The organism is Glaciimonas sp. OK215 (genome assembly GCF_057787885.1).
On the sequence record NZ_CM173544.1, the window covers coordinates 115,343 to 576,715 of the forward strand.

Annotated in this window: 416 protein-coding genes, 3 tRNA genes, 1 other RNA gene and 5 pseudogenes (1 of these 425 running past the window's edge); 207 read left to right on the forward strand and 218 right to left on the reverse strand. The window is 55.8% G+C overall.

Going from position 1 to position 461,373, the window contains the following annotated elements; translation table 11 throughout:
• Positions 1-209: 209 nt before the first annotated feature.
• From AC3CHX_RS00535 to AC3CHX_RS00570, 8 genes are all read left to right on the forward strand, one after another.
• Positions 210-821: an OmpW/AlkL family protein gene (locus AC3CHX_RS00535; protein WP_488631570.1), complete on the forward strand. Its 612-nt coding sequence runs from the start codon at positions 210-212 to the stop codon at positions 819-821.
• A 255-nt stretch (positions 822-1,076) separates the two neighbouring features.
• Positions 1,077-1,595, forward strand: coding sequence for a hypothetical protein (locus AC3CHX_RS00540; RefSeq protein WP_488631571.1), 519 nt, complete (start codon positions 1,077-1,079; stop codon positions 1,593-1,595).
• Between the two features lie 658 nt (positions 1,596-2,253).
• Entirely contained in the window at positions 2,254-3,309 is a 1,056-nt protein-coding gene (locus AC3CHX_RS00545) for a hypothetical protein (protein ID WP_488631572.1), read from the forward strand.
• 1 nt (position 3,310) lies between these two features.
• Positions 3,311-3,940: a hypothetical protein gene (locus AC3CHX_RS00550; protein ID WP_488631573.1), complete on the forward strand. Its 630-nt coding sequence runs from the start codon at positions 3,311-3,313 to the stop codon at positions 3,938-3,940.
• A gap of 20 nt (positions 3,941-3,960) precedes the next feature.
• Positions 3,961-4,365 (forward strand): hypothetical protein, encoded by a 405-nt coding sequence (locus AC3CHX_RS00555; RefSeq protein ID WP_488631574.1) that lies wholly within the window; start codon positions 3,961-3,963, stop codon positions 4,363-4,365.
• Between the two features lie 35 nt (positions 4,366-4,400).
• Complete coding sequence (locus AC3CHX_RS00560; protein ID WP_488631575.1) at positions 4,401-4,802, forward strand: DUF6979 family protein; 402 nt, start codon at positions 4,401-4,403, stop codon at positions 4,800-4,802.
• Between the two features lie 35 nt (positions 4,803-4,837).
• The gene (locus AC3CHX_RS00565; protein WP_488631576.1) at positions 4,838-5,506 is read left to right on the forward strand and encodes a superinfection immunity protein; all 669 of its coding nucleotides are present in this window, start codon (positions 4,838-4,840) and stop codon (positions 5,504-5,506) included.
• A 13-nt stretch (positions 5,507-5,519) separates the two neighbouring features.
• Positions 5,520-6,170: a hypothetical protein gene (locus AC3CHX_RS00570; protein WP_488631577.1), complete on the forward strand. Its 651-nt coding sequence runs from the start codon at positions 5,520-5,522 to the stop codon at positions 6,168-6,170.
• Positions 6,171-6,696: 526 nt separating this feature from the next.
• Here AC3CHX_RS00570 and AC3CHX_RS00575 read toward each other — a convergent pair.
• Positions 6,697-6,772: transfer RNA gene (locus AC3CHX_RS00575), tRNA-Phe, on the reverse strand.
• Positions 6,773-6,856: 84 nt separating this feature from the next.
• Here AC3CHX_RS00575 and AC3CHX_RS00580 point away from each other — a divergent pair.
• The 6 genes and pseudogenes from AC3CHX_RS00580 to AC3CHX_RS00605 all read left to right on the forward strand — a co-directional run bounded on the left by AC3CHX_RS00580 (position 6,857) and on the right by AC3CHX_RS00605 (position 12,717).
• Positions 6,857-8,146 (forward strand): FAD-dependent monooxygenase, encoded by a 1,290-nt coding sequence (locus tag AC3CHX_RS00580; protein ID WP_488631578.1) that lies wholly within the window; start codon positions 6,857-6,859, stop codon positions 8,144-8,146.
• An 11-nt stretch (positions 8,147-8,157) separates the two neighbouring features.
• Positions 8,158-8,898, forward strand: coding sequence for a DsbC family protein (locus AC3CHX_RS00585; RefSeq protein ID WP_488631579.1), 741 nt, complete (start codon positions 8,158-8,160; stop codon positions 8,896-8,898).
• Positions 8,899-8,982: 84 nt separating this feature from the next.
• A pseudogene (locus tag AC3CHX_RS00590) lies at positions 8,983-9,464 on the forward strand ((2Fe-2S)-binding protein).
• Between the two features lie 60 nt (positions 9,465-9,524).
• Positions 9,525-10,121 (forward strand): nucleotidyltransferase family protein, encoded by a 597-nt coding sequence (locus AC3CHX_RS00595; protein ID WP_488631580.1) that lies wholly within the window; start codon positions 9,525-9,527, stop codon positions 10,119-10,121.
• 165 nt (positions 10,122-10,286) lie between these two features.
• Positions 10,287-10,757: a DUF3429 domain-containing protein gene (locus AC3CHX_RS00600; RefSeq protein WP_488631581.1), complete on the forward strand. Its 471-nt coding sequence runs from the start codon at positions 10,287-10,289 to the stop codon at positions 10,755-10,757.
• Between the two features lie 118 nt (positions 10,758-10,875).
• On the forward strand, positions 10,876-12,717 hold the full coding sequence (locus AC3CHX_RS00605) for a M61 family metallopeptidase (protein ID WP_488644680.1): 1,842 nt from the start codon (positions 10,876-10,878) through the stop codon (positions 12,715-12,717).
• Positions 12,718-12,777: 60 nt separating this feature from the next.
• Here AC3CHX_RS00605 and AC3CHX_RS00610 read toward each other — a convergent pair whose 3' ends face one another.
• Together AC3CHX_RS00610 and grxD are read right to left on the reverse strand one after the other, a co-directional pair.
• On the reverse strand, positions 12,778-13,398 hold the full coding sequence (locus tag AC3CHX_RS00610; protein WP_488631582.1) for a UbiX family flavin prenyltransferase: 621 nt from the start codon (positions 13,396-13,398) through the stop codon (positions 12,778-12,780).
• An 11-nt stretch (positions 13,399-13,409) separates the two neighbouring features.
• The gene (gene grxD / locus AC3CHX_RS00615; RefSeq protein ID WP_488631583.1) at positions 13,410-13,721 is read right to left on the reverse strand and encodes a Grx4 family monothiol glutaredoxin; all 312 of its coding nucleotides are present in this window, start codon (positions 13,719-13,721) and stop codon (positions 13,410-13,412) included.
• Positions 13,722-13,956: 235 nt separating this feature from the next.
• On the opposite strand from grxD, the gene rplU reads away from it, so the two are divergent.
• The 4 genes from rplU (at position 13,957) to proB (ending at position 17,308) form a co-directional block, all read left to right on the forward strand.
• Entirely contained in the window at positions 13,957-14,268 is a 312-nt protein-coding gene (rplU, locus tag AC3CHX_RS00620) for a 50S ribosomal protein L21 (RefSeq protein WP_488631584.1), read from the forward strand.
• A gap of 53 nt (positions 14,269-14,321) precedes the next feature.
• The gene (gene rpmA / locus AC3CHX_RS00625; RefSeq protein WP_108441345.1) at positions 14,322-14,579 is read left to right on the forward strand and encodes a 50S ribosomal protein L27; all 258 of its coding nucleotides are present in this window, start codon (positions 14,322-14,324) and stop codon (positions 14,577-14,579) included.
• A 356-nt stretch (positions 14,580-14,935) separates the two neighbouring features.
• The gene (obgE, locus tag AC3CHX_RS00630) at positions 14,936-16,045 is read left to right on the forward strand and encodes a GTPase ObgE (protein WP_488631585.1); all 1,110 of its coding nucleotides are present in this window, start codon (positions 14,936-14,938) and stop codon (positions 16,043-16,045) included.
• 144 nt (positions 16,046-16,189) lie between these two features.
• The gene (gene proB / locus AC3CHX_RS00635) at positions 16,190-17,308 is read left to right on the forward strand and encodes a glutamate 5-kinase (protein ID WP_488631586.1); all 1,119 of its coding nucleotides are present in this window, start codon (positions 16,190-16,192) and stop codon (positions 17,306-17,308) included.
• 71 nt (positions 17,309-17,379) lie between these two features.
• On the opposite strand, the gene AC3CHX_RS00640 is transcribed toward proB, so the two are convergent.
• Positions 17,380-17,943 (reverse strand): CNP1-like family protein, encoded by a 564-nt coding sequence (locus AC3CHX_RS00640; protein WP_488631587.1) that lies wholly within the window; start codon positions 17,941-17,943, stop codon positions 17,380-17,382.
• Positions 17,944-17,951: 8 nt separating this feature from the next.
• Entirely contained in the window at positions 17,952-18,527 is a 576-nt protein-coding gene (locus tag AC3CHX_RS00645) for an RNA pyrophosphohydrolase (RefSeq protein WP_488631588.1), read from the reverse strand.
• Between the two features lie 201 nt (positions 18,528-18,728).
• On the opposite strand from AC3CHX_RS00645, the gene AC3CHX_RS00650 reads away from it, so the two are divergent.
• Positions 18,729-20,468 (forward strand): proline--tRNA ligase, encoded by a 1,740-nt coding sequence (locus AC3CHX_RS00650; RefSeq protein WP_488631589.1) that lies wholly within the window; start codon positions 18,729-18,731, stop codon positions 20,466-20,468.
• A 180-nt stretch (positions 20,469-20,648) separates the two neighbouring features.
• On the forward strand, positions 20,649-21,257 hold the full coding sequence (locus tag AC3CHX_RS00655) for a lytic transglycosylase domain-containing protein (protein WP_488644681.1): 609 nt from the start codon (positions 20,649-20,651) through the stop codon (positions 21,255-21,257).
• A gap of 135 nt (positions 21,258-21,392) precedes the next feature.
• Here the strand turns inward: AC3CHX_RS00655 and AC3CHX_RS00660 are convergent, their stop codons facing one another.
• Together AC3CHX_RS00660 and ffh are read right to left on the reverse strand one after the other, a co-directional pair.
• A complete protein-coding gene (locus tag AC3CHX_RS00660; protein WP_488631590.1) occupies positions 21,393-21,755 on the reverse strand; it encodes an SWIB/MDM2 domain-containing protein in 363 nt (120 codons plus the stop codon).
• Positions 21,756-22,120: 365 nt separating this feature from the next.
• Entirely contained in the window at positions 22,121-23,488 is a 1,368-nt protein-coding gene (gene ffh / locus AC3CHX_RS00665; protein WP_488631591.1) for a signal recognition particle protein, read from the reverse strand.
• A gap of 378 nt (positions 23,489-23,866) precedes the next feature.
• On the opposite strand from ffh, the gene AC3CHX_RS00670 reads away from it, so the two are divergent.
• The 8 genes from AC3CHX_RS00670 to AC3CHX_RS00705 all read left to right on the forward strand — a co-directional run bounded on the left by AC3CHX_RS00670 (position 23,867) and on the right by AC3CHX_RS00705 (position 34,411).
• Entirely contained in the window at positions 23,867-24,628 is a 762-nt protein-coding gene (locus AC3CHX_RS00670; protein ID WP_488631592.1) for an NYN domain-containing protein, read from the forward strand.
• 73 nt (positions 24,629-24,701) lie between these two features.
• Positions 24,702-25,511 carry a cytochrome C assembly family protein gene (locus tag AC3CHX_RS00675; RefSeq protein WP_488644682.1) on the forward strand — a complete coding sequence of 270 codons (810 nt, stop codon included), beginning with the start codon at positions 24,702-24,704 and terminating at the stop codon, positions 25,509-25,511.
• Entirely contained in the window at positions 25,508-25,789 is a 282-nt protein-coding gene (locus AC3CHX_RS00680) for a PP0621 family protein (protein WP_488631593.1), read from the forward strand. Before AC3CHX_RS00675 ends, AC3CHX_RS00680 begins: the two co-directional genes overlap by 4 nt.
• Before the next feature lie 73 nt (positions 25,790-25,862).
• A complete protein-coding gene (locus tag AC3CHX_RS00685) occupies positions 25,863-27,581 on the forward strand; it encodes a two-component system sensor histidine kinase NtrB (RefSeq protein WP_488631594.1) in 1,719 nt (572 codons plus the stop codon).
• 29 nt (positions 27,582-27,610) lie between these two features.
• On the forward strand, positions 27,611-29,113 hold the full coding sequence (locus AC3CHX_RS00690) for a sigma-54-dependent transcriptional regulator (protein WP_488631595.1): 1,503 nt from the start codon (positions 27,611-27,613) through the stop codon (positions 29,111-29,113).
• A gap of 30 nt (positions 29,114-29,143) precedes the next feature.
• A complete protein-coding gene (ampD, locus tag AC3CHX_RS00695) occupies positions 29,144-29,803 on the forward strand; it encodes a 1,6-anhydro-N-acetylmuramyl-L-alanine amidase AmpD (RefSeq protein WP_488644683.1) in 660 nt (219 codons plus the stop codon).
• Between the two features lie 455 nt (positions 29,804-30,258).
• Complete coding sequence (locus AC3CHX_RS00700; protein WP_488631596.1) at positions 30,259-33,183, forward strand: ribonucleoside-diphosphate reductase subunit alpha; 2,925 nt, start codon at positions 30,259-30,261, stop codon at positions 33,181-33,183.
• A gap of 121 nt (positions 33,184-33,304) precedes the next feature.
• Complete coding sequence (locus tag AC3CHX_RS00705) at positions 33,305-34,411, forward strand: ribonucleotide-diphosphate reductase subunit beta (protein WP_488631597.1); 1,107 nt, start codon at positions 33,305-33,307, stop codon at positions 34,409-34,411.
• Between the two features lie 391 nt (positions 34,412-34,802).
• Here AC3CHX_RS00705 and AC3CHX_RS00710 read toward each other — a convergent pair whose 3' ends face one another.
• Positions 34,803-35,684, reverse strand: coding sequence for a hypothetical protein (locus AC3CHX_RS00710; RefSeq protein WP_488631598.1), 882 nt, complete (start codon positions 35,682-35,684; stop codon positions 34,803-34,805).
• Positions 35,685-36,015: 331 nt separating this feature from the next.
• On the opposite strand from AC3CHX_RS00710, the gene AC3CHX_RS00715 reads away from it, so the two are divergent.
• Complete coding sequence (locus tag AC3CHX_RS00715) at positions 36,016-36,558, forward strand: YggT family protein (RefSeq protein WP_488631599.1); 543 nt, start codon at positions 36,016-36,018, stop codon at positions 36,556-36,558.
• Between the two features lie 148 nt (positions 36,559-36,706).
• On the opposite strand, the gene bfr is transcribed toward AC3CHX_RS00715, so the two are convergent.
• The 19 genes from bfr to AC3CHX_RS00810 all read right to left on the reverse strand — a co-directional run bounded on the left by bfr (position 36,707) and on the right by AC3CHX_RS00810 (position 52,237).
• On the reverse strand, positions 36,707-37,177 hold the full coding sequence (gene bfr, locus AC3CHX_RS00720; protein ID WP_488631600.1) for a bacterioferritin: 471 nt from the start codon (positions 37,175-37,177) through the stop codon (positions 36,707-36,709).
• Between the two features lie 204 nt (positions 37,178-37,381).
• The gene (locus AC3CHX_RS00725; RefSeq protein WP_488644684.1) at positions 37,382-37,459 is read right to left on the reverse strand and encodes a hypothetical protein; all 78 of its coding nucleotides are present in this window, start codon (positions 37,457-37,459) and stop codon (positions 37,382-37,384) included.
• Positions 37,460-37,606: 147 nt separating this feature from the next.
• Positions 37,607-38,023, reverse strand: a complete 417-nt coding sequence (locus tag AC3CHX_RS00730; RefSeq protein ID WP_488644685.1) for an ExbD/TolR family protein — start codon at positions 38,021-38,023, stop codon at positions 37,607-37,609.
• The gene (locus AC3CHX_RS00735) at positions 38,023-38,766 is read right to left on the reverse strand and encodes a MotA/TolQ/ExbB proton channel family protein (protein ID WP_488631601.1); all 744 of its coding nucleotides are present in this window, start codon (positions 38,764-38,766) and stop codon (positions 38,023-38,025) included. Before AC3CHX_RS00735 ends, AC3CHX_RS00730 begins: the two co-directional genes overlap by 1 nt.
• Before the next feature lie 84 nt (positions 38,767-38,850).
• Positions 38,851-39,549, reverse strand: coding sequence for an energy transducer TonB (locus AC3CHX_RS00740; RefSeq protein ID WP_488631602.1), 699 nt, complete (start codon positions 39,547-39,549; stop codon positions 38,851-38,853).
• 16 nt (positions 39,550-39,565) lie between these two features.
• Positions 39,566-39,805, reverse strand: coding sequence for a (2Fe-2S)-binding protein (locus AC3CHX_RS00745; protein WP_488631603.1), 240 nt, complete (start codon positions 39,803-39,805; stop codon positions 39,566-39,568).
• 73 nt (positions 39,806-39,878) lie between these two features.
• Positions 39,879-40,211 (reverse strand): hypothetical protein, encoded by a 333-nt coding sequence (locus tag AC3CHX_RS00750; RefSeq protein ID WP_488631604.1) that lies wholly within the window; start codon positions 40,209-40,211, stop codon positions 39,879-39,881.
• A gap of 108 nt (positions 40,212-40,319) precedes the next feature.
• Entirely contained in the window at positions 40,320-40,526 is a 207-nt protein-coding gene (hemP, locus tag AC3CHX_RS00755; protein WP_488631605.1) for a hemin uptake protein HemP, read from the reverse strand.
• A gap of 519 nt (positions 40,527-41,045) precedes the next feature.
• Positions 41,046-42,299, reverse strand: coding sequence for a THUMP domain-containing class I SAM-dependent RNA methyltransferase (locus AC3CHX_RS00760; protein ID WP_488631606.1), 1,254 nt, complete (start codon positions 42,297-42,299; stop codon positions 41,046-41,048).
• A gap of 155 nt (positions 42,300-42,454) precedes the next feature.
• On the reverse strand, positions 42,455-43,057 hold the full coding sequence (locus AC3CHX_RS00765; RefSeq protein ID WP_488631607.1) for a DsbA family protein: 603 nt from the start codon (positions 43,055-43,057) through the stop codon (positions 42,455-42,457).
• Between the two features lie 22 nt (positions 43,058-43,079).
• Positions 43,080-43,502 carry a CopD family protein gene (locus AC3CHX_RS00770; protein WP_488631608.1) on the reverse strand — a complete coding sequence of 141 codons (423 nt, stop codon included), beginning with the start codon at positions 43,500-43,502 and terminating at the stop codon, positions 43,080-43,082.
• A 58-nt stretch (positions 43,503-43,560) separates the two neighbouring features.
• On the reverse strand, positions 43,561-44,832 hold the full coding sequence (locus AC3CHX_RS00775) for a glutamate-5-semialdehyde dehydrogenase (RefSeq protein ID WP_488631609.1): 1,272 nt from the start codon (positions 44,830-44,832) through the stop codon (positions 43,561-43,563).
• Positions 44,833-44,935: 103 nt separating this feature from the next.
• Positions 44,936-45,952, reverse strand: coding sequence for a DNA polymerase III subunit delta (gene holA / locus AC3CHX_RS00780; protein WP_488631610.1), 1,017 nt, complete (start codon positions 45,950-45,952; stop codon positions 44,936-44,938).
• 12 nt (positions 45,953-45,964) lie between these two features.
• Positions 45,965-46,552: an LPS-assembly lipoprotein LptE gene (locus tag AC3CHX_RS00785; RefSeq protein ID WP_488631611.1), complete on the reverse strand. Its 588-nt coding sequence runs from the start codon at positions 46,550-46,552 to the stop codon at positions 45,965-45,967.
• A 92-nt stretch (positions 46,553-46,644) separates the two neighbouring features.
• Entirely contained in the window at positions 46,645-49,290 is a 2,646-nt protein-coding gene (leuS, locus tag AC3CHX_RS00790) for a leucine--tRNA ligase (protein WP_488631612.1), read from the reverse strand.
• A gap of 193 nt (positions 49,291-49,483) precedes the next feature.
• The gene (locus AC3CHX_RS00795; RefSeq protein WP_488631613.1) at positions 49,484-49,915 is read right to left on the reverse strand and encodes an ExbD/TolR family protein; all 432 of its coding nucleotides are present in this window, start codon (positions 49,913-49,915) and stop codon (positions 49,484-49,486) included.
• Positions 49,916-49,968: 53 nt separating this feature from the next.
• Complete coding sequence (locus AC3CHX_RS00800; RefSeq protein WP_488631614.1) at positions 49,969-50,661, reverse strand: MotA/TolQ/ExbB proton channel family protein; 693 nt, start codon at positions 50,659-50,661, stop codon at positions 49,969-49,971.
• Between the two features lie 153 nt (positions 50,662-50,814).
• A complete protein-coding gene (gene dapB / locus AC3CHX_RS00805; RefSeq protein WP_488631615.1) occupies positions 50,815-51,621 on the reverse strand; it encodes a 4-hydroxy-tetrahydrodipicolinate reductase in 807 nt (268 codons plus the stop codon).
• Between the two features lie 22 nt (positions 51,622-51,643).
• Positions 51,644-52,237, reverse strand: coding sequence for an outer membrane protein assembly factor BamE (locus AC3CHX_RS00810; protein WP_488631616.1), 594 nt, complete (start codon positions 52,235-52,237; stop codon positions 51,644-51,646).
• 1,167 nt (positions 52,238-53,404) lie between these two features.
• Between AC3CHX_RS00810 and ltrA (AC3CHX_RS00815) the strand changes: the two genes are divergently transcribed.
• Positions 53,405-55,108 carry a group II intron reverse transcriptase/maturase gene (gene ltrA / locus AC3CHX_RS00815; protein ID WP_488631617.1) on the forward strand — a complete coding sequence of 568 codons (1,704 nt, stop codon included), beginning with the start codon at positions 53,405-53,407 and terminating at the stop codon, positions 55,106-55,108.
• A 112-nt stretch (positions 55,109-55,220) separates the two neighbouring features.
• Entirely contained in the window at positions 55,221-55,640 is a 420-nt protein-coding gene (gene fur / locus AC3CHX_RS00820) for a ferric iron uptake transcriptional regulator (protein WP_488631618.1), read from the forward strand.
• 41 nt (positions 55,641-55,681) lie between these two features.
• Here the strand turns inward: fur and hrcA are convergent, their stop codons facing one another.
• Entirely contained in the window at positions 55,682-56,704 is a 1,023-nt protein-coding gene (gene hrcA / locus AC3CHX_RS00825; protein WP_488631619.1) for a heat-inducible transcriptional repressor HrcA, read from the reverse strand.
• Between the two features lie 127 nt (positions 56,705-56,831).
• A complete protein-coding gene (locus AC3CHX_RS00830; RefSeq protein WP_488631620.1) occupies positions 56,832-57,560 on the reverse strand; it encodes an HAD family hydrolase in 729 nt (242 codons plus the stop codon).
• A 64-nt stretch (positions 57,561-57,624) separates the two neighbouring features.
• On the opposite strand from AC3CHX_RS00830, the gene AC3CHX_RS00835 reads away from it, so the two are divergent.
• From AC3CHX_RS00835 to AC3CHX_RS00880, 10 genes are all read left to right on the forward strand, one after another.
• A complete protein-coding gene (locus tag AC3CHX_RS00835; protein WP_488631621.1) occupies positions 57,625-58,551 on the forward strand; it encodes an NAD kinase in 927 nt (308 codons plus the stop codon).
• 131 nt (positions 58,552-58,682) lie between these two features.
• A complete protein-coding gene (gene recN, locus AC3CHX_RS00840; RefSeq protein WP_488631622.1) occupies positions 58,683-60,362 on the forward strand; it encodes a DNA repair protein RecN in 1,680 nt (559 codons plus the stop codon).
• A gap of 150 nt (positions 60,363-60,512) precedes the next feature.
• Positions 60,513-61,619 carry a ferrochelatase gene (gene hemH, locus AC3CHX_RS00845; protein WP_488631623.1) on the forward strand — a complete coding sequence of 369 codons (1,107 nt, stop codon included), beginning with the start codon at positions 60,513-60,515 and terminating at the stop codon, positions 61,617-61,619.
• 346 nt (positions 61,620-61,965) lie between these two features.
• Positions 61,966-62,505, forward strand: a complete 540-nt coding sequence (gene grpE, locus AC3CHX_RS00850) for a nucleotide exchange factor GrpE (protein WP_488631624.1) — start codon at positions 61,966-61,968, stop codon at positions 62,503-62,505.
• Between the two features lie 123 nt (positions 62,506-62,628).
• Positions 62,629-64,572, forward strand: coding sequence for a molecular chaperone DnaK (dnaK, locus tag AC3CHX_RS00855; protein ID WP_488631625.1), 1,944 nt, complete (start codon positions 62,629-62,631; stop codon positions 64,570-64,572).
• A gap of 115 nt (positions 64,573-64,687) precedes the next feature.
• Complete coding sequence (gene dnaJ / locus AC3CHX_RS00860; protein ID WP_488631626.1) at positions 64,688-65,815, forward strand: molecular chaperone DnaJ; 1,128 nt, start codon at positions 64,688-64,690, stop codon at positions 65,813-65,815.
• Between the two features lie 208 nt (positions 65,816-66,023).
• Complete coding sequence (locus tag AC3CHX_RS00865; RefSeq protein ID WP_488631627.1) at positions 66,024-66,623, forward strand: chalcone isomerase family protein; 600 nt, start codon at positions 66,024-66,026, stop codon at positions 66,621-66,623.
• Positions 66,624-66,792: 169 nt separating this feature from the next.
• Positions 66,793-67,461, forward strand: a complete 669-nt coding sequence (gene can / locus AC3CHX_RS00870; RefSeq protein ID WP_488631628.1) for a carbonate dehydratase — start codon at positions 66,793-66,795, stop codon at positions 67,459-67,461.
• A 230-nt stretch (positions 67,462-67,691) separates the two neighbouring features.
• Complete coding sequence (speB, locus tag AC3CHX_RS00875; RefSeq protein WP_488631629.1) at positions 67,692-68,633, forward strand: agmatinase; 942 nt, start codon at positions 67,692-67,694, stop codon at positions 68,631-68,633.
• Positions 68,634-68,673: 40 nt separating this feature from the next.
• Positions 68,674-69,981, forward strand: a complete 1,308-nt coding sequence (locus AC3CHX_RS00880; protein WP_488631630.1) for an NAD(P)/FAD-dependent oxidoreductase — start codon at positions 68,674-68,676, stop codon at positions 69,979-69,981.
• A 39-nt stretch (positions 69,982-70,020) separates the two neighbouring features.
• On the opposite strand, the gene pdxR (AC3CHX_RS00885) is transcribed toward AC3CHX_RS00880, so the two are convergent.
• Positions 70,021-71,499: a MocR-like pyridoxine biosynthesis transcription factor PdxR gene (gene pdxR / locus AC3CHX_RS00885; RefSeq protein ID WP_488644686.1), complete on the reverse strand. Its 1,479-nt coding sequence runs from the start codon at positions 71,497-71,499 to the stop codon at positions 70,021-70,023.
• 253 nt (positions 71,500-71,752) lie between these two features.
• Here pdxR (AC3CHX_RS00885) and AC3CHX_RS00890 point away from each other — a divergent pair, with 253 nt between their 5' ends.
• From AC3CHX_RS00890 to AC3CHX_RS00930, 9 genes are all read left to right on the forward strand, one after another.
• Positions 71,753-72,520, forward strand: coding sequence for a gamma-glutamyl-gamma-aminobutyrate hydrolase family protein (locus AC3CHX_RS00890; protein ID WP_488631631.1), 768 nt, complete (start codon positions 71,753-71,755; stop codon positions 72,518-72,520).
• 131 nt (positions 72,521-72,651) lie between these two features.
• A complete protein-coding gene (locus AC3CHX_RS00895; protein ID WP_488631632.1) occupies positions 72,652-74,022 on the forward strand; it encodes a glutamine synthetase family protein in 1,371 nt (456 codons plus the stop codon).
• 116 nt (positions 74,023-74,138) lie between these two features.
• Positions 74,139-75,611: an aspartate aminotransferase family protein gene (locus AC3CHX_RS00900; RefSeq protein ID WP_488631633.1), complete on the forward strand. Its 1,473-nt coding sequence runs from the start codon at positions 74,139-74,141 to the stop codon at positions 75,609-75,611.
• A gap of 282 nt (positions 75,612-75,893) precedes the next feature.
• Positions 75,894-76,937 carry a polyamine ABC transporter substrate-binding protein gene (locus AC3CHX_RS00905; protein WP_488644687.1) on the forward strand — a complete coding sequence of 348 codons (1,044 nt, stop codon included), beginning with the start codon at positions 75,894-75,896 and terminating at the stop codon, positions 76,935-76,937.
• A gap of 115 nt (positions 76,938-77,052) precedes the next feature.
• Positions 77,053-78,207, forward strand: a complete 1,155-nt coding sequence (locus AC3CHX_RS00910; protein WP_488631634.1) for an ABC transporter ATP-binding protein — start codon at positions 77,053-77,055, stop codon at positions 78,205-78,207.
• 10 nt (positions 78,208-78,217) lie between these two features.
• A complete protein-coding gene (locus tag AC3CHX_RS00915) occupies positions 78,218-79,201 on the forward strand; it encodes an ABC transporter permease subunit (RefSeq protein ID WP_488630716.1) in 984 nt (327 codons plus the stop codon).
• Entirely contained in the window at positions 79,198-80,040 is an 843-nt protein-coding gene (locus tag AC3CHX_RS00920; RefSeq protein WP_488631635.1) for an ABC transporter permease, read from the forward strand. The genes AC3CHX_RS00915 and AC3CHX_RS00920 overlap by 4 nt, the downstream gene beginning before the upstream one ends.
• Positions 80,041-80,081: 41 nt before the next feature.
• A complete protein-coding gene (locus AC3CHX_RS00925; protein ID WP_488631636.1) occupies positions 80,082-81,545 on the forward strand; it encodes a DUF3138 family protein in 1,464 nt (487 codons plus the stop codon).
• Positions 81,546-81,600: 55 nt separating this feature from the next.
• Positions 81,601-83,088 (forward strand): aldehyde dehydrogenase, encoded by a 1,488-nt coding sequence (locus AC3CHX_RS00930; RefSeq protein ID WP_488631637.1) that lies wholly within the window; start codon positions 81,601-81,603, stop codon positions 83,086-83,088.
• Positions 83,089-83,178: 90 nt separating this feature from the next.
• Here the strand turns inward: AC3CHX_RS00930 and AC3CHX_RS00935 are convergent, their stop codons facing one another.
• On the reverse strand, positions 83,179-84,321 hold the full coding sequence (locus AC3CHX_RS00935; RefSeq protein ID WP_488644688.1) for a polyamine ABC transporter substrate-binding protein: 1,143 nt from the start codon (positions 84,319-84,321) through the stop codon (positions 83,179-83,181).
• Positions 84,322-84,424: 103 nt separating this feature from the next.
• Positions 84,425-85,396, reverse strand: a complete 972-nt coding sequence (speB, locus tag AC3CHX_RS00940) for an agmatinase (protein WP_488631638.1) — start codon at positions 85,394-85,396, stop codon at positions 84,425-84,427.
• A gap of 176 nt (positions 85,397-85,572) precedes the next feature.
• Between speB (AC3CHX_RS00940) and AC3CHX_RS00945 the strand changes: the two genes are divergently transcribed.
• Positions 85,573-86,451, forward strand: coding sequence for a LysR substrate-binding domain-containing protein (locus AC3CHX_RS00945; protein ID WP_488631639.1), 879 nt, complete (start codon positions 85,573-85,575; stop codon positions 86,449-86,451).
• Between the two features lie 49 nt (positions 86,452-86,500).
• Here the strand turns inward: AC3CHX_RS00945 and panB are convergent, their stop codons facing one another.
• From panB to AC3CHX_RS00980, 7 genes are all read right to left on the reverse strand, one after another.
• A complete protein-coding gene (gene panB / locus AC3CHX_RS00950; protein WP_488631640.1) occupies positions 86,501-87,340 on the reverse strand; it encodes a 3-methyl-2-oxobutanoate hydroxymethyltransferase in 840 nt (279 codons plus the stop codon).
• Position 87,341: 1 nt separating this feature from the next.
• Entirely contained in the window at positions 87,342-87,989 is a 648-nt protein-coding gene (locus tag AC3CHX_RS00955; RefSeq protein WP_488644689.1) for a deoxynucleoside kinase, read from the reverse strand.
• Positions 87,990-88,131: 142 nt separating this feature from the next.
• On the reverse strand, positions 88,132-88,626 hold the full coding sequence (gene folK, locus AC3CHX_RS00960) for a 2-amino-4-hydroxy-6-hydroxymethyldihydropteridine diphosphokinase (protein ID WP_488631641.1): 495 nt from the start codon (positions 88,624-88,626) through the stop codon (positions 88,132-88,134).
• Positions 88,623-89,993, reverse strand: coding sequence for a polynucleotide adenylyltransferase PcnB (pcnB, locus tag AC3CHX_RS00965; RefSeq protein ID WP_488631642.1), 1,371 nt, complete (start codon positions 89,991-89,993; stop codon positions 88,623-88,625). The genes folK and pcnB overlap by 4 nt, the downstream gene beginning before the upstream one ends.
• Positions 89,994-90,047: 54 nt before the next feature.
• Positions 90,048-90,719 (reverse strand): histidinol-phosphatase, encoded by a 672-nt coding sequence (locus AC3CHX_RS00970; protein WP_488631643.1) that lies wholly within the window; start codon positions 90,717-90,719, stop codon positions 90,048-90,050.
• A complete protein-coding gene (gene hda, locus AC3CHX_RS00975; RefSeq protein WP_488631644.1) occupies positions 90,716-91,456 on the reverse strand; it encodes a DnaA regulatory inactivator Hda in 741 nt (246 codons plus the stop codon). Before hda ends, AC3CHX_RS00970 begins: the two co-directional genes overlap by 4 nt.
• Before the next feature lie 31 nt (positions 91,457-91,487).
• Positions 91,488-92,570: an AI-2E family transporter gene (locus tag AC3CHX_RS00980; RefSeq protein ID WP_488631645.1), complete on the reverse strand. Its 1,083-nt coding sequence runs from the start codon at positions 92,568-92,570 to the stop codon at positions 91,488-91,490.
• 153 nt (positions 92,571-92,723) lie between these two features.
• On the opposite strand from AC3CHX_RS00980, the gene purM reads away from it, so the two are divergent.
• Positions 92,724-93,767: a phosphoribosylformylglycinamidine cyclo-ligase gene (gene purM, locus AC3CHX_RS00985; protein WP_488631646.1), complete on the forward strand. Its 1,044-nt coding sequence runs from the start codon at positions 92,724-92,726 to the stop codon at positions 93,765-93,767.
• 101 nt (positions 93,768-93,868) lie between these two features.
• On the opposite strand, the gene AC3CHX_RS00990 is transcribed toward purM, so the two are convergent.
• From AC3CHX_RS00990 to AC3CHX_RS01010, 5 genes are all read right to left on the reverse strand, one after another.
• A complete protein-coding gene (locus AC3CHX_RS00990; protein ID WP_488631647.1) occupies positions 93,869-94,738 on the reverse strand; it encodes a proteasome-type protease in 870 nt (289 codons plus the stop codon).
• A gap of 122 nt (positions 94,739-94,860) precedes the next feature.
• Positions 94,861-95,670 carry a transglutaminase family protein gene (locus AC3CHX_RS00995; protein ID WP_488631648.1) on the reverse strand — a complete coding sequence of 270 codons (810 nt, stop codon included), beginning with the start codon at positions 95,668-95,670 and terminating at the stop codon, positions 94,861-94,863.
• Positions 95,671-95,677: 7 nt separating this feature from the next.
• Positions 95,678-96,673, reverse strand: a complete 996-nt coding sequence (locus tag AC3CHX_RS01000; protein WP_488631649.1) for an alpha-E domain-containing protein — start codon at positions 96,671-96,673, stop codon at positions 95,678-95,680.
• A gap of 1 nt (position 96,674) precedes the next feature.
• Positions 96,675-98,090 carry a circularly permuted type 2 ATP-grasp protein gene (locus tag AC3CHX_RS01005; RefSeq protein WP_488631650.1) on the reverse strand — a complete coding sequence of 472 codons (1,416 nt, stop codon included), beginning with the start codon at positions 98,088-98,090 and terminating at the stop codon, positions 96,675-96,677.
• Positions 98,091-98,337: 247 nt separating this feature from the next.
• Positions 98,338-98,817 (reverse strand): cupin domain-containing protein, encoded by a 480-nt coding sequence (locus AC3CHX_RS01010; RefSeq protein WP_488631651.1) that lies wholly within the window; start codon positions 98,815-98,817, stop codon positions 98,338-98,340.
• Between the two features lie 375 nt (positions 98,818-99,192).
• Here AC3CHX_RS01010 and AC3CHX_RS01015 point away from each other — a divergent pair, with 375 nt between their 5' ends.
• Positions 99,193-101,748 carry a circularly permuted type 2 ATP-grasp protein gene (locus tag AC3CHX_RS01015; RefSeq protein WP_488631652.1) on the forward strand — a complete coding sequence of 852 codons (2,556 nt, stop codon included), beginning with the start codon at positions 99,193-99,195 and terminating at the stop codon, positions 101,746-101,748.
• A gap of 2 nt (positions 101,749-101,750) precedes the next feature.
• Positions 101,751-102,698 carry a transglutaminase family protein gene (locus tag AC3CHX_RS01020; RefSeq protein ID WP_488631653.1) on the forward strand — a complete coding sequence of 316 codons (948 nt, stop codon included), beginning with the start codon at positions 101,751-101,753 and terminating at the stop codon, positions 102,696-102,698.
• 46 nt (positions 102,699-102,744) lie between these two features.
• Here AC3CHX_RS01020 and AC3CHX_RS01025 read toward each other — a convergent pair whose 3' ends face one another.
• The 4 genes from AC3CHX_RS01025 to AC3CHX_RS01040 are packed head-to-tail and all read right to left on the reverse strand — an operon-like array spanning position 102,745 to position 107,495.
• The gene (locus tag AC3CHX_RS01025; RefSeq protein WP_488631654.1) at positions 102,745-104,796 is read right to left on the reverse strand and encodes a sodium:solute symporter family protein; all 2,052 of its coding nucleotides are present in this window, start codon (positions 104,794-104,796) and stop codon (positions 102,745-102,747) included.
• Positions 104,786-105,118 (reverse strand): DUF4212 domain-containing protein, encoded by a 333-nt coding sequence (locus AC3CHX_RS01030; RefSeq protein ID WP_488631655.1) that lies wholly within the window; start codon positions 105,116-105,118, stop codon positions 104,786-104,788. Before AC3CHX_RS01030 ends, AC3CHX_RS01025 begins: the two co-directional genes overlap by 11 nt.
• Positions 105,119-105,174: 56 nt before the next feature.
• Positions 105,175-106,755, reverse strand: coding sequence for a sensor histidine kinase N-terminal domain-containing protein (locus AC3CHX_RS01035; protein WP_488631656.1), 1,581 nt, complete (start codon positions 106,753-106,755; stop codon positions 105,175-105,177).
• 23 nt (positions 106,756-106,778) lie between these two features.
• Complete coding sequence (locus AC3CHX_RS01040; RefSeq protein WP_488631657.1) at positions 106,779-107,495, reverse strand: response regulator; 717 nt, start codon at positions 107,493-107,495, stop codon at positions 106,779-106,781.
• Positions 107,496-107,775: 280 nt separating this feature from the next.
• Between AC3CHX_RS01040 and AC3CHX_RS01045 the strand changes: the two genes are divergently transcribed.
• From AC3CHX_RS01045 to AC3CHX_RS01080, 8 genes are all read left to right on the forward strand, one after another.
• A complete protein-coding gene (locus AC3CHX_RS01045; protein ID WP_488631658.1) occupies positions 107,776-108,141 on the forward strand; it encodes a hypothetical protein in 366 nt (121 codons plus the stop codon).
• Positions 108,142-108,370: 229 nt separating this feature from the next.
• On the forward strand, positions 108,371-109,312 hold the full coding sequence (locus tag AC3CHX_RS01050) for a Tim44 domain-containing protein (RefSeq protein WP_488631659.1): 942 nt from the start codon (positions 108,371-108,373) through the stop codon (positions 109,310-109,312).
• Positions 109,313-109,439: 127 nt separating this feature from the next.
• Positions 109,440-110,084, forward strand: coding sequence for a response regulator transcription factor (locus AC3CHX_RS01055; protein WP_488631660.1), 645 nt, complete (start codon positions 109,440-109,442; stop codon positions 110,082-110,084).
• 169 nt (positions 110,085-110,253) lie between these two features.
• Positions 110,254-110,412: a hypothetical protein gene (locus AC3CHX_RS01060; RefSeq protein ID WP_488631661.1), complete on the forward strand. Its 159-nt coding sequence runs from the start codon at positions 110,254-110,256 to the stop codon at positions 110,410-110,412.
• Between the two features lie 143 nt (positions 110,413-110,555).
• Positions 110,556-111,764, forward strand: coding sequence for a radical SAM protein (locus AC3CHX_RS01065; protein WP_488631662.1), 1,209 nt, complete (start codon positions 110,556-110,558; stop codon positions 111,762-111,764).
• Between the two features lie 183 nt (positions 111,765-111,947).
• The gene (locus AC3CHX_RS01070; RefSeq protein WP_488631663.1) at positions 111,948-112,898 is read left to right on the forward strand and encodes an alpha/beta hydrolase family protein; all 951 of its coding nucleotides are present in this window, start codon (positions 111,948-111,950) and stop codon (positions 112,896-112,898) included.
• On the forward strand, positions 112,879-114,150 hold the full coding sequence (locus tag AC3CHX_RS01075; RefSeq protein WP_488631664.1) for an HlyD family secretion protein: 1,272 nt from the start codon (positions 112,879-112,881) through the stop codon (positions 114,148-114,150). Before AC3CHX_RS01070 ends, AC3CHX_RS01075 begins: the two co-directional genes overlap by 20 nt.
• A gap of 18 nt (positions 114,151-114,168) precedes the next feature.
• Positions 114,169-116,304, forward strand: a complete 2,136-nt coding sequence (locus AC3CHX_RS01080; protein ID WP_488631665.1) for a peptidase domain-containing ABC transporter — start codon at positions 114,169-114,171, stop codon at positions 116,302-116,304.
• A 28-nt stretch (positions 116,305-116,332) separates the two neighbouring features.
• Here the strand turns inward: AC3CHX_RS01080 and AC3CHX_RS01085 are convergent, their stop codons facing one another.
• On the reverse strand, positions 116,333-117,754 hold the full coding sequence (locus tag AC3CHX_RS01085; protein ID WP_488631666.1) for an aminotransferase-like domain-containing protein: 1,422 nt from the start codon (positions 117,752-117,754) through the stop codon (positions 116,333-116,335).
• Between the two features lie 176 nt (positions 117,755-117,930).
• On the opposite strand from AC3CHX_RS01085, the gene aptA reads away from it, so the two are divergent.
• Positions 117,931-119,250 (forward strand): omega-aminotransferase AptA, encoded by a 1,320-nt coding sequence (aptA, locus tag AC3CHX_RS01090; RefSeq protein WP_488631667.1) that lies wholly within the window; start codon positions 117,931-117,933, stop codon positions 119,248-119,250.
• A gap of 95 nt (positions 119,251-119,345) precedes the next feature.
• Entirely contained in the window at positions 119,346-120,848 is a 1,503-nt protein-coding gene (locus AC3CHX_RS01095; RefSeq protein ID WP_488631668.1) for a CoA-acylating methylmalonate-semialdehyde dehydrogenase, read from the forward strand.
• Positions 120,849-120,910: 62 nt separating this feature from the next.
• On the opposite strand, the gene AC3CHX_RS01100 is transcribed toward AC3CHX_RS01095, so the two are convergent.
• Positions 120,911-121,882, reverse strand: coding sequence for an NAD-dependent epimerase/dehydratase family protein (locus AC3CHX_RS01100; RefSeq protein ID WP_488631669.1), 972 nt, complete (start codon positions 121,880-121,882; stop codon positions 120,911-120,913).
• A gap of 13 nt (positions 121,883-121,895) precedes the next feature.
• Positions 121,896-123,104, reverse strand: coding sequence for a glycine C-acetyltransferase (kbl, locus tag AC3CHX_RS01105; protein WP_488631670.1), 1,209 nt, complete (start codon positions 123,102-123,104; stop codon positions 121,896-121,898).
• Between the two features lie 293 nt (positions 123,105-123,397).
• Between kbl and AC3CHX_RS01110 the strand changes: the two genes are divergently transcribed.
• On the forward strand, positions 123,398-123,973 hold the full coding sequence (locus AC3CHX_RS01110) for a helix-turn-helix domain-containing protein (RefSeq protein ID WP_488631671.1): 576 nt from the start codon (positions 123,398-123,400) through the stop codon (positions 123,971-123,973).
• A 75-nt stretch (positions 123,974-124,048) separates the two neighbouring features.
• On the opposite strand, the gene AC3CHX_RS01115 is transcribed toward AC3CHX_RS01110, so the two are convergent.
• On the reverse strand, positions 124,049-124,510 hold the full coding sequence (locus AC3CHX_RS01115) for an Lrp/AsnC family transcriptional regulator (RefSeq protein WP_488631672.1): 462 nt from the start codon (positions 124,508-124,510) through the stop codon (positions 124,049-124,051).
• Between the two features lie 159 nt (positions 124,511-124,669).
• Between AC3CHX_RS01115 and AC3CHX_RS01120 the strand changes: the two are divergent.
• The 8 genes and pseudogenes from AC3CHX_RS01120 to AC3CHX_RS01155 all read left to right on the forward strand — a co-directional run.
• Positions 124,670-125,692: pseudogene (locus AC3CHX_RS01120) on the forward strand (1-aminocyclopropane-1-carboxylate deaminase); the annotation flags it as partial.
• A 299-nt stretch (positions 125,693-125,991) separates the two neighbouring features.
• Positions 125,992-127,110: a recombinase RecA gene (gene recA, locus AC3CHX_RS01125; protein ID WP_488631673.1), complete on the forward strand. Its 1,119-nt coding sequence runs from the start codon at positions 125,992-125,994 to the stop codon at positions 127,108-127,110.
• Between the two features lie 216 nt (positions 127,111-127,326).
• Positions 127,327-127,791 (forward strand): recombination regulator RecX, encoded by a 465-nt coding sequence (recX, locus tag AC3CHX_RS01130; RefSeq protein ID WP_488631674.1) that lies wholly within the window; start codon positions 127,327-127,329, stop codon positions 127,789-127,791.
• A gap of 235 nt (positions 127,792-128,026) precedes the next feature.
• Positions 128,027-128,605 carry a DUF2889 domain-containing protein gene (locus tag AC3CHX_RS01135; protein WP_488631675.1) on the forward strand — a complete coding sequence of 193 codons (579 nt, stop codon included), beginning with the start codon at positions 128,027-128,029 and terminating at the stop codon, positions 128,603-128,605.
• A gap of 62 nt (positions 128,606-128,667) precedes the next feature.
• Entirely contained in the window at positions 128,668-129,858 is a 1,191-nt protein-coding gene (gene sucC / locus AC3CHX_RS01140; RefSeq protein WP_488644690.1) for an ADP-forming succinate--CoA ligase subunit beta, read from the forward strand.
• Between the two features lie 68 nt (positions 129,859-129,926).
• Complete coding sequence (sucD, locus tag AC3CHX_RS01145; RefSeq protein WP_488631676.1) at positions 129,927-130,808, forward strand: succinate--CoA ligase subunit alpha; 882 nt, start codon at positions 129,927-129,929, stop codon at positions 130,806-130,808.
• Between the two features lie 318 nt (positions 130,809-131,126).
• Positions 131,127-131,900, forward strand: coding sequence for a Stp1/IreP family PP2C-type Ser/Thr phosphatase (locus AC3CHX_RS01150; protein WP_488631677.1), 774 nt, complete (start codon positions 131,127-131,129; stop codon positions 131,898-131,900).
• 179 nt (positions 131,901-132,079) lie between these two features.
• Positions 132,080-132,682, forward strand: a complete 603-nt coding sequence (locus tag AC3CHX_RS01155) for an FHA domain-containing protein (RefSeq protein ID WP_488631678.1) — start codon at positions 132,080-132,082, stop codon at positions 132,680-132,682.
• 381 nt (positions 132,683-133,063) lie between these two features.
• Here the strand turns inward: AC3CHX_RS01155 and AC3CHX_RS01160 are convergent, their stop codons facing one another.
• Both AC3CHX_RS01160 and AC3CHX_RS01165 read right to left on the reverse strand, forming a co-directional pair.
• Positions 133,064-133,279, reverse strand: a complete 216-nt coding sequence (locus AC3CHX_RS01160) for a hypothetical protein (protein WP_488631679.1) — start codon at positions 133,277-133,279, stop codon at positions 133,064-133,066.
• Positions 133,280-133,466: 187 nt separating this feature from the next.
• Positions 133,467-133,655, reverse strand: a complete 189-nt coding sequence (locus AC3CHX_RS01165) for a hypothetical protein (RefSeq protein ID WP_488631680.1) — start codon at positions 133,653-133,655, stop codon at positions 133,467-133,469.
• 47 nt (positions 133,656-133,702) lie between these two features.
• On the opposite strand from AC3CHX_RS01165, the gene AC3CHX_RS01170 reads away from it, so the two are divergent.
• Positions 133,703-134,341, forward strand: a complete 639-nt coding sequence (locus tag AC3CHX_RS01170) for a hypothetical protein (RefSeq protein ID WP_488631681.1) — start codon at positions 133,703-133,705, stop codon at positions 134,339-134,341.
• A 64-nt stretch (positions 134,342-134,405) separates the two neighbouring features.
• Here the strand turns inward: AC3CHX_RS01170 and AC3CHX_RS01175 are convergent, their stop codons facing one another.
• The 9 genes and pseudogenes from AC3CHX_RS01175 to AC3CHX_RS01215 all read right to left on the reverse strand — a co-directional run bounded on the left by AC3CHX_RS01175 (position 134,406) and on the right by AC3CHX_RS01215 (position 139,751).
• On the reverse strand, positions 134,406-134,792 hold the full coding sequence (locus tag AC3CHX_RS01175) for a RidA family protein (RefSeq protein WP_488631682.1): 387 nt from the start codon (positions 134,790-134,792) through the stop codon (positions 134,406-134,408).
• Between the two features lie 69 nt (positions 134,793-134,861).
• Positions 134,862-135,401 carry a cysteine hydrolase family protein gene (locus tag AC3CHX_RS01180; protein WP_488631683.1) on the reverse strand — a complete coding sequence of 180 codons (540 nt, stop codon included), beginning with the start codon at positions 135,399-135,401 and terminating at the stop codon, positions 134,862-134,864.
• Between the two features lie 327 nt (positions 135,402-135,728).
• Positions 135,729-135,908 (reverse strand): hypothetical protein, encoded by a 180-nt coding sequence (locus tag AC3CHX_RS01185; RefSeq protein ID WP_488631684.1) that lies wholly within the window; start codon positions 135,906-135,908, stop codon positions 135,729-135,731.
• A gap of 76 nt (positions 135,909-135,984) precedes the next feature.
• Positions 135,985-136,341 (reverse strand): PXPV repeat protein, encoded by a 357-nt coding sequence (locus tag AC3CHX_RS01190; protein WP_488631685.1) that lies wholly within the window; start codon positions 136,339-136,341, stop codon positions 135,985-135,987.
• Between the two features lie 174 nt (positions 136,342-136,515).
• Positions 136,516-136,848, reverse strand: coding sequence for a hypothetical protein (locus AC3CHX_RS01195; protein WP_488631686.1), 333 nt, complete (start codon positions 136,846-136,848; stop codon positions 136,516-136,518).
• 279 nt (positions 136,849-137,127) lie between these two features.
• Positions 137,128-137,238 (reverse strand): annotated as a pseudogene (locus tag AC3CHX_RS01200) (cyclic pyranopterin monophosphate synthase MoaC); the annotation flags it as partial.
• Between the two features lie 354 nt (positions 137,239-137,592).
• Complete coding sequence (locus AC3CHX_RS01205) at positions 137,593-138,366, reverse strand: RES family NAD+ phosphorylase (RefSeq protein ID WP_488631687.1); 774 nt, start codon at positions 138,364-138,366, stop codon at positions 137,593-137,595.
• Between the two features lie 7 nt (positions 138,367-138,373).
• The gene (locus AC3CHX_RS01210; protein ID WP_488631688.1) at positions 138,374-138,889 is read right to left on the reverse strand and encodes a hypothetical protein; all 516 of its coding nucleotides are present in this window, start codon (positions 138,887-138,889) and stop codon (positions 138,374-138,376) included.
• Between the two features lie 658 nt (positions 138,890-139,547).
• Positions 139,548-139,751, reverse strand: coding sequence for a hypothetical protein (locus tag AC3CHX_RS01215; RefSeq protein WP_488631689.1), 204 nt, complete (start codon positions 139,749-139,751; stop codon positions 139,548-139,550).
• A gap of 366 nt (positions 139,752-140,117) precedes the next feature.
• Here AC3CHX_RS01215 and AC3CHX_RS01220 point away from each other — a divergent pair, with 366 nt between their 5' ends.
• Positions 140,118-140,705 carry a recombinase family protein gene (locus AC3CHX_RS01220; protein ID WP_488631690.1) on the forward strand — a complete coding sequence of 196 codons (588 nt, stop codon included), beginning with the start codon at positions 140,118-140,120 and terminating at the stop codon, positions 140,703-140,705.
• Positions 140,706-141,309: 604 nt separating this feature from the next.
• Positions 141,310-143,265, forward strand: coding sequence for a hypothetical protein (locus AC3CHX_RS01225; protein WP_488631691.1), 1,956 nt, complete (start codon positions 141,310-141,312; stop codon positions 143,263-143,265).
• 456 nt (positions 143,266-143,721) lie between these two features.
• Here AC3CHX_RS01225 and AC3CHX_RS01230 read toward each other — a convergent pair whose 3' ends face one another.
• Together AC3CHX_RS01230 and moaC are read right to left on the reverse strand one after the other, a co-directional pair.
• Positions 143,722-144,603 carry a site-specific integrase gene (locus AC3CHX_RS01230; RefSeq protein WP_488631692.1) on the reverse strand — a complete coding sequence of 294 codons (882 nt, stop codon included), beginning with the start codon at positions 144,601-144,603 and terminating at the stop codon, positions 143,722-143,724.
• A 236-nt stretch (positions 144,604-144,839) separates the two neighbouring features.
• Positions 144,840-145,346, reverse strand: coding sequence for a cyclic pyranopterin monophosphate synthase MoaC (gene moaC, locus AC3CHX_RS01235; RefSeq protein WP_488631693.1), 507 nt, complete (start codon positions 145,344-145,346; stop codon positions 144,840-144,842).
• A 196-nt stretch (positions 145,347-145,542) separates the two neighbouring features.
• Here moaC and AC3CHX_RS01240 point away from each other — a divergent pair, with 196 nt between their 5' ends.
• On the forward strand, positions 145,543-147,066 hold the full coding sequence (locus AC3CHX_RS01240) for a beta-barrel assembly-enhancing protease (protein WP_488631694.1): 1,524 nt from the start codon (positions 145,543-145,545) through the stop codon (positions 147,064-147,066).
• Between the two features lie 63 nt (positions 147,067-147,129).
• Here the strand turns inward: AC3CHX_RS01240 and AC3CHX_RS01245 are convergent, their stop codons facing one another.
• From AC3CHX_RS01245 to AC3CHX_RS01265, 5 genes are all read right to left on the reverse strand, one after another.
• Positions 147,130-147,726, reverse strand: a complete 597-nt coding sequence (locus AC3CHX_RS01245; RefSeq protein ID WP_488631695.1) for a DUF2946 family protein — start codon at positions 147,724-147,726, stop codon at positions 147,130-147,132.
• 17 nt (positions 147,727-147,743) lie between these two features.
• Positions 147,744-148,766, reverse strand: coding sequence for a YheT family hydrolase (locus AC3CHX_RS01250; protein WP_488631696.1), 1,023 nt, complete (start codon positions 148,764-148,766; stop codon positions 147,744-147,746).
• A 138-nt stretch (positions 148,767-148,904) separates the two neighbouring features.
• Positions 148,905-149,336, reverse strand: coding sequence for a YybH family protein (locus AC3CHX_RS01255; RefSeq protein WP_488631697.1), 432 nt, complete (start codon positions 149,334-149,336; stop codon positions 148,905-148,907).
• Between the two features lie 85 nt (positions 149,337-149,421).
• Positions 149,422-149,622, reverse strand: coding sequence for a zinc-finger domain-containing protein (locus tag AC3CHX_RS01260; RefSeq protein ID WP_488631698.1), 201 nt, complete (start codon positions 149,620-149,622; stop codon positions 149,422-149,424).
• Positions 149,623-149,742: 120 nt separating this feature from the next.
• Entirely contained in the window at positions 149,743-150,663 is a 921-nt protein-coding gene (locus AC3CHX_RS01265; protein WP_488631699.1) for a branched-chain amino acid transaminase, read from the reverse strand.
• A gap of 245 nt (positions 150,664-150,908) precedes the next feature.
• Here AC3CHX_RS01265 and AC3CHX_RS01270 point away from each other — a divergent pair, with 245 nt between their 5' ends.
• The 11 genes from AC3CHX_RS01270 (at position 150,909) to msrA (ending at position 161,550) form a co-directional block, all read left to right on the forward strand.
• Entirely contained in the window at positions 150,909-151,763 is an 855-nt protein-coding gene (locus AC3CHX_RS01270; protein WP_488631700.1) for an AzlC family ABC transporter permease, read from the forward strand.
• A complete protein-coding gene (locus AC3CHX_RS01275; RefSeq protein ID WP_488631701.1) occupies positions 151,760-152,083 on the forward strand; it encodes an AzlD domain-containing protein in 324 nt (107 codons plus the stop codon). The genes AC3CHX_RS01270 and AC3CHX_RS01275 overlap by 4 nt, the downstream gene beginning before the upstream one ends.
• Positions 152,084-152,206: 123 nt before the next feature.
• The gene (locus AC3CHX_RS01280) at positions 152,207-153,397 is read left to right on the forward strand and encodes a phosphoglycerate kinase (protein WP_488631702.1); all 1,191 of its coding nucleotides are present in this window, start codon (positions 152,207-152,209) and stop codon (positions 153,395-153,397) included.
• Between the two features lie 95 nt (positions 153,398-153,492).
• On the forward strand, positions 153,493-154,926 hold the full coding sequence (gene pyk, locus AC3CHX_RS01285) for a pyruvate kinase (RefSeq protein ID WP_488631703.1): 1,434 nt from the start codon (positions 153,493-153,495) through the stop codon (positions 154,924-154,926).
• A gap of 42 nt (positions 154,927-154,968) precedes the next feature.
• Entirely contained in the window at positions 154,969-156,033 is a 1,065-nt protein-coding gene (gene fba / locus AC3CHX_RS01290; protein WP_488631704.1) for a class II fructose-bisphosphate aldolase, read from the forward strand.
• A 146-nt stretch (positions 156,034-156,179) separates the two neighbouring features.
• Complete coding sequence (locus AC3CHX_RS01295) at positions 156,180-157,076, forward strand: phosphoribosylaminoimidazolesuccinocarboxamide synthase (RefSeq protein ID WP_488631705.1); 897 nt, start codon at positions 156,180-156,182, stop codon at positions 157,074-157,076.
• A gap of 2 nt (positions 157,077-157,078) precedes the next feature.
• Complete coding sequence (gene purE, locus AC3CHX_RS01300; RefSeq protein ID WP_488642313.1) at positions 157,079-157,585, forward strand: 5-(carboxyamino)imidazole ribonucleotide mutase; 507 nt, start codon at positions 157,079-157,081, stop codon at positions 157,583-157,585.
• Positions 157,582-158,802 carry a 5-(carboxyamino)imidazole ribonucleotide synthase gene (locus AC3CHX_RS01305; RefSeq protein ID WP_488642314.1) on the forward strand — a complete coding sequence of 407 codons (1,221 nt, stop codon included), beginning with the start codon at positions 157,582-157,584 and terminating at the stop codon, positions 158,800-158,802. The genes purE and AC3CHX_RS01305 overlap by 4 nt, the downstream gene beginning before the upstream one ends.
• On the forward strand, positions 158,799-159,848 hold the full coding sequence (locus AC3CHX_RS01310; protein ID WP_488642315.1) for an L-threonylcarbamoyladenylate synthase: 1,050 nt from the start codon (positions 158,799-158,801) through the stop codon (positions 159,846-159,848). Before AC3CHX_RS01305 ends, AC3CHX_RS01310 begins: the two co-directional genes overlap by 4 nt.
• 284 nt (positions 159,849-160,132) lie before the next feature.
• Positions 160,133-160,858 (forward strand): OmpW/AlkL family protein, encoded by a 726-nt coding sequence (locus tag AC3CHX_RS01315; RefSeq protein WP_488642316.1) that lies wholly within the window; start codon positions 160,133-160,135, stop codon positions 160,856-160,858.
• A 161-nt stretch (positions 160,859-161,019) separates the two neighbouring features.
• Positions 161,020-161,550 carry a peptide-methionine (S)-S-oxide reductase MsrA gene (gene msrA, locus AC3CHX_RS01320; protein ID WP_488642317.1) on the forward strand — a complete coding sequence of 177 codons (531 nt, stop codon included), beginning with the start codon at positions 161,020-161,022 and terminating at the stop codon, positions 161,548-161,550.
• 83 nt (positions 161,551-161,633) lie between these two features.
• Here msrA and AC3CHX_RS01325 read toward each other — a convergent pair whose 3' ends face one another.
• The 4 genes from AC3CHX_RS01325 to AC3CHX_RS01340 form a co-directional block, all read right to left on the reverse strand.
• Positions 161,634-162,845, reverse strand: coding sequence for a class I SAM-dependent methyltransferase (locus AC3CHX_RS01325; RefSeq protein WP_488644691.1), 1,212 nt, complete (start codon positions 162,843-162,845; stop codon positions 161,634-161,636).
• A gap of 91 nt (positions 162,846-162,936) precedes the next feature.
• On the reverse strand, positions 162,937-163,572 hold the full coding sequence (pdxH, locus tag AC3CHX_RS01330; protein WP_488644692.1) for a pyridoxamine 5'-phosphate oxidase: 636 nt from the start codon (positions 163,570-163,572) through the stop codon (positions 162,937-162,939).
• Between the two features lie 17 nt (positions 163,573-163,589).
• On the reverse strand, positions 163,590-164,126 hold the full coding sequence (locus tag AC3CHX_RS01335; protein ID WP_488642318.1) for a hemerythrin domain-containing protein: 537 nt from the start codon (positions 164,124-164,126) through the stop codon (positions 163,590-163,592).
• A gap of 94 nt (positions 164,127-164,220) precedes the next feature.
• The gene (locus AC3CHX_RS01340; RefSeq protein ID WP_488642319.1) at positions 164,221-164,406 is read right to left on the reverse strand and encodes a hypothetical protein; all 186 of its coding nucleotides are present in this window, start codon (positions 164,404-164,406) and stop codon (positions 164,221-164,223) included.
• Here AC3CHX_RS01340 and tcdA point away from each other — a divergent pair.
• Positions 164,405-165,256, forward strand: a complete 852-nt coding sequence (gene tcdA / locus AC3CHX_RS01345; RefSeq protein WP_488642320.1) for a tRNA cyclic N6-threonylcarbamoyladenosine(37) synthase TcdA — start codon at positions 164,405-164,407, stop codon at positions 165,254-165,256. The two genes, AC3CHX_RS01340 and tcdA, sit on opposite strands and share 2 nt — an antisense overlap.
• Here the strand turns inward: tcdA and hutC are convergent.
• The 25 genes from hutC to yiaY all read right to left on the reverse strand — a co-directional run bounded on the left by hutC (position 165,253) and on the right by yiaY (position 192,544).
• Positions 165,253-165,969: a histidine utilization transcriptional repressor HutC gene (gene hutC, locus AC3CHX_RS01350; RefSeq protein WP_488642321.1), complete on the reverse strand. Its 717-nt coding sequence runs from the start codon at positions 165,967-165,969 to the stop codon at positions 165,253-165,255. The genes tcdA and hutC overlap by 4 nt on opposite strands.
• 206 nt (positions 165,970-166,175) lie before the next feature.
• Entirely contained in the window at positions 166,176-167,240 is a 1,065-nt protein-coding gene (locus AC3CHX_RS01355; RefSeq protein WP_488642322.1) for a porin, read from the reverse strand.
• 209 nt (positions 167,241-167,449) lie between these two features.
• Positions 167,450-168,409: a PDR/VanB family oxidoreductase gene (locus tag AC3CHX_RS01360; RefSeq protein WP_488642323.1), complete on the reverse strand. Its 960-nt coding sequence runs from the start codon at positions 168,407-168,409 to the stop codon at positions 167,450-167,452.
• A 27-nt stretch (positions 168,410-168,436) separates the two neighbouring features.
• Positions 168,437-169,471, reverse strand: coding sequence for a Rieske 2Fe-2S domain-containing protein (locus AC3CHX_RS01365; protein WP_488642324.1), 1,035 nt, complete (start codon positions 169,469-169,471; stop codon positions 168,437-168,439).
• Between the two features lie 42 nt (positions 169,472-169,513).
• On the reverse strand, positions 169,514-169,735 hold the full coding sequence (locus AC3CHX_RS01370; protein ID WP_488642325.1) for a recombinase-like helix-turn-helix domain-containing protein: 222 nt from the start codon (positions 169,733-169,735) through the stop codon (positions 169,514-169,516).
• A gap of 9 nt (positions 169,736-169,744) precedes the next feature.
• Positions 169,745-170,722 carry a VOC family protein gene (locus AC3CHX_RS01375; protein ID WP_488642326.1) on the reverse strand — a complete coding sequence of 326 codons (978 nt, stop codon included), beginning with the start codon at positions 170,720-170,722 and terminating at the stop codon, positions 169,745-169,747.
• 22 nt (positions 170,723-170,744) lie between these two features.
• Positions 170,745-172,220 (reverse strand): aldehyde dehydrogenase, encoded by a 1,476-nt coding sequence (locus AC3CHX_RS01380; RefSeq protein ID WP_488642327.1) that lies wholly within the window; start codon positions 172,218-172,220, stop codon positions 170,745-170,747.
• 18 nt (positions 172,221-172,238) lie between these two features.
• Entirely contained in the window at positions 172,239-173,045 is an 807-nt protein-coding gene (locus AC3CHX_RS01385) for an aspartate dehydrogenase (RefSeq protein ID WP_488642328.1), read from the reverse strand.
• 10 nt (positions 173,046-173,055) lie between these two features.
• The gene (locus tag AC3CHX_RS01390) at positions 173,056-174,738 is read right to left on the reverse strand and encodes a thiamine pyrophosphate-binding protein (RefSeq protein ID WP_488642329.1); all 1,683 of its coding nucleotides are present in this window, start codon (positions 174,736-174,738) and stop codon (positions 173,056-173,058) included.
• Complete coding sequence (locus AC3CHX_RS01395; RefSeq protein ID WP_488642330.1) at positions 174,731-175,534, reverse strand: SDR family oxidoreductase; 804 nt, start codon at positions 175,532-175,534, stop codon at positions 174,731-174,733. The genes AC3CHX_RS01390 and AC3CHX_RS01395 overlap by 8 nt, the downstream gene beginning before the upstream one ends.
• A 5-nt stretch (positions 175,535-175,539) precedes the next feature.
• A complete protein-coding gene (locus AC3CHX_RS01400; protein WP_488642331.1) occupies positions 175,540-176,397 on the reverse strand; it encodes an IclR family transcriptional regulator in 858 nt (285 codons plus the stop codon).
• Complete coding sequence (locus tag AC3CHX_RS01405; protein ID WP_488642332.1) at positions 176,390-177,277, reverse strand: alpha/beta fold hydrolase; 888 nt, start codon at positions 177,275-177,277, stop codon at positions 176,390-176,392. Before AC3CHX_RS01405 ends, AC3CHX_RS01400 begins: the two co-directional genes overlap by 8 nt.
• Before the next feature lies 1 nt (position 177,278).
• Entirely contained in the window at positions 177,279-177,812 is a 534-nt protein-coding gene (locus AC3CHX_RS01410) for a cupin domain-containing protein (RefSeq protein ID WP_488642333.1), read from the reverse strand.
• Positions 177,813-177,850: 38 nt separating this feature from the next.
• Complete coding sequence (locus tag AC3CHX_RS01415; protein ID WP_488642334.1) at positions 177,851-178,615, reverse strand: SDR family oxidoreductase; 765 nt, start codon at positions 178,613-178,615, stop codon at positions 177,851-177,853.
• Between the two features lie 55 nt (positions 178,616-178,670).
• Positions 178,671-179,975, reverse strand: a complete 1,305-nt coding sequence (locus AC3CHX_RS01420; RefSeq protein WP_488642335.1) for an MFS transporter — start codon at positions 179,973-179,975, stop codon at positions 178,671-178,673.
• Positions 179,976-180,695: 720 nt separating this feature from the next.
• Positions 180,696-184,898 (reverse strand): pilus assembly protein, encoded by a 4,203-nt coding sequence (locus tag AC3CHX_RS01425; protein ID WP_488642336.1) that lies wholly within the window; start codon positions 184,896-184,898, stop codon positions 180,696-180,698.
• A gap of 12 nt (positions 184,899-184,910) precedes the next feature.
• Entirely contained in the window at positions 184,911-185,513 is a 603-nt protein-coding gene (locus AC3CHX_RS01430) for a pilus assembly PilX family protein (RefSeq protein WP_488642337.1), read from the reverse strand.
• Positions 185,510-186,796: a PilW family protein gene (locus tag AC3CHX_RS01435; RefSeq protein ID WP_488642338.1), complete on the reverse strand. Its 1,287-nt coding sequence runs from the start codon at positions 186,794-186,796 to the stop codon at positions 185,510-185,512. The genes AC3CHX_RS01430 and AC3CHX_RS01435 overlap by 4 nt, the downstream gene beginning before the upstream one ends.
• Positions 186,797-186,828: 32 nt before the next feature.
• Positions 186,829-187,236, reverse strand: coding sequence for a type IV pilus modification PilV family protein (locus AC3CHX_RS01440; protein ID WP_488642339.1), 408 nt, complete (start codon positions 187,234-187,236; stop codon positions 186,829-186,831).
• 7 nt (positions 187,237-187,243) lie between these two features.
• On the reverse strand, positions 187,244-187,864 hold the full coding sequence (locus AC3CHX_RS01445; protein WP_488642340.1) for a GspH/FimT family pseudopilin: 621 nt from the start codon (positions 187,862-187,864) through the stop codon (positions 187,244-187,246).
• The gene (locus AC3CHX_RS01450) at positions 187,834-188,226 is read right to left on the reverse strand and encodes a type IV pilin protein (RefSeq protein ID WP_488642341.1); all 393 of its coding nucleotides are present in this window, start codon (positions 188,224-188,226) and stop codon (positions 187,834-187,836) included. Before AC3CHX_RS01450 ends, AC3CHX_RS01445 begins: the two co-directional genes overlap by 31 nt.
• A 165-nt stretch (positions 188,227-188,391) precedes the next feature.
• The gene (locus AC3CHX_RS01455) at positions 188,392-189,036 is read right to left on the reverse strand and encodes an energy transducer TonB (RefSeq protein ID WP_488642342.1); all 645 of its coding nucleotides are present in this window, start codon (positions 189,034-189,036) and stop codon (positions 188,392-188,394) included.
• Positions 189,037-189,944: 908 nt separating this feature from the next.
• The gene (locus AC3CHX_RS01460) at positions 189,945-191,048 is read right to left on the reverse strand and encodes a WD40/YVTN/BNR-like repeat-containing protein (RefSeq protein ID WP_488642343.1); all 1,104 of its coding nucleotides are present in this window, start codon (positions 191,046-191,048) and stop codon (positions 189,945-189,947) included.
• 2 nt (positions 191,049-191,050) lie between these two features.
• Complete coding sequence (locus AC3CHX_RS01465; RefSeq protein WP_488642344.1) at positions 191,051-191,320, reverse strand: MoaD/ThiS family protein; 270 nt, start codon at positions 191,318-191,320, stop codon at positions 191,051-191,053.
• A gap of 72 nt (positions 191,321-191,392) precedes the next feature.
• Positions 191,393-192,544 (reverse strand): L-threonine dehydrogenase, encoded by a 1,152-nt coding sequence (gene yiaY / locus AC3CHX_RS01470; RefSeq protein ID WP_488642345.1) that lies wholly within the window; start codon positions 192,542-192,544, stop codon positions 191,393-191,395.
• 382 nt (positions 192,545-192,926) lie between these two features.
• Here yiaY and phbB point away from each other — a divergent pair, with 382 nt between their 5' ends.
• From phbB to AC3CHX_RS01505, 7 genes are all read left to right on the forward strand, one after another.
• A complete protein-coding gene (gene phbB / locus AC3CHX_RS01475) occupies positions 192,927-193,667 on the forward strand; it encodes an acetoacetyl-CoA reductase (protein WP_488642346.1) in 741 nt (246 codons plus the stop codon).
• 148 nt (positions 193,668-193,815) lie between these two features.
• Positions 193,816-194,154, forward strand: a complete 339-nt coding sequence (locus AC3CHX_RS01480) for a cupredoxin domain-containing protein (protein ID WP_488644693.1) — start codon at positions 193,816-193,818, stop codon at positions 194,152-194,154.
• 16 nt (positions 194,155-194,170) lie between these two features.
• Complete coding sequence (locus AC3CHX_RS01485; RefSeq protein ID WP_488642347.1) at positions 194,171-195,001, forward strand: FTR1 family iron permease; 831 nt, start codon at positions 194,171-194,173, stop codon at positions 194,999-195,001.
• 656 nt (positions 195,002-195,657) lie between these two features.
• Positions 195,658-196,992, forward strand: a complete 1,335-nt coding sequence (locus AC3CHX_RS01490) for a hypothetical protein (RefSeq protein ID WP_488642348.1) — start codon at positions 195,658-195,660, stop codon at positions 196,990-196,992.
• 15 nt (positions 196,993-197,007) lie between these two features.
• Entirely contained in the window at positions 197,008-197,544 is a 537-nt protein-coding gene (locus AC3CHX_RS01495) for an FMN-binding protein (protein WP_488642349.1), read from the forward strand.
• Complete coding sequence (locus AC3CHX_RS01500) at positions 197,541-198,368, forward strand: FAD:protein FMN transferase (protein ID WP_488642350.1); 828 nt, start codon at positions 197,541-197,543, stop codon at positions 198,366-198,368. Before AC3CHX_RS01495 ends, AC3CHX_RS01500 begins: the two co-directional genes overlap by 4 nt.
• 3 nt (positions 198,369-198,371) lie before the next feature.
• Complete coding sequence (locus AC3CHX_RS01505; protein ID WP_488642351.1) at positions 198,372-198,854, forward strand: DUF4405 domain-containing protein; 483 nt, start codon at positions 198,372-198,374, stop codon at positions 198,852-198,854.
• Positions 198,855-198,963: 109 nt separating this feature from the next.
• Here AC3CHX_RS01505 and AC3CHX_RS01510 read toward each other — a convergent pair whose 3' ends face one another.
• From AC3CHX_RS01510 to ltrA (AC3CHX_RS01530), 5 genes are all read right to left on the reverse strand, one after another.
• Positions 198,964-199,506, reverse strand: coding sequence for a chromate transporter (locus AC3CHX_RS01510; protein WP_488642352.1), 543 nt, complete (start codon positions 199,504-199,506; stop codon positions 198,964-198,966).
• Positions 199,503-200,102, reverse strand: a complete 600-nt coding sequence (locus tag AC3CHX_RS01515; protein ID WP_488642353.1) for a chromate transporter — start codon at positions 200,100-200,102, stop codon at positions 199,503-199,505. Before AC3CHX_RS01515 ends, AC3CHX_RS01510 begins: the two co-directional genes overlap by 4 nt.
• 264 nt (positions 200,103-200,366) lie before the next feature.
• Positions 200,367-203,945, reverse strand: coding sequence for an amino acid permease (locus AC3CHX_RS01520; RefSeq protein ID WP_488642354.1), 3,579 nt, complete (start codon positions 203,943-203,945; stop codon positions 200,367-200,369).
• 217 nt (positions 203,946-204,162) lie between these two features.
• On the reverse strand, positions 204,163-204,363 hold the full coding sequence (locus AC3CHX_RS01525; protein ID WP_488642355.1) for a hypothetical protein: 201 nt from the start codon (positions 204,361-204,363) through the stop codon (positions 204,163-204,165).
• Between the two features lie 350 nt (positions 204,364-204,713).
• A complete protein-coding gene (ltrA, locus tag AC3CHX_RS01530) occupies positions 204,714-206,429 on the reverse strand; it encodes a group II intron reverse transcriptase/maturase (protein WP_488642356.1) in 1,716 nt (571 codons plus the stop codon).
• A gap of 1,526 nt (positions 206,430-207,955) precedes the next feature.
• Between ltrA (AC3CHX_RS01530) and AC3CHX_RS01535 the strand changes: the two genes are divergently transcribed.
• The 8 genes from AC3CHX_RS01535 to AC3CHX_RS01570 all read left to right on the forward strand — a co-directional run bounded on the left by AC3CHX_RS01535 (position 207,956) and on the right by AC3CHX_RS01570 (position 220,005).
• Complete coding sequence (locus tag AC3CHX_RS01535; RefSeq protein WP_488642357.1) at positions 207,956-208,546, forward strand: hypothetical protein; 591 nt, start codon at positions 207,956-207,958, stop codon at positions 208,544-208,546.
• A gap of 81 nt (positions 208,547-208,627) precedes the next feature.
• Positions 208,628-208,900, forward strand: a complete 273-nt coding sequence (locus AC3CHX_RS01540) for a helix-turn-helix transcriptional regulator (RefSeq protein WP_488642358.1) — start codon at positions 208,628-208,630, stop codon at positions 208,898-208,900.
• Complete coding sequence (locus tag AC3CHX_RS01545) at positions 208,897-211,359, forward strand: DUF3987 domain-containing protein (protein ID WP_488642359.1); 2,463 nt, start codon at positions 208,897-208,899, stop codon at positions 211,357-211,359. Before AC3CHX_RS01540 ends, AC3CHX_RS01545 begins: the two co-directional genes overlap by 4 nt.
• On the forward strand, positions 211,359-211,730 hold the full coding sequence (locus AC3CHX_RS01550; protein WP_488642360.1) for a hypothetical protein: 372 nt from the start codon (positions 211,359-211,361) through the stop codon (positions 211,728-211,730). Before AC3CHX_RS01545 ends, AC3CHX_RS01550 begins: the two co-directional genes overlap by 1 nt.
• Before the next feature lie 999 nt (positions 211,731-212,729).
• A complete protein-coding gene (locus AC3CHX_RS01555; protein ID WP_488642361.1) occupies positions 212,730-214,178 on the forward strand; it encodes an ATP-binding protein in 1,449 nt (482 codons plus the stop codon).
• Positions 214,175-216,910, forward strand: a complete 2,736-nt coding sequence (locus AC3CHX_RS01560) for a Z1 domain-containing protein (protein WP_488642362.1) — start codon at positions 214,175-214,177, stop codon at positions 216,908-216,910. Before AC3CHX_RS01555 ends, AC3CHX_RS01560 begins: the two co-directional genes overlap by 4 nt.
• Positions 216,888-217,877, forward strand: coding sequence for a PD-(D/E)XK motif protein (locus AC3CHX_RS01565; protein ID WP_488642363.1), 990 nt, complete (start codon positions 216,888-216,890; stop codon positions 217,875-217,877). The genes AC3CHX_RS01560 and AC3CHX_RS01565 overlap by 23 nt, the downstream gene beginning before the upstream one ends.
• Complete coding sequence (locus AC3CHX_RS01570; RefSeq protein WP_488642364.1) at positions 217,867-220,005, forward strand: AIPR family protein; 2,139 nt, start codon at positions 217,867-217,869, stop codon at positions 220,003-220,005. The genes AC3CHX_RS01565 and AC3CHX_RS01570 overlap by 11 nt, the downstream gene beginning before the upstream one ends.
• A gap of 32 nt (positions 220,006-220,037) precedes the next feature.
• Here the strand turns inward: AC3CHX_RS01570 and AC3CHX_RS01575 are convergent, their stop codons facing one another.
• Positions 220,038-221,618 carry a DNA cytosine methyltransferase gene (locus tag AC3CHX_RS01575; protein WP_488642365.1) on the reverse strand — a complete coding sequence of 527 codons (1,581 nt, stop codon included), beginning with the start codon at positions 221,616-221,618 and terminating at the stop codon, positions 220,038-220,040.
• A gap of 50 nt (positions 221,619-221,668) precedes the next feature.
• Here AC3CHX_RS01575 and AC3CHX_RS01580 point away from each other — a divergent pair, with 50 nt between their 5' ends.
• Positions 221,669-222,133, forward strand: coding sequence for a very short patch repair endonuclease (locus AC3CHX_RS01580; protein ID WP_488642366.1), 465 nt, complete (start codon positions 221,669-221,671; stop codon positions 222,131-222,133).
• 297 nt (positions 222,134-222,430) lie between these two features.
• Here AC3CHX_RS01580 and AC3CHX_RS01585 read toward each other — a convergent pair whose 3' ends face one another.
• Positions 222,431-223,660: a tyrosine-type recombinase/integrase gene (locus AC3CHX_RS01585; protein ID WP_488642367.1), complete on the reverse strand. Its 1,230-nt coding sequence runs from the start codon at positions 223,658-223,660 to the stop codon at positions 222,431-222,433.
• A gap of 174 nt (positions 223,661-223,834) precedes the next feature.
• Positions 223,835-224,197, reverse strand: a transfer-messenger RNA (tmRNA) gene (gene ssrA, locus AC3CHX_RS01590).
• 463 nt (positions 224,198-224,660) lie between these two features.
• Here ssrA and AC3CHX_RS01595 point away from each other — a divergent pair.
• Positions 224,661-225,134: a hypothetical protein gene (locus AC3CHX_RS01595; protein ID WP_488642368.1), complete on the forward strand. Its 474-nt coding sequence runs from the start codon at positions 224,661-224,663 to the stop codon at positions 225,132-225,134.
• Between the two features lie 93 nt (positions 225,135-225,227).
• On the opposite strand, the gene AC3CHX_RS01600 is transcribed toward AC3CHX_RS01595, so the two are convergent.
• The 5 genes from AC3CHX_RS01600 to AC3CHX_RS01620 all read right to left on the reverse strand — a co-directional run bounded on the left by AC3CHX_RS01600 (position 225,228) and on the right by AC3CHX_RS01620 (position 232,449).
• Positions 225,228-228,977, reverse strand: a complete 3,750-nt coding sequence (locus tag AC3CHX_RS01600) for a DUF748 domain-containing protein (protein WP_488642369.1) — start codon at positions 228,975-228,977, stop codon at positions 225,228-225,230.
• A 167-nt stretch (positions 228,978-229,144) separates the two neighbouring features.
• Complete coding sequence (locus AC3CHX_RS01605) at positions 229,145-229,816, reverse strand: HAD family hydrolase (protein ID WP_488642370.1); 672 nt, start codon at positions 229,814-229,816, stop codon at positions 229,145-229,147.
• A 142-nt stretch (positions 229,817-229,958) separates the two neighbouring features.
• Positions 229,959-230,657: a bifunctional 2-polyprenyl-6-hydroxyphenol methylase/3-demethylubiquinol 3-O-methyltransferase UbiG gene (gene ubiG, locus AC3CHX_RS01610; protein ID WP_488642371.1), complete on the reverse strand. Its 699-nt coding sequence runs from the start codon at positions 230,655-230,657 to the stop codon at positions 229,959-229,961.
• A 175-nt stretch (positions 230,658-230,832) separates the two neighbouring features.
• Positions 230,833-231,468, reverse strand: a complete 636-nt coding sequence (gene ompA / locus AC3CHX_RS01615; protein ID WP_488642372.1) for an outer membrane protein OmpA — start codon at positions 231,466-231,468, stop codon at positions 230,833-230,835.
• A 303-nt stretch (positions 231,469-231,771) separates the two neighbouring features.
• On the reverse strand, positions 231,772-232,449 hold the full coding sequence (locus AC3CHX_RS01620) for an OmpA family protein (protein WP_488642373.1): 678 nt from the start codon (positions 232,447-232,449) through the stop codon (positions 231,772-231,774).
• Positions 232,450-232,872: 423 nt separating this feature from the next.
• On the opposite strand from AC3CHX_RS01620, the gene gyrA reads away from it, so the two are divergent.
• The 17 genes from gyrA (at position 232,873) to cysM (ending at position 255,977) form a co-directional block, all read left to right on the forward strand.
• Positions 232,873-235,578 (forward strand): DNA gyrase subunit A, encoded by a 2,706-nt coding sequence (gene gyrA / locus AC3CHX_RS01625; RefSeq protein WP_488642374.1) that lies wholly within the window; start codon positions 232,873-232,875, stop codon positions 235,576-235,578.
• Positions 235,579-235,746: 168 nt separating this feature from the next.
• Complete coding sequence (gene serC / locus AC3CHX_RS01630) at positions 235,747-236,859, forward strand: 3-phosphoserine/phosphohydroxythreonine transaminase (RefSeq protein ID WP_488642375.1); 1,113 nt, start codon at positions 235,747-235,749, stop codon at positions 236,857-236,859.
• 89 nt (positions 236,860-236,948) lie between these two features.
• Positions 236,949-238,022: a prephenate dehydratase gene (pheA, locus tag AC3CHX_RS01635; protein WP_488642376.1), complete on the forward strand. Its 1,074-nt coding sequence runs from the start codon at positions 236,949-236,951 to the stop codon at positions 238,020-238,022.
• A gap of 90 nt (positions 238,023-238,112) precedes the next feature.
• Positions 238,113-239,219, forward strand: coding sequence for a histidinol-phosphate transaminase (hisC, locus tag AC3CHX_RS01640; protein ID WP_488642377.1), 1,107 nt, complete (start codon positions 238,113-238,115; stop codon positions 239,217-239,219).
• Positions 239,220-239,280: 61 nt separating this feature from the next.
• Positions 239,281-240,180 carry a prephenate dehydrogenase gene (locus AC3CHX_RS01645; RefSeq protein WP_488642378.1) on the forward strand — a complete coding sequence of 300 codons (900 nt, stop codon included), beginning with the start codon at positions 239,281-239,283 and terminating at the stop codon, positions 240,178-240,180.
• Positions 240,180-241,532 (forward strand): 3-phosphoshikimate 1-carboxyvinyltransferase, encoded by a 1,353-nt coding sequence (gene aroA, locus AC3CHX_RS01650; protein WP_488642379.1) that lies wholly within the window; start codon positions 240,180-240,182, stop codon positions 241,530-241,532. Before AC3CHX_RS01645 ends, aroA begins: the two co-directional genes overlap by 1 nt.
• Positions 241,533-241,538: 6 nt before the next feature.
• Positions 241,539-245,051: a DEAD/DEAH box helicase gene (locus tag AC3CHX_RS01655; RefSeq protein ID WP_488642380.1), complete on the forward strand. Its 3,513-nt coding sequence runs from the start codon at positions 241,539-241,541 to the stop codon at positions 245,049-245,051.
• A gap of 149 nt (positions 245,052-245,200) precedes the next feature.
• Positions 245,201-245,872, forward strand: a complete 672-nt coding sequence (gene cmk / locus AC3CHX_RS01660) for a (d)CMP kinase (RefSeq protein WP_488642381.1) — start codon at positions 245,201-245,203, stop codon at positions 245,870-245,872.
• A 226-nt stretch (positions 245,873-246,098) separates the two neighbouring features.
• Positions 246,099-247,811, forward strand: coding sequence for a 30S ribosomal protein S1 (gene rpsA, locus AC3CHX_RS01665; RefSeq protein ID WP_488642382.1), 1,713 nt, complete (start codon positions 246,099-246,101; stop codon positions 247,809-247,811).
• A gap of 25 nt (positions 247,812-247,836) precedes the next feature.
• Positions 247,837-248,142, forward strand: coding sequence for an integration host factor subunit beta (locus AC3CHX_RS01670; RefSeq protein WP_108440981.1), 306 nt, complete (start codon positions 247,837-247,839; stop codon positions 248,140-248,142).
• Between the two features lie 257 nt (positions 248,143-248,399).
• The gene (locus AC3CHX_RS01675) at positions 248,400-248,714 is read left to right on the forward strand and encodes a LapA family protein (protein WP_488642383.1); all 315 of its coding nucleotides are present in this window, start codon (positions 248,400-248,402) and stop codon (positions 248,712-248,714) included.
• Positions 248,715-248,919: 205 nt separating this feature from the next.
• A complete protein-coding gene (gene lapB / locus AC3CHX_RS01680; protein WP_488642384.1) occupies positions 248,920-250,095 on the forward strand; it encodes a lipopolysaccharide assembly protein LapB in 1,176 nt (391 codons plus the stop codon).
• A gap of 57 nt (positions 250,096-250,152) precedes the next feature.
• Complete coding sequence (locus AC3CHX_RS01685; RefSeq protein ID WP_488642385.1) at positions 250,153-251,535, forward strand: UDP-glucose dehydrogenase family protein; 1,383 nt, start codon at positions 250,153-250,155, stop codon at positions 251,533-251,535.
• A gap of 11 nt (positions 251,536-251,546) precedes the next feature.
• Positions 251,547-252,503, forward strand: a complete 957-nt coding sequence (gene rfaE1 / locus AC3CHX_RS01690) for a D-glycero-beta-D-manno-heptose-7-phosphate kinase (protein WP_488642386.1) — start codon at positions 251,547-251,549, stop codon at positions 252,501-252,503.
• Between the two features lie 124 nt (positions 252,504-252,627).
• Positions 252,628-252,960 carry a ComEA family DNA-binding protein gene (locus AC3CHX_RS01695; RefSeq protein WP_488642387.1) on the forward strand — a complete coding sequence of 111 codons (333 nt, stop codon included), beginning with the start codon at positions 252,628-252,630 and terminating at the stop codon, positions 252,958-252,960.
• Positions 252,961-253,472: 512 nt separating this feature from the next.
• A complete protein-coding gene (gene ltrA / locus AC3CHX_RS01700) occupies positions 253,473-254,867 on the forward strand; it encodes a group II intron reverse transcriptase/maturase (RefSeq protein WP_488629011.1) in 1,395 nt (464 codons plus the stop codon).
• A 207-nt stretch (positions 254,868-255,074) separates the two neighbouring features.
• Complete coding sequence (gene cysM / locus AC3CHX_RS01705) at positions 255,075-255,977, forward strand: cysteine synthase CysM (protein WP_488642388.1); 903 nt, start codon at positions 255,075-255,077, stop codon at positions 255,975-255,977.
• An 82-nt stretch (positions 255,978-256,059) separates the two neighbouring features.
• Here the strand turns inward: cysM and AC3CHX_RS01710 are convergent, their stop codons facing one another.
• Both AC3CHX_RS01710 and AC3CHX_RS01715 read right to left on the reverse strand, forming a co-directional pair.
• Positions 256,060-256,392 carry a hypothetical protein gene (locus AC3CHX_RS01710; protein WP_488642389.1) on the reverse strand — a complete coding sequence of 111 codons (333 nt, stop codon included), beginning with the start codon at positions 256,390-256,392 and terminating at the stop codon, positions 256,060-256,062.
• A gap of 384 nt (positions 256,393-256,776) precedes the next feature.
• Positions 256,777-257,364 (reverse strand): DUF1415 domain-containing protein, encoded by a 588-nt coding sequence (locus AC3CHX_RS01715; RefSeq protein ID WP_488644694.1) that lies wholly within the window; start codon positions 257,362-257,364, stop codon positions 256,777-256,779.
• Positions 257,365-257,572: 208 nt separating this feature from the next.
• Between AC3CHX_RS01715 and AC3CHX_RS01720 the strand changes: the two genes are divergently transcribed.
• Positions 257,573-258,112, forward strand: coding sequence for a YaeQ family protein (locus tag AC3CHX_RS01720; protein WP_488642390.1), 540 nt, complete (start codon positions 257,573-257,575; stop codon positions 258,110-258,112).
• A 22-nt stretch (positions 258,113-258,134) separates the two neighbouring features.
• Here the strand turns inward: AC3CHX_RS01720 and mltB are convergent, their stop codons facing one another.
• The 4 genes from mltB to AC3CHX_RS01740 are packed head-to-tail and all read right to left on the reverse strand — an operon-like array spanning position 258,135 to position 263,447.
• Positions 258,135-259,379 carry a lytic murein transglycosylase B gene (mltB, locus tag AC3CHX_RS01725; RefSeq protein WP_488642391.1) on the reverse strand — a complete coding sequence of 415 codons (1,245 nt, stop codon included), beginning with the start codon at positions 259,377-259,379 and terminating at the stop codon, positions 258,135-258,137.
• Positions 259,370-261,481 carry a transglutaminase TgpA family protein gene (locus AC3CHX_RS01730; RefSeq protein ID WP_488642392.1) on the reverse strand — a complete coding sequence of 704 codons (2,112 nt, stop codon included), beginning with the start codon at positions 261,479-261,481 and terminating at the stop codon, positions 259,370-259,372. The genes mltB and AC3CHX_RS01730 overlap by 10 nt, the downstream gene beginning before the upstream one ends.
• On the reverse strand, positions 261,478-262,503 hold the full coding sequence (locus AC3CHX_RS01735) for a DUF58 domain-containing protein (RefSeq protein ID WP_488642393.1): 1,026 nt from the start codon (positions 262,501-262,503) through the stop codon (positions 261,478-261,480). Before AC3CHX_RS01735 ends, AC3CHX_RS01730 begins: the two co-directional genes overlap by 4 nt.
• A gap of 17 nt (positions 262,504-262,520) precedes the next feature.
• A complete protein-coding gene (locus AC3CHX_RS01740) occupies positions 262,521-263,447 on the reverse strand; it encodes an AAA family ATPase (protein WP_488642394.1) in 927 nt (308 codons plus the stop codon).
• 199 nt (positions 263,448-263,646) lie between these two features.
• Between AC3CHX_RS01740 and AC3CHX_RS01745 the strand changes: the two genes are divergently transcribed.
• Positions 263,647-264,600 carry a histone deacetylase family protein gene (locus AC3CHX_RS01745; RefSeq protein WP_488642395.1) on the forward strand — a complete coding sequence of 318 codons (954 nt, stop codon included), beginning with the start codon at positions 263,647-263,649 and terminating at the stop codon, positions 264,598-264,600.
• 254 nt (positions 264,601-264,854) lie between these two features.
• Positions 264,855-265,820, forward strand: coding sequence for a ribosome biogenesis GTPase YlqF (gene ylqF, locus AC3CHX_RS01750; protein WP_488642396.1), 966 nt, complete (start codon positions 264,855-264,857; stop codon positions 265,818-265,820).
• 147 nt (positions 265,821-265,967) lie between these two features.
• Here ylqF and AC3CHX_RS01755 read toward each other — a convergent pair whose 3' ends face one another.
• From AC3CHX_RS01755 to AC3CHX_RS01785, 7 genes are all read right to left on the reverse strand, one after another.
• The gene (locus tag AC3CHX_RS01755; protein WP_488642397.1) at positions 265,968-266,768 is read right to left on the reverse strand and encodes a MetQ/NlpA family ABC transporter substrate-binding protein; all 801 of its coding nucleotides are present in this window, start codon (positions 266,766-266,768) and stop codon (positions 265,968-265,970) included.
• A gap of 90 nt (positions 266,769-266,858) precedes the next feature.
• The gene (locus tag AC3CHX_RS01760; RefSeq protein WP_488642398.1) at positions 266,859-267,512 is read right to left on the reverse strand and encodes a methionine ABC transporter permease; all 654 of its coding nucleotides are present in this window, start codon (positions 267,510-267,512) and stop codon (positions 266,859-266,861) included.
• The gene (locus AC3CHX_RS01765; RefSeq protein ID WP_488642399.1) at positions 267,502-268,551 is read right to left on the reverse strand and encodes a methionine ABC transporter ATP-binding protein; all 1,050 of its coding nucleotides are present in this window, start codon (positions 268,549-268,551) and stop codon (positions 267,502-267,504) included. Before AC3CHX_RS01765 ends, AC3CHX_RS01760 begins: the two co-directional genes overlap by 11 nt.
• Positions 268,552-268,855: 304 nt before the next feature.
• A complete protein-coding gene (groL, locus tag AC3CHX_RS01770) occupies positions 268,856-270,508 on the reverse strand; it encodes a chaperonin GroEL (protein ID WP_488642400.1) in 1,653 nt (550 codons plus the stop codon).
• Positions 270,509-270,599: 91 nt separating this feature from the next.
• Positions 270,600-270,893, reverse strand: coding sequence for a co-chaperone GroES (groES, locus tag AC3CHX_RS01775; protein WP_488642401.1), 294 nt, complete (start codon positions 270,891-270,893; stop codon positions 270,600-270,602).
• Positions 270,894-271,141: 248 nt separating this feature from the next.
• Complete coding sequence (locus AC3CHX_RS01780) at positions 271,142-272,419, reverse strand: hypothetical protein (protein WP_488642402.1); 1,278 nt, start codon at positions 272,417-272,419, stop codon at positions 271,142-271,144.
• A 57-nt stretch (positions 272,420-272,476) separates the two neighbouring features.
• The gene (locus tag AC3CHX_RS01785) at positions 272,477-275,866 is read right to left on the reverse strand and encodes an ATP-binding protein (RefSeq protein WP_488642403.1); all 3,390 of its coding nucleotides are present in this window, start codon (positions 275,864-275,866) and stop codon (positions 272,477-272,479) included.
• Between the two features lie 521 nt (positions 275,867-276,387).
• Between AC3CHX_RS01785 and AC3CHX_RS01790 the strand changes: the two genes are divergently transcribed.
• On the forward strand, positions 276,388-278,937 hold the full coding sequence (locus AC3CHX_RS01790; protein ID WP_488642404.1) for an endonuclease/exonuclease/phosphatase family protein: 2,550 nt from the start codon (positions 276,388-276,390) through the stop codon (positions 278,935-278,937).
• Between the two features lie 126 nt (positions 278,938-279,063).
• Here the strand turns inward: AC3CHX_RS01790 and AC3CHX_RS01795 are convergent, their stop codons facing one another.
• Positions 279,064-279,939, reverse strand: a complete 876-nt coding sequence (locus AC3CHX_RS01795) for a hypothetical protein (protein ID WP_488642405.1) — start codon at positions 279,937-279,939, stop codon at positions 279,064-279,066.
• A 71-nt stretch (positions 279,940-280,010) separates the two neighbouring features.
• Complete coding sequence (locus tag AC3CHX_RS01800) at positions 280,011-280,211, reverse strand: hypothetical protein (protein WP_488642406.1); 201 nt, start codon at positions 280,209-280,211, stop codon at positions 280,011-280,013.
• Between the two features lie 294 nt (positions 280,212-280,505).
• On the opposite strand from AC3CHX_RS01800, the gene AC3CHX_RS01805 reads away from it, so the two are divergent.
• A complete protein-coding gene (locus tag AC3CHX_RS01805; RefSeq protein WP_488642407.1) occupies positions 280,506-281,165 on the forward strand; it encodes a DUF1345 domain-containing protein in 660 nt (219 codons plus the stop codon).
• Positions 281,166-281,306: 141 nt separating this feature from the next.
• Here the strand turns inward: AC3CHX_RS01805 and mgtA are convergent, their stop codons facing one another.
• Positions 281,307-284,069 carry a magnesium-translocating P-type ATPase gene (gene mgtA, locus AC3CHX_RS01810; RefSeq protein WP_488642408.1) on the reverse strand — a complete coding sequence of 921 codons (2,763 nt, stop codon included), beginning with the start codon at positions 284,067-284,069 and terminating at the stop codon, positions 281,307-281,309.
• Between the two features lie 742 nt (positions 284,070-284,811).
• Between mgtA and AC3CHX_RS01815 the strand changes: the two genes are divergently transcribed.
• Together AC3CHX_RS01815 and dacB are read left to right on the forward strand one after the other, a co-directional pair.
• Positions 284,812-284,994: a hypothetical protein gene (locus tag AC3CHX_RS01815; protein ID WP_488642409.1), complete on the forward strand. Its 183-nt coding sequence runs from the start codon at positions 284,812-284,814 to the stop codon at positions 284,992-284,994.
• 88 nt (positions 284,995-285,082) lie between these two features.
• Entirely contained in the window at positions 285,083-286,522 is a 1,440-nt protein-coding gene (gene dacB, locus AC3CHX_RS01820) for a D-alanyl-D-alanine carboxypeptidase/D-alanyl-D-alanine endopeptidase (RefSeq protein ID WP_488642410.1), read from the forward strand.
• A 78-nt stretch (positions 286,523-286,600) separates the two neighbouring features.
• Here dacB and AC3CHX_RS01825 read toward each other — a convergent pair whose 3' ends face one another.
• From AC3CHX_RS01825 to AC3CHX_RS01835, 3 genes are read right to left on the reverse strand one after another with little or no spacing between them, the layout of a single operon-like run.
• Positions 286,601-287,104 carry a TPM domain-containing protein gene (locus AC3CHX_RS01825; protein ID WP_488642411.1) on the reverse strand — a complete coding sequence of 168 codons (504 nt, stop codon included), beginning with the start codon at positions 287,102-287,104 and terminating at the stop codon, positions 286,601-286,603.
• Positions 287,105-287,950 (reverse strand): TPM domain-containing protein, encoded by an 846-nt coding sequence (locus AC3CHX_RS01830; protein ID WP_488642412.1) that lies wholly within the window; start codon positions 287,948-287,950, stop codon positions 287,105-287,107.
• Positions 287,950-288,549, reverse strand: coding sequence for a LemA family protein (locus tag AC3CHX_RS01835; protein WP_488642413.1), 600 nt, complete (start codon positions 288,547-288,549; stop codon positions 287,950-287,952). Before AC3CHX_RS01835 ends, AC3CHX_RS01830 begins: the two co-directional genes overlap by 1 nt.
• Positions 288,550-288,734: 185 nt before the next feature.
• On the opposite strand from AC3CHX_RS01835, the gene pyrF reads away from it, so the two are divergent.
• Positions 288,735-289,562, forward strand: a complete 828-nt coding sequence (pyrF, locus tag AC3CHX_RS01840; protein WP_488642414.1) for an orotidine-5'-phosphate decarboxylase — start codon at positions 288,735-288,737, stop codon at positions 289,560-289,562.
• Positions 289,563-289,683: 121 nt separating this feature from the next.
• On the opposite strand, the gene AC3CHX_RS01845 is transcribed toward pyrF, so the two are convergent.
• The 6 genes from AC3CHX_RS01845 to AC3CHX_RS01870 all read right to left on the reverse strand — a co-directional run bounded on the left by AC3CHX_RS01845 (position 289,684) and on the right by AC3CHX_RS01870 (position 294,307).
• Positions 289,684-290,163, reverse strand: a complete 480-nt coding sequence (locus AC3CHX_RS01845; RefSeq protein WP_488644695.1) for a CinA family protein — start codon at positions 290,161-290,163, stop codon at positions 289,684-289,686.
• Between the two features lie 128 nt (positions 290,164-290,291).
• Positions 290,292-290,822: a phosphatidylglycerophosphatase A family protein gene (locus tag AC3CHX_RS01850; RefSeq protein WP_488642415.1), complete on the reverse strand. Its 531-nt coding sequence runs from the start codon at positions 290,820-290,822 to the stop codon at positions 290,292-290,294.
• A complete protein-coding gene (gene thiL / locus AC3CHX_RS01855) occupies positions 290,819-291,799 on the reverse strand; it encodes a thiamine-phosphate kinase (RefSeq protein ID WP_488642416.1) in 981 nt (326 codons plus the stop codon). Before thiL ends, AC3CHX_RS01850 begins: the two co-directional genes overlap by 4 nt.
• Before the next feature lie 109 nt (positions 291,800-291,908).
• Positions 291,909-292,616, reverse strand: a complete 708-nt coding sequence (trmB, locus tag AC3CHX_RS01860; RefSeq protein WP_488642417.1) for a tRNA (guanosine(46)-N7)-methyltransferase TrmB — start codon at positions 292,614-292,616, stop codon at positions 291,909-291,911.
• A 139-nt stretch (positions 292,617-292,755) separates the two neighbouring features.
• Positions 292,756-292,829 (reverse strand) — tRNA-Gly (locus AC3CHX_RS01865).
• Positions 292,830-292,957: 128 nt separating this feature from the next.
• Positions 292,958-294,307, reverse strand: a complete 1,350-nt coding sequence (locus AC3CHX_RS01870) for an IS4 family transposase (protein ID WP_488644696.1) — start codon at positions 294,305-294,307, stop codon at positions 292,958-292,960.
• 183 nt (positions 294,308-294,490) lie between these two features.
• Here AC3CHX_RS01870 and AC3CHX_RS01875 point away from each other — a divergent pair, with 183 nt between their 5' ends.
• Positions 294,491-294,961, forward strand: a complete 471-nt coding sequence (locus tag AC3CHX_RS01875) for a hypothetical protein (RefSeq protein WP_488642418.1) — start codon at positions 294,491-294,493, stop codon at positions 294,959-294,961.
• 120 nt (positions 294,962-295,081) lie between these two features.
• Here AC3CHX_RS01875 and AC3CHX_RS01880 read toward each other — a convergent pair.
• Positions 295,082-295,207: pseudogene (locus AC3CHX_RS01880) on the reverse strand (LysE family translocator); the annotation flags it as partial.
• A gap of 72 nt (positions 295,208-295,279) precedes the next feature.
• Positions 295,280-295,918 carry an FMN-binding negative transcriptional regulator gene (locus tag AC3CHX_RS01885; protein ID WP_488642419.1) on the reverse strand — a complete coding sequence of 213 codons (639 nt, stop codon included), beginning with the start codon at positions 295,916-295,918 and terminating at the stop codon, positions 295,280-295,282.
• 142 nt (positions 295,919-296,060) lie between these two features.
• On the opposite strand from AC3CHX_RS01885, the gene pdxR (AC3CHX_RS01890) reads away from it, so the two are divergent.
• Positions 296,061-297,578 carry a MocR-like pyridoxine biosynthesis transcription factor PdxR gene (pdxR, locus tag AC3CHX_RS01890; protein ID WP_488642420.1) on the forward strand — a complete coding sequence of 506 codons (1,518 nt, stop codon included), beginning with the start codon at positions 296,061-296,063 and terminating at the stop codon, positions 297,576-297,578.
• A gap of 742 nt (positions 297,579-298,320) precedes the next feature.
• On the opposite strand, the pseudogene AC3CHX_RS01895 reads toward pdxR (AC3CHX_RS01890), so the two are convergent.
• Positions 298,321-298,523: pseudogene (locus AC3CHX_RS01895) on the reverse strand (IS3 family transposase); the annotation flags it as partial.
• A gap of 167 nt (positions 298,524-298,690) precedes the next feature.
• On the opposite strand from AC3CHX_RS01895, the gene AC3CHX_RS01900 reads away from it, so the two are divergent.
• The gene (locus tag AC3CHX_RS01900) at positions 298,691-299,341 is read left to right on the forward strand and encodes a CC0125/CC1285 family lipoprotein (protein ID WP_488642421.1); all 651 of its coding nucleotides are present in this window, start codon (positions 298,691-298,693) and stop codon (positions 299,339-299,341) included.
• Positions 299,342-299,401: 60 nt separating this feature from the next.
• Positions 299,402-300,472, forward strand: coding sequence for a S1C family serine protease (locus AC3CHX_RS01905; RefSeq protein WP_488642422.1), 1,071 nt, complete (start codon positions 299,402-299,404; stop codon positions 300,470-300,472).
• A 70-nt stretch (positions 300,473-300,542) separates the two neighbouring features.
• Here AC3CHX_RS01905 and AC3CHX_RS01910 read toward each other — a convergent pair whose 3' ends face one another.
• From AC3CHX_RS01910 to AC3CHX_RS01935, 6 genes are all read right to left on the reverse strand, one after another.
• On the reverse strand, positions 300,543-300,947 hold the full coding sequence (locus tag AC3CHX_RS01910) for a helix-turn-helix domain-containing protein (protein WP_488642423.1): 405 nt from the start codon (positions 300,945-300,947) through the stop codon (positions 300,543-300,545).
• Positions 300,948-301,166: 219 nt separating this feature from the next.
• A complete protein-coding gene (locus AC3CHX_RS01915) occupies positions 301,167-302,072 on the reverse strand; it encodes a nucleotidyl transferase AbiEii/AbiGii toxin family protein (protein ID WP_488642424.1) in 906 nt (301 codons plus the stop codon).
• Positions 302,053-303,129, reverse strand: a complete 1,077-nt coding sequence (locus AC3CHX_RS01920; protein ID WP_488642425.1) for a type IV toxin-antitoxin system AbiEi family antitoxin — start codon at positions 303,127-303,129, stop codon at positions 302,053-302,055. The genes AC3CHX_RS01915 and AC3CHX_RS01920 overlap by 20 nt, the downstream gene beginning before the upstream one ends.
• Positions 303,130-303,389: 260 nt before the next feature.
• Positions 303,390-303,650 (reverse strand): type IV toxin-antitoxin system AbiEi family antitoxin domain-containing protein, encoded by a 261-nt coding sequence (locus AC3CHX_RS01925; RefSeq protein ID WP_488642426.1) that lies wholly within the window; start codon positions 303,648-303,650, stop codon positions 303,390-303,392.
• A 173-nt stretch (positions 303,651-303,823) separates the two neighbouring features.
• Positions 303,824-304,423 (reverse strand): putative pterin-binding protein, encoded by a 600-nt coding sequence (locus tag AC3CHX_RS01930; RefSeq protein ID WP_488642427.1) that lies wholly within the window; start codon positions 304,421-304,423, stop codon positions 303,824-303,826.
• A 59-nt stretch (positions 304,424-304,482) separates the two neighbouring features.
• A complete protein-coding gene (locus AC3CHX_RS01935) occupies positions 304,483-304,827 on the reverse strand; it encodes a helix-turn-helix domain-containing protein (RefSeq protein WP_488642428.1) in 345 nt (114 codons plus the stop codon).
• A gap of 291 nt (positions 304,828-305,118) precedes the next feature.
• Here AC3CHX_RS01935 and AC3CHX_RS01940 point away from each other — a divergent pair, with 291 nt between their 5' ends.
• Positions 305,119-305,760, forward strand: coding sequence for a hypothetical protein (locus AC3CHX_RS01940; protein ID WP_488642429.1), 642 nt, complete (start codon positions 305,119-305,121; stop codon positions 305,758-305,760).
• Positions 305,761-305,762: 2 nt separating this feature from the next.
• Here the strand turns inward: AC3CHX_RS01940 and AC3CHX_RS01945 are convergent, their stop codons facing one another.
• The 7 genes from AC3CHX_RS01945 to AC3CHX_RS01975 all read right to left on the reverse strand — a co-directional run bounded on the left by AC3CHX_RS01945 (position 305,763) and on the right by AC3CHX_RS01975 (position 312,702).
• A complete protein-coding gene (locus AC3CHX_RS01945) occupies positions 305,763-306,272 on the reverse strand; it encodes an SRPBCC family protein (RefSeq protein WP_488642430.1) in 510 nt (169 codons plus the stop codon).
• A gap of 23 nt (positions 306,273-306,295) precedes the next feature.
• Positions 306,296-306,583, reverse strand: coding sequence for a putative quinol monooxygenase (locus tag AC3CHX_RS01950; RefSeq protein WP_488642431.1), 288 nt, complete (start codon positions 306,581-306,583; stop codon positions 306,296-306,298).
• Positions 306,584-306,659: 76 nt separating this feature from the next.
• The gene (locus AC3CHX_RS01955) at positions 306,660-308,990 is read right to left on the reverse strand and encodes a putative bifunctional diguanylate cyclase/phosphodiesterase (protein WP_488642432.1); all 2,331 of its coding nucleotides are present in this window, start codon (positions 308,988-308,990) and stop codon (positions 306,660-306,662) included.
• A gap of 360 nt (positions 308,991-309,350) precedes the next feature.
• Complete coding sequence (locus AC3CHX_RS01960; protein ID WP_488642433.1) at positions 309,351-309,830, reverse strand: Hsp20/alpha crystallin family protein; 480 nt, start codon at positions 309,828-309,830, stop codon at positions 309,351-309,353.
• Between the two features lie 184 nt (positions 309,831-310,014).
• Complete coding sequence (gene pstS, locus AC3CHX_RS01965) at positions 310,015-311,055, reverse strand: phosphate ABC transporter substrate-binding protein PstS (RefSeq protein ID WP_488642434.1); 1,041 nt, start codon at positions 311,053-311,055, stop codon at positions 310,015-310,017.
• Between the two features lie 527 nt (positions 311,056-311,582).
• Positions 311,583-311,939, reverse strand: a complete 357-nt coding sequence (locus AC3CHX_RS01970; RefSeq protein WP_488642435.1) for a hypothetical protein — start codon at positions 311,937-311,939, stop codon at positions 311,583-311,585.
• 256 nt (positions 311,940-312,195) lie between these two features.
• Positions 312,196-312,702: a helix-turn-helix domain-containing protein gene (locus tag AC3CHX_RS01975; RefSeq protein WP_488642436.1), complete on the reverse strand. Its 507-nt coding sequence runs from the start codon at positions 312,700-312,702 to the stop codon at positions 312,196-312,198.
• Between the two features lie 232 nt (positions 312,703-312,934).
• Here AC3CHX_RS01975 and AC3CHX_RS01980 point away from each other — a divergent pair, with 232 nt between their 5' ends.
• From AC3CHX_RS01980 to AC3CHX_RS02010, 7 genes are all read left to right on the forward strand, one after another.
• A complete protein-coding gene (locus AC3CHX_RS01980; protein WP_488642437.1) occupies positions 312,935-313,516 on the forward strand; it encodes a hypothetical protein in 582 nt (193 codons plus the stop codon).
• Positions 313,517-313,720: 204 nt separating this feature from the next.
• Complete coding sequence (locus AC3CHX_RS01985) at positions 313,721-315,616, forward strand: DUF3300 domain-containing protein (RefSeq protein ID WP_488642438.1); 1,896 nt, start codon at positions 313,721-313,723, stop codon at positions 315,614-315,616.
• Positions 315,617-316,052: 436 nt separating this feature from the next.
• Positions 316,053-316,721, forward strand: coding sequence for a phosphatase PAP2 family protein (locus AC3CHX_RS01990; protein ID WP_488642439.1), 669 nt, complete (start codon positions 316,053-316,055; stop codon positions 316,719-316,721).
• A gap of 12 nt (positions 316,722-316,733) precedes the next feature.
• Positions 316,734-316,889: a DUF3096 domain-containing protein gene (locus tag AC3CHX_RS01995; protein WP_488642440.1), complete on the forward strand. Its 156-nt coding sequence runs from the start codon at positions 316,734-316,736 to the stop codon at positions 316,887-316,889.
• Between the two features lie 306 nt (positions 316,890-317,195).
• Entirely contained in the window at positions 317,196-318,587 is a 1,392-nt protein-coding gene (locus tag AC3CHX_RS02000; protein ID WP_488642441.1) for an MFS transporter, read from the forward strand.
• A 148-nt stretch (positions 318,588-318,735) separates the two neighbouring features.
• Positions 318,736-318,888: a hypothetical protein gene (locus tag AC3CHX_RS02005; protein ID WP_488642442.1), complete on the forward strand. Its 153-nt coding sequence runs from the start codon at positions 318,736-318,738 to the stop codon at positions 318,886-318,888.
• Between the two features lie 3 nt (positions 318,889-318,891).
• Complete coding sequence (locus AC3CHX_RS02010; RefSeq protein ID WP_488642443.1) at positions 318,892-320,586, forward strand: SulP family inorganic anion transporter; 1,695 nt, start codon at positions 318,892-318,894, stop codon at positions 320,584-320,586.
• A 141-nt stretch (positions 320,587-320,727) separates the two neighbouring features.
• Here the strand turns inward: AC3CHX_RS02010 and AC3CHX_RS02015 are convergent, their stop codons facing one another.
• Positions 320,728-321,189: a CHRD domain-containing protein gene (locus AC3CHX_RS02015; RefSeq protein WP_488642444.1), complete on the reverse strand. Its 462-nt coding sequence runs from the start codon at positions 321,187-321,189 to the stop codon at positions 320,728-320,730.
• 384 nt (positions 321,190-321,573) lie between these two features.
• Between AC3CHX_RS02015 and AC3CHX_RS02020 the strand changes: the two genes are divergently transcribed.
• Positions 321,574-323,751: a TonB-dependent receptor gene (locus tag AC3CHX_RS02020; RefSeq protein ID WP_488642445.1), complete on the forward strand. Its 2,178-nt coding sequence runs from the start codon at positions 321,574-321,576 to the stop codon at positions 323,749-323,751.
• An 18-nt stretch (positions 323,752-323,769) separates the two neighbouring features.
• Positions 323,770-324,456, forward strand: a complete 687-nt coding sequence (locus AC3CHX_RS02025) for a Fe2+-dependent dioxygenase (protein WP_488642446.1) — start codon at positions 323,770-323,772, stop codon at positions 324,454-324,456.
• Positions 324,457-324,475: 19 nt separating this feature from the next.
• Here AC3CHX_RS02025 and AC3CHX_RS02030 read toward each other — a convergent pair whose 3' ends face one another.
• From AC3CHX_RS02030 to AC3CHX_RS02055, 6 genes are all read right to left on the reverse strand, one after another.
• Complete coding sequence (locus AC3CHX_RS02030) at positions 324,476-325,348, reverse strand: CopD family protein (protein WP_488642447.1); 873 nt, start codon at positions 325,346-325,348, stop codon at positions 324,476-324,478.
• Entirely contained in the window at positions 325,348-325,740 is a 393-nt protein-coding gene (locus AC3CHX_RS02035; RefSeq protein ID WP_488642448.1) for a copper resistance CopC family protein, read from the reverse strand. Before AC3CHX_RS02035 ends, AC3CHX_RS02030 begins: the two co-directional genes overlap by 1 nt.
• Positions 325,741-325,752: 12 nt before the next feature.
• The gene (locus tag AC3CHX_RS02040) at positions 325,753-326,640 is read right to left on the reverse strand and encodes a hypothetical protein (protein ID WP_488642449.1); all 888 of its coding nucleotides are present in this window, start codon (positions 326,638-326,640) and stop codon (positions 325,753-325,755) included.
• Positions 326,641-326,726: 86 nt separating this feature from the next.
• Positions 326,727-327,170, reverse strand: a complete 444-nt coding sequence (locus AC3CHX_RS02045; RefSeq protein ID WP_488642450.1) for a DUF2946 domain-containing protein — start codon at positions 327,168-327,170, stop codon at positions 326,727-326,729.
• 91 nt (positions 327,171-327,261) lie between these two features.
• Positions 327,262-328,029, reverse strand: a complete 768-nt coding sequence (locus AC3CHX_RS02050; RefSeq protein WP_488642451.1) for a tyrosine-protein phosphatase — start codon at positions 328,027-328,029, stop codon at positions 327,262-327,264.
• Complete coding sequence (locus AC3CHX_RS02055; protein WP_488642452.1) at positions 328,026-328,754, reverse strand: hypothetical protein; 729 nt, start codon at positions 328,752-328,754, stop codon at positions 328,026-328,028. Before AC3CHX_RS02055 ends, AC3CHX_RS02050 begins: the two co-directional genes overlap by 4 nt.
• A 278-nt stretch (positions 328,755-329,032) precedes the next feature.
• On the opposite strand from AC3CHX_RS02055, the gene AC3CHX_RS02060 reads away from it, so the two are divergent.
• Both AC3CHX_RS02060 and AC3CHX_RS02065 read left to right on the forward strand, forming a co-directional pair.
• The gene (locus tag AC3CHX_RS02060; protein ID WP_488642453.1) at positions 329,033-330,352 is read left to right on the forward strand and encodes an MFS family transporter; all 1,320 of its coding nucleotides are present in this window, start codon (positions 329,033-329,035) and stop codon (positions 330,350-330,352) included.
• A gap of 119 nt (positions 330,353-330,471) precedes the next feature.
• Entirely contained in the window at positions 330,472-331,059 is a 588-nt protein-coding gene (locus AC3CHX_RS02065; RefSeq protein WP_488642454.1) for a LysE family translocator, read from the forward strand.
• A 25-nt stretch (positions 331,060-331,084) separates the two neighbouring features.
• Here the strand turns inward: AC3CHX_RS02065 and AC3CHX_RS02070 are convergent, their stop codons facing one another.
• Positions 331,085-331,921: an AraC family transcriptional regulator gene (locus tag AC3CHX_RS02070; RefSeq protein WP_488642455.1), complete on the reverse strand. Its 837-nt coding sequence runs from the start codon at positions 331,919-331,921 to the stop codon at positions 331,085-331,087.
• A gap of 55 nt (positions 331,922-331,976) precedes the next feature.
• A complete protein-coding gene (locus tag AC3CHX_RS02075; protein ID WP_488642456.1) occupies positions 331,977-332,198 on the reverse strand; it encodes a hypothetical protein in 222 nt (73 codons plus the stop codon).
• Between the two features lie 282 nt (positions 332,199-332,480).
• On the opposite strand from AC3CHX_RS02075, the gene AC3CHX_RS02080 reads away from it, so the two are divergent.
• The 9 genes from AC3CHX_RS02080 to denD all read left to right on the forward strand — a co-directional run bounded on the left by AC3CHX_RS02080 (position 332,481) and on the right by denD (position 342,197).
• A complete protein-coding gene (locus AC3CHX_RS02080) occupies positions 332,481-333,794 on the forward strand; it encodes a haloacid dehalogenase-like hydrolase (protein WP_488642457.1) in 1,314 nt (437 codons plus the stop codon).
• 171 nt (positions 333,795-333,965) lie between these two features.
• Positions 333,966-334,964, forward strand: coding sequence for a phosphate/phosphite/phosphonate ABC transporter substrate-binding protein (gene phnD / locus AC3CHX_RS02085; protein WP_488642458.1), 999 nt, complete (start codon positions 333,966-333,968; stop codon positions 334,962-334,964).
• 298 nt (positions 334,965-335,262) lie between these two features.
• Positions 335,263-336,024, forward strand: a complete 762-nt coding sequence (locus AC3CHX_RS02090; RefSeq protein WP_488642459.1) for a FadR/GntR family transcriptional regulator — start codon at positions 335,263-335,265, stop codon at positions 336,022-336,024.
• 21 nt (positions 336,025-336,045) lie between these two features.
• Complete coding sequence (ltnD, locus tag AC3CHX_RS02095) at positions 336,046-336,939, forward strand: L-threonate dehydrogenase (RefSeq protein WP_488642460.1); 894 nt, start codon at positions 336,046-336,048, stop codon at positions 336,937-336,939.
• A 4-nt stretch (positions 336,940-336,943) separates the two neighbouring features.
• Positions 336,944-338,278, forward strand: a complete 1,335-nt coding sequence (gene otnK / locus AC3CHX_RS02100) for a 3-oxo-tetronate kinase (protein ID WP_488642461.1) — start codon at positions 336,944-336,946, stop codon at positions 338,276-338,278.
• Positions 338,275-338,925 (forward strand): 3-oxo-tetronate 4-phosphate decarboxylase, encoded by a 651-nt coding sequence (gene otnC, locus AC3CHX_RS02105; protein WP_488642462.1) that lies wholly within the window; start codon positions 338,275-338,277, stop codon positions 338,923-338,925. Before otnK ends, otnC begins: the two co-directional genes overlap by 4 nt.
• A 75-nt stretch (positions 338,926-339,000) precedes the next feature.
• Positions 339,001-340,329, forward strand: a complete 1,329-nt coding sequence (locus AC3CHX_RS02110; protein WP_488644697.1) for an MFS transporter — start codon at positions 339,001-339,003, stop codon at positions 340,327-340,329.
• 58 nt (positions 340,330-340,387) lie between these two features.
• The gene (gene otnI / locus AC3CHX_RS02115; protein WP_488642463.1) at positions 340,388-341,176 is read left to right on the forward strand and encodes a 2-oxo-tetronate isomerase; all 789 of its coding nucleotides are present in this window, start codon (positions 340,388-340,390) and stop codon (positions 341,174-341,176) included.
• 43 nt (positions 341,177-341,219) lie between these two features.
• Positions 341,220-342,197 (forward strand): D-erythronate dehydrogenase, encoded by a 978-nt coding sequence (denD, locus tag AC3CHX_RS02120; protein ID WP_488642464.1) that lies wholly within the window; start codon positions 341,220-341,222, stop codon positions 342,195-342,197.
• Positions 342,198-342,276: 79 nt separating this feature from the next.
• Here the strand turns inward: denD and AC3CHX_RS02125 are convergent, their stop codons facing one another.
• The 7 genes from AC3CHX_RS02125 to AC3CHX_RS02155 all read right to left on the reverse strand — a co-directional run bounded on the left by AC3CHX_RS02125 (position 342,277) and on the right by AC3CHX_RS02155 (position 349,788).
• Positions 342,277-343,200 carry an HlyD family secretion protein gene (locus tag AC3CHX_RS02125; protein ID WP_488642465.1) on the reverse strand — a complete coding sequence of 308 codons (924 nt, stop codon included), beginning with the start codon at positions 343,198-343,200 and terminating at the stop codon, positions 342,277-342,279.
• Positions 343,201-343,207: 7 nt separating this feature from the next.
• Entirely contained in the window at positions 343,208-343,411 is a 204-nt protein-coding gene (locus tag AC3CHX_RS02130) for a DUF1656 domain-containing protein (protein ID WP_488642466.1), read from the reverse strand.
• Positions 343,401-345,602, reverse strand: a complete 2,202-nt coding sequence (locus AC3CHX_RS02135) for an FUSC family protein (protein WP_488642467.1) — start codon at positions 345,600-345,602, stop codon at positions 343,401-343,403. Before AC3CHX_RS02135 ends, AC3CHX_RS02130 begins: the two co-directional genes overlap by 11 nt.
• Positions 345,603-345,620: 18 nt before the next feature.
• A complete protein-coding gene (locus tag AC3CHX_RS02140) occupies positions 345,621-347,159 on the reverse strand; it encodes an efflux transporter outer membrane subunit (RefSeq protein ID WP_488642468.1) in 1,539 nt (512 codons plus the stop codon).
• Between the two features lie 224 nt (positions 347,160-347,383).
• Positions 347,384-347,659 carry a DUF4148 domain-containing protein gene (locus tag AC3CHX_RS02145; RefSeq protein WP_488642469.1) on the reverse strand — a complete coding sequence of 92 codons (276 nt, stop codon included), beginning with the start codon at positions 347,657-347,659 and terminating at the stop codon, positions 347,384-347,386.
• A gap of 514 nt (positions 347,660-348,173) precedes the next feature.
• Positions 348,174-349,310, reverse strand: coding sequence for a tRNA 2-thiouridine(34) synthase MnmA (gene mnmA, locus AC3CHX_RS02150; protein ID WP_488642470.1), 1,137 nt, complete (start codon positions 349,308-349,310; stop codon positions 348,174-348,176).
• Positions 349,303-349,788, reverse strand: coding sequence for an NUDIX hydrolase (locus AC3CHX_RS02155; RefSeq protein WP_488642471.1), 486 nt, complete (start codon positions 349,786-349,788; stop codon positions 349,303-349,305). The genes mnmA and AC3CHX_RS02155 overlap by 8 nt, the downstream gene beginning before the upstream one ends.
• A 344-nt stretch (positions 349,789-350,132) precedes the next feature.
• Here AC3CHX_RS02155 and AC3CHX_RS02160 point away from each other — a divergent pair, with 344 nt between their 5' ends.
• The 4 genes from AC3CHX_RS02160 to AC3CHX_RS02175 all read left to right on the forward strand — a co-directional run bounded on the left by AC3CHX_RS02160 (position 350,133) and on the right by AC3CHX_RS02175 (position 353,622).
• Positions 350,133-351,248, forward strand: coding sequence for a Re/Si-specific NAD(P)(+) transhydrogenase subunit alpha (locus tag AC3CHX_RS02160; protein ID WP_488642472.1), 1,116 nt, complete (start codon positions 350,133-350,135; stop codon positions 351,246-351,248).
• Between the two features lie 200 nt (positions 351,249-351,448).
• The gene (gene panD, locus AC3CHX_RS02165) at positions 351,449-351,811 is read left to right on the forward strand and encodes an aspartate 1-decarboxylase (protein ID WP_488642473.1); all 363 of its coding nucleotides are present in this window, start codon (positions 351,449-351,451) and stop codon (positions 351,809-351,811) included.
• Between the two features lie 21 nt (positions 351,812-351,832).
• Positions 351,833-352,171, forward strand: coding sequence for an NAD(P) transhydrogenase subunit alpha part 2 (locus tag AC3CHX_RS02170; RefSeq protein WP_488642474.1), 339 nt, complete (start codon positions 351,833-351,835; stop codon positions 352,169-352,171).
• A 5-nt stretch (positions 352,172-352,176) separates the two neighbouring features.
• Positions 352,177-353,622, forward strand: coding sequence for an NAD(P)(+) transhydrogenase (Re/Si-specific) subunit beta (locus AC3CHX_RS02175; RefSeq protein WP_488644698.1), 1,446 nt, complete (start codon positions 352,177-352,179; stop codon positions 353,620-353,622).
• 89 nt (positions 353,623-353,711) lie between these two features.
• Here AC3CHX_RS02175 and AC3CHX_RS02180 read toward each other — a convergent pair whose 3' ends face one another.
• From AC3CHX_RS02180 to AC3CHX_RS02195, 4 genes are read right to left on the reverse strand one after another with little or no spacing between them, the layout of a single operon-like run.
• Positions 353,712-354,857 (reverse strand): FAD-dependent monooxygenase, encoded by a 1,146-nt coding sequence (locus tag AC3CHX_RS02180; RefSeq protein WP_488642475.1) that lies wholly within the window; start codon positions 354,855-354,857, stop codon positions 353,712-353,714.
• Positions 354,854-356,194 carry an aminopeptidase P N-terminal domain-containing protein gene (locus tag AC3CHX_RS02185; protein ID WP_488642476.1) on the reverse strand — a complete coding sequence of 447 codons (1,341 nt, stop codon included), beginning with the start codon at positions 356,192-356,194 and terminating at the stop codon, positions 354,854-354,856. Before AC3CHX_RS02185 ends, AC3CHX_RS02180 begins: the two co-directional genes overlap by 4 nt.
• A gap of 54 nt (positions 356,195-356,248) precedes the next feature.
• Positions 356,249-356,950, reverse strand: a complete 702-nt coding sequence (gene murU, locus AC3CHX_RS02190; RefSeq protein ID WP_488642477.1) for an N-acetylmuramate alpha-1-phosphate uridylyltransferase MurU — start codon at positions 356,948-356,950, stop codon at positions 356,249-356,251.
• 42 nt (positions 356,951-356,992) lie between these two features.
• A complete protein-coding gene (locus AC3CHX_RS02195) occupies positions 356,993-358,054 on the reverse strand; it encodes an aminoglycoside phosphotransferase family protein (protein WP_488642478.1) in 1,062 nt (353 codons plus the stop codon).
• A 98-nt stretch (positions 358,055-358,152) separates the two neighbouring features.
• Between AC3CHX_RS02195 and AC3CHX_RS02200 the strand changes: the two genes are divergently transcribed.
• The 4 genes from AC3CHX_RS02200 to rsmA all read left to right on the forward strand — a co-directional run bounded on the left by AC3CHX_RS02200 (position 358,153) and on the right by rsmA (position 363,971).
• Positions 358,153-360,507 (forward strand): LPS-assembly protein LptD, encoded by a 2,355-nt coding sequence (locus AC3CHX_RS02200; protein ID WP_488644699.1) that lies wholly within the window; start codon positions 358,153-358,155, stop codon positions 360,505-360,507.
• Between the two features lie 35 nt (positions 360,508-360,542).
• On the forward strand, positions 360,543-361,967 hold the full coding sequence (locus tag AC3CHX_RS02205; RefSeq protein ID WP_488642479.1) for a peptidylprolyl isomerase: 1,425 nt from the start codon (positions 360,543-360,545) through the stop codon (positions 361,965-361,967).
• 65 nt (positions 361,968-362,032) lie between these two features.
• The gene (pdxA, locus tag AC3CHX_RS02210; protein ID WP_488642480.1) at positions 362,033-363,112 is read left to right on the forward strand and encodes a 4-hydroxythreonine-4-phosphate dehydrogenase PdxA; all 1,080 of its coding nucleotides are present in this window, start codon (positions 362,033-362,035) and stop codon (positions 363,110-363,112) included.
• Positions 363,113-363,200: 88 nt separating this feature from the next.
• Positions 363,201-363,971, forward strand: a complete 771-nt coding sequence (gene rsmA / locus AC3CHX_RS02215; protein ID WP_488642481.1) for a 16S rRNA (adenine(1518)-N(6)/adenine(1519)-N(6))-dimethyltransferase RsmA — start codon at positions 363,201-363,203, stop codon at positions 363,969-363,971.
• A 227-nt stretch (positions 363,972-364,198) separates the two neighbouring features.
• On the opposite strand, the gene gloA is transcribed toward rsmA, so the two are convergent.
• From gloA to mutL, 23 genes are all read right to left on the reverse strand, one after another.
• Positions 364,199-364,609 (reverse strand): lactoylglutathione lyase, encoded by a 411-nt coding sequence (gene gloA, locus AC3CHX_RS02220; protein WP_488642482.1) that lies wholly within the window; start codon positions 364,607-364,609, stop codon positions 364,199-364,201.
• 61 nt (positions 364,610-364,670) lie between these two features.
• Positions 364,671-365,618 carry a M48 family metallopeptidase gene (locus AC3CHX_RS02225; protein WP_488642483.1) on the reverse strand — a complete coding sequence of 316 codons (948 nt, stop codon included), beginning with the start codon at positions 365,616-365,618 and terminating at the stop codon, positions 364,671-364,673.
• Between the two features lie 49 nt (positions 365,619-365,667).
• On the reverse strand, positions 365,668-366,402 hold the full coding sequence (locus AC3CHX_RS02230; protein ID WP_488642484.1) for a lysophospholipid acyltransferase family protein: 735 nt from the start codon (positions 366,400-366,402) through the stop codon (positions 365,668-365,670).
• A gap of 103 nt (positions 366,403-366,505) precedes the next feature.
• On the reverse strand, positions 366,506-367,063 hold the full coding sequence (gmhB, locus tag AC3CHX_RS02235; RefSeq protein WP_488644700.1) for a D-glycero-beta-D-manno-heptose 1,7-bisphosphate 7-phosphatase: 558 nt from the start codon (positions 367,061-367,063) through the stop codon (positions 366,506-366,508).
• Positions 367,064-367,082: 19 nt separating this feature from the next.
• Positions 367,083-369,203: a glycine--tRNA ligase subunit beta gene (gene glyS, locus AC3CHX_RS02240; RefSeq protein WP_488642485.1), complete on the reverse strand. Its 2,121-nt coding sequence runs from the start codon at positions 369,201-369,203 to the stop codon at positions 367,083-367,085.
• Positions 369,200-370,183 carry a glycine--tRNA ligase subunit alpha gene (gene glyQ, locus AC3CHX_RS02245; protein WP_488642486.1) on the reverse strand — a complete coding sequence of 328 codons (984 nt, stop codon included), beginning with the start codon at positions 370,181-370,183 and terminating at the stop codon, positions 369,200-369,202. Before glyQ ends, glyS begins: the two co-directional genes overlap by 4 nt.
• A gap of 160 nt (positions 370,184-370,343) precedes the next feature.
• Positions 370,344-371,903 carry an apolipoprotein N-acyltransferase gene (gene lnt / locus AC3CHX_RS02250; protein ID WP_488644701.1) on the reverse strand — a complete coding sequence of 520 codons (1,560 nt, stop codon included), beginning with the start codon at positions 371,901-371,903 and terminating at the stop codon, positions 370,344-370,346.
• Between the two features lie 14 nt (positions 371,904-371,917).
• Positions 371,918-372,802, reverse strand: a complete 885-nt coding sequence (locus AC3CHX_RS02255; RefSeq protein WP_488642487.1) for a CorC family transporter — start codon at positions 372,800-372,802, stop codon at positions 371,918-371,920.
• A 180-nt stretch (positions 372,803-372,982) separates the two neighbouring features.
• The gene (locus AC3CHX_RS02260) at positions 372,983-373,264 is read right to left on the reverse strand and encodes a pentapeptide MXKDX repeat protein (protein WP_488642488.1); all 282 of its coding nucleotides are present in this window, start codon (positions 373,262-373,264) and stop codon (positions 372,983-372,985) included.
• Positions 373,265-373,326: 62 nt separating this feature from the next.
• Positions 373,327-374,112: a molybdopterin-dependent oxidoreductase gene (locus tag AC3CHX_RS02265; RefSeq protein ID WP_488642489.1), complete on the reverse strand. Its 786-nt coding sequence runs from the start codon at positions 374,110-374,112 to the stop codon at positions 373,327-373,329.
• Positions 374,113-374,124: 12 nt separating this feature from the next.
• The gene (locus AC3CHX_RS02270; protein ID WP_488642490.1) at positions 374,125-374,730 is read right to left on the reverse strand and encodes a cytochrome b/b6 domain-containing protein; all 606 of its coding nucleotides are present in this window, start codon (positions 374,728-374,730) and stop codon (positions 374,125-374,127) included.
• Between the two features lie 377 nt (positions 374,731-375,107).
• The gene (gene ybeY, locus AC3CHX_RS02275) at positions 375,108-375,575 is read right to left on the reverse strand and encodes an rRNA maturation RNase YbeY (RefSeq protein WP_488642491.1); all 468 of its coding nucleotides are present in this window, start codon (positions 375,573-375,575) and stop codon (positions 375,108-375,110) included.
• Positions 375,559-376,713, reverse strand: a complete 1,155-nt coding sequence (locus AC3CHX_RS02280) for a PhoH family protein (protein WP_488642492.1) — start codon at positions 376,711-376,713, stop codon at positions 375,559-375,561. Before AC3CHX_RS02280 ends, ybeY begins: the two co-directional genes overlap by 17 nt.
• Before the next feature lie 117 nt (positions 376,714-376,830).
• Entirely contained in the window at positions 376,831-378,177 is a 1,347-nt protein-coding gene (gene miaB / locus AC3CHX_RS02285; RefSeq protein ID WP_488644702.1) for a tRNA (N6-isopentenyl adenosine(37)-C2)-methylthiotransferase MiaB, read from the reverse strand.
• 14 nt (positions 378,178-378,191) lie between these two features.
• A complete protein-coding gene (locus AC3CHX_RS02290) occupies positions 378,192-378,542 on the reverse strand; it encodes a hypothetical protein (RefSeq protein WP_488642493.1) in 351 nt (116 codons plus the stop codon).
• Positions 378,543-378,823: 281 nt separating this feature from the next.
• A complete protein-coding gene (locus AC3CHX_RS02295; RefSeq protein ID WP_488642494.1) occupies positions 378,824-379,528 on the reverse strand; it encodes an SDR family NAD(P)-dependent oxidoreductase in 705 nt (234 codons plus the stop codon).
• Positions 379,529-379,561: 33 nt separating this feature from the next.
• Complete coding sequence (locus AC3CHX_RS02300) at positions 379,562-380,377, reverse strand: ChbG/HpnK family deacetylase (protein WP_488642495.1); 816 nt, start codon at positions 380,375-380,377, stop codon at positions 379,562-379,564.
• On the reverse strand, positions 380,374-380,781 hold the full coding sequence (locus AC3CHX_RS02305) for a GtrA family protein (protein WP_488642496.1): 408 nt from the start codon (positions 380,779-380,781) through the stop codon (positions 380,374-380,376). Before AC3CHX_RS02305 ends, AC3CHX_RS02300 begins: the two co-directional genes overlap by 4 nt.
• The gene (locus tag AC3CHX_RS02310) at positions 380,772-381,776 is read right to left on the reverse strand and encodes a glycosyltransferase family 2 protein (RefSeq protein WP_488642497.1); all 1,005 of its coding nucleotides are present in this window, start codon (positions 381,774-381,776) and stop codon (positions 380,772-380,774) included. The genes AC3CHX_RS02305 and AC3CHX_RS02310 overlap by 10 nt, the downstream gene beginning before the upstream one ends.
• A gap of 169 nt (positions 381,777-381,945) precedes the next feature.
• Complete coding sequence (locus AC3CHX_RS02315) at positions 381,946-383,568, reverse strand: glycosyltransferase family 39 protein (protein WP_488642498.1); 1,623 nt, start codon at positions 383,566-383,568, stop codon at positions 381,946-381,948.
• A 149-nt stretch (positions 383,569-383,717) separates the two neighbouring features.
• A tRNA-Met gene (locus tag AC3CHX_RS02320) sits at positions 383,718-383,794 on the reverse strand.
• A gap of 85 nt (positions 383,795-383,879) precedes the next feature.
• Positions 383,880-384,842 carry a tRNA (adenosine(37)-N6)-dimethylallyltransferase MiaA gene (gene miaA, locus AC3CHX_RS02325; protein WP_488642499.1) on the reverse strand — a complete coding sequence of 321 codons (963 nt, stop codon included), beginning with the start codon at positions 384,840-384,842 and terminating at the stop codon, positions 383,880-383,882.
• An 80-nt stretch (positions 384,843-384,922) separates the two neighbouring features.
• Positions 384,923-386,791: a DNA mismatch repair endonuclease MutL gene (gene mutL / locus AC3CHX_RS02330; RefSeq protein ID WP_488642500.1), complete on the reverse strand. Its 1,869-nt coding sequence runs from the start codon at positions 386,789-386,791 to the stop codon at positions 384,923-384,925.
• A 93-nt stretch (positions 386,792-386,884) separates the two neighbouring features.
• Between mutL and AC3CHX_RS02335 the strand changes: the two genes are divergently transcribed.
• A complete protein-coding gene (locus tag AC3CHX_RS02335; RefSeq protein ID WP_488642501.1) occupies positions 386,885-387,535 on the forward strand; it encodes a VTT domain-containing protein in 651 nt (216 codons plus the stop codon).
• Between the two features lie 435 nt (positions 387,536-387,970).
• Here the strand turns inward: AC3CHX_RS02335 and AC3CHX_RS02340 are convergent, their stop codons facing one another.
• The 3 genes from AC3CHX_RS02340 to tsaE all read right to left on the reverse strand — a co-directional run bounded on the left by AC3CHX_RS02340 (position 387,971) and on the right by tsaE (position 390,222).
• Complete coding sequence (locus AC3CHX_RS02340; protein ID WP_488642502.1) at positions 387,971-388,141, reverse strand: hypothetical protein; 171 nt, start codon at positions 388,139-388,141, stop codon at positions 387,971-387,973.
• Positions 388,142-388,426: 285 nt separating this feature from the next.
• Positions 388,427-389,773: an N-acetylmuramoyl-L-alanine amidase gene (locus AC3CHX_RS02345; RefSeq protein ID WP_488642503.1), complete on the reverse strand. Its 1,347-nt coding sequence runs from the start codon at positions 389,771-389,773 to the stop codon at positions 388,427-388,429.
• Entirely contained in the window at positions 389,737-390,222 is a 486-nt protein-coding gene (gene tsaE / locus AC3CHX_RS02350; RefSeq protein ID WP_488642504.1) for a tRNA (adenosine(37)-N6)-threonylcarbamoyltransferase complex ATPase subunit type 1 TsaE, read from the reverse strand. Before tsaE ends, AC3CHX_RS02345 begins: the two co-directional genes overlap by 37 nt.
• Before the next feature lie 43 nt (positions 390,223-390,265).
• Here tsaE and queG point away from each other — a divergent pair, with 43 nt between their 5' ends.
• Positions 390,266-391,375, forward strand: a complete 1,110-nt coding sequence (queG, locus tag AC3CHX_RS02355) for a tRNA epoxyqueuosine(34) reductase QueG (RefSeq protein ID WP_488642505.1) — start codon at positions 390,266-390,268, stop codon at positions 391,373-391,375.
• 1 nt (position 391,376) lies between these two features.
• Here the strand turns inward: queG and AC3CHX_RS02360 are convergent, their stop codons facing one another.
• The 3 genes from AC3CHX_RS02360 to AC3CHX_RS02370 form a co-directional block, all read right to left on the reverse strand.
• Positions 391,377-392,267, reverse strand: coding sequence for an AEC family transporter (locus AC3CHX_RS02360; RefSeq protein WP_488642506.1), 891 nt, complete (start codon positions 392,265-392,267; stop codon positions 391,377-391,379).
• A 66-nt stretch (positions 392,268-392,333) separates the two neighbouring features.
• A complete protein-coding gene (locus tag AC3CHX_RS02365; RefSeq protein WP_488642507.1) occupies positions 392,334-392,933 on the reverse strand; it encodes a response regulator transcription factor in 600 nt (199 codons plus the stop codon).
• Positions 392,934-392,960: 27 nt separating this feature from the next.
• Positions 392,961-394,970 (reverse strand): two-component system sensor histidine kinase NtrB, encoded by a 2,010-nt coding sequence (locus tag AC3CHX_RS02370; RefSeq protein WP_488642508.1) that lies wholly within the window; start codon positions 394,968-394,970, stop codon positions 392,961-392,963.
• Positions 394,971-395,238: 268 nt separating this feature from the next.
• Here AC3CHX_RS02370 and AC3CHX_RS02375 point away from each other — a divergent pair, with 268 nt between their 5' ends.
• The 7 genes from AC3CHX_RS02375 (at position 395,239) to ybaK (ending at position 402,482) form a co-directional block, all read left to right on the forward strand.
• Complete coding sequence (locus tag AC3CHX_RS02375; protein WP_488644703.1) at positions 395,239-396,234, forward strand: TRAP transporter substrate-binding protein; 996 nt, start codon at positions 395,239-395,241, stop codon at positions 396,232-396,234.
• Positions 396,235-397,035: 801 nt separating this feature from the next.
• Positions 397,036-398,058, forward strand: coding sequence for an IS110 family RNA-guided transposase (locus AC3CHX_RS02380; protein ID WP_488642509.1), 1,023 nt, complete (start codon positions 397,036-397,038; stop codon positions 398,056-398,058).
• Between the two features lie 452 nt (positions 398,059-398,510).
• The gene (gene ltrA, locus AC3CHX_RS02385; protein ID WP_488629011.1) at positions 398,511-399,905 is read left to right on the forward strand and encodes a group II intron reverse transcriptase/maturase; all 1,395 of its coding nucleotides are present in this window, start codon (positions 398,511-398,513) and stop codon (positions 399,903-399,905) included.
• 133 nt (positions 399,906-400,038) lie between these two features.
• Positions 400,039-400,560 carry a methylated-DNA--[protein]-cysteine S-methyltransferase gene (locus AC3CHX_RS02390; RefSeq protein WP_488642510.1) on the forward strand — a complete coding sequence of 174 codons (522 nt, stop codon included), beginning with the start codon at positions 400,039-400,041 and terminating at the stop codon, positions 400,558-400,560.
• Positions 400,557-401,492: a site-specific tyrosine recombinase XerD gene (xerD, locus tag AC3CHX_RS02395; protein ID WP_488642511.1), complete on the forward strand. Its 936-nt coding sequence runs from the start codon at positions 400,557-400,559 to the stop codon at positions 401,490-401,492. Before AC3CHX_RS02390 ends, xerD begins: the two co-directional genes overlap by 4 nt.
• A 107-nt stretch (positions 401,493-401,599) precedes the next feature.
• Positions 401,600-401,797, forward strand: coding sequence for a hypothetical protein (locus AC3CHX_RS02400; protein ID WP_488642512.1), 198 nt, complete (start codon positions 401,600-401,602; stop codon positions 401,795-401,797).
• A gap of 196 nt (positions 401,798-401,993) precedes the next feature.
• Entirely contained in the window at positions 401,994-402,482 is a 489-nt protein-coding gene (gene ybaK, locus AC3CHX_RS02405; protein ID WP_488642513.1) for a Cys-tRNA(Pro) deacylase, read from the forward strand.
• A 330-nt stretch (positions 402,483-402,812) separates the two neighbouring features.
• Here the strand turns inward: ybaK and AC3CHX_RS02410 are convergent, their stop codons facing one another.
• Positions 402,813-403,184, reverse strand: a complete 372-nt coding sequence (locus AC3CHX_RS02410; protein ID WP_488642514.1) for a hypothetical protein — start codon at positions 403,182-403,184, stop codon at positions 402,813-402,815.
• Positions 403,185-403,383: 199 nt separating this feature from the next.
• Between AC3CHX_RS02410 and AC3CHX_RS02415 the strand changes: the two genes are divergently transcribed.
• Positions 403,384-403,545, forward strand: a complete 162-nt coding sequence (locus AC3CHX_RS02415; protein ID WP_488642515.1) for a hypothetical protein — start codon at positions 403,384-403,386, stop codon at positions 403,543-403,545.
• 8 nt (positions 403,546-403,553) lie between these two features.
• Here AC3CHX_RS02415 and AC3CHX_RS02420 read toward each other — a convergent pair whose 3' ends face one another.
• Both AC3CHX_RS02420 and AC3CHX_RS02425 read right to left on the reverse strand, forming a co-directional pair.
• Positions 403,554-406,964: an AAA family ATPase gene (locus AC3CHX_RS02420; RefSeq protein ID WP_488642516.1), complete on the reverse strand. Its 3,411-nt coding sequence runs from the start codon at positions 406,962-406,964 to the stop codon at positions 403,554-403,556.
• 216 nt (positions 406,965-407,180) lie between these two features.
• A complete protein-coding gene (locus AC3CHX_RS02425; protein WP_488642517.1) occupies positions 407,181-407,975 on the reverse strand; it encodes a fumarylacetoacetate hydrolase family protein in 795 nt (264 codons plus the stop codon).
• A 273-nt stretch (positions 407,976-408,248) separates the two neighbouring features.
• On the opposite strand from AC3CHX_RS02425, the gene AC3CHX_RS02430 reads away from it, so the two are divergent.
• The 11 genes from AC3CHX_RS02430 to AC3CHX_RS02480 all read left to right on the forward strand — a co-directional run bounded on the left by AC3CHX_RS02430 (position 408,249) and on the right by AC3CHX_RS02480 (position 419,514).
• Positions 408,249-409,097 (forward strand): branched-chain amino acid ABC transporter permease, encoded by an 849-nt coding sequence (locus tag AC3CHX_RS02430; RefSeq protein WP_488642518.1) that lies wholly within the window; start codon positions 408,249-408,251, stop codon positions 409,095-409,097.
• Positions 409,088-410,848 (forward strand): branched-chain amino acid ABC transporter ATP-binding protein/permease, encoded by a 1,761-nt coding sequence (locus AC3CHX_RS02435; RefSeq protein WP_488642519.1) that lies wholly within the window; start codon positions 409,088-409,090, stop codon positions 410,846-410,848. The genes AC3CHX_RS02430 and AC3CHX_RS02435 overlap by 10 nt, the downstream gene beginning before the upstream one ends.
• A complete protein-coding gene (locus AC3CHX_RS02440) occupies positions 410,838-411,545 on the forward strand; it encodes an ABC transporter ATP-binding protein (RefSeq protein WP_488642520.1) in 708 nt (235 codons plus the stop codon). The genes AC3CHX_RS02435 and AC3CHX_RS02440 overlap by 11 nt, the downstream gene beginning before the upstream one ends.
• Positions 411,535-412,107, forward strand: coding sequence for a cupin domain-containing protein (locus tag AC3CHX_RS02445; protein ID WP_488642521.1), 573 nt, complete (start codon positions 411,535-411,537; stop codon positions 412,105-412,107). The genes AC3CHX_RS02440 and AC3CHX_RS02445 overlap by 11 nt, the downstream gene beginning before the upstream one ends.
• A 101-nt stretch (positions 412,108-412,208) precedes the next feature.
• Entirely contained in the window at positions 412,209-413,504 is a 1,296-nt protein-coding gene (gene eno, locus AC3CHX_RS02450; protein ID WP_488642522.1) for a phosphopyruvate hydratase, read from the forward strand.
• Positions 413,505-413,558: 54 nt separating this feature from the next.
• Positions 413,559-414,128, forward strand: coding sequence for an NADPH-dependent FMN reductase (locus AC3CHX_RS02455; RefSeq protein ID WP_488642523.1), 570 nt, complete (start codon positions 413,559-413,561; stop codon positions 414,126-414,128).
• Positions 414,129-414,177: 49 nt separating this feature from the next.
• A complete protein-coding gene (locus AC3CHX_RS02460) occupies positions 414,178-415,182 on the forward strand; it encodes a VOC family protein (RefSeq protein ID WP_488642524.1) in 1,005 nt (334 codons plus the stop codon).
• Positions 415,183-415,203: 21 nt separating this feature from the next.
• A complete protein-coding gene (locus AC3CHX_RS02465; RefSeq protein WP_488642525.1) occupies positions 415,204-415,737 on the forward strand; it encodes a carboxymuconolactone decarboxylase family protein in 534 nt (177 codons plus the stop codon).
• A 56-nt stretch (positions 415,738-415,793) separates the two neighbouring features.
• Positions 415,794-417,011: an amino acid ABC transporter substrate-binding protein gene (locus AC3CHX_RS02470; protein ID WP_488642526.1), complete on the forward strand. Its 1,218-nt coding sequence runs from the start codon at positions 415,794-415,796 to the stop codon at positions 417,009-417,011.
• Between the two features lie 31 nt (positions 417,012-417,042).
• Positions 417,043-418,152 (forward strand): alcohol dehydrogenase catalytic domain-containing protein, encoded by a 1,110-nt coding sequence (locus AC3CHX_RS02475; protein WP_488642527.1) that lies wholly within the window; start codon positions 417,043-417,045, stop codon positions 418,150-418,152.
• Positions 418,153-418,296: 144 nt separating this feature from the next.
• Positions 418,297-419,514, forward strand: coding sequence for an amino acid ABC transporter substrate-binding protein (locus tag AC3CHX_RS02480; RefSeq protein ID WP_488642528.1), 1,218 nt, complete (start codon positions 418,297-418,299; stop codon positions 419,512-419,514).
• Between the two features lie 37 nt (positions 419,515-419,551).
• On the opposite strand, the gene AC3CHX_RS02485 is transcribed toward AC3CHX_RS02480, so the two are convergent.
• From AC3CHX_RS02485 to AC3CHX_RS02515, 7 genes are all read right to left on the reverse strand, one after another.
• Entirely contained in the window at positions 419,552-420,424 is an 873-nt protein-coding gene (locus AC3CHX_RS02485) for a 3-hydroxybutyryl-CoA dehydrogenase (RefSeq protein WP_488642529.1), read from the reverse strand.
• 60 nt (positions 420,425-420,484) lie between these two features.
• Positions 420,485-422,128, reverse strand: a complete 1,644-nt coding sequence (locus AC3CHX_RS02490; protein WP_488642530.1) for an electron transfer flavoprotein-ubiquinone oxidoreductase — start codon at positions 422,126-422,128, stop codon at positions 420,485-420,487.
• A 207-nt stretch (positions 422,129-422,335) separates the two neighbouring features.
• Entirely contained in the window at positions 422,336-423,265 is a 930-nt protein-coding gene (locus tag AC3CHX_RS02495; protein WP_488642531.1) for an electron transfer flavoprotein subunit alpha/FixB family protein, read from the reverse strand.
• 101 nt (positions 423,266-423,366) lie between these two features.
• Complete coding sequence (locus AC3CHX_RS02500) at positions 423,367-424,116, reverse strand: electron transfer flavoprotein subunit beta/FixA family protein (RefSeq protein ID WP_488642532.1); 750 nt, start codon at positions 424,114-424,116, stop codon at positions 423,367-423,369.
• A 14-nt stretch (positions 424,117-424,130) separates the two neighbouring features.
• The gene (locus tag AC3CHX_RS02505) at positions 424,131-425,318 is read right to left on the reverse strand and encodes an acyl-CoA dehydrogenase (RefSeq protein WP_488642533.1); all 1,188 of its coding nucleotides are present in this window, start codon (positions 425,316-425,318) and stop codon (positions 424,131-424,133) included.
• A 114-nt stretch (positions 425,319-425,432) separates the two neighbouring features.
• Positions 425,433-426,164, reverse strand: coding sequence for a transporter substrate-binding domain-containing protein (locus tag AC3CHX_RS02510; protein WP_488642534.1), 732 nt, complete (start codon positions 426,162-426,164; stop codon positions 425,433-425,435).
• 120 nt (positions 426,165-426,284) lie between these two features.
• A complete protein-coding gene (locus AC3CHX_RS02515) occupies positions 426,285-427,295 on the reverse strand; it encodes a porin (RefSeq protein ID WP_488642535.1) in 1,011 nt (336 codons plus the stop codon).
• 413 nt (positions 427,296-427,708) lie between these two features.
• Here AC3CHX_RS02515 and AC3CHX_RS02520 point away from each other — a divergent pair, with 413 nt between their 5' ends.
• The gene (locus AC3CHX_RS02520) at positions 427,709-428,665 is read left to right on the forward strand and encodes a C-terminal binding protein (protein ID WP_488642536.1); all 957 of its coding nucleotides are present in this window, start codon (positions 427,709-427,711) and stop codon (positions 428,663-428,665) included.
• Positions 428,666-428,712: 47 nt separating this feature from the next.
• Positions 428,713-429,744, forward strand: coding sequence for a phosphotransferase family protein (locus tag AC3CHX_RS02525; RefSeq protein WP_488642537.1), 1,032 nt, complete (start codon positions 428,713-428,715; stop codon positions 429,742-429,744).
• Between the two features lie 77 nt (positions 429,745-429,821).
• Here the strand turns inward: AC3CHX_RS02525 and ppc are convergent, their stop codons facing one another.
• Positions 429,822-432,575, reverse strand: coding sequence for a phosphoenolpyruvate carboxylase (gene ppc / locus AC3CHX_RS02530; protein ID WP_488642538.1), 2,754 nt, complete (start codon positions 432,573-432,575; stop codon positions 429,822-429,824).
• 286 nt (positions 432,576-432,861) lie between these two features.
• On the opposite strand from ppc, the gene AC3CHX_RS02535 reads away from it, so the two are divergent.
• The 6 genes from AC3CHX_RS02535 to lpdA all read left to right on the forward strand — a co-directional run bounded on the left by AC3CHX_RS02535 (position 432,862) and on the right by lpdA (position 442,418).
• On the forward strand, positions 432,862-433,911 hold the full coding sequence (locus AC3CHX_RS02535) for a LacI family DNA-binding transcriptional regulator (protein ID WP_488642539.1): 1,050 nt from the start codon (positions 432,862-432,864) through the stop codon (positions 433,909-433,911).
• A gap of 359 nt (positions 433,912-434,270) precedes the next feature.
• Entirely contained in the window at positions 434,271-434,888 is a 618-nt protein-coding gene (gene plsY, locus AC3CHX_RS02540) for a glycerol-3-phosphate 1-O-acyltransferase PlsY (RefSeq protein WP_488642540.1), read from the forward strand.
• A gap of 390 nt (positions 434,889-435,278) precedes the next feature.
• The gene (gene aceE, locus AC3CHX_RS02545) at positions 435,279-437,975 is read left to right on the forward strand and encodes a pyruvate dehydrogenase (acetyl-transferring), homodimeric type (RefSeq protein ID WP_488642541.1); all 2,697 of its coding nucleotides are present in this window, start codon (positions 435,279-435,281) and stop codon (positions 437,973-437,975) included.
• A gap of 209 nt (positions 437,976-438,184) precedes the next feature.
• Positions 438,185-439,828, forward strand: a complete 1,644-nt coding sequence (aceF, locus tag AC3CHX_RS02550; protein WP_488642542.1) for a dihydrolipoyllysine-residue acetyltransferase — start codon at positions 438,185-438,187, stop codon at positions 439,826-439,828.
• A gap of 100 nt (positions 439,829-439,928) precedes the next feature.
• The gene (locus tag AC3CHX_RS02555) at positions 439,929-440,495 is read left to right on the forward strand and encodes an MFS transporter (protein WP_488642543.1); all 567 of its coding nucleotides are present in this window, start codon (positions 439,929-439,931) and stop codon (positions 440,493-440,495) included.
• A gap of 150 nt (positions 440,496-440,645) precedes the next feature.
• Entirely contained in the window at positions 440,646-442,418 is a 1,773-nt protein-coding gene (gene lpdA, locus AC3CHX_RS02560; RefSeq protein WP_488642544.1) for a dihydrolipoyl dehydrogenase, read from the forward strand.
• A gap of 119 nt (positions 442,419-442,537) precedes the next feature.
• On the opposite strand, the gene AC3CHX_RS02565 is transcribed toward lpdA, so the two are convergent.
• The 3 genes from AC3CHX_RS02565 to AC3CHX_RS02575 are packed head-to-tail and all read right to left on the reverse strand — an operon-like array spanning position 442,538 to position 445,381.
• Positions 442,538-443,107, reverse strand: a complete 570-nt coding sequence (locus AC3CHX_RS02565) for a C40 family peptidase (RefSeq protein WP_488642545.1) — start codon at positions 443,105-443,107, stop codon at positions 442,538-442,540.
• Positions 443,079-444,299, reverse strand: coding sequence for an acetylornithine transaminase (locus AC3CHX_RS02570; RefSeq protein WP_488642546.1), 1,221 nt, complete (start codon positions 444,297-444,299; stop codon positions 443,079-443,081). Before AC3CHX_RS02570 ends, AC3CHX_RS02565 begins: the two co-directional genes overlap by 29 nt.
• 56 nt (positions 444,300-444,355) lie before the next feature.
• Complete coding sequence (locus AC3CHX_RS02575; RefSeq protein WP_488642547.1) at positions 444,356-445,381, reverse strand: CDP-6-deoxy-delta-3,4-glucoseen reductase; 1,026 nt, start codon at positions 445,379-445,381, stop codon at positions 444,356-444,358.
• 12 nt (positions 445,382-445,393) lie between these two features.
• Here AC3CHX_RS02575 and AC3CHX_RS02580 point away from each other — a divergent pair, with 12 nt between their 5' ends.
• The 8 genes from AC3CHX_RS02580 to AC3CHX_RS02615 all read left to right on the forward strand — a co-directional run bounded on the left by AC3CHX_RS02580 (position 445,394) and on the right by AC3CHX_RS02615 (position 453,476).
• On the forward strand, positions 445,394-446,326 hold the full coding sequence (locus AC3CHX_RS02580) for an SDR family oxidoreductase (protein ID WP_488642548.1): 933 nt from the start codon (positions 445,394-445,396) through the stop codon (positions 446,324-446,326).
• Between the two features lie 148 nt (positions 446,327-446,474).
• A complete protein-coding gene (locus tag AC3CHX_RS02585; protein ID WP_488642549.1) occupies positions 446,475-447,248 on the forward strand; it encodes an ABC transporter ATP-binding protein in 774 nt (257 codons plus the stop codon).
• A 65-nt stretch (positions 447,249-447,313) separates the two neighbouring features.
• Positions 447,314-448,264 (forward strand): ABC transporter substrate-binding protein, encoded by a 951-nt coding sequence (locus AC3CHX_RS02590; protein WP_488644704.1) that lies wholly within the window; start codon positions 447,314-447,316, stop codon positions 448,262-448,264.
• On the forward strand, positions 448,264-449,037 hold the full coding sequence (locus tag AC3CHX_RS02595; RefSeq protein ID WP_488642550.1) for an ABC transporter permease: 774 nt from the start codon (positions 448,264-448,266) through the stop codon (positions 449,035-449,037). The genes AC3CHX_RS02590 and AC3CHX_RS02595 overlap by 1 nt, the downstream gene beginning before the upstream one ends.
• Positions 449,038-449,045: 8 nt before the next feature.
• Positions 449,046-449,903 carry a transporter substrate-binding domain-containing protein gene (locus AC3CHX_RS02600; RefSeq protein ID WP_488642551.1) on the forward strand — a complete coding sequence of 286 codons (858 nt, stop codon included), beginning with the start codon at positions 449,046-449,048 and terminating at the stop codon, positions 449,901-449,903.
• Between the two features lie 264 nt (positions 449,904-450,167).
• Entirely contained in the window at positions 450,168-451,295 is a 1,128-nt protein-coding gene (locus AC3CHX_RS02605) for a branched-chain amino acid ABC transporter substrate-binding protein (protein WP_488642552.1), read from the forward strand.
• A gap of 142 nt (positions 451,296-451,437) precedes the next feature.
• A complete protein-coding gene (lhpH, locus tag AC3CHX_RS02610) occupies positions 451,438-452,448 on the forward strand; it encodes a trans-3-hydroxy-L-proline dehydratase (RefSeq protein ID WP_488642553.1) in 1,011 nt (336 codons plus the stop codon).
• A gap of 89 nt (positions 452,449-452,537) precedes the next feature.
• The gene (locus AC3CHX_RS02615) at positions 452,538-453,476 is read left to right on the forward strand and encodes a delta(1)-pyrroline-2-carboxylate reductase family protein (RefSeq protein ID WP_488642554.1); all 939 of its coding nucleotides are present in this window, start codon (positions 452,538-452,540) and stop codon (positions 453,474-453,476) included.
• A gap of 212 nt (positions 453,477-453,688) precedes the next feature.
• Here AC3CHX_RS02615 and AC3CHX_RS02620 read toward each other — a convergent pair whose 3' ends face one another.
• Entirely contained in the window at positions 453,689-454,063 is a 375-nt protein-coding gene (locus AC3CHX_RS02620) for a hypothetical protein (protein WP_488642555.1), read from the reverse strand.
• 108 nt (positions 454,064-454,171) lie between these two features.
• Entirely contained in the window at positions 454,172-454,636 is a 465-nt protein-coding gene (locus tag AC3CHX_RS02625) for a rhodanese-like domain-containing protein (protein ID WP_488642556.1), read from the reverse strand.
• Between the two features lie 450 nt (positions 454,637-455,086).
• Here AC3CHX_RS02625 and glnA point away from each other — a divergent pair, with 450 nt between their 5' ends.
• From glnA to AC3CHX_RS02655, 6 genes are all read left to right on the forward strand, one after another.
• On the forward strand, positions 455,087-456,502 hold the full coding sequence (gene glnA, locus AC3CHX_RS02630; RefSeq protein WP_488642557.1) for a type I glutamate--ammonia ligase: 1,416 nt from the start codon (positions 455,087-455,089) through the stop codon (positions 456,500-456,502).
• Positions 456,503-456,676: 174 nt separating this feature from the next.
• On the forward strand, positions 456,677-457,165 hold the full coding sequence (locus tag AC3CHX_RS02635; protein ID WP_488642558.1) for a DUF4124 domain-containing protein: 489 nt from the start codon (positions 456,677-456,679) through the stop codon (positions 457,163-457,165).
• A gap of 180 nt (positions 457,166-457,345) precedes the next feature.
• A complete protein-coding gene (glnL, locus tag AC3CHX_RS02640) occupies positions 457,346-458,428 on the forward strand; it encodes a nitrogen regulation protein NR(II) (RefSeq protein ID WP_488642559.1) in 1,083 nt (360 codons plus the stop codon).
• 87 nt (positions 458,429-458,515) lie between these two features.
• Complete coding sequence (gene ntrC, locus AC3CHX_RS02645) at positions 458,516-460,048, forward strand: nitrogen regulation protein NR(I) (RefSeq protein WP_488642560.1); 1,533 nt, start codon at positions 458,516-458,518, stop codon at positions 460,046-460,048.
• An 80-nt stretch (positions 460,049-460,128) separates the two neighbouring features.
• Positions 460,129-460,890, forward strand: a complete 762-nt coding sequence (locus tag AC3CHX_RS02650) for a metallophosphoesterase family protein (RefSeq protein WP_488642561.1) — start codon at positions 460,129-460,131, stop codon at positions 460,888-460,890.
• Between the two features lie 108 nt (positions 460,891-460,998).
• Positions 460,999-461,373 carry the 5' portion of a glutathione S-transferase gene (locus AC3CHX_RS02655; protein ID WP_488642562.1) on the forward strand. 231 nt of this gene lie beyond the right edge of the window, so only the first 375 of its 606 coding nucleotides appear in the window; its start codon is at positions 460,999-461,001; its stop codon lies beyond the right edge, outside the window.

Below are 461,373 nucleotides of genomic sequence, written 5' to 3' on the forward strand. Positions count from 1 at the left end.
AGGAAACACCACACACACAGGACTAGGTTTTCAAGGCTATGCCATTTCCTGGTGGAGCAGCATTTTAATCGACAACCAGGGGTTTGCCGCCATACGCGCTAATTTACCGAGTGCGCGACGCTGCGCTGACGATGGTTTGATTTACATCAAATTAAATTTAGCCGCCTTCCTTTAACGTGCAGCAAGCATGAACAACACAGGGATGGAAAATGAAAAAAACAGCTTTATTAGTAGCCTTATCGGCACTCGGTATTTTCGCTGGAAATGCGCTGGCGCAGGAGAGTCCATGGCAAGTACGGGTGCGCGCTGCCTACCTCAAGCCTGCGGACAAGTCGGATCCGGTCGGCGGTGTCGGCGCATCCGATCGTTTGCACGTCAATGCCAAGACCATACCGGATGTCGACATTTCTTACTTCTTTACGCCGAACTGGGCAACCGAACTGGTCCTGACCTACCCGCAAAAGCAGGATGTCTCGCTGGATGGCAAAAAGATCGGCAGCTTCAAGCATTTGCCGCCGACCTTGACGCTGCAATACCACTTCCTGCCGCAAGCGCAGTTCAGCCCCTATCTTGGTGCCGGGCTCAACTACACCCGCATTTCCAGCGTCGATCTGCTGGATGGCACCGGCCGCCTGAATAAGGACAGCTGGGGTCTGGCATTGCAGGCAGGGGTTGACTACAAGCTCGATAAAAACTGGTCATTGAATCTGGACGTAAAAAAGCTGCAGATTCACAGCGATGTCTACGCTGGCGGGCAGAAAATCAGTCTCGTCAAGATCGATCCGTGGCTGATCGGCATGGGGGTCGGCTACCGCTTTTAAACAGGATATCAGTAGGTGTGGGCTCGGCGTTGGCACATGTGTCAATCAGCGTGTGAACATTTCCAGATATCAGCCCCCGTTTTGCCAGCAGGACCTCTCGAAGTACGGTCATGGCAGTGCTATGTTGCAATTGCGCTGGAAATAGTCAACGCTGATAGATGGAAAAAAATGGACGCTGATTAACAATTCCAAGGATTCATCAGTGGTACCGGGAGTAATAGCAGAATTAACGACGTCAAGCAATTGGATGAGTTGGTGGCACGAGCCAATCTGAAGTATCCAGTCTATCTGATGTTGCGGCGCGGACAGAGTTCGCAAGGCGCACAGATTAATCCGAGCGGGCTTCAGCCGCCGCCCATAGCCGTCAACCGTCAGAGCTCCTTGGCTACTGCCATAGCCGCAGCCAAGGCGGCAGCCATTCGCGAGCAGGAATTTCTAAAGCCAGTTGCACAAATGCCGAAAACTGCGCCATTCGGTTACAGTGAAGGTCCAAATGGGAGAACTTTGCTTTACCATCAGAAGTGCCCGGCAGGAGATTCGAGTAAATGGCAATTTGCGGTACTTGTGAATGGTGGCGTGTTGAACGGTGGGCACAGTTATGGATGCTGGCTGAAATATAAAGAGAAAAATCAGATCAAATATCCTGGAGATTCCATAAAAATCTGCCTCATAGGCAGAGGCGAATCCGGGGCAATTTCCATTGGAAATGCCTGCTTGTTCACGGATGCAGTAGATATCCTTAAATGGATACCGACGCCACGAGCATTTGAATAATTTTCATTAGTCCCCCGGTTTGAGCGAAATTTTTCCCTTACAAAGCACCTTGAGGATTCGTTCAGCGTGGCTTTTTATAGCCAAGATACAGATGTATTGGGTTTTGTCTGTTACAGATCGACTATAGCCTATGCTGCGCTCAGCACAACAGCCCATCCCTTTCCGTCACACGGAGTTGTCCATAATGGACTGCGAACAGCCGAGCCAGATCTGCGGTAGAAAAAGGACTGGAGGTCAACGTATGTTCTTCGATTGCTACCTGGGGGGGATTTTGGATGCCGGAAATTCGCACGACAAGAAGAACAGCTGCAAATCTTCCGTTGGGCAAGGGGGAGCTGGAACCGTAGATCTGGTAATCGCCCTCAATCCGAGGGTTCGGGGGTGCTGGTGGCTCGTAGCCGGTATCAATACTTTTCATCGTGATCTCTTTCGTAGATGGTCCTCAACTATACCGGAAAATGTTAATTTTTAATTAATCAAATTTGATCAATAATTTTCGATTGATCAAGCATAGTTCCACGACTTTTTCAGCGTCATCTGTCACGCTACGGGCCGCAGCGGTTCCACATCTAGGCGGCGTGATCCATTTCACTAGTTCGACGTGGCGGATGTCGAATGACGTGGAGCAACAAGGTTATGTAATGGAGGTTCATCTTCAATGGCTGTCTTTCAAACGATTAACGGGAAACTCGTCGCTCTTGAGAGCACAACTTTTGCCAAAGCTGGGTATAAGGAGAGGGACGATCTACAGCAATTGCTCAAGCAGCAGATTGAAATCATCGCACCTGGAACTTTGGTTATTGCAGAAGAATTCGGTGAATGGGAGGGCAGTCATCGGCGTATCGACTTACTTGCCATCGACAAGAGCGCCAATCTCGTGGTTATCGAACTGAAGCGCACCGAAGACGGTGGGCATATGGAGCTACAAGCAATTCGTTATGCGGCTATGGTGTCTACGCTGACCTTCGAAGCCGCAGTGGACGTATATCAGAAGTATTTACGTACGATCGATAGCAACGATGACGCTCGTAGTAGCCTCCTCGAATTTTTGGAGTGGGAAAACGCGAACGAGGAGCAATTTGCGCAAGATGTGCGCATCGTCCTCGCGGGAGCGGAGTTCTCCAAGGAGATCACAACAGCAGTTCTGTGGCTAAATGATCGCGATCTGGACATAAGGTGCGTGCGCCTGAGTCCGTATAAGGACGGCAACCGGCTACTGATTGATGTGCAGCAGGTGGTGCCACTACCAGAGGCCATGGACTACACAATAAAAATTCGCGAAAAAAAGGTTGTCGAGCGAGCGGCCCGAACTCAAGACCGGGACATGACTCGGTACGACATTACTGTTGGGCCTAATATCTTTAATAGCCTTCCAAAGCGAAGGGCGATTTACCAAGTGATTCGAAGTCTGTGTGACGGAAAAGTTGATCCCGAAAAGATACGCAGTACCATTACTTGGAGAGGGAATGCACTCTGGTCTGTCGATGGCGAGCTCGACGCGAAGTCTTTCGAAGACGCATTTGCAAAGCATCTTATTGCGCTCGGCAAGAAGCCTGATACTTACCGCTATTTCATCGCAGATGACGAATTGATACGCGCAAACGGCAAAACGTATGCTGTCTCAAAGATGTGGGGGCTGCGTACGAGCGAAGCGATGGAGGCACTGATTGAAGCATTCCCCGGACACGATATCGCATTCAACGAATCCCAGTGACATGCCGATCACCGTCACGCAGAACCCCGGGCAGAGCAGCATCATGGAAAAACTGAAGCCATTCGCTGAGCTTACTGAGCCAGACACTCGTCAACACTCCTTTGCGTTGCGCGATCCCGTGTCCGACAAAATACGGCCGCTGCGAGTCGAAGACATCTACGAAAGCGTGGAGGGAATCTCCCTACACGCTGGCGTCCCGGAAGAGATACGGAGTCACTTTGCGACTGCCCAGAACTTACTTGCCTATTCGTGGTTCTATTACCCATTCAATGTTACCGCCGAACTGCAAGGCTACATCTCCGTTGAGTTCGCACTAAAGCGGAAGTATCCGGACCACCCCCGCCCTTCGTTCCAGAAGTTGCTCGCCAAGGCGATCTCTGAGGGTCTGGTGAAGTCAGAGGGTTTTACGTATGGCCGAAATCCGGCGAGGGAACGTTACCCTCCTGCGATCAAGATTTCCCCAGAAATCCCATCAAACCGCAACTATGTTGAAGACGTGGCCGAAGCCATGCGGTTACTACGAAACTCACTAGCACACGGAACCGCGACGCTCCACATGAAGGGAGGTACGGTGCTACTTGTTTGCGCTGAGATCATAAACCAGCTGTTTCCACCTCCAAGTGACGGCTAACTGTTGTCGCCAACACTGTCGTGCAAATAAAGACGCAGTGGCAAGGGCCGAAATCGGCCATTCGCCCACCCGGTCTATGTGATGTTGTTATTGTAATTTCCCCCTTGTGTCTGACTTTGCTGAAGCGCATGATATCAGTCAGCTTGGCCGATGAAATTTTCGGAAACTTCAAAGGAGGCGCAATTGATCGCGAAAGAACAGGCATGGGAAAGCATTCAAAACAAGAAATTTTCAATTTGTGGAATTCAGCAAGAAATGCGTTAAAGCACTGCGGAAAGAAGGATGATGACATTGAGATGGTGCATCCATTCGATGATGCATACACGATGATCAGACGAGCGCTTTTCAATGCAAGTGAGCTTGGAGTATTCATTGAGAACGCTCACGAATTTGAAAATTGGCTGGTGGTCAACATCAACATGTAACGCCTTGCTCGACCAGGGAATCAGGAGATATGCAAATGGGACAATATGGAAGTGCAGCCATACTGGCTACAAAACTATTTCACGGGGCCAAGACATCATCACCAAAAAACGCTTGGGAAAGGGCTGTTGTCGAGATATTTCCAGATAGTCCGTCACTACAAGAAAAAAACTGTCCTCGGAGCGCATATCTTGGGTTGTGTGAAAGTGGTTTTGTTTCCGGTGTCCCTGTGGGTAACTACTGCCGTCGAGGGGAAAAGTTGAATAAGGGCTATGCATTGAAGGCATTGCCGCTTCTCATACAAGACCAAACTCTCTTGCTCGACGAAAATAAGCTCTGGAGCCTCGTGATGAAAGGTGGAGATAACGAAAATAAGGCTCACAACGGTCAAATGGAAGTCGTAATTTCCCTTTGGAATGAAGGGCTAATCGTAGCGTAACCAAACGCCTTGAAGTCAAATCAGAAAGACTGTTTATGTCATTCATATTCATTCTAATACTTGGATTCGTAGTTCTTATCACAGGAATTATAGGTAATGGGAACAACAACTTGGCCGCCTTTTGCGCGGTTGTGTTCTTTATAAGCGCAGTAGCACTCTATTTTGCGCCAACCATGGTTGCCATCAAGCGTAATCACTCGAATCAAACATCCATCATAGTGTTGAATATACTGCTTGGCTGGACAGTGCTTGGTTGGGTTGGTGCATTGGTATGGGCGTATTCTTCTGGCCCGAATTCGAGCACAAAAGATTTCGACCCGGCGACTAGTAAAAGGGAAGAGTCCGCATATAACCCATGGAATCCAGCTGAAAACCGACAAGCACAAACGCAACAATCACCGACCGCAACAAAACTTTGCCCGTTCTGTGCAGAGGAAATTAAGTTCGCTGCTATTAAATGCAAACATTGTGGTAGTGAAATAACGCCAGATGAAACGGAAATACTTCGTCTGGACCAGGCAGAAAAATTACACGGAGATGCTCGGCCAATTCACGTGTTTCCACCAAGTGAGGTGGTCCAAATGGCTGAGTACGGCATAACTATTGAGGGTGACCGTTATGCCTACGGCGAATTTAGGTATTCTAACTTGGCCGATGCAGTTAGCTATGCCAAGTTAGAGCGTAAGCAGAATTCCGCAATATGAACGGGAAAGCGATATGAATACTCTGAAGGCGATTGTAAGATTAATCGTTACCAGTATGCTGATATTGTTGAGCAACATGGCAAGTGCTGCTGATATGACTTTGGATCAACTCCAAGCGCAGCTACAAGGAAGCGAAGCTCAAGATGCACTCAACAAGCTGATCGGAAAAACAGTTTACAAAGTAGGGTTCACCGAGCTGCTCAATCCAACATTGAGTATTGACGATTTTGAGAATGACCTCAAGCGCAGGATTGCAAAAGACCGCACGACAAAAAATTTCACCCCGTTGAAAATTGTCGACGGCAAAGTGCTTGACGACCAAAACACTGTGGTGGTCAAAGTTCAACTGCCAGGCGGTGACACTCGATTGCTGTATGGTAATCTGTCCAGCTATGCAATCTTGTCCAATACGCCCCCGCTTGAACGCATGAGCATCAACGCGATAGCCAGAATCCCGTCGGCATTCTCAAAACGCGAGCTTGCCGCGATACGTGATGGCAACGTGTACCGCGGGATGTCCAGGACAGCACTGGTTTGGTCGTGGGGCTTCCCGACAAAGACCAATAACTACGGTAGCGGTGGTGAGCAACTTATTTACGGTGACAGCACTTACGTGTATGTGCGGGGCACCGTAGTGACCGACTGGCAAGCATTTGACCAATAACTCGAGGCTCATCTAGACGGCGTGTCCCGCAGGCCGTCTACGTCAAACAAATCCCTTCCAGCTCACCGGGTAAGGATGTCGGCCGCGCCACGCAATCTCCTCAGCGCCTCGCGATCGTCCGCTTTAGTGCGTGTCAATCGGTCGCTATGGGCGGAGACCTTCAGACTTAGAACCGATCGGGCGATTGTTGTCGGGGCGGATCGAGATGTGCTTGCTACAAAAAGCCAAAGAAGAACAGGTAACGATACCTGAGAAGCGGTAGTGCCGCCGCACTTCCCGACGACCAATAGTTTCTACCGGCACAGGTGGCACACTGACACTGCGAACACGCTTGATCAGTGTCGGTGTGTCAGTTGTGTCAGTGCGGTGCATCGACGATCGAGCACGCGACCGGGGCGAAAGTGGTGGAAGGCAGGGAGAAGTTTGAATTTACCGCAAGACCGGAAATAGACCCGACACGAGGACTGTAAATCCCCGGAAACAAAAACGCCAACCCGAAGGTTGGCGTTCTGTAAGATACATATCTTGGTGGCCCGGGGCGGAATCGAACCACCGACACAAGGATTTTCAATCCTCTGCTCTACCGACTGAGCTACCAGGCCAAGGAGCGGAATTATAGCAAGACATTTTGAATTCGCAAACCCCTAATGTAATTTTTTTGAATTGGTAGTCGTTATAATGCTGTCATGAACGATTTCAGACTACCTTCCAAGAGCGTCGGCGCCGGTTTGGCGGCGCAGAGCACGAATAATATTTCTTCGCGAAATATTTCCCGCAGCGATATTTGTATCGTTGGTAATGGCGCGGTCGGGAAAGCCGCGGCATTGGGACTGGCGCAGGCCGGTCTCGGTGTCACTTTGTTGGGGGCGCCGTTGCGAGGTGCGGATAGCAGACCGGGTGATGCTGCCGGGTGGGATACCCGCGTCTACGCGCTGAATCACGTTGCGCGCAATCTGCTGTCCGGACTCAAGGTCTGGGATGCGCTGGATGATACGCGGGTCGCTGCGGTGGAAAGCATGCTGGTCAGGGGTGGCGCAGAAGCCGGCGCGGGTAGTATCGGCTTTGACGCGTTTAGTGCCAGGACCGATGCGCTGGCGTGGATAGTTGAAGACCGCAATTTGAATCAGGCGCTGGATGCTGCGCTGAAATTTGCCCGGAACGTTCGTGTGGTGCATGGCCGCGCCCAGCAGATGATGGTCGATGCCGACGGCGCCACGCTGCTACTGGAAGACGGCTCGACGCTCAAATCCGCATTGCTGGTCGGTGCCGACGGTGCGCAATCCTGGGTCCGTAATCAGTGCGAAATCGGGATCGATTACCGTTCTTATCATCAGCGCGCGATAGTCGCCAATTTTGAAGTCGAACGCCCGCATCATGGCGTTGCGCATCAATGGTTTACTGTCAGCGAAGGGATCGTCGCATTGTTGCCATTGCCGGGGCAGCGTGTGTCGCTGGTGTGGTCGGCGCCGGACACGCTGGCGCCGACTTTGCTGCGCGAGTCGTTGTCGCAGCTGGCTGTGCGTTTGTCTGCGTTGGCGGGTGAGCAGTTAGGCCAGTTGCGGCCATTGCAACCGGAGGTAGTGCAGAACTTCCCACTATCCTTGATCCGCAGTCATGCGCTGGTGGCGCCGCGTGTAGCATTGATGGGCGATGCGGCGCATGTGGTTCACCCGCTGGCTGGGCACGGGATGAACCTGGGCTTTGGCGATGTTGCCGCATTAATTAAAGTGCTGAGCGAACGTGGTCAACATCGGGATTGCGGCGATGCGGGCGTGCTGGCGCGCTATGCGCGCGCGCGCAAGGAAGAAATTTTGTTGATGCAAGTTGCGACCGACGGCCTGCAGCGTTTATTCGGTCTCGACATTGCGCCGTTGCGGTTGGTGCGTGACGCCGGATTGAACTTGCTGGATAAACTGCCGGTCTTAAAGCGGCGGCTGATGGCCCATGCGTTGGGCCGCACATTTGAAAAAAACTAACGGGAGTTGTGATGCAAGTTCAGATATTGAAATTCATGAAGCCATCGCTGCTGGCAGCGATACTGGGATTGTTGATGACGGCGGCTATCGCCGAAACGTCGCAGGAAGCGGCGGTTAAAAAAATGATAGAGCCGCGCCTGGGGGATGGCGTCAAAGTCGATGAGGTTACCAAGACGCCGTATCTGGGCATGTTTGAAGTCCGGGTTGGCAAGGATATTTTTTACACCGATGTCAGCGGCAAATACATGTTCGTGGGACGCATTCTCGACGCGCAAAGCGCCAGGGATTTCACCAAGGAGCGTATAGACGAACTCAGCAAGGTAAAGTTTTCCGATTTACCGCTTGATCTGGCAATGAAGTCGGTCAGGGGCAACGGCAAGCGCGTCATTGCAGTATTTGAAGATCCGAACTGCGGTTACTGCAAAAAATTCCGCAAGACCTTGCAGGACGTCGACAATGTCACTGTGTACACCTTCATGTACAACATTCTGGCGGCCGATTCATCGGTGAAGTCGAAAAACGTCTGGTGTAGCGCCGACCGCGATAAAGCTTGGGACGAGTGGATGCTGAATGGCAAGTTGCCTGCGACGGCTGCAGCCAGTTGTGTGACGACGCCGAACGACAAGGTATTGGCCCTTGGCCAGAAACTTAACGTGACAGGTACGCCGACCATCATCTTTACCGATGGCTCACGGGTTCCCGGCTGGGTCGACGCGAAGACGCTCGAAGCGAAGTTTTCCTCAGTTAAATAAGCTAAATAATTTGCTTCTTTATCGGTACTGCCTCGATATGGCAGCAAATTAGCAACAAATTATCAAGGAATGGTGGGGGGCGGCATGCTCACGGTCAATCTCAATGGCAAGGATGTCGTGCTGGAAGTCGATCCTGCAACGCCGATTTTATGGGTGTTGCGGGATCATTTGCAATTGACCGGGACCAAATTCGGTTGCGGTGCTGCCTTGTGCGGTGCGTGTGCTGTGCATCTGAACGGCCAGCCGATACGCTCCTGTGTGACGCCGTTGTCCGCCGCTGCCGGACTGCCAATCACTACCATTGAGGCTATCGCATCAGACGCAATAGGCAACTTGGTACAGGATTCCTGGGTGCGGCACGATGTGCCGCAATGCGGTTGTTGCCAGAGCGGCCAGGTCATGAGCGCAACTGCGCTGCTCAAGGGCAACCGTGCGCCATCCAGCGCTGATATCGATAAGGCGATGAGCGGAAATATTTGCTGACGCGGGGGGCGTACCAACGGATCCGCATCGTGATTAAAGACGCAGCGAAATCCGCTGCCACCGCTGTCACGACGTCGGCTTGAAGACCGCGCAATTTAACGTGTGCTGTATCCGCACGAATATGTCCCAATGGGTAAGTTCGAATGAATTCCACATGCACAGACCAAATAGTAGGCATTTTGCTGGCTGCCGGACGCGGACGTCGGTTTGATCCGACCGGTAAGCAGAGCAAATTGCTGCAGTCCTTGCCGCACGGCGATACCGTCCTGGCGAGTGCTGCAAAAAAGCTGTCCGCTGTGTTGCCGGTCTACGTGGTCTGTCGATCCGATAAGCCGGCACTGACCGCGCAATTGGCTAAACAAGTAAACGGCTGCACGCTGCTTGAATGTGATGACGCCGATAACGGCATGGCGGCTACGCTGGTATATGGCCTGCAACAAACAGCGGCAGCAGAAGGTTGGGTGATTGCGTTAGGCGATATGCCTTACGTCCAGGTCAGCACCATCATGGCGTTGAAGGCGGCATTGGAGCAGGGCGCTGACATCGCGGTACCGACCTGTCATGGCCGTCGCGGCAATCCGGTCGCTTTCAGTCGGCACCATTTGTCGCGTTTATTGCGGCTGCGCGGCGATCAGGGCGCACGCAGTCTGCTGCAAAATTTTCCAGTGGTGGAGGTCGCAGTGGAGGACGTCGGCGTATTCCAGGACATCGATACCGTCGCCGATATACCACAGTCGTAAGACGTTAACCGCCGATTGATCCATCGCGCGCATGGCAGGCGACCAAGCCGGCAATAGTTTGCGACTATCCCGTTAGACTATCGTTTTTTTCGTGCCATCGCGCTTCACTGAACTTGCGGCGAAGTAGCTGTGTGTTGTGCTTCACTAACTTGATTATCCTCTGCGATGAATCCACACTTTCTGAATAAACGTCTTATCCTTATCCTCGGCTATGCGGGATTGATCCCCTTTATCCTGTTGACGCTGGGTTGCTGGGTTGCCAGTCCTGACTGGCTAGGGGAGTTTATTCGTGGCCAGATGGCGTACGGTGTTGCTGCGCTATCATTTCTTGGCGGGATTCATTGGGGTGCGATGGTGCTGCGTGCAGATCTTTCTGCTGAACGGACTAAAAAGGCGTTGATCTGGGGCATCATGCCGACCACCATTGCCTGGTTTTCGACTTTGTTCTTTGCTTACGGCTATACCTTGTTGATTCTTGGTTTTATTGCCGCGTATCAGGTCGATAAGCGTTTGTTCGTCTGGTACGGCCTGCCCGCCTGGTTTACCGAATTACGCTACAAGCTGACTTGTGTGGCAGTCGGCGCGATGGTATTAGCGATGCTTGCCGCTGGTGTGAGAGGAAATCTCGGTGCGTAAATCTACCCAAAAATCTGCGGCAAAACCAACTGCGAAGCCGGCCGTCAAGCAAGTTTCCAAGGGTGGATCGAAGGCCGCTTCCAAACCGACCCGCTTGACCACGCCGCTGGCCAGACCGATCCCTCAGGCGGTCAGTGCGGTAAGCCATAGCGCTTTGCATTACAGCATTGTGGCGGCGGATCCTGCGGCCCATTTGTTTGCGGTGATGCTGGTGATCGCTGCACCAGCGGCGGTTGGGCAAATTGTGGCGCTGCCGGCATGGATTCCCGGCAGTTATATGATCCGCGAATTCGCGCGCCATATCGTTCAGATTCGCGGGGAATCGAATGGCCGCACGATCACGCTTAAAAAGCTCGATAAACATTCCTGGCAAGCGGCACCATGTGACGGGCCGCTGACATTGCACTATCAAGTGTATGCATGGGATTTGTCGGTGCGCGCGGCGCATCTGGATCAGACCCATGGGTTCTTTAACGGCAGCAGCGTATTTTTACGCGTTGTCGGCCAGGAAAACGCGTCGCACATCGTTGATATTCAACGCCCGCAAGGTGCCGGGTATGACGACTGGCGCATCGCCACTGCGCTGCCGACATTGAAGGCGCGGCGCGGTGCTTTTGGCAGCTACGTTGCGGCGAATTACGATGAGCTGATTGATCATCCGGTCGAAATGGGGGTATTCCAACTGGCCACTTTCAAGGCGCATGGCGTGCCGCACGAGATCGCAGTCACCGGCAATGTGCCGAATCTGGATCTGGTACGTCTGGGAGCCGATCTGAAAAAGATTTGCGAGACGCAGATTGCATTCTTTGAGCCGGCCGGCAGCAAATTCGCCAGACAGGCACCGATGCAGCGTTATGTATTTTTGACGCTGGCCGTTGGCGAGGGCTACGGCGGCCTTGAGCATCGCGCTTCGACGGCGCTGATGTGCGCGCGGGCCGATTTGCCGGTCAAGGGGCAGCCAGAATGCGGCGACGGCTATCGCACTTTCCTCGGTCTTTGCAGCCACGAGTATTTCCATACATGGAACGTCAAGCGCATCAAGCCAGCGACGTTTGCGCCGTACGATCTGCAAGTCGAGAATTACACGCCGCTACTGTGGTTGTTCGAGGGCTTCACCAGTTATTACGATGACCTGATCTTGTTCCGCAGCGGTTTGATCGATCAGACCGAATACCTGAAGCTGGTGACAAAAACCATGAATGGGGTCTTGCTTGGCAGCGGTCGACGCAAGCAAAGTGTCGCTGAATCGAGTTTTGACGCCTGGGTTAAATATTATCGCCAGGATGAGAATGCGCCGAATGCCATCGTCAGCTATTACACCAAAGGTTCGCTGGTGGCGCTGGCATTGGATTTGACGATACGCAGCGAGACCAAAAACAAGAAGTCGCTGGACGATGTGATGCGCGCGTTGTGGCAAAAATACGGTCGCGATTTTTATGCTGGCAACGAGATGGCTGGGCGGGGCGTTACCGAGGCGGCAGTCGAAGCCTTGTTTGATGCGGTGACCGGACTGAAATTAAAGCGCTTTTTTGATCGTTATGTGCGCGGCACCGATGATCTGCCATTGGCAAGATTGCTGGAGCCCGCCGGCGTCACGATTGCCGATAACCGCAAGGCAGTCAAGCCAGACCTGGGCGCGCGCACCAGTCGTGTGGGCACGGACTGTAAGCTAAGCAACGTGTACGAGGGCGGCGCAGCGCATCGCGCCGGGTTGTCCGCAGGTGACGTGTTGGTGGCGCTGGATGGTATTCGTGTGACGTCCAATCTGGATGTCGTTCTGGCGCGCTACCGCGTTGGCGATACGGTGACGGTTCACGCCTTTCGCCGCGATGAGCTGCTGATTTTCAGCGTCAAATTGCTGGCCGACACGACCCCGCAATTAGGTTTGAATGCCGAGTTGAAACCAGCTGCTGCCGTGGCTGCGCGCAGTGCCTGGCTGGATGGGCGTAGCGGTCGCTGAGATTGACTTGAAGTTGTTGAAGAAAGCGCAGTAGCCGGTCGCGCCGGTCATCCGGCAAGATCAGCTGTCTGCTGCCTTCAGCCCGTTCCAGCGTGGCATCAGGGTATGCGCTACCCCATACAGGTCAAGCACGCGGCCTATCGTGTGATCGATCATTTCGTTGATGCTTTGCGGGCGATGATAAAAGCCGGGAAGAGGCGGAAAAATAATCCCGCCCATTTCGGTAACGCTAGTCATGTTGCGCAGATGCGCCAGATTGAATGGCGTCTCGCGCACCATCAACACCAGTCGGCGACGCTCTTTGAGGACGACATCCGCCGCGCGTGCGATCAGATTGTCTGACAGGCCATTCGCCACCGAAGCCAGCGTTTTCATCGAGCATGGCGCAACTATCATGCCGTCCGACTGAAACGAGCCGCTGGCAATCGAGGCCCCGACATCGCGCACGTTGTGCGTCACATCGGCTAGCGCCTCGACCTCCTTGCGGCGCATGTCGAGCTCCTGATGCAGATTCAGTACGCCGGCATCCGAGATGATCAGATGCGATTCGATCTCGGGCATTTCGCGCAAAAATTGCAACAACCTCACTCCGTAGGCAACGCCGGTGGCGCCGGTGATGGCGACGATTAGCCGGCGTGACGGTGGTGAGAGGGGCGAAGCGTGCTGAGACGCGGCTGGCACCACGTGTGGTCTCAGGCGGCCAGCAGGGTTTTCAGTTCGCCGGACTCGTGCATCTCATTCATGATGTCGGAGCCGCCGATAAATTCACCTTTGACGTAGAGCTGCGGGATTGTCGGCCAGTTGGAGTAGTCCTTGATGCCTTGGCGCACAGTCGGGTCTTCCAGCACATTGATGGTGACGATATTTTCCGCGCCGTTGGCTTTCAGCAACTGGATGGCGCGACCGGAAAAACCGCATTGCGGAAATTGTGCCGTGCCCTTCATGAACAAAACCACCGGGTTTTGCGTCACGGTTTCCTTGATCCACTCTTGTACTTCGCTCATGGCAATACCTTAAAAAGTTCAGAATGCAGACATTATATGAAAAAGCGGGTGCTGCCGCTGACCTGACTGCGATAGCAGGCAAATAGTGTGTGCTTAATGCAATTGTCAAGAGTTTTTGACGGTGATGCCAAGTCTATGTATAATCTCAGGTTCGCCCGACTCCGGATGTCTTTTTGTGCCGTGTCGGGGGTAATAAATTGTTATTAGTTCTTCAATCATTTCGATGAGGTTTCATATGTACGCGGTCATAAAAACCGGTGGCAAACAATATAAAGTTGTTGCCGGCGAAAAACTTAAAATAGAACAGATACCTGCAGACATTGGCACCGAACTCACTATTGATCAAGTGCTTGCAGTTGGCGCTGGCGATACCCTGAAATTCGGGGCGCCATTGGTCGAAGGTGCTACGGTGTCGGTTAAGGTATTGGCGCAAGGTCGCCACGATAAGGTCAAGATCTTCAAAATGCGTCGTCGTAAGCATTATCAGAAGCATCAAGGCCATCGTCAAAATTACACCGAAATTCAAATCGTTTCGATCAACGCATAATTTAGTAGCAATAAGCTGCGTCGATTGACTTAACTAGATACCAGGAGTTTTAAATGGCACATAAAAAAGGCGGCGGCACTACGCGCAACGGCCGTGACTCAGAGTCAAAACGACTCGGCGTCAAGGTCTACGGTGGCCAGGCGATCAACGCTGGCGGCATCATTATTCGTCAACGCGGCACTAAGACGCATCCAGGCGAAAATGTCGGCATGGGCAAGGATCACACCCTGTTCGCACTGATTCAAGGCAAAGTACAATTCGTGATCAAAGGCGCCGAAAAGCGTCAATATGTCACTGTTGTAGCAGCGTAAGAAGCGACTTCCGCTTGACGTAAGTTTGGCGCGAAGCGCAAGCTTTGCCGCGAAAGGCTCTGCCGCAGGTAGGGCCTTTTTAGTTTTTTGAGCGTGAAAATTGTCGGCCGCTTGAGTAAAATCATAGAAACCCCCGTAACAGCCCTGCCATGCACGTAGGCATCGGCATGACGGTGATACCTGGGTTGATGTATCGGTTTTTTGCAAAAGTCGGTTTGGCAGCACCGGCGCAGTTGGGAATTGCCCTGTGAGTTGCGTATGTTTTGCGCAGACTTCAACAATTCGCCTAAGCCGGTAGCGTACCCAAGAAGTATGTAAGTCAGAATTGAAACCTCCAATCTCATTAGGACCTTCGAATGAAGTTTATAGATGAAGCAAAAATCGAAGTCATTGCCGGTGACGGTGGCAATGGGGTTGCGAGTTTTTTGCGTGAAAAATTCCGCCCCTTTGGCGGACCTGACGGTGGCGATGGCGGCAAAGGCGGCAGCATCTGGGCGGTTGCCGACCGTAACGTCAATACGCTGGTCGATTACCGCTTCTCCAAAATGCATCGCGCCGGTCGCGGCGAAAATGGCCGCGGCTCGGATTGTTATGGCAAGGGCGCAGACGATATCAAACTGCGCATGCCGGTCGGCACGCTGATTGTCGATATCGACACCGGTGAGAGCATTGCCGATTTGACTGAACATGGCCAGGAAGTGATGTTGGCGAAAGGCGGCGAAGGCGGCTGGGGTAACATTCACTTTAAAACCTCGACCAATCGTGCGCCACGTCAAAAGAGCGACGGTAAGGAAGGCGAACGTCGTGCACTGCGGCTTGAGCTCAAAGTACTGGCCGATGTTGGTCTGCTGGGCCAGCCAAATGCCGGTAAGTCGACCTTTATTACGGCGGTGTCCAACGCTCGTCCAAAAATCGCGGATTATCCGTTCACGACCTTGCATCCGAATCTGGGGGTCGTCCGCGTCAGTCATGAAAAAAGTTTCGTGATTGCAGATATTCCCGGATTAATTGAAGGTGCAGCGGATGGTGCCGGACTCGGGATTCAATTCCTGAAGCATTTGCAGCGCACCGGACTGCTGCTGCATATCGTTGATCTGGCGCCGTTCGAATCGACTGTCGATCCGGTCAAGGAAGCCAAGGCGATCGTCAAGGAACTGGAAAAGTACGATCAGTCGCTGTTTGACAAGCCGCGCTGGCTGGTGCTGAACAAGCTGGATGTGGTGCCGGAAGACGAGCGCAAGAAGCGCGTCAAGGACTTCGTCAAGCGTTTCGGCTGGAAAGGTCCGGTCTTCGAAATTTCGGCGCTGAATCATTCCGGCTGTCCGGAACTGGTCAACGATATCTACGCTTATCTGGCGGAAAAGCGTCAGCAAGAGTATCGCGCTGAAGAGACGCAAATGACTGAAGAAGCCCAGGGTATTCTGTCGATTGATCCGGACGATCCTCGCTTTAAAATTCTTGACTAAAGATGGTCGCCATAGATTATCGTTGAGAGCAGGCTAACAGGCCGCAAACCATCAACCGATATGGCGAGAGCTTAAATGCTCTGGCTATGTCGGTTTTTTATTATCAGCGCCGGCTATGCAGCGTCGGCAGTTGCAGATGAAAATATGAATTCCGTCATTCAAAAAGCTAAACGTCTCATCATCAAGGTCGGTTCTTCGCTGGTTACAAATGACGGCAAGGGACTGGATAGCGTAGCGATTGCCAATTGGGCGGCTCAGATTTCAGAGTTGCGGGCGATGGGCAAGGAAGTGGTGTTGGTCAGTTCCGGCGCCGTCGCCGAAGGCATGCAACGCCTCGGTTTCGACAAACGCCCGACCAGCATTGATGAATTGCAGGCCTGTGCCGCAGTCGGGCAGATGGGCTTGGCGCAAATTTACGAAACCAGCTTTCGTCTGCACGATGTACATACCGCGCAAGTGTTGTTGACGCATGCCGATCTGGCCGATCGCGAGCGCTATCTGAATGCGCGCTCCACACTGTTTACCTTGCTGCGTTTTGGCGTGGTACCTATCATCAATGAAAATGACACTGTTGTCACCGATGAAATCAAGTTCGGCGACAACGATACGCTGGGCGCACTGGTTGCCAATTTGATCGAGGCCGACGCCTTGATTATTCTGACCGATCAAAAAGGCTTGTTTACGGCCGATCCGCGCAAGGATCCTAATGCCGAATTCGTACATCAGGCCCAGGCAGGCGATCCGGCGCTGGAAGTGATGGCGGGCGACGCCGGTACCGGCATCGGTCGCGGTGGCATGTTCACCAAGATTCTGGCCGCCAAGCGTGCCGCTACTTCCGGCGCGCATACGGTGATTGCCTGGGGCCGCGAGGACGATGTACTGACGCGCCTTGCCGCTGGCGAGGCGATTGGTACCCAGTTGAACGCCCAGACCGGGCAACTCACGGCACGCAAGCAATGGATGGCCGATCACCTGAAAACCGCCGGCAAAGTACTGCTGGATGCCGGTGCGGTGCAAAAATTGACGAATGAGGGCAAGTCGTTATTGCCGATTGGGGTGACGGCTGTGTTGGGTGAATTTGGCCGTGGCGATGTGATTACCTGTGTGAATAGCGAGGGTCGTGCGATTGCACGCGGCATCAGCAATTACACCAGCGCTGAAGCGCGTCGCATCATGCGTCATCCATCGTCGGAAATTGCCTCGATATTGGGTTTTGTCGAGAAGTCAGAATTGATTCATCGCGATAATATGGTTTTGCTGTAGCAGCATCACGCAAAAAAAACCGATACATGTTACGTATCGGTTTTTTTGCGTGGAAACCAACTTGGCCGGTCTCAACCACCGGGTTTCAGCGGTCGATTACTCCGGATGCGGTCTTGCATTTCCGTGACCTTGCCAGCGATTGTCCCGCCCTGGCACAGGAAATCCTTGAACAGGGCTGCATGTTGGCGATTCGCTACCAAATCGGTGATCCGCTGCCAATTGCTCAGGCGCGCGCGCGACCAGCTGCCGTCCTTATGGCCGAACGCATACAATTTCTTTTCGGCGGTTTGGCAACGGATGCCTTCGTAGCTGATATTCTCGGCGCCGCCATCGCTCTTGCTGACCAGCGTGTAGCGCACCACGCCATCGGTGCCGGCGGATAGTGAATTCAGATCAATCGCGAATTTCATGGTCGCCGTAGGGCCGGCATCGAACGACACCAGGTTCTCAGCTTTAGGCTGTGGCGGCAGTTGTACCGAGAGTTCCTGCCAGGTCTTCACTTCGTCGTCAAAATCCTCGTCAAAGCCCGGACCCGGGCCGGAGGCGGCATGGACATGGGCGGTAGCGGAGAACAGTAGCGCAATGACGGCAACCCGCTTGCTTGGCTTGGGGAGTGAAATAGTGTCAAAAAACATGGAAAAACTTACTCCTTATCGATACCCGGTTCGCCCGGAATGCATGTGTCTAACGTATGTGCTTCATGCGCGCCGCGCACATGGCGGGCATGGCGTGCCGGACTTTGCAGTGGGCGGGTCAAAAAACGTGATAATTCCTGCAATGCGCGTTGATAGACGTCGCGCTTGAATTCGATCACGACATCCAGCGGGACCCAGTAATCGTGCCAGCGCCAGGCATCGAATTCGGGGTGCTCGGTCAGACGCAAGTTGACATCGCAATCGCGCCCTACCATGCGCAGCAAAAACCAGATTTGCTTTTGGCCGCGATAATGCCCGCGGATATCGCGCTTAATGAAATGATCAGGCACCTCATAGCGCAGCCAGTCGCGGGTGCGACCGATAATCTTGACGTGCTCCGCCTTGAGGCCGATTTCCTCCTCAAGTTCGCGGAACATGGCTTGCTCCGGGGTTTCGCCGTATTTAATGCCACCTTGTGGAAATTGCCACGAATGTTCGCGCACACGCTTGCCCCACCAGACTTCATTCTGGGTGTTAAGCAAGATAATGCCGACGTTAGGGCGGAAGCCTTCACGGTCCAGCATACTATTACCTCAAAACTTTCTGCGACTAGGCGGTCCTCATGCCAACTTGATTACGTGCAAAATCTGCGCGCAACCGGTTCCAAGCAGTAGTAAAACCGGCCCGAACATCAATCAATTGTGCAAAGAGTGGGCGCATCAGCCAGCTAATCCTTTAAAATTGAGTCGATTATAACCCTCTCTTTTTAAAAAGAATTCACCGTTATGCGCGCCTCCCGTTTTTTTGTCTCGACTCTTAAAGAAGCACCATCCGACGCCGAAATCGTCAGCCACAAACTAATGATGCGCGCCGGCATGATTAAACGCCTCGGTTCGGGCATTTACACCTACATGCCAATGGGCTTGCGGGTTATTCGCAAAGTCGAAAGCATCGTGCGCGAAGAAATGAATCGTTCCGGTGCAGTTGAGTTGTTAATGCCAGTTGTACAACCTGCCGAGCTTTGGCAGGAAACCGGCCGCTGGCAAAAATACGGCGATGAACTGATGCGCGTCAAAGACCGCCACGGTCGCGATTTTATCATTCAGCCAACTTCGGAAGAGGTGATTACCGACATCGCCCGTACCGAATTACGGTCTTATCGCAAGCTTCCAGTCAATTTTTATCACATCCAGACCAAGTTCCGCGATGAGCGTCGTCCGCGTTTTGGCTTGATGCGCGGCCGTGAATTCACGATGAAGGATGCCTACTCGTTCGACCGCGATCTGGACGGCTTGAAACAGTCGTATCAAATCATGTACGACACCTATATTCGGATTTTCAATCGCTTTGGCCTGCAATTCCGTCCAGTCGCGGCCGATAACGGTGCGATTGGCGGTACCGGTTCGCACGAATTTCATGTGATCGCCGCTACCGGTGAAGACGCAATCGTCTACTGTCCAACCTCGGATTACGCGGCGAATATGGAAGCTGCCGAAGCGCTGCCGGTGGATGCAAGCCGTGCCGCACCGACCCAGGCGCTGACGAAAACTGCAACGCCAGGCAAAGCCAAATGCGAAGCCGTAGCGGAATTGCTGAACATTCCACTGAGCGAAACGATCAAGTCGATTGTGCTGACAGTTGAAAAAGCGGCGAGCGAGAAGGAGGCCGCTTCCAAGCAAGTCTGGTTGCTGATGCTGCGCGGCGATCATGTGCTCAATGAAATCAAGGCCGCCAAGATCCCGGGTCTGGCCGGCTATCGTTTCGCCACTGAAGAAGAAATCGTTGAATGGTTCGGTACGCCACCGGGTTATCTGGGACCGGTCAATACCAAAAAGCCAATCAACGTCGTCGCTGATCGTACCGTCGCCAACATGCATGACTTCGTCTGCGGCGCTAACGAAGTGGACTTCCACTTCACCGGTGTGAATTGGGGCCGCGACCTGCCGGAGCCTATGGTGGTCGATATCCGCAACGTGGTCGAAGGCGATCAATCGCCGGATGGCAAAGGCGCGCTGGCGATTCTGCGCGGGATTGAAGTTGGCCACGTGTTTCAGCTCGGTACCGCGTATTCGGAGGCGATGAACGCCACGTTCCTGGATGAAAACGGTAAGCCGCAACCATTGCAAATGGGTTGTTACGGTATTGGCATCACGCGTATTCTGGGTGCGGCCATTGAGCAGAACTTCGATGACAAGGGCATTATCTGGCCAATTTCGATCGCGCCGTTTGAAGTCGTGCTCTGTCCTATGGGCTATGATCGCAGCGCAGCGGTCAAGACCGAAACCGATAAACTTTACGACGAGTTGCTAGCGGCCGGCGTCGACGTGATTCTGGATGATCGCGGCGAGCGTCCGGGCGCAATGTTTGCCGATTGGGAGTTGATCGGCGTGCCGCATCGGGTGGTGGTGGGCGATCGTGGCTTGAAAGACGGTCAACTCGAATATCAGGGGCGTCGCGACACTGAAGCGACCACCGTGCCGCTGGCTGACATGGTGGGTTTTGTCAAAGCACGTCTGGCCGCCTGATCTGGTAGCAAGCTGATTTTGCGGCTTTTCCTCCACGCGACTCACAAGGGTGGAGGAAGGCATGGAAATGCGTGTGAGATTGCACTTGTTCTTTTAGTTTCCTAGGAAACTAAGAATTAAGATATGGAATTTTCCTGGGAGCTTCACTTGCGTTTGATAGGTCGCATTTTTCCGTGGTTGATGTCGGTGCTGCTGCTGGCCAGCGCACTGGCGCATGCCGGGAATCAAAAAGAAGAAGCGATGGCCGATTCGGTACGGTTGGCACTGTCGCGTGCGATTAATGATGCGCGACCGCCGAAACCGCAATTCGTCGATATCGATCAGCGCATTCAGTATTTGTACTGGTTGGGTGAAATGTCGGAGCGGCTCAAAAAGAAATTGCCCGACGCCCAGATCCGCATCGAATTCCTGGAAACCACCTGGTATGAGGCCAAGCGCGCGGGTCTTGACCCGGCGATGGTATTGGGCCTGATCCAGGTCGAATCGGCATTTCGCAAATACGCGATGTCCAGCGTCAGCGCGCAGGGTTACATGCAGGTGATGCCGTTCTGGACGCGTGTCATCGGTGATGCCGATCGCAGCAAACTATTCAATATGCAAACCAACCTGCGTTACGGTTGCTCGATTTTGCGCATGTACCTGGATATGGAAAAGGGTAACCTGTACCTGGCGCTAGGCCGTTATAACGGCAGCCGCGGCCGTCCGGAGTATCCGAATGCAGTGCTGGCCGCATGGAAGCGCTGGGAGTTCAAGGAAGTGCCGACCAGAGCCACTGTGGCGATACAGTAAGGCTTCGAAAGTGACGCTTGACGCGCTATCGGGCATACGCATTCATTGGTCAAATCATGTGATTCAAAAACAAAAAAGCCCGCGCAATGCGGGCGTTTTTGTTTGGCGCTCGAGGTAATCTGGAGCAGCTATACCTTAAGCATTGGTCAAGTGGTCGGAAATGAGCTTGGTCATTTCAAACATGGACACTTGCTTTTTGCCGCCAAAGACAGCTTTCAGCTTTTCATCTGCATCGATGTTGCGCTTGTTTTCCGGGTTTTGCAGATTGTGCTTCTTGATGTATTCCCAAACTTTCTTGGTAACTTCAGTACGTGGCAACGGTGCTGCACCGACGACAGCCGCCAGAACAGCCGATGGCGTCATTGGCTTCATGAATGCTGCGTTAGGCTTGCGTGCTGGTTTTTCTGCTGCAGCCGCTTTTGCTGGAGCAGCTTTTTTCACTGCAGGTTTAGCTGCAGGTTTTTTTTCTGCAACTGCTGGTTTTTTTGCTGTGGCCATCTTTGAGCCTCCTTGACGAAGAGTGTGTGGAAAATGCGTCAATCACGCATCGCTCATAGTGGTGCGGTTTTCCCAGTGATGCAAGTGTTTTTTATGGGTTTCGCAGGGATTTTATGGGGGATTCTCCAGCGCACCCAAATAATCACGTTTTCATAGCTAAGTGGGGAACTAAATGCACTTCTGTGAGGTGATGAAGATATTAAGAAAGCGACGCTGGTTGCAGCATGTTTGATCTTTGCCGCGAGTCGCTTAATGCGCTAAAGAGGAAAATTGGGCTGGCGGTGGAAAGCCTTATTAATCAAGGATTTATGGGTTTTCCACCAGTGTGAAACGCCATGCCAAATCGCACCGGATTCGGCATGGGCTTACTTCAAGCCGGGCATCATGCCTTTCATGCTACGCATCATTTTCATCATGCCGCCGCCCTTGAGTTTTTTCATCATCGATTGCATCTGATCAAATTGCGACAACATCCGGTTGACTTCCTGCACCTGTACGCCGGCGCCGGTAGCGATCCGGCGTTTGCGTGAGGCTTTGATCAGTTCCGGTTTGGCGCGTTCCTGCGCGGTCATGGAATTGATCATGCCTTCCATGCGGCGCACCGATTTTTCGGCCTGGTCCATGTTGGCGCCGCCAGCGGCTTGCTGGAATTGTGCCGGCAGCTTGTCCATCAGGCTGGACATGCCGCCCATTTTCTTCATTTGACCAAGTTGCGCCTTGAAGTCGTTGAGGTCGAACTTGCCGCCGCCCTTGATTTTCTGCGCCAGATCCTGCGCAGCTGCGACGTCGACACCTTTTTTGGCTTCTTCAACCAGCGCCAGAATGTCGCCCATGCCGAGAATACGGTTTGCCATCCGCTGTGGATCAAACGCTTCCAGACCGTCCAGCTTTTCAGCGACACCGGCAAATTTGATCGGTTTGCCGGTGATATGCCGCACCGAGAGGGCTGCACCGCCACGGGCATCACCATCCAGTTTGGTCAGCACGATACCGGTCAGCGGCAGCGCGTCATTGAACGCCTTGGCCGTGTTGATGGCATCTTGACCGAGCATGGCATCGACCACGAACAGGGTTTCAATCGGTTTGACGGCAGCGTGGACGGCGGTGATTTCCTGCATCATCGCTTCGTCGATACCGAGGCGACCGGCGGTATCGATAATCAGCACGTCGTGATAATGACGTTTGGCGAAATCGAGTGCGGCCAGTGCGATATCGACCGGTTTGTCGGTCAACAGGCTAGGGAAGAAGTCGGCGCCGACTTGTTCGGTTACCGTTTTCAACTGGCCAATCGCCGCTGGACGATAGACGTCGGTGGAGACGGTCAGGACCTTTTTCTTTTTCTGCTCACGCAGGTATTTAGCCAGTTTGCCGACGGTGGTGGTTTTACCCGCACCTTGCAAGCCAGCCATCAGGATGATCGCCGGCGGTTGCGTGGCAAAGTTCAACTGCGAGGCTTCCGGTCCCAGATCGGCACCCATCAGGGAAGCCAGCTCGCGTTGTACGACGCCAACCAGCGCCTGGCCGGGTGTCAGCGAAGCGATGACTTCTTCGCCCAGGGCTTTTTGCTTAACGTTGGCGATAAATTCGCGCACGGCCGGCAGCGCGACGTCAGCTTCCAGCAATGCCAAACGTACTTCTCGCAACATTTCGGCGGTATTGGTTTCAGTCAGGCGCGCTTCGCCGCGCATGGTTTTGACGACTTTGGCGAGGCGTTGGGTAAGATTGTCTAACATAATAGGTGACAGCGTTTTCAGAAGAGGGGCAAGAGGGCAATGCGCAGTAGTTTCCGCTGCAGTTCTGGCTGTAACTTTCTACACAGTAGATGACCGACGCGGCGCACTGAAAATAATCTTCCATTTTACCCGATACCGCGGCAAATCCCGGTTGACGGCGCCGCTAATGGGCAGAATCGAAAATTTTCCTGCGGGGGAATACGGTCGGCGCGCAGCGATAGTCGATTGCGTGGCTGGCAGGCGTGCAGCGGGTTGATTGCTTGACGGTATCGCGCCTGTTATCAAGTGTGGGCCGGATCTTGTCGAAAATGTCGGATCGACGTGTGGTGAAAGCTTTCCTTGGGGTATGATTCCTCCACCCTCAATTCAGGAATTGTCATGTCAGGAAACTCCACGTCCGAAGCCCCGCGTCTGGCGGTGTTGATCGATGCCGACAATGCCAGCGCGGCAATTGTCGATGGCTTGCTGGCCGAAGTTGCCAAGTACGGCGTCGCCAGCGTCAAGCGTATTTATGGCGACTGGACCGACAACCGGCTTGGGAGCTGGAAGGAGTGTCTGCTGCGTAACTCGATCCAGCCGATTCAGCAGTTCGGCTATACCAAAGGTAAAAACGCGACGGATAGCGCGATGATCATCGACGCCATGGATTTGTTGTATACCCGCCGTTTCGATGGTTTTTGCATCGTCTCCAGCGATAGCGACTTTACCCGGCTGGCGTCACGGATTCGAGAGGAGGGGCTGACCGTGTATGGTTTTGGCGAGCGCAAGACGCCGCAGCCTTTCGTCACTGCCTGCGATAAATTTATCTATACCGAACTCTTGACTGCGCTGGACGTTGAAGACGTGGCGGAGGCCCCCGGCAAGTTGTCTCAGGCGGCCAACGAGCTGAAACAGGATGCGCGTCTGGTGCGCTTGTTGCGCAGTGGTGTCGAGGCGGTGTCCGACGAGGACGGCTGGGCGCAACTGGGTTCGGTTGGCAATCACATCGCCAAGCAGGCGCCTGACTTTGATGCACGCGAATACGGGTATACCAAACTAAGCGGCCTGGTCAGCGCGACGGAACTGTTTGATGTCACGCAACGGACCTTGGCGAACAACAAGTCCGCGATGTATATCCGTGACAAGCGTAAAAATAAGTAAAAAGTGCGAAAAATTCTCTCCTACCGTTGACTGTCGGACCGCCAGCTTTGGTCACATGCTGTAAACTTACATGATGCAAACTTATCTATTTATTCTGGCGGCACTGTTGTATCTTGGCTGCGCGCTGCTGCCATCCAAACGGCGAAAGACTATCTCGGCCATCGTTGCTGCAGGATGGCTGGTGCACGGCGGTGCGTTGTGGGCCGATGTCGTCGGACCAGAGCAAGTGCGGGTTGGCTTTTCGATGATGCTGTCGGCCACGTTGTGGGTTTCGGTAGCGGCTTACTGGCTGGAAAACCGCAACTACACGCTCGATGGCTTGCGCGTCCTGGTGCTGCCGACCGCGGCGGTGGCGGTTATCTTGCCGGCGCTATTCCCCGGGAACATGGTGCCGTTGAACGGCAAGTCGCCGGTCTTTCTATGGCATATCGTGATTTCCATTCTGGCCTACAGCACGCTGACGATAGCCGCGTTCCATGCGGTGCTGATGGTTTTACAGGAGTCGCGTTTGCATACACGGCCCGGAGGCGTTAAAACGAGCTGGTTCGGCACCGCGCTGGATCGCTTGCCAGCGTTGTTGACGATGGAAAAATTGTTGTTCCGGTTGATTGCCTTCGGTTTCGTGTTGTTGACGCTAACCGTGCTGTCGGGCGTCGTATTCTCGGAGGAGTTGTTTGGCAGGGCCTTCAAGTGGGATCACAAGACCATTTTCACTCTGTTGTCGTGGGCATTGTTTGGCTTGTTGCTGGCGGGACGCAAATGGCAGGGCTGGCGCGGTCGCACTGCGCTCAGTTTTACGTTGATCGGATTTGCTATTTTGCTACTGGCGTATGTCGGTAGCCGTTTTGTGCTTGAAGTAGTACTGCATCGGGTGCTGGTATGAAATATGTTATTTGGTTAGTTATCGCGCTGGCGGTCATCGTCTGGTTCCAGCGCCTGAAGAAGAACATCATTCACAAAAATCGTTCTGCAACAGACGGCTCGGACGCCGGCGCTGCGGGTAATGCACGTCCGTCGGCCGTGTCAGGTGAGTCGCCACAGGTGGAAGAGATGGTGGCATGCGCCCATTGCGGGCTGCATTTTCCTGCCTCCGAAGCGGTGACCGATCACGCCGGCACGGTGTTTTGCGGCGAGGAACATCGGCGTTTGCACGCGCAGTGATGTTACTTCCGGATAAAGCTCTGAACTTACGCGCATGAGCACATCCGCGCCGCCAATCCCCATCGCTAAACCCATGCCTGCCATTCTTGCGGATAGCGCTAGGCCGGCAAGTTTTTGGCGCACCCTGCAGACGTTTAACGCCACCCGGATTGTGGTGGCGCTAGTGTTGCTGGCCTACATCAACGCCAACGGAAAAAAAGGTAGCTGGTTTTCCCATTTCTTTCACTATCCGGAAACCTGCACTGTTTATCTGATGTGCGCGATTGCCTTCACCTTGCTGGCGGCGTATTACCGTCGCCATGACAAGTTGCAGATCATGGTGCAAATTGTGGTTGATATCGGGGCGATCTCGATTCTCTACGTGGGTGCCGGCGGCGCCAAGAGCGGATTGGGTATTCTCTATTTGTTTCCGCTGGCAGGGGGGGCAATCCTGGCGCCGCTGGCGCTGGCATTGTTTTTCGTTTCCCTCGCGACCCTGATTCTGCTGGGAGAGAGCGGTTATCAAATCTTGCAAGGAAAGTCGGATGCGACGACCGTGCAAGCGGGCCTGTCCGGCGCCGCCTTCTTTTTTGCGGTTTTTGTGATCAATCGGCTGGCCAACAGATTGATACGCCAGGAGGAGTTGGCAAATCAGCGCGGCAAGGATTTGCGGGTGCAACTGGCCATCAACCATATGGCTGTTGCAGATATGGGGGATGGTTTGCTGGTGATCGGTCCGGATGGTGCGATTTTGATGGCGAATCCGGCGGCAGAGCGAATGCTGGCCTTGTCGATTCCCGATGAAGCGCCGCGTTATAAACTGGCCGACTTTCCGGCCCTGACACCGATTGCCGAGGCTTTTTTTGCATGGACTGCGATGGTTAGCCTGCGGCCCGGTGCTGAGGCACAGCCCATATCTGATACGGCTTCGAGCGATTCCCCATTCTTTGTCACCATCAAACATACGGATGACCGTGGGCCCGATGGCGTCGTACTGGACTGGAGTGGGCGCAAACTGGCGGAGCATTTCAAGTTGCGCTTTGCTGCAGTCAAAACCCAGGACCTGAGCGAGTATCGTGCCGTCATTTTTTTGCAAGATGTGAGTGAAATCGAAAATCAGGCGCAACAGCTGAAGCTGGCTGCCATGGGGAGGTTGACCGCCAGCATCGCCCACGAGGTGCGCAATCCGTTGTCGTCGATATCGTATGCCGCGACGCTGTTGACCGAGGAAGCGGCTAGTCCGACCCAGGTACGGTTACTCAACATCATTGACGACAATGTGGCGCGCCTGAACCGGATGATCGAAGATATTCTGTCGCTGTCGCGCAAGGCGCAACGACAAACGGCGCCTATCTTGTTAGGCCCGCTGGTAGTCGACATTGTTGAAGAATTTCAGCAAACGCACGTGATTGAGGCGGGCGTGATGCACCTGATGATCTCTACCACCGATCAATACCGGGTCTGGTTTGATCCGCTGCACTTGCGTGAGGTGCTGGTCAATCTATTGTCGAATGCGGTGCGCTACGCGAGTGGTCGCGCTGACTGCATGCGCTTGCAGGTCATGACGAACGCGGCGGGGCGACTGGAATTGCATGTGCAGGATGATGGCGAACCCATCACGCCGGTGGTTCGTTCGCATTTGTTCGAGCCGTTTTATACGACCTCTAACAAAGGGACCGGCCTGGGACTATTTTTGGCGCGCGAGTTGTGTTTGAATAACGGTGCCATGCTGGATTATGAATATCGCCATGAAGCCCAGGAGCAGCCGACCGGGCGTTTTGTGATCGCGTTTGCGGCCCGTGGACCACTTTAAATTTTATCTGACCGGAAAAGACCGTTGCCATGACTTCACCCCGTATTCTGGTCGTCGATGACGAGGCCCACCTGCGCGAATTGCTGGAAATCGCGCTGGTTAAAATGGGATTGGACGTCGATAGTGCTGATTCACTGGCAGCGGCGCGGCGTTTTCTGGCGCAGCGTGATTACGCCGTGGTGCTGACCGACATGCGTTTGCCAGACGGTCTCGGCATCGAATTGGTGCATGAAGTTGTCGCTAACTGCAAAATGACACCGATTGCCGTGATTACCGCTTTTGGTAGTGCCGATAACGCAGTGATGGCGTTGAAGGCGGGCGCTTTCGACTATTTGTCGAAGCCGGTCGCACTCGATCAGTTGCGACTAATGGTGCAATCCGCGCTACGCGTTAGTAAGCCGGAGCGCAGTTCCGCCTACCCAATTGGCATGTCACAGCGGAATGGTATCAGCAATGGCAAGCCTGGCTTGCCATCTTTGCGCCTATTGGGGGCGTCAGCGGCGATGCAGGATTTGCGTACGCAGATTGCAAGGCTGGCGCGCAGTATGGCGCCGGTTGCCATTAGCGGAGAATCCGGCAGCGGCAAAGAATTGGCCGCGCGTGATTTGCATGCGCTCAGCCCGCGCGCCGACAAGCCATTCATCGCGGTCAATTGCGGCGCGATCCCTGAGAATTTGATGGAGGCTGAATTTTTCGGCTATCGCAAAGGCGCATTTACCGGCGCGGTGGATGATCGCGACGGCTTTTTTCAGGCCGCCAACGGCGGTACCTTGTTGCTGGATGAGGTGGCCGATCTGCCGCTGGCAATGCAGGTCAAATTATTACGCGCGATTCAGGAACGTCGGGTGCGCAAAGTTGGTGCAACCACGGAAGAGGTGGTTGATGTACGCCTGGTGAGCGCTACCCACCAAAATTTGGCGGAATGCGTCGAGAAGGGTAAGTTTCGGCAGGATTTGTACTACCGTCTGAACGTGATTGAGTTACGCCTGCCGCCGTTGCGTGAGCGGGTGGATGATATTGGCTTGCTGGCAGATGCCATTTTGACGCGTCTGGCGATTCCGGACCCACAGCCGACACCGGTGTCATTGACCCCGGCGGCATTGCAGGCGCTACGCAGCTATACTTTTCCCGGCAACGTCCGTGAACTGGAAAATATTCTTGAACGGGCATTGGCATTTGCCAACGATGGCGTGATCGAGGTTTTCGATCTGGCATTGAAAGCATCTGGATTGTTGCCGACGGAAGCGGTCGTTGCACTGGATATGAGAGAGGCTGTTGGTCCGGAAGAATCAGCGGCTGCAGTGGCCTCGATCATGGCGATGGCGGAAAATTTCGTCATTGAACCGAACGTAACCAGCTCGGAGTTGCCGCAGTCGCTGCCGATGCATCTGGACGACGTCGAGCGCAATATTATTCGGCAGGCGTTGGCGCGTACGCAATTCAACCGGACCAAGGCGGCTGAACTGTTGGGGATAAGTTTTCGACAATTACGGTATCGGATGCAAAGATTATCGATTCATGAGCAGGAATGACGAGCACTGGCGATGACGGATAAAGTAACAATGACCACGCCGACGACCAATACACAGGCCATCATGCCGGTTTTTCAGATTGGTGCGGATGGCTGGTGCGCAGCCGTGGCTGGAACGGATGGCGCGGCTCAGGTGAGTCATCAGCGCTCTCCGAATTGCGATGCCCGGCCGGGCGGAAGTGCCATTGATCTGCTGGTGATCCATAACATCAGTTTGCCGCCAGGCCAGTTTGGCGGTCCATTTATTGCTGATTTATTTGGCAATCGCCTGGATTACGATGCCGATCCGTACTTTGAGCAGTTGCGCTCGTTACGGGTGTCGGCGCACTTCCTGATTCGTCGTGACGGCAACGTGATGCAGTTCGTTTCGACCAACGACAGGGCATGGCATGCCGGTGTATCTTCGTTTGGCGAGCGTCAGCGTTGCAACGATTTTTCGATCGGTATCGAGCTTGAAGGTACTGATTTCGAGCCCTTCACAGAACCCCAGTACCATACGCTTAGTGCCATGACGCATGCCTTGCAGCTACGCCATGGCCTGGTTGCCGTGCGCGGACATGAGCACATTGCACCCGGCAGAAAGACTGATCCGGGGCCGTTTTTTGATTGGCATCAATACCGGCAGGACTTAGCCGACTATCGGCCGCAAGTACTCACCAACCTGACATTGCGCTTCCCGGGTGATGACTAGAAAAGTCAATGGTATTTTGTTTTTTCTTGGTAAAAAAGATTCTGTGAGTCAGGCCGGTTTAGGCATTGCATCTGCACTGGTCAGGTACTACAATTAGTAAAAACACGGAGACAAAAGACTATATATAGTGTTTTGTGGTGTTAAGTGCAATTCCTCAATTTAGCTGTTTCAGGTGCTTTGTCTGCATAACTAAGAAGGTTTTGGTGTACATGTTGGATGGGCCTGAAGCAGCCCCCTCGTTTGATATTGGTCAAGTTTGACGCAAGCGTCAAGTTGGATCCCGCGTTTGCGTGTGGCCTGTAATTGGCATGTGGTTTGCAGGTGAGTTGCGTAATTCGGCACAGCGTAGGTGTGGTGTGTATTTCAGTGGATCCTGATGAATTCAGCGATTCTCATTAATGGTTAACAACTACAGGCGCGGTGAGCGCGCCTGTCAACTCAGCTCGGGAGGCTCAGTGCAATCTACTCAAGAAAATTCCGTTAAATCTTCAGCCGAAGTCGGTGGTGCATCGTCGCAGGCTGGTTCTAGTCCCGCTCCCGCGAAGGCCTCGGTCAGCTTTGGCGATTACCGCATCATCCGCCGCAATGGCGCAGTGGTCGGTTTTGAACCATCCAAGATTTCGATCGCGGTGACCAAGGCTTTTCTGGCGGTCAATGGTGGTCAGGGCGCCGCTTCCGCGCGGGTTCGCGAATTGGTCGAGCAGCTGACTTCGAACGTGGTGAGCGCGCTGGTGCGTCGCCAGCCGACCGGCGGCACTTTCCACATTGAAGATATCCAGGACCAGGTTGAGCTGTCGTTGATGCGTTCCGGTGAGCACGATGTGGCACGTGCCTACGTGTTGTATCGCGCCAAGCGTATGGAAGAGCGCTCGCAATTGCTGACCAATAGTGCAGTCGCCACGGTAGCTGAGCTGTATGTGACAGAAGATGGTCAGCGTCGCGTCCTCGACATGAATCAGGTCCGCGATTTGATTTCGGCTGCTTGCATCGGACTGGAAAAGCACGTCGATGCCGAAGCGATTCTGTCCGAGGCAGTCAAGAACCTGTATGACGGCGTGCCAGTCGAAGAATTGCACAAGTCAGCCATTCTGGCAGCGCGCGCGTTGATGGAAAAAGATCCTGCGTATAGCACCGTTACAGCACGTTTGCTCATGCACACGATTCGTAAGGAAGTCTTTGGCAAGGAGGTCGCACAAGCTGATGCGCCTGCGCAATACCTTGAATATTTCCCGAAGTATATTAAAAAGGGTATAGAGGCAGACCTGCTGGATAGCAAGCTGGCGCAGTTTGACCTGAAAAAACTGGCTGAAGCGCTGCAGCCGGAACGCGATCTGCAATTTGCTTATATCGGTCTGCAAACACTGTATGACCGCTATTTCCTGCATATCCAGGATATCCGCATCGAAATGCCACAGGCGTTTTACATGCGCGTTTCGATGGGCCTGGCACTGAATGAAGTTAACCGCGAAGAGCGCGCGATAGAATTCTACAATTTGCTGTCCAGCTTCGATTTCATGAGCTCGACCCCAACCCTGTTCAATTCGGGCACACTCCGTTCGCAACTGTCATCGTGCTATCTGACCACGGTGTCGGACGATCTCGAAGGTATTTACGACGCCATCAAAGAAAACGCCTTGCTGGCGAAATACGCTGGTGGCTTGGGTAACGACTGGACGCCGGTGCGTTCGCTGGGAGCCCACATCAAGGGCACTAACGGTAAATCACAAGGTGTGGTGCCGTTCCTGAAGGTGGTCAACGACACGGCTGTCGCGGTTAATCAAGGCGGCAAACGCAAGGGTGCGGTTTGCGCCTATCTGGAAACCTGGCATATGGACATCGAGGAATTCCTCGACTTGCGTAAAAACACTGGCGACGATCGTCGCCGTACGCATGACATGAACACTGCTAACTGGATTCCTGACCTGTTTATGAAGCGCGTGATGGAAAAGGGCGAGTGGACCCTGTTCTCGCCTAGCGATGCGCCGGATCTGCATGACAAGGTCGGCAAGGCATTCGAAGCGGCTTACGCCGGTTACGAAGCTAAAGCCGCACGCGGTGAGCTGCGCACGTTCAAGACGGTGCAAGCGCTGGATCTGTGGCGCAAGATGCTGTCGATGCTGTTTGAAACCGGTCATCCATGGATCACTTTCAAGGATCCTTGCAACATCCGTTCGCCGCAGCAGCACGTTGGCATGGTGCATAGCTCCAATTTATGTACTGAGATTACGCTGAATACCAACGAATCTGAAATCGCCGTCTGTAATCTGGGCTCGGTCAACCTGCCGGCGCACATGAAAGATGGCCAACTGGATCCGGTCAAACTGCAAAAAACCATTACTACAGCGATGCGGATGCTGGATAACGTCATCGATATTAACTACTATGCAGTGAAGAAGGCGCGTGACTCCAATTTGCGCCATCGTCCGGTGGGTCTGGGTATCATGGGTTTCCAGGATTGCCTGCACATGATGCGGATTCCTTACGCCTCTCAAGAAGCCGTAGAATTTGCCGATCGGTCGATGGAAGTGGTTTGCTACAACGCTTATTGGGCATCGACCGAACTGGCCGAAGAACGTGGTCGTTACAGTTCGTACCGTGGTTCGCTGTGGGATCGTGGCATTCTGCCGCAAGATTCGCTGAAGTTGCTGGCGGAAGAGCGCGGCGGCTACCTCGAAACCGATCAGTCGGAATCGCTGGACTGGACTGCTCTGCGCGCCCGTATCAAGGAATTCGGCATGCGTAACTCGAACTGCGTAGCGATCGCACCGACCGCCACCATCTCGAACATCATTGGCGTTTCTGCTTGTATCGAACCGACTTACCAAAACCTGTACGTGAAGTCGAATCTGTCCGGCGAATTTACTGAAATCAACTCCTATCTGGTGCGTGATCTGAAAGCACGCGGTTTGTGGGATGAAGTCATGATCTCGGACCTGAAATATTTCGACGGCAGCCTGGCCAAGATTGACCGCATTCCGCAAGATTTGCGCGCTATCTACGCGACTGCATTCGAGGTTGAACCATCGTGGTTGGTGGAAGCTGCTTCGCGTCGTCAAAAATGGATTGACCAGGCGCAATCGTTGAACATCTATATGGCCGGCGCATCGGGCAAGAAACTTGATGAGACTTACAAGCTGGCCTGGTTGCGTGGCCTGAAAACCACATACTACCTGCGCACGATTGGCGCCACCCACACTGAAAAATCAACCACCAAGACCGGTGCGTTGAATGCGGTGTCAGTCGACGGTGGTGCCAGCGGCGGTGCGATGGCAAATTACGCAGCGCAGCCGGTGGCAGCGGCGGAAGTTGAATTAGACGGTCCAGCTTGCACGATGCGTCCAGGTGATCCAGGTTTCGAAGAATGCGAAGCTTGCCAGTAATTAAGCAAGTATGGCGGCACGCTCATTTGGCTATGATGAACGTGCTGCTGAGAATAGATAAGACGGGCTGGCTGAACTAAAGTCATGCTCGTCAATCAAAAGATAAAGTGAAGGAAGAAATATGCTCTCTTGGGATGAACAAGTAAGTTCAACACCCGCCCCGCGTGCCATGCCGCCGGTGCAGTCGACCGAGGCTGCAGTGGATACGACACATCGCGTCAATGCCGCGGACAAGCGCATCATCAATGGCCACACCGACGTCAATCAGCTGGTGCCGTTCAAGTACAAATGGGCATGGGACAAGTATCTGGCCGGTTGCGCCAATCACTGGATGCCGCAGGAAATCAACATGCAGCGCGATATCGAGCTGTGGAAGAATCCGAACGGCCTGACCGATGACGAGCGTCGTCTGGTGAAGCGCAATCTGGGTTTCTTCGTTACCGCCGACTCGCTGGCTGCCAACAACATCGTGCTGGGCACTTACCGCCACATCACAGCACCTGAGTGCCGTCAGTACCTGCTGCGCCAGGCGTTTGAGGAAGCGATTCACACCCACGCGTATCAGTACATTGTCGAATCGCTCGGTTTGGACGAGGCAGAAATCTTTAACGCCTATCACGAAGTGAAGTCGATCCGTGACAAGGACGAGTTTCTGATTCCGTTTATCAACACGCTGACCGATCCTGAGTTCAAGACCGGTACAACTGAGAACGACCAGAAATTATTGCGTTCTCTGATCGTGTTTGCATGCATCATGGAAGGTCTTTTCTTCTATGTCGGCTTCACCCAAATCCTCGCACTGGGTCGCCAAAACAAGATGATGGGTGCGGCCGAACAGTATCAATATATTTTGCGTGATGAGTCGATGCACTGTAACTTCGGCATCGATCTGATCAACACCATCAAGATGGAAAATCCGCATTTGTGGACAGCGGAATTCCGTGACGAAATTAAAGCGTTGTTTTTAAGCGCGGTAGAGTTGGAATATCGCTACGCAGAGGATACAATGCCGCGTGGAGTACTCGGTTTGAATGCGCCTATGTTCAAAGGCTATTTGCGGTTCATCGCAAATCGTCGCGCGCAGCAAATCGGACTGGACCCCATGTTCCCTCAGGAAGAAAATCCCTTCCCCTGGATGAGCGAGATGATCGATCTGAAAAAAGAGCGCAACTTTTTTGAGACTCGGGTCATCGAGTATCAAACCGGCGGTGCACTGAACTGGGAATAATGGCTCCGGAAACTCGGACAAGAATAATGAGGTGGACGGAAAGATGCAGCGATCAGTACATAAAAAACGCTGCATAACCAGAAGGTAGTAATCCAATTTAATGAACAGTCAAAGACTGAAAAGATCTTATCTGTTGTCGCCGCTCATCCCGACTAAATCGGGCATGGCGGCGTTTTCTTTGGAAAATCCGGAAGCCTTTTGTAGACGAAGTAATCGAATTCCGACGCAGGCGTAACCGCCGGCGTTTTTTTGGCTATGCTCGCCGCCGCAAGGCGTTGCGAACGATGTGTTCTCTTCCCGATCATGGAGTTGTGGAAGAAAACCCTAGCCGATAATGGCTGAAGTGCTGCATCAATGAGGGGATGGAGCAGTTCAGCTGGTGCCGAATTCATTAGCGCAAGCAGAATAAGTGATTGCGCCGATGAATAATCCGCCGTACCCATCGCGATGGGGCCGTCGGGTTTCCAACTTGGAGCTTGATTTTTTCCATCACGTGAAGGAGAAACATAATGGCAACAGCAGCAAAAAAACCCGCAGCGAAGAAACCCGCTGTGAAGAAAGCCGCTCCGGCTAAAAAGCCGGTAGCAGCTAAAAAACCCGTCGCCGCTAAGAAGCCAGTAGCGAAAGCCGCAGCGAAACCTGCAGCGAAACCTGCAGCAAAGCCAGCGGCTAAAAAGCCGGTAGCTAAAAAAGCAGCAGCAAAGCCAGTAGCCAAAGCGGCAGCAAAACCTGCGGCGAAGAAGCCAGTAGCTAAAGCCGCAGCGAAACCTGCAGCAAAGCCAGCGGCTAAAAAGCCGGCAGCTAAAAAAGCAGCAGCAAAGCCGGTAGCCAAAGCAGCAGCAAAGCCAGCGGCGAAGAAGCCAGTAGCCAAAGCAGCAGCGAAGCCAGCGGCTAAAAAGCCAGTAGCTAAAGCAGCAGCAAAACCTGCAGCGAAGAAGCCAGTAGCCAAAGCAGCAGCGAAGCCAGCGGCTAAAAAGCCAGTAGCTAAAGCAGCAGCAAAACCTGCAGCGAAGAAGCCAGTAGCCAAAGCAGCAGCGAAGCCAGCGGCTAAAAAGCCAGTAGCTAAAGCAGCAGCAAAACCTGCAGCGAAGAAGCCAGTAGCTAAAGCAGCAGCGAAACCTGCAGCTAAAGCGGTCGCCAAGCCAGCAGCTAAACCTGCAGTAGCTAAGCCAGTGGCAAAGCCAGCAGCGAAACCTGCCGTCAAAAAGCCAGCGGTGAAAAAGGCTGTAGTTAAGCCTGTAGCAGTGAAGCCTGCTGCTGAGTCAGCAGTCAAAACTGTACTTAACCCTGCAGCGGCCTGGCCGTTCCCAACTGGTACACGTCCGTAATTTTTCGTGTGTCAGAAGAAGGCCTGGTTGATTTCAGGCGCACTACCCGCTGTATGGCCTCGTGCTATCCAGCGGGTTTTTTGTGTCCTTACGTGGCTGTGACGACGCCACGATGAAGAAACGGTAAGGGTTTGTAACCCTGCATGTCAGTTTCATTTTCAAATTAGCCATCTCACTTCATTATGTTGACCAGCGTTAATGTTTGCCATGGTTTACAGTGGCAAGGCTGATTTGGAAATGGAATTTCACGCTACATCTGGAAAGAGAGAAAACATCGTGCTGCAGAATATTTTTTCATTGATCATTGAGACCGCCGCCAGTGTACTGGGCGGTGTGCTGTTGTTGCGCTTCTGGATTCAGGCAGTACGGGTGCGTCCACCACAACAAGTGGCGCAGTTCATCTTTACCGTATCCGACTGGATGGTGCGTCCCATGCGCAAAGTGCTGCCGGGATTTAGCGGCTATGACTGGGCCAGCTTGCTAGGCGCGCTGCTGGTGGCCGTCATCTGCATTGCATTGCAACTCGCGGTCGCTTCGGCGTTGAATGTCACCGCCCTGTTAATGTTGGCTGCGCTGCTGTTTCTTCAGTGGGTTTTTTATGGTCTGATCGCGCTGCTGATTATCGAAGCGATCTTCAGCTGGGTGAATCCGCAGGCGCCGCTGGCACCATTTGTACGTGCGCTGAATGAGCCATTATTGCGTCCATTGCGCCGGGTTATTCCGTTGCTGGGCAATGTCGACCTGTCTCCTTTGGTCGCGCTGATCTTGCTAAGAGTGGTGCATCAGCTGTTGATCGCGTTGATTCAGTCGCTCGGATGAGCCGAGAGAAAAACCACGCATGGCCTTACTCATAAGCCATATTCAACACAGCCAACATCAGTGTTTCCCGAGACACGAAATTCTGGAGTTGGCTGCGCGCTTGCTGACTTCGCCCGGATATTTCACCAGGCCGGTCCTGAAATCCGGGCTAGCTAGCCATCTGGCTTTGCAGATAGTTCTGCAGGCCAACTTTGTCGATCAGGTCGATTTGGGTTTCCAGCCAGTCGATATGCTCTTCGGTGTCATCCAGAATGTCTTTGAACAGCTCGCGTGAGACGTAGTCACCCGCTGCCTCGCAGGCAGCAACGCCTTCCTTGACGGTCTTCTGTGCGGCTTGCTCCAACTTCAGATCGCATGCCAGCATCTCTGGCGTGTTTTCGCCTATCATCAGTTTGTGCAACGCTTGCAGGTTAGGCAAACCATCCAGCATCAGGATGCGGTCGATCAGGCGATCGGCATGCTTCATTTCACCGATCGACTCTTCATATTCTTTCTTGCCGATCTTCTCCAGGCCCCAGTGCTTGTACATGCGGGCGTGTAGAAAGTACTGATTCACTGCGGTGAGTTCGTTGGTCAACTGCGCGTTGAGCAGTTTAATGATGTTCTTGTCGCCTTGCATGAGAGCCTTTCGAAAATAATTGGGGATGGAGGGGCAGGGTGATATAACACTTGGAAATATGACCGGCATCGCCTGAAACGGAGCAATGATAGCGTAGGCACTCCGCTTTTTCATCATTCATTAGCACGAATCATTCGCACTCTTATTTTGCCCCGGGAATGACACGTCCCGCTGACGTTGTCAGCGGGAGGCCCACATCCTTAGCTAGTTGTGATAACTGCGGGCGAATTGTACCGCCTGCTCTATTTCGCCATAAGTCTCGCGCAGAGACAGGATCGCCATATCCAGAACTGCTCAGCACTGGTGCGCTAACTTGGATGATTGGGGTGAATGTGGGAAGCCATTAGCATAAAGCCTTCGCATACAGAGTATGCAAAGGCTTTATTGGTTGCCGCAGCGTAATCAGTTTATTCGATCACCCAAGCTTGCTTACTTGGTGTCAGGCTCTGTAACAAAACCGATTTTTCCAAGCCCGCCAGATTGCGCCGCGGCCATCACCTGGGCTATTTTTTCGTATTCCGTGGTGCGTTCTGCGCGCAAATGCAATTCAGGTTGCGGTTCTTTTTTTGCTGCTGTGGCAATCCGCAATTGCAATGCATTGCGATCAACCACTTCGTCATTCCAGTAAACCTTGCCGGCCGCATCAATCGACAGACTGACGCTCTCCGGCTTGACCTGGTCCGGCTGGTTGGTGGCGCGCGGCAAATCTATTTTGACTGCGTGATTCATGACTGGGATCGTCATGATGAAGATGATCAGTAGTACCAACATCACGTCAACCAGCGGGGTGGTGTTGATCTCGGGATTAAAGTCGTCGTCCGAGTCGGACAGGGAGCCCATCGCCATCATGCACCTTTCACAGCAACCAGCTTGGCACCATTATTTGCACCGTTGCCACCAGTGGCGGCTTCGGTGGTGTCGGCACGTGAGCCGGTGACGAATAGCGCATGCAGGTCAAAGCCGAATTTATTCAACTTGGCGATAATCGTTTTATTGCCACGCACCAGTGCGTTATAACCAAAGGTGGCTGGAATCGCGACCGCCAGCCCCAGCGCTGTCATGATCAATGCTTCACCGACCGGACCGGCAACTTTATCGATACTGGCCTGACCGGAAGTGCCGATGGCTACCAGAGCGTGATAAATCCCCCATACCGTACCAAACAGACCGACGAACGGTGCTGTTGAGCCAACCGATGCCAGCACCGCCATGCCGGATTGCAGCTTGCCGGATGCTTCGTCGATGGCCTGGCGCAACGACAATGTGACCCAGTCACTGGCAGACAGCTGATCGTGCAGATGACCTTTGTGGGCAGTGTGATGGCGCATTGAGACGACACCAGCCTGAGCGACATCGGCAAACGGATTCTCGGTACCCAGAGTGGCAATCCCTTCCGGCAGATTAGTGGTATCCCAGAATTGATGGCCGGCGGCAATGGCCGCGCGCTGGAATCGGAAGATTTGCAGTGCCTTGGTCAGAATCACGTACCACGAAGAGATTGACATGGCGAGCAGCAGCACTGCAACACTTTTAATGACGAAATCACCCTGCGTCCAGAGCGCTTCTAAACCGTACGGACTTGCTTCCATGATACGTTCCTTTGTTTCTGTAAAAACCATAGTTGATTTGGTATGGTGCGCATTGATGTTGAATATGCGTACTGAATTCGTTGCTTAACTTGAAAGCTGAAAATTGATCGGCACGATGGCATACACCGGCATCGCTTTGCCGTCCTCCGTATACGGCTTGAAGAGCGCACGCATCAATGCCTGTTTGGCAGCTTCATCAAGACGTTCCGAGCCGGAGCTTTTTTGAATCTCAACGCGTTCGGCACGGCCCTTTTCATTGACCAGCACCCGCATGACCACTTTACCCTCTTCTCCCATGCGTTTGGCGGCGGACGGATATTCGGGGCTAGGCGCGCGGATATATTCGACGCCAGAACTGATGGTGCGCGGCGCGACTGGCGCTACCGGGGCAGCAACGGGCGCAGGAGCAGCAACCGGCTCTTCTTTTTGTGGCGGTTGCAGTGCAGGCGCCGGAACAGAAATGGCCTTTTCTGATGGCGAGTTGTTCACCGCTGGTGTTGGCCGTGGTGGTGCGATGTTTTTCTTCACTGCCGGAACGGTTTTAGGAACAGCAGGCTGTGGTTTCGGCGGAGTGGGTTCAGGCGCCCGCTCAGGGGTAATGAAGGTCGCGAACACTTCTTTCGGCATCACCTGCGCAGCTTGATGGATCAGGCCGCTTTGCAGGGCCACGAAGAAACCAACGTGCAACAAAATAATGATCGCGCCTAGTGGCCCGATACGTTTAACTTGATGCCACACAACTGTGGGGAAACTGTATGGTGACGACGACATTGTTGCGCTCATTTACTGCTCACTACTCTTAGGCGGCGGTTGTTGCGACTGGCATCGGTTGGAATACCAAAGCATGGAGATGACGGTGTGCTGCCGGGACATTGTTTTCCAGGCATTCGCGCAAGACGTTCTTGGCGCAGGAATGACATTTTCCGCAGTTATCTGCGACCCCCAGATTCTGCCGCAATTCTCGCATGGACGACATGCCTGAATCGACCGCTTGGCGGATTTTTCGTTCGGAGACGTTATTGCAAACACAAACGATCATTTTTTACCTTACTACCAATAAAGAATTGATATTAATAAATAAGCGCGATTCTTACGCTACAAATCACAAAGTTTCAATTGATACGAGTGCTGCTCACCAAACGTGAGAACAAATTGTGTTTCTCCGGTCGTGGGATGCTGCGCTCTACTATTGCGGCCCATTGTTCCGACAACTGCTGGCAGGTGGTGCGCAATACCGGTGCCAGGTTCGGCAGTGCCGCTAATGCCTTCAAATGCCGTTCAATCACTGACGCCAGTTTCGTACAACCCCGAGCTTCCTGCTGATTCGTCTGATGATGTGCGGTGTAATGCGACATCAGATGTAATACTGCCGAGACCAGCAATTCCGGTTGTGCCGGCGCATTGTTGGGTTCAATAAACGCCGCATTCATATCGCCGGTGACCATCAAACGCTCCTTGTCAGTGACTTGCTGGCTACTCGTTCTGGCTGGCTGTATTACTTTTGAAACTTCACTTTGCCTGTACGACTTAATTTGTCCTGCCTGCGTTTCGAATCAAGCCGTCAGGATCAATTTATTCAATTGCGTCAGCCGCAATTTATAGATTCTGCCGCCGTGATCGATTTCCAGTTCACGCATTTGCTGAAACAGGTCCTGACTTTTGATGCGGGTTACTGCTGGTGTGACTGCTTTGGTGACGCCTGAAGCGGATGATTTTTCATGATCCTGATGCTCTATTGCGCGCTGTAACGAGTGGCCCATGATAGTCCTTTATGTAAATGCGAACAATTCTTATTTAGATTATTCTCTATTTAAACAGGGATTGCAAGTGCTTTTGCTATCTTCTCAATAGACCATGCATAAATGATATTTCTGCCTTGCAACTCGCTAACGTCACCAGCCAACACAAACCGGCCGAAGGTGTATTTATACCCTAAAATAAGAATCATTACCATTTACTATTGAATTTCATGTCACCATCTGCCGTTGATGTGCTCCCCCAGAATCAGCGTAGGGCAGTGCCGCAATTCTGTCTGGTGAAGCGCCGCAAGCCGCAGCCGCGCTCGGTGATCGTGATGCGCAGGCGTTATTGGGGCAAGTCCTGCTGGATGGCCGTGGCTGGGCACTACCGTTGATGCCAGTCTTGCCGCAACATGGTATCGGTTGGCAGCTGCCAGTACACTGACCGTCGCTTTGATACATTGCACTCAGAAAAAAGCGCCATCAAATCTGGTTTGATGGCGCTTTTGATCGAACACAAACGAATTAGCGGTTAGCGCTTTACTCTTTAGGTTTAGCCGCTTCACGGCGGTTGAAACCTGCCACCATATCGAAACGGAACAAGCGGCATTCCAGTGCGCCGTTGAAAAACGGTGTCTTGCGCGCTTCTTTCAGGCGCAGCAATTTCGGCAAGGTCAGGTCGGCAGTGAACAGGAACACGGTCCAGCCGGCGAAGCGTTGCTTCAGCGTATTCCCAAACGCGTTGAAGAACTCATTGAACAAATCATCGGTCGCCAATGTGCTATCGCCACGGACGCCGATTCGTTCGCCGTACGGTGGGTTGGTCAGCATGATGCCGCTGCTCGCGCTGAGTTCGTTCGGTGGACGGACTTCCTGGGCTTCAATCTGCTTCAGCGGCACTTCAAACAGGATGCCGGCGTTGCGCAGATTTTCTGCGGTGATCGCCACCATGTCACCGGAAATATCGCTGCCGAAAATGGTCGGTGTGGTCGGCATCGGGTTCGGTTTGATCGCACCTTTGATTGCTTGCCATTGGGCAATTTCGAAGCCGTGAAATTTTTCAAACGCGAAGTCGCGACGGGCGCCGGATGGGATGCCGGCCAGTATTTGTGCAGCTTCGATCAGAATCGTGCCAGAGCCGCACATCGGATCGAACAGCACCGTTCCCGGTTTCCAGCCAGCGGTGCGCAGCAGGCCGGCGGCAAGATTTTCGCGTAGGGGCGCATCGCCGGTTTCGGCACGCCAGCCGCGTTTGAAGAGTGCTTCCCCAGAGGTGTCCAGATACAGCGTGAAATTATGCGCATCCAAAAAGCCCACGATACGCATGTCAGGTGTGTGGGTATCGACCGATGGCCGTTCGTCGCAGATATCGCGGAAACGGTCACAGATCGCATCCTTGATTTTCAGTGTGGTGAACTCCAGGCTGCGCAACGGTGATTTGATGGCGGTGACATCGACTCGAATGGTGTGTCCAACGCTGAACCAGCTTTCCCATTCCTGTTCCAGAACCGTATCGTAAATATCGTTTTCAGTTTTGTAGGAGCCGTGCGCCAGGCGCATCAGCACGCGACTGGCAATGCGCGAGTGCAGATTGATGCGCCATGCATCGCTCAGCAAACCGGAGCAATGCACGCCGCCAGGAACCTGGTTGTGGACCTTCAGCGTGACTGCCGGTGCGGTAAGTTGCGCAATTTCGTTTATTTCCTCGGCGAGTGCAGTCTCAAGTCCACGTGGGCAAGGGCAAAAATACGAGTGTTTTGAGGTTGGTGATTGTGCGGTTAGTGCGTGTGCCATGAGGGGATCCCTTTGTCCGTTAGCAACATCTGCGGAGCGATGTTGCGGTGAAATGGCTATTCACTGGTTGGTAAATAGCCATCGTGCTGCGTAGGAGCCTGTTCGCCAGGCTCCTGGTTCAATAGTGCTGCTTTAAATAAATATTTCCAACCACCTTATTTGGCAAAAGCACGTTCGACAAAATCGAGCCGGTCCTGGCCCCAATAGCCTTCGCCATCGACCACATACCAGGGGGCGCCAAAGACATTGGCCGCAATCGCTTCTTCCGTGAAACGCACAAACTCCGCTTCGACGCTGGCGGTGTCGGCCGATTTCAATAAGGTCTTGCCGTCGCGGCCAAGCGTGGTTGCAATCGCAATCAGCGTATCGGCGTCGGCGATATTCCTCTCCTCCGCCCACACTGCGCGCATGATCGCGCCAGTCAGTTCCAGTGCCGCCTCAGTGCCGTGCGCCAGTTGCGTAGCGATGATCAGCTTGGCAGCTTCATCGCTGTGCACCGGGAAGTAGGTCGGCTGCAGGTTGATGGGCAGCTGCAAATAGTCACTCCAGCGTTGCAGTTCCTGAAGTCGGTAGGCCTGTCGTTGCGGCGCCCGTTTAGCCAGTGGCAACCCACCGGAGATAGCGAATACTTTGGACAGATCGAATGGCTTCAATACCATTTGTACGCCATATTGTTTGGCTAACGCCACCAATTGCGCATGCCCCAGATAGGAGTATGGAGAATGGGGCGCGAAATAATATTCACAGATTTTGCTCATGTCGAATCCTTGGCAGCGCGATTTAGAATGGTTTTACGACGACCAGAGTAACGATAGCCAGCAACAAAGCCACCGGCACTTCATTGAACCAGCGCAGCCATACATGGCTACGCTTATTGGTTCCCAGTTCGAATTTTTTGAGCATGCTGCCACAGGCGTGGTGATAACCGATTAATAAAATAACCATGAATAACTTGGCATGCAGCCAGCCATTGCCAGGGCCTTTGCCGATACCGTATCCTATCCACAGCCAGACACCGAAGACCACGGTGCCGATCGCCAGCGGCGTCATGAAGCGATACAGTTTGCGCGCCATCAACAACAGTCGCTGGGTCGCCACCGCATCGGTTTCCTGTGCCAGATTGACAAGAATGCGCGGCAGGTAAAACAAGCCGGCAAACCAAGAAACGATGAAGACGATGTGCAGCGCTTTAATCCAGAGCATGGGGGTCCTTGGTGGTGAATCCGGGAACAAACGTGTGATTGCTATGTTGGTTTGCTTCTTAAACGCGGACCTCCCCGTGACCAAACACCACATATTTGAGCGATGTCAATCCATCCAGTCCGACTGGTCCACGGGCATGCAACTTGTCGTTCGAGATGCCGATTTCGGCACCCAGTCCAAACTCGAACCCGTCGGCAAAACGGGTCGATGCGTTAACCATGACTGAAGCCGAATCGACTTCACGCAAGAAGCGCATCGAGCGTGAATAATTTTCGGTGACGATACTGTCAGTGTGTTGCGACGAGTATTGATTGATATGCGCGATGGCTTCGTCCATATCGCCGACTATCTTGACGGCAAGAATCGCCGCCAGATATTCAGTCCCCCAGTCTTCCTCAGTAGCTACGGTCAGATGCGGATAGTCACAGGACCGCAATATCTTGCCGGCCTCGGCATCGGCGCGCAGTTCGACACCTTTGGTGCGGTATAAATGCGCCAGTTCCGGCAGCACCTGTGAGGCGATCGCGCGCGCTATCAACAGGGTTTCCATGGTGTTGCAGGTGCCATAACGATGGCACTTGGCATTGAAGGCGATCTTCAGCGCTTTTTCCGGATCGGCCTGGTCATCGATATACACATGACAAATGCCATCCAGATGTTTGATCATCGGCACTTTGGATTCCTTGATCAGACGCTCGATCAAGCCTTTGCCGCCGCGCGGGATGATGACATCGACGTATTCCGGCATGCTGATCAAGGCGCCGACCGCTGCGCGATCGGTGGTCTCGACGATCTGTACCGCATCGGCTGGCAAGCCAGCGCCAGCCAGTCCTTCCTTTACCAGCTTTGCCAAAGCCTGATTGCAGTGGATCGCTTCCGAACCACCACGCAATATCGTTGCGTTGCCACTTTTGATGCATAAACCGGCGGCGTCGACGGTGACGTTCGGACGTGCTTCGTAAATGATGCCAATGACGCCCAGCGGTACCCGCATCTGGCCGACCTGAATCCCGGTCGGACGATATTTCATGTTCGAAATTTCACCAATCGGGTCGGGCAGGGCGACGATTTGCTGCAGGCCCTCAATCATGGTCGCGATGGCTTGGTCGGACAAGGTCAGACGGTCCAGCATCGCTTCTTCCAGACCGTCGGCACGTGCCGCTTCCAGGTCTTTTTGATTGGCGGCGCGCAATTGGTTGGCATCACGCCGGATCGCTTCAGCGATCAGTGTCAAGGCGCGATTCTTGGCGGCCGTATCGGCACGCGCCATCAAACGTGATGCGGCGCGGGCACGTTGACCTACCTCGGTGATGTATTGTTGGATATCCATATTGTGTAGTATGTCTGATCTGTTGGAAGTAGCTCGGGTTTCAGTTCGATTGTGTAATTTCTAACTTTAGACGATCGTCTTGATGTTACGCCGCAATATTAGTTTACGGGCGTGCGACTGTTAATCCCAATTGCAGCAACGCGTCCCAGGCATCGCCAGCGTAGGCCTTGGCACGCAAACCTTTGACCATTTTGTCGATTTGCGCGGCTTGTTGCAACGCCGCTTCCAGCGTCGCCAGCGATAAGCGGCGCAAGGCGGGTTCCATCAGTCGTTCACGCGGCCCCCAGATGCGGTATTCCTTCAGCAAGGCGCCGAGCGGGCGGCCTTGGGTCATGCCTGATTTCAATTTCAACAAGGTGCGGCATTCTTCCGAGATCGCCCACAGTACCAGCGGCAGCGCTTCGCCTTCACCTTTCAAGCCATCGATCATGCGCACCAGACGCGCGATATCGCCGGCCAGCATGGCCTCGTTCAATTTAAAAACATCGTATCGGGCGACGTTCAGCACCGCGTCATGGATCTGTTCGAAACTCAGCTTGCCCGGTGGATGCAGCAAAGCCAGTTTCTGGATTTCCTGATGCGCCGCGAGCAGATTCCCTTCAACCCGATCCGCAATAAAGTCGAGTGACTGTCGATCGGCACTTTGTTGCTGCCCAGCCATGCGCACGCCGATCCAGTTTGGCAACTGTGAACGTTCAACCAGTGGGATATCGATATACGCGCTAGTCTGCTGCAACGCTGCCACCCATGCCGCTTTCTGCGTCGCCCAATCCAGCTTCGGCAAGGTGATGATGGTGACGTTATCCGGGTTCAACGTTGCGGCATAATTCTGCAGCGCCTGACCGCCATCTTTGCCGGGCTTGCCGGTTGGGATGCGTAGCTCTATCAATTTCTTATCGCCGAACAGCGATTGTGATTGGTTCGCAGCCTGCAATTCGCCCCATTTAAAACTCCGATCGACCACCAGTACCTCGCGCTCGGTGCAACCGTTGGCGCGCGCGCTTTTGCGGATTTTATCCGCCGCTTCGAGCGCCAGCAGGTGTTCGTCGCTGGTGATGACGTACAGCGGCGCCAGCGTCTTAGTCAGGTGAGCGTCAAGGGCGTCAATCCGCAGTTGCATTGCCGGGCCTCGTTATTGCGCTGGTTTTGTCGATGGAACCGATGGTGCCGGCGCAGCCGGTTCAGCTACCGCGTCACTGGTTGCGTTGGCAGGTTTGAGTGCCGCCAGACGACGCAGAATTTGCTGCACCAGATCGGATTGCATGTCGCGATACAGCAGTGCCTCTTCGGCAACTTTCGACAGTTCTTGCGACTCGTTATAGCTGATGTCGCGCTTCAGGGTGATCTGGGTCGGCGCCATCAATTCCTTTTGCTGCGCGTCTTTCAGGCGGAACGTAAATTTGTAATACAGCACGTATTCACGCGCACGGCCCTGGCTGTTCAGCGTCAGAATGATTTTTTCCTGGCTTTGCGCGAGAACTTCCATAATCGCCTCGGCGCCTTGTTCCTTGGGTACCGCGACGGTATTGCCGCTGGCCTCGATGTTACGTTTCAACTCGATACCCAGCGGCGTACCGGTGGCGGAGCCAAGATAGATTGACTTGAATGGCAAATTGGCCGCGCCGCGCACGTGGAAGCCGCATGCGCCTAGCATGGCGGTGATGGCGATGAGCAGGGTCCAGCGAAGAAACGGTTGGCGGCTAATGGAAATTCGCGTCATACAGTTATTCCTTGTTTCAAGATGCGGGACGGAGTGCGACGGCCGGGCTGACTAGCTTATAACTAAGTCCGCCCGGCACAAGCTGATCAATCCTAAGCAACGATATTGATCAGTTTTCCTGGCACAACGATCACTTTCTTCGGTGCGCCTTCGAGGTACTTCTGTACATTTTGATTGGCAAGTGCCAGTGCTTCGATGGTGGCTTTGTCGGCATCCTTGGCGACCAAAATGCTGCCGCGCAGTTTGCCGTTGACCTGGATCATCATCTCGATTTCGCTTTGTTCCAGCGCCTTGGCGTCCACCTGCGGCCAGCTGGCATCGAGGATGTCGCCAAGGATTTTGGCAAAGCCAAGTTCTTGCCACAGCGTATGGGTGATATGCGGCGCTACCGGATTGAGCACGCGCAGGAAAATCGACATGCATTCAGTCAGCACCGCGTTGCTGGCCGCTGACGCCTCAAGCCTGGCAGCTTCCAGCGTGTTCAGCATTTTCATGCAGGCGGACACCACGGTATTGTATTGAATGCGTTTCAGATCGTGGTCGGCCTGCTGCAAGATCTTGTGGACTTCACGCCGCAAGGTTTTGTGCGCCGCTGGCAGGTCGGCAAAATCAGCGCTCGCGCCCGGCACAATGTTCGCTGCCTGTGCGTAGCTGAAACTCCAGACCCGGCGCAAGAAACGATTCGCCCCTTCGACGCCGGCGTTTGACCATTCCAGGGTTTGCTCTGGCGGCGATGCGAACATCGTGAACAGACGCGCGGTGTCGGCACCGTATTGGTCAATCTGCGCTTGCGGATCGATGCCGTTATTCTTTGACTTCGACATTTTCTCGGTGCCGCCGATGTCGACCGGCCGGCCATCGGATTTCAGGATGGCCGACTGCGGACGTCCCTTGTCATCGAAGCTCAGCTCGACATCTTCCGGGTTGTGCCAGGTTTTCTTGCCGTTGGCTTCTTCCCGATAGTAGGTCTCGTTGAGGACCATGCCCTGGGTCAGCAGATTGGTGAACGGCTCATCAAACTTGACCAGACCGAAGTCACGCATGACTTTGGTCCAGAAGCGCGCATACAGCAGATGCAGCACCGCGTGCTCGATGCCGCCGATGTATTGATCCATCGGCATCCAGTAGTCGTTACGCCTATCAACCATCGCATCGGTAGTGCCGGGCGAGGTGTACTTCATGTAGTACCACGAGGAGTCGACAAAAGTATCCATGGTGTCGGTTTCGCGGTGTGCGGGCTTGCCGCATTGCGGGCAGTCGACATGCAGGAATTTTTCATGCTTCCTGAGCGGATTGCCGCTGCCGTCCGGCACGCAATCTTCCGGCAACACTACCGGCAAATCTTTCTCGGGCACCGGTACGTCGCCGCAGTCATCGCAATGGATGATGGGAATCGGCGTGCCCCAATAGCGTTGACGAGAGATGCCCCAGTCACGCAAGCGATAAGTGATTTTCTTTTCACCCAGGCCGCGCGCAGCGAGGTCGGCGGCGATCGCGTCGACGGCTTGTTGATAGTGCATGCCGTCGTATTTGCCGGAATCGACACAGCGGCCATTTTCCTTGTCGGCATACCAGTCGTGCCAGCTTACGATGGAGTAGGTTTTGTCTTCCACGGCGATGACCGGGCGAATTGGCAGCACGTATTTGTGGGCGAAGGCGAAGTCGCGTTCATCATGTGCCGGTACCCCCATCACGGCGCCGTCGCCGTAAGTAATCAACACGTAATTGGCGACCCAGACTTCGACCAGTTGACCTGTCAACGGATGAGAAACGTAGAGGCCGGTCGGCATCCCTTTCTTTTCCATGGTCGCCAGATCCGCTTCGGCAACGCCACCTTTTTTGCATTCGGCGATGAAATCAGCCAATTCCGGATTGGTTTTGGCAGCGAACGTGGCGAGTGCGTGTTCTGGCGCCACAGCGCAAAAAGTCACACCCTTGATGGTGTCGGCGCGCGTCGTAAATACCCACAATTTGCCATCTTGAATCAGTTTGCCGTCTTCCTCGATTTTGTGCGGAAACGCAAAGCGCACGCCGGTCGATTTACCGATCCAGTTGGCTTGCATCAGACGCACACGCTCTGGCCAGCCTGGCAATTTGGTCTCGACGTGTTCCAGCAATTCTTCGGCGTAATCGGTAATCTTGGCGTAATACATCGGGATTTCACGCTTTTCAATCAGCGCGCCGGAACGCCAGCCGCGGCCGTCGATGACTTGTTCGTTGGCCAATACGGTCTGGTCTATCGGATCCCAGTTCACGGTGCCGGTTTTTTTGTAGATGATGCCTTTTTCGAGCATCTTCAGGAACATCCATTGGTTCCACTTGTAATACTCTGGCTTGCAGGCCGTCATTTCGCGCGACCAGTCGATGGCGAGCCCCATCGATTGCATCTGCGATTTCATGTGTTCGATATTGCTGTAAGTCCACTGCGCCGGTGGCACGTTGTTGGCCATCGCCGCATTTTCCGCCGGCATGCCAAACGCATCCCAGCCCATCGGCATCAGCACGTTGTAGTTGTTCATCCGCAAGTAGCGATACATGACGTCGTTGATCGTGTAGTTGCGCACATGACCCATATGCAATTTGCCGGATGGATACGGCAGCATCGAACAAGCGTAGAACTTCTTCTTGTCCTGACCATTCTGATCTTTTGCGTGTTCGACGGCTTTATAGGCGTCTATGGCGCGCCAATAGTCTTGCGCCGATTTTTCGACGTCGGCTGGGCTGTATTTTTCTTGCATGGCGGGATGAGGCTAAAAAGGTGAATGTGAGAAAGCGTTGGGCGAATTGACCCTGAACCGGTGATTATACTGGTTCAGGTGCTCTCGTACGACAGCGGGCATAAGTCCGTGGCTGTTGAACGGTTGATACAGGCAGCTGGAACTCGTTTTTACCCCAGGATGGAAGTATTTCCGGAGCAGGAAGGTGGCAGGGCTATTGCGCCGCTTGCGCGTCTTTGGGACTGGTCACGAAACCGATTTTTGTCAGGCCATTTCCCTGCGCCAGTGACATTACCTCAGCCAAAACCTGATAGCGGGTGTCTTTATCTGCGCGCAATTGCAATTCTGGTTGCGGCTGCCGTTGGGCGGCGGCGACCAGTCGGGTGGCCAGTTCGCTTTCCGCGATCGGCGCATCATTCCAGAACATTTTTCCGGCACGGTCGATCGACAACGAAATTGTTTCCGGCTTTTCGGGTGCCGGCGCCGACTGCGCCGTCGGCAAGTCGACTTTCACTGCGTGCGTAAACAGCGGTGCCGTGATGATGAAGATCACCAGCAGCACCAGCATCACATCAACCATGGGAGTGATATTGATATCCGCCATCGGTGCCGAGTGCTGATTGTCGTTGAATCCGCCGAATGCCATGTTTGTTCCCGGATTGATAGTTGCTTATTGAGCGATGTATGGAGTATGGATGATTATTTGCCGACCCGGCTGCCGGTCGTCAGATAGGCATGCAAGTCATGGGCAAACGCATCCAGCTCTGCCAGTGTGATCCGATTGACGCGCGTGAAAGCGTTGTACGCCAATACCGCAGGGATCGCGACCACCAAACCAAGGGCGGTCATGATCAGCGCCTCACCAACCGGTCCGGCGACTTTATCAATTTGTACAGTGCCGGATGCGGACACTGCCATCAGTGCATGATAAATACCCCAGACGGTACCAAACAAGCCGACGAACGGCGCGGTTGAGCCAACCGAAGCCAGCAATGTCAAACCGCTTTCCAGTCGGGATGAAACACGATTGATTTCACGGCGTAAAGTGCGCGTGATCAATTCGCCGAGATCGGTCGCTGCATTTAGCGACGCGGCGGAGTTGCCCGCTACCGGTGTTCTGATCGCAGCGGCATCGGCTGCCTGCTCTGCCAGCGGCGCATAGACGTTTTCAGTATCGGCCGGTTTGATAACGGCAATCGCATCGCTCAGCGTTGGCGCCTGCCAGAAACCATCCAGCGCCGCTGCACTGCGGCGGATGCGCCAAGAACTCAAGGTTTTGGACAGGATGTAAAACCAGCTGACCACCGACATCAGCAGGAGTAAATACGCGACCGAATGCGAAATGACGTCGCCTTGCGACCAGTAGTGGGCGAACCCGAGATTTTGATTCATTTGGTTGATCCGGATTGTGATGGTGCGGCACAACGACAATCAAGTAGCGATGATTTTCTTCAATCAGATTCGCGCTGTATCCAGTTTAACTTGCATGGCGGGAGAATCACTATTTGCACCCTCGCATCGCCATGTATCCAGCAGGTCGGCAAGTCAGCGTAGTCCAAGCACATCCTGCATGTCATACAGCCCGGTCGCCTTGTCGCTCAGGAAGCGCGCGGCGCGCAGGCTGCCATGTGCATAAGTGACCCGGCTGGAGGACTTGTGGGTAATTTCGACGCGTTCGCCGTCACCGGCAAACAGCACCGTATGGTCGCCAACGATATCGCCGCCACGGATGGTGGCAAAGCCGATGGAGGATGGATCGCGTTCACCGGTCACGCCTTCGCGCGCATACACCGCGACATCATCAAGCTTGCGGCCGAGTGCAGCGGCGATTACTTCGCCCATCTTCAGCGCGGTGCCGGATGGCGCATCGACTTTATGACGGTGATGCGCTTCGACGATTTCAATGTCGTAGCCGTGTGAAAAGCTCTTCGCAGCCATTTCCAGCAGTTTCATGGTGACATTCACGCCGACACTCATGTTCGGTGCGAACATGATTGCGGTTTTTTTCGCGGCGGCGGCAATCGCGGCCTTGCCAGCTTCGTCAAAGCCGGTGGTGCCGATGATCATCTTGATGCCGTGCTCAGCGCAATACGCCAGATGCTTGAGAGTGCCTTCCGGGCGGGTGAAATCGATGAGATATGCGGCATTGGCCAGGCCCCTGGCGAGATCGGACTCGATCGCGACACCGGCGGGTTTACCCAGGAAAGCAGCGGCATCGGTTCCAAGCCCGGGGGCCGTGGGCACATCCAGCGCCCCGGCTAACGTTGCATCTTCAGCGTTCTGGATGGCTTCGATCAGCATGTGACCCATGCGTCCGGACGCACCGGCAACGGCAATTTTCATTTGATTCATGTTGACTCAATATTCTGACAGGTTATTTCATTGGCGATGTAGGAGGAGGTAGCGGCACATCCTTGGCAATACCACTATCTGCGGTGGCTTTTTTGGCTTCTTTGTCGCCGCCGGAAATACGCGCCAGGTAATCGGCTTCGGTCGGCAGGTCGCCACCTTCGATACGGGTCACAAGATTGTCCTTGAAGAACACGCTGACACGGCTCGAGGTCACTTCGCCATTGCCTTTTTGCAGGCGAAATACATAATCCCAGCGACCCGCATGGAACATGTCTGTTAGTAGCGGCGTGCCGAGTGCAAACGCCACCTGATCGGTTGTCATGCCCTCTTTGACTTGCGAGATCATTTCTTTCGAAACGAAATTGCCCTGCTGAATATTGACGCGATAAGGCGAGAAGATGCCGAAAAAACGCCGATTCTTGACGGTTTGCACGCCCGAGTCTGCCGTAGCGCTGGTCGGCGTTGCCGAACTTTCCGTGTTTGCACTGGTGTTGGTTGCTGTAGCGGGGCCGTCGATAAGGGGATTTTTTGATGCACAGCCAGCCAACAAAGCCATGGAAACAGCAGCTACTGTCAGAGCGGAGGTGCGGGCAGTACGGGAGAGCAACATTCGCATAAGGATCTCAATTGATTGAGCAATTGTGCTAAAACGCTATATGATAAAGCAGATCGTGCGACACGTGTAGTCGCGTTAGCCGCTTTCGCCGGCAGGTAGTATCCAAAGCTGTATCCCCGCAAACATTCGATAAGACTTTGATTTTAAAGGTTGTTATCGTGGGCTTCCTAGTTTCGTCCAACGAAGATAGGCGGTCTAAAATCAGATGCGATGCCCTTAAAGGTTTGTTCTTGGGTATTGTGAAAAACGGGTTTGTGCCCGTTCTCTCACCAAATCCAATGGTAATCCTGCTCAAAAAGCGGGCTAAGCGTTGCCTCGTAACAACAAAATTTTCCTCTGTTACAAATTATTTTGTGGATAGGTGTCCTCCTACCGGAAGACGCCAAGGCAACCCGTTCGCGGGTCTGAAATACATGGGAACCAGCAAGAGAAAACAGCGCGCAAAGCTCTGAGATACCTTGTCGTACTCATCCATTTTGAAATTGAAATGGAAGATGCTATGACCGGATGTACGACCATTTGAAACCTAATCAAGCATGCGCCACTGGTAACGGTGGGGTGTGAAGCCTTGATGACAATGAACCCCTGAGACGTTTTCAGCATCGAACTCATGCGAGTGATTCGATGGAAACTGCCAGCAGAAAGGTGGTGGAGGGGCTAGGTTAGTGCTGCATGGGTAATGTAATGTGAACTGTCGTGTGAACCCTCGTAATTATCGAAAGGCCCAAGCTGCTATTGGCCTTAACCAAAAGGTGTGTGATTGGATACTTCCGTGATCTGTGGGAGTACGTCGTCATTTAATCACCGGGGGATAGACAGACCCTAAACAGCTAGTCGCGATGTTATTTGTCGCGTCGATATCTCAGGGAACGTGGTAAACCCGATTCTTCGCCGCATCCAAAATATCGGAGGCGGCAGGCAACTCGCAAGGGGAGCTATTGGAGGAGCGGGTAGGGGATTGTGGAAAAAGCGAACGTCGAGCTGTAATGGCCCGAATAGGGATTCAAGATTTGTCCCAACCTGAAAAGGTGCAGACTTCCACATGGTGCAATAGTCGTCAAGCGACTGAATCGACTCAAGTAGTTATCTATCAACGCCCCGAAGGGATGTAGTTTTCCCTTCGGGGAAAGCTGCGTCCTCGGCGGGCATCACTATCCGAGGTACAGCATGAAAGTAACTTATCGCAATCAGGTGAGTTCTGCGTCCTCGCACGTTCCAACGGAATGGACTTCCATTGATTGGAAGCGCGTTCAAAAGAATGTGAGAGTCATGCAGATGCGCCTAACGAAGGCAACGCAGGCTGGCGATTGGCGTAGAGTGAAAGCTCTGCAACGATGGCTGACCCGCTCGTTCAGCGCGAAAGCGCTGGCTGTAAAACGAGTGACTGAGAATCAAGGCAAACGCACCGCAGGTGTAGATCGTGAACTATGGGATACACCGTTGCAAAAATACGCAGCGATTGCGCAGTTGAAGAAGCAGCGGTATCGACCCTTGCCATTACGGAGGATCTATATTCCAAAATCGAATGGAAAGCTACGTCCTCTGGGCATACCGACCATGCGTGACCGGGCCATGCAAGCATTGCATTTACTTGCATTGGATCCGGTATTGGAAACGTTGAGCGATCCGAACTCTTACGGGTTTCGGAAAAATCGCTCAACGGCCGATGCGATGTCGCAGATATTTCTCCAGACGTGCCGGAAGGTCTCGGCGCAATGGGTACTGGACGCAGACATTGAGGGTTTCTTCGACAATATCAATCACGACTGGATGCTCGACAATATCCGTATGGACAAGTCGATACTTCGGAAGTGGTTGAAATCCGGGGTTGTTGACCGGAAGCAATTGCTCGCCACTACAGCAGGAACGCCGCAGGGGGGAATTATCTCCCCAGCGTTAGCAAATTGGACGTTGAATGGTTTGGAGACAGAACTCATAACGCACCTCGGTGCGAAATGGGGAGTCACCAAAGCCAAAAAACTGAAAATCGGTGTCGTACGATACGCGGATGATTTCGTAATTACAGGCGCTTCAAAAGAGATCCTGGAAACCGAAGTCAGGCCGTGGATAGAATCATTCCTTGCAACACGAGGATTGCGACTGTCTGCGGCCAAGACCAAGATTGTACACATTGACGAGGGTTTTGATTTCCTGGGTTGGAATTTCCGGAAGTATTCCGGGACTCTACTGATTAAGCCCAGTAAGAAAAACGTGCAAACGTTCTATGAAAAGCTCAGGAATGTTATCAACGACAATCGGGCTGTGAAGCAAGAGGATTTAATCCGATTGCTGAACCCCATGCTACGGGGCTGGTCGCAGTATCACAGTCCCGTGGTTGCTAAAGAAGCGTTCTCGCGCATGGAGTCGTTGCTGTTTTGGCGACTTATGCGCTGGGGGAAACGTCGTCATCCAATGAAGAATGGAGACTGGATTCGCCGGAAGTATTGGCGGTCAGTCGACAATCGGAATTGGGTGTTCGGAGCGGCGTTTACCAAAACAAATGGTGAAAAGGATGTCATGGAATTGTATTCGTTATCGAGTACACCCATCGTACGTCACAAGAAAATCAAGGGAAGTTACAACCCCTATGACCCTGAGTGGGAAATGTATGGCGAGACCCTCCGTCAGGAGCGAATGGTGAATACCATGCGATACCGAAACGAGTGGGTTAAACTGTATGTTGACCAACGAGGCTTGTGTGCGTTGTGTGAGAACGAGATGGACATGGACACCGGTTGGCATGACCACCACATCGAATATCGTGTGGAAGGAGGCTCCGATGCTCTTGGGAATCGCGTATTACTGCATCCGAATTGCCATACGCAGGTGCATAGCCTTGCTTTGAAAGTTGTTAAACCGGTTCCTGTATAGGAATTTTTGTTAAGCTTGAGCCGTGTGCGATGAAAGTCGCACGCACGGTTCTTAGGGGGGAGGGATTCCGGTAACGGGTCCTTCCTACCCTCCATCCATTTGCGACGTAAACATGCCTAACAATCCATCCGAACTAAAAGCCAGTGGCCTTAAAGCTACTTTGCCGCGACTCAAAATCCTGGAAATTTTCCAAAATAGCGACGTCCGCCATCTGAGCGCTGAAGACGTTTATAAAATTTTGCTATCCGAAAATCTCGATGTCGGTTTGGCAACGGTGTACCGTGTTTTGACCCAATTTGAGCAAGCCGGTTTGTTGCAGCGAAATCATTTCGAGACCGGCAAGGCGGTATTTGAGCTAAACGAAGGCTCACACCATGACCATCTGATTTGTCTCGATTGCGGTCGGGTCGAAGAGTTTTACGACGAAGAAATTGAAAAGCGTCAGAAAGCGGTCGCTAAAGAGCGTGGCTTCGAGATTGCCGATCATGCGTTGGCGCTGTATGGCCATTGCCGGACATGCGCTAAAAAATAACAGCATTCTCTTACGCGTTGAACAAAATATATTAAGCCAGACTAGTGCTGGCTTAATGCATTTGAAAGCAGCTTGGCGGTAATGTCGACAATCGGGATCACCCGTTCGTAAGCCATGCGGGTCGGTCCGATCACGCCCAGCGTGCCGACGATCTTGCCATTGACCTCGTACGGTGCGGTGACCACACTCATTTCTTCCATCGGAACCAGTTGCGACTCGCCACCGATGAAAATTTGCACGCCAGTGGCTTTGCCGGAGAAATCCAGCAACTGCATCAGGTTGGTTTTTTGCTCAAACATATCGAACAACTTACGCAACGAGGCCATGCTTGACGACAGGTCGGTCACGCTGAGCAGATTGCGTTCGCCCGAAATCACGACGTCGTCAGCGTTATCCGTCATCGCGTCGCTACCAACCTCGACTGCCGCCTGCATCAGGCGCGTCATGTCATCGCGTAGCTGGCGCACTTCACTCTGCAAACGCAAGCGAACGTCGTCAATGCTGTGTCCGCCGTAGTGCTGGTTGATGTAATTGGCCGCCTGTATCAGCTGTGAAGGGGTGTAATCGACATCGGTCAGCAATAGCCGATTCTGGACATCGCCGCTAGGGCCGACGATGACCAGCAGTATGCGTTTTTCCGATAATCGCAAAAACTCGATTTGCTGGAATATTGATTCGCGCCGAGGCGTCAGCACCACACCGGCAAATTGCGACAACGACGACAGAACCTGCGCGGCGTTGGCAATGATCTTTTGAGGGGAGTTGGTTTGCAGGCGCGCTTGCATTCTGGATTCGAGCGCGCTTTCGTCTATCGGCTGGACCGTCAGCAAGGTATCGACAAACACCCGGTAGCCGCGCGGCGTCGGCACCCGTCCGGCGGAAGTGTGGGGACTGGTGACAAAACCCATTTCTTCCAGGTCCGCCATGATGTTGCGAATGGTTGCCGGTGATAATTCCAGTCCCGAAATCTTTGACAGTGCGCGTGAGCCGACCGGCTGGCCGTCGGCGATGTACCGTTCGACCAGGGCTTTGAGTAGAGTTTGAGCGCGATTATCCAGATGCATAGCGAGTATTTTAGCGAGCGCGGCCCCAGCTTGCCAGCGCCTTATGCATCCACTTATACACTGTTTTGCGCTGGCTCAGTTGCCGGCATTTCCTTTTTTTTCGTTACGGATGGGGGTTTTATGGCCGTTATGTGTTGATAGCTTGTAAATGCAGCCATGCTTCAAGCTCAAGCAAGCTGGCGCATTCGGCGTCCGCGCTGATGCCGGCTGGCAACGAACGGTCAAAGCGATTGATCCAGACACTGCACAGGCCGGCTTGGCGGGCGCCGACTACGTCCAGGAACGGATCGTCGCCGGCATATACCGCTTCTTCGGGAGTCACCTGGAGCGCCTTGCAGGCCGCCTGGAAAATCGCCGGATCAGGTTTGGCACAGCCGAAACTATGTGATGCTATGGAGATGTTGAAGTGCTGTGCCAGGCCGATTTTCTCCAGATCCGCAAAGCCGTTCGACATCGAACCCAGCAATACGCGTTGACGCAGACGGGTCAATACCGGCTCGACATCGTCGAATGGCGTTACCGCATGACGCGCTTCAGAAAAGACCGCCATGGCGGCATTGACCTTGCTGCTATCAGCGCCGACGCTATTGAAGGCTGCGGTCAACCCGGCGTGGCGTAAGGCCCACAAGTCGATTTTGAATAAGGGATCGGTATCGGTCAAAGCCGCCCGTATTTGCCGCAGGCGCTCGATCGTGAATTGCTGCGGCACCGCCGGCGCATGCTGGCGGAGCCAGTCATGCAGCAATTGCTCGGCGCGCGCAATGACCGGTGAGATCGGCCACAGGGTGTCATCCAGATCGAACAGGACGGCTTTGATGGGCGCACGGCGCTGCGGTTGGCTATCTGTATTATTCATGTTGGATGGTGCGTATCCCCAAGGAATCTTTAATGCAGGCCTAAATTATGGTCTAATCGCCAGCATGTGGCCCATAAAATTATCTCATCAGCAGAATCTGCCTTCTTTGCCAAAAACCATTGCGATTGTTGGCAAGTATTTTGCCGCCGGTATTTCCGAGTCGTTGACCGAGGTCGCCGACTTTCTGCTGGTGCGCGGACATAACGTCGTGTTTGAAGCCGAGACCGCGCAAAACATTGCGCTGACCGGATTCGAGGCAATGACGCCGGTGCAAATCGGCCAGCAAGCCGATGCCGCGATCGTCGTCGGCGGGGACGGCACCATGCTGGGTATCGCCCGCCAACTGGCACCTTACGATGTGCCGCTGATCGGTATCAATCAGGGGAGGCTCGGGTTTATGACCGATATTTCGCTGGAACGGATGCTGCCGGTGCTGGGTGAAATGCTGGACGGCAAGTGCGAATCCGAGCGTCGTACCTTGCTGCAAGGCGTAGTCAAGCGCGACGACAAGGTTATTTTTAGCGCGCTGGCGTTCAACGATATCGTCGTGTCGCGCGGTGCGACCTCCGGCATGGCTGAGCTCAGCGTCGAAGTCGACGGCCGCTTTATGTATAACCAGCGTTCGGACGGTTTGATAGTCTCGACCCCGACCGGCTCCACCGCGTACGCGCTGTCTGCCGGCGGCCCGTTGCTGCATCCGTCGCTGAGCGGCATCGTGCTGGTGCCGATCGCGCCGCATGCGTTGTCGAATCGACCTATCGTGGTGCCGGACAGCAGCGAAATCGTGATTGAAATCGTCAACGGCCGCGATATTAATGTCAATTTTGACATGCAGTCGTTAGCCAGTCTGCAACACGGCGACCGCATTTTGATCCAGCGTTCTGAGCACACCATCACCTTTTTACATCCGCCCGGCTGGAGTTACTACGAAACCTTGCGCCAGAAATTGCACTGGAATGAATATCCTTCGGCAGAGGGGCATTTGAGGTGAGCGTTAACGGCGCCACGCGGGCCGGACCATCAGTTGCAGTACACTGCCGCTTCAGTTGCCTCCGCCGCCGACCTCGTTGTCCGCTTTCTTGAAACCGATTTTTGTCTTACGAACCGATCTAATTCGACTCCATGCTGCGCACACTTTCCATTCGCGATTTTGTCATCGTTGATGCCATCGAGCTTGACCTGGCCTCTGGCTTCACTGTTTTCACCGGCGAAACCGGCGCCGGAAAATCCATTTTGATCGATGCGCTTGCTTTAGCGCTAGGCGGTCGCGGCGATGCCAGTGTCGTGCGTGAAGGCGCGGCCAAGGCCGATATCAGCGCCGAGTTTTCGGTCTCGCGCTACAGCGAGGGCAGCCCGATCGACACCAGTGAAGAAGTCAGAGCGTGGCTGGCTGCGAATGAGTTCGAGAGCGAAGAGGGCGGTGTGCTGCTGCGTCGGGTAATAGACAATGCAGGGCGGTCGAAGGCCTACATCAACGGTATTGCCGCGACGGCCGGACAGCTGCGCGAGCTAGGCGAACTGCTGGTCGATATTCATGGCCAGCATGCCCATCAATCGCTGCTGAAAACGGATGCGCAACGTCTGTTGTTGGATGGACAAGCCGGTTTGCAAGAAGACCTGCAGACCGTTTCGGCAGCGTATAAAAGCTGGCGCGCGTTGGCCAGGCAGCGCCAGGAATTTGAAACCAACGCCAAGAACGTTTTGCTGGAGCGCGAGCGCCTCGAATGGCAAGTCAACGAACTGGAAAAGCTGGCGCTCAAGCCGGGCGAGTGGGATGACATCACCAACGAGCATAGCCGTTTGTCGCATGCCGCCAGCCTGATTGAAGGCGCACAAGAAGCGTTGAGCCTGATTTCCGAATCAGACAATCCGATGCTGTCGCAGCTGGCGGGATTGAATATCAAGATCGGTAAGTTAGGCGACCTCGACAACGACTTGAAGCCGGTGCTGGAAGCGCTGGAGCCAGCGCGAATTCAGTTGCAGGAAGCGGTTTACGCGCTCAATGACTATTTGAGCCGGGTTGAGCTGGATCCGGCGCGCCTGCACGAAGTCGAGAGCAGGCTGGAAGCGATACACTCCACCTCGCGCAAGTTCAGGCTGGAGCCTGACGCCATACCGCAAGCGTTTGCTGCGCTCTCGGCACAACTACGGCAGTTGGCGGATGCCAGTGATCTTGACGCCTTGCGTGCACAAGAGGAAAAGCTCAAGTCAGCCTACCTCGGACTAGCGCAAAAATTATCCAAGGCGCGCGTCAAAGCGGCCAAGGGTTTGACCGATGCCGTGACTGCGGCGATGCAGGAATTGAGCATGAGCGGCGGTCGTTTTGAGGTCGCATTAAATCCTTGCGAACCAGCCGCGTACGGCGTCGAGCAAGTCGAATTTCTGGTCGCGGGTCATGCCGGCGTGGTGCCGCGGCCACTGGCAAAAGTCGCTTCCGGCGGTGAATTGGCGCGGATTGCCTTGGCAATTTCCGTCATTACGTCCAGTGCAACAGCGACCCCGACATTGATTTTTGATGAGGTTGACAGCGGCATAGGCGGCGGTGTCGCCGAGGTTGTTGGCCGTTTGCTGAAGCGACTTGGTCAGGCCCGCCAGGTATTGTGCGTAACCCATCTGCCGCAGGTCGCCAGCCAGGCTAACCAGCACTTTCAGGTCAGCAAGCAAAGCGCCGCAAACAAGACTGTTTCGGCTATTGATGGCCTGGATACCAAGAGCCGGGTCGAAGAAATTGCGCGGATGCTGGGCGGACTGGAAATTACAGCGACGACACGTAAGCACGCACGTGAATTATTGGCTTCATAACGGTATTGTTAAAAACCGCGATGCGCTGAGGCTGTGCCGTTGGAAATACTTAAATTAAACATTAACCCCTTGGGCCACAACCGATAAAGTCAGCGCTATGAAAGCTGACTGCGCCACTTGTGTCGTGGTGAATTTTTTTGGGAATGCGACATGGCTTTTCGTAAAGAACCCCCTTTCACCCATGGCGCTGCTAGCAAAACTGCGGTGCTGCTGGTCAATCTGGGGACGCCGGATGCGCCGACTACCAGCGCGGTGCGGCGCTATCTGAAGCAGTTTCTATCCGATACGCGCGTCGTCGAAATTCCACGGGCGATCTGGTGGTGGATTTTGCACGGGATTATTTTGCCGTTGCGCTCTGGCAAGTCGGCCCAAAAATACGCGTCGATCTGGACCAATGAAGGTTCACCGCTGAAGCTGCATACTGAAAAGCAGGCGGTCCTGTTGCGCGGTTATCTGGGCCAGCGCGGTCATCAGGTCGAGGTCGCCTACGCGATGCGTTACGGCAATCCGTCGTTGTCTTCCGTGCTGGATAAACTGAAGCTGGACGGTTGCGACCGGGTCCTGGTTTTGCCCGCTTACCCACAATATTCGGCGACCACCACCGCATCCATTTTTGATGCCGTATTCAGTCATTATGCTCAGGTGCGGAATGTCCCGGAGTTGCGTCTGGTGAAGCATTACCACGACCACGAAGCGTATATCCAGGCCTTAAAAGAGTCGGTGCTGGCGCATTGGGCGATGAATGGCATGCCGGACAAGTTGCTGATGAGTTTTCATGGCGTACCTAAGCGTACACTGCTGCTAGGCGACCCGTATCATTGCGAGTGTCATAAAACAGCGCGCTTACTGGCGCAGCAGCTGGATTTGTCACAAGAGCAATATATGGTGACGTTTCAGTCGCGCTTCGGTAAGGCCGAGTGGCTGCAACCGTATACCGCGCCGACCTTGGAAAAGCTGGCCAGGCAGGGTGTCGCACGGGTCGATGTGATGTGCCCGGGTTTCACCAGTGATTGTCTGGAAACGCTGGAGGAAATCGGTATGGAAGCGAAGGCCGGTTTTTTAAAGGCAGGCGGTAAGGAGTTCCATCTGATCCCGTGCCTGAATCAGTCGCCGGCATGGATTAATGCGCTGGCGATGTTGGCGGAGGAGCAATTAATTGGCTGGCCAACCCGCTTATCGGTCAGCGAGTCGGCAGAACAGAAGCAGCAGGCGGCACTGCAAAAGAGTGAGGCAGCACGGCTTGGGGCTTCGGCCTAGTTGTTGGCATTTAATATATTGCAATTAAATGTGAGTAGCTGATCCAGCCGGCTGCCAACAAAATATAGATGAGTAAAATGGCGGAAATAAGCGACAGTTTCACGATATTCACCTATGGCAGAGTCATATAGAAATTGTCTTGTATCTGCTCTAGTGGGAGCAATTTAATACAGGATAGTTCTCTTGCCGCATCGCAGCAAACTCAAACCGGTAAATTTTGAAACAAATTGTTGCAGCAAACGGCATCCGGCTGAATGTAAACCCCTTGAAAATGTAGGGGATAGCCCCATTTGGCATCCCATGCATCACATACACCACTAAGTCATTGATTGTTGGAGATTTTTGAATGGAAGACATGGAAAAGCAGAGCGCGCAAGCAGAGAACGAAAAAACCATCGCTGACCAGCAGGCTGCGGTTAGCCCCGAGTCGGCGCTGGAAGTCGAGCTGGCTGAGGCGCAAGCCAAGATCGCCGAAATGCAGGATGCATTCTTGCGCGCCAAGGCAGAAGCGGAGAACATCCGCCGCCGCGCCCAGGAGGATATCGCGCGCGCCAGCAAATTTGCCATCGAAAGTTTTGCAGAGGCAATGGTTCCGGTCAAAGATAGTCTGGAAATCGCCTTGAAGCTCGATGCGCCATCGGTTGAGTCGTTGAAAGAAGGCGTGGAGATGACTTTGAAGCAGTTGTCTGCAGCGTTTGACAAGAATCGCCTGCTGGAAATCGCACCTGCAGCTGGCGATCGGCTGGACCCGATGAAGCACCAGGCAATTTCGATGGTGCCGGCCGAGCAGGAAGCCAACACCGTGGTGAGCGTGCTGCAAAAAGGCTATACCATTTCGGATCGCCTGTTGCGTCCGGCGCTGGTGACCGTGGCACAAAGCAAGTAAGCGCAAATAAGCGTGAAAAATGTAAAAAAAGTGCTTGTTTGACCCTTAAAAGGCTTGAAAGCATCGTTTTTCTCCCAATATTCAGTACATCAAAATTTCACAAATTCAGTAAAGGACAACATCATGGGTAAAATTATCGGCATTGATTTGGGCACCACCAATTCTTGTGTTTCCGTCATGGAAGGCGGCAAGCCTAAGGTGATCGAAAACTCGGAAGGCGTGCGCACCACGCCGTCCGTCATCGCTTATCAGGAAGATGGCGAAATTCTGGTCGGCGCACCGGCAAAACGCCAGGCCGTCACCAATCCAAAAAACACGCTGTACGCAACCAAGCGACTGATCGGCCGTAAATTCGACGAAAAAGAAGTGCAAAAAGACATCGCGCTGATGCCTTACCAGATCATCAAAGCCGAAAATGGCGATGCATGGATCGCTGTCCGCGACAAAAAGCTGGCGCCACCGCAAATCGCTGCGGAAGTATTGCGCAAGATGAAGAAAACCGCTGAAGACTACCTCGGCGAAGAAGTGACCGAAGCGGTCATCACCGTACCTGCGTACTTCAACGATGCACAACGTCAAGCGACCAAAGACGCAGGCCGTATCGCCGGTCTGGACGTCAAGCGCATCATCAACGAGCCAACCGCTGCGGCGCTGGCATTCGGACTGGACAAGACTGAAAAAGGCGATCGCAAGATTGCCGTGTATGACTTGGGCGGCGGTACTTTCGACATCTCGATCATTGAAATCGCGGATGTCGATGGTGAAATGCAATTCGAAGTGTTGTCGACCAACGGCGATACCTTCCTCGGCGGTGAAGACTTCGATCAACGCATGATCGATTACATCCTGGACGAGTTCAAGAAGGTCAACGGTATCGATCTGGGCAAAGATGCGATTGCATTGCAACGTATCAAGGCTTCGGCGGAACGTGCCAAGATCGAACTGTCGTCGTCGCAGCAAACAGAAATCAACGAGCCGTACATTGCGATGGCCAACGGCGCGCCAGTCCATCTGACCATGAAGATGACCCGCGCCAAGCTGGAATCGCTGGTGGAAGAATTGATCGAGAAGACGATCGAGCCTTGCCGCATCGCGATCAAGGATGCCGGTGTCAAAGTGTCTGACATTGACGACATCATTCTGGTCGGCGGTATGACCCGTATGCCTAAGGTGCAGGAAAAGGTCAAAGAATTCTTTGGTAAGGATGCACGCAAGGACGTGAACCCGGACGAAGCGGTTGCAGTTGGTGCAGCGATTCAGGGTTCGGTCCTGTCGGGTGATCGTAAAGACTTGCTGTTGCTGGACGTTACGCCTCTGTCGCTCGGTATCGAGACCATGGGTGGAGTGATGACCAAGATGATCAAGAAGAACACGACCATCCCGACCAAGTTCAGCCAGGTGTTCTCGACTGCGGACGACAATCAGCCGGCAGTGACCATTAAAGTGTTCCAGGGCGAGCGCGAAATGGCGGCCGGTAACAAAGGCCTCGGTGAATTCAATCTGGAAGGCATCCCGCCGGCAGCACGCGGTACGCCCCAGATCGAAGTGACTTTCGACATCGACGCGAACGGCATCTTGCACGTCGGCGCGAAAGACAAGGCAACCGGTAAGGAAAACAAGATCACCATCAAGGCCAACTCCGGTTTGACCGAAGATGAAATCCAAAAGATGGTGCGCGATGCCGAAATCAATGCCGAAGACGACAAGCGTTTGAAAGAATTGGCCGAAACGCACAACCAAGGCGATGCGCTGGTGCATTCGACCCGCAAGGCACTGACCGAATACGGCGACAAGCTCGATGCCGGTGAGAAGGAAAGCATCGAAGCAGCGATCAAGGAACTGGAAGAAGTGTTGAAGGGCAGCGACAAGGCGGCTATCGACAACAAATCCGCAGCCTTGAGCACGGCAGCGCAAAAACTCGGTGAGAAGATGTACGCCGACATGCAAGCGCAGCAAGCTGCCGCTGGCAGTGCTGAAGGTGCTGCTGCCGGTGCAGGCGCAGCGGAAGGCAAGCCGAAGGAAGATGACGTAGTGGATGCTGATTTCAAAGAAGTAAAAGACAAGTAAAATCTTCGTCCGGCGGTGCGGCGGCATGCCTGCCAGCGCACCGCAATGACGCGCCGGACAAAGCTTTAAGCTCTGTTCGGCGTTTTCGCTTAGAACAAATTGAAGGTGCCACAACATGGCGAAACGTGATTTTTACGAAATTCTAGGGGTTGCGAAAAACGCTTCTGATGATGAAATCAAGAAGTCGTACCGCAAGCTCGCGATGAAATATCATCCGGACCGTAATCCGGATAGCAAAGGCGCTGAAGATAAATTCAAGGAGGCGAAAGAAGCCTACGAGATGCTATCGGATGCGCAAAAGCGCGAAGCCTATGACCGCTACGGCCATGCCGGCGTCGATCCGAATATGGGTGGCGGCGGCGGCGGCGCCGGCGGCTTTGCAGATGCCTTCGGCGATATCTTCGGCGACATTTTCGGTGGCGGCGGTGCGCGTGGCGGTCGCGGCAGCGGTCCTCAGGTGTATCGCGGCGCGGATCTGCGCTACAACCTGGAAATCTCGCTGGAACAGGCGGCCCACGGTTTCGACACCACCATCCGGGTGCCGTCGTGGGACGCCTGCGAGCCTTGTCATGGGAGTGGCGCCAAGCCCGGTACCGCGCCTGTGACGTGTCCGACCTGTGGCGGTCACGGTCAGGTGCGGATGCAACAAGGTTTTTTCAGCATTCAGCAAACCTGTCCGAAGTGTCACGGTAGCGGCAAAGTGATTGCCGAGCCATGTGCATCGTGCGCAGGCGCAGGCCGCATCAAGCGTAACAAGACACTTGAAGTGAAGATTCCGGAAGGGATCGACGACGGCATGCGCATTCGTTCATCCGGTAACGGCGAGCCTGGCATGAACGGCGGTCCTCCAGGTGATCTGTACGTCGAAATCCACATCAAGCAGCACGCGGTATTCCAGCGTGATGGCGATGATTTGCACTGCGAAATGCCGATCTCGTTTGCCAAGGCGGCTTTGGGCGGTGAAATCGAGGTGCCGACGCTGAACGGCAAGGTGTCGTTCACGATTCCTGAGGGTACCCAGTCGAGCAAAACTTTCCGTTTGCGCAGCAAGGGTATCAAGGGCGTGCGCTCAGGTTACGCCGGCGATTTGTTCTGCCACGTTGTGGTCGAAACACCGGTCAAGTTGAGTGATCGTCAGAAAGAACTGCTCCGTGATTTCGATCAGCTGACCACCGAAGGCGGTGCCAAACACAGCCCGCAGAGCAAGTCGTGGAAAGACAAGGTTAAAGAGTTCTTCGAGTAATCAATAAGCCAGCTTTAAAGTTGTGCAAAAAGCCGCCGATCGATAACGATCAGCGGCATTTTTATGCCTGCCGACGGCGCGATACCAATCTAATAATTTCCATGTTGCATTATTTTGTAGTCGCCTCTATTCTGTGTAATAAATAAAAATACGACCGTTCACTTTTTGGTCAAAATGACACCGTAACCATTCATCCTCAGGAGAAAATATGACTGTAGCTGCGTTTCTGAAACGTGCAGGAAGCTGTGCTTGCGTGCTGTCGGCGCTGATATTTGCGCAACATGCGGTAGCGCTCGAAGTGGCTGGTGTCAAGATTGATGAGACCGCGCATGTCGGGAATCGCGACTTGCTATTGAATGGCGCCGGTATCCGCTACAAGGCTATTTTCAAGGTGTACACCGCAGCGCTGTATTTATCCGAGAAAAAAACCACGCCGGCCGACGTCATCAATTCCGCCGGGCCGCGTCGGATCACGCTGGTGATGCTGCGTGATTTGAGTAGTGAGGACTTGGGTCAAGCCTTTATGGCGGGAATTCAGAGAAATTTAGATAAGGCAGAAAGAGCGAAAATCATTAATCAATTAATCAAGTTCGGCGAATTGTTTGGATCGATACCGGAAGTTAAAAAAGGCGATGCGATTATCATGGACTGGATTCCCGGCAGCGGTACTTCGATCCAGGTCAATGGGAAAAACGTGGGAGAGGTATTGCCTGGCGTGGATTTCTATAATGCGTTACTGAGAACCTGGCTCGGCGACAAACCATCGGACAGCAAGCTGAAATTGCGTTTATTAGGCGATATGAGCTGAGTTCGGCAAGGTTGCAGCAGGCGGCCCGGGTCAGACTTGCTCTCATCGTGATGTGCATTTTGAGAAAATCAAATGCTATTCTGCAGTTTCGATAAAATGGCGTTCAAATTGATTTTCATAAATTGTTAAAATACCATGTGAGTCATGTGCTTATTCTGAACGGAAAACGATGATAGAAAAACACAAACACGTCCTGACCCGGGACCAGCTTTTCGATAGCAACCGTAAATGGGCCGCTGCGATCACTGCGCGCGAGCCCGATTTTTTCAAGACACTGGCGGCACAGCAGTCGCCGGATTATTTCTGGATCGGTTGCTCCGACAGTCGGGTTCCTGCCAACGAATTGCTGGGCCTGCTGCCGGGCGAGCTATTCGTCCATCGCAACATCGCTAACGTGGTCGCACATAGCGATCTGAACTGTTTGTCGGTACTCCAGTTCGCAGTCGACGTGCTGAAGGTCAAGCACGTGTTCGTGGTCGGTCATTATGGTTGCTCGGGCGTGCATGCCGCGCTGACCAAGCGCCGCGTCGGTCTTGCCGACAACTGGCTGCGTCATGTGCAGGACGTGCATCAGAAGCATGAGCGGTATTTGGGAGAGGCATTGCCGGAACAGCTGCGCCATGATCGTTTATGCGAACTCAACTCGATGGAGCAGGTCGCCAACGTTTGCCAGACGACTATCGTTCAGGATGCCTGGGAACGCGGCCAGGAGTTGATGATCCATAGCTGGGTGTATGGCTTGCAAGACGGCTTGTTGCGCGATTTGGGGGTGACTGTCAGCGGACCCGACGATTTGGCGAAAGGCATGGCCTGTAGCTTGAAACGTTACGAGGACTGAGCCAAGCAGCCTAAGTCAAGTTGCCAAGCAAAAATCGCCAATCCGGCTGACCGGATTGGCGATTTTTTTACGCCTGTGGAGCTTGCCATTCTTCGATAAATGGTTCCTCTATTTTTGATTAAACTGGACCTATCATGGAGCCATGTTGGTTGGCACAATGGCACCGCTGATTCCCTGGCTTTGCCTCGGTCTTTAATCACTATAGAAAACCTCAATCGGAGTTATACAAGATGGCACAACATGAATTCGCCTTTCGTTCCAGCGGCACCTATTTGAATGGGCCGACGCGGAGTGCGGCGCCGTCCATGCCCTTCGCGCTTGCCGGCCTGACGTTTGATGGTGCGGTGACCAATCGGCCTGGTGCGCGTTTCGGCCCGCAGGCAATTCGGCTGGCGTCGCAGATGTTGTGCGATGCGACCCATCCGCATTTCGATACCACGCCGCTAGGTCATTTATGCGATGCCGGCGATCTGCCTATGCCCAACACGGGTGTCGAAGCGATGCGTGCGGCGCTGATGCCGCAAGCCATCGAACTATTCAAGCACCATCACATGGTGTGGCTCGGTGGCGACCATTCGGTGACTTTACCCTTGTTGCGGGCATTGAATCAGGTGCATGGCGGGCCGGTTGCCATGTTGCATTTCGATGCGCATTGCGATACCTGGACGGATCATTTTGGTGAGCCATCCGGTCACGGCACCTGGGTGTACGAAGCGATGCAGGAAGGGTTGTTGCTACCGCAGGCCTCAGTCCAGATCGGGATTCGCTCGTCGGCCGAGCGCGCAGCACGCGAATACGTCAACAGCGTCGGCGGCCGGGTGTTTACTGCGCGTGAGTTGCGTGGGCTGGAAAGTCCGGCGCAACTGGCGCCGATGCTGACGGAAATCCGCGAGCGCATGCGCAAAGCGGGCAATCCACCGGTGTATATGACGCTCGATATCGATTGCCTCGACCCGGCATATGCACCCGGCACCGGCACGCCCGAGCCGGGTGGCATGACTTCGGCGCAGGTGCTGTCGATCATTGAAGAGCTGGCTGATCTGAACTGGTGCGGGATGGATTGCGTCGAAGTGGCGCCCCCTTACGACCACGCCGAGCTGACCACGAATGCGGCATCCACCTTTGTCTGGACCTATCTGTGCGGCCAGATTCAGAAGCGGGCACGCACCTGATATTTTCTTGCTGTTTCTTGTTGCTAACCGAAGGCATCCCATGTTGCTTAAAAAAGAAACCCAACTCACGCAGGACTCCTACTACGAAGCCAGTGTGACCCGACCGCTGCCGGCGCCCGCACTGGCGGCACGTATTACAGCGGATGTGTGTGTGGTCGGTGCCGGCTTCTCGGGGCTTTCCGCAGCGCTGGAACTGGCGGCACGCGGCTATTCGGTGGCGCTGCTGGAGGCGAAGATGGTCGGGTGGGGCGCATCGGGCCGTAACGGTGGGCAAGCGCTGGTCGGTTTCGCCGGGGAGGATGCCATCGAGTCACAGTTCTCGGCGGCAGACGCGCGCCGCGCCTGGAATACCACGGTCGAAGGATTGCAATTGCTGCGTCAGCGCATCGCCACGCATGCGATCGATTGCGATTTCGTTCCCGGCTACATGAGCCTGGCGGTGAGCGCGAGGAAAGCGCAGGCGCTGGATAAGTGGGTGGATCACGTCGCCCGCACCTATGCGTATCCGATGCAGAAGATTGCCGCCGCGGAGGTGAAAAACTGCATTGCCAGTGAGCGCTTTCATGGCGGCGCTTACGATGCGGGTTCAGGACATTTGCATCCGCTCAAATACTGCCTCGGCCTGGCAGCAGCGGCGCGTGCAGCCGGCGTACAGATTTTTGAAAATTCACCGGTCATCCATGTCGAGCGTGGCGACCTTGGCAAAAAGCCGGTCGTCAAAACTGCGCAGGGCGAAGTCGCGTGCCACTTCGTGGTGCTGGCCGGCAACGTCTACCTGAACGAATACGGCAAGACCGTGGCGCCGGAACTGGGGCGGCGCATCATGCCGGTCGGCACCTACATCATCGCCACTGAGCCGATGGCGAAAAAGCGGGCCGACATGTTGATCCGCCGGCGCGCCGCAGTGTGCGACACCAATTTCATCCTGGGCTATTTCCGCCTGACGGCGGATCACCGCTTGCTGTTCGGCGGACGCGTCAGCTACACCACAGCGACGCCTGTGAATCTTGCGGCCAGCATGCGGCGGCGGATGCTGGCCGTGTTCCCGCAGTTGGCCGATCTGGCAGTGCAGCACGCCTGGGGCGGGTTTGTCGATATCACGCTGAACCGGGCTCCTGATTTTGGGCGGCTCGGGAATAATATTTATTACCTGCAAGGCTTTTCCGGACACGGCCTGGCGCTGAGTGGCATGGCGGGCAAGCTGGTGGCAGAAACCATTGCCGGGCAAGCGGAGCGCTTTGATTTGCTGTCGCGCATCCAGCATCATCCGTTCCCGGGCGGCCCCTTGATGCGGACACCGGCACTGGTGCTGGGGACGCTTTATTATCGGTTAAAGGATCTGTTCTGAGCCAGACTGCAGCGCCGCAGGTTAACCGTGCAGCTGGTTTCAGCGCCGGATACCGGCCTGGATCACATGCGCCAGCAGTTTGCCGTAATAGACGATTTTTTCGGCCGGGACATACGCGTAACCGACCAGCAGGCCACGTCGCACCGGTGGTTCCAGATAGTAGTTGGACAGCGCATTGACCGTGATGCCGGCCTCCGCCGCCAGTCGTGCCAGCGCGGCATCGTCGACGTGGTCGGGAAGTTCGACTACCAGATGCAGGCCGGATTCTTCTCCGGAAATGGGGGCGGACTCCCCCAGTTGGGCCGCCAGCGTCTTGCGCAACAATTCACGCTTCACGCCATAGGCCTGCCTTATCTTACGGATATGCGTGGCGAAATGGCCGAGCGCGATGAAGTCGGCCAATGCGGCCTGCAGCATCAATTGCCCCGGCCGCTGCAAGTCATACAGCGCCGCTTTGAAGGATGTCACCAGCGCCGGCGGTGCGACCAGGTAGCCGACCTTGATGCCAGGATAGAGTACCTTGGAAAAAGTGCCCATGTAGACGACCCGGCCATGCACATCCAGGCCTTGCAGCGCGGCTAATGGCCGGCCGGTGTAGCGGAACTCGCTATCGTAATCGTCTTCCAGGATCCAGGCCCCCTTGCGCAGCGCCAGGTCGAGCAGCATGCGCCGCCGCGCCAGGCTCATCACCACCCCGGTTGGATATTGGTGCGATGGCGTGACATAGATCAGGCGCGGGTTGGTCGCCAGATCGGCTTCGCTCGGTGCGATGCCCTCGGCATCGACTGCGACCGGGTGCAGACTCACTTCGCAGGATTCGAATATGCGCCGCGCGCCCCAGTAACACGGGTTTTCGACCCAGGTAGTGTCGTCGACGTCGGCCAGCAGCAGCGCGCACAGATCAAGCGATTGCTGGGTGCCGGCGGTGATCATCACCTGTTCGATCGATACCTTGACCGAGCGCGACACGCGCAGGTATTCGGCAATCGCGCGGCGCAATGGCAAATAGCCGCCGGCCTGGCCGTAATCCAGCAAATCCGGGCGCGCTTCACGCCAGACGCGGTTTTGCAGCCGTTGCCACAGCTTGTAAGGAAAGATTGAAAAATCGGCATCGCCAGGTGCGAAGGGCTGGATTTCATAACGCGTGCCGGCGGCAAACTCGGTTAATTGCGCGCCGCGTTTGGACAGGGTCGCGAAGCCGTTGGGTGGCGTTCCCGGAACCGCTTCAGCGCTGCCGTCCTGCTTGCGCTTTGGCTGCGAAGTGGATGGCAGCGAGGCCGAAACATAGGTGCCGCTGCCGGTTGAGCTGATCACGAAACCCTCGGCGGCCAGCTGTTCGAAAGCGGCAATCACGGTGTTGCGGGCGATGCCCAATTCGCTGGCCAGGTTGCGGGTCGAGGGCAGTTTGCTGCCGGGACTCAGTTGTTGCTGGAGTATGGCGGTACGCGCGGCCTCATACAGTCGTCTTTGTTGCGGCAGGCGCGGGAAGTAGTCTGCCTGGGCCAGTATGGCGCCCAGTAATTCAGCGGCGGCAAGATTGGAAATCACGATAAGTTAAGTGGTTCTATCAAGATGGTTAAAGTGGCACTCCCAATAATACCAAATTAAGCCTAAGATGATTTCACTTACTTAGCTAAGGGAGAAAAGAGTCTACATTGCCTGCCCTGAAGTGGTGCGTTGCAACAAAAGGATTTTGTACTAAATTGGTTCTTAAGACCTGCACGCATTCCTGGCCCGGACTCTCGACCCACATTCTTGACCCATATAAATCATGCACCGTCCAATCATCATCGTTCCCTCCTGCACCAAACATATCGACACCGATAGCTATTACCTTGCCCAGATGAAGTACGTTGATGCGGTCTGGCTGGGCGCCGACTGCATGCCTTTGGTGCTGCCTGCTTTTGGTGCGAAAACGGATTGGGAGGCAGTGCTGGCGGTTGCCGATGGGATTCTGCTGACCGGTTCGCCATCGAATGTGCATCCGGCGCTGTTCGGTCAACAGATATTGAAGCCGGAGTTGCCGCTGGATGCGCCGCGGGACGCGACCACGATGCCGCTGATCCGCCTGGCGCTGGAGCGCGGGATTCCGCTGTTGGCGATTTGCCGCGGCGCGCAGGAAATCAACGTTGCCCTCGGCGGCAGCTTGCATCAGGCGCTACATGAGGTGCCTGGCATGATGGACCATCGTGATGAAGATTCAGACCCGCTGGACGTACAGTACGGGCCGGCGCACCGCGTCACGCTGACGTCCGGCGGACGCATCTCCAGGATACTGAATGGCGCCAGCGAGCTGGTGGTGAACTCGCTGCATGGACAGGGCCTGGACCGTCTTGCCCCCAGTCTCTGCGTGGAGGCGCGCGCGGATGACGGTCTGGTCGAAGCGTTCAGCGTACGGGATGCCGCCGGCTTCACCTTGGCGCTGCAGTGGCATCCGGAGTGGAAGATTACCGAAAATCCTGATTCGATGAAGCTGCTCGCCGCGTTTGGCGAAGCCTGTCGGGGATATCAATTACAAAAACAGAGGGAGGGCGCATGAAAACCTTGGGAACCTTTACGCCAGAAGTGCCGTAGCGTCGCTCATCGCCAGCACCGCAATACAAGCAGGCGCAGGGCGCCCGATAAGCGGGCAGGCTCCGCGCAATAGCAAACGAAACAAGAGAGAACATTATGTCTTTACGCGAAAATTTTTCCTACAACGACATGGAACAGTGGCTCAACGAAAAGCGGATCACTGAAATCGAATGCCTGGTGCCGGATTTGACCGGCGTCGCACGCGGCAAGATCATGCCGCGCACCAAATTCACCGAAGATCGCGGCATGCGCATGCCGGAAGCGGTACTCGGGATGACGGTGACCGGCAACTATCCTACCGATGACGCCGCCTACGAACGCGCCATTTCAGCCACCGATCGCGACATGATCCTGCGGGCGGATCCGAACACCATTACGCTGGTGCCGTGGGCGGTCGATCCGACGGCGCAGGTGATCCACGATTGCTATTTTTCCGACGGTTCGCTGGTCGATTTCGCTCCGCGTTCGGTGCTGAGGCGCGTGCTGAAACTCTACGCCGACAAGGGCTGGACCCCGATCGTGGCGCCGGAACTTGAGTTCTATCTGACCGCCAAGAATACCGATCCGGATATCCCGTTGCGCCCGCCTGTGGGGCGTAGTGGCCGGGCGGAAACCAGTCGTCAGGTATACAGCATCGATGCGGTCAACGAGTTCGATCCGCTGTTCGAGGATATCTACGATTATTGCGACCTGATGCAACTCGACGTCGATACGCTGATCCATGAAATCGGCGCCGGCCAGATGGAAATCAACTTTTTGCATGGCGAGCCTTTGGGTCTGGCCGACAAGGTCTTCTTCTTCAAGCGGACCTTGCGCGAGGCTGCATTGAAGCACGATATGTATGCCACCTTCATGGCCAAGCCGATGACCGACGAGCCCGGTTCGGCGATGCACATCCACCAAAGCGTGGTCGACTCCAAGACCGGCAAGAACATCTTCAGCAACCAGGACGGCACCGCCTCCGAAGCATTTTCGCATTACATCGGCGGTCTGCAGCGTTACATGCCGGCAGCAATGGCGATTGTGGCGCCGTACGTGAACTCGTATCGCCGCATCGTGCGCCATACCGCCGCGCCGATCAACATCCAGTGGGGCAAGGATAACCGCACAGTCGGCTTCCGGGTGCCCGAATCCGGTCCGCAGGACCGACGCGTCGAGAACCGCGTGGTCGGTGCCGATGCGAACCCGTATCTGGCGCTGGCCGTGACGCTGGCTTGCGGCTATCTGGGCATGACCGAACGGCTGGAGCCAACCCCGATCACGGTCGACAGCGCGTACGACCTCGATTATCAGTTGCCGCAAAGCTTGTCCGAAGCGCTGGACGGACTGCGCAAGGAGGCGCACTTGCGCCACGTACTGGGCGACCGTTTTGTCGACGTGTATGCAGCGATCAAGGATCTGGAGCACGCGGAGTTCATGCGGGTGATCAGCCCGTGGGAACGCGAGCATCTGCTGTTGCACGTCTGATATTGATTAGAAAAAGACACGCGCTGCCGTACTGCCTTAAGCCCCCGGCGTGCCGCTCTTCGTGCTTCATGTTTTTATTTACACTTTTATATAGCAACTAGAACTGAAGGTTGATCATGCATTCAAATACACTCGCCCCAATGGCTATCGTCGCACCCGCTGCCCGTCAATCCGTGGCGCAAGCCCCCGTCAATACCCGCGAAATCCAGGCGCTGGACGCGGCCCATTATCTGCACCCTTTCACCGATTCCAAAGCCTTGGCCGGCCAGGGTTCACGCGTCATGGTCAAGGGAGAAGGCATCTATATCTGGGATTCGGAAGGAAAACGCCTGCTCGACGGCATGTCCGGCTTGTGGTGCATGAATGTCGGCTACGGCCGCAAGAGCATCTCGGACGCGGTGTATGCACAGATGCAGCAATTGCCTTTCTACAACAGCTTTTTCCAGACCACCAACGTACCGGCGGTGCAACTGGCCGCCAAGCTGGTCGAGATTTCGCCGCCGCAATTCAACCACGTCTTTTTTACCGGTTCCGGCTCCGAGGGCAATGACACGATCGTCCGCATGGTGCGTCGCTACTGGGACTTGCAAGGTTGCCAGGATCGCCACGTCATCATCAGTCGCGAAAATGCCTACCACGGCAGCACGATGGCAGGCGCCTCGCTGGGTGGCATGTCCGGCATGCACGAGCAGGGCGGCATGATTCCGGGCATCGTCCATATCGGCCAGCCGTATTACCTGGAAGGCGGCAAGGGCAAGACGCCGGAAGAATTCGGGATGGAAGCCGCGTCCTGGCTGGAGCAGAAAATCCTGGAAGTCGGCGCCGACAAGGTCGCCGCTTTCATCGGCGAGCCGGTGCAAGGCGCCGGCGGCGTCATCGTTCCACCGTCCACTTACTGGCCCGAGATTCAGCGTATCTGCGACAAGTACGGCATCTTGCTGGTCGCTGACGAAGTAATTTGCGGTTTCGGCCGCCTCGGTCATTGGTTCGGCTCCGAATATTTCGGCATCAAGCCCGACCTGATGACGTTCGCCAAGGGCGTGACCTCCGGTTATGTGCCGCTGGGCGGCGTGCTGGTCGGCGATCGGGTGGCGGATGTGCTGATCGAAAAGGGCGGCGACTTCAACCACGGCTTCACCTATTCCGGCCATCCGGTCGCCTGTGCCGCTGCCCTGGAAAACATCCGCATCATCCAGGAAGAAAAGCTAGTCGAACGGGTGCGCGATGACACCGGTCCGTACCTGAAGCAGAAATTCGAAGCGCTGGCAGATCACCCCTTAGTCGGTGCTGCGGACACCTGCGGTTTTGTCGCCGGTCTGAATCTGGTGCAGAAAAAAGCGGCGAATGTGCATGATTGCGTGCCATTCGAGTCGAAGCTGGATGTCGGCATGATCTGCCGCAGCCATATGTTTAGCAGCGGCATGATCATGCGCGCCGTCGGCGACCGCATGATTATCGCGCCGCCGCTGGTCATGACGCATGCCGAAATTGACGAGATGGTGGCCTTGATTCGCGTCTGCCTCGATGCGACTTTGGCAGATCTGACGCAACGGGGATGGATGGCGGGAGCGCAAACCGACAGCATTTAAGAAGTGAACTGTCGCATTCTTGCTATGGCTGGCATATAAATTGATAGGATAATCAGTCTTGCCAGGTCATCCGTGAAAGTCGTTCCGGCATGTAGGCCGCGACGCGAACGGTGACGCAGCAAGGGCAGTGTAACTAGCAGTATTTCCATTTTGATTCATTAGGAGACACACATGAAGGCAGTGACTAAGAAGTTGAAGGCGAAGGCGCAGATGGAATGGAACTTGAGAGGCCTGATTGGCGCCGTGGCATTCGGGGTGGCGGCCTTTGCCGCGGTCCCGGCCATGGCCCAATCCGAAGAGAAAATCCTGAATATCTACAACTGGTCGGACTATATCGCCGACGACACGATCAAGAATTTCGAAAAAGAGACCGGCATCAAGGTCCGTTACGACAACTTTGACAGCAATGAAATCCTGCATGCGAAGCTGGTCGCCGGCAAGACCGGTTACGATATCGTGGTGCCGTCCGCGCACTGGGCACGCCTGCAAATCGACGCTGGCCTGCTGCGCAAGCTGGACAAGAGCAAGCTGCCCAACCTCGTCAATCTCGACCCGACTATCCAGGCGCAACTCGCCAAGCTGGATCCCCACAATGAGCATTTGGTCGATTGGCTATGGGGCTACACCACGGTCGGCATCAATGTCGATAAAGTCAAAGCCGCGCTCGGCGACCTGCCCATGCCGGAGAATGTCTGGGATCTGGTGTTCGATCCGAAATATGTGTCGAAACTAAAATCCTGCGGCGTCTCTTTCCTCGATGCACCTTCGGAAATCCTGCCGCCAGCGCTGCGCTATATCGGTAAAAATCCTTACTCCAAAGTCAGCAGCGACTACCAGGATGCGGCCCGTATGTTGCAAAAAATCCGTCCCTCCGTCACGCTGTTCAGTTCCTCCGGTTATATCAACGACATGGCGAATGGCGCGATTTGCGTAGCGCTCGGTTGGTCCGGCGACATGAACATCGCACGTCAACGCGCGATCGATGCCAAGAACGGCAACAAGATCGAAGTGCTGGTGCCGAAGAACGGCGCCACGCTGTTCTTCGATACGATGGCGATTCCAAGCGATGCCCAACATCCGAACAACGCGCTGCTGTTCATGAATTACATCATGCGGCCTGAAGTCCATGCGAGCCTGACCAACAAGGTGTTCTACGCGAATCCGAATGCCGCCAGCCTCAAGTTCGTCAAAAAACAGATTTCTGAGAACAAGTCAGTCTTCCTGTCCGACGCCGACATGAAGAAGATGATTGCACCGGAACCCGTGAACAACGATATCCGCCGTCAAGTCACGCGGATTTTCACCCAGTTCAAGACCGGGCTCTGATCCACTGAGCAGGTCGTCCGGATACGCCGGATGACCTGCAGCGTTTCCGACCAGACCTGAAACTAGTTGAAACTCTTGTTCCAGACACTTTTATTTTTTTCGTATCGAGCCTGTCATGACCTCCGCTCCCCCAGTTACATCGCTATCTTCCATCGCCATCGAACCAGCCGCCGCGAGTGCCGGACAGCCGTTCCTGCACATCCGCAACCTCGTCAAGGAATTCGACGGCGTGCGGGCAGTCGATGACGTCTCCGTCACCATCAACAAAGGCGAGATTTTCGCCTTGCTCGGCAGTTCCGGCTGCGGCAAATCCACGCTGCTGCGGATGCTGGCCGGGTTCGAGTCCCCGACCTCCGGCGAGATTTCGCTGGCCGGGCAGAACATCATCGGCATGCCGCCCTACCAGCGCCAGATCAACATGATGTTCCAGTCCTACGCCTTGTTCCCGCACCTGTCGGTCTGGGACAACGTCGCGTTCGGCCTGCGCCGCGACGGTATGCCGAAGGATGAAATCGCCGCCCGCGTCGACAAGATGCTGGACCTGGTGCAACTCAAGGCGTACGGCAAGCGCAAGCCGCACCAATTGTCCGGCGGCCAGCAGCAACGGGTCGCGCTGGCGCGCAGCCTGTCCAAGCGGCCGCAATTGCTGCTGCTCGATGAGCCGCTCGGCGCGCTCGACAAAAAGCTGCGCGAGCGCACCCAGCTCGAACTGGTCAACATCATCGAACAGGTCGGCGTGACCGTCGTGATGGTCACGCATGATCAGGAAGAGGCGATGAGCATGGCCTCGCGCATCGCGGTGATGAGCGAAGGACGGATTCTGCAGATCGGCAAACCGAGCGATATTTACGAAACGCCGAACTGCCGCTTCGTCGCCGATTTTATCGGTAGCGTCAATCTGTTCTCCGGCAAACTGATCGAGGATGAGCCCGACCATGTCGTCATCGCCTCGCCGGAATGCACCCATCACGTCGGGCATGGCATCACCGGGACCGTCGGCATGGCGGTGTCGGTCGGTATCCGCCCGGAAAAAATCGCGGTCAGCTTTGACATCCCCGGTGCGGCCGGCGCGCCGAATTGCGTGCAAGGCGAAGTGGTTGAGTTGGCTTATCTGGGCAGCTACACCGTATATCACCTGAAACTGGCCAGCGGCATGATCCTGAAGGCGACTTCCGCCAACACCGTACGCCATGCGACGCATCGGCCGAAGTGGGGCGACACAGTCTACGCCAGCTGGAATGACGACGCGATGGTGGTCTTGACCCAATAAGGAAGCAAACATGAAAAAATTACTTACCCGCCGTGCGTTCCAGCAGGCGGCGAAAGGCTTCGTCACGCTCCCGGACAGCCGCGTGAACGGTCTGCTGCGCGCCCCGTTGCGCTGGTTCAGCGGACGCCGCTTCGTCATCGGCGTGCCCTACATCTGGCTGCTGATCTGCTTTCTGGTGCCGTTTTTGATCGTGCTCAAGATCAGCATGGCGGAGATGGAAACCGGCAACCCGTTCGGCACCCTGCTGTCGTATGCCGATGGCGCTATCTCGCTGAAGATCAAGATCACCAACTACCTGTTCATTCTGCAGGACGACCTGTATTCGCTGACCTACCTCAGTTCATTGAAGTATGCGGCGATCACGACGCTGTTCTGTCTGCTGATCGGCTATCCGTTTGCGTATTTCATGGCGCGCGCCAAAGCGACGATCCGGCCGACCCTGATGATGCTGGTGATGCTGCCGTTCTGGACCTCGTTCCTGCTGCGCATTTATGCCTGGAAAGGGATCCTGGCCAACAACGGCCTGTTGAATCACTTCCTGCAGTCGGTGGGACTGACCGATGCGCCGCTGCATATGATGAACACGCCGTTTTCGCTGATCATCGGGATGGTCTACGCCTACCTGCCGTTCATGATTTTGCCGCTGTATGCGAACCTGGTGAAGATGGATGTGCGCTTCCTGGAAGCCGCCGCCGATCTGGGCGCGACGCCATGGCAGACCTTCTGGCGCATCACCGTGCCGCTGTCCAAGTCGGGCATCATCGCCGGCGCGATGCTGGTCTTCATTCCCTGTGTCGGCGAATACGTGATTCCGGAATTATTGGGCGGGCCGGAGACGCTGATGATCGGTCACGTGCTGTGGGATGAATTCTTCACCAACAACGACTGGCCGATGGCGTCTGCGGTCACGGTCATGGTGATTCTGCTGATCCTGGTGCCGATGGGCATTTTCAATAAATATCAGACACAACAACACGCAGGGGGAAGAGCATGAACGGCTATCGCTGGTTCGGACGGAGTTGGCTGTCGCTGGGCTATCTGTTCCTGTATATCCCGATCCTGGTGCTGATCGTGTTTTCGTTCAACAGTTCGCGCCAGGACATGGTGTGGAGCGGCTTTTCCTTGCACTGGTATAGCGAGTTGCTGCAGGACACGGAAATCATCAGCGGTTTCGTGCTGTCGCTGAAGATCGCCGTGATGGCGGCCTGCGGCTCGGTGTTGCTGGGCACCTTTGCCGCCTACGTGCTGGATCGCTATCGCCATTTTTCCGGGCGCACGCTGTTCAACGGCATGGTCAATGCGCCGCTGGTGATGCCGGAAGTCATTATCGGGCTGTCGCTGCTGCTGATGCTGGTCTCGGTCGAGAAGCTGTTCGGCTTTCCGGACCGCGGCATGATGACGATCTGGCTCGGCCACACGCTGCTCGGCATGGCGTATGCCACCGTGGTGGTGCAGTCGCGCTTGCAAGAGATGAGCAAGTCGCTGGAAGAGGCGGCGATGGACCTGGGCTGCAAGCCGCATCAGGTGTTCTTTCTGGTGACCTTGCCGAACATCACGCAGGCGCTGGCATCGGCCTGGCTGCTGACTTTTACTTTGTCGCTGGACGATGTGGTGCTGTCCGAGTTCCTGACCGGCCCGGGCTATTCGACCATGCCGATCGTGATTTTTTCACGGGCGCGGCTGGGGCTCGACCCGCGCGTCAACGTGGTCGCCGCCTTGACGATTCTGGTGGTGAGCATCGGCGTGATTTTATCGAGCCTGTATATCGCCCGCGCCGAGCGCTTGCGCCAAAAACAGATTTCCGCTGCATTCCAGGCTGAAACGCTGCATTGAAATCCACACTATAACTACTCATAAGAGTCACAGGAGACAAGATGTTTAGCTTAAAAAAAACCGTCATCGCCATCGCGCTGGCATTCCCGCTCGCGGCGTCCGCCCAGAGCATGCAGGAGATCAAGGCGGAACTCGATGCGTTGAAGAGCCAGGTCAAGAAACTCGAAGGGTTGGTGGAGCAGGCCAACGCCAAGGCAGATAGCGCCACCACTGCGGCCACTGCAGCCACTGCAGCGACGGCCACTGTTGCCGGCGGCGGATTCGATGACGATACCCGGGCCGATTTCAATCGCGTCAAGATGAAAACCGAAGGCCTGGAAGACCAGATGGAGGCGAGCGGTTTCAAGGGCCTGAAAATCTCCGGCTTCATGGACCCGACCTATATTTATAACCAGCGTCAGCAGACCAGCAGCTTCGTGTTCATGAAGAACTTTAACGATCAGCAGGCCAACGGCGGCACCAATGCGCCTTACTCCTACGACAACGGCTACTTCGGTTCGGCGCTGGTCAGGATCGAGAAGGAAATGGAAGGCGGCACCAAGTGGACGCTCGAATTGATGCCGCACAAGAGTTATGGCGATGGTGGCGGCTTTAACAGCGGCTCGATCGTGAACCAGGCCTTCGTTTCCATTCCGATGGGTTCCCTCAACGATAAAATCCTGGTGGGTCAAATGGGTTCCTGGCCCGGTTATGAATTTGAGCTGCCTGGCGGCGGCATCAGTTCGAAAAAAACCATCACCAACAATTTGCTGTTCGATTTCACCGAACCGACCTTCATGACCGGTGCCGGCTATGAGCATATCGATGGCAAATGGGATGCCAAGGCCATCGTTGGCAACCTGAATAATGGCCGCATCACCGACCGCCGCTCTCCAGCGCTGCACTATCGCGTCGATTACGCCACAAATGAGTTCCAGGGCATAGGTTTTTCCGGCTTGCATGGCAAGACGTCCGGCACGACTTCCGTGAATTATCTTGAGGCCGATACTTTCTATACCCGCGGCAACTGGAATTTGCAGGGCCAGCTGGAAGTGGGACGGGCGAAAGGCAGCGCGTTCAATGGCGGCACGGCGCAATGGGTCGGCTTGTCGACCTTGGCCTCTTACAAGATCACCTCGCGCCTGGAAGGGGTCGCCCGTTTCGATTACATCAAGAACGATAAAAATGGCGGTGGTACGCCAAACCTGGTGTTCCCTGCCGGTTGCCAGAGCGCCGATCCGACCGACCCGACCGGGGCGACGACGATGCCTTCCAACTGCGGCGATTATCGCAACGGTTTCGGCCCGGGCATCGATAACGCCACCGGTCTGGTGGCCGATCCGAACCGCGGCGCCAACCGCTCCGCGCTGACCTTGGGACTGGACTACGCGTTGACGCCCAACGCCATGCTGAAATTTGAGGCGCGCTACGACCGTTCGACCCAAAACACGTTCTTCGATGTCGGCTCCCACAGCTTTAAAAAGGACAATACCTTGCTGGGCGCTTCTACCGTAATCAGTTTTTAAGATGCTGGAGGGGGCCGGCCGCTAAAGACTGGCCCCGATTAAAAAGGAGTTTCAAATGACGAACACACTTTGGCATGAACGCGCTGCGCAATTGCAGTTTGACGGGCGCGCATTCATCAACGGTCAGCGTGTCGCGGCGAAGTCCGGCGCAACCTTTGACTGTATTTCCCCCATCGATGGCCGCAAGCTGGTCGATGTCGCCCGCTGCGATACGATCGATATCGACGCGGCGGTGACTGCCGCGCGGGCCGCCTTCGAAGACCGGCGCTGGGCCGGGCTGGCGCCGGCGGTACGCAAACGCGCGATGATCAAGTTTGCCGATTTAGTGCTGCAACACCGAGATGAACTGGCCTTGCTGGAAACGCTGGACATGGGCAAGCCGATCAAATACAGCCGCAGCGTGGATGTGCCGGCGGCCGCCAACTGCCTCCGCTGGTACGGCGAAGCGGTCGACAAGATTTATGACGAGATCGCCCCGACACCCGACACCACCCTGGCGCTGATCACGCGCGAACCGGTCGGTGTGGTCGCCGCCATCGTGCCGTGGAACTACCCGATGCTGATGGCCTGCTGGAAAATCGCGCCGGCACTGGCGGTCGGCAACAGCGTGGTGCTGAAGCCATCGGAAAAGTCGCCGTTGACAGCGCTACGCCTGGCCGAAATCGCGCTGGAAGCCGGCATTCCGCCTGGCGTCTTCAACGTGGTGCCGGGTTACGGCCATGAGGCCGGCAGCGCGCTGGCCTTGCATATGGACGTCGATTGCATCGGCTTTACCGGCTCCACGCGGATTGGCAAGCAGATCATGCAATATGCGGGACAGTCGAATCTGAAGCGGGTCTGGACCGAGCTGGGAGGCAAGTCGCCCAACATCGTGTGTGCGGATTGCCCGGACCTGGATGCTGCCGTGCAAGCGGCGGTGGGGTCGATCTACTTCAATCAGGGCGAGAGCTGCAACGCGCCGTCACGTTTGTTCGTGGAAGAATCGATCAAGGAACAATTCATTGCCAAAGCGCTGGCGCTGGTACCGAATTTCCAGCCGGGCGATCCACTGGACGAGGCGACCGTGATGGGCGCCATCGTCGACAATATCCAGCTGAACTCGGTAATGGGTTTTATCGAATCGGGCAAGGCGGAAGGCGCACAATTGCTGGCAGGCGGACAGCAGGTCCGCACCGAGACCGGTGGCTACTATATTGAGCCGACACTGTTCAATAACGTCAACAGCACGATGAAGATCGCGCGCGAAGAGATTTTCGGGCCGGTGTTGTCGGTGCTCGGCTTCACCGATTTGAACGACGCGATCCGCGAAGCGAATGCGACTGCGTTCGGCTTGCAGGCGGCAGTCTGGACCTCGGATATCCGCAAGGCGCATCAAACCGCACGGGCGCTGCGGGTCGGCACGGTGCACGTCAACCAGTACGACGAAGACGACATGACGGTTCCGTTCGGTGGCTACAAGCAATCCGGGAATGGACGCGACAAGTCTTTGCACGCGTTCGACAAATACACGGAATTGAAGACCACCTGGATCAAGATTGTCTAGTTTTGTGATGATGTAAGACCGGTCAAGGCGTGAAATTCACGCCTTGGCCGTGAGTAACAACAATCTCATTCGGGAGGGTGGAAGACCCGATCAGATGCCGTTCTTAAACTTCGCGTATACCCGCGTCATGGTGCGGCGGATGTCATTGTTCAACACTTCCGGTGCGGTCATCCGTTTTATATCAGCCTCGGACAGGAATACCGATTTGTTGTCGGCGATCTCTTTCTTGACGAATTTGATACTGGCGGCGTTCGAATTGGCATAGAACACCTTGTTAGTCAGTCCCGCCTGGACTTCCGGGCGCATGATGTAATTCATGAAAAGCAGCGCGTTGGTCGGATGCGGGGCATCGCCTGGGATCGCCAGGGTGTCGAAAAACAGATTGGCGCCGCTCTTCGGTATCAGCGCCTCGATCTTGTAACCGTTCCTGGCATCGATTGCGCGTTGACGCGCGATGTTGATGTCGCCGGACCAGCCGAGCGCTACACACACTGACCCGTTCGCCATGTCATTGATATAGCCCAGTGAGCTGAACAGCGTGACGTAAGGCCGAATTTTCTGTAATAAATTGCCGGCATCCTGATAATCGCCGCTATTTTTGGAGTAGGGATTTTTCCCCAGGTAACTTAAGGCTGCGGGCAGGATATCCGCCGGGGTGTCGACGAAGGAGACCCCGCAGGATTTTAGTTTCGACATGTACTTTGGATCGAACACCAGATCCCAGGCATTCTCCGGCATCGGCAGGTCACCGAGCGCGGCTTTGACTTTATCGACATTGATGCCGACCGTGGTATAGCCCCACAGCCAACTGACTAAATGATCATTGTTGGGATCGAGCCTGGCCAGTTTCGCCTGGACCACGGGATCCATGTTTTTGAGGTTGGGCAACTGGCTCTTGTCGAGTTTGCGCAGCAAGCCGCCCTGGATTTGGATACCTGCCCACAGCGCAGACGGCACCACGACGTCGTAACCCGACCTGCCGGCGACCAGCTTCGCATGCAGGGTTTCATTGCCGTCGAAGTAGTCGGAACGGACCTTGATGCCGGTTTCTTTCTCAAACTTTGCGACCGTATCGTCGCCGATATAGTCGGCCCAATTGTAGAGGTTCAGCACTTTTTCCTCCTGGGCTATGGCCGGGGTGGCGGTAAACGCTGCCACCCCGAATGCAGCTGCGACGATCGACAGTGGCCAATTCAACCCGATGCGATGTCTGGACTGGAATTTGCGCGTCATTGTATGCATGTTTGTCTCCTCTTGGAACGATATGAAGGTGAGCGCGCCTTAACCATTTTTAAGATGCAGGTTCAAAGGCGCTTGCCGGTGTTGCCTGCGCAAATTACATGCTGCGTTTGCCGGCGAGTTTCTGGTTGCGTAGCACGCACAGCAGGTCGGCCGCGATATGCGCGGCGGCCAGCGCTGTGATTTCGCTCTGGTCGAAGGCGGGTGACACCTCGACCACATCCATGCCGACCAGGTTCACCGGCCCCATGCCGCGGATGATGGCCAGCGCCTGCGCCGAACTCAGGCCACCGGGGACCGGGGTGCCGGTGCCCGGTGCAAACGCCGGGTCGAGACAATCGATATCGAAGGTCAGGTAAGTCGGCCGGTCGCCGACAATGGACAGAATTTTTTCCAGCGCCGCTTGCGGACCATTGGCGTGGACCCAGGGCGCATCCAGGATGTGGATGCCCATGAAGTCGTCGTTCCAGGTACGGATGCCGACCTGTACCGAGGTTTTCGGATCGATCAGGCCATCCTTGACCGCTTTGTAGAACATGCTGCCGTGATTCAGCGACTCCGGGCTGTCGTCGGGCCAGGTATCGCAGTGGGCGTCGAAGTGGATCAGCGACAGCGGTTTGCCATACTTCTCGGCATGCGCCTTCAGCAACGGGTAGGTAACGAAGTGGTCGCCGCCGAACGTCAGCATCTTGGCGCCGCTGGCGAGGATGGTGCGGGCGTGCTCGACGATGCTTTGCGAAATCGTCAGCGGGTTGTGCGCATCGAACCAGCAGTCGCCGTAGTCGATCACCGCCAAGTCGTCGAACGGGTTGAAGCCCCACGGATAGGGGGCCAGTTCCGCCAACTGCACGCTGGCTGCGCGCACCGCGGCCGGACCCTGGCGGGCGCCGGAGCGGAAGGTGGTGGCGAGGTCTAGCGGAATACCCGATATGGCGACGTCGACGCCGCTCAGGTCACGGGTGTAATTGCGCCGCATGAAGCTGAGGACGCCGGCATACGTGTTTTCGGCAGAAGAGCCGTACAGGGAGGTGCGACGAATTGCGCCGTCACCCTTGATCGTTGAATCCATTTTATTGCTCCAGGTTGCTCAGTAGTGAGTGATCGATGTGCTTAGCATTGCATTAATATTTCTAATGCTTAAAATTTCTATATGGGATTGACGTCGATACTATCTAGGAAGCATGGCCATGTAAAATGATGGATATTTCTTGATTGATGAATTTTTTTAATACCATGCAGAATAGATTGCCACCGCTTCAAAGCCTGATTGCCTTCGAGGCGGCCGCCAGATTGGGCGGGTTGTCCCGCGCGGCGGTGGAACTGTCGCTGACGCAATCGGCCATCAGCCACCAAATCCAGAACCTGGAGGCCTGGGTTGGGCAGCCCCTGTTTCGCCGGGTCGGGCGCGGCGTCACGCTGACGGCCGCTGGCGAGCTATTTTGCGAGACGGTGCGCAATACGCTGAAAACCCTCAGGGATGGGCGCGAACGGATCGAACCTTACCGGAATATGGACTCGGTCCTGCTGGCCTGTTCCCCGGATTTTGCCGCCGGCTGGCTGATGCCAAGACTGCCGGCCTTGAAAGCGCAACATCCCGCCATCGAAATCTGGTTGATCACGCAACAGGAGCTGCGCGAAATCGACCGCATTGATGTGGACCTGATCGTGTCGACGCAGGCATTGGAGAGTGCCGAACTGAAATCCGTAGCGCTGCTGGAAGACCGTGCCATCGCAGTCTGCGGGTCACGGATGGCAGCGCGGCTGCAGGTGCAGCCATTTCCCGAGGTGCTCATGGCAGCGCCCCTGATCATGGATGAGCACCGTCCGGAATGGGCGCCGTGGCTGGCCGAATATCGGCTGAAGGAAAGCGCGCCGCAGCGCAGCATCACAGTCGATGATGCACGCCTGCTGCTGCATGCGGCAGAGCAGGAGCTCGGCATCGCGATGGTGTCGCAGCTGTTGGCCGGGGTCGCGCTGGAACAGGGACGGCTCATGCCGTTGCCGCAGATTCCCGGTTTTCCGTTGCCCGGCCTGTGGCTGACAAAATCACGCCTGACGCCGCGCACGCCGGCCGTGGAAATCGCTTTCGAGTGGTTATGTGCAAGTGCCGGCGCCATGCAGTGATAGCGCCGGCAAACAGGAAAATCAACGGCTGTTTGGTCAGGCTAAAGCGTTAAAAACAATGTTCCGGCGCCGGAAACGACTTGTCCTTGACCGCTGCGACATAGGCGCTGACCGCCGCCTCGATGCTGGTCTGGCCGTGCATGAAGTCCTTCACGAAGCGGGCTTTACGGCCAGGGAAAACCCCCAGCAAATCATGCAGCACCAGCACCTGGCCGGAGCAATCCGGACCGGCGCCGATGCCGATGGTGGGAATGCTCAGCAAATCGGTGACTTCCTTGCCGAGCGCGGCCGGTATCGCTTCCAGCACCAGCAGGCTGGCGCCGGCAGCCTGCAATGCCAGGGCATCCGCTTTCAATTGTTCGGCAGCTGCGCTGCTCTTGCCTTGTACTTTATAGCCGCCCAACTGGTGCACCGACTGCGGCGTCAGGCCGAGATGGGCGCATACCGGAATCGCGCGTTCAGTGAGGAAGCGCACGGTGGGCGCCAGCCAGGCCCCGCCTTCAATTTTGACCATCTGCGCACCCGCCTGAATCACCGGCACGGCATTGGCGAACGCGCTTTCGGGTGTTGCGTAACTACCGAATGGCAAGTCGGCCAGAACCAGCGCCGTCCTGTTGCCGCGCGCCACGCTGGCGGTGTGATACACGATGTCCTGGACGGATACCGGCAACGTCGACGGATGACCCTGACACACCATGCCGAGCGAATCGCCGATGAGTATGGTGTCGACGCCGCAGCGATCCAGCAATGCCGTGAAGCTGGCATCGTAACTGGTCAGCATGGTGATTTTTTCACCCTGCAAGCGCATGTTCTGCAGTGTTGGAATCGTCACCGGTTTGCTACGTGCTTGCGATGCAATAGGGGCGCCGCCCTGTAAATAACCTGCCATATTATTCTCCGCGATTAAAAAATTCACGCTTGCCGCGCATGCTGTCGATGCGGGCCAGCAGCAGCTCGAAATCGGCGTCGCTGCCGGACAGGTCCAGATGTTCGTTATTCACGATCAAGAGCGGTGCGGCTTCGTAATGGTAAAAGAAGCGGCTGTAGCTTTCGCACAGTCGCGTCATATAGTCCGGCGAGATCGCCGACTCCATCGGAATGCCGCGCTTTTTGATGCGCTCCATCAGTGTCTCGGGTTCGGCTTGCAGATAAATGACCAAATCCGGCGTCGGCGTTTGGGGACGCAAATGCGCATACAGTTGCTGATACAGATTCAGTTCATCATCGGCCAGCGTCAGACTGGCGAAGATGGGATCTTTGTCGAGCAAAAAATCCGCCGCCACCGCCCCCGGGCTATCGAACAGATCGCTCTGCGCCAGGTCGCGCAACTGGTTGATGCGCTGGAACAGAAAGAACATCTGCGTCGACAGCGCATAGCGGGCCGGATCGCGATAGAACTTTTCCAGGAAAGGATTGTTTTCCGGCTGCTCGAGCAGCACTTGCGCGCCCATGTGTACGGCGATCTTTTGGGTCAACGTAGTCTTGCCGACACCGATCGGGCCTTCCACCACAACGTACTTGTAATTATTCAGATTCATAGTCGGAAGATAAGATAAGTCGCGTAATCGAAGTGTCATCACCTGCGCCGCGGGGCGCAGCGCGAATGGCGTAAAGATCCACAGTGTAAACGCTTTCCGGTTTGCGTCTGAAGTTGCCGCCGATCGCTGGCGCCGGCGCGGACTAAATTTTGGCGATAGTCTGATCCGCGACCTGCGCTACAAACTGGTGCGCCGCGCCGTGTCCGGGAATCGTAATGAAAGGATCGATTTGCAGCAAAGGGATCAGGACGAACGCGCGTTGCAACATGCGCGGATGCGGTACCGTCAAGGTCGCGTCGGCAATGCACGTCTGGCCGTATAACAACAGATCCAGATCCAGGGTCCGCGGGGCATTCAGGTAAGGACGTTCGCGCCCGAAATTCTGCTCTATGTTGTGCAGCGCCTGCAGCAATGCATGGGCATCCAGCGGTGTCTCAAGGCGCACTACGGCGTTGATGTAATCCGCGCCGCTGGCGTCGATCGGCGCGCTCCGAAACAGGCTGGATTGGGCGCTCAGGGTGGTCTGCGGCAAGGCGCCCAGTTGCGCAATCGCGCTCAGCACCTGAGACCTGGCATCGCCGAGATTGGCGCCGATGCCGATGTGGGCGGTTTGCCGCGCATGCTCAGCCAGGCTCATGCATCGTCCTGATTGCGGCTGTCGCCTTTGGCGGAGCTGCTGCCTGGGCTGCGGCGGCGCGCGCGTTTTTTCGGCGGCGGGCCTTCGTTGCTCAATTTAGGCTTTTGCATCAGCAGCACTTCGCGACCGCTGCCATCGGCTTCCATGAAGGCAGTCCACCACTCGCCGAGTTCGCTATCCAGTTCGCCGGAAGCGCAACGCAGTAACAGGAAGTCGTAACCCGCACGCAGTCGCAGATGTTCCAGCAACTTGTAGGGCGCCTTGCCGACGCGCCGTTCGAAACGCGGCTGCATGGCCCAGATGTCGCGCATGTCCGAAGCGATCTTGCGTTGCAGCGCCAGCTTGTCGGTTTGCGCATTCAGCACGTCGTCAGCGGCCAGATGCAACGCCGGGATGGGGAATTCGCCTGCGGCTTTGTATGCGGTCCATTTTTCCAGCACCTGATGCCATAGCAGCGCTGCAAATAGAAAGCCGGGCGACACCGGTTTGCCTTGCAGCACGCGCTGATCGGTATTCGCCAGCGCCAGGGTCACGAATTTTTCGCCCATCGGTTGTTCCAGCACCACATCCAGCAACGGCAGCAGGCCGTGATGCAAGCCTTCCTTGCGCAGTTGCTGCAGGCAAGCCAGCGCATGGCCGCTCATCAACAGCTTCAGCATTTCATCGAATACCCGCGCGGTCGGTACGTTATTGATGAGCGTCGCCATGACCGTAATCGGGGCACGGGTGTCGGGTTCAATCGTGAAATTCAGCTTGGCGGCAAAGCGGACGATGCGCAGCATGCGTACCGGATCTTCGCGATAGCGGGCTTCCGGGACGCCGATGATGCGCAAGGTTTTGGCGCGAATATCGGCAATCCCGCCGTGATAATCGAGCACGCTTTGGCTGCTCGGATCGTAATACATGGCATTGATCGTAAAGTCGCGCCGCACCGCGTCTTCGTGCTGCTCGCCAAAGGTGTTGTCGCGCAGCACGCGGCCGTGTTCATCCTTCGGCGCACCGGTCGATGAGGCGCCGCGGAAGGTGGTGACTTCGATCAACTCCTGGCCGAACATCACATGCACGATCTGAAAGCGCTTGCCGATCAGGAACGCGCGCCGGAACAGGCGTTTGACCTGTTCCGGCGTGGCATTGGTGGCGACGTCGAAATCTTTCGGCTTCACCCCCAACAATAGATCGCGCACCGCACCGCCGACGATGAAGGCCTTGAAGCCGGCCTCCTGCAAGGTACTGGTGACCCGTATGGCATTTGGTGACACCAGTTGCGGGTCGATACCGTGTTGCTTGGGGCCGAGCACCACCGGCTTGGTGTGGTCGTCCATCTTTTTCTTGGTTCCGAGGATGGAGCGAATCAGCTTTTTGATCATTGTGTATTGATTGGTTGTTGGCGATGCATCGTCTCGACTGAAGGCGGCGCGCCCTTATTCGTCGAATAAATTCAGGATCGACCAGCCGTGCGCGTCTGCATGCGCTTTCAGCTTGGCGTTCGGATTGGTGGCAACCGGGTCGGTGACCAGCAGCATCAGCGGCAGGTCGTTATGCGAATCGCTATAGAAAAAAGTGCGCGGGAAGCTATCCAGCGTCAGGTCCATGGTCGCCAGCCAGGCGTGCGTGTGAATCACCTTGCCGGGGCCGTAGGTTGGCGTGTCGGCCAGTTTGCCGGTAATTTCGCCTTCGTCCGTGGTTTCCGGATCGGACGCGATCAGGAAGTCGACGCCCAGTGCCCTGGCAATCGGCTCGGTGACAAAACTGTTGGTGGCGGTCACGATGGCGACCAGATCGCCGGCATCATGGTGCTGTTGCAGCAAGTCCAGTGCCTGCGGTGTAATCCGCGGCAAGATCACTTCTTTCATGAATTGCTCATGCCAGGCATCCAGTTGCTTGCGTGGAAATTTGGACAGCGTGCCGAAGGTGAACTCCAGATACTTCACAGGATCCAGCGTGCCGGCCTGATATTGCGCAAACCATTCGGCATTGCTCTTCTTAAAAGCGTCGGGATCGACCGCACCGATGCGTATCAGAAATTGGCCCCACTCGTAATCGGAGTCGATCGGCAGCAGGGTGTGGTCAAGGTCGAATAGGGCTAGATTCATAGTGATTTCTCTTCAGACTCGAGTTGTAACAGGCTGCGTAATAATGGCAGCGTAATAGGACGTTTGGTTTCCAGCGAATAACGGTCGAGCTCATCCAGCTTTGCCATCAACGAGCGCATGTCGCGCCGGAAATGGGTAATCAGGTAGGGTAGCACGCCACTCGACAGGGTGAGGCCGCGGGCTTGCGCCGCCTGTGTCAATGTGGAGATTTTTTCTTCGTCGCTCAGGCCATGCAATTGATAGATCAGGCCCCAGCCGAGCCGCGTCCGCAAGTCTTCCCGCACGGTGGTGGTCAACTCTGCCGGCGGTTGGGCGCCGCTGGTGATGAGCCAGCCGCCATGTTCACGAATCTGGTTGAACAGTGCAAACGCCAGGATTTGATCTTCAGGGCATAAATTGTCGCAATCATCAATCAGGTAGCCGGTGTCTTCCGGCGAGAAGTGAAACAGGCCGGCGCTGTAGGCTTCGTTGTATTCGATCGCGTGATGCGCGTTTAAATCGGCGGCACTGATCAGGTGCGCGTTGGTGGCGCGCGCAAAGGCTTGCAACAGATGGCTTTTGCCGGCACCGGACTCACCCCATAAGTAGACGAAACGGTCTCCCGGTGCGGTGGCCGAGGTGGTGGATGGCGCCGTCAGTTGCTGTAAAAACTGCAACACTTCCTGATTGTTGCCAATCACGAAAGTATCCAGGGTCTGCGCATCATCGGCAGTAATGTCCAGCAGTAACTGCCTCATGCTTGATTCTTCATACTTGGTTACGCGTAATTTACTGATTATAAAAACTGCTGCTGAGATAGTGCACACGTATATGTTTGACCATTACCGAGATAATCGCCGAAGCCGGCAAAGCCAGCAAGATGCCGACAAAGCCGAACAGTTGGCCAAATGCCAGCAACGCAAAAATCACCACCAGCGGGTGCAAGCCGATCCGTTCGCCCACCAGGCGCGGTGTCAGGAAAAAACCTTCGAGCATCTGGCCCAGCCCGTACACGATCGCCACCGCAATCAAGCCCTGAAACCCGCTGAACTGCAGCATTGCAGCAATCAGCGCCAGTACCAGCCCGAGACCGAAGCCAACGTAAGGAATAAACACCAGCAAGCCTGTGATGATACCGACTGGCAGCGCGACGTCAAATCCGGCAATCACCAGCCCGGTCGAATAGTAGATCGCCAGTACCAGCATCACCAGCAATTGACCACGCAGATATTGCGCCAGCAACTCATCGACTTCCTGCGCCATGCCGGTAGTTTTCGCTTGCCAGCGACGCGGCACCATATTGCCCAGCTTGTATAGGAACTGGTGCCAGTCCTGCAGCAAATAAAACAATACGATCGGGACCAGCAACAAGGTCGCCAGCCAGCCGAGTACGGCGGTGCCGCCGACCTTGACCGAAGCCAGTACGGCAGCCCAGATTTCATCGCCGCTGGTCGCCAGCTGCTGGGTCAGCATATTCTTGATGCCGGCGCCATCCAGCCGGAAATTGATGCCGAAGTCTTGCAGATGCGGCCCGATCAAGCCATCCAGCTTGGTCAAAAAGGCCGGGATCTGGTTTTGCAGCAATGGCAATTCCTTGCGCAATACCGGAATCACTATCAGGATCACCGCCAGAATTGCGAGCAACAGCAGCAGCATGACGATCAGCACCGCCAGCGCCCGCGGAAACGGATATTTGCCGATACGACGTTGCGCCAGCCAATCGACGCCGGGATTGAGGGCGTAGGCCAGAATCGCGGAGGCGACAAACGGCGTCATGATCGGTCCCAGCGCGACGAATAGCGCGATGAGTAATGCCGCCATGACCAGCCACAACGCTGTTTGTTTTTGTTCGTCAGTAAAAGAAAATGGCATGTAATCGAGGGATAGTCGGATCGGTTTGATAAAATAGCGTTTTTGCCGCGTTAACAATACTAATTAAACACACTAATAGAATGTTTTCTTATTGTTAATTTGTTATGCGCGGACGAATTATTCTATTTTACCGCCTCTGCTGCCAATCACATCATGACTTCAACATCCAATGTTTCTCTTTCCTATCGTGACGCCGGCGTTGATATGGACGCTGGCGACGCGTTAGTCGAGGCTATCAAGCCATTTGCCAAACGCACCATGCGTGAGGGCGTAATGGGCGGAATCGGCGGCTTTGGCGCGCTGTTCGAAATCAGCAAGAAATTCAAGGAGCCGGTACTGGTTTCCGGTACCGATGGCGTCGGCACCAAGCTGAAGCTGGCTTTCATGCTGAATCGTCACGATACGGTCGGTATCGATCTGGTCGCCATGAGTGTCAACGACATTCTGGTGCAGGGGGCCGAGCCGCTGTTCTTTCTCGACTATTTCGCCTGCGGCAAGCTCGACGTGGCAAGCGCGACGGATGTCATCAAGGGTATCGCCCAGGGTTGCGAGCAGGCCGGTTGCGCGCTGATCGGCGGCGAAACCGCTGAAATGCCAGGCATGTACCCGGATGGGGAATACGATCTGGCCGGTTTTGCGGTCGGCGCGGTCGAGAAGTCGAAGCTGATCGACGGCACCAGGATCACACCGGGCGACGTGGTTCTCGGCCTGGCGTCTTCCGGTGCGCATTCCAACGGCTATTCGCTGGTCCGCAAGATTCTTTCAGTCGCCAAGCCTGACCTGGAAGCAGACTTCCACGGCCGCAAGCTGGCCGATGTCCTGATGGCGCCGACCCGCATTTACGTCAAGCCATTGCTGGCCTTGATGGAAGCCATGGAAGTCAAAGGCATGGTGCACATTACCGGCGGCGGCCTGGTTGAAAATATTCCACGTGTGTTGCAAGACAATCTGACCGCCGTATTGCAGCGCGATGGCTGGACCATGCCGCCACTGTTTACATGGCTGCAAGAGCACGGCGGTGTCGCCGATGACGAAATGCACCGGGTTTTCAACTGCGGTATCGGCATGGCCGTGATCGTTGCGAAAGAAAACGCGGATGCGGCATTTGCACAATTGCAAGCGGCGGGCGAGACCGTATTCAAGATCGGCGAAATCCGCGCACGCGCCGAAGGCGAGGCGCAGACCATCGTTCTGTAAATCTGTCTTTGCAAGGTTGATGTAAAAACGGCTGGCGGAATTTTTCCGCCAGCCGTTTTTTCTGGCCGAAACAACATCCGGCCGCAAAAAAGTCAATCCAGTTAGTCCTGTCGGCTATCTCCGGCCTGGGCCAACGTCTGTAACGCTGCCGGGCCGCTATCCAGATTTATTTCCTTCGGCGCCGTCACTACCGGCGACGGGCGCTGATTCTCCGTAAACGTGCATGCATTCGAGGCCTCGGCTGTGCTCCAGACCGGATCGTCGATTTCATCGAAGACTTCTCTCAAATGGCTGGACCAGCTGCTGGTGATGGACTTGAAATATTGATTTTTTCCATCAATCGTAACAAAGCGCGTGAGCGCCAGTCGATCGCTTTCATATACCAGCAGATCGAGCGGCATGCCGACCGACAGATTCGAACGCAAGGTCGAATCCATCGATAGCAGCGCACATTTTGCGGCCTGATCGAGGGTGATCTCCGAACCGACAAAGACGCGATCGATAATCGGTTTGCCGTACTTCGACTCGCCGATCTGGAAGTAGCGATTTTCGTCCGAGGCTTCAATGAAATTGCCGGCCGAATAAATCTGGAACAGACGGCAGTGCTCACCTTTGATCTGGCCGCCGAAAATGATGCCGACATTGAAGTCGATACCGAATTTTTCGAGCGCGCCGGCATCGCGTTCATGTACCGACCGAATGGCATCGCCCACAATCTGCGCCGCTTCGTACATCGAGCTAACGTTCCAGATACTTTTACCATCGGCGCTGCTGCGTTCCGAAATGATTTGTTTAATCGACTGCGAAATCGACAAATTGCCGGCGGTCATCATGACCAGCATGCGCTCGCCCGGATTTTCAAACACGCTCATTTTACGGAAAGTGCTGACGTGGTCGACGCCCGCATTGGTACGTGAGTCAGACAGGAAAACCAGCCCGGCGTTGAGGCGCATGGCGACGCAATAAGTCATGGTGTCAAAGAAAAATAAAAAAAACGATTTTACAGGATGGTGATTTAATTTTGGTTGTCAGAGTCGCAATAAACCTCGAGCCTGCCTACGGCCCATGTGCCGGGTAGAGTATGCGCATATTATTAATCCGAGGCCTTGGTCGAGACATTCACGCGGACGCTTAAAGTCTCCACTCCGCCACCGCGACGTACGCCCCGCACCGGCGCGGCGGAATCGTAATCGCGGCCGATCGCCAGGCGGCAATAGGCATCGCTGGCAAAACGCGCATGCGTGACATCAATGCTGATCCAGCCGGAAAAATCCGGCTGTTCGACCCAGACGTCGACCCAGGCATGACTTTCTGCGTGATCGCTATTGCCGGGATCGATGTAGCCCGAAACGTAACGCGCAGGAATGCCAGCCGCATGACAACAGGCCAGGAATAAATGCGCGTGATCCTGGCAGACGCCCTGGCCCAATAGCAGTGCGTCGTCGGCGCTGCTGGTGACGTGGGTAGCGCCGCTTTGATAGGCGACTGCACCGCAAATCGCCTGCGCCAGGGTTAACAGGTCGTCGCTGTTGGCGCCGCGTGCCAAATGCCGTTGGGCAAAGTCGATAATCGCTGACGTCGGTTGCGTGAGTTGGGTCGCTACGGTAAACACCAATGGTGAAAAGGCGCCCGCTTGCGGTAACCGGCCCAGATTTAAAGGTGTCACCGCGATGCTGCCCGCCGCAACAATCCGTACCTCATTATGCTGGCCGGTGATCGTGAGCATGTGGCTCAGATTGCCAAACGCATCCGTAAACGGATGGCGCACGCCAGAGCTGGTGATATGCCAGTCCAGCGTGCGCTGCTGCGGCTCGGCACGCGGGGACAGCCGCAACTGCTGAATCGTATAAGTCAGCGCCGTGGAATAGCGATAAATGGTTTCGTGCCTGATGGTCAGTAGCATGCCTGGGTCAGCCGGTGAGTGGAACCAGGAAGTCACGACTGATGCGGTTGCCCAGTTCGAAGATGCGTTCAAAAAACACGGTCAGATAGTCATGCAGACCGGCCTCGAGAATTTCATCGATGTTACTGAACTGTAGCTCCGCATGCAGTTTCCCGGCGAAGCGCTCGGTGTCGGCGGAAACATCATTGCTGACGTGTTTCAGATTGGAGACGACATCTTCCATGCAGGCCAGCAGCGAGCGCGGCATGTCGGCGCGCAGGATCAGCAGGTCCGCCACGCGCGCCGGTGTGATGACGTCGCGATACACCTTGCGATAAATTTCAAATGCCGAGACCGAGCGCAAAATCGCCGCCCAGTAATAAAAGTCGAGCTGCGGTTCGGCTGCGGCTTCGATGCTTTTCTCCTGCTCCTGACCTTGGGTCTGGCTCTGCTTTTGCTGCTTTTCCTTGGCGCCGTGAAACTTGACATCGATGATGCGTGCGGTGTTATCGGCACGCTCCAGAAAAGTCCCGAGACGAATGAAGTGAAAGGCTTCGTCCTTCAACATGGTGCCGATGGTGACGCCGCGGGACAGATGCGAGCGATGTTTCACCCATTCAAAGAATTCGGCAGGATTTTGATCCAGCGCATCGGTTTTCAGATAGCTCTGCATCTTCAGCCACGTGGCGTTCTGAATTTCCCAGGCTTCCGTGGTCAGTGCGCCGCGCACGGCGCGGGCATTTTCACGTGCCTGGGTCAGGCAGGCGGCGATCGACGACGAATTAGCCGGATCGCGCACCATGAAATCAATGACGTCTTTCGGCGTCAGTGTCTGGTGCCGCTTGTCGTAGGCTTCCTGTAATTCGGAAATCCCTAGGATCGCGCGCCAGCCGTGTTCAGCGTCTTCAACTGACTGCGGCAACAAGCCGGTTTGTATATGCACGTCGAGCATGCGTGCAGTGTTTTCAGCCCGCTCGGTGTAACGGGCCATCCAGAATAAGTGATCGGCGGTGCGGCTTAACATGTTATTTCTCCAGTATCCAGGTATCTTTGGTGCCGCCGCCTTGGGATGAATTGACGACCAGCGAACCTTCTTTGAGTGCCACGCGGGTCAGGCCGCCGCGGACCATCGAGACGGTTTTCCCGGATAGCACAAACGGGCGCAGGTCAATGTGACGCGGGGCGATACCGGATTCGACATACGTAGGGCAGGCTGACAGTGCCAGGGTCGGCTGGGCGATGTAGCCTTCCGGATTGGCGATCACGCGGGCGCGGAAATCCTCGATCTCCTGATTGGTTGAGGCCGGGCCCACCAGCATGCCGTAGCCGCCTGCGCCGTGGACTTCCTTGACGACCAGATCCTTGAGGTTGGCCAGGGTGTAGGCCAGATCGTCTTTTTTGCGGCACTGAAAGGTAGGAACATTGTTCAGAATCGGCTTTTCCGCCAGGTAGAAATTGATCATGTCCGGCACGTACGGATAAATCGATTTGTCATCGGCAACGCCGGTGCCGATGGCGTTCGCCAGTGTGACGCCGCCAGCCCGATACACCGACAGCAAGCCGGGCACGCCGAGCGACGAATCGGGGCGGAACGCCAGAGGGTCGAGATAGTCGTCATCGATCCGCCGATAAATCACGTCGACCCGCTTCGGTCCGCGCGTGGTGCGCATGTAGACTGCATTGTCGTTGACAAACAAGTCCTTGCCTTCGACCAGTTCAACGCCCATTTGCTGGGCTAAAAATGCGTGCTCGAAATAGGCCGAGTTATACATCCCGGGCGTCATGACCACCACGGTCGGATTGGTGACGCCGACCGGCGCGACCGAGCGCAAATTGTCCAGCAGCATGTCCGGATAGTGATCGACCGGCGCGATCTTGTGGCGTGTGAATAGCTCGGGGAACAGCCGCATCATCATCTTGCGGTCTTCCAGCATGTAGGACACGCCGGACGGCACCCGCAGATTGTCTTCCAGTACGTAAAACTCGCCCTGGCCGGCCCGCACGATATCGACGCCGGCAATGTGCGCATAGATATCGGAGGCGACTGAAATACCCTGCATTTCAGGACGGTACTGGGCGTTGCGGAAGATTTGTTCAGGCGGAATCACGCCGGCTTTCACGATGTTCTGATCGTGATAGATATCGTGGATGAACATGTTGAGCGCCTTGACGCGCTGGATCAGGCCGGCTTCCAGTTGCTTCCATTCGGCCGCATGGATGATGCGCGGAATAATATCGAACGGGATCAGCCGTTCGGTGCCGGCGTCATTGCCGTAGACCGCGAAGGTAATCCCGACGCGACGGAAAATCAAGTCCGCTTCCACCCGTTTGCGCGCGATGGTTTCGGCCGGCTGCTGTGCCAGCCACGCGGCAAACTCAGCGTAATGCGGACGCGCCGCATTGGCGCCATCGGAGTACATCTCATCGAAAAAATTTGCCATGACTTTGCTTTACTGTTGTTTGATGAATAATTATCGGGAAGCGTGTTATTACCCAGTGCATCACTACGCCGGTGCGGTCATTGCCAAATGACCGTTAATATCTGGAAATTAAGATCCCTCCTTGACTTTGAACAGGCTTGATATACGGCAACAAGACCGGCAACAAGATCGAATGCGGGGCGAGAGCAGTCGCCACGCAGTCGACAAGCGGTTAAATTTTTCTGGGTTGATACTGGTTATTGCGGCGTTATTCGCTATTCAGGTTGGAATCTTCGGTCAGGGCGGAGAACCATGGCGTCGGTTTTGGCACCTCGCAGGGAGCCGGCATCTCAATTGTGGTGAAATTAGCCGGGCTGACGATTTCCAGATATTCCATGTCCGGCGAATAGTCGAATAAAAAATGCACTATTCCGGGGCGTTGATGCACGCAATCACCAGCGTTGACCAGCGTTAGCTGGTCTCCGTACATGAAACGCGCCCAACCTTTGAGCATGTAGACGATATGGAAATTTGCTTCATGGCGGTGCCAGCCGGTGCCAACTTCGGGCGCCATATTCGCCTTCACCAACTGGGCGATTACCTGGCCGCCGGTGGCCGCGCTGATACCAAGGTCGCGATACAGGAAAAAATCGCGCAAACCGCCCGATCTGAATACGGTATCGCCTTCGCGTACATGGGAAAACGCGGTTTTGGGAAGGTCTTGGTCACTTGTGTTTTGCGCATCCATTGCATCGTTCCTTTCATGCAAAATACGTATTCAACACGACCATGACGACGATCAATGTCGGCCGGACCATTGATACACAGGGTCGCATGGACTGTCTTTGGGCGACCTTTAATACAACCATTCAACAACTGACTCTGTGCTAACTCTACTCCTGATTCGACCTGAAGTGGCAACCGAAATGATGCTTCGGCGCACCGAAAGTCTTGTTTGATATTAAGCAAGTCCCGTGCCAAACTATCTGTTGATCGCCCCGGCAATCCGACCGTCAGTCAGCGCTTTATTTACGCTAGACTAAGTCACTCTTTTTAACCTGTTGAAACCCATTGCGAGTCGGGCATTGCGCTGTGTAGCGGGTGGCGACCTTTGTGACTGACTATGTATCAGCGTTTACTGGAAAGTTATCTCACCCCGGCAGATCGTTACGACGAGATGCGCAACCCTGACGGTCGATTGCGGCCGCATTGGCAGAGCCTGATTGCGCAGCTCGTCAACGTCGCGCCGGAAACGCTGCGGCGGCGCGTACGCCAGGCGCGCGACACGATGGCCGCGGATGGCGTCACGTATAACATCTATGCCGCTCCACAAGGTGCGCACCGGTCATCGGAACTCGACGTGCTGCCGCAAATCATCGCCGCCGATGAATGGCCGGCGCTGTCGGCCGCAGTCGCGCAACGCGCCAAATTGCTGAATGCGGTACTGGCCGATGTATACGGTCCGCAAACCTTGTTATCGGAGGGCTTGCTGCCGACCGCGCTGGTCTACGGTCAGCACGGGTATCTGTGGCCTTGCCGAGAGATTCGGCCGGCCCTGGGCATCCATTTGCATTTGTATGCGGTGGATCTGGTGCGTTCCCCGGACGGTCAATGGCGGGTGATGGCGGATTGCACGCAATGCCCCTCCGGTGCCGGTTATGCACTGCAAAATCGCCAGATCATGGCGGACGCGTTAGCGGATCCGCTGCGCGCCATGCACGTGCAGTCATTGCTGAGTTACTTCCATACTCTGCATGACAGCCTGACGCAATTGGCGCCGGCCAATGGCGCCGCGCCGCTGGTGGTGTTGCTGACGCCGGGGCCGTACAACGCAACCTATCCCGAACACGCTTTCCTCGCACACACGCTGGGCTTCCCGCTGGTCGAAGGGAACGACCTGACGGTGCGCGGCGACATCGTTTATCTGCGAACGCTGAACGGTTTGCGCCAGGTCCACGCGATCATGCGGCGGCTGGACGACGACTACTGCGATCCGCTGGAGCTGCGTGCCGATTCGGCGCTCGGGATTCCAGGACTGGTGCAGGCAGCGCGCCTCGGCAATGTGCTGATTGCCAATACGCTTGGGAGCGGTATGCTGGAAGCGGGCGCACTGCATGGCTTCCTTCCCGCCATCAGCCAGCGTTTGCTGGGCCAGCCATTGGCCTTGCCGGCGCTAACGTCGTGGTGGTGCGGCGAACCGTCGGCACTCGACTATACGCTGGCGCATCTGGATCAATTGGTGATCCTGCCGGCGTTTCCCGCGCTGCGGATGGCACCGATTGTCGGTCATGGTTTGCAGCATCAGGCGCGTCAGAACGTGATTCAGATGCTGCAGTCACATCCGCATAACTACGTCGCGCGGGCGCCGGTACGGTTGTCGCAGGCGCCGGTATTGTCACGCAGCGGCGAATACAAATTGATGAGCCGGGCGGTCAGCTTGCGCGTCTTTGCCGTGGCCGGCGCCGACGGCAATTACTGCGTGATGCCCGGCGGTCTGACGCGGATTGCGCCGCGCGAACCCAAGGCACCCCGCAAGGAAGGCGGGTTGATGCAGCCGAGCGCCGGCAGCAAGGACGTCTGGGTGCTGGCAGCGTCGCCTCCAGAAACCGCGGTTGCCGGTACGGACGGCACGGCAACGGCAATTCACGCCACCAGATTCGATGCGCCGTTGCGCACCTGCGATGTCATTCAAGGCGCAGTCGATGTCTCCTCGCATGCTGCCGAAAACCTGTTCTGGATGGGGCGTTACGCCGAGCGTTGCGATAATCTCGCGCATCTGTTGCGGGCCACCTTGCAGCGTAGTCTTGACGTCCAGAATGACAGCCGTGAAGCTTTGTCTACCGCCATTGATATTTGCGGCGCGCTCGGGATTGCGCTGCCGGCGCTGCAGAATGATGCTGCCGGCAGTGCAATACCGCTAATCCAGCAACGCCTGATCAATGCGGTGGTCGATCCCCATGCAGCGGTCACGATTGCCGCCGGCTTGCGGCAACTGCATCGCTGCGGCTATCAGGTGCGTGAATATCTGTCGCTCGACAACTGGCATGCACTGAATCGTTTGCCGAGCCTGATCACGGAAGGTGCCGGGAATCCGGGCGGCGCCATGAACGTGCTCAAAAATGTGATTCAGGCCTGTGCCGAACTAGCCGGTCACGCGCTGGACGATATGACGCGCGATGACGGCTGGCATCTGCTGATGCTGGGTCGGCATATCGAACGCATGACACATCTTGCAACCCTGTTCAGCCAGCTCCTGCAAAGCCCCCCAAGTCGCCAGAATAGCGCGCTGCAATGGTTGCTGGAATCGACCAGCAACAGCGTCACGTATCGGGTCCGCTATCAGCGCGCGCCGGAATGGCTGCCGGTGTTGCAACTGCTTATTTTCGATGCAAGTAATCCACATGCCATCGCTTATCAGTTGCAGATGCTGGAGCGCTATCTGGCCGGCAGCGTGCAGCAATTGGCGACGCCGAACATCCATACGCCGACCCATTTGCTGGAACGTTTGCAGCGCATCGCGCTGGAGGATTTAAGCCACGATTCGCTATTCTTCCCGCAGGCCAATCTGGGTCTGACCCAATGGATGCAGGATGTCATCACAGCCGGATTCAGCTTGTCGGACGATTTGGCGCGCCAATTCTTTGCGCCGTTGAATGCGCCGGTCAGTCAGGGAGTTTGAGTATGCAGAACCCTCTGTATTACATCCGCCACGACACCGGATATACGTACTCGCAACCGGTGCGGCTATCGCATCAGATGCTGCGTTTGACGCCGCGTGGTTTGCCGTGGCAAACCTGCACTTCGCATGCCATCAAGGTCACCCCGGAGCCGCAAAACCTGCGCTTGTCGCTCGATAATTTCGGCAATCCGCTGCAATCGTTTTCACTCGAAAATGATCACACTGAATTTAGAGTGATTTCTGAATCATGGGTGCAATTAAGCCCGCGTCAGCGAACCTGGTCGACCCCGTCGTGGGAACAGGTGCGCGCCGATCTGGCTTATCGGGCCGGCCGTTTTTTACTGCCGGATGCGCTGGAGGCGAATCGCTATCTGTTTGAGTCTGCGCATGTCCGGCGCAAGCGCGAATTCGCGCTGTATGCTTCGGAATGCTTTGCGCCGGGCATGTCGTTGCTGGATGGCGTCGGGTCTTTGATGCGTAGAATTTTTAACGAGTTCATCTTTGATCCGGCGGCGACCACGGTGTCCACGCCGGTGACCGAGGTGTTCGCCGGCAAGCGTGGCGTATGTCAGGATTTCGCGCATTTCATGCTGTCCTGCCTGCGTTCGATCGGGCTGGCTGCACGCTATGTCAGCGGCTATTTGCTGACCGAACCGCCGCCGGGCCAGAAGCGCCTGATCGGTGCCGATGCGTCGCATGCCTGGGTGTCGGTGTATTGTCCCGGCAGCGACGGTCAAACCGGCTCCTGGATCGACGCTGATCCTACCAACGGCATCTTTCCCGAGATCAGTCACATTACCTTGGGGTGGGGGCGTGATTTTCTCGATGTTTCACCGTTGCGCGGCGTACTGATAGGCGGTGGCCGGCAAACCATGCAGGTTGCGGTGACGGTGGCCGCGGCCCATGAGCGGCCGGGCTTGCCGTTTGAAGGTTCTCTGCTTTCAACCTGACTGAATGACGGCTGTTTTACACTGTTACGCCCGATGGTAATCCACGTCAAGGCGCGCGAATATGATCCACGAACGCGATCGTGCGCGGATCAGGCGGCGGTGTCATCAAGCTGACCACAACCATTGCCAGCAATCCCGCGGGTACGCCGAAAACGCCGGCTGAAATCGGGGCGATGTGGAACCACTGGCCAGCCACCGCTCCACCGAGTGCAGGAATGGTGTGCAGCATGTAATACACGCACGTGCCGAAGCCGATAATGATGCCGGCAATTGCACCGTGCTGATTGGCGCGTTTCCAGAATACGCCGAGCATGAGCGCCGGAAAGAGTGCCGCAGCCGCCATCGAAAACGCCGCGCCGACCATGGACAGAATGTCGCCGGGTTTTAATGAGGCGGTGTAGGCTGCCAGCAATGCCACCACCAGCAACAGCAATTTTGAAATGGTGACGCGTTTCTGGGTCGATGCGGCCGGGTCGATCATTTTGTAATACACGTCGTGCGACAGGGCGTTGGAGATCGTCAGTAACAGGCCGTCGGCAGTCGACAGCGCCGCCGCCAGTCCACCGGCGGCGACCAGTCCCGAAATGAAATACGGCAGTCCGGCGATCTCCGGCGTCGCCAGCACGATCATGTCGCCATCCAGCGCAATTTCCGACAACTGTACGATGCCGTCGTGATTCAGGTCGGTGATGCTGACCAGCGGATTGGCCTTGTCGATGTTGGCCCAATACGAGACCCAGTTCGGCAGATGCGCATAATCGGTGCCGACCAGCGAGGTGTAGATATCGTATTTGACCAGCACCGCCAAAGCCGGCACCGTCAGGTAAATCAGCAAAATAAAAAACAGTGTCCAGAATACCGACTTGCGGGTTTCCTGCACCGATGACGTGGTGTAGTAGCGCATCAGAACGTGCGGCAACGCGGCGGTGCCCAGCATCAGGCAAAACACCACCGCCAGAAAGTTGTTGCGCTTGATGTCGGAGGTTTCCTGGTCTTTGCCGGGAAACGGTGTCGCTTGCGGTGTGGGTGGATCGGCGTGCGCCAGATTCATGGCTTTGGCTTCGGTCCATTTTTGTTCGGCTTCTTCCGGTGATTTCGGATAGGCGCTGAGCGCACGATTCGCCGCGCGTATATCGATCAGCGACGTATTGCTGTTGCGTTTCAAGGCTTCCAGCTGGCGCTGGGCTTCGATCCGGCCTTGAGCCCAGGACTGCGGCAGGTGGTTCAGGCGCGTGTCGAACACATCGGCACGCGCCTTGAAGATATTCCGGACTTGCAATTCCTTGGGATCGTCGCTCAAGGTTTTTTCGATGTCCCCGAGTTGCGCCATGACTGAGCCATACGCAATTTGCGGGATCGGATTGTGTGTGTGTTTGGCCGACAACCAGATCACCGGGATCAGATACGCAAACAGGATGATGATGTACTGCGCTACCTGAGTCCAGGTAATCGCCCGCATGCCGCCCAAAAACGAACACACCAGAATACTCGCCAGACCGAGAAAAATCCCAACCGAAAAATCCACGCCGGTGAAGCGCGAAGTGATTAAGCCGACGCCGTAAATCTGCGCGACTACGTAGGTAAACGAGATCAATACCGTGGCGATCACCGCCAGTATGCGTACCGGGTTGCCGCCGTAACGGCCGCCAAAGTGACCGCTGTAGCGCGCCGCCAGAAAATCGGGGATCGTATATTGGCCAAACTTGCGCAGGTAAGGCGCGACCTGCAACGCCACCAGACAGTAACCGCCGGTCCAGCCGATGATGTAGGCGAGTCCATCGAAACCCTGCAAATATAAGCCGCCGGCCAGACTGATGAAAGTCGCCGCCGAGATCCAGTCGGCGGCTGTCGCCATCCCGTTAAATATGCCCGGCACACGCCGGCCGGCAACGTAATATTCCGACACGTCCGAGGTGCGGCTGACGACGCCGATACCGGCGTACAGCGCGATGGTGGCGAACATAAACAGGTAGCCGATCCAGGAGCGCGGAAATCCTTCCTTTTCGAGAATCGCCAGAACGATCAGAAAGCCGATGAAGCCGGCCGTGTACCAGGTGTAATAACGCGTCAGCCGCGCCAGGAATGACTTACTTTGCATTGTTGGGCTCAGTCGGTTGGGATGACTTGATCGGTCGCAGTTGCCGCTCGCCGGCCGTCAGCGCGGCTTCGCGGTCAAATCGTCGCATTTGCCAGGTGTAGACGGCAACGATGATGAGGTAAATCACCACCAGCCCTTGGGCCGCCATGTAGAAGGATAGCGGCCAGCCGAACAGCGTCATGCCGGATAATTCCCGCGCAAAAAAAACCACCAGGAATGTAGCCATTGCCCAGATCAGCAACAAGCTAAACGTCAGCGTTCTTGTCCGGCGCCAGTGCCTGGCGTTGCTTGCAGCGGTATTGTGAGGGGCGGGTTGGGACATGGTCTGGATCAGCAGTCGAAAAAATCAGGAAAAATCAAACGGATTAGGCAACCGGGCTAGCGATATTCATTTATCAAACCATCCTCAGCGGCCAGCTTCAGCGTCACCCGGAACAGGCTACCCGGCAGTGCAGGATCATCGCTGTGCGGATTGTAAAAAATCGCGACTTCAGCATCATGTTGTTGCGCTATCTCGCGGACGATGGCCAGCCCCAGGCCGCTGCCGCTACGATTGCTGTCGAGGATGCGATAGAAACGTTCGAAGACACGTTCACGCTCTGCCGGTGGAATGCCCGGACCGGTATCTTCAACTTCGAGGATGGCGTGCTGCGCGTCCTGATCAGCGCGTATCCGCACCGTGACGTGACCCTGAGCCGGCGTGTAGTGCAAGGCGTTGTCGATCAGGTTGTTGATTAATTCACGCAGCATGATCGGATTGCCGAGCACCATCAGATGTTGATCCGCTTCTTCGAAGCCGAGGTCGATGCGCTGGGTAAACGAGGCCTGCACCCAGTCGCGCACAACGTTGCGCGCCAATTCAGATAACTCAATCGGGATGAACGAGATGTTTTCCCGCGTTTGATTTTCCGCGCGCGCCAACGAGAGCAGCTGATTCACCAGGCGCGTTGCGGAGTCCGAGCTCTTGGCCAATTGTTCCAGCGAACGATGGATATCTTGCTGGTCGGTCTGGCGCAGCGCCAGTTCCGATTGCATGCGCATGCCCGCCAGCGGCGTTTTCATTTGATGCGCGGCGTCGGCAATAAAACGCTTCTGGGTTTGTATCGTTTGCGATAAGCGTGCCAGCATGTCGTTGAGCGAGCGCACCAGCGGTGAAATTTCTTCCGGTACCTGGCCGGAATCGATGGGACTTAAATCATCGGGGCGGCGTGCCCGTATCTTCTGCTGTAGTTCAGACAACGGAGACAAGCCGCGCGATAGCGCAAACCAGACCAGTGCCAGCGCGATCGGCAGGATCAGGAACTGCGGCAGGATCACACCCTTGATGATTTCGTTGGCTAGCTGCGCGCGCTTTTCCAGCGTCTCGCCAACCTGCACCAGCGCCATCGGCGGTGCCGGATCGTTGGCGCCGCTGCCGGCAACATCATTGCGCAGATCGACGTAGGTATAGGCGACGCGGACGTCGGTACCGTGCATAGAACCATTGTGAAACTGCACGGTGCCGGCATGGGGCGGATCTTCTTCAGGTGCGAGTGCCGGCATTTCACGGTCGCCATCGACGTATTCTCCGTTGGGGCCGGTGATCAGGAAATACACATTGTCGATATCGTCAGCCCGCAAGAAATCACGCGCCGCTCCGGATAGCCGCGCCACGACTTTGCCGTTCGCCTGGCTTACCTGTTGCGATAACACCGTCACGCTATCGTCCAGCGCGCGGTCGAATGGCTGGTTGGCAATCGATTTCGCCACCAGATAGGTGATCGCAATGCTCATCGGCCACAGCAACAGCAACGGCACCAGCATCCAGTCGAGAATTTCGCCGAACAGCGAGCGCTGGATGCGTTCTTTGGATTCCGTTTCCGGGATCAGGTTGGGATCGAAATCGGGATCGCTTTGGTTGTCTTGATCGGCGCTCGGATCGGCCGACGCCCGCGCAGGCATGGGTTGAGCGTCACGCATGGCTAGTTTAGGACACCAGAGAATCAGTTGCCGCTGGACGCGTCGACCGGCGGTGTCGGCGGCGCAGGGGGCTCGGCGATTTTTTCGAGGCAATAACCGAGTCCGCGGACAGTCGCAATCCGCACGCCGCCAACTTCGATTTTTTTGCGCAGCCGATGCACATACACTTCAATCGCGTTGTTGCTGACTTCCTCGCCCCATTCGCACAAGTGATCCACCAGCTGTTCTTTCGAGACCAGGCGGCCGGTGCGTTGCAACAACACTTCCAGCAAGCCGATTTCGCGCGCCGACAGGTCCAGCATCTGATCGCTGATGTAGGCAATCCGGCCGACCTGATCGTAGGACAACGGGCCATGTTTGATCACGGTCGGGCCGCCGCCGGCGCCACGCCGCGTCAGCGCCCGCACCCGCGCTTCGAGTTCGGATAGCGCAAACGGTTTGGCCATATAGTCGTCGGCCCCGAGGTCGAGTCCTTTGACGCGTTGTTCGATCGAATCGGCGGCGGTGAGTATCAGTACCGGCAACCGCGAATTGCGCGCCCGCAAGCGCCGCAATACTTCCAGGCCAGCCATTTTCGGCAGGCCCAGATCGAGAATCAACAGGTCGAAATCCTGGGTCGACAACGCCGAATCCGCTTCCATGCCGTTCAGCACGCAGTCGGTGGCGTACCCCGACTGGCGCAACGAACGGGTCAGCCCGTCGGCTAAAACACTATCGTCTTCAGCGAGCAAAATGCGCATGGCTTGGCTAACCTTTAGGAACGTTCTGTGATCGGGGTATGGCGCTGGGTCTGGTTATAGTTTAGGTATATACCCGTGGCCAGTTTTAATAGCCGTCTTGGTATCGGCTGTAGTCTATGGCGTTTCATGGGGAGCAGCAAGCATTGCCGCATAGAGTGAGCGCAATTCCTTGCGGCTTGCCGGATATGCTTGGCATAGTGCTCCGGCGGGGCGGTTTTTTGACGCGGCTTATCAACACGTTTGGTATAATCGCAACTCCTTACGCCGTTGAAATTCGCTGTTGAAATCATTCATGCAACGATTGCTCATCCTCTTTTTGATGTTTTTGCTGCCTTTGCAAGTATTTGCAAGCGGGCTGGACACGCACATTGGGTTTGCACATCAGGCGGACAGCAGTCAGGCATCAGATCGGACACCGGCGCTGCAACAGCAACTTCCCGCTGCCGCCGATCCGGTCGCGCTCGACAATAGCGCAGGCGACGATACGGCCGAGTTCAACTTGCATGCCGATCCTGGTGACGAACCCGTACCAGCGCATGGCTTCAATTTCACGCCGAATCTTGCCAGTCTCTCGCCCGCGCACAGTAATGATAACGCGCTTGAACCACCGTTCCTGCCCCTGATCGCCCCCCCACCCCGAGCATAAGCGCACTGCCGGCTACCTGCATCGTTTGGTCGCCGGCTATGCGCATGCGCCGAATTTGCATTCGGCAATTCGCCTCTCAGTCAATTCCGTCGCTAGTAACACGTTCAGACATTGTGCGCGCCTTAAGTCAGCGCGCACACCTTGCTCTGAGGCGATGATTGTTGTCAGGTGTTTAATTTTCGGCAGGTGTGACCATATTTCACACCGCTATTACATCTCTGGAGCTAGCATGAAAAAAATGTTTGTTGCGCTGATCGTCGTTGCGATGACGTTATCAGCCGGTATTTCAACGGTAGAAGCTAAACGTATGGGCGGTGGCGGTTCGTTCGGTAAAAAATCGCAAAGCATGAGTCGGCAACAGGCTACGCCGGCGCAAAATCAAGCGGCCGCCAAGGCTGCACCGCCAGCGGCCGCCGCGGCTGCACCGGCAGCGGCAAAGTCCAGCGCCTGGAAGGGCATGTTGGGCGGTGCGCTGTTGGGCCTGGGCTTGGGGGCATTGTTGTCGAGCATGGGTCTGGGCGGCGCAATGGCCGGCATGATCAGCAGCATTTTGATGGTCGCCTTGCTGGGCGTGGCGGCGCTGTTCGTGTATCGCATGTTGCGTAAAAAAATGGACAACAACGGCATGAAACCGGCGTTCGCCAGTAGCGGATCGCCGAACTCCGGCTTCACGCCGGAAATCGCTTCTCGTATCGCGCCGGCGCAGCAGACTGCGTTTGATGCGGCCCCGCTGGCCAGCGCCAGCGCTTTTGGCGCCGCTGGTTCGGCCGCATTGACCGGCAACAATGCAGTCGAAGTACCTGCAGATTTCGATACGGCCGGTTTCCTGCGTCATTCGAAAACCAACTTTATTCGTCTGCAAGCTGCCTGGGACAAAGCGGATATCAACGATATCCGTGATTTCACTACGCCGGAAATGTTTGCCGAGTTGAAAATGCAATTGCAGGAACGGGGTGCCTCTGCCAACACCACTGACGTGGTGACGCTGGATGCCGAATTTCTCGGCCTGGAAACCGCCGGGAACGACTACATGGCAGGGGTCAAGTTCTCCGGCATGATCAAGGAAGATGCGAACGCACCGGAGGCGCAATTCAACGAAATCTGGAACCTGACCAAGCCCATCACCGGCCAGGACGGATGGATATTGGCTGGTATTGAGCAGGTGGATTAAGTCAGTTAGCTAAGGAGATTTGGATATGGCCAGAGGGTTCTGTGGGGCTGGGTGCAAGTAACCGCGTTCAGCTACCCGAACCATAGCAGGACCAACTGGCCATGTCGATTTCTTCGTCGAGGTCCATATGCATAACGTAATCATCAGCCGCAATCCGCTCCTGGTATTCGGCCTTAGTGCATTAATCGAAGCAAACTTTCCGACCTGCAAAATAAGCACAGCATCCAGTATTCAGGACGTGCTGAAACAAAGGCGTGGGGGTGACAAGCAACCGGCGACGTCAGTAAAACCGGATCTTTTACTGCTTGAACAAACCGATCTTGAGTCGTTCATTACCTATCAGCGCGGCATGTCTACCAGCGAAATACCCGCAACCATCGTTTTTGGCGTAGATAGCCAGACAGCGATCGACCTTTGCCAAAACTATGTTTTGAAAAACGACCACATCAGTTGCATCACTGAAGCCATACAGGCATTGGTATCCAAGCGTCGACATTTGCCTGGAACGGAAAAAAACACGCCACTGATACCAGTAGAACCCTCTGCAAGCTTCACAGACCGTCAGCGGGATCTGATCGACCTGTTACTACAGGGATACTCCAACAAGGAAATGGCGCATTCCCTCAATCTGAGCTACGGCACAGTCAAGAACTATATGTTCGCCCTCATGCGTCAGATGTCCGTCCGGTCAAGACTGGAACTGGCGATGAAATTGCAGGAAAGCGGATATCAAATCCGTGGTGTTGCACCTGATAAAAACGATGGTAACTAAAGTTAGGTGTCTAATTTCACCTTACTTTTTTGTTTGGTTTCTAATAATCTTATTTGACACCACTTATCGTGAATTTAACACCCAATATGTTCGGGCGGATTGGTGGTGTCGTATTGCAAAGTAATGCAACATTGTTATTTTTTAAAAATCTTTAATTAATGGAGCCATCATGATTGAGCAATTTAAAGAACAATTTAAAGAGCAAATTAAGTCTTCAGAAATAGAAATAAAAGCAAGTGGCTTGAAAGATTTGCCTATTGATACCATCGAAAAGGTAAGCGGTGGGTGGGGAGGGACGGCTTGGATCGCATGGACAAGAGTCATTTAGTTTATTTTGATTAGAAATAAATTTCTAATAACTTCAAAACTCTTCGATGATTTAATCGCTGGAACCTTAAAAATTCTTGTAAAAGGAGAGAAGTTGATACTTCGCTCCTTTCCTGAGATTTCTCGAAAAAAGAGGGGAATATAATGAAAGAAGAAATGGCGATCAAAACAATGCAGGTAAAGTCGCTCGAAATTGTTTTAAAGATTACAGAACGATGCAATATTGATTGCACTTACTGTTATTTCTTCAATGACCCTCAACAGCTTTTTTCAAAACACACTCCAGTAATAAGCATTGCAACAATAGATGCACTATGTACTTTTCTCTTGCAGGCAATTAACAAAAACGGTATTGAGCAATTACGGATTGACTTTCATGGTGGCGAGCCATTATTGATGAAGCCAGACAGATTTGAAAGTATGTGTACGGTAATTCGAGAAAAAATCGGTAAAAAAGTTAATTTGGAATTCGCTCTTCAAACAAATGCAATGCTCGTAACGGAAGAGTGGGTAAGGATTTTTGAGAAACATTCGGTAGGCGTTAGTATCAGTCTTGATGGGCCAAAGGACATAAACGATCTCAATCGAATTGATAAAAAAAGGCATGGTACTTACGACAGGGTTATTAGTGGTTATCGCTTGCTTCAGAAAGCTGCAATAGAAGGGCGCTTACCACAAGCACCCGCAATACTTTGTGTAATCAATCCGCACAATGACGCAAAACGAATTTATAGACATTTCGTTGATGACCTAAGCGCAAAACACATGGCATTTTTATTGCCGGACACTTCACATAACACTTTTAATATTTTAGATCGCGGTAAATACGGAAAGTATTTGCGGGATATTTATGATGAATGGACAAATGATGTAGGGAATGGCGTAGCAGAAAGATTAACCGGGTCCATCATGTTTTCTCTTTTGAAAGAATCTTCTGATAATCATTTTGGGGTCTTTGAATACGGGAGTAAAGAATCAGAAGTTATTACAATTTCCAGTAATGGTGGTATAGGGCCAGATGACATTCTAAGGGGAGTTGATGTTCCTTTGTTCGATTTGTATAACATTGAAAAAGACACCTTAACAGATTTTCTATTAAGTGAAACATCGCTTTATTTAAAGAACCAGCAAGCAAATTTGCCAAGCAAGTGCAAAGAATGTGTTTGGAGTCATCCTTGCAAAGGCGGATATATGTTTAATAGATACAAGAAAGGAGAGGAATTTACACGGCCATCAGTGTACTGTGAAGACATTAAAAATATTTTTTCTCACATATCTGCCCATTTAATTCGAAGTGGCGTACCAAGCGTAAAAATTGAAAACTCTCTTGGCTTTGGATATCTCGAAAATTAAACATTGAATTTTTATAGGGAAAAAATTATTAAGATTAAAAATATTTAAAAGATGAAATTTCTAAAATTGTCATTGGAAATAAAATTCACATTGAAATAATTGCATACTGTTTAAATATGCTTGGCATTTTTTCAATCGCCAACTTCCTTAAACTACATTCAAGCGAGTTCCATCAGTTGACATATGACTACTTTAAAAATTCTTAAATTTCAATTTTTTTTAGCTATCACCGCTGCTTCGTTTTTGCATGAAGCAATGGCTGAGCGTGTTATAGATGAAGCTACGATCTCAATCCAGGGAGAGCAACGTCGGTACTATCGACTACATGACTCAGAACCGCTTGGTGACTCCCCTGTAATTGTGCTTCTCAACGGCTCAGGGTGTGATGATTTTGCTTCACGGCTTCCAAAGTTTTTTAAAAAGTACCCGACCCCCGTTGATCTCTATTTCCTTGATAAGCCGCATATACAAAAAAATGCGGATGGCAGCCGATGCTCAACCGCATACCAAAAAGCCGATAAGCTGGATCGTCGCGTGTCGGACACCATGGATTTTATAGCATTGGAGCCGACGCTTCGGGAGCGTGCGGACCGCTCCATCGCCATTCTTGGTTTCTCTGAAGGCGCAGCCGTTGCCCCGATCGTTGCTTCTAAAAGTCCAAAAATTGGCTGGCTGGCGACAGTAGGTGGTGGCGGCGGTTTGACCCAAGGCGAAGAATTTCTGATCTTTGCCGGCCGCGGCGTCGCACCGTATGCGAAGCCACTCTCAAAAAAGATTTTGTTAAAGCAATTCGCCTTAATTCAAGCTGACCCGGATAATTGGAAAAAGAAGTTTTTCGGACATTCCTACCGTTATTGGAGTTCGCATTTATTTTATGACCCCATTCCAACGTTTGCCAAACTCGATATTCCGATCGTCGTTGCGATGGGTGAAAAAGATGAGAGCGTACCAATTGAGTCAGGCAGAACACTACAAAAATATTTCTCGGCGCACCCGGAGCGGGATTTCCAGTTTATTGAGTATTCGAATGCTAATCATGGGCTCCAAACACCACAAAAAAAATATGCGACAACTTTTGTGGGTGGTTTAGCCCGGTGGTTTAAGGGCGATCCTGATGCATTCAACGAGTACTGAGCAACTGTTCCGTCCGGCAGCCATTAACGCTCGCCGGGTTAAATGGCTGGGCGACATCACTCTCATCCGTCCCGTCTCGTTTAGTTTTCTGACTTTCTTTGCGCTTGCTCTCGCATCTATTGTTTTGACGTTTCTCATCTTCGGCACCTACACCAAGCGCAGTACCGTTAGCGGCCAGTTGCATCCCGATCTCGGGCTGGTAAAAATCTACGTACCGCAGCCCGGTATCGTTCTCCAAAAATATGTTCATGAAGGTAAACATGTTAAACAGGGCGAAGTATTGTACGTACTATCCAGCGAGCGACAAAGTAGTACCCAGGGCGACACGCAAGCGGCCATAAGCCGGCAGGTGGAAATACGCCAGCAATCACTGCGAGATGAAATGAGCCAGACGCAGCGCTTGCAGCAGGACGAACGCGCAGCATTGGTTAAAAAGATTACTGGATTACAGTCCGAGTTATTAAAAATAAACGACCAGCTTGACGGCCAAAAGAGTCGTGTCCAGTTATCCAAAGAGGCTGTCACCCGCTCCCAGGAATTATTCGCGAAACACTATATTTCCAAAGAGCAGATGCAGCAAAAACAGGCCGATTTGCTTGATCAGCACAATCGCTTGCAAGCACTGGAGCGTGACCATATCAGCATTGGACGCGAGCTATCCAGCCAGCAAGCTGATCTTGCCAGTCTGCCGCTGCGGCAGCAGAACCAGTTGGCCCAGATCGACCGCATGCTGACCGGGGTCGGCCAGGAGTTAACCGAGAGCGAGGCCAGGCGCCGTCTGATCATCACTGCACCCGAAGCAGGTATTGTCACAGCCGTGATCGCCGAGCTTGGTCAGGCGGTCGATACCAGTAAACCATTGGTGAGTGTCATCCCGCGCGGGGCGATGTTGCAGGCCCAACTGTATGCGCCGAGCAAAGCGGTCGGCTTCATTAAGTCGGGCGATGCAGTGCTGCTGCGTTATCAAGCATATCCATATCAAAAATTCGGTCATGCTAAAGGTACCGTCGCCTCGGTTTCCAAAACCGCTTTACCCGGCAGCGAATTAACCGGTGTCAGCAACTCGTCCGGCAGCAACACAGAACCGCTCTATCGCATCACGGTCAATCTGGCGCAGCAAGTCGTCAACGCCTACGGCAAACCGCAGTCCCTTCAGGCTGGCATGTTGCTGGATGCCGATGTCCTGCAGGAGACGCGACATCTGTATGAATGGGTGCTGGAGCCGCTCTATAGCCTGACCGGAAAACTCTAATCGAACAAAAAATACTGCATGTCCTTCCTTGATGAAATTTCTTTCGGTTTTGGCAGAAAACTTCCGCTGATTTTGCAAACCGAGGCAACCGAATGCGGTCTTGCATGCCTGGGAATGGTGGCCGGGTTCCACGGTTATCGTACCGACCTGGCGACACTGCGGCGGCAATTCCCTATCTCGCTCAAAGGCGTCACGCTCAGTCACCTGATCCAGATCGCCAGCCGCCTTGAACTAGGCACGCGTCCGGTAAAACTGGAACTGGAAGACCTCGGACAATTAACGCTTCCCTGCATCCTGCACTGGAACTTTAATCACTTCGTGGTGTTGAGTGAGGTCACGGGCAAAACCGTGACTATTCACGATTCGGCTTTTGGAATACGCCAGGTCCCCCTTGACGAGGTATCTACGTCATTCACCGGCATCGCGCTAGAACTCTGGCCAAATCCGTGTTTTAAACCGCAGCAAAAAAAACAGACCGTCAAGCTTTTTGACATAGTAGGTAAGGTGACCGGGCTATTCGGGTCTTTTTGGCAAATCATGTTACTGGCGTTGGCACTGGAAGTATTTTCGCTGGTCAGTCCATTCTTTTTACAGTGGGTCGTCGACAACGTGATTGTCTCGGCCGACCGGGATTTGCTGACGATACTCGCCATCGGTTTCGGTCTGTTGATGTTGATGCAGCAAGTCGTCAGTGCGATTCGTTCGTGGGTCATCATCTATATGGGCACTACCCTGAATATTCATTGGCGCGCCAATGTGTTCACCCATCTGATCCGGCTGCCGATGCAGTATTTCGAAAAGCGGCATTTGGGCGATGTGGTATCGCGCTTCGGTGCCATCGACCATATTCAACGCACTCTCACCACCTCGTTTCTGGAGGCGATTCTTGATGGGTTGATGACAATCGTCACATTGGCGATGATGTTTATCTATAGCCCGATGCTGGGTTGGATTGCGATCGCTGCAATGACACTTTACGCACTGGGTCGTTGGGGATGGTACCGTCCGCTACGATCAGCTACGGAAGATCAAATCGTCCATGCGGCCAGACAGCAAAGTCATTTTTTGGAAACCGTGCGTGGGGTAAAGGCGATCAAACTGTTTCAGCGCGAAGATGAGCGCCGCTCGGCCTGGCTGGCCCTGATGGTTGACCAAATCAATGCCGACTTGCGTACCCAAAAGCTACAATTGTTCTACCGATTGTTGAATGGTGTGCTGTTTGGGATTGAAAATATTCTGATCATCTGGTTCGGTGCGAAACTGGTGCTGGAAGGGAGTTTCAGCGTTGGCACGCTGCTGGCATTTAATGCTTACAAAGGTCAGTTCGACAGTCGCGTCAGTTCCCTGATTGATAAATTTTTTGAACTCAAAATGTTGCAATTGCAAAGCGAGCGGCTGGCCGATATTGTGCTGACCGAGGCGGAAACATTGCACGGGCGGTCCGGCAAAACGGACCACAACGTGCTGGAGCCAAGCATTGAAGTGGTTGGCCTGTGCTATCGCTATGCTGAACATGAGCCATACGTTCTCGATGACGTCAATCTAACGATTGCAGCGGGAGAGTCAGTCGCCATCGTCGGCCCATCAGGCTGCGGTAAAACGACGTTGATGAATGTGTTGTTGGGCATATTGCCACCGACCGAAGGAGAGGTATTGATTGGCGGTGTTAGCGTCAGTCTGGTCGGCGTCGATACCTTGCGCCATATGGTCGGTACAGTATTGCAAGATGATGTGCTATTTGCCGGATCGGTTGCGGATAATATCAGTTTCTTCGATCCGCAAGCAGACCAGAATTGGGTTGAAGAGTGCGCACATATGGCCTCTATTGCCCCCGAAATTGCAGCCATGCCGATGGGTTTCAATACTCTGGTGGGAGATATGGGCACAGTGCTGTCTGGCGGTCAAAAACAGCGCGTGCTGCTGGCGCGAGCACTGTACCGGCGTCCTAAAATCCTGTTCCTGGATGAAGCGACCAGTCATCTGGATATGAAGAAGGAACATCAAGTCAATGCTGCGGTAAAGGTACTCAATATTACCCGGGTGATTGTGGCGCATAGAGCAGAAACGATTGCTACAGCCAGCAGGGTGATTGTAATGGCTAACGGTAAAGTCATCACAGATGCCGCTTTAGAACCTGTTGATGCATGTGCGTGACGTCAGTTGTCAGTTAGCACGCGACAACTCATAAAGCCCGAAAGAAACTTACCAGCTCCGGTACATCCGAATACGCCACATTGAAGCGGAACCAGGGCTGTCCAGGCGGCGTCAGGTGAAAGAAATCGCCCGGCGCCAGCCAGATCCCTTTTTGCCGTGCCAGGTCGGCAATTTCGCGTGCGGATAAATCGGTCCGTTCGAATTTCGCCCATGAAAATATGCCGCCGCGTGGTGTTGCAAACGGCGTCAATCCAGCCTCGATCAGCCGTGCATTGACGCGTGCCTGTGCATTCAATAACGAGGCCGACAGGTTGTCGACGTGACGGCGATGATGACCTTCGGTCAGTGCGCTTTGTACCAGCCGCTCGGTGATTTCCGAGTTGGTCAGCGTCAGCACCATTTTGGTATGCACCAATTGGCGCGCCAAGTCGCGCTGGCAAGCGATATAGCCGAGCCGCAGCGACGGCGCCACCGTTTTCGAAAAACTGCCGACGTAAATCACCCGCTGTAAACCGTCCAGCGCCGCCAGCATCGGATCGTTGGCTTGTCCCAGTTCACGGAAAATGTCATCTTCCACCACCCAGAAGCCGTGCCGTTCCGCCGCTTGCAGTACGCGCATCGCGCAGGCCGGCGTATACGAGGTGCCGGTCGGATTGTGCAACACGCTGGTGGTGAAATACAACTTCGGTTTATGGGTCCTTGCCAATGTTTCCAGCGTCTCGGCATCGATCCCGCTGGGTGTGCGCGGGATGCCGATAACGTTGACATCGGCCATCCGCAGCATGGCGATCAGATTGCAGTAACCGGGATCGTCGACCAGTACCGTATCGCCGCGCTTGACCATGGTTCTGATGATCAGGTCGAGCGCTTGCGTGGCGCCGTGCGTGGTGAGGATCTGGTCGGTCGGCACTTCGAGCGACCAATGCGCAAGAAACTGACTGATGGTTTGCCGTAGCGGAGCGTAGCCGTACGGATGGCCATAACCCACCTGTTGTGCGCCAGGGGCACGGATGATGCGTCGTTCGGCCTGATGCAGGCCGTCGTCATCCAGCCATTTCCCCGGCAACCAGCCGCATCCGGCCTTGATAGGAACGCGTTCATCAGCAAACATTTCCGATAGCAGCCAGGCCGAATCAATGACGGGTTCGGGTGGGTTGAAGACCGGCGCCGCCAGCGTTTGCGACGATGATTGATAGGCAATAAAGAAGCCGGCGCCGCGGCGCGCCGCCAGCAAGCCTCGGGCCACCAGCCGTTCATAGGCTTCGACCACGGTCGAGGTGCCGACGCCCTGGTCCAGGCCGAATTGGCGTACCGATGGCAGCCGCTCACCGGAGCGCAGCATGCCCTGGGCGATCAACTGCTCCAGACCGGCGGCAATCTGATCGACCAAACCGGTAGGAGAAGCCCGTTCCAGGGTGAGCTGGATGGGTTTGGCGCGGGCTTGTTTCATATTTGTTCCTGAGGGTTGAAAGGATCGCTGTGATGCCGCCGAATGGGCTGAGTGGACAATACAGTTTTCCATATAAAGCAAAAGTGTATCTAACAATACTGGACGTGTCTCGTAATAATGAATCCACTTGAAGTAAATCTTTAACCATCTCACCCATCTCACTAAAGGTGCGCGCAATGACTACCAACACCAGCTCTGCTGATCTGTCCGCTTACTGGATGCCATTCACGGCAAACCGTGACTTTAAAGAGGCGCCACGCTTACTGGCCTCGGCTGCCGGCATGTATTATCAGGACGTAAGCGGACGCCAGATTCTGGACGGGACCGCCGGTTTATGGTGTGTGCCGCTCGGCCACGCGCAGCCGAAAATCGTCAAGGCGGTCCAGGAAGTGGTGGCCAAGCTGGATTACGCGCCATCGTTTCAGCTGGGGCATCCGGCTGCTTTCGAGCTGGCCGAACGCCTCAAACAATACACTAATAACCGTTTCAGCAAAGTGTTTTACACCAACTCCGGTTCCGAGTCGGTCGATACCGCGCTGAAGATGGCGATTGCCTATCACCGTGCGCGCGGCGATGGCACCCGTACCCGTTTGATCGGGCGTGAACGGGGTTATCACGGTGTGGGCTTCGGCGGCATCTCGGTCGGTGGTATTTCCGGCAACCGCAAAAGCTTCGGATCGTTGCTGACCGGTGTCGATCATCTGCCGCATACGCATAATCTTGAAAAAAATGCTTACACCAAGGGCCAGCCGGAATGGGGCGGTCATCTGGCCGATGATCTGGAACGCATCGTCGCCTTGCACGATGCGTCCAACATCGCGGCAGTGATTGTCGAACCGATTGCCGGCTCGACCGGCGTGCTGGTGCCGCCGAAAGGCTATCTGCAACGCTTGCGCGAGATTTGCACCAAGCACGGCATTCTGCTGATTTTCGATGAAGTCATCACCGGCTTTGGTCGTCTGACGACACCGTTCGCTTTCGATTATTTTGATGTCGAGCCGGACATGGTGACCACCGCCAAGGGCTTGACCAACGGCGTGGTGCCGATGGGCGCGGTGTTCGTCAAGCAGCATGTGCATGACGCCTTCATGGATGGCCCGCCCGGGATTGAACTGTTCCACGGCTATACCTATTCCGGCCATCCGCTGGCTTGCGCGGCCGGCCTGGCGTCGCTGGATATCTTTGAAAACGATGGCGTGCTGGAGCACGCCAAGAGCGTCGCCGGCTATTGGGAAGACGCGGTGCACTCACTCAAAGGTCTGCCGCATGTGGTCGATATTCGCAGCATCGGTCTGATCGCCGGGATTGAACTCGCATCGATTGCCGGCAAACCCGGCGCACGCGCTTTCGATGCCTTCAAGCGGGCCTTTGACGACGGCATTCTGATTCGCACCACCGGCGACATCATCGCATTATCGCCTCCGCTGGTATTGGAAAAGAAACATATCGACGAATTGATTGGCAAGCTTGCCGGCATTCTTAAAACACTTGATTGAGAGCAGCAACAAGCAGGGCGGATCAACGTAGCTGCTGTTACACATCCGCCGCTATTCTCAACACACCTAAATAAAATTTATTGAACGGAACAACAATGTCGAATCTTCCTATCGTTTCTCATTTCATCAACGGCCGGCAGGTTGATACGCAGAGCGGCCGTTACGCCGATGTCTTCAATCCGGCGCTCGGTGAGCCAGTCGCGCAAGTCGCACTCGGCACCGTACAGGACGTGGATGCTGCGGTTGCCGCTGCCAGCGCCGCGTTTCCATCCTGGTCGAATACGCCGCCGCTGGCACGCGCCCGTGTGCTGTTCAAATATCTGCAACTGATGCAGCAACACGCCGATGAGTTCGCCGCTGTGCTGACCCGTGAACATGGCAAGACCTTTGCCGATGCGCAGGGCGAGGTCGCGCGCGGCATCGAAGTCATTGAGTTCGCGGTCGGCATTCCGCAGTTGCTGAAAGGCGAATTCACCGATCAGATCGCGCGTGGCATCGACGCCTGGTCGATGCGTCAGCCGCTGGGTGTGGTGGCGGGCATCACGCCCTTCAATTTCCCGGTGATGGTGCCGATGTGGATGTTCCCGATTGCGCTGGCTTGCGGCAATACCTTTATTTTGAAGCCGTCCGAGCGTGATCCGTCGACTTCGCTGATGCAAGCCGCGATGCTGCAACAAGCCGGTTTGCCGGATGGCGTATTCAACGTCATCCAGGGCGATAAAACCACCGTCGATGCACTGATCGATCATCCCGATGTGCAGGCCATCAGCTTTGTCGGCTCGACCCCGATTGCGGAAGCGATCTACGCCCGCGGTTGCGCCAAAGGCAAGCGGGTGCAGGCGCTGGGTGGCGCAAAAAATCACATGGTGGTGATGCCCGATGCCGACATGCAGATGGCGATTGATGCGCTGATCGGTGCTGCCTACGGTTCGGCCGGTGAACGCTGCATGGCGATTTCGGTGGCGGTTGCGGTGGGTGATGCCGGCGATAAACTGGTCGCTGCATTAGCCGAGCGCACCCGTGCCTTGAAAGTCAAGGACGGTATGGCTAAGGATGCCGAAATGGGCCCGGTGGTGTCCGCTGCCGCCAAACAGCGCATCGAGCGTTTGATTGGCCAGGGAGTGGAAGAGGGCGCGCAGCTGGTGGTGGACGGCCGTGGTCATAAAGTCGATGGACATGAGAAGGGTTTCTTCGTCGGCGGCACGCTGTTCGATCACGTCACGCCGGAAATGTCGATTTACCGGGAAGAGATTTTTGGCCCGGTATTGAGCGTGTTGCGCGCACCGGATGTGGCGACTGCGGTCAAGCTGATCAACGATCATGAGTATGGCAACGGCGTCGCCGTATTCACCCGCGATGGCGGCGTCGCCCGTGAATTCGTGCGCCAGATTCAGTGCGGCATGGTCGGCGTCAACGTGCCGTTACCGGTGCCGATGGCGTTCAACAGTTTCGGTGGCTGGAAGCGCAGCATGTTTGGCGATCACCACATCTACGGCCCGGAAGGCGTGCGCTTTTACACGCGTCACAAAGCGGTGATGCAGCGCTGGCCGAATACTGCCAGTGCCGGCGCCGAGTTTGCTTTTCCGCAGATGAAGTAAGAAGGAAGGCGGATGCGCGTAGCGTCATCCGCCCGCCATGCCACATCCTCGGCAGGGCGTGCTCAAGCCGCGTGCGGCAACGCATGCGGCGTCACGTTAATATTCGCCAGCATATCCGTCACCAATTGATCGAGTCCAATCGCGGCATGCCAGCCCCAGTCGGCGCGGGCATGGGTATCGTCGAGGCTCTGTGGCCAACTGTCGGCAATCGCCTGCCGCTCGTCCGGCTGATAACGTATATCGAACTCTGGCAAGTGCTGCTGGATGGCTTGCGCCAGTTGCGCCGGGTTAAAGCTTAAGCCGGCGACGTTGTAAGCCGAGCGTATCCGGACTTGGGCAGTTGGCGCTTCCATCAGTTGCATGGTGGCGCGGATTGCGTCCGCCATGTAAATCATCGGCAACGTGGTCTCCGGGCCGAGAAAACAAGTGTATTGCTCAGCCCGCGTGGCCGCATGAAAAATCGCAATCGCATAATCGGTGGTGCCGCCGCCCGGAGGTGATTTGTAGCTGATGATGCCTGGGTAGCGAATGCTGCGGACGTCGATGTCGAACTTGCTGAAATAGTATTCGCACAGCCGTTCGCCGGCTTGTTTGCTGATGCCGTAAATCGTGGTCGGGTCCATCACTGCCAGTTGTGGCGTGTCGATCGCGGGCGTATGCGGGCCGAATGCGGCGATCGAGGAAGGCCAGAACACACGCAGCGGCTTGCCGGCCTGAGCGCGTTCGCGCGCCAGTTCCAGAATGTTCAACAAGCCGTTCATGTTCAGGGTCCAGGCTTTCAGCGGGGCTTGCTCGCCCGTCACCGACAACAGGGCTGCCAGCTGGTAGACCTGCGTCACGGCATAATTATCGACCACTTGCGCCAGCCGCTGGCTATCGAGTACATCCAGACGCTCGTAACAGGCAGCGCCATACAGGCTGGATGGGCTGATATCCGCTGCAATGACATTCTCGGTGCCATGTTTTGCCGTGAGTGCGTCCACCAGTTCGCTGCCAATCTGACCGTTGGCACCGATCACCAGAATTTTTTCCATTTTCTTCTCCCTGTTAATTGCTCAACAGACCGAGCTCACGTCCGGCTTGCGCAAATGCTGCCAGTGCAAAATCGAGCTGTTGCGTGCTGTGCGCGGCCGACATTTGCACCCGCACCCGGGCCTGTCCGATCGGCACTACCGGATAAAAGAATCCGGTTACCAGGACGCCGAGTTCATACAGGCGCTGCGCGAACTGTTGCGCTAGCGGGGCGTCGAACAGCATCACCGGCACAATCGGATGGCTGCCGGGTTTGATGGCAAAGCCCAATTGCGTGATTTCACGCCGGAAATGCGCGGTATTCGCGTGCAAACGGTCGCGTAATTCGGTGGACGAGGTGAGCGTTTTCAATACGGTCAGGGAAGCACCGGCAATCGCAGGCGCCAGCGTATTGGAGAACAAATAAGGGCGCGATTTTTGCCGCAGCGTTTCAATCACTTCGCGCCGCGCAGCGGTGAAGCCGCCCATCGCGCCGCCCAATGCTTTGCCGAGCGTTCCCGTAATGATGTCGATGCGGCCCATCACATGATGATGCTCGTGCGTGCCGCGTCCGGTCTTGCCCATGAAACCCGAGGCATGGCATTCGTCGATCATGACCAGCGCGCCGTATTTGTCGGCCAGATCGCAGATCTTGTCGAGTTGCGCAATGGTGCCATCCATCGAAAATACGCCATCGGTGACGATCACCTTATGGCGCTTGCCGGCGGCAGCTTGCAACTGGACTTCCAGATCCGCCATGTCGTTATGCGCATACCGGAAACGTGCCGCCTTGCACAGGCGGATACCATCAATAATCGACGCGTGATTCAAGGTGTCGGAGATGATCGCGTCTTGCTCGTCAAACAGGGGTTCGAACAGTCCGCCGTTGGCATCGAACGCCGCGGCGTACAAAATCGTGTCTTCCATGCCGAGGAAGGTCGACAATGCCTGTTCCAATTGCTTGTGCACGGTTTGCGTGCCGCAAATGAAGCGCACCGAGGACAGGCCGTAACCGTATTGCTCGGTAGCATCAATTGCCGCCCGTACCATCTTTTCATCGCCGGACAAGCCCAGATAATTGTTGGCGCAAAGATTGATGAGCGTTCTGCCATCGTCACAAACGACTTCGGCGCCCTGGCGTGAGCTGATGACCCGCTCCGGCTTGTACAGTCCTTGTGCGCGCAAGGCATTCAGGTTGGTTTCCAGGTTGGCGTAGAAGCCGGATTTTGCATTCGTCGAGGTCATTGCAGTTCCTTGTAATCATCAATGCACACTAAGTTTCGTTGCGCTTAGGCAACGTTGGACTGCACGGCTCGCATCAATAGCTTGCAGGCCGGCCCTGCTTCGTTCTTGTTTACGCAAGCCCTGCTCTTATAAAATGGTTTAGCAATGAATAAAAATCAAGCTTGCTTTAGTGCGGCTGCAGCATTTCATCTGCTAGGATGTAATTCAATATCAAGACATTAATCCACTATATCGAACCAAAATTCGATATAGTGGATCTTACCTATCGCCATTAAACATAGCAAGTGACTTTTATGAAAACCCCCATCGCCCAAAATACGCCGCCCGAAGTAGGTGCGATGCTACAGAAGCACCGCCTGAAACGTGGTCTGACACTTGACGATTTATCACGTGCTGCGGGCGTATCCAAATCCATGCTATCGCAAATTGAGCGCGAAAAAGCCAACCCGACCATTGCGGTGACCTGGCGGCTGGCGAATGCGTTGGGCATCGGCATTGAGGAATTGCTCGCCACCGAAGCGCCGCAGCAAGAGGCAATTCACATCATGGATCCGCACGAGACGCCGACCTTGCCCGGCCTGCACGCCGGTTATGTGCTGCGCATTCTGGGACCGATGGAACTGGCGGGGAAATATGAGTGGTATGAGCTGACGCTGGCAGCGGAAGGTGCACTGGTCTCAAATCCGCATGATCCTGGAACCATGGAGCATTTGACCTTGCTGCATGGCGCTGTCGAAGTGGTGGTCGACGGCGTCAAGAAAAAGCTGAAGATAGGCGGCACCGCACGCTACCAGGCCGACAAGAACCACGTCATACGGAATATCGGAAAATCCGAAGCCAGGGCATTGATGGTGGTGATACACAGATAAGATGACTGTCGATGCAGGAGCGGTGGCGCGCTGCGCGATCTTCCGCCAGATCGTTGGCGCACATTACAACCGACACTAATCGAGCGGTAAGTCCTGGCTGCTTTTTACCTCGTTCAGTACGAAAAAGGTCCGTAGCTGACGCACGCCGGGAAGCAGCAGCAAAGTGTTGGCATGCAGTCGGTTGAACGACTGAATATCTTTAACGCGAATCTTCAGCCAAAAATCAAATTCCCCGGCAAGCAGCAAGCACTCCTGCACTGCCGGATTTTTTCGAACCACGTCTTCAAATTCGGCAAAGCTTTCCGGGGTGGAGCGATCCAGCACCACGCCTACCGTGACGAGTACAGGCAAGCCAAGAAGCTCAGGGTCAAGTATGGCGCGTGTAGCCCGGATGTAGCCCTCCTCCATCAGGCGCTTGGTATGGTTCCAGCAGGCCGTTTTGCTCATGCCGATCTTGTCAGCCAACTCGGCATTCGGCATGCGCCCGTCAGCCTGCAGGGCCTTGAGGATTTTCTTGTCGATGCGATCGAGCGTCATGAATATTATTCCGAAAATTTTTATTTATGAGGAGTGATAATTTTTTTGTTAAATTTTTTCTTAATAATATCCTTAATGGCAAGTAAAAACAGGAATTACATTTATACGGGGCTCAACTAAACTGAAAGCTCTCAACCACGACTTCAATGGAGCTTCGGAATGTTAAACCTCGGCAAATTATTTCTCCGCAAATCGCTTGGCTTTTTCCCATCGCCGCTGCACAAACTGGAGCGGATGTCTGAAGCGCTAGGCGTCGAAATCTGGGCTAAACGGGATGACGTTTCTTCGGGACTGGCATTTGGCGGCAATAAAGTACGCAAGCTGGAATGGCTGGTTGCCGATGCCATCAGCCAGGGATGCGACACCTTGGTGTCCATCGGTGGCGTGCAATCGAATCACACGCGTCAAGTCACCGCAGTTGCAGCTGCATGCGGCATGAAGAGCTATACAGTCCAGGAAACGTGGGCGGAATGGGACGACCCGGTCTACGATAAAGTCGGCAACATCTTGTTGACCAGAATGATGGGCGGGCATCCGATCATGGCCGGTTATGGCTATTCGACCAGCCAAAAGGACACCTGGGATAACGCCCTTGAGGAAGTCAGAAAGCAAGGCGGAAAACCATACGCCATCCCGGCCGGCGCATCCGATCACCCGCTTGGCGGTCTGGGCTATGCGAATTTTGCGGATGAAGTAGCAAAGCAGGAAACGGAGCTGGGTATTTTCTTCGATACCATCATCGTCGCTACCTGCACAGGCTCGACGCAAGCGGGTATGGTCGTCGGATTCGCGGCCCAGGACAAAAAGCGACGCATCATCGGCATTGATACCGCGGACGACGCGCCAATGACACGCCGTGCAGTAACAAAAATTGCGCAAGAAACCGCCGACCTGATTGCATCGAAAGGCGGGCAACGGATTGCCATATCCGACGACGACATCGAAATAAATCCTGACTATAGCGGGCCGGCTTATGGTCTGCCCAGTGAGCAAACGATTGCCGGTATTCGGATGGCAGCGGGGCTGGAAGCGATGATTACCGACCCGGTTTATGAGGGAAAGTCGGTAACCGGAATGATCGACCTTTGCAAACAGGGTGCCTTCAGGAAAGGCGCGCGTATTCTGTATGTTCACCTGGGCGGCGCGCCGGCTGTCAACGCATACTACAAGGCATTCGAGGACCCATCCAACCTCACAAAACTGGCGCGTGAAGCACGTTATCAGGAGAAGGACGACACCGCCAATAAGGTGGCTGGAGTGGTACGAAACTCGATTGCTTCTATTTAGCGCGGTCGGTCTAGGATTTATACCCGATCGGTTCGCCGCCTCCACGGTACGCCACGCCAGGTACCGACGGGTTTACAATGCGGGTTTGCAACACAATCCAACTGATTTTTTGCAACGCTTGCATATATCACTGTTTTTTTATACAGTACTGCCTATTCCTCAGTCTCTTCACCACTTTTGCCGAAAGAACAACCATGGACGATAAAAAATCCGCCGCTAATCCCGATAAAAGCAAGGCTCTTGCTGCTGCGTTGGCACAAATCGAAAAGCAATTCGGCAAAGGTTCGATCATGCGCATGGAGGATGGCGCAGTGGTCGAAGAAGTGCAGGTCGTCTCCACCGGTTCGCTAGGTCTGGATATCGCGCTTGGCGTCGGTGGTTTGCCGCGTGGCCGCGTGGTTGAAATCTACGGCCCTGAATCATCCGGCAAAACCACGCTGACGCTGCAAACCATTGCTGAAATGCAAAAGCTGGGTGGTACTTGCGCGTTTATCGATGCGGAACATGCGCTTGACGTCGGCTATGCACAGAAACTTGGTATCAATCTGGCGGATCTGCTGATTTCGCAACCGGATACCGGCGAACAGGCCCTTGAAATTACCGATGCGCTGGTGCGTTCCGGTGGCGTCGACCTGATCGTTATTGACTCGGTTGCAGCGCTGACACCACGCGCTGAAATTGAAGGCGACATGGGTGACTCGTTGCCGGGACTGCAAGCACGTCTGATGTCACAGGCATTGCGTAAGCTGACTGGCAGCATCAACCGCACTAATACACTGGTGATTTTCATCAACCAGATCCGTATGAAGATTGGCGTCATGTTCGGTAACCCGGAAACCACGACCGGTGGTAACGCACTGAAGTTCTACGCTTCGGTGCGTCTGGATATCCGTCGTACCGGTTCGATCAAGTCGGGCGATGAAGTGATTGGCAACGAAACCCGCGTCAAGGTCGTCAAGAACAAGATCGCGCCGCCGTTCAAGGAAGCGCATTTCGACATTCTGTACGGCTCGGGTACCTCGCGTGAAGGCGAAATTCTGGACCTCGGTTCCGATGCCAAAATCGTCGAGAAGTCGGGGGCCTGGTACAGCTACAACGGCGAACGCATCGGCCAGGGTAAAGACAATGCCCGTAACTATCTGAAAGAGCGTCCGGAGCTGGCGCGCGAAATCGAAAACAAGGTGCGTGCCTCGTTAGGCGTGCCATTGCTGGAAGGCGCTGCTACTGCAGAAGTCGACAAAGCAGCGGAGAAAGCCGCCAAGTCGGCTGAAAAAGCAGCAGCGAGGGAAGCCGCAGCAGCAAAAGTGGAATAACTCGGATTTACCTGAGTCGGGCGGAAAGGTGGAATGCCTTCCGTCCGATTTTTTATTGTGCGACGAAAGTAAGTTTTCATACATCGTCTGTTTCTGATAGCGCAAGTGTCTGCGCTGCCTATGCAAATTGGTCGCTGTACTATTCCATCATCCGGATTGAATCGGCAACTGCAAATCTGCAACCGGGCCGATTCTCACCACAACCCGAATTCAGCAATGGCAAAACCACCGGTAAGCCTGAAGGCCAGAGCATTACGCTATTTATCGATGCGCGAGCATAGCCGCATGGAATTAGCGCGCAAGTTGTCGCGTTACGTGCAGGAGGGGGACGACGTCGAGGCGATACTCGACTGGCTCGAAGCGGCAAAGTTTTTATCGCAAGAGCGCTTTTCCGAGTCCCTCATTCATCGTCGCGCCAGCCGCTTCGGGAATAGCCGCATCCTCTCGGAATTACAAAGCCACGGCATCGACGCCGATGCCATGAGCACTATCAAGACCAAACTTGCCGAAGGTGAAGTCGCCCGGGCTCGCGAAGTGTGGCGCAAAAAATTCGATCATCAACCGACCGATGCAAACGAACGTGCCAGGCAGATGCGGTTTTTGCTACAACGTGGTTTTTCTCATCGCGCTGTGCAGGCGGCCATCAAAGGAGCTGGCGATGAGGATGACGCCGAGGGTTAGGGCGGGCTAATGGCGACGCCGATCATGCGCTGATCGTCCGTTCGCCTGTGGCTGAAGTGCAGCGTTGTATCGATGCTGCTTGATGAAAAAGCAAGCCCCGTCGTGCCATTGTTGCAACGCACACAAACTCACCTATTCCTTCCAGCTGTGCTACACTTTTGGGGTTTTTTGCAGACCGCAGGAGCGGCAGTTACCATAGAAACTGTGGTAACGACACGCAAATCAGACCATCAAAATGTCCCTATTACCCTCTACTTCCCGTCGGGCGCTGAAGCATACGCGCACCATACAAATCGAAGCGTTCACGCGTGATGATGGCTTATGGGAATTGGACGCGCATATTATCGATATCAAAACCAGTGACCTTCCTCTTGCCCGCGGCATTTTGCCGGCAGGCCAGCCTTTGCACAGCTTATGGTTGCGGCTGACGCTGGATCGTCAGTTCAAGATTGTCGAGGTTGCGGCGAATTCAGAGGCCGTGCCCTATCCGGGACATTGCGATACGATAGCCCCGGCATACAATCAATTGCTTGGCCTGAGCCTGCTGAAAGGTTTTCGTTACGCCCTGAAAGAACGTATCGGTGGCGCGCTGGGCTGCACCCATTTGACCGAGCTGGCGCAAATCTTGCCGACTGCGGCGCTTCAGGCATTTGCCGGTGAGCGCGATAGTACAGATCAGTCGATGTTCGTTTCAGAAGACCAAAAACCATTCCAGATTGACCGTTGCCACGCGTTGCGTGGTGATGGGGCGGTTGTCGCCAAGTATTATCCGAAGTGGGCAGTCAGTTCTCCAGCAGAAACAGAATCCGGTTAGCGCTGTCAATGATTCTTTCGCAATGTATTTCGCAGTTCAATCCAACCAGCAAGTTAATTTAAATCAGTGTCAGAAGGGAAGCTCGCATGAAAATCCATGAGTATCAGGGTAAAGAAATTCTCCGTAAATTCGGAGTGACAACACCACGCGGCATTCCATGCCTGAGCGTCGATGAGGCGGTCAAGGCTGCCGAAACGCTGGGCGGTTCGGTGTGGGTCGTGAAGGCGCAAATCCACGCTGGCGGCCGCGGTAAAGGCGGCGGCGTGAAAGTTGCCAAATCGCTGGAACAAGTGCGCGAATATGCTAACGAGATTCTCGGCATGCAACTGGTGACGCATCAAACCGGCCCGGAAGGTCAAAAAGTACGTCGCCTGTTGATCGAAGAAGGCGCTGACATCAAACAGGAACTGTACGTCAGTATGGTAACTGACCGCGTTAGCCAGCGCGTGGTGCTGATGGCATCGAGCGAAGGCGGCATGGACATCGAAGAAGTCGCGGAAAGCCATCCGGAGAAGATTCACCAGGTCATTATCGATCCGGCGACCGGCCTGACTGACGCCGATGCGGACAGCATCTCGGCAAAAATCGGCGTGCCGGCGGGTTCTATCGCCGATGCGCGGGTACAACTGCAAGGTCTGTACAAAGCCTATTGGGACACTGATTGCTCACTGGCCGAAATCAATCCATTGATCGTGACCGGCTCCGGCAAAATCATCGCTCTGGACGCGAAGTTCAACTTCGATCCGAATGCTTTGTACCGTCAACCGGAAATCGTTGCTTATCGCGATCTGGACGAAGAAGATCCAGCGGAAATCGAAGCATCGAAATTTGATCTGGCCTACATCTCGCTCGATGGCAACATCGGCTGCCTGGTGAACGGCGCTGGTTTGGCGATGGCTACGATGGATACCATCAAACTGTTCGGCGGTGAGCCGGCCAACTTCCTCGACGTGGGCGGCGGTGCTACCACTGAGAAAGTCACGGAAGCGTTCAAGATCATGTTGAAGAACCCAGGTCTGAAAGCGATCCTGGTCAACATTTTCGGCGGCATCATGCGCTGTGACGTGATCGCTGAAGGCGTGATCGCGGCATCGAAAGCGGTTTCATTGAACGTGCCGCTAGTCGTGCGCATGAAGGGTACCAACGAAGAAATCGGCAAGAAATTGCTGGCAGATTCGGGCTTGCCTATCATTGCTGCCGACAGCATGGAAGAAGCCGCGCAGAAGGTTGTTGCTGCAGCTAACGGTCAATAATCGCTGTGAATTTAGCGATCGTATTTAGCGATCATGAATAGCGCTCAAAAATAAGGCAAGGAAGAAACATGTCGATCCTGATTAACAAAGATACAAAAGTTATCACCCAAGGTATCACCGGTAAAACCGGCCAATTCCACACCCGCGGCTGCCGCGATTATGCGAATGGCAAAGAAGCTTTTGTCGCCGGTGTGAATCCGAAAAAAGCCGGTGAAGATTTCGAAGGCATCCCGATTTTCGCCAACGTCGCTGAAGCCAAGGCAGCCACCGGCGCCAACGTTTCGGTGATTTACGTTCCACCGGCGGGTGCGGCAGCAGCGATCTGGGAAGCGGTTGAAGCGGAACTCGATCTCGCGATCTGTATTACCGAAGGTATTCCGGTCCGCGATATGCTGGCACTTAAAGACCGTATGGCAAAAGCTGGTAGCAAGACATTGCTGCTCGGACCAAACTGCCCGGGCCTGATCACGCCAGACGAAATCAAAATCGGCATCATGCCAGGCCACATCCACAGAAAGGGCCGTATCGGCGTGGTGTCGCGTTCCGGCACCTTGACGTACGAAGCAGTCGGTCAGTTGACCGCACTGGGTCTGGGTCAATCGACGGCGGTTGGTATCGGTGGCGATCCAATCAATGGCTTGAAGCACATCGACATCATGAAGATGTTCAACGACGATCCTGATACCGACGCGGTCATCATGATCGGTGAAATCGGCGGTCCGGATGAAGCGAATGCCGCTTACTGGATCAAAGACAACATGAAGAAGCCAGTCGTCAACTTCATCGCCGGTGTCACTGCGCCTCCAGGCAAACGCATGGGCCACGCCGGTGCGTTGATTTCCGGCGGTGCTGATACAGCGCAAGCCAAACTCGAGATCATGGAAGCTTGCGGCATCAAAACCACCAAGAACCCATCCGAGATGGCACGCTTGTTGAAGGCAATGCTGTAATACGGCGATTTGCTGAATCACAAACGCGGTAATGAAAAAGGAGCTTCGGCTCCTTTTTTTATAGTTGGTTGAAATGATAAAAATCTGCGGCCGCAATAGGCGTAAATCGGCAAATAAGCTGGCAATCGACGATCAAGAGGAGGAGTCCGTGTCATCATTGCCCGTAAAAAGTGCCGGTGCGGTTACCTTGTTGCGCTACTTTCGCTTGCCCGTCAATGCGCCTACCACTGTTTATCTTGCCGTCCCCGTCATAACCAACGAAAATACATTCAAACCAGCATTCGCCGGATCTGAACGTCCTTTTGATCGTCACCCATTATGCCCAGCCGTCTACGATTTGAGTTTTGTGCCAAGACAGATGTTGGCATGGTGCGCCCGCAGAATGAAGACGCCATTGCAGTCAACGAGGCGCTGCAGCTTGCGATTCTGGCCGATGGCATGGGCGGCTACAATGCCGGTGAGGTCGCCAGCAGCATCGCCACCGCGACAATTCAGGAAGCCGTTGAGCGTCATCTGCAAGACAACCCTTACAGCCACCCCGAGGACCAGCCAGCCGTGCGTCGTCTGTGTTTAATGCAGGCAGTGCGGCAAGCCAATAGCGCGATTATCGAGGCCGCGCGGCGCGAGCCGGAATATCGCGGCATGGGTACCACCGTGGTGCTGGCATGGTTTCAGCAGGACTGCGTCAGCATCGCCCATGTCGGCGACTCGCGCGCCTATCTGATTCGCGGTGCCGAGATCACGCAACTGACGCGCGATCATTCGCTGGTACAGGAGCAAATCGAGGCCGGGCTGCTGCAGCCGGAGCAAGTGGCGTTCGCCATGAACCGCAATGTCATCACCCGTGCGGTCGGCGTCGATCATCAACTCACGGTAGAAATTCATGAATATCCGCTGCAAGCGGAGAATATTTTTCTACTGTGCTCAGACGGTTTATCGGACCGTTTGTCGCCGGCCAAGATGATGAAGATCATCAACGCTGCGAACGGCGATATAGAAATGGCATGTAATGTGCTTATACAAGCTGCAAATGCTGGTGGTGGCCAGGACAATATTTCGGTGATATTGGTAAAAGCAGTTGAGGCAGACTAATTGGGACCATGACTGAGTGGTGGCGCGCGGGCATTCGGCACGGAATGAAAATAGTGGTTGTCGGCTTGAGCTCCTTACTTTTAGGGGAATCAGGAAACGCGTTGCATCGATCTAGTGACATCGACATTTAAAAAAGCATTTTTGTACAGTAGTCCCCTCAATTACCAAGAGAGATAGGAATGGCGAAGATCATCCTGACCAAAGGCGGCAACGTTGTTCAAGAAATGACGCTCAACAAAGAGCGCACTACCATCGGTCGCCGCCCCCACAATGACCTGGTTATCGACAACCTCGCCATCAGCGGCGAGCACGCGGTCATCATTACCATCTACAACGACTCGTTTCTGGAAGATCTCAACAGCACCAACGGCACACAGGTCAACGGTCACCCTATCACCAAACATTTTTTGCAACACAATGACGTCATCCAGATGGCCAAGTACAAGCTGGTCTACGTGGTCGATTCGGATCAGGACATGAAGGACAGCCGTCCCAAGATGTTCCCGATGCCACGCCCCGACGCCGTCATCACTGTGCTCGACGGCCCCAGCGCCGGCAAGACCATGCTCCTGACCAAAGTCCTGACCACCATAGGCCGCCCCGGCGTCCAGGTCGCCATCGTTACCCGCCGGCCACATGGCTACGAACTGACCCATGTTGAAGGTAGTACTTACACGCGCATCAACGGCGCGCCACTTAACGCCGGCGCACGGCCGTTAAGGGATGAGGATGTGATTGATATCGCGGGGACGACTATGCGGTTTTCCTGGAGTGCCGGCTAAGATTCTTAATTCAGGCTGAGGCTGGCGGGGACTGGGTAAGAACACACTCTGCATTGCTCTTTTTTGCGTAAGTCCTGGAAATTTCAAAACCGCAAAAAGTATTCTGTGTCTAAACGACAAGATTCCTGCGTAAAATCCAAGACCTAAGATTCATTGCAATCTGACAAACTTTGTCAGCCTACTTCTGCCAGACTGACAAAATTTTGCACTTTTAGCGTTCATTTTGATCAAAGCTGCGGTGTTTCATGTTTCCACGGCTTGCTATCTCTGCCGGGGTAGTGACGACCGACTTTGTACAAATAAATCATAGGGCGCAATGGCCCCATTCCCCAGAAAATTCCGGACACCCTCCCAGCAGGACGGCAGCGAATTATTCCGAAACTACCCCATTCCGCGCCCACCATCTTTACCTGTCGCCATCTCAAACAAATCAAATGCATCGTTGTACAGGAACGATTTTTTTACCGGTGTGCCGTAGTCTGAAGCGCAGGCGTAGGCAATGACTTTTTGTTCGCAATCATGCTTTGTCCTTGCAACGATGGAATCGGTCTTGTCGCCTTTTAAATTTTCGGCGACCCAATAAGTCAGCTTCATCATTTCTCCGTGCTTAGATAATTAGATTTTTTGAAACCATTGACCAAGGGTGATGCGCAGCCTACCAAGCCGATTAATATCGGAGTCAACATTACCAGTTTTTCCATGTCTTTTTCCCTTAAGTTCAAATGGCGGCTGCTTGCATTTTTGTCCGTGAAAGAGCTCTCGCTTTGACGGACAACCACCTCCATCAGCCGACGCTCAACACCAGCAAATCAGCCACGGCTAAAATGCGTTGGCCCTTCCGCTCCACCTCGGCATCTTCCGCTGAACGGTCTGCGGCAGTACACGCCAAGCAGAACAGTCGTGGCAGCTCCGCAACGATAACTACCGGCACGCATCGAGCCGCCATTTTATTTCTTTTTGATAATGTTGCCATGTGCTATTGTTGATCACTACACAATGTTAAATAGAAACCAAGTTTGAATGATTGAGAGAGCAACGTTAATTCAAAAAGCCTCCTCGGTTATTTCATATATAGCTACAAAAATTGCTTTTATTGCACCAACTTTGTTAGGGCGAATGATGAAATTTACTTTATCCAGCCTCTTGATTGCTACGCTATTCCTGACAGGTTGTGCCGCATCTCTACAAAAATCAACAACCGATGCACCAATTAAAACTAGTGCAGAGTCTGCAAAGCTCGTCACGCTGAACGTTACTGGCTCTCAGCTTGCTACTAATTCAGATGACTGGGAACAGCTTAAGGGAGAATGGCGAGGTGCGATGAAGTCAGCTGCAACAGCTGTTGGAGCGAATTTTTCTGCGCAGGAAGGTAAGCCCCAGCCAACTGGGGAAGCAGGGATTTTAGTGGTAGTGAATGTGAATGATTACCGTTATATTTCGGCTGGCACTCGATATGGTTTCGGCGTTTTGACGGGAAATGCCTTTGTTGACTCATCCGTTCAGTTTAGAGACTTAAAGACCGGTGACCTTCTTGGTCAGAGATCGTACAGCACGTCGTCGACTGCATGGGAGGGAGTGTTTTCCGCAATGACGGGAAAACAAATCGAGGCAATTTCCACCGAAATAGTCAGCCAAATACAAACCAGGCCGAACAATTGATAATATTGACAGCCATTATGCGGTCGTCCCTGATTGTTCTTAACGAATAGAGGTTATCCGCCGTCTATGCCACAAATGCATCAGCCTCAATTTCGACAAGGATCTCTGGGGAAATTAGACGACTTACTTCGATCATGCTGGTGGCTGGACGAATGTCACCGAAAAATTCGCCGTGAGCTTTCCCTATTTTTCCCCAGTCAGATATGTCAACCACGTACATTCTTGTTCTCACCACGTCACTCATGGATGCACCAGCTTTCACTAGCGCAGCTTCAATGTTGCGCAAGCATTGAACTGTTTGTGTGTAAGGGTCGTTAATACCGGTGATCTCGCCATTGCCATCAGTTGCTGTTGTACCCGAAACATGGATGTACGGACCGACCTTTACAGCACGCGAATATCCAACGATCGCCTCCCAAGGTGCTCCTGACGCGTAATTTTCTCTTTGCATATTAGGCTTTCGATTTAACTGTTTACTTAAGGGGCACGGCAGCCGCTGCGCGTCCGCCGAGTGGTACTGTTAAACACTGAATTGAACATCGGCTGCGTTGACGGCCACAATCTTCGGCCCAAAGCTCGTGAGGTCAGCGAGCGTTGCATTGTGATGGGTTCGGATCTGATCAGCGCTCGCGTGCGCCTTGTCGTGCGTCGTGTGCGCGTCGGCGGCAATGACCACCTCGTACCCAAGCGCGGCTGCTCGGCGAGTAGTTGTATCGACACAGAATTCGGTAGCGTACCCGCAGACGACGAGTTGCCCTATGCCTAGGGCGGCTAGCATTTCCCCAAGCTCTGTATGAAGGAAGGAGTCTGGTGTGGTTTTGCGAATCTTGTGGTCAGCGGCCTCGACGTGAAGCCTCTGCTCAAGCGCCCAACCGGGCGAGTCGAAGGCAAGGAAGCCGCTTTGCCGCTCGTGTTGAACAAAGATGACCGGCACACCTGCATCTCGGGCACGGGCGGTCATGGCATTGATCCGGTCAACAACCTCGTCGGCTTGATCGGGTCTCGGTTTTTCATCAAACAGCCCGTGCTGAACATCGATGACAACAATTGCGGATTTCATGGTATCCCCCGTGGTGCGTAGGCTGGTAACGGAAAGAGATTAAGTAACCAGGCGGCTTTGATATGGGCTGGGTCGCCCACAGATGTCCCGTGGAATTTTGGATATCAGAAGATTGTAAGCTCAACCGGATGTCTGTGCGGCAACATTTAAGAGGCTGCCTAAGGCAGGAGCAGCGGAGTAGGGGAAATTCGATCCTGCACCCACGAAAAACCAGTATTTGGCGGGGTCAATGTAGCTGCAATGCCTGCGTCCATTGGTTGTTTGGCGTGGGAGAGGAAATTTTCTCAAGCGAGAAAATCTCCCACATTTTTGAAATTTTTAAAGAATTTAAGCAGCTTGCTCAGGGTTATCGCCCTCTTTGTTTTCCAAATGTTCAGTTAGCGCTTCTACACCCTTGTAACCAGCAACGGCAGCTATGGCCTCGGTGAATAAGGATGCATCTGGATCTAACTTTTTAACGCCTTCAACCGCTACCACAGCACCAATTATTTCTTCCAATATGCCCATGATTTACTCCTTAAAAAATATCCAACAATAGAATTTTCACCTGTGCGAAAGAGCACAGTCGATCATGGCATGAGCGTTAGTCGTCATGACCGCGGTGTTCTCCACGATCATGGTCGCGGTGTTCATCGCGGCGGTCTTCCCAGTCATGGCGCTCGTGCCACCGCCGCTCCTGCCAGCGACGTTCACGCCATGGGTATTCTCGTTCTCTCTCTACGTAGACAGGCTGCGGTTCAACATAGACGCGCTCCCGCTGCACATAGACAGGTCGCGGCTGCACATATACAGGCTCCGGTTCAACATAAACCGGTGCTGGAAACAGACCAGGAATACCGAAATTGACACCCACATCTACGTGCGCCATCGCGGGGCTTGCTGCCATCATTAATGCAGCGCTGGCGAGCAGTCCTGCCGCACTGATGAGATATTTTTTCATGATTAATTCTCCTGGGGTGATGATCCCATTGAACGCCGATTCGCCTTGCGTCACTATCCTGTATTGGTAACTACCGTAACGAGACATTTCGTTGTTTGACGCGTCCACGCTTTGGTACGCATGGAAATGAAAAAGACAGGACGTGCCTGTCTTTTTCCTTACAAATTGACTTGATTACTTAGGTGCCGGTGCGTCTTCTTTTGCATCCACTTTGGCTTCGGTAGCTTTCGCTTTCGCTTTGGATTTGGCTTTTACAGCTTTATGGTGAGCCTTCGCTTTCATTTCCTTGGCGTCGCTTTTAGCGTCCGTCACTTTTGCATCTGCTTTTGCATCGGTTTTCGATTCCTTTGCATCGGCTTTGACGTCAGCTTTCATTTCTTTCGCATCGGCTTTGGCAGCCTTGGTGATTGGTGTGGCTGGCGCCGCCGGTGCAGCCGGAGCTGTAGCTTGAGCGAAAACAGAAGTAGCGAACAAGCCAGCGATCAGAGTAGCGAGTAATTTGTTCATTTGTGTGCCTTTACGTTATCTTGATTTACTCAGGTGATTCCTGAGGACTTGAGCCAAAAACGGCTCGCGTAAGAGTTACGTTGACCACTATTACAACCCGTTACAATTCGATCTCCATGTGAGCCAGGGGCACGATCAGCCAGTAGCACCGGAAAATTTCTGGTTTGAGTTTCGGCACGTTGTTACGACACAAAACTCAAGAAGATGGTGGGTTTCTATTTGGCTGTAATGTCCGTATTCACCAGGCGTTTGGCATCCAGCGGCGAGGGTGGAGATCAATTACTTATCTACCGCCGCAGTCCAATCCCCCGACTTCCCGCCATGTTTTTCCAGCACCCGCACATCCGTCATCACCATCCCTCTGTCCACCGCCTTGCACATATCGTAAATTAGTTTGTGCGGCGGTTCGTGAAACGGCTCGAAACCGTTGCTATGATTGGGTTTCCGTCGAATTTTGCATGTTGATGTCAGGAGCAATATATCGCTAGACTAATCAATTCTGCCTCACTGAGTGGGACAAAAAATGGACAGGATTTTTGCCCTGTCCTGCGCGCAGCATAGGGGTAATTTTATTTCCGAGCAAGGAATATTAGGTTCATTATCGCCTGTGCTGGTGGTAAGGGCGGAAGCATGAATTAGGTGGAATTTTGATTAGCTTGTACGAGGGTATCTCCTATGGACCGCGGGACTTTCCCCGTGGCTGGGGGCGCGCCTTTGTTGCGCACTTCCGTGTCACCAGAAGTGTTAGATGCTCTTGTCCTTCGACTTAATTCGATAAGCATGCTCAACCTCGCCATACGTAAAAGAAATGGACTTCACCGGATACAAGCTGCAGTGGGCGACATTTGCGGCTTCAAGATCAAACAGGGCAAGATTGAATCCCGGACCAAGCTGGCTCTTATAGACAAGACCGTCGAACCCTTTCTTCTTGAAGAATTCAGAGATGACTTGCGTTGGAACGTATTCAGCGGTCGATAGATCAGAATTTACAGGTGTAGAAAATGTTCTATCAACATGCTCCCATATGTGCTGTTCTCGCTCAATTGGCGAAGGTTCACTGAAGAAGAAATTAGCGTTGCTGTCGTGCCCTTGTGAAAAATCAATCAATGTAAGTTCTCGGATTGTGCGTAGCTGACAGACTGATACTTTGCTTCCGATCCATGGCCGAACCTCGGCCATCGCGGTTTCTTTGTCTGTAGCTACGTAAAGGCAAGGAATTCCCTTGGGATTGGCTCGGCCTTCGTGTGCGGCATGTTGTAGTGGCTTCATTCGCTCCGGCGGATATGCTACCGATTCGTCCCAAACTACGTCATCTTGGATTCGCTCTTCGGCTGCGCATCCAAGCTGAGCGCGCCACACGTACTTACCCTCACTAATGAGACGGTGACGCTGTTTGCTCGTTTCGAGCAGCGTGCTAAGAAATGTGAGGACGTTTTTTTCATGTATAAAGCGCGCTTTCCTTTTGACCGAGTTCGAGAACTTGTCGAAGTCCAACCAAGACTTGAACTCTCTAGGCATAGTCAACTCAATAGCGAAAAAAAAGCTTCATTGCGCCAAGCACGCCAAGCAATAAAATAATTCCAAAAATAGCTAAGAATAACTTTCCCCCAAGACCTAATGGTTCGTACCCTTGAATAATTTCAGGCCGAGACTTGCCACTACCAGTATTGTTAGAAGTTGTATTTGATGGTGGAGTCAAACGACCATCGCGTTCTATAGCGGCGAATATTGAAGCTAACGCAGGCGCTGTTTTTAGAATTTCCTGTCCATCTTCCGCTGATTGTTTGGCTATGTGATCCAACCCTTGAAAGAATGCTTCGCTTCTGTTGGTTATGCAAATATCGTTGCCGTCCATCGCAAATAGACCTACTTCAATGAGAGCATCAATACCTTCCTTGATTTTATTTCTTTCATCGGCCGGATATTGATTGATGATATTGCGTAGGGGGTGTTTTCCCGTCTTTAGGGAAACCATCGGTAGATAGATAATATAAAAAAGGGATTGCGTCCATATTTGGTTTTCTGTGAGCTGATAGTTCATGTCAATTTCTGTCAAATGAAGTGGACGGCAATTTGCAGGGGGGGCTGCTGCGTGATACATACCATTGAGAACCGGCGCGTAGTAATGCTTGCTCCTCAATGGATGCAGCGATTCGAGTTGTTCCTCTCCCTAGTATCTCTCTGAAACCTTGCAAGAACAGTTCTCTCGCTCAGCTTACCACGAAGCAACATAGCGTTTTGCATCAACCTGTCCAGTCGAATTGAATAACATTTGGAGGGAAAAAGCTCGACAGGCTGCTTGTAGCCAAATGGGCAGGTCAAACCTGGCAAGCTTGCCTTCCGACTATGATTGCAATGCAAGCGCTCAGGAGATGCGCGTTGACAGTCTCGTTCCGGTCGATTTGAGCCATTCACTATCCGGCGAGATTCAGACCAATACACCTGAAGATTGGTGTAATGAAATTTTTATTGTCTCAAGCACGGGGGTCTCTAATTAACTGAGAGGTGCTTTTCCCCATAGCCGGGGGGAGGTGGTCGGGTTCTGTACTTGCAAACATAACTGTATGAATTAGTGCCGACTCAGCGATGACCTAGATTGTCAAGACCAAACCGTCCTTGATTGGCTGGATTCGGCCTATTCCGGACCGTGACGCATCGACACCCCACCGGATGCCTCAGCCTAAAAGGTACGGTCGGCATCACTTCATAAGTGGTGGCAACACGTCAGGCACTTTGAAGTTGCAGCTGTGCATCTCACGGGTTATTTTGTACTGCTCATCAAGCGTGAAGCAGCATTCAAGGGAATCACGCAAGTTCTTTTCTTTGCTTAAATTCCAGCCCTTGAGATACCAATGCAGGGCAAAGACGGCCAAGCCCGTAATGAAAATGTATTCCAAATCCATAAAATGTTTCCCTTAGTGCTTGCGTTGTTGATGACTGGATAGTGTACCCGCCAGAAACGCAGCGGCGGCGGCAACAACGGAAGCGCCAGCCCGGTTAAGTTGGGAGTCGGTGATCCAAGGTTCTGAACGCTCATACGAAAACTGGGCAAGCACAAGACTTAGAAGCGCTACTGTAAGTGAGGAAATGCTTCATGTCCAGATTGCAAACATATCTGCCCATCAATCCCCCAATGTACTAGGCTCCAAAGTTGTAACTTGTGACCTAATAGCAACACAGTGCCATAGATTGGCTCAAAAGATACTTTTCCCTATTTACGAGCTAGGTCATAATGGGAGTGTTATCTTTTGACCTAAAGGGAGTCTTGTATGAGCCACATTGCGTACTACCGAGTATCTACCACTGACCAAAGCATTGTTGCTCAGCGTGCTGCACTGTCTCAGGGATGCAGGTTTGATAGGGAGTTCGAAGACGTGGGCATAAGTGGTGCTGTGCTTGCCGCTGACAGACCCGGCTTCCGTGCGCTGCTCGAATACATTCGTGAGGGAGATGTTCTGCACGTCTATGCCGTGGATCGTCTAGGCCGGGATGCACTGGATGTTCAGAGTACCATCCGTGCCTTGATAACCAAGGGTGTCACAGTAGACATTCGCGGCTTGGGAGCAATAGCCAAGGGGGTCGGAGAATTGATTATTGCCGTGCTTGCTCAGGTGGCAGACATGGAGCGTCAGCGCATCGCCGAACGCACAGCCAATGGCCGGGAAGTGGCAAGGGCAGCGCTTGCCGCCACTGGGAAGACGCACCGGGGCAAGGATAGCCTCGGGAGGCCACCCAAGGCCGATGCCGCTGCTGTCCGGACATGGCGTACTGAGCACCGGGCCAGCATCCGTGACACCGCCGAACACTTTAACCTATCCCATTCCACCGTGAAACGATACACAGTGGCTGCGGCTTGAGCACAGGCTCGTGCAGCCGGGTCTCAAAGGGTACGCAGCGCGCGCATGCCCTTGCCCTTCCGAAAGTCTTTGAGGCCCACTAAATCGGTCTGTATTCTCATCTGAACAGCCGTGAAGCCCGCCCCTGTGAAGCGCATGCCCAGCGTCATCCTTCGAAGCGCATCCTCCCGAGAAGTCCCATTCCCCGAAGTTCTGCGTGTTCCGTCCCGGCTGCATCAGCGGCCCTGCATGGGACTATTTAGCGGCAACCTGTGCCAGTTGTACCCATCCGCGCATGAGCCGCCTATGGCTCCGCTGCTTCCTCCTGGCGGCATCGAAAGGTATTAATTATGTGAGCATTTCATTAGAGCCACATACAATGGAGAGACAGTACCTCTGCGTCTCTCAATGGAAAGGCAGAACAGTACAGTAATCTCCCGTGCAAGCCAGTGCACTCGCAGGCCCGCAGTTCCGCAACATCCAGAGTCAACCATCCGCAGCATCTAGCAGTACCGCGCAACTCCCACCCGTAATACCCAGCACCAAGCAGCACCGCCCGATAGCGCTAGCTATGGCAATCCCGCGCGCAATTGCGCATGAACCAATCTAACCAAGGAGAACAGCGATGGATTATCGCTTCCTATCAAACCGTTTCTACGAGATGCGGGAACACCAAATACGCATGCACGGTCGTGAATTGAATAGCACTGACCACAAGGTTTCCAAGATCGTACTCGACGCTGCCTTAAAGGCTATCCAGAACGTACAAGGCGGCAGCGGTAAGACCAAAGTGCAGGCCGTGCCACTCAGCACAGGACTAGGCAAGTCTTCATCGGCTTATGCCTTGATTGCCGCGTTCGCTCTGAATGACATTAATTTCTCCGCAACGTACTGCGTGCCTACGATTAAGATGGCTATAGAAGCACAGGATGGCATCGAGATGCTTACCGGCAAAGACAGCACAGTGCTATGGAGTTCGCTACACAAGCACAAGGGTGTAGATCGTGGTCGCGCGTTCGACGAACTGGGATTCATCCCTACACGCCTCGTGGATAAGGCCACCCTTGGAGCACGACGCATTCTGATTGTGACGCACAAACATTTGGAGTGTGAATTGGAGACAGGGAAGTCTGAGGGCGTTCTGCACTTCTTCGGCCGACCGCGCAGCATCGTATTCATTGACGAGCACCCCGACCTCGTGACGCAATTGAATGTTACGCCGGGGGCTGTGCAGGGCTTCCACGATCAATTATTGAAGCACGATCCGAAGCACGCATGGCTCCCAGTCTTAACCGCTGCTGCGTGCGTGATGTCCCGTATTACCGACAGCCAGGGCCAGCGTTATGTCCCTGCTGCATTGATCCCGGAAGAAGTCGCGCATACCTTCGATGATGATGCCGGGCTATTATTGTGGGACATGACTGACCCGGTGACCTCCAATGCAGCTAGGCACGTTGAACTGAAAAAGTTACAGAATGTTGTCGACTTCCTTCGCGCAGCATCGCAGGGTCGTGTGTTCTACTCTCGCTTTGATTGCCAATTCGTTGCGTACAATTTGCACCTCGGTACGGACTATCCCGGCTTCGTTCTGCTGGATGCCACGAGCGAGTTAGCGGGGCTAGTGACGCTGAATCCGGACGTAATCTCCGTACCAGTTCTGAATGTGAACCATGAACGTCTAAGCGTCTTCAGCATGGACATGCCGAAGAAGTTCAATAGGCCCGGGGACTTTCTTAAGATAGCGACTACAAGCCGGGAGTACGGGCAGTACATCAGAGAGTCCGTGCTTGCCAACACCAAAGCTGGAGACGATGTGCTTGTCGTTGTGCATAAAGATGTGCTAACGCTGGAACTTATCGGTGCGCCGCCAGAAGACCCAGCGGACCCGGTGGACTGGGAAGGCCGCAAGGTGAATACCCAGAACTGGGGTGCTGGCGTAGGCTCCAACAAGTTCAGAGAAAAGACTCATGTATTCATGTTCGGCGAATTCTATCTGCCCCGCACGGCTACGATTGCCCAGACTCACGGATGGTCACAGCGGTCTCTCAGCGTTGAGGGACTAAAGTCCGCTGAAGGGCATAGGCGCTTCAGCGACACGTACGCGCCTGCAGGACTGTACAGGCAGGTGCATGATGGGAACGTTCTACGGTGGGTTAAGCAACTCGCCATGCGTGGCACCGCGAGGAGTGTGGACGGAGAGGGCAAGTGCCATGCCATGAAACTGTTTCTGACGATGGAGCCACGCATGCTTGTGCCGAGCATGGCCCTATTGTTCCCTCAAGCACCGATGCCAGTACCCGCTGTACTGCCAGCTTGCTTAACTGCCGAGCCGGTAGAAGGCAGGAAGGCACTTGTGAATCTAGCGATGATGAGCAAGCGCATGTACATAAGCGCGGAAGATATTCAGGGCATTACGGGAATTCCAACCCGCAAGCTGAGCCACAATTACGCCGCGCTTGAAGACACACTGAAGCCGTTAGGATGGTCGCTGAAGACTGCCGACCAGTTGGGCAAAGCTGGCAGGATGAAGTACCTAGTTCACGACGAACGATTCATGCAGTCGCTTCTGCTCGCCGCTTAAGGAAATGCACTTGCAGCGGTATGTTACCCGTAGGGCAACGTCGGCATCAGTGGCAGATAAATAACACCTGCCGCGAGAGACCCGCGTGTTAGGAGAACCCGTTCTTCTATAACAGAGGTCTTTCGGCGGGCATGGCATAGGCTATCGAAGAAGCATCTACATTGTGTTTTCTATCGGACCTGCCAGCGCCAAAACGCGGACAAGCAGCACCCAGCCGCAACAGCAAGGCCCGCATGCCCGATATGGCCAAGCACCAGTCCAGCAGGACGCGCCAAATCGACGCAGGAGCCACGAGCTTGTCCTCGGGTATTCGATGTGCCTCCAGCATTTGTGAATGCCCCTGTGCCTTCCTATGCAGCCGCAGGCATAGCACGGGCAGTAAAAGCGGCCGCCTACATCAGCGCGCGAACACGACCGCTATCTGTCTCTTTTCAATGCCCTTTACTGAGTGTGCGTTTAGCCCAGCTTCTTTGCTAGAGCTTCCGGGTTTGGGTGGTAATAGCGCTTGAGCATTTGTATCGTTTGATGCCCTGTGACCGCTGCTAACTCAATCACATTCGGCAACTTCTCTGCCAAGCGACTGGTAGCAGTGTGACGTAAATCGTGAAAATGCAGGCCGGTAATATTTGCACGTGCGCAGGCTTTACGGAATGCGTTCTCCATCACCATCTCTGAAAGTGGAATTACTCGCACGTCGGAGGTGCGGGGTAAGCCTACGATGACCGCTACCGCTTTCTTGGAAAGGGGCACTGTTCTACCTGTTCCATTCTTGGTCATCGGTAAAAATGCGGTTTGACTTTGGATGTTAACGTTTTCCCAGCGTAACGTAAGTAGCTCTCCACGCCGCATAGCTGTTTCCAGCGCCAACATCACTAGCGGAGCCATCCACGGGCTGCGCCGTCCAATAGGTCGCAGTTCATCCAAAAGCTTTGCCTCTTCGTCAGCGATCAATAGGCGGCTTCTTCCACGTGGTGCCGGAGGCTTACGAACCAACGCACAAGGATTTGCAATGGCGAGGCTCCATTCCTTCCGAGCATGCGTGATGATGCTAGAAAGAATGCATAACTCTCGAATGATTGTGCCAGCGGATACGGTCTTAAGACGCTCGTCCCGGTAACTTGCGATAACCGAAGGGGTTAGCATTGCCATGCTGTATGCGGCCATCTTCTGACGCTGCATAAAGCGGATGCCTTCAGCTTCTCGCTTGGCCCCGCGCTTTGACGGCGTGACCTCTTGCATGTAGCGCTGAAGCACATCGGTGAGCAAAAAATCCTTCGATTGGCCAAGGCTCTGGTGCGCTCCCTTATCCATTGAGGACTCAATGCTTCTGGCCCACATTTGTGCTTCTGCTTTGGTGGGAAATGAGTTTACTTCCTCAGGAAATCCCTTACGTCTTACTCGGGCTTGCCATACGCCCGACCGTTGTCTAATTGATGCCATACGCTCCCCATTGGGACAAGCGTGGGACAAGAATTGATTTTAGCTAAAAAATGCTCCAGGAAATGGGCAGGGCATTGGACTAATAGAAGCGTTCAAAAGAGATTGATCGAAGAAATATTATCCATGCGAATCAATTACTTATCTATCGCCGCCGTCCAATCCCCCGACTTCCCGCCATGCTTTTCCAGCACCCGCACATCCGTCATCACCATCCCTCTGTCCACCGCCTTGCACATATCGTAAATCGTCAGCAAGCCGACCTGTACGGCGGTCAGTGCTTCCATTTCAACGCCGGTCTTACCGACCGTTTCGGCCTGCGCGGTGCAGCTGATGCTGGAATGCGCGGCGTCAATCGCAAAATCGACCTTGACCCTTGTCAATGCCAGCGGATGACACAGCGGGATCAGGTCGCTGGTGCGTTTGGTGGCCATGATGGCGGCGATGCGCGCAATGCCGAGGACGTCGCCTTTTTTTGCGCTGCCGGACGCAATCAGCGCTAAAGTTTCGGGCTTCATGCGGATGGTGCCGCTGGCGACGGCGATGCGGTGCGTGTCCTGTTTGGCGCCGACGTCGACCATGTGCGCCTGGCCGGTCTGGTCGAAGTGGGTCAGAGGGGATGCTGTGGGGGTTTTGTTGGTCATGGCTGCGCTTATCGAATTAGGGGAGGCTACTTTGAGTTGACGATGACCTTCGATCAAAGAGGGTTTTCGCTGTTCTGTGGCGACCCGCTCGGGCTGCCGGCAAGGGAACAATCGTCGTCTGTTAGTATCATAGCATCGTGTTTTTGCATCCTCTCCCCCCTTTTTTTAACCTTTGCGAAATTTGCATTTTTACGCCATGCATAGCCCATTGCTCCTACTACCGCGCTTACGGCGAGTATTGCTTGCCGCGCTGCTATCCGCTTGCGGCGGCGTGCCGGCGGCATTGGCTCCCGCGCTTGCAGCGGCCCAGAATTTGCCGGTACTGGGCGATGCCGACCGCGGCTCGTTGTCGCCGTTGATGGAGCGCAAGCTGGGTGAGGAAGTCATGCGTGATATTCGTCGCGATCGCGATTACATGAACGATGGACCGCTGCTGGAATATCTGAGTAATTTTGGCGGTACGCTGGTGTCGGCGCGACCGGCTGTGCGCGGTGAAGCAAATTTCGATTTTTTCTTTTTTGCGGTACGTGACCCGGTATTGAATGCCTTTGCATTGCCGGGCGGCTTCATCGGTGTGCATTCCGGTTTGTTGTTGGCGGCGCAGAGCGAGTCCGAATTGGCTTCTGTGCTGGCGCATGAAATCGGGCACGTCACCCAGCGCCATATTGCGCGCATGTTGGGTCAGCAAAAGAACGATTCTATGCTGGCGCTGGCGGCGATGCTGTTGGGCGCGCTGGCAACGCGTGGTAGCGCCGATGCCGGCGCTGCGATCATGATGGGCGGGACTGGTTTTGCGATGCAGCGGCAACTCAGTTTCAGTCGTGACGCCGAGCGTGAAGCGGATCGGGTTGGCCTGGCGATTTTGGGTGAAGGCGGTTTTGACACTTCCGGCATGGTGGCGTTTTTCGGTCGTATGCAATCGGCTGCGCGCAATTATTCCGATGCGGTGCCGCCGTATCTGTTGACCCATCCTTTAACCACTGAACGGATCGCCGATATCGAGGCGCGGATACGCGACCAACGTTACCGGCAACGCGCCGATAGTCTGGATTTTCAGCTGATCCGCGCGCGCGTGCGGGTGTTGCAGGATAGTTCCGAAAAAGGCTTGCGCGATGCACGGTTGCTCTTTGAGAATCAACTCCGACAAAATATCAAGCAGCAAACAGTCGCTGCCAAATACGGCATGGCTTTTATCGCGCTGAAACAGGGGGCATACGATCAGGCCGAACGTCTGTTGGCAGAGGCGAGTGCGGCGGCGGCACCGGCCAGGCCGAATCTGGTGTTGAGCGACCTCGGCATCGAGCTCAAGTTGGCATCGAATCAGTCGGCGGAGGCGCTGAAATTGACAACCGCCGCACTCGATCAGTTCCCGCTGTCACGCAGCATGGCACACCAATACGCCAACGCCTTGATCGCCAACAGGCAACTGGACCAAGCCACCAGTAATCTGCGCGAACAAGCGCAGATGTACCGGCAGGACGCCGACGTACAGGATTTACTCGCCAAGGCTTATGCGGCGCAAGGTAAACAAGCGCTACAGCACATGGCGCTGGCAGAATCGTATGCACTGACCGGCAGCTTGCCTGCCGCCATTATTCAGCTGGATATCGCGCGCAAGGCACCGGATGCACAGTTCTACGATCAGGCCGTGATCGATGCGCGCGAGCGTGAGTTGAAGGAGCGCTGGAAAGATGAGCAGGCGGAAGCGAAACAGCGTTGAAAAGCGCAAGATGATGTCGTTTATTTTTTCCGTTATGCGATCCGGTTATTTTTCCAGCGACTCTTAAGACTGTCGCGGACGTTGCTCAAAGTTGAATCTGGCGGGCAGGCCGGCCAGCGTGGTTCGCTCCACTGCGAGCGTGTTCTCCTGATATTGCCAAGTCAGCGTATCCAGATCTGTCGGTGACGCCAGCCATTCCAGCAGGCGCTCATCGGTGACGGCTTCACCGTTCATGCGCAAGCTGCTCATCCATTCCGCGATGTCGCGGTCATCGAGCGCGGCCAGCTTGTTGCCGGCGACAAATAACGGTTGTCCTTGTTCCGTCAACAGGACGCTATCGATCGCGCTTAATGCTTCGCCGGTCTGTAACACCATGCCCAGCAACGGATCGGTGTGGGCAATATACGGCGTCAGTGCCAGGTCGACATACACGCACTGCGGGCCGTTCTGAAAATAGCCGCGGCCTTGTTCGTCAACGCTGTAGTTACGGTTGATGAAGGCGCGCAAAGCGGTGTGCATGATCTTGTCGCCCGGCAGATCATGCAGTTGGGTCTGTTCATCGCGCATGCGCCACGCGCCACGGGCGTCCAGCGCGAGCCAGCCGAAGCAGGCTGGCACATTGGGCCATTTGCTCATTGCCTTTTTGACGATTTCATCCATGCTGATTCAGTCCTTGATTAGCTCTCTATGTATTGTGGATCGTTGCGTGTCCGGTTTGCTGGTGCGCCGTTCGAAGCCGCCAACAGAAACTGCACCATACGTTGCGGCAGCCAGTCGACGCGGCCTGGCGGCGGGCCGACCGGGAAGCCTACGTGGCCGCCTTGCGCCGGATATTCCAGCGTGACGCTTGCGGCGGCGCTGCGGGGTAAATGGCGGGGTGGCAGAAAGGGGTCGTTCCTGGCATTGAGTACCAGTGTCGGCACCACGATGTCGTTCAAGACGTGTTTCGCGCTGGCCCGATCCCAGTAATCTTCGGTGTTGCGATAACCATGCAGGGGCGCGGTGACGACATTGTCGAAGGCATGCAAATCGCGCGCATTGAGCATCTGCTCGCGATCGAACAGGCGTGGGAATTGCGCCAGTTTATCGAGCGATTTGGTTTTCATGGTACGCAGGAAAACCCGCGTGTAGATCATGTTGATGCCGTGCGACAAGGCCATGCCGCCGCCTGCCAGATCAAGCGGCGCCGAAATGGCGCAGGCAGCATCGACGATGCCGGCTTGTTGTTGCGATTCGCCGAGCCAGCACAATAAGGCATTGGCGCCGAGTGAGACGCCGGTAGCGTACAGTTTGCTGAATTGTTTTTGCACACGGGAGGCCGCCAGCCGCCGCAAAATCCAGTCCACTTCAAGCGTGTCACCAGAGTGATAAAAGCGTGGCGCCAGATTGATTTCACCGGAGCAACCGCGGAAATGCGGGGCTGCCCCGGACCAGCCGAGGGATGCCGCAAGTGCCATCAATGCCCGGCAGTAATGGCTGTCGGATGAACCCTCCAGCCCGTGAAACAGCACCACCATCGGCTTTCCCGGCTGGCCGTCGACGAAGTCGATATCGATGAAATCCCCATCCGGGGTATTCCAGCGCTCGCGTCTATAAGCGACTGTGGGTTTGCTGATGCAAGTCGGTGGATAAATGGTTTGCAGATGACCGCCCGGTAGCCATAGCGGGGCGGTGTAAATGCTGGTAAGGGCGGAGGCCATGCTGATGCTGCCGGTTAAATTGCGTTTATGCTACTGGCGCAGCTACGGCTCTATCGTACTGCTGATCGCCCCCCAATGGCCACTTAAATTGTCGGACTTGCGCAACAATTAAACAGGCGAATGATTTGATGAGTATATTCAGTGCAGCAGGTTTGCCGCCAGGATATCTTCCGGTGCTTGTCCTGGTGCAACTGAGGCGTGATGCAACACGATGCGCCAGCCGCGCGGCGTTTTCATGTACACGTTGCTGGTCAGGATATGCATCTCCTGTCCCTGATCGCCGCTACGATTGACGTCTTCGATCAGGTTGTGAATGCTGGTCGACATATTGTGCGAGACGTGCACCTGCCGTGTCCGGATATGCACGCCACCGCGCTCGAACAGGGTTTCAAATGCGCTCCGGATCGCAGCGTGTCCGACCAGTCGCGGTGTGCCCGGATGGACGCAGACGATCTCTTCGTCATCTCCCCATAACGCCATCATGGCCTCAATGTCGGCGCGGCTAAGCGCATCGTAGAAAGCGGTTTCGGTGTCATCGGCTGAGCCGTGCAGTATTTTTGCGCGTGGCATGCTTACTCCTGTTTGCAACAAAAGCCAGATTCTGAAAAACGAAAAGGGAGCACTGCCCCCTTTATGCAATCAGGTCAGAGTCCGATCAGTGTCCCTTGATGACGGCGCCCGGCTTCATGCGATATTGCGTACCGCAATACGGACATTTGGCGCTGCCGGTCTTGGTCATGTCCAGAAACACCCGTGGATGTGAAGACCATATCGGCATCAGCGGGTTGGGGCAATGCGCTGGCAAGTCTTTGCCATCGAGTTCGACTACTGCTTGCGGGCTTGTTACTGTACTCATTTGATTCTCCGGATTGCTAACTGCTCAATTGTGATGGGCTTGCGCAAAAAAGAGATGGGTTTTCCACTTCCCCGATTTTCTACGCAAGCAGGGTGTTGTTGTATGTTGTGCCGGGTGGATTTAAACCATCGTCAGCCATTCCCGATGTTTGGACGATTTGCCGGCGACCACATCGAAAAACATGGTTTGGATTTGTTCTGTGATCGGGCCGCGTTTGCCTTCGCCGATGGTGCGGTTGTCGAGTTCGCGGATCGGTGTGATTTCGGCAGCGGTGCCGGTAAAGAAGGCTTCGTCGCTGCAATAGACTTCATCGCGGGTAATGCGTTTTTCGATGACTTCGATACCGCTGTCATGTGCCAGGGTCAACACGGCGTCGCGGGTGATGCCGTCCAGACAGGAGGCGAGGTCGGGTGTATAGAGTTTGCCGTTCTTGACGATAAAGACGTTTTCGCCTGAACCTTCCGATACGTAGCCGTCGGTATCCAGCAGCAAGGCCTCGTCGTAGCCGTCGGTCAGCGCTTCCTGATTGGCCAGGATCGAGTTGATGTAATAGCCGCTGGCTTTGGCGCGCACCAGTGAAACATTGACGTGATGCCGGCTGAATGATGAGGTCTTAACGCGGATGCCCTTGGCCAGACCGTCTTCGCCCAGATACGCGCCCCATGGCCAGGCTGCGATGGCGACGTGGATGGTGTTGCCCTTGGCGGCGATGCCGAGTTTTTCCGATCCGATCCAGACCAGCGGTCGCATGTAGCAGGAATCCAACTGGTTCTCGCGGACAACCTGGATTTGCGCATCGATCAGGGTTTGCAGGTCGTACGGGACGTTCATCTGGAAAATCTTGGCCGAGTTCAGCAGGCGCTGGGTATGTTCCTTCAGGCGGAAAATCGCTGTTCCTTGCGCGGTTTTGTAGGCACGTACACCTTCAAAGACTGCCATGCCGTAATGCAGCGAGTGCGTTAGCACATGAATATTGGCTTCACGCCAGTCTATCAGTTGGCCATCTTTCCAAATTTTCCCGTCGCGGTCTGCCATGGACATAGTGAAATCTCCGGTAATTCAGTTATTTAGGGATGCTGAAGTCGCATTCCCCAACGACAATCAACAGCATTAATCCGACATTTTAACGGATTCAGAACGCCTGAACTCTGTAGAATGATAGTTTCAGCAGGGCATTATTGTTAGTGATAAGAGTTGCCGAAATAATATTTTTCCCTTTCATGGGTTGGGGCCGCTCATCTCACTTCGTGTATCCCCTGCGCGCCCTTGATCCCACCCGGAATAGCATGAATCAGCAGCAAGACAGCAAACCGGTCACATCGCAGCGCGACAGTACCGATCGCGCTGAGGCCGACACGGTGCGCGCGAATGTGCGTGCAGATGTCGCGGTAAGCGCGTATCAAGCACAAAAACTCGCCTATCGGAATGCATTACGCCTGGTTTCCCCATCGCTGGCCGGCATTGCCGCCTGGGGCGCGGTAACCGGGATGGCAATGGTGAAGTCCGGGCTCACGCTGTGGCATGCACTCGGCATGACATTGCTGGTATATGCCGGTTCGGCGCAGTTGGTTGTATTGCCGTTGATCGCTGCACAAGTGCCGATGCTGGTGATTTTTTTGACGGCGACCGTCGTGAACTTGCGCTTCCTGATATTTGGTGCGGCGATTGGACCGCATTTTGCGCATTTGCCGTGGCATCGTCGTCTTTGGCATGGCTATCTGAATACCGACCTGGCGATGGCGTACTTTCCGCAGCGCTATCCGCTGCAGAGTAATGCGCCTGTGGAAGAGAAGATGGCCTTCTTTTCCGGTATCAGCCAGGCCAGTTGGCTATCCTGGCAGGTCGGCACCATCGTCGGCATTGTACTGGCAGGCTATATTCCGGCTAGCTGGGGTATCGGTTTTGCGGGTACGCTGGCGCTGCTGACCGTGTTGGTGCCAATGACGATCAACAAGGCTGCACTGGTCGGTGTCGCGGTGTCCGGGTCGGTTGCCGTGCTGGCATTTGGTTTGCCGTATCGACTTGGTCTGTTGTTGGGCGTAGTGCTGGGAATGATTGCGGCGGTGCTGGTCGACAGTTGGATCGAAAAGCGACAGGCGCAAAATAAATCAGGCATTTCAGACATTCAGGACCGGACATGAGCGAACTCGACATCTGGATAGCCATCGCTTGTTTGACGCTGGCCACCATCGTCACGCGCTGTCCGTTCTTCTTGCTTGGGCATGCTGTCAAATTGCCGCCAAAGGTACAACACGCATTACGTTTTGCCCCGGCTGCAGCGCTGGCGGCTATCGTGATACCGGATTTGGTGCTGGCGAACGGCGCCCTGAGCCTGAGTATGGACAATCTAAAACTGCTGGCCGGAATTGGCGCGGTGGTTTTCTTCTTGTGGACACGGCGTATGCTGACGACATTGATACTTGGCATGGGACTATTTACCGTACTGCGGCTGACTATGTAGTTTGCTGCGGCTATGCGCTACTGCATTGTGTTGCCACTTGGCAAGACTAGCCAAAACGGTGTTTTGATAGGGACGAGTGGGGTAAAATAGCGCCTTTTCCTCCCACACATCTGCCTGATCGACATGAAATTCAATCGACTGAGCGACTTGATCGCGCAACACCAACTGCAAGGCAAGCGCGTATTTATCCGCGCCGACTTGAATGTGCCACAAAATAATGACGGCAGTATTTCCGAAGATACCCGCATCCGCGCCTCGATACCGGCGATCCGCCAGGCGCTGGATGGCGGCGCTGCGGTCATGGTCACGTCTCATTTGGGGCGTCCGACCGAAGGCGATTTCCAGCCGGCGGACACGCTGGCACCGATTGCCGCCCGTTTGTCAGAGCTGTTAGGTCAGCCGGTCGAATTGCGGCAGAACTGGCTTGATGGCGTCGAGGTGGCATCCGGTCAGGTGGTATTGCTGGAAAATTGCCGCGTCAACAAAGGTGAGAAAAAGAATGACGACGGTTTGGCGCAAAAGATGGCCAAGCTATGCGACATCTATGTCAACGATGCGTTTGGCACCTCCCACCGGGCTGAAGCCACCACCCACGGCATCGCCAAGTTTGCGCCGGTCGCCTGTGCCGGACCGTTGCTGGCAGCCGAACTGGATGCGTTGGGCAAGGCACTGAATCAGCCGGCCCGCCCCTTGGTGGCGATTGTTGCCGGCTCCAAGGTGTCGAGCAAACTGACGATACTCAAGGCATTGGCCGACAAGGTTGATAATCTGATCGTCGGCGGCGGTATTGCGAATACGTTTTTGCTGGCAGCTGGCTTTAAAATCGGCAAGTCGCTGGCGGAAGTCGATCTGGTAGGCGAAGCCAGGGCCATCATCGATATGATGGCCGAGCGCGGCGCCTCGGTGCCGATTCCGGTTGATGTGGTGTGTTCCAAAGAATTTTCGGCGGCGGCGACGGCGACTGTGAAAGATGTCAAAGACGTTGAAGACGACGACATGATTCTGGATATCGGTCCTAAAACCGCAGCGATACTGGCTGCGCAAATTGCGCAGGCAGGCACCGTGGTGTGGAACGGCCCGGTCGGCGTGTTTGAGTTCGATCAGTTCGGCGAAGGTACCAAGGTGCTGGCGCTGGCAATTGCGCACTCGAAAGCATTCTCGATTGCCGGCGGTGGCGACACGCTGGCGGCGATTGCCAAATACCGGATTGCCGACAAGATTGGTTATATCTCGACCGGCGGCGGCGCTTTCCTGGAATTTTTGGAAGGCAAGGCATTGCCGGCAGTCGAGATCCTGCAGCAACGCGCGGGCTAAGGACAAACGGGGCGGTGACCGTCGCTGCCGCGTTTTCTCAGGCCACTGGACATTAAAATAGTGGTTTTACATACTCAGTCCACATAAGGGTTGTCATGCAAAGAGCTACCAAGATCGTTGCCACTATCGGACCGGCGTCGAGTGATGCTGACACATTGACGCGGATGTTTAACGCCGGCGTCGATGTGGTGCGGTTGAATTTTTCGCATGGCAAGGCGCAAGACCATATTGATCGCGCCCTGCTGGTGCGTGAAGTAGCGGCAAAATGCGGCCGCCAGGTGGCGATCATGGCTGACTTGCAGGGTCCGAAAATCCGTGTCGGCAAATTTGAGCAGGGCAAGATCGAGCTGACGAATGGCGCTAAATTCGTTCTCGATGCCGATTGCGAACTGGGCAATCAGGACCGGGTCGGTCTCGACTACAAGGCACTGCCGCGCGATCTGAAGAGCGCCGATGTGCTGCTGTTGAATGATGGCCTGATCGTGCTGGTGGTTGAGAAGATCATCGGCAATCAGATACACACCGTGGTCAAAGTCGGCGGCGAGCTGTCCAACAACAAGGGCATCAACCGCCAGGGCGGCGGTCTGTCGGCGCCAGCGCTGACTTCCAAGGATATGGACGACATCAAGACCGCAATGAGTTTTCAGGCGGATTATGTCGCGGTGTCGTTCCCTAAAAATGCGACCGATATGGAAATGGCGCGGCAATTGGCCAACGTCGCCGGTGAAGCTTACGATCACAAGCCGATGATGATCGCCAAGATCGAACGCGCTGAAGCGATTCCGGCGCTGCAGCAAATTCTGGATGCCTCCGACGGCATCATGGTGGCGCGCGGCGATCTGGCGGTGGAAGTCGGAAATGCCGCGGTTCCCGCGCTGCAAAAGCGCATGATCAAGATGGCCCGTTTATCGAACAAGCTGACGATTACGGCGACGCAAATGATGGAGTCGATGATCGTCAACGCGGTACCGACCCGGGCCGAAGTGTCCGACGTTGCCAACGCGGTACTGGATGGCACCGATGCGGTCATGACATCGGCCGAAACCGCGTCCGGCCGCTATCCGGTTGAGACCGTGGAAGCAATGTCGGCAATTTGTCTGGAAGCGGAAAAATCGGAAGACTGCAAACTCGACGCCGATTTTCTGAATGTTACCTTTACCCGGATCGACCAGTCGATTGCGTATGGCGCACTGTTCACCGCGCATCATTTGCACGTCAAGGCGATTGCGGCGCTGACTGAATCCGGCTCGACGGCGTTGTGGATGAGCCGCCATAACATCGACATTCCAATTTTCGCGATCACCCCCAGCGTCAAGACGCGCCGCAAGGCGGCGTTGTATCGCAACGTGACGACGCTGGAACTGGCCCAGTCGGATGACCGCGAAGCGGTCCTGAACGACGCGCAGCAACTGTTGCTGGCGCAGGGTGTGGTGCAAGCCGGTGACCTGGTGGTGGTTACATGGGGCGAGCCGATGGGACAAATCGGCGGTACCAATGCACTCAAGATAATGAAGATTGGCGAATCCTGAATTCGCCACGAAAACTAATTTTATTACTATCGGAGTATCAACATGCCTCTCGTATCCATGCGTCAATTGCTGGACCATGCAGCTGAAAACAGTTACGGTCTGCCAGCGTTCAACGTCAACAATCTGGAGCAAGTCACGGCGATCATGCAAGCGGCTGATGAAGTCGGCGCGCCGGTCATCATGCAAGCCTCGGCTGGCGCCCGCAAATATGCCGGCGAAGCGTTTTTGCGTCACCTGATCGAAGCAGCGGTCGAAGCCTATCCGCACATTCCGGTGGTCATGCATCAGGATCACGGCCAGTCGCCGGCAGTGTGTATGGCGGCGATTCGCTCCGGCTTCACATCGGTGATGATGGACGGTTCGCTGACTGAAGACGGCAAGACAGTCGCCAGCTACGAATACAACATCGAAGTCTCGCGCAAAGTGGTTGAGTTCTCCCACGCGATTGGCGTCACGGTCGAAGCGGAACTGGGCGTGCTCGGTTCGCTGGAAACCATGATGGGCGACAAGGAAGACGGTCACGGCGCCGACGGAAAGATGACGCGTGAACAGTTGCTGACCGACGTCGCGCAAGCTGCGGATTTCGTCTTGCAGACACAATGCGACGCGCTGGCGATTGCGATCGGCACTTCGCACGGTGCTTACAAATTCTCGCGCAAGCCAACCGGCGATATTCTGGCGATTGAGCGTATCAAGGAAATCCACACACGTATTCCGAACACCCATCTGGTGATGCATGGTTCGTCGTCGGTGCCGCAAGAGTTGCTGGCAGAGATCCGCGAATTCGGCGGCGACATGAAAGAAACCTACGGTGTGCCGGTCGAAGAAATTCAGGAAGGCATTCGTCACGGCGTGCGCAAGATCAATATCGACACCGATATCCGGCTGGCAATGACTGGTGCGATCCGGCGTTACCTGATTGAAAATCCAAGCAAGTTCGACCCGCGCGATTACCTGAAACCGGCACGGGAAGCCGCCAAGGCGGTGGTCAAGGCGCGTTTCCTGGCATTCGGCTGCGAAGGTCAGGCCGCCAAGATCAAGCCGATGTCGCTGGAAAAAATGGCGGAGAAATACAAGAAAGGCGAACTCGCGCAAATCGTTCAATAAAAACCTGTTTAAGATCTGCAGCCCGAGCGAGGCGAAGAGCAGCACATGCGCCTTGCTGACGAGCGCAGTAAGATATTCAGCAGGTTCTACTAAACGACCAGGCGGTGATCATTCCTCCCCGCCTGGTTTCTACTTTTGGAACAACCATGACTAGCCTGTACAAATCCTCCATTACTTCATTGCCGCTGCTGGGTACCGGCAAGGTTCGCGACAACTATGCCGTCGGCGACGACAAAATTCTGATCCTGACCACCGACCGTCTGTCGGCGTTCGACGTCGTGATGAATGAGCCGATTCCCGGCAAGGGCAAAGTATTGAATCAGATGAGCGATTTCTGGTTTGAGAAGCTGTCTGGCATCGTGCCGAACCATCTGACCGGCATTCCTCCGGAAAGCGTGGTCGCCCCCGATGAAGTGGAGCAAGTGCGTGGTCGCGCAGTGGTTGCCAAACGTCTGGAACCGATCATGGTCGAGGCGGTGGTGCGCGGCTACATCATCGGTTCGGGCTGGAAAGATTACCAGACGACCGGCGCGATTTGCGGCGTGAAGCTGCCCGCCGGATTGCAGCAGGCAGCCAAGCTGGAAGAACCGATTTTCACACCGGCGGCCAAGGCTGAAATGGGTGAGCACGATGAAAACATCAGCTACGACGATATGGAGCGCCGCATCGGTACCGAGCTGTCCGCCACGATCCGCGATATCAGTATTCGCTTGTACAAGACGGCCGCCGAGTATGCGGCGACACGCGGCATCATCATTGCCGATACCAAATTTGAATTCGGCCTCGACCAAAACGGCAAATTGCATTTGATGGACGAAGTGTTGACGGCCGATTCGTCGCGTTTCTGGCCGGCGGCCAGCTACGCGGTCGGCATTTCCCCGCCTTCGTTTGACAAGCAATTCGTGCGTGATTATCTGGAGTCGATCACCAGCTGGAACAAGACCGCGCCGGCACCGGCCTTGCCGCCGGAAGTCATAGAAAAAACCGGCGCCAAGTATCGTGAAGCGCTGGAGAGCCTAACCGGTGAAAAGCTAAAGGATTAAACATGAGCGCAAGCCCACAAAATAAGCCTGTGATCGGTATCGTCATGGGCTCGTCCTCGGACTGGGATGTCATGCAACATGCGGTCGCCATACTCACCGAATTCGGTGTCGCGCATGAAGCGCAGGTGATTTCTGCGCATCGCATGCCGGATCAGATGTTCGACTACGCCGAGACAGCACGCGCGCGTGGCTTGCGGGCGATCATTGCCGGTGCCGGTGGCGCGGCCCATCTGCCGGGCATGCTCGCTGCGAAAACCATCGTGCCGGTGTTGGGCGTGCCGGTGCCGTCCAAGTATTTGCGCGGTGAGGATTCGTTGCTGTCTATCGTCCAGATGCCGAAAGGCATTCCCGTCGCCACCTATGCGATTGGCGAAGCCGGTGCGGCAAATGCGGCTTTGTCGGCGATAGCGATGCTGGCCTGCACCGATGATGGTCTGGCCGAGAAGCTGCTGGCGTTCCGCGCCCGGCAGACCCAGATGGCACTTGATATGAAATTACCTCCCGTATGAGCAGTCAGCAACACGAATTGAAGCAAACCTCGTTAGCTTCCTTGATACCGACCACCACGCCTACCACCTGGCTGGGCGTGATGGGCGGCGGACAGCTGGGCCGCATGTTCGCGCATGCCGCACAGGAGCTGGGCTACAAGGTTGCGGTACTGGAGCCGGCGCAGGATTGCCCCGCGGCGCATGTCGCCGATCGGCATGTCCTGGCGGATTACGATGACGAAGTCGCGTTGGCGGAACTGGCGGCGTTATGCGTTGCCGTCACCACCGAGTTTGAAAATGTCTCGCACCACAGTCTGGCGTTTCTGGCCGAAGGTACTTTCATCGCACCGAAAGCGGCTTGTGTCTCGATAGCGCAAGATCGTGTTGCAGAAAAAGAATTCTTCACGCAATGCAGCACGCAATCCAAAGTGCTGCCGGCACCGCATAAAGTGATTGCGTCGGTTGCCGACATCGACAGCGTTCCCGCCGATCTGCTGCCGGGCATCCTGAAAACCGTACGACTCGGCTACGACGGCAAGGGTCAGGCTCGGGTCCGTACCCTGGATGAATTGCGCAGTGCCTATGCCGACATGAACGGCGTGGACTGTGTCCTGGAAAAAATGCTGCCGCTGGCGTACGAAGTGTCGGTACTGGTCGCGCGCGGTGTCGATGGCGCAGCGGTGGTCTATCCGATCGCCGAGAACGTCCATCGTGACGGCATCCTGTTCACCACCACTGTGCCGGGACCGAATGTTTGTGCCGATTCGGCCAAGCGCGCGCAAGAGGCGGCGCTGGTGATCGTTGACCGGCTCGGCTACGTCGGCGTGCTGTGCATTGAATTTTTTGTGTTGCAGGACGGTTCGCTGGTGATCAATGAAATGGCGCCGCGTCCGCACAATAGCGGCCATTACACCATTGACGCTTGCGTTACCAGCCAGTTCGCGCAGCAGGCGCGGGCGATGGCGCGTATGCCGCTGGGTGACGTACGGCAGCATTCGCCGGCGGTCATGCTGAATATTCTGGGCGATGTCTGGTTTCCCGATGACAGCGATCAAGTGCGCGAACCGGCCTGGGACCGCATCATGGCGTTACCCGGTGCTGTTCTGCATTTGTATGGCAAGGCGGAGGCACGTCGCGCCCGCAAGATGGGACACATCACCTTCATCGCGCCAACCCTGGCGCAAGCACAGGAGCAACTGGCTGCGGCCTGCGCGATTCTCGGTATTGTTTTGGAATGAACGTGCCGCTGAACTCCCCCGCGCTCGATCTGCACGCGATCCAGCTTGCCGCACGCAGGCTGGAAGCGGGTGAGCTGGTCGCATTTCCAAGCGAAACGGTGTATGGCCTGGGTGCCGACGCTGAGAATCCGGCTGCGGTGGCGAGTATTTACGCCGCCAAAGGTCGTCCGTCCAATCATCCGGTCATCGTCCACATCGCGCCCGAGGCCGACATCGGTTATTGGGCACAGGCGATTCCGCCCCAAGCCCAGCAATTGATTGCGGCGTTTTGGCCGGGACCGCTGACGCTGATTTTGCAGCGTGCCGCACACATCTCAAGTGCCGTTTCCGGCGGCCAGACCACAATCGGCATCCGTTGTCCATCGCACCCGGTAGCGCAAGCGTTATTACGTGAATTCAAAGGGGGGAAGGGCGGTGTCGCGGGTCCATCGGCCAACAGGTTTGGCCATGTCAGCCCGACCACCGCGCAACATGTGCGGGATGAGTTTGGCGATGGTCCGGACAGTCCTGTCGGCTATGTGCTGGACGGCGGTCAGAGCGAAGTCGGGATTGAGTCCACCATCATCGACCTGTCGCGGGTGGCGACGCGCGGCCCGGTGCTATTGCGTCCAGGCGACATCAGTGCAGCGGAAATCGCGGCAGTACTGGGTGTCGCGGTGCAGGCACCCGATGCGGCGGCGCCGCGCGCCCCAGGCACGCTGGAATCGCATTATGCGCCACGCACGCCGGTATTGCAGGTAGCGCCTGAGCGCTTGCTGACAACTTTGTCGCAACTGCATCTGGAAGGGCAACGGCTGGCGCTGATTGCCTACACAACGGCCGCGCAGAAGGCCGTGCCGCTGGTCGCATACTATCCGATGCCGGATGCCCCGCACGGCTACGCGCATGACCTCTACGCCGCGCTGCGCGACATGGATCAGGCCGCAGCCGATCTGATCGTGGTCGAGACGCCGCCGCAGGATATCGCATGGCAAGGAATCAATGATCGCCTGTGCCGCGCCGCACACGATTCGACCGACATGTTTGCCAGATTCTTGCATCCTTGAAAAACTCTGAGGTAAAAAAACCACAATTTATAGTCAAACGAGTTCAAAACTGGCATAGTGTCAAAAAAGAATAGCACGCGCGTTCTTTTTAATGGGAGGCAATGTCAGCCGGTAGCACCGGTACGTTCTACATTTACATTGAAAAATAAATAATAATCGAGCGCTGCCAGTCAGTGATGACCAAGCGAAATCAGGCGCCAAAAAATGGTAACAACTGCAGGTGCAGGCAACGATATCGAATGCAATACTCAAACCTGAATCACATCCATACTTGGAGAAGACATATGAAAAAACATTTTGCCGTACTGCCAAAAATCGCTGCTTTGACCTTGCTGGCCGCGGCCGCTGCACCTGCCATGGCACAACAAGCTGGCGATAACGTAGTCGGCATTGGCTGGTTCCATCTGGCGCCGCAGGATTCCAGCGAAAACATAAAAATTTCCGGTCAAACTATCCCGAACACCGGCGCGAACGTTAGCAATGCGGACACTGTGGGTTTGCAAATCAGCCATTTCTTTACCGACAATTGGGTACTGTCTGCTGATGCCGGCATTCCCCCAAAATTCAAACTGGATGGCGAAGGTGTTTTGCAAGGGACGCATATCGGTTCGGCTAAACAATGGAGCCCGGCGGTTCTCGTCAAATACTACTTCGGCGACAAAAACAGTCAGTTCCGTCCATTCGTTGGCGCCGGTGCGACTTATGTCTGGTACTCGGATGTCAAATTGGATAGCGCCTTTCAACAAAAGTTGAGTGGCATTGTTAGTCGGGGCCAAACCGGCGCGTTCACGACCAGTGCCGATCTGAGTAGCTCGCTTGCGCCAGTCGTCACCGGCGGTATGGCCTACAACTTCGACAAAAACTGGTCTGTCGCCCTGTCGGTCTCCTATATTTCGTTGAAGACCAAAGCTGACTTGACTACACACACACCGGTCGGCGACGTACATACCACTAGCAAGCTGACATTGGACCCTATCGTCAGCTTCCTGTCGGTTGGCTACAAGTTCTGATGTAGTGTTTTAAAATCCGGCCCCAAAAAGGCGGGACATGAAAAAGCCTCGATACCATCGAGGTTTTTTTACGCCTGTCAGTGAAATCCCTGGAAAGTCGGCAGACGCAGACGTAGTGCGTTAAAGTCATGGTTAATGATAAACCTAGCGGAGGAATGAATATGGCAAACGAAACTGCGGTGCTCGGCGGCGGTTGCTTCTGGTGCCTGGAAGCTGTCTATCAGGAAATCAAGGGTGTACAGCATGTCGAGTCGGGCTATACCGGCGGCCATATCGTCAATCCGACTTATGAGCAGGTATGTGAAGGCAGCACCGGTCACGCCGAAGTAGTGTCGGTAACTTTTGATAACGAGAAAATCAGCTTTCGAGAATTGCTGGAGATCTTTTTCACGATCCATGATCCGACCACGCTGAACCGGCAGGGCAATGATGTCGGTACCCAATATCGTTCAGCTATCTACTTTCAGTCGCCCGAACAGAAAGAAACCGCCCGGCATGTGATGGCGGAAATGGCATGTGTCTGGGATGCGCCGATTGTGACCGAACTGACGCCGGCGGAAACGTATTACAAGGCCGAGGCTTATCACCAGAATTACTTCAAACAACACCCGCTGCAAGGCTATTGCGCTTTTGTCGTCGCGCCGAAAGTTGCCAAACTGCGCAGCACGTTCGCCGCTAAGGTGAAGGACTGATCGCGCAGGTTGGGTCATGCCGAGGTGCAATAAAAAAGGCCGGGCGTGACGCGCGACCTCTGCGTTATTGCCGCACTGCAAAATTAAGCCTGGTCATAGATATACCGGCGCGACCAGGGCAGTGTCGCTGCACTCCGCCCAGCCTTGCGGCAAATCACCTGATACAGCGACATCCAGTCCATCTCGAATCCGTAAGCGCTACCGGCCAGATACAGACGCCAGATGCGGAAGCGGCGGTCGTCCGATGCTTGCCGGACTTCCTCCGAATGGGTTTCAAGATTATCGGCCCAGATGCTGCAAGTTCTGGCGTAATGGCGGCGCAGATTTTCGACATCCATGACTTCCAGTCCACCTTCCTGCATGGTTTTCAGGACCAGCCCGATGTGCGGCAATTCGCCATGCGGGAACACATATTTATCAATAAACTCACCGCCGCCGTAGGGTGATTCGCCATTGTCGACGTCGGTCGTGGTGATGCCATGGTTCATCGCCACGCCTTCGTCGGTCAACAGTTGCCGGATGTGCGCAAAATACATCGGCAGATGCTTCAGGCCGACGTGCTCGAACATGCCGACGCTGGTGATGCGATCAAATTTTCCGCTGACGTCGCGATAGTCTTGCAAGCGTATTTCGACCTGGTCCGTCAGGCCAGCCTGCGCCACGCGTTCCTTGGCGAGCAGGTACTGATTTTCGGAGAGTGTCACGCCGACGCATTTAGCGCCGAATTTCTGTGCTGCGCGCAATACCAGCGCACCCCAGCCGCAACCGATATCCAATAATGTCTGGCCCGGTTGCAGTTGAATTTTTGTCAGGATGTGGTCGATTTTCTTGAGCTGGGCAGTCGCCAGATCTTCATCGCCGTTCTCGAAATAAGCACACGAATAGACCATGTTCCGGTCCAGCCACAATTGGTAAAAATCGTTGGAAACGTCGTAGTGATAGCGAATCGCAGCGGCGTCTTTTTCCTTGTTGTGGCGGGTGGCGCGCACAATTCGGCCGAATTTTCCTTGCGGCTTCAGGTAGCTGGCGGCGAGGGCGTTGGCAACGGTGATGATTTCCTTCAGCTTGCCCTCGACCTCGATTTTCCCTTCAACATACGCCTCGCCGAGATTCGCCAGCGAGGGGGTCAGCAAATAGGTGAGGGAAGATGCGTGCGGAACGCGCACGGTGACTTCTGGTGAGGCGGCGCTACTAAAATCAAAGCGCTGCCCGTTCCACAACTCCAGCCGCAATGGTAACGCGGCGCGATTGCGGACTTCATTGACCCAGTTTTCAAGCTTCTTTTCCCAGAACACCATTTCTTCCCCCCGCGAATAACTGCATTGATAGGAAATACGCTTTTGCAAGCCTCTCTTCAGTCAGGTATCCGCCGGCATTCCTTGCCTGTTACGGCTGCAAACGTTGTCGTTGCCAGGTGCCGTTGCTGTCGCGGCGATACAGAATGCGGTCGTGTAATCGAGAACGGCGACCTTGCCAAAATTCTACCGTATCTGGAATAAGCTTGTAGCCGCCCCAGTGTGCCGGACGGGGCGGGCGGTCGCCGAACTGTTGTTCAGCTTGCGCGTAGCGGGTCTCGAGCAGCTCCCGGCTGGCAATCGGCTGACTCTGTGCCGAGGCAATCGCACTCAGGCGGCTGCGCAATGGGCGGCTGGCAAAATAGGCGTCGCTGTCGGCCTCGGAGACACGTTCGACCTTGCCTTCGATACGGACCTGGCGCTCCAGTTCGATCCAGTGAAACAGCAGTGCGGCGTAGGGGTTATGCGCCAATTCGTCACCCTTGCGGCTAGCGTAATTGGTGAACCAGCTGATGCCTTCCGCATCGAAATTTTTAATCAGGACGATGCGCGATGACGGCCGGCCGTCGGCATTCACGGTCGCCAGACTCATGGCATTCGGTTCCGGGACCTGTGCCTTGATGGCCTCGTCCAGCCATTTGCCGAACTGTGCCAGCGGATCGATCAGCGTGTCCGCTTCCGACAGACTGGCCTGGCTGTAATCGGTACGCAGATCGGCGATCGAGATTGGGGCGGTTTCCATGCTCATGCCGAAATTCCTCTACGGCGCTGCATGGCTGCACCCAACCGGGCCATTTGCGCATCGCTGAAAATACGTTTCGCCATTGGGGCGATCCAGGTTTCTTCCTTCTCCATATGCGCCGAGTACAGGCTGGAAAAAAGGCCGACATCCGCGCTGGACAGCACGGCGCTGCGACCGGCTTCAAGCTCCGCCAGTTGCACTCTCAATCCCTGCCAGAGCTGATCCATCTGGCGGTGTTCGCTGACAATCTCCGGGCCTAATCTGCGCAAGACTTCCGCATCTTCATCCTTGGCGGTGGCGGTCAGCATCGGAAATAAATCCTGCTCTTCATCTTCGTGGTGATGTGTTGCGGCTTTGCTGAAGTAGCGCAAGACGCCGGCTGCGGCTTGTTGCGCCTCCTGGTCTGCGCCGTGTTGCGGCAAGTGGGCCTGTAACCGGTCCAGCGTCGCCAGTTGTTTGCGTATCCGTTCGTGGCAATGCTTGAGTACGGCAATCGGCTGACCGAAATCCGGTGCTGTATCGATGAGGGGATTTTCCATAATTATCCTGGTTAAAAATTTTGCAAATAAGTCGTGCAAATGATGAAGTAATCATATTAGAACACTTGTACGCGGAAGGCGTAAATGATGTGGATCAAAGGTCGATGCCAGTGCACAAGAGCATTAGTAATTCAGGAAACTCGTTCGACTGAAATACGCTGGCAGGCATGTGCCGGTAAAATAGCGGCTTTATCTTCTTGCGACCGATGCGATCGCTAACATCGCGCGCATGTATGTTGCCGAGTAGCAATTTCTTGTCTTTTACTTTGTTGGAACCCATGTCCTTATCCGTTGCGTCAGCCGAAGCCCTTCCTGTTACCGATGCCGTCAGCGCGGAGGACATCGATTTTGAGCGCCGCTTCGGCGGCATTGCACGACTCTATGGCGCACCCGCGCTGACACGTTTTCGGCTAGCGCACGTCTGCGTGATCGGTGTCGGCGGTGTCGGCTCGTGGGCGATCGAGGCGCTGGCCCGCAGCGCCGTCGGTCATTTGACCATGATCGATCTCGATAACCTGGCCGAGTCCAACGTCAACCGGCAGGTCCACGCGCTGACCGATACGCTGGGGCAGGCCAAAGTCACCGCCCTGGCTGAGCGCATCAAACAGATTAATCCCTACTGCCAGGTCACCGAAGTCGAAGATTTCATCAGCGCGGACAATCTGGAAGAAATGCTGGGCGGCAGCCGCTACGATTATGTGATCGACGCCATCGACAACGTGCGCGCCAAGACCGCGTTGATCGTGTATTGCCGCGAACACGGCATACGTTTGATCACCGTCGGCGGTGCTGGCGGGCAGGTCGATCCGACTCGTATCGAGATTCGCGATCTGGCGCGGACCGAGCAGGAACCTCTGCTGGCCAAGGTGCGCAAACTGCTGCGTTCGCAGCACCGTTTTCCGCGCGGCGAGAAAAGCAAGTTCGGCATCGATGCAGTATTTTCGACCGAACCATTACGCATGCCGATCAGCGCAGAGGCATGTGCGGTGGACAGTCAGGAAATCCCTGGCGTCACCGGCCTGAATTGCGCCGGTTACGGCTCTGCGGTAGTGGTCACGGCGAGTTTCGGCCTGGTGGCTGCCGCGCACGTATTGCGCAAGCTGGCCGCGGATGTCGAACAAAAAACCTAAAATCCGCCGGCGAACTGGTAGCGGCTTCCCGGATGCCACATCGTCGCGATGGATGCGACTTGTGCCATCGACAGGGTTTTTCTCTTGAGTATCAGGCAGGGCTCTTTTTGCGTGATCTGCAGCATTTCGGCGATCTCGCGCGGTGCGTTTTGCGCTTCAATCCGATAATTCATTCCCTGTAGCGGTGCCGCTGCCATCAGGTATTCGTTAGGCGTGGTGCTGGAAAAATCCTGCCGGATATAGTCCGGCACGACATCCGGATTGACCCAGCGATCTTCGACCTGGATCGGGATATCGTTTTCGAAATGGACGATCACCGAATGAAACAGGGCATGCCCTGGCTCCAGCGCGAACTGTTTGGCCAGCAGGTCGGATGCCTTGTGCCGTTCCAATTGATGCAACTCGCTGCGATGGACGTGACCGCGGGCGCGCACTTCTTCGGCAATACTTTTGATTTCGACCAACGTGGACTGATATTTCTGTTGCGCGACGTAGGTGCCCGAGCCTTGTATACGGCTGAGGATTTGCTCACTGGTTAATTCCCGTACCGCGCGGTTGACCGTCATGCGCGATACGTTGAACTGTTTTGCCAGCGCCTGCTCCGATGGAATGGCGTCGCCTTCGCGCCAATGACCGGCCTGAATCTCGCCCAGCAGATAATTTTTGATTGTCTGAAAAATAGGTATATTGCTTTGTTTTTCTTGCTCTTCCAAGCCATTCTCCCGATATTGCTCACGCCGACATTGTATTCTGAACCGCCGCCGGGTTCTGTCTGACTACAGGCAGAGGCGGGAGGTATCGACAGTATTGTATAGACAGCTTGGCGTCGCAAGAAGAAGAATCGGTTTCTGTACCGGTATTTTAAAAAAACATGCCTAGAGGCTGGCGTACCGCTGCAAGGCGGTACGCCAGTCAAATCTTAGAACGAGTGATGCACGCCCACGGTAGTCACGAGCTGGCTTGAACTGCCGGAAACGCCGGTGCCATTCATGATCGCCAGTTTGGCATCGCCGCCGGCGCGTTGATACGCGGCTTGTGCGTAAAGTTCGGTGCGCTTGGACAGAGAATACACATTGCTCAAGCTCACCTGGTTCCAGCGCGCACCCTCCAGTTTGGAATGGGTATACCCGACATTGAGCGTATTCGCTGCGCTATAACGCCAGGCAGCGCCAAGATCCATGTTCTGTTGCTTGGGCTTGTTCCCGGCCAGGTCAAGCTTGGTCTGCGTGTACAAACCGTTCAGTCGCACATCGCCGATCGTGTAGCCGACCCCTGCAGCAGCAGTGGTCAAGCTGTTAAAGGTGCTGGCTGCGGTACCCAGGCCGAGGCTGCCCAGGAAAGTGCCGGCGTAGCCCGCAGGGCGGTCATTCAATTTGGAATAGGCCAGCACGGCTTTCAACGGACCATTGGTATAAGTAGCGCCGGCGCTGATGTTGCGACCTTTCGAGGAGTTGCCTGCCACTTCGCCGAAACCATACATACCGCTCAGTTGCAAACCGGCAAAGTTTGGCGTGGTGTAGCGCACGGCATTATCGAACTGAAAAGTATTGGCCAGGTTGTCCAGATTGCCGGGATGGAACAGATACCAGTTGGTCAGTTGATAACCGTTGCTGAGTCTGCCGGCATAATCGAACACGATATCAGGCATGTGCCCTACGACGACAGCACCAAAGTCACCGGACAAACCCACCGTACTCATGCGATTGAAGAGTTTTCCCGCTACTACCTGCGCACCGGTATCGGTGTAAAAACCGCTTTCCAGCTGGAACGTGGCTTGCATGCCGCCGCCGAGGTCTTCATTGCCACGAAACCCGATGCGGTCCGGCTGCATGGTGCCCTGGTCAAGACGCATCACAGAGCTGCCGCCGATATTGTTGACATACGCCACACCCGCATCCAGGCTGCCGTAAATCGTTACATTGCTTTGTGCGAATGCGCCGGCGGTCAGGCCGGTCGCCGCCATGGCAATAAGAACCTTTTTCATTAACGTCTCCATTTTTTAATATGCACGGCACAAGCCGTATTCATTGCACCCGCGTGCCCAGCGCGCGCGGGCGGTGAAACTGTTGGCGGCATCCGCTGCCGGTAATTTCAATACGTCTATTCCATATATGGAACGACGTTTCCAAAAAAATGCTTGGTACAAAAAAAATGCCGAGGCAGATGCAGGCATTTTTTTTGCGTTGGGAGGTGTCACAAATCAAGCAATATCCGTTGCCCCTTGCAGCCGGAGACACAGACCATCATTGACTTATTGGCGTCACGCTCACTCTTGCTGAGGACGCTGTCCCGATGTTCCGGACTTCCTTCCAGCACCCTGGTTTCGCAAGCGCCGCAAATGCCTTCCTTGCAGCTGTACTCCATCTCGATGCCCGCTTCCAACAGGGCGTCCAGCAACGATTTACCGGCGGGAACAGTGATCGCCTTCTTGCTACGGGCGAGTTCCGCCACGTAGTCGCTGCCCTGCACCGCCTCGACATGTTCGGTAGCGGCAAAGCGTTCGATATGGACATTGGGCAAGCCGAGTTCTTCGCATATCTTTTCAAATGCGTTCAGCATCGGTGTCGGTCCGCAGCAGTAAAAATGCGCGTCGCGCGGCTTGCTCGCCAGATAGCTGCGCAGATCCGGCGGCGCGCCTTGTTCATCGTCGAAATGGGTTTGCACCGGCGCGCCATTGGCCAGCAGCGCATCGGTGAAAGCGGCTTCGGCACGCGAGCGGGCGCAATACAGCAATTCCACCGATTTACCCAGGCTGTTCAAATGATTGAACATGCACGAGATCGGCGTGACACCGATGCCGCCGGCAATCAGCACCGTATGCGATGCCGTCAGTTCCAGCGGGAAATTGTTGCGCGGCTGCGAAATCTGCAGCGTGGCGCCAACCCGTAGTTGCTCGTGGACATAGCGCGAACCGCCGCGACTGTGGCGGTCATTCAATACCCCGACCACATAGCGTTGCCGTTCGCCGGGCGAGTTCAACAATGAATAACTGCGCACCACGCCGTTGACGAGATGCAGATCTATGTGCGCCCCGGCATCGAAGGCAGGCAGATCGCCGCCCGCTGGCGACATCAGTTCGAGACTGACGATGCCTTGCGCCTCAAAACGCATGGCTTGCACGCGCACGGATAGGAGAGAGTGGTTGCTAGTCATGATTGTGAACTCTTGTGATTGTCAGGATCAGGCTTGCCGGGCTGGCTGCTCGCCGGCGGCCAACTGCGCCTTGGCCAGATTCCGTAAATGGCGGCGCAAGCGCACGATGCCCATGTCGTGTTGATACAGGTGTTCGTTTTGATTGGCATCCGGTTCCATCACTTCGAGTATCGCCCGATCTTGCTCGAGCACGGTCCAGTGACGCGCTTCGAGACGGTTGCGGTACAGGAAACGCCAGGTATCGCGCTGCCAGCCGGCGGGCAACTTGCGGCAACGCCAGAAGAACGCCGCGGAGACGTTTTCAACGATCGGCGTGTAGCTGCCGATGATGGTGAAGCCGCCGCCGGGACCGCCGGTTTTCGGATACGGAATTTCAAGCCGCATCCAGTGCAGGCCGGTATCGGCCCACTCGGTCCAGTCAAAGTTGACGCCGCGCTGTCCTTCCTTTTCAAAGACAAAGCCGATATCGGTTTCGCGAATCCGGAAAGCGGCGGTAGCCTCGCCCTCGGCCATCGAATGCGACTGTTTGTGCAGGAAGGTGCCGTGCATCGGGTCCATCACATTGTCGATCACGTAGCGGTAGTCGCCCTTCCATTCGGTGTAGCAAAGGAAGCTGGAATATTCATCGCTGGTCAGCTCTTCCGGCAAACGCAGCGGCGGCGCTTCAGCCACGTCCACGCTGCTGTTGTAGAGAAAGATCGCGCCGGCCGCTTCGCACACGTGAAACGAGCGCGTCGCCTTGCTGCCTTCCAGCTTGCAACCGGGACTGCCCGGCACGCTGGTGACGACGCCATCGGCACGCACCTGCACCCCGTGATAACCGCAGGCAATGCGATCGCCCAGTGCGATCCCCAGCGACAGCGGTGCGCCGCGATGCGGGCAGTGGTCATCCAGCGCATGCAGCACGCCGGAGGTTTCGCGCCAGAGCACGAGCTTACGTCCCAGCCGCCGCAACGATACCGGACGTTCGGCCACGAAGTCGGATGGGCAAATCGGGTACCACAGGTCTTTCAAACCGTCGGCGAGTATCGCGTCGACTGGATCATTGGGTGAGGTTCTCATGAAAATATCCTTTTCAAAATAAGCTGACTGCTTGCGCCGGCCTTAGTCGGCAAGACGCGCGATTTCTTCCTGAAACGTCTGTTCCGTCCACACGCCGCCAAGCGGGCAATTCGGACCGGAGCGGTTCAGGTAAGTCACCAGACCCGGCAAGTCCTGGATGCCGGCCGCGTAAGCGCGCTCGATGGAATCGCCGAGCAGGTCTTCGTATTGGGTAGGCAGGCGACGCCGTGCCTGATGCGGATTAAGATAAAGCTCTGCCATCATTGGCCTCCATTAGTGTTTGGGTTTGTCAGTCAGGAACTTGGCGCCGGGCGCTTCAGCATTGCGTTGACGGCGGGTATAGCCATCCAGGCCGCCGCTGATCGCCCACTCGGCAAACATCGTCGGGCCGGGTTCGAAATCGCGTGCCACCCAGTCGCCATCCAGTTGGTCTTCATCGGCGTAATACTCGATCAGACCGCCTGCCGGATTCTGGAAGTACCAGAAATAGGCGGACGAAATCGGATGGCGTCCCGGGCCAAGTTGCGTTTCCCAATCTTTGCGCGCCATGTGCAGGCCGCCGCCAAAGACTTCGTGAATGTCGCGCACCGTGAATGCCACATGGTTCAGGCCGGCTTTCGGTTCCGGGGTTTGCAGCAGGAACAGGTCGTGGTGTCCGCCCACTGCGGCACAGCGCAGGAAAGCGCCACGGCCGGGATAATGATCGGACGGAACGAAGCCGAAATGGCTGCAGTAAAACTGTTCGCAGGCTTGCACGTCTTTGACAAAGAACACCACATGGCCGACCTCGATCGGGGTCGCGTGTTCATACGCGGGGCTGCGCTGATTGATGCGCGGCCTGTGACACCAGGTATTCATCTCGGCGCATTCGACTTCGATCTCGCGCTTGACGCTGACCTGGAAGCGCACCGCCAAACCATTCGGATCGGTACAGCCGACGCGCGCGTTATTCCAAACGGTGTTGCGTAAAAATCCCGGCTCGGCGGCGATGCGTGCGGCAAAGCGCTCCAGTACCTCCGCAGCGGAGACGCCCCACACAACTTCGCGCAGCGTCGGGCCGGCTTCAATCGCGGGCGGCAAGTCTGCGGCGTCGCTGGGCTTGACCAGCACGCGGCAGCCGTTTTGCGTTTCGAACACCAGCACGGCGTCGCTTTCTTCGACCAGCGCCATGCCCCAGTCCAGGAAGAAGCGCTTGCATAACGGCAAGTCTTCCGCGCCGTAAGTGATTTCATCAATCCCCAATACATCCATTGCCTTGTCTCCTAATGTTATTTCAGCCTGCCCAGGGCAGCGGTTGTTCGTTCAAGCCCCAATACATGCTCTTTTGTTCCATGTACTGCAAAATCCCGAGCCGGCCTTTTTCGCGTCCCAGGCCGCTGTCGCGCCAGCCGCCGAAGGGCGCGGCGATCGAGAATTGCTTGTAGGTGTTGATCCATACATTGCCGGCTTGTACGGCGCGGCCGAAACGCCAGGCTTTTTTATAGTCGCGCGTCCAGATCCCGGCGGCGAGCGCATACACGCTATCGTTGGCTTGCCGGATCAGGTCGTCTTCATCCTCGAACTGCATCGCGACCAGTACCGGGCCGAAAATCTCTTCCTGGCAGATGCGCTGGTCATTGCGTACGTCTTCAATGATGGTCGGCGTGTAAAAATAGCCGCGCTCAAATGCAGCACCTGCGGGCCGCATGCCGCCGGTGCGCAAGCGGCCGCCATCCTGAATGCCGATGGCGACGTAGGATTCAATCGACTCGCGGTGGCGCTGCGTGATCATCGGGCCGAGCTGGGTCCGCTCGTCGGCCGGGTCGCCCACCCGCAGCGCTGCGGCACCGGCTGCCAGGCGCTCCATGAAGGTGTCGTAAATGTTATGCGCCACAAACAGGCGCGAGCCGGCGATGCAGGACTCGCCCGATGAACTGAAGATGCCGTACAGCACGCCGGCCACGGCGTGATCCAGATCGGCATCGGCAAATACGATGGTGGGCGATTTGCCGCCCAGCTCCAGCGATACCGGCATCATCTTGTCGGCGGCGATGTGCGCAATGTGCTTGCCGGTGGCGGTGCCGCCGGTGAACGATACGCGGCGCACCAGCGGATGCTTGGTGATGGCATCGCCGATCACCGAGCCCTTGCCGGGCAACACGCTGATCAGCCCTTTCGGTACGCCCGCTTCTTCGCAAATCCTGGCCAGTTCGAGCGCCATCAAAGGTGTGACCTCGGCCGGCTTGACCACGACCGCATTGCCTGCGGCTAATGCCGGAGCGAGCTTTTGCGCTTCGCTGGCAATCGGCGAGTTCCACGGTGTGATCGCAGCCACCACGCCCATTGGCTCGTAGACACTCATGGTCAGGCAATCGCCGCGCATCGGTGTGATGGTTTCTTCCAGCGTTTCACAGGCAGCCGCGAAAAACTGGAAGGTTGCTGCAGCGCTGGCGACCAGGCCGCGGGTTTCGGTGATCGGCTTGCCGTTATCCAGACGCTGGCGCTGTGCCAGCGGTTCGGCGCGTTCGCGGATGAGTTGCGCCACGCGGTACAGCACTGCCGCACGCTCGTGTGGCTTGCGCTGTGCCCAGCCGCTGTTGCGGAACGCGGCATCGGCGCCCTGAATCGCCTCTTCCACATCCGCCAGACTGGCGGCGTGCAAATGGGCAATAGCTTCGCCGGTGGCCGGATACAGGCTGGCATACAGCTCGCCCTGGCCCTGACGCCAGTGACCGGCTACGCAAATCGGGAGGTTGTTGTTTGGGTTCATGGTAGACGTCAATTTCACTCAGATAGAGAGCGCATGGGCGCGATTGCCGATTGCGCTGACCACGCTAAACACGGTCAGCGCGGAAGTTTTAGGGTTGGCGGCAAGCGGCTTGCCGCGCATCGTCAACTCGAAACCGCCGAAAGCACCACGCGCTTCGACATGGTGTACGTTCTCCGTGACCGACGGATCGGCCAGCAGCCGTACCTGGGTATGATCCAGGCCCAGACCTGCCAGCGACAAGGTGGCAGCGACGTTCGCGTTTTTCGGATACAGCCGGGCGGCTTCGCGTGCCGTCCCTTCAAAAATCACGGTCGCGCTCTCCAGCGTATCCAGTGCGAACAGCGCTTCTGCCGGCGTATCCTTCCAGGCCGAAGGAGGTTTGCGGCCCGTATACACGACAGAATCGAGACCGCCGACCTTGGCCGCCGACAGCGCATCGATGGCGCCGATGGCGCCGGACAGCAGTTGCACCTGGGTTTTTCCGCGCCGCGCCGCTGCCTCCAGGCGCTCAACCAGGCCCGGCTGCGACAGCGCACCGATTGACACCACCATGCAGGGAATGCCACGCTCCAATGCCGGCAGGATATGCTCTTCAATCGCATGATGACCGGCACATTCGATCAGCAGATCGGGGCGCGTTTCGTGGTCTTCCAGCCGCACCGCCACGCGCGCATTGGGCGCGTGTGAAAACACCACCGGACGCGCCGCGGCCAGCCCCGCCTCGGGGACGATCACGACGTCGAATATGACGTCCGGATCGCTCTTCAGCAACTCCATCACTCCCGCGCCTATGGCGCCGCAGCCGATCATCGAAACATGCAACATGTCAATCTCCTCAGGCCACGGCGGCAACGGACTTCTCTTCATTGACCGGTGGTCCGGCAAATGCGGTTTTGAAGCTGCCAATCGACAGCATGTCGATTTCCAGCAAGAAAGGACCGGGCTCCGCCATCGCTGCACGCAAGCCGGCGGTGAGATCGGCCAGCTTGCTGATGCGCGCATGACGTAAGTTCAGTGCTTGCGACAGAACGGCATAGTCAGGCGTATGCAGGTCGACATAATGGCGGCGGCCGCCATACTGCGCATCCTGGATATTCTTGATCACGCCATACCCTTTGTCGTTCATCAGAATCACGACCATGTCGGCACGTTCTTGCACGGCGGTGGCGAGCTCACCGAGGTTCAGGATGAAGCCGCCATCTCCGGCGAGGCAAAAGGTTTTCTTGCCCGACCCTGTTTCAGCCGCGCCCACCGCAGCGCCGATTGCCATCGGCAAGCCTTGCCCGATGCCGCCGCCGAGCGCGTGCACACCTGCCAACGGATCGAAAATCCGCAGGTAGCGGTTGCCCCAGGTGCTGTTTGAAACGGTAACGTCGCGCACCCAGTTGAAGTTGCGGCCGGCGACCTCTTGCAATTGCCGCACCAAGGCGCTGTATGGCCCCAGGCCGTCGACCAGACCGGCGGCGGCGGCATCGCGCGCTTGTTGCAGATCGTCGATAAAGGCCGGATCCACCTGCATGCGGCCTTCCAGACGATCTGCCAGTCCGTCCAGTACCAACGCAGCATCGCCGCAGACGAACGAATCGCTCTGGTAGCAGCGGCCTTCGGCTGCAGGATCGGCATCGACGCGGTGCAAGGGGCGCGGCAATTTCAATTCATATTTCAGCGTTTCGTTACCGCGCAGGCGCGAGCCGACCACGACCATCGCGTCGCAGCTCTGGTAAAACGTTTCCACCGGCTTATGCAAGTTGAAAGCGCCGAGCGAACGTGGGTCATCTTCTGCCACGACACCGCGGCCCTGGGTAGTCGTGACGACACCGAAGCCCAAGTCCATCAGGCGCTTGACTTGTGCACTGGCGTGCCGTGTGCCGCCTCCCAGCCACAGCAATGGACGCTTGGCTTTGGCCAGTTGTTCGGCCAAATCGTCGAGTGCCTGTGCCGATGGCGTGTTCAGCGGAATTGGCAGCGGTCGCAGATCGGACGGCATGCTGATCAGCGCAGCCTGAATGTCAATCGGAATCTCGACGCTGACGGGGCCCATCGGCGGCGTCAAGGCGGTTTGCACTGCGAGCTTGATGGTGCTGATGGCGGTATCGACATTGCGGATGCGGAACGCAGCTTTGGATACGGCCTTGAGCATGGACAACTGATCCGGCGCTTCATGAATGTAGGACAGGCTCTGGTCCAGATACGGGGTTTCGATCTGGCCGGTCAGATGCAGCAGCGGGGTGCCGGCAGTCAGCGCTTCCACCATCGCACCGGAGGCATTCCCGGCAGCGGTGCCGGTGCTGGTCAGGCAGACCCCGAGGCTGCCGCTGGTGCGGGCATAGGCATCGGCCATGTTGGTGCCGCCGGCCTCGCCGCGCGCAGGGACGAAGCGGATCTTGCCGCGTTCGCCGAGGGCATCCAGGATCGGCATGTTGTGAATCGAAATGACGCCGAAGGCTGCTTTTACATTGCATTCTTCGAGAAAGGCGGCGATGGCGCAGCCGACGGTAACTTTATTTTGCTTAGGCATGACGGGAAACTCCTCCTGATACATCGATATGACTGCCTGTGGTGTACGACGACAGCGGCGTGGCAAGAAAGACGATTGCGCGCGCAGCTTCGTGCGGATGGCCAAGGCGGCCGATTTGAATTTGCTTGGTGTGGGCCAGGGCCCGGGACCATTCATCCCACGACAGCGCGCGCTCTTCACGCGCCTCATAACGACGCCGCCACTGGCCTGAGTCGACCAGGCCCAGCAGGATGCCGTTGACGCGAATCCGCCTGGCACTGAATTCGGTGGCCAGCGAGCGCACCAGGTTATGCACGCCGGCACGTGCGGCGGAGGTCGCCAGCATGTGCGGCTCGGGCTGCACTGCGAGCAGCGAATTGACGCAGACGATCGCCGCGTCCGGCATGCGCTCCAGCTGCGGCAGGAAAGCGCGGGTCGGATGGATCACGGAAAAAAACTTGAGTTGCAGTTCTTCCAGCCAGGCGGCGTCGTCGGTGTCGGCAAAGGTCGAGACCCGGCCTTGCCCGGCGTTGTTGACCAGCATGGAAACCGTGCCGAGCTGCTGCTCCACCGCGGCGGCAAAGGCACGCACTTGTTCCGGATCGAGCACGTCGCATGCAGATACGAACAGGCGGCACTCTGGAAACCGTGCGCGCAAGGTGGCCTGCACCTGCATCAGGCGGGCCGCATCGCGACCGCAGAAGGCAACTGCCGCACCGGCCTCCAGCAGCAGTTCGACGGTTGCCAGTCCTATGCCGGAAGAGCCGCCGGTCACCACGGCAACTTTTCCTTCCAGGTTAATCATGGGCAAAGACATGTTGCTTACTCCCTCCAAAGGTTGACGACGCTGGCGCCGGATTTTTCAGGTGCATAATCCAGCAAGCGCGATAATTCATCGGCCGATGCGCTGACGCGGCGCACGACTTCGTCCAGCTGGGTGGGTTTGAGTTCGATATGCGGCGATGGGATGGTGGCGCCCAGTGCCGCCACAATCGCACCCGTGTGATCGCGGACCGGTGCCGCGATGGTCGAAATATGGGCTTCGAAGAAACCTTCTTGCAAGACGTAGCCACGGTCCCGATCTTTCTGCACCATGTCGAACAGTTCGACGACGGTCTTCGGTGTGCTGGCGGAATAGATCTCAAGATGTTCTTCCGGATACAGCTTGCGCAGTTCGGCGAGCGACAGGTTTTGCAACAGCACGCGACCAAGCACGGTGGCGTGCGCCGGCAGCCGCGTGCCGACGTTGACCGAGCCGCCGAAGGCGGTCGATGTGGCGGATTTGGCGACATACACAATATAGCGGCCATCGCGCACCACCAGATTGCAGGGATAGCTGATGTCGTCGCGCAGGCGGTCCAGCAGGGGGCGGCCGAGTTCGGTCAGTTCCAGCGAAGCCAGATATTCGAAGCCGAGGCGCAACACCGACATCCCGAGGCGGAAATCCCTGCCGCCATCGTTCCTTTCGACAAAACCCATGCGTTCAAGGGTTGCCAGCAAACGGAACACCGTGGAGCGTGGTACATCGAGCCGTTTCGCCAGCTCGGGTGCCGACAGACTCTTGTCGTGACGATTGAATTCACACAGCAGGCGCAAGCCGCGTTCGAGTCCCGGCACGAGATACTTCTCTTGTTCTTGCATTTCTTCTGGGAGGGATGGCTTATTGGATGGATTATTCATGGCTATGCTTTGAAAGGGTGGGCAAACAGGCCTCGCGAATAGCGTTGGCCACGATGTCAGGCTGCTCGATGTAGCAGGCATGGCCAGCGTTGTCGATCAGCTTGAAGGGAGAGTTTACATGCCCCGCGAATGTGCGACAGTCCTCGGGCGGCGTGATGGTATCCGCACTGCCGCAGTACACGCTGGCCGGAATATCCCTGGGCGGATAGCGATGAATGTCATCGCTACACAACATCCGTACCGCCTGTGCATAGCCGGCCGGATTGAGCGTCAGCGTATTCCAGCGCACCCAGGCGCGCGCGTCATCATTTGCCTGCGCCGATAACATCCGGCCGCCGGAACGTTCTGCCATGCCCTGCACGCCCAGCGTGTTTAGGGTTGTCAGACGTTCCTGCTCAACCTGTTGCCCGAGCGCCTGTCTTTGCAGACTGCCATAGCCCTGTGCCGGGCTCAACAGACACAGGTGCGACACCAGATCGGTTCCGGTTGAGACATACGCAGAAGCCATGATTGCGCCCAGAGAATGCCCTACCAGGACACAGCGGGTAACGCCGAGTGCGCGCAGAAACCGGTCGAGCCGCAACGCATAGTCGGCCGCACTGGGTGTCGCACTTGGTAGCGGACTCGAACGCCCGTATCCCGGCGCATTCCACGCTATTACCTGCGCATCCATTTCGAGACGCAGCGCACAGTGCAGCCACGATGCGGCGCCCGAGCCGATGCCGTGCAGCAATACCACGGCCGGACCGCGGCCGCAGCTGCGGTAAGAAATGATGCCGTCGCCCACCGCCACAGTGCGTTCCGGGAAACGCCCTTCCAGCAGGGATAGCGCATCCCGCAGACCTTCGGAGCAGACAGCAGGTACGTAGCTGGTCGTCATCTCAGTCACGCTTGATCGCGGCGAGCGGATGCTCGGGTGGATAGGTCGGCTTGATCGGTTTGCTCGCACCGAGCATCACGCACATCAAGGCATCTTCTTCGCCGATATTGATTTCCTCGCGATACACGCCGGGCGGAATGGAAACCACGTCGCGATCCGTCAGGATCGTTTCGTAGCGTTGGCCATCTTTCTCAAGGACGAGTTTGAGCTTTCCCCGCAGCACGAAGAACACTTCTTCGACGTCGACGTGCACATGCGGCGGACCCTCGTGCCCGGCCGGGATGATCATGGTCGAAAAGGTGAAATTCTCAGACGGAATGGTGCTGCTGTCCGATGCCACGCCGGTGCCGCCGGTACCGATATAGCGCATTTGCGCACGGCGGTATTTCGGATCGTAATCGGCTTGAAATTTCAGCGCATTCCAGTCGTACTGGCGCGTCGAAAAACGCGCCACGCGGGTATTCATCCAGTCGCTGAAACTGGCACCTTCCGGCTGGTCCCAGCTGTGCTTGGTTTGTTCAGATAAAACGGTCATCACTAGCTCCTGACGTTAGGTTGATGGATTGGATGGCATTAGTGCATCACGAAGCCGCCGTTGACGGCGAGAATCTGCCCCGTGAAAAAGCGGGACAGATCGGATAAGGCAAACACCACGGCGCCGCACACATCTTCCGGCAGTTGCTCGCGCTGAATCGCGCGCTGATCGTGGTAGGTGCGATGCCGTTCTTCCGGCACATATTCTGTGGCTTCCCCCACGGTCAGGCCGGGTGCGACGGCATTCACCGTAATGTTGTCATTGCCCAGTTCGCGCGCGAGCGAGCGGGTCATGCCGATGATGGCGCTTTTGCTGGCGACATACGCCAGCAGATTCGGCGCACCCCAGAGCGGCGTGTCGGATGAAAGATTGACGATGCTGCCGCGGCCGGAGGCACGCAATGCGGGCAGACAGGCGTTGGTCATCAGCCACGTGCCGCGCACGTTGACCGTCATGACCTGGTCCCACATGGCAATTTCCAGTTGTTCGGAAGTGCGTCCGCCGGAGTTGGTCACGGCAGCGTTGTTGACCAGTCCGTCGAGTCCGCCGAGCCAGCTGATGGCCTGCTCCGCACACTGCTCGATCGACTGCGGATCGGCCAGATCGAGCGCGAAGCCCGCCACCTTCAGGCCGCGTTGTTGCAGGTCGGCGACCGCCTGCTGCAGGCTGTCCGGCAGGATGTCGGCCAGCGCCACGCTGGCGCCGGCTTCTGCGGCAGCGGCAACAAACGCCAGGCCCAGGCCGCGCGCTGCACCGGTAATTAAAATCCGTCGTCCTGCCAGTAGTTGCATGTTCTGCTTCATGTTTTTCTCGTGTAATCAAACTGTTTCGGCGTTTTTTTTTCCGCTTTTTTCTGCATTACGCGTTGAGACCCGACACCGCCGGCAACGCGGAGTGCGTATCCGCACGCTCGCGCAACCAAAGGATCAAGCCGCAGACGAACACCACCAGCTGGGTGCCGATGAGCAAGGCGAATCCCGCAAAAAAACCCGATACCGCACCGCCGGATGCGCCCGGACCGGCGGCCACCGCACTGATTACCCCGCCCATCAGGGCCGGCATAAATCCCGCCACCAGGCTGCCCGTGCCGTTGACCACGCCGAAGGCGCTGGCTGTGTGTTCAGGGCGCGAATAGTATTGCACCGTGCTGGGAATGGCCGGGCTGAGCAAGCCCCAGAAAAAATTCGCGGCAATCAGGCTGTAGGCAGCCCAGTAGGCGTTCTCCACATTGATGGCGAGCAACACCGACAAGGCGACCCCGACACTTGCCGCCATGAAGATAAATGGCACACGCTGGCGTTCGACCTTGTCAATGATGACGCCACCCAGCAGTACGGCCAGCACCAGCGCGTACTGAGGCAAGGAAGCGAGCCACCCCATTTCCTTCAGCGAGAAGCCACGGGCCTCTTTCAGATAAGCCGGCAACCAGTTGCTGCTACCCCAAAGATAGGCCAGCGCGGCGGAAGTCAGCAGCGTGATCAAGAGCAGGTTGCGCGTTTTCAGCGCGCCTTTGATGATGTCGCCCGCCCGCACCACTGCGTCGCCAATCGAGGCAGGCTTGTTCATGTATGCCGCCTTGTGCGGCATCCGCACGAAAGCCAGTACCAGCGGGACGCCCAGTGCGATATTCAGCAGGCCCAGCAGGTAGAACGAAACGTCCCAATGAAAACTGATCAGCATGTAGCCGATGATCGGATAGCCGAGCGCCAGGCCCATCCCGGTCCCCATATTGACGAAGGAATTGGGCTTACCGTTTTCATGGCTCTCAAAATGCGCCTTGATGTACGACGACGCCAGTGAAAACAGCGGCCCCTCCGCCACGCCGAGCAGGATGCGCGAAACCAACAGTATTCCGTAGCCGTGGAACTGCGGCGTCAGGAAGGTTACGAGGCCCCACAGGATCAAGCCAACCATCAGGCTTTTGCGCACACCGAACAGCGCGGCGCAAAACGGCGTAAAGATAAAGGCGGAAATCCCATAACCCAGCATGAACGCCGTGGCCAGGAAGCCTTGACTGGCCCGGTCTCCCCTGGCAATGCCGATGTGACTCAAGAATGCGGGATCGGTGATCAGCACCGAGATGTTGATCCTATCCATATACGAGATGGCGACGATCATGAACAGGGTGATCACACCGTACCAGCGGCCGTTATTCGACTTCATACAATCTCCATTGTTTTTGAATGACTTATTTCAGTAGCGCCTCATCTTTTTTGTTTCATATATGAAACATTGATTTATATTTGAGCGGTACGAGACTGCAATATATCAGATATTTTTGAAAAAGATAGGTTTTTTTGTTTCATATATGGTTTGTTGGTTTTTTTGTGAATCAAATTGGCGATGGAAATCATCGTGCCATGTAAAAAATGGCAATTTTCTGTGGTTTGGGGTGTTTTTTGCGTCGCGAGATAAGCGCGCTTCCGAAGCTGGCTGCTTTTTTAGGATCACCAGGCGCAACTCTCATCGTGGAGCAGGGAGCAATCCCTATAACGACTCCGGATAGATTTAAGCAAGCCACCTACAACATCAAAAATCAGCCTTGCAAAAATCGGGGTGACCATAGATTTTTCTCTGGAAGGTTTTTCCAGGATGCGGCGCCCCGATCCCGCCGATGCAGCTTGACGCCGAAATGGCCGAGGTTGAGTGCGGCATCGGGCCGGCTAGCGCCGCTGATTCATGCGCATATCAATTTGCTCTGGCGTTCTCGTTCGCAGTGCCTGATGCTGTCGCGAGAGGGGAGTTGACGCCGTTGCACGATCCGAAAGAATTCCCTTAAGTGCATTTGTTGTTCCACCGCCACCAGACCCGGAATTGGTCGGCGGGCCACACTCTTTTCAAGAAAGGAATGTGTCCCGCCGCAAAAACTGATTGCCATGCGACTCACTGCGTCGTAATGAACTCCCGCCAACTAACGCGATGCCCTGTTACGCCAGCCGCTCCTCCTGAACCGAAGGGTATTCCGGTCCAAAGTTGGGGTGCTGTGCTACTTCCTGTGCGAATAATTACCGGGTGACCTTTAATCCAGACCAGGTTGATGCCGGTGGTCAGATCGTTGCCTAACGAAACTCCGGCGCTGGTGGCGCCAGGAACATAGCTTCCGTTCGTGTAGTTCAGGTAGTTCAGCCAGCTATAGCCACCCGCTTCGCAGATCCCGTTGGTAGGCACGTTGGTCGTTACCAGCAGAGTTCCTTGCGTTAGGGTTATGTTCACGTTGCTGCGCTCACCGCTGTCCGGGAAATCAAGGAACCACCCCATGCTAGTGGGCGGATTGATCGTCACGGCTTTGGTGGTCACGGTCCGATTCGGCTTGGCATTGGTCAGGGCTTGCTGGACCAGAGCGGTGCGCGGAGACGCCACCGTGGTGCCGTTGTCGGCAATTGCATATAACGACTGTGTCTTGAATTGCTTGGAATCCAGATCGGATGCTTCCAGGTACTTGCCGGTGCCTACATACAGGACCCGGTTCCCGTTCACCTTGGCCAGTTCCGGCCGGGTCGTAATGGGCTGAGGATTGGCGCTGGCGTCAGTGAACGTGGCAAGCTTGACCACTGCATTGGCATTGATATCGGCACGCCACAGGTTTCCTGACAGGTCACCGCCGTAGGCATAAACTGCGGTGGCATCCAGGTCCGGATTGTCGGCCCAGAATGCAAGCTTGCCCAGTCCGCTAGGCGTGGTCTTGCTGCCTACCGTGGTGCCGGTGCCAATTTTGGCGAGAACGCTACCGGTCAAAGGGTTGAGTACGAACAAGAAACCCTGGCCGCTGCCATCCGCATCGTAGGGATCGCCGTTATTCAGGAGGACGTTGTCATAACCCGAACTCACTACTATTACCCAAGTACCATCCGCTTTCTTCACAGCCAACGGGGCGCCGAAGCTGTATCCCAGGTCTGCATCGTTGAGGGAGGTGAATTCCCATAGCATCTTCGGTGTAGTGGGGTCTGTCACATCCAGCGCATAGTAGCCGCGCCCGCCGCCGCCCAGGCCCCCGATCAGGATCGAGCGCCAGTCGGCAGTGGCTGCATCCTGGCAATGATTCACGCACACATCGGAATACACAATCGGGCCATCCACATAATTGTGGTGGTTGGTGGTGTAAGTGAGATCGGCGAGCCAATACATGTTAGGCATTACCGGCGTCGGTACAAAGGCCCAGCGCTCGATGCCGGTGGTGGAGTTGAAAGCATGCAACATGCCGTCGTTCGCGCCGGCAAAGAGGGTCGCGCCCCGGCTCTGTTGTGCCGTGGCGCTTTTCCAGGTGGTATAACCCGGATCGGTAAAGTCAAAGCTCGGCTTGCCCATAAATACCGGCGGAGTATCCACAATATCGCCTAGCGTCGCTTTCCGGTCGCGGTACAGGTTGGCACTGCTGCCGGCTTGGGTCTCATATTGGGTTTGGCCGCGTAGGAAATTCACCAGCGTGGCGCCCGTGGCGGTGGTCTTGTCGGAGGCGGCAAAGGTACCGATCCATTGACTCAGCTTGGAAGGGGCGAAATATGCCTGTTGCGCGCTCGTGAGTCCGCTATAAGCGAAACTGGCAAGTGTTCCGCTATTGTTGAAATAAATCGTACGGGTGTCGCTTGCTGCGGCCACCTGGCCGGCAAGCTGGCCGGTGCAGGCCGGAGTGCCCTTGACTGTGTCGGCTGCTACGTTTTCTACACACCAGGCGGTAGCCGGATTCACTGCGCCGGTGTCTATGTTGATCGACTCGGCTACTAGATTCCCTGTCCATTGCGCGGTCGTGTAGCTGGCCACGTAGAGGGAGTTATCGCCCAGGATAGGCGTCAGGCTGGATGTGGCGGCCGAGGTGCCATAGCCGAGCCGGGTCGCCATGCCGGCTAGTGCTGAATTCAGGCTCGTGACCAGCGAGCTCGGATTCTTGGCGCTGAAATAAGTGCCCTGCCCGTTGACCGCTGCGTGCCACAGGTCGTCAATCCGTTCGACGACCGAACTACTCGTGTTGCCGTACGGAGACGTTGTTGAGGTTTTAGGATCGGGCCAGTTCTTGCTGCCTGTCTTGATGCTATAAAAGTCCCCTGTTTGATCGGTCGCATAGCTGGGCGAGTATTGCAACAGACCGTTGACCCCCAGGCCCAGGGTGAAGGTAGTCATATGCGGTTTGTTGTTTTTGTCGGTACTGGTGGTGGGTACGTTGGGCGAGTAGGCGCCGTTGCTGTCGGTCGGACAGAGATTTGCGCCGGTTGCGCTGCCAGATGTGCAGGTGCCCGGATTGCGCAGATCGGTTTGGTAGTAGTACATGGCGATGTCGGCCAGCGAGTTCGAGTTGCCGCCGCTATTGACCGTCGCGGTCGTGGTAGTGCCCACCGACTGTCCTGTGACCACGCTTGTTGGCGTTCCCGCTGTGGTTTGCGGGTATGCCGGATCTTGGCTCGGGGCGCTTGTTACCGGGCCTGGGTTAGCTTGGGAACTTGAGGTGGACCAATTGCCGAAGCTTGGGCTCGACATTGTGTCTGAAGCATTTCCCGGATTGTTTTTGCACGAGCCGGTGCTGGTCGTGGCAAGCGTCCAAGTGATGGTCGAGATCGACGCGGCTGGATTGAAGCTGCTGGTTGGCCCGGTTGTACCTGACGTTGGCGAGCCAGAGTTAGCCCAGTTAGATATTGTAGGGCCTGAGGTGGTAGTCGTCACTGGGGAGGTGCTGGTTACTGAAGGATTCGAGTAGGTATCGTTGGTCACCACCCCGTTGGTCGTGACCACTTTATGGGTGACGGTAGATGTTGCGGTCGAAAAGTCGTTCGTCCCGGTAGTGGTGAATTGCTCTTGAGTCTGAATCGACGTCGTGCCTGAGGTCTGCGTTTCGGTGCTGGTGCCGGTATAGGTTTTAGTAGTGGCGAATTGTTTACTATTGGAGCAGCCACTGCCGGAAAGAGTAACTGCCGTTCGGGTATAGGTATCTGTGCGATGTCTGGCGCTGGTTGCGGTCGTCGTCGTGACGGTCTGCGTCATCCGATTGACAACCGTTTTCGGCGTGTTTACGGCGGAAGTCGTAACTGTCGGCGTGGATTGCGTGACTTGGCTGCTTGCGCCATCGTTCATGGGCGGGGACACGCCGGCTCCGTCTTGCTCTCCGACCGGGGTACTGTTGTCCAGTCCGAAGGGGCCGTAAGAACTGGTTTCGACACCTGTGTTCCAGTAACCGTCGGTGGATAAAATGGTAAAGTTTTGCTGACAAGAGTATTGCATCGGGTCGGCGCTTGGATATTTACCGGCGTAAATCCTGCCCGCCTTGGACAATGAGCCGCGCAGTGGCGTGTTGCCGCTCCCGCTTGCGGCGTAAAGCGTGGTGTAAAAATTGTCTTTCTGGAGTTTTGCACCACTGACAAAATCGTCGATATGCAGGAAGTCGCTGCCATCGGTGACCCCGTCGTAGCTGATGGTCGAGAAGCCGACGCGGAAATTGCTGGTAATAGTCTTGAACGCCTGGCCAACGGCAGTTTTCATCATCAGGAGACGCGTACGGTAGTAGCTATACCAGTTGGCGTAGTTTTGCCGCTCGTCCGTACCGCTGGATCCGGAGGTAGCATTCACGGTCACCTTGGTGAAAACGTTCTTGCCGGGCGTATTGCCGATCTTGCTGCTACATTCCTGATAAAACGTTGGGGAGGTAATGACGCCGCTGGTATTGTATGTGTACGAGAGTGGTGTCTGGCTACCACTGTATTTGTAATAATAACTGTTCGTTAGATCAACCGAACAACTCCCGCTGAAACCATTGTCGCAGGCCGTGGTAAAGCCGGGGGAAGTCATCGGACTGCCGCTTGAGTCGACTGGTACTGTATAGGTTATTGCCGGGTTATAGGCAACCCCGTTGCATTGGGGGGCCAAAAGCCCGTAAGTCGAACTGCCCGGCACATCGTCGGGCAGAAAGTTACTGCCCATACTGCCGGAATTGTCGAGAATAAACAGCAGATTGGGGTTCACCGGGGATGTCGTCGTCGTGTAAAGCGGCGCTTTGGCGAGATCGACGATCGCTGCCTGTGCCGACAGCAGCAACTGTGCGGCGAACAGGAGACAGAGCAGTCCGGGGGAAATGAATTTCTGGGTAGCGTAGCCGATTTTCATGGTGGTCTTTGTTCAGTAGATGACGACTTGGGTATAAGTGACGGTGTTGCGCGGCCCGGCGACTCTGACCGTGATGCGGTAATAGGGGTTGTTCGAGGCGATGCAGTTGGTGCCGGTGCAGCCGAATTCTCCGCCTTCCTTGATCCGCTGGGAGTTACCCGAGGCCGAGGTTGGCGCGGTGATGCAGTTTTTGGTGGGGTCGCCAGGGTCGCCAGCGCTTTGGCACATGCGGTGCACAACATACGTGACGGTATTGCCTGCCGCGTCAATCGGAAGCGTGGATTTTCCGCTCCAGTCGAAGGTCGATGGATCAAAGATTGCGGGGGTGCTTGTAACACCGCCATTCCAGGTTGAGTAGTAACTGGGGGCGGCGTCATTGAAAAGGCTAGAGGCCGACATCAGCCATTGTCTGGCCTTCTCTACGCCGGAGTCCGTAGCCTGTACGCCGGCTTGGCGGAAGGCGAGATTGCCCGCGATCTGGGTCGTGATATCGACCGAGCGCACCAGGGCGACGCCAGCTATCATCATCGCGACCAGTACGATGAGGGCAAGAATCAGTACCACGCCACGCTCGCGAGTGAGACGCCGGAAAGTTAAAGTCTGCTGGCTTTTCATTTCTGCTGCCCCCAGATCATGTTGCGCAACGGCACGATAGACTGCACCACCTTGTAGCGATAATGTGTCCAGTTCGTACCCGTAGTGGAGGCACTGACGTCGATGGAGAGATCGCTGGTACTGGCCGCATCCTTGTGCCAGAGTGGGGCGGCCGATATGAAGTCAGTCGCTTTCTCGAATTGGTTACTGCGCGCCACCACAGCCATGCGCACGGCGACGACTTGGGCAATGTCCGCACCGGTGAGTTGGGTGGCGTCCCACTTGTCGATCGTGCCGTCGAAATCGGTGTCTTTGCCGTACTGCGCCTTCAATCCGACTATGCCGGCGGCAATGGGGGTCCATACGTTACTGTCCGGCGGATTAGTCACGGCAGCGGTGCAGTCGTTCGCCGTGAGATCACACATCGTCAGATTACCGTTCCGCACCGCATACACCCGGCTGACGAAAGTGCCGACCGGACCCAGGTTGTATAGCTTGCTGCCGGCGGCGTAGCTGACGCCCGCTCCGGTTTGGTTCCACGCGGCGCTGACTGCCGCGCAATTGGCATAGAAGCTTAGGTAGGAAACACTGTTATGGTTGATCGTATTCGAGGCGCCCGTAATACCCGGGGTGCACTGACTGCCGGTAGGCGGGGCTGCGGCGGGCAAGCCCGTGACTTCTCCGATCGTGCAGTCGAGACCGCTACCGGCCGGTGGAATGGCGAGAGTCATGTCTCCCTGATTAAATCCCGCTCTGTTCGTCACGACCACATAGTCCGGCACAGTTCCGCCGGATTGCGTGGTGCTTCCGGCTTGGGTGATGGGAACGCCGTTCCCCATCATTCCGCTCGTTCCGCTGTAATTGACCAGGATGACGTCGGTGTTGGTGTCGCCGGCGGGGTATCCGGGTGGATTGATAACCAGCGGCGCGAAGGTGGACTGGGTATAGCTGAAATTGGGGGTTGTCGCCCGGTTCATGTTGTACGCGCGCACAGTGTTGCACTGGGCCAGGATGCCGTTGGTCAGCACACCGGTCGGAGGCGCGGTGTATATCGGCAAGAAATCCTCGGTGTTAGGGGAAATGCCGTAGCCAGCTTGCCGAATGTCCCGCTCTAACAGGTAGAGTGTCACGGCCGCGTTGGTTTGCGCATCCGCGCCGCCGGTAGTGGTGCGTTTGCGACTTTCCGAGATTGCGAACATCTGCATGATGACGAGCGTGGCCACCAGGCCAATCACCAGTGCCACCATCATCTCGACCAGGCTGAAGCCGGCGCTGGCTGGGTGCGCATTAGAACGTTGGTGCATGTTATTTTGCATGTTTTTGATTTCCAAGGCGGCTATATGGGGCCGGCGCCGTTGATCTGCGTAACCGAGACGAAGCTGTGTTGCGCGTTGCCAGGCAGTTTCCACTGAATTGTGACCGTCGCCCGTAGTAGCGGACTAACGTTGGGGTCGACAGCGACCACGACTGCCCCCGTGCCGCTCGGTAAAGTGGCCGCAACCCGGTCGGTCCAGTCGGATGGCGCCGCGTAAGAAGTTGTTATATTCGCGCGGTCCGCCCACATCTGGCCGATCAACTCGTTGGCGAGAAAGCTGGCGTCGGTTCTATATTTCGCTTCCGACTCATTCTTGATGGAGGCGGCCTGCATGCCGACGATACCCAGGATGCCGAAAGAAAAAATCAAAATGGCGATCAAGGCCTCCAGCAACATCGAACCGTTCTGATTGGAATTGAATGATTTCATGGCGTCTTCAACACTTTCTCGGGTCGTTGCTGGCAGTGACTGCAGGATCGCACATGCGTACCTGGCCCCCTCCTGTGACCTGGAGTTGGAGACAACGCATTTTTCCGCTGGCGGCGGCGCACGTGCCGCCTGTCGGATTTTGGATGTCAATGGTGATCGCACCTGCGGGAGTCGGCGTCACCCGCCCCAGGCCGTTAAAGTTGATGGTGGACTGCGATGCCACATAAGTGGCGTTTTTCGTCCCCTCTGCGCTGGCTTTAAATCGCGTGGTGAACGGGGCAACCGATGCGTCTGTCACGTCACATTTTCCAGTGGCATCATTTACGCTGACGACCCAATTGGCGCCGTTAATGGAGGGCGCGCAGCTTGCGTCCGTTGATGTCATCAATTGGAAGCGGACAGTGGCGTTGCTCTTTAACCCTTCGGCACGGGCGAGTTGAATACCCGACTGCATGGATTCCGATGCGGTGCGAATTTGGGCGTTCTGAATCCACTCCGCATAGGCGGGTACTCCCAGGCTGAGCGCGATGGCCAGAACCGTCAACGTGATCAGGAGTTCGATCAGGGTCACTCCCCGTTGAAATTTGGTCGCACGGTTTAACACGCGTCCCCCTTCTTGAGCACCCATCCGGTGGCGCAATTTCCCCAGGTTGTGGTCGAGGTTTGCGTGGCATCCTGGTTAATCGTGTAGCTAAAGCCAGCCACACCGGCTAGTCCCGTGGCGGTGATTGTGTAGGTCGTAGCAGTTGGTGTTCCGCAGTCATAGGTGAAATATTTGGTCGCGCTCGGGCAGGGGCCACCCACATAGGTAAGATTGTCTTGAAAGAACTGCTCCATCTTGACCCGTCCGGAGGAGAGGGAGTTGGTGCCGTCTGGTATCTCTCCACGAATCACGTAATCCGTGTATGCGGGCAAAGCAATCGCAGCGAGGATGCCAATGATCGCCACGACAATCATGACCTCAATCAAAGTAAAACCTTTTGTTTTCATGGGGAAACTCCAATTATTTAGTTGCATCCCAGGCATTTTGAATTAGTTGCTGGAATGCATGGACAGGCGGTCTGTTTGGTGGGGTAAGTGGCAAGATTGGCTGTGTGAAGTCAAAAATAATGCACCATGGCTTGACCGTCATTTTTGACGTATTGCATGAGGGCCTTATTTCTCCACTGTGATTTCAAGGCTTATTTCGCTCTTGACAGGTTTGTCATCAATTTTTCCGGCGTCGAATTTCTTTTTTTGAAACATATCGATCAGTAGTTGTTGCTCTGTTTCGGAGAAGCTCGATTCGTCGACGATGACCTGATCTATTTCGCCATTTTCGTTAATTTGCAGACGGAGCTTTGCTGAACGACGCACTTTGCCCGCCAATATAGTGGCAAGTTCTGGTGGAATGTCGAGCGAACCACTTGTCTTTTCGTCTAGTTCACTTGCTTGAAAATAGTAGGGCTTTGAAGGCAGCAATTCTTCGCCGATCTGGGACGCGAGTTCCGGACGTGGTCTGGGGGGCAAGGCCTGATCGCTTGTTGGCTTCCATATTTCTCCTTTGCGATCGTTGGAATCGGCAGGTGGTGTATTTGGTGTGGCTTTGGGCACGCCAAAACCGATATTGATGACCTTGCTCAAAAACGGGGCGGCTTGCTTTGGTTCTCGAACCAAGATGGGGGAGGTATTAACGACATAAATCAGAAAAAAATGCACTGCAACGGAGACTAAAAGCGCAATAAACTGCCGCAGTTGGATTGCGTTGGCAATGAAACTTCCTGCAAATCCAGCAAGAGGAGAGGAGTTAATTCTGAACATTGGCGAAAATTAAAAGGCAAATCATGGAAATATCAATCTGTTTCATTCCCAAGAATATTTGCGATTTGACGGATCGCCTTTTCAGAAAAGACATTCAAGGACTTAATAGGGGATAGTGAATCAAGAGGCTAACTCGTTTTATGAGGCACCTTCTGAGGTGGTTCAATTATAAACAATTGCCGTAAAGTAAATTACTCTTTTTGAAACTATTGTTATTGCAAAATGCTGAAGTATTTTACGGAAACGGGTTTATGTAACTGGCTATTTTGCCAAGGCCTCGAAAAGGTAAAAAGAGCCCAAGTGCAGCTTATTTACTATCGATATCAAGTTAAATAATGGTTTTTTTGAGTACGAAAGTAAGCTAAATGGATTTTGGGTGCCCGTCATCATTCGTATCTGGTTTCGGACAGAATGGGCAGCACCGCTATTTTGGTTAACTTTTATGGATTAGGTTGAACTCCCCAAATGGCAGGGAGCATGCCAGGCTATTTTTGCCGGCTGGCAACATCCACTTCCAGTTTTATCCTTTATCGAAACGACAAAATTCGTCTCTTTTTTGGGGGAGGGGCGGCCGGCAGGGCGCACTTACTCGGAGGTGGAAATCCTCTACTCGCCCGACAAGGGGAAGAGTTGGCTGAACGGCAAGGGTGTCGCGGGTGACTGCGAATCTGGAGGAAGCCGAAGGTAAAGCGCTTGCGGTGGTCAAGTAATTTCGGACACAACAATAGGTTCTTTTTCTGCCATTTTCCGCTCGCAGCAGATGTGAAGCAGTCGAATGTCTCCTATATACCCGGGCACATAGTGCGGGAAATCCGCACACTACGTTCTGTGGGAACCGGAGGCGGCTGACTGCCTCCGGTCACCCGGTGGCGACGGGGGTAACTCCGTCCCCACTCGATATGGCTTTGTTAGAAAAAAAGCACCGCATAGATCGGCGGCAGCGTGGCGGAAATTTCTTGCCAGGCGTCGCCGCCATTTTCGGAAACCCACAGCCCGCCGGTGGTCGATCCCATCAGCAGCGTATTCCCGTCATCCGTAACCGCCAAGCCATGGCGATACACCAGGTCGTAACAGTGTTGCTGCGGCAGTCCGCTGCGCAAGACCTCGAACGATTTGCCGCCATCGCGCGTACGTGTCACCGACATTGCGGCACCGACTGGAATCCGCCTCAGATCCGCTTCGGCAGGCACGAACCACGCGGTATCCGGGTCATCGGGGTGGGCGGCAACGGCAAAGCCGAAGGCCGTCGGCTGCACGATGTTCTTGCTCTGCGGTTCTATCCGTTGCCAGAATTTACCGGCATCGGTGGAGTGCCAGATGCCGTTGTGATGCTGGCACCAGAACACGTCGGGTGCCGCGCCGCATGACACGATGCGATGGGGGTCCTGGATGTCCTGGTCTTCAGCGCGCTCGGGCGGCATGTAGTCGGCATGCATGCCGGCGGCGCTGAGAGTCCAGTTCGCACCGCGATCGCGCGTGATCCACACACCGGCGCTTGAGATGCCGACCAGCACGTGGCGGCTGTCGCGCGGATCGACGCAGATCGAATGAATCCCCGGCGCGTCGTAACCGCCGCCAGCCCATTCGCCGCGTCCTGGCACTTCCCACAGCGCGCTCACCAGTTCCCACGAGTCGCCCCGGTCGCCAGAGCGAAATAGGCCGCCCGGCAGGGTGCCGGCCCAGAGTACGCCGGGTTCCTCCGCGCCGCCGGCGGCCATCGACCAGATCAGCGACAGCTTCCAGGGGGTCTCGGCGGCGTGTTCCTCGGGTTGCGGCGGATAGGTGGGCACGGCAATTTCGGTCCAGGTTTCGGCGCCCTGATCCCGGCGATGCAGCTTGACGCCGAAGTGGCCGAGGTTGAGCGCGGCATACAGTGCGCCGTCGCGCCGGTCGGACAGCGCCATGGTCACCGGATCGCCCAGAAAGCTGGACTGCGCTATGGCCCAATTACCGTCACGGCGGACCAGTTCGAACAAGCCCTTGCGGGTCGCAATTGCAGCGCGGTCTTGCATGATCAACCTCCTGACAGAGCTTGCAGGACATGGATGTTGCAGTGCGCAGTGAGTCCGTCGCGCAGACCGATGCGATCGCCGACGCGATGTCCGTCAATGAAAATCGCAACGTTGGGGCGCAGATGGCCCTGTTCATCGAGAATATAGCCGCGCAGCCGCGGGTTGGCCATGAACGCGGCCTCCAGCGCGTCGCGCAGCACCGTGGCCGAAGTGTCGATTTCAGGCACTTCGGTAAAGCGTCGTAGCTGCGGGGTAAAAATCACTTTTGCCATGCTAGAAAGTTAGTCAGTGGCGGGGTGATTTGCAAGACGGAAAAGCGCGTGGTGATGCTGTCGGGAAACTGCTTACATCGCCGCTTTAAAGATAGCGACGATCTGGGCGTGGCTGGCCGGGATCGGGTTAGTGAAACCGCAGGCATCTTTCAGTGCATTGGTGGCCAGCATTGCCAGGTCTTCTTCCTTCACGTTCAGCTCGCGCAGGCCCGACGGAATGTTGACGTCTTTTGACAGCTGACGGATGGCGGCAATACAGGCTTCCGCTCCCTGCTGATCGCTCATGCCTTTCACCTCAACGCCCATGGCAGCGGCGATGTCTTTCAAGCGGCCCGCGCAGGCCGTGGCATTGAAGCTCTGAACGTAAGGCAACAGCACTGCATTACAGACGCCGTGCGGCAGGTCGTAGAAGCCGCCCAACTGGTGCGCCATGGCGTGGACGTAGCCCAGTGAGGCCGTGTTGAACGCCATCCCGGCCAGGAATTGGGCGTAAGCCATGGTTTCACGCGCTGCCATATCGTTGCCGTTTGCGACGGCATGGCGCAGAGACTGGCTGATCATGGTCACCGCTTTCAGGGCACAGGCATCGGTCACCGGGTTATGGGCGCTGGAGACATAGGCTTCTGTGGCGTGCGTCAGGGCATCCATACCGGTTGCCGCCGTCAGGCTTTTCGGCATGCCCGCCATCAGTTCCGGATCGTTGACCGACAAGATCGGGGTAACGTGCTTATCGACGATGGCCATTTTGATATGACGTTCTACATCGGTAATGATGCAGAAGCGGGTCATCTCCGATGCGGTCCCTGCCGTGGTATTAATGGAAATCAAAGGCAGCTGTGGTTTAGGCGAGAGATCGACGCCCTCATAATCCTTGATATCGCCGCCGTTGACCGCTACCAGAGCGATACCTTTGGCGCAGTCGTGTGGAGAACCTCCGCCCAGGGAGATGACGCAATCACACTCGTTCTTTTTCAGGATCGCCAGACCTTCAGCCACATTGATGGTGGTAGGGTTCGGGTTAGTCCCGTCATAGACTGCGCTTTTTATACCCATCTCGGCCAGTAGGGCCTGTACCTGAGCGACAACCCCGATTTTATTCAATACTTTATCGGTCACAATCAGCGCCCGCTGGTAACCATAAGACTTGATGGTAGCGGCGGCATCTTTCAGGCAGCCTGCGCCAAGCATGTTGACGGAAGGCATGAAGAAGGTGGATGTAGTCATGAGTAACTCCTAAGGTTGTGGCATTTGTAAAGCGGATATTTGACTGTTCTGTTGCAACCGGTCATATATCTACAAGGCAAAGTGCATGCCATCAATTCTTGTACGCATAACGCCGGTTTTGGTTCGAATGTCGGCAAACTTGTTTTCTTGACTGCGTCAGAATATGGCAGTTGTCACAGAACGGAACGGAACAGCACGTTATTTCCTGCACCTGTTCAATTCCTTCACTGTGGCGTCATGTCATAAGGATGTAACGTGTCTCGGCCACAATAAAGCCCCGCCAGTATTTGACTAGCACCACCGGTGCTGGCGGTCGGCGCTGCAAGAGGAACCACCGTGCGGCAAGTAGATATCACTATCTAAAACATAGAGAGACAAGAACATGGCAAGAATTGCATTAGTGACCGGCGGCATGGGCGGTTTAGGCGAAGCGGTATGCATCAAGCTGGCTGCGCTGGGCCACCGGGTGATCACGACCTATTCGCCGGGAAATACCAAGGCCAACGAATGGTTGGCGTCGATGGAACAACAGGGTTACAACTTCCGCGCCTATCCGTGCGATGTGGCTGACTACGCGTCGGCCAGGGAATGCATCCGCATCATCGAGAAGGACGTCGGCCCGGTCGATGTGCTGGTCAACAATGCCGGCATCACGCGCGACATGACCTTCAAGAAAATGGACAAGCCCGACTGGGATGCGGTGATGCACACCAATCTCGATTCCGTATTCAACATGACCAAGCCGGTGTGCGATGGCATGGTCGAACGCGGCTGGGGGCGCATCATCAACATCTCGTCGGTGAATGGGCAAAAAGGTGCGTTCGGACAAAGCAACTACGCGGCGGCCAAGGCCGGCATGCATGGCTTCACCAAGGCGCTGGCGCTGGAAGTGGCGCGCAAGGGCGTGACGGTGAACACCATTTCGCCGGGGTATATCGGCACCAGGATGGTGATGGCGATTGCGCCGGAGGTACTCGACAGCAAGATCATTCCGCAGATTCCGATGGGGCGCCTGGGCAAGCCGGAGGAAGTTGCCGGCCTGGTCGCTTATCTGGCGGCGGATGAGGCGGCGTTTGTGACCGGGGCGAATATCGCGATCAACGGCGGACAACATATGTACTAGGACGACTCTCGGTCAATTGCGGGGCACGGCTTAAAGCGCATTGGCTGGCCCATATTTGTTGACGCTTGGTGCAAATGCATCTTATTATCATCGACAGCCTGTGCCGTTATGGGCTTCCATGAAAGCCTTAACAAGGAGTCAATCGATGATCAAGAGACTTAAACACGTCACAGCCCTGGCCGCGCTACTCATATTGCCAATCGCGAATCAAGCCTTCGCTGCGGACGCATCTTTCGCACTGACACTGAAAGACCATAAATTTTCGCCTTCAGCGTTGACCATTCCTGCCAATACCAAGGTCAAGATTTCAGTCAAGAACCTCGACAAGGAGACAGCGGAGTTCATCAGTGACGATTTCAAGGGAGGGAAGGTGATTGAGGGCGGTAAAGAAGCCACGTTCTTCATTGGCCCGTTGAAATCAGGCTCTTATGAGTTCCATGACGAATATCATGAGGCCGCCTCCAAGAGTCGCCTGACTGTTAAGTAACGCATTTGGAAATGCCATGCTGTCGACTGCACTGATTGTTTTTCGTGAGATTCTTGAAGCCGCGTTGGTGGTATCCATCGTCATGGCTGCAACAAAAACCGTTCCCGGGCGCGGCTACTGGGTCGGTTGCGGGTTGGCCTGCGGTATTTTTGGCGCTTGCCTGGTTGCTGTTTTTGCTAGTGTAATCGCCTCATGGGCATCGGGAATGGGGCAAGAGGTGTTTAACGCTGCAGTAATGTTCATCGCCGTTGCCATGCTTGCATGGCATAGCGTTTGGATGGGGCGACACGGCCGCGAAATGGCCCAACATCTGGGGGCTGTCGGCAAGGCTGTCACGGCCGGCTCCAAGTCGCTGACCGGTCTCGCTATTGTTGTTGGTGTGGCGGTTTTGCGGGAGGGATCCGAGGCGGTACTGTTTTTGTACGGGATTGCAGCCGGCGACCCAGGCCAGACCGGGCAAATGGTTCTGGGAGGGGTACTTGGGGTAGTGGGCGGTGTTGGCTTGGGTGCGGCCATGTACTACGGCTTATTGCAAATATCAACGCGCCACTTGTTTTCGATTACGAATAGCTTGATCGTCCTGCTGGCGGCAGGTATGGCAAGCCAAGGCGTCGGTTTTCTGCTCGCAGCCGACTTGCTCCCAGCTTGGGGCGACACAATATGGGATACGTCACGGATCCTGGCGGACACCAGTATTGTCGGCAAAATGCTGCATACGTTGATTGGTTACACCGCGCGACCGGCAGGTATCCAGATTGTGGCTTATCTCGCCACACTATGCCTTATTGTATTAATGGTTCGGAAATTTGGAAAACCGGCAGTGCAAACAGGAAGCCATCCAGCCTAAGCACCGCCTAGGCAACACGGAGCGTCAAGCTGGCGAGACTCTACCGCTACATTAAGAAGTGCGTGTTGCGCCATCACTGCCGCCGCCGTGGTTCAGGATGCGTCAGAACCAATTGGGTTCTGGACGACGGCATGCGGGATGTTCACTTTTCGCTTGCCCAGCCAAATATCCAGCCACAATCCGGCAGTCGCAGGCCGATGGCCCAATGGCTCAAGCTGATCCACGGGCGAGGTCGATCGTCGCCTGCGTAGTAACCCCCATACCCAGTCAGTACCAATCAACCGACAGGTAACTGTTGGCTGAAAAAGACATGCTTAACTAAAAGTTTTGCCTGCACCAAATATCAATTGCAACCTGCAATCATTCTCATTACCATTCGTGTTCTCTCGATACTGAAAATAAATAATGAGACCGGGTGATGGAGATCTGCTTTGCCCTACGCCTTGATCAGACAAGGGGCAAGGCAATTCCAGCTATAAATAATTCATATGTCTGCAATGATTATTTGCCGCGCAATCTATCCGCGGCGGGACCCAGGTCGCCCTGAACTTTGTTGCTCGCAGCTTTTTAAGCACCACTGGCGGCGTGGCGCAGTTTATTGCTACATAAATAATTGTTGCCGGACTCAAAAATACACCTAAAGGAAGACAACTCTCATGAAAAAAAATATCCTGGCGCAAGCCGTCGCTTTGACCTTGATGGCGATGCCGTTGATGGCGATGCCGTTGATGGCATCCGCCAGCGAAGCGGATTTGCTGAAGCGACTCGATAAAATGGCCGCGGAGATAGATCAACTCAAGGCAGAACTCGCTGCGACCAGACAAAAAACCGACACCGTTGAAAAGCGCCAGGACGCGCTGGCAACAGTCGTACCGGCGGCACCAGTGGCATCCGCAACCGCCACCGCGCCGATGCCTGCGGTGGCCGTCGCTTCACCGATGTCGCTGGGCCCCAACACCGTGCTTTCCAGCTATGGCGAAGTCAATTACAGCCGCCCGAGCAAAGATGCCAGCAAGTCACAAGCCGATGTCGCCCGCGCTGTGATCGGCATCACCCATCGTTTTGACGAAAAGACCAAAATGGTGGCCGAATTTGAGTGGGAACACGCAGTGACGTCGGCCAGCGACAAAGGCGAAACTGAAGTCGAGCAGTTGTATGTCGAGCGAGAATTCAACAACGGTCTGCGCGCCAAGGGTGGTTTATTCCTGATTCCGGCCGGATTGTTGAATACCAATCACGAACCAACCGCTTACTACGGGGTTTATCGTAACTTCGTCGAAACGGCGATCATTCCATCCACCTGGCGCGAGGCTGGTCTGGGTCTGTCGTCCACCCTGGATAATGGCTTGAGCTGGGATACCGGATTGACCACCGGTTTTGACCTGACCAAGTGGGACGCATCATCGACTGACGGACGCACATCGCCGTTGGGCAGCATTCACCAGGAAGGGCAACAGGCCAAGGCGCGCGATCTAAGCGTGTTCGGTGCGCTGAACTGGCGCGGCGTACCGGGATTGCTGCTGGGCGGGTCCGTGTTTACCGGTAAGGCTGGTCACAAGACGGAAGATTTCGCTGCGCAGGATGCGCGCGTAACCATGTGGGATTTGCATGCCCGTTACACGCCCGGGAAGTGGGATCTGTCGGCACTCTATGCACGCGGCACGATTAGCAATACCGAAGCCCTGAACCAGACGTTTGCAGGCCAGCCGACACCGGTCCCATCGTCGTTCTACGGTTGGTATGCACAAGCGGCCTATCAGTTATGGAAGTCACCAGACTACGCGTTGACACCGTTTGTGCGCTTTGAGAAATTCAACACGGCGAATGGTTATTCAGGGTTGGATATTGCTGCCGGACCAACTGAAAGCGTATGGACTATCGGTAGCAACTTCAACATCGGCGAAGGCGTGGTGTTGAAAGCTGATTACCAGAAATTCAAGCAAGATACGACGCGTGATCGTCTCGATCTGGGACTCGGTTATGCATTCTGATGACAGGTATTTGTGATGAAGTCGTTAAATTTGGCGGCCTTAGCGGTGGCAACGAGTGCGAGTTCGGGCGCATTCGCCACCCAGTACCTGACCGTCGAGCAGGCGCAGCAGGTCATGTTTCCCGATGCCACGGCGTTCAAGGACGCCACTCTGCAGTTGTCCGGCGAGCAGATGCAGCAGGTCGAAAAGCTCTCCGGACTGCCGGCGCGCTCGGTTGGCTGGCGTGTGTTTGCCGCCTACAAAGGCGATGCCCGGCTGGGCTATGTCGTGCTGGATGACGTGATCGGCAAGTTCGAGCTGATCTCGTATGCGGTGGCGGTCAATCCCGACGCCAGCATCAAGCAGATTGAAATCCTGAACTATCGTGAGAGCCATGGTTTTGAAATCAAAAGCCCGGCGTGGCGCAAGCAATTCGTTGGCAAAACCGCTGCCGCAGGCTTGTCCATCGGCGACGGTATAGCCAGCATCAGCGGCGCCACCTTGTCGTGCACGCATGTAACCGATGGCGTGCGGCGCATCGCCGCCATCGCTCAGGTCGTGTTGAAAAAATGAAGCGACGGGCCCAGCCCTGGTTAGGCACCCTGGTGGAGGTCACGATAGCTGACCCGCTAAGTGACGCTGAGATGGCGCGTGCTTTCGACGCCGCGTTCGCGGGTGTCGCAGAAGTACATCGCCTGATGAGCTATCACGATACGGACAGCGATGTGACGCGTATCAATCGCGCCGCTGTTGGGGCGTCGATTGCTATCCACGCACACACAGCGCAAGTGATTCGTACTGCGTTGATGCTGCATGCGGTAACGATGGGCCTGTTTGACATTTGCTGTGCCGCAAAGCTGGTCGAATGGGGGTATTTGCCTGCCGTCGATGACGAGTTGCCGGAATATATTCCCGGGCCTGCGGCGCTGGTCATGGACGGGCCGCATCAGCTTAGAAAAAACGGCAAAGTCTGGATAGATCTCGGCGGCATCGCCAAAGGTTATGCAGTAGATGTTGCCATCGCTGCCTTGCGAGAGGCGGGCATTCGTTGCGCATGCGTGAATGCCGGTGGGGACTTGCGCGCTTACGGAGACATTGCTTACCCAGTGGTGATACGCGATCCGCGATCACCACTGGCAGCTGGTTTTTGCACAGAATTGAAGAATGCCGCCTTGGCAACTTCAGGCAGCTATTTCACGCAAAAACAAGTGCGTGACCGGACTTGCTCGGCACTAATCGATAGTCGTACCGGCAGTCCGATCATTGACCGCGTTAGTGCATCAGTACATGCGCCCAACTGCATGCTGGCCGATGCATTGACTAAGGTTGTATTGGCGAGCGCCAATCCCGACCATGTGCTTTTGCAACAATTTGACGCTACTGCTTTTATAATCTGACCGATGCGCCATATTAAACACAGCCTGCATCATCCCGCCTCTCGCTCTCAAATAGGTCGATTCCGCCTGGAGCGTTGGCACCGATTCTGGGTGTACGGTATTTCTGGCTTGCTGGTAGTTACCGGTGGCGCCTGGCTGGTCGCGCATTATTTCCTGCGCCAGACGGGCGAGTTTGGTGACGCCATCAATCCGATCGAACCATGGTCGATGAAACTGCATGGTGCTGCCGCCATGGTGGCGTTATTTTTTATTGGTAGCTTGCTCAACAGCCACATCCGCCGCGCGAACAATGCACATCGCAATCGTTATTCCGGTTGGGCGATGGTCGCGCTGCTGGCTTTGCTGACCGTTAGCGGTTATGCCTTGTACTACCTTGCCAGCGAATCCAGCCGGCCTGTCTGGTCAATTGGCCACTGGTTATTGGGGCTAACCTTCCCAGCCATGCTGATACTGCATATTTTCCTGGGCAGGCGTTCCGCCAGGTGAGTTATCGGGCAAGATTTCGCTCGCTGTGCAGGAGGGAATGAAGAGTGCCATGCGATGGCCGCTTGAGTACGCTGAATTCGCCCCTGATTTAGGCAGCTCCTGTATCGGTTTATACCCAGCCCAGTACTCCGCCAATGCCGCCCAAAGCAATGATCCATAACGGATTCAGGCGTGTGCTTAGAACAAGTGCGACGGTCAGGGCGCCGAGGGTAACGGCGCCGGCGCTTTTCAGGGCCACATGAGAAAGGGACCAGCCGGTCGCAATCATCATGCCGACCGAAAGCGGGGCCAGTGCTGTTTTGACGAGGTGGGCGAGGTGGCTTGATTGCCTTCTGGCGCTAAGACGTATTGTGGTCAGCGTAAACAGTGCTGGCGGCAAGACAATCCCAACAGTGGCCGCGATGGCACCCAGCCACCCCGCAGCCTGCATGCCGATCAGAGTGACAAACAGCATATTGGGTCCTGGGGCCACCTGTGCGATGGTGAAATTTGTCAGAAATGCTTCATTACTCATCCAGTGGTGGGTGTCGACCATGAATCGCTGCATGTCCGGCGCTAGCGCGATGACCCCGCCCCCAATGGCCATCATGGAAAGCGTTGAAAAGTGGATAAGGATCGATAAGGCAATATTTTTGTCGGTTCCCGGTATCACGATTTTCCTTTATTTAGATGAGCAAGAATAGCCAACGGAGCGAGTACCAAAAGAACGGCAAGCAGCGGCCAGTGCATCAGAGCAACTCCGGCGAACATCAAACCGGCGAACAATACGTTACGCCAGGTCGCAGGGAGGGTGCGCGCCATTTTTATAGCCATCGCAACTACGAGGCCGGCGGCGACCGCAGCCATGCCGCTGAGGAGATTCCGGACCATTGGACTTCCGCCATAGTGTCGGTAAATCATGCTGAGCATGATGACGATCAGACTGGGGGGAGCAATCATCCCGATCAGGGATGCAATTGCTCCGCGAATCCCGGCATGACGATAACCGATAATGACCGCGAGATTGCAAATGGTGGCACCTGGCAGAATCTGTGCAAAGGCAAATACTTCACGGAATTCAGACGCGCTCAACAGCTTCCTGTTTTCGACCAGAATGCGGTAAGCCCAAGGCAAGACACCGCCGAACCCGATCATTGACATATGGGTGAATAGCCAGAATAGCTCCTGGGCAGACAATGTGCACCTGTTTCCGGGGGACGGATCGTCGCCGTGCTGTGGGTCTTGAGGAATTTTATTTGAGATAGACATGTGCAATATTTTTCCGAGAAGGTCACGCTTCCAGGCGGCGTGAATGCCGAATGGTTTTGAGTGAGTGCGCGTATTTCGTCCGATAGTACGTTGGCTAAAGGCGATAGTAACGCCCGTACGCGCAGCATAATACCGATTTCCGGCGGGGATTGTTGAGGCGTGGTGAGGAACGCACTCCGTCTGGGAGTGTCGCCGGAACGGACAAGCGGCGTATCGGGACTGGGTCCCATGCATCATGCATACTCTGCTTTCGGACAGGGTGGACTACACATCCATTTCGGCTAACTTTACCTTTTCGAGGGGGTGGGGCGGATTAGCCAGTTTTGTGCCGCGACCTAGCAGTGCGGTCAATTGATCCGCAGGCAATGGACGGCTGAAATAGTATCCCTGTATCGCGTCGCACCCGTTCGCATTCAAAAAATCGAGTTGTTCCGCCGTCTCCACGCCTTCGGCAACGGTTTTAAGACCAAGTGCTTTCGCCAAGGCGATGATGGCGAGGGTAATCGATGCCGCCTCGGGTTTTTTGGCAAGGCCGGAAATGAAAGACTGATCGATCTTGATGATATCGATCGAAAATCGCGTCAGGTAACTCAGGCTTGAAAAGCCGGTGCCGAAATCGTCTATCGATAGCCCGACCCCGACCGCTTTCAGGTGAGCGAGGATCTGAATCGTGGCTTCGGAGTCGTTCATCAACATGCTTTCAGTCAGCTCCAGTTCCAGATACGCGGCGTCCAGGCCGCTACCGTCGAGAATCGACTGCACTAGTTGCGGCATGTTTTTCTGCTGGAACTGCTTCCCGGAGACGTTGACTGCCACGGTCAGCCGATACCCCGCCTGATGCCAGGCGCTGGTCTGCGCACACGCCGTTTTCAGCACCCATTCTCCAATCGGGATGATCAGCCCGATTTCCTCTGCTAACTGAATAAAGCGTACGGGCGCTACGGAACCGAGTTCCGGATGATGCCAGCGGATCAGCGCTTCGACACTTTTGACATGTCCGCTTTTCAGGTCGACCTGGGGCTGGTAGTGCAGTTCGAATTCATTGTTTTCCAGTGCGTGATGCAGCGCATGTTCAAGTTTCACCCTTTCCACTGCCTTGGACCCCATCTCCAGCGTATAACACTGGAAACTGTTACGGCCCTGGTCCTTGGCGCGGTACATCGCGACGTCCGCATGCTTGAGTAGCGCATCAGCTTGATCAGCGTCTTCAGGATAGACGCTCACGCCGACGCTGGTGGTCACGTGCAGTTCGCGTCCATCCACTGACACTGGCTGCAAAAAGGCATTCAGTATCTTCAGGGCCACACGGGCAGCGTTTTCGTACTCCCTGATGTCCGCTAAAATGATGACGAATTCGTCGCCACCGAGTCGCGCGACGGTATCTCTTTCGCGCAGGACTGATGTGAGCCTGGCGGCGAACTCCTTGAGCAAGCTGTCTCCGAACGAGTGGCCGAAGCTGTCATTGATATATTTAAAGCGATCTATATCCAGGAACAGCAGTCCCAGCTTGCCTTGCGCGCGGCGTGCCTGGAGCAATGATTGCTCCAGGCGATTCATGAACAGGTTGCGGTTCGGCAGCCCGGTCAGCGCATCGAAATTCGCTAGGTATTCGATGCGCTCGTCGCGTATCCTGCGCTCGGAAATGTCAGTAGCCACCCCATCCAGCCGGAGCGGATTTCCATGCGCATCGCGAACCATCCTTGCGTGGTCTTCGAGCCAGCGCACCTCGCCATCCGGACGGACAATGCGATATTGCAGCGCCAGTGCTTCCGCAGCTAATACTTGCGCCAGCCATTCCATTACCCGTGGGCGGTCGTCCGGATGAACGATGTTGGTCCACAAAGTCCTGTCCGCGGTAAACTCAGCCACCGAGCGGCCATAAATGATATGCGCGGCCGGGTTCATGTAAAGCAGCTCATGCGCGGTGGAGATGGACCATACCACCATCGGGATGGAATCAAGGATGCCCGACAGTTTTTCTTCGACCTGGCGCAACTGGTCTACGCGTTGCTCGAGGTTGAAGTTGGCATCGGTCAGTTCGTGCCGCGCCTGGCGCAGACCTTCGCGGGCGCCATCCAGGCCGGTAGCCGCATTTGCAACTTCACATTGCAGTAAATTGAAACTGGCGGCCATGTCGCCGACTTCGTCTCGCGAACGGGCGCGCACTGGCGTGATCGAAACGCTGGCATGGGCGGCGTCGAGATCACCGCGCCCAAGCGCCCGCATCGCACGTGAAAATTCCGCCAGCGTACCGCTGGCAAGCTGTTTTGCGGCACCGGAAATCTCGACTGCTGAATGGGCGATCATGCCGGGTAGCACGAGTCCGACGCTGATGGTCAACATCGCTACCGCAACGAAAATATCCGACAGTGCCGTCATCAGGGCACTTTGCTGATGCGGAAGGTTGCTGACCGCCAGAAGATAGCCGGCACCGTCCAAGACCATGACCAGTATCATCGCCCCGGTCAGCTTCAGGTGCAGCGTCTGTGCGATGCCCGGCAGCCTGCAAAGGCGCCGGTCCGCATACCTGCGCCACGCGTACAGCAGCGAGCCGGAATAGGCGAACGCCAAACCGATTAGTACGGTAGGCAATCCGAACTGCTCGAATCCCAGCAAGGCCGAGATCGCCCACATGACGGCCGCAGCGAATCCGAGCGCAATAGTGCCACGCGGCGCGCGATACGGGCGCGGCATCTCAGGTGCATTACGCCGCAGCAGCCAGACGGCGACGCTGGGCAGCGCAATACCGATCAGGTAAGTGAAATTGGCGGCTGCAATCAGCCAGACGGGATCGCCGATCAGCAGGAACAGGATCGCCATTCCCGCCGTCAGCAGAGTGGCGACCCAGGGTGTGTCAGTGCGCGAGCGCCGGGCGAGGATGCGCGGCAACAATCCGTCTTCCGACAGTTGCGACAGGGTACGCGAGGCGCCGGCAAGCGGCTGCAAGGTGCCGGAAAACATGCTGAACATCATGAACCAGATCGCGATTGCCTTGCCGGCAGTGCCGAACAGCGGAGCAAAGGTTGGTCCAAGCACCAGTGCCAGATCCTTGCCCATCGCATCCGCACCGAGAGTTCCGAGCCAGACGAACGGCAGCACAATGAAAAAAACACCGGCCAATAGTGCGCTGGCGAGCATAGCGCACGGCAAGGTTTTATTTGGATCGACCATCTCGCCGACATGACAGGCCGCCGCCTCGAATGCGGGGGCGGCGAATCCGATCAGATAAAGTCCTGCCATGAGACTGGTCAATTCGCCGAACCGGCCCGGAAACGGCGTGCTCAGATGAAAGGTGGTGGCCTGTTGCCAGTTGATCTGTCCGGCCAGGATCGGCGCCAGCCCTGAAATGAAGGCCAGCAGTGCGGACAGGCTGGCAATCGGAATCGCAAGCCGGCTCACCCACTTGATGCCGCACAGGCTGACGGAGGCAAAGAATACCACCAGCGACACCGCCAGCGCATTGACCGGGACGTCCGGCAGATACCATTCGTGGATTGCCGATGCCGACAAAATGGCAGTCAGCCCGCAGGTGGGGACCCATCCCCACCAATAGCAGACGCCGGTCAGATTGGCGAGTACCGGGCTGTACGGCCGAAAAGCCTCGGCGCAGCTTGCGGAAATGCCGCCCACCCGGTTCGGATACATCAATACCAGTTCAATCCAGCCTGGCGCAGCCGCCCAGGCGAGCAACAGGCCGGCGATCAGCAGCGGTACCGTCGCGCTGCCTTGTCCGTTGATTGCGCCTTGACCGATGAAGAGCGCGGACAGCAGGAACAGGCTCTGGTTGCTGCCCCCCATCGCGAGTGCGGTGGCACCGAACCAGCCGATTGTTCGAGGGTGCAATTGCGGTCGGGGAGGCGGAGAATCCGGGGTCTGCATGGTAGGTTTTAATCAGGCGTTTGCGCGCCTGTTTCCTGGTTTTATTTTGCCAACGGCGATACGGCACGAATAAATCTCATTCCAAACCAAGTGCGTGGCGTGCGGAATTGAAAATGCAAGGCGTCAGGAAAATTAGCATGTATGTTTCCAATAGGCAATAAAATACGGCGGCGTGTTGTTTTCAAGCCGAGGCTTGCGGACGTAGGCACAACACGCGTGTCAGCCGCCGCCTGCTAGCCGACTGCACGGCGGTGTACTCACTCAACCAGAAATTGGCCGCAGTGAATTCTTCGTCACACTGCGTCGCCAACGCACGAATATCGCGCAGCACTTTGCCGTACTGCTTGCAGAACGCAATTGCGACTGTGCGCGGGTCAGTCATCAGCTTGTCGCCGGCCATTATCACAAACGCATGGAATTTGATTCACCGAAGGCGGCTATCGACACCCGCGCAGCAGACGGCCTGCTCGCCGGCGTTGGCAGTGAGGCCCGGCAAAGTGTCGTCAAGGAGCAGTAACGGTGCTAATCAGCGCGATCCACACATCGGTCCACCGTCATGGACGTACCGCGCTGCTGGTGTGACCGTGGCCGATGAGGCGGCTATGGTCTTGTGCCGAACAAGTGCGCAATCCCCGTTAGCCAGATGTTAATCAGTCGGGTAGCAGCAGCGCATTCCTGCGCCGCCGCCTCAGAACTGTACGTGAGGGTTTCCCCTCATACAGCTCAAGCCTTTCAAAGCCCCCGTGAGGGAGCCGGTTTCACCACTGTCGAACCAAGGTTATGAATCTGGGCATGGCACGTTGGATGAAGCATCATCAGGTTACTGGCCGCATTGCTACCGCCGTCCACTCGCCGAATGATGTGGTGCACATGCCATCCCGTTGCCTTCGTGATCCGTTGACCGCACATGCAACATTGACCTTGTTGCTCGAACCATAAACGAATGAGCTTTTTACGACCAGCAAGCGTATTGAACATCGCCAAACCGTGGCGCTCTTCAAAGTACGGTTCCCATGCAGGATCGAAAGGATTCGCCTTGGCCTTAATTTTGATATGCCTTCGAATCGGTACGTCAGCTGCCAGACGGAGCGTTGTCGCAACTGCTTTTCCGTCCGGCCAGTAGGCGCCAGTCGCTGCGGCAAAGACCCACATGCGACCACCAGTACAATGAAAGTACCGTTGCTTGATCCAGTACCTTCCTTTGTTGGGGTGTCGGCGACAACACCATCGCCATAGCACCCGCCATATCTCAGAATCGACTCTGGCAAACACCTTCTTGGAGACGACGTGCCGATGATAATCCGCCCATCCTTTGATCATTGGATTGAGCAGCCCGATCAGATTTTTCTGTTCAGCTGTCCAATTGTCTTTGACGACTGAGCGGATTTTTGTCAGGAACGCCTGAACATTCTTTTTGGCCGGCGTGATCAACAGCTTGCCGTCATATTTACGAATGTTTTGTCCGAGGAAATCAAATCCTTCTGCTATGTGGGTGATTTTTGTCTTGGTCGGCGAGAGGGATAATCCCCGTTCCCGCATGAAACCCTGAACCACCGGCAACACTTCCACTTCCAGCACCTCTTTTGAAGGCCCCGTAATGATGAAGTCGTCGGCGTAGCGTACGAAATTGATCTTGGGACTGATCAGTTTGCCCGCGACATACCGTGATTGCCCACAGTCAGTCGCTAGTCGTTGTTGCAAACCGTCCAAGGCCCAATTCGAAAGCGCTGGCGAAATAATGCCGCCTTGCGGCGTGCCAGCCTCTGTCGGAAAGAGCTGTCGATCTTCGATGTATCCTGCCTTCAGCCACTTCTGAAGGATCGCCTTGTCTATCGGGACGTGGGCGATCAGCCAGTCATGTGCAATATGATCGAAACATCCCTGAATATCGCCCTCAAGTATCCATTGCGGAGCACGCTTCCTTGCCAGATCAATAAAGCACTGTTCGATGGCGTCTCTGGTGGATCTTTCTGTACGAAATCCATAGGAGTGTGAATCCGCTTTTGTTTCCGCAACGGATTCCAGCGCGAGCAAATGCAATGCCTGCATCGCTCGATCGGCCATGCACGGAATACCGAGTGGCCGTTGCTTGCCGTTGCTTTTCGGAATATAAATTCGCCGCAACGGCTGCGCCGCGTAACCACGTCGACGCATTGTTTCGATGGCCTGATACTTGGTGTTCGGCGTAGACCAAGTGACCTTGTCCACGCCGGGCGTTCTACTCCCTTGATTTTCTGTCACCCGTCTGACGGCGAGTGCTTTGCCACTGAACGAGTGGGTCAGCAGCCATTGCAAGGCATTCACCTTGCCCCAGCGGCCTTCCTGCGTTGCCTTGACGATACGCGCTTGCAGCCTTCTGACTTCTCGATAGCACTCAGCCCAGTTGATGCCATGCCAGTGCCGCGATTCGCCGGAGGGCGCACCAGCGCAAACTGCTTGCGATGTCATCTGCTTCCCCTCCTGTGAAGATTTTTCAAACTTTCTCGTCAAGAAAGACCCGGTCGAAGTCTGCCTGCTTTCGCATGAAGTGATGTCGCCTGACGGCTCAACTTCTGTCTGCCCCGTTACAGGACAGAATTCGCTTTGTCGACCATCCTCTACCCGCACCTCCAACAGCGTCCCTTGCGGTTCGCTTGCCGCGAGGCAGAAATACGGGCTTACCGTGTTCCACACCAATTACACGAACAGCGAAGGCCCTGTCTTTCCCCCGGTGATATCTTGTCCTTGTGCCCGAAGGAAGTAATCGAGCAACCCATCACTTACCGTTTTGGTTCAAGCCTGCCAGCATCTTTGGCTTGTCAAAATTAACGAGGTTTATCAACAGTTCACATATGTTGGCCATGCTATCCAGCCTAGCGCCCCAGCCGCCTGATGCTGGCAGCGGTTGGAATCACCTCACGGCTTTTCCTTTTCTTGCGAAGGGCTTCATTGTCTCGATGGCTTCAGACCACGCCGTTGCCAGCATCGCCTGCATCAATAGGCTACCGTTGAAGGAACAACGGGTCTCACTGCCTCTTACGAGGCGAGACCATAATTGGTGCGACTTCACGTCGCACGCTTCCAATTTTTTCCACCTGTCAGCGTTGACTAATTCCAGTGCAATTGCGACGTTGCACTTTCATGACCGTGCGTTGATATGTCTGCCTGGGAAAAAGGGCGCTGACATCTGAAATCGTCACACGCTGATTAACGCCATAGAGCTGTTGGACGATCTATAGAGGGAGCGTCCATGAAAAACGCCGTCACTTGGACGGCGTTGGATGTTGCTGGAAAATTAATTGGTGGGGCGGCGTCACTCACATTATGCGTGGAAAGCCGCGTATTTATTAGCGATTAACCTTTGTGGTTTTGTGATGTACCCCCAAAAGTACCCCCAATAGATCAACGCTGCCCGTCATGCGGAGGAATTGACTTACCCGCTGGATTGACCAACCCCGTACAGGCCTAACGTACTACAGGCGCTCGGTATGGCGGCACAGGTTGCGAAAGTGGTAATGCTCGACTTGAAAGCATGCTTTAGATCCACCTCAAAAAAAGGGGGGTGTCGTCCTTTTAAGTACCTAGTCGCTAACATTAATCGGAACCTCTCTTGCGGCTGCGCAAATTTTTTTTGTGGATTCCGGGAAATTTGTTTCCTTATGGAAAGTTCTTTTGCGCGACGGACTGCCTACCAGCCCCTGCAGGCCGCTTTAGTGGGAGGTCATAGCAGTACATCGGGGCAACTAACGCAAGCGATTCTGGTGGCACCTGACGCGCCGAAACGAGCATACGCCGGGTATGGCTGGTGGAGTGCGCTTGATTTTTTGCCTGTCGGATTTTTTCCGGGAGCGTTGCCGAGCAGTTCTTGTCCAATAACGTGTTATGCAATTCGTTTTCGACTTCGCTGCGCTTAGCCTTATGGGGCGAACGGCGGGTTCCCTTGCCCGCCTTGGTATAGCGCCTTATTTCAAGGGCAATGCGTTAAGGGGTGCAACATGGCAAAACACCAGAAACAAACTCCTGATTCCGGCAAGCGAACCGGCTCGCCTTTCAATCCCGCGCACTACCCACCTGGCAGGCTTCCGGCGCTGACGATGGCACTGCTGCGGACAATTGCGCAAAATACTGAACAAGGGCAGCTTCCGACAAAACAAGAAGTCAATGCCGCGCTAAGCGAGCGACAGCGTGCATTGGAAAAAATCGAATGGATGATAGGAGGTGCAAGGCCCGACGCAAACGAAAGAGCATTGAGCGCGACAGCGACAGTATCGGTCACCCTCGCGCTTGATACGCTGACGACAGTAGGCCGAGACTATCGCGAGCAACAGCAGAGGAAAGCCAGCGGTCCGAAGACACCGCACCTGGACGCGGCGATTCTGGAGGAATTGGGCAAGGAACCCCAGGCGACGGCACGTGAGATATGGGATGCACTGTCGCATTTCGACGAGAATGATCTGAAGATCAGAGCAAACAAGGTCTCCATGGAATGGGACTACCTTGGAAGTCCAGAGTCCCAAGGGGATCTAAAGTTCGCTAGTTTCACAAGCAAAGTCTCCCGGCTGCGAAAAAAGCCTTCTAGGCGATAGTCCGGAATGCACGTTGCAGCAGCCGGGCTGCCGCAACCTCGCAAATAAGATTGCCTTGTCCGTACTTAAACAAGGTAATCCATGTCACATCATTCTTCGCTTCCAGCAGTCGGTTACGTCCGGCTGTCGCAAATCATTGGCGATTCGAAAGCGTCGCCACCAATTCCTCCGATCATCCCGGTCAGCAAATCGACATGGTGGGCTGGCGTGAAATCCGGGCGCTTCCCAAAACCCGTCAAGACGTTGGGCCTGCGCATAACGGCATGGCGAGTGGAAGACATTCTCGCATTGATCGAACAACCCGCTGCCAATCAAGTCGGCGAATTGCGTCATCCGGCGGGGGCTGCACTATGATTACCGATAACGTCATTGATCAAATCGCGGACGCCTTATCCTTTGTTCCAGCGGACGACCGAGAAACATGGGTGCGCATGGGCATGGCCGTGAAAAACGAACTGGGCAACGAAGGCTTCGATTTATGGGACACGTGGAGCCAAAAGGCCGACTCCTACGACCCCGGGAAGGCACGGACCGTGTGGGAGAGCATTAGTCCGGACGGTGGAATCACCGTGGCAACGCTATTTTATGCGGCCAAAGAGTGGGGCTGGTCCGACGCCGGAAGCAACCATAAGCCGACGCCGGAAGAGCGCGAAACGCACCAGCGTGAAGATGCCGAGCGGGCAGCACACGAGCAGACCAGTAAGGAACGCGAACACACTGAAGCCCGCAACAAGGCAACGGCGATCTGGAACGAAGCATCCCAGGCACCCGAAGATCATCCCTACCTTACCCGCAAGGGTGTGAAACCCCACGGCCTGCGCGTGTATCACGGGTCACTGACAATTGGCGGTATGCCTTGCGACGGCTCTCTGATTGTTCCGGCGTATCGCGCCATAGGCGAAATTCAGACGCTCGCCTTCATCCATCCCGACTGGCTGCACGACAACAAACGATTTTTTCCCGGCGGTGAACACAAGGGCTGCTACTTCGGTACCGGTGCCATCATAGAGGGGACGAAAACCTTGTGCATCACTGAAGGTTTCGCCACTGCGGCGAGCATCTACGAAGCCACCGGCTACCCGACGGTAGCTGCCTTCGATGCCGGAAATCTGTCCACCGTGGCGTGCGTGCTCCACGACCGCTATCCCAACCTGAAGTTGATCTTGTGCGCCGACGATGACAACCGGACTCCTGGTAATCCTGGGCGGACCAAGGCAAACGAAGCGGCTGCTGCGGTGGGCGGCTTGGTGGCGGTTCCGGACTTTGGCGCAAACAGACCAAGTGGTGCAACCGACTTCAACGACCTCCACCTGCACCTTGGTCAAGAGGCCGTTAAACGCGCTATTGTGAATGCAAGCGAGCCGACAACATGGGGCGACCCTATCCCGTTTGATGAGATTGAGACGCCAGACATACCGGCGCGGCTGCTACCTGCAAATTTGGGTAAGTTCGCGGCAGCGTTGGCAAATGCCACCGAAACGCCGGAAGCGATGGCAGTCCTCACCGTGCTGGCTGTCGTTGCCGCAGCAGTGGCAACGCGGTTCTGCGTGAGTCCGCTTGACGGCTGGACCGAATCGCTAAATCTCTACACCCTGATTGCACTTCCCTCCGGCAACAACAAAACGACGGTCCTCAATGCCTGCACAGCGCCGCTTGCGGAATGGGAGCAAGAGCAGGCCGCGATTCAGGGGGCAGAAATCCTACGGCAAAGGTCAGAGCGTAAGAGCAAAGAGCGGATCATCCAAGCAAGGCGCGACGCACTGGCACAGGAAGAGAAATGCGCGCAGCAGGAAGCAGTGATGGAGGAGATTGCCGAAATGGAGGCAAGTTTACCCGAGCCAAAGTCGTTGCCGCAACTGTTCGCCACTGACGTAACAGCAGAGAGTTTAGCGGCAATTATCCATGACCAAGGCGGGCGTTTTGCAATTTTCTCGGATGAAGGCGGTATCTCGGAAACGCTTAGCGGCCTATACACGAACGGACAGGCGAACATCGATATTCTGCTCAAAGGTATCGATGGCGGGCATGTCAGGGTACGGCGGAAGGATCGGAGTATCGACCTGAAACCGTTCCTTACTATCGCCTTGGTGGTGCAGCCAATCATCATTCAGCGCATGGGCGAGAAAAAGGCCTTCTCGGGGAAGGGGGTGTTGGAGCGGTTCTTATGGGTGCTACCGAAATCGAAGCTGGGCTACCGCACGCATGACAAGCCGTCAGTTCCCGAAGCGGTTAAGAAAGCCTACTGGAACGGCATTCGCAAGCTGCTGGACATTCCGCCATTAATCGAGGGCTTTGACCAGGCAAGGGTATTGAAGCTGCACCCAGAGGCGCTGACCGAATGGCGCGCGTTTCAGGCGGAAATCGAAGTGCAATTGAGATCCAACGGAAGGTTATCGAGCTGTCCGGGCTGGGGCGGAAAAATCTCCGGCTTCGCTCTGCGGTTGGCCGGGCTGCTGCATGTCGCCGAGTATGGGCAAGAAAATTCGACCATATCTGCCGATACGATGACCAGGGCGTTGGAGTTGGCGGCGCTTCTGACCGATCATGCCTTGGCCGCGTACGGCCTGATCGGTACGGATCAGGCAACTGACGACGCCAAAGAGTGCTGGCGCTGGATTCGGGAGCGGGGCGAATCATCATTCACCAATGGCGAGCTTACCTTCGCGATGCGGCACCGGATGCCGAAGGAACAGCTTACGCAGGCGTTGAAAATGTTACGTGACCGCGAGCTTATATCCGAGCCGAAGCGCATCCCCGGTAAGAAAACCCTGGTCTACCTAGTACATCCACGATTCGTCGGAGGTGATTTGTGATGGGCTGGCGCGACGTGTTGAAGCGACCCGAAATCCCGGAATATCGGAATGATCGAAAAAATGGGAGACCGGCAGTGGGGAATATTTCCGATGTTTCCGATATTCCCCGTAATAGTGAATATCGGAGCGTACTTGGTCCAGTAACGGCAGCCCCCGCTTCGCACATACCAGAGATTTCGTCGCTGCGCTCACACGAATGGGTTCTGCACTACCGCAACAAACCTGAGGTCCATATCTCTTGCGCGTACGACGTGACCCGCGCCACCGTGCTGGCTGCCTACCCGGATGCGCTGAAGGTTGAACCATTGAATGAGGCACTGGCGCGGCGCGAAATGGAGGTCCTGATGCGACGATTGGCAAGCCGTGGATGATTTCGATGATGGATATCGATCTACAGGAACGTTTTCATGCGCGTCGCTTCTTCCTGCCCAAGTATTTCATTTGCCGGTATGCCCGAGTCAGTCTTCGCAAGCTGGAAATGTTGGTGCAATGCACGTCGTAGAGTATGCGCCGCGCTGAAACAATGGCCGGAATATGGGAATTATCGGCAATATCGAGACCGAAGAGAAGCCGTGATCAACGACAATGAGCATTTTCCCGGCACTAGCACATAGGCACGTACTGCATGAGTCATCGGCAATGTAATTCCCATTCCTATGCCACCTTATTGTAATGATCTGCAACTACGCTCCAGACCGTCGTTTGTGGCTCAAGTGGTGCATTTCTGTCCCCGCTATGCGCTTATTCCGACATATTTCCTACCTTATCAGTCGCTTTATGCCTAAATTTTGCCCATTTCCAAGCCTTTTTTGCACAACATGATTAATCAAATATCTCAATATAATCAAGTACTTACTTTTGCCATAATGTATTGGTAGCGTTACTATTGTAGTTGTCTGTCGCTCCACACTTATGTGGATCATGCTGTTTTCAGGGTAACCTCTCCACTGGGCCGGAAGGCAAACGGAGGTCGCTGGAGGTGATGCGGACTGGATACTAGGGGGCAGGATTGCAAACGCAATCTGTCCGCAAAAAATCGCTAAGCTAGCTCTTTTTGCTGCGAATAACTTATCGGATAGACCCCCGAGATGCAAATTCATAGTCGGTTCGGGGCTTGATCCCCATGTCCCTTGCCGTCGAGACTACCTCAAGTCTCCGCTTGCGCCCCACGGGATCGTCCAAGGTTTCCTCTAGGCCATATCTCATCTTTTGAGGATTCAAAAAAGTAAGATCTATGTCAAAATGCCATCGATGCAATGTTTATAGAAATTACCGCGAAGCCCCGCTTACATACGAAAATAGACAGTGTCCTTCATACTCGGATTTTATAATTTTAACTAAGTCGGCAATAGTAATTAAGGAGACTCTGCGTGCCTGAGACACTTGAGGTAATTCCCGATCCGGTATCGCTCATCGAATCAATGCGCGCGGTTGGATACACAGTGGAAGCAGCAGTCGCAGACTTGGTGGACAACAGCATTTCGGCTGCTTCGGCACGCGTCCAGATTGAGTACGACGCGAGTAGTGATCCTTTCGTGGCTATTCTCGACAATGGCAATGGCATGGCGCCGAATGAGCTGACTAACGCCATGCGCCATGGTAGCCGTAATCCTACTGACGTCCGAGCCAGTCACGACTTGGGAAGATTCGGTTTGGGCCTCAAGACCGCGTCTCTTTCCCAGTGCCGCAAGTTGACTGTTTTAAGCAAGAAAGACGGTCATATCCACGCCCGTTGCTGGGATCTGGACTTTGTCCAAGTAGAAAACAAATGGATCGTCATTGTGCCAGACCAGGCCGAGCAGGAGCGGCTTCCCCTTTATCGCCAACTGTCGAATCAGGCATCCGGGACCTTGGTTGTATGGCAGTCACTCGATAGATTGATGTCGGGATCATCCAAGCCTCAAGATGAGATGAAAGCCCGCATGAGTTATCTGCATGACCATTTGGCGCTGGTATTTCATAGATTTACGCAGAGGGAGGACAATTTCCCGATGATGGAAATCTTGATTAATGGGGTAAAAGTTGCTCCCAAAGATCCTTTTCTCAAAGAAAACAACTTCAGACAGCCCTTGGAAGGACAAAGCATAAGAATTAGAGGCACCATCATCCAGGTCAAGCCGTATATTCTGCCTCCTATAAGTCACCTGACTCAAGATCAGATCGAAATGGCGGGCGGCAAGGATGGCCTTCGAGGGAGTCAGGGGTTTTATATTTATCGAAATCGTCGATTGGTTATTTGGGGAACTTGGTTCCGACTGGTTCCGAAGGACGAGTTTTTCAAGTTGACGCGGGTGCAGGTCGACATCCCGAATTCCTTGGATGATCTCTGGGCATTGGACATTAAGAAATCCGCAGCATACCCACCGGACATTATTCGCGACCGCCTGAAGGACTTAATCCCCCATTTTGCCAATACGAGTCGCAAGACAATTACCTATCCCGGCAGAAAACAGAAGGACACCAACTTCATTCCCTTGTGGCAACGCATTGAACCACGGCACGGGTCCTTTCGATACGAGATCAACACCGAGCACGCAGCCATCAGCGGACTTTCTGAAACGTTGGGCACCAAGGATAAGAAACATTTTCAAGCATTACTGGAATTACTCGCAACGTCTATCCCGTTCGAGTCGATTTACGCCGATATGTGCTCTGATCACAATCAATCTTGCAACGCCGAAACGGCCAATGAATTAGTCGCAATGGCCGCCAACCTTCTGGAAATTACCGGTCTGAATATGACTACTGTTCTGAATATCGACCCCATTGCCCGATTTCCCCAATACCACGCTCGGATTCGTCAGGAATTGGCACAATGAATGACATGAAAATGGACCATCTGGGAGTTGCTATGAGTATCATCAATGGCCGCCCCCTTACCGACGACCTTCTTGAGGAAGTACTGAGGACGCTATTGCTCGTGGACAGCAATCTCGGGCAAGACGGCCTGATCGGAATCAGAAAGCAGCTAGAATCGACCATTGGCATCAATATGGCGGTCGGTGATATTTTGAGACAGAAAGACCATGAGCCATGGGTTGGCGATGCAAAAGGAAGCATCCGATGGCATTACTGGGATAGCTATGGGCGGTTGCTCACTGCCGGAGGCTGGAGCAACAATGTCGTCCGCGTGCTCGATGAGGATACGGACAATATTTTGAGTGAGTGTGGGAACCCTGCGACCGATGGTGCCTGGAACATGCGTGGGCTGGTAATGGGTGACGTACAGTCAGGCAAGACAGCGAGCTACAGCGGATTGATTGCAAAGGCCGCTGACGCAGGGTACAAAGTCATTGTGTTACTTACCGGTATGATCGAGGAGCTTCGCAAACAGACTCAGGAGCGGCTTGACGAGGGTTTCGTTGGTCGTAATAGTCGCGACGTGCTGGGCGTGAACAAGGACATGAAGGCAATCGGTGCAGGAATATATCGCAAGCAATCGGCGAATGTGCTGACATCGGTTGATTCCGACTTCCTGACAAGCAATGCCAAAGCTCTGGGAGGCATACCGTTATCCAACATTAACGAACCCGTGTTGTTCGTGATGAAGAAGAATACGTCGCCCCTTGTGAATCTCAAGGCGTGGCTCAACAAGCAACTCCCTCACGGCGCCACGCGGCACCACTTGCCTGTACTGATAATTGACGATGAAGCCGACAACGCTTCAGTTAATACCCGGAAGGACGAAGACCCGGCGACCATCAACCGACTGATACGGGAAATCATCCAGCAGTTTTCCCGCTCGAGCTATGTCGGCTATACGGCAACACCGTTTGCAAACGTATTTATCAATCCCGATAACGACAAAGATCTTTTCCCTTCTGACTTCATCTATAGCCTGAATACGCCATCGAATTACATCGGGGCGGCCAGCATCTTTCTTGACGAGGGTAAGCATCATGACCAGCTTCAAGATATTGATGATGCTGAGCCGTCGTTTCCATACAAGCACAAGATAGATATTACAGTCAATGAAATTCCCGAAAGCTTGAAAGAAGCCGTTCGCGTGTTCCTCTTGAGTTGCGCGATACGTGACTTGCGTGGAGAAACGTTGCGTCACCGTTCAATGCTGGTAAATGTGAGTCGTTTTACGAATGTTCAGGCTCAGGTAGCAACAAAAATTAAAGACTTCCTTTGGGCTATGCAGGAGGAAATCAGGCAGTACTTGCTAAGCATTTCATGGTTCAACCACATAGAGCTGATTAATCTGCAGAGAACATGGCAGATGGAATATGGTGAAGCAGGCGTTACTTGGGAAGAAGTCCGTGCGTCACTGCATGAATCCACCGCTTCAATCAAGGTAGTTACCATCAACCAAAAGTCGATTGACGAAGAGAAGTTGAACTACTCGCTTTTCAAGAACACCGCAAAAGGCCGACGAGTCATCGCCGTCGGTGGCCTAACACTCTCGCGCGGACTAACGCTCGAAGGACTTTGTGTAAGCTATTTCTATCGCAATTCAAAAGCCTACGACACGTTGCTGCAGATGGGACGCTGGTTCGGGTACCGTCCTGGATATGAAGACCTGTTCCAGATCTGGATGGACAAAGATGCACAAGACTGGTACGCGCACATTGCCGACGTTCTAAACGAACTGCGCACTGATTTCCGTCGGATGAGTGCAAATCGACTACCTCCCTCACAGTTCGGGATACGCGTTAAGTCACATCCCCAGACGCTTATCGTCACTGCTCTGAACAAAATGCGAAATTCCGAAGAAGTCGAGTACGCGGTTTCGTTCAGTGCATACGGCGTTGAGACACCATTTGTGCCGAGAACACGGACATTGAATGACGAAAACATCAGGCGTGTTGCTGCGTTCGTGGATACAATCGGTCCCGCGACTGTCCCAAAGGGCAGCACTCGTTATCTATGGAAAGCCGACAAGAATCAGGTTGCCAACTTTTTGGCAGAATTGAATATCAGTAATATGAATATGGGATTTCTGCCTGATGCATCGAATAACAGGCCGTTGATTAGCTTTATCGCGGAGAACGGAGTGGAAAATCTCGCAGAATGGGATGTTTGTATTCCGCAAGGCAATGGCACTCCGGTCGCAGGCATCGGCGTTTCGGTCACGGGGGGCCAGGTAGGTTCCATTTGTTGCCGTCAAAGGCAATTCGAAAAGGTGCCCAAGAACGCTGACTATCTGAAATTCAATAAGCAGAGGGTCGGGGATGTAAGCGACGAAATGGTTGAAATGGAAACCTCGCAAATTGAGGCTACGAAGAAGGCGTGGGAACATGAGCGCAACAAGGATCCTGAAAAAGGTGAAAGTGTTCCGGGATACATGTACCGGCGCCTCCGCTTCCGTCCATTGCTGACGATCCATTTTATCGAATGTGTGCCACCAGGGGAAAAGGTCAAGCCAGAGAAAAGATTGAAGATGATGCAGCCGAGTGAAATCCCATTTTCAGCAACGGTTGCCATAAGCCTGAGCTTTCCGAACTTCGACCCTGATGGCTCGGACCAGCCGGTGGTATATCGTCTGAATAAAATCGCACTGAGACAGGCTGGATTGGATTTCGATGACGACGAAGACGAAGATTGAATTGCTGTGGCAGGACATTCTGCAGAAAGCGACAATTGCGCCTATTAATAGTGGTGAGTTTCGCCTAGTTCGGCTGGACCCCGCATATCCCTTCGACATCTTTGCAGGCATCGATGGCCCTGGACATGTGCTGCTAGCGATAGGTATTGATACCCGCCCCCCTAATATTGATGTCGGCACTCAGGCTCTGGACTATTTCAGACAACAGCGTGCCGACGGCAGCTGGTTGATGGTACTGCGCCTAACGCGGACCGGACTTGAGCAGGTTTTTGGCCGATTGTGCCAAGATCTTGTAGATTCCGCAGCGGTTGTGCCAAGCCAAGCCGCCTTGATCACGCTATTCAGGGAAAGACTAACCCTCTGGCGGAGGCTGTTCCAGAACGGGGACAGCGGAGTTCTTGAGAAGCACGAGATAAAGGGGCTGATGGCGGAGCTGCTTTCTCTTGAATACTTGCTTAAGGAAAGACCGGATGCGATGGCTGAAATCGTTATGGCTTGGACAGGACCGCTGAAAGCAGATCAGGATTTCACATTCGCAGAACACGCGATCGAGATCAAGGCTGTATCACCTCACGCAGAAAAGGTGGGCATTGCGTCTGTTGGACAGCTTGACGCGGCAGTACCCATTGAGCTTTGGTTGTATATTTTGAAAGAAAGCTCTCTGGGCGAGCAGGGGAGTGTATGCCTTGTCGATTTGGCGGCAAGACTGGAAAGCCAATTGTCGGCATGTCCCGAGGGATTGGCCATCTTCAGAGAAAGACTATTGCAAGCTGGTTATGTTGAGCAGGAATATTACGAGTCCGCCATATTTAAAATTATGGGCGTCAACGAGTACTCTGTGTCCGAAGGCTTCCCGCGACTGCCTGCGTCTGTTTTGCCCATGGGTGTTTTGGACGTTCGCTATAGTCTTTCAATATCTGCCATAGATTCTTTCAAAATTACATCGAGAAGCAGCAATGGAGATTGATGATTTCTTAATGGAATTGGGCCAGATGGTCGCTCGCAGAAGCACTGCTAGTAATTTGGTGGACACGCTCGCCTTCGTCAACGAAGTCGCAGAAAGGCTGGAAGGGGACCCAGTTTTTGGCGAATTCGAACAAGTCGAATATCAAGGAAGTGGGGCCAAAGGTCGTACTCTTAAAATACACGGTTTCACGCGTCTCGACGAATCGGATGGCAGCATAGGGCTGGTAGTAGGAAAGTGGGAAGATATTTCCCAGCAGGAAACACTTCTTTCTACCACAGTTACTCAGCTATCGGGTTGGATGGAAAACTTCGTACGCGAGGCATTGGATAGCGATCTGTACGAGAGAATAGCGGAAGCTAACCCCGCTTACGAGCTAGCGTTACAACTTTGCAATGAAAAGAAAAAGATAAACCGAATTCGTCTGCACATTTTTACCAATCTGTCGTTAAGCCAGCGATTCAAGGAGGAACTGCAGGGTGAAGTAGCAGGTATCCCCTTCGAGCGCCACGTATGGGATTTACAAAGGCTTTCCGCACTTTATCAATCGAGCCGAGAACGCGAGGCTGTCGAAATCGATCTGTCCGATTTTGGCTGCAATGGAATACCATGCATTGAAGCCGTCAGCTCAGATACGTTAACGTCTTACCTTTGCGTAATGAAAGGAGATCTGCTTGCCAACCTCTTCGATCGATTTGGGAGTCGCCTGCTCGAGGGCAACGTTCGCTCATTTCTTGGAATGAAAGGTGGCGTCAACAAAGGGATCAGATCCACGATCCAGGACGAGCCGCATCTCTTCTTCGCATATAACAATGGAATTGCAGCGACCGCTTCGGAAGTGGTCGTTGATCTAAACAATGGCCAAGCGACCATCACGAGGCTTGTTGATCTGCAGATAGTAAACGGAGGGCAGACAACTGCTAGCATCCTGAATGCAAGGAAAAGGGACAAGTTGTCGCTGGAGGGCGTGTCGGTTCAGATGAAACTGACCAGAGTCGAGCAATCAATAGCGCAAGATCTAATTCCGAATATCGCTGAATTCGCGAATACTCAGAACAAGGTCGCAGTGGCTGACTTCTTTGCCAACCACCCTTTCCATCGGAAGATGGAAGAGATTTCCCGTCGATTGCTTACTCCTGCCAAGGCTGGCAATAGATTTCAAGGAAAATGGTTTTATGAACGTGCACGTGGGCAATATCAGAACGCGCGGCTTTACCTCAGCAAATCGCAGAAAAATTCCTTCGACAGTGAATACCCTGGCAAGCAGCTAATCAACAAGACTGAGCTGGCAAAATTTGACAGCACTTGGAATGAAAAGCCTTTCTGGGTGAGTCTCGGTGCACAGAAGAACTTTGCGAAATTTGCCGGACAATTTCAGAGTCGAAACACCGACTTTAGTGAAACGGAATACTGGGAAATAATCAGCCCCTCCTACGGGGAATCATATTTCAAATCCATGATCGCATTCGCCATCCTGTGGAAATTTATGGAGGAAATTGTGGATGGTGCACGGGGCGACTGGTATGAGGGAGGATACCGCGCGAACATTGTTACTTATACTCTTGCCAAGTTAGTTGGTGATGCAAGAGCCCAGAAACAGGAAATCGATCTGGGCGCTATCTGGAACAGGCAGGAAGTTGGATCAGAACTATCGCAGTATCTAGAATATTTGGCACAGAAGGTTCAGACCGTTCTTCTAAACCCTCCACTAGGTGAGAAAAACGTGGGTGAGTGGTGCAAGAAGGAACTCTGCTGGAATCAAGTGGCAGCATTGAAAGTTCCAGAAAAACTTTCTGCGAACGATATTACGATCACTAAAGAGGAGTTTAGGTTTCAGAAAAAAGATGGTCAAAAACAGGGAGCACAGGATGATGGAATTGTTTTGCAGGAGAGGGTTCTAAGCCTTACTCATGAAAAGTACTGGCAAGCACTGATCGTCTGGCCACAATACTCAGCTTTGCTGACTCCGCAGGAAAAGTCGCTCGTACAGAAAGCTAGTACGCTTCAAGGCTTTCTGAAGATTGCCAGCGAAAAGGACTGGAAGAGACTTCTTCAGATCAAAGAACAGGTGGAGGAAGAAGGATTCCGCCACCATGAAACGCCCCAACAGCGTGCTAGAGGGGGGCACTGAAAATAGGCCCTTGTCCCACGCATTGGTCTTGGTCATGCCGCGAGCTTGTTCTTAAATATTATCTCGTCGGTCAGTGACTTTACCACTTCTGCGATTTTTAATGCCAGCAGCGGCGGCACCGCATTGCCTACTTGATGAAACTGTTGCGTCCTATTTCCTTTGAAGAAATAATTGTCAGGAAATGTCTGCAGCCGCGCCGCCTCACGAACCGTCAGACTTCGGCACTGAGCCGGGTCAGGATGGATGAAATAGTGACCGTCCTTGGAAATATGGCTAGTCACAGTTGTTGCCGGAAATTGGGCTAGCTGGACTCTGAAGCGATCAGAAAATTTACCAGATTCCCAATTTTCATGATTTGGTCTGAGACCGGGAAGGCTAAATTCCGTGTGTCCTTTAGGTGAACGTCCTTTTGCCTGCGCAAAGGACGCAGCATAGGCGTATCGGAGAAGGTCACTTGACATGTGACCGCGGGTCTCGTGATTCAGCCATACTTTCAGATTTTTGTCCTCATACCATCTTTCAAGATTCGGGCAACGTGAAATATATGTTGAATTCTTCACGACTCTCTGTCCCCCGAATGACATCTTACGGAAGATGGCTTCGGGGTATTGGGTAAAAATCTCAGCGAGTTCACTCATCTCGGCCCTAGAGGCACTCTTTTCGAGCCCCCTAAAATGTCGATTAACCAGGTGAGCCCATAGCGCCTCGCTGTCCGGCTCCTTACTAACTTTGCTTCGCAGGGCCGGCAGGTCGCCAATCGCATCGTCCACCGTATGACGTACTGAGCGCACGAGTTGCTGTGGCACGATATCAAGATCCTCTCGAACGCCGAGCAAGATGATTCGATGGCGGGCTTGCGGAATACCGTAGTCTTCGGAGCGAACAATGAAATCTCTCAGATCAATTTCCGCTGGGTCCTTGCCCTTCTCAAAGTAGGTTGGGCAGACGAGCGAGTGAATCCGGTATCCGATGTTTCTTGACTGTTTTTTCCCCAAAGCCAAATCGGGATCTGCCAAGTCACGCAAAATGGTATGGAAGATCTGCTGTCCTCCAACGGAAGAGGAAATGATCCCTTTCACATTTTCCATGACGAATATGGCAGGACGATACTGCTGAATGATCCGCAAATATTCGCGGTAAAGGAAGTGACGGTGATCCTCTTCCGGTTTGTAATCCGCCTTGCCTCGATTGCGCGAGCGGCCTACTAGCGAATAAGCCTGGCATGGTGGGCCGCCGATAAGTATCCACGGTGAAGCTGCTCCGAGCGCATGTGTCTGAATGATGCTGTCTAGTATGCCGTTATGCGTGGGGTTACCCAGAGTGAGCTGAAGAGCTTCTTGCCCTGACTCAATCCAAGCCGGTTCAGTGGTCTTATCGAACTCGGAGTCCGACCCATTATTGCAATAATTATAATAAGATTGGAGTGAATCCTGCCCTTTGCGCTTGAGCAGGCGGTAGAAGGCGCGCAAGCGAAGGGTATCGCGAGCAGACTTTTCCATTTCGGCCGATACGATTATTCGGAACGGATCATCTTTTACAGAGGAGAATCCTTCTCCGAGACCCCCGGGACCGGCGAACAAATCGACGACAGGGATCATTTTTGCGACATTCATCTTGCTTAAACTCGAAATAGGTGGATAAATAATGCCAGGATAACAGAACCATGGATATAGTCGATAGTGCCACGCGCTCCCGCATGATGGGGGGAATCCGTTCAAAAAACACCGAACCGGAAATGATTGTCCGCCGGTTTCTACATGCACGGGGTTTCCGCTATCGTCTGCATGAACCCCGCCTTCTCGGGCGACCTGACATCGTCCTTTCGAAATACCAAGTTGCGATATTTGTCCACGGATGCTTCTGGCATCAGCATTCCAGCTGCAGATATGCCACCACGCCCGCTTCAAATCGTGAAAAGTGGAACGCGAAATTTCTGAATAATAAGGAACGCGACGAGAGGAACATACAAGCGCTCGAAAAGATGGGATGGCATGTGGTCGTTATCTGGGAATGCGGCCTTCGTACAAAAGATGACGGTACCCGGCTGACTTGGCTGATTGATGCTATTACTCACCCCAAAGCAATGTTCGTGCAATGGCCCCTCATACGGGAAAAAGCACCGCTCTAAAATTCATAACGCATACCGATTCAACCGGGTCGTAACCCAGCACTGTTTGGCAAAGCTTGGCTCGCAGCCGAGATTTTGACTTTAACTGGTGCCAAAGGCGCATCGAATCCACAAGCATTGGCGTCGTCGTCACGGATTCGCTATGTTTTTTAGGCATCTCACGGTTGACACTCTTGCCAGTCCGTGGAGAAAATCTGCGCATGTCCCGCATCATCTTACATTATTCCTGCAGATGTTCAGCGTATTCAGCTCGGTTATAGACCCTGGTGTCCAACTTCGGTTGCGTATCTTCCACGACTAGCCTGCTCCGAGCCGGATTGGCGTAACCTTCGCGCCGCTTGCCAGTTGGTCAAGATAATCAGCCCAGGCTTGCATCATCCTTCGCCTCTCCGGCAGATGTTCCGCGAAGTTATAAGCAGCACGTACAGCGCTGCGTTCAGCATGGGCAAGCTGACGTTCAATCGCGTCGCGGTGCCAGCCCTGTTCGTTAAGCAGTGTACTTGCCATGCTGCGAAAGCCGTGGCCGGTCATCTGGTCGGTCGTGTATCCAAGTCGGCGTAACGCCGCATTGACGGTGTTTTCGCTCATGGGCCGTCCGTTAGTTCTGGCACCAGGAAAAACATACCGCCCGTTGCCTGTTAACGGATGCAGTTCATGCAGGATAGCAATCGCTTGAGAGGAGAGCGGAACGATATGCTGTTCACGCATCTTCATCCTCTCGGCGGGAATGCGCCACTCTGCGCCTTCTAGGTTGAGTTCCGACCATTCGGCTTTGCGTAGTTCTCCAGGGCGCACGAAAAAGAGTGGAGCGAGGCGTAGAGCGCACTTTGTAACTAAAGAGCCTTGATATCCATCGATAGCGCGAAGCAAATCGCCAATGGCCTTGGGGGCGGTAATAGAGGCATGATGTGTTTCCTTCGCTGGTGCCAAAGCTCCACGCAAATCAGCGGAAGGGTCACGCAAAGCCCGGCCGGTGGCAATTGCATATCGAAAAACCTGTCCGCAGTTCTGATGCACACGGTGTGCTGTTTCAATCGCACCTCGGCTTTCGACCCTTCGTAATGCGGACAGCAAGTCAGGTGCAGTCACTTCGGCAATCGGTTTGCTACCGATCCACGGAAAGATGTCTCTTTCTAGTCGCCGGATGATCTTGTTGGAATGGCTTGGTACCCAAGTCGGGGCGAATTTGGCAAACCATTCACGGGCTACGGCTTCAAAACTGTTCTCGGCGGCGACTAGAGTGGCCCGCTTATTCACTTTCTTTACCTCGCCGGGATCGACCTCATTTGCAAGGAGCTTCCGGGCTTGTTCCCGCCGATTTCGGGCATCAGCTAGGGATATGTCAGGGTAGACCCCAATAGCTAAGACCTTCTCCTTGCCAGCGAATCGGTATTTGAGGCGCCAATACTTACTGCCATTCGGATGGATCAGCAAGTAAAGCCCTTTTGCGTCTCCAAGCTTGTAGGGTTTTTCGGGACGTTTGGCGTTAGGTTTGGCGTTACGTACGGCGGTATCGGTGAGCGACATGGGGGTATCTCCACGCGGGGGTATGCGATGTACCCCTTATTTATACCCCCAGTTACCCCCGGATGCAAGGGGTCTGTATAGGACGTTACAGGACAATGATGCATAAAAAAAGCCCTTAATTTCAAGGGCTTAGGTATATTTCGAGACTTCTTGGTACTTCTTTGGACAATAAAATGGTGGAGGCGGCGGGAATCGAACCCGCGTCCGCAAATCCTCTACAGACAGTTCTACATACTTAGTGCTGTCATTTAATTTGACCCGGCCGACGCGGACGCACACGCTTCGTTCAGGCGAGTCACCTAAATTTAACTTTCAGCCAAGTGACCCGACTAAAAGCGATTCCCTGTATATGACTCTACTGCTGTTTTACCAGCCCACCCCAGGGACGAGATGGTGTAGAGCTAACCGGTTATTAAGCGGCTAGTGCGTACGAGTTATCGTTTGCAGTTAGATATTTTCTGGTTGTATTTACGAGGTAGCCAGCCCTCGGTATGCCCTGCGCTGCTTTGTAACCCACGTCGAAACCAGGTCGCCCCCAAGCAGGTTCCTATTGTAGCGCAATTAGACGGTCCCCTGTAAATGTATGATTCTGGTGAAGTGGTCATTTTGGGCGGTGTCTGGTTGGAGCGACGCAGTTTGTCGTCGGCGTGACCTGGATCTATTCTGTTGGAGATTTTGCCTGACTATCGGTGAGGATAGTTTGTCAATTACCTGCAAGCTGATTTCGTCGCCGAAACCTTTCTGCCTGGCGAAAAACAGATACTGGAATTGGGAGCAACTGGCGTCGGCCGACATTAAAATCGTCCTGGTTGATGGTGAAATGTGATGCTGGTTTGCTCGTCGTATGCCAAAATATTGCGGTGTAGTCCTCATCATTTGATGACGCAGGTAAGTTATTTTTTGCGCCAGCTGGCATGAGACTTGCGGGGTTTTACCGGTTTTATAATCAAGTTGTGACGGCTATACTTCACGCACTTAATAAAATCAATATTAAATAATAATGAAGCGCTATATTTTTTCTGTACTGATTGCCATCGCATTGTCCGGATGCGGCTCATCTTCTTCCGGGCCGTCCGACAAGGTGGCTAAGGTGCAACCTGACCCGGTTAAAGCAAGTGATGTGAATGCACCGAAAAAAGTCGAGAGTGCGCCTGCTGACAAACAGGATGGCGCCGGTTTCGGGACATTAGTGATTTCACGCGACCCTACGCATCCAAATCAGGGGTGCATGATAGGCGTATATCTGAACAAGCAATTGATCCATCAATTTGATGCAGATCAGAAGGCGACATTTATTTTGCCAGCTGGCGATCAGGTTGTCGCAGTGGATAGCTCTGACGGGCGCAGTTCTTGCCCCATAGGCCCAGGCGAACGGCATCAACTGGTGTTGAATATCAAGGCTGGCGATGTTAAAAATTTGCACGCCGAATTGCTTCCCGGTAAAGGTGCCGTCATTGAGGCGACTGCGCGCTAAGTGATGCTTGCGAAAGACTTGATGTCGGATATTCACAGCAAGGGCACGGTTTCTTGTCGCCCTTGCTGTTCCTGGAACCCCGCATCAGTAAGCTTATCTCAGCGCAAAATCAGCACGGCTCGGTTTGCCTTTGTCCTTGATGCCGTCGGCGCTCAGCTTCGGTGCGATCATGAAAATGCGTTCTAGCGGAATCTTGCCTTTTGTTTCCAGATAGTTACGTACTGCCTGCGCGCGTTGGTCTGCCAATGACCGCAAGTCATCCGGCGTTACCTTGGTATTGGTCAGAATCAATTGTTCCATTTCTGCCGTTGGCAATGATTTGGCGAAGCCGATGGCGTTGCGTGGCTTGTCGAACTTTTCACCTTTGTAGACCTTTTCCATGTATTGCGCTTTGTCGGCATCGGTCAGCGTGATTTCCTGCGCCTCTGATGACGATGTTGTTGCGGTATTCGCATCGTCCGCCTGGTCCTCTGGTTTCGCTTTGGTGCCAGCGTTCTTTTGTTTCAACGCGTTTAGCTTACGGTTCAGGACTTCCTGACGCACACCTGCGCTATCGGTAACCGGATCGACCCGGCCGATGATGTCGAGCTTGAGTGCAGGGCGATCCAGCAGCGCTTTGGTGAGCGTATCGAGCTTGGCCTTGGCCTCTGCGGTCAGCATTGCCGAGCCGGGTTGGAATTCGGCATAACCAAGTTCTTCGCCACCACCGAATGCCGAACTGAGTAGTGCAAACGGTGAGGTGACGGCCTTGGCGATCAGGTTAATGAAGACGCGCAAGATTACGCCGCCAACGGAGAACTTCGGGTCCGATAGCGAGCCGGAGATCGGCAGATTGACATCGATCTGGCCATTCCGGTCTTTCAGCAAGGCTACGGCTAAGCGTACCGGAAGCTTGGTGGCGCTGGGGCTGTCGATTTTGTCACCGAATGTAAGTTGGTCGATGCGGAGATGATTTTGCGCAGTCAGCAGCTGTTCTTCGACCTTGTAGTTGACATCCATCGATAACTTGCCTTTGACGATCGCATAGCCGGCGTACTTGGCAGCGTATGGCGTCAGGCCCGGCAGTTCAACACCGTTGGCGCTGCCTTTGATATCCAGAAACATGGGTTTGAACAGAGGATTCAGGGAGCCGGAAACCGTCACCGGCGCGTCATCATCGATTTTGCCGTTGAGGTCGATTGGTGCAGGTGCCGGTTTGTCCGATGCCACCGCGCCGACGCTGCCATTCATGCCGGTCATGTTGACGGTGTAGTTGGGTTTGACGAAGTTGTCGGTGAAATTGATGTTGCCGTTCTTTAACACGACCTGGCTGATCCGGATCACCGGCGCATTGGCCTTGACCGGCGGAGGGGGCAGCGCTGCCACCGTCGTATCGCCTTTGGTGGCTTTAGCGACGCCGGCTTGCGCTACGGCGGCAGGCGCCTGATCCATAGTGGGTTCAGGCGCGTTTTCACTGCTTTCTTTGGGGCCGGATTTGGTTGCGGGTCCCGGTACGACGGATTTCTTGCCTGCTTTGGAGACGACAATATCTTGCAGATTCAGTCTGCCGGTTGGCGACAGGATGGCGCGCGCGTAAAAACCATCGAGGGCGATTTTGCCAAGGTTGATATTTTGACGCGGACCGCCGATGTTGGCGTTAATTCCGCTGACATCGAGCGACGTCCATTTCAAAAAGTCGGCCGCATTTTCTTTATCGATAACCCGGAAGTTGGTCAGGCGCAGCGTGCCGTTGTAGCTTGCAATCAGTGCTTGCTTGCCAACTGGCGGCGTGAGTTGGAGTTTGCCTTTGGCGTTGGCCTGGCCGCTGCTCAGCGTCACATTTAACAGCTCGGCGAAATACGGTTGCAGCGCGGCCACCGGTAGAGCCTGGCCATCGATGGCCAGTTCCAGCGATTTGAATTGGGCAGCAGCGCTGCCGTTTATCGCCAGTTTTCCGTTCTTGTTAAGTTTGGTTAGCAACGCAATCTTGACTGACTTGTCGAGCTTGCTGGAGACATTGTCGAGTTTTAAATTAAACCCGTCTGCACGTAAATTCACTGCTGGTGTAACCGATTTGTCGTTATAGGTGACGACGCTGTCAGTGATGCCGACGCTATTCAGATTGGCGATCCATTCCGGGCCTGCTGCTTTGCTTGTCGGCGCTTTTGCTGTTTTGCGGGATGGCGCAGCGGTGTTGGTGAACTGCTGAAGATTAAGGTTCCCCTTGGCATCGCGGCGTACGTCTGCCTGTATCCCTGCGAGGTTGAACGCTGCGGCATCGAAGGTGCGGGTCTCGGTGCTGAGGCTGGCGTCTTCGAGGCTGATTTTTTTAATCTGCACGCTACCGTTAGCGCTTGACCTGGCAGCGAGCCTGGCGTCGTTGATCTCTGCTCCTAATTGCTTTAACGCCACTTTGCCGCCATTCACGGCGACCGATGTTTTGAGCGACAACTGGCCGGAAAGATCGGCTGCCAGCGCGCCGTTAAGATAGGGCTGATATTGTGCCAGCGAGAGTCCGGCTATGCTGGCCTCGCCGGCGATCGTCGCGGTGGCCGGCGTGACCTGGCCGGCGAATTTGATTTCCTGACTGCCGTTGGTGCCGGCCGACAGTGAGACGATCGCGGGTTTGGCATTGGCTGCGAGCGATAGCTGTTTCACATCCACAGTCAGGTTTTTCAGCTGCATGTTGAATGTCGGGGCAGCGTTGGCGGCGTCAGACCAGTTGACTATCCCATCGTGAATATTCAACTGTGCCAGTGTCAACTGCGGTGCCGGGCGATCTGTTTTCATGGCGGGCTTGTCTGCAGCGGGCGCGGCATTGGAGGTGCTGTCCGGTGTGCTGAGTGCTGCCCAATTCAGACTGCCGTCCGGATTCAGCGCTGCCCAAACTTCAGGTGCCTGAATATTGATTTTGCCGATGGCGGCATCGGCGTTGAGGACGTTGAATTTATCGATGTGGGTATCTACGCTCTGTGCTTTGAATAGTGGCGCAGCGTTCTTGTCGGCGAGCGCGATGTCGCTTAGTTTGACGTCGCCAGACAGGTTGATCTCGGGCTTGTCCTTGTTCCGCACGAAGGTCAGGTCAAGCTTGGTCGACAGCTTGCTGCTCTGGATTGCGAGTGGCAGCGGTACCGGCGAAAAACCGACATAGCTGGCAACGTCGAGTTGGTCGATGTCGATCGCCAGCGCGGTCTCCTGACTGCTGGCAAAAGGTTTGGAGCGGCCTTTGAGTTCAAATGGCGAACCGTTCACTTTCATGGACAGACTTGGCTGTACAAATGTATCAATCGCATTTGCGAAATTGGAGATGTACGGTAAACCTATGTTGAGCGCGTCGATATTGACATGCTTGCCGGTCACTTTGTCGTCGAAGGTGATGCTTCCGTTTTGCAGTTGAATATTGGCAACGGAAAAGCGCGTTCCTCCCTCACTCTTGGGCTTGGCCAGAATGCGGTCAATGATGTCGGAAAAATTATAGCGGCCACGACCTTCGGCGCTGGTGCGAATGATGTGTAGGTTGGGACCGGATAACGTCACTTGCTGCAGTACCGGTGCCAGCCGGAAGATCGACGTGATGGAGGCATCTACCAGCAGACTTTTGGCAGAAAGGGCCGGCGTTGTTTTGTCCGGCTCGTAGAGCGTGAAGTCGGACGCGGTTAGCGCTAGCGTCAGCGGATTAAAGCCGATTTTGCCGATCGTCGCCTTGCGGCCCAGTTGCTGTGCGATCTGTTGTTCTGCCAGATGTTTCGTCAGCGGCGGGACGCCAAGCCAGCTCGCGCCAGCCAATACTGCGAGCCCGGCAGCGGTAAAGCCAGTCCAGCGCAGAGTACGGGTTAGCCAAGGGGGACGAGGGGAGTTTGCCATGGTGGTGTTCCTTGCTGGGCGACGACTTAACAATATACTGCCAGATAGTATTGCTGGCTAGAACCGGCAGACTATCCAGTGACGCCGCGCGTCACCAGACAACGTGCGCGTGCGGCGTACCTGACGCGGATGCACGCTCGTGCTGCCGAATGGATTTTGGTGCGGCGTTATTGCGCCAGTGACTGCTGTATCAGGCCGACCAGTTCGGCTGGTGTATTTACGAGGGCGTCAGCTTCCCACGAGATCGGCTCGGTATGGCCGCAATAACCCCATGCGACGGCCACAGTCGGCATTCCGGCGGCGCGGCCGGCCTGAATGTCGCGCAGGTCGTCACCGACATACCAGCATTCACGCGGCTCCAGATTCAGACGCCGGGCGGCTTCCAATAGCGGTGCCGGATGCGGTTTTGGATGCGCTGTGGTGTCGCCGGAAATCACGCAGCGCGCTTCATGCAGGCCGATTTGCGGGACTAAAGGATCGGTAAAACGCGCCGGCTTGTTGGTGACGATACCCCAGGCAAGATGACGTTGGTGCAGATCTTGGAGTAGCGCTGGAACACCATCGAACAGGCTACTGTTTACCGCTAAGGCAGCGGCATAATTATCCAGGAATGTGACGCGTAACTCTTCATAACCATCATCGCCCGGTTTCAGGCCGAACGCCGCGCCGATCAGGCCGCGTGCACCGGCCGATGTGAATGGCCGTAGTGCAGCATAAGCCGTAGTGATTAGTCCGCGCTCACTTTGAAGGCGGTGCATGGCTGCTGCCAGATCCGGTGCGGTATCGGCAAGAGTGCCATCAAGGTCGAAGAGGATCGCACGCGGTATTGGCAGGGGCATAATATTGAGCAGAAGAAATGTTGGAGAAGTGCGTTTATTGCGGGGCCGGTAATCCAGGCAGGTTAGCAAGCCAGGACGACCATAGCCGTCCTATTTCTTAATGCCAGCCATGAAATACCCGCGTATGGGTTGATATGCAGCGTTATTCGGCCGGTCGGGTGCAGGCAATCAGATAATTGACGCTGACATCCTGATTGAGCGAATAGAAACGCGTAATCGGGTTGTAGCTCATCCCTTTCAGACTATCCACCGTCAGGCCAGCGTTACGGGCAAACTGCGACAACTCCGCAGGCGTAATGAATTTGGCGTAGTCATGGGTTCCTTTGGGCAACATGCGCAGCAGGTATTCAGCGCCAAGCACTGCAAACAGATAAGCTTTTGGATTGCGGTTCAGGGTTGAGAAAAACACTTTGCCACCCGGTTTCACCAGCCTGGCGCAAGCCCGGACGATGGAGGCCGGATCGGGGACGTGTTCCAGCATTTCCATGCAGGTAACGATGTCAAACTCACCAGCTTCTCGGACTGCGAGGTCTTCTGCTGCAATTTTTGCATAACGCACTTGCACGCCAGACTCCAGGCTGTGCAAATCGGCTACTTTTAGCGCCTTGTCAGATAAATCGACGCCGGTGACGGTCGCGCCTTTTTTTGCCATGGATTCAGCCAGGATGCCACCACCGCAGCCAATATCGACAACATTTTTGCCGACAAGGGCCGCGCGCGCATTAATCCACTCAAGACGCAGGGGGTTGATTTCATGCAAGGGACGGAATTCAGCATTCGGATCCCACCAGCGGTGTGCGAGATCACTGAATTTTTGGAGTTCTGATGGGTCAACGTTCATGTGCGTAATGATAGCTGGAAACTACTGCTTTGCGGACATCGCTTGAGTAGCGAAGTCAGTTGCATTTGATGAAACTTGCCCGCATGACAATCGAGGCGCTGCGAAATGAAGACTGAAACGGAAGACGAAAAAAAACCCCGCCGAAGCAGGGTTTTTGATCGAGTCTGAAAATCGATTACTTGGATGTACCAACGACTTCGATTTCAACGCGACGGTTTTTAGCGCGGCCAGCAGCGGACTTGTTATCAGCGACCGGTTGTGACTTGCCTTTACCTTCAGTGTAGACACGGTTCGATTCAATACCTTTGTGAACCAAATATGCCTTGACAGCTTCAGCACGACGGATCGACAGTTTTTGGTTGTAGGCAACCGAACCGATCGAGTCAGTGTGACCGACAGCGATGATGACTTCCAGGTTCAAATCACCCAGTTTCGAAGTCAGGTCATCCAGCTTTGCCTTGCCTTCTGGCTTCAGGACAGCTTTGTCGAAGTCAAAGAATGCATCAGCAGCAAAAGTAACTTTTTGCGAAGTTGGGGCAGGAGCAGGTGGAGCGACTGGTTCTGGAGCTGGAGCAACAGGAGCTGGTGCAGCTTGCGCCAATTCACCATCGCAACCTGGTACTGAATCAGCAGGTGTCCAGTATCCGGTATGCCAGCACAGACCGTACGGGTCACGTGCGATAGTGCCGCGTGCATCTTGCACGTAAGCACTGGTAGGGGTTTTAGCTTGGATATCTTTGATTTCCTGCGCGGAGGCAGTCAGTGCGACGACTGCGGACGCAGCGAAGACGAGTTTTGCTAATTTATTCATGTTTCTCCTCTCGGTTGAGATATCCGCAGATTAACTGCGCAACTAATATACGACATCAAAAATTGGATAATATCACGTGGTTAGAGCCGTTACATGTGAAATTGGCCACATGCAATGAACTAGCCATCATTCTGCCACATGGTTCTATTGCTAGCGAATTTGCCAAATAGCTACACGCACGTTTTTTGTGCTTCGTTGTTTTCATGCAACATAAGGTTGTGAAAACATCTCTACCGGCAGCATCTTATAGTGTTTCTTTGAAGCTATATGAATTATTTGAATTATTTGATCAGATCGTGTGTTTTAGCGTTCGTTGATTGCAACACGTCGATTTGGACTCAGGCAACTCACCAGGTCCTTACGGCTTAATTTATCGCTGCATGTCTTGACGGCTTGTGATTTCCCAGCGCCAACTATGTTCATTGTTGCAACAATTCCTTTGCTTTTCAGGTAACTTGCAACGCTGCTGGCACGCTGTTCCGAGAGTTTTCGGTTGTACTGCTCGGATCCAAGCCGGTCGGTGTGGCCGGTGATGGTAATGACATCGGGTTTGCTGCAATCATTTAGCGGGCTAATGAAGTTGCGATCAATCAGTTGTCGGGCGGCTTCGGTTAACGTGCTCTTGCCAAAGGCGAATGTTTGGTCGCTTGCCAATGTTGCCGAAAAACTGCAGCGGCTGGTTGCAGCAGCGGTGTTTTCAGTATTCACGACCATCGGATTGGCAATAAGAGCTGGTGCCATCGCTTTCATGACGGGCGGCAAGAGTTCGCCGTCACAGCCGGTAACGGCATCCTTTTCGTCCCAATAGCCGGCACGCCAGCACAGTCCGAATTGGCTGCGCGCCACCGGGCCGCGGTTATCTTGCAGATAAGCGCTGGATTGCGGATTTGCCTTGATATCGGTGCCTTGCGCAAAGCCAGTGTTTGCTGCAGAGCCGAAAGCGGAGCCTATAAGCAGGCTCAACGCGAGTGTATGACGCATAAATGTTTTCCTGAGGGTAACGGCAGTTGAGTAAAGCCAATTACGATATTGTTGCTATTTCTGTTTGGTTAAGAGCGCCGGATAGCTATCAAAGGCTAACGAGCGACCCATAAGTCCATAACAAGTATACAAGTAGATATAAAAAGACTCTTGTGACTATTTTTTAGAAATCGCATTTAAACATATTTTATGCGGGCAACATATTTTTCAGTCAACCCGGTAAGCTGCCCGGACTTCTGGAAAAGCCGGAACAGCGGGCGCCGCGTGCTAAAATCACGCGTCTTAATGCGTACCTTTGGCTGCATTCCCGGCTGGCAACGATGTTGCGTCAGCGTCACAGCCGGTTGTAAAAAATGAATGCCAGGCCATGGTCAGCTTTTATCCGTGATCTATCAACCTAAGTAAAGACTCACCGACTCGCTAATGGATCAATTCGCTAAAGAAACAATTCCGATTTCCCTCGAAGAAGAAATGCGCAAGAGTTACCTCGATTACGCCATGAGCGTGATCGTTGGACGTGCGCTGCCCGATGTGCGCGACGGCTTGAAGCCGGTGCATCGTCGGGTCTTGTTCGCCATGCATGAAATGAACAATGTCTGGAATCGTCCTTACGTCAAATGCGCGCGCGTGGTTGGTGAAGTCATGGGTAAATATCACCCGCATGGCGACCAATCGATTTACGACACTTTGGTGCGGATGGCGCAGGACTTTTCGTTGCGCTACATGTTGGTCGACGGTCAGGGTAACTTCGGTTCGATTGACGGCGACGGCGCTGCCGCGATGCGTTACACCGAGTGCCGGCTTGATAAAATTGCCAGCGAAATTCTGGCTGATATCGACAAAGATACCGTTGATTTCGTGCCTAACTATGACGGCAAGGAAAAAGAACCGTCGGTGTTGCCGACGCGGATTCCTAACTTGCTGATCAATGGCTCGTCTGGCATCGCGGTCGGTATGGCGACCAATATTCCGCCGCACAACATCACTGAAGTCATCAACGGCGCGCTGCACGTATTGCGCAATCCCGCGGCGACGATCGATGAGCTGATTGAAATTATTCCAGCACCGGATTTCCCGACCGCCGGCATTATTTACGGCGTTTCCGGCGTACGCGACGGTTATCGCACCGGCCGTGGCCGTGTGGTGATGCGCGCCAAGACGCACTTCGAAGAATTCGGCCGTGAAGGCCGCACTGCGATCATCATCGACGAGTTGCCGTATCAGGTTAACAAGAAGGCGCTGCTGGAACGGATCGCTGAACTGGTGCGCGACAAAAAGCTCGAAGGTATTTCCGATCTGCGCGACGAGTCCGACAAGTCGGGCATGCGCGTCGTGATCGAATTGAAGCGCGGTGAAGTGGCTGAAGTCGTACTCAACAATTTGTACAAGCAAACGCAGTTGCAAGACACCTTCGGCATGAACATGGTGGCATTGGTGGATGGTCAGCCCAAGCTGTTGAACCTGAAGCAAATGCTGGAGTGCTTTCTGTCGCATCGGCGCGAAGTCGTTACCCGCCGCACAGTCTTTGAATTGCGCAAGGCGCGCGAACGCGGTCACGTGCTGGAAGGTTTGGCGGTTGCGTTGGCGAACATTGACGATTTCATCGCCATCATCAAAGCGGCGCCGACGCCACCGGTGGCGAAAGCCGGCTTGATGGAACGTTCGTGGGATTCGTCCGTGGTGCGCGACATGCTGGAACGTACCGGTGCCGAAAACACCGGCGGCATCAACGCTTTCCGCCCGGAAAATCTCCCGGTACATTACGGTATTCAATCTGACGGTTTGTACAAGCTGTCGGACGATCAGGCGCAAGAAATCCTGCAAATGCGTTTGCAACGTTTGACCGGCCTGGAACAAGACAAGATCGTCAACGAGTACAAAGACGTGATGATCACCATCGCTGACTTGCTCGACATTCTGGCCAAGCCAGAGCGTGTGACCGTCATCATTACCGATGAGATGAACGCTGCCAAAAACGAATACGGCATCGGCAACAAAGATGAACGCCGTTCGCAGATCGAATTGAATCCAACCGATCTCGGCACCGAAGATCTGATCACGCCGCAGGACATGGTGGTGACCTTGTCGCACACCGGTTATATGAAATCGCAGCCGGTCTCCGAATATCGCGCGCAAAAACGCGGCGGTCGCGGCAAGCAGGCGATGGCGACCAAAGAAGACGACTGGATCGATCAACTGTTCGTCGGGAATACCCACGATTACATCTTGTGCTTCAGTAATCGCGGTCGTCTGTATTGGCTGAAGATCTGGGAAGTGCCACAAGGTTCACGCAACTCGCGCGGCAAGCCGATTGTGAATATGTTCCCGCTACAAGACGGCGAAAAAATCACCGTTGTGCTGCCGCTGTCCGGCGACAATCGCAGCTTCCCGGAAGATCGCTACATCTTTATGTCGACCAGCCTCGGTACAGTCAAAAAGACACCGTTGTCGGACTTCAGCAATCCACGTAAAGCCGGGATTATTGCGGTTGATCTGGACGAAGGCGATTTCCTGATCGGTGCGGCGCTGACCGATGGCCAGCACGATGTGATGTTGTTCTCCGATTCCGGCAAGGCAGTGCGTTTTGACGAAAACGATGTGCGTCCGATGGGGCGTACCGCACGTGGTGTGCGCGGTATGAATCTGGAAGAAGGTCAACAAGTGATCGCTCTGCTGGTTGCCGAAAACGAACAACAATCCGTCTTGACCGCGACCGAAAATGGTTACGGTAAACGTACGCCTATCACCGAGTACACGCGTCATGGACGCGGTACCAAGGGCATGATCGCGATTCAGACCAGCGAACGTAACGGTAAAGTTGTTGCCGCCACGCTGGTTGAACCAAGCGATGAAATCATCCTGATCACTACCGGCGGGGTATTGATTCGCACCCGTGTTGCGGAGATTCGCGAGATGGGCCGCGCTACCCAAGGTGTGACGCTGATCGCTGTTGAAGATGGCACCAAACTGAGTGGTTTGCAGCGGGTGATGGAAAGTGACGTTGAAGAAGTTGCCGAAGACGGCGCAGAAACAGCGCACGCTGCAGACGGTGGCGCTGCCGAAAGCGGCAATGGCAATGAAGGTGGCGATATCGCCGGTGACGAAACTGGCCCCGCCGACGCCGAGTAAATTGCCGGAAAAAAATAACTGCTTGAGCGGGAGGGCCTTGTCCTCCTGCCCGAGCGGTATGTTTTCAAGTGCTTAGTGCTTGCAAAACGGCGTAAATACGTCATCGGTTTTTCTAGCAGTTTTTGCAAATATTCTCGCTGTTCCCAGTTTTTATTGACGAGTTTCAACATGCCTATCTTTAATTTTTCCGCTGGTCCTGCCGTATTGCCCAAAGAAGTGCTGCAACAGGCAGCTGCCGAAATGCTGGACTGGCATGGCAGCGGTATGTCCGTCATGGAAATGAGTCATCGCGGCAGCGAATTTATGTCGATACTGGAAGCTGCGCAACGCGATTTTCGCGAACTGCTGGCGGTTCCGGCGAACTATAAAGTGCTGTTTCTGCAAGGAGGTGCGATTGCAGAGAACGCCATCATTCCCCTGAATCTGGCGTCACGTCTGAATGCTGACAGATCGCTCCCAGGCACCGCTGATTACATCAATACCGGCTCCTGGTCGACCAAGTCGATTAAGGAAGCCAGGCGTTATTGCAAGGTCAATGTCGCGGCGTCGTCAGAGTCGCAAAAATTTGCGCAGATTCCGGCGCGCGCAAGCTGGCAGTTGTCGAAAGACGCCGCTTACGTGCATATCTGCACTAATGAAACCATCGACGGCGTCGAATATCAATTTACGCCCGACGTGGCTGCCGAGACCAATGGTGCGCCCTTGGTGGCGGATATGTCGTCACACATCTTGTCGCGTCCGGTCGATGTCTCCAAATACGGCGTGATTTATGGCGGCGCGCAAAAAAACATCGGTCCCGCCGGCCTGACCATCGTAGTGGTGCGCGAAGACCTGCTGGGTCATGCGATGCCGGGTTGTCCGTCAGCGTTCGACTGGAAAATCGTCGCCGACAACGGTTCCATGTACAACACGCCGCCGACTTATGCGATTTATATTGCCGGCCTGGTGTTTCAGTGGCTCAAGCGGCAGGGCGGCGTAGCCGGGATGGAACAACGCAATATCGCCAAGGCCGCGTTGTTATATGACTACCTGGATTCCACCGATTTCTATCAAACCAAAATTGCAGCAGATTGCCGTTCACGCATGAACGCGCCATTCTTTTTGCGCGACGAGTCACGTAATGAGGACTTCCTCAGCGGCGCCAAAGAGCGTGGTTTGCTGCAACTCAAGGGACACAAATCGGTCGGCGGCATGCGCGCATCCATTTACAACGCGATGCCGCTCGCCGGCGTACAGGCGCTGGTCGACTACCTGAAAGAATTTGAAAAGCAGTGTGGTTAACAATATGCAGTCGGCCTATGGACGGCGCTGAATAAAGCCGTCTTGCCGACAGTATGGTCATGCAACAGAGCGACGCAACCAAGATCATTATGAGCCAAGACAAACTCCTACCGTTACGCCAGCAAATCGACGACATTGACGCGCAAATTCTGGTGCTGCTGAATCGCCGCGCCGAGTTGGCGCAAAAAGTCGGGCATGTAAAAGCCGCAACCGATGCGCCGGTATTTCGGCCGGAGCGCGAGGCGCAGGTATTGCGCAGCGTCGCCGACCGCAATCCGGGGCCGTTGCAAGCCGGCGACGTGCAAACCATTTTCCGCGAAGTGATGTCGGCTTGCCGGGCATTGGAAAAGCGCGTCACGGTGGCCTATCTCGGCCCCGCCGGGACCTTCAGCGAACAGGCCGTTTATCAGCAATTTGGCCACGCGGTGGACAGCATGGCCTGTGTGTCGATCGACGAAGTGTTCCGTGCGGCGGAAGCCGGCACCGCCGATTTCGGCGTGGTGCCGATTGAAAACTCATCTGAAGGCGTCATCAACCGGACCCTCGATTTACTGTTGCAAACCACGCTGAGGATTAGCGGCGAAGTGGCGATTCCGGTACATCACAGCCTGATGACGAAAGACGGGACGATGGACGATGTCGCCCGTATTTGTGCGCATTCGCAGGCGCTGGCGCAATGCAATGCCTGGCTCAATCAGCACTATCCGAATATTCCGCGGCTGGCGGTTGCCTCCAACGCCGAAGCGGCGCGCATGGCGAGTGAAGACGCGACCGTTGCCGGGATTGCCGGCGAAACTGCCGCTCAGACTTACGGCTTGCAAATCGTCAGTGCCCATATTCAGGACGATCCGCACAATCGTACGCGTTTTGCGGTGATTGGCCGTCTGCACACGACGCCAAGCGGCAAGGATCAGACCTCGCTGGTGCTGTCGGTGCCGAACAAGGCCGGTGCGGTGTACAACCTGTTGTCGCCGCTCGCCAGCCATGGCGTATCGATGAGCCGTTTTGAGTCGCGGCCAGCGCGCATGGGTGCTTGGGAATATTATTTTTACGTCGATGTCGAAGGTCACGAGCAGGACGAAAAGGTCGCCAAGGCGTTGGCTGAACTCAAGCAAAATGCGGCGTTTTTCAAGTTGCTGGGATCGTATCCGCTCAGCCTTTAATGCCGATCAATGCAGACGTTCGCATATCTCGAAGTGTCGAAAATCCAGTTGCAAAAATTTGCTTATTAAAATTCATTTAGAAAGCGCACGATGTCGATTCAATTTGGTCCAGAGTATGTTCGCGCCATTGCCCCTTATCAAGGCGGTAAACCGATAGCCGAAGTGGCGCGCGAGTTTGGTCTTGATGAAGCCAAGATCATCAAGCTTGCCTCGAATGAAAATCCGCTGGGCATGCCGGAATCGGCGCGTTTGGCGATGCAAGCTGCAGTCGCCGATATTGGCCGTTATCCTGACGCCAACGGTTTTGATCTGAAGGCCGCGATCACGGCCAAATATGACGTGCCTGCGGAATGGATCACGCTCGGCAACGGTAGCAATGACATTCTTGAACTTGCCACTCACGCGTTCGTGCAGCCAGGGCAGGCCGCGATATACGCCGAGTACTCTTTCCTGGTATACGCGTTGGCGACGCAGGCTGTTGGCGCACGCGCGATCGTGGTTCCTGCCAAAGATTTTTGCCATGATTTGAAGGCGATGGCTGAGGCGATTACCGCTGACACGCGGTTGATTTTTATCGCGAATCCCAACAATCCAACCGGCACCTTTATTCCAGCAGCTGAAATCGAAGCTTTCTTGCAGCGTGTGCCGTCCCATGTGGTCGTGGTGCTGGACGAAGCCTATAACGAATATCTGCCCCCTGCATTGCAATACGATGCGATTACCTGGGTCCGTAAATACCCGAATTTGCTGGTTTCGCGCACCATGTCGAAAGCGTATGGATTGGCGGGTTTGCGTATCGGCTTCGGGATTGCGCAACCTGCAGTGACTGATTTGCTGAACCGTATTCGTCAGCCGTTCAACGTTAATTCGCTGGCGCAGGCGGCAGCGATTGCAGCGCTCGATGACCAGTCGTTCTTGCAGCGCAGCGCACAAATCAATGCCGACGGCTATGTCCAGTTGACGCAGGCATTTGATGAACTGAAGCTGACCTACGTGCCATCGTTCGGCAATTTCGTGATGCTTAAAGTGGGCGACGATGACGCCGCTGGTGACCGTGTCAATCTGGCTTTGTTGAAGCAGGGAATCATCGTTCGTCCGGTTGGAAATTACGGCTTGCCGCAATGGTTGCGGGTCACCATAGGACTGCCGCATGAAAATGCGGCATTTATCGCCGCGTTGAAGGCCTTGCTGGCCTGACGCAGTTCCTCATCCAATCGTTAACATTTTTACGCATTACTCACCTTCTGAAGCCTTAATCGTGTTTAAGAAAATTGCTATTTTTGGCGTTGGCCTGATCGGCGGCTCGTTTGCTCTGGCGCTCAAGCAGGCTGGCGCGGTTCAGCAAATCGTTGGTGCCGGGCGTAGTCTCGCTTCGTTGCAGCGCGCGCTCGAGTTGGGAATTATTGATGTCATCGCGGGCTCGGCCGCCGATGCGGTCGCGCATGCCGATTTGGTGTTGATTGCAGCGCCGGTGGCGCAAACCGCTGCGATTCTTGCCAGTATCGCGCCACATTTGCAAGCCGGGACTATCGTGACCGATGCCGGCAGTACCAAAGGGGATGTCGAAGCCTCTGCCCGCCTGGCGCTGGGCGGAAAAATCGGCCAGTTTGTGCCGGGTCATCCGATTGCCGGTCGAGAGAGTAATGGCCCTGACGCAGCGATTGTGAATTTGTATGTCGGCAAGAAAGTCGTGCTGACACCATTGCCGGAAAATAGCGAAGCGGATGTTGAGCGCGTTGCCGCCGCATGGCAGCAATGCGGCGCCCTCATACACCGCCTGTCAGCCGCTCAGCACGATCTGGTGTTTGCCTCGGTCAGTCATTTGCCGCATGTGCTGGCGTATGCGCTGGTCGATGACATTGCCAACAAGCCGCACGCCGACGTACTGTTTCAGTATGCCGCCAGCGGTTTTCGCGACTTCACCCGCATCGCCGGGTCGTCGCCTGAAATGTGGCGCGATATCTCGCTGGCAAATCAGGATGCATTATTGCAGGAGCTGGATGCTTATCAGTTGAAACTGACGCAGTTGCGTGGCTTGCTGGCGTCCGGTGACGGTGCTGGCCTCGAAGCTATTTATCGGAATGCGCAGCAGGCGCGCCAGCTATGGATTAGCGCCATTGAAGTGGCGGAAAAACAGAATAAGGAAGGTGGAGAATAATGGGCAATCAACAGAAGCCGCAAGCACACAAGCACTACCCGGAATATATTGACTTGCATCCGGTGGCCAAGGTCCACGGCACGGTCAAATTACCCGGCTCAAAAAGCATTTCCAACCGCACGCTGCTGCTGGCCGCGCTGGCGCATGGCACGACGGAAATTCTGGATTTGCTGGCATCCGACGACACGCTTGTGATGCTGACGGCATTGACGCAATTGGGCGTCAGCTGGGAGCAGGCCGCGGCCAGTCAACACTATACCGTGCACGGATGCACCGGACGTTTTCCGACGCATCAGGCCGACTTGTTCATGGGTAACGCAGGTACCGCGATTCGGCCGCTGACGGCGGCGCTGGCGGCGATGGGTGGCGACTACACATTGCACGGTGTGGCAAGGATGCATGAGCGGCCGATTGGCGACCTGGTCGATGCGTTGAATGCGATCGGTACCCGGATTGCCTACACCGGTGTTCCCGGCTATCCGCCACTGCATATCCAGCGCGGCCAGTTGCATGCACAACGGATGTCGGTGCGCGGCAACGTTTCCAGTCAATTTTTGACCGCATTGTTAATGGCGGCACCGTTGATGGCGAAAGATCAAGCGGTAACCATCGATGTCATTGGCGAGCTGATTTCCAAGCCGTATATCGAAATCACGTTGAATCTGATGCAGCGTTTTGGCGTCACGGTTGAGCGCGAGGGCTGGCAATCATTCACGGTCGCGGCCGGACAGCTGTATCAAAGTCCCGCCACGATTCATGTTGAAGGCGATGCCTCTTCGGCCTCGTACTTCCTGGCCGCCGGCGCGATTGCCGGCGGTCCGATACGGGTTGAAGGTGTTGGTAAGAACAGTATTCAGGGTGATGTGCGTTTTGTCGAAGCGCTGCAACAGATGGGCGCCAGCATCACGATGGGAGATAACTGGATCGAAGTGTCGTCAACCGGCGTATTGAAAGCGATTGATGCCGATTTCAATCACATCCCGGACGCCGCGATGACGATAGCGGTGGCCGCGTTGTATGCCGATGGCCCCAGCACCTTGCGCAACATTGCCAGCTGGCGTGTCAAGGAAACCGACCGGCTGAGCGCCATGGCGATCGAATTACGCAAGTTGGGTGCGCTGGTTGAGGAGGGAGCAGATTATTTGCGCGTTACGCCGCCGCCTGCGCTGCAGCCGGCGACGATAGATACCTATGACGATCATCGCATGGCGATGTGTTTCTCGCTGGCGTCGCTGGACGGCGCTGCGCTGCGCGGCACCACAGTGCGGATTAACGATCCGCAATGTGTGGCGAAGACTTTCCCGGATTACTTTGACGTTTTTGCAAAGGTCGCCGAGCAAACTTTGCTGTAAGGTCACATGCAACTTATTCCTTTTACGCTCGACGATGTCGTTGATTTAGCCTCGGATGTGACCATTGCGCGTGCCCAGGAATACGTTCAGCAGCAGCGGGTAGTGAGCCTCGAGAGACACGGCGGGTTGCTGCTCGGGCGTGTTCGGGGGAGTGGCAAAAATGTATACCATCAGGAAATCGCGCTGATAGACATCGACGGTAGCGTCAAGTTAAACGGCGAGTGCTCTTGTCCCGTTGGCTACAACTGCAAGCATGTCGCGGCAGTCCTCATTCGATATTTACAAGATGTGGGAGTGTCAACCGATGCCGCGCCAGCTCCGGCAGAAAATCAGTTGCGTCCATCCGGCACGCCCTTGCCGCGTGTGATCGGTAACTGGTTGCAGCGGGTTGAGGACGAGTTGCTGGTCAAGCCGATGGCGATGGGGATGCAACCGGCCCCTGTTGCGCCGGCTTATCAGCTTGTTTTTGCGTTGGTGCCGTCGCATAACGGCAAACAGGTTTTGCTGTATTTATGCAAGGCGCGTTGGCGTAAAGACGGACGCTTCAGCTCGGTCAAGCCGCTTGGCGACAGCTATAATTTTTACAATGGCATTCGTGATTTTGCACGGGAAAGCGACCAGGATGCGGTGAGTTTGTTTATCGCTTTGAGCAGTCGTAAAAATCAGAGTGCGCCATATTATCAATCTCAAATCCAGCAGAATAGCTGTGAGTTGAGCGGCAAACTGGGTGCGCAATTGTTGCGCTTGTTGCTGGAACAAAAGAATCTGTTATGGGCGAATTCCTCGGCTGACCTGAGCAAAGGACAGGCCCATTTTCTGGCGTTGTCGGCATCGCGCAATGCAACCTTGCAATGGCGTGAGCAGCGCCAGGAAGAAACATTGGATGAGCCGCGTGCGGCGCCTCACGCGAAATGGGCGCGGTATCAGGGGCAGGTGTCGACGCCATTGGCTGAAGTGCCTGTGTCGAAACTGGTTTGGCAATTCGCACCTGATGCAACGTCAACAACCTCAGTGCCGGGTGAGACGATCGATTATGTTTTGCCGACGGCGCCGCCGTGGTACATCAACAATCTGTCTTGTGGCGAGCTGACGTTGCCGCCAGGCTTGCATCACATTGCGCCAAATGAGCTGATTAATTTGGTGGCGCAAGCGCCATTGCTGGATGCCGGAAACCAGCGGCAGGTCGCGCAGTTGTTGTTGACCCAGGGCGTCAGTGATTTGATTCCGTTGCCGGTCGATGTGCCATTTGCGGTGCTCGATACGATAAAGCCGCAACCATTGCTGGTATTGGATAGCGTGGCTGACGGTAATGGCGTGATGCAGGATTTTGCGCAACTGCTGTTTTTGTACGATGGCGCGCTTGCGCCGCTGGAGTTTGCTGCCGTGTTACAGCGCAATAGCGCTACCGGCGTCGAAAAAATCATCCGCAATCGGGCACTCGAAAATGCCGCGGGTCAAACATTACTGGATCTGAACTTACAAGTAGCGGAAAGTAACGCGCATCTGCCGGCAATGCCGCATGGCGCTTTGGTGATGGCCGGTCAGGCGGCCTGGCTGCACTTTGCCAAACAGGATTTGCCAGTTCTGGCAGCGGCCGGCTGGCGCATCGATAAGTCGCCCGACTATCGCTTTGACGTCACTGAAATAGACGATTGGTACGCCGAGATCAATGAAGCCGGCGCGGACCAGCCTGGTAATCCCTGGTTTGATCTGGAGCTTGGGATAGTCGTTAACCAGGAACGGGTTTCCTTGTTGCCGCTGTTGATCGGTTTGATTCGTCAGGCGCCGGATGACTTTAATCCGCAGGCGTTGGCGCAGCGTCTGGATAGCGACGAATTCCTGATGCAGCTCGAAAGTGGCCTGCGTGTGGCGCTGCCGTGGGGACGGGTCAAGCCAATTCTGAATACGCTGGGCGAGTTATATTTCACCGATAAACCGGGCGACTCGGTGCGGCTTTCAGCGCTTGATGCAGCCCGCCTGGCCGAACTGGAAGGCAGTGCGGAATTACGCTGGATGGGCGGCGAGCGCTTGCGGAAAATAGGGCAGAAGCTGAATACCTTTGGTGGTGTCCAACAAGTTGTTGTACCGGATGGGTTGCAGGCGACCTTGCGCGATTACCAACGCGAAGGGCTGGCGTGGATGCAATTTCTGCGCGAATACGGTTTCGCAGGCATTCTGGCTGACGATATGGGGTTGGGGAAAACCATTCAGACCCTGGCCCATATTCTGATCGAAAAGAATGCCGGACGCTTGACTGCGCCGGCGCTGGTGGTCGCACCAACCAGCCTGATGTCGAACTGGCAGGAAGAGGCTGAGCGCTTTGCGCCAACATTGAAAGTATTGGTGCTGCAGGGCAAACAGCGGCTGGCCTATTTCGACCAGATCAGTGATTACGATGTGGTGTTGACTACCTACGCATTATTGCCGCGCGACGAAGAGCGGCTGCTTCAGCATCAGTATCATTTGCTGATTCTGGACGAGGCGCAATATATAAAAAATGTGCGCTCCAAAGCGGCGCAAAGTGTGACCTTGCTGAAGGCGCGGCACCGTCTGTGCCTGACCGGGACGCCGCTCGAAAATCATTTAGGCGAGTTGTGGTCGCAATTCCACTTTTTGCTGCCGGGTTTATTAGGGTCGGAAAAAGACTTTAATCGCGATTTCCGCACGCCGATAGAAAAGTACGCTGACGATGGCCGGCGGGCGTTGCTGGTGCGACGTATCAAGCCGTTTTTGCTGCGCCGGACCAAAGATGCAGTGGCCCGCGAATTGCCGCCGAAGACGGAAATGGTGCGCCATGTCGAGCTCTCCGGCGCCCAGCGGGATTTGTATGAAACCGTGCGCCTGGCGATGGATAAAAAAGTCCGTGCGGCGATTCAGAGCAAAGGCGTGGCGCGCAGCCACATCATTATCCTCGAGGCCTTGCTTAAACTGCGCCAAGCCTGTTGTGACCCACGCTTGGTGAAAACGACCGCCGCTGATACCGGCCGACCTGCGCATGTCCCTTCAGCCAAGTTGCTGGAATTAATGGAGATGGTGGAGGAACTGCGCGAGGAGGATCGACGGATTTTGATCTTCTCGCAATTCACCAGCATGCTGGCGTTGATCGCCGAGGCATTGACCGCAGCGAATATCCGCTACACGTTACTGACTGGCGACACCAAGGATCGCGGGGCTGCGGTGCGTGCATTCCAGGAGGGCGAAGTACCGGTATTTCTGATTAGTCTCAAGGCCGGTGGCGTCGGCTTGAACCTGACCGCAGCCGACACCGTGATTCATTACGATCCCTGGTGGAACCCCGCAGCTGAATTGCAAGCGACTGATCGTGCCTGGCGAATCGGCCAGGATAAGCCGGTATTTGTTTATAAGCTGATTGCTAAAGGTACGGTGGAAGAGAAGATTCAGACGCTGCAGGGCAAGAAAGCGGCGTTGGCCGACGCCGTGTTAGGTGCGACCGGTGAAGCGCTAAACGTGAAATTGACGGCGGAAGATTTGCAGGCCATTTTTGAGCCGTTGAGTTGAGCCACTAAGCCCTTAAGTTGTTGTTTTTCATAAATTATTTTTCCACGTAACAAGAAAGGCGCAGTGCATGCGCGACAATCTGTTTGTAATCCACGTCTTGAAATCATATGGAAATCAGGTTGATTTTCTAAATAATAAATTGAGTATCCATGTCTAATGTTTCTGTACCTGTCATTACCATTGACGGACCGACCGCTTCCGGTAAGGGCACGGTGGCGCAAAAAGTCGCGCAGCGTCTGGGGTTTCACTACCTTGATTCGGGTGCGTTGTACCGACTTACCGCTTTGTCTGCACTGCGGCGCAATACCGCGCTGGACGATGAGCATGCGCTGGCTAAGGTGGCTGAGCACTTGCACTGCCATTTTGATGGCGCCCACATATTCCTGTCCAACGAAGACGTCACGGATGCGATCCGGGCCGAAAACGTTGGTAATACAGCATCTAAAATAGCGGCATTGATGCCGGTCAGGCAGGCACTTTACGGGCTGCAACTGGGGTTTCATCGGGCGCCAGGCCTGGTGGCCGATGGTCGCGACATGGGCACCGTGATTTTCCCTCATGCTGTGCTCAAGGTGTTTCTCACCGCGAGTGTTGCAGCGAGGGCGCAAAGGCGCCATAAGCAATTGATTGACAAGGGTTTTTCTGCTAATATGCAAGACCTCTCAAAAGATTTGAGTGAGCGCGACGAACGCGATACCAAGCGCAGTTCGGCACCGCTCAGGGCTGCTGAAGGGGCATATCTTCTGGATACTTCGGGAATGACCGTAGAACAAGCGGTTGAACAAGTACTTGGTTGGTATGCAGCCGTAAAGCAGGCTTGAGTTGTATTGTTGATTCGTCTCAACATGTTGATTTAATCCGGTTGCATCACGATATTTGTTGTTTATTTAGTTGTACCTAGCTGTTCGATCTGGCGCAAAGCTGGATCGGGCGTTTAAAAACCTAACCCTTTATTGATCGTATTCTGGTTGTTGTGCTTATTTAAGAAATTATTATTTAGTACGTTTGAATGCGCCGCAATACTGGCAAACTAGTCCAATCAATCCTATGTCCACCACTGTTCTGTCCCCTGCATCCGCCGGCTCTGATATTTTTGCCGCGCTGTTTGAAGAATCGCTGTCACGTCAAGACATGCGTTCTGGTGAAGTGATTTCTGCCGAAGTCGTTCGTCTTGACCATAACTTCGTTATCGTCAACGCCGGCCTGAAGTCAGAAGCCTTCATTCCAATTGAAGAATTTAAAAATGATAATGGCGAACTCGAAGTAAACGTTGGTGACTTCATCTCCGTTGCTATTGAATCGCTGGAAAACGGTTTCGGCGACACTATCCTGTCGCGTGACAAAGCTAAACGTCTGGCATCGTGGCTCTCGCTTGAAAAAGCGATGGAGTCTGGCGAGATCGTCACTGGTACTGTCAATGGTAAGGTTAAGGGCGGTCTGACCGTTCTGACCAACGGCATTCGTGCTTTCCTGCCGGGTTCGCTAGTCGACACTCGTCCGGTGAAAGACACCACGCCGTTCGAAGGCAAGACCATGGAATTCAAGGTCATCAAGCTGGATCGCAAGCGTAACAACGTGGTGTTGTCACGTCGTGCCGTGATCGAAGCGTCGATGGGCGAAGAGCGTCAGAAACTGATGGAAACGCTGAAAGAAGGCACCATCGTGAATGGCGTCGTCAAGAACATCACCGACTATGGCGCATTCGTGGATCTGGGCGGTATCGATGGTCTGTTGCACATCACCGATCTGGCATGGCGTCGTGTGCGTCACCCATCGGAAGTCCTGACAGTCGGTCAAGAGATCACTGCCAAGGTCCTGAAGTACGATCAAGAGAAGAACCGTGTTTCGCTGGGCGTCAAGCAATTGGGCGACGATCCATGGACTGGCCTCTCACGTCGTTATCCACAACACACCCGTCTGTTCGGTAAAGTCACCAACCTGACTGACTACGGCGCATTCGTTGAAGTCGAACAAGGTATCGAAGGCCTGGTTCACGTTTCAGAAATGGACTGGACCAACAAGAACGTGGCGCCAAACAAAGTCGTTCAATTGGGCGATGAAGTTGAAGTCATGGTTCTGGAAATCGACGAAGACCGTCGTCGTATCAGCCTGGGTATGAAGCAATGTAAAGCTAATCCTTGGGACGATTTCGCGATCACCCACAAGAAGGGCGATAAAGTCCGTGGCGCGATCAAGTCGATCACTGACTTCGGCGTGTTCATCGGCCTGGCCGGTAACATCGACGGTTTGGTTCACCTGTCGGATCTGTCATGGACAGAAACTGGCGAAGAAGCAGTCCGTCGCTTCAAGAAGGGTGACGAACTGGAAGCCATCGTGCTGGCTATCGACGTTGAGCGTGAGCGTGTCTCCCTGGGCGTCAAGCAACTCGAAGGCGATCCATTCAACAACTTCGCTGCAATGAACGACAAGGGTTCCCTGGTAACAGGTACTGTCAAGTCGGTCGAGCCTAAGGGCGCAGTGATTCAGTTGTCGGAAGAAGTCGAAGGCTACCTGCGCGCTTCCGAAATCTCCCGCGATCGCGTGGAAGATGCCGGTACTCACCTGAAGGTTGGCGATGTGGTGGAAACAATGGTCATCAACGTGGATCGCAAAGCCCGTGGTATTCAGCTTTCGATCAAGGCAAAAGACAATGTTGAAACACAAGAAGCGATGCAAAAGATGTCTTCGGACTCCAATGCTGCTTCCGGTACAACTAGTCTGGGCGCGCTGTTGAAGGCTAAATTCGACAACAAGAACTAAGCCAGTTAAGTAAGCGAGCACGCTAATGACAAAGTCGGAGCTGATTGCCCGCTTGGCCGAGCGTTATCCGCAGTTGGTTGCCAAGGATGCGGATTACGCGGTCAAAACCATACTTGATGCGATGGCCGACGCTTTGTCGACCGGTCAGCGCATCGAGATTCGTGGTTTTGGCAGTTTTGCACTGAACCGCAGACCACCGCGGATCGGCCGCAACCCGAAATCAGGGGACAAAGTGATGGTGCCGGAAAAACGCGTACCGCACTTCAAGCCTGGTAAAGAGTTGCGTGAACGGGTCGATGCAATGGTCGGGCAACCGATCAAAGAAGACTGAGTTGTGCGTACAAAATAAGAACGGCATCTTCGGATGCCGTTTTTTTTCACGTACAATTTCGTTTGTAATAAGCTAATTTCATTTGCATGCCAGTTGGCCATTTTTCGATAGTCGGACGGCCCCGGCGGCATCCGTATCGTTGTAGAGTTGTGCAGTGAGTGCGTCCGAACACGCGCACACTTGACGGACAGGGTGGAATTGCAAGATCGCCAGGCGCGGCAGCGCTCTCTTTACACTACCAATCAGGAACCCGCGTCATGAAACTTATTTCCCGAGCTATTGCGATTCTGCTATTTCTGGTGTTCTTTGGCTTTGCTTTGAAGAATTCGCAGGAAGTGACACTCAATTTTTTCCTTAACTACGAAATTCGCGGTCCGCTAGTCTTGATCCTGCTTGGTTTCTTTGCTTCGGGTGCGATTCTGGGTGTGCTGGCGATGACGCCTGCGGTATTCCGTCATCGACGCAATGCGTTGAAATCTAAAAAAGCGCTGACTTCGATGCAAAGAGAACAGGAAGCACAACGCCTGGCCAGCGCTGAGGCACCTCAACCGGACGGCATCCGGAATATATAATGCCGTACTGCATCGAACATGTTGAGGGCGCCGGTCTGCAAAATGGACGGGTGGCTATCATCAACCATGCCTGATCTGCAAATGCGTTAGCACCCGGAGCTTCGGAAGTAAGTAATGACAGTGCATTTGCATGTGCCGTTCTCATCCGGTAATCCGGCTCTACCGATCTATTAATCGTCACACTTTACGCTGGTAACACGTCTGTATGGAATTTGAAACCTGGTGGTTGCTAGGCATCCCGATCTTTTTTGGTCTGGGCTGGATAGCCGCACGCGTAGATATCAATCAATTGATATCCGAGTCGCGCAGCTTGCCCCGCGGTTATTTTAAGGGCCTGAATTTTTTGCTCAACGAACAGCCGGATAAGGCTATCGATGCTTTCATTGAAATTGTGAAGCTCGATCCGGAAACCGCAGAACTGCATTTTGCCCTGGGAAATTTATTCCGTCGTCGCGGCGAGACCGAACGCGCGATTCGGGTCCACCAGAATTTGCTGGCGCGTCCTGATCTGGAGCAGGAGCATCGCTTGCATGCACAGTATGAATTAGGGCAGGACTACTTGAAGGCAGGCTTGCTCGATCGTGCCGAAGAGAGTTTCAATTTATTGATAGGCTCTTCGTACGGTGCGCAAGCAGGCCGCGCATTGCTTGAAATTTATCAACGCGAAAAAGAATGGACGCGGGCGATTGATGCGGCGCAGGCCTTGCAGGACGCCGGTGCCGGTGGCCGCCAGAAAGAGATTGCCCAGTTCTATTGCGAATTGGCCCAGGATGCGTTGGTCGATGGTCATCCCGACGCAGCCATGGCGCTGCTGGACAAGGCGTTGGCGAACGACCGCAATAGCGTCCGCGCGACAATGCTGCTGGGCGATGTGTATTTGGCGAAAGACGACGCAGAGGCCGCGTTAGTCGCCTGGCGTCGGGTTGAGCAACAAAGTGTGCCGCACGTGGCATTAGTCGCGCAGCGGCTGATGGACGGTTATCGTACTGTCGGCCGTCCGCACGAGGGCGTCAACTTGTTGCGCTCCTATCTGGCGGAAGCATCCTCTATCGATTTGCTGGAAGTCGTGTTTAAGGCGGTGCTCGAACTTGATGGCGTTGACGCGACCAATCAGCTGGTCAGTGACGAACTGCGCCGTACGCCAACGCTACTCGGTCTGGATAAATTACTGGAGGCACGCTTGATGATTGCTGCGCCTGAAATGCATTCGGAACTTTCAGTCGTAAAAAATCTGGTCCATGGTTATACCCAGAAGCTGGCGCGCTATCAATGCAGTCATTGCGGTTTTAAGGCGCGTCAATTTTATTGGCAATGTCCAGGTTGCAGCCGTTGGGAAACCTACCCGCCGCGTCGGACGGAAGAATTGAATGTAATGAATTGAGATAGCCTTTAATAATCTGCTGCACGAACCAATCTCGAAACGCAATAACGGAAGAACATGAAAATAACAATTATCGGTACCGGTTATGTCGGTTTGGTCACCGGCGCTTGCCTGGCCGAGCTAGGCAATGATGTCTTTTGTCTGGATGTAGACCAAAAGAAAATCGATATTTTGAATAGCGGCGGTATTCCCATACACGAACCCGGGCTGGCCGAGATCGTCAATCGTAATCGTGCGGTTGGCCGCCTGCAGTTTTCGACAGATATCGCGGCCAGCGTCGCGCATGGCCAAATTCAGTTTATCGCGGTCGGAACGCCGCCGGATGAAGACGGTTCAGCCGACATGCAATATGTGCTGGCGGCGGCGCGCAACATCGGCAAACACATGACCGATTTCAAGGTGATCGTCGATAAGTCGACGGTCCCGGTAGGTACTGCAGATCGGGTCAGCGCGGCGATCCGGGCTGAGCTGGCGACCCGGAAGGTGGCCGATGAAGCGACAAGATTTTCGGTCGTGTCGAATCCTGAATTTCTGAAAGAGGGTGCTGCTGTTGAGGATTTCATGCGCCCCGACCGTATCGTGATTGGCTGCGACGACGGCACTGAAGGTCAGCGCGCCCACGGCCTGATGAAGCAGCTGTACACCCCGTTCAATCGGAATCACGAGCGCACCTACTGGATGGATGTGCGTTCTGCCGAATTCACCAAATATGCAGCGAATGCGATGCTGGCGACGCGTATTTCATTCATGAACGAGTTGGCCAACCTGGCCGATAAGGTAGGCGCCGATATCGAAGCGGTGCGCCACGGCATAGGCTCAGACCCACGCATCGGTTACAGCTTTTTGTATGCCGGTTGCGGCTACGGTGGCTCATGTTTTCCCAAGGACGTGCAGGCGCTGGAGCGTACTGCGCGTAAGTACGATCAAGACTTATTGATTCTACGTGCGGTGGAGCAGGTCAACAATAACCAGAAACACGTGCTGGGCAACAAAATTGTTGAACGTTTCGGTAACGATTTGAGCGGCAAGCATTTTGCTTTGTGGGGTTTGGCATTTAAACCGAATACCGATGACATGCGCGAAGCTTCGTCGCGCGTTTTACTGCGCGAATTACTCGACCGTGGCGCATCGGTAGCAGTCCATGACCCGGTAGCGATGGTTGAGGCCAAGCGCGTGCTGGAACTGGATTTTGCTGCGACCCCAGAAGTATTGCAGCGCCTGCGGTTTTGCGACAAGCAAATGGAAGCTTTGCAGGGCGCTGACGCACTGGCCATCGTCACTGAGTGGAAGACCTATCGCAGTCCGGATTTTGAGCAAGTCCGCGCGCATCTGAAGGAGCCGGTAATTTTTGATGGCCGTAACTTGTATGAGCCAACGGTGATGCGTGACCTTGGTTTCGAGTATTACGGCATCGGCCGTTCGGTACTGACGCGTAAGTGAGGTCGATGAGAATGAGAGCTAATAAGACAGCGGCAGTCACCCCAGGGATTCCTTCTTCGTTTGAAAGCGTCCGTATCCTGGTGGTTGGCGACGTGATGCTGGACCGTTACTGGTTTGGCGAGGTTAACCGTATTTCTCCGGAAGCGCCGGTGCCAGTGGTGCGCGTCGAAAAACGTGAAGAGCGCCTGGGCGGTGCCGCCAACGTCGCACGCAACATCGCGACGCTGGGCGGTGGCGCCGGCTTGTTAGGAGTGGTTGGGCAAGATGAAGCCGGCGATGTCGTTGATGCCTTGCTGACGGAGTTGGGGATCAAGAGCTTTTTGACCCGAGACCCGGCCATTTCCACCATCATCAAGCTGCGCGTGATCGGCCGTCAACAGCAGTTGTTGCGGATAGATTTTGAAGAGCCTCCAACTGATACCGTATTGCGCGACAAGCTGACCCGCTACAACACATTGTTGCCGCAATATAACGTGATCGTTTTGTCTGACTATGCCAAAGGTAGTCTGGTCAACGTCAGCGACATGATAAGTGCCGCCAAACAGGCGGGAAAATGTATTCTGGTTGACCCCAAGGGCGATGACTTTTCGCGCTATGCCGGTGCCACCATACTGACGCCGAACAAGTCGGAACTGATGCGGATCGTTGGCAGCTGGAAGAGCGAAGAAGCGTTGACGGCCAAAGCTCAGAACTTGCGGGCATCGCTCGAACTGGAAGCCTTGTTGTTGACGCGCTCGGAAGAAGGAATGACTTTATACACCGAGCAGCAGATTGTGCATTTCCCCACGATGGCGCGTGAAGTGTTTGATGTCTCCGGCGCCGGTGATACGGTGATTGCGACCATGGCAGTAATGTTGGGCGCTGGCTTGCCTATCGCTGAAGCGGTGGCGTTAGCAAATCGTGCCGGCGGCATCGTCGTTGGTAAGCTGGGCACAGCAACAGTCACGTACGAAGAACTGTTTCGATAAGCCAAGTCCTAAAGTGTGCCGGGAATGGCAATTCTGATCGAGTTTCCATCCCTATAATGAGCCGGACGTATTCGCGTCCGGTTCATTCTGATAGCCATCATCACACTAATCGAAAGAGGACAACATGCTTAAAAAACTACTACAAGTAATGGCAACGTTGATTGCCACCATGGGCTTGGTATTTGCGCAAGTTGACGTTAACAAAGCAGATCAGGCGGCGCTCGACAGCGTGAAGGGCGTCGGGCCAGCGACTTCAAAACGGATTATTGACGAACGCACCAAAGGCGGTAATTTTAAGGACTGGGCCGACTTTGAACAGCGCGTAAAGGGCATAGGCGGGAAAAAATCTGTCAAGTTGTCACAAGCCGGTTTGCAGGTGAACGGTCAGGCTAAGTCCAATGCTGCAGTGAAAGCGGAGCCCAAAAAAGAGACTGGTAAAGCCGCAGTTAAAAAGTAGAAAAGATCCTCAAGACCCGCATCCGGTAAAAGTGGCATCGTCATTCTCTGAAAGCTCCTTGTAACAAGGGGGCTTTTTATTTGTGCGCCCGGCAGGGCGTGCTTACTTGGAGGTGGAAGTCCTCTACTCGCCCGACAAGGGGAAGAGTTAGCTGAAGGCAAGGGTGTCGCGGGCGACTGCGAATCTGGAGGAAGCCGAAGGCAAAGCGCTGGCCTGACGAACAGGAAGCGGATATGAGGCGGCGTAGCCGGGTGAGATGTCAAATATCATCAAAGCCCGATACTTGTCCGGAAGGCTATGACGTAGATCCGACAGGCATAAGCGTGAAGGTAGGTGCGCAATACCCGGGGAGATCTGCATGCGTGCCTAGTGCTACCGACATCGAGAGGTGTTGGGATGCGTATGCAGAAGTCAGCAGAGGGCATAGTAGGTCGAGGACGAGGCGGCGAGCCGGAGAGAGCCATGACTGAAGGCCTGAACATTGAACAACGCGATTAGGACATCCGACCTCGATGCAAATCGATGACGCAACAAGGCAGGCAACTGCGCCCGACACGGAGAGAGACGAACGGATTTCGTCGATGGCCGGGTCGGGTGCCGAGGTTGGCACGGCGGCGGATGGGCAAACGAAAGCGGAAGGACTGCGGCAGATGGACGTCGTGGTCGAACGTCACAACCTGTGGCGAGCGTATGAGCGGGTCATGCAGAACAAGGGTGCAGCGGGAGTCGATGGACTCACTGTGTTCGAATTCAAGGCGTGGCTGCAACAGCACTGGCCAAGCGTCAAGACAGCGCTACTGGCAGGCAACTATATACCGGCGGCGATCCGCAAAGTGGAGATACCCAAGCCCAACGGCGGGGTACGCACACTGGGCATCCCGACGGTGTTGGATCGCCTGATCCAGCAAGCGCTGTTGCAAGTCCTGCAACCAGAGTTCGAACCTGAATTCTCCGAACATAGCTATGGGTTCCGACCGGGCCGCAATGCATGGCAAGCGGTGCAACGAGCGCAAGGTTATATCAAGGAAGGCCGCCGCTGGGTGGTCGACCTCGACTTGGAGAAATTCTTCGACCGGGTGAACCACGACATTCTGATGTCGCGGATAGCCAGGAAAGTCAAAGATGAACGGGTATTGAAACTGATCCGTCGTTATCTGGAAGCGGGCATGATGTCGGCAGGGATCGTCAGCGCGAGGACGGAAGGTACGCCGCAGGGCGGCCCGCTGTCACCGTTGTTGTCGAACATCCTGCTGACGGACTTGGACCGCGAACTGGAGCGGCGGGAACACCGGTTCTGCCGTTACGCCGATGACTGCAACATTTACGTCAAAAGCGAAGCGGCAGGACGGCATGCGATGGCTGCGATTACCGGCTATCTGGAGAAGAAATTAAAACTTCAGGTCAACCGGGACAAGAGCGCCGTCGCACGGCCCTGGCAGCGGAAGTTTCTAGGTTACAGCGTCACTTGGCATAAGCAAGTCCGTCTTAAAATCGCCGATAGCAGTCTGAAGCGATTGAAAGACAGGGTGCGTGAAATCGTGGTCGGGAACGCCTCGCGCAATCTCGGCGAAACGATCGCAGCGCTCAACCCGGTGCTGCGTGGCTGGACATCGTACTTCCGCCTGACAGAGGTAAAAGGTGTGTTGGAGGAATTGGACGGATGGATTCGGCGCAAACTGCGCTGCCTGCTATGGCGGCAATGGAAGCGACCGTCCACCCGTAACAAGAAGCTGCAAGCCCAAGGTTTGGATAAGACGCGCGCATGGAAGTCGGCAAGCAACGGACGCGGCCACTGGTGGAACGCCGGAGCGAGTCATATGAACGCGGCGTATCCTAAACGCTTCTTTGATGTATTAGGGTTGGTTTCGCTGCTGGACACCCAGCGGCGCTTCCAGCGTGTTGAATGAACCGCCGTATGCGGAACCGCATGTACGGTGGTGTGAGAAGGCGACGGGGGTAATCCCGTCCCTTACTCGATTTCAGGGCATTGAAAGGTCTTTTACATGGTTTGACGGGCGACTGCGTACGTATTTCATCAGGATTGCCTATTGCTCATACGCACAATAAAGTCTCATATTAGAATAGGTCCTTTGCCTCCTCTGTAAGCTTAAACTATGCCTTATCTGACTATTGAAGACACAATCGGAAATACCCCGCTGGTGCAGCTAAAACGGATTCCGGGAGAAGTTGCTGCGCAACGCAACAACGTTATTCTGGGCAAGATGGAAGGCAATAATCCAGCTGGCTCAGTCAAGGACAGACCTGCGCTTTCGATGATCAAGCGTGCTGAAGCCCGCGGCGATATTAAACCAGGCGATACCCTGATCGAAGCTACCAGTGGCAATACCGGCATTGCGTTAGCGATGGCTGCAGCGATGCGCGGTTACAAAATGGTGTTGCTGATGCCGGAAAACCTGAGCGAAGAACGACGCCAAAGCATGACCGCTTACGGTGCCAAAATTATTTTGACGCCCAAGACCGGCGGTATGGAATATGCGCGTGATCTGGCACAGAAAATGGAAAAGGATGGCGAGGGCTTGATTCTCGATCAGTTTGCCAACCCGGACAATCCGCTGTCGCATTACGAAACTACCGGACCTGAAATCTGGCGTGACACGGAAGGACGGATTACCCACTTCGTCAGTGCTATGGGAACCACCGGCACCATCATGGGCGTGTCCAGATTCCTCAAGGAAAAAAATCAGGCGATACAGATCATCGGTGCACAGCCGGAAGAAGGCTCACAAATTCCTGGCATCAGAAAATGGCCGGAAGCCTATATGCCGAAAATTTACGAACATGCGCGGGTCGATCAGATTGAATCGGTCAGTCAGGCAGCGTCCGAACACATGGCGCGCAGACTGGCAAGTGAAGAGGGGGTTTTCTGCGGGATATCCTCAGCAGGGGCCTGCGAGATAGCACTTCGAATTTCTCAGCAAGTAGAAAACGCAACAATAGTTTTTATCGTCTGCGATCGCGGTGACCGTTATTTATCTACCGGCGTTTTCCCTGCATAATCGCCCTTTCATGCGCTTGCAGCTTTGCAAGCGCATTAAGTAAATCGGCAACAGAGGCAGGGAGGTCGTCAACATACGACGTTTACTTCTGCAATTCTGCCTCGATCTTATCCTTCGGCTTAAATTGCTTGTCGCTGATACGGAATTTTTCACGACGATCACCCATCAATGCTCGCAACTCACTGATCGTCAGGTTACTGACTTCATGCATGCGAATCAACAGTGATGCGCCAACCGGCAAGCGATGGTGGCGAATCTTGCTGATCACGGGTGGCGCTACTTCTAGCGCGCGTGACAGCGCCGCATCGTTTTTCAAATGCAATTTGTCGATCAGCGAATCAAGCAGGTGATTAGGGTCGTAAGACACTTGCTCATCCAGCTTGTTGCTCTTTGGTGCTTCTAGCGAGGTATTCATAATTCGTGGGATTCCATTTATCCTGATGTTGAATAGGGAAGGTTTGCGCTGTTTATTTTTGGAGCATTGCGCGGTGTTTAACCTTCAGCTTATTGGCGAAGTTGCAAGTACTGTTATTTTATACCGATTCCGTGAGCTTTTTTATCATAAGGAAACATCTTGAAACAATTCTCAATGGGAAAACATAGCAAAAAACTAACAAAACTACCTTGTGAGCAATTTAAATTTGGACTCTAGCAACTTCTATCAACTTGGATGTTTAATTCTAGTAAAAAGTTGCAAAAACTCAATTAAAATTTTCTTGCCATCGAGTCCATTACTTTTTAGTCACTTTATTCTTCTTGATGACATTTTACAATAGGAAAAATTGGCCGTTCAGATGCCTCATTCGGATTGATTCTTATCAGTCGGCGTGACTACTAAACCAAGATTTTTCCAGCCGGCATGTCCCAAATCTTCCATGGTCTGCATATTTTTTTCAAAAATATCGGCTGCTTCCGGAAAGGCTTCTACTGCACGGTCTATGCTGTCTTCGCGTAATAGATGCAGGGTCGGATAAGGTGAACGATTGGTGTAATTGGTAATATCGTCGACATCGGTGCCGGCAAATTGATAGTCGGGATGGAAGCTGGCTACCTGAATTTCACCTTCCAGATCGCGTGCCTTAAGTATGGCGTCGGCCTCGTCCAGGAAGTCGTTGTAGTCCAGAAAATCACCCAACACCAGGGGATGAATTAACAAGGTCGTATCGACCAAAGCCGGGTCTGCCTCGTGTAAAAAATCCAGTTCGGCGATCAGATCAGTTTGTAAATCTGCGGTGGTTTGCGCGTTACTCACGACAAAGCGAATCTGGTTCTTGATGTACACCGCTTTGGCGAACGGGCAGAGATTGAGCCCTATCACGGCGCGTTCCAGCCAGTGTTTAGTGTCGGTGATTACTTGCTCGGAAGAGATGGGCATTGTGGGTGGCATGGAAGCTTGGTTAGGAAATTCACGGTTGTTGCGGGCGCTCTTATTCAGGGCTGACTTCGGCTTGGACAGAGAAAGCACTATATATGTTGTCCGCGTAAAAACAAAACGGGTTATTCTTCCGATCCAGTACCGTCCTCGGTGCGTGCGAGGCGCATACCGCGCCGTTATTTTGGCCCACGCCTACCCTACACCAATAAAGTTCAGCATCATGGCCCTTAAAGCAACTATTTACAAAGTCGATCTGCAAATTGCAGATATGGATCGTCAGTATTATCAGGAGCATGCACTTACCATCGCGCGTCATCCATCCGAGACCGATGAGCGGATGATGGTGCGTGTGTTGGCTTTTGCGCGCCATGCGTCCGAAGCGCTGGTTTTTAGCAAGGGCTTGTGGGACGTCGATGAGCCGGACTTGTGGGAGAAAGATCTGACCGGCGCAATCGATCTGTGGATTGAGGTTGGGCAGCCGGATGAAAAACGTATTTTGAAAGCATGCGGTCGGGCCGCCCAAGTTGTGGTGTACACCTACAGCAGCACCAGCCATATCTGGTGGGCGCAGATCGTCAACAAAATCGAGCGTGCCCGTAATTTAACAGTCATCAATCTTCCCTCTGCCACCAGCCTGGCGCTGAGTAAGCAGGCGCAGCGCAACATGCAATTGCAATGCACGATTCAGGACGGTCAAATATGGATGAATGCGAATAATGAGACGGTTCAGGTAGACCTGGACATCCTCAAGGGTCAATGAGCGTGTCATTCCCCATGCGCGGTCATTGCCGGACCTGCATTTCGCCATCGCGTGCCACCCGCACCGCGCGTCCCAGATCAACCACTGACATCGCATAAAAGAAGCTGCGGTTGTATTTGGTGATGGCGAAGAAGTTATCCGTGCCTAGCCAATGTTCGGTCGGCGCCGTACCATTTTGTAAATCGACCAGACCAAAGCGCATGTTGCTTGAGGCCGAACCAGCCAGCGCCGCTGCTGGTATTACGCCTGCAGCGGTTAATTCATCCAGCGAAAACTTCGCCTCCAGACCTTGACCGATAAATGCCTGCCAGCGATTTTCAGTGCTGGTATCGGTGGCTACCGCTGCCGGGAAAACGACAGGCGCGCCGGTTTTCCAGCCATGCACTTGCAGATAGTGGGCAACACTGCCAATCGCATCGACCGGCGATTTGCGCAGATCGATTTTGCCGTCGCCATCAAAATCCACTGCGTATTTGCGAATACTGCTAGGCATGAACTGCGGCCAGCCTATAGCACCGGCGTATGAGCCCAGCAGCGAGAATGGATCGATATTCGACTCACGTGCAAACAGCAGTGTGCTTTCCAGTTCGCTACGGAAGAACGCCATGCGCGCTTCGCGGGTTGGTGTATTGGGATAATCGAATGCCAGCGTGGTAATCGCATCCATCACGCGGAAATTGCCGGTATTGCGACCATACACCGTTTCAACGCCAAGGATGCCGACGATGATTTCAGCGGGCACGCCGTATTCGGCTTCGGCACGCGCCAGTGCATCGGCGTAGGTATTCCAGAATTTGACGCCGGCATTGATACGGACCGGCTCGACAAAACGGGCGCGATAGACAGCCCAGTTCTTGGGTTTTCCCGGAGGTCCCGGTTTCATCAGCTGGATCGCGCTCTCGATATAGCGCGTCTTGTTGAACACCGCTTCCAGTTCGGCGCGGGTGAAGCCGTTTTTGGCGACCATCTGATCGATGAAAGAGGAAACGGTTTTCCATTGAGCGAAATTGGCGAACTCGCTATCGCCGCCGGTAGCAGGGGCAATTCCTGAATCAACCAGTCGGGGAGGCGCTACCACGACAGCAGGACTCACCGGATTGGTCGGCGCCGGTGCGGCAGGCGCGACCGTTGCAGCGGCTACTTTGGTAGATGGCGCATTCACGGCGCAAGCAGCGCTCAGCATGGCGATGGCAAGCGCGGCGCAAAGACGGGCGCGTGGGAAGGAAAGAGTAGGCGTTGCGGGGCAAGAGTTAAGTTTTATCGACATTGGGATAGCAAGTATTTGAGTTTTTTGAATTGGTTCTTTAACGACACTGGCGCAACCGTGTCGGGTCCGCTGTCTGCACCATAGCGCAACGTCTCGTATAGCTTCAGAAAGCGCGCCACCGCATTTTTCGTCTGCGGTGTCAGCGGAGAACTGGCAGCGCACAACCGCCGACGATACGCGTGTGGACCTTCATGTATCTGTCTGCTCATGCTGTGTCTGACCATGCGTTTGGATAAGGTCGAGTATAGCTTATCGAGTGGATCGGCCCGCTGCCGGATCAGCAATAATGGCAGCGTTACGGCCGCCAGCGCGAGCGTGCCGAGCCCGAACATCAGTGCTGTCAACATGCGCCAGTCGAGTTGTTCAACGCCGAAATATTCGAGTAAATTTTTTTGCCGCTCCGGCGTGTAATTCAGTACCCATTGATTCCAGGCATTGCCGATTGCGTCCCAATTTGCGCGCACGATCTGCAGCTTGTTCCACCAGCTGTCCGGCGACGGATTCAAATTGAACAGCCCGCCCAGAAGGCCGTGTGGCAAGACCTGATTCAAATGCATTTGAATGCGCTCAGGGGCAACCGCGGCAGTGGGATCGACACGCACCCAGCCGCGCGCCGCCAGCCAGACTTCTGCCCAGGCGTGGGCATCCGATTGACGTACCGTCATAAAGCCGTCTACCGGATTGATTTCACCGCCTTGATAGCCGGTGACCACGCGTGCCGGAATATGTGCGGCGCGCATCAGCACCACGAAGGCGCTGGCATAATGTTCGCAAAAGCCGGCGCGACTGGAAAACAGAAAATCGTCGACGCTATCTCTGCCGAGTAGCGGCGGCTCCAGCGTATAACTAAATTTTTCATTTCGAAAAAAACGGAGTACCGCGTTGACCACTTCGGCATTGCTGGTCGATTGTGACCGCAATCTGGCTGCAAATGCCGCGGCACGCGGGTTAAAGCCTTCGGGTAACGTCAGCGCCTGCCGCAGGATTGCTGCGGCTTCAGTGCCCGGCCCATGGGCATCGATGGTGGATGTCACGTCGTAACGTATCCGTTCGTTGATCGGTTGGTCTGAACGGATCTCACGCGCGCCGCTGATGTGGCTCTGGCTGGCTGGACCGGTTTCCAGTGTTGGCGACGCTTGCGGCGTTTCCAGTGCAAACAGCCAGCGCTGCCCGCTTGCTTCCATGGTGATTTGTTGACGGATGGCCGCGCTACTTTTCTGCTCGTTTGGCAGCGCGCCGCTATCCGGAGCAAATTGCGCGGACGTATCTCTCTGCGTCCAGGTACGACCATCGAAATTGCTTAGTACCGCACCACGCCAGTAGCGTTTCGCCGGCGCAGGCGCGGGATCAATGAATTTGATGCGGAAGGCAATCTCATCGGAGAGCGCAAGTTGTGAAATATTTCCCGGCGCCATACTGTCTGACATACCCGTGTGTCCACCATGTGCATCGCCGGGCATGCCCCATAGGGGGCCCTGAATGCGCGGGAAAAGCAAGAACAACACCAGCGTGAGTGGTATGGCGAGCGCCAGAATAAAAGCGCCCATGCGCAATCGTTGCTGGAAGCGCGGCACCGCACCGGTAAACTGGAACGATAGTTGCGCGGTCAATAGCACGATCAGCGTGGCGACTACGAATAGCGCGGTAGCAATTGATTGAGAATAGAAGAAAGTGGTGAGTAGCAGAAAAAAGCTGAGAAACAGCACCACGAACAAATCGCGACGGGCCCGCATTTCCAGCAATTTGAAGGTCAGCAGTAACACCAGCATGGTGACCCCGGCTTCGCGCCCCAGCAAGGTGCGAGAGCTGGCATACACGCCAAGCATCGTCAGCAGCGCCAATGGCAGCAATAAGCTGATGGGCGGCAGTCGCCGGCCGCGCAACGTGATGGCGCCACGCCAGGCCAGCAGAAGCGCGCAGGCGAGTGAAGTCCAGCCCGGCAAGTGTTCAACATGCGGCAGCAACACCATGCTGCAGGCCATCAGCAACAGCAAGGTATCGCTTTTGTCGCGCGGCAAATTATTTAACCAGTTGCCTAATCCGGAGCTTGCGGTTGCAGGGGCGGGTGTTGGCGTGCTCACCGTGCGGCGGTGGTCGCTCATACGCTGCCCTCATACAAAGCCAGCGCTTGCAGACACGCTTGTTGATGGGCGGCACCGACCGCCGCGGTGTAGTTGATGTCGCCAAGTCGAAATGCATACGGCAAGCCCAGCATCTCGGCCTCCAGGATCCAGCGCGTCATGCGCGACAACTTGGCTTCGACATTCATCGTATACGGCAATTTTGCGTAATCAATGGACAAATCGCTGGCGGCGCCACCGTCAAAATGTTTGGTAATCAGTGTTACCAGTGTTGCGTCGTCGCCGCTATTGAGTTTGGCAATTTGCCGCCATGCCAGATGCTTGAGGGAGTCACCGGCCTGATAGGCGCGCACGCCGGCGAAATCTTCGTGACCGGCATGGGCGTTGCCGGCGCTGTTTTCAAGCGCGGTCATTGGCAGTGGCGGCGCCGCTGCCGCCGACTCCGGTTGAGGATAGACCAGCACCTTGCCATCCGGCTGCCAGTAACTCCAGGCGCGCAAAAAACCCAGCGGAAAACGTGTTTGCAAGCGGACCCGAGGTGCTGTCAGCCAGCCACGTTCCAGCGTAGCGGCTGTCAATACCACGCGGCAGGAGGCAGTTGCGGCGATGTCAACCGGCTGTTCCAGATCAGGTAAATCAGGACCGATGAAACCCAGCCAGATTGCGTAGCGTGGATGTTTGCGGCGATTTATCAGATGCAGCTCGAACAAAGCCTCCTGACCGGCGAATACCGGAGCGCTGCGACCTGACGATAAGTACAGAAACGCCAGATTGCGGAAGGTCAGATGCATGTCGATCATCGCGCATGCGGCAAGTACAAAGGTCAATGCAAAGCCGAGACTGAGGTTGTAATTGATCGCGCCGATGAACAGCAGAATCAGCATCGCCATCAACCCGCAACCGGCGCCGGTCGGCAAGATATAGACGCGCCGCTGGCCGAGAAATACTTCGCCGCTTTCGGTTTGCCCAGCGCGCGGCCTGAATGGAAATCGCAACGGAAATTTAGCCCGGAATTGCAGCTTTTTTTGCAGAATCGTCAGCATGGATGATGCGTACCCAGTCAGACCGGCACGGATTTCAACAACTGCAATACCAGATCGCGACTGCCGATTGCAGCCCCGCTGGCATCGCGTGATTTCAGCGGCCGCAGCCGATGTGCGGTGACGGGCACCAGCACCGCTTGCACGTCTTCCGGTATCACATGATTGCGTCCTTCGAGCGCGGCCCAGGCCCTGGCTGCCTGTACCAGCGCGATCGCCGCACGTGGGCTCATGCCTTCTGCAAACAACGCGTTCTGGCGTGACGCCTGGGTTAATGCCTGGACATAATCAATCAATGCCGGCGCGGTATGAATTTGTCTTAACGCTTGTCGCGCATCGATCAGCTCGACTGGATCCATCACCTTTTGCAAGGACCTAAGTAGCGTGCGGCGGTCTTCTCCCATCAACAGCGATCGCTCCGCCGCCGCATCCGGATAACCGAGCGACAAGCACATCAGAAAACGATCCAGCTGTGATTCCGGCAGCGCAAAGGTGCCAACCTGATGAGACGGGTTTTGTGTGGCAATCACGAAAAACGGTTCCGGTAAATCGCGGGTCCGACCTTCCGCGGTGACCTGCCGCTCTTCCATCGCCTCCAATAATGCCGATTGGGTTTTGGGTGTCGCCCGATTGATTTCATCGGCGAGTAGCACCTGGGTGAAGATTGGCCCGGGATGAAATAAAAAATTGCTTTTTTCGCGATCAAAAACCGAAATGCCGACGATGTCGGCGGGGAGTAAGTCGCTGGTGAATTGCAGCCGGTTAAAGCGCAGGCCGAGCGAGATTGCCAATGCGTGTGCCAAGGTCGTTTTGCCGACGCCGGGAATGTCTTCAATCAATAAATGACCACCGGCCAACAGGCAAACCAGCGCTTGCCGAATCTGCAAATCCTTACCGACGACAACGTGATTGACTTGTTTTGCGACTGCGTGGATTTTGGCGAACATGTGGTCTTCGGTGAGGCGTTAAAGGGTGGGGAACGCGACGTGGCACATGATCCGCCTTGCGGTAGCTTGTATCAGGACGTCAATAATATTGCAAATAAATTAAGTATCTTATTCATCCATGGTGCAGTTTCTTGGTTACACTAGATAGAGGCAGCAGCCCCCAATTCTAAGCGAGCAATTCGATAGCCAGCGAAATAAAATGACAACCGCCTTTTATACTCATCCCGATTGCAAGCTGCATGAAATGGGCGCCGGGCATCCGGAGTCGCCACAGCGGCTGCAAGCGATTGAAGATCAATTGATTTCAAGCCGTATCGATCAGTGGCTCGATCATCGGCAAGCGCCGGATATGGCAGAGGCCAGCACCGTGGCGGCGATTGCGCGCGTGCATAGCCCGGAAGCGATCGCACTGGTGCGCAGCAATTCATTGGCCTTGCGCAAAAGTGACACTGCATACTATCCGCTGGATTGCGACACCTCACTCAACCAGCATAGCTGGCAAGCGGCATTGCGGGCGGCCGCTGCGGCGATTGCGGCGACCGATGCGGTCATTGCGGGTGAGTTGGAAAACGCCTTTTGTTCGGTGCGGCCGCCCGGCCACCATGCGACTAATGCCGGACCCATGGGGTTTTGCATGTTCAATAATGTCGCGATTGCCGCGCGTCATGCGCTGGAGGCCCATGGTTTACAACGCGTGGCGATTGTCGATTTCGATGTCCATCATGGGAATGGCACAGAGCAGGCCTTCTTGCAAGAGCCGCGGGTGCTGATGGTGAGCTTCTTCCAGCACCCGTTTTATCCGTTTAGCGGCACCGAAGCGGCGCCCGCGCATATCGTCAATGTCCCGGTCCCAGCCTATTCCGGCGGCGATGTGGTGCGCCAGTTGGTGACCGAAAAATGGCTACCGGCATTACGCGCGCATCAACCGCAGATGATTTTTATTTCGGCCGGGTTTGATGCGCATCGCGAAGACGAAATGGGCCAGATGGCGCTGGTCGAGGCCGATTATGCGTGGATCACCAAACAGATCATGCAGGTCGCCAGCCAGTATGCGCAAGGGCGGATAGTCAGTTGCCTGGAAGGCGGCTATCAGCTGTCGGCACTGGGGCGCAGCGTAGTGGCACATTTGAAAGTATTGGCTGACCTCGAATAAACCGCCTGAATCGTTGCTTGCGGGACAAGTTCGTGGGTTGAAGGAGCCCTGTCGGACTGAGGGAGAATCGGCTGCAAAAGCGCCTGAGCGGTCCATATTTCACTGATTTTTTGGTCAATAGTCCCGCTATTGACACAAAAATCAGCAAAATCTGTCCGCGCTCAGCCACTTTTTCGCTTCGATTCCCTCAATCCGACAGGACTCCTACGGAAGTCCGTACAATAGCGGTTTATTTTCGTCAGACAAGAAAACGCATGTCCATACAATGGTTCCCCGGCCACATGAACGCCGCCCGCAAAAAGGCGGCGGAAGCCATGGAAAAGGTCGATATGATCATCGAAGTGCTGGATGCACGCATTCCGCAGGCCGGCTGCAATCCGATGATCGAGCAACTGCGTCTGTTTCGTCAGCGTCCTTGCCTCAAAATCCTGAATAAAAGTGATCTTGCGGATCCGGTCGCTACGCAGGCGTGGATTAGCCATTACAACGGTCAGAAAGATGTGCATGCGGTCGCGCTGAGTTGCAAGAAGCCGTCCGATGTCCTCAAGGTGCCGGGTCTGGCGCTGGCGCTGGCGCCGCACCGCGGTACGCCGCTCAAGCCGTTGCGCATGATGATCATGGGGATTCCGAATGTCGGTAAATCGACCTTGATGAACGCCTTGCTGAAAAAACGCGTGGCCGCCGTTGGCGATGAGCCTGCCGTCACCAAAGTGCAGCAGCGCTTGTACATGAACAAGAACATGGTCCTGATCGACACCCCCGGCATGTTATGGCCGAAGATCGCGTTGCCTAGCGATGGCATGATGCTGGCCGCCAGTCATGCAGTCGGCGTCAATGCCTTGATTGAAGAGGAGGTGGCGACGTTTCTCGCCGACGTGCTATTGCAGCGTTATCCGCAACTGGTGACGGCCCGCTACGGTATGCAAATCACCGACGGTGTTGATGGTGTCGATGTCATTGAAGGTGTCGCCAGCCGTCGTGGCTTCCGCCTCAAAGGCGGTGACTTTGATGTGGAAAAAGCCGCGCACACGCTGCTGCAGGATTTCCGCACCGGCGCACTCGGCCGAATTTCGCTGGAAACGCCACAGAGTCGCGTAGGGTTATTGGCGCAACATCAGCAGGAGTTACTGGAAAAGCAGCAAGCCAGGGATGAGGCTGCCGCTGCCGCCGCAGCGGAAGAGCTGGCATATAATCCGCCGCGGGATGAGGCGGATACCTAACGTTGAGGATATTGCCTTGCAGCAGTGAGTCGCGGCAGCGCGATGGTATTGGCAATATTTAATCCATAAAAAAGCCTCGTTCGGATTTCAACGAGGCTTTTTTACTGTCAAAAATCATAGACGCGCCACGCGCCCCGGAATAGCGGCTTACCAGGCCGGAATCACCGAATTCTTGTATTGATTCACAACATACTGCTTCACTTCAGGGCTGTGGTAAGCCTTGACCAGCTTGGCAACCCATGGCTTGCTCTTGTCTTCGGTCCGCACCGCGATGATATTGGCATAAGGGCCGCGCGCAGCTTCGATGGCGATGCCATCTCTGGTCGGGCTGAGACCGGCTTTTTCTGCGAAGTTGCCGTTGATGGCAGCTGCATCGAGGTCATCCAGCGAGCGCGGCAGTTGCGCTGCGTCGATTTCGACGATTTTCAATTTTTTCGGATTTTCAGCGATATCCAGTGGCGTTGCCTGCAGCCCGGCACCGGCTTTCAACTTCAACAGCCCCTGCGCTTGCAGCAGCAGCAATGCCCGGCCGCCATTGGTCGGATCGTTCGGGACACCGATACGGGCGCCAGCTTTCAGGTCTTTCGGCGACTTTACTTTTTTCGAGTAAAGGCCCATCGGGAAGGTGATGGTGTAACCGACATTGGTCAGCTTGTAACCGCGATCTTTGACTTGCGCTTCCAGGTAAGGCAGATGCTGGTAGCTGTTGGCATCGAGGTCACCGGCAGCCAGGGCGGCGTTAGGCTGAACGTAGTCGCTGAATTCAACGATTTGAATATTCAGGCCATCTTTGGCAGCGATTTTTTTCACCACTTCCAGGATTTCCGCGTGCGGGCCACCGGTCGCGCCGATCTTGATCGGTTTATCCTGCGCCAATACCGGCGCGGATACCAGACTGGCGATGAGGCCCAGACCAGCAAAAAATTCGACTAATTGACGACGATTCATTTCTTTCCTTTCTAAGGGCAGGCGGTTGCCGCCTGCGTTGTCACTGACGCGATCGGCGTCGGGTAACGGGGGTGGGGTGGGTAGGTAAAATTATTTGTGGCTCAAGCGTCGCACCAGAATGTCGCCCAGGGTTTGTACCAGTTGTACAAACACAATCAGAATCAGTACCACTGCCAGCATGACTTCCGGCAAAAAGCGCTGATAGCCGTAGCGGATCCCAAGGTCGCCGAGGCCGCCGCCGCCGATTGCACCGGCCATCGCCGAGTACCCGACCAGACTGACAAAAGTAATGGTCAGCCCGGCAATGATGCCGGCGAACGCTTCGGGGATCAGTACTTTGCAGACGATTTGCCAGGTGGTCGCTCCCATCGCCTGTGCCGCTTCGATCAGGCCACGATCGACTTCGCGTAGCGCGGTTTCCACCAGCCGCGCGATGAACGGTGCCGATGCAATTGTCAGCGGCACAATCGCAGCAGCAGTGCCGATCGAGGTGCCGACAAAAAAGCGCGTGAACGGAATGACCGCCACCAGCAAAATGATGAACGGCGTCGAGCGTACCGCATTGACGATCAGTCCGGCAATGCGGTTAAAGGCGAGGCTCGGCAGCACGCCATCACGGCCGCTCAGGTGGAGTGCAATCCCCAGCGGGATACCGAGCAGCGCACCGAGGATGCCGGAGATGCCGACCATCATCAGGGTTTCGCCGAACGACGACAGGAACAGGTCAAGCATTTCAGATGACATGATTCAATTCCTCCACGGTAACGCCTTGCGCACTTAAATACCTCATGGCGGCGGCGATATCAGCGCTGCCGCCATTGGCTAAAATGGCCAGCGAACCAAACGCCTGACCTTGAATTTCGTCGATCTGACCATGCAGAATGCTGAAGTCCAGATTGAATTTACGCACGACTTCCGACAACAGCGGCTGATCGACGCTGTCGCCGGTAAACGCGAGGCGGAACAAATGGTCGGTGCCTTCGCCGGCATCGCTACGCTGCAGCCGCGCGCGCAAGCGTTGCAGCACGCCGGATGGCAGTTCTTGGGCAATCACGTCGCCAATCATCGCGCGCGTCACCGCATGTTTAGGAGAGCGGAAGATATCGATCACTGCACCATGTTCGATCACGTCGCCTGCTTCCATGACGGCCATGCGGTCGCAGATCATCTTGATCACTTCCATTTGATGCGTGATCAGGACGATAGTCAGGCCGAGCTCTTGATTGATCTTGCGCAACAGTTCCAGAATCGAGCGGGTAGTTTCCGGGTCGAGTGCCGACGTGGCCTCGTCGGACAGCAATACTTTCGGCGCGTTGGCAAGGGCGCGGGCAATGCCGACGCGCTGCTTCTGACCACCGCTGATGTGGGCCGGATAGCGATCTTTCAACGCAGTCAGGCCGACCAGTTCCAGCAATGGCGTGACCCTTTTGCTGATCTCGGCTTGCGGCATGCCAGCCAGTTCCAGCGGCAGCGCGATGTTGTCGTAAACGGTACGTGACGACAGCAAGTTAAAGTGCTGAAAAATCATGCCGATTTCGCGTCGCGCGGCGCGCAACTGATCGGCATTGAGCGCCGTCATATCCTTGCCATCAACGATGATCTTGCCCGAAGTAGGGCGATTGAGGAGATTGAGCGTGCGCACCAAAGTGCTTTTGCCAGCGCCGCTGCGACCGATTATGCCGAAGATCTCGCCCTTGTTAATCGTCAGATCAACATTGCGTACCGCATCCACGGGGCCATTGGCACCCGGGAATTGTTGGGTAACTGCTTGAATTTTTATCATTTCAGAATAAAAAAAGGCAGCTGATTGTCTCGATTTCAACAATCTGCCGCCGATATAATTTTTATGTAAGTGCTTATTTTATAAGGATTTTATAGATGGAGAAAGTATATTTTAGGTATGGCGTTATTACCTTTTGGCATAAGGAGATTTTCTTGTGTTCTGTCGACTTCCGTAAACGAAAAAGCCCGCAACGCTGCGGGCTTCTTCTTGAGTAACTAAAGCGTCTTCAAAAAAATAAAGAAGATGCCCCGACTACTCTGGGTGATCGCTGAGAACCGTAAGCAGGTTCCCTGCGATCAATCCATTACATCATACCGTCCATACCGCCCATGCCGCCCATACCACCCATGCCGCCTGGCATGCCGCCAGCTGACTTGTCTTCCGGCAGTTCAGCGATCATTGCATCGGTTGTCAGGATCAGGCCAGCAACCGAAGCGGCGTTTTGCAGTGCCGAACGGGTTACTTTTGCCGGATCCAGAATGCCCAGGTCAACCAGGTCGCCGTAAGTGCCGTTGGCAGCGTTGTAACCGTAGTTACCCGTTCCTGCCAGGACTGCGTTGATCACAACCGATGGCTCGTCGCCAGCGTTGAATACGATTTGACGCAGTGGCTCTTCAATCGCGCGCAGCACGATCTTGATGCCGGCTTCTTGATCGGCGTTGTCGCCTTTCAGGTTCTTGACGTTAGCACGTGCGCGCAGGTAAGCCACGCCGCCGCCAGGAACTACGCCTTCTTCAACTGCAGCGCGGGTAGCGTGCAATGCATCTTCAACGCGTGCTTTCTTTTCTTTCATTTCGACTTCGGTAGCTGCGCCGACTTTGATCAGTGCAACGCCGCCTGCCAGCTTGGCAACACGTTCTTGCAGCTTTTCACGGTCGTAGTCCGAAGATGCTTCTTCGATCTGGGCGCGGATTTGCTTGACGCGTCCTTCGATAGCGATTGCTTCACCGGCGCCATCGATGATGATGGTGTTTTCTTTGCTGATATCGATACGTTTAGCTTGGCCGAGTTCTGCCAGTGTCACTTTTTCCAATGTCAGGCCGACTTCTTCCGCGATCACTTGACCACCGGTCAGGATAGCGATGTCTTCCAGCATGGCTTTGCGACGATCGCCGAAGCCTGGTGCCTTGACAGCAGCAGTTTTCAGGATGCCGCGGATGTTGTTGACGACCAGTGTTGCCAGTGCTTCGCCTTCGACGTCTTCTGCGATGATCAGCAGTGGACGGCCCGACTTGGCGACTTGTTCCAGGATTGGAAGCAGGTCACGGATGTTGGAGATTTTTTTGTCGAACAGCAGAACGTAAGGCTGTTCCAGAGCAACAACTTGTTTTTCCTGGTTGTTGATGAAGTAAGGCGACAGATAGCCACGGTCGAATTGCATACCTTCGACGATGTCCAGTTCGTTTTCCAGTGACTTGCCATCTTCAACTGTGATGACGCCTTCTTTGCCGACTTTGTCCATTGCCTTGGCAATGATTTCACCGATATCGGTGTCGGAGTTAGCGGAGATCGAACCAACTTGTGCGATTTCCTTGCTGGTAGTTGTCGGCTTCGACAGGGTCTTGATTTCACCAACGATGGCGACCACAGCTTTGTCGATACCGCGCTTCAGATCGGTTGGGTTGAAACCGGCTGCAACGTACTTGAAGCCTTCGCGAACGATCGCTTGTGCCAGCACGGTTGCGGTAGTTGTACCGTCACCGGCGTTGTCGGAAGTTTTGGAAGCAACTTCTTTAACCAGTTGCGCGCCCATGTTTTCCAGCTTGTCTTTCAGTTCGATTTCTTTTGCAACTGAAACACCGTCTTTAGTTACGGTTGGGGCACCGAAGCTGCGCTCCAGAACCACGTTACGGCCTTTAGGGCCCAGAGTCACTTTAACTGCGTTAGCCAGAATGTTGACGCCGTTTACGATCTTTGCACGTGCGTCATCACCGAAAATTACTTGCTTTGCTGCCATGTTTCATTCTCCTGAATACGGTTGAATATGATTGATAGAGCAGGGTGAAGCAGCGTTATAGCGACTTGCTTCGGCCTGTCTGATCAGTGAATTACTTGCCTTCGACTACAGCAAACAGATCTTCTTCGCGCAAAACCAACAGTTCTTGACCGTCGACCTTGACTGCTTGACCAGCATATTTGCCGAACAAAACGCGGTCGCCAACTTTAACTGCCAACGGGCGAACTTTGCCGTCGTCCAGAATCTTGCCGTTACCGACTGCCAGAATTTCACCTTGATCAGGCTTTTCAGCAGCTGCTTCAGGCAGCACGATACCGGATGCGGTTTTAGTTTCCAGGTCGAGACGCTTAACAATGACGCGATCGTGCAAAGGGCGAAGACTCATGTGTAACTCCTTAAAATTCAACAAGTTATGGTTTTTGCAGCAACATCGCAGCAAACGGGACTGCACCGATTAGTTTGGCTCTTACGATGTGCCGCACAGAAAAAGTGACTAGGTCAGGGAGATTGTTAGCACTCTCACCTAACGAGTGCTAAGTATAGGGGCGGTTAGTTGATTTTTCAAGAGTGGATGTTCGTTGGGTGCCGGAATTGCAGATAGTGCCGCAAGATTACTGCCATTCATTGCGACCACTACGCGTAAGTCAAAGCGCGACGATACAAATCCTGCATCTGGTCCGGATCATCGTAATGGAAACGTTTCCCCTCTCGCAAATCTCGTCGCATCAGCAAAATCATGTGCTCAGCGACTTCAGCGGCTACCTTAATGCCGTGTACCTCCAAAAATCGCCCCTGCAATACGGGAACGTTACTGCCCACCGGTGCAATGCGATACTGGTATTTCCCGCCAATGGTATCAGGCGGCAAATCCATTGGAATATCAGACTGTTGTTCAAAGAAGCTGAGCACCAGGCGATACGCATTGGAACCGGTGACGGGCCAGGTGGGCGGAGTCTCTTGCCCGGTGTTGATCTTGTGCATTTCTTGACATATAGGCAACAATCTATCTAACTTGTATTCTGTCGCCATATGCATATTCCCCGCCCGCACCAGATTCGCGATCAATTCACCGAGAGACGCGTGGCCGATGGTCGACGATTCCTTTTCCATTGCGCCCCAATAACCATCAGCACCATTGAGCAATGCTTCAATGGCAGATGCGTTCTCCATACCATTGCCGGCATGTGCGTGAAATAGCACTTTCTGCTTTGGTTTCAGGAGCGCTTTCATTGCACCAACTACGGCTGCGATTTGAAAGGGGAAATAGGTTCCGCGTCCATCTTCAAACGAGACGCCGTCAACATCTAGCGATGCCAGGTGTTCGAGCACCTGACAAGCCCAGTCCTGGTCTATGAAAAAGGTATCGATCAAATCCAGTATGTTCAAATAAATACGGCGCGGCTTTTCAGGATCGCCTTGGCGTTTTTCACGCAGCCAATGAATACTTGCAGACAGGTTTTCAAGTACTTGCTCTGGATTTTCTTTAGGCCGCAACGATATTTCATGCACCGTGTTGGGAATGCAATACTGAAGCAGTTTCTCTGCACTGGGATCGGGATTGAAAGTACGATTTTTGACGGCTCCCACTTGGGTCAGGGCAAAACAGCCGGTCATATCATATTTTCGGGCGAGCAAATCTTTGCAAAAATCGTCTTCCACCTGTAGGTGCTCTGGCAGTTGGTAGTTGAGTGTTGCAATGATTTTGTCCTTGAAGCCAAATTCATCAACCAAGGGCAGCAGTGAGTGCTTGTTCGCCAGCGTATGCCCTATTGCCGCACCAAAACAAGATTCGCGCAAGGATATGTCGATCAACATGGGATTCATATTGCGCAGGATGTTGAGCTTCTCTTCCGACTGTGCGAATAGTGTCTTGACGTCGGCGCGAGCTTGGCTCGATGATGAATTTGGCATGGACTATCCTTCTGGAAGTGGGAGGATTGCAAGGTGCTACCGAACCGGGGGAAACGCTTATAAATTCTCCAGCGCGTGGAAAAGGCGTGGAGTGGTATGGCTAAAACCAAATTCATGGGCTTGATCACGCTGGCTGATTAGATCGCCTCGCTTATGGTCTCTGTCTCCATCGGCGTTTGCCGTTGACCAGCGCGCGACGCGTCGAATCAGGCTTACATGGTGCTCCACCCACAAACATGATTCCAGAGCCGCATATTCGGCCAATTGATCGGCATACCGTCGCGCAGCGTCAAAGTCGCCATTGAGCAAAGCGACCTCTGCGGCAGCGACCAGGAATCGATAGGCGTTGTGGGCGACGCAGTCTTTTGTCAGGGAGGCGGCGCCTTGCAGCAACGCTTTCTTCTGGATTGCCGCGTCGCTCGACAACAGGGCAAGCGTACCAAATACCCATGGCCCGATGAAACGTTGCAGCTGCAGTCTTTCAACGGCCTCGGCGGACCACGTGATCTGACTTTCGGCCAATGCATGATTCCCGCGCAGCCACGAGATGCGCGCCAGGCTTTCCATCAGGAAGGGTTCAAATCGTGTGGCGCCCATGGAACGGCTAAGCTCAAGGCCTGAAGACACCTGGTCGCTCGCACGCTCGAAGTGGCCGCTGGCGAGTAAAGCCCATCCGGCGGTCATGCGCGAGACCATTTCGGCGCGCCGATTTCCCACTCGCCGCGACAATTCGGCTGAACCTAGCGCATCCTGGATCGCCTCTTCCACCTGTCCGAGGTAGATGCGTGTCGAACCCAATGCGCTGCGATTGGAAGCCTCGATATTGAGGAAACCATGATGTTCGCACATGGTGACGCACTGGCCAAAAACCTGATTCGCTTTCTTCATGCGCCCTTGCGCGTAGTAGGAATCGCCAATGCCACTGAGAGCACGCGCTTCGGTTTCCAGGGAGGCGCTTGCCTGCGCATGGCGTACGGCATTTTCGTGTAGCCTCCTGCATTCGGCAAAATCGCCACGCGGGAAGTAGATATTCCCTTTGAGAGAGAACAGTTTACCCAGTGCCAAATTGGCTTTGAGCGCCTCGGCCAGCGGCACGGCTTCATCAAGCAGGCGCTCTTCTTCATCCAGTTCATCGAGGATGTTCAGTGTGGTGGCAAGTCCAACCACGGTCTCAATTTTCTCCTGCGGACTCAGGGCCAGTGTTAACGCCTTCTGGTAGCGATGCTTTGCCTGGAGCATCAGACCCAAGCCTGCGCTCGCGTGGGCGTGCAGCAAGGTGAATGAAAAGCTGAGGTTGGCGCGCACATCGTTGGCATCGCATTGCTCGCATAATTCCAGTGCTACGCCAAACTGGTGTGCGGCAAGCTCTTTCTGTATTGCCTTTTGCATGACCTCAAACGCACTTGGATCTCCGGCACGAAAGAGATGCTGCGCACATGCGGCGATGTCGCGCTCGCTGTACAAGCCGGCGACGGTGCGATGGAGCCTTTGCCGTTGTGTCGATTCGATGGAATCATAGATACAGTGCATGACGAGGTTATGCACGAACATGTAGCTGCCCTGCCCGTCACGGCGCATCAGGCAATTGCGCCCGGCATCTTGCGGATCATAGCCGGGAGCCTGCAAGGCCTGGCGCAAAAATTCCAGCTCAAATTTATCCCCAATCACCGCCGCCATGCGCAGCGCCTCGCGATGATTTGCGGACAGCCCATCCAGCCGTGATTGCACCAGGTGCCTGAGGCTGTCGGGAAGATGCGCCTTCGGATCAGAAAGCAATTGTGTCAGAAACAAGGGGTTGCCTTGCGCGCGTTCAACACAGCGTCGCCGGTAACCGGTATCGACGTCGCTGAATTGATCGGCGAGCATCCCTGCTTGCGCCGCTCCCATGGGTGCCAGGTCGAACACCGTCAATGCAAGATCGGATAAATGCGGACGAAGCCCGCTTTCCAACGGGTCATTTTCAACGCGCGAAGTGATGACCCATATAACCGGGGCTTCGCGGGTGAGCACGAGCAAGGTTCCAAGCGCTTCAAATAATTTGGGGTCTCCCCAATGCAAGTCTTCCACAGTCAGTAACAACGGCCGTTGTATGGACAATCGCAAAATTAATATTTGCAGCGATTTAATCATGCCACGGTGGCGAGCTTCGGTACTCATCTCCGCGTAGAGGGCCGAGTGCGCGGCGCACAGTGGTGCACCAGTCAGGACGCGATAGAATATTGCCCACTCCGCAGGCAAATTCAAGCGGTCAATGGCGGCATCGAGCATCTGTGCTGTATCGGAGCGCACGCTTGCATCAGGCTCGGGAACAAGTGCAAATAAGCTGCACGTCAGTTGTCTGAAGGGAATGTACCATTGCACAGAGCCGCAATCTGGAATTTCGCAGTGATGACATGCAAGGTCGTGCTGTCGCGCGATATCGGAGAATTCCACCGACAGGCGCGTTTTTCCAAGACCAGCCATGCCGCGTAAATAAATCAAGTGCCCGGTTTGGTATTCTGTGGTGACCTCAATGACACCTTTGAATTGCCGGATTTCGGTATGGCGCCCTATTAGTGGCTGAGTCGATGCATTACCGTCTGCGATGGCTGACTCGAAAAGTCGATAACCTGAAAAATTCCTGGGCGCCGGGCCAAATGCGAATCTCCCTGCCAGTTGATTGGCAACTTCGCGTGCTACATAGATGGGGGCGAGCGCATTACCCGATGTCGCCGGCAATTCTACGCCAGACCGGTCAAACAAAACGGTCGGAAGAATTTTCCCACCACCGACTTTTTCGTGCTGCAACCGCACGAGTCGAATTGCCATCAAGTGGCATTGTTCAACCAGCAGGTCGTCGCGCAAAACCAGTGCGCAACGCAAGCAGCGTTCAGCATCGCTTCGGTAGGCTTGCGGATCACCGAAAATGACCGTTGCATGCATATCTGAGTGAGAAATGACCCTGCCACCGAGCAAAGCCGCCGTTTTCTGCATCTCCGCCACGGCGACAATATGTTCATTACAGCGGGGTATGAAAGCGACGTGCATTTCGATCACATAACGGATCGTATCGTCCTGCGTCGATGCGACTGCCGGGATGAAAATTTGATTGTGCCTCGATGGAACAAGCGGGGCGGCGCTCGCTGTCGAAACGGCAGACGGCAAGAGCAAGTCTTCAAGCGCAACGCCGAATATCGTCGCCAGATGACGCGCCGTCCGGTAGAGCACAATCTTGCCTGTTTCCGCTCGCTTGATGGAAGCTACTGAAACACACAATTGCTCCCTGAAACATAGTTCAGCAAGCGCCTCTTGGCTGAGCGCACGCGTCTTGCGCAGTTCTTTGAGGAGCCCCGCGTCGACCAGAATACGTCCATCAGATGGCGTTTGAGGTGTCTTGTTTGTTGTTTCAGGATGACCCATACCCGTTTCACGACCTGACAAAGACGACAGTTGGGCAAGCGTTGCCATGTTGTTGCCTCACCACCCGGACCGCTCAAATTGAACGGCCGCGACTCCGGGTTTTGATGGAGTGCCGATTCTACCTTTAACTACCGTCTGCTGCTTCAGGATTGTTGCATTTCATTAATTTTATTGCTGCTGGCTGATGCGCAAGCTCGCGAATGCTTTGACAGGGATCCATCCAACCCGCGTTGACCCTTTGCGTGCCGGCTGTTGAAACCGCGCTGATACCGAACTGAGACTGAACTGATATCAAGCTGGACTGTCCAGTCCGGCGCCGAACTTGCACACTTCAATCCGCCAAACCGTCAGGCATCTGATTTGGGTACTCCGCGCCATAGATGTCTTTAATCACCAATCACATGAGCGAATTTAAAATGACACAACTTGATCCGATAATTTACACGATTGCAAGGTCGCAAGCCATGAGCAACGGCAAGGTCCCATACCTGCAAATGAACGGCCAGGACGTCCGTTCGCCACAACCTCATGGCAGCGGGCAGCTCGGCGCCGGTCATGGCGCCGGCCCGTTGGAACAATTCAAGCTCAGCCCCCGGCCGGCCGACGGCAGTCCGCACTTTACCCGGCTGGAATCGGCATCCTTTCCGAATGTCTATCTCCGTATGGATGCAAAGGGCGTGGTCACGCCGACCACCTTGGGCGGCGGCATCGTCAACATGCACTACGGTGCTGCGGCGTATGAAGAGTTCATTGTCCATCATCATCCGGATGGCACCGTTTCCTTCGAGTCGAAAGCCTTTCCCGATGCCTACCTGCGGCTCTCAGTGAGCGAAAAACCCGGTGAGAAGGGCATCATCGTCAATTGCCAGCACAGCGTGGCAGGTGCATTCGAGAAATTCCGCCTGGAGACGCCTCCCGCGATTCCTCGCCTGCGCCTGCTCAGTTACAACACGCATTTGATGGAAGACTCATTCATAGCGACAGGAGCGGATGTCGAGCGGGTAGTCTCGGTTACCGATCGCACGGACTATGAAGATGGTGTGCGTCGCGATCAAATCGTTAAGTATGTGATGGAATCCATGGCAGATATTGTTTCCCTGCAAGAGGTTTGGGCTTACAGCTGGGAAGGTTGGTTCCTGGAGCGCTTGGCCAGCGCCTACCCATTCGGCAGACTGGGACCGACAAAGTCGTTCATCGAATTCACCTCCGGCCTGGTGTTGCTCAGCAAATATCCGCTTTCCGATTCTTCGTTTGCAGCATTCCATAGCGCGAGCGGCTTTGAGTCGCTGGCCAATAAAGGAGCGCTCAGCTGCGTCGCCGACATACCCACAGTCGGCCCGCTTCGCATCGGCACCGCCCACACCTTCGGAAACATCGATGACATTAAGGTGCTTACCCAGAATACCGTCTTGACCAGCCCTGCCCATCGCGACATGCCCGCCATCATGTTCGGCGACTTGAACCTGCACGGATCGAACGCCGACGAGTACAAAAACATGCGCCGGATCTTCGCCATTCCAGGTGAAGGCGTGTACCCGGCGACCGACACCTGGCTGGATATTTATGGCACTGCCTCCACCGTGGACTCGGCCACGATCAGCATGCGCAACAATCGACTGGCGCAACTGTTCAGCCCGGAACGCGATACTGAAAACGACGATCGCATTGACTATTTCTGGAACAAAGCCGGCAAGGACTGGACGCTCGCCCCGATTCGCGCGGAAATACCGCGCAACCTGAACTACCCATTGAGCTCATGGTATTTCGCGCATCGCTATTGCTGCGAGAGCATGCCCTCGGCTGCTGTTATCAATGACTTGCTCTGTGTTACCAGCAAAAACTACGGCAATAAAAGCGTACTTACTGCGGTATGCGATCGCCGCACGAACAAATGGAAACATTATGCCCCGGGGTTCGATACCAGCTCCACGCCCGGCATCGTCGCCTACGAAGGCAAGTTTCACGTCTTCTACCGCCACGGTCAATCCATGAAGACCAATGGCATCCTCCATCGCTCGTCTACCGACGGTGAACACTGGAGCGCAGAGACCTATGTCGGCTTCGATACCGGAGCCTGTGTCTGTCCCGTTGTATTCGACGGCAAGCTTCATCTCTTCTATGTCGACGAAGATGCCCAAGACTCGGGCGGACAACTCCGTTATCGCATCAAGGAACGCGCCGGCGATGCTTGGGATCGGTCGAACTGGGGCAACGCCGAGGGCGTGGACATCACGACGCGCAAGAATATTTCGGCTGCGGTACTTGGTAATCGGCTGTGCGTAGTCACCAAGGATAACGGCAGCGAAGATACCAGCTCAGGGCTGATGGTCGCGGTGAAGGAATCAGGCAAAAAGTGGGAATGCGGCCACCTGGGTAATATGCTGACCTCGGGCGCACCCGGCATCATTGCAATTGACGGGCGCTTCCGCGTCTACTACCGTCACGATAATGGCAATGCGATTTTCCACGCCTGGTCCACCGATGGCAAAACCTGGCAAGACAAAGACAAGAGCACCATGCATGACATGATGATAGGCGGCGTCTGCCCGGTATTGTTCGACAATAAACTCCAGCTGTTCTACCCTTACTCCAGCACAAACAAAGGAAAGGGCTACTACCAACGTCGGCTCATGCTCCAAACCCAATTGAACGATGCCCCGGTAGATCTGTCCGATCACTACCCGCTTCTGATCGAGGCCGAGATGAAACGCCGTGTTCCGCAATGCACCTTCATGGTCCACATCCAGGACATTGGCGACGTTACCTATTGCGATGACGTATGGGCCGGTCGACGCGGAGAAGCCTTGCGTATTGAAGGCTTCCGGCTGCAATCGAAGATCTCCGATCTTGGCTTTAGCTACATGGCCCACATCGCCAATCAGGGCGATACGAAATGGGTCACTGACGGTAGCTATATCGGTACGGTAGGCCAGAATAAAGCGGTCGAAGGTTTTGCCATTAAACTCACCGGATCTGCAGCGGAGCAGTACAGCCTCACTTACCGCGCCCACATACAGGAGCAGGGAGACACCGAATTCGTCAACGCTGGGGAGTTCTGCGGCAACCGCGGTAAGAATAAACGGGTGGAGGCAATCTGGATTCAGATTAATAAAAAGTAATTTCTCGCGTTGGGAATTTATTAGACAGGTTCCTGAGTACCCACTCGCAATTGCTTTTGAGTGGGTACTTATTCGAGGTTCACAGGATTGTACGCTGGATAGAATTTTCACCGCCGGAACGCGAGATTATTCCGGTAGAACTATGGGAACATGCCGGGTCGGGGCTTTTTCTTCGAAGTAGTGCGGCCTGGTGGCTGGCGCGACCATTGCTTCACTGTTGGCGAGGATTGTTGTGGTTTCCAGCACCGGATGGCCGTCGACAAAGCGGCAGGCCTGGGCCGCGTTGCGGTTGCCGTGCAGATCGAGCACCAGGCTCCACCTGTCCTTATGGGAGGCATCATGCGCCGGCCCGGGCGGCATGACCTTGGGCGGCAGGACGATGGCGTCTCCCGGCGCGATCCACAGGTCGGCCAGCGTGATTTCGTCGACATAGGGTCGCCAGCGCGCCACGCTGATGACCAGCGGTAAGGTATCGCGCGAAAAAAACACGTGCGGAAAATTGTGATACTCCAGGTCGGTCGGGTTGATCACGAGCAGCTCGCGCCCCCGGCCCCGGCCCAGATACGGGGATTGATAGCCGGCCCATTTGCCGTAGGTATAGTCGGTCATGACCAGATTGTCGTACGGGAAGCGCACGCATTCGCCATTCTTGAGTAGGGTCATGCCGAAAGCCTGCGCGTTCTCGCGCGTGGCCAGCAAGGGCTGGTAGTGCACTTCGGCGGCGAGAAAATCGAACTGCGTGATCGGGTAGGGGGGACCTCGGTCCGGTTCGACGTCACGGGACCAGTGCTTGATGCGCGTGTACTTGCTGCCCAGATCAAGGAGCACATTTTCGGGACGCATCTCGATCGCCCGCCCATGCGGCCTTTCCAGTTGGCGCCCCCAGCCGTTGTCGTTGTACAGGAAGGGGAAGCCTGCGGTGTCCTGTAAGGGATGGGGAGCGCCATCCTGGATAAAATCGATGGGGTTGAAGACGTCGCACTTGCAGGGATGAACAGTCACAGGCTTACTCCATAAAAAAGTGCGCAGCGGCCGCTGCGCGAGTGATAACGGCCAACCCGGCGGGGCTCGCCTTATTTCCGGATGATAGTGTAGGCCGGCGTGGTTTTGTAGCCCGTCTCCGGCACTGGCGACACCGAGTAGGAATACAACTTGCAGTCTTTCCCTTCGCAGCGGATACCGGCGCTGTTGCTCTTCGAGTAGGGTACCTTGAAATCCAGGAAGAACGTCGCGTCGTCGCCGGCGCTGTACCGCACCGCGCGCCACCCCGCCACGATCTATGGCGTAGAGGTGACTGTGTCGGTCACGCGCAAAAGTCGACCGGCGGTTCTCGTTGCATGGCAGACGCTTTGGTTCGCCGCTTTGCCTCGCAGTACTTTCTATCGCCACCAGCGACACTTGCCGTAGCATGTAAACAGACGCCGTTGATGACGTGTTATGTTCCACGTATTTATCGTGAAGCCATATAACATCACTTGCGTTCGAACCGATGCCGGTCGCGCCAAGCACGGACCGCTATCGGGACGTTATGCCACGCAGTCAAATCCATATTTTTAAGGTCTTGAAGCATGCCCATTCGAAAAATCCGCAATCTTGTTTTTCATACTCACCCACGTCTGGTTCTCGCATTGATCTTCGCAGTCGTCATCTGGGCGTTACTGCCGGCCGGCTCGGCGATCACGCGCGGCCTGATTAGCTGGAATGCAGGTGTGTGGGGATATCTGATCGCTATCTGGTGGATGATGGTCAGAGCGCAGCCGGCACAGGTGAGAAGGCGCGCTGCGATCGAGGATGAGAACGACAGAATGATTTTGGTGCTGATTTGCGTCGCTGCGACTTCCAGCATTGGGGCCGTGGTGTTCGGGTTGTCTCAGGCCAAGGATTTTTTGCCGGGACCAAAAGAGATCCGATATTTATTTACCGGTCTGACGGTGCTGGGGTCATGGTTCCTGGTAAGCACCATGTTCACGCTGCATTATGCGCGACTCTTCTATAGCGCAAAGGTTGGCAAGCGGCCTTTGCGTTTCCCCGAAGAGGAACAGAATCCGGATTACTGGGATTTTCTCTATTTCTCGTTCACGATAGCGGTCGCAGCGCAAACCTCGGACGTCAGTGTGATGACCCGTTCCATGCGCAAGACTGTGCTGGTGCAATCGGTGTTGGCGTTTTTGTTTAATTCGGCGATTCTGGGATTGTCGATCAATATTGCCGCCGGCTTGATATCGTGAATCCGCGCTGATAAAGTCCTAGTGTTTTCGGTCGCCAAAAAAAACCAGCTGCAATCGCTGGTTTTTTTTACGTTCGGTAGCGCGCGCATCCTGCGCTGTCCGTCTTTTGATCTACATCTTGCACAGAGGCGCTGGCTGGCTTTACTGCCAGCCAAAGCGCCGCGTGTACCAGCCCTTCATTATCTGCGTCAGCACGGCATACGCGCCCAGAATCAGCAATAGCCATGGGAAATAGCTGAGCGGCAGCGCCTGCAGCTTGAAGTAGTGCGCCAGCGGCGACATCGGTATCAGGATGCCGATCGCCATGATGATGATGGTCATGCTGAGCAGCGGCCATGAGGCACGGCTCTGGAAGAACGGTATCTTGCGGGTCCGTATCATGTGGACGATCAGTGTTTGCGATAGCAGTCCTTCGACGAACCAGCCCGATTGGAACAGGGTTTGATGCGCTTCGGTATTGGCGCCGAAGACGTACCACAGCAAAGCGAAAGTAGCGATGTCGAAGATCGAGCTGATCGGCCCGAAATAGATCATGAAGCGACCGATTTCTTTCGCCTCCCAGCGCTGCGGTTTTTCCAGGAATTCCTTGTCGACGTTGTCGAACGGGATCGTGATTTGCGAAATATCGTAAAGCAGATTTTGCACCAGCAGATGCAACGGCAGCATCGGCAGGAAGGGCAGGAAGGCACTGGCTACCAGCACCGAGAACACGTTGCCGAAGTTGGAGCTGGCGGTCATCTTGATGTATTTCAGCATGTTGGCGAATGTCTTGCGACCTTCCAAAACACCTTCTTCCAGCACCATCAAACTCTTTTCCAGCAGGATGATATCGGCAGCTTCCTTGGCGATATCGACTGCGGTATCGACCGAAATGCCAATGTCGGCGGCACGCAATGCGGGAGCGTCGTTGATGCCGTCACCCATGAAGCCGACCACGTGCCCATTGTTGTGCAGCGTGCGCACGATGCGTTCCTTATGCGTCGGGCTGAGTTTGGCAAACACGGTCGTTGTTTCGACTGCGACGGCCAGCTCGGCATCACTCATCTTTTCGACATCGGCGCCGAGCAACATGCTGTCGACGGTGAGGCCAACCTGGCGACAGATTTTGGCAGTCACCAGCTGGTTGTCGCCGGTCAGGATTTTGACGGTGACGCCGTGTTTTTTCAAGGCGTCCAGCGCCGGTTTGGTCGATTCCTTTGGTGGATCGAGGAAGGCGATGTAACCGATGAGTACCAGATTCGATTCGTCGGCAACGCCGTAGACGTCCTTGGTCGGCGGCAGATCTTTGGCGGCAACTGCAACGACGCGCAGACCCTCGGCGTTGAGGCTGGCAGTCGTATCGTGGATTTCTTTTAGCAACTCGGCGGAAAATGGCACCACCGCGCCATGATGGCGGGCGTGGGTACAGACCGAAACGATTTCTTCGACCGCGCCTTTACAAATCAATTCATGATGGTCTTCACGTTCGCTGACCACCACCGACATGCGGCGGCGCTGGAAGTCGAACGGGATTTCATCGACTTTGCGGTAGGCAGATGCCAACGCCATTTCGCGTTGCAGTTCGGCATGGTCCAGCACCGCAACGTCAAGCAGGTTCTTCAGGCCGGTTTGATAGTGACTGTTCAGGTAAGCATATTCCAGCACCAGGTCATCCGGCTTCCCCAGAATGTCGGTATGCCGTTCCAGAAAAATTTTGTCTTGTGTCAGGGTGCCGGTCTTGTCGGTACACAGTACATCCATCGCGCCGAAATTCTGAATCGCATCGAGTCGTTTGACGATCACTTTCTGGCGCGACAGGACGACCGCACCCTTGGCCAGCGTCGAGGTGACAATCATCGGCAGCATTTCCGGCGTCAGGCCAACCGCCACGGACAGGCCGAACAGAAACGCCTCAAGCCAGTCGCCCTTGGTAAAGCCGTTCAGGAAAAATACGACGGGGGTCATCACCATCATGAAACGAATCAGTAACCAGCTGACCTTGTTGACACCCAGCTGGAACGCAGTCGGGGTACGGTCGGCGGCGGTGACACGTTCGGCCAGTGCGCCGAAATAGGTTTGATTTCCGGTGGTGACGACTATCGCCGTGGCCGATCCGCTGACGACGTTGGTGCCCATGAAGCAAAGATTGTCCAGCTCCAGCGGGTTGCCGGCATCGTAGCCGCGATGGAGTATGAATTTCTCGACCGGCAGCGACTCGCCTGTCATCGCCGCCTGGCTGATAAACAAGTCCTTGGCCGTCAGTAAACGCAGGTCGGCCGGAATCATGTCGCCGGCGGAGAGCTGGACGATATCGCCCGGCACCAGTTTTTTGATCGGCAGCTCAATCCGCCGCGCGCTTTTTGGATGCAGCGTGGCTTCGAAATAGCGCAGCGCTTCGTCGGCAATATCGGTGGCCAGATCGTGACGCAGCACGGTCGCGGTATTGCTGACCATTTCCTTGAGTTTGTCGGCGGCGCTGTTGGAGCGCGTTTCCTGCACGAAGCGCATCAGCGTCGATAGCACCACCATCGAACCGATGACGACGGTGGCTTTCATGTCTTCGGTCGCAAACGAGACTGCGGCTAGCACGGTCAGCAGCAGGTTGAACGGATTCTTATAGCATTGCCATAGATGCGCCCACCATCGCAGCGGCTTTTCGTGCTCGACTTCGTTGGGGCCAACCCGCAGCCGGATCGCTTCGGCTTCGGATTCGGTCAGGCCGTCGGTGCGGCTGTGCAGCTGGTCGAGCAGTACCGCGAGATCGGCGCGCGCGGCGTTGAGCAAATGTTGCGCCAGTGTTGGCGGCACTTCTTTCTGGATCGGTGTACTGCGAAACATGTCGCTACCGAAGCGGCGGAAATGCCGGTCCATGCCATGGGCGTGGACAAACCTAACGAAGGTATCTTTCAAGAGATTCAGGTTCATGATGTTATTCTTTTTTCTATAAAACATTCTCGGTCGTCGTCGACCCGTCAGTACCATCCGGCGCGTTTGAGATCGCCTGAAAGCCCCGCTGCACGAACCAATCCGGGATATGCGATGCTCGCCGCAGGTCTTCGAATGCGCCGATAGCACTTGCTCGCATATCGGAGGCAGTTCGCGCAGCATTGCAATGCTGCGCGATGACAACGTGCGGCATCCAACAACATCTATCGGCGCTTATCATCGAAAAATTCAACGATAAGTGTCGACGCAACTTTGCGTATATATGAGTCAGGTAGTGGAAATCTGTGTGTGCAGAACACACTGGTCGCATGTTCCGTACATCGGGATACCATCATTCGCCAGCGGCGAGATGACGGCAGGGGAAGCCTGCGTTATCTTGCCGAGACGTGGCCAGAGCGGGTCTGGCAACAACTGTCACTCGAACAAGTGCCCATGAATGGGGCTCCATAAAATGAAAACATGCGGATGGTAATCCTGACGCAAACGACGGTCAAGAAAAAATTGTGCGCAACAGCATGAGAAGTCAATCTGGTTGGCGCGTTCGCTACGGTATTTGCGTTGCCCTTAATCTGTGCGCATGGCGCAGATAGAAATTGACGGTCCATATGATTGAACTAATAGCAATTATGGAGAGCGCCTGCTCTGAGCCGTCAGGATTCTTGCCTTGTTTTTTGATTGTCGAAAACTATACTGAAAATATAATCAAAAGACGGGGACGGCCATGCAGGATTTAATCGTCAAGAACCTGATTTTTTTTGTGCCTATGGCACTTTTCGGATTGATACTATTTGCTGAAGTACCGGTCAGATCCAAAGTTGCACATGGCGGCTTATGCACGGTTGGTTTGGTGGCCGGAGCACTGCTGGCAGTGTTGCTGCTTGAAATGATAGAAGTCATGATCTGATACCGGTTTTAAAATTTCCTGATAATTCACTCGCTTGGCATCGGTCGCGCGCATGGGATAATCCTGCACGATTTCCCTTTTCTTCCTGATGCCCATGTTGAACAAATTCCGTACCATCAGCACGCTGTTTCTCTCGTCCGTCCTGTTTTCCCCGTATTCAGTTAGTCATGCACAAGAATTGCAGTTGCCGCCGTCGGTGAATGCGGCGCTGCAAGCTGCCGATATTCCATCGCAAAATGTGGGCCTGTATGTGCAGGAAGCCGCGGCCGGCGGCAAACTGCTGGCGGCGACCAATATCAGTACGCCGTTCAATCCTGCCTCGACCATGAAGCTGGTCACCACTGACGCCGCACTAGAATTGCTGGGGCCGGCGTATAGCTGGAAGACCACGGCATATACGGACGGCCGGCAGCTTGGCACTACTTTGCAAGGCGACCTGATTTTCAAGGGCGGTGGCGATCCGAAACTGGTGCTGGAAAATTTCTGGCTGTTCTTGCGACAGATCCGCGCCAAAGGCATCCGCGATATTCGCGGCAACGTCGTGCTGGATCGCAGCATTTTTGACGAAAGCGCCTACGATCCGTCCAAATTTGACGGCGACCCTTTGAAGCCATACAACGTCGGCCCCGATGCCTTGCTGCTGAATTACAAAGCGCTGACTTTCCAGTTTGTGCCGGATGCGTCTACCGGGCTGGTCCGGGTCGTGCTCGATCCGCCGATGGCAGGCTATCAGGTGCTGCCGCCGCGTCCGGGCAAGGGCGCTTGTGGTGACTGGCAAGGAAAGTTGCTGGCCTCGTTCGATCAGAACGGTGCCAGTTTTAGTGGCACCTTGCCCGAGTCCTGCGGTGAAAAAACCTGGTATGTGAATCCCTACAAAATGCGTTCGTCGGACTATTTTGGCGCAGTGTTCCGGCAAATGTGGACCGATCTTGGCGGTACCTTTAGCGGCACGGTCAAAACCGGCACAGTGCCGGTTGGCGCGCGCTGTATTGCCGAGTGGAATTCTGTCAGCTTGCCTGAGGTGATCCGCGACATCAACAAATATAGCAACAACGTGATGGCGCGCCAGTTGTTGCTGACGATTGCGGCTGACATCCTGACATTGCCGGCGACGCCAGAGCGCGGAGCGCGTGCGGTGCAAAGCTGGCTTGCCAGCAAGGGCATACAGGCGGATGATCTGGTGATCGAAAATGGCTCAGGTTTGTCACGCAACGAACGTATCTCGGCGCGTACCATGGGCCGCATGCTGGCGTCGGCGTATCAGTCGCCGACGATGCCGGAGTTTATTTCCTCGCTGCCGCTGGTTGGTTTTGACGGCACCATGCGCAAGCGTCTGAAGGGACAGGCGGTAGCGGGTCAGGCCCATGTAAAAACCGGCACCCTGAACGATGTGCGGGCGATTGCGGGGTATGTGCTGGCGGCTTCGGGGAAATATTATGTGGTGGTGTTTTTGATCAATCATGGAAATGCGCCGCGCGGGCAGGGGGCGCAGGACGCGTTGTTGCAGTGGGTTTATGAGAATGGTTGATGGCGCTATTTGATGAGCAACTTGCGGCGTTCCGTTCCCGTTTTACCTGTGCCCGGAGTCAGGTAGCGCAGTACCGCATCACAGCATCACCGGTCGATCCGATAATTCATTGCGCTTGCCATCTTTGTCTGGAAAGTGAGTAGTCAACAAGCCATTCAATTGTCCGAGTGCCGCCAGGGTGCTGTCGTGGAAAGTGCCATTGGCGAATTCCCGGGTCATGGTTTGACATACTGCCAGCCATTCCGTAGAACGTATCGCGCGGCCGACTGCGCGGTCGGTGATGATTTCGACTTTGCGGTCGGCGATGTTGATGTAGAGCAGGACTCCGATATTTTCTTCGGTGTCCCACATCCGGTAATGCGAGAAAAGTTCGTGCGCACGCTGACGCGAGGCGACGCCATCCAGCACCGCTTGCAGGTGGAGCGATGCCTCCACGACCATTCTTACCTCGGCCCGATGCGTGAGTTCGCCTTCGGCGATTTTGGCCTGGATCGCTTTCAGTGTCGCTTCGGGAAATGCTTGTCGGGCGGTGCGGCGCGTGGTGATGAGATGCCGGAACAGGCGCTTGATTATTGTCTTCATTTACCAGTCTCCCGAGGCGCCGCCGCCATCAAAACCACCGCCGCCACCGCCGAAGCCGCCACCACTTCCTCCTCCAAGTCCGCCACCGCCGCGACCAGCCTGACTCAACGCGCTTCCGATAATCACACCGGCGGCATTGCCCCAGACGTTGCTGTTAAGTGCGTGTCCTGCGCCGGGGCCGCCGCCGCGTCTGCGCGCGATCAATGTCACGAACACCATGAAGCCGATAAACAGCAAGGGCGCCAGTGAGGCAAAGTTACCGGATGCCGCTTCCTGTTGCGGCGCCTGCTTGCGCTGCGCCGGCGGCAATGACTGTTGATCCAGAATCGATGTCAGCGCCGCGACACCAGCGGTCAGGCCGCCGTAAAAATCATTTTTCTCAAAGTACGGGGCAATCACGTCTTGCAACACGCGTTTCGACTGGGCATCGGTCAATACGCCCTGGACGCCGCGTCCGGCTTCGATCCGTAGCCGGCGCAAGCCTTTCGGATTGTCTTTGGCGACGATCAGAATCACGCCGTCGTCGATGCCTTTGCGGCCGAGCTTCCAGGCATCGGCGACACGGATGCTGTAGTCCTCAATGCCTTCCGGCGCGGTGCTGCTTAACAACAGCACCGCGATCTGGCTGCCGCTGCGCGCTTCATAGTCACTCAGCACCGACTCCAGCGTGTTGCGCTGCGCGGGCTGCAGCATGCCGATTTGATCGGTGACATGCGCTTGCAACGGCGGCACCGCTACCTGGTTTTCTGCTTGCGCGTTGGCCGCAATCATCCACAGTCCGAGCAGCGCCAGCACCAGCGCCAGATGCAAAACCGTCGAGCGCACTGGCGTTGCGGTGGTCGACATTATTTTTTACCGCCGAAATCAACCTCAGGCGAGGTCGAAATGGCTTTTTCGTTATCCACCGAGAACGATGGCTTGACGGCATAGCCCATGGCTTTGGCGGTCAGGTTGGTGGGGAAGCTGCGGGCCAGTACGTTGTAGTCCTGCACCGCGACGATGTAGCGATTACGTGCGACCTTGATGCGATTTTCGATACCTTCGAGTTGCGACTGCGCATCACGGTAAAGGCCGTCAGCTTTTAGCTGGGGGTAGTTTTCGGAGACCGCCATCAAGCGCGACAGGGCCGATGACAATTGCCCTTGCACCTGCTGGAATTTTTCAAAGGCGGCTGGATCGTTGAGAACCTCCGGGGTGATCTGGAAGCTGGTTGCTGCCGCACGCGCCTTGGTGACGGCTTCGAAAGTCGCCTCTTCATGGGTAGCATAGGCTTTCACGATTTGTGCAATTTTAGGCACCAGATCGGCGCGGCCCTGATATTGATTGACGACTTCGCCCCAGGCGGCTTTGACGGCTTCGTCCTTGGTCTGGAATTCATTGTAGCCACACGCGTTGAGCAACGAGACGAAGGCTATGATCACCAGCCATTGAAAGGTTTTTTGCATGATGCGTCCCATAGGAGAGGAAATCGGCAGCGGCCCTTGCCGCACGTTAGCAAACTATCTGTCAGCGCTCAAGCGTTAAATATAGAGCAAGTATGCACTATGCGCGGGTGGCGCGAGGCGCGGCATCAGCGCGCGAGGGGCGCAACAAGTTACAATGTCGGCGTTCGTATTATTAGGGTTACACCGTGACTTTCATCGATAAATTATCCGCCGCCTGGACCGCCAACAATTCGCTGCTGTGCGTTGGGCTGGATCCGGATATTGCCAAGTTTCCAACGCATTTGCAGAAGCAGCCGGATGCGATCTTTGCCTTTTGCAAGGCGATCATTGACGCTACCGCCGATACCGTCTGCGCCTTCAAGCCGCAAATCGCCTATTTCTCGGCGTTGCGGGCGGAAGACCAGCTGGAAGCGATTTGCGACTATATCCGCAGCGCGCATCCGGCCATTCCTATCGTACTCGACGCCAAGCGCGGCGACATCGGCGCTACCGCGCAGCAGTACGCCCGCGAAGCATACGAGCGGTATGGCGCCCACGCGGTGACCATGAGCCCGTATATGGGGTGGGATTCGGTTGCCCCATATCTGGAATGGAAAGATCGCGGTGCCATCGTGCTGTGCCGTACGTCCAATCCGGGCGGCTCCGACCTGCAATTCATGATGGTCGACGGCCAGCCGCTGTATCAGCATGTGGCCCGGCTGGTTGCCGAAAAGTGGAACACCAATGGCCAATGCGGCCTGGTGGTCGGTGCGACCTTCCCGCAGGAACTGGCGCAGGTGCGCAGCATCATTGGTGATATGCCATTGCTGGTGCCGGGTGTCGGTGCGCAGGGTGGCGACATTCAGGCGACCGTGAATGCCGGCAAAACGGCAAATGGCGCCGGCATGATGATCAATTCGTCACGGGCCATTCTGTACGCAAAAGCGGACGAAGCGGCGGGTGAGGATTTCGCCCAGGCAGCGCGGCGCGTCGCATTGGAAACGCGGGATGCGATTAATCGCTTTCGTACCTGAACTGATTAGCCGGTAAAAAAGCGGAGCCGGTTCACCATCCTGGTGGGAACCAGCTCCGCCCTCGTTGACCTGCCTGCCAAATTAAAGACACTTTTCTTCAAGCGTCTTTGTCCGCACTGTTCTATTTTAGAAATCGCAACAAACCTTGTAGCGAATGGATGATCGTTTGTTCGCGTATTGAGCGCCGGTCGCCGTGAAAAACCAGGCGTTCGGTATGCGTCTGGTGGCCAACGGTCCAGCCAAAACATACGGTGCCAACCGGTTTGCCTGGTACCGCGCCGCCCGGCCCGGCGATGCCGGTGGTGGACAGGGCAACATGGGCGTCGCTATTGGCGAGTGCGCTTTCGGCCATTGCCGCCGCGATTTCTTCACTGACGGCGCCGTGTTGGGCGATGAGTGCTTCAGAAATATCCAGCAGTTCTGTCTTCGATGCGTTGGAGTAGGTGACGAAACCACAATCGAACCATTCGGACGATCCGGCGATTTCGGTGATGGCCTGAGAGACGCCGCCGCCGGTACAGGATTCGGCGGTTGTCAGCAGCCAGCCCCTGGTTTGCAACGCCCGACCTACTTGTTCGGCGAGGTCCAGTACTTGATCAATCTCGACGCTGGTGTCCATTGTTGCGCTCCTGTTTTTATCAAATCGTTCGCTACATACTGCCACTTGTAGCGGCCAGATGCAATCCGTGCAGCAGCGAAATTGTTAACAGCGTGGTGTTTCCACGGCGCTTAAAAAATGCGCCAGAGGGCGAATGCCAGCAAGGTGTAAAACGCTGCCAGAATGTCATCCCACATGACGCCGAATCCGCCTTTGAAATGACGATCGAAATAGGCAATCGGCGGTGGTTTCACCATATCAAAGAAGCGAAACACGATGAAGGCCCAGAACTGCGTGCGCCAGTCGGCCGGCGTCACCATCACCAGCACTAGCCAGAATGCAATAATTTCATCCCATACCATGCTGCCATGATCGGACACGCCGAGATCGCGGCCGGTGCGCTGGCAAGTCCAGGTGCCGACCACAAAGCCGGAAGCGATAAGCACCAGCCAGTTCAATGGCGAAAAATACTGCGGCCAGCGCGACGACAGCACTACAAAAGTCAGCCATGCGAACAAGGTGCCGAAGGTACCCGGCATGATCGGCGACAGACCGCTGCCGAAACCTTGTGCAATGAAATGGGCGGGATGCGACAGCATGAAACTGGCAGTGGCTTTTACTTTAACCGGGCGATTCGGCTGCGCCGATGATTCTGTGTTCATGTTGTACGGAAGTGGTCAAAAGAAGTCAGTTGCAAATCAAGCGGTGCGCCGCCGGCATCGGCAAACCGCAAGCCCGACAGGCTATCAATGCGGCCGATGCGGGTGACCTCGGTCCCGGCCGCGTGCGCTGCCGCCAGAACCGCGTCGCGCTGGACGGTGGCCGCAGTAAAACACAATTCATAATCGTCGCCGCCGGCCAGCGTAAAGTGGCGCTGCAGCGTCTGGGTTTGCTGCCTGAGAATCGGCCCGGAGGGCAAACTGTCTACCGTCAGCGTGGCGCCAACGCCGGAGCGTTCCAGAATGTGACCAAGATCGCCGACCAGACCATCGGAAATATCAATCGCCGCATGCGCAATCCCGCGCAACGCCATGCCAAGCGCCACGCGTGGTGTCGGCTGATGCATGCGCGTGGCGGCGCGTGCATGGTCGTCGCCATGCATGACGATCTGGTCGGCAAATTCATGGCGATAAGCCGCCAGCGCCAACCGTGCGTCGCCCAGCGTGCCGGAGACCCAGATGTCGTCGCCAACCTGCGCGGCATCACGCCGCAGCGCCTGCCCCGGCGGGGTTTCGCCAAAGATCGTGATGCAGATATTCAACGGCCCTTTGGTGGTGTCGCCGCCAATCAGCTCACATTCATGCGCATCCGCCAGCGCCAGCAAACCGGCGGCAAAAGGCCCCAGCCATTCTGCGCGCGCTTCCGGCAAGGCCAGTGCCAGCGTAAAACCTAGCGGCCGCGCGCCCATCGCAGCAAGATCGGACAGGTTCACCGCCAGTGATTTATGTCCCAGCGTATAAGGATCGACATCAGCAAAAAAATGCCGCCCAGCGACCAGCATGTCGGATGACACCGCCAGTTGCATGCCAGCGGTCGGCACCAGCAACGCGCAATCGTCACCGACGCCAAGCGCAATCGGGCCATCGGCGCGCGGCGCACGGGTGAAGTAGCGAGAGATAAGGTCGAATTCGGAAAGCATGTCGGGATTGTACCGAATGGAGCACAGGAGCGATCAGGTATTCTGAACGGCGTATCGGACGATACAACTGTTGCGCGCGAGCAAGGAAACTGTCATTTCGACAAATGCGCTAGTTTTTAATGAATACCAGATCCCACACGCCATGACCAAGTTTCAAGCCGCGATTTTCAAACTTGGTCACAGGCCGGTAATCCGGACGCGGCGCGTATGTTTCGGCCGAGTTTTTCAGCATCGGTTCGGCGCTCAATACTTCCAGCATTTGCTGCGCGTATTCTTCCCAGTCAGTCGCGCAATGCAGATAACCGCCCGGCGCAAGCCGCGATGCCAGCAAACTCACCAGCGGACCTTGAATCAGGCGTCGCTTGTTATGCCGCGCCTTGTGCCACGGATCAGGGAAAAACACATGCGCGCCGGCCAGTGAGTTGGGCGCAATCATGTGGGTCAACACTTCCACCGCGTCATGCTGGATCACACGTTGATTGCTAAGCGCCTGTTCACCGATCAACTTCAACAAACTACCCACGCCCGGCGTATGCACTTCGACACCAATGAAGTTCTTGTCAGGCATCCCAGCCGAAATCTTCGCGCTGGTTTCGCCCATGCCAAAACCAATCTCGAAAATCGTCGGCGCAATACGCCCAAAGGTTTTATCCAGATCAAGCAGGGCCTTGTCATAAGGCACACAAAAGAGCGGCCCCAACTCCTCAATCGCCCGCGCCTGCGCAGTCGACAAGCGTCCGGCACGCGTCACAAAGCTACGAATGCGGCGTTCGGTCGGGTCATAGAAAAGAGGTTTTCCGGATTTGTTTTCTGACATGCTGAATAAACGGTGAAAGACGGATGAATAGAAGGGCGGATGAAGCTCGTAATCAGCGCAGGACGGCGCAATGCCGAAACAGCAACGATGTCATCCGCCAATAAAAACGGCACCTCAAGTGCAGGTGCCGGTCATGACCTGGAGCGGGTGAAGGGGATCGAACCCTCGTCTAAAGCTTGGGAAGCTTTCGTTCTACCATTGAACTACACCCGCGATAGGCGCATTTTACGCGGGTTTTGGCGGTGTTTGTAAACTTGAAAGGTGTTCGGTGTGATCGGGAATGTGATGGCTGCTTTGTCCGAGGTGTGATCGCAGTGGCGGACGCCATAAAACGCACCTCGTTATACACAAGTCTGTTGAGCGCCTGATCTGCGTAGGGCGCGCATCGTTTTTACCGCCACGTGAACATCCTTCAAGCCCAGCCAGATCGTCTTAACGCCAGGTTCGCCGTCGCTCTTGCGAGCGAGGAAGCCACCCAGGCACGCGATTTGGCGCAGCACTTCGTTCAGCCTTGGCTTCGCCGGCGGCACCTTGTCTCGCAACAGGTAGGCAGCTTGAATTTCGTCCGGATCGAAGAACAGATCAGCATCCAGGTCGGGGCAGGTTCTGCCCAGCCGCATCAGATGCGCGATGCGCCACGCCACCACCATGAACAGCGCCAAGGCACGTTCCAGCTGCGCAATCGAACCAAGTTGCAGTGCTTCGACCCGGCAGGCATTCTTCAGGACGTTAAACAGGATCTCTATTTCCCAGCGCGCGCGATACCAGTCGATCAGCTCGATTACAGCCTCCGGCGTGCCGGCCTCGCGGTTGGTCAGCAAACGCCATTCGATCGGCTTGACGCCGGGTGGTGCGTCGATCTCGCGCGCGATGATGCAGGTGGCGCTGACGGTCTTGCCTTTGCCTGCCGGCAGCTCCACCTTGCGCGCCCACAATTGCTGGCGCACGGCGCGTGCTTTGACGCCGTGCCGCGCTGCCATCGCGAACGATATTTCGCCAACGGGCTCCCCAGCGCCCGTGTGCTGCCAGAGCTTCTCGCCTTCGGGCAGGCAGCGATTGTGCTGGGCGCGCACCAGCCAGTCGGCCGGCGTGCCCAACTCCTGCGCCCGCAGCATCAAGGGCACCAAGTCCGCTTCGCGGTCGGCCACATACACCAGGCGCGTGTCCGGCAAGTGCGCCGCCATCTCGGCGATGCGCTCGTAACCCTCGATCCAGCGCAGGCTTTCCTTCGGCCCGCCACAAATGCCGAACTTGTCCTTCTTTTCGCGCGCCCACATCCACGCGTCGACGATGCCCAGCGGTTCGCGCCCGGGCGTGACCGCATAGGTCGGGTGCAGGTACATGCCGCGCTGGGCCTCGTAGCTCAATGGCCCGAGACCGAATGCGCCTTGGCCGTTGAAGTCCAGTTCAGTGGTGTCCTGCAAGCACAGCACCACCGGTTGCACGGCCATGCGCTGCTGCGTTTGCTGCCAGTGCGGCGCCATGATCGCGCGCCAGTCGATGCTGTCGTTGTCGAAGAAGCGGTACGCTGCCATCGTTTCGCCCCAGCCTCGGCACGCCTTCGGTACGCTGGCCGTCGGGTCGGCCGTAAATCGATCCATCAAGATCCTCGCTCGCTTGTTCAGGCGCGCATCGCCCAGGTCGAGTTGCTCAAATTCTGTCTCTGTCCAAGGTGCCGGTGCGGTAGCCAATTCGTTCACGCAAAAGACGAGAGTAAACCTGAAACGCCCCTAGTTTACAAGGGCTGCGGCAAGCCATTGAATGTAAACGAGTTTTTAGAGGGGTGGCGACGACCGGTCAGACTTGTGTATAACGAGGTGGGCTTAAGTGGGTCAGTTTTCGATGCAAATTAACACTATGAGTACTACTACTCGATGTCCACGTCAGGACAGGTGCTGCGTGGATTAGTACGAGTATTTGCACGGGACGGCGCGGTCTACCATGAAAGATTGGAGCGGTTTCCGCCGCTGAGCGACGACCGGAATCAAACCTATAAATGTAAGTACATAGGTGCCGCTTTCTATTTGAATGACCGGATTTTTTTGATCGACTTCGAATCACTTACCGCTAATGAAATTTGCCAAACCATTTTGTTCCCGACTTACAGGAACAAGGTCACTCTACTTGCGGGTTTAGTGCTTGGTACGGCCTCGAACAATCAACGCTCGATTGCCTGCGCTCGTGTCGCCTACGAATTTCTTGGGACTGACATTGATATCAAGTGTGCCCTCCGTTCGTGTGGCCTGTTCGATCCGAAGGAGGGTGAAATCGATCCCACAATCCTGAAGGTGATCGACAATTCAATGCATACTGACAAACGTCACTTTTACCCGATTCCGCTTTGATTTTTGAGTTGTGCCGAAAGGCAACCCTATCCAGGGGCCGCATTCGATGCAACGCATGAGATTTCGCTCCGCAAAAATCTAATGCCGCTCCGCAAAAGCTTCTTTGTGGGCTCTGCAATCGCCGAAGCATGAGGCCAAGCCTTCTGCGCGACCGCCAGCGACCGTACGGGCGACGACGTAAGCAATGCCCGGTCCAGGGGTGATGGCAAGGACCACGGCGGCGATTACGAAGGCAAGGAATGATATGGTGCTGGTGTCTTTCAGGCGAGGGCCGGCGTCGGCTGACCTGTGAGGTCTAATTACAAATAGGTAGAAAATTTATGCCGACTTGGCGTCAGCACAAGCCAGCATGGCATCGCCAATCAGGCGATCACCTTGGGCCTTGAGCGTCTCGCCGGCGCTGCGTATGTCACGAACTTCCTTGTTCTGGCTCAGTTTTGACTTGCCGACAAGGCGCGTGATTTCAATCTCCAGACCCACGATGGCCTTGAGCATCGTGTCAATGTCCTCCTTGGAGCTGTCCGTCATCTTCCATGGTGTCGGCTGCGACGCTTCATGGGTTCGGGTCAGGCGGGCAACCACGCCGCGCACGAAGCGCTCGTCGTCGCGGATGGTGATGCGTCCGTAGGCATGGGCCACCATGTAATTCCAGGTGGGTACCTGCTTGTGGAACTCATGCTTGGACGGATACCAATTGGGCGAAACATACGCATCGGCGGCCCGAAAGACCACCAGTACCTCATCGCCATCGGATACGTCCTTCCACACCGGGTTGGCGCGCGCCACATGGGCATTCAACACACCCATCTCGCCCTCCTGGGGATTGAGTTCAAAAGGAATATGGTTGGCATCCAGTCCACTTGCGCCATGCGTGACCAGTATTCCAAAAGGATGTTGCTTGATGAGGTCATGCAGCACTTCTGTACGAGACTCATCGAAATGGGTGGGTACATACATGTCAGTTCTCCCGGTTTTAACCCTGATTGAAACGCTTATGCCTTTGCAGGCAGTACTGGCTCGTTATCCGACGTGGATTATCGCTATTTTCTGGATTACTATGTAGGTCCACAATTGATCAATTTCAGTAGGCCAGAATCGTATGCCACGACGTCCCCAGGCTGTGGATTTGCCGCCCATTAGCGGCTTGGACCGTACAAGCGGGCATCTTGGCCGCCAATTGACCCACGCTCTGCGCAAGGCAATACGTACTGGCAACTTGAAGCCTGGCGATCTTCTGCCTTCGACCCGTCAGCTAGCCGGCGCGCTCGATATCGCGCGCGGCACCGTTCTGGAGGCGTACGAACAACTGATCGCCGAGGGATTTCTCGATGCACAACCAAGGGCGGGCACGCGAGTCGCTGCCGCGTTGGCCCAATCGCGGTCCGCTGCTGGCGGTTCGCAAAAGCCGGCGGCAAATGCGACGCCCACTTCACTTCCGGCACCTGCAGCCGCCTTCGCCAAAGTCGCGGAGCAATTTAAGCCGCTCCCACAGGTACCCTTTGCCGTTTCCGTTCCCACAGGCCCGGCAGCGCCCGATGACACGTGGAGACGGCTCGGCAACCGCATCCGCGCCCGAGGACCAGGCGCGCCCTCGGGCTATGACGATCCTCAAGGTGTCAAGGCCCTCCGGGAAGCCGTGGCTGAGTATGTGCGGAGGTCGCGCTCGGTGCAGTGCAGTGCTGAACAAGTCATCATCACGACGGGAACCCAGCAAGGGTTGTACGTCGCCTGCCAAGTGCTGCTGGGCGCCACCGACATCGCGTGGGTGGAAGACCCGGCTTATCGGGGCATTACGGGAATTCTCGAAAGCACGGGGCGGGAGGATCGCATGGTGCGCGTTCCAGTTGACGATGCCGGCATCGACGTCGACGCAGGCGTGGCAGTGGCAAAGGATGCGCGTGCTGCATTCGTCACGCCTTCGCATCAATATCCGTTGGGAATGCCGATGAGCATGGGGCGCAGGAATGCACTGCTGGCTTGGGCACGGAAGAATGGCGCCTGGATCGTAGAGGACGACTACGACAGCGAACTGCGCTATGCCGGCCATCCGTTTCCTTCCCTGCAGGGGCTTGCACCGGATCGCGTCGTCTACCTTGGCACTTTCAGCAAGATACTGTTTCCGTCGCTGCGCCTTGGCTATGCCATCGTTCCTGACGCTTTGGTGCCCGCCTTCTGCGGTGCGCGTGTACTGATGGACAGACATACGCCAAGCGCCGACCAACACGTCCTCGCCGCTTTCATCACCGAAGGTCATCTGGATCGGCATATCCGACGCATTCGCGGTGTGTACGCTGACCGGCGAAGCCAGCTGATAGGCATGCTCGAGCGATGGATTCCCAAGGATCTTGGATGGCTGCAGCCAAGCGATCAGGGCATGCACCTGGTGTTCTGGCTAGCGCGCGGTATCGATGACGTCCTGCTGGCGTCACGCGCCGTAGAGGCTGGCGTCGCTGTGCGTGCAGTGTCTCCAATGTATTCGGAGGGCAATGGTCGCTCAGGACTCGTCCTCGGTTTAGGTGGATTCAGCAACGAGCAGATGGAGGCAGCAGTTCGGATCCTTGCTGCAATCATCATGTCGATGGGAAAGACCAAGCCGCGCATACAGACTATTTCGTGAAGGCTTATTCCACGCAGCTGCAGTGCCGGGACAGTGCTCTCGTAGGCTTGCGTACGTCTGGCCGTTATAGAAAGCTTTCCATAATAGGCATGAGCTGTCATTCACGATTGCGCCGAAGCCGTACCGATGCACCAATGAAAAACTTTCTTCACAGCGCCGCTGGTTGATGTCGGCGATCTCGCAACTGCCGACACACGATCCACGAAAAGAGCCCTCCACAGTCGTAGGCTCTTTCTACCTGGGCGTGAAGCTTATCTGGAAGGCTGTTTGGCACACCCGACGTCATACTGGGAGACGCTTGCAGTATTGATTGAATTCTGTGGTTGTTGCCCAGCGTAAACCGTTCCAGCCTGCCCGTTCGGATTGAAAGCCGACCCTGGCGCCGCAGCCGCACTGCCAGGTGTATTAGGGGCCGTTGCACTGCCGCAAGTCTGATTAGGTTGTCCCGTATGCGCCGGTCCAGTGCTAGCAGGCTGTCCCGTGGTGGGGGTAGTGGTGGTCGGTCGAAGTGTCGTGACTGCATGTTGGGTTGCTCCGCCGGAGCCGAATTTGCTCGCGGCCAGCGCGCCAGTTGCCGCGATGAGCGATAGGGCGCTGATCGCGGCGCAAGTGATGACATGTCTCATGGCTATACTCCTTTTTCAGTTTTCGTCCCCGCACGCAGTGCGCCGCACGGCAAGGAAGGACATGTTCAATTTGACACGGCCTTAGGACTAAGGTTCTCCGCGAGCCCTCTGCGCATGGCCTCCTGGCACGCATCGCGCCACGCCGCAATCTGCTCGACGTACAGGCCCTTGCGCCGGCAATATTCAGCCAACTCTGCTTCGTTCAAGCGGACCGTTTCCAGCACGACCCCAAACTTGTCTCTCGAGGACCATTCCTCGGCACCGGCACTCCCTGCGTTTTTAAGTTTCGTCGCCAAGTGTAAAGTGTCTGTTCCGAGATGTAGCTGGCTTCGCTTGGGGATCGTCGTCCAACGCACCCGAGGCCCTTAACCAGCCCATGATCAACGGCACAAAAAAGAAGCAGTCCCGCTCAAGTTAAAATGCCACGCGCAAAAATAAATGGCCACGATTATAATAAATGCAACTTACAAAAAATATTAAAATACTATGCGGTTTACTCCTCCCTTTTTTCTGGTCGTCCTGGCAATGTTGGCGGGATGCGCCACAAGTTATGGACCGCGCGGTTATACCGGCGGGTACACAGATACAAAAATAGACGACGTTACTTATCGGGTCACCTTTTTCGGAAATGGGAGAACTACGCGGGATATGGTCTGGAATTACTGGATTTATCGATGCGCAGAATTGACCACTCAGAAAGGGTACGAATTTTTCTTGTTGAGCGTCACACCGAATAAAATCACGAACGCGCCCCAATCGACTGACGAAACGGTGCAACTTTCCGATAGCCGGCGTTACGGCGATTCGTCGGTGAGCCAAATGGCAACACATGCTGCGCCTACATTTATCTATGTGCCAGGCAACACGATTACAAGTTATTCGGGGAGCGGCATCATCAAGATGCTGCGTCAGCCTGGGGGATACAACGGATTAGTTGTTTTGCGGGCATCGACCATCATGCAAACGCTATCGGTCTATATCAAATCCGAAGGCCACGTCGCTGTGCCGTCCAGCCAGGAAATTCTCAAGGCGGCATTTGCCGGCACTGTCAACACAACGCCGGATATTTCCAAAGGCGATCAACTGGTTCAACCGATCACCATGGATGATTTAAAGAATTTGCTGCCAATACGCTGATAATGCTTTCTTTGTGGCAGACAAAGCAAACATAAAACTAACACTCGTTGAGCACATTAAATGTACATGAAGCCATCGTTGACAAAAAAAATTTGCGCGATAATTTGGGCACTTTCCGGATTGTCAACGGCCAAGGCAATGGAAGCCGATGTATTGTTCGACCAAGTATCCCCTAGCGTATGGGTTGTGCATTCCTTCGATGCGCAGGGCAAGCCTCTAGCATTGGGAACAGCTGTGGTGGTCGGTGCAGGCCGCCTTATTACTAACTGCCACGTTTTGGTAAAAGCCAGTAGTTTTACTGTCCAGCATGCCAATGTCAGCTACCTTGGCACGCTGGAATTTCCCGATGTGGAGCGGGATCTGTGTCAGCTCAAAGTCAACAATTTCGTCGCGCCGGCAGTTCGGATCGGCCAGATAGATCACTTGCGCGTCGGCCAGAAAGTGTTCGCCATCGGCGCACCGCGCGGGTTGGAAGAAACACTGAGCGACGGCTTGCTGTCGGCGCTTCGTCTGGGGAGTGACGGAAAACTACGCTACATCCAGACCTCCGCCCCGATTTCACACGGCTCTAGCGGGGGCGGGCTTTTTAACAATAAGGGTGAACTCATCGGGATCACTACGCTGGCGGCCGAAGCAGCGTACGCTCAGAACATTTCGTTCGCAGTGCCTGCCCAATGGATACTTGAGGTACCTGAAAGAGGTAAAGCTGCACTGGAAAAGCCAAGAGCGTTAAGCAGTCAGGCTGTGTCGCTTTCCCGGGCTCAGCCTTCTACCGTGCAGCCTCCTGCGAGGCAGTCGCCGACCACGCCCTCGCCCACTGCACCTTCTTATGTTGAACAACCGCCTGCAGAACAACTGCCGGTTGCGTCGCCATCAGCAGAGCTTCCAGTACAGATTGCACAGCTTAACCCGGGCTGCCAACGTAGCTACCAACGGTTTTTGACGATGCCCCTTCCCCGCAGTTTTGTGATTTCGACAAATGGTCATTGCGGATATTCATGGTCTTCAAAGGAAGTAATCGCGGCAAAAATCGCGCCGCAGATACGCGCAATCGCCAGTTGCCAGCGAGTCGGCGGAGAAAATTGCCACGTGTATATGAACGATATTGTTGTTTTGGACGGGCCGACATGAGGCAAATCAATACAGCGAATTGCTTGAGAAAAATCTTACCTGGCAGGCGACAGTTGCCAGGATGGTGCTGCTATGTCACATGCAACTGTTCAACCAATGCTTCGACCAAATACCTATGGTGCGGTGGCAATCCCTGAATTTTTAGCGCGAGATTGATTACTTCTTGCAGCGGTTTGCCTGGAAATCTTGCCAGTCCCTCCGTTGCCGCAAGCGTTTCCTTCGCTGGCGCCGGTCCGTAATGCAACCAGTGTTCTTCCACATTCAGCCACTTCGCGATGGTCGCCAGCTTGTCGTGAGTAGGAAGCGCGCGTCCGGTTAGCCACTTGTGGGCCGTCTGCGGTGACACGGCATTCCCTTGATGACGAAGACTGAATTGCACGGAGAGTTCGGTCGCTCCCTCAACGGGTTTTGCACTGCGTCGCAGTGCGAATTCCAGGCGTTTCGAAAACGCCATTTTTTCATTGTTGGTAGGCATGGAAACCCTTATATTCCACTGAAATTGGAAAGCAGCAAGAAATAAATATTTTTAAAAAATGGATAACGGTGCTGCGATGGGCCTTAGTATTGCAAGCTCTCTTAGAGCTTGTAGCAGATATTGGTTTAGATTTAGTTGACCAATTTTTTTGATGGGCTTACCAAAGGTTGGACGCCATCAATATTTATTGATGATCTTCGTAATCAATGAAAAATATGATCAGAAGTATTTGAAATTTTCTTTTTTTGTTGGCGTTGTTTCTGCTCGTATTTTCATCCCACGTTTGAATAGACCGAGTAGTTGCTGGACATTCGTAAAAGCAGCTCCATCATAATAAAATGGTCCCACCATGTTAATAACCAAACGACTAATTTGAGAATCATCGTCTAGAATTGCAATTAATTTCTTGTAAGTCTCCTTGTTTGCAAGAGTGGCGACATCCTTGCCTAAGAGGCATGCCCCTGCATGGTGAGGATCATAATCCACCGTCTTGAGAATGCTAATTTCCTCTTCATACAATCGGTCCATATTTCCCGCCGCTCCATAACTCTGCATGATTTGGTACAAATCTTGAGCGTCCTTGGAATTGACCGAACCTCGATCTAGCCAGGAAAATAATTTTAATATTGAAAGTCCTGCTAAGGATGCTACACGAACAGTCTGATTGGAAGCTACCTCGACTTCTTCGGTTGCTTCTAACACTTCGCCATACCCCGTAACATTCATCATTACTGCCATGTCTGGAGGCCAAGCAATGATGTTATCCGGTTGTTCGACGCCGCCGAATGGGACAAGATCAAATGGATATCCATCCTCGATTGCGGTATTCCGATTTCTAAAAAACAATCGATGCTTCGTTCTTTGTGATGCGTAAAAGCCGTCTACTTGTATGAGTCTGTTTTTTATATTTTCGAATTGCTCCCAATCCTTGACGGCAATCGCAAAATCGACGTCGGACGTTGCACGGCGAACGTCCATTCCAAATACGTGTGTAAGGAGAATGTCTCGAGCAGTGGCGCCAACAATGAAGCAAGCAATATTACATTCTTTCGCTACGCGCACGACTTCCTGCAAAATCGTCAAGGCAACTGTGTCTAGCGGACGATCAGATTTTATGCATAACATTTTCAATATTCCTTTCTCTGATCATTTTCGCTACTTCTATATTTCTAGGGTCCAGTGATGCCATGAGATCTGCGTAGATCAAAATAGGGGGAGCTACATCTTGGTATTTATTTCCTCTCGAAAATCCCCAAAATTTTTCAAGAATTTCGATCGGTCCTTCTGGATCTGGTATTAACCTGAACGTTCTTATCAATTCGTGCAACTGAGCTGACATTGCATTTTTATTTATATAAAGCGTCTGTGTGGCAGGTTTAAGATATTTTGTAATACGTTGCGCAGCAACTTCTCCTCCCCAAGATACGTCCAGGCCATCAAAGTGAGTATCTTTCCACCAATTAGGGTCAGGCGATCGAAATCTACGTGTATTGAGTTTAGGACGCAATGTAATGGGGTAGTTGATAATCCACTCATCAAGTAAACGTAATGGATCGAGAAGTTTCCGTTCATTTTTTTTACCAGAGTCTATCAATAACCCACGTTTTGCCAGATCAGAAAATACAGAGCCAACAGTTCCGAGTGCGATGTCTGCCTCCTTCACGATTTCTCTATATGAGGCCTGTACCAGGTCTGGATGGCATAGCAACGCAAAAATCATTCTCATTGTTGTTGGATTATTGGTTGCCCGTTCAGTCTCTAATATTGTTTGACCGTTCGAGCCTTTTAGGCCCTTTACGAAGACGTATAATCCCGGTGCATTTAGATAAGCATTTCCAGCGGTATCTATGAACTCTAGATTTATCGCACGACAGTAGTCTGCCATTTCCGTGCTCAGGTATGGTGCAATTAGAAGCCCTTTGGATGGTAGATTTTCAAGTTGTGCTTTTACTTTAGCAGCCGTTATCTTTCGATCCAGCGCAGACTTACATTCAACAATGTATTCATATTGTTGACCACCAGCCTGAAGTTCAATAACAGCATCGGCATGGTAATTAGGGCTTATCACTTTTTGAGTTGCAAGAATCCGTCCTGTGAGGCCAGCTTTGCTTTCTAGTGCAGAAAGCGCTGCTTTAGTGAGTTCTGCTTCCTTGTAAGAGAAATCGTCGTAAATTGGGAGCATATCGCGCCTTCTGTTCAAAAAATTTATATGTTCGCGGAACGTGAACGTTATCATATTACGAACAGGTCAATTTTTGTTCAACATGAAAATTTGTTCGCGTTACATGAACAAGTAAAAAATATGAACGATAAGAAACATAGACGTTAAAGCTGGCAATGTAGGCCTCACGCCTAGTCGATCTTGGGCGCGCGACTGCCACGTGGCATGGCGATTCAGACCTGGTGTGGCAGTTGGTGGTCAATTCGCGGAACTGCAGGCAGTCAGCAGGCAAAACACCGCCTGCGGCACCTTGGTTGCGATGGTTGCCAGGCCTCATGCTCGGAGCATTGGCTGTCGGGCAAGCGATAGAGGCCGCGACCGGCTTTCGCCAGTTGCCCTCTGGCCGTCATGCGCGTCAGAACCACCCGGGGAGCGCCGATATCATCAAGATCGCTGGAGCGCAGCATCCCCTTCTGGCGAAGCAGATCAAGGATACGTTGGGAGTGGGTTTCATGGCGCATGGTCCATTTTGTATGTTTCATTTATTCGTCGAGGGAAAATAAGTGACGAATAAATGGAACGATGAAGGTCCCCGGTGGCAGATCCTCAATCTAAAAAACCAAGTGATGCGAAATGACGCACTTGACGCGGTATTGCGGATGTTCGAATCCGCTTATCGAACCCGGTCGACATCTTCCTGATGCCGCGTAATTCCTCATCCTGTCACAACCTCTAAGTAATACAATCCCCACGGGCAAATGGCAAAGCGCTGATTCAGCGGCTTTTGGGAAAAATCGGCGATGCGGTCGGCGTCATAGATGGCAAATATCGGTCCGAGCCCGCCGATTGACAGCGACTTGCCATCGATCTTTGTGGCCAGAATAAAGTCGTATTTCCGCACCTGATCGAGACTGGCCACAGGCGCATAGCCATCAATCGAATGGAACAGAATTTTGGTGTCTTTGGTTTTTTTTGCGCCGACAAAATCGAGCATATCGATAAGGCGCGGGCCGCTTAGTTTATGCGGTTGTCCGTCGTATTCCAGTGTTGGAGTGATGGTCACGGACGGTAGTTTCTCGAGTGCTGCCAGGTCGAAAGTGAAGGCGCGGCTGAAATGAACGCCTTGCTTATACATCATTTGATCGGTCACATTATCGGTTTTTCCACGATTCGAGCGGTCGATGGCGCCGGCTATGGTCAGAATGACCTGTGAGGAAATTTGGAGGCCGGTCGTTGCGTGTGCAGGTGCTGCGGATACACCCAAGGCACTGATTATCGATCCGGCTGCCGTTGATAAGAACTGTCGTTTTTCCATTCGCTATCTCCAATTGAAATAATAAGGATTCTGGGAAAACTCCCAATCAACAGATGCTCTCAATTTGGCAACATATGTGAGGATAATTTTTCCACAATTTCCAGAATAAACGCTCGATCTTTTTTTGATAATTTATTAATAATATTTACAATCAATTTTCCTTGATCTTCTGTTCGATTGCTAGACTCGATTAGCAACTCACCTACTGGACAATTGAAAATTTCAGCCAATTCTACCAACCTGGCAACAGTTGGCATGACTGTTCCCCTCTCCATACGCGATACAGCCTCATTTCCCACATTCAAACGCTCTGCAACGTCTTCCTGGGTAAGGTTGCAGGCTCGTCTCCTCTTTGAGATAGCTTTGCCTACTACCTTTGCCAGTGCTTGTTCATCAATTTTCATAGTCAACCTCCATTCATCTTGAATGGTCGTATCTCAACCTGTTGACATGAAGTGCTTATTGGGTAGTATATCAACCTTATAAGTTGTTTAAATGCTTATGGAGTCGCAAATATGCTTCTACAAAAATTGCTATTTTTGCACCATTCTCAACTTTGATTTTGATATCAGGTTGTACAGAACGATGCGAATGCCAAGAGCGAAGCTGGCAAATGCCCAAATTGTGCAGCGCAAGGCGTGACTTGGGACACGTGGCACCTACGCGCAAAAAAACCAATCTGAGGAATGCCCGACATGCTTCATCTACCTAATCAACGAGATTTCACCGATTTCCCATTTATTCGCATGATCGCGATGGCCTATGCGTTCCTGTCAATTCTGATCATTCCGGCCGGGTTTTTGATGACGATGCTGCTGATTCCCGCACAACGACGCGCTTTCAAAGCTGCGACCAATCCCTACGAGAAAACATACTGGCGATTGAATATAGTGGGGTTCGTCTTGCTGATCTACGGTGCGGTCGTGTTCGGCTTGTGTCTCATCGATGGCGTTAGAGATAACCTTTGGAAGTTGCCAGCTTGGTGGCCGTCAATGTCGCGGGTATGGTACGGAAACGCAGCTTACGCGAATGTGGTTCTGGATATGACGACCTTTTTTGTGCTTGGTTTCGGCGCCATTTTCGTTTCCCATTACTTTGGCCGTGCAGATGAAAACGGCGTATGGCACAAGCCAGAGTGGCTCGCGCTGAAGCATTACATCAACCAAGTCATCATCGATAACGACATGATTCTGGATCGTGATCCGTCATTACAAGTCAATTTCCCGACACTCACCGAATCGGTACAGCGGGAAAAAATGCATGAGTGGGAACAAGAATTGGCGGCCAATGAACAACGATTGAATGATGCCTTGCATTCGTACCGTGCGTCTTTGTAGCATCAATAATTCTGGCGAGGCTCCTGATTTTTCTCAAGCACGGCCTTGATATTTCGAAGCGCCCGGGCCGACTGGCGCACCAGTACCCAACGCATCAGGGTCGAGTCCAGCAGTCGCCACGGCCAGCGCTTTGAGCGGAATTCCAGGGTGCGGTGGAAGCGGCAGCCGCCATCCGTGGCCATGATCGTGTAGGTGATGTGCGCCGTGCCATTCTCGGTGTCGGTGGCAATTTCCCAGGACTGGGGCGACAAGCAAGCAATTACTGTCCAGAGCGCCTGATCGCGACGGCCTGCAACCGCGATCAGTTCAAGCATGGTCTCGCCGGTAATCAATGGACGATTCGGGACATCGCGCACTTCCACCGTGGCCGGATGCCAGGTGTGCCAGAGCGCCGGTGTGGTCACGTAGTCGAAGACTTCCTGATGCGGCCGATTGATGTCGATCTCTGTGTCAACTCTGATGCAATGCCGAGAGAATATTTTCCCCTCGTTTTCGGCGTTATTCAAATACATGGCTGATATTCCCCGGTATTTTCTCAGGCGATTTGTATGTAGCGATGGATGATGGGTGGCTGCGCCAGCAACGGAGTAGCTTTGGCGATTGCCGCAGCAACATGGGGCGTAGCCATATGTGCGTCGGCCGCTGCCTGCTCTGCCCAGTGCTCGATGGTCACAAATTCGAGCGGATTTTCTTCATCCTGAAACAGCTCGTAACTCTGGCAACCTGCCTCGTTGCGGCTAGGAGCAACCAGATCCCGCAGAATGTCTTTCATTGACGATTCCGCGCCTGCTTGCGATGAAATCCGGGCCATGACCTTGATCATTTTGCTTTCCTTCCATTGCTATAGATGAGTGTGGGGTTTGCATTTTGTTCATGTATTTCAGGGCGTAAAGCGGATGCTACGAGCGCCTATTCGGTTTGGACGGGCACCCGCCAGCGAGCAGGGACTCAAACTGTTCCAGCGGCAGCGGGCGGCTGTACAAATAGCCCTGATAGGCATTGCAGCCATTGCCGGCAAGAAAGTCTCTTTGTTGTTCGGTTTCCACTCCCTCCGCGATCACCGACAAGCCGAGACTTTGTGCGAGGGCCACAATGGTGCGAACAATCGCGGCATCGTTGGGATCGGTGAGTACGTCCCTGACGAAGGACTTGTCGATCTTGAGCTGGTCCAGGGGAAGGCGCTTGAGGTAGGACAGCGACGAATAGCCGGTACCAAAATCATCCAGCGAAAAGCCCACGCCCAAGGCTTTCAGCGCGCTCATTTTGGCGATGATCTGCTCCACGTTGTCCAGCAGCATACTCTCGGTCAACTCCAGTTTGAGCTTGCGTGAATCGGCCCCGGTCCGATCCAGCAGTTCCATCACCTGCATCACGAAATCCGGCTGCCGGAACTGGCGGGCGCTGACATTCACCGCCACGGTGAGATGGGCGGTTGCCGGCCGCGATGACCAGGCCGTCAGCTGTGCGCAGGCGCTTTCCAGTACCCAGTGGCCTAACGGCAGGATCAGTCCGGCCACCTCGGCTGCGGGAATGAACTCGGCAGGAGATACGAGGCCACGTACCGGATGCTGCCAGCGCACCAACGCTTCGGCACCGGTCACGCAGCCTGCGTCATCTACCTGGGCTTGGTAATACAGGAGAAACTGGCCGTCCTGCAGGCCTTGGCGCAGGGCCGTTTCCAGTTCGGCGCGCAGCGTGACGGCTGCCTGCATGTCTGCTTCGAAGAAGCGCAGGACATTGCGGCCTGCCGCCTTCGCCTGGTACATAGCGAGGTCTGCGCGTTTCAGCAGCTCGCTGGTGGATTCGAGGTGACCATCGAACAACGTGGCGCCGATACTCGTGGTGTTGTGGTAGACATGGTCGGGAAACTGGTAGGGCTGGCTCAGGATTTCGCGGATCTTCTCGCCAATGGCTTCTGTTTGCAGGGCCGCTTCCTCTGTGACATCGCTCAGGTCCATCAGCATGACGATGAACTCGTCGCCGCCCTGCCGGGCCACCGTATCTCCCACGCGCACGCAGCTTGACAGTCGCTTGGCGACCAGTTGCAGCAGAAGGTCGCCTTTATCGTGCCCGAGCGTGTCGTTAATGGTTTTGAAGTTGTCGAGATCGATGAACAGTAAAGCGCCGTGCCGCTTGTTGCGGGTGCTGGCAGCCAACGCGTGGTACAGCCGATCGGTTAGCAAGCGTCGGTTCGGCAGGCTGGTGAGCGGATCGTAGAAAGCCAGCTGCCGGATTTCGTTTTCCGCGGCCTTGCGCGCAGTGATGTCCATGACGGTGCCGTGCAAGTGCGTCGTATGCCCATCGTGGTTGACGACCGGCTGTCCCAGCGCGTGCATCCAGCGCATCTCGCCGGCGGGGCGCAGGATGCGAAACTGCCCGTCGAAATCGCGGCCTTCGCGCAGCGCCGTCTGTATGAGTTCGTTGTAATGCCGGCGGTCGTCCGGATGCAGGAGTTGCAGGAATTGCTCGCCGTTGGGGGCGGGCAGCGCGGGGTCGATGCCAAACAGGCGGTAGGTCTCCAACGACCAGGTGGCGGAACGCCGCACGATGTCGAGCGTCCAGCCACCGAGTCCGGCGATGCGCTGGGTCTGGGCCAGGCTTGCCTCGCTCGCCTGAACCCTTTGCAACACCGCTTGCAGTTCCTTGTTGCTCTGGCGCAGCTGCTGGCGCAACCCACTGATAAAGCCGCCCATCAGCGCGAACCAGGGCAGGGTGAGCGCAAGCGCCAGCCATTGCAGCAGCTCCAGACGCAGGTCCAGCGACTGCGGCTTGAAGCGCCATAGCAGGCCGATCACTCCGCCATAGGCGCCCAACATACCCGCAGCGCTAACCAGCAATGCCCGGATCGTGAGCCGCAGCACGCTGAACAGAAAGGCCATCAGCAGGAGTATCAGGAACACAGCGCGCGCCCCATCGGCCGCGTACATGGCGTACAGGATAACGAGGGTGGAGGCCAATAATTGCGGAACGGCCAGACTCGGATCGCTGAACCGCAGATTGAGCCCGGAGCGGAACATGACATAGAAAACGAGGACCGCCAACAGGACGAGGGTGGCGCTTTGATAGAATGCGGCGCCGGACAGAGCGCCTTGCAGATGACAGGCAAACAGCAGGCCGATCGCCAGGAAAGACGTCCCGGCCGCCATCGAGTAGCGACGCATGCGCAGCGCCTGCTTGGGGTCGATCGGCTTCGGTAAGCTGCTGAACGCCGTTACCTTGGTTCTATGCACTGGTCATCCAAATTTTATATTTACGCAATATGGGGTAGCAAAAAATGAAGTGCCTGGCCTACGTTGCCTTGCCGCAGCATCAGCTGGGCGCCATGTTATCGGTCAAGCGCAGATGCATGTTTTACCTGGTGCCAAGAGACCTTTTGTCTTGCTGATCGCGTCGAAAAACACTGTTGGTTAAACAGTAACTGCGAGCAATGGTCGCGAATGAAATATATTACCTTGCCCGGAAGTAAAGATTTAATTTTTTGTAACAAAAAATTTGGATTGGTGGCAGCCCCGGCCGGTCTTGTTTTTGGTATGGCAAAACGGGTAAAAAAATAGGCCGCGCATGTCGGCACGGCCTATTGGTAAGTGCAGCTAATCGATCGTTAGCCTCTTTGCATGGCCCGCTTCTTTTTTGGGCAAGGTAAGCATCAATATGCCATTCTCGAGTTTGGCTTGCGCGCCCGCATCATCGACGTCGGCCGGCAGCGTGAAGCTGCGGGCAAATTTCCTCGTGACACGTTCTGCATAGACAATATGTTCGCCTTCTTTTTGCGCCGATTCTTGTTTTGCATCAGCTTCTATCGTTATGCGCCGATTGTCGACCGCGACCTTGATGTCGTCCTTTGCTATACCGGGCAATTCGACTTCGACTTCAAATGCTTTATCGGTTTCAGCTATATTCAGGCGAGGATTGATCACCATGTCCCCGTCGTGCTTCGAGAAGGCTGCATACGGCATGAGCGGTGTAAAAAAATCATCAAACATATTTTCGACGATCCGTCCAAACTGCTCGTCAATCGATGATGGACGATATGTCGAAAGCGGTGAATGATCACGTCTCACAATATTCATAATGTCCTCCATATGCTTGTACAGGAGCATCGCTCCCATCTAAAAATATAAGATAGCAATCCGATGATTTCAAGAGTCCGAGCGTGCAAAAACCGCCGGTATGCGCTGCTCGTTAACTGACGCGGCCGCGGTTGTTTTGGCGGGTGTTAGCGATTAAGCATCAGGCTTGCAGCCGCCCGGGAGCTTACTTCAGGCGCATCGGGATCGCCAAAGTCAGCCCCTTGGTGTTCATGATGCTCCCTATCTCATGCACGACCCGTGCCTGGACCCTGTCGGGCAGACGGATGTAGTCCAGGCTATTCGCGATCGAATCGCCCTCCATGAAAGCCCATGTAAAGAAGGCGGTCACAGCGGTCGTGCGTTCCGGGTGCGCGGTTATATTTGGGACAATGACATAGGTTCCGCCAGTGATTGGCCAACTCCCCGGGCCAGCTTTATCGGTCAGCATTTCTTCGAAATTTCCGGTCTTTTCCCAGCCGCTATTGGCCAAAGCCGACTGAAAGGAGGACGCATTCGGCTGCACATATTTGCCATCGCGATTCTTCAGCCAGGCATAGTTCAAATTGTTCTCAATCACGTAGGCGTATTCGGCGTAACCAATGGCGCCCGCTGTCTTCTTGAGGGTCGCGACCAGATCTTCGCTGCCTTTCACCGTGATGACGCCGGCCGGCCAGTTGATGGTGAAACTGGTCCCGAACTTTTGCTTCCATTCCGCATTCACCCGGCTGAAATAGTCGGTCAGCGTGAATGTGGTGCCTGAACCATCGGCGCGGGCGATAGGAACGATACTCTGGTTCGGCAGCGCCAATTTCGGGTTCTCTTGAACAATCGCCGGATCATTCCATTTGACGATTTTTCCCGAATAAATCCCAACCAGCAAATCTGCCGTCAGATGCAACGCGCCGGTTTTAATGCCAGGCAAGTTAACAAAGGGCACCACTCCGGAGATCGCCGTTGGAAAATCCAGCAGGTTATGCTTCTTCAGATCTGCGGCCGACAGCGGCGTATCGCTTGCACCGAAATCGACTGAATTCTCCTTGATCTTCTTGATCCCGGCCGACGAACCTACAGTTTGATAAGCGATCTTGATATTAGTTTTTTTGGCATAGGCTTCCTGCCATTTCAGGTAAAGCGGTGCTGCTGCGGAAGAACCTGCTCCGTTTATTTCTTGAGCATGGGCTGCACCCATGCCGAGCAGACAGACAAATAGAATGACATTTTTCATTGCGTTGACTCAATTCCTGTTTTGTGGAGGCTGTTGCGGATGCGTCTGGCGAGGAGGCACGACAATGCGTAACGTGGTGCTTAAAAATTACGCGCCGGAGAGTATATCGTCAGATGGCCTGGGAGCCGGTCGGATTTGGAGGGTTGACGCGGAAAATGGCCGGGTACGGACAGATTTCTGATTTTTTTGTGTAGCGGGCGCAACGCATACCCGGTATTCCGTGGGTGTTGGAGCTGCATACACCGCGTGAATCAAAACGACCAGTAAGCAGAAAGTGAGCGAGAGAAAAAGAAACTGCATACTAGAAAAGTAAAATATCCGTTCACGCGTGTTCCTAGCTTTGTAATAGAAGTGTGTAGTAATTCAGGACAGCCCTCAGCGTGCATTCGCGGTCTGTTGCTATGGAATGGGATCGTCCCGATTGGATGCGATCACTGTTCGGGCTGCGTTCAAAGAGGCGAAATCCTGGCCAGCGGCATAGACCGGGAATAAAGAGATCTTTGATGCGTCAAAGACCTTCTTTAGCGTCAAGCCGTCACCATTCTCTTTTCGCGGTCCGGAAAGAGGAGGCTGTTCCTGATCAGATCACCGTCTTTTTCGCACCCTTCAAGATGAAATTTCGTTGGACCTGCATAACCGAAGTACTTTCTTGGTATTTCAAGATTGCGGGCGCGTTTGTAGTCGTATTGCGATGCTTCGCAAACGAAACGCATGACGAATGCGGCGCGTACGTCAAGTGGCCCTTCTTCCAGCATGACGCTCCGATGAATGACGTACTTGTCGAAGATGAGTGCATCGCCTAACTCGAAATTGTCTTCCACGCTGAAATAGTCGAGTAAAGTCTTCATGGCCTGCGCATTCAGTGGACCGTCACGCAATTCCATATACTCCGCCATCTCTACTTTCTCGCTTGCCTGTACTCTGTTCGTTTTAGAGAGATATTCTTATAGGAAGGTCAGCGCGCAGAATGCATCTGCATCTGCATCTGCATCTGCATCTGCAACGCAAGCGCTTGAGGTTGACGGCGGAAGGGGAATTTCTTCTGAAGCGGCCCGGAGAGATCTTCCTCGCTTGCAATGCATTGATTGGGAGTTGTTCAGCTGCGTGAGTTACCGCGCCGCGGCGTGCTTGAATACACGCTTATCCAACATCCTGTTGCAACTGTTCGACCAGTTCTTCGACCAGATATCGACGATGTGGCGGCAATTCCAGAATTTTTAACGCGAGATTGATCGCCTCTTGCGGTGGTTTACCGACACCTTTCGCTGCGCCTTCTTTTGCCACCCGCGCCGGCTTTGCCGGCAGCGGTCCGTAGTGCGGCTGGTGTTCACCTACATGCGGCGGTTTCCCTGCAGCTTGGATTGTCTCTTCTGTTGCCGCAGGCGTTGGCTTTGCCGGGGGCGGGCCGTAATGCAGCCAGTGTTCGCCCACATTCAGCCATTTTGCGATTGTCGCCAGCTTGTCGTTGGTCGGAATCGCGCGTCCGCTCAGCCACTTGTGGGTCGTCTGCGGCGACACGGCATTGCCTTGATGTCGAAGATTGAATCGCAGGGCAAGTTCAGTCGCTCCCTGAACGGGTTCGGGGCTGCGTCGCAATGCAAATTCCAGGCGTTTCGAGAACGCTGCTTTTTCATCGTTGGTAGGCATGAGCGCATTCTGCGATACCTCATAGCTCAACATATCAACTGGTTCAGATAAAAATAGCTCGGATAGTTTAAAAATGCCTTGAATTCGGATAAAATTACGTGGCTGAAATATTTTTTATGGATTTGATCAACCGGGGGGAGGGCGTGACTGAGCAGTCACATGCAACTCCTCAACCGAAATAGAAAGTGTGCATGTGGGTCGTCAACCCGGCCCGATAACAGGAGTGATGAATATGGAAAGCACGTTCAAAAAAGCCTACGAAAAAGAAATCCTGCCTGATGATTCCATCAAGCTGACTTTCAGGGAGGGGCCCGTCGAGGCCCACCAGATATCCCTGTTTACTGCCCTTTTCATGGGGTATCTGTTTATCCTGCTCTGGGTATGGCTGTTGATCGCCGCAGGACTGGTGTGGGTTCTCGGTGAGGCAAGTATGCGCACGGCAGGCGTGATCAGTCTCGTTGCTGTGGCTGGCGGCGTATTGTTGCTGCGGAAAAAAATGGCCGGCAAGAGCAGCTACATCATCCTTAAAAAAGAAGGCATCGTGTTTGGCGGCAAGCAATTGGCCTTTAAAGAGGTCTCAAAGTTTGGCATCACGACCGAAGCGGTAGCCGGGCAACTGTATACCGAAACCGCGTATATTTATGCGCACGCGGGTGGGCGGGAGATCCGCATTACCAGGCACATGAAGCCGGTGCTGGCGCAGGCCCTGCTTGACGAGATCAATTGCGATGCTGCCTTAAGTCCGGCAGTCTCCCATACTCAGGAGAGTACGCAGGCCTGTCAACCCGGACGGTCTGCCGACGTTACTCCGTAGCTACGTACGTGACCGGGTGCCCAATTGACGCCCTGTATCGGGAGTGTCAGAAGCAGGAAGTCCTAGTCGTGTCTATGTTAGCTGCCGGATCGGCAATAGTGGATGAGACATGCAATAGTTTGTAACCTATTGTTGTCACGATAATGTTACATGCTAGCTTGTCGCCATCAAAAGCACTTATAGCCGATTACTTGTGAGTCCAAAATGGTAACCAATAAGACACTATCCTGCATGCTCAGTGCGACGCTTTGCGTAGCATTGCTGCCGCTTGCCGGCTGCGACAAAAACAAAGCACCCGATCAAGCGGCAACGCCGGGCGCAGCATCGGCGTCCGTCAAGTCCGCGTATGTACCGCCCACGGCGGAGCAGTTATATCAGATGGTGGGGCCGATCGCGTTATTTCCTGACAAGTTGGTGGCACAGGTATTGGCAGGGGCGACCTATCCGGATCAAATTACGGCGGCGGATAACTGGCTGGTACAGAACAGGGGTCTGAAGGGGGTGCCGTTGCAAAACGCGGCCAATCAGCAGCTGTGGGACGTCAGCGTAAAAGGTTTGACGATGTTCCCGGATGTGCTGGATCAGATGGCGAAGAACATTCAGTGGACATCGGCTTTAGGCGAGGTCTACGTTAACGATCCGACTGACGTGATGAATGCAATTCAGGTCATGCGGCAGCGCGCCTCCAGTAGCGGAAATCTTAAAACCAACAGACATTTGAGGATAGCGGTAAGGCCGCGTGTCAACCGGGCACCGCCGCCAGAAGATTATGTATTGGAACCGGGTGAACCGCCGGTGTATTCAGGTCCGCAGGTGATCCCTGAACCACCGCAAATGATCGTCATCGAACCGTACGAACCCGACGTTGTCTATGTGCCGACCTATGATCCGGGCGTAGTGTATGGCGATTCAATGCCGGTTTATCCCGGTTATAGCTATGCACCGCCGCGACCGGAGTACGGCACCGGCGAGATGGTCACTAACGGGGCAATTACATTCGGTCTCGGAATCGCGGTAGGTGCCGCGATCAGCAATCACGATTGGGGCTGGAATTCCTGGGGCGTGCATTGGGGCGGCGACCGAGGACGTGACGAAAGAGGGCGTGGTCGTGATGATGGCGGCTGGCACCGGCCTGCGGTCGTGTACAACAATTCGACTTATGTTTCGCGTTCCACCACGATCGTCAATCGGGTGACCAACAACTACAACAATAACAACAGTATCAATACGCGCAATACCACTAATAACAATTTTGCTGCCGGTCGGAATAATGGCGCTCCGACCAATGCTGGTCCGGTTGTGCCTCCCGGTGGCGTGGCGAACGGGAATACTGCAGCGCGGCCAAATTTTGCGCCACAAAACGCACAGACTGCCGGTGTGACGCCGGGTGCAAGACCGGGGGGAGCGCCTGCTGCCGGCCAACCGAACTTCAATAACATGCATCGACCGCACGTCGGCCAGAACGGGGGCGGAGGTACCGCCGGTACCCCGCCGGTCGCTACGCCGCCGAATTTCAACAATATGACCAAGCCCAACTTCAGTCATGTTGCTCCCAGTGCCGGCACTAACCAGCAGCATCCGGGCATTCACCAGACGAATCCGGCCGAGATTGCAAGACTGCATCCGAATCAAGGACAACACCCGGAGAATAATCTTCAAAACAGGCCCTTGGGCGGGGCGCAGCCGCGGCCAGAAACGACCCGGCCGCCGCTGCGTTCCGGTGAACCCGGTTCCGCTCATCCGGAACAGCGTCCACCGATGCAACCGCAAGAACATCGGCAACCGCAGCAGCGCCCACCGATGCAACCGCAAGAGCGCCCGCAACCGCAGCCGCGCCCACCGATGCAACCGCAAGAGCGCCCGCAGCCGCAGCAGCGCCCACCGATGCAACAGCAAGAGCGTCCGCAACTGCAACAGCGCCCACCGGTGCAACCGCAAGAGCGCCCGCAGCCGCAGCAGCGCCCACCGGTGCAACCGCAAGAGCGTCCGCAACCGCAGCCGCACCCACCAGCACAGGCGCCACAAAATCATCCTCAACCACATGATGATGGCGGCGGCCATCCACATCCAGACAAGAAGGACCAAGCCAAGCACGAGTGAGCGGCGTTTGATTGATGAGATTTCCTTGAAGCAGAGGATATACTTGGCGCATGGCTGTGCATAAGCGTATCGCCTATAGGGAACGTGAGGCTAGTGTTCTGAGTTGTTAATTCGTTGAGAAATTAAATATGTCGAAATCGACCCGAGACAAGGCACAAAGCACAGCAAGGCCGAGGCCTTGCGCGCATTTGTGACGCCTGATCCTTATTGGGGGGCGATTCTCGCCATATTTATTCAACGAATTAGTAACTCAGGACACTAGATGCATGTTCAGTAGCCGTCTTTGCATGTGTGCTGGCGTCGGTTGCGGCGCTCGGAGCAAAGGCGCTCACCGCCATGACTGCGGGGCATGCGCGGGCTGACGAGCGGGCAGGTTCCTGGCCGGGACGACATTTTGAAAACAACTTTTTAGCTTACGCGCATCTGCTGCAAAATTATGGATTTCTGGATCAGTTTTACCCATTTCGGTGGCAGCACGGTGATGCTTTCTGCTGCGGCAGTGATTACGGCGTGGCTGATTGCAGGACGCGCTTGGCGTATGGCATTCTGGTGGTGCGGATTGTTAGGCGTTGGCCTGCTGTTGGTGCTGGCGACAAAAATTGCATTTGTTGGTTGGGGTGTCGGCATACGCTCAATCGACTTTACCGGCATTAGCGGTCATTCGATGCGTGCAACGGCGGTCATGCCCGTGTTGCTGTATTTGATCCTGCAAAAAAGGCCGCGCATGGTGTGCGTGGCGGGTGTCTTGCTAGGCCTCATGTTCGGTGTATTGATCGGTATATCACGCTTGATCCTGAACGCACACTCGATGTCGGAAGCCGTGGCCGGATGCATCCTGGGAGGGATGATCAGCCTCGGTTTTATTTTGATTTCCACGAACTCCCCGAAACCGGTGCTGAACCGCTGGTTCATTGCGCTGAGCTTGATGATCGTGCTTGGCGCAGGGTACGCGGAATCGGTGCCGACGCAACGCTTGATCAGAGACGTGGCACTTTACCTTGCGGGGCATGAACGGCCCTATATCCGGGCTACCTGGAAAATGGCGCCAGCATTGCCCAGCACGCCAGTCGACGAGAATTCGTCGAAACAATTTATGTCATTTTAACGAGGCGTCATTATGAATATTCACATCACCGTTGTACCGTTGGTTTCACTGCTTGCCGGCATTCTTATTTTGGTCATGCCCAGGTTATTGAACTTCATTATTGCGATTTACTTGATCGCGATAGGCGTCATAGGACTATTCGGCATGGGCCATTTTCATTTGCACTAAAAGGCGATCCAGTCGCAAACAACGACAGTCTTCGCGGGTTTCGCACCATGCTGCGATTAACCCGCCATCCCCCCCCAATAAATACAGTGCCGGCGGCCAGGTGACGTGCCGGGTCGTGCTGCCTTTCATATTGACTGGTCGAGCAGATGACGCTGGCCGATAGCCTGACCGCGGGCTAGCCGAATCAGCGCTATCCAAACCGTTCTCCGACGCATATGTACTGGTATGTGTCGTTATCTGCAGCTCACGGCGAATTTAATTGCAACAAAATAAAAGGGGGCACAGATATTCTTAAGGGGGAATGTTATGGATGGAACAGCATCAATGCATGTCAGGCACGGTCCGCAGGCGGCGGCGCGGCTGGAGCGCTTGCCGGTAAGCGGTTATCACAAGATGATTTTTTTCATCATCGCACTGGCGTTTTTCTTTGATTCGATCGACCTTGGCATGATGACCTTCGTGCTGGGCTCGATTAAAGCCGAGTTTGGTTTATCCACCCAGGCAGCGGGCGCACTGGCGAGCATGAGTTTTGTCGGCATGGTGTTGGGGGCGGCGGTGTCGGGCATGTTGGCCGACCGTTTTGGCCGCAAACCGGTATTCCAGGTCAGCATGATTATTTGGGGGCTATCCAGCTATTTATGCTCGACGGCGCCGGATGCGACCACGCTTGGACTGTATCGTTTTCTGTTGGGCGTGGGGATGGGGATGGAGTTTCCGGTGGCACAAACCTTGATGTCGGAATTTATCCCGGCCAAGGCACGCGGCAAGTATGTGGCGTTGATGGATGGCTTTTGGCCTTTGGGCTTTATCAGCGCCGGACTGGTTTCCTATTTTGTACTGTCTTCCTACAATTGGCGCAGCGTGTTTGTGGTATTGGCCATACCTGCTTTATTCTTGCTGGTGGTACGTCGCTTCATTCCAGAGTCGCCGCGTTGGCTGGAGCATGCCGGGCGCAATGAAGAAGCCGAAGCCGCCTTGCAAAAATTCGAGAGCAAGGTAAAGAGCAGCCTCAAACTGAAGACCTTACCCGAGCCGGTGTGGTCCTTATCCTTGCCGCAGGCAGCGATTTCAGGTCGCGCCAACTCCTTCATGGCCTTGTGGTCGCCCCAGCACCGGACGCGCACCATCATGATCTGGGGTTTGTGGTTCTTTGCGCTGCTGGGATTTTATGGTTTGACCACATGGTTGGGCGCCTTGTTGCAACAAGGTGGCTTTGCAGTGACCAAATCGGTGATGTACACCGTCTTGATTTCTTTGGGCGGGATTCCCGGCTTCCTGACTGCCGCATGGCTGGTCGAAAAGTGGGGCCGCAAACCGACTTGCATCGTGGCCCTGTTAGGCGGGGCGCTGATGGCCTACCTGTATGGAAAAAGCGCGCTGAACGGGCATGAAAATGCCTTGATAGCGACCGGCTTGTGCATGCAGTTTTTCCTGTTCGGCATGTGGGCCGTGCTATATACCTACACGCCCGAGCTGTATGCCACCGGCGTCCGCGCGACGGGTTCCGGCTTTGCTTCTGCCATTGGCCGCGTCGGCTCGTTGCTGGGCCCGTATATTGTCGGTGTCGTGTTGCCGAGCTGGGGCCAGGGAGGGGTGTTTACGGTCGGCGCGTTGTGCTTTGTTGTTGCCGCCGCATTGGTATTTTTCCTGGGCATTGAAACACGCGGCATGGCGTTGGAGGAGTTGTCTGCCGACTAGAAGAGGGGATACGTTCTTCTTGTGATTGACAGAAAGCGGGAAATTAAAAATTTCCTCTTCGGAATAACCTGGAGGCATTAAAATCGGCCTGAGCGATTGCCGCTTCGCTCAGGCCGCAGAGTCGACCTTTCACTCACAGGGAAACGACATGTCACGCGCTCTTCCACAACTTGTCAGCGTCAAGCTGGAAAAACTCCATTCGACTCAGATTACCGCAGGTAAGGAAGAGGTGGCGATGAAGCTGGCCGCTAGCCAGGACGCACGTTATCTGCCGGGCTGGTCTGGCGTGATCGCAGCTTGACGCATGGCCGCCGCCAATTCCGGGCCGGAAAATCCGCTCAGTGCCGAGCGCGCCGACATCGGCGACCAGCGCGGCCGGAATCGTTGGCAAGACCTGATCGCAGGCCTCTCGATTGCCGGATTGTTGTTGCCGGAGGCGGTTGCCTATTCGAGTATCGGCAACCTGCCGCCGCAAGCCGGTGTGATTGCCTTGTTCGCCGGCTTGCTTTGTTACGGTTTGTTTGGTACCAGTCGCTTTGCCATCGTTTCAGCCACTTCGTCCTCGGCGGCGGTACTGGCCGCAGCTACCGCCTCCATCGCGAATGGCGATAATGGCTTGCGGCTGACACTGGCGATCGGCCTGGTGTTGATCAGCGGCGTGTTCTTTATGCTGGCGGCATTGGCGCGGATGGGCAACGTCACCGATTTCATCGCCAAGCCGGTCCTGCGCGGTTTCTCATTCGGTCTGGCGATTGTGATTATTCTCAAGCAATGCGCCAGTGTCGTCGGCGTCCAACCCGTGCACAGCGATTTAATCCGCTTTGTACCAGAATTATTCGCCCGGATCGCCGTCTGGAACTGGGTCGGGACAGGCGTAGCCGCAGTCGCGCTGGTCTTGTTGTTTGTGTTGGCACGATTCAGGCATGTGCCAGGCGGCCTGATTGTCATCGCATGCGGGGTTGCCGCCGGCAAATGGCTGGACCTGCCGCACTACGGCGTCGGCTTGGTCGGCACGATACATCTGCAATTGGCGGCGCCCACCTTACCTTTGATATCGCATGTCGAATGGTTGCGCCTTGGCGAACTGGGTTTTGCGATGGTGATGATTCTGTATGCCGAGTCGTACGGTTCGATTCGCAGTTTTGCGATGAAGCATGGTGACAGCGTTGCGCCGAATCGCGACCTGCTGGCGCTGGGCGCAGCGAATCTGGTCTCCGGACTGTTTCATGGGATGCCGGTCGGTGCCGGTTATTCTGCCACTTCGGCCAATGAGGCGTGTGGCGCCACCTCGCGCATGGCGGGCTGGGTCGCAGCATTGGTGGTGCTGGCGATCGTGTTGACCTTGCTGCCAAGTATCGCCCTGACGCCGGTGCCGGTGCTGGCGGCGATTGTGATTCACGCGGTTAGCCACACCTTGAATCCGACGCTGTTTCGACCTTACTTTGCCTGGCGTCGTGACCGGCTGGTGGTGATCTGCGCGGTGATCGGCGTATTGCTGTTCGGCGTATTGGACGGCTTGCTGGCGGCGATAGGGATCAGTCTGTTCTTGATGCTGCGGCAGCTTTCGGCATCCTCGATTCTGGTGTTGGGACGCCTCGGACAAGGCCATGACTTTGTGAATCTGGCGGCATATCCTCAAGCGCAAGCAGTGCCGGGCATACTTATCCTGCGCCCGAACGAGCCGATTTTCTTTGCCAACGCGGAGCGCATCCTGAGTCAGGCGCGTCGCGCCATCACGGCAGCCGATGGATCGATTCATAGCGTGATCATCAGCCTGGAAGAGTCGCCGGATCTGGATAGTTCGAGCCTCGAGGCGCTGCATGATTTTTATCGGTTTGTCAGGGCTGACGGCAAGCGGCTTTTATTGGCGCGCCTCAAGAGCCCGGTGTATGGCCTGCTGAAAGGACTTGATCCGGTGATTGTTCCAGCTTCAGCGCTGAACAGTCTCAGCGTCGACGATACGGTGCGTATGGCGCAAGCGGGCGGCGATTTGGTTTAGACGACTTTTCCCCCTAGCCAGAAAGCCGGAGAAACGCAGCTTCGCACCTGTTCAACCGAGGTTTCAAAAAATGCGACGACGATCTGCATTTTCATGCAGGCCGTTGTCGCATTTTTTTACGCCAGGAAAAGACAGCGGCGATTATTTGGTCAGCTGCACACGGATTTCGCCACCGGGATGCGCCGCGCTATGCACGTTCACGTACAGATTGCCGGCCAGGTAGCTGGCATATTGGGCATCGGTCAGGACTGCACCGGTCGGCACCGACCAGGTGTCGTCGGCGCTTTTGCTTAGCGGCACAATCACCGGACCATTCGTGCCGGGCGCACCCTCATGGATGTGCGCTGCCTTACCGTCGACGCCGGTAGTCGTGATTTTGCCGCTGACGGACTTATCGGCTCCCACCACTATCGTTACTATGCCACTAGCCTGTGAATTATTCGGCGGTACTTCATGTGCCCCATCCAGTTTGGCTTGCATGCTGTGGCCCATCATTCCCATTGCGTCGGTTCCCGTCGACGACGCGCAACCGGTTGCCACCAGCGTCGTCAGCAGGACAGAAGCAAACAAATACGGCCGTACGGATTTATGCAGGGTAAACATCGTGATTTTCCTTTTCTCTTATTGATCGATGCGGAAAGCCAGTGTATTCCGTTTTTGATAACACCGCAGCCATTGATAGGGGACGTTGGATAGCCTCAGGAAGGTTAAAAATCGATCTGTTGGCACCAAAATAAACATTTGTACACATGCTTTTTGCTGCAAATGAATGTTGTTTATTGATTGAAAATGAGATATGTTCATGCTCTCCTAATTGACAATAAGAATCATTCCTATTAAATTCCTACTTTCTATTTGAATTGCTTCTTGTGGTTTAGTCAGCCAACCGGGTTTGTAACTTGATCCAGCCAGCCAGCCAATTGCCAACCGTTTTACCTATATTGCCCGATCGCATCGGGCACCCGCTGACTGAACAAGGATGAAGTAATGACCCGACGCCTCACGCCATTGGCAGCCGCTTTGCTGGCAGCCTTTGCTGCGCCAGTTGCCATGCAACAAACCGCTTTTGCGCAAACCTCCCAGATCGAGGCGGCACTGCCCGAAGTCACTGTCAAGAGTGTCGTCGATCATGCCGATTACAACCCGGGAATCAGTACCGTGGGTGGCAAGGTCGCCACCCAGATCCGCGATATACCGCAGTCCGTTAATGTGATTAATCGTGCGGTGCTGGAGGCCCAGGGAGTGGCGTCGCTGCAAGAAGCATTGCGCAACGTGCCCGGTATCACAATAGGTGGCGCGGAAGGCGGGCAGATCGGGAACAACTTCAATTTGCGTGGTTTCAGCGCGCGTACCGACATGTACCTGGACGGCTCGCGTGATCGTGGCCAGTACTATCGCGACACCTACTATCTGGAATCGGTCGAGGTGCTGAAAGGCCCTTCGTCGATGCTGTTTGGACGCGGATCGACTGGCGGGGTGATCAATCAGGTCAGCAAAACGCCATTCCTGGCAGATGCCAACCAGATTACTGCCAGTGCGGATACGAATGGCGGGCTGCGCTCGACTGGCGACTTCAACCGCAAGTTGTCCGACACTTCGGCGTTCCGGGTCGAGCTGATGGGGCAGGACGCAAAGACCACCCGTGACCAGATGAGCAATCAGGATTTCGGTGTGGCGCCGTCACTGCGCTTCGGGATCGGTACGCCGACCGAAGTCACGTTGTCAGCGCTGATCTCGCATAACCATGACATGCCGGATTACGGCCTGCCTCCGGTGAACGGCCATGCTGCACAAGTCTCGCGGAATACCTTTTACGGCCTCAATGATGACCGCACCGTACAGGACGTCGCTATCCTCAGTGCCCGGGTCGAGCACAAGATCAATGCCAACCTGACCTTGCGTAATCAGACCCAATTCAGCGATTACAACACCGATGCGCGTGAGACTGCGCCGAATAACGTCGGCACGCTGAGCGGCGGCAGTTTTACCGCATTGCCGACGGTAGCGGCGGGGAATACGACCGCGTTGCCGCTGAGCCAGTTGTACGTCAAGCTGGCCAGCCACGACCGCAGCATTCACGACCGGACGCTGGACAACCAGACCGATCTGATTGCCAAATTCGAGACCGGCACGCTGAAGCACACGATGATTGCCGGCACTGAAATCAGTCACGATGAATACGACAATACGGGCACCACCCGCAACGGCCTGCCTGTCGTATCGCTGGTTGATCCGGTCTACCAATCGCAGCCTTCGAATGTCACCACCACGCTCGGCAATCGTGCCCGGTCCAGCGCGACTTCGCTGGCCGCGTATCTGAACGACACCATCGAACTGAATAAACAATGGAAACTGGTCGGCGGGCTGCGCCGGGATCGTTTTCAGGCTGAGCTGAACAACAGCATTCCCACCGGTACGCCGCCACTGACGCGCGCCGATCAAACCGTGAGTTTCACCAGCGTCCGCGCCGGTGTGATTTATCAGCCGACCGATGCCCAGTCTTACTATGCGTCGTACGGTACTTCGTTCAACCCGTCGCTGGAACAATTGACGGTGACCGCCGGCTTGCAAAATGTCGTGCCGGAAACCAATAAATCGTATGAAGTCGGTGCCAAATGGGATCTGTTCAATGGCGATCTGTCGCTCACCTCGGCAGTATTCGATATCGAGAAAACCAATGCCCGTTCGCTGGTGACGACCGGCGTTTATCAACTCGATGGCGACGTTCGCGTCACCGGCTTTGAACTCGGCGCCAGCGGCCGCATTACCCCGCAATGGCAAGTCATCGGCGGCTATACCCATCTGAATCCGACCGTGGTGCACGCCTCGGCACTGGACGGCACGCAAGGCAAGACCCTGGCGAATACCCCGCGCGACAATGCGACCTTGTGGAGCACCTACAACCTGAGCAAGACCTGGGAAGTCGGCGGCGGCGCGACCTATATGTCGAACCGTTTTGCCAGCAACACGAATGTGGTCTCGGCCGGCGGTTACACGCGCTGGGATGCCACCGTGGCCTATCATCAAGCCAAGTATGATGTGCGTTTGAATTTGCTCAATCTGACCGACAAGCATTATATCGACGCGCTGATTCCCTCCGACGGCGGGCGCTCGGTACCCGGTCTCGGCCGCACCTTGCTGGCGACCGTAGCTTATCGCTTCTAATGTGAAGGTTGTCCGTCCATGTTATTAGAAATCCCCAAGGTATTGAGCGCCGAACAGCTGCGTCTGGTGCGCGAAAAACTGCATGCCGCGGGCGATGCATGGGTTGACGGCCGTGCTACCGCCGGTCATCAGGGCGCACAGGTCAAGCGCAATCTGCAAATCAACGAGCATGCGCCGATAGCGCTTGAACTGGGTGACTTGATCCTGGCCGAGCTGGAACGTCACCCGCTTTTTATCAGTGCCACGCTGCCTAACCACGTGTACCCGCCGATGTTCAATCTGTATCAGGGCGGCATGGCATTCGGCAGCCATGTGGATGGTGCGATACGACTGGTTCCGGGTACCCGGGCCAAGATGCGTACCGACATCTCGGCCACATTGTTTTTAAGTGAGCCGGACGAGTACGATGGCGGCGAATTGCTGGTGGAGGACACCTACGGCGTGCACACCGTCAAGCTACCCGCCGGCCACATGATCATCTATCCCGCAACCAGTTTGCATCAGGTCAAACCGGTAACACGCGGGACCCGCCTTGCCGCATTCTTCTGGGTCCAGAGCCTGATCCGCGACGATGCGCAACGGACCTTGTTATTTGACCTGGACAGCGCTATTCAACGCCTCAATCAAAGCGCGGCCGATTCTCATGCGCTGGTGCAACTGACTGGCAGTTATCACAATCTGTTGCGGATGTGGACCGATATTTAGTGTCCTGTCGGACTTGGTGCTATTGCGCCGGCATGGTAGTTCCCAGCTTGGCGGCTAACGCCAGCACCCCCAGCAGCAGCACCGCCTCAACCAGCAACACCCGCCTGAACCCTTCCGCAGCAGCCATCTGATCACGATCCAGCCGCGCCAACCAATACCAGCGATTGCGCAGCCCCAGTCCGGCTGCAATCGCCACCGCAGCAAGTTTCGCCAGCAATATCCAGGCATAGTCAGAACCCCAGGGATTGCCGGCATGTCCAAGCGTCCGTGCCACATTAAACAGCCCGCTACCGACCACCACCAGCAGCGCCAGCGTAGCCACTTCCGACAGGCGATGCGCCAAGGCACTGCGTTGCTGCAGCTGCCAGCCGGACCAGTCAGGCGTCAGCAGCACACAGATCCCGACTGATCCGGCCCAGGCCGTTGCTGCCAGCACATGTGCCGTGTGGATCAATATGGAAAAGCTGATGAAGCCCCGATCTGCCGCGTGCCCGGTCGCCGCCCGTGCCAACGCGAATCCGACCAGGCCAACCACGAACCAGCTGTTTCGCGCCGGCAATGCAACGCTGGCAGTCGCCGCCGTCAGCACGATCCAGGCCGCCAGCGCAAGCCAGATCATGGCGCCAAAATGCGACTGCGTGAGTACCAGCCAGAGTGCGGCGGGCAGGTCGGCGATACTGGTTGCGGTCATCGCAACGGTGCCGGCGCACAGATAGGCCGCAAGTCCGATGCCGAGCAGTACGCAAGCCCGGCGGGCAATGCCGGCGAGTCGCCCCGAGGCTGCCGGCGCCGATACCGCCGCGCGCAACACGGCGACGCCGACGGCCGCCGCCAGCGCCAAATTCAGCAACGCCGCACATAACGGTTGCAACCAGTCGGCCACCGGTTCCATCACTTCACCGTGAATTTATAGCTGCCTTGGGTACGGTGACCATCATCTGCTACCGCGACCCATTTCACCTGATATATGCCGGCCGGCAAGGCCGGTAGCGCTACGCGCATGGTTTTGTGGGTGCCGGCGTCGACTTCCGCTTTGGCGCGGTTGACCTGCTTGCCCTGCGCATCGCTGACGGTCAGACTGCAAAACGCCGGTTCAAGTGCCGCATCGTAAGTGATGCGGACTTCCTGCGGCGCATTGACGACCGCACCGGCACCGGGAGTCTGCGTTTCAGGCTGGGCGTGGCCCCAGGCCTGACCGATACTGCCTAAGCAGAGCGCGCCGACGACTGCGTACCGGCGAAAACCGGCACGCATAGCCGAATAACTAAAAGAAGAGTTATGCATGGTAAGGGGCCTTTAAAAAATCGGTTTGCCGATGGATTGCGGGAACATATCATCGAAAAACAGGTGCGTTTGCAGCAGCACGCCGATGCCATGGCCGCTGGCGCCATTCGCCGGGATCTGCGCTTCCAGTCCGATCTGGCCGGTGCGCGACTCCCAAATGACGCCGGGGTTGATGGTGCCGGTGGTACGGCCTGAGCAACTGCCGCTGGTGCAGGTACTCATCGCCAGTTCCACTACCGGGATCAGGTTTGAGAATGGTTTTGGCAAACCGATGTCTTTGACGAAGGATTGCAAGTACGGCAGGCTGTATTGCAGCGTCATCCCCCAGTTCAGGGCATGCGAAACACTGCTGTCGCTGGCGTATTGCTGGCCCATGGTAGCGGTGATGGCGAATGGCTTGAGCCAGCGCAATGCATCCGGGAGGTCGCCAAAGCCTTTGCCTGCGTACACCGTCGGTGTGTAGGTCGAATAACTGTTGCCGATGGCCTTGCTGCCGCTGCCGCCGATGTCGCCATCGACGCCGACCGACAGCATGAATTCGTGTACAGGATTTACGTACACCAGATACTTGATGCCAAGTCCGAGATTGTCGAAGCCCTTGACAGTGGGATTGCCGCCGACGCGCTGGGTGGTGTAGTTGCCGCCGACGCTGAACGCCAGGTTCGGCGTGATGGTTTTGGCATAGTTGGCCGACCAGGTATTCACGCCGGCAATGTCGCCGTCGTCGTTGGACGTCCGGATGTGGCCGAACTGAAAATCGAGTTCGTCGCCGACGCCAGGGTCGTCGACTGCCATGGTGGCCGGGAAGATACGGTCGCCTGCTATGGCATGGGCATGGCTAAAGGGCGTCAGGCTTGCCATGGCAAGTCCGAACGCCGCACGTGTGAGTGCGTTTCGCATGATGTCTGATTCCATCGAGAAAGAGTGATGCAGCATTTGCTGCGAGTGCCGCGGAGCGCGGCAACATGTCAGGATCCGGAGTGGTTTCAGGTCAGCGGCGGCGGCTGTGGGCGACTGGCGGCGGCGACGGTATACGGACGGAAAGCGGCACCGATGGCGGCCAGGTAAGCATGGTGGGTGATCGTTGCGGCGTCGATTTGCAGCAGCGTGTTCAGCAGAAAAGGGCTATGCGCAAACAGCTTGCAGTAGCCACAGGCCTCCTGGCTATCGTGCTGCGGCATGTGCTGAGCCGCATGATCCGGATCGATAGCCGTCGATGCATCGGCGCTGTCCGCAACGTTTTCTGCGGCTATGGCGTCATGGACGGCGCAGTGTGGCGTCGCCTCGATAAGCGCGGCCAGGTTGACTTGATGGCCGCTGTGAAACTGGTTGGCCAGCAGAGTTTGCGAGACCATAGGCGCGAACGCAGTCATCAGGATAGCCAGTATCCCGACCCATGCGCCGTATCGAATTCGCCGTAAGCCCTGCATGCTGATTTATCTGCCTAGTTATGATGAGACGGCGCCATTATCCTCCATATAGCGCCCCGCCCGCCAGCAATAATCGTAGGCAAACGATCGCCTACAGCGCCGACACCGGTTCCAGATAGTTTGCGCGAATCAACGCCACATCAATCTCCAGCACGCGCTCCAGATAATGCCGCATGCCGCCATAATTTTCATCGATGACTTGTTGCGCCGCGTCGAGATAAGCCGGTTCTACCAGCAGCAGCGGTGCCATCACTGCGCCTGACAAGCCAAACTTTTCAACCTGGGCCAGTACCTGTGTATTGCCGACGGCGTTATTGCGATTGGATTCCAGGTAATCGGCGATGATGGCGTTGCGCTCGATACCCAGTGCCGACAGTAACAGGAGACTGGCGAAACCGGTTCGGTCCTTGCCTGCGGTGCAGTGGTACAGGATGTTGCAGTTTTGTTCGGCGAGTTGCAGAAAGCGCTTGTACTGGGCCTGATACCGTAGCGGGAAGTCGTGGTAGAACGCGATCATAAATTCGCGGCTGTCTTCCGCTGTGCCATTTTGCAGCATGCGCATCACGGTCGACTGCGACAGATTGCCGACCGTTACCGGATCTGCGATCCAGTTGAACACCTCTGCGAACGGGTATTCGGCATCCTGTTTTTCGCCATCGGTGCGGAAGTCGATCACCACATCGAAATTAAAACGCTGCAGCTGTGCAATATCGGTCGGCGTGGCGAGCCCCGGATTGGCGCTGCGCAGCAGGCGCCCGGTCTGAATCCGTCGGCCATCCGGCGTGGTCTTGCCACCGAGATCACGGATATTTTGAACCTGTTGGAACAGGGATTGCAGGTCGTGCGACGGGATCGTCATTCTTGCCGGCGATAAGTGTTCTCTCTGGTCGGTGCAGCGCTGAAATCACTGCCTATTGCGTACAGAGAAATCACAATCCGGCCGGACTCAGTAGTTCTGGTCAGAATAAGCTTGCTGACGGCAACATCATCCAGCACACATTTGTTGCGCCGGTCGACGCGTAACTCCACAACCGAGTCGCTGGCCGCCACCACCGTATGATTGACGCGCTTGCAGGTGATCGCGTTGATTATCTTGCTGGCGATGGATAGCGTTGCAGCTGTTGCGGACTCTGTGATTGGCGCGTCTGCGGTCGGACTTTCCACCCATTTCCCCTGAGTCCATTCCGGCATCGAGAAGCCTGACAGGGAGATCGATGACACCGGCGTGGCTAGCAGGCTCGGGAACACATCGCGCGCCATTTCGCGCGACAGGCTGAGCTTCAGGTGCGGGCTTTTCATCACTTTGTGTACGGTGGTGGTGCTGACGGCGTTGCCGTCCAGACTGATCGTTAATTCTTGGTGCAAGGCATTGCGTGTCACATCTGCCATACGCCGCTGTGCGGCTGGCGTGAGTTTTACGCTGAGTACCACAAACTCGGAATCGGCTTGCGCCTGGTCCTTGATGTTGAGGTTGATTTCTGCAAAGTCGCGTTCCGACGAAAAATTGATTTCGGCGGCCTGGGCGGTCATCGCGAAGAAAGCCCCAAGCGATAGCGCCAATAGCTTCAATCGTGCAGACATCATGTTCTCCAAATAGCGCCTCTATTACACCCATCTTTACAATTTTTCGATCATTACACAAGGCCTGAGGACATATTGTCTGAATGGCTCCCCGGCTGACATGGTTGCGTTGTGCGGGTAAAGATGCCGTACTGGCAAGAAAACTTCACGCCAGCAACATTTCGGTTCCGCCCGATGTTTGCTTGCCGGGCCTGAGGTAGCAATTTTGAATGGCACCATGGCAGTTATTTGTCCTACAATGCGATGAGACGTTATCTATATATAAAGATAGGATGGCTCATATGGCGCTACAGGAAATTTCAACATCTGCAGATCAAAAGAATGCAACTGCAGCAGATACCCGCAAGCGCGTTTTTGCGATTGTCGGCGCCTCGTCGGGCAATCTGGTCGAGTGGTTCGATTTTTATGTCTATTCTTTTTGCGCCATTTATTTCGCGCCGGCATTTTTCCCCAGCGGCAATCCCACCACGCAATTGTTGAATACTGCAGGCGTGTTTGCGGCGGGTTTTCTGATGCGTCCTATCGGCGGCTGGGTGTTCGGCCGCCTCGCTGACAAGCGTGGCCGCAAGACCGCGTTGATGACGTCGGTGCTGATGATGTGCACCGGTTCATTGCTGATCGCCTTCCTGCCAACCTATGCCGCCATCGGCGCAGCGGCACCGGCATTACTGCTGTTCGCGCGCTTGTTGCAAGGTCTGTCGGTTGGCGGTGAATACGGTACCAGCGCGACCTATATGAGTGAAGTTGCGCTCAAGGGACGACGCGGTTTCTTTGCTTCGTTCCAGTATGTGACGCTGATTGGCGGTCAGTTGCTGGCGGTGCTGGTGCTGGTGATTCTGCAGCAGTTGCTGAGCACTGAACAGCTGAAAGACTGGGGCTGGCGTGTGCCATTCGTACTGGGGGCATGTGCCGCCGTGGTGGCGCTGTACTTGCGTCGATCGCTGAATGAAACGTCGACCACAGATTCGCGCAAGAACAAGGATGCGGGCACCATCGCTGGCTTGATGAAGCACAAGCGCGCGTTCATGACGGTAATTGGTTTCACCGCCGGCGGCTCGTTGATTTTCTATACCTTCACCACGTATATGCAAAAGTATCTGGTCAACACCGCGGGCATGAACGCCAAAACGGCGAGTGCGGTAATGACGGTCGCGCTGCTTGTTTATATGCTGATACAACCGTTGTTCGGTGCGTTGTCAGACCGGATCGGCCGGCGCACGTCGATGATCTGGTTTGGCGCGCTGGCGACACTTTGCACGGTACCGATTCTGCATGCGCTCGCTGATGTCACCAACCCCTATGCGGCATTCGGACTGGTGCTGCTGGCGTTGGCGGTAATCAGTCTGTACACCTCGATCAGCGGCTTGATCAAGGCCGAGATGTTTCCCCCGGAAGTGCGGGCACTGGGTGTCGGTTTGTCGTACGCACTGGGGAACGCGATCTTCGGCGGTTCGGCTGAATTCGTTGCACTGAAACTGAAATCGATAGGCATGGAATCGACTTTTTACTGGTACGTCACAGCACTGTGCGCGATTGCGTTGCTGGTCGCGATTCGCATGCGCGATCCAAGTAAAGAAGGGTATTTGCGCCACGAGCCGTGAGTGGCTGGTGTGACTTGCAGCGAGTAGCACTGCGTACCAACCATAGGGGTGTTTTCTTCAATACGCTTGGCAATATCGTCATATACCATCGGGTTTTTGATATTTCCGGACGGTATTTTATGAGCGTTTTGCTTTCCATGGCAGCCTTTGCGCTGGCATCCTCGATCTCTCCCGGGCCTGTCAACATAGTCGCGCTGAGCGCCGGTGCGCAGTACGGGTTCAGTGCCAGCATGCGCCACGTTACGGGCGCAACTGTTGGCTTCACGTTGTTGCTATTGTTGACCGGTTTTGGATTACACGAACTGTTGCGTCACTGGCCGCATTTGACTAAAACAATCCGCTGGGCCGGGGTGGCGTTCCTGTTTTTCATGGCCTACAAACTGGGCACCGACGACGGGCGGCTAAAAATGGGCAATACAACAAACGGGCCCTCATTCATCTACGGCGCAGCGATGCAATGGCTCAATCCGAAAGCATGGCTGGCATCGCTGGCGGGCATGGGAGCCTATGCGGCCAGTGGCGATGGTACGGGGGTCTGGCAATTCACAGCCGTCTACTTTGTGATCTGCTATGGATCGATCGCCTGCTGGGCTTATGCTGGAACGTTTCTGCGTCAATACTTTCAGGACGCCAGGCATGTCCGGCTGTTTAATCGTCTGATGGCCGGGTTGCTCATAGCCAGCGCCGTGTATCTGCTTGTAACTTAATCCGTCAGTACAGCTCAGCTTCCACCTAACCGCGACCCCGATATTGGCCAGGAGTAGCCGCCAGGAACTGTTTAAATGCACGCTGAAAGTGCGCCTGGTCTGCGAATCCGGCATCGAGGGCTACGTCGGCGATCGTGCGACCCCGCCTGAGCTGTTCCCGGCTGTATTGGATGCGGCGATTGATCAGGTAGGTGTGCGGCGTCATACCGTAGTGTTTGTTGAACGAGCGGATCAGATATGACGCTGAAAGGTCGGCCGCGGCGCAGATTTCATCCAGCTTCAGCGAGCGCGTGAAGTTCTCGCTGATGAACTCGGCTGCGCGTATCAGCTTGTGGTTTGCGTCTCTTGTCAGGGAAGGCACAGGGTCGAGCAGCTGTTGCGCCGCCGCAAAGAAGGTGATGGCCGCACTGTGCTTTTGCAGATGCTCGGCATGCTCGTCAGTCAATATGCCGTATAGACGATTCAGCCCCGCAAAAAGCACAGGTTCGGCGGTCGCGGTCGTTGAGAACGCTCTGAGTTCCAGGTTGGGGTTAAAGCCAAGCTCATGCTGAAGATTCGTCAGCCAAGGCACGTCGACATACAGCATGCGATACGACCACGGCTGATCGCCGACAGGATTGCAGGCGTGGACATCCTCCGGGTTCATGACGACCACCGAACCCGCACCGATGCGTTCCTGAACCTTCCCGTTGAGGTAGGTACTGCGTCCGCCCATGACTGCACCGATTGAGAAGGTTTCGTGCGAGTGTCTGGCATAGCAGACGCGACGACCGTCCCGGGTTGAGCGCGCCTCGACAAACGGAAGCGTTTCGTCACGCCAGAATGTCGGCACGGGAATATCTTTTAATGGAGAGAACGCCATTTTTCTCCGTCATATGCAGATTCGAAATTTGTCGCGCGCGTTTCAGCTTGCCCGGCTAGCTCTTCTTGCTTCCAAACAGCAGGAGCGCGCCGCCAATCGCTATCGCCCCCACGCCAGCCCAGACTGGAATGTTGACCGTCTGCTCTTCCTTTATCGACAGCTTGATCGGTCCCAGCGAGGCCTCATGGGTCTCCTTGGTATAGCTGAAGCTGCCATATGCCAGGCCCAAGGTGCCGGCTACGATCAGTACGATTCCCACAATCCTGACTGCGTTCATTTGGTCTGATCCTATTCAAGAGACTCGTACTTAGATACTCACAGCGGACAGCTTGCCAAGAAACGGCTATCAAAGCAAGAACAACCAATGGAAGAACGCATGGCCTTTGCCCGCCCAACCCGCGCTTTCAGGATCGACTAAATATGCGTTTTTCTTTGCCCGTGCGTAATGTTTCGACATGAAAATATGCTAGTGTGCTCGGCTGCTCGTCTGGACGGATCAAAGCGGCCAGCCGAGCGGAAATAAAAAATATATTTCGACTGGCACAGGGAGGCCGCAGCAATGAAAAGCGCAAGAAAACTGGAAGACAAAAATATTCTGCAAAAACGGCGCATGCTATTAACCGGCGGGATAGCGGCGGGGCTTGCCGCTGCAGCCATGCCTTCACGGACGCTGGCCAAAGAAGCCACAGCCGCCGGCTTGACACTGGACCGCGCCAAATGGGGAGCGCGCAACCATCAGCAATTGCAGGCGCTGCTGGCGCGCAATGGCAACGCCAGCATCGGCTACAACCCCAAGCGCCGTCCTTACGCCGTCTTCGACTGGGACAACACCAGCATCATGAACGATACCGAAGAGGCATTGTTCATGTACCAGATCAATACCCTGTCGTTCAAGCTGACTCCCAAGGAGCTCGCCGCCATCATTCGCCAGAATGTCCCGGCCGGACCGTTTGCCGCCGACTACAAAAACGCTGCCGGCAAGATCGTCGACCTGGAAGCCATTTGCAGCGATATCGATGACGACTATCAATATTTGTATGAGAACTGCGAGAAACTGAAGGGCGGCAAGAAGCTGGAAGAGATTCACGAGACTACGCAGTTTCTGGATTTCCGCGCCAAGCTGTATTACCTCTACGAAGCCGTCAACGAAACCTATGGCGTGAATGTCGGCTATCCATGGGTCATTTATTTCTTCACCAACATGTCGGTCGAGGAAGTGCAAAAATTGGCCGAGGCGTCGAACGACCGGAATCTGGGTCTGGGACTGAGCAAAACCAAGTACACCAGCCCATCGACGCTGCCCGGCAAGGCGGGCGTCGTCAGCGTGACGCATTTTCACGGCATTCGCCTGTGCACCGAGATTGCGACATTGATGGACGCATTCCAGCAAAGCGGGATCGATGTGTATATCAGTTCGGCGTCATTGGAAGAGGTGGTGGCGGTGTTTGCGACGACGCCCAAATACGGCTACAACGTCAAGCGCGAGCATGTCATCGGCCTGCGCCTGGAAAACGCCAACGGCGTGTTCGTCAACCAATACAAAGCCGGCTGGCCGCTCAACTGGGGACCGGGAAAATCACAGGTCATCAAAAGCGAACTGGTGGCGCGCAAGGGTTACGGGCCGATCTTCGTGGCCGGTGACAGCGATGGCGACTACGACATGCTGCGCGATTTTCCGGATACCCAGTTGGGCATGATCGTGAATCGTCTGAAAAAGGGCAAGATTGGCGATCTGTCCAAGCTGGCGGCGGATCAAATCCCGACCAGGACGCCACGTTTCCTGCTGCAAGGCCGGAATGAGCTGACCGGTAACTGGATGCCGTCCGAGGCCAGCATCAAGTTCGGCAAATCGAGTGAAACGCTACTCGGTTGAAGCCGGCCTGAGCAACTTCGTCTGCTAATTTGCAAACTGGCCGATGTTGGCCGGAGGCAAAGCGGGTTTTTCACACACGATTCATTGTTTCAAATTGACTCGGCCGTTGCCACGGCGCGGCCGAAGCAAGCTATTTCATCACCATTCCAATAAGAGTCAGATAGGCAATTTATGAAAAAAATACTCAAAGTCATTCTTGTGTTGTGTTCCATGGTCGTGACATGTGCGTTCGCCAAGGACGATGACAATGCAAAAAAAATCACCGTCGGCCTGATATCAACCACCACGGTTGAAGATACGCAAAAACGCTGGCAGCCGGTCATCGATGATTTTGCAAAATACACAAAGGCCGAAGTCCGTACGGTAGTGTCCACCAATTACAGCGATATCGTGGCCGGCCTGAAATCCAACACCATCCAGGTCGCCTGGTTAGGCGGCAAGAGCGCTCTGGAAGCGGTGGAAGACAAGCAAACGACGATTTTTGCCCAGATGGTGAAAAAAGACGGTTCGTATGGCTACAAGTCGGTGCTGATCACTGCGGCCAAGAGTCCGGTCAAATCGTTTGAAGACCTTTTGGCGAACAAGGGCGTCTACAGTTTCTACGACGGCGACAAGAATTCGACCTCCGGCTATCTGGTGCCTGCCTACTATGCATTCTCCAAAAACAAGGTAGAGCCTGAAAAACTGTTCAAGAAAGTCACGGTCGGCAATCACAAAAAGAATCTGCAGGCAGTGATCGACGGCCAGGCCGACGTGGCGACCTACAATACCGAAGAACTGGATCGACTGAAAAAGGAAGCGCCTGAGCAATTCAGCAAAGTGCGGGTCATCTGGACCTCGCCCCTGATCGGCAACGATCCGCTGCTGTACCGCAAGGATTTACCGGGTGCGACCAAGGCCCGGATCGAAGAATTCTTTGTCACCTATGGCAAACCGAAAAATCCAGCCAGTCAACCCGACGTGCTGGAAAAGATCCTCGACCTGTCCGGTTTTCGGCATTCCACTGACGCCCAGTTGAAACCGATCGCCGACCTCACCATGTTCAGTCAGTTGCGCAGCAATATGTACGACGCCAATTTGACCGCCAAGCAAAAGCAAAAGGCTTTCGACGATATTACCGCCCGTTTCGGGAAGCTCAGCGCGACCCTGGAAATGGCACGCGTGCGCTAACAGGAAGTTGGAAAACCATTGCGCGAGCCGAAGGTGCAGGCTCGTGCAAGCGTCCGGAAAACACAGACAATGCTGCCGAGGCGTGTTAGCAAGACATCGCGTACATTTCCTTCAGCACGCAGAATTCACGCATAAATCACATGGCTGGTTGCAGCGCAAAATACCTGTTGGCACGCGGTCAACTGGGAGATTTTGCTATCCACGTCTGAAAATAATTTTCGCGAAGGCTTGATTTTTATCGAAAGTCATATGATGATATGTTCACTTTGCGACAAAAATATTAGATAAAAGAGACATCATGTTCAAAAAGCTGGCCGCCAATCGTGCATCGCTGAGCGACACCGTTGCGCAGGAACTACTCAGAAAGATCGAAAGCGGGGAATACGGTCCCGGTGCAAAGCTGCCGACCGAGCCGGTGTTGTCCGAGGAATATGGCGTCAGCCGCACCGTGGTACGGGAAGCGATTTCGCGCCTGAAGAATGAAGGCGCGGTCGAGCCGCGCCAGGGCAGCGGCGTGTACGTCAGCGAGCAGGGCCATCTGCGGCCGCTGCGCATTCAGTTTGACGCAGCATCGGCGGCCGATGCCGTGCTGCAGATCGTCGAGTTGCGGCGCGCGATTGAAGCCGAGGTGGCGGCACTGGCAGCGATGCGCCGTACGCCGCGCCAGTTAAAAGCGATCGAAACCGCATTGCGCGGGATCGAAGCCGACGTGGTCGCCGGCGGCGATGGCGTCAAGGCGGACGTCCTGTTCCACCGCAGCATCGCCGCAGCCACAGGCAACCCGTTCCTGTTGCAAACGCTGGCGTTCCTGAATCAATACCTGGAAGCCGCCACCGCAGTTACCCGCACCAACGAAGCGCGGCGCGACGATTTTATGCGCCAGGTGTATGAGGAACATGCGGCGATCGCTGCGGCAATCTCGGCCGGCGATGCGCTCAGCGCGCGGAATGCGGCGCAGACGCACATGTTCAATGCGGCACGCCGCCTGTCGCAGGGCACGGCCGCAGCTGTATCCGTCAAGAAAAGCGGCGCCAGGAGCGCGCCCAAACAACCCAAATAAATTATCAAAACAGGATTAGTCATGACCACAAACGTAGGTGTCATCGGCCTTGGTGCCATGGGTTTGGGCGTTGCCCGTTCATTGTTACGCGCAGGCTTACGCACGCATGCATGTGACGTGCGGCCAGCCGTGCTGGAGCAGTTCGCCAGCGAAGGCGGGATTGCTTGCAGCACCCCGGCCGAGCTTGGCGCGCTATGCGATGTGGTGATCACGGTGGTGGTCAATGCAGCGCAAACCGAACAAGTGCTGTTTGGCGCAAACGGCGCCGCAGCAAGCATGCAGCCAGGCGGGCTGGTGATTGCCAGTGCGACCGTGGCGCCGGAGTTTGCCGTCCAATTGGGCGAACGGCTGGCCGCGCAACAACTGCTGTTGCTGGACGCCCCGTTGTCCGGCGGCGCGGCGCGCGCCAATGCCGGTGAAATGACGATGATGACGTCCGGGCCGGCCGCGGCGTATGCCAAAGCGGAACCGGTACTCGCGGCGATTGCCGGCAAGGTGTATCGGCTTGGCGACACCCACGGTGTCGGCTCCAAGGTCAAAGTGATTAATCAATTGCTGGCCGGCGTGCATATCGCTGCCGCGGCCGAAGCGATGGCGCTGGGCATGCGCGAAGGGGTCGATCCGGATGCGCTGTATGAGGTCATCACGCATAGTGCAGGGAATTCCTGGATGTTTGAAAACCGTGTGCCACATATCCTGAAGGCGGACTATACGCCGCTGTCGGCAGTCGATATTTTCGTCAAGGATCTGGGACTGGTACTGGATACCGCGCGCACCAGCAAATTCCCGTTGCCGTTATCGGCGGCAGCGCATCAGATGTTCATGATGGCATCGACCGCCGGCCATGGGGGCGAGGACGATTCCGCCGTGATTAAAATTTTCCCCGGTATCACTTTACCGGTGGCGACGGAGTAAGCCGATGTCGAACGCAATCAAGCAAGCAACCCAGCCTTTGCTCGGCTGTATCGCCGACGATTTTACCGGCGCAACAGACCTCGCCAACATGCTGGTACGCGAAGGTATGCGTACCGTGCAAACCATCGGCGTGCCGGACGTTGCACCGACCGCTGTCGATGCCATCGTCGTGGCGCTGAAGTCGCGCACGATGCCGGTCAGTCAAGCCGTCGCGGAGTCGCTGGCGGCACTGGCGTGGCTGCAGCAACAGGGCTGCCGGCAATTCTTCTTTAAATACTGTTCCACCTTCGATTCCACTGCGCAAGGCAATATCGGCCAGGTGACCGATGCCTTGCTCGATGCGTTGGGCGCGGATTTCACGATTGCCTGCCCGGTGTTCCCGGAAACCGGCCGCACCTTGTATCGCGGCCACCTGTTTATCCATAACCAGTTACTCAACGAATCAGGGATGCAAAACCATCCTCTGACGCCGATGACCGATGCCAATCTGGTGCGTGTGCTGCAACAGCAAACCGCCGCCACAGTCGGTCTGGTTGGCTACCCGGTAGTGGCGCAGGGCACTGCCGCCATTCGCGCCGAATTCAGCGCGCTACGCCAGCAGGGCACGCGCATGGCGATCGTCGATGCGCTGGAAAACCGGGATCTGTATGCAATCGGCGCGGCCTGCGCGGATTTGCCGCTGGTGACTGGCGGTTCCGGCATCGCACTTGGTCTGCCCGGGAATTTCGTCCGTGCCGGTTTGTTGAACCCGACACACAGTGCCCAGGCCGGCGCGTTGCCGCCGATTGACGGCTGGTCGGTGGTGCTGGCCGGCAGCGCCTCGCTGGCGACCAATGCGCAAGTCGCCGCCTGGAAAGAAAAATACCCATCCTTCCGCGTCGATGCGCTGGCCGTCGCCCGCGGCGAACCGGTAGTTGCGGCCGCGCTGGCATTTGCCCAGCAGCATCTGGCCACACAGGCACCGCTGATTTACGCCACCACAACGCCGGATCAGGTCAAGCAGGTACAGGCTGAACTCGGCGTGGGGCGTGCCGGAGCCTTGATTGAATATACCCTGGCCAAGATTGCCTGGGGTCTGTTTGCCATGGGTGTACGGCGCTTCGTGATTGCCGGCGGCGAAACCTCCGGCGCGGTGGTCAAGGCGCTTAACGTCACTGCCCTGCGCATCGGCAAGCAGATTGATCCAGGGGTGCCGGCCACCCAATCGATCGGCGACGTGCCGCTGGGACTGGCACTCAAGTCGGGCAATTTCGGCGCCGTTGACTTCTTTGAAAAAGCCTTGCGTGAACTGGGCGATGCAAGGATAGCTGCAACACAATCTGTGGAGTCCGGGCAATGACTAGCTTGTGCCTTAAAGAGCAGTCTTTGCGCGAGGAAATCTGCCGCATCGGTGCTAGCCTGTATCAACGCGGTTACACCGTGGGGTCGGCCGGGAATATCAGCGTCAGGCTTGACGACGGCTGGCTGATTACGCCGACCGATGCCTGTCTGGGCACGCTGGACCCGGCGCAGATTGCCAAGGTCGATGCGAGCGGGCGGTGGATCAGTGGCGACAAGCCATCGAAGACCCTGACGCTGCATCGCGCGGTCTACGACAACAACCCGCAAGTGCGGTCGGTGCTGCATACCCATTCGACCAATCTGGTCGCCCTGACGTTGGCCGGGGTCTGGCGTGTGGATGACGTGTTGCCGCCGATCACGCCGTATCAGGTGATGAAGGTCGGCCACATTCCGCTCATTCCGTATTGCCGTCCCGGTGATCCGAAAGTGGCGCAACAAGTCAGTGCGCTGGCAAATTCGGTGCGCGGGGTGTTGCTGGAGCGACTGGGGCCGGTGGTCTGGCACGAAAGTGTTTCGCAAGCGGCATGCGTGCTGGAAGAGCTGGAAGAAACAGCGCGCTTGTGGATGATGTTGAGGGACAAACCGGCAGCGCTGGGATCTGCCGAGATCGAAGAGTTATGCCGGACATTCGGCGTGCGCTGGTAAATTTTAACGAATAAAAATAGCCGCGCCGCTAATCATTTTTATCAATCCAAAGATGGAGACAAGATGTCAGAAACAATTAATCTGGTGGATAAGCCGGCCGGTTCCAGTAAACCGGGTGCGTCAAACAAGGTATGCATCGATGCCGACGGCCTGTACAAAAAGGTCTTCTGGCGCTTCGTGCCATTCATCATGCTGTGCTATGTGATCGCCTATCTGGATCGCGTGAATATCGGTTTTGCCAAGCTGCAAATGTCGGCCGACCTGGGATTTAGCGAAACCGTCTTCGGCCTCGGCGCCGGGATTTTTTTCCTCGGATATTTTCTGTTCGAGTTACCCAGCAACCTGATCATGCACCGGGTCGGCGCCAAGATGTGGATCGCCCGCATCATGATTACCTGGGGACTGTTGTCGGCGTGTTTTGTCTGGGTCCAGACCCCGACGCAGTTCTATGTTTTACGCTTTCTGCTGGGTCTGGCCGAAGCGGGATTTTATCCCGGCATCATTCTGTATCTGACCTACTGGTTCCCGTCGCATCGGCGCGCGAAAGTGGTCGCGACGTTCATGGCGGCAATCCCGCTGTCCGGCATTTTCGGCAACCCGTTATCGGGCTGGATCATGCAGGCTTTCCACGGTTCCAGCGGCTGGCACGGCTGGCAATGGATGTTCATGATCGAAGCGATTCCAGCCCTCCTGATCGGCATCGCCGTGCTGTTCGTGATGGACAACAGCATTCAGAAGGCCAAGTGGCTCAACGATGCGGAAAAAGATTTCCTGGCAGCCGCCATCCTGGCCGACCAGAAAGACAAGGTCAGCCCAAAATCGACCGCCGGCGTGTTCAAGGACATCCGCATCTGGCATATGTGCCTGATCTATTTTTGTATCGTCATGGGCCAGTACGGCTTGACGTTCTGGTTGCCGACGCTGGTCAAGGCTTCCGGCGTCGCAGGCGCGCTGAATATCGGCCTGATCAGTGCGATTCCATTTCTGTGTGCGGTAGTGGCGATGATCTTGATCGGACGCCGCTCGGATCGCTTGCGTGAGCGGCGCTGGCATCTGATGATACCGGCGTTGCTGGGTGCGGTCGGGTTCGTCGTGTCGGCGCTGGCGGCGGATAACACCGTGATCGCCATCACCTTCCTGTCGCTGGCGGCCATGGGTGTGCTGACCTGCTCGCCATTGTTCTGGTCGTTGCCAACCGCATTTTTGTCAGGTACCGGGGCAGCCGCCGGCATTGCGGTAATCAATTCGGTCGGTAACCTGGCCGGTTTCGTCAGTCCGTTCCTGGTCGGCTGGCTGAAAGATACGACCCATAGCAATCAGAGCGGCATGTTCATGCTGGCCGGGATGCTGGTGCTCGGTGCTTTCGCCATTTCGCGGACATCGGCCAGGATGGTGAATAAGTAGATCATGATTGTGCGGCAGCGTGTGGACGCTGCCGATGGATAATTTGAGGAGGCTGGCGATGCCACGTTTTGCTGCAAATCTGACGATGATGTACAACGAGCACGGGTTTCTTGACCGTTTTGAGGCTGCGGCCAAAGATGGTTTCAAGGCCGCTGAATTTCTTTTTCCGTACGAATACGCCGCCACCGAACTCAAGGCGCGCCTGCAAGGCAATGGCTTGACCCAGGCCCTGTTCAATGCGCCTCCGGGAGATTGGGCAGGCGGCGAACGCGGCCTGGCTTCGCTGCCGGGACGTGAAGACGAATTCAAACGCAGCATCGACAGCGCGCTGGAATATGCGCAGGTACTGGGCAACGACAAGCTGCACGCGATGGCCGGGTTGATCCGGCCGGAACAGGACCGCGCACGTCATCGCGCCGTGTATCTGGAAAATCTGGCGTACGCTGCGCGCCAGCTCGCCGCACACGGCATCACGCTAGTCATCGAACCGATCAACACCCGCGACATTCCCGGTTTCTTCCTGAACCGCCAGGATGATGCGCAGGCGATTTGCGCCGAAGTCGGTGCCGATAATTTGCGCGTGCAGTTCGATCTGTATCACTGCCAGATAGTCGAAGGCGATCTGGCAGTCAAGCTAAAGCGCGACATGCAGCGCCCGCAGGCCGGCATCGGCCATATTCAGATTGCCGGTGTGCCGGAGCGGCACGAGCCGGATGTCGGTGAAATCAACTATCCGTATCTCTTCGAATTGATCGATCAGCTCGGTTACGATGGCTGGATCGGCTGCGAATATCGCCCTCGGGCGGGCACCTCGGAAGGTTTGGGCTGGCTCAAGCCATGGCTGTAGCCTGGCAGACCTGCGTCACCATCATTTTTATAGAAAGCATCCCATGCAAGTCGTTATTACCGGCGGAGCCGGATTTTTAGGGCAGCGCCTGGCGCGCCAGTTATTGCAGCAAGGTGTCTTGCCGGACAGTCGCGGCCAACTGCAAACCATCCACAAAATCGTGCTGGTCGACATCGTTGCCGCTACCGGCTTCGACGACGCACGTATCGAACAAATCACCGGCGATATCGCCGACAGGGCGTTGCTGGAACGCGCAATCACCACCGAGACCGCGGCGATTTTTCATTTGGCAGCGATCGTCAGCGGGCAGGCCGAGGCCGATTTCGAGCTCGGCATGCGCATCAATCTGGAAGCCTCGCGTCTGTTGCTTGAGCGTTGCCGGGTATGCGGCCATCGCCCGCGCGTGATATTCACCAGCTCGGTGGCCGTGTTTGGCGGTGAGTTGCCGCCCGTGGTGCAAGACAACACCGCGCTCAATCCGCAATCGTCGTACGGCACGCAAAAAGCGATTGCCGAGTTGCTGCTGGGCGACTACAGCCGTAAAGGGTATGTCGACGGCCGCGTGCTGCGCCTGCCCACCATCAGCGTGCGTCCAGGCAAGCCGAATAAGGCCGCGTCGTCGTTTGCCAGCGGCATCATCCGCGAGCCGCTCAGCGGCGAATCCGCAGTATGTCCGGTCGGCCCGCAAGTGCGACTCTGGTTGCTGTCGCCGCGCAAGGTCATCGCCTGCCTGATTCACGGCTATACGCTGAGCGCCGAAGCGCTGGGCAAGAGCCGCACCGTTAATCTGCCGGGGGTGTCGGTGAGCGTGGGCGACATGGTGGCGGCGCTGGAACGTGTCGCCGGCGCCGCAGTCGCCGGGCGCGTTGAATGGCGGCATGATCCCGCGATTGACCGGATAATTTCGAGTTGGCCCGGCGCTTGGGATGCGACCCGCGCAACGGCACTCGGCTTTCGTAGCGACGCCAGTTTTGACGAGATTATCCGTGCCTATATGGAGGACGATCTGCCATCGGCGTGACGTTTTGCGGCCTGTCTGTCCGTGAACCAAAAATGCCGCTCAGATGTCGAGCGGCATTTTTACATTTTATGGATTTCCACTAATTAGCGCTGCGTGAAATCCCTCTTTTGTCCTGTTGCGCCGCCGTCTCACCTGGTTTGACAACCACGGTGCAAGTCATCCCTGCCGCCAGCGTGATGCCATCCGGCACCTTATCGATATGAATCCGGACCGGCACGCGTTGTGCCAGACGGACCCAGTTGAAGCTTGGATTGACGTTTGCCAGGCCATTGCCGCTGGGGCCGTTGTCGCGATCGGTGATGCCGCGGGCGATACTCTCGATGTGGCCTGTGAGCAACCGGTCGCTGCCGAGCAGGCGCATTTCCGCTGCATCGCCAACCTGCATCAGCGGTATTTTGTTTTCTTCGAAATAGCCGTAAACCCAAAACGAACCGGCATCGACGACCGCCAGTTTGGGGACGCCAACCTGGGCGAAATCGCCGGCATGGACGTTCAGATTGGCGACCCAGCCATCGGCTGGCGCCAGTACGCTGGTACGCTCCAGATTCAGTCTGGCCATGTCGCGTGTCGCCAGCGCCGCCTGATACATCGCTTGCGCCGACGAAGCGTCGTAGCCTGCGTTTTCGCGGCTTTCATTTGAAATGACATCGCCGTCGAGCATGGCGCGCCGTGCTGAATCGCGCTGTTTCATGGTGAGCGCAACGCGGCGCTGCGCCACCGTTGCCTCGGCTTCCGCCAACGCCAGCGTGTAATGGGCCGGATCGATTTTCATCAATACGTCGCCTTTGTGGACGTAGGCGTTGTCGTGTACCGGTACCGCGATCACGCGACCGGCGACATCGGCAGCGACGCTGATGACGTCGGCGCGCACCCTGCCATCCCGGGTCCATGGCGCATTCATGTAGCGCTCCCACAGGGCGCGTACCAACAGGAAGGCGATGCTCACGACGATCAGTGTGATCGCAACTTTGAGGATGGTTTTAACAATAGTCGATGATTTCATAGTGGTCTCAAGCGGCATGCAGTAACAATCCAGCAGCGCCAAAAATACAAAAGAACAAGGCAATCCGAAACAGGCTCGGATGCCACACATAGCGATACAGGCGCAAGCGCGAAAATAGCCAGTCAACGCCGAATTGCAAGATGACACAGCCGACGAAGACTAATAGCAAGGTCGGTATGAGTGCATCGAATAATGCGATTTCACGCGGCATTCTCGACTCCCGATGATGAAGTGTTGACGGCGGCGACAGCCGTGGTGTGTTCAAGTAAAGAGGTGCGAATCAGATGCAGATTTGCCAGCACTGCGGCGTAATTTGACATGCCCGGTGCGGCCCGACAGGTGGCAATCGCAGTCAGAACAGCTTCCAGCGCCATTTGCAGATTGCGCTGATTGGGACGGGAGAACAGGCTGGCGACGCTCTGCACGCTGCGCTCGACCGTCAGGCCTGCCGACTGTATGCCGACTGCTTGCACGCTGCTGCCGTGCGCTGGCGCGGCAGTGTCTTCGCGCAGATGGATCACCGCACGACCGACTTCCAGGACCGAGAGCAACCACGCCATGACTTCACGATCGTCTTCGTTGACCACCGAGTGGCTCAGGGCAAAACGGCCTACCAGATCGCGGGTGCCGCTTTCGAAGCGTGCCAGCAAACCGCTTAGCGACTGGCTGCAGCCGTCGACCACCTGGCGTCGCAACGCGCGCACCAGGCGCATTTTGGCCCAGCGACTGTCGGCCGGATCGATAATCATATACATGACGGCGGCGACAGCACAACCGATCAGGCCACCGCTCATGCCGTTCAGAAATGCCAGATAATCGAATGCATAGACATTCCCGACCGCCGCATAAGACAGGAAGAATATCAGCATGCCGGCCCCCCTACCGGCATGCTTTGGCTGGGTAGTGAGCCATGCGCCAAACAGGATAAACGGTGTCAGCGACAGGCATAACATGGTGAAATCTTGCGCTCCGGGCTGGACGTAGTAAGCGCAGACAAAGCCCAATACGCCGCCGAGCGTTGCGCCCTGCATGAAACCGATGACTGTTTTGGTCGGCGCAGGAGATGCCGCAAATAAGGCGCTAACCACGGTCGCAAACGCCACCGCATCGGCACCGGACGGCCATCCGCTGTACAGCCAGAACAGCGCAGAGACACCGAAGCCGATGGCAGCGCGCAGCGCCGACATGGCAACTTGCACCGGATCGGTGCGATTGGCATACCGTGCCGTTTGCGCAATCTCGTCCGGTAACGCGCTATCGCTGCGCAGCACCGCATTGTGAATCCGTGAGTAGGTCCGCAGCTCATCGGCAAACCGTTGCAGCAACGCGGCAGCGGCATCGAAGTCGAGCAACGCGTCGCCATTGTGGTTGGGGCCCAGCCGCAACATCTCGGTGAGGCTCAACCTCAACCCGCGCCGCAATGCAGCTAGCCGTTCCGGCAGTTGCCGGCGACATTGCTGCAGTTGCAAAGGAATATCGGCTGCGTCGCTTTGCATGATGCCGACAATGGCCTTGTATTCCATCATCACTGCATTGAAGGTGTTGACCTTGCCCGAACTCTGCAGGCGCAGAAGCAGTTGATCGAGCGAGTGGAAGGTGGTCGACACCGTCATGAAGGCGGTATTCAACTGGCGTAAATATGCCGTTTGCAGATGGCCGGTTGCGCTTTCGAATGCTGATGAAATGTGGAGGTTTTCGAGAGCGATGACGTCACCGATGAGGTGCAGCATGATGCTGTCGCGCTGCGCTTGCGAATGTTGCACATGCGGCGTGGTGTCGTCGCGCTGCACAAACCGGGCAAAATGCGCGAAGCGCTTGCGGACTGCCGCCAGCACGGTATCGGACAGGTGTTGTGGAAATACCACCTCACTGACGACGCCTGCACATAGCAGGCCCAGCATCACTTCGCTGAGTCGTGTGGTGGCAATGTCGAACGCTTGCGCGGGTTCCAGCGCAGCGGGCAGGCCGACGATGACCAGCGTATAGCCGGCCAGCACGAAGGCATACGATTGAAAATTCCGGAAGATGATCGAGCCGGCGGTGCAAAGTGCCACCCAGCAGGCGCCGGCCACCAGAAACAGGACCGGCTGTTGGGTAAAACATGCGGCCAGTAGCAGCGACACTGCGACCCCGACCACGGTTCCGACGAAGCGATAAAAGCCTTTCGCCTTCACCAGGCCACTGCGTGGCTGGGCGACGATCGTCACCGTAATCATCGCGGTGCCCGGCTTGGATAAATCGAGCAGCATCGACAAGCCCATCGCCAGCAAAATTGCCAGCAACATCTTGAACATGTGCAACAGGTTGGGGGCTTGGGTCAGCAGCCAGCCGCCGGTCGCGTTTTTCAGGCGCGGCAGCCAGTCGCTGCCGGGTGTTTGTATTGTATGGGTGCGTTCACTCATGGCGTTTGATGTGCGCGCTTATTTGGCCGGCGCGGCGGCTGTCGCCACACCTGCCGTTGCTTGCGGTCGCGGCAAATCGTCACCCAGGCCGCCACCCAGCGCCTGCATCAGCTGTGCCCATGCGTCCAGATACGCGGCGCGCGCCTGCGCCACCCGTTGCTGCTCTTGCAGCATGGCCATCTGGGTTTGAATGACGTTCAGAAAAGACGTCAGGCCCGCCTTGAAACCGCGCTGTGCGAATGCATACGATTTTTCTGCCAGCGCCATGGCTTGTTCGGATTGATCGCGCTGCAATTCTATCGACTTCAGCTTGACGATCTGGTCGGCCACGCTTTGCAGTGACTGCAACAGCGTGCTGTTATAGGTCTCGATTGCGGCATCCAGCGTCGCGGTTTGTGCGCCGAGATTGGCGCGCAAGCGGCCGCCATCGAAGATGGGCAAAGAAATTGCCGGTGCAAAACCGCGCACGGCCGAATCGCCGGTCAGGAAATGGCTTAAGCCAATCGACTCAAAACCGATGAAAGCGGAAATATTGATGTTGGGATAAAACGCCGCCTTGGCGACGGCGATATTTTTGCTCAGCGCTTCGACGCGCCAGCGTTGGGCGATCACGTCCGGACGTCGTCCTATCAGGTTGGCGGGAACGTTGTCCGGCAGCTTGATGGCCAATTCTGCATTCCCGGCCAGCCGGCTGTCGGTCATGTTTTTAGCCAATAGCGGACGTTGAATGGCATCGCCGGCAGACGGGCCTTGTCCAGTCAGTGTGGCAATCTGGTTGCGCGATAGCGCGATGGCCTGGTTGATCTGTTCGATATTTGCCCGTGCCGTCGGCAAGCCGGTCTCAGCCTGGCTGACTTCGAGCCGGGTGCCGATGCCGGCTTTGAGGCGGCGCTGCGCAATGTTGGCGACCGCCTGCTGCTGCGCCAGCGCGGCTTGCGCAATATCTTTCAATACGAATTGGGTTGCCAGTTGCAGATAGCTGCGGACCACGCTGCCTTCCAGGCTCAATTGGGCAGCACGCGCTTCCGCCGCACTGACATGCACTTCGTCGAGCGCGGCTTCCAGCGTGTTCCGATCTTTGTCCCACAGATCGAGATCGTAACTGGCCTTGATACGGGCATCGTTGCTCCAGTCCCACGCGCCGGCCAGAGGCGGCGGATATAAGCCATCGCTGGTGAATAGTTCGCGCGTGACGGACGCTTCGGCGCCGACTTTCGGCAAGGTCGCGGCTTTAGCGGCACCGGCCAACGAACTGGCTTGTCGAATCCGGGCTTGTGCAATCTTGATATTCGGGCTGTCGGCTATCGCTTGTTTTACCAGCCGGTCGAGTTGCGGGTCGCGATAGGCTTGCCACCAGGTCACGGTCGGCCATTGCGCATCGATTGGGGTAGCGTTCATGGCCGCGCTGCCGTTCAGCGCCCGGCCATCCATGTTGCGGCCATCACTGAGTCTGGCCTGCGGATCGATACCGGAAAAGTCGGCACACCCACTCAGCAGCACGGCTAGTGCGCAGGCAGCCAGCAAACCAGTGCATGAAGTTACCAGTGAGGTTGTCATCGACGATGCGGCAATGCGCGCCGGCGATGACGACGCTGGATGTAAGTTTGATGGCAAGGTCAAGGCTGGCAAGCGCATGGTAAAACCCCGATTTGTTGTGCTTGTTGCTGCGCTGATGCCTTTTGGCTAGGGACAGCAAGCGCTTTTCATCATAGCAAAACGCCACCGGCGGTGGCGTTTTACTGAGTCAGACTACGACAGCGTTGTCGCATATTTAATATTGATTAGTTGCCGTTATACACAGCGTTCCCTACGGTGTTCGAAGCTTGCTGTTCCACTTGTGCGCGGGTCAGCGTGCTTTTTTCTGAAACGAGGATTGGATACACAGCGTTGCCTTGATTCATCAAGCCTTGGGCGCGTGCCTCCGCCAATTCGGCTTGCACTTCGGCACGGGTCTTGGTTGAGACGAAGTGGTCGTTGGCCGGGTAGGGCATTTCAGCGAAAGCGCTACCGGCAGCGGCGAATACAACCAGACCAGCGATCAATTGTTTGGTGTTCATGTTATTGCTCCAAAAAGTTAGGGGGATAGCACCGGGCTCGGCGGAACAGGCGAAATGCAGGCCGTCGGGTCCTCCTCGGTGAACGGGCACTTGCGTCACATTGGCCGTACTTAGTGCCGAAATGTGGTGTTGCTTGTGTGTTGCGTCCATCGATGGAGCTTAGTTTAGAGATTCTGTCTTTAACAATAAACAGTGAAATTTATAATTCACTATTTCGCTATTGGAAATAATAATGGTGGTTTTGTATGCTGTGAGATGGCGGGCATGGGAAGAGCGCCGATGATAGTGGTTTGTTTGGGGGCGGGGGCGGGCGAGCCACCGGAAAATTGCCTATATGTAACTTCGCGTTTAGATTGGAAAGCACTCGGCAGCGGTTGCCGGCCGATGTCGGATTCCTACGTGCGCAGACTGTGACTCTGGAGGAGGACCAAGGCGGGCCTCCTCCTGTTCCTGCGATCGCAGCCGGCACATTTTGCGCCGCCGCAGGTGGCCCTGTTGAACCAAGCCGGTCGCTTTACTCCGCGTTGCCGGACGCCTCAATAATCCCGCCGCCCAGACAGACGTCGCCGTCATACAGCACTGCCGATTGGCCAGGTGTGACCGCCCATTGGGCGGCGTCGAAATTCAGCGCAAAATTTTCGGCAGCAGCAGCGTGTATGTTGCTGAAATTGCTGCTGAAATGACAGGCCATGTCGGCTTGCCGGTAGCGGGTTTTGGCTGACAACTGCGCTAGCTTCGGTGCCGCGCCGGCGACCCAGCTGACTTGTCCGGCCTGCAAGGTCGATGACAGCAACCACGGATGATCGTGGCCCTGGACCACGTACAGCGTGTTATTTTCAACATCTTTTCTGGCGACGTACCAAGGGTCGCTATCGCCGACTGCATTTTTATGCGACTTCATGCCGCCGATGCCGATTCCTTTGCGCTGGCCCAGCGTGTAAAAACTCAGGCCGACGTGTTCGCCGACCGTATCGCCGGCGTCGGTTTTCATCGGGCCCGGTTGATACGACAGATAGCGATTCAGGAATTCGCGGAAAGGCCGTTCGCCGATAAAGCAAATGCCGGTCGAATCTTTCTTTTTTGCGTTCGGCAGCTGAATCTGCTCGGCGATTTTGCGGACTTCGGTCTTTTGAATTTCGCCCAGCGGGAACAAGGTCTTCGACAGCTGCGCCTGATTCAAGCGATGCAAAAAGTAGCTCTGATCCTTGCTGGCATCGCGCGCTTTCAATAATTCAAAGTTGCCGGCCGGGGCTTGTCGGACACGGGCGTAATGGCCGGTCGCGATCAGGTCGGCACCGAGTTTCATGGCGTGATCGAGGAAGGCCTTGAATTTGATTTCTGCATTGCACAGCACGTCCGGATTCGGGGTGCGGCCGGCCTGGTATTCGCGCAGGAATTCAGCGAACACGCGGTCTTTGTATTCGGCAGCGAAATTGACTGCTTCGATATCGACGCCTATCACGTCGGCGACGCTGACCGCATCTATCCAGTCCTGGCGGGTCGAGCAATATTCGGAATCGTCGTCATCTTCCCAGTTTTTCATGAACAGGCCGATGACCTCATAACCCTGTTGCTTGAGCAGCCAGGCCGATACCGACGAATCGACCCCGCCCGACATGCCGATCACGACGCGTTTTTTTGCATTAGACATGTTGGCCTCCGATCGCGCTGGAATCAGTGTGCAGCATCGACAGCGGTATCCGGTCGCCGCGCAAATAATCGTCGACGCATTGCAGAACCTGCTGGCTGCGGTGGCGCTCCCGGCAAGCAGCCAATTCGTCGCGCGACATCCATAGCACACGCAAAATGCCGTGGTCGAGCGGCTGGTCGCGTACTGCTCCGAGCTCACCGCAAAAGGCAAAGCGCAAATAAGTGACGCTTTCGCCTGTGCGCGCCGAGACATAGCGCGCCATATAGGTGCCGACCAACGCGGTCGGGCTGAAATCGTGGGCGGTTTCTTCCAGCGTTTCGCGCACCACCGCCTGAATCAGTGATTCATGCGGATCCAGATGACCGGCCGGCTGATTGATGCGTATGCCGTCGCTGGTGTGTTCTTCGATCAGTAAAAAGCGGCCGTCACGTTCGATGATGGCCGCAGCCGTGACAGAGGGTTTCCAAACTTCAATCATAAATTCCTCGGGTAATCCGGCATTTTAACGTGGCTGTCAAATTTTCGACGAACCCCACTAAATACCGTGTATGACTCGCAACACAACGCAACAGTTAGTTAATCGACGACGCTTTGATCATTGTCATTGTTGTTTAGTGGCAAATTTTCCGTGTAAGATCGCTGTCAGAATTGGTTTGGGTACTGCTGCAAGCCGTTTTCAGTCAGGTCAGGAAGCCTGCGCAGAAGCGACGCCGAAGTGTACTTGAGTCCATCAGAATGCCCCGCAGCGTGTAATATCGTTCGCTGGCTGCCAAGAAGATGTTGTACTGATTGCAAGAATTTCTACAATTTAGGGAGAATTACATGAAAATCGGCATCCCCGCCGAGACGCGGCCGGGTGAAACCCGTGTTGCGGCGACTCCGGAGACGGTCAAAAAACTGGTGGCGGCAAAGCATCAGGTCGTGGTGCAGGCTGGCGCCGGCATCTTATCGAGTATCCCCGACGACGCCTACGCTGCGGCGGGTGCGACGATCGGTTCCGCCGCCGACGCGTTCGCCGCGGCGACGGTCCTGAAGGTGCGCGCACCCGGGGCGGAAGAATACGCGCTGCTCAGCAGCGGCACGGTCGTGGTTGGCATGCTGAACCCTTTCGATGCCGAGAATATTGCGCTGATGGCAAGTCACGGGCTGACCGCCTTCGCCCTCGAAGCCGCGCCCCGCACCTCGCGCGCGCAATCGATGGACGTGCTGTCGTCGCAAGCGAATATCGCCGGTTACAAGGCGGTGCTGATGGCGGCGAATACCTATCAGCGCTTCATGCCGATGCTGATGACCGCCGCCGGGACCGTCAAGGCGGCACGGATGCTGATCATGGGCGCGGGGGTGGCCGGTCTGCAGGCGATCGCCACGGCCAAGCGGCTGGGAGCGGTGATCGAAGCCTCGGATGTGCGGCCGGCGGTCAAGGAACAGATCGAATCGCTGGGCGCCAAATTCCTCGACGTGCCGTTCATTACCGATGAAGAACGTGAAATCGCGCAAGGCGTCGGCGGCTACGCGCGCCAGATGCCGGCCGACTGGATGCGGCGTCAGGCCGAACTGGTGCATGAGCGCGCCAAACAAGCCGACATCATCATCACCACTGCGCTGATTCCGGGCCGCAGGGCGCCGGTGCTGATCAGTGAAGAGACCGTCAAGGCCATGAAGCCGGGCTCGGTGATTCTCGACATGGCGGTCGACCAGGGCGGCAATTGCCCGTTGTCCGAAGCCGGCAAGACCGTCATCAAGCATGGCGTACACATTATCGGCGAAGGCAATCTGGCCGCATTGGTGGCGGCCGATGCATCGGCGCTGTACGCCCGCAACGTGCTCGATTTCCTGAAGCTGATCGTCAATCCCGAAGGCGGACTGGTGATTAATCTTGAGGACGATATCGTTGCCGCCACCTTGTTATGCAGAAGCGGTGAAGTGCTTCGTAAATAGGACTTACGCAAAACCGCCCCAGCAGCGTTACGCCTCCTAGCCGTACCTTCGCACTGTCTGCGTCGGCAGGTTTTGACAAGTTCGTTGCTGGGACAATTTTGAGTAAGTCCCAGTAAGTAATTCGTTTTTAATGCAGACCGCGTCGATCCTGCTCTCGCTCGCGTGACAGCAGGTTTCAAAGCACATAGGAGAAAGAAGTAATGCAACGCATCATGCTGCGCGCGAAAATCCATCGCGCAACCGTTACCCAGGCCGACCTTCACTACGAAGGATCGTGCGGAATCGATGAAGACTTGCTGGAAGCGGCCGATATCCGTGAATTTGAGAAAATTGAGCTCTACAACGTGAATAACGGTCAGCGTTTTTCGACCTATGCGATCCGTGCGGAACGTGGCAGCGGCGCAATTGCACTCAATGGCGCAGCCGCGCGTTGCGCCCATCTGGGCGACTTGCTGATCATTTGCACCTATGCGCCGTTCGCGGATGCCGAGGCGGCAACCCATGTGCCGAAAGTGGTGTTTGTCGATGACAATAACCGCATCACCGGCATGAAAAAAGTTTAACGGAGTAATAAGGGGAAACGCATGGAAGTTACGCACACCATCACCAATCTGATCATCTTCGTACTGGCGATCTACGTCGGTTACCACGTGGTCTGGACTGTCACTCCAGCCTTGCATACACCGCTGATGGCGGTCACCAACGCGATTTCCGCGATCATCATCGTCGGCGCGATGCTGGCCGCCGGACTGACCGAAGGCATCGTCGGCCAGGTTGCCGGGACACTCGCTGTGGCGCTGGCTGCGGTCAACGTCTTCGGCGGTTTCCTGGTCACCCAGCGGATGCTGGAAATGTTCAAGAAAAAAGAACCGAAAGCAGGGCCGAAGGCGCTCCCTAAAGCCGATACTGCGGGAGCCAAATAATGAGCATGGAATTCGTAAGCATGAACCTGGTGACGATGTTCTATCTGATCGCCTCGGTGTGTTTCATCCAGGCCTTGAAAGGGTTGTCGCATCCGTCCTCGGCCCGGCGCGGGAATGTTTTTGGCATGAGCGGCATGGCGATCGCCGCGATCACCACCATCGCCCTCATCATCAAACTCAAGACGCAAGCCGGCAGTACCGGCCTGGGTTTCGGGCTGGTGCTGATCGGTCTGGTAGTCGGCGGCGGCATCGGCGCCTTCCTGGCTAAAAGAGTGGAAATGACCAAGATGCCGGAACTGGTCGCGGCGATGCACTCGCTGATCGGTCTGGCCGCTGTCTGTATCGCGGTCGCAGCCGTGTCCGAGCCCTGGGCCTTCGGCATCGCGGCGCATGGCGACGCCTTGCCGGTCGGCAACCGGATCGAGTTGTTCATCGGCACCTTCGTCGGCGCGATCACCTTCTCCGGTTCGGTGATTGCGTTCGGCAAGCTGTCGGGCAAGTATAAATTCCGCCTGTTCCAGGGCGCGCCGGTCAGCTTCCGGGGCCAGCATTTCATCAACCTGCTGCTGGCGGTGGCGATGCTCGGTCTGGGCATTATCTTTGTGCTGACCCAATCCTGGCTGCCGTTCATCCTGATGACCATCATCGCCTTCGTCTTGGGCGTGCTGATCATCATCCCGATCGGCGGCGCCGACATGCCGGTGGTGGTGTCGATGCTCAACAGCTATTCGGGCTGGGCCGCGGCCGGGATCGGCTTTTCGCTGAACAATGCGATGCTGATCATCGCCGGTTCGCTGGTCGGATCCTCCGGTGCGATCCTGTCCTACATCATGTGCCGTGCGATGAACCGCTCATTCTTCAACGTGTTGCTGGGCGGCTTCGGCGGCGCTCCCGCTGGCGCGACGCCGGGCGGCGCACAAGGACAACGTCCGGTGAAAGCCGGCTCCGCCGACGACGCCGCGTTCCTGATGGGGAATGCTGAAACCGTCATCATCGTGCCCGGCTACGGTCTGGCCGTGGCGCGGGCGCAGCACGCGCTGATGGAACTGGCCGAAAAGCTGTCCCACAAGGGCGTCACCGTCAAGTTCGCGATCCACCCGGTGGCAGGACGCATGCCGGGCCACATGAACGTCCTGCTGGCCGAGGCCGAAGTGCCATACGACCAGGTGTTCGAGATGGAAGACATCAACAGCGAATTCGGCCAGGCCGATGTGGTGCTGGTGCTGGGCGCGAACGACGTCGTCAATCCGGCGGCGAAAGATCCGAAGTCGTCGATTGCCGGCATGCCGATCCTGGAAGCCTACAAAGCCAAGACCGTCATCGTCAACAAGCGGTCGATGGCCTCCGGCTATGCCGGGCTGGACAACGAGTTGTTCTACATGGACAAGACCATGATGGTGTTTGGGGATGCGAAGAAGGTGATTGAGGATATGGTGAAGGCGGTCGACTAAGCTGCTAAATAAGCCGTTTGCCATACTCGTCAAAAACCGCGCCGCTTGATGCTGGCGCGGTTTTTTTTGACTGCGGATTTAACGCCAACTTAACGTCGCCCAAACATCATCTGCTCGACCAGCAATTTTTTCGCCGGCTTGATCGCATCGACCAGGCCTAGCGATATTCCCAGCAGGGTTTGCGAGAATGCGCCATCCGGCGCACTGGCAAAAACCCGGGCCATCAAGTCGGTCATGCGTATCGTCATGCTGCGATCGGTTTTTCTGCTGGCGGCAAATTTCTTTAGTGTGGCGGGTGATACTTCCTGCGCCAGCAATCTGGCTAATACAGCGGCATCGCGCAAGCCAAGATTAAGGCCCTGACCGGCAACCGGATGCAGGGTCTGGGCGGCGTTTCCGATGGCAACGGTGCGCGTCAAAGTGGCTGGATGCGCGTTCAGGCCGAGCGGAAAACTGTTGCGTTGCGAGGTGCGCGTGAAGCGTCCTACACGGCCGCCGAAGGCGTCTGCCAGTGCTTGCAGAAATGCGCTGTCGTCCAGTGCCAGCAAGCTGGCGGCGGTCGCCGGGCGTACGCACCAGACCAGGGCGTAGCCGTCATCCTGCGGCAAGAGCGCCAGCGGTCCCTGATCGGTGAAGCGTTCAAATGCGCGATGCGCAACCGCTGCGCTGGTGTGCACGTGGGCGACGATGGCGATCTGATCGTAATCGCGTTGCAGTTCCTTGCCGGTTTGCGCGCCGAACAGACCGCCTTCGGCTTGTACCATCACTTTGCTGCGCAGCGTGCGGCCATCCGATAGCTGTAGTTCGACGCCATCGTTTCGTTCATTGCTGGCGCTGACCTGGATTGGGCGCAATAGCCTGATGCCGCTCAATCCCGGCAACGCTGCCAGCGCCGTAATCAAGCTGCCATAACGACTAACGTAACCTAATGCCGGTAGCTGATATTCGTCACGCTCGATTAGTGTGCGGCCGAAATGTCCACGCCGCGAAACGTGGATTTGATGAATGGCGGTGGCGGCCAGCGGCCACGCGCCGACTTCTTCCAAAATCTGCCGGCTGCCATATGACAGTGCGATCGAGCGCGGATCGCCGCGCGCCTGTTCAATGGTTTTGCCATCGATCAGCGCAATCCGGACTGGCGCAACGCCGCGCCTGACCAATAATGCGGCCAGCGTCATGCCGACCGGCCCGGCGCCGCAAATGGCAATGTCGGGAGTGAGAGCGGGATCGGTCATTGCCGCATTAGCGCTTCGATATCGGCCACTGTACGCGGTACGCCGGTGGTCATGATTTCGCAGCCGTTTTCGGTGACGAGTGCATCGTCTTCTATACGGATCCCGATGTTCCAGTATTTTTCCGGCACCCCGTCTGCCGGCCGCACATAGATCCCGGGTTCGATGGTGGTCACCATGCCCGGCTGCAGCGCGCGCCATGGCTTTTGTTTCCCTTCGGCAACCGGCGCATCCAGGTCGCGATATTCGCCGACATCGTGTACATCCATGCCGAGCCAATGGCCGGTGCGATGCATATAAAACTGTTTGTAATCGCCATTGGCAAGCACATCTTCCAGTGTGCCGACCTTGTTCTTGTTCAGCAGGCCGGTATCCAGCATGCCTTGTACCAGCACGCACACTGCGGCGTCGTGACCATCCATGAAATGCCGGCCTGGACGGGTTACCTGAATCGCGGCGTCTTGCGCGGCCAGCGTGATTTCATAGAGTTCTTTTTGCGGTCCGGAGAATACGCCGTTGGCGGGAAAGGTACGGGTGATGTCGGCGGCGTAACTGTCGAATTCGCAGCCGGCGTCGATCAACACCAGATCGCCATCTTTCAGGACCGCGTCGCTGGCGCGGTAATGCAGTACGCAAGCATTGGCGCCGGTGGCGACAATCGATCCATAGGCTGGATATTGCGAGCCTTGGCGGCGGAATTCGTGCAACAGTTCCGCTTCCAGTTCGTATTCGCGCACGCCGGGACGCGCGAAGCGCATGGCGCGGCAATGGGCTTCGGACGAGATCATGCCGGCACGTCGCATCAGCGCAATTTCGTCAGCATCTTTAAACAAGCGCATTTCATCGACCAGCACCTGCACATCGTGTATGGAGGATGGCGCGACGACGCCGGCGCGGCCCATCGCGCGCACGGCGCCTAGCCAGCCTTGCAGTTTTTCGTCGTATTCGCTGCGATGGCCGAGTGTGTAAAAAACAGCGGGTGTATCGGCCAATAATTTCGGCATTTCAAGCGCCAGCGCTTCAATCGGAAATGCCGCGTCAAAGCCGAATTTTTCGCGCGCGGCGTCGGGGCCGTAACGGTAGCCATCCCAGATTTCGCGTTCCAGATTTTTTTCGCGGCAAAACAGAATCGACTGCGGTTTTTCCCCCGCAATGAGTACCACGACGGCGTCCGGCTCCATAAAGCCGGACAGGTAATAGAAATGGCTATCGTGGCGGTACGGGTAATCGGCATCGCGGTTGCGCATGATTTCCGGCGCTGTCGGGACGATCGCCACGCCGCCGCCTTTAGCCTGCATCAGGTTGATTAGCTGGGCGCGACGCGTGGTGTAGGGTTTCATGTGCATCCTTGAGTGTCTGTTGATTACGATGATGTGCGCAATGCCGGTGAATTGCTACAGCGGCGCGTTTAATTGTTCCAGACGTTGGATGGTGCCGACATCCGTCCAGTCACCACGATACACCTCGCCGCCGATCTGGCCGCGGCTTGTGTATTCGCGCAGTATCGGCACCAGCTTGCAGAATTCGCCTGGTGCAACGGCATCGAACATGGCCGGACGGAAGACGCCGATGCCGGCATAGGTAAAGCGCGGTTCACCTTCGTTGGCGAGGGTAAAGCTGTGCACGGCAAAGTCGCCTGCCGGGTGGTGGGGCGGATTCTTGACCAGATACAGCCAGGCCACATCGCGCTTATCGAGCGGATGCGGGACGCCCCAGATATCGTTATCTTCGAGCGTGGTTTTGACCTGTTCGAAATCGAAGTGTGGGCAGTAAATATCGGCTGACACCGCGACGAAGGGTGCATCGCCGAGCAAGTGCCGCACCTTGGCGACGCCACCTGCGGTTTCCAGTGCCGTGCCTTCGGCGGAGTAGGTGATTTTGGCGCCGAATTTGCTGCCGTCGCCGAGCGTGTCTTCGATCAATTGGCCCAGATGGGCGTGATTGATGATGATGTCGGTGATGCCGGCGCGTACCAGATTCAAAATATGCCAGACGATCAGTGGACGGCCGCGGACTTTCAGCAGTGGCTTGGGAGTGGTGTCGGTCAGCGGACGCATGCGCTCGCCGCGACCGGCGGCAAAAATCATTGCTTTCATGGGGACTCGGTTATGTGTAAATGGAGAGTAGCGTGAACGTGGTTAAAACGTATAGCCAACCTGCTGCGGGGTTTCTTCCAGCTTGTCGATGAGACGCACCAGCGGGATCAGTTCGCGGTAGCGCAGCGCAGTTTTGCGCACATATTCCATCACCTGCGGCAAATCCTTCATGTATCCGTCTTTGCCATCGCGATAATTCAGGCGCGCAAACAGGCCCAGGATTTTCAGGTGCCGTTGCAGGCCCATGTATTCAAAATCGCGATAGAAGGTGTCGATGTCCGGCGCGACCGGCAAGCCGGCACGCTTGGCGCGTTCCCAGTAGCGGATCGCCCAATCCAGCACTTGCGCTTCGTCCCAGCTGATGTAGACATCGCGCAGCAGCGAGACCAGGTCGTAGGTGATCGGGCCGTACAGCGCGCCCTGAAAATCCAGTACGCCGGGGTTGCCCTGCGGCAGCACCATCAGGTTGCGGGAATGATAATCACGGTGTACATAGACTTGCGGCTGCGCCATATTGTTGGCGAGTATCGCGTCGAAAACCTGATTCAGGCTGGTGCTTTGTTCGGCGCTCAAGGTCACATTCAAATGCTTGCCGATGTACCACTCCGAGAAAATTTGCAATTCTCGCAATAAAAATGCGCGATCGTATTCCGGCAGCACATCTGGTTTGCTGTGCGTTTGCATTGTTACCAGAGCATCAATGGCATCCAGATACAGCGTGTTGACATTGTCATCATTGAGTTGCTGCAAATACGTCGTCGGCCCAAGGTCGGAGAGTAGCAAAAAGCCACGTTCGACGTCCTGCGCCAGAATCTGCGGCACCGACATCCCGGCGTCGGCAAAGACGCCGGCGATAAAGATGAAAGGCCGGACATCCTCTTGCGGCTGCGGGGCGTCCATGACGATCAGGGTTCTGCCATCGGCCGCGTCAATCCTGAAATAACGCCTGAAACTGGCATCGGCCGAAGCGGGACGGATCGACGCCGGCAAAGTCTGCTGGCCTTCCAGCGTCGACAGCCACTCGAGTATTTGGGTCAGGCGCAGATCGGGTGTGGCGGCGGACGAAGAGGGGGCGCACTGAGGTGATAACTGAGGTGATGTCATTAAGCGGTCCAGGAATACGGTTGTAGGTAGTGAGTTCCCATATAATAAGGGATTAATTTTAAAAAATCGCCTGCGATGGTGTTTGCTCAATGCATTTCATGACACGGTTTTCATCAGTGCTCCTCCCGCAATCGTTGCTGTCGCTTTCCTCATGCTCGCAGTCGCGCGGACGTTTAGCCGCGCGCCAGTTGCCGCGTATGCGGCGCATGGCCTGGCTGATTGCGTCAGTGCTGGCCGCCGCAGTACCTGTGTTCGTGGCGCCGTCTGCGCTGGCGCAGACAACCGGCGCCAAGCAACCGCGCGTCGACGAAAGCGATTTGCCGACGACCGTTGAGGCTGGCCAAATGACCGGGCGTCCGGATCGGGTCATTAATCTCGACAAGGATGTCGATTTGAAGCGCGGCCAGACCGAAGTCAAGGCGGACAAGGCAACTTACCGGATTATTGAAAATGAAGTCGAGGCGCACGGTTGCGTGCGCATGAATCGTTACGGTGACGCATATACCGGCGACGATCTCAAGCTGAATATGGACTCGGGCCAGGGTTTTTTGACGAATCCGACCTATAAGTTGGGAATAAATGGCGGTCATGGTAGCGCCCAACGCTTCGATTTTGAAGACGAAGATCGCGCCAGAGCGGTGAGGGGAACGTATACCACCTGTCCCGGCACCGATCCCGACTGGTATATCAAGTCCAGCACGCTGGATATCGACACCGGTCGTGACGAGGGTATCGCCCATGCTGGCGTGTTGTATTTCAAGCATGTGCCGATCCTGGGTATGCCTATGTTGTCGTTCCCGCTGTCGGGCGAGCGCCAGTCCGGCTTCTTGCCGCCGACGATCGGTACCACCAGCAAGGGCGGTTTCGAGGTAAGTGTGCCTTATTATTTTAATATTGCGCCGAATCGCGACCTGACCTTCACCCCGAATTTGATCACCCGACGCGGTGTGCAGCTGGGTGCCGAAGGGCGCTATCTGGGTGAGACCTACAGCGGTGTGACCCGGCTCGAATATCTGCCTGACGACTTGCTGACCAAGACCAATCGTTATGCGTTGCAGTCGACGCACACGCAGGTCCTGGGCGCTGGTTTCGGCATGTCCTGGAACGTCAACTACGCGTCCGATAATCAATACCCGGATGATTTTTCGCGTTCGATAACACAGAGCGCGCAACGCCTGTTGAACCGCGAGCTCGACCTGACCTACAACGGCGCCCTTGGCAGCGTCACCGCGCTGGCGTCGCGTTATCAGGTATTGCAGGATTTCGATGCCAGCGGCAACCCATTGATTGCCCGCCCGTATGATCGCTTGCCGCAGTTGACCTACACTGTGGGACGCCAGGATGTCGGTGGGTTCGACTGGACAGTGAACGCGCAATATACCCGCTTCAAGAATAGCGCTTACGATGTGCCGACCAGTGTGCTGCTGCCTGGCGAGGGCGAGCGCGCTTACATCAATCCGCAGCTTTCCTATCCGATTATTCGCCCCGGTTATTTTCTGACGCCGAAATTGCAACTGGATGCGACCACGTATAAGCTGACAAACACGGTGGCCGGCGCCGACCAGAGCTTTAGTCGCGTGTTGCCGACGTTCTCGCTGGATAGCGGCCTGATCTTTGAACGCGACGCCAGGCTGTTTGGCAATGCAGTCACGCAAACGCTGGAGCCGCGGCTGTTTTACGTTCGAACGCCGTTCAAGGATCAGAGCAAATTCCCGCTCTTCGACACTGCGCTGGCGGATTTCAACTTTGCCCAGATTTTTACCGAAAACACTTTTTCCGGTCATGACCGCATCAGCGATGCAAATCAGCTGACCATGGCAGTCACCTCGCGCTTTATCGAGGGGAGCGGGCTTGAGCGTTTGCGCCTGGCGGTCGGTCAGCGTTTTTATTTCACCCCGCCGCTAGTGTCGCTGGACAACAGCGTTGTGAACAGCCGCTCCGATTTGTTGCTGGCTGCCGGCGGCCAGCTATCGTCGACGGTTGGCGTTGATAGCAACATTCAGTACAGTCAAAGCAACAACCTGCTGGAGCGCGCGAACTACAGTATTCGCTGGCAACCGGGACCCAAGAAGGTGCTGAATCTGGCGTACCGGCTGGATCGTACTCCTGCGGATGTCGCATTGAACAATAATGAGGTACTGAAGCAGATCGATCTGTCCGCGCAATGGCCGATTGCCAAGCGCTGGTATGGTGTCGGCCGGATCAACTACTCGTTGCAGGACCGGAAAGTTGCCGAAGGCTTGCTCGGCGTAGAGTATAAAGCCGATTGCTGGGTATTCCGCGTAGTAGCACAGCGGACGCCGACATCAACGCAACAGGCCAACTCGGCGCTGTTTTTCCAGCTCGAATTGAATGGTTTGTCGAAACTCGGCTCCAACCCGATGCAGGCGTTGCGTAGCAGCATTCCAGGTTACCAGAATGTAAATCAGCCCGACAATATCATCAGTAATTGAACCCGTCATACTTATCTTTGAATGCTCCCCTAACTATGCGTAAAGTCAATAAGTCCGCCAATAAGCCCCAACTCGCTGCGATGATTGTTGCGATGTTGTTCAGTGCTACCCCCAACGTCTGGGCGCAAAACCCGGCTGCGGGCAAAGCGGCTCCACCGGCCATGCCGGCGCCGGCAGCGGCGGCACCAGCTGCAGCATCGAGGGCTGCAACGCCGCAAACCATCGATGCGATTGTTGCGGTAGTCAATAACGAGGTTATCACGCGTCAGGAGTTAGCCGCACGCATGCGCGACGTTGTGCAGCGTATGCGTGGCCAGGGGATTGAAGCGCCGCCTCCTGCCGAATTCCAAAAGCAGCTGCTGGAACGAATGATTCTCGAGCGCGCGCAAGTGCAGGCGGCTAAAGAACTTGGCCTGTCGGTCGACGATAAAATGCTGGATGCCGCGATTGGCCGGATCGCAGAGCAAAACAAGCTGTCGATGACCGACTTCCGCAAGCAGCTCGATCATGACAAGATTGCGTACCCGACTTTCCGCGAGGAAATCCGTCAGGAAATTTTGCTGCAGCGTCTGCGTGAGCGTGAGGTCGACAACAAGATTCAGATTACCGAATCGGAAGTTGACAACTACCTGACAGCCGAAGCCGGCAACAAACAAACACAACAGGCGCAGCAAGAAGTGAGTTTGGCGCAGATTTTGATCCGGGTGCCGGAAAACGCCTCGGCTGCACAAATTGTCGAGCGCCGCAAACGCGCTGAAGAAGTGCTGCAGCAACTGAAGACAGGCGGTAATTTCGGCAAGATCGCAGCGACTTATTCCGACGCTCCCGACGCACTCACCGGCGGTGAACTGGGATGGCGCCAACAGGAGCGTTTGCCGCAACTGTTTCTTGAGGCGGTGACCGCGCTGAGCCCAGGCCAGGTTTCGCCGATTCTGAAGAGCGCCAACGGTTTTCATATCATCAAGCTCAACGCCAGACGTGCCGCCAGTGCCGACAAGGCGGATGCCGCACCGGTAGAGCAAACCCACGCACGTCATATCCTGATCAAGGTGACGCCGACGGTCTCGGCAGCCGATGCCAAGCGTCGTTTGCTCGAATTGAAAGCGCGCCTGGACAACAACGCGGCCAAGTTTGAAGACCTGGCGAAACTGTATTCAAACGATCTGTCAGCCTCCAAAGGCGGCGATCTCGGCTGGATTTATCCCGGCGATACCGTGCCGGAATTCCAGCGCGCCATGGATGCGCTGAAGCCGGGACAAATCAGCGAGCCGATCGAATCGCCTTTCGGTTATCACCTGATCCAGGTGCTGGAACGTAAAACCGACAGTGCCTCGTCCGATCGCAAACGACTGGCAGCGCGTCAGGCAATTCGTGAGCGCAAGCTGGAAGAGGCCACCAATGACTGGATGCGCCAACTGCGCGACCGCGCTTATGTTGAATACCGTACCGACGAAAACTGATGGTTTAGCCTCGTGTCAGCGCGGGGTGTGTGGTAAGGCCTGCACGACTACTTATTGACCCTGCAATGACGACTCAGATATCTATTAACACCGAACCTGCTGCGTTGACCGGACGCCGTCCGGTTCTCGCTGTCACTTGTGGCGAGCCGGCTGGCATCGGCCCGGAGATTTCGATCAAGGCGGCCTGGCAGTTGCGGTCTGAAATCAATAGCGTGTTGATAGGCGACGCTGCTTTCCTGGCAATGCTTGCGGCCGAGATGGACCCGGCGATTCAATTGGTCGCGTTGTCCGAGCAGGCGTTTCGCAACAGCGGCTTGCCGAATTTCGGGCCGGACCGGATTGCCGTTATCGATTGTCCTTTTAGCGTGCACGTACAACCGGGCAAACTGGACCCGCGCAACGGCCGTGCTATTTTGCGCACCCTGGATATCGCGATTACCGGCGCACTGCAGAAAGACTTTGACGGTATCGTCACCGCACCGCTACAAAAAAGCACCATTAACGATGCCGGCGTTCATTTCACCGGCCATACCGAATACCTGGCGCAAAAAACCGGCACCGCGCAAGTCGTGATGATGCTGGCGACCGACCGCACTACGCCGCCTTTGCGGGTTGCCCTGGCGACCACGCATCTGGCGCTGAAAGATGTGGCGACGGCGATCACTGCCGCCGGTCTGACCCGGACGCTGGAAATTCTGCAGCAAGATTTACAACAGAAATTCGGTTTGGCGCAGCCGCGCATCCTGGTGACAGGCTTGAATCCGCATGCGGGCGAGGGCGGTTATCTGGGACGTGAAGAAATTGACGTCATCACGCCGGTACTGGAGGCCGCCAAGGCCAAAGGCATGCTGGTCAGCGGGCCCTATCCAGCCGATACGCTGTTCCAGCAAAAATACCTGGATCAGGCTGATTGCGTGCTGGCGATGTATCACGATCAAGGCTTGCCGGTGCTGAAATACGCCAGCTTCGGTCATGGCATCAATATCACGCTTGGCTTGCCGATTATCCGCACGTCGGTCGATCACGGCACCGCACTCGACCTGGCGGCGGCCGGCCTGGGCCGTGCCGATCATGGCAGCATGCTGGCTGCGCTCAATGCTGCGGCACAGATGGTGCGCTCGAGCGTCATTCCGGCCAAAAAATAGCTCCACAAAATAGCGCAAGAAATAGGGCAAGAAATAGCTCAAACCAGCAGCTTGCTAAAACAGTAGGTCACCTCATTGCATCAAATACATGAAACATATTCCACGTAAACGCTTCGGCCAGAATTTTCTCACCGATCAGTCAGTGCTGACTGACATCATCAGCGCCATAGCACCACAAGCCGATGACAACATGGTCGAAATCGGTCCCGGCCTGGCGGCGATGACCCGCTTGTTGCTGGAGTCGGTAAAGCAGTTGCATGTAGTCGAACTCGATCGCGATCTGGTCGCACGCTTGCAAAAAACTTTCGATTCGGCGCGTCTTCACGTGCACTCCGCCGACGCGCTGAAATTTGATTTCAGCAGCATTCCACTGGTTGGCGAAGGCAAGTTGCGGGTGGTCGGCAACCTGCCATACAACATTTCCAGCCCGCTGCTATTCCATCTGGCCGAGATCGCGCCGCTGGTGCAAGATCAACATTTCATGTTGCAAAAAGAAGTGGTCGAACGGATGGTGGCGGAACCCGGCAGTAAAACCTTTGGCCGGCTGTCAGTGATGCTGCAGTGGCGTTACAAGATGCAATTAATGTTCATCGTGCCGCCCACCGCGTTTGATCCCCCGCCGCGGGTGGAGTCGGCAATTGTGCGGATGATCCCGCTGGCCGAACCGCTGGCGTGCGATCGGAACAAACTTGAAGATGTGGTGCTGAAAGCCTTCACGCAACGACGCAAGGTGGTTCGTAACAGCCTGTCGGGGTTGTTCACCGAAAACGCATTGATCGATGCCGGTGTCGATCCGCAGGCACGGCCTGAAACGATATCGATGGAACTGTTTGTCGGTCTGGCGAATCGTCTGGCGTAATCTATCGCATCGCGCATTTCAGAATGTGCGCTCTCACTTAAATACATTTAGGCCTTACGAAAAATATCTCAAATCCGTTCGGACTGAGTAGCTGCGCAGCAGCATATCGAAGGCGCGCTTACGTCAGCGCTGACTTCGATACGCCCTTGCGGGCTACTCAGCCCGAACGGGTAGGAGATTTTTCTTGTTTGCGTAAGTCCTAAGAATGACTTGTTGCAGGTCATCGCTTACAGGGTTTGGCTGGTCCAATGTCCGGCCTTGCGCTCGATCAGTTCAATCTTGTAGCCATCCGGATCCTGCACGAAGGCGATAACGGTGCTGCCGCCTTTGACCGGACCGGCTTCGCGGGTGACGTTGCCGCCCTGGGCTTTGACATCGGCACAGGCTTGGTGGACGTCTTCCACTGCGATTGCCAGGTGACCGAAGGCGCTGCCCTGATCGTAACTGTCGACGCCGTAGTTGTAGGTCAATTCCAGTTCGGCATGGTCAGGGTTGCTGCCGTAGCCGACGAATGCCAGCGTGTATTTGTATTCCGGGTTGTCGTTGGTGCGCAGCAGTTTCATGCCGAGTACCTTGGTGTAGAAATCGATCGAGCGTTGCAGGTCGCCGACGCGCAGCATGGAGTGAAGGATACGCATAATTTTTTCTCGCTGGTTGGGGAGGGGAAACAGGCCCTAAGTCCGACAGGCTCCTAGTATCCTAAAAAATCGGAAGCGTCTCTTGCGCACTATCGCGCAACGTTCTTCTGGCGCTTTCAAACTCGGGGAAAATCGATTGTACCGTGGCCCAGAAGCGCGGGCTGTGGTTCATTTCGCGCAGGTGGGACAGTTCATGTGCAATCACGTAGTCGATCAGCGGCAAGGCAAAATGCATCAGCCGCCAGTTCAGGCGGATCTTGCCGTCGGCGGTACAGGAACCCCATTGGGTGGTGGCTGACGAGAGTGCATACGACTTGTAGGCAACCCCCAGTTTTTCTGCGTACAGCGGCAGCCGTTCACCGAAGACCCGTTTGGCTTCAAGCTGCAACCAGCCCAGTACGCGGTCTTTCAATTGCTGTGCGCTGGCATCGGCTGGCAGGCAGACCGTCAGGGTTGCCGCTGCGGCATCGAATTGAATGCCGGCGACCTGCGTGGCGCGGACGCGTAGCGTAATTTTTTCGCCGAGGTAAGGCAATGTTTCGCCATCACGCCATGCCATCTGCGGTTGTAGACGACGTGCCGAGCGATCCCGGTATTCGTGGAGTTTGGTGAAAATCCAGCGCTTCTTTTCGCGAATCGCAGTTTCAATTTCAGCCACCGAGACCCATTTCGGCGCGGTGACGCGCAGTCCATCGTCACTGATCAGAAAGCCGATGGAGCGTCGTTTGGAGCGCAGCAGCGCATAGTCGAGCACGTGCGCATCGATGTGCAGGCGGCGCTTGCCGGCTGTTGGCGCCGGGTTAACCAGTGGCGGCGGCGGGTCTGCCTGCTGTGAAGCCGGATTGGCTGGGCTGGCGTGCGGCACGCTCTGGCGGTCCCTATCGGACGCTTCGACACTGAACAAGTCCAGTTGTCGCGCCAGCGGTGGTGATGGCGGTGAAACCTGCGGCCGCAGATGCGGCTGCAGGTGGGGAGTGGGTTGCTGCGGCTTTTGATGCAAGCGTTTCAAGGTCGTCGGCCGTTAATTAGTGTCACTGCGATTGCATCTGCAGGATGGGCTATTTTGAATAGACGTGCGGTGAAATCACGCGCATTTCAGATTCTATCCAATTTTCAACTTTCTCCATCATTTGAGCGCTGTTCAGTCCTTCAGGTGAAATCGGCTTGCCGATGGATACGGTGATCATCCCCGGCTTCTTGATGAAGGAATTTTTCGGCCAGCACTCGCCTGCATTGACCGCGATGGGAACCACTACCGATTTGGTTTGAATCGCCAGCAGGGTGCCGCCTTGTTTGTATTTGCCTTTTTGGCCGACCGCAATGCGGGTGCCTTCCGGGAACATGATGATCCATTGGCCATCCGCCAGGCGCTTGCGTCCCAGAGCGACCACCTGGGCGAACGCATCGCGACTTTTGCGATCGATCGGGATCATGCGCAACAGGGCAATGCCCCAGCCGAAAAACGGAATGTAGGTCAGCGATTTCTTGAAGACAAACACCAGTGGGCGCGGTGTCATTGGCAGCAGAAAAATGGTTTCCCACGCCGATTGATGCTTGGACAGCACAATTGCCGGTGCATCCGGAAAGTTTTCAGCGCCCTTGACCTGATACTGAATGCCGCAGATGACCTTGGCCAGCCAGATGATAAAGACGTTCCAGCGCGAGGTCAGGTAATAACGTTTGGCGTACGGAAAGGGAGCAAACAAAAAGCAGGCCATGGCCCAGATGACGGTGGTGATCGTCATGATCACAAAAAACAGCAGCGAGCGCAGAAGCAGGGAAAAACGCAGCATACAAACTCCAAAAATTTTAATCGTGCCAAATCCGGCAAGGACTTTGACGCGCGTCACTAAGCCAGCGCAGCCCGGCATCACGCAAGACGTCAGCCGCCGAATATCAAACCGACATTTCCACCGGCTTCTTCAACAGAAAATCGACCACCGCCGCCAAGTCCGGAAAGACCATCGTGCCGGGTGGCAGGCCACCTTGTTCACGGGTCTTTTCGCCTTTGCCGGTCAATACCAGAAACGGCGCACAGCCAGACACGAAGCCGGCTTGCAAATCACGCAGTGAGTCGCCGACGACCGGAACGCCGCTGCGCAGGCTGGTGTCGAAACGTCTGGCGATATCGATCAGCATGCCTGGTTTTGGCTTGCGGCAATCGCAATTGTCATCCGCTGAATGCGGGCAAAAGAAGATCGCATCAATTTTTGCACTGACCAATTGCGCGGCCGTGTGCATCTTTTGATGGATTTCGTTGAGCGCCTCCATGTTGAACAGGCCACGGGCAATCCCTGACTGATTGGTCGCCACCACCACCCGATAACCGGCCTGGTTCAGGCGTGCGATGGCTTCCAGCGAACCCTTGATCGGGATCCATTCATCGGGTGACTTGATGAAGGCGTCGGAGTCCCAGTTAATCACGCCGTCACGATCGAGAATGATCAGTTTCATGGTTTGGCCCATGGCGCTCTCAGGCTGCCAGCTTGGAAATATCGGCGACCTGATTCAGCATCAGGTGCAGATTCGATAGCAGCGCCAGTCGGTTGTTACGCAACTGTTCATCTTCCGCCATCACCATGACATCGTTGAAAAAGGCATCGACTTCGGTGCGCAATTGCGCCAGCGATTGCAACGCGCCGGCAAAGTCGCCTTGCGCGAAGGCGGCGTCGACCAGCGGTTTCAGCCGGGTCATGGCGGCAAACAGATGTTGTTCGGCAACATCGCTCAGCAGGCTCGCTTGTACCGTGCCGGTATCCGCAACATTGTTCTTTTTCAGAATGTTGGTGATGCGCTTGTTGGCAGCTGCCAGCGCTTCGGCTTCGGGCAGTGCGGCAAATGCCTGCACCGCGTCGAGTCGTTCGATGATGTTGTTGAGTGTGTCCGGCTGTTGCGCGACCACTGCTTCGATTTCGTTCGGTGCGTAGCCGCGTTCGCGTAGTAGGCCACGCAAGCGGTCGTACATGAAGCTCAGCACGTCGGCAGCCGGATCCGTGAAGTTGCTGTTGCCGGCAAACGGTTGGGCTGCCACGCGCAACAATTGCTGCAGCGATAACGGCAGACGCTTTTCCAGCAACATACGCAACACGCCCAACGCATGACGACGCAGCGCGAACGGATCCTTGTCGCCGGTCGGCTGCAAGCCGATACCCCAGATGCCGACCAGTGTTTCCAGTTTGTCGGCGAGGGCGACAGCGGTGCCGGTGTCGGTAGTTGGCAGCGCATCGCCGGCAAAGCGCGGTTGATAATGTTCCGAGATCGCCAGCGCCACCTGATCCGCTTCGCCGTCATGACGCGCGTAGTAAGTCCCCATGATGCCTTGCAGTTCCGGGAACTCGCCCACCATGTCGGTCAGCAAATCGGCTTTGGCCAATTCCGCACCGCGCGCGGCCATTGTCGCCAGCGCCGGATCGACGCTGAGCAGCCTGGCAATCGCCACTGCCAATGCCTGTACGCGCTCGGTACGCTGCAACTGGTTGCCGAGCTTGTTGTGATAGACCACGTTGGCCAGCAGCGGGATCCGCTCCGCCAGTTTCTTTTTCTTATCCTGCTCAAAGAAGAATTTGGCGTCCGCCAGACGCGGACGGACCACGCGCTCGTTGCCTTGAATGATGTGCTGCGGATCTTTGGTTGCCAGATTCGAGACGATCAGAAAGCGCGAACGCAATTTTCCGGCAGCATCGGTCAGTGCGAAATATTTCTGGTTGGTTTGCATGGTCAGAATCAGGCATTCCTGCGGTACCGCCAGGAATTCGTCTTCAAAATGGCATGCATACACTACCGGCCATTCGACCAGTGCGGTCACTTCGTCCAGCAATGCTTCCGGCATCAGCACCAGATCGTCTCCGGCGCTTGCCAGCAAGGCGCTGCGAATTTGTTCCTTGCGTTGATCGAAACCGGCGATGACTTTACCTTCGCTTGCCAGTGTTTCGACATAGCTCTCTGCATCGGCAATCGTGAGCGCTCCGTTTGACAGGAAGCGATGGCCGCCGGTAATCCGGTCGGCATTCAGACCCAGCAAGCGCACTGGCACAACGTCGTCGCCATGCAAGGCGATCAGACGATGCGCAGGGCGCACGAAGTGCACCGTTTCGCCGGCGGCCGGGCCATACTGGCGCTGGTAACTCATTTGCTTCGGGATCGGCAGCTTGGCGACCGTATCTTCCAGGACCACTTGCAAACCGGTTTCCAGCGCTGCGCCTTTGGCGGTGTAGTTGTAGAAAAAACTGTCGTTCTTGCCGTCGGCGCAGCGTTCCAGTTGATCCGGGGTGATCAGCACAGCGTTGGTGGCTGCAGCCAGCGCTGCCAGTTTCTTGATCAGCGGCGCGCTCGGTTTGCCTTCGGAATCGAGCGCCACCGATACCGGCAGCACTTTTTCACGCATGATCTTATCCAGTGAGACCGCACGCACGTGGCTGATGGCAACTGCCAGGCGACGCGGTGTAGCGTAGGCGGTGGCGACGGCATCGTGGGTCAGGAAATCACGTGCCTTCAAGCCATTGAAAATACCGGCGGCGAAAGCGTTGCCGAGTTTTTCCAGCGCCTTCGGCGGCAATTCTTCAGTGAAAATTTCGATTAAAAGGGTGGAACTCATGCTGCCTCACTCCCTGCGCGGCGTGCCACTGTCGTGGTGTACTCGTCGCCAAATTCTTTCAACAATAACGCGGCATTTTTCTCGTTCAGTTCCCACATCGGGAAGCCGAGTTTTTCGCGCGAGTCGTAATACGCCTTCGCGACTTCGCGCGACAGGTTACGGATGCGGCCCATGTAGGCAGCCCGCTCGGTGACCGAAATCGCACCGCGTGCATCCAGCAGATTGAAGGTGTGGGCGGCTTTCAAGACCATTTCATAGGCTGGCAGCGCCAACGGGATCGCCAGCAATTTCTTGGCCTGCGCTTCGTAATTGCCGAACAGCGGGAACAGGAATTCGGTATCCGCGTATTCAAAGTTGTAAGTCGATTGCTCGACTTCATTTTGATGGAATACGTCGCCGTAGCTGAGATGCTTCTTGACGCCATGTTCGACCCATTCGGTCCACACCAGGTCGTAGACGTTTTCGACACCTTGCAAATACATTGCCAGACGCTCGATGCCGTAGGTGATCTCGCCCAATACCGGTTTGCAGTCGAGGCCGCCGACCTGCTGAAAATAAGTGAATTGCGTGACTTCCATGCCGTTCAGCCAGACTTCCCAGCCCAGACCCCAGGCACCCAGGGTCGGGTTTTCCCAGTCGTCTTCGACGAAGCGCACATCGTTCTTTTGCAGATCGAGGCCCAGCGCTTCGAGTGAGCCGAGGTACAGATCGAGAATGTTTTCCGGTGCCGGCTTCAAGACCACCTGATATTGGTAGTAGTGCTGCATGCGGTTCGGGTTGTTGCCGTAGCGGCCGTCTTTAGGACGGCGCGATGGTTGCACATAGGCGGCACGCCAGGGTTCCGGCCCGATTGCGCGCAGGAAAGTAGCTGTATGCGAGGTACCGGCGCCGACTTCCATGTCGTAAGGTTGCAGCAATGCGCAACCCTGAGCGTCCCAATAGTCTTGCAGTTTGAGAATAATTTGTTGAAATGTGAGCATTATTTTTGTGCTATTCCATGCGGCAGGGGCCGTTGCTGAAAAGCAAAGTTGAGTTTCGCTGAAAGCAGCGATTTTAGCGGGTTTTGCTGGGCTTATGTGGCTAGTAGTCAGTTGTTGTGTTGTTACCGCACGCACCTGACACCTTTTCCTTATGTCGCAGTCAGCGTTGCCGGCGCCCGGCCAGCCACGCGCCGATCAGCATCAGTGCCGCCAGCACCAGCAGCAAGCGGTTGCCGAGCAAAATGTAGGGCGTATTGCCGCCATACCCCTGGACTGAGGCAGCCAGCGTGCCACGGCTGAGTGGCGGCAAGTGTGCGCTGACGTTGCCGTGCGCATCGATCACGGCGGTGGTGCCGGTATTGGTCGCACGCAGCATCGGGCGGCCGGTTTCGATGGCGCGCATTTGTGAAATTTGCAAGTGTTGCGGCAAGGCGATCGAATCGCCGAACCAGGCAATATTCGACATATTCAGCAGGAGCGTCGCCGCCGGATGACCGCTAGCCACGGAAGCGGCCAGTTGTGCAGCGATTTCTTCGCCAAACAAATCCTCGTAGCAAATATTCGGCATGACCCATTGATCCTTGACCGCGAACGGGGCCTGAACCGGCGCGCCGCGGTTGAAGTCGCCGAGCGGGATCTGCATCAGATTGACAAACCAGTGGAAGCCGAACGGAATGAATTCGCCAAATGGCACCAGATGGTGTTTGTCGTAACGGTAAATTGTTGGCCGGCCGGCGCTGCTATCCGCAGTCCCGGGCGAAAATCCCAGCACACTGTTGGCATATAGCTCGGGACCGTCGGTGAGCGGAATGCCGAGGGCGATATGGCTGCCGGATTGCTGCGCAAATTGCGCTATCGCCGGCAGGTATTCCGGTGGCAACTGGGTTTGCAATAGCGGCACCGCAGTTTCCGGCGTCACGATCAGGTCGGCTGGCGCGGCGCTGATCATGTCTTTGTAAAGACCCAGGGTGTTATCGAGCTGCGCCGTATTGAACTTCATCTCCTGCGGGATATTTCCTTGCAGCAGGCGTACCGAAATCGGTTGGCCACTGGGCTTGGTCCAGTCGATGGTGTGCAGGCCGAAGCCGGCTGACAGAATGAGTATTGCCGCCACGCAGGGGAGTTTCTGCTGCGGCAATACAGCCAGACAGCCCGCGACCAGCGCAGCGATCGCACCGACACCATACACACCGATCAGCGGTGCGTAGCCGGCCAGCGGACTGGCGGTGTGCGCATAGCCGGACACCAGCCATGGAAAGCCGGTAAATATCCAGCCGCGCAACCATTCGCTCAAGCCCCACAGCGCTGGAAAAATCGCCAGCGCAGTCAGCAGCGGCGAGGCTGACCAGCGTTGTCGCAACCAGATACTCAGTCCCGCCGTGGCCCCCGCATACAGGCCGACAAATAGCGCCAGCAACGCCACCGCCAATGCGGCAATCCAGCCCGGCATGCCGCCATACACGTGCATGCTGATATACAGCCAGTAAACGCCGCAGACGCTCCAGCCAAAGCCGTACGCCCAGCCGAGCAGCAAGCCGTGCCTGACCGTGTCGGTTCTGAGCAGGCACCACATCAGCAGCGCCAGCGTCAGCAGCTGGACCGGCCAGGCGCCGAACGGCGCAAAGGCGAATACATTGAGTGCGCCGAGCAGAGCGGCGAGCGGGAGCTGGGTGCGGTTGAAGCGGAAGGTCGTACCCTTCGATACGCTACTCAGGGCTATCGGAGGGGCGGACACTAGAATTCCTGGCCCGGCTGCCCGCCCTGTATTTTTTCTACCAGCAACACATGCACCTGGCGGGCGTCGGCGCGCAGCACTTCAAAGCGCACGCTATCGATGGTGAATTCATCGCCCTTGCGCGGCACCCGACCCAGGTGGTTGGCAACCAGGCCGCCGATCGTGTCGACGTCTTCGTCGGAAAAATGCGTTTCCAGCGCTTCGTTGAATTGCGCGATTTCGGTCAGGGCCTTGATGCGCCAGCGCGCGCCGTGGTCGCCGTCGCGGATTACCAGGATATTGTCGTCTTCTTCGTCGAAATCGTATTCGTCTTCGATATCGCCGACGATTTGTTCCAGTACGTCTTCGATGGTGATCAGGCCGGCGACGCCGCCGTATTCATCGACCACGATGGCCATGTGATTGCGATTGGCGCGGAAGTCGCGCAACAGCACGTTGAGGCGTTTCGACTCCGGAATGAAGACGGCCGGGCGCAGCATGTCGCGCACGTCGAACGAATCTTCGGCGTAGTAGCGCAGCAAATCCTTCGCCAGCAGCACGCCGATGACTTTGTCGCGTTCGCCATCGACGGCAGGAAAGCGTGAGTGCGCGGTCGATAAGACTTCCGGCATCCATTCTTCAATCGGCTTGGTGATGTCGATCATATCCATTTGCGAGCGCGGCACCATGATGTCGCGGGCGGAAAGATCGGATACCTGAAAAACCCCTTCGATCATCGACAAGGCGTCGGCGTCGATCAGGTTGCGCTCATGCGCATCTTGCAATACGTCGAGTAGCTCGGCGCGGTTTTCAGGCTCGGGGGAAATCAGGGCGGTCAGGCGTTCAAACAATGACCTGTGGGGTTTAGCGTCAATAGATTTGACGCTACTAGAGTGCTCGGGCATATGGCGTTAGCCTTGGATTCGCGTTGTTTCGGATGCAATAGGATACAACAAATATGTGACGGGACGACGAAATGTGCGTTCCGGCAACGCCATATTAACGCGTGCGATGGGATTTGACTTCCAGGAAAAGATACGGGCAATGCGATCAACGCATTGCCCGTAATGTTATGAATGTATTAATTATTTCTTCATTTCATCTTTTGCCATGCCACCTTTACCCATGTCATCCTTGCCCATCGCATCCTTGCCCATGGCGTCTTTTTCCATGCCCGATTTTTTCTTCATCATCTTGTGGGGTTTCTTCGGCATCTTGTCCTTGCCCATTTCGTCTTTGGCCATTGTGTGATCCTTGGCCATGGTGTCTTTCCCCATCGCATCCGGCTTCATGGCATCTTGCGCATACACGCTGCCGCCAGCCAACATCAGACATGCAAGCAATAGAGTCGATAAGTTCTTTTTCATTTAAGTCTCCATAGAAAGAAAAGCGGCAAAAATGCCATGAAAATCAGCGATTACCTCAGGATTTAGGAACCGCCGAACCAGTTGTACCCCTGGTCTTCCCAGTAACCGCCGGGGTAGGTATTCGTAACCTCAATCGACACAATATGTTTCGGATTTTTGTAGCCGAGTTTGGTCGGCATCCGCAGCTTCATCGGGAAGCCATATTTCGGCGGCAAAGTTTCGCCGTCGTAGGTCAGCGTGAGTTGGGTTTGCGGGTGCAGCGCGGTCGGCATGTCGATGCTGGTGTGGTAATCGTCGCCGCACTGAAAATCGACATATTTGGCGCTCAAGTCCGCGCCAATCTGTTTCAGGAAGGTTGAGAACGGTACACCGCCCCAGCGCCCGATGGCGCTCCAGCCTTCCACGCAGATGTGGCGCGTAATCTGCTCGGTTTGCGGCAGGCGGTGCAATGCATCGAGCGTCCAGGGACGCTTGTTGCTGACCAGTCCGCCGACTTCCAGCTGGTAGTCGGCGGCCGCGATTTCGGGCACTTCGTCTTCGCTGTAGTACGCATTAAACGGGAATGGGCGCGTCATCATGGCGGCCGGATAAGTCGGCGCCAAGCGGTTGGGATCGAACAGCCAGGCTTGCACCCCGTCATTCATTCTGGAGATACGTTCCAGCATGTGATTTATCGAGGCTTCATCGGTGATATTGCAGCCGGTGAGCAGCGCCAGCCCGCCTAGCGTCAGCGCACGTTTGGCAAACAGGCGGCGCGACGGCATGGACAGTTCGCGGCGCGCATCCTTTAATATCGATTCGGTGTCGAATTGCGTGCCTGTAAGTATAAGCCGGGATTTTTTGACCATGATCGAATCTCCTTATCGCCCGCGCAGCATGGCCAGCAGCGTGCGCGGCACCAGTGCGACCATGACGACGTGGACCAGAATAAACAGTACCAGAAAGCTCATGGCACAAAAGTGCACTATGCGGGCGCTGTCATAGCCGCCCATCAGTTCGCGCAGAATCGGGAACTGTACCGACTTCCAGATCGCCAGGCCTGAAATCACCAGCAGCACCAGATCGAGAATCACCGAGACATAGGCCAGCTTTTGTACCGCGTTATATTTGTCGAGAGCGTCGTGCTGGAGTTTGCCGGTGAGGGCTTTTTTCATGTCTTGCAGTACCTCGGCCGGACGCAGCGGAAAAAACTTCTTCCACAAGCGCCCCGTTCCGGCGTTGATCAGCAGATACAGCAGGCCGTTGAAGACCAGCAGCCACATCGCGGCAAAATGCCACTGCAATGCACCGCCCAGCCAACCTCCCAGCGTCCACTCGCTGGGAAAGCGAAACGGGAATATCGGCGAAGCGTTATAAATGCGCCAGCCGCTGAAAATCATCACGATCACCGCAAGGGCATTCAGCCAGTGTGTGATACGCAGCCAGACCGGATGAATGATGGTCTTGTTGGTCGCTGGAGTGTTCATTTTTTGTCCGCCTGCGTAAGTGAAGGTGAGGTCAATATGATGTCTCTGTTCAGGATGGGCTTCAATTGACGTGTCCAAAATGCTTGCATGACGCATAGTCGTGGAGACAAACAATTCCTTACACGGATACAACACATGCTAGTACTTTTTTTGAGAAAAAGTAGAGTTATCCAGGTGTTAACTACCTGGAATGTTGTTTTATGGAAAGTGCATTGTTTGCAGCAGGTACGCAGTCAGTCCGTGCCTGATCCGCGAACGGGAGTCTCGGCATGGCTAGCGCGTAGTGCGGAAGTGTGAGGTGCCGGTTGAAGGCACGGTGGCGCGGGGCAGGGGAATGCTGCGGTGGACGCTACCGCGTATGAGGTCTCAAGCCGTGTTCAGGCGTTAGTGCGGTCCGCATAGGGATTAGGCCAGCCCAAGGCGGTCAGGATGTCAATTTCCAGGCCTTCCATCTCGGTCGCTTCGTCATCGTCCTCATGGTCGTAGCCCTGCGCGTGCAAAACGCCATGCACTACCAGATGTGCGGCGTGTTCTTCGACGGACTTGCTTTGCTCGGCGGCTTCGCGTTGCAGTACATCGGTGCACAGAATGATGTCGGCCTCGGTGGTTTCGGCGTCTTCATCTTCGGTGTAGGCGAACGTCAGTACGTTGGTGGCGTAATCCTTGCCGCGGTAATCGCGGTTCAATGCCCGACCTTCTTCGGCATCGACAAAGCGGATGGTCAGTTGCGCCGGCGCCAGCAGCGCCGCTTTCACCCAGCGCCGCAACTGCGGGCGCAAGATGACTTCTTTCAGGCGCGGGTCCGGGTATTGGACTGACAAGGAGAGTTTATTTTTTTGCGACATTGCGGCTACGGGCTCGTTTGGTGATGCCGGTTTCGACCGGTTTCAGGAGTTTGGCGGGTGTGGCGGGCGGTATGGCGGTTTCAATCACGCCATGGGTCGAGGCCACCGGCGTGGCCAGCAGCGCCGCTTCATAGGCGTCGACGATGCGCGCCACCAGCGGATGACGCACCACGTCGGTACTGTTGAAGCGGGTGAAGGCGATGCCGCGCACGTCTTTCATAATGTTCATGGCATCGATCAGGCCGCTCTTCTGGCCGCGTTGCAAGTCGATTTGCGTGACGTCGCCGGTGACCACGGCTTTGCTGCCGAAGCCGATCCGTGTCAAAAACATCTTCATTTGTTCCGGCGTGGTGTTTTGCGCTTCATCCAGAATAATGAAAGCATGGTTCAAGGTGCGGCCGCGCATGTACGCGAGCGGGGCGATTTCAATTGCCTGCTTCTCAAACATTTTCTGCGTGCGATCGAAACCCAGCAAATCGTACAACGCGTCATACAGGGGACGCAGATACGGATCGACTTTTTGCGCGAGATCGCCCGGCAGGAAGCCTAGCCGTTCGCCGGCCTCGACCGCCGGCCGGGTCAGCACGATGCGTTTCACCGCGTCGCGTTCCAGCGCATCGACTGCGCAAGCTACCGCCAGATAGGTTTTTCCGGTGCCGGCCGGGCCGATGCCTAGCGTGACATCGTGTTCCAGGATTGCCCGGATGTACGCACTTTGATGCGGTGTACGGCCACGTAAATCAGCCCGACGGGTTTTGAGTACCGGACTTTCGATTTCAGTACGGGTTACTTCGGCTTCTGCGAGATCGTCGTCAACCGTGCTGCCGGGTGCACCATTGTCGGCATGCTTTTTGTTATGCGGTTGATTGGCACGCTGTTCGACCAGCGCCAACTGGATTTCATCAACCGAAATCACGCGATGGGCCAGCGCATAAAACTGTTCGAGCATCTCGACTGCGCGCGCGGCATTCGCGCCTGCCGCAATGAATTTTTCGCCGCGACGGAACAGGGTAACGTCCAGCGCGGCGGAAATCTGCCGCAGGTTTTCATCCAGCGGCCCGCACAAATGCGCCAGCTTGGTATTGTCAAGCGGTTGTGGAATGAAGTACTGCGGCTGAGTTGGCGTTTTAGTTTTCAAGCTATTCTTAGATAGTCGGTTATTGCATCAAAAAGTAGGAAGCGTACCGCCTTCCACCATGAGGGTGTGCAAATATCGGTGCTGAACGGTAACGCTTAATTCGCCCGCCATGACAACTTACCCGGCAACTAGGACCAGCATCTCGCCGCGCAATGAATACTTATAAGTCTCGGTGATCGTGACGTCGATCAGTTGTCCGACCAGGCCTGCGCCATTCGGACCGCCGTCAAAGTTCACCACCCGATTGTTTTCAGAACGGCCTTGCAACTCGTTGGGATCTTTCTTGGACGGCCCCTCGACCAATATCCGTTGCACCGTACCGACCATCTGTGCGCTGATGCGAATGGTGTTGTCTTGAATCACCGCCTGCAGATGTTGCAGACGTCTGAGTTTGACGTCATTTGGCGTCACGTCTTCAAGATTGGCTGCCGGTGTGCCGGGACGCGGACTGAAAATAAAGCTGAAACTGTTGTCGTAGCCAATGTCGTGTATCAGCTTCATCAGGGCGTCGAAATCTTCCTCAGTCTCGCCCGGGAAGCCGACGATGAAGTCACTCGAGATGCAGATATTCGGCCGCACCTGACGCAGGCGACGGATCACCGATTTGTATTCGAGCACGGTGTAGCCGCGCTTCATCGCCGCCAGAATCCGATCCGAGCCGTGCTGCGCCGGTAAATATAAATGATCGACCAGCTTCGGCACTTTGGCGTAGGTATCGATCAGGCGCTGCGTAAACTCCTTGGGATGGCTGGTGACGAAACGAATCCGTTCGATCCCGGGAATCTCGGCGATGAATTCGATCAGCAGCGCGAAGTCGGCAATCTCGCCGTCCGCCATGGCGCCGCGGAAGGCATTCACGTTCTGGCCCAGCAATGTGATCTCTTTGACGCCTTGGTCGGCCAGTCCGGCGACCTCAGTCAGCACATCGTCAAAGCGGCGCGATACTTCTTCGCCACGGGTGTAGGGCACGACGCAGTAGCTGCAATACTTGCTGCAGCCTTCCATGATAGACACGAAGGCCGTCGCGCCATCGACTTTGGCGGGCGGCATGTGATCGAATTTTTCGATTTCGGGAAAGCTGATATCGACTTGCGAATTGCCGGTCATGCGGCGCTGCTTGATCATCTCCGGCAAACGATGCAGGGTTTGCGGACCAAACACCATGTCTACGTACGGTGCGCGCTTGACGATGGCCGCGCCTTCTTGCGAAGCCACACAGCCGCCAACGCCGATCAACAGATTGGGATTCTTGAGTTTCAGTTCACGCAGACGGCCCAGATCGGAAAACACTTTCTCCTGCGCCTTTTCGCGCACCGAGCAAGTGTTCAGCAGGATCACGTCAGCATCTTCCGGACGATCGGTTTTGATCAAGCCATCGGACGCGTTCAGGACATCGGCCATCTTGTCCGAGTCGTACTCGTTCATCTGGCAGCCGAAGGTTTTGATAAAGACTTTCTTTTGTATCGTTTTTTCCATGACTACCATTTCAGATTGCTGAGTTGATTCGCGACCGGTTGGCTGGCTTCATCCGTGGTCAGGATCCAGACCCGGTCGACGTCACCTTGCGCATTTTGCGTGTAATTCACCAGATAGCTGCTGTTGCCCAGCGACACCGGAATCTGCGTCAGGTGATTCTGGTTCCAGATCCGCGAACCGGGCGCCAGCCGCAAAGTCTTGCTATCCATGGAGATCACCGGATAGGCGATGATCGTCATGTTGCCGCGCAATGTGGTGGCCGGAAAAGTGCGTTCAAACGCTGCTGCGGAAAGTGTCAGGGTTGCCAGCGCTATCGCAATCAGCCAGCGTATTGACCACATCGTTGCCTGCATAGGAACTCCGTTGATTTAATTCGTAGTGAACGCCATGCCATATGCCAACACAGCACGCAGAAAACGGTGCTTGCACGGCCGCCGGCGTGACGAACTCGCCGGCCCTCGCGAGCGCGGATTATAACATTTGCGCCTGCCGGAGTTCTGGTTCGGAACGCAGCCGCGACCGGAGGGCAGCGGCCGGGCTTATTACTGTCTGAAAATTAGTTAATTAACAATGTTTTTGGCTGGCGGCGTTTACGCGGCGATGACAGGCGCTTATCGCTCCACGGATACTGCCTTCAGCTAAGACCGACCACCGGAATGGACGCCCCATGAATGCTGCGCGCTGCATTCGATGCCAGGAACAGGATGACCTCCGCCAGCGATTCCGGCGCCACCCAGTTGGCGGGATTGGCGTCGGGCATTGCGGATCGGTTCGGCGGGGTGTTCAGTATGCTCGGCAGCACGCAATTCACATTGATGCCGTGTTCCCGCAACTCGGCCGCCATGCTTTCGGTTAATCGTGCAACGGCGCTCTTCGATGCGCAATAGGCGCTCATCCCGCCCTTGCCGGTCAGCGCCGAATTGGCGCCGATATTGATGATTTTTCCGCTGCCGGCGGCGATCATTTGCGGCACTACCGCACGTGCGGTGTTGATCACCGACCCGGCGTTCAGATCCATCATGGTGTGCCAGGTCTCGCCCAGCAATTCATGTACGGGCGCTCCCACCTGGAAACCGCCGGCGATATTGCACAAGATGTCGATGCGACCGAATTTTGCCATTGAGGCGTTGGCCGCCGCGCTTACCGAATCCGGATCAAGCAAATTGACTGCCGAAAACAGCCACGCCGGCGCTGGTTGCGGATACGCGGCAAGCAGATGTTCTTCGTCAATATCCCATAGTGCCAAATTGGCACCCGCCGCGGCGAATGCTGCGGCAACGGCTTTGCCGAGCGAGCCGGCAGCGCCGGTAATGACAACGTTCTTGCCGGTAAATGTCATGACAAACTCCTTTTCTGGAAATGCGTTGGTGTGTTACCAGGTCGTGCTTGCAATCCTGGATAAAGGAAGCAATCTGACGCACGCTGCATCCAGCATCTCGTCAAAGGCGGGCGAACGCAAAAAATTGTATTCGACCAGTCGTTGTTTTGCAATCGCATCACCGGCGTGCACATTGGCGCCGGGGTGGCACATGATCAGCATGCCCGGTTTGGCGGCGCGCAGCCATTCGGCAAAACAAATGTCGTAATCGGCGCGGTCAAAGCCGTAGACGCCAGCGAAGCCGTTGTTGCTGCGGATCGACGCGGCTTGCAAGGCGCGTGCGACGGCAGCGCCGCCCAGATGTTTCAGGATTGCGGCCTTGCCGCGCCATTGCAGGTTGGCCGGCACGGCGTTGCGCACCCAGATATCCATGCCGGGGTAACGCGACTGCAGTATCTGCAGCAGCACTTGCCGCACGCCAGGTAATTGATGGACATGCTGATGGCCGTCGATGAAGGCGGGCGCTCGCGCAAATCCGGCTTCAAAGGCATCGAGCTGCTGGTGCAGCAATCGTTCAAGCGGTTGTGGCGCCAGTCGCGTCAACAGGCTGCGCAGAATCAGGCGGTTCAGCTGGTGCAACGGCGGCGCTGCGAAACCTTCGGTCAGATTGAAGTGCAGCCCCATGTCAGCCTGCGCGCCATGTTCGCGCAAGGCGGGCGCAGCCTGCTGCCGCCAGCGTGGCGCGGTGCTGAAGCAGCTGACGGCAGTCAGGCGCTTTGCTGCCAGTAACGCGAGGATGGCGTGGTCTATGCCTTCATTCTGGGCATAGTCGTCGGCGCACAGGGTAATCGGTGTGAATGCCGGATTCATGCTTGCGGGGCGCGGGGTAGTCGAAAAGCCCATAAGCGGGTCAATACATAGGTCAGCGCGGCAACGAGCACCACGACAATCGCGAGCGAAATGAAATACGGCAGGTTCACATGCGTCAATAACAGATAGAAAAGCAGTTGATTGAGCAGGAATCCCAGTATCGCGGTCGCCAGAAAGCGGAAAAAAGAACGCGTCGCATTGGACGTGCATTGATCGGCAAACGTCCAGTGACGATGACCAAAATAGCTGCACCAGAATGCGATGGCAAAGCCGCCGACATTGGCCGGCAATGGCGCCATGCCGCTGAGTTCGACCAAGGCCACTACTACCCAGTAATGTATCGCTGCCGCCATCAAGCCGATGATGCCGAAGCGGAACAGGCGCAGCAGTTCGCTCAGTCGCATGAAGGCTGGGATGCGGCCGCGCAGCTGACGGTGCCGTTATCCACGTCGTGGGCGACCAGATACAAAGGGCGTCTTTTGACTTCGTCGTAAATCCGGCCCAGATATTCACCCAGTATGCCGATCGAAATCAACTGGATGCCTGAGAAGAACATCAGCCCGGCGGCCAGTGTCGACCATCCCGGTAGCGGGTTGCCGATCAGTAACGTCTTGGCGGCGATCTCCAGCGCGTACAGGATCGCGATAATGGAAATCGTTGCGCCGACCGCGCTCCAGATGCGCAGCGGCAGCGTGGTGAATGCGGTGACGCCGGCCAGCGCCAGGCGCCCCAGGCTGCGCAAGCAGAAACTCGAGGTGCCGGTAGCGCGCGCTTGGGGGATGAAGGGCAGGGCCACGCTTTTGAAACCGACCCACGCATACAGCCCTTTCATGAAGCGATTGCGCTCGGGCAGTTGGCGCAGGGCGTTGACCACGCTTCTGTCGAGCAGGCGGAAGTCTCCGGCATTGCGCGGGATTTTGATCGGTGCCCCGCTTTCCATCAGGCGATAGAACAGCCCGGCGCCCCAGCGTTTAAACACTGACTCATCGCTGCGGTCGGCAATCACGCCGTAGATCATGTCGTAACCACCCAGCCACAGGCGCACCATTTCCGGCAGCAGTTCGTGCGGATGCTGATAATCGCTGTCAATCAAAATCACGGCATCGCCGCGTGCGTATTCGATGCCGGCGGTGAGCGCGGCTTCCTTGCCGAAATTGCGCGACAGACTGATGTAACGTATGCCCGGTTCCGACAGGTGCGGCAACATCACCTGTTCCGTGTTGTCGGTGCTGCCGTCATTGACAACGATGATTTCGTAGGAGGAGGACAGGGCGGCCAGCGTTTGTTGCAGGTCACGCAAGAAATCGGACAGGTGGGCCGACTCGTTGTATGCCGGTACAACGCAGCTGATGCACGGCTGGGCAGGACGATTCGTCGGGATAGCTGTCAACGCTACCATAGTGAGACCTTTCTTGATGCGTGTTATCGATTTGATAGTGACGCTGGCTGGGTTCCAGTTGATCGCGAGCAATACTGATTCAGCGCTCGGGCAAATCCGAATTCTACCTAAACTGCGCTAAGCCAGACACGCAATGGCCGGAAAGTTAGGTTCCGAGACTACGCGTGTTTCAGTGTGTGCCGCTGCAAGACGGGAGCGGCGGAATGATGCCCCACTCAACGACGACTTGCGGACCATCCGTTTTCCTGGTCCAGGACAAGCGCATGATTCCCTTGAAGACAGCCTTCGACATCAGTTCGAGCACTTTGGGCGGAATGCCATCAGCGGCATCGGGACTGCGATTGAGTGCGACCAGCATGCCGCAGGATGCGGCCTGTTGCTTTGTTACCCATTGCGATTTGTCGATATCACCATCAATCAACACATTCACATTGCGTCCCGCATGGATCGCGATATTGCCGCCCAGCCAGGTATCTGCCGCGACCAGTGTGAGCGGTGTCTGGACATGGGCGTTCCACTGTGCCTGCAGTTGCGCCGATACTGCTGCGCCCGGAAACATGGCGCGTGTCGAGCGTCCTGTCATATCCGACAGCGGCCCGCGTGCCAGCGCGTAGCCCAGGGCCGTGACGATTTGCATGAGAATGATGACTTTCAGGCAGGTGCGCAAGAGCCGTGTACTGGTGTCGCGCCGAAACAGCCAGAAAGTCAGGAAGCCGAACAGCAAATAAAACGTGGTGGCCCAATCGGCAATCATCCGTGTTTTCAGCACGAGCACGATAGCGAAAGTCAGTACAAACGGGCCAAGGCCGACAAACAAAATGAAAAACCGGTCAGCCGGACGCAGTTCGTGCGCCAGTTTTTCGTCAGGCTGTGTTGCCGGCGCCATCCTTCTGTTCTGCTTGACGACGAGTAGCGTGATGATAAGCAATCCGATCGCCATCGGCGCCAGACGCGCCAGCGTCGTGCCGAGGACATCGCCTAACATTTGCAGCTGCTCCATGCGTGTCATTTCACGCGCGATAGAGTCCGCGGCATAGCCGATCGGGGTTTTTACTTGCCGACTGAGCCAGAATACATGCGGGGCCAGCATCAGCAGGAACACGCCGCCGGCGACGGCAATGCCTTTCCAGACGCGTGCCTGACGCAAGCTGCCGGTGCATAGCAGGAACAGGAAAAACACCGCAAACTGCACCAGCGCGCTATATTTGGTCAGCATCGCCAGGCCGCAGCAGAATCCCAGTGCCAGCCAGTCGCGCATTCGTTCATGACGCCAGGCCCGGTAAAACATCCAGAGACAGGCCGCGACCGACCACAACTGGATCGTATTGTGGTTGGAGATCACGCCGCGCACGGTGAAGTAGGTAATCGGCGTGATGACCAGCGTGGCGATCAGGGCATTTTTCTGCGACGTCATTTCGCAGCCGAGTCGCCAAATGAACCAGAGCGACAACACAACGCTCAACTGACCCGCAAAAAAGGTCAGCCAGACCGGCCGGCCAAACAAGGAGGTCAAGCCGAATAGCAGCCACGAGGGCAGTGGCGGGTGCTTGTAATAACCCCACTCAAAGACGTTGCCCCAGACCAGTTCTTCCATATTGTCCAGATCGGGGGCGCGGTGGCTGATCCCGGTCAGTCCACTCCACAGCAGCAGGTAGCACAGCAATAGCAGCAACACCAGTGGCGTGATGGAAGGCGCGTCAGGTGAGAATCTGGCGCAGAATACACGCCATGGCGTGTTGTGCGCATTGTGCGCATTGTGATTCGGTGGCGATGGGGCGGGCTGGTCGGACATCGATTTTTAGCTGAGAGTCGGCGCCCGACGCCAGACAAACCTGCGCGCCCGCTCGCCAGAAAAATCCACAAGAAGTCCACAAACGAAAAAGCCGACTGGTTAAAGTCGGCCTCTTTTATCGCAAGTGATCGATTATTATCACTAAATCCTGGTGGTGATAGGTGGACTTGAACCACCGACCCCAGCATTATGAGTGCTGTGCTCTAACCAACTGAGCTATATCACCAAAGAAGCCGACGATTATGAGGTATTCCGCCGATCCTTGTCAAGCGAAATGGCTCGTCTTGTTGGCCGGCACCGCATTTTTTTTGTTACCTGTCATTCCGGGCTGCGCTGACAGTCTCCAGTACCGTACTGGCAACAGTATTGCCGATGCAGTCAATGACGATGCGTTCGGGCATGGAGCGCAGCCAGGTGAGTTGACGTTTGGCTAGCTGACGGGTGGCGACGATGCCTTTTTCCCGCATTTCTGCGAAATCATAGTGGCCGTCGAGATACTCCCAGGCCTGGCGATAGCCGACGCAACGCATTGAGGGCAATCCTGGATGTAGATCGCCACGGGCGCGTAGCGACTCCACTTCGGCGATCAGGCCGCCGTCCCGGTTATTGAGCATCAGATCGAAGCGTTGAGCGATACGGCTGTGCAACACGCTACGGTCGGACGGTTCCAGCGCAAGCGGCAATACCTCGAACGGCAGTTGCGGTGGCGGCTTGTTGGTCAGTAGTGACGACATGGTCTGACCGCTCAGTTCAATGATTTCCAGGGCGCGTTGAATGCGCTGACTGTCGTTCGGTTTCAGGCGTGCTGCAGTGACCGGGTCGAGTAGCGCCAGCTTGGCATGCATGCCGGGAACCCCGATCAGGGCGGCTTCAGCATCCAGTCTGGCGCGCAGGTCGGGGTCGGCTTGCGGGAGCGTATCCAGCCCATCCTTGAGCGCTTTGAAATACAGCATGGTGCCGCCGACCATCAGCGCCAGTTTGCCGCGGGCATGGATTTCTTCGATCAGTTTCAGTGCGTCATCACGAAATTGCATCGCCGAATAAGATTGCGTCGGTTCGATGATGTCGATCAGGTGGTGCGGTGCTGCGGCGCGCTCGGCGGCGCTCGGTTTCGCGGTGCCGATATCCATGCCGCGATACACCAGGGCCGAATCGACCGAGATGATTTCGGCGGGGATATGGCGTGCGATCTCCAGCGCGGCGGCGGTTTTGCCGGATGCGGTGGGACCCATGATGGCGACCACGAGCGGCAGTTTTGTTGCGGATGAGTTCATGCTGATCAGTATCGTTTAGGGCTTGCGCAATGGGGCGGATGCAGGTTGGGGATCGCAAGCGCTACCAAGCTGCACCGCTGCTATTGTCCGCGCAGAAAGAGTTTATCCAGATCGGACAGCGCCAGCTGGCTCCAGGTCGGGCGCCCGTGATTGCACTGGTCGGCGCGTTCGGTGGCTTCCATCTGGCGCAATAGCGCATTCATTTCCGGCGCCGTCAGGTTACGGTTGGCACGCACTGCGGTGTGGCAGGCGAGGGTGCCGAGCAGCTCGTTGCGACGTTCCACCAACACCCGTGACCCGCCAAATTCACGCACATCGCGTAGCACGTCACGCGCCAGTGTCTGGGCATCGGCATTCTTTAACAATGCGGGCACCGCGCGCACCGCCAGCGTGGTCGGCGACATCGCCGCGATATCGAAGCCTAGCGAATGCAGGATTTCCTGATTTTCTTCGGCGGTGCCGACTTCGACCGCATCCGCAAAAAACGTCACCGGGATGAGCAGCGGCTGCACCTGCATGGCGTTTTCGTCCAGCGCACCTTTTAGCTGTTCGTACAAAATCCGCTCATGTGCGGCATGCATGTCGACCAGAACCAGGCCTTTGATATTTTGCGCGAGGATGTATACCCCGTGCAATTGCGCCAGTGCGAAACCGAGCGGGAATTCATCGCCCGGCGCCGTCTGGTTTGCAGCTGGCAGGGGGGGGGCTGGCGGCACGGCAGGCGATGCCGAAGTGGGAGCGGCAAACAGCGCGCCATAATTGGCCGTGGTTTGCGCCACGCCGTGGCCGGTGTTGGCACCGAATTGCGCCCCGAACGAAGTTTGCTGTTGCGGCTGCAAAAGCGGCTGCGGCTGCAAAATGGCCTGCAGGTGTTCCTGAGAGCCGCGCATCCACGGCATGGCGCCGCTGGGCGCGGGCAAAGGCGCGGGTGTGGCGCCGAATGCGGTCGCGGAAGTTTGGGCCAGAGCCCGGTTCACCGCGTGATAAATGAATTGATGGACCGAGCGGCTGTCGCGGAAACGCACCTCGATTTTGGACGGGTGGACGTTGACATCGACTTGCGCCGGGTCCAGATCGAGTGCCAGCACATACGACGGATAGCGATCCCCGTGCAACACGTCCTGATAAGCTGCACGGACCGCGTGCATCAACAGCTTGTCGCGCACGAAACGGCCGTTGACGTAGAAATATTGCGCATCGCCGCGTGCCTTGGAGGCGGTAGGCAAGCCGACGAACCCATGCAGGCGCAAGCTGCCGGCGCTTTCGTCCAGGGCTAACCTGGCTTCGGCAAACTCGCTGCCGAGTATGCTGGCGCTGCGCTTGGCGCTTTCAGTGACGTTCCAGTGATCGACGGTTTTGCCGTTGTGTGTCAGCGAGAACGCGACATCCGGCCGCGCCAGCGCAATGCGGCGCACCACCTCGGCGCAATGGCCGTATTCGGTTTGATCCGACTTCAGGAACTTGCGCCGGGCCGGCGTATTGAAATACAAATCCTGGACATTGACCGTGCTGCCCTGTGCGCCGGAGGACGGCGTCACCACGAGTGTGCTGCCGTCGATTTCGGATGCGTGTGCGGCCTCGGCGGTGCGCGAAGTCAATGTTAACTGTGAGACCGAAGCAATCGAGGCCAGCGCTTCCCCCCGAAACCCGAGCGTTGCAACGTTCTCAAGATCGTGCAGCGAGGTGATTTTCGAGGTGGCGTGGCGCGCCAGCGCCAGCGCTAGCTGCTCCGGCGCGATGCCGCGGCCGTTATCGGTAATCGCGATGCGTTTCACGCCGCCTTGTTCGAGGCGCACGGTGATCTGGGTGGCGCCGGCATCCAGCGCGTTTTCCAGCAATTCCTTGACTACTGCAGATGGTCGTTCCACCACCTCGCCTGCGGCGATTTGCGAAATCAGGTTGTCTGGCAGGGGCTGGATGGGGCGGGGGGGGGGCAGCGGTGCGTTCATTTGGCGATTATACCGAACCGTCGTCGCCGGTTCGTGTCTAGAGATCAGATATGACCGGGTAGTGTATTATTTCGCGCAACGATTAGGAGAGTTATGGACTTTATGCAATTCCTCGACGTGATTCTGCACGTCGACAAATCCCTTGGATTTCTGATTCAGGAATACGGTACCTTGATCTATGTGGTGTTGTTCCTGATTATATTTTGTGAAACAGGGTTGGTTGTAGTGCCATTTTTGCCTGGGGATACATTGTTGTTCATCGGCGGTGCATTCTGCGCTACCGGTGAAATGAATATCTGGGCCCTGCTGGGTTTGCTGATCATTGCGGCGACGACTGGCAATACGCTGAACTATTGGATCGGCAGGAAGATTGGCGAAAAGGTATTTACCCACGATTATCGCTGGCTGGACCAGAAGGCCTTGCAAAAGACGCATGCTTTTTATGAACGTCATGGCGGCAAAACCATCATCCTGTCGCGCTTCGTGCCTGTCGTACGGACGTTTGCTCCGTTTGTCGCCGGGGTGTCGCAGATGACGTTCTCGAAGTTTCAGTCTTTTAACATCAGCGGTGGACTGCTTTGGGTGATTGGCCTGGTGTCAGCCGGTTATTTCTTTGGAAATATTCCTGTTATCCGCGACCACTTGAATACCATTGTGTTGGTTGGTGTCGGTGCTGCGGTGATTCCGGTGGCCATGGGCGGGTTCTGGAAGCTGTATCAGAAACTGAGGGGGCAGCAGGCCTAAGGCTGGGATTGCATCCCAGCGAAGTAATCGGCGGGCTGCGGCAAATCGCGCTGAAGAAACATCAGTTGTTTGAGGAGAGCGGTTCGGTCGTTGCGTATCTAATACGGTTGCTACTCCGTGGAAGCTAGTCGGGGGTGGCCCGACAGCCAGTCACTTTTCTTGCTTCGCCAAGAAAAGTAACCAAAAGAAGGCGACCGCAAAGCCGTTGCCTTCCCTTCGGTCAGGTTCCCAAATGGGTCGTCTGCCAGTCGGGTGGGAAAACAAACTCGCTGCGCTCAGACAAGTTTCCCCACAATTCCCGACTGACAGCCGCCCCATTTGGCAACGTCTCAATGCGGAATTCAAAAGCAACGTCAACACCCACAGCCTCTGCAGTGAATCGGAGACTGTGTTTGCAAGCAGCGCAGCGTGCCGGATTACTGCACCCCGCTTATTTCACCACGAAGCGCCGAGGTGTTGTTGTTGACGTTGCTGTTGACGTTGCTGTTGTTTTTGATCTTCCGCATTGAGACGCTGCCAAATGAGACGACTGGCATTCGGATTAAGAGGGAAAACTTGTTTGAGCGCAGCGAGTTTGTTTTCCCTCCCGAATGCCAGGCGGCTCATTTGGGGACCCGACCAACGGGAGGGCAGTGGCTTTGCGGTCGCCTTTCTTTGCTTACTTTCTTTGGCGAAGCAAAGAAAGTGAGCGGCTGCCGGGCCGCCCCCGGCTAGTATCCACGGAGTAGCAACCGTATTAGATACGCGACGACCGAACTGCACCTAAGCCACATATGACAAGCTACTGATCTTTAACGACTTTTTTAGGCAATATCACATACAGGCAAATTATGTTTCTTCGGCGCGATTTGCGGAAGCCAGCCGATTACTTCGCTGGAATGCAATCCCACCCTACGTCATCCGGTTCTTCGCCAATGGCGGATTGTGCGAGAAATATTTCTTGATGCCGGCCAGTACCGCATCGGCCATTTTGTCCTGATAGGCGTTATCGGTCAGTTTGGCTTCTTCTTCCGGATTCGAGATGAAGGCTGTTTCAATCAGAATACTGGGAATGTCCGGCGCTTTTAATACTGCGAAACCGGCTTGTTCGACGGCCCCTTTGTGAAGCTTGTTGATGCCGCCGATTTCATTCAGGACGGCGCTTGCCAGTTTCATGCTGTCGTTGATCTGGGCAGTGGTCGACAGATCGAGCAGGACGCTGGCCAGCTGACGATCATGGCTCTTGATGTTGACGCCGCCGATCAAATCGGCGGAATTTTCCTTGTTGGCCATCCAGCGGGCGGCAGTCGAGCTGGCGCCCTTTTCGGATAATGCAAAAACCGAAGAGCCGCGCGCGGTCGGCGTGACGAAGGCATCCGCATGAATCGAGACGAACAGGTCGGCCTGTACCTTGCGCGCCTTCTGCACGCGCATTCCCAGCGGCACAAAGTAATCGGCGTCACGCGTCAGCATCACGCGCATATTCGGCTGTTGCTCAATTCTGGCCTTGAGCCGCTTGGCGATCGACAGCACGACATCTTTTTCCCGATTGCCGCCGCGACCGATGGCGCCCGGATCTTCACCGCCATGACCGGGATCGAGGGCGATCGTGATCATGCGCAACATGGTGGGCGACTTATCTAGCTTATTGTCCGGCTTAGGCTCGGCCCTGGCCAGCGGTGATTCCGATGGTTGTTGCGTTGGCTTGGTTTCGGCCACCGGCGGTACGATTTCGCCCGGCTCGGCGCTCGGCCACTCGCCCTTTTGTATCATCGCCGCAATCGGGTCTGGCGGATTGAGCGGGTACAGGTCGAATACCAGGCGGTGTTTATAGTCGCCGACCGGGTCGAGCGTAAACACTTGCGGTTTGACCTGTTCTTTCAGGTCAAATACCAGTCGCACCACGTTAGGCCGATTCTGGCCGACGCGAACCTGCTTGATGTAGGGATCGTTCGACTGGATTTTGGCGACCAGTTCTTTCAGCGCCGGATTCAGTTCGATGCCTTCGATGTCGACCACCATGCGGTCCGGGTTTTGCACCAGGAAGTGGGTGGCTTTGAGCTCGCTATCGTTTTCCAGCGTGACGCGGGTATAGTCTTCTGCCGGCCAGACCCGCACCGCAAGAATTTGTGCGGCGCTGGCGGACAGCGATGTCAGCGGCGCCACAATTGAAATGAGCAGCGTCGCACCGGCTTTGAGCACGGTGCGGCGGCTTTTGGATGTCAGAGGTTTGGTGCAAATTTCAGTCGAGCGAGACATTGACTACCCTTATCAGAGATAGCTTGCAATTTTACATCACGGCCATCTCCTGACACACTTAGAATTACGTTAATGTCAGGTGCCGGCAAGACCTTTTCTGCTTTTTCAGGCCATTCGACGATGCAGATATTGGTTTCATTAAAATGTTCGCGAAAACCGGCTTCCAGAAACTCTTCGGGACTGGTCATCCGATACAGGTCAAAATGAATCACTTCAACTGCTTGTTGATTGAGTTGCACGGCATATGGTTCCGCCAACGTATAAGTCGGACTTTTGACGTGGCCGGTATGGCCGGCAGCATGCAGCAAGGCACGGGTCAGCGCGGTTTTTCCGGCACCTAGGTCGCCCTGCAAGTAAATCGCCAGGCCCGGCACCAGTGCCCGCGCGAATGCCGCGCCGAGGGCCGCGGTACCGGCTTCGTCATGTAGATGGAGCGTGAAGTCTTGCATCTCGTAAAATAGTCCTCTGTCATTTATTTGAATCGATGTCCCGATGTCGCAATCGCATTTCCCTGAAGCAGACAATAATCTTGCCGAATTAGCCGCCACCATCAAGGCGTGGGGGCGGGAGCTGGGCTTTGCCGACGTGCGGATTACGGATGTCGACCTGTCGCAACAGGAAGCCGGGTTGCTGGCCTGGCTGGCGCTCGGTTATCACGGTGAGATGGATTATATGGCAGCGCACGGCCTGAAGCGCGCGCGACCTGCCGAATTGGTGCCGGGGACGATCCGCTCGATTAGCGTGCGCATGGACTATTTGCCACAGGATACGGATGCGGCCTGGCGTTTGCGGGAGAAAAATCGCCTTCACCCGGATGCTGCCGCCACGGCAACGGTGTCGTTATACGCGCGTGGCAGGGATTATCACAAGGTCTTGCGCGCGCGCTTGCAACAACTGGCCGATCGCATCACGGCTGAAATCGGCACCTTTGGTTATCGCGTATTTACCGATTCAGCGCCGGTGATGGAGGTTGCCCTGGCGCAAAAAGCCGGGCTGGGCTGGCGTGGCAAGCACACGCTGTTGTTGAATCGGGAGGCCGGTTCGCTGTTTTTTCTCGGTGAAATACTGACCGATATTCCGTTGCCGACCGACGCGCCGGTCAGTTCGCATTGCGGTCAGTGCAGTGCCTGCATCGACGTTTGTCCGACCAAGGCGATAGTCGCGCCCTATACGCTGGATGCGCGCCGTTGCATTTCTTATCTGACGATAGAACTGAAGGGGAGTATTCCGCTGGAACTGCGGCCGCTGATCGGCAATCGGGTGTATGGCTGCGACGATTGCCAGTTATTTTGTCCATGGAACAAGTTCGCCCAGGCATCGACCCTGAACGATTTCGATGTGCGCAACGGGCTGGACAATGCGACGTTAGTAGAATTGTTTGGCTGGACCGAAGCGCAATTCAATAGTCGTTTGCAAGGTAGCCCGATTCGCCGCATAGGGCACGAACGGTGGTTGCGGAATATCGCGGTGGGGCTGGGGAACGCGGCTGCCGCCGGTGTCGGCTCGGCGGAGATCATCGCGGCGCTGCAAGCCCGCGCCGACGATCCATCCGCGTTAATTCGGGAGCATGTGGCGTGGGCATTGGAACAGCATGGCGTTTAGTTCAATGCAATAACCACAACCACAACGGCAAAGTAAGCGCCGACAACACCGTTCCCGCAGAGATCAAAAACGCGACCAGCGGCCCGTTGCCACCCAGTCTTGCCGCCAGAATGTAGGCGCTGGATGCGGTCGGCAGGGCGCAAAACAGCACCACAATCTGTAACTGCCGCTCTCCCAGCCCGACCCAGCGGCCCAGCAGCAGCGCCACGGCGGGCAGTGCGAGCAATTTAACGGCGATAAAGAATCCCGACATCAGCTTGGCCTGATGCATGCCAGTCAGGCGCAAGCCGGCGCCGACCAGCAACAAGCCGAGCGCCAGTGCAGCGTTGCCGAGGCGCGACAATACCGCGCCCGCGACATCGGGCAGCGGGAGCCCGGACAAGCTGTACAGCAAGCCGCAGGCGGTAGCGATCAACAATGGATTCTTGGCCAGTTCTTTTAACAAGCCGCCGTTTTTATGCACCAGCGCATGCACTGCCGCCAGATTGCATAAGGGGACGCCAAAGCCGATCAGCAACGCCATCAGTCCGGTGCCCTCATCCCCGGCCATACGCGAGGCTAGCGCCAGCGCCATATAGGAATTGAAGCGGTAGCCGGTTTGCATGCCGGATTCATAATCCATCGGCGTTGCTTTCAGAAACGGCTTGCCGAGCCAGGTCATGACGATGGCGGCGCATAAGCCGGCCAGGCCGACCATCAGCATTTTTCCGCTGGTGTCGAAATGCAGAGGAGTACGCGCGGTCGAGTAGAACAGCAGTGCCGGGAACAGCAGGAAATACACCATCTTTTCGGCACCGGTCCAGAACGCGTCGCTCCAGTCGGTGACCCGGTGCAGAATGCCGCCCAGGATGATCAGGGTGAAATCGGGGAGTAGCAGGTTGACGATATACATGAAGAAAACGGGTTTTTATTGGTGTCGGTTTGTGACTGATGGCGTGGCAAGCGGCGCCAGCTTCGGTCAATTCAGCAGCCTTGCCAGTTCGACAGCAGTCTTGACATGCATCTTGTCGAAAATATGGGCGCGGTGAACTTCGACGGTGCGCATGCTGATGCCGAGCTGATCGGCGATCACCTTGTTCATTTTCCCGGCCAGAATCAAATCCAGCACTTCGCGTTCACGCGTGGACAAGCCCGCCAGACGCATATCGATCGCGCTACGCGCCATCGCGGCACGCGAGGACAGCAGCGCTTCCTGCACCCGGTCCATCAATTTATTGTCGTTGAAAGGTTTTTCAAAGAAATCGAAAGCACCGCGCTTGAGCGTATCGACCGCCATCGGCACATCGCCATGACCGGTCAAAAAAATGACCGGAAAACGTTGCGTTAATTTGCGTGCCGCTAACACGTCAAACAGTGCGACGCCGCTCATGCCGGGCATCCGGACGTCGAGCAACAGGCAATCGCCTTCGGGATGCGGCGTAGCGCTTTCATTGGCGGCCTCGATTGCCGCCAGAAAATGTTGCGCGCTGGGATAACACTGCATCGGAATGGCGCGTGACTGTGCCAGCCAGCCTAGGGCGTCGCGGATTACTTCTTCGTCATCGATGATGTGCAACATGGCGGGCAGACTGGTTGGATTGTGCGCTCAGCGCTGGCTGTGAGAAAAATTTGCCGGCAGGGAGAACTGGAAGATTGTACCGCCACCGTCGTTGCCGGTGTAGCTTAGTGTGCCGCCGTGGAATTCGATGGCGGTGCGGCAGATATTCAGTCCCATTCCCATGCCATGCGCTTTGGTTGAGTAAAACGGCGAAAACAGGCGTGCGGCGACGTCGGCCGGAATCCCGTGGCCCCGGTCAATAACGGATACGGTGACTTGCGGCGATTCGGTGTCGAGATTGGCCGCCGCGGCCGTTATGCGCAGGATGCGCCGGGTCGGGTCGGTGTGCGCCATGGCCTCGATGGCGTTGCGGGTCAGGTTGAGCAGTACTTGTTCCAGCATCATGCGGTCTGCGGATACCGATGGCAATGACGGCGGTATGTCGACCTGGACATTGACGTAAAAAGTCTGCGCCTGCAATTCGACCAGCGGCATGATGTTGTCGACCAAGGTGCGGATCGCCAGCGGCTCGCGCGCCGGGTCGCGTTTTTTGACGAACTCGTGGACGCTGCGAATAATCTGGCCGGCACGCTGGGCCTGGGCATTGGCTTTTTCCAGCGCCAGTTTCAATTGTTGCGGATTGACGGTTCCGGCTTGCAGCATATTGATGGCCCCGGTGGTGTAGCTGGAAATGGCAGCAAGTGGCTGGTTCAACTCATGTGCCAGCGTAGAGGCAATCTCCCCCATGCTGGCGAGGCGGGCGCTGGACTGTAATTTTTCCTGTTGCTTGCGACTCAATTCTTCGGCACGCCGGCGTTCGGAAATGTCCAGTATCGATCCCATCCAGCCAGTTTGACGGCCCAGTGCGTCGACCAGTGCAGATTCGAACACCAGCACCGGAAAACGCTCACCGTCGGCGCGCCGAAAGATGGTTTCGTACTGCGGTGTGGCTTCTCCTTCCAATACTTTGGCGAAACGTTCCTGGAATTTTTCAAGCGCCTCCGGCGCCCAATACGGCATCGGCGGAACCTTGCCAACCAGCTGGTCGGCGCTCAGCCCGACCATTTCGCAGAAAGCCGGATTGACATAGGTCACGCGACCTTCCAGATCCCGGGCGCGCAAGCCGGTAACCAGCGAGTTTTCCATGGCGGCACGGAAGGCAACCTGTTGACGCAGCGCATCTTCGGCCGCCAGACGGCGGTTAATGTCGCGCCACAAGGCCAACAGGCTCCACAGCAGGCCGAGCGATAAAACGATGACCGACCCGACCAGCAAATTGGGCAGGAATTTCGGCGCGCTCTTGGTGCTGTTGGTGCGCAATATCAACGACAGTCCCGGCAGATCGAGCGGACGACGATGGGTATAAACGTTCCGGCCCCTGCCGCCGGATGTGCGTTTGGCGATGGTCACTTCATCGCTATCGGTCAGGATGATTTCGTTATCCTGCGCGAACCACCACGGCACCAGTTCATCCAGAATGCTGCTGACGGCGTAACTGCTGACCAGGCTGCCGAGATATTGGTGCTCGGCGAACAGCGGCACACCGTAATCGATATAGATGGCATCGGCGGTACCGGCCAGCTTGTAAGGCTGGGTGAATTGCGGAATTTTGACGTCGTGTACCTGTTGCGCCGACTGCCTTGCGCGCGCCGCATAGTCTGGATGCGAAAGCGGCAAGGTATCGGTTGCGGCAATCACCTGGTTATCGGCATCCAGCCAGGTGACGCGCCGCAGTTCGGGACTGTTTTTCAACAATGGCTTGAGTCGGTCGCGAAATTGCGCGGTACTCAAGTGATTGTTGGTAATCTCGCCGGCAATCAGGCGTACGCTTTCTTCGTCGCGACTAAGTTGAAAACTGATGGCCTGTTCGACCCAAAGGGTATCGGCGATCAGTTGATCCTGCCGATCATTGGCTTCCATTTGCCGCGATTGCCACGGCAGCCAAAACAGAATGGCTAAAAACAGCAGCACCAGAAAAATCGGTATCAGCCCACGCCAGGTTCTCTGCGAACCTGCTGCATTCAGAGTGGCAAAACGCTTAAATGTTGAGCGTGGCATAAGTGCTAATAGTTACAGCTGCGTTTTGGGTACATCTACCAGGAGATCGGCAGGTCTGAGCGGTTGAGACAGTAGTGTAGCCGAGGGCTTAGCAGCCTGAAGCATGTATTGTGGTTATCCACAGTTGTGAGCGCGGCGTGGCATGGGCACACTGCCGCCAGATCCGGCGAAATATTCAAAATATTCAAAATATTCAAAATATTCAAAATTGCAATCATCTGGGGACGCAAGCATGGAATGGCAAACGCGGCAAACGTTTTTATCAGGAATGATGGCGCTGTCGGTGTTTTCAGTGATGGCGCCGGCCGCCGGCAATGCATTGGCGCAAGCGCCTATCGTCATCAAATTCAGCCACGTCGTTGCCAACGACACCCCGAAGGGCAAAGCGGCAGAGCGTTTCAAGGAACTGGCGGAAAAAGCCACCAAAGGTCGCGTCAAAGTCGAGGTGTATCCGAACAGCACCTTATATAAGGATAAAGAAGAACTGGAAGCGTTGCAGCTGGGTGCGGTGCAAATGCTGGCGCCTTCGCTGGCGAAATTCGGTCCGTTGGGCGTGAGGGAATTTGAAGTTTTCGATTTACCCTATATTTTTCCGAACAAGGCAGTCTTGTATCGCGTCACGGAAGGTCCGATCGGGAAAAACCTGTTCAGCAAGCTGGAATCGAAAGGCATCACCGGTCTGGCGTATTGGGATAACGGCTTTAAGGTGATGTCAGCCAATAAGCCCTTGCATACTCCGGCTGACTTCAAGGGGCTGAGAATGCGTATCCAGTCATCCAAGATACTGGATGCCCAGATGCGCGCGCTAGGCGCCAATCCACAAGTGCTCGCGTTCTCCGAGGTCTACCAGGCCTTGCAGACCGGTGTCGTGGATGGTACTGAAAATCCGCCGTCAAACCTGTATACGCAGAGGATGAACGAGGTGCAAAAACATGTCACGGTCTCCGATCACGGTTATCTTGGTTACGCGGTGATCGTCAACAAGAAGTTCTGGGACGGCTTGCCATCGGATATCCGCAGCGAGCTGACGCAAGCGATGAAAGAAGCGACAAAGTACGCCGATGCCATTGCCCAGCAGGAAAACGACGCGGCGCTGGCAGCTGTACAAAAGACCGGCAAGACCACGGTTTATCGCCTGAACGACAAGGAAAAAGCGGAGTGGCGCAAAGCCTTGCTGCCGGTCCAGAAGCAAATGGAAGGACGGATCGGCAAGGATTTGATCGACGCCGTCAACCAGGAGTCGGCAGCGCTTGGCTTCAGGTAAACGCGGCGAGGAATGTTGTGTAGTGGGTTTTTATTTCCACATGGAAATAAAGTGCATAAAACCATGAAATTGGCAAGGTTTAGCTTAAAACTATCCTGAATTGATACATTGATTCATTAAAATTATTTGTAAAATTTAGTTAACTCCTGTTAGAGTTCGTCACCTATTGAATATTGCGCTTCAGCCCCCAAGAGGGCGAGTAATTCAATAAAACGAATTTTGCCTTTTCAGTAGAACTTTGCAGCACGGAATTGAGACTTTTTACAGCGTGATGGCGATACGGTTTGCCAAGGGTAGCGAAGATTAAGATTTATAGGTGGTGGTGCATAAGAACGGTATTGATACCGGGGATACTGAGGAGACAGTGTGTTTCAAATGAAGCTGTTTTAACGGCCGGGAACGCATAGAGAAGTATTTGGGGCGCATCGTCAGATGCGCCTTTTTTATTTGTGCGCCCGGCAGGGCGTGCTTACTTGGAGGTGGAAGTCCTCTACTCGCCCGACAAGGGGAAGAGTTAGCTGAAGGCAAGGGTGTCGCGGGCGACTGCGAATCTGGAGGAAGCCGAAGGCAAAGCGCTGGCCTGACGAACAGGAAGCGGATATGAGGCGGCGTAGCCGGGTGAGATGTCAAATATCATCAAAGCCCGATACTTGTCCGGAAGGCTATGACGTAGATCCGACAGGCATAAGCGTGAAGGTAGGTGCGCAATACCCAATGGAATGGACGCTCCCACCCGTAACGGCATCAAATGTGCCAAAGTGGAAATGTCGAATAACCACTTGAACCGAGGGGAGCGTCATCATGCAGATTACGACAATTGGCATCGATCTGGCAAAGAATGTGTTTCAGGTCCACGGCGTCGATGCGCAAGGTAAGGTTGTGCTCAAGAAGCAGCTTAAACGTGATCAGATGGCAAGCTTTTTTGTGAAGCTGCCGCCGTGCCTGATTGGTGTGGAAGCTTGCGGCAGCGCGCATTACTGGGCACGCAAGCTGCAGGCACTTGGCCATACGATTAAGCTCATGGCGCCGCAATTCGTCAAGCCCTACGTCAAGACGAACAAGCATGATGCGGCTGATGCCGAGGCGATATGCGAGGCGGTGTGCCGGCCGAACATGCGGTTTGTGCCGATCAAGAATGTTGAACAACAGGCTGTGCTGGCATTGCATCGTGTACGGCAGGGGCTGGTGAAAGCGAGGACTGCGCAAGCCAATCAGATCCGCGGCCTGTTGAGTGAATTCGGCTTGATCGTGCCGCAAGGGATAGCGTTCATCCATCAGCGCGTGCCGATGATGCTCGATGACGCGAAAGACGAGTTGCCGGGCGTATTCCGGGAATTGGTACTGCGCTTGCTGGATCATCTCAAGGATCTGGACCGACAGGTGAAAGAGATGGAAGTGCAGATCCAAACTTGGCACCGTTCCAATGCACTGTCTCGTAAGCTGGAGAAGATCCCAGGCATTGGCCCAATCACGGCCAGTGCGCTAGTGGCGTCGATTGGAGATGCGAAGAACTTTGCGAACGGCCGACAACTGGGAGCGTGGCTTGGGCTTGTGCCCAAACAGCACTCAACAGGTGGGAAGACGAATTTGCAGGGAATTAGCAAGCGAGGCGACACGTATTTGCGCACATTGCTTATACACGGCGCCAGAGCAGTAATTCGGTATGCCGAGGGGAAGCCTAACGAGCAGGGATGGCTTCATAGACTGCTGGCCCGGCGTAATAAGAATGTCGCGGCGGTCGCGCTAGCCAACAAGAATGCCAGAACTGTGTGGGCGTTGCTTGCGCACGATAGGGAGTTCCGCCCCGGTTACGCGGCCGCGTAATCGGAGCGGCTCAAGGAAATAAGGCAGGCAGTAACGGCAGCACCAGGCAGTTGATTCTACCGATTGCACAGGCAATCAAGAATGATGGCAAACAGGTTAGACCGTGGTTGGTAAAGTCCTAGTCTCCCCAGGCACCATGAGTGCGATTACCCGATTGAGACACCAACCAGCACATTCCATCAGGGACAGTGGCAGAAGCCACAGCTAAAGTCCGAATGTACGGGTGCAATCTTTACTTCGCGTCATCATGAATTGAGGGCTTGGCAAACCGGGAGCGTCCATGTACGGGGAGATCTGCATGCGTGCCTAGTGCTACCGACATCGAGAGGTGTTGGGATGCGTATGCAGAAGTCAGCAGAGGGCATAGTAGGTCGAGGACGAGGCGGCGAGCCGGAGAGAGCCATGACTGAAGGCCTGAACATTGAACAACGCGATTAGGACATCCGACCTCGATGCAAATCGATGACGCAACAAGGCAGGCAACTGCGCCCGACACGGAGAGAGACGAACGGATTTCGTCGATGGCCGGGTCGGGTGCCGAGGTTGGCACGGCGGCGGATGGGCAAACGAAAGCGGAAGGACTGCGGCAGATGGACGTCGTGGTCGAACGTCACAACCTGTGGCGAGCGTATGAGCGGGTCATGCAGAACAAGGGTGCAGCGGGAGTCGATGGACTCACTGTGTTCGAATTCAAGGCGTGGCTGCAACAGCACTGGCCAAGCGTCAAGACAGCGCTACTGGCAGGCAACTATATACCGGCGGCGATCCGCAAAGTGGAGATACCCAAGCCCAACGGCGGGGTACGCACACTGGGCATCCCGACGGTGTTGGATCGCCTGATCCAGCAAGCGCTGTTGCAAGTCCTGCAACCAGAGTTCGAACCTGAATTCTCCGAACATAGCTATGGGTTCCGACCGGGCCGCAATGCATGGCAAGCGGTGCAACGAGCGCAAGGTTATATCAAGGAAGGCCGCCGCTGGGTGGTCGACCTCGACTTGGAGAAATTCTTCGACCGGGTGAACCACGACATTCTGATGTCGCGGATAGCCAGGAAAGTCAAAGATGAACGGGTATTGAAACTGATCCGTCGTTATCTGGAAGCGGGCATGATGTCGGCAGGGATCGTCAGCGCGAGGACGGAAGGTACGCCGCAGGGCGGCCCGCTGTCACCGTTGTTGTCGAACATCCTGCTGACGGACTTGGACCGCGAACTGGAGCGGCGGGAACACCGGTTCTGCCGTTACGCCGATGACTGCAACATTTACGTCAAAAGCGAAGCGGCAGGACGGCATGCGATGGCTGCGATTACCGGCTATCTGGAGAAGAAATTAAAACTTCAGGTCAACCGGGACAAGAGCGCCGTCGCACGGCCCTGGCAGCGGAAGTTTCTAGGTTACAGCGTCACTTGGCATAAGCAAGTCCGTCTTAAAATCGCCGATAGCAGTCTGAAGCGATTGAAAGACAGGGTGCGTGAAATCGTGGTCGGGAACGCCTCGCGCAATCTCGGCGAAACGATCGCAGCGCTCAACCCGGTGCTGCGTGGCTGGACATCGTACTTCCGCCTGACAGAGGTAAAAGGTGTGTTGGAGGAATTGGACGGATGGATTCGGCGCAAACTGCGCTGCCTGCTATGGCGGCAATGGAAGCGACCGTCCACCCGTAACAAGAAGCTGCAAGCCCAAGGTTTGGATAAGACGCGCGCATGGAAGTCGGCAAGCAACGGACGCGGCCACTGGTGGAACGCCGGAGCGAGTCATATGAACGCGGCGTATCCTAAACGCTTCTTTGATGTATTAGGGTTGGTTTCGCTGCTGGACACCCAGCGGCGCTTCCAGCGTGTTGAATGAACCGCCGTATGCGGAACCGCATGTACGGTGGTGTGAGAAGGCGACGGGGGTAATCCCGTCCCTTACTCGATTTATGTTCAAATCAATTCGCTAAATATCATCAACCGGTTCTAAGTCCGAGTTAGGCTAGTTCATGAAAAAACCTTCCGATCCTCAGTTTGCCAGCGCGTCTGCGCACGCAATTTTTTCTGCCATCGTGGCCGCACCGTTTGGCGCGATCGGCATTCGTACCGAAGCTGGCGTCATACGCGAGCTGGTGTACCTGCCAAAGTCATTTGCCGAAAAAGAACCGGCTGATGCGTTGACAGAACGTGCCGCACAACAGCTAGCCGAATATTTTCAACACCCGGATTTTCGTTTCGATTTGCCGCTGGCCGCCGTTGGCACCGCTTTCCAGCGTAAGGTCTGGGCGCAGATTGCAGCGATCCCGTGCGGTGACGTGCTGACCTACGGCGAGGTCGCACGGCTGGTGCAATCGGCGCCACGTGCGGTAGGCCAGGCCTGCGGCGCGAACTGGTTTCCGCTGGTGATCCCGTGTCATCGTGTGACCGCAGCCGGCGGGCTTGGGGGTTTTTCGCATCATGACCAAGTCGATGGCTTTCATTTGGGTGTAAAGCGCTGGTTGCTGGCACATGAAGGCGTAACAGACCTGTGAACTGCAAACTTGGCCCCGCTGACGTAAAACCGCGCTTAACCTCTGACAGTCAAATCGCTATCGACGAATTTTGCGATACCTTATGGCTGGAAGACGGGCTGGCGAAAAATTCGCTGGATGCTTATCGACGTGACATGCGCTTGTTTGCGCTATGGCTGCAAGCCGATCGACAAAAACCGCTGCTGGCAGCCGAGGCCGATGATCTGAACGCATATTTCGTCGCTAAAGTCGAAAGCAAAGCCACCTCGTCAAATCGGCGCCTGGCGGTGCTCAAGCGCTTCTATTTGCTGGCGCTGCGACAGAATCGCATCGCTATCGATCCTTGCCTGCATTTGCGTTCGGCCAAGCCGCCAGCGCGCTCTGTCAAGACTTTGTCGGAATCGCAAGTGGAAGCCTTGCTGGCGGCACCGGATGTCGGCACCGCGCTGGGTTTGCGCGACCGTACCATGCTGGAATTGATGTATGCCAGCGGCTTGCGGGTGTCGGAACTGGTGTTGTTGAAGTCGATCGAAGTTGGCATGAACGAAGGCGTGCTGCGCATTACCGGCAAGGGTGACAAGACCCGCCTGGTACCGTTTGGCGAGGAGGCGCGCAGCTGGATTGTGCGTTACCTGGAGCAGGCCCGTGCCGAAATCATGTCGGGTCAGGTCGATGATGCCTTGTTCGTCACCGCACGTGGCGGCCCGATGACGCGGCAAATGTTCTGGATTCTGATTAAAAAATATGCGGCACAGGCGGCGATCAATGCGCCATTGTCACCGCATACTTTGCGCCACGCGTTTGCCACACATCTGCTGAATCACGGCGCCGACTTGCGCGTAGTGCAACTATTGCTGGGACACGCCGATATTTCCACTACGCAAATTTATACCCATGTTGCCCGCGAACGCCTGAAAAAATTGCATGCGGAACATCATCCAAGAGGACGTTAGGGCGCTGCGTGAAGGTGTAATTCTGCCTCACGGCATTTGTTTCTCCTGTATCCTGTAATCCATCATTCCAAGTCTGTTAAAAGTAGTGTTTACCTAAGGGGGCCAAATTGGCAAAAACGAATTTTCAATACGAAAAGCGTCAGAAAGAGCTTGAAAAGAAAAAGAAAAAAGAAGAAAAGCTGAAGCGCAAAGCTGAAAAAGGTTCTGTAACAGACGATGACGCAAGCGCTATGCCGGACGATGCCAGCGAAGCGGAAACACCGGCTGAGCCAGTACCGGAACCAACTAAAACCACGCAGTCTTAATCGCCAACGCGACGACGCAATGGCAGGCCTGCCTCCAGGACAACTACTACCTTTGTTGCGCGATTCTGTTGAACCATCCTTTCAGGCCAGATTTTTATTGCGGAAAACATGGTCGACATGCTCCCCTTAATAGCGTTTTCAAATCGATGGTCCGAAGTGTGTTGGTTCGGGCCATTTTTGCGTTTCTAGTTCCAGCATGGCTAGAAAAGAGCATATTTCGGAAACTCCGGCGACGCAGTTCTTGCGGCGGCACGGAGTGGCCTATTCCAACCATCTTTACGCTTATGAGGAACACGGGGGCACCAATGTGTCTTCGCGCGAGCTCAATGTCGACGAGCATCATGTCGTAAAAACGCTGATTATGGAGGATGAGTCGACCAAGCCATTGATCGTGCTTATGCACGGAGATTGCAAAGTATCGACAAAGGATCTGGCGCGCCAGATTGGCTGCAAGAAAATCGCGCCGTGCAAGCCAGATGTGGCCAACCGGCATACAGGCTTTCTTGTAGGCGGCACAAGCCCGTTCGGCACCAAAAAGAAAATGCCGGTTTATATTGAAAAAACCATTTTCGATTTGCCACTGATTTACATAAACGGCGGCCGCCGTGGCTACCTTGTCGGTATCCCTCCGCACGAACTGATGCGCTTACTCGATCTGCATCTCGTCGAGGTGGCAATAAAATAGCGTCCTACTGATTGACGATTGAGAATTAGTACTCGTTGTGCTCAATCAAGATGTGGAACCGGCGCCGCATCTTCCGACTCCTCGTGATCATCCGATTCGGTAATTCTGCATCAACTATCCGACACCGTGATCAGTCTGCGCCTGTGTCCCGACGACAGACTGGAAAAGTTAAGGGTTGTACGATGGCTGCCCGCAGCCATCGTACAACCCTTAACTAACTCGGTCCTTCGCGAATGGTTCAAACCGACCTACTGCTGACATTCACACTTTCCAGAAGCGGGCACTAGTTACGCAATGAAGCAAAGCGCTTGCCCGAATTTATTTCAATAGCTATTTCTCCTGTGCTCCGTGCTTTAGGAAATATGCGGTTTTTCCTCCATCAGATGAAGAAAACTTCGTACCGTGAATTTCGTCTGATAAACCATTGACTTCAATTCCCTTTCCATCTTTCAGGAACACGAATGACATCGAGCATTCACTATCTTCATCCGATTCCGTGGCGACAGACCTAAGCGTCCTCGCTTGTTCAGGTGGTAGCTTACTCAAAAGAAACTGTCGAGCTGCGGAAGTTTGTCGACATTTGCCACTTTCCCAAGAGAAGTAGATCGATAGGCAGGAGACAAAGAGAAATACAGCCAAAAGGGACCAACCTACAAACTTCACGATTTCTATTGCTTTGTTTGCTATAACAGACCATTGCATTTTGTTTTCCAATCAACCGTCAATGGCGACTTTTGGCCGAGGGACGTCATTTAGTCATGTCTTTTGATTGCGATAATCGTCGACATCATATTTCGATTTACTCTGGACAGCCGTTCTGCGTACATCCAACGTAACTCTTCAAAGTTTCGATGCGCTGAAGCGCAGCTGCATAGAAATGTTACTCGTGGTGGAATAGCTAATGAATACTGCCATGGAAAAATTGCTAAGGCAATATCGAATAGGTCGGGTGCACGAAGGTCCGGAGTTGGCCGATAGCTCTGTATCTAAGTTTGGCTTTGGTACATCTGCTGTAGTTCATGCCAAATGGTCTCAAGAAGCATTGTCCGATACGCTGCCATGACGCACGCTTCAGTGCAGTTCGGCGAGTAGCGCCCCGGCCTCCTGCAGGTCCACGGTATCGAAACCTTCGGTGAACCAGCCGTAGATCTCGGCCAACATCTGGCGGGCGTCTCCCGGCTTGCCCTGTTGTCGCCACAGCCGGCTCAGGCCCATCACCGCGCGCAGCTCCAGCGATCGGGCGCCTTGCCGGCGGGCGATCGCGATCGCCTTCAGGAAGCAGGCTTCGGCTTCGTCCCGGCCGCCGGCCTCTGCCCCCTCGCGGCTCGGCTGCAGCAGCGTCAGCTCCCCCTTGAGCCGATACAGTTCCGCCTCGTACACGCGCTCTTCCGCTCGGTCCACCACGGCCAGCGCCTCGGCCAGCGTCTTCAGCCCTGCCTCGGCTTGTCCCGCTTTTCCGTAGGCTTCGGCCAGTAGCGCCAGGAAATGCGGCCGCCAAAGTTCCGCCCCGGTGGCACGGTAGGCGACCAAGCCCTGCTGCATCTTTTCGATGCCTTCTGCTGCGTGTCCCTGCTCGGCCAGCACCCAGCCGGAGAGGATGGTTCCGTAAGCCAACCAGAACGGGAAGCCGTGCTCGGTCGCGAGGGCGAGGAGTGCCTCCACCAGCTCGCGCGTCGGCTGCGCTTCGCGGCGGTGCAGATGAAGTTCGGCGGCAAAGATCAAGGCATCGGCCGAGGCAGGAGGCTGGGATAGGGTCTGCGCCAGAGCGAGCGCCGCCTGGCTGCGCGCGAGGGCTTGATCCGGATAGCCGAGCAGCCACAGGTCCCAGGCTACGAAGGCCAGCCCCAGCACGCCCGGCTCCAGTCCATAGGGTAAGGCAGGCGTGTGCTGCCGAGGGTCATACAGGGCCAGGGCTTGCTCCAGTTGTGTGCGGGCAGGCTCCAGCTCGCCGAGACTGAACAAGATGGCCCCCAACGCCCGATGGGCTTGCACGAGCAGCGCAGGGTCTCGCGCCTCTTGAGCGACGGCAAGGAGTTGCTCCCCCATCTTGCGTGCGGTCGGCAGCTCTCCACGGACTTGATAAAACGTGCGCAGCCCCAGCAGGGCGGGGAAGAGCTCGATCGTTTCCCCGAGCTGCCGGCTCAGCGCCAACGCGCGGGTATAGGTCTCTCCCACTTCCGGGGCCGCGTGCCCCTTGGTGGCCCTCCAGACCGGACCGAGCGTGATCTGGAGCGCGAGTTCCTGTCGTGCGCGCTCGGGAGCATCGGGCAGTGTCTTGAGCAAGGCCAGGGCCGTAGTAAGATGATTGACCGCTTCGGCATCGGCGGAGCGCTGCACTGCCTGGCGCCCGGCGCAGTGGAGGTATTCCACCGCCTTCGGCGCGTTGCCGCTGCGGCTGAAATGATGTGCCAATTCGCTGCAGTGCTCATCGAGCTGGGCGCTGAACAGGGCCTCGATCGCCTGCGCCGTGCGTTCATGCAGCGCACAGCGCCGCTCGCTCAGCAGCGCGCCGTAGGTCACCTCCTGGGTCAGCCCATGCTTGAAGCTGTACTCCACCTCGGGAAATCCCGGCTGCTCGTAGATGAACTCCCGGGCCTGCAGCCGCGTCAGCAGGCTCTTCAGCGTGTCTTCGGGCTGCAGGGCGACGCGCGCGAGCAGGCTCCAGGGAAATGTCTTGCCGATCACCGCCAGGGTCTGCAGCAGTGCCTTCTCGGCCGTCCCCAGGCGGTCGATGCGGGCAGCTAGCACCCCCTGCACGGTGGTCGGGATGTGCAGGGCGGTCGGGATCTGCTCAATACGGTAATGCCCGCACTCGCCGCGCAGCACCTGCTCCTCGACCAGCGTCTGCACCACTTCTTCGATGAAGAAGGGGTTGCCTTCGGTCTGCGCCAGGATCAAGTGCTCGAGCGGGGCGAGTCCGGCAGCGCCGCCCAGCACGGCTCGCAGCAGTTCCCGGGCTTCGGCTTCGCCCAGCGGATCCAGCCGCAGCTGAGTGTAGTAGCCCTTGTTGCTCCAGTCGTGCCGGTATTCGGGCCTGTAATTGACCAGCAGCAGGATGCGGGTGTTGGCCACGCTCTCGCCGAGAAAGCCGAGGAAGGCCTCGGTCTCGCTGTCGAGCCACTGCAGATCCTCGACGATTACCTCAAGCGGCTGGGCCAGGCTCTCGCGCACCAGGAGCCGCTTGATCGCCTCGAAGGTGTGCTGCCGGCGGATCTGGGGGGTCATCTGCGCCAGCGGCGAACTCGGATCGGTGACCCCTAGGAGGTGGAACAGATAAGGCAGGGTGTCTTCCAGCGCACGGTCAAGGGTCAGCACCTTGCCGGTGAGCTTCTCGCGTCGACGGCGCTCGTCGTCCTGTGCGGTGATCTGGCAGTAGTTCTTCAGCAGCTCGATCAGCGGCAGATACGGATAGGCCTTGCCGTGCGAGACCGAGAAGGTCTCCAGCACCAGGCAAGCGCGTGGCGCGTGCGGCTTGAACTCGTGGAACAGGCGCGACTTGCCGACCCCCGGCTCGCCGACCACGCCGACGATCTGCCCGTGCCCGGCCTGCGCCTGCGCCTGCGCTTCGCGCAGCCGCTCGAGTTCGCGGGCACGGCCGACGAAGCGCGCCAGCCCGCGGCTGGCCGCCACCTGCAGCCGCGTGCGCAGCGGACCGAGACCGAGCACTTCGAAGACAGCAAGCGGCTCGGGTAGTCCCTTGATCGGCGTCGCGCCGAGCACCTTGAAAGCGAAATAGCCCTCGGTCAGCTTGTGGGTGTGTTCGCTCGCGATGATCGAGCCGGGCACCGCGATGCCCTCCATGCGTGAAGCGATGTGGATCGAGTGCCCCACTGGGTCATAGTCGGTATGCAAGTCGTCGGTGTGGATCGCGCGTACCACCACTTCGCCGGAGTTGATGCCGACGCGGATCTGCAGCGCGATCCCCTGCGCGAGGCGCACGCGGTCGGCGTAGCGGCGCATGCCGTCTTGCATGCGCAGCGCCGCATAGAGCGCGCGCTGCGCATGATCTTCGTGCGCGATCGGCGCGCCGAACAGTGCCAGGATGCCATCGCCCATCGACTTGGCCACATAGCCTTCGTAGTGATGCACGGCCTCCATCATCAGCGCCAGCACCGGGTCGATCAGGCGGCGGGCGTCTTCGGGATCGAGGTCGTGAATCAGCGCGGTCGAGGCGGCCATGTCGGCGAACAGCGCGGTGACCGTCTTGCGCTCGCCATCCGCCGCGCCGCTGGCTTCCATGGCCGCCTGCGCCGCCCGGATGCGTTCGGCCAGATAGGGGGGCGTGTATTCTATGGGGGCGCTGGCCGCAAGCGCCGCGCTCGGGGGCGGCCCGCTCAACGGCGCACCGCATTCGCTGCAGAACTTGGCGCTTGCGCTCGCCTCGTGCCCGCAGGCTGGGCAGGCGCGCACCAGCATGCCGCCGCATTCTTCGCAGAACTTGGCAAGTGTCCGATTCTCGAACCCGCAGCTTGCGCAGCGCATAGGGATTACTCCCGCCTCCGGGGTTTTTCAAGGTTTAACAGTTCGTAAATCTTAGCACTTAGGCGGAATGGATGTTTTTGACTACATCCGCGAAATGGGCGCAGCTTCCACTCAAATCGTCGTGTCAACTTGCGGGCTGCCAACCCGGCATTAAAACCGCCTGCAGATGATGCAGAGGCCACATCAGGCGCGTCAGACCATCAGGTTGCTTAGGCACTAGAGGATCTTGCGATCCTCTGCCACAACATCATTGCGCAGGACACCAATGCCGTTGATCTCGACTTCGATCGTATCGCCTACGCTGATCGGGCCGACGCCGGCAGGCGTGCCGGTCATGATCATGTCGCCAGGGAGCAGCGTCATGTGGCGGCTAAGGTAGGAGATGATGGTGGACACTGAAAACAGAAGATCAGCCGTATTTCCGTCCTGCCGCACCACGCCGTTGACCCGGGTGACGATCTTCAGGTTCGTTGGGTCAAGCTCAGTGGCAATCACCGGCCCCATCGGGGCGAAAGTGTCGTACCCCTTGCCGGCAAGCAGGCAGCCGAACGCGCTTTCGCGGCGCTGCAGAACGCGGTCACTGATGTCGTTCCCACATGTATAACCAAGCACATGGTCAAGTGCCTGCGCCTCCGGCACATGCCGCGCCAGTTTCCCAATGACAACGACAAGCTCTCCCTCGAAGTGAATGTTTTCTCCGTCGGCCGGGTACACAATCGACTCGTCCGTACCAATGACAGTTGTACTCGGTTTCATAAAAAGAACCGGTAGATCGGGTAGCGCTTTGTTCGCTTCCTGGGAGTGCGCCTTGTAGTTGTAGGCCACTCCGAACACGCGCGGTTGATGTACCGGCGCCAGGATCCGAACCGAACCAAGCGCGTCCTTGACTCCGCTGGTGCGCAACTCATTGAACGGCGAATCCTCCAGGCGGGCGATCGTCGCATCGTCCTCGAGGATCCCGTAGTGGACGCGTCCGTCCAAAGCGTATCTGGCAATGTGTATGGATGACATAAAAAACCCTTTCAATGAAATAGTGTGCTAACGTTAGCAAATGATTCGCTTTCCGTCAACCGTTCACGAAATACCAAGATACAGAATAAGCTATCCAATTAATTTTTTATTCCCTATTGACAAAGAAGAGGTCGCTTTGTCAGAATATGTGCAAACGTTAGCAAAGGAGACATCCATGATAAGGACTCAACGTACCGGGCGCAACTTTCCGCACAAGCCCGGGTGCATAGCCTCAATTCCCATCCACACTATCAGCACCTGCGAGGGCATTCAATGAGCATGACATTGCTTGCGCAGTCGGCCCTCGGCGGCTTGCTGCACGGTGGCATCTACGCGTTGCTGGCTCTCGGCCTCAGCCTGAGCTGGGGTCTGCTGCGCCTGGTCAACCTGAGCCATTTCGCGTTGGCTTTCCTGGGCGCGTATCTCACCTATCATCTCGGGACCAATTTCGGCTTTCCGCCCTGGCTTTCGGTCGCGATCATTGCACCGGCATTCTTTCTGGCCGGTATCGCGCTGCACGCCGTGTTTGTGCGCTTCAAGGTCAGTGAGTTCGCCTCGATGCTGGTGACATTTGGCGTCACTATCCTGATCGAGTCGCTGATTCAATGGATCTGGTCGGCGGACTTTCGGTCGTATGAAACAAGCTACGCCCAGGAATCTCTTCATCTGGGCCCGCTGTTCGTGCCCCTGCTCGAATTGATCGCGTTCACCTGCGCTTGCGTGCTCGCTGCGGGTGCATGGTTGGGGCTGCACAGGACCTCGCTGGGCCGTGCGTTACGTGCCGCTGCGCATGACGGCCCCATCGCGGCGGCTTTCGGCATCAACGCGCGGCGCTTGTCCTATTTGCTCGCCGGTCTGTGCGCTGCGTCTGCCGGCGTCGCCGGCGTGTTCATCGCGCTTACCTCGACGCTGGCGCCATCGCAAATCGAAGCCTGGATAGGCGTCGTCTTCGCAGTCGTCATCATCGGCGGGCTGGGGAACCCGCTCGGCGCCCTCGCCGCTGGCGTGCTGATCGGCGTTTCCGAGGCAGTCACGATGGCCGCGGTCAATCCTGCCTGGGCGCCGCTGGTAGCGTTCTCGATTCTGATCATCCTTCTGCTGTGGAAACCAAAATGGCTCTGACCCGAAAACATATTACTGCTATGACGCTGGCGGCTATCGCGGCGCTGGTCGCGCTTCCCTACTCGGGGATCGCAGACTTCTACCTCTCGTATCTGTATGTCGTCTTCTTCTGGATCGCATTGGCCACCAGTTGGGGCATCCTGAGCGGATACGCAGGGTACTGGAGCTTCGGCCACGCAGCCTTCTTCGGTGCCGGGATCTATACAACGGCGACGCTGGCCGGCAAATGGGGGGTGCCGTTTCTCCTGACCATTCCGGCAGCGGCCGCCATTGCCGCGCTGCTTGCCACGGGAATCGGCCTGGTGGTGTTCCGCATCAAGAGCCTGCGCGCCGAGTTCTTCGCACTGCTGACGCTATCCGTGACCTTCGTCCTGGCGGCGATCATCTCCAATACATCGATTGATGGCGGTGCGGGAGTCTATCTCAGCAACGTATCCTTCCCGCAGTTCGGCGCGTCGGTGCCTGGCGCGATTTACCTGCTCGGACTGCTGCTTGCGCTCGCCGCTCTCGCTGTTTCGCGCTACGTACTCCGCTCCCGCCTGGGCGCCGGTCTGCTGGCGATCCATGACGACGAGGAAGTAGCGGAGGTGAAGGGCGTGCCGACGTTTCGCTACAAGCTGGCCGCCTTTGCCATCTCGTCGGCGATTGCCGGCGCAGCAGGGGCGATTCAGGCCGCATACGTCGGCTATGTCACTGTCGGCGAAACTTTTTCTATCACAGTGCCGCTGTACGTGGTCCTCATGAGCATTTTGGGCGGGGCGCGTCACTGGGCCGGGCCGGCCATCGGGGCCACACTCATTACCGTCGCACTGAGCAGCTTCGTTGGCGGAGGACATGCGGAACTCGGGCGCGCCGGCGTCGCGTTTGCGCTCATCGTGGTAATCCTGATGCTGCCGCAGGGGATCGTGCCCAGCCTGCTGCGCCGCATGCGGCATCCGGGCAAGACATCCGGCCTGGCTGCGGGCAAGCTGCTCAATCTCGTGCAAACAAGCTCGGCTGCAAGCGATGCCGGGCACGAGCGGGTGCTTTTGGAGTGCCGTGACGTTACAAAGTCGTTCGGCGGCATCCGGGCGCTGCGTGGCGTGAATCTGCAGGTCAAGGAGGGGGAAATCCTGGCGCTGGTCGGCCCGAACGGCTCCGGCAAGTCGACCCTGATCAACATGATCAGCGGACACTTCTCGCTGACCTCCGGCGCGATAGACTTTGAGGGCACGATGATAGCGGGCCTGCCGCCCCATGAGATCGCCCGTCGGGGCATCGCGCGAACCTACCAGATTCCGCGCCTCTTCGAACACCTGACCGTGCTGGAAAACGTTCGGCTCTGCGCTGCGTTTGGCCGCCAGGACTCGACAGCGGACGAGAGTCCCGAGGCGCTGGCCCGTCAATGGCTCGCGTTCACCGGGCTGGCGCACAAGGCGGACCTCCTGCCGCCGGCACTCAACCTGCATGAACGCAAGTTCGTCGAGTTCGCCCGTGCGCTCGCGGCCCGGCCCCGGCTGTTGCTCCTGGACGAAGTGCTTTGCGGGCTGACGCCGACGGAAGTCGACCAGGCTGTGGCAATGATCAAGAAGATCAGGGCGGGCGGCACCACCATCGTCTTCGTCGAGCACTTGATGCGTGCCGTCGTCGCGCTCGCCGATCGTGTCGCCGTGCTGGATCAGGGCACCTTGCTCGCTCTCGGTCCGCCGCGCGAGACCATGCAGGATCCAAGCGTTATCAGTGTCTACCTGGGAGCCGCCCATGCTGCTTGAAGTACGTAACCTCCATGTCGCCTATGGCGACGCCCCCGCCGCCTGGGATGTGAACCTGGATATCGATGCAGGCCAGATCGTCTCGGTGGTCGGGCCCAACGGCGCAGGCAAGAGCACCCTGATCAATGCCATTGCCGGCATCCTGCGGCCGACCCAGGGGCAGATTCGCATCGCGGGCGATGACATTGCGCGCATTCCCGGCCATCAGGTATGCGACCACGGTATTGCGATCGTCCCGGAAGGGCGCCGCCTGTTCACCCATATGAGCGTCCTCGAAAATCTCGAGCTCGGCAGCTATCGCCCTGCGGCGCGCGCATCCAGGGAGGAGACGCTCGAAGAGGTGTTCTCGCTGTTTCCGATCCTCAAGGAGCGACGCCACCAGATTTCCGGCACCATGTCCGGGGGGCAGCAGCAGATGGTAGCGATCGGCCGCGCGCTGATGGCCCGTCCCCGGCTGCTGTTGATGGATGAGCCCTCGCTGGGCCTGTCGCCGGCAATCGTCGACGATATGTTCCGGATCATCCGCATGATCAACGAGCGCCATGTCGCCGTCCTGCTGGTTGAACAGAACATCAACAAGGCGCTCGAAATCGCGCATCACGCCTATGTCATCGAGCAAGGGCGCATCGTCACGTCGGGCCAACCCGACGCATTGCTGAACAATCCACGCATACGGGAGGCCTATCTTGGCATCTGATCCATCCACCACTGAGGGCGTGCCGCTGGTGATTCGCCGCGTTGTCACCGGGCACGACCGGGCCGGCGCATCGATGGTTGCGCTCGATACCGCTCCGCCTCGCTCGGACGCGTTTTTGCACATCCCCGGGATGATGTCCCGTCTGCTCTGGGCAACCGAAGCGACGCCTGCGTTGCCGTTTGGCGGTGTCGATCCGACGCCGGCGGCAACGAGCATTGTTCCTCCGCTCGGCGGGACGCGTTTCCTGGTCGTCACGTTCCCGCCCGACAGCGTGTTTGCCATGCCAGGCTTCGACCCTGGCGCCGCCGCCGCAGAAAACATGGCCATCAGCCCTGGGCTGGCGGAACTGTTCGAACCCGATGGCATGCATGCCACGCCGACCGTCGACTACGGCATTGTTCTCGATGGCGAAATCTGGCTCGAACTGGATGAAGGCCGCGCGGAGCTTCTGCACCGGCACGATGTCGTCGTGCAGAACGGCACCCGTCATGCCTGGCGGAACAAAAGCGATCGTGCCGCAACGCTCGCGTTTGTTTTGATTGGAGCGAGTCGGCATGAGTGATCCGGCCCGTGTCTTCTTTTTAAGCCGTATTTCGATTTGCAGGCTGCGTTCTTTAGCGCGTAGCTGCTACACACAGCACTAACATCAAGACAGGAGTTTTTATGACTGATACAAGAATCGTTCGCTTGCATGGACGGCGCGTATGGGATTCACGCGGACGGCCAACGCTGGAAGCGGAAGTCACGCTGGGAAGCGGCATCAGTGGCCGCGCCATCGCTCCCGCCGGCGCATCCACCGGCAGCGGCGAGGCGCTCGACCTGCGCGATGGAGGCAGTCCTTTCGGCGGACTCGATGTGACCAAGGCGCTTGCCTCGGTCAATGACGAAATCGCCCGCGCTCTTGCAGGAATGGATGTGCGCGACCAGGCCGGGATCGATCAACGCCTGGTGGCGCTCGACGGCACACCGAACCGCAGCCGCCTGGGCGGCAACGCAATCGTCGCCACGTCGATGGCGGTGCTGCACGCCGCTGCCGCGGCAGCCGGGCAGCCCGTGTGGCGCTACCTCGCCGGCGAGCGCCCGGTGCGCATGCCGCTGCCTGAAATACAAATCTTCGGCGGCGGCGCCCACGCGGCCCGCCGCGTCGATGTGCAGGATTTCATGGTGATGTGCCCCGCCGCGAACAGCTTCAGCGAGGCGCTTGAGTGGACTGCGGAGGTCTACCGCGCCGCCGGTGTCCTGATGAAAAAGGCGGGCAAGTTGCAGGGAGTGGCAGACGAGGGCGGCTATTGGCCGGCCTTTGACAGCAATGAAGAAGCGCTCGACACCCTGGTGCAGGCCATCACCGATGCCGGGTTGCGTCCTGGCAAGGACGCCGGCATCTCGCTCGATATCGCAGCATCCGAATTCGGCCGCAATGGACGCTATGTGCTCGCGCTGGACGGCCGCAGCCTCGGGACGGACGACATGATCGACATGCTGGGCGGCTGGCTCGACACCTATCCGATCCTGTCGATCGAGGATCCGCTCGCCGAGGATGATCCGTCGGGCTTCCGCCGCTTCACTGAGAAATATGGCGCGCGATGCCAGATTATCGGTGACGATTTCTTGGTGACGAACGCGGCCCGGGTAGAGGCTGCGGCCGCCGAACACACCACAAACGCAGTGCTGATCAAGCCGAACCAGGCCGGCACCGTGACTGAGGCGCACGCTGCGCTGCTGGCCGGCAAGGCGGCCGGATTCGGGACCATCGTCTCGGCGCGTTCGGGCGAGAGCGAGGATGTGACCATCGCCCACCTCTCCATCGGCTGGGACGCCGGTCAACTCAAGGTGGGCTCGTTCTCCCGCTCCGAGCGCATGGCGAAGTGGAACGAGGTGCTGCGCATCGAGGAATCGCTGGGCCGCGACGCGGCGTTCAGCGGATGGTCCGCGCTGCCGTTCCGGCATCACTCGCAGTGAACGGCGGCTCAATTTCATCAACACGGCGCAAGCCAAACCAAGAGGTTATTTGCCATGACTACAATTCAATTAATCGGCATTTCGGGAAGCTTGCGGCAGGCTTCGAGCAATACTGCCGTCCTGCGCACGCTGCAGGAGTCGCTGCCGGCCGGCGTCGAAATGACGCTTCTGCCGCTCGACAGCATTCCCTTTTACAACCAGGATCTGGACGGCGCCAATCCTCCAGAAGCCGTACGGGACTTCAAGCAGTCCATCGCAGCATGTGACGGGATCGTGATCTGCTCTCCCGAATACAATTTCGGTATGTCCGGCGTCCTGAAGAACGCGCTCGATTGGGCATCGCGGCCCGCCTTCGCGTCACCGCTGAAGTCCAAGCCGGTTCTTCTGATGACATGTTCGCCCGCGTTCACCGGCGGCGTTCGCGCGCAGGCGCAGTTGCGCGAGACACTGAGCGGCACCCTGTCGCGCGTGATTGCGCGGCCGCCGGTCGTGATCGCCGGGATTCACACCAAGATCGAAAACGGGCGACTCACCGACGAGGCCAACCTGAAATTTGCGCTCGATGCCGTCAATGACCTGGTTGCAGAGGTCGTCATGGTACGCGCTGCGCAGGCCTTGAATTAACGCAAATGTGATATTCCCTCTTTCCGCCACCAACAATCGCGAGGACTTTATGTTACCTGCCGTCAATCTCCGGCCACCGTTCAATATCACACGTGCCAGCCACGTCGTGCTGCACGTCGCCGACCTGGCCAAGAGCCGGGATTTCTATGTCAACATCGTCGGGCTGGTCGTCTCGGAAGAGACCGACGACACCTGCTACCTGCGCGGGCTGGCCGAAGCTTGCCATCACAGCATGGTGCTGGTGCAGACCCGGGGCGAAGCAACCTGCAAGCGCATCGGCTTTCGGGTGTTCTTCGAGGAAGACCTGGACCTCGCCTACCAGTTCTTCAAGGCCGAAGGGCTGCCCGCCGAGTGGGTTGAGATCGCGCATCAGGGGCGTACGCTGCACGTCTCCGATCCCTTCGGCACGAAGATCGAGTTGTGCGCGCAAATGGAGACCCGCCCGCGACTCTTCCTCGAGATCGAGAAATTCAAAGGCGCGCACGCCCAGCGCCTTGACCACTACCAGATTTTCTCGCCGGACACCTACGCATCGTGCGCGTTCTACAGCAGGCTGGGCTTCCGCAACTCCGAGTATCTGGCGCACGGCGACAAACTGCTGGGCGCCTTCATGTACCGCAAGGGCACCTGCCTGGACCTGGCTATCGTCCAGAACGACGGTCCGTGCCTGCATCACTTCGCCTACACCGTGTCCGAGTCGCACAACATCTTCACCGCCTGCGACCTGGCCGGCATCTACGGCTATGCGCATGAGGTGGAGCGCGGCCCCGGCCGCCACGGTCCCGGCGGCATGCTGTTCGTGTATCTGCGCGACCCGGATGGCCACCGTGTGGAACTGTTCAACAGCCATTATCAGACCATCGATATCGAGATCGAGCCGGTGCGCTGGGATGCCGCCACGCTCAGCACCAACGTGCGCTGGGGGCTGCCGGCGCCCCATCGCTGGTACTTCGAGGCCACCAGATTCGAAGGCGCCCCGATGATCGAAACTGCCTCCAAACCCACGCCCGAAACGCTCGAGACTTACGTGCAGAAGCTTTCGGCAAAAAACTGACCAGCAAAGGATAAAGATCAAATGGCACGCGTCAAATACCTCCAGCGCTCGGACCTCGAAGGCGCCAACGATGCCCTCTTCGACAGGCTCGAACGCGAACGCAAGGTCCCTACCGCAAACATCTTCCGGGCGCTCGCGAACGCGCCGGCACTGCTGGACCAGTTTCTGTCCTATGCGAATGCGATAAGAAGCTCTGAAATCAGCCCCAAGCTGCGTGAAATGGCGATCCTCACCGTCGGACACTGCACCACATCCGAGTACGAGATCGCACACCATCAGTCGCATGGCCTGAAGGCGGGCATCAGCCCGGAACAGCTCAAGGCCATTCCCGACTTTGAAACCTCGCCGCTCTTCAACGCCGAAGAACGCGCAGTGATGGCGCTGGCCAAGGAGTCCACCTTGCACGTGAATGTCAGCGCGCAGACCTGGGACCGGTTGGCCGCATTCATGAACGAGCGTCAACAGGTCGAACTGGTGCTCAACATTGCCTGGTACAACTCCGGCGTGCGCATCATGGGGGCGCTCGCCATCGAACTGGAAGACGGGTATCGCTGATGGTGGCGGCTTGCCTGGCGTTCTTATCCTGAGTTTGCATATTCGAGGAGACTTTGATGGACAAAACAAAATTGCAACAGCAGCGGCGCACGTTCCTTGCAGGGGCCGGCGCGCTGGCCCTGTCGTTCGGCCTGCCGGCGTTCGCGCAGGATAGCAAGGCGCCGATCCGGGTTGGCGGCACGCTTCCTCTTACCGGACCGCTCGCCAGTGTGGGCGGCATTCACAAGATCGCCGGCGAGGTGTTCGTCGACCTGATCAACAAGCGCGGCGGACTGTTGGGCCGCAAGCTCGAATGGGTGCTGCTCGATGACCAGTCCCAGCCTGCCAACGCCCGTACCCTGTACGAGCGCCTGATCACCGCGGAGAAAGTCGATCTGTTGATGGGGCCCTATGGCACCAGCGCGATCATCGCCGCGATGGGTGTCGCGCAGCGCTTCGGCAAGCTATTCATACAGAGCAGCCTCGGGGACCCGAGCCTGGCGCAATACGACATGCAGTTCCCGGCTCTGCCGCTCGGCCCCGATCCGCGCACAGCCGATACCGAGGTGCTGCTCGATGCATACGCCAGTACCTCCGCGCCGCCCAAAACCATCGCCTTCATCACGAGCAAGTTCCCATCTGCGCTCGATCTTGCCAAAGGGGGGCAGGAGGTGGCAGCCAGGCATGGTTTGAAAAACGTGCTCTCTTTGGAGTACGAATTCGGCACGCGTGACTTCGGCGGGATTGCCGCCCGCATCAAGGATGCCAATCCAGACCTGCTGTGGTCGGGCGCCATCGGCCTGGAGGCTACCCAATTGCTCGATGCCATGAAACGCATCGACTACCTGCCGCGCCGTCACTTCTACCTGTTCCCGGCGCCGGGTCCGACCGTTGGGCATTCTCAATCCAACGGCCTGACCAGCCTTACCTGGTTCGAGGATCATGCGCCATTCACCCAAAATGCAGGGGCCGCTGAATTCATTGCGCTCTATATCGAGCGCGCGAAGGCCGCTGGATTGCCGTGGCCGCATGTCGACTACCAGGCCGCATCCGAGTTCGCTGCCTGGCAGATCCTGGAAGCTGCAGCGCGAGCGGTCGGCCGCCTCGACGACAAGGCAATGGCGGCATGGCTCAAGTCCCACCAGGTCAATACCGTACTCGGCGCCCGCCGTTTCGACGGGAAGTTCAACAGCGGTACGGCCGACACCAAAATAAAGCAGGTACAGAATGGAAAGTGGGTCACGGTATGGCCCGCCAAATTCCGGCCTCAGGGGGTTGCCTTCGCATCCCCCTGAGATACACATCTACATATGAAAGAGGTTAACTATGGACAGAACAATGGTTGCAGCGCGGCTGCACGCTCTCGGCACCCCGATGACGCTCGACACGATCCCGGTTCCCAAGCCACGTCCGACGGACGTATTGGTCAGGGTCAAGGCATGCGGCATCGTCCCCAACATGGCCAATGTGATCAACAATTGGCCGACCTGGTTTCCGCACCAGCCGCTGGCGAAGTTTCCGGCCATCTTCGGCCTGGACCCCGCAGGGGTGATCGAAGAGGTGGGTGAGGCGGTCATCAATGCCAAGCCCGGAGATCGGGTGTATGTGAGTCCGCTACGCTCTTGCGGTTCCTGCAAGGCATGCCGGGCAGGGCAGCGCAGCCAGTGCCGGTATTACACCCTCAACGGCTACTTCAGCACCAGCCGCGACGGGCAGCGCATTTTCGATCTGTATCCGTATGGCGGTTTCAGCGAATACATGACCGCGCCGGAGTATGCCATCGTCAATATTCCTGACAATCTCAGCTTCGAGCAGGCCGGCAGATTCGGCTACCTGGGCACCTCGTATGGCGCCTTGAAGAATGCCGGCGCCGGTCCCGGCCAGGTAGCGCTGATCGACGGTATTACCGGCACGCTCGGGGTGGCCGCGACCGTGCTCGGCCTGGCGATGGGTCTGTCGCGCATTCTCGGCACCGGGCGTGACGAACGCTTGCTCCAGCGCGTAAAGGCGCTCGCGCCGGATCGCATCGAAGTCATGCGGCTGGGCGAGGGCTCCACCGGCGACTGGGCAAAATCGCTCACCGGCGGCGAGGGCGCCGATTTCGCCATCAGCGCGTTGGGCGCTAAGGCGCCTGCGGCAACCATGCTCGATTCGATGAAAGGCGTACGCCGCGGCGGCAAGATAGTCAATGTGGGCGGCGTGGCGGAGGACCTGCCGATCGACGTGAAGTGGCTGATGGACGAGCAGATTCATTTGATCGGCTCGAACTGGTTCACGACAGCGCAAGGTCAGGAGATGGCTGACATGGTCAGCACCGGCACGATCGACCTGTCATATCTTGAACATCGCATCTTCCCGCTGTCGGATGTCAACGAGGCAATCTCCGGCCTGAAGGATCGCGACGGCGGCTTCAGTAACTACGTCGTGATTCCCTGAGGTTTGCGACTCTGCCCCGCCTGACCAGCCTATAGCGGTGATCGAGAAATGGCAGGCGGATTGATGGACTGCGCAAAAGCCCTGGCCACCGGCAAGGGCTTTTGTTTTTTATGCTGTACGGGACTTCAAGGAGGAGACTGTTTAATGAACAAAACAAAATTGCAACAGCAGCGGCGTGCGTTGCTGGCAGGAGCCGGCGCTCTGGCCCTGTCGTTCGGCCTGCCGGCGTTCGCGCAGGATAACAAGGCGCCGATCCGGGTTGGCGGCACGCTTCCCCTTACCGGACCGCTCGCCAATTTGGGCGGCATTCACAAGATCGCCGGCGAGGTGTTCGTCGACCTGATCAACAAGCGCGGCGGACTGTTGGGCCGCAAGCTCGAATGGGTGCTGCTCGACGACCAGTCCCAGCCCGCCAATACCCGCACCCTGTACGAGCGCCTGATCAGCGCGGAGAAAGTCGATCTGTTGATGGGGCCCTATGGCACCAGCGCGATCACCGCCGCGATGGGTGTCGCGCAACGCTTCGGCAAGTTATTCATACAGAGCAGCCTCGGGGATCCGAGACTGGCGGCATACTATATGCAGTTCCCTAGCTTGCCGATCGGCCCCGATCCGCGCACGGCCGATACCGAGGTGCTGCTCGATGCGTACGCCAGTACCCCCACGCCGCCCAAAACCATCGCCTTCATCACGAGCAAGTTCCCATCTGCGCTCGATCTTGCCAAAGGGGGGCAGGAGGTGGCTGCCAGGCGCGGATTGAAGACTGTGCTCTCGTTGGAGTACGAATTCGGCACGCGCGATTTCGGCGGGATTGCCGCCCGCATCAAGGATGCCAATCCAGACCTGCTGTGGTCGGGCGCCATCGGCCTGGAGGCCACCCAATTGCTCGATGCCATGCAACGCATCGACTACCTGCCGCGCCGTCACTTCTACCTGTTCCCGGCACCGGGTCCGACCGTTGCGCATTCCCAGGCCAATGGCCTGACCAGTCTCACCTGGTTCGAGGAGCACGCGCCGTTCACTGAATATACCGGCGCCGCCGAATTCATTGCGCTCTATACCGAGCGCGCGAAGGCCGCCGGACTGCCGTGGCCGCATGTCGACTACCAGGCCGCATCCGAGTTCGCGGCCTGGCAGATACTGGAAGCTGCCGCCACCGCCGTCCGCCGTCTCGACGACAATGCCATGGCAGGATGGCTCTGGATCAACCAGGTAAACACCGTACTTGGACCGCGCCGATTCGACGGCAGGTGCAACAGCGGTGCAACCGATACCAAAATAAAGCAGGTACAGAATGGAACGTGGGTCACTGTATGGCCCGCCAAATTTCGCCCTCAGGGAACTGCCTTCGTCGCTTCCTGAGGTACCCGGCTCAGGATACCTGCTGAAGGGGTTTTCTTTATTGAGAAGCGGTGCTTACTGATGGATAGTCGTGAAATCCTTTTCCGGTCTTTCTACCCAGGAGTCCCGCGTCGACCATTTCCTTCAGCAGCGGCGCCGGGCGGTACTTGGGATCATTGAAATCCCGGCAGAACACTTCCATCACCGCCAGGCAAGTATCGAGGCCGATCAGGTCGGCCAGTGCAAGCGGTCCTATCGGATGATTGGCGCCAAGCATCATGCCTGCATCGATTTCCGCGGCAGTCGCCAGGTCTTCCTGCAACGCGAATACCGCTTCATTGATCATCGGTATCAAGATCCGGTTCACCACGAAGCCGGGCGCGTTTCGCACTGCGATCGGCGTCTTGCCGAGTTTCGAAGCAAGTTGCCTGGTCGTTGCATATGTCGCGTCACTGGTGTGCATGCCGCGAATGATTTCGACTGCCGACATGACTGGAACCGGATTGAAGAAGTGCATTCCCACGAAGCGTTCGGGTTGCGTCAACGTTGCCGCGAGCTTGGTCACCGAAACGGACGAGGTGTTGGTGGCAATGATGCTCCCGGGCTTCGCCAAGCCTTCCAGGTCTTTCAATATCTTCTGTTTCAGCGCAAGGTTCTCGGTTGCGGCTTCGATCAGGAAGTCCGCATCGGCAAGTCTGGACAGATCGGTGGTCGCTTCAATTTGCGCCAGGATTTCTCGTTTCTTTCCCTCTGTACATCGGCCGCTCTTGATTGCCCGGTCAAGACCGGCCGCAACCGTCGCCAGCCCTTTTTGCAGTGCGGCATCGCTGACGTCGCGTATAAGGACCCTGAGTCCGGCTGCCGCGCAGACTTGCGCAATCCCGGATCCCATCTGTCCGGCGCCGATAATTCCTACTGTTTGAATTTGCATGGTTAGTCTTGGGTTGTTGATTCACTGATGTGCAGCGGAGCTTCGCCCGGCACTCTTTCGTCACATGTTCGAATAATTGGGTCCGTCTCCGCCTTCCGGTGTGACCCAGGTGATGTTCTGCATAGGGTCCTTGATGTCGCAAGTCTTGCAATGCACGCAGTTTTGCGCGTTTATCTGCAGGCGCTCGTCCCCGGCATCGTTCTTCACGAATTCATATACGCCTGCCGGGCAGTAGCGCTGTTCCGGCCCGGCATAGCTGGCCAGATTGATCTGTACAGGAATATCCCCGGATTGCAGCTTGAGGTGTACCGGCTGATCTTCCGCATGATTGGTATTCGAGATGAACACCGAGGACAGGCGGTCGAACGTCAGCTTGCCATCGGGCTTCGGGTACCGGATCGGCTGGAATTCCGATGCAGGCCGCAGGCATGCATGATCCGCACGCTTGTGCCGCAGCGTCCAGGGCGCCTTGCCACCGAACACCACCTGGTCGATCCCGACCATCAGCGTGCCGGTGTACAAGCCACGGGCCATGCAAGGCTTGAAGTTGCGCGCCTTGTGCAATTCTTCATGCAGCCACGACGACTTGAAACTTTCTTCATGCGCAGTCAACTCGTCATGCCGGCGGTTCTCATCCAATGCCGCAAACGCCGCTTCGGCAGCCAGCATGCCGGTTTTCATCGCCGCATGGCTGCCCTTGATGCGCGCGGCATTCAGGAAGCCGGCATCGCAACCGACCAGCGCACCGCCCGGGAAAGTCAGCTTGGGCAAGGATTGCAGGCCGCCTGCCGCCAGTGCACGGGCGCCATAGGAAATGCGCTTGCCGCCTTCGAAGAATTTGCGGATTTCCGGGTGGGTCTTGTAGCGCTGGAATTCCTCGTACGGTGACAAATAAGGATTCTTGTAAGCCAGTCCCACCACATAGCCGACTGCAACCTGGTTGTTTTCCAGGTGGTACAGGAAAGACCCGCCATAGGTATCCGCAGCTAGCGGCCAGCCGGCAGTGTGAATCACCAGCCCCGGCTGATGCATCTTCGGATCGATTTCCCACAATTCCTTGATGCCGATCGCATAGGTTTGCGGATCGCTGTTCTTGTTCAGATCGTATTTCGCCATCAACTGCCGGCCGAGATGGCCGCGCGCACCTTCGGCAAGGAGCGTGTATTTCGCATGCAGTTCCATGCCGGGCTGAAAGGAGGCGGTCGGGTTGCCGTGGCGGTCGACACCCATGTCGCCGGTGGCCACGCCGCGTACCGAGCCATCGTCATTGAACAGTACTTCGGCGGCCGGAAAACCGGGGAAGATTTCCACGCCCAGCGCTTCAGCTTGCCGGCCCAGCCAGCGCACCACATTGGCCAGAGAAATCACATAGTTGCCGTGGTTCCGGAAGCAGGCAGGCAGCATCCAGCCGGGTGTCCTGATCGCTTTCTTTGCGGTCAGGAACAGAAAGCGGTCCTCTGTGACTTCGGTATTGAGCGGCGCGCCCAATTCCTTCCAGTCGGGGAAAAGCTCACTCATCGCAATCGGGTCCATCACCGCGCCGGACAGGATATGGGCGCCGACTTCGCTGCCTTTTTCCAGCACGCAGACCGAGACCTCGCACCCTTTTTTCGCTGCCAGCTGCTTCAGGCGAATGGCCGCCGACAAGCCGGCCGGGCCGCCGCCGACGATGACGACATCGTATTCCATTGACTCACGTTGCATGACAGTCATTCTTTAGAATTGGAAAAACGGCACTCCGCCGCATCAAAGTTCATCGCTGAACAGGCCATCGGGCAACTGCTTATCGCTGACCGGTGCGGGCCAGTGTTGTTCCTGCAAGCAGAACATGAAGTAATTAAAAATGGACATGCGTAAATGTTCTCCGAAATATTCTTGTTCATGCATATCGCAATGCATGTTGTCTGCAGACTAGCCAAGTACTGCCACTATTTGCGGCACGACCTCGAACAGGTCGCCCACGATGCCGTAATCAGCCACCGAGAAGATCGGCGCTTCCGGATCCTTGTTGATCGCCACGATCGTCTTCGAATCCTTCATGCCGGCCAGGTGCTGGATCGCGCCGGAAATACCGACGGCAATGTATAGTTGCGGCGCAACGATCTTTCCGGTCTGGCCGACCTGCCAGTCGTTCGGCACGAAGCCGGCATCGACGGCGGCGCGCGACGCGCCCATCGCGGCCCCCAGGCGGTCCGCCAGCGGTTCGAGGAGCTTGAAGTTGTCGCCCGAGCCCATGCCGCGGCCGCCGGATACGATGACTTTCGCCGCAGTCAATTCAGGACGGTCGGACTTGGCCACGTCACGCGACACGAACGCTGACTTGCCGGAATCGGCAACAGCGGCAATCGTTTCCACTACGGCATTGCCGCCGGCGGCAGGGGCATCGAAGCCGGTGGTGCGGACGGTGAGCACTTTTACCGGGTCGCTTGATTGCACTGTCGCAATCGCATTACCGGCATAAATCGGACGCTCGAAGGTGTCCGGCGAGATTAGCCTGGTGATGTCGGAAATCTGGCCGACATCGAGCCTGGCAGCCACGCGCGGCAGGATGTTCTTGCCATAGGCGGTGGCGGGAGCCAGGATGTGCGAGTACGCAGAAGCAATGGCGAGTACCTGTTCGGCAAGGTTTTCCGCCAGGCCGTCGGCGAAATGCGCGGCGTCGGCAACCAATACCTTGACCACACCGGTAAGCCTGGAGGCGGCTTCGGCAGCAGCGCCGCAGTTGGCGCCGGCCACCAGGACGTGGACTTCGCCGCCGCATTGGATGGCGGCGGTGATGGTGTTGAGGGTGCTGCCCTTGAGGGTGGCATTATCGTGTTCAGCAATGACGAGTGCGGTCATGGTATCTCCTGATGTGGGGTATTTCGTAGGGCGCAATAACATTGCGCCGCATGCCGGCGATGGTGGATCACATTCGGCGCAATGTTATTGCGCCCTACGTGTTAAATGACTTTGGCTTCGTTACGCAGTTTGGCGACCAGCGTGGCGACGTCCGGCACCTTGATCCCGGCGCTGCGTTTGGCAGGCTCAACCACTTTCAGCGTTTTCAGGCGCGGGCTGACATCGACGCCCAGATCGGCCGGCTTGAACACATCCAGGGTTTTCTTCTTGGCTTTCATGATGTTCGGCAGCGTCACGTAGCGCGGTTCGTTCAGGCGCAGGTCGGTGGTGATGATGGCCGGCAGCGTCAACGCCAGGGTTTCCAGGCCGCCATCGACCTCGCGCGTGACCAGCACTTTGTCGTCTTCCAGCACGACTTTCGAGGCGAACGTCGCTTGCGGCCAGCCCAGCAAGGCCGCCAGCATTTGACCGGTCTGGTTGCAATCGTCATCGATCGCCTGCTTGCCGAGGATGATCAGCTGCGGTTGTTCCGTCTCCGCAATCGCCTTCAACAGCTTGGCCACCGCCAGCGGTTGCAGCTCGACATCGGACTCGACCAGGATGGCACGGTCGGCGCCGATCGCCATCGCGGTGCGCAGCGTTTCCTGGCATTGGGTGACGCCGCAGGAAATCGCGATCACCTCGCTGACCTTGCCGCCTTCTTTCAGGCGCGTGGCTTCTTCCACCGCAATCTCGTCAAACGGATTCATCGACATTTTGACGTTGGCAATATCCACACCTGTGCCATCGGATTTAACGCGTACCTTGACGTTGAAGTCCACGACCCTTTTAACAGCAACCAGTACCTTCATGATCATCTCCTCAGCTAGAAGGCTGCGATGCCGGTGATGGCGCGCCCCAGAATCAAGGCATGCACATCGTGCGTGCCCTCGTAGGTGTTGACCACTTCAAGGTTGACCAGATGCCGCGCGACGCCGAACTCGTCGCTGATGCCATTGCCGCCAAGCATGTCGCGGGCCATGCGCGCGATGTCAAGGGATTTTCCGCAGGAATTGCGCTTCATGATCGACGTGATCTCCACCGTCGCCGACCCTTCATCCTTCATGCGGCCGAGGCGCAGGCACCCTTGCAGACCCAACGTGATTTCGGTCTGCATGTCGGCCAGCTTCTTCTGGATCAACTGGTTGGCCGCCAGCGGCCTGCCGAACTGTTTGCGGTCCAGCACATACTGGCGGGCGCGATGCCAGCAGTCTTCCGCCGCGCCTAGCGCGCCCCACGCGATGCCGTAGCGTGCGCTGTTAAGGCAGGTGAACGGGCCCTTCAGTCCGCGGACCTCGGGGAACGCGTTTTCTTCGGGGCAGAACACCTCGTCCATGACGATTTCGCCGGTGATCGACGCACGCAAACCGACCTTGCCGTGGATGACCGGCGCGGATAGTCCTTTCCAGCCCTTTTCCAGCACGAAGCCGCGGATCGCGCCTTCATCGTCCTTGGCCCAGACCACGAACACATCCGCAATCGGGCTGTTGGTGATCCACATCTTGCTGCCGCTGAGCTGGTAGCCGCCGTCGACCTTCCTCGCGCGGGTCACCATGCTGCCAGGGTCCGAGCCGTGATTGGGTTCGGTGAGGCCGAAGCAGCCGATCAGTTCGCCTTTGGCGAGCTTGGGCAAATACTTCTGTTTGCTGGCTTCGTTGCCGAACTCGTAGATCGGCACCATGACCAGCGAGGACTGCACGCTCATCATGGAGCGGTAACCCGAGTCCACGCGTTCGACTTCGCGCGCCACCAGGCCATAGCAGACGGAGTTGAAGCCGACACCGCCGTAAGACTCTGGAATCGTCACCCCGAGCAGGCCGAGATCACCCATCTCACGGAAGATCGCCGCGTCGGTCTGTTCGCGCCGGAACGCGTCGAGCACCCGCGGCGCGAGGCGCTCCTGGCAATACGAACGGGCCGAGTCGCGCACCATGCGTTCGTCGTCGCTCAACTGCTGGTTCAACAACAGAGGGTCATCCCACTGGAACGCGGCATATTTATGCTTGGAGCTCATTCCGTACTCACTCAAAAGTTTATCGTGCGGCTAATGTACGATTCAACGACTAACGCCACAAACGAATTGTTCGCACGCATTTGTGCGAAAAACGCACTTGCAGGCTGATGATACTTATGGCGCCTCTGCCGGCGCAGCCGTCAGCCCGTCTACCCCGCTACGCTTCACGGCATCCGCCAGGAAACCACTCTCGCGCATGGCGTTAATTGCCGCGTCAACCTTCGCCAGACGATCCGGGCGGTCCGACGAAACGGCAATGGTTTGCGGCACGCCATAGAAATTATCGGATAGCAAGCGCAGCTCCGGCACGTTCCGTGCACCTGAAGCCAGACGCTGTCGGCCGCCGGCGAAAGCTGTCACGGTCCCTTCCTGCAACCACTGAAAAGGTTCTTGCCAGGTATAGTCGGGCGTGGCGCGCACGCGCGCGGCGGTCAAGCGCTGTTGCAACCATACCCCTACGCTGTCGTCGGTGTTTACCCCAATCACCTGGCCCGGTATGTCCAGTTCGTGCACCGAGTACAGCGGCGAATCTGCACGGACCAAGGCGCTTTGCTGCACCAGCATGTAGGTTTGCGAAAAAAGCACTACGCCGGTACGCTCGGGGTTCGGCGCCACAAAGCCGATGTCCGCGCTGCCGCTGCGCACTGCCTCCAGCACAGCGGCAGCCGTTGGAAGCGGGGTGATTGTCACAGGGACGCCAGCCCGGCGCCCCAACTCACGCGCTATATCAGCGACTGCACCGGTAATGGCCCCTGTGCGGGGATCGCGCCGGGCCTGAGCTACGTTAGCCACAATGTAGGCGGCGCGCAAGGTTCCGCTCGGCGCGAGCACGAGGTCGATAGACATGGCATTTCCAAAAGGCATCAAAGCCAGGAGCAAAAGGGCGCACGAACACCGACTTGCCTTGCGTTCGGCAGGAGGATACTGATGGCGTCGGTCGATATCGGAGTTCATTGCAGCTCGCTTTCAGAAGGAGTGCATGATGCCTATTTCGAAGCCTCTGGACACGCGGCCCGCGGCGGCAACCGGCGGGGTGCCAACCGCGAAGCTCGCGGCACCGCTGTTCGTCAAATGCGAATAGGTTCCGTAAAGAGACGTACGCTTGGACAATTGATACACATAGCCGAGCGCAACCTGCTTTGCGTCGTTGGCATCGGTACCGGCGCCAGATGCGTCTGCACGCTGATAGCTGGCCCGCACCAGGCCTGCGGCCCCTACCGGCACTGTGACGCCCAGTTCCCAGTTGGCCTGCTTCTTGGCACCGTACTTTGCCTGATTGAACAATACCATTACCTTGGCAAACCCGGCATCGTAGGAGACGCCCGCGTTAGCAACTTTGAAGCTGTCCGCCGTCGCCGTGCCGGTGGTCGAGAATGCGACGGCGGTGTTCCAGGGGCCCCTTTGGTAACCGACGCGTCCGCCGGTGTAGCGATTCCCGGCCACCCCCTCTCCAGGCGCCGCCTGGAACTGTCCGTAGACACCTCCCAGATCCGGCGGAAGGAAGTAGCTCACCGCATTGTCGGTGCGAAGCAAGGTTGTTGCGCCGCTGCCAAGATTCGTGGCGAGGTTGAACCCCGAACCGACACCGCACGTGGTGAATGGATCAAATATGGACAGATTGTAGAACGTCGGATCAAGGTCGCGACCCAATCGCAACTCGCCGAATGCGCCTGACAGGCTGACGGTGGAACGACGATGCCAGAACTTGCCGGATGCATTGATCGTGCCGGTGTCGGGATTGAATGCCGTCTCCAGCCATGCGCCGGCCTTCATGCCGCCGCCGAGATCCTCCTCGGCGCGAAATCCCAGCCGGGAATTAAGCATCCCGTCGGTTCCCATCTGGTTAACCGTGTTGCCCCCATTCGTCACCGAGCGCAGGTTCGTGTCCACGATGCCGAAGACCGTCACCGATGATTGCGCGTGCGCTACGTTCCCGAGTGCGGCAACCGCGGTAATCGTGTAAATGTACTTTTTCATGCTGTCTCCTATTTGTGTTGTGTTGTGATCAAAAAAGGTAAACCGGCTGGCTGATCAAGCCGGCCTGGTGTTCTGCGATTTCTCTTCCAGGTGGTGCTGATGAATGCTAACGTTAGCAATTAGTTGAAGTTTAAAACCATTTTTCCAAGTCTGTCAATGAAATAAGTAGGAATTATGGCGCGCGTATAAATGCGTGTTACATAGGTGAAATGAGGCAGGTTTCTTATGTGATCGCCTCTTGGCAACTTCAGCATCTTATGCTAACGTTAGTCTAAAGTTGCGAAGATGTAGTCCAAAATGGGTTGCGCCGCCGACTGCGCGGCGCACAGGACGTGCAACCTGTCGGGCAACCTGCTACTTCGTAGCCCTAAAATACGTAACAGCTTCTACTTCAACAGTGCGAGGACCACACCATGAATGACACCGTTTTGCTTACTGACTACGCCTGGCCCGACGACAGCGTGGAGCGCGGCATTGTCGAATCCGCCGGCATGCGACTTGTCAGCGGGCCGGCAACGCCGTCTTCGGCAACCGAAATTGAGGCTTTGGTGCGCGAGCACCGGCCTTCCGCCATCCTTACTTGCTGGGCGACGGTGTCGGCAGCGGCCATCGCGGCCGCCCCTGATCTGAAGATCGTGGCAAGGCTCGGTGTGGGACTCGACAATATCGCGGTCGCTGCCGCGGCCGCGCGCAACATCCCGGTCACCAACGTGCCGGATTATTGCGTCGAGGAAGTCTCCGACCATGCGCTGGGTTTCGCGCTTGCATGGACGCGGGGCATCGCCTTCTTCGATCGCGAAGTACGCGCCGGCCGCTGGATTCCCGCCGATGCGAAGCTGCGCCGTCTGGCCTCGCTCACCTGCGGGCTGATTGGCTTCGGGCGAATCGGCCGCGCCACGGCGCGCAAGCTCGGCATCTTCGGCTGCCGCGTGCTGGCGCATGACCCGCACTTGTCAACGGACAGCGCCGGCGTACAGTGTGCCAGCCTGCCCGAGCTGCTCGCTCAAAGTGATATCGTGATCGTGCACGCGCCGCTGAATGACGCAACGCGCCATCTCATCAACCGCGAGCGACTGGCACTGATGCGTCCCGGCGGCCTCTTGATCAACGTGAGCCGTGGCGCCGTTGTCGACACCGATGCGGTGATCGAAGCATTGCACAGCGGTCAGCTATCGGCGGCCGCACTCGACGTGCTTGAGTCCGAGCCAAACGTCCCGTCCGAACTGCTCACTCACCCGGGCGCAATGCTTACCCCGCACGTCGCATTTTCGTCAGATGCTTCACTGTTGGAGCTGCGCAGGCGTGCCGCCGAAGAGGTTGTGCGGGTGCTGCGCGGCGAAGCGCCGCAGCATTCATGCAACCTGCGCTAGTCGCGCTTCCCTCAACCCATTCCATTCATTCAATTCATTCCAATTCCATGATGAACCAACAGACCTGTCCAGAGCCGCTGCTTGATGCCTTTCTCGTCGAGCACAATCTCGCGCGCCCGGACGAAACCGCGCACTGGCATGCACTGACCGGCGGCGTGTCGTCCGACATCTGGCGTGTCGACCTCCCGCAACGCTCGCTGTGCGTCAAGCGGGCACTCTCCAAACTCAAGGTCGCGGCCGACTGGCAAGCGCCGGTGTCGCGCAATGCCTACGAATGGGCCTGGATACAGTTTGCTTCACAGCACTGTCCGGACAACGTGCCGCGACCTCTTGCGCATGACCCGCAGGCCGGCGTGTTCGCCATGTCGTATCTGCAGCCGGATGAACATCCGGTCTGGAAGCAGCAACTGATGGCCGGGGAGATAGCGGTCGAGACCGCAAGCGCGGTTGGACACCTTCTTGGCCGCCTGCACGCGGCAAGCGCCGGCAGCAGCGAACTTGCCGCAGCGTTCGACACCGGCGACAATTTTCATGCGTTGCGCCTGGCCCCCTATCTGCTTGCCACGTCGGTCCGGCATCCGGCATTGCTTTCCAGGTTGCGGCAACTGGCGCAGCGCACCGCCGGTATACGCGCGGTGTTGGTGCACGGCGATGTCAGTCCGAAGAACATTCTTGTCGGCCCCAAGGGGCCCGTACTGCTGGACGCCGAGTGCGCCTGGTTCGGCGACCCTGCCTTTGACCTCGCATTCTGCTTGAATCACTTGCTCTTGAAATGCCTCGTGCATCCGGAAAAGCGGGATGTGCTGATTGCTTCTTTCAAAGCACTGACCGAAGCCTATTTCGACGAGGCGGATTGGGAACTTCGTTCAGCTCTGGAGGCACGCGCGGCCGAGTTGCTGCCGGCATTGTTATTGGCGCGGGTCGACGGCAAATCGCCAGTGGAATACCTGACCGAAGAACACCAGCGCGATCAGGTGCGCGCGGTCGCCATTCCCCTGTTGCACCGTCCGGTCGAATGCCTTTGTCTCGTTGCCGCAGCGTGGCTGGACGCATTCGCAGGCCAGGGCCATGCACTTTGATAATCAGTGAATGACGACAGGCTCCTGGGTTAATCGCCTTCCTCTGATTGTCTCGTCCGGACTATCGCTATTGCATTTCACCCACTATTGCGCAAACCAGCCGCGATGCCGTTGATCGACAGATGAATGCCAAGCCGTATGCGCTCGTCCTGATGACCGTCGCGGAACTGGCGCAATAGTTCCAGCTGCACGTGATTCAAGGGATCGAGATAGGGAAAGCGGTTCCGAATCGAGCGCTTGAGCAGAGGATTGCCATCGTGCAATTCTGTTTGTCCGGTAATCGCTTTCAAGGCGTCGATCGTTGCTGCATGTTCCGTACGGATGCGCGAGAAAATGCGCTCGCGTAATGCAGCATCCTCCACCAGAGCCGAGTAGCGGCTGGCAATGGCGATATCGCTTTTTGCCAGCACCATGTCCATATTCGACAACAAAGTACTGAAGAACGGCCATTGCCTGTGCATGCTTTGCAGCAAGTCGAGCCGCGCTGCCCGCGCTACCTTGTTGCCTTCGAGGAATGTCCGCACCGCCGTACCGAAGCCGAACCAGCCGGGCAGCATGAGGCGGCACTGAGCCCAACTGAACACCCAGGGTATCGCGCGCAGGTCCTCGATTGAACGACTATTCTTGCGCGAGGCCGGGCGACTGCCGATATTGAGTCCCGCGATTTCCGAAATGACGGTCGATTCCCAGAAATAGGTTTCAAATCCCTCCGTTTCATAGATCAGACCACGATAGGCGGAGAATGCCCCGCGCGACAGTTCTTCCATCGTCGACAGGAAAGCCGACTCCGGCTCTTTTCCTGAATGAGAAAGCAGGCTTGCTTCCAGTGTGGCGGCCGCCAATACTTCAAGATTGCGTCGTCCAACTTCAGGATTGGCGTATTTGGCTGTAATGACCTCACCCTGCTCGGTCAGCCTGAGCTGTCCTTGCACCGTACCGGCCGGTTGCGCGAGTATTGCCTCGTAGCTCGGGCCGCCGCCTCGTCCGACCGAACCGCCCCGCCCGTGGAAAAGCCTCAACTTCACTGCATGCGTCCGGAACACTTTAACCAGTTCGGTTTCCGCCTTGTACAATTCCCAGCCGGATGTCAGGAAGCCGCCATCCTTGTTGCTGTCGGAGTAGCCAAGCATTACCTCCTGAGTGTCGTCGCGAGACGCGAGCAGTTTCCTGTACCCGGCAAGGCTGAACAGCCGTCCCATCACCGCCGCGCTGCGCCGCAAATCTTCAATGGTTTCGAACAAAGGAACAATATTGACGTCAAGCATGGCTTCCGCAGGACGCAGCAAGCCGACTTCCTTCAGCAAGACGGCGACCTCAAGAACGTCCGACACACCATCGGCTTTCGAGATAATGAAGTTGCGGATCACATCCCGACCGTATTGCAAATGCACACGGCGTGCCGCAGAAAAAATTGCCAGTTCCGACAAGGTTTCGCCGGAGTAAGCAATGTGCGGCGATGCCAGCGGACGGCAGGATTCGAGCTCCTGCAGCAGCAGGGCAATTCGAGCGTCTTCATCAAGGCTGAGATACGCGGTGCCCGGGCGCGCAACTTCAAGCAATTCGCCAACGACACGCTGATGTATATCGGCATTTTGCCGAAGATCGATCGGTGCAAGACCGAATCCGAACACGTCCACCGCCCTGCGCAGATGCCGGAGCCTGCCGCGCGTCAGTGCGGCCGATCCGTTGCTGGCAAGGGAGCGGTGAATGACGTTCAAGTCGTTCAGTAATTCTTCCGCGTTGTGATAACAGTCTTCGCTATGTGCAGTGGCGCCCGTAGCCAGCGCCTGACGTGTATTCAAGACCCGTCCAAGAATGCCGTCGATCGCACGCCGGTATGGCTCATCCGCACGATGTGGAGATTGATCGGAGGAGCGCGCGGCAAGCGCATCGAGATGCGCAGAACAGTTCACCAGGCCTTGCGCGAGCGACAGCTGCGAAGACAGAATCCGCAATTCCCCGGCATAGAAGTTGAAGGCGCGCTCGGACTGCATGCGCAGTGCCTGTTCCAGTACCTCCGCGGTCACGAATGGATTGCCGTCACGGTCCCCGCCGATCCAGCTCCCGACTTTCATGAAGCTTGGCAAGGCAATCGGGTCGCTGCTCGCGGAAAGAGGGGAGAGGACGTCTTCCAGTCCGGCGTAGAGATGCGGCAGTTCCCGCAGCATTGTGTGGTCAAAGTAGGACAGGCCGTTCTCGACCTCGTCCAGTACCGACAGCTTGGTCCTGCGCAACATGCGCGTCTGCCAGAGTGTCAGGATGGCGCGGCGCAGCGCGTCGTCATTCTCCGCGGCCTCGTCGGATGTCAACTGCATGCGATCGCGCTCGTCAAGCAGGCGCGCGATCACCATCTGGCAGTTCAAGACACTTTTGCGCTGGACTTCGGTTGGATGCGCGGTCAGCACTGGACTTACCATCACACGCTGAAAGAATTCGACGAGGTCCTGTCCTGAGATACCGGCGTCGAGCACGTTTTGGACAGCATGCGCCATGCTTCCTTTGCGCGGCGGCGACCCGGCCACCGCATGCGCGCGCGTGCGTCGGATGTGATGTTGGTCCTCGGCGATATTGGCAAGCAGTGAAAAGTAACTGAACGCGCGGATTACCTGCATTGTCTGTTCCGGTGAAAGAGAAAGCAGTGTCTCTTCCAGTTCGGCGCGCGCCCCGGTGTCGAGGTCCCGCCGAAAGCGTATTGAGCGCTGGCGGATGTTTTCGATCAGGTCAAAGACCTCCGTACCATGTTGTGCGCGAATCGTGTCGCCGAGTATTCGGCCAAGTTGCCGAATGTCTTCCTGCAGCAAGGAGTCCTTGTCTTGATCGAGAATGTACATGTCTGTAAGAATGAAAGGCTAAATGAAAGGTTAAACGGCAAGAGCCGAATAGCAGCCTCGCCCCTGTTGTCAGTGGGGTGCGGATTTCAGCTCATGCGAAACCTTGGAATGAATGCTAACGTTAGCATTCATTTAAATTCTAAAACTACCTGGCTGGATGTGTCAATCTCCTTGTTCGTGCCGAGATACTGCGGCAGAACACGCGACTTGCAGCGAAGCTGTATCCTCTTGATGGCGCCATGAATTTGTGCTATCGTTTGTCCCATTCTTGGAAGAACCGCCCCATATGGTCACGATTAAAGACATCGCCGCTCGCCTGCAGGTCTCCCCCTCCACCGTGGGCCGGGCGTTAGCCGATGATTCGCGCATCAGCAGCGCAATGAAGCAAAAGGTGCTGGAAGTTGCAAACGAATTGGGTTACGTCGCCAACCACGCAGCACGCATGATGCGCGGCGTGTCGAGCAACCTGGTGGGCTTGATAGTTCCGGACATCCGGAATAGTTTTTACTCCACCATCGCGCATGCGTTGTCGAAATGCCTCGCACAGGAAGGCTTGCAACTTACACTGTCTGAAACCGATGACGACCGGCTGGTCGAGCTGCGCCACATCCGCGAGCTTACGAGCGTCAATGTTGCAGGCATCATCATCGTGCCCAGTGCCCGGCCACACCCGGATTCAGTGCGCTTGCTCGGAATGACGTCGCACATTCAGCTGCTGCGCAAGCACCCCTCTCTGGGTGATCAGTGGTTCGGAATCGACGATGTACAGGCGCTATATCAAGCAACGAAGCACCTCGTTGAACTCGGCCACCGCCGCATCGCCTATATCGGCAGTTCGGCCGAACTGCCTACTGGCGCAGCACGCGTGAAGGGCTTTCGTGACGCTCTCGCCGGTAGCGAGACAGCCTGTCATGGGTTTGAAGAGCTCGGCGTCCCGGGATCGACGAATTTCGCGCGCGATGCGCTGCGTCGCCTTCTTGCGCTCCCCGCCCCGCCCACTGCGGTTGTCACGGGCTCGGTGCAGCATACATTTGGCGTTCTCGAAGAACTTTTGGCCAGTGGCGTTCGCGTCCCCGAGCAGCTATCGGTTGTCGGTTTTGGTGACGAGCCGGCGTTTCGTTGGTGGGGACCGGGTCTGACGACGGTGCGGCTCCCGGTCTCCGAGTTGGCTACCGCGTGCGGGCTCTGGTTTGTCCACCAGATAAAGCAGAAGTCTGCCAACGCCGCTCCGTACAGCTCGGTCTCGCCACCGACGCTCGTCGTTTGCGGCAGCACGCGGCGCGTCGAACCGACTGATGCCGGCCTTGACGTGCGTCTTGGCGAGGTGGCTGGCTAAGCGCCAGCCTATACCACTCCACTTTCCGAACGCCCCCGATGCCCCCCGTACCCGTCAATGTCTCCAGGGTACTGTCAACTTGGCAATTCATCCGAAAATTTCATAAAATGGCGGAATGCCGAATTCCACTATTTACAGCGGTTTTCGCCATCCAGCCGGAGTCATAAGCCATGCGGTGTGGCGCTATTTCCGTTTTGCCCTGACCATTGCTTGGAGAGGTTTCGAATTAACTCTGGACGTGTCGGTCGCCAAGTGTTCGTCGAGTACAATTTGCAGGCGCAAGCAGTGACTTGCGCGTTGGAAGATTGAGCGCAGGCGAATGCCCGCAGCTTCCCTGGAAAACGAAAAGAAAGAAAAGAATGAATACACTTTTATTTACGATTGCCGCGTATTTGATCGGCTCGATCTCGTTTGCGGTAGTGGTCAGCAAATTGTTCGGACTTGGGGATCCGCGCACCTACGGTTCCAAAAATCCCGGCGCCACCAATGTATTACGTAGCGGGAACAAGGCCGCGGCGGCGCTGACTTTGCTTGGCGATGGCTTCAAGGGCTGGCTGGCAGTGTGGCTGACGCAAAAATTCGGACCGCAATATGGCCTTGAAGACGGCGGTATTGCGCTGGTGGCAGTCGCCGTCTTTTTGGGCCATCTGTGGCCGGTATTTTTCCGCTTCGTTGGCGGCAAGGGCGTGGCCACCATGTTTGGCGTACTGATTGGCATCAATCCGTTGCTGGGGCTCGGATCACTGGCGACCTGGGCGATTATTGCCTACGCGTTTCGCTACTCATCGCTGGCAGCGTTGGTGACAAGTCTGTTCGCACCATTCTTTTATGCGCTGATGGAAGGTCCTGACGTCATTTTGCTGGCCATCGTGATCATGAGCGCCTTGCTGATGTATCGGCATGCCAGGAATATCGGCAATTTGCTGGCGGGTAAGGAATCCCGCATCGGGGCCAAGAAAAATGGCAATAGCGCTTAAGCGCATCAGGTTTTTTACCTGATATTCATTTCCTGTTGTTTTTTTACATACGCGTTTCTGTTCTGAAATGCCACATCAGTGGCGCATTGTTGCGATGCGTCACGGTCCTGTTTGTCTTCTTTTGATCCAAAGTTAATTCGAGAAGAATCATCGATGGTTAAGTAATGTCCATTTTTTAAGCATGAATATGTTGCTTCGCAGCATAATATCGCATTATGAAAACGCATATCACCATTTGAAAGTACAAAAACTCTCTGTTAGAATTTGCCGCATCGCCTCTATTGCCCGTTCATAGGTGCGTTTTTTTTGCCACATTGATGCAAGCCCGCTTTTCCATCCGGTGCCAAAATAGATCGGTGCAAAGCGTTTAAACAACTCAGGAGACTCAGCATGTCAGCCCAGCTCGACCAGGTTTTGGCGCAAGCCACCAACGATCCAGATGTCATCGAAACCAAAGAATGGCTAGATGCACTTGAAGCCGTCATCGAAACCGAAGGGCCGGAACGGGCTCACTATCTGATGGAGCGCATGCTTGATCTGGCACGTCGTCGCGGCGCGCAGATCCCGTTCTCCAGCAATACCGCTTACGTCAACACCATCCCGGCGCACCTCGGCGAACATTGCCCGGGCAACCTGGAATACGAAGAGCGCCTGCGCTCATGGATGCGCTGGAATGCGATGGCGATGGTGGTCAAGGCCAACCGTCTGGATGGCGATCTGGGCGGCCATTTGTCGAGCTTTGCGTCGCTGGCGAATATGCTGGGCATAGGCTTTAACCATTTCTGGCACGCTCCTTCCGAGAACCATGGCGGCGATCTGCTGTACATCCAGGGCCATTCATCGCCAGGCGTGTATGCGCGTGCGTACCTCGAAGGCCGTCTGAGCGAAGAGCAAATGCTGCATTTCCGCCGTGAAGTCGATGGCAAAGGCTTGTCGTCGTATCCGCATCCGAAGCTGATGCCGAATTTCTGGCAATTCCCGACGGTATCGATGGGTCTGGGACCGTTGATGGCGATCTATCAGGCGCGTTTCCTCAAATACCTGCACGCACGCAGCATCGCCGACACAGCCAATCGCAAAGTATGGGCATTCTGCGGCGATGGTGAAATGGACGAACCGGAATCGATGGGCGCGATCGGTATGGCCGGCCGCGAGAAACTCGACAATCTGGTGATCGTCGTCAACTGTAATCTGCAACGCCTGGACGGCCCGGTACGCGGCAACGGCAAGATCATCCAGGAACTGGAATCGGATTTCCGCGGCGCCGGCTGGAACGTGGTCAAAGTGATCTGGGGCGCCGGTTGGGACGATCTGCTGGCACGTGATAAAGAAGGCATCCTGCAACAAGTCATGATGGATACCGTCGATGGCGAATACCAGAACTACAAAGCCAAGGATGGTGCGTTCGTCCGTAAGCATTTCTTCGGCAAGCATCCAAAATTGCTGGAACTGGTTAGCAAGATGTCGGACGACGATATCTGGCACCTGACCCGTGGCGGTCATGACCCGCACAAGATTTACGCTGCATTCAAAGTGGCACAGGAACACAAAGGGCAGCCGACCGTATTGCTGGTCAAGAGTATCAAGGGCTACGGTTTCGGCAAGTCGGGCGAAGCGCGTAACACGGCGCACAACACCAAGAAGCTGGACGACGAAGCGATCCGCGCCATGCGCGACCGTTTCCAGTTGCCGATTTCGGACGACAAGCTCGCGGAAGTCCCGTTCTTCAAGCCAGCCGACGACACCCCGGAAATGATTTACCTGCACGAGCGCCGCAAAGCCCTTGGCGGTTATCTGCCGCAGCGTCGCATGAAAGCCGACGAAGAATTGATCGTGCCGCCGCTGGAATCGTTTAAAGCCGTATTGGAACCGACCGCCGAAGGCCGTGAAATCTCGACGACGCAAGCGTATGTGCGGATTTTGACCACCTTGCTGCGCGATCCGAGCCTGGGTCAGCGCGTCGTGCCGATCATGGTCGACGAATCGCGTACTTTCGGCATGGAAGGCCTGTTCCGTCAAATCGGTATTTTCAGTCAGGTCGGGCAGCTCTACGAGCCAGTCGATAAAGACCAGGTGATGTACTACCGCGAAGACAAAGCCGGCCAGATTCTGCAAGAAGGGATTAACGAAGCCGGCGGCATGAGCTCATGGATCGCCGCGGCGACTTCGTACTCGACCAACAACCGCGTGATGATTCCGTTCTATACCTATTACTCGATGTTCGGTTTCCAGCGTATCGGCGATCTGGCCTGGGCGGCGGGCGACATGCGCGCACGCGGCTTCCTGATTGGCGGTACTGCCGGCCGCACCACTTTGAACGGCGAAGGTTTGCAGCACGAAGACGGCCACAGCCATTTGATCGCCTCGACGATTCCGAATTGCGTCCCTTACGATCCGACCTTCTCGCACGAAGTTGCCGTCATCATGCATGACGGTCTGCGGCGCATGGTCACCAACCAGGAAGATGTGTTCTATTACCTGACATTGATGAATGAGAACTATAGTCATCCGGGTCTGAAGCCAGGCAGCGAAGAAGGCATCATCAAGGGCTTGTACCTGCTGCAGGAAGGCGGCAAGAAAAACAAGCAGCGCGTCCAACTGATGGGTTCCGGCACGATTCTGCGCGAAGTCATCGAAGGCGCCGCATTGCTGGAAAAAGACTGGGGCATCGATGCCGACGTCTGGTCGGCACCGTCGTTCACACTGCTGGCCCGCGATGGGCAGGACGTCGAACGCTGGAACATGCTGCATCCTACCGAGACGCCACGGGTAGCGCACATTACTGCATGCCTGAACGACACCAGCGGCCCGATCATCGTCTCGACCGACTATATGCGTACCTACGCCGAGCAAGTTCGTGCGTTCGTGCCGAATGGCCGGACTTACAAGGTACTGGGCACCGACGGCTTCGGACGTTCCGATACGCGTGCCAAGTTGCGTGAATTCTTTGAAGTGAATCGCTACTTTGTGGTGATTTCCGCACTGAAGGCACTGGCTGATGAAGGCAAGCTCAAGAGCTCGGTTGTCGCGGAAGCCATTACCAAGTATGGTATCAATCCTGAAAAGCTGAATCCGGTCACACAATAAGCACTTCCGATGCGCCGAATGGCGATAACCAGGCGGCAAGGTCTGATTGTACTAACGTACTTTCCACGACCTTGCGACTGGTTGTCTTTTTCAGGCACATTGGAAAATACCAGGCAAGACTAAAAATTACCTTGCATGCATGGATCGCGTCACCGGTCTTCCCGGCCGGTTGCGCGATTGGCAGCGAGTAGAACGAATGGAGCTAAGCGATGAGTATGGTAGAAGTGAAAGTCCCGGATATTGGCGACGTCAAAGACGTTGAAGTGATTGAAGTGATGGTCAGGGTCGGCGATACGATCAAGATCGACCAGTCGCTCGCGACACTGGAAACCGACAAGGCCAGCATGGAGATCCCGTCAACCCAGGCCGGTGTCGTCAAAGAATTGAAAATCAAGGTCGGCGACAAAGTCAGTGAAGGTTCGCTGATTCTGGTACTGGAAGCTGCCGGCGCAGCCGCTGCGCCGGCAGCACCGGTTTCCGCACCAGCCGCGGCAACTGCGCCAGCCCCGGCAGCAGCAGTTGCGGTTGCACCATCCGCACCGGCAGGACTGGTCGAGGTGAAGGTCCCGGATATCGGCGACGTCAAAGACGTCGAAGTGATTGAAGTGATGGTCAAGGTCGGCGATACGATCAAGATCGACCAGTCGCTCGCGACACTGGAAACCGACAAGGCCAGCATGGAAATTCCTTCGACCCAGGCCGGTGTCGTAAAGGAAGTGAAAATCAAGGTAGGCGACAAGGTGAGCGAAGGTGCGCTGATACTGGTGGTGGAAGCCACTGGCGGCGCAGCTCCGGCAGCAAGCGCGGCACCAGCCCCGGCAGCCGTTGCCGCCCCGGTTGCGGCGGCGGCTCCCGCCGCAGCGCCTGCTCCAGCGCCGGCCGTAGCGGCACCCGTCGCCACTGCCAGCGGCGTCGTGCCACACGCCTCGCCATCGGTGCGCAAGTTTGCGCGCGAACTCGGTGTCGATTTGAGCCGTGTCGCCGGCACCGGTCCCAAAGGCCGTATCCTGCAAGAAGATGTACAGGCTTACGTCAAGGGCGTGGTCTCGGGCGCCATCGCGCAGCCGAGCGCTGCTGCCGGCGCAGCAGGCAAGGGCAGCGGCGTCGGACTCGATTTGCTGCCATGGCCATCGCTCGACTTCGCCAAATTCGGCAGCACCGAATTATTGCCGCTGTCGCGCATCAAGAAAATCAGCGGCCCGAATCTGCATCGCAACTGGGTCATGATTCCGCATGTCACCCAATTCGACGAAGCGGATGTCACTGATCTGGAAGAATTCCGCAAGGACGCCAACGCTGCTTACGCCAAATCCAAATCGACAGTCAAGCTGACGATGCTGGCGTTCGTGATCAAGGCCAGTGTCGCCGCACTCAAGAAATTCCCGGCGTTCAATGCGTCGCTTGATGGCGCTGGCGAAAACCTGATCCTGAAGCAGTACTACAACATCGGTTTCGCCGCAGATACACCTAACGGCCTGGTAGTGCCGGTCATCAAAAATGCCGACCAGAAAGGCATTGCGCAGATCGCCCAGGAAATGGGCGACCTGTCGGCGCAAGCGCGCGACGGCAAGCTGAAGGGGCCGGACATGCAGGGCGCCAGCTTCACCATTTCCTCGTTGGGCGGGATTGGCGGCACCGCATTTACGCCTATCATCAACGCGCCTGAAGTGGCGATTCTGGGCTTGTCCAAGGCCTCGATGAAACCGGTCTGGGACGGCAAGCAGTTCGTGCCGCGCCTGATGATGCCTATGTCGCTGTCTTACGACCACCGTGTGGTCGACGGTGCGATGGGCGCGCGTTTCAGCGTCTATCTGGGCGAAGTCCTGGCCGATATGCGCAAAACCTTGTTGTAAAAGCGTGCTTTAAGAGCGTGTGCTAAAAAGGTCGTTCAAAGCGGAAGGTGAGAAACGTCTTCTCATCTTTCGACCGGTCCCATCCTGATGGAGAACAGCCATGACTACCTGCGTCGTCGTCAAGAAAGATAACCAGATCGCGATTGCCTCGGATTCGCTGGTGACATTCGGCGATACCCGCTTGTCGCACGCTTATGAAGCCAACAACAAGATTTTTCAGGTCGGCAATTCCTACATTACCCTGGCAGGAACCGCCGCGCATTTCCCCGTGATGCGCAAGTTGATGCTGAGCATGGCGGATGAGTGCAAATTGGACAGCCGTGAAGAAGTTTTTGAAACCTTTTCCCGGGTCCACATGATACTTAAAGAACAATATTTTCTGAACACCAAGGAAGACGACGACGATCCGTATGAGTCATCGCAAATCACCGCGCTGATCGCCAATCCATACGGTATTTTCGGCATCTATTCGTATCGCGAAGTGTTCAGCTTTGATCGTTTCTGGGGTATCGGCAGCGGTCGTAATTTTGCGCTGGGGGCAATGTACGCGGTCTACGATCAGGCCATCAGTGCTCATCAGATTGCCGAGATCGGGGTACAGGCCGGCGTCGAGTTCGACAAGAGTTCTGCGGCGCCATTGCGGATTCACAGTTTCGCGATGCAGTGACAAGACTTGCGGGACAACAAGAAAGAAGCAGGGCGGATGCGCGTAGCGTGATCCTCCCTGCCTGCGGTAACAAGCTAACAGGCTCGGCTAGGTAAAGCGGAGCGACTACTACCACTCCCTGTGCGGGAAGATAAGAATGGAGCAAACCCTATGAGTATGGTCGAAGTCAAGGTCCCGGATATCGGCGACTTCAAGGAAGTTGAAATCATTGAGCTGCTGGTCAAAGCTGGCGATACCGTCAAGGTCGACCAGTCGCTGATCACGGTTGAATCGGACAAGGCCAGCATGGAAATTCCATCGAGCCACGCCGGTGTGGTCAAGGAAATCAAGGTCAAGGTCGGCGAAAAAGTCGCTGAAGGTTCGATTATTCTGATGCTGGAAGCGGCTGCCGCCGGTACAGCTCAGGCGGCACCTGCCGCACCGGCTGCAGCGGCACCTGCTCCGGTTGCCGCCCCGCAGGCGGCACCTGCTGCCGCCAGCTTCTCGGGTAGCGCCGATGTCGAATGCGACACCGTGGTGTTGGGCGCCGGGCCGGGCGGCTATACCGCCGCTTTCCGCGCTGCCGATCTGGGCCAGAAAGTGGTGCTGATCGAACGCTATCCTGACCTCGGCGGTGTCTGTCTGAATGTCGGCTGTATTCCATCGAAGGCATTGCTGCACGCCGCCAAGGTGATTACCGAAGCGGAAGAAATGGCGCATTTCGGCGTCAAGATGTCGGCGCCTGAAATCGACATCGATGCGTTGCGCGGCTGGAAGGAAAGCGTCATCAAAAAGCTGACCGGCGGCCTCACCGGCCTGTCCAAGGCACGGAAAGTGCAGGTACTCACCGGCAAGGGCGAGTTCAGCTCGGCCAACACGATCACCGTGCAAACGGCGGAAGGCGCGAAAGTTGTTGCGTTCAAGAACGCGATCATCGCCGCCGGCTCTTCGGTCGCCCAGATTCCCGGCTTCCCGTATGGCGATCCGCGCCTGATCGACTCGACCGGCGCGCTCGAACTGCGTCAGATTCCAAAGAAATTGCTGGTGATCGGCGGCGGTATTATCGGTCTGGAAATGGCCTGCGTATACGATGCGCTCGGTTCCAAAGTCACCGTCGTCGAATTCCTTGACGGCCTGATTCCCGCTGCGGACCGCGACATCGTCAAGCCGCTGCAAAAGCGTATCGAAAAGCGTTACGAAGCGATTTACCTGAAAACCAAAGTCACCAAACTGGAAGCATTGCCGGAAGGTTTGCGCGCGACATTCGAAGGCGCGGAAGGCAACACCAGCGCCCCGACCGAACCGCAACTGTTCGACATGGTCCTGGTGGCGGTTGGCCGTCGTCCAAACGGTAAGGAAATCGCTGCCGAAAAAGCCGGCGTGATCGTCACCGAACGCGGCTTCATCCCGGCCGACAAACAGCAACGCACCAACGTCCCCCATATCTATGCGATCGGTGACGTCTGCGGCGATCCGATGCTGGCGCACAAGGCGACCAACGAAGCCAAAGTGGCGGCCGAAGTCATCGCCGGCCATAAGGTCGCATTCGACGCCATGACGATTCCGTCAGTGGCCTACACCGATCCGGAAATCGCGTGGATGGGCCTGACCGAAACGGAAGCCAAAGCCAAAGGCATCCCGTTCGAAAAAGCCAATTTCCCATGGGCCGCCAGCGGCCGCGCATTGGCAATGGGCCGTGACGATGGCATCACCAAATTGCTGTGGGACCCAAGCACCAAGCGCATCATCGGTGCCGGTATCGTCGGCGTGAATGCCGGTGAGTTGCTGGCAGAGACCGTGTTGGCGATGGAAATGGGCGCCGATCTGGAAGACCTGGCGTTGACTATCCATGCGCATCCAACCTTGTCCGAGACGCCGATGTTTGCGGCTGAAATGGGCCTGGGAGTGATTACCGACTTGTTTATCCCACCGAAGAAGAAGTAATGACCCGACCTTGAATTCGGCCATGTCCGGGTTTGCGGTGCAGGTGAAGTAAAAAAAACGTTGTGCCGGGTTCCCCGGCACAACGTTTTTTTTCATGGCTGCGCTTGTGGGAGCAGCCCTTAATCGAAATACCGCCGCACCGATTCAAAACGCTGTGCGTAGTATTTCGCGTCAAGACTATCAATTCTGACCTTGCCATTGGTGGATGGCGCATTGATGAAACGGCCATCGCCGATGTAAATCCCGACATGCGATAACGGCCGGTTCAACGTATTGAAGAACACCAGGTCGCCCGGGCGCAATTCACTTTTGGGAACTTCCCGGCCCTGGCGGGCGATGGTGGCGGCATTCCCCGTGATAGTCAGTCCGGCAGCCTGTTTGTAGACATAACTCACCATGCCGCTGCAATCCAGCCCCGCCTCAGGATTCTTGCCGCCGAAACGGTAATTCGTATCGATCAGTCCGAGCGAGTAAATGACAATGTCATTCCCTGTTTCGCTCGGTGGGACATGCGAGTTCATGTAGATGCTGCCGCCAGCCGGCGTTTTACGGATGTTATCGCCGCCGCTGCCGCAAGCGGCCAGCAGCAGTGCGCAGCAACAGATGAAAAATGTCCTGACCGTCATACGCAACCCCAGGAAATTCCGCGGTATTTCTGCATCATTGAGCTTGGCGGTTTTGTTTTTCAATCTGATCCAGTACGTCCGACAGCATAGCGATCATCTGATCGATTTCTTCGATCGTGACATTCAGCGCAGGCATGAAGCGCAGTAAATTAGGACGCGGCGAGTTCAGCAATAAACCGACCGGGTTCATGTCGCGCGCGATATCGACGATTTGCGGACCGATATCTTTCCCCAGTTTGAGTGCGCGCAACAAGCCTTCGCCGCGTTCACCTTTCAGGCCATGCTTCTCGCACAGCTTGAGCAATGCGGTGCTGAGGTAGGCGCCTTTATCCTTGACCGACTGCATAAAGCCTGGCGCCAGCAAAGTCTTCAGGACCGCGCTGCCGACGGCAGTCATCAGTGGATTCCCGTTATAGGTGCCGCCCTGATCGCCGGCTTCAAAACAGGCGACTTCCTCGCGTGCCAGCAAAGCCGCTAATGGCACACCGCCGCCGATACCTTTGCCGAGGGTCATGATGTCCGGTGCAATATTCGACAACTGGTAGGCGAACAATTCGCCGGTGCGCCCCATGCCGGTCTGGACTTCGTCAACGATCAGCAGCAAGCCGTGTTGCTCGGTTAATGCGCGCAGGCCTTGCATGAATTCAGCGGTAGCCGGGACGACGCCACCTTCGCCTTGCACCGGCTCCAGCATGACGGCTACGGTACTGTTATTAATCAAACGCACGACGCTGGCCAGATCGTTCAGTTCCGCTTTCGGGAAACCCGGCACTTGCGGGGCGAAGAGGGTGTCCCAGCCCGGTTTGCCGCTGGCCGACATGGTCGCCAGGGTGCGGCCGTGGAAGCTATGGTTGAACGTAATGATTTCAAAGCGGCTGTGGCCGTCTTTGTCAGGATTCTTTTTGCCCCATTTACGCGCCAGCTTGATCGCGCCTTCGTTGGCTTCCGCGCCGCTGTTGGCAAAAAATACGCGATCGAAACAGGAGTTGGCTGTCAGCAGCGACGCCAGTTCGATCGACGGCGCGTTGTAAAAGGCCGGTGACGGATTGAGGATTTTTTTCGATTGCTCGACCAGCGCATCTTGTATGCATTGCGGCGAGTGGCCAAGCGCATTGACCGCCCAGCCTTGCAGGTAGTCCAGATAGCGCTTGCCATTGTGATCGGTCATCCACATGCCGCTGCCTTCGGTGAATACCAGCGGCGGGCGGTTGGTGATGGTCATTAAATCGTTGACGGCAAACTGGTTGAATTCCATGGTCGGGCTCCGGTAAGGCGCTAAGGCGGCGCTGAAAGTTGTCATTGTCTTCAATATTAGTGGGGCAGATCCGCTTCTGACGTAAACGAATCCGCATAAAACTCTTCCGCCGGCAATTTGCACGATGCGACAAAGTCGCGTTGCGCCGACTCGACGACGATCGGCGCACCGCAGGCATACACCTGATGGCCGGACAGATCCGCGAAATCGGCCATCACGGCCTGATGTACAAAACCGCTGCGGCCGCTCCAGCGATCTTCCTCTTGCGCGTCCGAGATCACCGGAACATAAGTAAAGTTCGGTACGCTGCCTGCCCATTCTTCGCATAAAGCGTGCATGTAAAGATCCTGCGGACGGCGACCGCCCCAATACAGTGTCATCGGGCGTGCGGATTCGTTGTGAATCATTTGCTCGATGATGGCCTTGATCGGCGCGAAGCCGGTCCCGGATGCCAGCAAGATCATCGGCTTTTCCGAATCTTCGCGCAGGAAGAAGGTGCCAAGCGGACCCTCAAAGCGCAAAATATCGCGCTCCTTGAGTGTGCCAAACACCTGGTCGGTGAACAGGCCGCCGGGCATGTGACGAATGTGCAGCGTGATCTGCTGGTCTGTGTGCGGCGCGTTGGCCATGCTATAACTGCGGCGTTTGCCGTCGCGCAGCATGAATTCGAGGTACTGGCCGGCCAGATACTGCAGCCGCTCATTGGCGGGTAATTGCAGCGACAGCACGACCACGTCGTCGGCGACTTTTTCAATTTTGGCGACGCGGCTTGGCATTTTGCGGATCGGGAATTCGCCGACGCCAGCCACTTCGCGTGCTTCGATGGTAATGTCGGAATGCGGTGTGGCGCAGCAGAACAGCGAAAAGCCCAGTTCTTCTTCCTTTACCGGCAAGGCTTTTTCCTGATGGGTGCCGTGGGTGACGCTGCCGGCAATCAGCTTGCCTTTGCACGAGCTGCATGCGCCGTTTTTGCAACCGTAAGGCAAACCGACGCCGGCACGAATCGCCGCGTTCAGAATGGTTTCGCCTTCGTCACAAGTGAATTGCCGACCACTCGGCTGAACAGTTACCTGGAAACTCATACAATCCTGACTATGAAAAAATTAATACAAAATACGGTGGCGAAAACGACGCCTAAATTTGGCAAGCCGCGCTTGCTGATACTCGGGTGCGGCGACGTTGGCATGCGCTTGTTGCCGCTATTGCAACAGCGTTATCGGGTATTTGCCGTCACCAGCCAGGCCGCCCGTTGCGCCGAATTGCGTGCCGCCGGCGCGCATCCGGTGCTGGCCGACCTCGACCAACCCCACACTTTGGCGCGTTTGAGCCGGTTGGCAGCAATTGTCGTGCATCTGGCACCGCCGCAATCGGCTGGCAGCAAAGATCAGCGCACCCGCAATCTGGCCGCCATTTTACCCGAGCGGGCGACGCTTGTTTATATCAGTACCAGTGGCGTGTATGGCGATTGCGACGGACGCTCTATCGACGAGACGCAAACGGTCAAACCAAATAATCCGCGCGCCCGGCGTCGGGTCGACGCCGAGCAAGTCTTGCGCGCATGGGCCAAGCGGCGCTCGGGTCGCCTGGCGATCCTGCGCGTGCCCGGGATTTACGCCGCCGATCGCTTGCCAATCGAACGCCTGAAAAAAGGCACTCCGGCCTTGCTTGCCGAAGACGACGTCTACACCAACCATATTCATGCCGATGATCTGGCGCAGATTATTTTCTCGGCGATTTTCAGGGCGGCGCCATCGCGGGTGTATCACGCGGTCGACGATTCTGAGATGAAGATGGCGGCCTATTTCGATGCGGTAGCCGCTGCGTATGGTCTGTCGGCAGCACCGCGTCTGCCGCGCGCGCAATTGGCGCAGCAGGTGTCGCCGATGCTGCTGTCATTCATGTCGGAATCGCGGCGCTTGCAAAACCGGCGCATCAAGGCCGAGTTGGGCGTGCGTCTGCGTTATCCGGATGTGCGCATGGCGCTGGTGCAGATGGCCGCCGATGCAGGTCGCGGCCTGCATGATTAGGTGCGCCGAAGGAGGGCGGATGCGCGCTGTGCTCCGTCCTGTTGACGGCCAAAATGCGGCAGACTCGCATCGATAAGCGCCTTCGACATGCCGAAAATGAAATAAAATAGCTCCCGTTTCCTGCCGCGCAAACCATCGTTGATCCCCAATGAAGTTATCTTTTGATCGTATTCACAAACAATTCTCCGGCCTGGCCGTCGTCGACGATTTCAGTTGCGATATCGACGATGGCGAACTGGTCGCACTGGTCGGTCCATCCGGCTGCGGTAAATCGACCTTGTTGCACCTCGTAGCCGGCCTGGCCGAGGCCAGCAGCGGCAGCGTCCTGGCCGACGGTAAAAAAATCAGCGGTCCGCATCCTGAACGGATGTTGATGTTTCAGGAAAACGCGTTATATCCGTGGCTGACGCTGGAGGCCAATGTCGCCCTGGCCCTGGAACTGCAAAAAATCGGCAAGGCGCAAGCCTGCACGCAAGCGCGGGACTGGCTGGCCAAGGTTAATTTGCAAGGTTTCGAAGCGTATTACCCGCATCAGGTATCCGGCGGCATGCGGCAACGCGCGGCGCTGGCACGCGCATTTATTACCAAACCGCAGGCGTTGTTGCTGGACGAACCTTTTGGCGCGCTCGATGCCTTGACCCGGATGACTTTGCAGGATGCGCTACGCCAGTTGATCCGGGCCGACCGTCCGACCGTGTTGCTGGTGACGCATGACGTTGACGAGGCCCTGTTTCTGGCAGACCGGATTCTGGTGTTCAGTCCGCGCCCGGCCAAGGTGCTGCGTGAATTCAATCTGACCCATCACGAAAAGAGCCACGATCTGTCTGAATTTTCGGCAGTGCGGCGCGAAATATTACGTTTGCTTGGCATTCATGCCGATCAGGACGCATTGGCAAAAACCCTTGAAGGAGTTGGCGTATGAGTATCCATGCACATTTTAAAAAACGGTTGTTGATCCCGGCGCTATTGGTGCTATCGGCGCTGACGATGGCGAGTCAGGCAACTGCCGCCGACAAGTTCAGGATCGGTTATTTGCGCGTGATGGACGACGCCCAGGCGATTGCGGCATTCGAAGGCGGATTTTACAAAAAACACGGTTTGGATGTGGAGTTGGTTGAATTCAAATCCGGCACCGATCTGATCAAGGCGATCCTCGGCGGCCAAATGGATAGCGGCGTGCTGGGCTTCACCAATGCGGTCGCATGGGCGTCAAAAGGCGCGGACCTGAAGGTCGTCGCCGGCGCCCAGCACGGTTACCACGCGCTGGTCGTGCGTGACGACAGCGGCATCAAGGACGTGGCCGGCCTGAAAGGCAAGACCCTGGCGTCGCAGGCTGAAGGCAGCACCGCGGACACCGTCCTGAAAGGCGTCACGCTGAAAGGCGCCGGTCTGAAAGCGGACGACATCAACATCATCGGCGTCAGCCCGCAAGTGGCGGTGCAGTCGCTGGTTGGCAAACGCGTCGACGCGGCATTCCTGTTCGAGCCGCAAGCCAGCATTGCCAAACTGGTAGCGCCGGTCAGGCAGATCTATGAAGTCGGCGCAGTCTGGCCCTTCCCTTGCATGGTCGTGATTACCTCCGGTGCAACGCTGGCCAAGCGCCGCGACGACATCTGGAAATCGCTGGATGCGCAACGCGATGCGATCAATTTGCTGAGCCAGGATCCGGCTGCGGCATCGAAGCTGATCTCCGCTTACTTTATTGCAGAGCCCACCCTGAAAACCCTGAAACACGGCGACTTGCCGCGCGACAAAGTCATTACCGACGCGATTAAAACCCAGACCTTTAACGCGGCCTTGACGCCCAAGGAATTGTCGCGCATGCAGGAACTGGCGAATATTCTGCAAGACCAGGGGTCGCTGAAAACCAGAGACGGCAAACCGTTCAACGTGAAGGGGATTGTCGATCTGGATTGGCAGAAAGCACGCAAGCTGTAATGAGTGCTCCGATGCGTGTTGCCGGTTATCGTAAAAAGCTGGCGATGGTGCTGGCGATTGTGTTGATTTTGTTTGGCTGGCAAATCGCGGCGTGGTCGTTGCCGGACTTTTTGATGCCGGGCGTCGTGCCGGTGTCGCAGCGCCTGTGGCAAGAAATCCAGGCGCCTGAATTCCGTAGCGCGCTATGGGGCAGCCTGACCCGGCTGGGCGCCGGTTATGCCGCTGCGTTGCTGTTCGGGATTGGCTTCGGTCTGATCGGCGCGGTAATGTTTTTCTTTCGCGCAGTGTTGAAGTCGGCGATCATCATTTTGCAGTCGATCCCGTCGATTGCCTGGGTGCCGTTGTTCCTGATCCTGATGGGTTTCGGCAATTTGCCGATTATCGTGGTGGTGGCGATGGCCGCCTTTTTCCCGGCCGCCTTGAGTGTGATGAACGCCACCGAAAGCGTGCAGCAAGTTCACGTCTCAGCCGCGCGGGTGATGGGAGCCGGCCGTTGGGATATGCTCAAGCGGGTGTATCTGCCAGCAGTTATGCCCGAGCTGATCACCGGCGCGCAACTGGCTTTCGGGAATGCCTGGCGGGCGCTGATTTCGGCTGAAATGCTGATCGGTTTCGGCAAAGGCCTGGGGCGCACACTGGCGTATTCAGGTGAAACCGCCGACATGGTGGGCGTGATGACGAATATCCTGGTGATCGCGATTCTGGCTGCGCTGATCGATCAGTTCATTCTGGAAAACCTGAAGCATCGCTTGCTGCGCTATCAGTACGTATAACTTTCAAGATGAAAATCCGCTCGCCGATATTGCGCATGTTGCGCCTGCCTGCCTTGTTGGTACGGCGGCTCGCATGGCTATCGATGGCGGCCATTGTCATGGCGCAGTCGGCGCACGCCGCCGATACCCTGGAGCACATCAGGCAGCGCGGAAAACTGGTGGTCGGCGTCGACTACGTGGTGCCGGCCTATAGCGCCGGCGGGAAGTACCGCACTCCGGAGAATTTCGATGCCGGCGCCGCTGAAGCGCTGGCCCGGCGTCTTGATGTGCGCGTCTCGATGCTGCGCGTCACGCCGCAAAATCGGGCCCGGCTACTGACAGGCGGCAAAGTCGATGTGTTGTTGCTGAGGATCTCGGATGCCGGGGCTGCCGGCCTGCGCAGCACTGCAACATTGGTGACGACAGGCTATCAGGCCCAGCCCAGGTTAATCATGCGCAGCGACACCGATATCAAACAGTGGTCGCAACTCAGGGGGCGCAGTGTCTGCGTATCGGAAGGCAGCCCTTATGTCGGCAGCATGCATGCGCTCTACGGCGCGTTCGAGAAAGTGGTGAAAGCACCCGCCGACGCACTGCTGGCGCTCAGAGTCGGCAGCTGCGACGCCACCGTACATGATGACGCAGTACTCGACGCGATGCTGAAACTGCCCGAGTGGAAAAAGTATTCAGCCAGCTTGCCGTTGACGGGCGCCACGACCAGGCTGGTATTTGCGCTACGTCCGGCTGACGGCGCCTTGCATCTTGCTGTTTCCGGCCTGATGCGCGAATGGTTCGCGAATGGCTACTGGCCGGCAGCGCGCAAGAAATGGGTCAGCGCAGTCGCTTTTGAAGTGTACCTGGACCAGAACGTACCGGACTGCCATTGATTTTCCTCCAAAAGCGGCGCGCCGGGCCGGCGGCGTACCGCTGTTTTTGTCGCTCGCAGCGCGCTATTTCCCCCGATAATTCACTATAAACTTGCTTAATTCACCATCGAATCTATGGAAAAGTTGCCATACAAAAAAATTTAATGCGGCGGCTACCCTGCTAGGATTGCGCTCTGTAAGAGGACGTACGCGCTATGCATCTTCCCCGGTTGCATGCGGAAATCATAAAAATCAACTATACAAAGACAGACGAAAGGAAACGCCATGTACGCACGGACCAAACTTATGATGGTGATGTTGGCAGCGCTCCCGGCGCTTGCCATGGCGCAGGAGACACAAGTGGTACAGATCGGTTTCAGCAGCCCGCTGACAGGCCCGCAGGCAAACGCGGGCGTGGACAATCAAGGCGGTTTGCAGATGGCAATCGACAAGTTGAACAGCCAGGGCATGGTGATCGGCGGCAAAAAGATCAAATTTGAAGCCGTGATGGAAGACGACCAGGCAGATCCGCGTTCGGGTGTCGGCGTCGCCCAGAAACTGGTCGATATGCACGTCAAGGCCATCATCGGACCGTATAACTCCGGCGTCACTATCCCGGCATCGCGCGTCTACAACGAAGGCGGCATCGTGATGGCAACGGTCGCGTCGAATCCAAAAGTCACCCTGCAAGGTTTCACCAACGTGTTCCGCGTCGCCGCCAGCGATAGCCAGCTCGGCGGCAAGATGGCGCTGTACGCAGCCAAGGAACTGAAACTCAAGAAAGTCTCGATTATCGATGATCGCACTGCCTACGGCCAGGGTGTGGCGGAAGAGTTTTCGAAAGTCGCCAAAGCCAACGGCATCACCGTTGTCGGCAACGATTTCACGAACGACAAAGCGACTGATTTCACCGCTATCCTGACCTCGATCAAAGCGAAAAAGCCGGACGCGATTTTCTACGGCGGCTACTCGCCACAAGGCGGTCCAATGACACGTCAGATGAAGCAATTGGGTGTGAACGCCTTGTTGCTCGGCGGTGACGGTATTTGCTCGCCGGAAATGGGGAAACTCGGCGGCGATGCCATTGGCGAACAAGTGTATTGCACCCAAGGTGGCGCGATGCTCGACAAGCTGGCCAGCGGCAAGGCATTCGCAGCTGAATATCAGAAGCGCTTCAATCGTCCGGCTGAAACCTACGCAGCGTCGTTTTACGACGGCATGATGGTGGTGGCACAGGCGATGAAGGCGGCCAATTCCGTTGAGCCGAAGCAATATGTTGCGGCACTGGCCAAGATTAAATACAAAGGCGTTACAGGCGATTATGAGTTTGACGCCAATCATGATCTGAAACAATCGCCGGTGACAGTATTCCGCTTCAAGGGTGGCGTGCCGGTTGCGCTGACCAGCTACTGATCCATGGTGATGTGGCGACACCGGGATTGGTGTTGGCCGGGTAATTAAAAATGTCGTCGCCGTTGTTACGGGGACGACATTTTCATTTGATATATTCCATTTCGCAGAAAATTTGACGCGTTTTTTTCAAGAGAACATCACTATGTTGAGCTACACACGGACCATCCAAACGGTCGATGCGCACACCGGCGGCGAGCCATTGCGCATCGTGATTTCCGGACTGCCGCCGGTGCCGGGAAAGACCATACTTGAACGCCGTTCATGGCTGCAACAGCAGCGTGACGATGTGCGTCAATTTCTGATGAATGAGCCACGCGGCCACGCCGATATGTATGGCGCGTATTTGCTGCCTGCGGTCACGCCGGAGGCCGACTTCGGCGTGATCTTCATCCACAACGAAGGTTACAGCGACATGTGCGGGCACGGCATTATCGCGCTGGGTAAAGTACTGGTCGAACTGAACCATGTCGAGCGCAGCATACCGCTGACCCGGATCGGTTTCGATACGCCGGCCGGCTTTATCGAAGCACAGGTCGAATGGGATGGCACGCGTGTTGGCAACGTGACTTTCCGCAACGTTCCCGCATTCATCTATCAACGCGATGTCGAAGTCGAGACGCCGAGTTTTGGCAAAATCACCGGCGACATCGTGTTCGGTGGCGCTTTCTATTACTACATCAACGCCGACCAGGCCGGGGTCCAGGTCAAACCGGAACAAGTGCGCACGCTGATTCAGCTCGGTGCGGAAACCAAGGCGGCCGTAAAAGCCAAGGTCAGCATCCAGCATCCGCTTGAAGCGGGACTGAATACGCTGTATGGCACGATCGTCGACGGCGCCCCGAACCATCCCGGTGCAGATCAGGCCAACGTATGTATTTTTGCCGATCGTGAAGTAGACCGCTCACCAACCGGTACCGGCACTTCCGGTCGCGCTGCGCAATTGTTTTTCAGAGACAGACTGGCCCTGAATCAGCCGCTGGTCAACGAAAGTATCGTCGGCAGTCGCTTTAGCGTGCGGGTAGTAGGCACCACCAAGGTCGGCGATTTCGATGCCGCGATTACCGAAGTCACCGGGACTGCGCACATCATGGGTTTCAATCAATGGGTGTTGGAGGATGCCGACCCGTTTCCAGAGGGATTCTTCTTGCGTTGATCCAGATAAAGCAGGGCGGATGAACGCAGCGTTGTCCGCCCACTTTGCATGCATCCCCATCAAACCAGCTTCAGAGCCAGAGTTACACTATGCATATCCTAAGCCCGCAACAAACCGCAGCAGCGCTGCCCTATTCGGCACTGGTCCCGGCGATTGCGCTGGCCGCAAGGCAATTGCGCGAGGGCCGGATCAATGCGCCGGAACGGATGGTGGTGGAGATCGACAAGGCCAGCGTGCTGTTATGCATGCCGGCGATCAGCGCCGATGTGAGTGTCACCAAGCTGATCACCGTTCACGCGAACAATGCCGCGCACCAGCTGCCGGCAATTCAGGGCGAAGTGGTGGTGTTTGAAACCGGCACCGGCCGGCGTCTGGCGCTGCTCGACGGTCCGATGGTGTCGGCGCGCCGCACGGCGGCAGTGACTTTGCTGGGTATACAGACGTTGTTGCCGCGCAAGCCTGTATCGGTATTGTTGATCGGCACCGGCGTGCAAGCGGCGGCGCATGCGGAGGCCCTGGTGGATTATTTTGGCGTCAGCAAGTTCTGGGTTGCGGCGCGCGATCCGGATAAAACGCAGGCATTTTGTGATGCGTTACGGCAACGTTATCCGCAGCTCACAGTACAGCCGATTGCCGCCCAAACACTGGACGGCGCTTTGCCAACGACGGATGTCGTGATCGCCTTGACGACATCGCGCAGAGCGGTGATACCGGTGCACGTTGCCGCAGATACCTTGGCCATCGGCGTCGGCGCATTCAAACCGGATATGGCGGAGTTTCCACCGCAACTGCTGCATGCCCGTACAGTGATAGTGGATTATCTGGCCGGCGCCAAACACGAAGCGGGCGATTTGTTGCAGGCGCAAGTCGATTGGTCTGCGGTGCGCGAGTTGCCTGAAGTATTGGCGCAACCGTGGATCCAGACCGACCCGTTGCCTGTATTTAAAACGGTCGGTCATGCGGCCTGGGATCTGGCTGCGGCACGGGTGGCGATAGCGTCGCTGGCATCGGAAAAGCCTGCGCCATAGCCTCCGCAGATCACTTCGCCAAGGCGGGAGCCATGCCTCGCATGGCCCTTGTGTTGCGTGTTGTGTTTCAACTCAGCATTGAACTTTCCTTTTTAAGACGCGGTCTATCGAGAGCCTGTTTTGCATACGCATGGCGTATTTGCCTGCCACCGCGGATTCTTGATTCTCCGTGCCCGGTGCCGCCAGTTTTGAGTGGGCGGTGCTTAAATTTTTTAAGGAGTTCTTATGCTGAAATTACGCAATATATTGATGGCTTCCGCCATTGCCGCCTGTGCCAGCGCCGCTGTTGCGCAAACTGCTGCACCTGCCGCAGATCCAAGCATGGCGCCAGACGCAGCTATGCCAGCTCCAGCTCCAGCCGCAGCTCCAGCTCCAGCCGCGTCTATGCCAGCCCCAGCTCCAGCGACCAACATGGTGCCGATTCCTGGCACTGACCAATCAATGATGAATCGTTTCGATGATCCGTTGGTGAAAGCGCGGGTCGCTAGAAGCGGAGGTAAATAGAAGCAGAAGCTAGAAGCAGAAGCGGAGGTAAGTCCGGCGATATGTCCAAGACCGCAAAGTAATGGACGCGCGTTGATTTGCATGCCGGCATCATCGGCGACGGATTAACGCAATAATCAACAACGCCTGCTGTGTGCACAGCAGGCGTTGTTGCAATTAGTCATTGCGCTTGCAGTGCATGTTGCTGCAGATCAAGCGCCTATCCAAGGCAGGCCTGCCTTGCACCAGCCACTGACAGACTTGCGATGCCCCGCGGCATCTTTGTCGCCTTCGAATCCCTCCAGAATATTAAAGCTGTTGGTATACCCATGTTCGGTTGCCAGCTTCGCAGCGTGTTGGGAGCGGACACCGGAGCGGCACAGGAATACCAACGTCGTACCTTTTTCTGCGATCTGGGCTAACTGGCCAAGAAAATCCGGATTTGGCGTGCCGCCCGGATATTGTGTCCATTGCACCGCGGCGTGCTGCCTGTCATTAATCGCGACCCTGCCAACCCAGTCGCGTTCGGCATTGGTTCGCACATCCACCAATATTGCGCCTGGATCGGCTTCCAGTAACGCGTACGTCTCGGCCGGTGTCAGCGCCCCGGCGTAGGGAAATTTTCCAGCTTGACCGCGTTCGCGGCCGATTTCCAGCAAGTCGGCTGCAGTACTCATGTTGTGTCTCCTATGCAATAGTCGGGATGATGAATGAATTATACAAAGGCCTTAGAAAATGTCGACTTGCCACGTGCGCACCAATAAAGAGCAAAACATGTCTTTTCGCATGAATGCGCACAATATTGGTGCTTTAATTTTCGTATGCCCCGAAATGGGGCGGGCAATAGTTGCCGATCGCTACCTATGACGATCTATTGTGCTTGATTACGCCGACAAACTGACAAATTGCGACAACGAATAAGTAGCTGCGCGGAAACGGATGGTGGCATGGATTCTGCTATCATTCCCGGTTGAATTCTAGCTGTATCGTATTCTTGCCGTATTGGTGTGCTTATGTCTGGCTCAGGCGTCGCTTGAGTGGTTGAATCGGCGGCTCACCGCATTTATAAACAAATTTGCAATTTTATTTACAACATTCGCAGTACTTTCTGATATTAGGAGATTCACATGGCAATGACGGCCGCAGAAGTCTTGAAGATGGTGAAAGACAACGAAGTGAAGTTCGTTGATTTTCGCTTTGCTGATACCAAAGGCAAGGAGCAGCACGTAACTGTCCCTGTTTCCCATTTTGACATGGACAAGTTTGAGTCCGGTCATGCTTTTGATGGTTCTTCAATTGCCGGCTGGAAGGGTATCGAAGCGTCAGACATGTTGCTGATGCCGGATCCAAACACCGCGAACATCGACCCGTTCATGGAAGAAACCACATTGTTCATGCAATGTGACGTGATCGAGCCATCCGATGGCAAAGGTTACGACCGTGACCCGCGTTCGATCGCCAAGCGCGCTGAAGCGTATCTGAAATCGTCTGGCCTGGGCGACACCGCTTACTTCGGTCCAGAGCCGGAATTCTTTATTTTCGATGATGTCCGTTGGGGCGCCGACATGTCGGGTAGCTTCGTCAAGATCGGTTCGGAAGAAGCATCGTGGAGCACAGGCGCCAAGCTTCCAAACGGCAACACCGGTCACCGTCCAACTGTCAAAGGCGGTTACTTCCCGGTGCCACCGGTCGACAGCTTCCAGGACATGCGTTCGGAAATGTGTCTGATCCTGGAATCGCTCGGTATCCCGGTTGAAGTGCATCACCACGAAGTGGCCGGCGCTGGTCAAAATGAAATCGGCACCAAATTTTCGACGCTGACAGAGCGCGCCGACTGGACCCAAAACCTGAAGTATGTGGTCTGGAACGTAGCGCATACCTACGGTAAGACAGCGACTTTCATGCCTAAGCCTATCGTTGGCGATAACGGTTCCGGCATGCACGTGCACCAATCCGTATGGAAAGATGGCAAGAACCTGTTCGCAGGCGACGGTTATGCCGGTCTGTCGGAATTCGCGCTGTTCTACATCGGCGGCATCATCAAGCATGCAAAAGCACTGAACGCGATCACCAACCCGGGCACCAACTCGTACAAGCGTCTGGTTCCTGGCTACGAAGCACCAGTCAAGCTGGCGTACTCGGCACGTAACCGTTCCGCTTCGATCCGTATTCCACACGTTTCGAATCCGAAAGGCCGTCGCGTTGAAGCGCGTTTCCCGGATCCACTGGCGAACCCGTACCTGTGTTTCTCGGCATTGCTGATGGCTGGTCTGGACGGCGTCCAGAACAAGATCCATCCAGGCGAAGCAGCATCGAAAGATCTGTATCATCTGCCACCAGAAGAAGACAAGCTGATCCCAACCGTTTGCGCATCGTTGGAAGAAGCGCTGGAAGCGTTGGACAAGGATCGCGAATTCCTGACGCGCGGCGGTGTGTTCAGCGACAGCATGATCGACGCTTACCTGGAATTGAAGATGCAGGAAGTACAGCGTTTCCGCATGGCGACGCACCCGATTGAATTCGACATGTACTACTCGCTATAAGCTAAACAGGCTAAGTTGTAAAAAAGGACAGGAAAAGTTTACTTTTCCTGTCCTTTTGCTTTGTAGCGGAAATACCCATTGATGCTGCCGATTTCGACAGAATACCCTGCCGGTTTGTCATGACCGACGGGTTTGGCATAAACTAGCGTTTTGATTGAATTGCGAAGAGAATCTATGAAGCGCCTCATTCCGGGAATTCTGATAGTTGCCGCCATCAGTGCAGGCAGCGGATCTGCCCACGCGGAAAGCACTGTCTATCTTTGCATAGACGAGCACGGCACCAAGGAATATAAAAATACTGGAGATACCAAGGGCTGCAAGAAGGTCAACTTGCCTGCGTTGACAGTGACCGCGCCGGCGCGTCCGGCAGAGTCTGCGAATAAGCCGCAACCGGCGACACCATCGGATTTTCCTAAAGTGGATGGCGGCACACAGAAGGCGCGTGACAACGACCGCCGTCAGATTTTGCAGGACGAACTGAAGTCGGAGCAACAGAAGCTCGTCGGCTTGGAAAAGGAGTACAACAATGGTGCGCCGGAACGTCTGGGCAATGAACGCAACTATGCCAAATATCAGGACCGCGTCGCATCGATGAAAGATGACCTGGCGCGTGCACAAAAAAATATTGATGCACTAAATCGGGAACTGTTGAATCTGAAATAATGATTTTGATCAAAAATAGCGCTTGGTATTAACTTTGCTTATCTAAAAGGCCGCGTATGCGGCCTTTATTTTTTATGGCTACTATTGTAGAAGCCTGTAAGCGTGCAGCGGATTGCACCAAATAGCAGCGCAACGTCGCAAGTAGTGCTGGCTGCCAACTTCATGTAAAGAGATTTTCGGATGCCAATCAAAGTGGCTGTACTGACAGCAACGGACGGACTCGATCTGCTGGCCTCGGCGGTCCTGTTGCTGGACCGGCAAGGGCGCGTTGTATACGCCAATCCGGCGGCAGAAAACCTGCTCGAGAGTTCGATCAAAGCGCTGACACAGCAAAAGCTGACAGATTTGTTTTTAAACGGGGAGCAGCTGGCTGCCGTGTTTCAGCAGGCGCTGGCGCATCAGTTTGATGACCTGCGTCAGGATCTGATTCTGGAGCGCATCGGCCGTGAACCGCTATGGGTCGACACGATTGCCACCGCGCTCGACAATCCGGCGACACCGGTCCTGATTGAACTGCGTGAAAACGTCCAGCAGCTCAAGCTGGAGAGGGAAGAGCGATTGCTCGATCAGAGCCAGGTCAACAAGGAGTTGATACGCAATCTGGCCCATGAAATCAAAAATCCGCTCGGCGGCATTCGCGGCGCCGCGCAGTTGCTGGAACTTGAACTACCGGAGCGGCAGCTGAAAGAACTGCGCGAATACACCCAGGTCATTATCAAGGAAGCCGATCGCCTGCAGACACTGGTGGACCGTCTGCTGGCACCGCACCGCCTGGCGCACATCGTCGGCGATGTGGATATCCATGAAGTATGCGAACGCGTGCGCAGTCTGATCGTGGCCGAATTCCCGCACGGCCTGACGATCAAGCGCGATTACGACCTGTCGATTCCGCAGTTTCGCGGCGACAAGGAACAACTGATACAGGCGATACTCAACATTGCCCACAATGCCGCGCAGGCGTTGGCCGACAGGATACAAAGCGGCGATGCCGATCTCACATTTCAGACCCGGGTGGTACGCCAGGTGACGCTGGCCAAAGTCCGTTACCGCCTGGCACTAGACTTGCATATCATCGACAATGGACCGGGTATTCCGACCGACATTCAGGAACGCATTTTTTATCCGCTGGTGTCAGGGCGTGATGGCGGCAGCGGTTTAGGACTGACGCTGGCACAGACCTTTGTACAACAGCACATGGGGGTAATCGAATGCGAAAGTCGGCCGGGATGTACCGATTTCAGGGTGTTGATACCGCTACCCTAATGGCGCCGCGCAGGATCGGTGGCGCGTAGCGGTAATCAGCACTCCACAGGATGCCAACTGCAAGACTATTAGAAGCCGGGAACACATATGAAACCAATCTGGATTGTTGACGACGACGAATCGATACGATGGGTGCTTGAAAAAGCCCTGGCGCGCGAAAATCTGGTGACCAAGAGTTTTTCGAACGCACGTGATGCGATGGACGCGCTGCAATCCGCTACGCCGCAGGTGCTGGTCTCGGATATCCGCATGCCGGGTGCATCCGGACTGGAACTGCTGCAAACCATCAAAGCCAAACATCCGGGTGTGCCGGTCATCATCATCACCGCATTTTCGGATCTCGATTCAGCTGTTGCGGCGTTCCAGGGCGGTGCCTTTGAATATCTGGCGAAACCGTTTGATCTGGATAAAGCGGTCGAGCTGATTCGTCGTGCGCTGGATGAAAGTTTGCGCGAAGTGAATGTGGAGCAGGCCTCTGCCGACACGCCGGAAATCCTCGGTCAGGCACCGGCGATGCAGGACGTATTTCGTGCCATCGGCCGTTTGTCGCAATCGAATGTGACGGTGCTGATCACCGGCGAATCGGGCACCGGTAAAGAGCTGGTCGCACGCGCGTTGCACAAGCACAGCCCACGCGCAGCGCAGCCTTTTATCGCGTTGAATACGGCGGCTATTCCGAAGGATTTGCTGGAGTCGGAATTGTTCGGCCATGAGCGTGGCGCGTTTACCGGCGCACAGGCGTCGCGGCGCGGCCGCTTCGAGCAAGCCGAAGGCGGCACCCTGTTTCTGGATGAAATCGGCGACATGCCGTTTGATCTGCAAACGCGCCTGTTACGGGTTTTGTCGGATGGCCATTTCTATCGTGTCGGCGGTCATCAGTCAATGAAAGCCAACGTGCGGGTGATTGCCGCCACCCATCAGAATCTGGAAACGCGGGTACGCGAAGGTTTGTTCCGTGAAGATTTGTATCACCGCCTGAACGTGATTCGGCTGCGTTTGCCAAGCCTGCGCGAAAGGCGTGAAGATATCCCGATCCTGACCCGTCATTTCCTCGGACAAAGTGCCAAACAACTCGGTGTGGAAAGCAAGCGTGTCTCCGATAGCGCGATGCGCTTCATGAGCAATCTTGATTTGCCCGGCAACGTACGGCAACTGGAAAACCTGTGCAACTGGATCACCGTGATGGCTCCCGGTCAAACGGTGGAAATCAAGGATTTGCCGCAGGAACTGCTGGCCGAAAACGAACCGCTGAGCGCTGAAGCGCCCCTCAGCGTGCATCCTTCAGCGTCGCTGCCTGCTTTCGATCAGAATTCCCCGGCACCTGCGACCGCAGCCGGTCACGACGAACACTCCCGTAGCGCCGAGTTGTCGGAGGTGGCTTCCGCCGAGCGTCAAAGCTGGATTAGCTTGCTTGAAGCCGAAGCCGCCGCGATGCTGACCGGCGGCGCTACCGATGTGATGGATGTGCTGGGTCGACAGTTTGAATCCGCCCTCATCAAGATCGCGCTGAAACATACGCACGGTCGTAAAAACGACGCTGCTGTCCGTCTGGGCATAGGCCGCAACACCATCACGCGCAAGATTCAGGAACTCGGGATCGCCGGCGCCAAAGACGATTAATCGGGAGAAATGCGGGGGAATACGCCGAACCGGGCGGGCGCCAGTAAAATAGGACGGTGATCATTTATGTAAAGTAAACAATGCGCCTCGCTATCTTGTCTGATTTGCACCTTACCGTGGCCGACATGGCAGTCCCGCACAGCGCTTGCGATGTCGTGATTCTGGCAGGTGACATCGCGCGTCCACAGCAGGCGATCGCCTGGGCAAGCCAGTTCAGCGTACCGGTCATCTATGTGCCGGGCAATCACGAGTATTACGGCGGCAGCCTGAGCGGTACGCTGGCGACCTTGCGCGCACTTGCGGCCAGCAGCAACATACATATTCTGGAACGGGATGAGTTGCGTCTGAACGGTGTGCGCTTCCTTGGGTGCACATTGTGGACAGATTTCCGTTTGCTGCCTGACGCCGAAGAACGTGAAGCCTCAATGACGATGGCCAGCCAGACCGTGCGGGATTTCAGCAGGATCAGGTTGAATGACAGCAGCGATGCGCTGTTTACGCCGCTCATCTCGCGGCAGATTTTTGATCAGTCCGTCGCATGGCTGGAACAAAAATTTGCGCAGGCTTTCAGTGGCACAACCGTGGTTGTCTCGCACCATGCCCCGGCGACCGCGAGCATCAATCCGAAATATGCAGGATCGCCCTTCAATCCGTGTTTTGTCTCGGATATGGAAGAAAGGCTGGCGGCCTGGGCGCCGGCGTTATGGGTGCATGGCCATATGCATGACAGGTCCGATTATCGGGTGCAAAACACACGTGTCGTCTGCAATCCACGCGGATATGCCCGGGAAGGCGTACCGGAAAATCGATTGTTCGACCCCAATCTGGTGATCCAGATATGATCAGGCCGGCGCGCCCTGTCGAGATCATGGGATCGTGCATCTCAGCTATGGACCGAACCGATTAATTCCGAAGCGACGTTAACGTCCCCATTCAAGAAGCGCATTACTGTGTACCCGACTCTCTATACCTTCCGCCGTTGTCCCTACGCGATCCGCGCACGCCTGGCCGTCAAGGCCAGCGCTGTCCAGGTGGATATGCACGAGGTCAGCTTGCGCAATAAGCCGCAGGCGCTGCTGGACTGTTCTCCGAAAGGCACTGTGCCCGTCCTGCGGTTGCCTGACGGCACGGTGATCGAGCAAAGCCTGGATATCATGAAGTGGGCGCTGGCGGTCAATGATCCGCAGCAATGGATGGACGGTCGCAGCGAATTGTCGGCAGAGGCTGCAGCATTGATCGAACAAAACGATGGCAGGTTCAAGCAGGATCTCGATCGTTACAAATACGCTGAGCGTTTTCCCGCGTTTCCTGCGGGGCACTATCGA

Coding starts and splice junctions, on each gene's coding strand:
- grxD (WP_488631583.1), bottom strand. CDS start 13,721: ATGAGCGAAGTACAAGAGTGGATCAAGGAAACCGTGACGCAAAACCCG.
- AC3CHX_RS01425 (WP_488642336.1), bottom strand. CDS start 184,898: ATGAAAATCGGCTACGCTACCCAGAAATTCATTTCCCCCGGACTGCTC.
- AC3CHX_RS01165 (WP_488631680.1), bottom strand. CDS start 133,655: ATGGCAACATTATCAAAAAGAAATAAAATGGCGGCTCGATGCGTGCCG.
- rsmA (WP_488642481.1), top strand. CDS start 363,201: ATGAAACATATTCCACGTAAACGCTTCGGCCAGAATTTTCTCACCGAT.
- AC3CHX_RS00585 (WP_488631579.1), top strand. CDS start 8,158: ATGCAAGTTCAGATATTGAAATTCATGAAGCCATCGCTGCTGGCAGCG.
- AC3CHX_RS02465 (WP_488642525.1), top strand. CDS start 415,204: ATGGCACGCGTCAAATACCTCCAGCGCTCGGACCTCGAAGGCGCCAAC.
- AC3CHX_RS00580 (WP_488631578.1), top strand. CDS start 6,857: ATGAACGATTTCAGACTACCTTCCAAGAGCGTCGGCGCCGGTTTGGCG.
- AC3CHX_RS00685 (WP_488631594.1), top strand. CDS start 25,863: ATGCCTGCCATTCTTGCGGATAGCGCTAGGCCGGCAAGTTTTTGGCGC.
- aceF (WP_488642542.1), top strand. CDS start 438,185: ATGAGTATGGTAGAAGTGAAAGTCCCGGATATTGGCGACGTCAAAGAC.
- AC3CHX_RS01450 (WP_488642341.1), bottom strand. CDS start 188,226: ATGAAAACAAAAGGTTTTACTTTGATTGAGGTCATGATTGTCGTGGCG.
- AC3CHX_RS01545 (WP_488642359.1), top strand. CDS start 208,897: ATGATTACCGATAACGTCATTGATCAAATCGCGGACGCCTTATCCTTT.
- recA (WP_488631673.1), top strand. CDS start 125,992: ATGGACGATAAAAAATCCGCCGCTAATCCCGATAAAAGCAAGGCTCTT.
- AC3CHX_RS01975 (WP_488642436.1), bottom strand. CDS start 312,702: ATGCCTACCAACGATGAAAAAGCAGCGTTCTCGAAACGCCTGGAATTT.
- AC3CHX_RS01435 (WP_488642338.1), bottom strand. CDS start 186,796: ATGCACCAACGTTCTAATGCGCACCCAGCCAGCGCCGGCTTCAGCCTG.
- rplU (WP_488631584.1), top strand. CDS start 13,957: ATGTACGCGGTCATAAAAACCGGTGGCAAACAATATAAAGTTGTTGCC.
- AC3CHX_RS01095 (WP_488631668.1), top strand. CDS start 119,346: ATGTCGAATCTTCCTATCGTTTCTCATTTCATCAACGGCCGGCAGGTT.
- AC3CHX_RS02340 (WP_488642502.1), bottom strand. CDS start 388,141: ATGAGCCGCCTGGCATTCGGGAGGGAAAACAAACTCGCTGCGCTCAAA.
- AC3CHX_RS00740 (WP_488631602.1), bottom strand. CDS start 39,549: ATGAGCGCAACAATGTCGTCGTCACCATACAGTTTCCCCACAGTTGTG.
- AC3CHX_RS00725 (WP_488644684.1), bottom strand. CDS start 37,459: ATGGCGATCCTGTCTCTGCGCGAGACTTATGGCGAAATAGAGCAGGCG.
- AC3CHX_RS01835 (WP_488642413.1), bottom strand. CDS start 288,549: ATGCAAAAAACCTTTCAATGGCTGGTGATCATAGCCTTCGTCTCGTTG.
- folK (WP_488631641.1), bottom strand. CDS start 88,626: ATGAGCCTGGCTGAGCATGCGCGGCAAACCGCCCACATCGGCATCGGC.
- AC3CHX_RS01195 (WP_488631686.1), bottom strand. CDS start 136,848: ATGAACAAATTACTCGCTACTCTGATCGCTGGCTTGTTCGCTACTTCT.
- AC3CHX_RS01115 (WP_488631672.1), bottom strand. CDS start 124,510: ATGACGCTCGATCGCATCGACAAGAAAATCCTCAAGGCCCTGCAGGCT.
- hemP (WP_488631605.1), bottom strand. CDS start 40,526: ATGGGCCACTCGTTACAGCGCGCAATAGAGCATCAGGATCATGAAAAA.
- AC3CHX_RS00915 (WP_488630716.1), top strand. CDS start 78,218: ATGAAAAAATTACTTACCCGCCGTGCGTTCCAGCAGGCGGCGAAAGGC.
- ppc (WP_488642538.1), bottom strand. CDS start 432,575: ATGTACATTCTCGATCAAGACAAGGACTCCTTGCTGCAGGAAGACATT.
- AC3CHX_RS02055 (WP_488642452.1), bottom strand. CDS start 328,754: ATGATGTCTGCACGATTGAAGCTATTGGCGCTATCGCTTGGGGCTTTC.
- AC3CHX_RS01315 (WP_488642316.1), top strand. CDS start 160,133: ATGAAAAAACATTTTGCCGTACTGCCAAAAATCGCTGCTTTGACCTTG.
- AC3CHX_RS02475 (WP_488642527.1), top strand. CDS start 417,043: ATGGACAGAACAATGGTTGCAGCGCGGCTGCACGCTCTCGGCACCCCG.
- AC3CHX_RS00990 (WP_488631647.1), bottom strand. CDS start 94,738: ATGACTTATTGCGTCGCCATGCGCCTCAACGCCGGGCTGGTTTTCCTG.
- AC3CHX_RS01565 (WP_488642363.1), top strand. CDS start 216,888: ATGACGACGAAGACGAAGATTGAATTGCTGTGGCAGGACATTCTGCAG.
- AC3CHX_RS01670 (WP_108440981.1), top strand. CDS start 247,837: ATGACAAAGTCGGAGCTGATTGCCCGCTTGGCCGAGCGTTATCCGCAG.
- AC3CHX_RS00890 (WP_488631631.1), top strand. CDS start 71,753: ATGCACCGTCCAATCATCATCGTTCCCTCCTGCACCAAACATATCGAC.
- tcdA (WP_488642320.1), top strand. CDS start 164,405: ATGTCCTTATCCGTTGCGTCAGCCGAAGCCCTTCCTGTTACCGATGCC.
- AC3CHX_RS02410 (WP_488642514.1), bottom strand. CDS start 403,184: ATGCAATGGTCTGTTATAGCAAACAAAGCAATAGAAATCGTGAAGTTT.
- AC3CHX_RS01305 (WP_488642314.1), top strand. CDS start 157,582: ATGAGCAGTCAGCAACACGAATTGAAGCAAACCTCGTTAGCTTCCTTG.
- AC3CHX_RS00775 (WP_488631609.1), bottom strand. CDS start 44,832: ATGGATATCCAACAATACATCACCGAGGTAGGTCAACGTGCCCGCGCC.
- AC3CHX_RS00535 (WP_488631570.1), top strand. CDS start 210: ATGAAAAAAACAGCTTTATTAGTAGCCTTATCGGCACTCGGTATTTTC.
- AC3CHX_RS02260 (WP_488642488.1), bottom strand. CDS start 373,264: ATGAAAAAGAACTTATCGACTCTATTGCTTGCATGTCTGATGTTGGCT.
- AC3CHX_RS02060 (WP_488642453.1), top strand. CDS start 329,033: ATGGCGCTACAGGAAATTTCAACATCTGCAGATCAAAAGAATGCAACT.
- purE (WP_488642313.1), top strand. CDS start 157,079: ATGAGCGCAAGCCCACAAAATAAGCCTGTGATCGGTATCGTCATGGGC.
- AC3CHX_RS00830 (WP_488631620.1), bottom strand. CDS start 57,560: ATGAATAATACAGATAGCCAACCGCAGCGCCGTGCGCCCATCAAAGCC.
- speB (WP_488631638.1), bottom strand. CDS start 85,396: ATGGATTCAACGATCAAGGGTGACGGCGCAATTCGTCGCACCTCCCTG.
- AC3CHX_RS01385 (WP_488642328.1), bottom strand. CDS start 173,045: ATGTTGCATGTTTCGATGATCGGCTGCGGCGCCATAGGCGCGGGAGTG.
- AC3CHX_RS01340 (WP_488642319.1), bottom strand. CDS start 164,406: ATGGGTTCCAACAAAGTAAAAGACAAGAAATTGCTACTCGGCAACATA.
- hda (WP_488631644.1), bottom strand. CDS start 91,456: ATGAGGCAGTTACTGCTGGACATTACTGCCGATGATGCGCAGACCCTG.
- kbl (WP_488631670.1), bottom strand. CDS start 123,104: ATGACCTCGACGAATGCAAAATCCGGCTTCTACGCCAACCTGGAAACC.
- AC3CHX_RS01190 (WP_488631685.1), bottom strand. CDS start 136,341: ATGAAAAAATATCTCATCAGTGCGGCAGGACTGCTCGCCAGCGCTGCA.
- bfr (WP_488631600.1), bottom strand. CDS start 37,177: ATGCAAGGCGACAAGAACATCATTAAACTGCTCAACGCGCAGTTGACC.
- hisC (WP_488642377.1), top strand. CDS start 238,113: ATGTCGATTCAATTTGGTCCAGAGTATGTTCGCGCCATTGCCCCTTAT.
- speB (WP_488631629.1), top strand. CDS start 67,692: ATGGCACAACATGAATTCGCCTTTCGTTCCAGCGGCACCTATTTGAAT.
- AC3CHX_RS02310 (WP_488642497.1), bottom strand. CDS start 381,776: ATGGTAGCGTTGACAGCTATCCCGACGAATCGTCCTGCCCAGCCGTGC.
- gloA (WP_488642482.1), bottom strand. CDS start 364,609: ATGCGTATCCTTCACTCCATGCTGCGCGTCGGCGACCTGCAACGCTCG.
- AC3CHX_RS01560 (WP_488642362.1), top strand. CDS start 214,175: ATGAATGACATGAAAATGGACCATCTGGGAGTTGCTATGAGTATCATC.
- AC3CHX_RS00800 (WP_488631614.1), bottom strand. CDS start 50,661: ATGAATCAAAATCTCGGGTTCGCCCACTACTGGTCGCAAGGCGACGTC.
- AC3CHX_RS02635 (WP_488642558.1), top strand. CDS start 456,677: ATGAAGCGCCTCATTCCGGGAATTCTGATAGTTGCCGCCATCAGTGCA.
- AC3CHX_RS02090 (WP_488642459.1), top strand. CDS start 335,263: ATGTTCAAAAAGCTGGCCGCCAATCGTGCATCGCTGAGCGACACCGTT.
- msrA (WP_488642317.1), top strand. CDS start 161,020: ATGGCAAACGAAACTGCGGTGCTCGGCGGCGGTTGCTTCTGGTGCCTG.
- AC3CHX_RS02485 (WP_488642529.1), bottom strand. CDS start 420,424: ATGCAAATTCAAACAGTAGGAATTATCGGCGCCGGACAGATGGGATCC.
- AC3CHX_RS01695 (WP_488642387.1), top strand. CDS start 252,628: ATGCTTAAAAAACTACTACAAGTAATGGCAACGTTGATTGCCACCATG.
- pheA (WP_488642376.1), top strand. CDS start 236,949: ATGAGCCAAGACAAACTCCTACCGTTACGCCAGCAAATCGACGACATT.
- tsaE (WP_488642504.1), bottom strand. CDS start 390,222: ATGCAAGACTTCACGCTCCATCTACATGACGAAGCCGGTACCGCGGCC.
- hrcA (WP_488631619.1), bottom strand. CDS start 56,704: ATGCATCTGGATAATCGCGCTCAAACTCTACTCAAAGCCCTGGTCGAA.
- yiaY (WP_488642345.1), bottom strand. CDS start 192,544: ATGACTACATCCACCTTCTTCATGCCTTCCGTCAACATGCTTGGCGCA.
- AC3CHX_RS02345 (WP_488642503.1), bottom strand. CDS start 389,773: ATGTCTCGCTCGACTGAAATTTGCACCAAACCTCTGACATCCAAAAGC.
- AC3CHX_RS02175 (WP_488644698.1), top strand. CDS start 352,177: ATGGAATTCGTAAGCATGAACCTGGTGACGATGTTCTATCTGATCGCC.
- AC3CHX_RS01205 (WP_488631687.1), bottom strand. CDS start 138,366: ATGCCTAGAGAGTTCAAGTCTTGGTTGGACTTCGACAAGTTCTCGAAC.
- grpE (WP_488631624.1), top strand. CDS start 61,966: ATGGAAGACATGGAAAAGCAGAGCGCGCAAGCAGAGAACGAAAAAACC.
- AC3CHX_RS01465 (WP_488642344.1), bottom strand. CDS start 191,320: ATGGCAAAAGTGATTTTTACCCCGCAGCTACGACGCTTTACCGAAGTG.
- aptA (WP_488631667.1), top strand. CDS start 117,931: ATGACTACCAACACCAGCTCTGCTGATCTGTCCGCTTACTGGATGCCA.
- AC3CHX_RS02040 (WP_488642449.1), bottom strand. CDS start 326,640: ATGCGAAACGCACTCACACGTGCGGCGTTCGGACTTGCCATGGCAAGC.
- AC3CHX_RS02070 (WP_488642455.1), bottom strand. CDS start 331,921: ATGGCGTTCTCTCCATTAAAAGATATTCCCGTGCCGACATTCTGGCGT.
- AC3CHX_RS01600 (WP_488642369.1), bottom strand. CDS start 228,977: ATGGCAAACTCCCCTCGTCCCCCTTGGCTAACCCGTACTCTGCGCTGG.
- AC3CHX_RS01265 (WP_488631699.1), bottom strand. CDS start 150,663: ATGTCCATGGCAGACCGCGACGGGAAAATTTGGAAAGATGGCCAACTG.
- AC3CHX_RS02425 (WP_488642517.1), bottom strand. CDS start 407,975: ATGTCATCCATACACATTGCCAGATACGCTTTGGACGGACGCGTCCAC.
- lhpH (WP_488642553.1), top strand. CDS start 451,438: ATGTTGAGCTACACACGGACCATCCAAACGGTCGATGCGCACACCGGC.
- AC3CHX_RS01395 (WP_488642330.1), bottom strand. CDS start 175,534: ATGTCTTTGCCCATGATTAACCTGGAAGGAAAAGTTGCCGTGGTGACC.
- AC3CHX_RS01010 (WP_488631651.1), bottom strand. CDS start 98,817: ATGGATGCGCAAAACACAAGTGACCAAGACCTTCCCAAAACCGCGTTT.
- lapB (WP_488642384.1), top strand. CDS start 248,920: ATGGAATTTGAAACCTGGTGGTTGCTAGGCATCCCGATCTTTTTTGGT.
- AC3CHX_RS02585 (WP_488642549.1), top strand. CDS start 446,475: ATGAAGTTATCTTTTGATCGTATTCACAAACAATTCTCCGGCCTGGCC.
- AC3CHX_RS02080 (WP_488642457.1), top strand. CDS start 332,481: ATGAAAAGCGCAAGAAAACTGGAAGACAAAAATATTCTGCAAAAACGG.
- AC3CHX_RS02615 (WP_488642554.1), top strand. CDS start 452,538: ATGCATATCCTAAGCCCGCAACAAACCGCAGCAGCGCTGCCCTATTCG.
- plsY (WP_488642540.1), top strand. CDS start 434,271: ATGAATACACTTTTATTTACGATTGCCGCGTATTTGATCGGCTCGATC.
- otnI (WP_488642463.1), top strand. CDS start 340,388: ATGCCACGTTTTGCTGCAAATCTGACGATGATGTACAACGAGCACGGG.
- AC3CHX_RS02045 (WP_488642450.1), bottom strand. CDS start 327,170: ATGCAGGGCTTACGGCGAATTCGATACGGCGCATGGGTCGGGATACTG.
- AC3CHX_RS01030 (WP_488631655.1), bottom strand. CDS start 105,118: ATGTCCCAACCCGCCCCTCACAATACCGCTGCAAGCAACGCCAGGCAC.
- AC3CHX_RS02145 (WP_488642469.1), bottom strand. CDS start 347,659: ATGAACACCAAACAATTGATCGCTGGTCTGGTTGTATTCGCCGCTGCC.
- AC3CHX_RS01005 (WP_488631650.1), bottom strand. CDS start 98,090: ATGGCAAATTTTTTCGATGAGATGTACTCCGATGGCGCCAATGCGGCG.
- AC3CHX_RS01210 (WP_488631688.1), bottom strand. CDS start 138,889: ATGAACTATCAGCTCACAGAAAACCAAATATGGACGCAATCCCTTTTT.
- AC3CHX_RS01875 (WP_488642418.1), top strand. CDS start 294,491: ATGTCCACGTCAGGACAGGTGCTGCGTGGATTAGTACGAGTATTTGCA.
- AC3CHX_RS02230 (WP_488642484.1), bottom strand. CDS start 366,402: ATGCTGCGTTTTTCCCTGCTTCTGCGCTCGCTGCTGTTTTTTGTGATC.
- AC3CHX_RS02025 (WP_488642446.1), top strand. CDS start 323,770: ATGTTATTAGAAATCCCCAAGGTATTGAGCGCCGAACAGCTGCGTCTG.
- AC3CHX_RS01940 (WP_488642429.1), top strand. CDS start 305,119: ATGCTTCATCTACCTAATCAACGAGATTTCACCGATTTCCCATTTATT.
- AC3CHX_RS01100 (WP_488631669.1), bottom strand. CDS start 121,882: ATGGAAAAAATTCTGGTGATCGGTGCCAACGGTCAGATTGGCAGCGAA.
- ybeY (WP_488642491.1), bottom strand. CDS start 375,575: ATGTCGCAAAAAAATAAACTCTCCTTGTCAGTCCAATACCCGGACCCG.
- AC3CHX_RS02375 (WP_488644703.1), top strand. CDS start 395,239: ATGATGGCGCTGTCGGTGTTTTCAGTGATGGCGCCGGCCGCCGGCAAT.
- AC3CHX_RS02515 (WP_488642535.1), bottom strand. CDS start 427,295: ATGAAAAAGTACATTTACACGATTACCGCGGTTGCCGCACTCGGGAAC.
- AC3CHX_RS01970 (WP_488642435.1), bottom strand. CDS start 311,939: ATGGAATTGCGTGACGGTCCACTGAATGCGCAGGCCATGAAGACTTTA.
- AC3CHX_RS00570 (WP_488631577.1), top strand. CDS start 5,520: ATGAATACTCTGAAGGCGATTGTAAGATTAATCGTTACCAGTATGCTG.
- AC3CHX_RS02255 (WP_488642487.1), bottom strand. CDS start 372,802: ATGCCCGAGCACTCTAGTAGCGTCAAATCTATTGACGCTAAACCCCAC.
- AC3CHX_RS02415 (WP_488642515.1), top strand. CDS start 403,384: ATGAATACTGCCATGGAAAAATTGCTAAGGCAATATCGAATAGGTCGG.
- AC3CHX_RS02380 (WP_488642509.1), top strand. CDS start 397,036: ATGCAGATTACGACAATTGGCATCGATCTGGCAAAGAATGTGTTTCAG.
- AC3CHX_RS00680 (WP_488631593.1), top strand. CDS start 25,508: ATGAAATATGTTATTTGGTTAGTTATCGCGCTGGCGGTCATCGTCTGG.
- AC3CHX_RS02000 (WP_488642441.1), top strand. CDS start 317,196: ATGGATGGAACAGCATCAATGCATGTCAGGCACGGTCCGCAGGCGGCG.
- lpdA (WP_488642544.1), top strand. CDS start 440,646: ATGAGTATGGTCGAAGTCAAGGTCCCGGATATCGGCGACTTCAAGGAA.
- AC3CHX_RS02300 (WP_488642495.1), bottom strand. CDS start 380,377: ATGAATCCGGCATTCACACCGATTACCCTGTGCGCCGACGACTATGCC.
- AC3CHX_RS00650 (WP_488631589.1), top strand. CDS start 18,729: ATGCGCGCCTCCCGTTTTTTTGTCTCGACTCTTAAAGAAGCACCATCC.
- AC3CHX_RS00730 (WP_488644685.1), bottom strand. CDS start 38,023: ATGGCGATGGGCTCCCTGTCCGACTCGGACGACGACTTTAATCCCGAG.
- AC3CHX_RS01035 (WP_488631656.1), bottom strand. CDS start 106,755: ATGCGTGACGCTCAACCCATGCCTGCGCGGGCGTCGGCCGATCCGAGC.
- AC3CHX_RS02470 (WP_488642526.1), top strand. CDS start 415,794: ATGGACAAAACAAAATTGCAACAGCAGCGGCGCACGTTCCTTGCAGGG.
- AC3CHX_RS02360 (WP_488642506.1), bottom strand. CDS start 392,267: ATGTATATCGTCAACCTGCTACTCCCCGATTTCACCCTGATCATCCTG.
- rpmA (WP_108441345.1), top strand. CDS start 14,322: ATGGCACATAAAAAAGGCGGCGGCACTACGCGCAACGGCCGTGACTCA.
- AC3CHX_RS00600 (WP_488631581.1), top strand. CDS start 10,287: ATGAATCCACACTTTCTGAATAAACGTCTTATCCTTATCCTCGGCTAT.
- AC3CHX_RS02520 (WP_488642536.1), top strand. CDS start 427,709: ATGAATGACACCGTTTTGCTTACTGACTACGCCTGGCCCGACGACAGC.
- AC3CHX_RS01550 (WP_488642360.1), top strand. CDS start 211,359: ATGGGCTGGCGCGACGTGTTGAAGCGACCCGAAATCCCGGAATATCGG.
- AC3CHX_RS02315 (WP_488642498.1), bottom strand. CDS start 383,568: ATGTCCGACCAGCCCGCCCCATCGCCACCGAATCACAATGCGCACAAT.
- AC3CHX_RS01055 (WP_488631660.1), top strand. CDS start 109,440: ATGCATAACGTAATCATCAGCCGCAATCCGCTCCTGGTATTCGGCCTT.
- ompA (WP_488642372.1), bottom strand. CDS start 231,468: ATGAATAAATTAGCAAAACTCGTCTTCGCTGCGTCCGCAGTCGTCGCA.
- serC (WP_488642375.1), top strand. CDS start 235,747: ATGCCTATCTTTAATTTTTCCGCTGGTCCTGCCGTATTGCCCAAAGAA.
- AC3CHX_RS02135 (WP_488642467.1), bottom strand. CDS start 345,602: ATGAGTGAACGCACCCATACAATACAAACACCCGGCAGCGACTGGCTG.
- AC3CHX_RS02265 (WP_488642489.1), bottom strand. CDS start 374,112: ATGGTCAAAAAATCCCGGCTTATACTTACAGGCACGCAATTCGACACC.
- fur (WP_488631618.1), top strand. CDS start 55,221: ATGCCTAACAATCCATCCGAACTAAAAGCCAGTGGCCTTAAAGCTACT.
- glyS (WP_488642485.1), bottom strand. CDS start 369,203: ATGAGTTCCACCCTTTTAATCGAAATTTTCACTGAAGAATTGCCGCCG.
- miaA (WP_488642499.1), bottom strand. CDS start 384,842: ATGAACTCATCCGCAACAAAACTGCCGCTCGTGGTCGCCATCATGGGT.
- AC3CHX_RS00930 (WP_488631637.1), top strand. CDS start 81,601: ATGACGAACACACTTTGGCATGAACGCGCTGCGCAATTGCAGTTTGAC.
- AC3CHX_RS01170 (WP_488631681.1), top strand. CDS start 133,703: ATGATTGAGAGAGCAACGTTAATTCAAAAAGCCTCCTCGGTTATTTCA.
- AC3CHX_RS01335 (WP_488642318.1), bottom strand. CDS start 164,126: ATGGAAAATCCCCTCATCGATACAGCACCGGATTTCGGTCAGCCGATT.
- gmhB (WP_488644700.1), bottom strand. CDS start 367,063: ATGAAACTGATCATTCTCGATCGTGACGGCGTGATTAACTGGGACTCC.
- AC3CHX_RS02525 (WP_488642537.1), top strand. CDS start 428,713: ATGATGAACCAACAGACCTGTCCAGAGCCGCTGCTTGATGCCTTTCTC.
- AC3CHX_RS01900 (WP_488642421.1), top strand. CDS start 298,691: ATGCGGTTTACTCCTCCCTTTTTTCTGGTCGTCCTGGCAATGTTGGCG.
- AC3CHX_RS01755 (WP_488642397.1), bottom strand. CDS start 266,768: ATGAATCGTCGTCAATTAGTCGAATTTTTTGCTGGTCTGGGCCTCATC.
- AC3CHX_RS01040 (WP_488631657.1), bottom strand. CDS start 107,495: ATGCGCATTTTGCTCGCTGAAGACGATAGTGTTTTAGCCGACGGGCTG.
- AC3CHX_RS01910 (WP_488642423.1), bottom strand. CDS start 300,947: ATGCCTACCAACAATGAAAAAATGGCGTTTTCGAAACGCCTGGAATTC.
- AC3CHX_RS01495 (WP_488642349.1), top strand. CDS start 197,008: ATGAAGTCGTTAAATTTGGCGGCCTTAGCGGTGGCAACGAGTGCGAGT.
- AC3CHX_RS01405 (WP_488642332.1), bottom strand. CDS start 177,277: ATGACGACCAGCTACGTACCTGCTGTCTGCTCCGAAGGTCTGCGGGAT.
- ltrA (WP_488629011.1), top strand. CDS start 398,511: ATGCAAATCGATGACGCAACAAGGCAGGCAACTGCGCCCGACACGGAG.
- AC3CHX_RS01390 (WP_488642329.1), bottom strand. CDS start 174,738: ATGCCTAAGCAAAATAAAGTTACCGTCGGCTGCGCCATCGCCGCCTTT.
- AC3CHX_RS00880 (WP_488631630.1), top strand. CDS start 68,674: ATGTTGCTTAAAAAAGAAACCCAACTCACGCAGGACTCCTACTACGAA.
- AC3CHX_RS01930 (WP_488642427.1), bottom strand. CDS start 304,423: ATGGAAAAACGACAGTTCTTATCAACGGCAGCCGGATCGATAATCAGT.
- cmk (WP_488642381.1), top strand. CDS start 245,201: ATGTCTAATGTTTCTGTACCTGTCATTACCATTGACGGACCGACCGCT.
- glnA (WP_488642557.1), top strand. CDS start 455,087: ATGGCAATGACGGCCGCAGAAGTCTTGAAGATGGTGAAAGACAACGAA.
- dapB (WP_488631615.1), bottom strand. CDS start 51,621: ATGAATCAAATGAAAATTGCCGTTGCCGGTGCGTCCGGACGCATGGGT.
- AC3CHX_RS01535 (WP_488642357.1), top strand. CDS start 207,956: ATGGCAAAACACCAGAAACAAACTCCTGATTCCGGCAAGCGAACCGGC.
- AC3CHX_RS00550 (WP_488631573.1), top strand. CDS start 3,311: ATGCCGATCACCGTCACGCAGAACCCCGGGCAGAGCAGCATCATGGAA.
- AC3CHX_RS02050 (WP_488642451.1), bottom strand. CDS start 328,029: ATGACGATCCCGTCGCACGACCTGCAATCCCTGTTCCAACAGGTTCAA.
- AC3CHX_RS00910 (WP_488631634.1), top strand. CDS start 77,053: ATGACCTCCGCTCCCCCAGTTACATCGCTATCTTCCATCGCCATCGAA.
- mgtA (WP_488642408.1), bottom strand. CDS start 284,069: ATGAACCTGAATCTCTTGAAAGATACCTTCGTTAGGTTTGTCCACGCC.
- AC3CHX_RS01375 (WP_488642326.1), bottom strand. CDS start 170,722: ATGGATGTATTGGGGATTGATGAAATCACTTACGGCGCGGAAGACTTG.
- eno (WP_488642522.1), top strand. CDS start 412,209: ATGACTGATACAAGAATCGTTCGCTTGCATGGACGGCGCGTATGGGAT.
- cysM (WP_488642388.1), top strand. CDS start 255,075: ATGCCTTATCTGACTATTGAAGACACAATCGGAAATACCCCGCTGGTG.
- AC3CHX_RS01295 (WP_488631705.1), top strand. CDS start 156,180: ATGACTAGCCTGTACAAATCCTCCATTACTTCATTGCCGCTGCTGGGT.
- AC3CHX_RS02125 (WP_488642465.1), bottom strand. CDS start 343,200: ATGAAATCATCGACTATTGTTAAAACCATCCTCAAAGTTGCGATCACA.
- AC3CHX_RS01245 (WP_488631695.1), bottom strand. CDS start 147,726: ATGGATGAAATCGTCAAAAAGGCAATGAGCAAATGGCCCAATGTGCCA.
- AC3CHX_RS01620 (WP_488642373.1), bottom strand. CDS start 232,449: ATGCGTCATACACTCGCGTTGAGCCTGCTTATAGGCTCCGCTTTCGGC.
- AC3CHX_RS02305 (WP_488642496.1), bottom strand. CDS start 380,781: ATGCGACTGAGCGAACTGCTGCGCCTGTTCCGCTTCGGCATCATCGGC.
- mltB (WP_488642391.1), bottom strand. CDS start 259,379: ATGTCGATAAAACTTAACTCTTGCCCCGCAACGCCTACTCTTTCCTTC.
- dacB (WP_488642410.1), top strand. CDS start 285,083: ATGCCCATGTTGAACAAATTCCGTACCATCAGCACGCTGTTTCTCTCG.
- recN (WP_488631622.1), top strand. CDS start 58,683: ATGCTGCGCACACTTTCCATTCGCGATTTTGTCATCGTTGATGCCATC.
- AC3CHX_RS02495 (WP_488642531.1), bottom strand. CDS start 423,265: ATGACCGCACTCGTCATTGCTGAACACGATAATGCCACCCTCAAGGGC.
- AC3CHX_RS01515 (WP_488642353.1), bottom strand. CDS start 200,102: ATGTCTATCTCAAATAAAATTCCTCAAGACCCACAGCACGGCGACGAT.
- AC3CHX_RS01360 (WP_488642323.1), bottom strand. CDS start 168,409: ATGACTAGCAACCACTCTCTCCTATCCGTGCGCGTGCAAGCCATGCGT.
- hemH (WP_488631623.1), top strand. CDS start 60,513: ATGGCTTTTCGTAAAGAACCCCCTTTCACCCATGGCGCTGCTAGCAAA.
- AC3CHX_RS02650 (WP_488642561.1), top strand. CDS start 460,129: ATGCGCCTCGCTATCTTGTCTGATTTGCACCTTACCGTGGCCGACATG.
- AC3CHX_RS01440 (WP_488642339.1), bottom strand. CDS start 187,236: ATGAAATCATTCAATTCCAATCAGAACGGTTCGATGTTGCTGGAGGCC.
- AC3CHX_RS00955 (WP_488644689.1), bottom strand. CDS start 87,989: ATGAATCTGAATAATTACAAGTACGTTGTGGTGGAAGGCCCGATCGGT.
- AC3CHX_RS00920 (WP_488631635.1), top strand. CDS start 79,198: ATGAACGGCTATCGCTGGTTCGGACGGAGTTGGCTGTCGCTGGGCTAT.
- AC3CHX_RS02490 (WP_488642530.1), bottom strand. CDS start 422,128: ATGCAACGTGAGTCAATGGAATACGATGTCGTCATCGTCGGCGGCGGC.
- AC3CHX_RS00785 (WP_488631611.1), bottom strand. CDS start 46,552: ATGACGCGAATTTCCATTAGCCGCCAACCGTTTCTTCGCTGGACCCTG.
- AC3CHX_RS02155 (WP_488642471.1), bottom strand. CDS start 349,788: ATGATTGAAGTTTGGAAACCCTCTGTCACGGCTGCGGCCATCATCGAA.
- AC3CHX_RS01250 (WP_488631696.1), bottom strand. CDS start 148,766: ATGGCCTCCGCCCTTACCAGCATTTACACCGCCCCGCTATGGCTACCG.
- AC3CHX_RS02480 (WP_488642528.1), top strand. CDS start 418,297: ATGAACAAAACAAAATTGCAACAGCAGCGGCGTGCGTTGCTGGCAGGA.
- AC3CHX_RS00795 (WP_488631613.1), bottom strand. CDS start 49,915: ATGGCATTCGGCGGATTCAACGACAATCAGCACTCGGCACCGATGGCG.
- can (WP_488631628.1), top strand. CDS start 66,793: ATGATAGAAAAACACAAACACGTCCTGACCCGGGACCAGCTTTTCGAT.
- thiL (WP_488642416.1), bottom strand. CDS start 291,799: ATGCTTTCCGAATTCGACCTTATCTCTCGCTACTTCACCCGTGCGCCG.
- AC3CHX_RS00655 (WP_488644681.1), top strand. CDS start 20,649: ATGTCGGTGCTGCTGCTGGCCAGCGCACTGGCGCATGCCGGGAATCAA.
- AC3CHX_RS01920 (WP_488642425.1), bottom strand. CDS start 303,129: ATGCTCCCAATTTACGACGATTTCTCTTACAAGGAAGCAGAACTCACT.
- AC3CHX_RS02335 (WP_488642501.1), top strand. CDS start 386,885: ATGGACTTTATGCAATTCCTCGACGTGATTCTGCACGTCGACAAATCC.
- ubiG (WP_488642371.1), bottom strand. CDS start 230,657: ATGAACGTTGACCCATCAGAACTCCAAAAATTCAGTGATCTCGCACAC.
- AC3CHX_RS00810 (WP_488631616.1), bottom strand. CDS start 52,237: ATGCGAATGTTGCTCTCCCGTACTGCCCGCACCTCCGCTCTGACAGTA.
- AC3CHX_RS00760 (WP_488631606.1), bottom strand. CDS start 42,299: ATGGCACACGCACTAACCGCACAATCACCAACCTCAAAACACTCGTAT.
- AC3CHX_RS01155 (WP_488631678.1), top strand. CDS start 132,080: ATGGCGAAGATCATCCTGACCAAAGGCGGCAACGTTGTTCAAGAAATG.
- AC3CHX_RS01740 (WP_488642394.1), bottom strand. CDS start 263,447: ATGTTCGCCAAAATCCACGCAGTCGCAAAACAAGTCAATCACGTTGTC.
- AC3CHX_RS02030 (WP_488642447.1), bottom strand. CDS start 325,348: ATGGAACCGGTGGCCGACTGGTTGCAACCGTTATGTGCGGCGTTGCTG.
- AC3CHX_RS01850 (WP_488642415.1), bottom strand. CDS start 290,822: ATGAACACAGAATCATCGGCGCAGCCGAATCGCCCGGTTAAAGTAAAA.
- AC3CHX_RS01135 (WP_488631675.1), top strand. CDS start 128,027: ATGTCCCTATTACCCTCTACTTCCCGTCGGGCGCTGAAGCATACGCGC.
- AC3CHX_RS01575 (WP_488642365.1), bottom strand. CDS start 221,618: ATGAATGTCGCAAAAATGATCCCTGTCGTCGATTTGTTCGCCGGTCCC.
- AC3CHX_RS00595 (WP_488631580.1), top strand. CDS start 9,525: ATGAATTCCACATGCACAGACCAAATAGTAGGCATTTTGCTGGCTGCC.
- murU (WP_488642477.1), bottom strand. CDS start 356,950: ATGAAAGCAATGATTTTTGCCGCCGGTCGCGGCGAGCGCATGCGTCCG.
- AC3CHX_RS01760 (WP_488642398.1), bottom strand. CDS start 267,512: ATGTCATCTGAAATGCTTGACCTGTTCCTGTCGTCGTTCGGCGAAACC.
- AC3CHX_RS00675 (WP_488644682.1), top strand. CDS start 24,702: ATGCAAACTTATCTATTTATTCTGGCGGCACTGTTGTATCTTGGCTGC.
- AC3CHX_RS02130 (WP_488642466.1), bottom strand. CDS start 343,411: ATGCCGCGTGAAATCGCATTATTCGATGCACTCATACCGACCTTGCTA.
- AC3CHX_RS01785 (WP_488642403.1), bottom strand. CDS start 275,866: ATGGCAACGCTTGCCCAACTGTCGTCTTTGTCAGGTCGTGAAACGGGT.
- moaC (WP_488631693.1), bottom strand. CDS start 145,346: ATGACCAACAAAACCCCCACAGCATCCCCTCTGACCCACTTCGACCAG.
- AC3CHX_RS01905 (WP_488642422.1), top strand. CDS start 299,402: ATGTACATGAAGCCATCGTTGACAAAAAAAATTTGCGCGATAATTTGG.
- AC3CHX_RS02185 (WP_488642476.1), bottom strand. CDS start 356,194: ATGAAACCCTACACCACGCGTCGCGCCCAGCTAATCAACCTGATGCAG.
- pcnB (WP_488631642.1), bottom strand. CDS start 89,993: ATGATCAAAAAGCTGATTCGCTCCATCCTCGGAACCAAGAAAAAGATG.
- AC3CHX_RS02435 (WP_488642519.1), top strand. CDS start 409,088: ATGGCTCTGACCCGAAAACATATTACTGCTATGACGCTGGCGGCTATC.
- trmB (WP_488642417.1), bottom strand. CDS start 292,616: ATGTCAGAAAACAAATCCGGAAAACCTCTTTTCTATGACCCGACCGAA.
- ltrA (WP_488642356.1), bottom strand. CDS start 206,429: ATGACATCGCAAGCAGTTTGCGCTGGTGCGCCCTCCGGCGAATCGCGG.
- AC3CHX_RS01420 (WP_488642335.1), bottom strand. CDS start 179,975: ATGAAGTCGAATAACGGCCGCTGGTACGGTGTGATCACCCTGTTCATG.
- AC3CHX_RS01185 (WP_488631684.1), bottom strand. CDS start 135,908: ATGGGCATATTGGAAGAAATAATTGGTGCTGTGGTAGCGGTTGAAGGC.
- AC3CHX_RS02510 (WP_488642534.1), bottom strand. CDS start 426,164: ATGTCTATCGACCTCGTGCTCGCGCCGAGCGGAACCTTGCGCGCCGCC.
- fba (WP_488631704.1), top strand. CDS start 154,969: ATGCCTCTCGTATCCATGCGTCAATTGCTGGACCATGCAGCTGAAAAC.
- AC3CHX_RS02555 (WP_488642543.1), top strand. CDS start 439,929: ATGACTACCTGCGTCGTCGTCAAGAAAGATAACCAGATCGCGATTGCC.
- AC3CHX_RS01160 (WP_488631679.1), bottom strand. CDS start 133,279: ATGATGAAGCTGACTTATTGGGTCGCCGAAAATTTAAAAGGCGACAAG.
- AC3CHX_RS01685 (WP_488642385.1), top strand. CDS start 250,153: ATGAAAATAACAATTATCGGTACCGGTTATGTCGGTTTGGTCACCGGC.
- groES (WP_488642401.1), bottom strand. CDS start 270,893: ATGAGTCTTCGCCCTTTGCACGATCGCGTCATTGTTAAGCGTCTCGAC.
- AC3CHX_RS02015 (WP_488642444.1), bottom strand. CDS start 321,189: ATGTTTACCCTGCATAAATCCGTACGGCCGTATTTGTTTGCTTCTGTC.
- AC3CHX_RS01400 (WP_488642331.1), bottom strand. CDS start 176,397: ATGAATAATCCATCCAATAAGCCATCCCTCCCAGAAGAAATGCAAGAA.
- AC3CHX_RS02005 (WP_488642442.1), top strand. CDS start 318,736: ATGTCACGCGCTCTTCCACAACTTGTCAGCGTCAAGCTGGAAAAACTC.
- AC3CHX_RS01065 (WP_488631662.1), top strand. CDS start 110,556: ATGAAAGAAGAAATGGCGATCAAAACAATGCAGGTAAAGTCGCTCGAA.
- AC3CHX_RS01215 (WP_488631689.1), bottom strand. CDS start 139,751: ATGGATTTGGAATACATTTTCATTACGGGCTTGGCCGTCTTTGCCCTG.
- AC3CHX_RS01815 (WP_488642409.1), top strand. CDS start 284,812: ATGCAGGATTTAATCGTCAAGAACCTGATTTTTTTTGTGCCTATGGCA.
- AC3CHX_RS01605 (WP_488642370.1), bottom strand. CDS start 229,816: ATGCCCCTGCCAATACCGCGTGCGATCCTCTTCGACCTTGATGGCACT.
- AC3CHX_RS00565 (WP_488631576.1), top strand. CDS start 4,838: ATGTCATTCATATTCATTCTAATACTTGGATTCGTAGTTCTTATCACA.
- AC3CHX_RS00765 (WP_488631607.1), bottom strand. CDS start 43,057: ATGAGCAAAATCTGTGAATATTATTTCGCGCCCCATTCTCCATACTCC.
- AC3CHX_RS02440 (WP_488642520.1), top strand. CDS start 410,838: ATGCTGCTTGAAGTACGTAACCTCCATGTCGCCTATGGCGACGCCCCC.
- pdxA (WP_488642480.1), top strand. CDS start 362,033: ATGACGACTCAGATATCTATTAACACCGAACCTGCTGCGTTGACCGGA.
- AC3CHX_RS02600 (WP_488642551.1), top strand. CDS start 449,046: ATGAAAATCCGCTCGCCGATATTGCGCATGTTGCGCCTGCCTGCCTTG.
- AC3CHX_RS02065 (WP_488642454.1), top strand. CDS start 330,472: ATGAGCGTTTTGCTTTCCATGGCAGCCTTTGCGCTGGCATCCTCGATC.
- AC3CHX_RS01570 (WP_488642364.1), top strand. CDS start 217,867: ATGGAGATTGATGATTTCTTAATGGAATTGGGCCAGATGGTCGCTCGC.
- AC3CHX_RS02020 (WP_488642445.1), top strand. CDS start 321,574: ATGACCCGACGCCTCACGCCATTGGCAGCCGCTTTGCTGGCAGCCTTT.
- pyk (WP_488631703.1), top strand. CDS start 153,493: ATGCAAAGAGCTACCAAGATCGTTGCCACTATCGGACCGGCGTCGAGT.
- AC3CHX_RS01715 (WP_488644694.1), bottom strand. CDS start 257,364: ATGCCACCCACAATGCCCATCTCTTCCGAGCAAGTAATCACCGACACT.
- ybaK (WP_488642513.1), top strand. CDS start 401,994: ATGGCTAGAAAAGAGCATATTTCGGAAACTCCGGCGACGCAGTTCTTG.
- AC3CHX_RS01085 (WP_488631666.1), bottom strand. CDS start 117,754: ATGAAACAAGCCCGCGCCAAACCCATCCAGCTCACCCTGGAACGGGCT.
- ffh (WP_488631591.1), bottom strand. CDS start 23,488: ATGTTAGACAATCTTACCCAACGCCTCGCCAAAGTCGTCAAAACCATG.
- AC3CHX_RS00705 (WP_488631597.1), top strand. CDS start 33,305: ATGCTCTCTTGGGATGAACAAGTAAGTTCAACACCCGCCCCGCGTGCC.
- AC3CHX_RS00995 (WP_488631648.1), bottom strand. CDS start 95,670: ATGCTACTGACCATCAGGCACGAAACCATTTATCGCTATTCCACGGCG.
- AC3CHX_RS01070 (WP_488631663.1), top strand. CDS start 111,948: ATGACTACTTTAAAAATTCTTAAATTTCAATTTTTTTTAGCTATCACC.
- AC3CHX_RS00735 (WP_488631601.1), bottom strand. CDS start 38,766: ATGGAAGCAAGTCCGTACGGTTTAGAAGCGCTCTGGACGCAGGGTGAT.
- AC3CHX_RS00560 (WP_488631575.1), top strand. CDS start 4,401: ATGGGACAATATGGAAGTGCAGCCATACTGGCTACAAAACTATTTCAC.
- AC3CHX_RS02180 (WP_488642475.1), bottom strand. CDS start 354,857: ATGACCGATCCCGCTCTCACTCCCGACATTGCCATTTGCGGCGCCGGG.
- AC3CHX_RS01885 (WP_488642419.1), bottom strand. CDS start 295,918: ATGTATGTACCCACCCATTTCGATGAGTCTCGTACAGAAGTGCTGCAT.
- AC3CHX_RS01240 (WP_488631694.1), top strand. CDS start 145,543: ATGCATAGCCCATTGCTCCTACTACCGCGCTTACGGCGAGTATTGCTT.
- AC3CHX_RS01990 (WP_488642439.1), top strand. CDS start 316,053: ATGGATTTCTGGATCAGTTTTACCCATTTCGGTGGCAGCACGGTGATG.
- AC3CHX_RS01415 (WP_488642334.1), bottom strand. CDS start 178,615: ATGAAGCAGAACATGCAACTACTGGCAGGACGACGGATTTTAATTACC.
- AC3CHX_RS01175 (WP_488631682.1), bottom strand. CDS start 134,792: ATGCAAAGAGAAAATTACGCGTCAGGAGCACCTTGGGAGGCGATCGTT.
- AC3CHX_RS01260 (WP_488631698.1), bottom strand. CDS start 149,622: ATGAGTACAGTAACAAGCCCGCAAGCAGTAGTCGAACTCGATGGCAAA.
- AC3CHX_RS01310 (WP_488642315.1), top strand. CDS start 158,799: ATGAACGTGCCGCTGAACTCCCCCGCGCTCGATCTGCACGCGATCCAG.
- otnK (WP_488642461.1), top strand. CDS start 336,944: ATGTCGAACGCAATCAAGCAAGCAACCCAGCCTTTGCTCGGCTGTATC.
- AC3CHX_RS01460 (WP_488642343.1), bottom strand. CDS start 191,048: ATGCAAGACCGCGCTGCAATTGCGACCCGCAAGGGCTTGTTCGAACTG.
- AC3CHX_RS01365 (WP_488642324.1), bottom strand. CDS start 169,471: ATGAGAACCTCACCCAATGATCCAGTCGACGCGATACTCGCCGACGGT.
- AC3CHX_RS01225 (WP_488631691.1), top strand. CDS start 141,310: ATGGATTATCGCTTCCTATCAAACCGTTTCTACGAGATGCGGGAACAC.
- AC3CHX_RS02160 (WP_488642472.1), top strand. CDS start 350,133: ATGAAAATCGGCATCCCCGCCGAGACGCGGCCGGGTGAAACCCGTGTT.
- AC3CHX_RS01410 (WP_488642333.1), bottom strand. CDS start 177,812: ATGACCGTTTTATCTGAACAAACCAAGCACAGCTGGGACCAGCCGGAA.
- AC3CHX_RS01925 (WP_488642426.1), bottom strand. CDS start 303,650: ATGAAACATACAAAATGGACCATGCGCCATGAAACCCACTCCCAACGT.
- AC3CHX_RS02140 (WP_488642468.1), bottom strand. CDS start 347,159: ATGACAACCTCACTGGTAACTTCATGCACTGGTTTGCTGGCTGCCTGC.
- AC3CHX_RS02625 (WP_488642556.1), bottom strand. CDS start 454,636: ATGAGTACTGCAGCCGACTTGCTGGAAATCGGCCGCGAACGCGGTCAA.
- AC3CHX_RS00900 (WP_488631633.1), top strand. CDS start 74,139: ATGCATTCAAATACACTCGCCCCAATGGCTATCGTCGCACCCGCTGCC.
- AC3CHX_RS01675 (WP_488642383.1), top strand. CDS start 248,400: ATGAAACTTATTTCCCGAGCTATTGCGATTCTGCTATTTCTGGTGTTC.
- AC3CHX_RS02075 (WP_488642456.1), bottom strand. CDS start 332,198: ATGAACGCAGTCAGGATTGTGGGAATCGTACTGATCGTAGCCGGCACC.
- AC3CHX_RS02455 (WP_488642523.1), top strand. CDS start 413,559: ATGACTACAATTCAATTAATCGGCATTTCGGGAAGCTTGCGGCAGGCT.
- AC3CHX_RS01655 (WP_488642380.1), top strand. CDS start 241,539: ATGCAACTTATTCCTTTTACGCTCGACGATGTCGTTGATTTAGCCTCG.
- mnmA (WP_488642470.1), bottom strand. CDS start 349,310: ATGTCTAATGCAAAAAAACGCGTCGTGATCGGCATGTCGGGCGGGGTC.
- AC3CHX_RS00640 (WP_488631587.1), bottom strand. CDS start 17,943: ATGTTTTTTGACACTATTTCACTCCCCAAGCCAAGCAAGCGGGTTGCC.
- AC3CHX_RS01960 (WP_488642433.1), bottom strand. CDS start 309,830: ATGAATATTGTGAGACGTGATCATTCACCGCTTTCGACATATCGTCCA.
- ylqF (WP_488642396.1), top strand. CDS start 264,855: ATGTCCATACAATGGTTCCCCGGCCACATGAACGCCGCCCGCAAAAAG.
- AC3CHX_RS01455 (WP_488642342.1), bottom strand. CDS start 189,036: ATGTTCAGAATTAACTCCTCTCCTCTTGCTGGATTTGCAGGAAGTTTC.
- AC3CHX_RS02010 (WP_488642443.1), top strand. CDS start 318,892: ATGGCCGCCGCCAATTCCGGGCCGGAAAATCCGCTCAGTGCCGAGCGC.
- AC3CHX_RS01255 (WP_488631697.1), bottom strand. CDS start 149,336: ATGCCACGCGCAAAAATACTGCACGGCTCAGCCGATGACACCGAAACC.
- obgE (WP_488631585.1), top strand. CDS start 14,936: ATGAAGTTTATAGATGAAGCAAAAATCGAAGTCATTGCCGGTGACGGT.
- AC3CHX_RS01490 (WP_488642348.1), top strand. CDS start 195,658: ATGAAAAAAAATATCCTGGCGCAAGCCGTCGCTTTGACCTTGATGGCG.
- AC3CHX_RS00970 (WP_488631643.1), bottom strand. CDS start 90,719: ATGAATCTAGCCCTATTCGACCTTGACCACACCCTGCTGCCGATCGAC.
- AC3CHX_RS01585 (WP_488642367.1), bottom strand. CDS start 223,660: ATGTCGCTCACCGATACCGCCGTACGTAACGCCAAACCTAACGCCAAA.
- AC3CHX_RS00645 (WP_488631588.1), bottom strand. CDS start 18,527: ATGCTGGACCGTGAAGGCTTCCGCCCTAACGTCGGCATTATCTTGCTT.
- AC3CHX_RS02365 (WP_488642507.1), bottom strand. CDS start 392,933: ATGTTGCACATCATCGATGACGAAGAAGTAATCCGCGACGCCCTAGGC.
- AC3CHX_RS02620 (WP_488642555.1), bottom strand. CDS start 454,063: ATGCAAATCAACGCGCGTCCATTACTTTGCGGTCTTGGACATATCGCC.
- AC3CHX_RS01370 (WP_488642325.1), bottom strand. CDS start 169,735: ATGATGGCAGAGCTTTATCTTAATCCGCATCAGGCACGGCGTCGCCTG.
- phnD (WP_488642458.1), top strand. CDS start 333,966: ATGAAAAAAATACTCAAAGTCATTCTTGTGTTGTGTTCCATGGTCGTG.
- proB (WP_488631586.1), top strand. CDS start 16,190: ATGAATTCCGTCATTCAAAAAGCTAAACGTCTCATCATCAAGGTCGGT.
- AC3CHX_RS01980 (WP_488642437.1), top strand. CDS start 312,935: ATGGAAAGCACGTTCAAAAAAGCCTACGAAAAAGAAATCCTGCCTGAT.
- AC3CHX_RS00545 (WP_488631572.1), top strand. CDS start 2,254: ATGGCTGTCTTTCAAACGATTAACGGGAAACTCGTCGCTCTTGAGAGC.
- AC3CHX_RS01110 (WP_488631671.1), top strand. CDS start 123,398: ATGAAAACCCCCATCGCCCAAAATACGCCGCCCGAAGTAGGTGCGATG.
- AC3CHX_RS01270 (WP_488631700.1), top strand. CDS start 150,909: ATGAATCAGCAGCAAGACAGCAAACCGGTCACATCGCAGCGCGACAGT.
- AC3CHX_RS01765 (WP_488642399.1), bottom strand. CDS start 268,551: ATGATAAAAATTCAAGCAGTTACCCAACAATTCCCGGGTGCCAATGGC.
- AC3CHX_RS01150 (WP_488631677.1), top strand. CDS start 131,127: ATGCCCAGCCGTCTACGATTTGAGTTTTGTGCCAAGACAGATGTTGGC.
- rfaE1 (WP_488642386.1), top strand. CDS start 251,547: ATGAGAGCTAATAAGACAGCGGCAGTCACCCCAGGGATTCCTTCTTCG.
- AC3CHX_RS01945 (WP_488642430.1), bottom strand. CDS start 306,272: ATGTATTTGAATAACGCCGAAAACGAGGGGAAAATATTCTCTCGGCAT.
- AC3CHX_RS01710 (WP_488642389.1), bottom strand. CDS start 256,392: ATGAATACCTCGCTAGAAGCACCAAAGAGCAACAAGCTGGATGAGCAA.
- AC3CHX_RS02580 (WP_488642548.1), top strand. CDS start 445,394: ATGAAAAAATTAATACAAAATACGGTGGCGAAAACGACGCCTAAATTT.
- AC3CHX_RS02505 (WP_488642533.1), bottom strand. CDS start 425,318: ATGAGCTCCAAGCATAAATATGCCGCGTTCCAGTGGGATGACCCTCTG.
- otnC (WP_488642462.1), top strand. CDS start 338,275: ATGACTAGCTTGTGCCTTAAAGAGCAGTCTTTGCGCGAGGAAATCTGC.
- AC3CHX_RS01380 (WP_488642327.1), bottom strand. CDS start 172,220: ATGAACCCAAACAACAACCTCCCGATTTGCGTAGCCGGTCACTGGCGT.
- panB (WP_488631640.1), bottom strand. CDS start 87,340: ATGGCAGGTTATTTACAGGGCGGCGCCCCTATTGCATCGCAAGCACGT.
- AC3CHX_RS00980 (WP_488631645.1), bottom strand. CDS start 92,570: ATGCCATTTTCTTTTACTGACGAACAAAAACAAACAGCGTTGTGGCTG.
- AC3CHX_RS00745 (WP_488631603.1), bottom strand. CDS start 39,805: ATGATCGTTTGTGTTTGCAATAACGTCTCCGAACGAAAAATCCGCCAA.
- AC3CHX_RS00925 (WP_488631636.1), top strand. CDS start 80,082: ATGTTTAGCTTAAAAAAAACCGTCATCGCCATCGCGCTGGCATTCCCG.
- AC3CHX_RS02420 (WP_488642516.1), bottom strand. CDS start 406,964: ATGCGCTGCGCAAGCTGCGGGTTCGAGAATCGGACACTTGCCAAGTTC.
- AC3CHX_RS01780 (WP_488642402.1), bottom strand. CDS start 272,419: ATGCCAAATTCATCATCGAGCCAAGCTCGCGCCGACGTCAAGACACTA.
- AC3CHX_RS01830 (WP_488642412.1), bottom strand. CDS start 287,950: ATGTCGACCACCGCAACGCCAGTGCGCTCGACGGTTTTGCATCTGGCG.
- glnL (WP_488642559.1), top strand. CDS start 457,346: ATGCCAATCAAAGTGGCTGTACTGACAGCAACGGACGGACTCGATCTG.
- AC3CHX_RS01220 (WP_488631690.1), top strand. CDS start 140,118: ATGAGCCACATTGCGTACTACCGAGTATCTACCACTGACCAAAGCATT.
- AC3CHX_RS02200 (WP_488644699.1), top strand. CDS start 358,153: ATGACACGGTTTTCATCAGTGCTCCTCCCGCAATCGTTGCTGTCGCTT.
- ltnD (WP_488642460.1), top strand. CDS start 336,046: ATGACCACAAACGTAGGTGTCATCGGCCTTGGTGCCATGGGTTTGGGC.
- leuS (WP_488631612.1), bottom strand. CDS start 49,290: ATGCAAGAAAAATACAGCCCAGCCGACGTCGAAAAATCGGCGCAAGAC.
- aroA (WP_488642379.1), top strand. CDS start 240,180: ATGGGCAATCAACAGAAGCCGCAAGCACACAAGCACTACCCGGAATAT.
- AC3CHX_RS02595 (WP_488642550.1), top strand. CDS start 448,264: ATGAGTGCTCCGATGCGTGTTGCCGGTTATCGTAAAAAGCTGGCGATG.
- AC3CHX_RS02535 (WP_488642539.1), top strand. CDS start 432,862: ATGGTCACGATTAAAGACATCGCCGCTCGCCTGCAGGTCTCCCCCTCC.
- phbB (WP_488642346.1), top strand. CDS start 192,927: ATGGCAAGAATTGCATTAGTGACCGGCGGCATGGGCGGTTTAGGCGAA.
- rpsA (WP_488642382.1), top strand. CDS start 246,099: ATGTCCACCACTGTTCTGTCCCCTGCATCCGCCGGCTCTGATATTTTT.
- AC3CHX_RS01985 (WP_488642438.1), top strand. CDS start 313,721: ATGGTAACCAATAAGACACTATCCTGCATGCTCAGTGCGACGCTTTGC.
- AC3CHX_RS01445 (WP_488642340.1), bottom strand. CDS start 187,864: ATGGGTGCTCAAGAAGGGGGACGCGTGTTAAACCGTGCGACCAAATTT.
- AC3CHX_RS02575 (WP_488642547.1), bottom strand. CDS start 445,381: ATGAGTTTCCAGGTAACTGTTCAGCCGAGTGGTCGGCAATTCACTTGT.
- AC3CHX_RS02270 (WP_488642490.1), bottom strand. CDS start 374,730: ATGAACACTCCAGCGACCAACAAGACCATCATTCATCCGGTCTGGCTG.
- AC3CHX_RS01430 (WP_488642337.1), bottom strand. CDS start 185,513: ATGAAAAGCCAGCAGACTTTAACTTTCCGGCGTCTCACTCGCGAGCGT.
- AC3CHX_RS01000 (WP_488631649.1), bottom strand. CDS start 96,673: ATGTTAAGCCGCACCGCCGATCACTTATTCTGGATGGCCCGTTACACC.
- AC3CHX_RS01950 (WP_488642431.1), bottom strand. CDS start 306,583: ATGATCAAGGTCATGGCCCGGATTTCATCGCAAGCAGGCGCGGAATCG.
- AC3CHX_RS01015 (WP_488631652.1), top strand. CDS start 99,193: ATGTATCAGCGTTTACTGGAAAGTTATCTCACCCCGGCAGATCGTTAC.
- pstS (WP_488642434.1), bottom strand. CDS start 311,055: ATGAAAAATGTCATTCTATTTGTCTGTCTGCTCGGCATGGGTGCAGCC.
- AC3CHX_RS02295 (WP_488642494.1), bottom strand. CDS start 379,528: ATGACATTTACCGGCAAGAACGTTGTCATTACCGGCGCTGCCGGCTCG.
- AC3CHX_RS01355 (WP_488642322.1), bottom strand. CDS start 167,240: ATGAAAAAGGTTCTTATTGCCATGGCGGCGACCGGCCTGACCGCCGGC.
- AC3CHX_RS02370 (WP_488642508.1), bottom strand. CDS start 394,970: ATGCCACGCTCAACATTTAAGCGTTTTGCCACTCTGAATGCAGCAGGT.
- AC3CHX_RS00770 (WP_488631608.1), bottom strand. CDS start 43,502: ATGCTCTGGATTAAAGCGCTGCACATCGTCTTCATCGTTTCTTGGTTT.
- panD (WP_488642473.1), top strand. CDS start 351,449: ATGCAACGCATCATGCTGCGCGCGAAAATCCATCGCGCAACCGTTACC.
- AC3CHX_RS01935 (WP_488642428.1), bottom strand. CDS start 304,827: ATGAAAATTGATGAACAAGCACTGGCAAAGGTAGTAGGCAAAGCTATC.
- AC3CHX_RS01730 (WP_488642392.1), bottom strand. CDS start 261,481: ATGAGCGACCACCGCCGCACGGTGAGCACGCCAACACCCGCCCCTGCA.
- queG (WP_488642505.1), top strand. CDS start 390,266: ATGTCGCAATCGCATTTCCCTGAAGCAGACAATAATCTTGCCGAATTA.
- AC3CHX_RS01060 (WP_488631661.1), top strand. CDS start 110,254: ATGATTGAGCAATTTAAAGAACAATTTAAAGAGCAAATTAAGTCTTCA.
- AC3CHX_RS02390 (WP_488642510.1), top strand. CDS start 400,039: ATGAAAAAACCTTCCGATCCTCAGTTTGCCAGCGCGTCTGCGCACGCA.
- AC3CHX_RS02035 (WP_488642448.1), bottom strand. CDS start 325,740: ATGCATAACTCTTCTTTTAGTTATTCGGCTATGCGTGCCGGTTTTCGC.
- AC3CHX_RS01075 (WP_488631664.1), top strand. CDS start 112,879: ATGCATTCAACGAGTACTGAGCAACTGTTCCGTCCGGCAGCCATTAAC.
- AC3CHX_RS01580 (WP_488642366.1), top strand. CDS start 221,669: ATGGATATAGTCGATAGTGCCACGCGCTCCCGCATGATGGGGGGAATC.
- AC3CHX_RS01505 (WP_488642351.1), top strand. CDS start 198,372: ATGCGCCATATTAAACACAGCCTGCATCATCCCGCCTCTCGCTCTCAA.
- AC3CHX_RS00935 (WP_488644688.1), bottom strand. CDS start 84,321: ATGACGCGCAAATTCCAGTCCAGACATCGCATCGGGTTGAATTGGCCA.
- ampD (WP_488644683.1), top strand. CDS start 29,144: ATGACCACGCCGACGACCAATACACAGGCCATCATGCCGGTTTTTCAG.
- AC3CHX_RS01720 (WP_488642390.1), top strand. CDS start 257,573: ATGGCCCTTAAAGCAACTATTTACAAAGTCGATCTGCAAATTGCAGAT.
- AC3CHX_RS01915 (WP_488642424.1), bottom strand. CDS start 302,072: ATGTTATGCATAAAATCTGATCGTCCGCTAGACACAGTTGCCTTGACG.
- ntrC (WP_488642560.1), top strand. CDS start 458,516: ATGAAACCAATCTGGATTGTTGACGACGACGAATCGATACGATGGGTG.
- AC3CHX_RS01485 (WP_488642347.1), top strand. CDS start 194,171: ATGCTGTCGACTGCACTGATTGTTTTTCGTGAGATTCTTGAAGCCGCG.
- ltrA (WP_488629011.1), top strand. CDS start 253,473: ATGCAAATCGATGACGCAACAAGGCAGGCAACTGCGCCCGACACGGAG.
- glyQ (WP_488642486.1), bottom strand. CDS start 370,183: ATGCTCACATTTCAACAAATTATTCTCAAACTGCAAGACTATTGGGAC.
- AC3CHX_RS01745 (WP_488642395.1), top strand. CDS start 263,647: ATGACAACCGCCTTTTATACTCATCCCGATTGCAAGCTGCATGAAATG.
- AC3CHX_RS02430 (WP_488642518.1), top strand. CDS start 408,249: ATGAGCATGACATTGCTTGCGCAGTCGGCCCTCGGCGGCTTGCTGCAC.
- aceE (WP_488642541.1), top strand. CDS start 435,279: ATGTCAGCCCAGCTCGACCAGGTTTTGGCGCAAGCCACCAACGATCCA.
- AC3CHX_RS01735 (WP_488642393.1), bottom strand. CDS start 262,503: ATGCTGACGATTCTGCAAAAAAAGCTGCAATTCCGGGCTAAATTTCCG.
- denD (WP_488642464.1), top strand. CDS start 341,220: ATGCAAGTCGTTATTACCGGCGGAGCCGGATTTTTAGGGCAGCGCCTG.
- dnaK (WP_488631625.1), top strand. CDS start 62,629: ATGGGTAAAATTATCGGCATTGATTTGGGCACCACCAATTCTTGTGTT.
- AC3CHX_RS00690 (WP_488631595.1), top strand. CDS start 27,611: ATGACTTCACCCCGTATTCTGGTCGTCGATGACGAGGCCCACCTGCGC.
- mutL (WP_488642500.1), bottom strand. CDS start 386,791: ATGAACGCACCGCTGCCCCCCCCCCGCCCCATCCAGCCCCTGCCAGAC.
- AC3CHX_RS01500 (WP_488642350.1), top strand. CDS start 197,541: ATGAAGCGACGGGCCCAGCCCTGGTTAGGCACCCTGGTGGAGGTCACG.
- AC3CHX_RS00750 (WP_488631604.1), bottom strand. CDS start 40,211: ATGGTCACCGGCGATATGAATGCGGCGTTTATTGAACCCAACAATGCG.
- AC3CHX_RS01230 (WP_488631692.1), bottom strand. CDS start 144,603: ATGTGGGCCAGAAGCATTGAGTCCTCAATGGATAAGGGAGCGCACCAG.
- AC3CHX_RS02290 (WP_488642493.1), bottom strand. CDS start 378,542: ATGCAGGCAACGATGTGGTCAATACGCTGGCTGATTGCGATAGCGCTG.
- AC3CHX_RS02460 (WP_488642524.1), top strand. CDS start 414,178: ATGTTACCTGCCGTCAATCTCCGGCCACCGTTCAATATCACACGTGCC.
- AC3CHX_RS02590 (WP_488644704.1), top strand. CDS start 447,314: ATGGCGAGTCAGGCAACTGCCGCCGACAAGTTCAGGATCGGTTATTTG.
- AC3CHX_RS01525 (WP_488642355.1), bottom strand. CDS start 204,363: ATGACTGACCCGCGCACAGTCGCAATTGCGTTCTGCAAGCAGTACGGC.
- AC3CHX_RS00660 (WP_488631590.1), bottom strand. CDS start 21,755: ATGGCCACAGCAAAAAAACCAGCAGTTGCAGAAAAAAAACCTGCAGCT.
- AC3CHX_RS02170 (WP_488642474.1), top strand. CDS start 351,833: ATGGAAGTTACGCACACCATCACCAATCTGATCATCTTCGTACTGGCG.
- AC3CHX_RS00905 (WP_488644687.1), top strand. CDS start 75,894: ATGGCCCAATCCGAAGAGAAAATCCTGAATATCTACAACTGGTCGGAC.
- AC3CHX_RS01050 (WP_488631659.1), top strand. CDS start 108,371: ATGAAAAAAATGTTTGTTGCGCTGATCGTCGTTGCGATGACGTTATCA.
- AC3CHX_RS01825 (WP_488642411.1), bottom strand. CDS start 287,104: ATGAAGACAATAATCAAGCGCCTGTTCCGGCATCTCATCACCACGCGC.
- recX (WP_488631674.1), top strand. CDS start 127,327: ATGGCAAAACCACCGGTAAGCCTGAAGGCCAGAGCATTACGCTATTTA.
- AC3CHX_RS01080 (WP_488631665.1), top strand. CDS start 114,169: ATGTCCTTCCTTGATGAAATTTCTTTCGGTTTTGGCAGAAAACTTCCG.
- AC3CHX_RS01540 (WP_488642358.1), top strand. CDS start 208,628: ATGTCACATCATTCTTCGCTTCCAGCAGTCGGTTACGTCCGGCTGTCG.
- gyrA (WP_488642374.1), top strand. CDS start 232,873: ATGGATCAATTCGCTAAAGAAACAATTCCGATTTCCCTCGAAGAAGAA.
- AC3CHX_RS02205 (WP_488642479.1), top strand. CDS start 360,543: ATGCGTAAAGTCAATAAGTCCGCCAATAAGCCCCAACTCGCTGCGATG.
- AC3CHX_RS00670 (WP_488631592.1), top strand. CDS start 23,867: ATGTCAGGAAACTCCACGTCCGAAGCCCCGCGTCTGGCGGTGTTGATC.
- AC3CHX_RS02570 (WP_488642546.1), bottom strand. CDS start 444,299: ATGGAATTCAACCAGTTTGCCGTCAACGATTTAATGACCATCACCAAC.
- AC3CHX_RS02500 (WP_488642532.1), bottom strand. CDS start 424,116: ATGAAGGTACTGGTTGCTGTTAAAAGGGTCGTGGACTTCAACGTCAAG.
- holA (WP_488631610.1), bottom strand. CDS start 45,952: ATGCAACTGCGGATTGACGCCCTTGACGCTCACCTGACTAAGACGCTG.
- AC3CHX_RS00835 (WP_488631621.1), top strand. CDS start 57,625: ATGTGGCCCATAAAATTATCTCATCAGCAGAATCTGCCTTCTTTGCCA.
- AC3CHX_RS01275 (WP_488631701.1), top strand. CDS start 151,760: ATGAGCGAACTCGACATCTGGATAGCCATCGCTTGTTTGACGCTGGCC.
- AC3CHX_RS01805 (WP_488642407.1), top strand. CDS start 280,506: ATGCCCATTCGAAAAATCCGCAATCTTGTTTTTCATACTCACCCACGT.
- dnaJ (WP_488631626.1), top strand. CDS start 64,688: ATGGCGAAACGTGATTTTTACGAAATTCTAGGGGTTGCGAAAAACGCT.
- AC3CHX_RS01020 (WP_488631653.1), top strand. CDS start 101,751: ATGCAGAACCCTCTGTATTACATCCGCCACGACACCGGATATACGTAC.
- AC3CHX_RS01025 (WP_488631654.1), bottom strand. CDS start 104,796: ATGCAAAGTAAGTCATTCCTGGCGCGGCTGACGCGTTATTACACCTGG.
- AC3CHX_RS01280 (WP_488631702.1), top strand. CDS start 152,207: ATGAAATTCAATCGACTGAGCGACTTGATCGCGCAACACCAACTGCAA.
- groL (WP_488642400.1), bottom strand. CDS start 270,508: ATGGCAGCAAAGCAAGTAATTTTCGGTGATGACGCACGTGCAAAGATC.
- AC3CHX_RS01595 (WP_488642368.1), top strand. CDS start 224,661: ATGAAGCGCTATATTTTTTCTGTACTGATTGCCATCGCATTGTCCGGA.
- AC3CHX_RS02195 (WP_488642478.1), bottom strand. CDS start 358,054: ATGACATCACCTCAGTTATCACCTCAGTGCGCCCCCTCTTCGTCCGCC.
- purM (WP_488631646.1), top strand. CDS start 92,724: ATGACTTCAACATCCAATGTTTCTCTTTCCTATCGTGACGCCGGCGTT.
- AC3CHX_RS00865 (WP_488631627.1), top strand. CDS start 66,024: ATGACTGTAGCTGCGTTTCTGAAACGTGCAGGAAGCTGTGCTTGCGTG.
- pdxR (WP_488642420.1), top strand. CDS start 296,061: ATGCCACGACGTCCCCAGGCTGTGGATTTGCCGCCCATTAGCGGCTTG.
- AC3CHX_RS00895 (WP_488631632.1), top strand. CDS start 72,652: ATGTCTTTACGCGAAAATTTTTCCTACAACGACATGGAACAGTGGCTC.
- ltrA (WP_488631617.1), top strand. CDS start 53,405: ATGAAAGTAACTTATCGCAATCAGGTGAGTTCTGCGTCCTCGCACGTT.
- AC3CHX_RS02605 (WP_488642552.1), top strand. CDS start 450,168: ATGTACGCACGGACCAAACTTATGATGGTGATGTTGGCAGCGCTCCCG.
- AC3CHX_RS01180 (WP_488631683.1), bottom strand. CDS start 135,401: ATGAAATCCGCAATTGTTGTCATCGATGTTCAGCACGGGCTGTTTGAT.
- sucD (WP_488631676.1), top strand. CDS start 129,927: ATGTCGATCCTGATTAACAAAGATACAAAAGTTATCACCCAAGGTATC.
- AC3CHX_RS01995 (WP_488642440.1), top strand. CDS start 316,734: ATGAATATTCACATCACCGTTGTACCGTTGGTTTCACTGCTTGCCGGC.